Annotated in this window: 395 protein-coding genes, 4 tRNA genes and 1 pseudogene (1 of these 400 only partly in view); 245 read left to right on the forward strand and 155 right to left on the reverse strand. The window is 53.8% G+C overall.

Annotated elements, in window-relative coordinates; genetic code table 11:
- The first annotated feature begins 136 nt into the window (after positions 1-136).
- Together yeiP and AADB16_RS07025 are read left to right on the forward strand one after the other, a co-directional pair.
- Complete coding sequence (yeiP, locus tag AADB16_RS07020; protein ID WP_410802266.1) at positions 137-703, forward strand: elongation factor P-like protein YeiP; 567 nt, start codon at positions 137-139, stop codon at positions 701-703.
- A 166-nt stretch (positions 704-869) separates the two neighbouring features.
- Positions 870-1,643 (forward strand): hypothetical protein, encoded by a 774-nt coding sequence (locus AADB16_RS07025; RefSeq protein ID WP_309045084.1) that lies wholly within the window; start codon positions 870-872, stop codon positions 1,641-1,643.
- Between the two features lie 5 nt (positions 1,644-1,648).
- Here AADB16_RS07025 and AADB16_RS07030 read toward each other — a convergent pair whose 3' ends face one another.
- The gene (locus AADB16_RS07030) at positions 1,649-2,101 is read right to left on the reverse strand and encodes a winged helix-turn-helix transcriptional regulator (protein WP_200369002.1); all 453 of its coding nucleotides are present in this window, start codon (positions 2,099-2,101) and stop codon (positions 1,649-1,651) included.
- A 283-nt stretch (positions 2,102-2,384) separates the two neighbouring features.
- On the opposite strand from AADB16_RS07030, the gene putA reads away from it, so the two are divergent.
- Complete coding sequence (gene putA / locus AADB16_RS07035; protein ID WP_410802270.1) at positions 2,385-6,014, forward strand: bifunctional proline dehydrogenase/L-glutamate gamma-semialdehyde dehydrogenase PutA; 3,630 nt, start codon at positions 2,385-2,387, stop codon at positions 6,012-6,014.
- 51 nt (positions 6,015-6,065) lie between these two features.
- Here putA and AADB16_RS07040 read toward each other — a convergent pair whose 3' ends face one another.
- Together AADB16_RS07040 and AADB16_RS07045 are read right to left on the reverse strand one after the other, a co-directional pair.
- On the reverse strand, positions 6,066-6,764 hold the full coding sequence (locus AADB16_RS07040; RefSeq protein ID WP_410802272.1) for a lytic transglycosylase domain-containing protein: 699 nt from the start codon (positions 6,762-6,764) through the stop codon (positions 6,066-6,068).
- Between the two features lie 195 nt (positions 6,765-6,959).
- Entirely contained in the window at positions 6,960-7,136 is a 177-nt protein-coding gene (locus AADB16_RS07045; protein WP_410802274.1) for a DUF1328 domain-containing protein, read from the reverse strand.
- 299 nt (positions 7,137-7,435) lie between these two features.
- Between AADB16_RS07045 and AADB16_RS07050 the strand changes: the two genes are divergently transcribed.
- Both AADB16_RS07050 and AADB16_RS07055 read left to right on the forward strand, forming a co-directional pair.
- Complete coding sequence (locus AADB16_RS07050) at positions 7,436-7,672, forward strand: TIGR02647 family protein (protein WP_298448624.1); 237 nt, start codon at positions 7,436-7,438, stop codon at positions 7,670-7,672.
- A gap of 126 nt (positions 7,673-7,798) precedes the next feature.
- Positions 7,799-8,689 carry a DMT family transporter gene (locus tag AADB16_RS07055; RefSeq protein WP_410802276.1) on the forward strand — a complete coding sequence of 297 codons (891 nt, stop codon included), beginning with the start codon at positions 7,799-7,801 and terminating at the stop codon, positions 8,687-8,689.
- 11 nt (positions 8,690-8,700) lie between these two features.
- On the opposite strand, the gene AADB16_RS07060 is transcribed toward AADB16_RS07055, so the two are convergent.
- Entirely contained in the window at positions 8,701-9,921 is a 1,221-nt protein-coding gene (locus AADB16_RS07060; protein WP_410802277.1) for an iron-containing alcohol dehydrogenase, read from the reverse strand.
- A 172-nt stretch (positions 9,922-10,093) separates the two neighbouring features.
- Here AADB16_RS07060 and AADB16_RS07065 point away from each other — a divergent pair, with 172 nt between their 5' ends.
- Genes AADB16_RS07065 through AADB16_RS07075 form a run of 3 tightly spaced genes read left to right on the forward strand, consistent with a single transcriptional unit; the run spans position 10,094 to position 12,397 of the window.
- The gene (locus tag AADB16_RS07065) at positions 10,094-11,005 is read left to right on the forward strand and encodes a diacylglycerol/lipid kinase family protein (protein WP_410802279.1); all 912 of its coding nucleotides are present in this window, start codon (positions 10,094-10,096) and stop codon (positions 11,003-11,005) included.
- Positions 10,995-11,690 (forward strand): monofunctional biosynthetic peptidoglycan transglycosylase, encoded by a 696-nt coding sequence (gene mtgA, locus AADB16_RS07070; protein ID WP_410802281.1) that lies wholly within the window; start codon positions 10,995-10,997, stop codon positions 11,688-11,690. The genes AADB16_RS07065 and mtgA overlap by 11 nt, the downstream gene beginning before the upstream one ends.
- Before the next feature lie 26 nt (positions 11,691-11,716).
- Entirely contained in the window at positions 11,717-12,397 is a 681-nt protein-coding gene (locus AADB16_RS07075; protein ID WP_410802283.1) for an oxidoreductase, read from the forward strand.
- Here AADB16_RS07075 and AADB16_RS07080 read toward each other — a convergent pair.
- From AADB16_RS07080 to AADB16_RS07095, 4 genes are all read right to left on the reverse strand, one after another.
- Positions 12,389-13,174, reverse strand: a complete 786-nt coding sequence (locus AADB16_RS07080; RefSeq protein WP_309045094.1) for a ZIP family metal transporter — start codon at positions 13,172-13,174, stop codon at positions 12,389-12,391. The two genes, AADB16_RS07075 and AADB16_RS07080, sit on opposite strands and share 9 nt — an antisense overlap.
- Entirely contained in the window at positions 13,171-13,629 is a 459-nt protein-coding gene (locus AADB16_RS07085) for a hypothetical protein (protein WP_298448610.1), read from the reverse strand. The genes AADB16_RS07080 and AADB16_RS07085 overlap by 4 nt, the downstream gene beginning before the upstream one ends.
- Positions 13,630-13,727: 98 nt before the next feature.
- On the reverse strand, positions 13,728-14,534 hold the full coding sequence (locus AADB16_RS07090; protein ID WP_410802285.1) for a DUF1338 domain-containing protein: 807 nt from the start codon (positions 14,532-14,534) through the stop codon (positions 13,728-13,730).
- On the reverse strand, positions 14,524-15,633 hold the full coding sequence (locus AADB16_RS07095) for an arginine N-succinyltransferase (protein WP_410802287.1): 1,110 nt from the start codon (positions 15,631-15,633) through the stop codon (positions 14,524-14,526). The genes AADB16_RS07090 and AADB16_RS07095 overlap by 11 nt, the downstream gene beginning before the upstream one ends.
- 116 nt (positions 15,634-15,749) lie before the next feature.
- On the opposite strand from AADB16_RS07095, the gene AADB16_RS07100 reads away from it, so the two are divergent.
- Together AADB16_RS07100 and AADB16_RS07105 are read left to right on the forward strand one after the other, a co-directional pair.
- Positions 15,750-16,178: an Lrp/AsnC family transcriptional regulator gene (locus AADB16_RS07100; protein WP_309045097.1), complete on the forward strand. Its 429-nt coding sequence runs from the start codon at positions 15,750-15,752 to the stop codon at positions 16,176-16,178.
- A 408-nt stretch (positions 16,179-16,586) separates the two neighbouring features.
- A complete protein-coding gene (locus tag AADB16_RS07105) occupies positions 16,587-18,269 on the forward strand; it encodes an AMP-binding protein (protein ID WP_410802288.1) in 1,683 nt (560 codons plus the stop codon).
- Between the two features lie 116 nt (positions 18,270-18,385).
- Here AADB16_RS07105 and AADB16_RS07110 read toward each other — a convergent pair whose 3' ends face one another.
- Positions 18,386-18,580, reverse strand: coding sequence for a hypothetical protein (locus AADB16_RS07110; protein ID WP_200369013.1), 195 nt, complete (start codon positions 18,578-18,580; stop codon positions 18,386-18,388).
- 140 nt (positions 18,581-18,720) lie between these two features.
- Between AADB16_RS07110 and AADB16_RS07115 the strand changes: the two genes are divergently transcribed.
- The gene (locus tag AADB16_RS07115) at positions 18,721-19,620 is read left to right on the forward strand and encodes a LysR family transcriptional regulator (RefSeq protein ID WP_200369014.1); all 900 of its coding nucleotides are present in this window, start codon (positions 18,721-18,723) and stop codon (positions 19,618-19,620) included.
- 18 nt (positions 19,621-19,638) lie between these two features.
- On the opposite strand, the gene AADB16_RS07120 is transcribed toward AADB16_RS07115, so the two are convergent.
- Entirely contained in the window at positions 19,639-20,280 is a 642-nt protein-coding gene (locus AADB16_RS07120; protein ID WP_410802290.1) for a lysozyme-like domain containing protein, read from the reverse strand.
- Positions 20,281-20,447: 167 nt separating this feature from the next.
- Between AADB16_RS07120 and AADB16_RS07125 the strand changes: the two genes are divergently transcribed.
- Positions 20,448-21,266 carry a DUF2059 domain-containing protein gene (locus AADB16_RS07125; protein ID WP_410802292.1) on the forward strand — a complete coding sequence of 273 codons (819 nt, stop codon included), beginning with the start codon at positions 20,448-20,450 and terminating at the stop codon, positions 21,264-21,266.
- 66 nt (positions 21,267-21,332) lie between these two features.
- On the opposite strand, the gene AADB16_RS07130 is transcribed toward AADB16_RS07125, so the two are convergent.
- A complete protein-coding gene (locus AADB16_RS07130; protein WP_303596297.1) occupies positions 21,333-21,611 on the reverse strand; it encodes a peptidylprolyl isomerase in 279 nt (92 codons plus the stop codon).
- Between the two features lie 183 nt (positions 21,612-21,794).
- Here AADB16_RS07130 and AADB16_RS07135 point away from each other — a divergent pair, with 183 nt between their 5' ends.
- The 4 genes and pseudogenes from AADB16_RS07135 to AADB16_RS07150 all read left to right on the forward strand — a co-directional run.
- Complete coding sequence (locus AADB16_RS07135) at positions 21,795-23,381, forward strand: ABC-F family ATPase (protein WP_298448597.1); 1,587 nt, start codon at positions 21,795-21,797, stop codon at positions 23,379-23,381.
- Positions 23,382-23,552: 171 nt separating this feature from the next.
- Positions 23,553-24,107, forward strand: coding sequence for a DUF1415 domain-containing protein (locus AADB16_RS07140; RefSeq protein ID WP_410802294.1), 555 nt, complete (start codon positions 23,553-23,555; stop codon positions 24,105-24,107).
- A gap of 16 nt (positions 24,108-24,123) precedes the next feature.
- Positions 24,124-24,855, forward strand: coding sequence for a spermidine synthase (locus AADB16_RS07145; RefSeq protein ID WP_410802296.1), 732 nt, complete (start codon positions 24,124-24,126; stop codon positions 24,853-24,855).
- 25 nt (positions 24,856-24,880) lie between these two features.
- Positions 24,881-25,771, forward strand: a pseudogene (locus AADB16_RS07150) (NAD-dependent protein deacetylase); the annotation flags it as partial.
- Between the two features lie 15 nt (positions 25,772-25,786).
- On the opposite strand, the gene AADB16_RS07155 reads toward AADB16_RS07150, so the two are convergent.
- Both AADB16_RS07155 and AADB16_RS07160 read right to left on the reverse strand, forming a co-directional pair.
- Positions 25,787-27,196 (reverse strand): sodium-dependent transporter, encoded by a 1,410-nt coding sequence (locus AADB16_RS07155; protein WP_298448589.1) that lies wholly within the window; start codon positions 27,194-27,196, stop codon positions 25,787-25,789.
- Positions 27,197-27,284: 88 nt separating this feature from the next.
- A complete protein-coding gene (locus tag AADB16_RS07160) occupies positions 27,285-28,382 on the reverse strand; it encodes a Leu/Phe/Val dehydrogenase (RefSeq protein WP_298448587.1) in 1,098 nt (365 codons plus the stop codon).
- A 428-nt stretch (positions 28,383-28,810) separates the two neighbouring features.
- Here AADB16_RS07160 and AADB16_RS07165 point away from each other — a divergent pair, with 428 nt between their 5' ends.
- The 3 genes from AADB16_RS07165 (at position 28,811) to AADB16_RS07175 (ending at position 31,304) form a co-directional block, all read left to right on the forward strand.
- Entirely contained in the window at positions 28,811-29,548 is a 738-nt protein-coding gene (locus AADB16_RS07165) for an AzlC family ABC transporter permease (protein WP_410802298.1), read from the forward strand.
- Positions 29,545-29,856, forward strand: coding sequence for an AzlD family protein (locus AADB16_RS07170; protein ID WP_410802300.1), 312 nt, complete (start codon positions 29,545-29,547; stop codon positions 29,854-29,856). The genes AADB16_RS07165 and AADB16_RS07170 overlap by 4 nt, the downstream gene beginning before the upstream one ends.
- Positions 29,857-29,978: 122 nt before the next feature.
- Positions 29,979-31,304 (forward strand): hypothetical protein, encoded by a 1,326-nt coding sequence (locus AADB16_RS07175; protein WP_410802302.1) that lies wholly within the window; start codon positions 29,979-29,981, stop codon positions 31,302-31,304.
- A 13-nt stretch (positions 31,305-31,317) separates the two neighbouring features.
- On the opposite strand, the gene AADB16_RS07180 is transcribed toward AADB16_RS07175, so the two are convergent.
- Both AADB16_RS07180 and AADB16_RS07185 read right to left on the reverse strand, forming a co-directional pair.
- Entirely contained in the window at positions 31,318-31,821 is a 504-nt protein-coding gene (locus tag AADB16_RS07180) for a hypothetical protein (RefSeq protein WP_309045106.1), read from the reverse strand.
- Between the two features lie 126 nt (positions 31,822-31,947).
- A complete protein-coding gene (locus AADB16_RS07185) occupies positions 31,948-33,969 on the reverse strand; it encodes a hypothetical protein (RefSeq protein ID WP_410802304.1) in 2,022 nt (673 codons plus the stop codon).
- A gap of 329 nt (positions 33,970-34,298) precedes the next feature.
- On the opposite strand from AADB16_RS07185, the gene AADB16_RS07190 reads away from it, so the two are divergent.
- The gene (locus tag AADB16_RS07190) at positions 34,299-34,685 is read left to right on the forward strand and encodes a DUF3302 domain-containing protein (protein ID WP_309045108.1); all 387 of its coding nucleotides are present in this window, start codon (positions 34,299-34,301) and stop codon (positions 34,683-34,685) included.
- Positions 34,685-35,644: an HlyD family secretion protein gene (locus tag AADB16_RS07195; RefSeq protein WP_309045109.1), complete on the forward strand. Its 960-nt coding sequence runs from the start codon at positions 34,685-34,687 to the stop codon at positions 35,642-35,644. Before AADB16_RS07190 ends, AADB16_RS07195 begins: the two co-directional genes overlap by 1 nt.
- A 72-nt stretch (positions 35,645-35,716) precedes the next feature.
- Here the strand turns inward: AADB16_RS07195 and AADB16_RS07200 are convergent, their stop codons facing one another.
- Positions 35,717-36,862 (reverse strand): alpha/beta fold hydrolase, encoded by a 1,146-nt coding sequence (locus AADB16_RS07200; RefSeq protein WP_309045110.1) that lies wholly within the window; start codon positions 36,860-36,862, stop codon positions 35,717-35,719.
- 116 nt (positions 36,863-36,978) lie between these two features.
- On the opposite strand from AADB16_RS07200, the gene AADB16_RS07205 reads away from it, so the two are divergent.
- On the forward strand, positions 36,979-39,531 hold the full coding sequence (locus tag AADB16_RS07205; RefSeq protein ID WP_410802306.1) for a PKD domain-containing protein: 2,553 nt from the start codon (positions 36,979-36,981) through the stop codon (positions 39,529-39,531).
- Between the two features lie 114 nt (positions 39,532-39,645).
- Here AADB16_RS07205 and AADB16_RS07210 read toward each other — a convergent pair whose 3' ends face one another.
- Together AADB16_RS07210 and AADB16_RS07215 are read right to left on the reverse strand one after the other, a co-directional pair.
- A complete protein-coding gene (locus AADB16_RS07210; RefSeq protein ID WP_410802308.1) occupies positions 39,646-40,812 on the reverse strand; it encodes a GNAT family N-acetyltransferase in 1,167 nt (388 codons plus the stop codon).
- A gap of 57 nt (positions 40,813-40,869) precedes the next feature.
- Positions 40,870-41,232: a hypothetical protein gene (locus AADB16_RS07215; protein ID WP_410802310.1), complete on the reverse strand. Its 363-nt coding sequence runs from the start codon at positions 41,230-41,232 to the stop codon at positions 40,870-40,872.
- 211 nt (positions 41,233-41,443) lie between these two features.
- Here AADB16_RS07215 and AADB16_RS07220 point away from each other — a divergent pair, with 211 nt between their 5' ends.
- From AADB16_RS07220 to AADB16_RS07245, 6 genes are all read left to right on the forward strand, one after another.
- Positions 41,444-42,130, forward strand: a complete 687-nt coding sequence (locus AADB16_RS07220) for a response regulator transcription factor (RefSeq protein WP_410802312.1) — start codon at positions 41,444-41,446, stop codon at positions 42,128-42,130.
- Positions 42,127-43,455: a sensor histidine kinase gene (locus tag AADB16_RS07225; protein WP_410802314.1), complete on the forward strand. Its 1,329-nt coding sequence runs from the start codon at positions 42,127-42,129 to the stop codon at positions 43,453-43,455. Before AADB16_RS07220 ends, AADB16_RS07225 begins: the two co-directional genes overlap by 4 nt.
- 18 nt (positions 43,456-43,473) lie before the next feature.
- Positions 43,474-44,079, forward strand: coding sequence for a YigZ family protein (locus AADB16_RS07230; protein ID WP_410802316.1), 606 nt, complete (start codon positions 43,474-43,476; stop codon positions 44,077-44,079).
- Positions 44,080-44,154: 75 nt separating this feature from the next.
- A complete protein-coding gene (locus tag AADB16_RS07235) occupies positions 44,155-44,685 on the forward strand; it encodes a DUF4136 domain-containing protein (RefSeq protein ID WP_309045117.1) in 531 nt (176 codons plus the stop codon).
- Positions 44,686-44,741: 56 nt separating this feature from the next.
- On the forward strand, positions 44,742-45,098 hold the full coding sequence (locus AADB16_RS07240; RefSeq protein ID WP_410802318.1) for a translation initiation factor Sui1: 357 nt from the start codon (positions 44,742-44,744) through the stop codon (positions 45,096-45,098).
- Between the two features lie 37 nt (positions 45,099-45,135).
- Entirely contained in the window at positions 45,136-46,389 is a 1,254-nt protein-coding gene (locus AADB16_RS07245) for a D-amino acid dehydrogenase (protein ID WP_410802320.1), read from the forward strand.
- On the opposite strand, the gene AADB16_RS07250 is transcribed toward AADB16_RS07245, so the two are convergent.
- From AADB16_RS07250 to AADB16_RS07290, 9 genes are all read right to left on the reverse strand, one after another.
- Complete coding sequence (locus AADB16_RS07250) at positions 46,386-46,856, reverse strand: DUF4442 domain-containing protein (protein WP_410802322.1); 471 nt, start codon at positions 46,854-46,856, stop codon at positions 46,386-46,388. The two genes, AADB16_RS07245 and AADB16_RS07250, sit on opposite strands and share 4 nt — an antisense overlap.
- A gap of 109 nt (positions 46,857-46,965) precedes the next feature.
- Complete coding sequence (locus AADB16_RS07255) at positions 46,966-48,609, reverse strand: fatty acid--CoA ligase (protein WP_410802323.1); 1,644 nt, start codon at positions 48,607-48,609, stop codon at positions 46,966-46,968.
- A 116-nt stretch (positions 48,610-48,725) separates the two neighbouring features.
- Positions 48,726-49,058, reverse strand: a complete 333-nt coding sequence (locus AADB16_RS07260) for a Na+/H+ antiporter subunit G (protein ID WP_410802324.1) — start codon at positions 49,056-49,058, stop codon at positions 48,726-48,728.
- A gap of 15 nt (positions 49,059-49,073) precedes the next feature.
- Entirely contained in the window at positions 49,074-49,343 is a 270-nt protein-coding gene (locus AADB16_RS07265) for a K+/H+ antiporter subunit F (RefSeq protein ID WP_309045123.1), read from the reverse strand.
- Positions 49,340-49,828, reverse strand: coding sequence for a Na+/H+ antiporter subunit E (locus AADB16_RS07270; protein ID WP_309045124.1), 489 nt, complete (start codon positions 49,826-49,828; stop codon positions 49,340-49,342). Before AADB16_RS07270 ends, AADB16_RS07265 begins: the two co-directional genes overlap by 4 nt.
- Entirely contained in the window at positions 49,828-51,366 is a 1,539-nt protein-coding gene (locus tag AADB16_RS07275; RefSeq protein WP_410802326.1) for a monovalent cation/H+ antiporter subunit D, read from the reverse strand. Before AADB16_RS07275 ends, AADB16_RS07270 begins: the two co-directional genes overlap by 1 nt.
- On the reverse strand, positions 51,363-51,731 hold the full coding sequence (locus AADB16_RS07280; RefSeq protein ID WP_309045126.1) for a Na+/H+ antiporter subunit C: 369 nt from the start codon (positions 51,729-51,731) through the stop codon (positions 51,363-51,365). The genes AADB16_RS07275 and AADB16_RS07280 overlap by 4 nt, the downstream gene beginning before the upstream one ends.
- Positions 51,731-54,532 carry a monovalent cation/H+ antiporter subunit A gene (locus tag AADB16_RS07285; protein ID WP_410802328.1) on the reverse strand — a complete coding sequence of 934 codons (2,802 nt, stop codon included), beginning with the start codon at positions 54,530-54,532 and terminating at the stop codon, positions 51,731-51,733. The genes AADB16_RS07280 and AADB16_RS07285 overlap by 1 nt, the downstream gene beginning before the upstream one ends.
- A gap of 396 nt (positions 54,533-54,928) precedes the next feature.
- Positions 54,929-55,927 carry a GlxA family transcriptional regulator gene (locus AADB16_RS07290; protein WP_410802330.1) on the reverse strand — a complete coding sequence of 333 codons (999 nt, stop codon included), beginning with the start codon at positions 55,925-55,927 and terminating at the stop codon, positions 54,929-54,931.
- Between the two features lie 184 nt (positions 55,928-56,111).
- On the opposite strand from AADB16_RS07290, the gene AADB16_RS07295 reads away from it, so the two are divergent.
- Complete coding sequence (locus tag AADB16_RS07295) at positions 56,112-57,914, forward strand: acyl-CoA dehydrogenase (protein WP_410802331.1); 1,803 nt, start codon at positions 56,112-56,114, stop codon at positions 57,912-57,914.
- Positions 57,914-58,693: a crotonase/enoyl-CoA hydratase family protein gene (locus AADB16_RS07300; protein ID WP_410802333.1), complete on the forward strand. Its 780-nt coding sequence runs from the start codon at positions 57,914-57,916 to the stop codon at positions 58,691-58,693. Before AADB16_RS07295 ends, AADB16_RS07300 begins: the two co-directional genes overlap by 1 nt.
- Positions 58,694-58,883: 190 nt before the next feature.
- Here the strand turns inward: AADB16_RS07300 and AADB16_RS07305 are convergent, their stop codons facing one another.
- The gene (locus AADB16_RS07305; RefSeq protein WP_410802335.1) at positions 58,884-60,119 is read right to left on the reverse strand and encodes an alkane 1-monooxygenase; all 1,236 of its coding nucleotides are present in this window, start codon (positions 60,117-60,119) and stop codon (positions 58,884-58,886) included.
- A 260-nt stretch (positions 60,120-60,379) separates the two neighbouring features.
- On the opposite strand from AADB16_RS07305, the gene AADB16_RS07310 reads away from it, so the two are divergent.
- From AADB16_RS07310 to AADB16_RS07325, 4 genes are all read left to right on the forward strand, one after another.
- The gene (locus tag AADB16_RS07310; protein ID WP_298448542.1) at positions 60,380-60,673 is read left to right on the forward strand and encodes a hypothetical protein; all 294 of its coding nucleotides are present in this window, start codon (positions 60,380-60,382) and stop codon (positions 60,671-60,673) included.
- Between the two features lie 195 nt (positions 60,674-60,868).
- Positions 60,869-62,899, forward strand: coding sequence for a PhoX family protein (locus AADB16_RS07315; RefSeq protein WP_309045132.1), 2,031 nt, complete (start codon positions 60,869-60,871; stop codon positions 62,897-62,899).
- A gap of 216 nt (positions 62,900-63,115) precedes the next feature.
- The gene (locus AADB16_RS07320; protein WP_410802337.1) at positions 63,116-64,756 is read left to right on the forward strand and encodes a methyl-accepting chemotaxis protein; all 1,641 of its coding nucleotides are present in this window, start codon (positions 63,116-63,118) and stop codon (positions 64,754-64,756) included.
- 71 nt (positions 64,757-64,827) lie between these two features.
- Positions 64,828-65,199, forward strand: coding sequence for a DUF4870 family protein (locus AADB16_RS07325; RefSeq protein ID WP_309045134.1), 372 nt, complete (start codon positions 64,828-64,830; stop codon positions 65,197-65,199).
- A gap of 33 nt (positions 65,200-65,232) precedes the next feature.
- Here the strand turns inward: AADB16_RS07325 and AADB16_RS07330 are convergent, their stop codons facing one another.
- The 5 genes from AADB16_RS07330 to AADB16_RS07350 form a co-directional block, all read right to left on the reverse strand.
- Complete coding sequence (locus AADB16_RS07330) at positions 65,233-66,504, reverse strand: MFS transporter (protein WP_410803612.1); 1,272 nt, start codon at positions 66,502-66,504, stop codon at positions 65,233-65,235.
- 185 nt (positions 66,505-66,689) lie between these two features.
- Positions 66,690-67,790 (reverse strand): DUF1513 domain-containing protein, encoded by a 1,101-nt coding sequence (locus AADB16_RS07335; protein ID WP_410802339.1) that lies wholly within the window; start codon positions 67,788-67,790, stop codon positions 66,690-66,692.
- 10 nt (positions 67,791-67,800) lie between these two features.
- Positions 67,801-68,850 carry an imelysin family protein gene (locus AADB16_RS07340; protein ID WP_410802341.1) on the reverse strand — a complete coding sequence of 350 codons (1,050 nt, stop codon included), beginning with the start codon at positions 68,848-68,850 and terminating at the stop codon, positions 67,801-67,803.
- A gap of 11 nt (positions 68,851-68,861) precedes the next feature.
- The gene (locus tag AADB16_RS07345; RefSeq protein WP_410802343.1) at positions 68,862-70,259 is read right to left on the reverse strand and encodes a di-heme oxidoredictase family protein; all 1,398 of its coding nucleotides are present in this window, start codon (positions 70,257-70,259) and stop codon (positions 68,862-68,864) included.
- A gap of 135 nt (positions 70,260-70,394) precedes the next feature.
- Positions 70,395-71,693: an imelysin family protein gene (locus tag AADB16_RS07350; protein WP_410802345.1), complete on the reverse strand. Its 1,299-nt coding sequence runs from the start codon at positions 71,691-71,693 to the stop codon at positions 70,395-70,397.
- 184 nt (positions 71,694-71,877) lie between these two features.
- Between AADB16_RS07350 and AADB16_RS07355 the strand changes: the two genes are divergently transcribed.
- Genes AADB16_RS07355 through AADB16_RS07365 form a run of 3 tightly spaced genes read left to right on the forward strand, consistent with a single transcriptional unit; the run spans position 71,878 to position 74,855 of the window.
- On the forward strand, positions 71,878-72,717 hold the full coding sequence (locus AADB16_RS07355; RefSeq protein WP_410802347.1) for a 23S rRNA (adenine(2030)-N(6))-methyltransferase RlmJ: 840 nt from the start codon (positions 71,878-71,880) through the stop codon (positions 72,715-72,717).
- A 33-nt stretch (positions 72,718-72,750) separates the two neighbouring features.
- Positions 72,751-74,043, forward strand: coding sequence for a hypothetical protein (locus tag AADB16_RS07360; protein ID WP_410802349.1), 1,293 nt, complete (start codon positions 72,751-72,753; stop codon positions 74,041-74,043).
- Between the two features lie 8 nt (positions 74,044-74,051).
- Positions 74,052-74,855: a mechanosensitive ion channel family protein gene (locus tag AADB16_RS07365; protein ID WP_410802351.1), complete on the forward strand. Its 804-nt coding sequence runs from the start codon at positions 74,052-74,054 to the stop codon at positions 74,853-74,855.
- A 94-nt stretch (positions 74,856-74,949) separates the two neighbouring features.
- Here the strand turns inward: AADB16_RS07365 and AADB16_RS07370 are convergent, their stop codons facing one another.
- Positions 74,950-75,345 carry a DUF4168 domain-containing protein gene (locus AADB16_RS07370; protein WP_298448529.1) on the reverse strand — a complete coding sequence of 132 codons (396 nt, stop codon included), beginning with the start codon at positions 75,343-75,345 and terminating at the stop codon, positions 74,950-74,952.
- Between the two features lie 190 nt (positions 75,346-75,535).
- On the opposite strand from AADB16_RS07370, the gene AADB16_RS07375 reads away from it, so the two are divergent.
- From AADB16_RS07375 to AADB16_RS07390, 4 genes are read left to right on the forward strand one after another with little or no spacing between them, the layout of a single operon-like run.
- On the forward strand, positions 75,536-77,008 hold the full coding sequence (locus AADB16_RS07375; protein ID WP_410802353.1) for an ATP-binding protein: 1,473 nt from the start codon (positions 75,536-75,538) through the stop codon (positions 77,006-77,008).
- Entirely contained in the window at positions 77,005-78,447 is a 1,443-nt protein-coding gene (locus tag AADB16_RS07380; RefSeq protein ID WP_410802355.1) for a sigma-54-dependent transcriptional regulator, read from the forward strand. Before AADB16_RS07375 ends, AADB16_RS07380 begins: the two co-directional genes overlap by 4 nt.
- Positions 78,444-79,352, forward strand: a complete 909-nt coding sequence (locus tag AADB16_RS07385) for a DMT family transporter (protein WP_309045144.1) — start codon at positions 78,444-78,446, stop codon at positions 79,350-79,352. The genes AADB16_RS07380 and AADB16_RS07385 overlap by 4 nt, the downstream gene beginning before the upstream one ends.
- On the forward strand, positions 79,342-79,620 hold the full coding sequence (locus AADB16_RS07390; RefSeq protein WP_410802357.1) for a GIY-YIG nuclease family protein: 279 nt from the start codon (positions 79,342-79,344) through the stop codon (positions 79,618-79,620). Before AADB16_RS07385 ends, AADB16_RS07390 begins: the two co-directional genes overlap by 11 nt.
- Here the strand turns inward: AADB16_RS07390 and AADB16_RS07395 are convergent.
- Entirely contained in the window at positions 79,598-80,491 is an 894-nt protein-coding gene (locus AADB16_RS07395) for an alpha/beta hydrolase (protein WP_410802359.1), read from the reverse strand. The genes AADB16_RS07390 and AADB16_RS07395 overlap by 23 nt on opposite strands.
- A gap of 79 nt (positions 80,492-80,570) precedes the next feature.
- Between AADB16_RS07395 and AADB16_RS07400 the strand changes: the two genes are divergently transcribed.
- Both AADB16_RS07400 and AADB16_RS07405 read left to right on the forward strand, forming a co-directional pair.
- Positions 80,571-81,587 (forward strand): alpha/beta hydrolase, encoded by a 1,017-nt coding sequence (locus AADB16_RS07400; protein ID WP_309045147.1) that lies wholly within the window; start codon positions 80,571-80,573, stop codon positions 81,585-81,587.
- A 79-nt stretch (positions 81,588-81,666) separates the two neighbouring features.
- Positions 81,667-82,323 (forward strand): OmpA family protein, encoded by a 657-nt coding sequence (locus tag AADB16_RS07405; protein ID WP_309045148.1) that lies wholly within the window; start codon positions 81,667-81,669, stop codon positions 82,321-82,323.
- A gap of 83 nt (positions 82,324-82,406) precedes the next feature.
- Here the strand turns inward: AADB16_RS07405 and serA are convergent, their stop codons facing one another.
- Entirely contained in the window at positions 82,407-83,636 is a 1,230-nt protein-coding gene (gene serA, locus AADB16_RS07410) for a phosphoglycerate dehydrogenase (RefSeq protein ID WP_410802361.1), read from the reverse strand.
- A 191-nt stretch (positions 83,637-83,827) separates the two neighbouring features.
- Between serA and AADB16_RS07415 the strand changes: the two genes are divergently transcribed.
- Both AADB16_RS07415 and AADB16_RS07420 read left to right on the forward strand, forming a co-directional pair.
- Positions 83,828-85,231, forward strand: coding sequence for an FAD-binding oxidoreductase (locus AADB16_RS07415; RefSeq protein WP_410802363.1), 1,404 nt, complete (start codon positions 83,828-83,830; stop codon positions 85,229-85,231).
- Positions 85,231-85,914, forward strand: coding sequence for an SIR2 family NAD-dependent protein deacylase (locus AADB16_RS07420; protein ID WP_410802365.1), 684 nt, complete (start codon positions 85,231-85,233; stop codon positions 85,912-85,914). The genes AADB16_RS07415 and AADB16_RS07420 overlap by 1 nt, the downstream gene beginning before the upstream one ends.
- A 122-nt stretch (positions 85,915-86,036) precedes the next feature.
- Here the strand turns inward: AADB16_RS07420 and AADB16_RS07425 are convergent, their stop codons facing one another.
- The 5 genes from AADB16_RS07425 to AADB16_RS07445 all read right to left on the reverse strand — a co-directional run bounded on the left by AADB16_RS07425 (position 86,037) and on the right by AADB16_RS07445 (position 90,759).
- Positions 86,037-87,347, reverse strand: coding sequence for an ABC1 kinase family protein (locus AADB16_RS07425; protein WP_410802367.1), 1,311 nt, complete (start codon positions 87,345-87,347; stop codon positions 86,037-86,039).
- Positions 87,348-87,384: 37 nt separating this feature from the next.
- On the reverse strand, positions 87,385-88,056 hold the full coding sequence (locus AADB16_RS07430; protein WP_410802369.1) for a fumarylacetoacetate hydrolase family protein: 672 nt from the start codon (positions 88,054-88,056) through the stop codon (positions 87,385-87,387).
- A gap of 41 nt (positions 88,057-88,097) precedes the next feature.
- Complete coding sequence (locus AADB16_RS07435; RefSeq protein WP_298448492.1) at positions 88,098-88,640, reverse strand: adenine phosphoribosyltransferase; 543 nt, start codon at positions 88,638-88,640, stop codon at positions 88,098-88,100.
- 30 nt (positions 88,641-88,670) lie between these two features.
- Positions 88,671-89,969, reverse strand: coding sequence for an NCS2 family permease (locus AADB16_RS07440; RefSeq protein ID WP_410802371.1), 1,299 nt, complete (start codon positions 89,967-89,969; stop codon positions 88,671-88,673).
- A 172-nt stretch (positions 89,970-90,141) separates the two neighbouring features.
- The gene (locus AADB16_RS07445) at positions 90,142-90,759 is read right to left on the reverse strand and encodes a trimeric intracellular cation channel family protein (RefSeq protein WP_410802373.1); all 618 of its coding nucleotides are present in this window, start codon (positions 90,757-90,759) and stop codon (positions 90,142-90,144) included.
- 225 nt (positions 90,760-90,984) lie between these two features.
- Between AADB16_RS07445 and AADB16_RS07450 the strand changes: the two genes are divergently transcribed.
- Positions 90,985-91,965 carry an NADPH:quinone oxidoreductase family protein gene (locus AADB16_RS07450; RefSeq protein WP_410802375.1) on the forward strand — a complete coding sequence of 327 codons (981 nt, stop codon included), beginning with the start codon at positions 90,985-90,987 and terminating at the stop codon, positions 91,963-91,965.
- A gap of 197 nt (positions 91,966-92,162) precedes the next feature.
- Here AADB16_RS07450 and AADB16_RS07455 read toward each other — a convergent pair whose 3' ends face one another.
- From AADB16_RS07455 to AADB16_RS07490, 8 genes are all read right to left on the reverse strand, one after another.
- On the reverse strand, positions 92,163-93,986 hold the full coding sequence (locus AADB16_RS07455) for a long-chain-acyl-CoA synthetase (protein ID WP_410802377.1): 1,824 nt from the start codon (positions 93,984-93,986) through the stop codon (positions 92,163-92,165).
- A gap of 33 nt (positions 93,987-94,019) precedes the next feature.
- The gene (locus AADB16_RS07460; RefSeq protein ID WP_410802379.1) at positions 94,020-94,847 is read right to left on the reverse strand and encodes an SDR family oxidoreductase; all 828 of its coding nucleotides are present in this window, start codon (positions 94,845-94,847) and stop codon (positions 94,020-94,022) included.
- Positions 94,844-96,814, reverse strand: coding sequence for an acetyl/propionyl/methylcrotonyl-CoA carboxylase subunit alpha (locus AADB16_RS07465; RefSeq protein WP_410802381.1), 1,971 nt, complete (start codon positions 96,812-96,814; stop codon positions 94,844-94,846). The genes AADB16_RS07460 and AADB16_RS07465 overlap by 4 nt, the downstream gene beginning before the upstream one ends.
- 154 nt (positions 96,815-96,968) lie before the next feature.
- Positions 96,969-97,787 (reverse strand): enoyl-CoA hydratase/isomerase family protein, encoded by an 819-nt coding sequence (locus AADB16_RS07470; protein ID WP_410802383.1) that lies wholly within the window; start codon positions 97,785-97,787, stop codon positions 96,969-96,971.
- Positions 97,788-97,941: 154 nt separating this feature from the next.
- A complete protein-coding gene (atuD, locus tag AADB16_RS07475) occupies positions 97,942-99,102 on the reverse strand; it encodes a citronellyl-CoA dehydrogenase (protein ID WP_410802385.1) in 1,161 nt (386 codons plus the stop codon).
- 102 nt (positions 99,103-99,204) lie between these two features.
- Positions 99,205-100,821, reverse strand: coding sequence for an acyl-CoA carboxylase subunit beta (locus AADB16_RS07480; RefSeq protein ID WP_410802387.1), 1,617 nt, complete (start codon positions 100,819-100,821; stop codon positions 99,205-99,207).
- 10 nt (positions 100,822-100,831) lie between these two features.
- Complete coding sequence (locus AADB16_RS07485) at positions 100,832-101,698, reverse strand: SDR family oxidoreductase (protein WP_410802389.1); 867 nt, start codon at positions 101,696-101,698, stop codon at positions 100,832-100,834.
- Positions 101,699-101,721: 23 nt separating this feature from the next.
- Entirely contained in the window at positions 101,722-103,518 is a 1,797-nt protein-coding gene (locus AADB16_RS07490) for an acyclic terpene utilization AtuA family protein (protein ID WP_410802391.1), read from the reverse strand.
- Positions 103,519-103,674: 156 nt separating this feature from the next.
- On the opposite strand from AADB16_RS07490, the gene AADB16_RS07495 reads away from it, so the two are divergent.
- The 8 genes from AADB16_RS07495 to AADB16_RS07530 all read left to right on the forward strand — a co-directional run bounded on the left by AADB16_RS07495 (position 103,675) and on the right by AADB16_RS07530 (position 115,970).
- Positions 103,675-104,289: a TetR/AcrR family transcriptional regulator gene (locus AADB16_RS07495; protein WP_309045164.1), complete on the forward strand. Its 615-nt coding sequence runs from the start codon at positions 103,675-103,677 to the stop codon at positions 104,287-104,289.
- A 331-nt stretch (positions 104,290-104,620) separates the two neighbouring features.
- Positions 104,621-105,622 (forward strand): hypothetical protein, encoded by a 1,002-nt coding sequence (locus tag AADB16_RS07500; RefSeq protein ID WP_410803614.1) that lies wholly within the window; start codon positions 104,621-104,623, stop codon positions 105,620-105,622.
- A 74-nt stretch (positions 105,623-105,696) separates the two neighbouring features.
- The gene (locus AADB16_RS07505) at positions 105,697-106,707 is read left to right on the forward strand and encodes a putative solute-binding protein (protein WP_410802393.1); all 1,011 of its coding nucleotides are present in this window, start codon (positions 105,697-105,699) and stop codon (positions 106,705-106,707) included.
- 15 nt (positions 106,708-106,722) lie between these two features.
- Entirely contained in the window at positions 106,723-108,774 is a 2,052-nt protein-coding gene (locus tag AADB16_RS07510) for a TRAP transporter large permease subunit (RefSeq protein WP_410802395.1), read from the forward strand.
- Positions 108,775-108,859: 85 nt separating this feature from the next.
- On the forward strand, positions 108,860-111,523 hold the full coding sequence (locus AADB16_RS07515) for a S8 family serine peptidase (RefSeq protein ID WP_410802397.1): 2,664 nt from the start codon (positions 108,860-108,862) through the stop codon (positions 111,521-111,523).
- 65 nt (positions 111,524-111,588) lie between these two features.
- Positions 111,589-112,038 carry a protease complex subunit PrcB family protein gene (locus AADB16_RS07520; protein ID WP_410802399.1) on the forward strand — a complete coding sequence of 150 codons (450 nt, stop codon included), beginning with the start codon at positions 111,589-111,591 and terminating at the stop codon, positions 112,036-112,038.
- 155 nt (positions 112,039-112,193) lie between these two features.
- Positions 112,194-114,089 carry a DNA topoisomerase IV subunit B gene (gene parE, locus AADB16_RS07525; protein ID WP_410802401.1) on the forward strand — a complete coding sequence of 632 codons (1,896 nt, stop codon included), beginning with the start codon at positions 112,194-112,196 and terminating at the stop codon, positions 114,087-114,089.
- Positions 114,090-114,191: 102 nt separating this feature from the next.
- Positions 114,192-115,970 carry an SLC13 family permease gene (locus AADB16_RS07530; protein ID WP_410802403.1) on the forward strand — a complete coding sequence of 593 codons (1,779 nt, stop codon included), beginning with the start codon at positions 114,192-114,194 and terminating at the stop codon, positions 115,968-115,970.
- Between the two features lie 3 nt (positions 115,971-115,973).
- On the opposite strand, the gene AADB16_RS07535 is transcribed toward AADB16_RS07530, so the two are convergent.
- Positions 115,974-117,254, reverse strand: coding sequence for an EAL domain-containing protein (locus AADB16_RS07535; protein WP_410802405.1), 1,281 nt, complete (start codon positions 117,252-117,254; stop codon positions 115,974-115,976).
- A 544-nt stretch (positions 117,255-117,798) separates the two neighbouring features.
- Between AADB16_RS07535 and AADB16_RS07540 the strand changes: the two genes are divergently transcribed.
- Both AADB16_RS07540 and AADB16_RS07545 read left to right on the forward strand, forming a co-directional pair.
- On the forward strand, positions 117,799-118,359 hold the full coding sequence (locus tag AADB16_RS07540; protein ID WP_410802407.1) for a cytochrome b: 561 nt from the start codon (positions 117,799-117,801) through the stop codon (positions 118,357-118,359).
- Between the two features lie 55 nt (positions 118,360-118,414).
- Positions 118,415-118,996 carry a YceI family protein gene (locus tag AADB16_RS07545; RefSeq protein WP_410802409.1) on the forward strand — a complete coding sequence of 194 codons (582 nt, stop codon included), beginning with the start codon at positions 118,415-118,417 and terminating at the stop codon, positions 118,994-118,996.
- A gap of 30 nt (positions 118,997-119,026) precedes the next feature.
- Here AADB16_RS07545 and AADB16_RS07550 read toward each other — a convergent pair whose 3' ends face one another.
- Both AADB16_RS07550 and AADB16_RS07555 read right to left on the reverse strand, forming a co-directional pair.
- Positions 119,027-119,236, reverse strand: a complete 210-nt coding sequence (locus AADB16_RS07550) for a hypothetical protein (protein ID WP_410802411.1) — start codon at positions 119,234-119,236, stop codon at positions 119,027-119,029.
- A gap of 211 nt (positions 119,237-119,447) precedes the next feature.
- Positions 119,448-119,711 (reverse strand): hypothetical protein, encoded by a 264-nt coding sequence (locus AADB16_RS07555; RefSeq protein ID WP_298448427.1) that lies wholly within the window; start codon positions 119,709-119,711, stop codon positions 119,448-119,450.
- A gap of 281 nt (positions 119,712-119,992) precedes the next feature.
- Here AADB16_RS07555 and parC point away from each other — a divergent pair, with 281 nt between their 5' ends.
- Together parC and serB are read left to right on the forward strand one after the other, a co-directional pair.
- On the forward strand, positions 119,993-122,314 hold the full coding sequence (gene parC / locus AADB16_RS07560) for a DNA topoisomerase IV subunit A (RefSeq protein WP_410802413.1): 2,322 nt from the start codon (positions 119,993-119,995) through the stop codon (positions 122,312-122,314).
- Positions 122,311-123,543: a phosphoserine phosphatase SerB gene (gene serB / locus AADB16_RS07565; protein ID WP_309045177.1), complete on the forward strand. Its 1,233-nt coding sequence runs from the start codon at positions 122,311-122,313 to the stop codon at positions 123,541-123,543. The genes parC and serB overlap by 4 nt, the downstream gene beginning before the upstream one ends.
- A gap of 17 nt (positions 123,544-123,560) precedes the next feature.
- Here serB and AADB16_RS07570 read toward each other — a convergent pair whose 3' ends face one another.
- From AADB16_RS07570 to epmB, 3 genes are all read right to left on the reverse strand, one after another.
- The gene (locus AADB16_RS07570) at positions 123,561-125,645 is read right to left on the reverse strand and encodes an EAL domain-containing protein (RefSeq protein WP_410802415.1); all 2,085 of its coding nucleotides are present in this window, start codon (positions 125,643-125,645) and stop codon (positions 123,561-123,563) included.
- A gap of 198 nt (positions 125,646-125,843) precedes the next feature.
- Positions 125,844-127,652, reverse strand: coding sequence for a GTPase (locus AADB16_RS07575; protein ID WP_410802417.1), 1,809 nt, complete (start codon positions 127,650-127,652; stop codon positions 125,844-125,846).
- Between the two features lie 225 nt (positions 127,653-127,877).
- A complete protein-coding gene (epmB, locus tag AADB16_RS07580) occupies positions 127,878-128,927 on the reverse strand; it encodes an EF-P beta-lysylation protein EpmB (RefSeq protein ID WP_410802419.1) in 1,050 nt (349 codons plus the stop codon).
- A 45-nt stretch (positions 128,928-128,972) separates the two neighbouring features.
- Here epmB and efp point away from each other — a divergent pair, with 45 nt between their 5' ends.
- The gene (gene efp / locus AADB16_RS07585; RefSeq protein WP_309045181.1) at positions 128,973-129,545 is read left to right on the forward strand and encodes an elongation factor P; all 573 of its coding nucleotides are present in this window, start codon (positions 128,973-128,975) and stop codon (positions 129,543-129,545) included.
- A gap of 7 nt (positions 129,546-129,552) precedes the next feature.
- Positions 129,553-130,521: an EF-P lysine aminoacylase EpmA gene (gene epmA / locus AADB16_RS07590; protein WP_410802421.1), complete on the forward strand. Its 969-nt coding sequence runs from the start codon at positions 129,553-129,555 to the stop codon at positions 130,519-130,521.
- Here epmA and asd read toward each other — a convergent pair.
- Positions 130,507-131,370, reverse strand: coding sequence for an archaetidylserine decarboxylase (asd, locus tag AADB16_RS07595; RefSeq protein ID WP_410802423.1), 864 nt, complete (start codon positions 131,368-131,370; stop codon positions 130,507-130,509). The genes epmA and asd overlap by 15 nt on opposite strands.
- 198 nt (positions 131,371-131,568) lie before the next feature.
- On the opposite strand from asd, the gene motA reads away from it, so the two are divergent.
- Positions 131,569-132,420 (forward strand): flagellar motor stator protein MotA, encoded by an 852-nt coding sequence (gene motA, locus AADB16_RS07600; protein WP_298448398.1) that lies wholly within the window; start codon positions 131,569-131,571, stop codon positions 132,418-132,420.
- 25 nt (positions 132,421-132,445) lie between these two features.
- On the forward strand, positions 132,446-133,405 hold the full coding sequence (gene motB / locus AADB16_RS07605; protein WP_410802425.1) for a flagellar motor protein MotB: 960 nt from the start codon (positions 132,446-132,448) through the stop codon (positions 133,403-133,405).
- Between the two features lie 20 nt (positions 133,406-133,425).
- Here the strand turns inward: motB and rsgA are convergent, their stop codons facing one another.
- Positions 133,426-134,481 carry a small ribosomal subunit biogenesis GTPase RsgA gene (gene rsgA, locus AADB16_RS07610; RefSeq protein WP_309045185.1) on the reverse strand — a complete coding sequence of 352 codons (1,056 nt, stop codon included), beginning with the start codon at positions 134,479-134,481 and terminating at the stop codon, positions 133,426-133,428.
- Positions 134,482-134,801: 320 nt separating this feature from the next.
- Between rsgA and orn the strand changes: the two genes are divergently transcribed.
- A complete protein-coding gene (gene orn / locus AADB16_RS07615) occupies positions 134,802-135,344 on the forward strand; it encodes an oligoribonuclease (RefSeq protein ID WP_410802427.1) in 543 nt (180 codons plus the stop codon).
- On the opposite strand, the gene queG is transcribed toward orn, so the two are convergent.
- The gene (gene queG, locus AADB16_RS07620) at positions 135,339-136,418 is read right to left on the reverse strand and encodes a tRNA epoxyqueuosine(34) reductase QueG (protein ID WP_410802429.1); all 1,080 of its coding nucleotides are present in this window, start codon (positions 136,416-136,418) and stop codon (positions 135,339-135,341) included. The genes orn and queG overlap by 6 nt on opposite strands.
- 147 nt (positions 136,419-136,565) lie before the next feature.
- On the opposite strand from queG, the gene AADB16_RS07625 reads away from it, so the two are divergent.
- The 11 genes from AADB16_RS07625 (at position 136,566) to AADB16_RS07675 (ending at position 149,596) form a co-directional block, all read left to right on the forward strand.
- Complete coding sequence (locus tag AADB16_RS07625) at positions 136,566-138,119, forward strand: NAD(P)H-hydrate dehydratase (protein ID WP_410802431.1); 1,554 nt, start codon at positions 136,566-136,568, stop codon at positions 138,117-138,119.
- Positions 138,116-138,613: a tRNA (adenosine(37)-N6)-threonylcarbamoyltransferase complex ATPase subunit type 1 TsaE gene (gene tsaE / locus AADB16_RS07630; RefSeq protein ID WP_410802433.1), complete on the forward strand. Its 498-nt coding sequence runs from the start codon at positions 138,116-138,118 to the stop codon at positions 138,611-138,613. Before AADB16_RS07625 ends, tsaE begins: the two co-directional genes overlap by 4 nt.
- A gap of 69 nt (positions 138,614-138,682) precedes the next feature.
- Positions 138,683-140,014, forward strand: coding sequence for an N-acetylmuramoyl-L-alanine amidase (locus AADB16_RS07635; protein WP_410803615.1), 1,332 nt, complete (start codon positions 138,683-138,685; stop codon positions 140,012-140,014).
- Between the two features lie 21 nt (positions 140,015-140,035).
- On the forward strand, positions 140,036-141,946 hold the full coding sequence (mutL, locus tag AADB16_RS07640) for a DNA mismatch repair endonuclease MutL (protein ID WP_410802435.1): 1,911 nt from the start codon (positions 140,036-140,038) through the stop codon (positions 141,944-141,946).
- Positions 141,947-141,956: 10 nt separating this feature from the next.
- Positions 141,957-143,003 (forward strand): tRNA (adenosine(37)-N6)-dimethylallyltransferase MiaA, encoded by a 1,047-nt coding sequence (miaA, locus tag AADB16_RS07645; RefSeq protein WP_410802437.1) that lies wholly within the window; start codon positions 141,957-141,959, stop codon positions 143,001-143,003.
- 37 nt (positions 143,004-143,040) lie between these two features.
- Complete coding sequence (gene hfq, locus AADB16_RS07650; protein WP_309045193.1) at positions 143,041-143,292, forward strand: RNA chaperone Hfq; 252 nt, start codon at positions 143,041-143,043, stop codon at positions 143,290-143,292.
- Positions 143,293-143,408: 116 nt separating this feature from the next.
- Positions 143,409-144,707 (forward strand): ribosome rescue GTPase HflX, encoded by a 1,299-nt coding sequence (gene hflX / locus AADB16_RS07655; RefSeq protein WP_410802439.1) that lies wholly within the window; start codon positions 143,409-143,411, stop codon positions 144,705-144,707.
- 81 nt (positions 144,708-144,788) lie between these two features.
- On the forward strand, positions 144,789-145,973 hold the full coding sequence (gene hflK / locus AADB16_RS07660) for an FtsH protease activity modulator HflK (protein WP_410802440.1): 1,185 nt from the start codon (positions 144,789-144,791) through the stop codon (positions 145,971-145,973).
- Positions 145,974-145,975: 2 nt separating this feature from the next.
- Entirely contained in the window at positions 145,976-146,851 is an 876-nt protein-coding gene (hflC, locus tag AADB16_RS07665; RefSeq protein ID WP_298448360.1) for a protease modulator HflC, read from the forward strand.
- 180 nt (positions 146,852-147,031) lie between these two features.
- The gene (locus AADB16_RS07670; protein WP_309045196.1) at positions 147,032-148,213 is read left to right on the forward strand and encodes an ATP phosphoribosyltransferase regulatory subunit; all 1,182 of its coding nucleotides are present in this window, start codon (positions 147,032-147,034) and stop codon (positions 148,211-148,213) included.
- Positions 148,214-148,300: 87 nt separating this feature from the next.
- Complete coding sequence (locus AADB16_RS07675; RefSeq protein ID WP_309045197.1) at positions 148,301-149,596, forward strand: adenylosuccinate synthase; 1,296 nt, start codon at positions 148,301-148,303, stop codon at positions 149,594-149,596.
- 54 nt (positions 149,597-149,650) lie between these two features.
- On the opposite strand, the gene cmoB is transcribed toward AADB16_RS07675, so the two are convergent.
- The 4 genes from cmoB to AADB16_RS07695 are packed head-to-tail and all read right to left on the reverse strand — an operon-like array spanning position 149,651 to position 152,783.
- Positions 149,651-150,643 (reverse strand): tRNA 5-methoxyuridine(34)/uridine 5-oxyacetic acid(34) synthase CmoB, encoded by a 993-nt coding sequence (gene cmoB / locus AADB16_RS07680; protein WP_410802442.1) that lies wholly within the window; start codon positions 150,641-150,643, stop codon positions 149,651-149,653.
- 24 nt (positions 150,644-150,667) lie between these two features.
- The gene (gene cmoA / locus AADB16_RS07685; protein WP_410802443.1) at positions 150,668-151,423 is read right to left on the reverse strand and encodes a carboxy-S-adenosyl-L-methionine synthase CmoA; all 756 of its coding nucleotides are present in this window, start codon (positions 151,421-151,423) and stop codon (positions 150,668-150,670) included.
- Complete coding sequence (locus tag AADB16_RS07690) at positions 151,416-151,751, reverse strand: kinase (RefSeq protein WP_309045200.1); 336 nt, start codon at positions 151,749-151,751, stop codon at positions 151,416-151,418. The genes cmoA and AADB16_RS07690 overlap by 8 nt, the downstream gene beginning before the upstream one ends.
- 30 nt (positions 151,752-151,781) lie before the next feature.
- Positions 151,782-152,783: a serine/threonine protein kinase gene (locus AADB16_RS07695; RefSeq protein ID WP_309045201.1), complete on the reverse strand. Its 1,002-nt coding sequence runs from the start codon at positions 152,781-152,783 to the stop codon at positions 151,782-151,784.
- 21 nt (positions 152,784-152,804) lie between these two features.
- Between AADB16_RS07695 and AADB16_RS07700 the strand changes: the two genes are divergently transcribed.
- Entirely contained in the window at positions 152,805-154,067 is a 1,263-nt protein-coding gene (locus tag AADB16_RS07700) for an NAD(P)/FAD-dependent oxidoreductase (RefSeq protein WP_410802446.1), read from the forward strand.
- A 13-nt stretch (positions 154,068-154,080) separates the two neighbouring features.
- Here AADB16_RS07700 and AADB16_RS07705 read toward each other — a convergent pair whose 3' ends face one another.
- Complete coding sequence (locus AADB16_RS07705) at positions 154,081-154,641, reverse strand: ComF family protein (RefSeq protein WP_410802448.1); 561 nt, start codon at positions 154,639-154,641, stop codon at positions 154,081-154,083.
- 224 nt (positions 154,642-154,865) lie between these two features.
- Between AADB16_RS07705 and bioB the strand changes: the two genes are divergently transcribed.
- The 9 genes from bioB to AADB16_RS07750 all read left to right on the forward strand — a co-directional run bounded on the left by bioB (position 154,866) and on the right by AADB16_RS07750 (position 164,838).
- Positions 154,866-155,924, forward strand: coding sequence for a biotin synthase BioB (bioB, locus tag AADB16_RS07710; protein ID WP_410802450.1), 1,059 nt, complete (start codon positions 154,866-154,868; stop codon positions 155,922-155,924).
- A gap of 259 nt (positions 155,925-156,183) precedes the next feature.
- On the forward strand, positions 156,184-157,359 hold the full coding sequence (gene bioF / locus AADB16_RS07715; RefSeq protein WP_410802452.1) for an 8-amino-7-oxononanoate synthase: 1,176 nt from the start codon (positions 156,184-156,186) through the stop codon (positions 157,357-157,359).
- Positions 157,356-158,105, forward strand: a complete 750-nt coding sequence (locus AADB16_RS07720; RefSeq protein ID WP_410802454.1) for an alpha/beta fold hydrolase — start codon at positions 157,356-157,358, stop codon at positions 158,103-158,105. The genes bioF and AADB16_RS07720 overlap by 4 nt, the downstream gene beginning before the upstream one ends.
- Entirely contained in the window at positions 158,102-158,938 is an 837-nt protein-coding gene (bioC, locus tag AADB16_RS07725; protein WP_410802456.1) for a malonyl-ACP O-methyltransferase BioC, read from the forward strand. Before AADB16_RS07720 ends, bioC begins: the two co-directional genes overlap by 4 nt.
- 21 nt (positions 158,939-158,959) lie before the next feature.
- Positions 158,960-159,652, forward strand: coding sequence for a dethiobiotin synthase (gene bioD, locus AADB16_RS07730; RefSeq protein WP_410802458.1), 693 nt, complete (start codon positions 158,960-158,962; stop codon positions 159,650-159,652).
- Positions 159,653-159,703: 51 nt separating this feature from the next.
- Complete coding sequence (locus AADB16_RS07735; RefSeq protein WP_309045209.1) at positions 159,704-159,949, forward strand: flagellar biosynthesis protein FlgE; 246 nt, start codon at positions 159,704-159,706, stop codon at positions 159,947-159,949.
- A gap of 176 nt (positions 159,950-160,125) precedes the next feature.
- The gene (locus tag AADB16_RS07740) at positions 160,126-160,791 is read left to right on the forward strand and encodes a putative metalloprotease CJM1_0395 family protein (RefSeq protein ID WP_410802460.1); all 666 of its coding nucleotides are present in this window, start codon (positions 160,126-160,128) and stop codon (positions 160,789-160,791) included.
- 319 nt (positions 160,792-161,110) lie between these two features.
- Positions 161,111-162,910, forward strand: a complete 1,800-nt coding sequence (locus tag AADB16_RS07745) for an acyl-CoA dehydrogenase C-terminal domain-containing protein (protein ID WP_309045211.1) — start codon at positions 161,111-161,113, stop codon at positions 162,908-162,910.
- A 131-nt stretch (positions 162,911-163,041) separates the two neighbouring features.
- Complete coding sequence (locus AADB16_RS07750; protein WP_309045212.1) at positions 163,042-164,838, forward strand: acyl-CoA dehydrogenase C-terminal domain-containing protein; 1,797 nt, start codon at positions 163,042-163,044, stop codon at positions 164,836-164,838.
- Between the two features lie 84 nt (positions 164,839-164,922).
- On the opposite strand, the gene AADB16_RS07755 is transcribed toward AADB16_RS07750, so the two are convergent.
- From AADB16_RS07755 to leuS, 4 genes are all read right to left on the reverse strand, one after another.
- Positions 164,923-165,558, reverse strand: a complete 636-nt coding sequence (locus AADB16_RS07755) for an endonuclease (protein ID WP_309045213.1) — start codon at positions 165,556-165,558, stop codon at positions 164,923-164,925.
- 209 nt (positions 165,559-165,767) lie between these two features.
- Positions 165,768-166,775: a DNA polymerase III subunit delta gene (holA, locus tag AADB16_RS07760; protein ID WP_309045214.1), complete on the reverse strand. Its 1,008-nt coding sequence runs from the start codon at positions 166,773-166,775 to the stop codon at positions 165,768-165,770.
- A complete protein-coding gene (lptE, locus tag AADB16_RS07765; RefSeq protein ID WP_410802462.1) occupies positions 166,772-167,359 on the reverse strand; it encodes an LPS assembly lipoprotein LptE in 588 nt (195 codons plus the stop codon). The genes holA and lptE overlap by 4 nt, the downstream gene beginning before the upstream one ends.
- 1 nt (position 167,360) lies before the next feature.
- Positions 167,361-169,946, reverse strand: a complete 2,586-nt coding sequence (leuS, locus tag AADB16_RS07770) for a leucine--tRNA ligase (RefSeq protein WP_410803617.1) — start codon at positions 169,944-169,946, stop codon at positions 167,361-167,363.
- A 286-nt stretch (positions 169,947-170,232) separates the two neighbouring features.
- Between leuS and AADB16_RS07775 the strand changes: the two genes are divergently transcribed.
- Positions 170,233-170,781, forward strand: a complete 549-nt coding sequence (locus AADB16_RS07775) for a zinc ribbon-containing protein (protein WP_309045216.1) — start codon at positions 170,233-170,235, stop codon at positions 170,779-170,781.
- Between the two features lie 175 nt (positions 170,782-170,956).
- Here AADB16_RS07775 and lnt read toward each other — a convergent pair whose 3' ends face one another.
- The 5 genes from lnt to miaB form a co-directional block, all read right to left on the reverse strand.
- Positions 170,957-172,507 (reverse strand): apolipoprotein N-acyltransferase, encoded by a 1,551-nt coding sequence (gene lnt / locus AADB16_RS07780; protein WP_410802463.1) that lies wholly within the window; start codon positions 172,505-172,507, stop codon positions 170,957-170,959.
- Positions 172,497-173,345 carry an HlyC/CorC family transporter gene (locus tag AADB16_RS07785; RefSeq protein ID WP_410802465.1) on the reverse strand — a complete coding sequence of 283 codons (849 nt, stop codon included), beginning with the start codon at positions 173,343-173,345 and terminating at the stop codon, positions 172,497-172,499. The genes lnt and AADB16_RS07785 overlap by 11 nt, the downstream gene beginning before the upstream one ends.
- On the reverse strand, positions 173,342-173,815 hold the full coding sequence (gene ybeY / locus AADB16_RS07790; protein ID WP_410802467.1) for an rRNA maturation RNase YbeY: 474 nt from the start codon (positions 173,813-173,815) through the stop codon (positions 173,342-173,344). Before ybeY ends, AADB16_RS07785 begins: the two co-directional genes overlap by 4 nt.
- On the reverse strand, positions 173,812-174,807 hold the full coding sequence (locus tag AADB16_RS07795; RefSeq protein ID WP_410802469.1) for a PhoH family protein: 996 nt from the start codon (positions 174,805-174,807) through the stop codon (positions 173,812-173,814). The genes ybeY and AADB16_RS07795 overlap by 4 nt, the downstream gene beginning before the upstream one ends.
- 441 nt (positions 174,808-175,248) lie before the next feature.
- Positions 175,249-176,595: a tRNA (N6-isopentenyl adenosine(37)-C2)-methylthiotransferase MiaB gene (miaB, locus tag AADB16_RS07800; protein ID WP_410802470.1), complete on the reverse strand. Its 1,347-nt coding sequence runs from the start codon at positions 176,593-176,595 to the stop codon at positions 175,249-175,251.
- Positions 176,596-176,910: 315 nt separating this feature from the next.
- On the opposite strand from miaB, the gene trmH reads away from it, so the two are divergent.
- Positions 176,911-177,642 (forward strand): tRNA (guanosine(18)-2'-O)-methyltransferase TrmH, encoded by a 732-nt coding sequence (gene trmH, locus AADB16_RS07805; RefSeq protein WP_410802472.1) that lies wholly within the window; start codon positions 176,911-176,913, stop codon positions 177,640-177,642.
- A 151-nt stretch (positions 177,643-177,793) separates the two neighbouring features.
- Here trmH and AADB16_RS07810 read toward each other — a convergent pair whose 3' ends face one another.
- The 4 genes from AADB16_RS07810 to AADB16_RS07825 form a co-directional block, all read right to left on the reverse strand.
- Complete coding sequence (locus AADB16_RS07810) at positions 177,794-178,810, reverse strand: nucleoid-associated protein (RefSeq protein ID WP_410802474.1); 1,017 nt, start codon at positions 178,808-178,810, stop codon at positions 177,794-177,796.
- A gap of 252 nt (positions 178,811-179,062) precedes the next feature.
- Positions 179,063-180,721, reverse strand: a complete 1,659-nt coding sequence (gene cysN, locus AADB16_RS07815) for a sulfate adenylyltransferase subunit CysN (RefSeq protein ID WP_410802476.1) — start codon at positions 180,719-180,721, stop codon at positions 179,063-179,065.
- 1 nt (position 180,722) lies between these two features.
- Positions 180,723-181,631, reverse strand: a complete 909-nt coding sequence (cysD, locus tag AADB16_RS07820; protein WP_298448284.1) for a sulfate adenylyltransferase subunit CysD — start codon at positions 181,629-181,631, stop codon at positions 180,723-180,725.
- Between the two features lie 185 nt (positions 181,632-181,816).
- Complete coding sequence (locus AADB16_RS07825; RefSeq protein ID WP_410802478.1) at positions 181,817-182,227, reverse strand: PilZ domain-containing protein; 411 nt, start codon at positions 182,225-182,227, stop codon at positions 181,817-181,819.
- A 320-nt stretch (positions 182,228-182,547) separates the two neighbouring features.
- Here AADB16_RS07825 and rimO point away from each other — a divergent pair, with 320 nt between their 5' ends.
- A complete protein-coding gene (gene rimO, locus AADB16_RS07830; protein WP_410802480.1) occupies positions 182,548-183,891 on the forward strand; it encodes a 30S ribosomal protein S12 methylthiotransferase RimO in 1,344 nt (447 codons plus the stop codon).
- A gap of 59 nt (positions 183,892-183,950) precedes the next feature.
- Here the strand turns inward: rimO and AADB16_RS07835 are convergent, their stop codons facing one another.
- The 3 genes from AADB16_RS07835 to AADB16_RS07845 are packed head-to-tail and all read right to left on the reverse strand — an operon-like array spanning position 183,951 to position 187,873.
- Entirely contained in the window at positions 183,951-184,613 is a 663-nt protein-coding gene (locus tag AADB16_RS07835) for a carbonic anhydrase (protein ID WP_410802482.1), read from the reverse strand.
- Positions 184,614-184,631: 18 nt separating this feature from the next.
- Positions 184,632-186,440: a sodium-extruding oxaloacetate decarboxylase subunit alpha gene (oadA, locus tag AADB16_RS07840; protein ID WP_410802484.1), complete on the reverse strand. Its 1,809-nt coding sequence runs from the start codon at positions 186,438-186,440 to the stop codon at positions 184,632-184,634.
- Between the two features lie 17 nt (positions 186,441-186,457).
- Entirely contained in the window at positions 186,458-187,873 is a 1,416-nt protein-coding gene (locus AADB16_RS07845) for an acetyl-CoA carboxylase biotin carboxylase subunit (protein WP_309045439.1), read from the reverse strand.
- Positions 187,874-188,006: 133 nt separating this feature from the next.
- Here AADB16_RS07845 and AADB16_RS07850 point away from each other — a divergent pair, with 133 nt between their 5' ends.
- A complete protein-coding gene (locus tag AADB16_RS07850) occupies positions 188,007-188,957 on the forward strand; it encodes a LysR family transcriptional regulator (protein ID WP_410802486.1) in 951 nt (316 codons plus the stop codon).
- Between the two features lie 133 nt (positions 188,958-189,090).
- Here AADB16_RS07850 and gatB read toward each other — a convergent pair whose 3' ends face one another.
- The 4 genes from gatB to AADB16_RS07870 form a co-directional block, all read right to left on the reverse strand.
- Positions 189,091-190,557: an Asp-tRNA(Asn)/Glu-tRNA(Gln) amidotransferase subunit GatB gene (gatB, locus tag AADB16_RS07855; RefSeq protein ID WP_309045450.1), complete on the reverse strand. Its 1,467-nt coding sequence runs from the start codon at positions 190,555-190,557 to the stop codon at positions 189,091-189,093.
- A 6-nt stretch (positions 190,558-190,563) separates the two neighbouring features.
- Positions 190,564-192,021, reverse strand: a complete 1,458-nt coding sequence (gatA, locus tag AADB16_RS07860; protein WP_410802488.1) for an Asp-tRNA(Asn)/Glu-tRNA(Gln) amidotransferase subunit GatA — start codon at positions 192,019-192,021, stop codon at positions 190,564-190,566.
- 39 nt (positions 192,022-192,060) lie between these two features.
- Entirely contained in the window at positions 192,061-192,348 is a 288-nt protein-coding gene (gatC, locus tag AADB16_RS07865; RefSeq protein WP_309045436.1) for an Asp-tRNA(Asn)/Glu-tRNA(Gln) amidotransferase subunit GatC, read from the reverse strand.
- 92 nt (positions 192,349-192,440) lie between these two features.
- Complete coding sequence (locus tag AADB16_RS07870) at positions 192,441-193,856, reverse strand: mechanosensitive ion channel domain-containing protein (protein WP_410802490.1); 1,416 nt, start codon at positions 193,854-193,856, stop codon at positions 192,441-192,443.
- A gap of 273 nt (positions 193,857-194,129) precedes the next feature.
- Between AADB16_RS07870 and AADB16_RS07875 the strand changes: the two genes are divergently transcribed.
- The 6 genes from AADB16_RS07875 to AADB16_RS07900 are packed head-to-tail and all read left to right on the forward strand — an operon-like array spanning position 194,130 to position 202,451.
- Positions 194,130-195,170, forward strand: a complete 1,041-nt coding sequence (locus AADB16_RS07875; RefSeq protein ID WP_200202776.1) for a rod shape-determining protein — start codon at positions 194,130-194,132, stop codon at positions 195,168-195,170.
- Between the two features lie 29 nt (positions 195,171-195,199).
- Complete coding sequence (gene mreC / locus AADB16_RS07880; RefSeq protein WP_410803620.1) at positions 195,200-196,090, forward strand: rod shape-determining protein MreC; 891 nt, start codon at positions 195,200-195,202, stop codon at positions 196,088-196,090.
- Positions 196,090-196,566, forward strand: coding sequence for a rod shape-determining protein MreD (gene mreD, locus AADB16_RS07885; protein ID WP_309045434.1), 477 nt, complete (start codon positions 196,090-196,092; stop codon positions 196,564-196,566). The genes mreC and mreD overlap by 1 nt, the downstream gene beginning before the upstream one ends.
- A gap of 2 nt (positions 196,567-196,568) precedes the next feature.
- A complete protein-coding gene (locus tag AADB16_RS07890) occupies positions 196,569-197,171 on the forward strand; it encodes a Maf family protein (RefSeq protein WP_298448257.1) in 603 nt (200 codons plus the stop codon).
- Positions 197,168-198,649, forward strand: a complete 1,482-nt coding sequence (gene rng, locus AADB16_RS07895) for a ribonuclease G (RefSeq protein WP_309045433.1) — start codon at positions 197,168-197,170, stop codon at positions 198,647-198,649. The genes AADB16_RS07890 and rng overlap by 4 nt, the downstream gene beginning before the upstream one ends.
- Before the next feature lie 37 nt (positions 198,650-198,686).
- Complete coding sequence (locus AADB16_RS07900; protein ID WP_410802492.1) at positions 198,687-202,451, forward strand: YhdP family protein; 3,765 nt, start codon at positions 198,687-198,689, stop codon at positions 202,449-202,451.
- A gap of 18 nt (positions 202,452-202,469) precedes the next feature.
- Here AADB16_RS07900 and yjgA read toward each other — a convergent pair whose 3' ends face one another.
- From yjgA to AADB16_RS07960, 12 genes are all read right to left on the reverse strand, one after another.
- Positions 202,470-202,994, reverse strand: coding sequence for a ribosome biogenesis factor YjgA (yjgA, locus tag AADB16_RS07905; RefSeq protein ID WP_309045431.1), 525 nt, complete (start codon positions 202,992-202,994; stop codon positions 202,470-202,472).
- A 22-nt stretch (positions 202,995-203,016) separates the two neighbouring features.
- Positions 203,017-204,378, reverse strand: a complete 1,362-nt coding sequence (gene mgtE, locus AADB16_RS07910; RefSeq protein WP_298448251.1) for a magnesium transporter — start codon at positions 204,376-204,378, stop codon at positions 203,017-203,019.
- 68 nt (positions 204,379-204,446) lie between these two features.
- Positions 204,447-204,716, reverse strand: a complete 270-nt coding sequence (locus tag AADB16_RS07915) for an HPr family phosphocarrier protein (RefSeq protein ID WP_309045430.1) — start codon at positions 204,714-204,716, stop codon at positions 204,447-204,449.
- Positions 204,717-204,722: 6 nt separating this feature from the next.
- Positions 204,723-205,607, reverse strand: a complete 885-nt coding sequence (rapZ, locus tag AADB16_RS07920; protein ID WP_309045429.1) for an RNase adapter RapZ — start codon at positions 205,605-205,607, stop codon at positions 204,723-204,725.
- 29 nt (positions 205,608-205,636) lie between these two features.
- Positions 205,637-206,107 carry a PTS IIA-like nitrogen regulatory protein PtsN gene (gene ptsN / locus AADB16_RS07925; RefSeq protein ID WP_309045428.1) on the reverse strand — a complete coding sequence of 157 codons (471 nt, stop codon included), beginning with the start codon at positions 206,105-206,107 and terminating at the stop codon, positions 205,637-205,639.
- A gap of 84 nt (positions 206,108-206,191) precedes the next feature.
- Positions 206,192-206,500 (reverse strand): ribosome hibernation promoting factor, encoded by a 309-nt coding sequence (gene hpf, locus AADB16_RS07930; protein WP_200202516.1) that lies wholly within the window; start codon positions 206,498-206,500, stop codon positions 206,192-206,194.
- 103 nt (positions 206,501-206,603) lie between these two features.
- The gene (locus AADB16_RS07935; protein ID WP_410802495.1) at positions 206,604-208,139 is read right to left on the reverse strand and encodes an RNA polymerase factor sigma-54; all 1,536 of its coding nucleotides are present in this window, start codon (positions 208,137-208,139) and stop codon (positions 206,604-206,606) included.
- Positions 208,140-208,313: 174 nt separating this feature from the next.
- A complete protein-coding gene (lptB, locus tag AADB16_RS07940; RefSeq protein WP_298448245.1) occupies positions 208,314-209,039 on the reverse strand; it encodes an LPS export ABC transporter ATP-binding protein in 726 nt (241 codons plus the stop codon).
- A 27-nt stretch (positions 209,040-209,066) separates the two neighbouring features.
- The gene (gene lptA, locus AADB16_RS07945) at positions 209,067-209,603 is read right to left on the reverse strand and encodes a lipopolysaccharide transport periplasmic protein LptA (protein WP_410802497.1); all 537 of its coding nucleotides are present in this window, start codon (positions 209,601-209,603) and stop codon (positions 209,067-209,069) included.
- Positions 209,587-210,207, reverse strand: a complete 621-nt coding sequence (gene lptC, locus AADB16_RS07950) for an LPS export ABC transporter periplasmic protein LptC (protein ID WP_410802499.1) — start codon at positions 210,205-210,207, stop codon at positions 209,587-209,589. The genes lptA and lptC overlap by 17 nt, the downstream gene beginning before the upstream one ends.
- A gap of 2 nt (positions 210,208-210,209) precedes the next feature.
- Entirely contained in the window at positions 210,210-210,773 is a 564-nt protein-coding gene (locus AADB16_RS07955) for a KdsC family phosphatase (RefSeq protein WP_410802501.1), read from the reverse strand.
- A gap of 46 nt (positions 210,774-210,819) precedes the next feature.
- Positions 210,820-211,800, reverse strand: a complete 981-nt coding sequence (locus AADB16_RS07960; protein ID WP_309045424.1) for a KpsF/GutQ family sugar-phosphate isomerase — start codon at positions 211,798-211,800, stop codon at positions 210,820-210,822.
- Positions 211,801-212,113: 313 nt separating this feature from the next.
- Between AADB16_RS07960 and AADB16_RS07965 the strand changes: the two genes are divergently transcribed.
- The 11 genes from AADB16_RS07965 to AADB16_RS08015 all read left to right on the forward strand — a co-directional run bounded on the left by AADB16_RS07965 (position 212,114) and on the right by AADB16_RS08015 (position 220,595).
- Complete coding sequence (locus AADB16_RS07965) at positions 212,114-212,926, forward strand: ABC transporter ATP-binding protein (RefSeq protein ID WP_410802503.1); 813 nt, start codon at positions 212,114-212,116, stop codon at positions 212,924-212,926.
- Positions 212,923-213,705, forward strand: coding sequence for a lipid asymmetry maintenance ABC transporter permease subunit MlaE (gene mlaE / locus AADB16_RS07970; protein WP_410802504.1), 783 nt, complete (start codon positions 212,923-212,925; stop codon positions 213,703-213,705). Before AADB16_RS07965 ends, mlaE begins: the two co-directional genes overlap by 4 nt.
- Before the next feature lie 34 nt (positions 213,706-213,739).
- Positions 213,740-214,189, forward strand: a complete 450-nt coding sequence (gene mlaD / locus AADB16_RS07975) for an outer membrane lipid asymmetry maintenance protein MlaD (RefSeq protein ID WP_309045421.1) — start codon at positions 213,740-213,742, stop codon at positions 214,187-214,189.
- A gap of 85 nt (positions 214,190-214,274) precedes the next feature.
- A complete protein-coding gene (locus AADB16_RS07980) occupies positions 214,275-214,889 on the forward strand; it encodes a phospholipid-binding protein MlaC (protein WP_410803622.1) in 615 nt (204 codons plus the stop codon).
- On the forward strand, positions 214,886-215,194 hold the full coding sequence (locus tag AADB16_RS07985) for a lipid asymmetry maintenance protein MlaB (protein ID WP_410802506.1): 309 nt from the start codon (positions 214,886-214,888) through the stop codon (positions 215,192-215,194). Before AADB16_RS07980 ends, AADB16_RS07985 begins: the two co-directional genes overlap by 4 nt.
- A gap of 25 nt (positions 215,195-215,219) precedes the next feature.
- Positions 215,220-215,462 carry a BolA family protein gene (locus AADB16_RS07990; protein WP_298448233.1) on the forward strand — a complete coding sequence of 81 codons (243 nt, stop codon included), beginning with the start codon at positions 215,220-215,222 and terminating at the stop codon, positions 215,460-215,462.
- Between the two features lie 28 nt (positions 215,463-215,490).
- Positions 215,491-216,753, forward strand: a complete 1,263-nt coding sequence (murA, locus tag AADB16_RS07995; RefSeq protein WP_298448232.1) for a UDP-N-acetylglucosamine 1-carboxyvinyltransferase — start codon at positions 215,491-215,493, stop codon at positions 216,751-216,753.
- A 29-nt stretch (positions 216,754-216,782) separates the two neighbouring features.
- Entirely contained in the window at positions 216,783-217,421 is a 639-nt protein-coding gene (hisG, locus tag AADB16_RS08000) for an ATP phosphoribosyltransferase (protein ID WP_410802508.1), read from the forward strand.
- A 26-nt stretch (positions 217,422-217,447) separates the two neighbouring features.
- The gene (hisD, locus tag AADB16_RS08005) at positions 217,448-218,758 is read left to right on the forward strand and encodes a histidinol dehydrogenase (RefSeq protein WP_410802510.1); all 1,311 of its coding nucleotides are present in this window, start codon (positions 217,448-217,450) and stop codon (positions 218,756-218,758) included.
- Positions 218,751-219,803: a histidinol-phosphate transaminase gene (gene hisC / locus AADB16_RS08010; RefSeq protein WP_410802512.1), complete on the forward strand. Its 1,053-nt coding sequence runs from the start codon at positions 218,751-218,753 to the stop codon at positions 219,801-219,803. The genes hisD and hisC overlap by 8 nt, the downstream gene beginning before the upstream one ends.
- A gap of 48 nt (positions 219,804-219,851) precedes the next feature.
- On the forward strand, positions 219,852-220,595 hold the full coding sequence (locus tag AADB16_RS08015; protein WP_410802514.1) for a Nif3-like dinuclear metal center hexameric protein: 744 nt from the start codon (positions 219,852-219,854) through the stop codon (positions 220,593-220,595).
- Positions 220,596-220,627: 32 nt separating this feature from the next.
- On the opposite strand, the gene AADB16_RS08020 is transcribed toward AADB16_RS08015, so the two are convergent.
- Positions 220,628-221,056: a YhcB family protein gene (locus AADB16_RS08020; protein WP_298448223.1), complete on the reverse strand. Its 429-nt coding sequence runs from the start codon at positions 221,054-221,056 to the stop codon at positions 220,628-220,630.
- A gap of 194 nt (positions 221,057-221,250) precedes the next feature.
- On the opposite strand from AADB16_RS08020, the gene zapE reads away from it, so the two are divergent.
- From zapE to AADB16_RS08040, 4 genes are all read left to right on the forward strand, one after another.
- The gene (gene zapE, locus AADB16_RS08025) at positions 221,251-222,384 is read left to right on the forward strand and encodes a cell division protein ZapE (RefSeq protein WP_298448221.1); all 1,134 of its coding nucleotides are present in this window, start codon (positions 221,251-221,253) and stop codon (positions 222,382-222,384) included.
- A gap of 255 nt (positions 222,385-222,639) precedes the next feature.
- Complete coding sequence (locus AADB16_RS08030; RefSeq protein WP_410802516.1) at positions 222,640-224,502, forward strand: DUF1302 domain-containing protein; 1,863 nt, start codon at positions 222,640-222,642, stop codon at positions 224,500-224,502.
- 33 nt (positions 224,503-224,535) lie between these two features.
- Complete coding sequence (locus AADB16_RS08035; RefSeq protein WP_410802517.1) at positions 224,536-225,894, forward strand: DUF1329 domain-containing protein; 1,359 nt, start codon at positions 224,536-224,538, stop codon at positions 225,892-225,894.
- A gap of 163 nt (positions 225,895-226,057) precedes the next feature.
- Entirely contained in the window at positions 226,058-228,745 is a 2,688-nt protein-coding gene (locus AADB16_RS08040; RefSeq protein WP_410802519.1) for a LuxR C-terminal-related transcriptional regulator, read from the forward strand.
- A 10-nt stretch (positions 228,746-228,755) separates the two neighbouring features.
- Here AADB16_RS08040 and AADB16_RS08045 read toward each other — a convergent pair whose 3' ends face one another.
- The 12 genes from AADB16_RS08045 to pilB all read right to left on the reverse strand — a co-directional run bounded on the left by AADB16_RS08045 (position 228,756) and on the right by pilB (position 242,713).
- On the reverse strand, positions 228,756-229,673 hold the full coding sequence (locus AADB16_RS08045) for an acyltransferase (protein ID WP_410802521.1): 918 nt from the start codon (positions 229,671-229,673) through the stop codon (positions 228,756-228,758).
- A gap of 44 nt (positions 229,674-229,717) precedes the next feature.
- A complete protein-coding gene (locus AADB16_RS08050; protein ID WP_309045409.1) occupies positions 229,718-230,641 on the reverse strand; it encodes a glucosaminidase domain-containing protein in 924 nt (307 codons plus the stop codon).
- A gap of 103 nt (positions 230,642-230,744) precedes the next feature.
- Positions 230,745-232,934, reverse strand: coding sequence for a hypothetical protein (locus AADB16_RS08055; protein WP_410802523.1), 2,190 nt, complete (start codon positions 232,932-232,934; stop codon positions 230,745-230,747).
- A 173-nt stretch (positions 232,935-233,107) separates the two neighbouring features.
- Positions 233,108-233,668 (reverse strand): YfaZ family outer membrane protein, encoded by a 561-nt coding sequence (locus tag AADB16_RS08060; RefSeq protein WP_298448207.1) that lies wholly within the window; start codon positions 233,666-233,668, stop codon positions 233,108-233,110.
- A 121-nt stretch (positions 233,669-233,789) separates the two neighbouring features.
- Positions 233,790-233,978, reverse strand: a complete 189-nt coding sequence (yacG, locus tag AADB16_RS08065) for a DNA gyrase inhibitor YacG (protein WP_309045407.1) — start codon at positions 233,976-233,978, stop codon at positions 233,790-233,792.
- Positions 233,975-236,299 (reverse strand): response regulator, encoded by a 2,325-nt coding sequence (locus tag AADB16_RS08070; protein ID WP_410802525.1) that lies wholly within the window; start codon positions 236,297-236,299, stop codon positions 233,975-233,977. Before AADB16_RS08070 ends, yacG begins: the two co-directional genes overlap by 4 nt.
- A gap of 70 nt (positions 236,300-236,369) precedes the next feature.
- Positions 236,370-237,113 (reverse strand): tRNA (N6-threonylcarbamoyladenosine(37)-N6)-methyltransferase TrmO, encoded by a 744-nt coding sequence (gene tsaA, locus AADB16_RS08075; protein ID WP_410802527.1) that lies wholly within the window; start codon positions 237,111-237,113, stop codon positions 236,370-236,372.
- 5 nt (positions 237,114-237,118) lie between these two features.
- The gene (locus AADB16_RS08080; protein ID WP_410802529.1) at positions 237,119-238,234 is read right to left on the reverse strand and encodes a hypothetical protein; all 1,116 of its coding nucleotides are present in this window, start codon (positions 238,232-238,234) and stop codon (positions 237,119-237,121) included.
- The gene (coaE, locus tag AADB16_RS08085) at positions 238,206-238,805 is read right to left on the reverse strand and encodes a dephospho-CoA kinase (protein ID WP_410803623.1); all 600 of its coding nucleotides are present in this window, start codon (positions 238,803-238,805) and stop codon (positions 238,206-238,208) included. The genes AADB16_RS08080 and coaE overlap by 29 nt, the downstream gene beginning before the upstream one ends.
- Positions 238,806-238,813: 8 nt before the next feature.
- Positions 238,814-239,689, reverse strand: a complete 876-nt coding sequence (locus AADB16_RS08090; protein WP_410802531.1) for a prepilin peptidase — start codon at positions 239,687-239,689, stop codon at positions 238,814-238,816.
- 85 nt (positions 239,690-239,774) lie between these two features.
- Positions 239,775-240,995 carry a type II secretion system F family protein gene (locus AADB16_RS08095; RefSeq protein WP_410802533.1) on the reverse strand — a complete coding sequence of 407 codons (1,221 nt, stop codon included), beginning with the start codon at positions 240,993-240,995 and terminating at the stop codon, positions 239,775-239,777.
- A gap of 2 nt (positions 240,996-240,997) precedes the next feature.
- Entirely contained in the window at positions 240,998-242,713 is a 1,716-nt protein-coding gene (pilB, locus tag AADB16_RS08100; RefSeq protein ID WP_410802535.1) for a type IV-A pilus assembly ATPase PilB, read from the reverse strand.
- A gap of 399 nt (positions 242,714-243,112) precedes the next feature.
- Between pilB and AADB16_RS08105 the strand changes: the two genes are divergently transcribed.
- The 3 genes from AADB16_RS08105 (at position 243,113) to AADB16_RS08115 (ending at position 245,590) form a co-directional block, all read left to right on the forward strand.
- Positions 243,113-243,472: a pilin gene (locus AADB16_RS08105; protein WP_410802536.1), complete on the forward strand. Its 360-nt coding sequence runs from the start codon at positions 243,113-243,115 to the stop codon at positions 243,470-243,472.
- Positions 243,473-243,784: 312 nt separating this feature from the next.
- Complete coding sequence (locus AADB16_RS08110; protein ID WP_410802538.1) at positions 243,785-245,041, forward strand: O-antigen ligase family protein; 1,257 nt, start codon at positions 243,785-243,787, stop codon at positions 245,039-245,041.
- A 105-nt stretch (positions 245,042-245,146) separates the two neighbouring features.
- Complete coding sequence (locus tag AADB16_RS08115; protein ID WP_410802540.1) at positions 245,147-245,590, forward strand: pilin; 444 nt, start codon at positions 245,147-245,149, stop codon at positions 245,588-245,590.
- Positions 245,591-246,145: 555 nt separating this feature from the next.
- Here AADB16_RS08115 and AADB16_RS08120 read toward each other — a convergent pair.
- The gene (locus AADB16_RS08120; protein ID WP_410802542.1) at positions 246,146-248,362 is read right to left on the reverse strand and encodes a mechanosensitive ion channel family protein; all 2,217 of its coding nucleotides are present in this window, start codon (positions 248,360-248,362) and stop codon (positions 246,146-246,148) included.
- A 140-nt stretch (positions 248,363-248,502) separates the two neighbouring features.
- On the opposite strand from AADB16_RS08120, the gene cysQ reads away from it, so the two are divergent.
- The 30 genes from cysQ (at position 248,503) to AADB16_RS08270 (ending at position 283,788) form a co-directional block, all read left to right on the forward strand.
- On the forward strand, positions 248,503-249,279 hold the full coding sequence (gene cysQ, locus AADB16_RS08125) for a 3'(2'),5'-bisphosphate nucleotidase CysQ (protein WP_410802544.1): 777 nt from the start codon (positions 248,503-248,505) through the stop codon (positions 249,277-249,279).
- A complete protein-coding gene (gene rfaH / locus AADB16_RS08130; protein WP_410802546.1) occupies positions 249,276-249,755 on the forward strand; it encodes a transcription/translation regulatory transformer protein RfaH in 480 nt (159 codons plus the stop codon). The genes cysQ and rfaH overlap by 4 nt, the downstream gene beginning before the upstream one ends.
- A gap of 134 nt (positions 249,756-249,889) precedes the next feature.
- Positions 249,890-250,675 carry a Wzz/FepE/Etk N-terminal domain-containing protein gene (locus tag AADB16_RS08135; RefSeq protein WP_309045393.1) on the forward strand — a complete coding sequence of 262 codons (786 nt, stop codon included), beginning with the start codon at positions 249,890-249,892 and terminating at the stop codon, positions 250,673-250,675.
- Between the two features lie 156 nt (positions 250,676-250,831).
- Entirely contained in the window at positions 250,832-252,322 is a 1,491-nt protein-coding gene (locus AADB16_RS08140) for a capsule assembly Wzi family protein (RefSeq protein ID WP_410802548.1), read from the forward strand.
- Between the two features lie 60 nt (positions 252,323-252,382).
- A complete protein-coding gene (locus AADB16_RS08145) occupies positions 252,383-254,893 on the forward strand; it encodes an SLBB domain-containing protein (RefSeq protein ID WP_410802550.1) in 2,511 nt (836 codons plus the stop codon).
- Complete coding sequence (locus AADB16_RS08150; RefSeq protein WP_410802551.1) at positions 254,893-255,867, forward strand: Wzz/FepE/Etk N-terminal domain-containing protein; 975 nt, start codon at positions 254,893-254,895, stop codon at positions 255,865-255,867. Before AADB16_RS08145 ends, AADB16_RS08150 begins: the two co-directional genes overlap by 1 nt.
- A gap of 14 nt (positions 255,868-255,881) precedes the next feature.
- Positions 255,882-257,003, forward strand: a complete 1,122-nt coding sequence (wecB, locus tag AADB16_RS08155; RefSeq protein ID WP_410802553.1) for a non-hydrolyzing UDP-N-acetylglucosamine 2-epimerase — start codon at positions 255,882-255,884, stop codon at positions 257,001-257,003.
- Positions 257,004-257,047: 44 nt separating this feature from the next.
- A complete protein-coding gene (gene wecC, locus AADB16_RS08160) occupies positions 257,048-258,301 on the forward strand; it encodes a UDP-N-acetyl-D-mannosamine dehydrogenase (protein WP_410803625.1) in 1,254 nt (417 codons plus the stop codon).
- A 61-nt stretch (positions 258,302-258,362) separates the two neighbouring features.
- On the forward strand, positions 258,363-259,631 hold the full coding sequence (gene tviB / locus AADB16_RS08165; protein ID WP_410802555.1) for a Vi polysaccharide biosynthesis UDP-N-acetylglucosamine C-6 dehydrogenase TviB: 1,269 nt from the start codon (positions 258,363-258,365) through the stop codon (positions 259,629-259,631).
- A 3-nt stretch (positions 259,632-259,634) separates the two neighbouring features.
- Positions 259,635-260,657 carry an NAD-dependent epimerase/dehydratase family protein gene (locus tag AADB16_RS08170; RefSeq protein ID WP_410802557.1) on the forward strand — a complete coding sequence of 341 codons (1,023 nt, stop codon included), beginning with the start codon at positions 259,635-259,637 and terminating at the stop codon, positions 260,655-260,657.
- Positions 260,658-260,663: 6 nt separating this feature from the next.
- Positions 260,664-261,728, forward strand: a complete 1,065-nt coding sequence (gene rfbB, locus AADB16_RS08175) for a dTDP-glucose 4,6-dehydratase (RefSeq protein WP_410802559.1) — start codon at positions 260,664-260,666, stop codon at positions 261,726-261,728.
- On the forward strand, positions 261,725-262,606 hold the full coding sequence (gene rfbA / locus AADB16_RS08180; RefSeq protein ID WP_410802561.1) for a glucose-1-phosphate thymidylyltransferase RfbA: 882 nt from the start codon (positions 261,725-261,727) through the stop codon (positions 262,604-262,606). The genes rfbB and rfbA overlap by 4 nt, the downstream gene beginning before the upstream one ends.
- Positions 262,603-263,685, forward strand: a complete 1,083-nt coding sequence (locus tag AADB16_RS08185; RefSeq protein WP_410802563.1) for a DegT/DnrJ/EryC1/StrS family aminotransferase — start codon at positions 262,603-262,605, stop codon at positions 263,683-263,685. The genes rfbA and AADB16_RS08185 overlap by 4 nt, the downstream gene beginning before the upstream one ends.
- Positions 263,686-263,702: 17 nt before the next feature.
- Entirely contained in the window at positions 263,703-264,425 is a 723-nt protein-coding gene (locus AADB16_RS08190) for a dTDP-4-amino-4,6-dideoxyglucose formyltransferase (RefSeq protein ID WP_410802565.1), read from the forward strand.
- Positions 264,412-265,377, forward strand: coding sequence for a glycosyltransferase (locus tag AADB16_RS08195; protein WP_410802567.1), 966 nt, complete (start codon positions 264,412-264,414; stop codon positions 265,375-265,377). The genes AADB16_RS08190 and AADB16_RS08195 overlap by 14 nt, the downstream gene beginning before the upstream one ends.
- Before the next feature lie 6 nt (positions 265,378-265,383).
- Entirely contained in the window at positions 265,384-266,583 is a 1,200-nt protein-coding gene (locus AADB16_RS08200) for a lipopolysaccharide biosynthesis protein (RefSeq protein ID WP_410802569.1), read from the forward strand.
- The gene (locus tag AADB16_RS08205) at positions 266,574-267,896 is read left to right on the forward strand and encodes a hypothetical protein (protein ID WP_410802571.1); all 1,323 of its coding nucleotides are present in this window, start codon (positions 266,574-266,576) and stop codon (positions 267,894-267,896) included. Before AADB16_RS08200 ends, AADB16_RS08205 begins: the two co-directional genes overlap by 10 nt.
- Positions 267,880-268,419, forward strand: coding sequence for an acyltransferase (locus AADB16_RS08210; protein ID WP_410802573.1), 540 nt, complete (start codon positions 267,880-267,882; stop codon positions 268,417-268,419). Before AADB16_RS08205 ends, AADB16_RS08210 begins: the two co-directional genes overlap by 17 nt.
- Positions 268,419-270,296, forward strand: coding sequence for an asparagine synthase (glutamine-hydrolyzing) (gene asnB / locus AADB16_RS08215; protein WP_410802575.1), 1,878 nt, complete (start codon positions 268,419-268,421; stop codon positions 270,294-270,296). Before AADB16_RS08210 ends, asnB begins: the two co-directional genes overlap by 1 nt.
- The gene (locus tag AADB16_RS08220) at positions 270,293-271,381 is read left to right on the forward strand and encodes a glycosyltransferase family 4 protein (RefSeq protein ID WP_410802577.1); all 1,089 of its coding nucleotides are present in this window, start codon (positions 270,293-270,295) and stop codon (positions 271,379-271,381) included. The genes asnB and AADB16_RS08220 overlap by 4 nt, the downstream gene beginning before the upstream one ends.
- 4 nt (positions 271,382-271,385) lie before the next feature.
- On the forward strand, positions 271,386-273,530 hold the full coding sequence (locus tag AADB16_RS08225; RefSeq protein ID WP_410802579.1) for a bi-domain-containing oxidoreductase: 2,145 nt from the start codon (positions 271,386-271,388) through the stop codon (positions 273,528-273,530).
- 101 nt (positions 273,531-273,631) lie between these two features.
- The gene (locus AADB16_RS08230) at positions 273,632-275,350 is read left to right on the forward strand and encodes a heparinase II/III-family protein (protein WP_410802581.1); all 1,719 of its coding nucleotides are present in this window, start codon (positions 273,632-273,634) and stop codon (positions 275,348-275,350) included.
- A complete protein-coding gene (locus AADB16_RS08235; protein WP_410802583.1) occupies positions 275,347-276,576 on the forward strand; it encodes a glycosyltransferase family 4 protein in 1,230 nt (409 codons plus the stop codon). The genes AADB16_RS08230 and AADB16_RS08235 overlap by 4 nt, the downstream gene beginning before the upstream one ends.
- A 4-nt stretch (positions 276,577-276,580) precedes the next feature.
- Complete coding sequence (locus AADB16_RS08240; protein WP_410802585.1) at positions 276,581-277,177, forward strand: sugar transferase; 597 nt, start codon at positions 276,581-276,583, stop codon at positions 277,175-277,177.
- A complete protein-coding gene (locus AADB16_RS08245) occupies positions 277,177-277,806 on the forward strand; it encodes an acetyltransferase (RefSeq protein WP_410802587.1) in 630 nt (209 codons plus the stop codon). The genes AADB16_RS08240 and AADB16_RS08245 overlap by 1 nt, the downstream gene beginning before the upstream one ends.
- A gap of 63 nt (positions 277,807-277,869) precedes the next feature.
- Positions 277,870-279,048 (forward strand): DegT/DnrJ/EryC1/StrS family aminotransferase, encoded by a 1,179-nt coding sequence (locus AADB16_RS08250; protein WP_410802589.1) that lies wholly within the window; start codon positions 277,870-277,872, stop codon positions 279,046-279,048.
- 27 nt (positions 279,049-279,075) lie between these two features.
- Positions 279,076-279,846, forward strand: a complete 771-nt coding sequence (gene nagB / locus AADB16_RS08255; RefSeq protein ID WP_410802591.1) for a glucosamine-6-phosphate deaminase — start codon at positions 279,076-279,078, stop codon at positions 279,844-279,846.
- A gap of 19 nt (positions 279,847-279,865) precedes the next feature.
- A complete protein-coding gene (locus AADB16_RS08260; RefSeq protein WP_410802593.1) occupies positions 279,866-281,806 on the forward strand; it encodes a polysaccharide biosynthesis protein in 1,941 nt (646 codons plus the stop codon).
- A gap of 34 nt (positions 281,807-281,840) precedes the next feature.
- A complete protein-coding gene (locus AADB16_RS08265) occupies positions 281,841-283,247 on the forward strand; it encodes an MBL fold metallo-hydrolase RNA specificity domain-containing protein (protein WP_410802595.1) in 1,407 nt (468 codons plus the stop codon).
- A 172-nt stretch (positions 283,248-283,419) separates the two neighbouring features.
- Positions 283,420-283,788 carry a histone-like nucleoid-structuring protein, MvaT/MvaU family gene (locus tag AADB16_RS08270; RefSeq protein WP_309045369.1) on the forward strand — a complete coding sequence of 123 codons (369 nt, stop codon included), beginning with the start codon at positions 283,420-283,422 and terminating at the stop codon, positions 283,786-283,788.
- Between the two features lie 83 nt (positions 283,789-283,871).
- Here the strand turns inward: AADB16_RS08270 and AADB16_RS08275 are convergent, their stop codons facing one another.
- Positions 283,872-284,846 (reverse strand): GGDEF domain-containing protein, encoded by a 975-nt coding sequence (locus AADB16_RS08275; protein WP_309045368.1) that lies wholly within the window; start codon positions 284,844-284,846, stop codon positions 283,872-283,874.
- Between the two features lie 3 nt (positions 284,847-284,849).
- Positions 284,850-285,881 carry a response regulator gene (locus AADB16_RS08280; RefSeq protein ID WP_410802597.1) on the reverse strand — a complete coding sequence of 344 codons (1,032 nt, stop codon included), beginning with the start codon at positions 285,879-285,881 and terminating at the stop codon, positions 284,850-284,852.
- Positions 285,882-286,157: 276 nt separating this feature from the next.
- Between AADB16_RS08280 and AADB16_RS08285 the strand changes: the two genes are divergently transcribed.
- Both AADB16_RS08285 and sbcB read left to right on the forward strand, forming a co-directional pair.
- The gene (locus tag AADB16_RS08285) at positions 286,158-287,057 is read left to right on the forward strand and encodes a hypothetical protein (protein ID WP_410802598.1); all 900 of its coding nucleotides are present in this window, start codon (positions 286,158-286,160) and stop codon (positions 287,055-287,057) included.
- 48 nt (positions 287,058-287,105) lie between these two features.
- Positions 287,106-288,548 (forward strand): exodeoxyribonuclease I, encoded by a 1,443-nt coding sequence (gene sbcB, locus AADB16_RS08290; RefSeq protein ID WP_410802599.1) that lies wholly within the window; start codon positions 287,106-287,108, stop codon positions 288,546-288,548.
- 56 nt (positions 288,549-288,604) lie between these two features.
- Here the strand turns inward: sbcB and AADB16_RS08295 are convergent, their stop codons facing one another.
- Both AADB16_RS08295 and AADB16_RS08300 read right to left on the reverse strand, forming a co-directional pair.
- The gene (locus tag AADB16_RS08295; RefSeq protein ID WP_410802601.1) at positions 288,605-290,605 is read right to left on the reverse strand and encodes a hypothetical protein; all 2,001 of its coding nucleotides are present in this window, start codon (positions 290,603-290,605) and stop codon (positions 288,605-288,607) included.
- Between the two features lie 264 nt (positions 290,606-290,869).
- Positions 290,870-292,384, reverse strand: a complete 1,515-nt coding sequence (locus AADB16_RS08300; RefSeq protein ID WP_410802603.1) for a flagellin — start codon at positions 292,382-292,384, stop codon at positions 290,870-290,872.
- Positions 292,385-292,771: 387 nt separating this feature from the next.
- On the opposite strand from AADB16_RS08300, the gene AADB16_RS08305 reads away from it, so the two are divergent.
- From AADB16_RS08305 to AADB16_RS08325, 5 genes are all read left to right on the forward strand, one after another.
- On the forward strand, positions 292,772-294,163 hold the full coding sequence (locus tag AADB16_RS08305; RefSeq protein WP_410802605.1) for a flagellin: 1,392 nt from the start codon (positions 292,772-292,774) through the stop codon (positions 294,161-294,163).
- A 70-nt stretch (positions 294,164-294,233) separates the two neighbouring features.
- Entirely contained in the window at positions 294,234-294,668 is a 435-nt protein-coding gene (locus AADB16_RS08310) for a flagellar protein FlaG (protein ID WP_410802607.1), read from the forward strand.
- 266 nt (positions 294,669-294,934) lie between these two features.
- Positions 294,935-296,932, forward strand: a complete 1,998-nt coding sequence (gene fliD, locus AADB16_RS08315) for a flagellar filament capping protein FliD (protein ID WP_410802609.1) — start codon at positions 294,935-294,937, stop codon at positions 296,930-296,932.
- 33 nt (positions 296,933-296,965) lie between these two features.
- Entirely contained in the window at positions 296,966-297,367 is a 402-nt protein-coding gene (gene fliS, locus AADB16_RS08320) for a flagellar export chaperone FliS (protein ID WP_410802611.1), read from the forward strand.
- Positions 297,368-297,543: 176 nt separating this feature from the next.
- The gene (locus AADB16_RS08325) at positions 297,544-298,755 is read left to right on the forward strand and encodes an argininosuccinate synthase (RefSeq protein ID WP_410802613.1); all 1,212 of its coding nucleotides are present in this window, start codon (positions 297,544-297,546) and stop codon (positions 298,753-298,755) included.
- A 21-nt stretch (positions 298,756-298,776) separates the two neighbouring features.
- Here AADB16_RS08325 and AADB16_RS08330 read toward each other — a convergent pair whose 3' ends face one another.
- Complete coding sequence (locus AADB16_RS08330) at positions 298,777-299,796, reverse strand: AraC family transcriptional regulator (protein ID WP_410802615.1); 1,020 nt, start codon at positions 299,794-299,796, stop codon at positions 298,777-298,779.
- Between the two features lie 322 nt (positions 299,797-300,118).
- A complete protein-coding gene (locus AADB16_RS08335; protein ID WP_298448105.1) occupies positions 300,119-301,090 on the reverse strand; it encodes a response regulator in 972 nt (323 codons plus the stop codon).
- 117 nt (positions 301,091-301,207) lie between these two features.
- On the opposite strand from AADB16_RS08335, the gene AADB16_RS08340 reads away from it, so the two are divergent.
- From AADB16_RS08340 to AADB16_RS08350, 3 genes are all read left to right on the forward strand, one after another.
- Positions 301,208-301,690 carry a YajQ family cyclic di-GMP-binding protein gene (locus tag AADB16_RS08340; RefSeq protein WP_298448104.1) on the forward strand — a complete coding sequence of 161 codons (483 nt, stop codon included), beginning with the start codon at positions 301,208-301,210 and terminating at the stop codon, positions 301,688-301,690.
- A gap of 78 nt (positions 301,691-301,768) precedes the next feature.
- Entirely contained in the window at positions 301,769-303,115 is a 1,347-nt protein-coding gene (locus AADB16_RS08345) for an AmpG family muropeptide MFS transporter (protein WP_410802617.1), read from the forward strand.
- A 5-nt stretch (positions 303,116-303,120) separates the two neighbouring features.
- Positions 303,121-303,438 (forward strand): MGMT family protein, encoded by a 318-nt coding sequence (locus AADB16_RS08350; RefSeq protein ID WP_410802619.1) that lies wholly within the window; start codon positions 303,121-303,123, stop codon positions 303,436-303,438.
- 47 nt (positions 303,439-303,485) lie between these two features.
- Here the strand turns inward: AADB16_RS08350 and AADB16_RS08355 are convergent, their stop codons facing one another.
- Positions 303,486-304,247, reverse strand: a complete 762-nt coding sequence (locus tag AADB16_RS08355) for an SDR family oxidoreductase (RefSeq protein WP_309045355.1) — start codon at positions 304,245-304,247, stop codon at positions 303,486-303,488.
- Between the two features lie 90 nt (positions 304,248-304,337).
- On the opposite strand from AADB16_RS08355, the gene AADB16_RS08360 reads away from it, so the two are divergent.
- The 6 genes from AADB16_RS08360 (at position 304,338) to gspD (ending at position 310,884) form a co-directional block, all read left to right on the forward strand.
- Positions 304,338-304,865 carry an FxsA family protein gene (locus tag AADB16_RS08360; RefSeq protein WP_309045354.1) on the forward strand — a complete coding sequence of 176 codons (528 nt, stop codon included), beginning with the start codon at positions 304,338-304,340 and terminating at the stop codon, positions 304,863-304,865.
- A 194-nt stretch (positions 304,866-305,059) separates the two neighbouring features.
- On the forward strand, positions 305,060-305,347 hold the full coding sequence (gene groES, locus AADB16_RS08365) for a co-chaperone GroES (RefSeq protein ID WP_100639400.1): 288 nt from the start codon (positions 305,060-305,062) through the stop codon (positions 305,345-305,347).
- A 78-nt stretch (positions 305,348-305,425) separates the two neighbouring features.
- The gene (gene groL / locus AADB16_RS08370) at positions 305,426-307,078 is read left to right on the forward strand and encodes a chaperonin GroEL (protein WP_410802621.1); all 1,653 of its coding nucleotides are present in this window, start codon (positions 305,426-305,428) and stop codon (positions 307,076-307,078) included.
- Between the two features lie 175 nt (positions 307,079-307,253).
- Positions 307,254-308,045 carry a type II secretion system protein N gene (gene gspN, locus AADB16_RS08375; protein ID WP_410802623.1) on the forward strand — a complete coding sequence of 264 codons (792 nt, stop codon included), beginning with the start codon at positions 307,254-307,256 and terminating at the stop codon, positions 308,043-308,045.
- Between the two features lie 8 nt (positions 308,046-308,053).
- On the forward strand, positions 308,054-308,902 hold the full coding sequence (locus tag AADB16_RS08380; protein WP_410802625.1) for a type II secretion system protein N: 849 nt from the start codon (positions 308,054-308,056) through the stop codon (positions 308,900-308,902).
- A gap of 32 nt (positions 308,903-308,934) precedes the next feature.
- Positions 308,935-310,884 carry a type II secretion system secretin GspD gene (gspD, locus tag AADB16_RS08385; protein WP_309045350.1) on the forward strand — a complete coding sequence of 650 codons (1,950 nt, stop codon included), beginning with the start codon at positions 308,935-308,937 and terminating at the stop codon, positions 310,882-310,884.
- Positions 310,885-310,896: 12 nt separating this feature from the next.
- Here the strand turns inward: gspD and AADB16_RS08390 are convergent, their stop codons facing one another.
- The 6 genes from AADB16_RS08390 to purE form a co-directional block, all read right to left on the reverse strand.
- Positions 310,897-312,906 (reverse strand): M48 family metallopeptidase, encoded by a 2,010-nt coding sequence (locus AADB16_RS08390; protein ID WP_410802627.1) that lies wholly within the window; start codon positions 312,904-312,906, stop codon positions 310,897-310,899.
- An 11-nt stretch (positions 312,907-312,917) separates the two neighbouring features.
- Positions 312,918-313,505, reverse strand: a complete 588-nt coding sequence (locus AADB16_RS08395; protein WP_410802629.1) for a LemA family protein — start codon at positions 313,503-313,505, stop codon at positions 312,918-312,920.
- Between the two features lie 24 nt (positions 313,506-313,529).
- On the reverse strand, positions 313,530-315,590 hold the full coding sequence (locus AADB16_RS08400; protein WP_410802631.1) for a putative bifunctional diguanylate cyclase/phosphodiesterase: 2,061 nt from the start codon (positions 315,588-315,590) through the stop codon (positions 313,530-313,532).
- Positions 315,591-315,858: 268 nt separating this feature from the next.
- Complete coding sequence (gene sodB / locus AADB16_RS08405; protein WP_309045346.1) at positions 315,859-316,437, reverse strand: superoxide dismutase [Fe]; 579 nt, start codon at positions 316,435-316,437, stop codon at positions 315,859-315,861.
- Between the two features lie 88 nt (positions 316,438-316,525).
- The gene (locus AADB16_RS08410; RefSeq protein WP_309045345.1) at positions 316,526-317,650 is read right to left on the reverse strand and encodes a 5-(carboxyamino)imidazole ribonucleotide synthase; all 1,125 of its coding nucleotides are present in this window, start codon (positions 317,648-317,650) and stop codon (positions 316,526-316,528) included.
- A 175-nt stretch (positions 317,651-317,825) separates the two neighbouring features.
- Positions 317,826-318,317 carry a 5-(carboxyamino)imidazole ribonucleotide mutase gene (gene purE / locus AADB16_RS08415; protein ID WP_309046050.1) on the reverse strand — a complete coding sequence of 164 codons (492 nt, stop codon included), beginning with the start codon at positions 318,315-318,317 and terminating at the stop codon, positions 317,826-317,828.
- Between the two features lie 327 nt (positions 318,318-318,644).
- Between purE and AADB16_RS08420 the strand changes: the two genes are divergently transcribed.
- The 5 genes from AADB16_RS08420 to AADB16_RS08440 all read left to right on the forward strand — a co-directional run bounded on the left by AADB16_RS08420 (position 318,645) and on the right by AADB16_RS08440 (position 321,111).
- Positions 318,645-319,637: a hypothetical protein gene (locus AADB16_RS08420; RefSeq protein ID WP_410802633.1), complete on the forward strand. Its 993-nt coding sequence runs from the start codon at positions 318,645-318,647 to the stop codon at positions 319,635-319,637.
- A 152-nt stretch (positions 319,638-319,789) separates the two neighbouring features.
- Positions 319,790-320,674 carry a DUF2846 domain-containing protein gene (locus AADB16_RS08425; RefSeq protein ID WP_410802635.1) on the forward strand — a complete coding sequence of 295 codons (885 nt, stop codon included), beginning with the start codon at positions 319,790-319,792 and terminating at the stop codon, positions 320,672-320,674.
- A 131-nt stretch (positions 320,675-320,805) separates the two neighbouring features.
- A tRNA-Val gene (locus tag AADB16_RS08430) sits at positions 320,806-320,881 on the forward strand.
- 69 nt (positions 320,882-320,950) lie between these two features.
- Positions 320,951-321,027 (forward strand) — tRNA-Asp (locus tag AADB16_RS08435).
- Positions 321,028-321,035: 8 nt separating this feature from the next.
- Positions 321,036-321,111: transfer RNA gene (locus AADB16_RS08440), tRNA-Val, on the forward strand.
- A gap of 40 nt (positions 321,112-321,151) precedes the next feature.
- On the opposite strand, the gene AADB16_RS08445 is transcribed toward AADB16_RS08440, so the two are convergent.
- A complete protein-coding gene (locus AADB16_RS08445; protein ID WP_410802637.1) occupies positions 321,152-322,558 on the reverse strand; it encodes a 3-oxoacyl-ACP reductase in 1,407 nt (468 codons plus the stop codon).
- Between the two features lie 236 nt (positions 322,559-322,794).
- On the opposite strand from AADB16_RS08445, the gene AADB16_RS08450 reads away from it, so the two are divergent.
- On the forward strand, positions 322,795-324,132 hold the full coding sequence (locus AADB16_RS08450; RefSeq protein ID WP_410802639.1) for an acetyl-CoA C-acetyltransferase: 1,338 nt from the start codon (positions 322,795-322,797) through the stop codon (positions 324,130-324,132).
- Between the two features lie 91 nt (positions 324,133-324,223).
- Positions 324,224-324,300, forward strand: a tRNA-Met gene (locus AADB16_RS08455).
- 83 nt (positions 324,301-324,383) lie between these two features.
- Here the strand turns inward: AADB16_RS08455 and AADB16_RS08460 are convergent.
- Together AADB16_RS08460 and AADB16_RS08465 are read right to left on the reverse strand one after the other, a co-directional pair.
- Positions 324,384-325,649, reverse strand: a complete 1,266-nt coding sequence (locus tag AADB16_RS08460) for a M24 family metallopeptidase (protein ID WP_410802641.1) — start codon at positions 325,647-325,649, stop codon at positions 324,384-324,386.
- A 27-nt stretch (positions 325,650-325,676) separates the two neighbouring features.
- Positions 325,677-326,912, reverse strand: a complete 1,236-nt coding sequence (locus AADB16_RS08465; RefSeq protein ID WP_410802643.1) for an FAD/NAD(P)-binding oxidoreductase — start codon at positions 326,910-326,912, stop codon at positions 325,677-325,679.
- A 297-nt stretch (positions 326,913-327,209) separates the two neighbouring features.
- On the opposite strand from AADB16_RS08465, the gene AADB16_RS08470 reads away from it, so the two are divergent.
- From AADB16_RS08470 to AADB16_RS08480, 3 genes are read left to right on the forward strand one after another with little or no spacing between them, the layout of a single operon-like run.
- A complete protein-coding gene (locus AADB16_RS08470) occupies positions 327,210-329,012 on the forward strand; it encodes an assimilatory sulfite reductase (NADPH) flavoprotein subunit (RefSeq protein WP_410802645.1) in 1,803 nt (600 codons plus the stop codon).
- The gene (locus AADB16_RS08475) at positions 329,012-330,709 is read left to right on the forward strand and encodes an NADPH-dependent assimilatory sulfite reductase hemoprotein subunit (protein WP_410802647.1); all 1,698 of its coding nucleotides are present in this window, start codon (positions 329,012-329,014) and stop codon (positions 330,707-330,709) included. Before AADB16_RS08470 ends, AADB16_RS08475 begins: the two co-directional genes overlap by 1 nt.
- Positions 330,710-330,733: 24 nt before the next feature.
- Complete coding sequence (locus AADB16_RS08480) at positions 330,734-330,952, forward strand: hypothetical protein (protein WP_410802649.1); 219 nt, start codon at positions 330,734-330,736, stop codon at positions 330,950-330,952.
- Positions 330,953-331,050: 98 nt separating this feature from the next.
- Here the strand turns inward: AADB16_RS08480 and AADB16_RS08485 are convergent, their stop codons facing one another.
- Complete coding sequence (locus AADB16_RS08485; protein WP_410802651.1) at positions 331,051-332,526, reverse strand: amidase; 1,476 nt, start codon at positions 332,524-332,526, stop codon at positions 331,051-331,053.
- 18 nt (positions 332,527-332,544) lie between these two features.
- Positions 332,545-333,552 (reverse strand): hypothetical protein, encoded by a 1,008-nt coding sequence (locus tag AADB16_RS08490; RefSeq protein ID WP_410802653.1) that lies wholly within the window; start codon positions 333,550-333,552, stop codon positions 332,545-332,547.
- Positions 333,553-333,725: 173 nt separating this feature from the next.
- On the opposite strand from AADB16_RS08490, the gene AADB16_RS08495 reads away from it, so the two are divergent.
- Positions 333,726-335,480, forward strand: a complete 1,755-nt coding sequence (locus AADB16_RS08495) for an autotransporter assembly complex protein TamA (RefSeq protein ID WP_410802655.1) — start codon at positions 333,726-333,728, stop codon at positions 335,478-335,480.
- On the forward strand, positions 335,477-339,268 hold the full coding sequence (locus AADB16_RS08500) for a translocation/assembly module TamB domain-containing protein (protein ID WP_410802657.1): 3,792 nt from the start codon (positions 335,477-335,479) through the stop codon (positions 339,266-339,268). Before AADB16_RS08495 ends, AADB16_RS08500 begins: the two co-directional genes overlap by 4 nt.
- Here the strand turns inward: AADB16_RS08500 and AADB16_RS08505 are convergent.
- Positions 339,265-340,032 (reverse strand): gamma-glutamyl-gamma-aminobutyrate hydrolase family protein, encoded by a 768-nt coding sequence (locus AADB16_RS08505; protein ID WP_309043029.1) that lies wholly within the window; start codon positions 340,030-340,032, stop codon positions 339,265-339,267. The genes AADB16_RS08500 and AADB16_RS08505 overlap by 4 nt on opposite strands.
- Entirely contained in the window at positions 340,025-341,026 is a 1,002-nt protein-coding gene (locus tag AADB16_RS08510; RefSeq protein WP_410802658.1) for an amidoligase family protein, read from the reverse strand. Before AADB16_RS08510 ends, AADB16_RS08505 begins: the two co-directional genes overlap by 8 nt.
- A gap of 229 nt (positions 341,027-341,255) precedes the next feature.
- Here AADB16_RS08510 and lexA point away from each other — a divergent pair, with 229 nt between their 5' ends.
- Together lexA and AADB16_RS08520 are read left to right on the forward strand one after the other, a co-directional pair.
- Complete coding sequence (gene lexA, locus AADB16_RS08515) at positions 341,256-341,864, forward strand: transcriptional repressor LexA (RefSeq protein ID WP_298448074.1); 609 nt, start codon at positions 341,256-341,258, stop codon at positions 341,862-341,864.
- A 43-nt stretch (positions 341,865-341,907) separates the two neighbouring features.
- Positions 341,908-342,399, forward strand: a complete 492-nt coding sequence (locus AADB16_RS08520; RefSeq protein ID WP_309043031.1) for a cell division inhibitor SulA — start codon at positions 341,908-341,910, stop codon at positions 342,397-342,399.
- A gap of 8 nt (positions 342,400-342,407) precedes the next feature.
- On the opposite strand, the gene AADB16_RS08525 is transcribed toward AADB16_RS08520, so the two are convergent.
- Complete coding sequence (locus AADB16_RS08525; RefSeq protein ID WP_309043032.1) at positions 342,408-342,668, reverse strand: hypothetical protein; 261 nt, start codon at positions 342,666-342,668, stop codon at positions 342,408-342,410.
- A 50-nt stretch (positions 342,669-342,718) separates the two neighbouring features.
- Positions 342,719-343,219 (reverse strand): DUF6586 family protein, encoded by a 501-nt coding sequence (locus tag AADB16_RS08530; protein WP_410802660.1) that lies wholly within the window; start codon positions 343,217-343,219, stop codon positions 342,719-342,721.
- A 178-nt stretch (positions 343,220-343,397) separates the two neighbouring features.
- Between AADB16_RS08530 and AADB16_RS08535 the strand changes: the two genes are divergently transcribed.
- The 23 genes from AADB16_RS08535 to flhB all read left to right on the forward strand — a co-directional run bounded on the left by AADB16_RS08535 (position 343,398) and on the right by flhB (position 365,582).
- A complete protein-coding gene (locus tag AADB16_RS08535) occupies positions 343,398-344,756 on the forward strand; it encodes a DUF1329 domain-containing protein (protein ID WP_309043034.1) in 1,359 nt (452 codons plus the stop codon).
- A gap of 90 nt (positions 344,757-344,846) precedes the next feature.
- Positions 344,847-345,200 carry an SOS cell division inhibitor gene (locus AADB16_RS08540; protein WP_410802662.1) on the forward strand — a complete coding sequence of 118 codons (354 nt, stop codon included), beginning with the start codon at positions 344,847-344,849 and terminating at the stop codon, positions 345,198-345,200.
- Between the two features lie 71 nt (positions 345,201-345,271).
- A complete protein-coding gene (locus tag AADB16_RS08545; protein ID WP_410802664.1) occupies positions 345,272-346,723 on the forward strand; it encodes a sigma-54 dependent transcriptional regulator in 1,452 nt (483 codons plus the stop codon).
- A gap of 352 nt (positions 346,724-347,075) precedes the next feature.
- Complete coding sequence (locus tag AADB16_RS08550; protein WP_309043037.1) at positions 347,076-348,338, forward strand: sensor histidine kinase; 1,263 nt, start codon at positions 347,076-347,078, stop codon at positions 348,336-348,338.
- A gap of 12 nt (positions 348,339-348,350) precedes the next feature.
- Complete coding sequence (locus AADB16_RS08555; RefSeq protein WP_410802666.1) at positions 348,351-349,820, forward strand: sigma-54-dependent transcriptional regulator; 1,470 nt, start codon at positions 348,351-348,353, stop codon at positions 349,818-349,820.
- 340 nt (positions 349,821-350,160) lie between these two features.
- A complete protein-coding gene (fliE, locus tag AADB16_RS08560) occupies positions 350,161-350,529 on the forward strand; it encodes a flagellar hook-basal body complex protein FliE (RefSeq protein ID WP_410802668.1) in 369 nt (122 codons plus the stop codon).
- Between the two features lie 15 nt (positions 350,530-350,544).
- On the forward strand, positions 350,545-352,245 hold the full coding sequence (fliF, locus tag AADB16_RS08565) for a flagellar basal-body MS-ring/collar protein FliF (protein ID WP_309043040.1): 1,701 nt from the start codon (positions 350,545-350,547) through the stop codon (positions 352,243-352,245).
- On the forward strand, positions 352,238-353,281 hold the full coding sequence (gene fliG / locus AADB16_RS08570; protein ID WP_309043041.1) for a flagellar motor switch protein FliG: 1,044 nt from the start codon (positions 352,238-352,240) through the stop codon (positions 353,279-353,281). The genes fliF and fliG overlap by 8 nt, the downstream gene beginning before the upstream one ends.
- Positions 353,281-354,201: a flagellar assembly protein FliH gene (locus AADB16_RS08575; RefSeq protein WP_410802670.1), complete on the forward strand. Its 921-nt coding sequence runs from the start codon at positions 353,281-353,283 to the stop codon at positions 354,199-354,201. Before fliG ends, AADB16_RS08575 begins: the two co-directional genes overlap by 1 nt.
- Complete coding sequence (fliI, locus tag AADB16_RS08580; protein ID WP_410802672.1) at positions 354,182-355,579, forward strand: flagellar protein export ATPase FliI; 1,398 nt, start codon at positions 354,182-354,184, stop codon at positions 355,577-355,579. The genes AADB16_RS08575 and fliI overlap by 20 nt, the downstream gene beginning before the upstream one ends.
- On the forward strand, positions 355,579-356,022 hold the full coding sequence (gene fliJ / locus AADB16_RS08585) for a flagellar export protein FliJ (protein ID WP_309043044.1): 444 nt from the start codon (positions 355,579-355,581) through the stop codon (positions 356,020-356,022). Before fliI ends, fliJ begins: the two co-directional genes overlap by 1 nt.
- A 125-nt stretch (positions 356,023-356,147) precedes the next feature.
- Positions 356,148-356,453, forward strand: coding sequence for an STAS domain-containing protein (locus AADB16_RS08590; protein WP_309043045.1), 306 nt, complete (start codon positions 356,148-356,150; stop codon positions 356,451-356,453).
- A 24-nt stretch (positions 356,454-356,477) separates the two neighbouring features.
- Positions 356,478-358,205 carry a SpoIIE family protein phosphatase gene (locus AADB16_RS08595; RefSeq protein WP_410802674.1) on the forward strand — a complete coding sequence of 576 codons (1,728 nt, stop codon included), beginning with the start codon at positions 356,478-356,480 and terminating at the stop codon, positions 358,203-358,205.
- Between the two features lie 33 nt (positions 358,206-358,238).
- Positions 358,239-358,595: an Hpt domain-containing protein gene (locus AADB16_RS08600; RefSeq protein WP_410802676.1), complete on the forward strand. Its 357-nt coding sequence runs from the start codon at positions 358,239-358,241 to the stop codon at positions 358,593-358,595.
- 134 nt (positions 358,596-358,729) lie between these two features.
- A complete protein-coding gene (locus AADB16_RS08605; RefSeq protein WP_410802678.1) occupies positions 358,730-359,869 on the forward strand; it encodes a flagellar hook-length control protein FliK in 1,140 nt (379 codons plus the stop codon).
- A gap of 174 nt (positions 359,870-360,043) precedes the next feature.
- Entirely contained in the window at positions 360,044-360,556 is a 513-nt protein-coding gene (gene fliL / locus AADB16_RS08610; protein WP_410802680.1) for a flagellar basal body-associated protein FliL, read from the forward strand.
- A gap of 53 nt (positions 360,557-360,609) precedes the next feature.
- Positions 360,610-361,608 (forward strand): flagellar motor switch protein FliM, encoded by a 999-nt coding sequence (gene fliM, locus AADB16_RS08615; protein WP_298448035.1) that lies wholly within the window; start codon positions 360,610-360,612, stop codon positions 361,606-361,608.
- Positions 361,601-362,107, forward strand: coding sequence for a flagellar motor switch protein FliN (gene fliN / locus AADB16_RS08620; protein WP_410802682.1), 507 nt, complete (start codon positions 361,601-361,603; stop codon positions 362,105-362,107). Before fliM ends, fliN begins: the two co-directional genes overlap by 8 nt.
- Position 362,108: 1 nt before the next feature.
- Complete coding sequence (fliO, locus tag AADB16_RS08625) at positions 362,109-362,564, forward strand: flagellar biosynthetic protein FliO (RefSeq protein WP_309043053.1); 456 nt, start codon at positions 362,109-362,111, stop codon at positions 362,562-362,564.
- 8 nt (positions 362,565-362,572) lie between these two features.
- Positions 362,573-363,337: a flagellar type III secretion system pore protein FliP gene (gene fliP, locus AADB16_RS08630; RefSeq protein WP_309043471.1), complete on the forward strand. Its 765-nt coding sequence runs from the start codon at positions 362,573-362,575 to the stop codon at positions 363,335-363,337.
- Between the two features lie 27 nt (positions 363,338-363,364).
- A complete protein-coding gene (gene fliQ, locus AADB16_RS08635; RefSeq protein ID WP_410802684.1) occupies positions 363,365-363,634 on the forward strand; it encodes a flagellar biosynthesis protein FliQ in 270 nt (89 codons plus the stop codon).
- Between the two features lie 3 nt (positions 363,635-363,637).
- A complete protein-coding gene (gene fliR, locus AADB16_RS08640; RefSeq protein WP_410802686.1) occupies positions 363,638-364,423 on the forward strand; it encodes a flagellar biosynthetic protein FliR in 786 nt (261 codons plus the stop codon).
- Positions 364,424-364,445: 22 nt separating this feature from the next.
- Positions 364,446-365,582, forward strand: a complete 1,137-nt coding sequence (flhB, locus tag AADB16_RS08645) for a flagellar biosynthesis protein FlhB (protein WP_309043055.1) — start codon at positions 364,446-364,448, stop codon at positions 365,580-365,582.
- 540 nt (positions 365,583-366,122) lie between these two features.
- Here flhB and AADB16_RS08650 read toward each other — a convergent pair.
- Both AADB16_RS08650 and upp read right to left on the reverse strand, forming a co-directional pair.
- On the reverse strand, positions 366,123-367,379 hold the full coding sequence (locus AADB16_RS08650) for a uracil-xanthine permease family protein (protein WP_410802688.1): 1,257 nt from the start codon (positions 367,377-367,379) through the stop codon (positions 366,123-366,125).
- A 2-nt stretch (positions 367,380-367,381) separates the two neighbouring features.
- The gene (upp, locus tag AADB16_RS08655) at positions 367,382-368,020 is read right to left on the reverse strand and encodes a uracil phosphoribosyltransferase (protein ID WP_298448022.1); all 639 of its coding nucleotides are present in this window, start codon (positions 368,018-368,020) and stop codon (positions 367,382-367,384) included.
- A gap of 225 nt (positions 368,021-368,245) precedes the next feature.
- Here upp and flhA point away from each other — a divergent pair, with 225 nt between their 5' ends.
- The 14 genes from flhA to AADB16_RS08725 all read left to right on the forward strand — a co-directional run bounded on the left by flhA (position 368,246) and on the right by AADB16_RS08725 (position 382,498).
- Positions 368,246-370,426 carry a flagellar biosynthesis protein FlhA gene (gene flhA / locus AADB16_RS08660; RefSeq protein WP_410802690.1) on the forward strand — a complete coding sequence of 727 codons (2,181 nt, stop codon included), beginning with the start codon at positions 368,246-368,248 and terminating at the stop codon, positions 370,424-370,426.
- A 60-nt stretch (positions 370,427-370,486) separates the two neighbouring features.
- The gene (flhF, locus tag AADB16_RS08665) at positions 370,487-371,803 is read left to right on the forward strand and encodes a flagellar biosynthesis protein FlhF (RefSeq protein ID WP_410802692.1); all 1,317 of its coding nucleotides are present in this window, start codon (positions 370,487-370,489) and stop codon (positions 371,801-371,803) included.
- A gap of 72 nt (positions 371,804-371,875) precedes the next feature.
- Positions 371,876-372,688: a MinD/ParA family protein gene (locus AADB16_RS08670; RefSeq protein WP_309043059.1), complete on the forward strand. Its 813-nt coding sequence runs from the start codon at positions 371,876-371,878 to the stop codon at positions 372,686-372,688.
- 31 nt (positions 372,689-372,719) lie between these two features.
- Entirely contained in the window at positions 372,720-373,463 is a 744-nt protein-coding gene (locus tag AADB16_RS08675) for an RNA polymerase sigma factor FliA (RefSeq protein ID WP_410802694.1), read from the forward strand.
- A gap of 162 nt (positions 373,464-373,625) precedes the next feature.
- Positions 373,626-374,009: a chemotaxis response regulator CheY gene (gene cheY / locus AADB16_RS08680; protein ID WP_008173086.1), complete on the forward strand. Its 384-nt coding sequence runs from the start codon at positions 373,626-373,628 to the stop codon at positions 374,007-374,009.
- Between the two features lie 20 nt (positions 374,010-374,029).
- Positions 374,030-374,815: a protein phosphatase CheZ gene (locus AADB16_RS08685; RefSeq protein WP_298448012.1), complete on the forward strand. Its 786-nt coding sequence runs from the start codon at positions 374,030-374,032 to the stop codon at positions 374,813-374,815.
- Positions 374,816-374,832: 17 nt separating this feature from the next.
- Entirely contained in the window at positions 374,833-376,917 is a 2,085-nt protein-coding gene (locus AADB16_RS08690; protein WP_410802696.1) for a chemotaxis protein CheA, read from the forward strand.
- Between the two features lie 57 nt (positions 376,918-376,974).
- Positions 376,975-378,117, forward strand: a complete 1,143-nt coding sequence (locus AADB16_RS08695; RefSeq protein WP_410802698.1) for a protein-glutamate methylesterase/protein-glutamine glutaminase — start codon at positions 376,975-376,977, stop codon at positions 378,115-378,117.
- Positions 378,117-378,857 carry a flagellar motor protein gene (locus tag AADB16_RS08700; protein ID WP_200369206.1) on the forward strand — a complete coding sequence of 247 codons (741 nt, stop codon included), beginning with the start codon at positions 378,117-378,119 and terminating at the stop codon, positions 378,855-378,857. The genes AADB16_RS08695 and AADB16_RS08700 overlap by 1 nt, the downstream gene beginning before the upstream one ends.
- Before the next feature lie 18 nt (positions 378,858-378,875).
- The gene (gene motD, locus AADB16_RS08705; protein WP_309043063.1) at positions 378,876-379,658 is read left to right on the forward strand and encodes a flagellar motor protein MotD; all 783 of its coding nucleotides are present in this window, start codon (positions 378,876-378,878) and stop codon (positions 379,656-379,658) included.
- A gap of 190 nt (positions 379,659-379,848) precedes the next feature.
- Positions 379,849-380,646: a ParA family protein gene (locus AADB16_RS08710; protein ID WP_309043064.1), complete on the forward strand. Its 798-nt coding sequence runs from the start codon at positions 379,849-379,851 to the stop codon at positions 380,644-380,646.
- Entirely contained in the window at positions 380,639-381,412 is a 774-nt protein-coding gene (locus tag AADB16_RS08715) for a chemotaxis protein CheW (RefSeq protein ID WP_410802700.1), read from the forward strand. Before AADB16_RS08710 ends, AADB16_RS08715 begins: the two co-directional genes overlap by 8 nt.
- A 137-nt stretch (positions 381,413-381,549) precedes the next feature.
- Positions 381,550-382,038: a chemotaxis protein CheW gene (locus AADB16_RS08720; RefSeq protein WP_309043066.1), complete on the forward strand. Its 489-nt coding sequence runs from the start codon at positions 381,550-381,552 to the stop codon at positions 382,036-382,038.
- Between the two features lie 67 nt (positions 382,039-382,105).
- Entirely contained in the window at positions 382,106-382,498 is a 393-nt protein-coding gene (locus AADB16_RS08725) for a DUF2802 domain-containing protein (RefSeq protein WP_410802702.1), read from the forward strand.
- Positions 382,499-382,513: 15 nt separating this feature from the next.
- Here the strand turns inward: AADB16_RS08725 and AADB16_RS08730 are convergent, their stop codons facing one another.
- Both AADB16_RS08730 and AADB16_RS08735 read right to left on the reverse strand, forming a co-directional pair.
- Positions 382,514-382,819: an EscU/YscU/HrcU family type III secretion system export apparatus switch protein gene (locus AADB16_RS08730; protein WP_410802704.1), complete on the reverse strand. Its 306-nt coding sequence runs from the start codon at positions 382,817-382,819 to the stop codon at positions 382,514-382,516.
- Positions 382,816-384,165, reverse strand: a complete 1,350-nt coding sequence (locus AADB16_RS08735; protein WP_410802705.1) for a flagellar hook-length control protein FliK — start codon at positions 384,163-384,165, stop codon at positions 382,816-382,818. The genes AADB16_RS08730 and AADB16_RS08735 overlap by 4 nt, the downstream gene beginning before the upstream one ends.
- Positions 384,166-384,310: 145 nt before the next feature.
- On the opposite strand from AADB16_RS08735, the gene ccmA reads away from it, so the two are divergent.
- From ccmA to ccmI, 9 genes are all read left to right on the forward strand, one after another.
- Positions 384,311-384,952: a cytochrome c biogenesis heme-transporting ATPase CcmA gene (gene ccmA / locus AADB16_RS08740; protein ID WP_309043472.1), complete on the forward strand. Its 642-nt coding sequence runs from the start codon at positions 384,311-384,313 to the stop codon at positions 384,950-384,952.
- Positions 384,942-385,667 carry a heme exporter protein CcmB gene (gene ccmB, locus AADB16_RS08745; protein ID WP_309043070.1) on the forward strand — a complete coding sequence of 242 codons (726 nt, stop codon included), beginning with the start codon at positions 384,942-384,944 and terminating at the stop codon, positions 385,665-385,667. Before ccmA ends, ccmB begins: the two co-directional genes overlap by 11 nt.
- A gap of 32 nt (positions 385,668-385,699) precedes the next feature.
- Complete coding sequence (gene ccmC / locus AADB16_RS08750; RefSeq protein WP_410802707.1) at positions 385,700-386,443, forward strand: heme ABC transporter permease CcmC; 744 nt, start codon at positions 385,700-385,702, stop codon at positions 386,441-386,443.
- A 3-nt stretch (positions 386,444-386,446) separates the two neighbouring features.
- The gene (ccmD, locus tag AADB16_RS08755; protein ID WP_309043072.1) at positions 386,447-386,686 is read left to right on the forward strand and encodes a heme exporter protein CcmD; all 240 of its coding nucleotides are present in this window, start codon (positions 386,447-386,449) and stop codon (positions 386,684-386,686) included.
- 15 nt (positions 386,687-386,701) lie between these two features.
- Complete coding sequence (ccmE, locus tag AADB16_RS08760; RefSeq protein WP_309043073.1) at positions 386,702-387,175, forward strand: cytochrome c maturation protein CcmE; 474 nt, start codon at positions 386,702-386,704, stop codon at positions 387,173-387,175.
- Between the two features lie 39 nt (positions 387,176-387,214).
- On the forward strand, positions 387,215-389,218 hold the full coding sequence (locus tag AADB16_RS08765) for a heme lyase CcmF/NrfE family subunit (RefSeq protein ID WP_410802709.1): 2,004 nt from the start codon (positions 387,215-387,217) through the stop codon (positions 389,216-389,218).
- The gene (locus AADB16_RS08770) at positions 389,215-389,751 is read left to right on the forward strand and encodes a DsbE family thiol:disulfide interchange protein (RefSeq protein ID WP_410802710.1); all 537 of its coding nucleotides are present in this window, start codon (positions 389,215-389,217) and stop codon (positions 389,749-389,751) included. Before AADB16_RS08765 ends, AADB16_RS08770 begins: the two co-directional genes overlap by 4 nt.
- Positions 389,751-390,230 carry a cytochrome c-type biogenesis protein gene (locus AADB16_RS08775; protein WP_410802712.1) on the forward strand — a complete coding sequence of 160 codons (480 nt, stop codon included), beginning with the start codon at positions 389,751-389,753 and terminating at the stop codon, positions 390,228-390,230. The genes AADB16_RS08770 and AADB16_RS08775 overlap by 1 nt, the downstream gene beginning before the upstream one ends.
- A 77-nt stretch (positions 390,231-390,307) precedes the next feature.
- On the forward strand, positions 390,308-391,594 hold the full coding sequence (gene ccmI, locus AADB16_RS08780) for a c-type cytochrome biogenesis protein CcmI (RefSeq protein ID WP_410802714.1): 1,287 nt from the start codon (positions 390,308-390,310) through the stop codon (positions 391,592-391,594).
- An 80-nt stretch (positions 391,595-391,674) separates the two neighbouring features.
- On the opposite strand, the gene AADB16_RS08785 is transcribed toward ccmI, so the two are convergent.
- Genes AADB16_RS08785 through AADB16_RS08810 form a run of 6 tightly spaced genes read right to left on the reverse strand, consistent with a single transcriptional unit; the run spans position 391,675 to position 398,607 of the window.
- A complete protein-coding gene (locus AADB16_RS08785) occupies positions 391,675-393,420 on the reverse strand; it encodes a BatD family protein (protein WP_410802716.1) in 1,746 nt (581 codons plus the stop codon).
- Entirely contained in the window at positions 393,414-395,222 is a 1,809-nt protein-coding gene (locus AADB16_RS08790; RefSeq protein WP_410802718.1) for a VWA domain-containing protein, read from the reverse strand. Before AADB16_RS08790 ends, AADB16_RS08785 begins: the two co-directional genes overlap by 7 nt.
- Positions 395,215-396,243, reverse strand: a complete 1,029-nt coding sequence (locus AADB16_RS08795) for a vWA domain-containing protein (protein WP_410802720.1) — start codon at positions 396,241-396,243, stop codon at positions 395,215-395,217. Before AADB16_RS08795 ends, AADB16_RS08790 begins: the two co-directional genes overlap by 8 nt.
- Complete coding sequence (locus AADB16_RS08800) at positions 396,237-396,707, reverse strand: DUF4381 domain-containing protein (RefSeq protein WP_410802722.1); 471 nt, start codon at positions 396,705-396,707, stop codon at positions 396,237-396,239. The genes AADB16_RS08795 and AADB16_RS08800 overlap by 7 nt, the downstream gene beginning before the upstream one ends.
- A complete protein-coding gene (locus AADB16_RS08805; protein WP_410802724.1) occupies positions 396,704-397,636 on the reverse strand; it encodes a DUF58 domain-containing protein in 933 nt (310 codons plus the stop codon). The genes AADB16_RS08800 and AADB16_RS08805 overlap by 4 nt, the downstream gene beginning before the upstream one ends.
- Positions 397,637-397,644: 8 nt before the next feature.
- Entirely contained in the window at positions 397,645-398,607 is a 963-nt protein-coding gene (locus tag AADB16_RS08810) for an AAA family ATPase (RefSeq protein ID WP_309043083.1), read from the reverse strand.
- A 130-nt stretch (positions 398,608-398,737) separates the two neighbouring features.
- Between AADB16_RS08810 and AADB16_RS08815 the strand changes: the two genes are divergently transcribed.
- The 4 genes from AADB16_RS08815 (at position 398,738) to AADB16_RS08830 (ending at position 406,819) form a co-directional block, all read left to right on the forward strand.
- Positions 398,738-403,609 (forward strand): NAD-glutamate dehydrogenase, encoded by a 4,872-nt coding sequence (locus AADB16_RS08815; protein ID WP_410802726.1) that lies wholly within the window; start codon positions 398,738-398,740, stop codon positions 403,607-403,609.
- A 100-nt stretch (positions 403,610-403,709) separates the two neighbouring features.
- Complete coding sequence (can, locus tag AADB16_RS08820) at positions 403,710-404,390, forward strand: carbonate dehydratase (protein WP_410802728.1); 681 nt, start codon at positions 403,710-403,712, stop codon at positions 404,388-404,390.
- Positions 404,391-404,420: 30 nt separating this feature from the next.
- Complete coding sequence (locus tag AADB16_RS08825; protein WP_410802730.1) at positions 404,421-405,485, forward strand: methyltransferase; 1,065 nt, start codon at positions 404,421-404,423, stop codon at positions 405,483-405,485.
- A 191-nt stretch (positions 405,486-405,676) separates the two neighbouring features.
- The gene (locus AADB16_RS08830; RefSeq protein WP_410802732.1) at positions 405,677-406,819 is read left to right on the forward strand and encodes a class I SAM-dependent methyltransferase; all 1,143 of its coding nucleotides are present in this window, start codon (positions 405,677-405,679) and stop codon (positions 406,817-406,819) included.
- Positions 406,820-406,830: 11 nt separating this feature from the next.
- Here the strand turns inward: AADB16_RS08830 and AADB16_RS08835 are convergent, their stop codons facing one another.
- A complete protein-coding gene (locus tag AADB16_RS08835) occupies positions 406,831-407,451 on the reverse strand; it encodes a riboflavin synthase subunit alpha (protein WP_309043089.1) in 621 nt (206 codons plus the stop codon).
- 226 nt (positions 407,452-407,677) lie between these two features.
- Between AADB16_RS08835 and AADB16_RS08840 the strand changes: the two genes are divergently transcribed.
- The 5 genes from AADB16_RS08840 (at position 407,678) to AADB16_RS08860 (ending at position 411,988) form a co-directional block, all read left to right on the forward strand.
- Positions 407,678-408,583 carry a hypothetical protein gene (locus tag AADB16_RS08840; RefSeq protein ID WP_410802734.1) on the forward strand — a complete coding sequence of 302 codons (906 nt, stop codon included), beginning with the start codon at positions 407,678-407,680 and terminating at the stop codon, positions 408,581-408,583.
- Positions 408,584-408,643: 60 nt separating this feature from the next.
- Positions 408,644-409,321, forward strand: a complete 678-nt coding sequence (locus AADB16_RS08845; protein ID WP_309043092.1) for a TetR/AcrR family transcriptional regulator — start codon at positions 408,644-408,646, stop codon at positions 409,319-409,321.
- A gap of 91 nt (positions 409,322-409,412) precedes the next feature.
- Positions 409,413-409,877: a L,D-transpeptidase gene (locus AADB16_RS08850; protein ID WP_309043473.1), complete on the forward strand. Its 465-nt coding sequence runs from the start codon at positions 409,413-409,415 to the stop codon at positions 409,875-409,877.
- Between the two features lie 33 nt (positions 409,878-409,910).
- Entirely contained in the window at positions 409,911-411,206 is a 1,296-nt protein-coding gene (locus AADB16_RS08855; protein WP_309043093.1) for a mechanosensitive ion channel family protein, read from the forward strand.
- Positions 411,206-411,988 (forward strand): S-methyl-5'-thioinosine phosphorylase, encoded by a 783-nt coding sequence (locus AADB16_RS08860; protein ID WP_410802736.1) that lies wholly within the window; start codon positions 411,206-411,208, stop codon positions 411,986-411,988. Before AADB16_RS08855 ends, AADB16_RS08860 begins: the two co-directional genes overlap by 1 nt.
- Here AADB16_RS08860 and AADB16_RS08865 read toward each other — a convergent pair.
- Both AADB16_RS08865 and mfd read right to left on the reverse strand, forming a co-directional pair.
- The gene (locus AADB16_RS08865; protein ID WP_410802738.1) at positions 411,963-412,727 is read right to left on the reverse strand and encodes a CsiV family protein; all 765 of its coding nucleotides are present in this window, start codon (positions 412,725-412,727) and stop codon (positions 411,963-411,965) included. The genes AADB16_RS08860 and AADB16_RS08865 overlap by 26 nt on opposite strands.
- Positions 412,728-412,771: 44 nt before the next feature.
- Entirely contained in the window at positions 412,772-416,302 is a 3,531-nt protein-coding gene (gene mfd, locus AADB16_RS08870; protein WP_410802740.1) for a transcription-repair coupling factor, read from the reverse strand.
- Between the two features lie 227 nt (positions 416,303-416,529).
- On the opposite strand from mfd, the gene AADB16_RS08875 reads away from it, so the two are divergent.
- The 10 genes from AADB16_RS08875 to sthA all read left to right on the forward strand — a co-directional run bounded on the left by AADB16_RS08875 (position 416,530) and on the right by sthA (position 426,900).
- Positions 416,530-417,960 (forward strand): glyceraldehyde-3-phosphate dehydrogenase, encoded by a 1,431-nt coding sequence (locus AADB16_RS08875; protein WP_309043474.1) that lies wholly within the window; start codon positions 416,530-416,532, stop codon positions 417,958-417,960.
- Between the two features lie 263 nt (positions 417,961-418,223).
- Positions 418,224-419,570 (forward strand): Na(+)-translocating NADH-quinone reductase subunit A, encoded by a 1,347-nt coding sequence (locus AADB16_RS08880; RefSeq protein ID WP_309043097.1) that lies wholly within the window; start codon positions 418,224-418,226, stop codon positions 419,568-419,570.
- Positions 419,571-419,574: 4 nt separating this feature from the next.
- On the forward strand, positions 419,575-420,783 hold the full coding sequence (locus AADB16_RS08885; RefSeq protein WP_298447942.1) for an NADH:ubiquinone reductase (Na(+)-transporting) subunit B: 1,209 nt from the start codon (positions 419,575-419,577) through the stop codon (positions 420,781-420,783).
- Positions 420,776-421,579: a Na(+)-translocating NADH-quinone reductase subunit C gene (locus tag AADB16_RS08890; protein ID WP_309043098.1), complete on the forward strand. Its 804-nt coding sequence runs from the start codon at positions 420,776-420,778 to the stop codon at positions 421,577-421,579. Before AADB16_RS08885 ends, AADB16_RS08890 begins: the two co-directional genes overlap by 8 nt.
- A gap of 2 nt (positions 421,580-421,581) precedes the next feature.
- Positions 421,582-422,247, forward strand: coding sequence for an NADH:ubiquinone reductase (Na(+)-transporting) subunit D (locus tag AADB16_RS08895; RefSeq protein WP_298447939.1), 666 nt, complete (start codon positions 421,582-421,584; stop codon positions 422,245-422,247).
- Positions 422,247-422,855, forward strand: coding sequence for an NADH:ubiquinone reductase (Na(+)-transporting) subunit E (gene nqrE / locus AADB16_RS08900; RefSeq protein ID WP_200201103.1), 609 nt, complete (start codon positions 422,247-422,249; stop codon positions 422,853-422,855). The genes AADB16_RS08895 and nqrE overlap by 1 nt, the downstream gene beginning before the upstream one ends.
- A gap of 37 nt (positions 422,856-422,892) precedes the next feature.
- Positions 422,893-424,119 (forward strand): NADH:ubiquinone reductase (Na(+)-transporting) subunit F, encoded by a 1,227-nt coding sequence (gene nqrF, locus AADB16_RS08905; protein ID WP_298447936.1) that lies wholly within the window; start codon positions 422,893-422,895, stop codon positions 424,117-424,119.
- Between the two features lie 9 nt (positions 424,120-424,128).
- Entirely contained in the window at positions 424,129-425,181 is a 1,053-nt protein-coding gene (locus AADB16_RS08910; protein WP_410802742.1) for an FAD:protein FMN transferase, read from the forward strand.
- A gap of 12 nt (positions 425,182-425,193) precedes the next feature.
- A complete protein-coding gene (nqrM, locus tag AADB16_RS08915; RefSeq protein WP_410802744.1) occupies positions 425,194-425,445 on the forward strand; it encodes a (Na+)-NQR maturation NqrM in 252 nt (83 codons plus the stop codon).
- Positions 425,446-425,508: 63 nt separating this feature from the next.
- Positions 425,509-426,900, forward strand: coding sequence for a Si-specific NAD(P)(+) transhydrogenase (sthA, locus tag AADB16_RS08920; protein WP_298447930.1), 1,392 nt, complete (start codon positions 425,509-425,511; stop codon positions 426,898-426,900).
- Positions 426,901-426,917: 17 nt separating this feature from the next.
- Here the strand turns inward: sthA and AADB16_RS08925 are convergent, their stop codons facing one another.
- The 5 genes from AADB16_RS08925 to dusA all read right to left on the reverse strand — a co-directional run bounded on the left by AADB16_RS08925 (position 426,918) and on the right by dusA (position 431,534).
- Positions 426,918-427,712 (reverse strand): glycerophosphodiester phosphodiesterase, encoded by a 795-nt coding sequence (locus AADB16_RS08925; protein WP_410802746.1) that lies wholly within the window; start codon positions 427,710-427,712, stop codon positions 426,918-426,920.
- On the reverse strand, positions 427,709-428,836 hold the full coding sequence (locus AADB16_RS08930) for a 3-deoxy-7-phosphoheptulonate synthase (protein ID WP_410802748.1): 1,128 nt from the start codon (positions 428,834-428,836) through the stop codon (positions 427,709-427,711). Before AADB16_RS08930 ends, AADB16_RS08925 begins: the two co-directional genes overlap by 4 nt.
- Positions 428,837-428,860: 24 nt before the next feature.
- The gene (locus AADB16_RS08935) at positions 428,861-429,310 is read right to left on the reverse strand and encodes a TerB family tellurite resistance protein (protein WP_410802750.1); all 450 of its coding nucleotides are present in this window, start codon (positions 429,308-429,310) and stop codon (positions 428,861-428,863) included.
- Between the two features lie 52 nt (positions 429,311-429,362).
- On the reverse strand, positions 429,363-430,331 hold the full coding sequence (gene tal / locus AADB16_RS08940) for a transaldolase (RefSeq protein ID WP_309043103.1): 969 nt from the start codon (positions 430,329-430,331) through the stop codon (positions 429,363-429,365).
- A 141-nt stretch (positions 430,332-430,472) separates the two neighbouring features.
- Positions 430,473-431,534 (reverse strand): tRNA dihydrouridine(20/20a) synthase DusA, encoded by a 1,062-nt coding sequence (dusA, locus tag AADB16_RS08945; RefSeq protein WP_410802752.1) that lies wholly within the window; start codon positions 431,532-431,534, stop codon positions 430,473-430,475.
- Between the two features lie 313 nt (positions 431,535-431,847).
- Between dusA and AADB16_RS08950 the strand changes: the two genes are divergently transcribed.
- The gene (locus tag AADB16_RS08950) at positions 431,848-432,723 is read left to right on the forward strand and encodes a multiheme c-type cytochrome (RefSeq protein WP_410802754.1); all 876 of its coding nucleotides are present in this window, start codon (positions 431,848-431,850) and stop codon (positions 432,721-432,723) included.
- Positions 432,668-434,143 carry a tetratricopeptide repeat protein gene (locus AADB16_RS08955; protein ID WP_410802756.1) on the forward strand — a complete coding sequence of 492 codons (1,476 nt, stop codon included), beginning with the start codon at positions 432,668-432,670 and terminating at the stop codon, positions 434,141-434,143. Before AADB16_RS08950 ends, AADB16_RS08955 begins: the two co-directional genes overlap by 56 nt.
- Here the strand turns inward: AADB16_RS08955 and AADB16_RS08960 are convergent.
- From AADB16_RS08960 to AADB16_RS08970, 3 genes are all read right to left on the reverse strand, one after another.
- Complete coding sequence (locus tag AADB16_RS08960; RefSeq protein WP_309043106.1) at positions 434,130-434,306, reverse strand: alpha/beta fold hydrolase; 177 nt, start codon at positions 434,304-434,306, stop codon at positions 434,130-434,132. The two genes, AADB16_RS08955 and AADB16_RS08960, sit on opposite strands and share 14 nt — an antisense overlap.
- Positions 434,307-434,386: 80 nt before the next feature.
- The gene (locus AADB16_RS08965; protein ID WP_410802758.1) at positions 434,387-436,621 is read right to left on the reverse strand and encodes an ATP-binding protein; all 2,235 of its coding nucleotides are present in this window, start codon (positions 436,619-436,621) and stop codon (positions 434,387-434,389) included.
- A gap of 222 nt (positions 436,622-436,843) precedes the next feature.
- Positions 436,844-437,605, reverse strand: coding sequence for a response regulator (locus AADB16_RS08970; RefSeq protein WP_309043108.1), 762 nt, complete (start codon positions 437,603-437,605; stop codon positions 436,844-436,846).
- Positions 437,606-437,974: 369 nt separating this feature from the next.
- Between AADB16_RS08970 and AADB16_RS08975 the strand changes: the two genes are divergently transcribed.
- The 4 genes from AADB16_RS08975 to AADB16_RS08990 are packed head-to-tail and all read left to right on the forward strand — an operon-like array spanning position 437,975 to position 457,178.
- A complete protein-coding gene (locus AADB16_RS08975) occupies positions 437,975-439,762 on the forward strand; it encodes a TolC family outer membrane protein (RefSeq protein WP_309043109.1) in 1,788 nt (595 codons plus the stop codon).
- Positions 439,763-439,777: 15 nt separating this feature from the next.
- The gene (locus AADB16_RS08980) at positions 439,778-441,907 is read left to right on the forward strand and encodes a type I secretion system permease/ATPase (RefSeq protein WP_309043110.1); all 2,130 of its coding nucleotides are present in this window, start codon (positions 439,778-439,780) and stop codon (positions 441,905-441,907) included.
- Positions 441,904-443,358, forward strand: a complete 1,455-nt coding sequence (locus AADB16_RS08985) for an HlyD family type I secretion periplasmic adaptor subunit (RefSeq protein WP_310965851.1) — start codon at positions 441,904-441,906, stop codon at positions 443,356-443,358. The genes AADB16_RS08980 and AADB16_RS08985 overlap by 4 nt, the downstream gene beginning before the upstream one ends.
- Positions 443,359-443,381: 23 nt before the next feature.
- Entirely contained in the window at positions 443,382-457,178 is a 13,797-nt protein-coding gene (locus tag AADB16_RS08990; RefSeq protein ID WP_410802760.1) for an immunoglobulin-like domain-containing protein, read from the forward strand.
- Between the two features lie 2 nt (positions 457,179-457,180).
- Here the strand turns inward: AADB16_RS08990 and AADB16_RS08995 are convergent, their stop codons facing one another.
- Entirely contained in the window at positions 457,181-458,113 is a 933-nt protein-coding gene (locus AADB16_RS08995) for a 5'-nucleotidase (protein WP_410802762.1), read from the reverse strand.
- Positions 458,114-458,140: 27 nt separating this feature from the next.
- Positions 458,141-459,025 (reverse strand): serine aminopeptidase domain-containing protein, encoded by an 885-nt coding sequence (locus AADB16_RS09000; RefSeq protein WP_410802764.1) that lies wholly within the window; start codon positions 459,023-459,025, stop codon positions 458,141-458,143.
- A gap of 246 nt (positions 459,026-459,271) precedes the next feature.
- Between AADB16_RS09000 and AADB16_RS09005 the strand changes: the two genes are divergently transcribed.
- On the forward strand, positions 459,272-459,823 hold the full coding sequence (locus AADB16_RS09005) for a hemerythrin domain-containing protein (RefSeq protein WP_309043115.1): 552 nt from the start codon (positions 459,272-459,274) through the stop codon (positions 459,821-459,823).
- A 66-nt stretch (positions 459,824-459,889) separates the two neighbouring features.
- Here the strand turns inward: AADB16_RS09005 and AADB16_RS09010 are convergent, their stop codons facing one another.
- Positions 459,890-460,765, reverse strand: a complete 876-nt coding sequence (locus AADB16_RS09010; RefSeq protein WP_309043116.1) for a LysR substrate-binding domain-containing protein — start codon at positions 460,763-460,765, stop codon at positions 459,890-459,892.
- Positions 460,766-460,879: 114 nt separating this feature from the next.
- On the opposite strand from AADB16_RS09010, the gene AADB16_RS09015 reads away from it, so the two are divergent.
- Positions 460,880-461,373, forward strand: partial view of a DMT family transporter gene (locus tag AADB16_RS09015; RefSeq protein WP_309043117.1) — the 5' portion only. Its footprint extends 433 nt past the window's final position; only the first 494 of its 927 coding nucleotides appear in the window; it begins with the start codon at positions 460,880-460,882; the stop codon falls past the right edge of the window.

The raw sequence follows: 461,373 nt of genomic DNA on the forward strand, positions 1-461,373 counted from the left end.
TTTTAGCCGAATGGCCTATAGTATCGGCTTGCCCTGTATCTGCAGGGCACGTCTGAGGGTAGAATTACCGGGTGTAAAGCACGCCGGCTTTTGCCCGGTATGGATGCGTTTCGAGATTGTTTTGGAGCTTTAAAAGATGCCTAGAGCAAGTGAAATCAAGAAAAACTCTGCAGTTGAATATGAAGGTCGGGTGTATTTCGTCAAGGATATTGATCGCTCTGTACCCCAGGGTCGTGCTGGCGGCAGTCTTTACCGCATGCGTATGTACGATGTGGTAACGGGTAATAAGATCGACGAGACGTTCAAAGACACAGACATGCTGAACCTTGCCGATCTTGTACGCAGGCCAGCTACTTTCTCCTATTCCGATGGCGATGAATACGTCTTCATGGATAGCGAAGACTTTACCCAGTACAGCCTGAACCGGGAAGCCATTGCTGATGAGCTGTTGTATATCGATGAAGACACTCAGGGAATCATGGTGATTCTGGTGAGTGAAGCGCCGGTAGCCTTGGCTTTGCCGCCTATTGTTGAAATGGATATCGAGGAAACAGATCCCTCAGTTAAAGGTGGATCAGCAACGGCTCGTACCAAACCAGCAAGAATGGCAACAGGCCTGGTTGTCCAGGTTCCTGAGCATATCTCCACCGGCGATCGCATCAAGATCAACGTGGAAGAGCGGAAGTTTCTTAGCCGCGCCTAAGCACGTCACAAGGCCGGCAAAACCTGCCGGCCTGCTTTCTTTTTTCCTGCTCCCCAGCTTCAAATGGTCAATAGCTCGATTGAATACCGAGATGCTTTTCCCTTAAGCGAGAGAAACACCTTGATGCTATGGTATGGATATACCTCAATCGGAGCTGCAATCAGTTATGCCCATTTCAGAAGGCGCGAAACATTACGTTCTGATGCTGATGCCCAGCCTGCTAGGCGATATTGAAAAGCTGGGGCTGCGCAGAATTATCCGCACTTCTGACTTCTCGGAGCAGAAGGTGACGGCTCTGTATTTCGAGTTTGTGTCCATAAAACGGGTTCTTCCCGATAATCCCGAATCCATTGAGCCAGCTATTTGGGAGCACCTGCTCCATTGCGTGCGAGTGATGAGTTCGCTGGTGAACCTGGCCACAACTGAAGACCTGGAGCGAGCGCGGGAAGCAGCAGTTCGCCGGTATTTCCCCCACGCAAAAGAGCGGCTGAAAAACGAATACGAACAGATGCGGAGTGAGGGTAAGGTGGACTTTCGGCTCGCTGGTCTTCTGCGCCAGGGTGACTTGCCGGAAAACTCCGGGCAGGTGTGCATGGAGGCTATCAGGCGTGAGCGGCACCAGCGTGTAGAATCCATCAAACACCTCGGAATAGAGCATTTAACCAGCCACGAAGCCTTCGTTGTGGAATCTGCCAAGGCTTATGTCATTGCCCGGATTGACGATGCTCCGGAAGACTTCGGCACTCTCGATCTGGTTATCCGCCTTCTGGATTTACTGCGGCTGGTGCTTGTTCTGGAGTCTCGCTCAACCGGTGGGGCCAGTGCCGTCTCTTCCAACTTTACAGTGGAGAACATTGTGCTGGGTATCGGCAACGCGATGTATCGCGGCGAGTTGGGGTTAACAGTGTCTGCATTGGGCCTGGCCAGAGTGAACAAATAGGGCTTTCAAAGCCCGGCATCCTTCACATTCTCCATTACCACAAAAGTGCTGGTTTGCAGCACATGGGGCAGGGCGGAAATTTGTTCTCCCAATACCTGCCGGTACTCCGCCATGTTGCGTGTACGCACCTTCATCAGGTAATCAAAGTTGGCAGCAATCATGTGGCATTGCTCAATGGCGGCTATTTTTTTTACGGCGGTATTGAACGCCTTCAGCGCCTCGCTGCTGGTGTCGTTCAGTGTAACCTGAGCGAAGGCGATATGGCTTTGCCCTAACTTTGTCTGGTTAACCAGCACGGTGTAGCCGGTAATAAACCCCTGTTCTTCAAGCCGCCGCATGCGCACCTGACACGGGGTTTTGGATAAACCTACCTTCGACGCAAGCTCAGTAACCGTAATTCGCGCATTCTTCTGCAACTCACGAATGATGGAGTGATCTATTCGGTCCAGTTCGTTCATGTTGATCTGTCCTCTACAAACGTAAATCCGGGACTTTTGGGCAAGTCTTGAGCAGGGGCACTATGCTGAAGGCTGTAAATGCCACATGCCGCAAGGGTTTTGGGCTGTTTCAAGCCACCGTATATGGTCGAATTGGCTGAAATTGTATTTCATGTCAGAGAATTAATACATTTATTAAGGTCAATATGGCCATATTGGCGGGTCACTTCGGCGCTTACAGTCAAACAGTCTATGCTGTTGTCGGTAGAATGCGGTAAAGACAAACAACTGAGAGGGTACAACTATGATATCGCAGCAATCATTGGCTCCCGAGCTAGCCAACAGCCGGCAGGCGGTTCGCGATTACTATCTCGAAGATGAGTACAAAGTCATCCACGAGATGATTGCTGATGCTCAGTTGTCTGAAGCCGATCGCAAAATGATTTCTGCCCGCGCGGCTGATTTGGTGCGCAGTGTTCGGGAGAGCGCCAAATCCACCATCATGGAAAAATTCCTCGCAGAGTATGGCCTTACCACTAAAGAGGGCGTCGCGCTTATGTGCCTGGCGGAGGCGCTGTTGCGAGTGCCGGATAACACCACCATCAATGCGCTTATTGAAGACAAGATTACCTCTGGCAACTGGGGTGCTCACGTAGGTAAAGCCACCTCGGCATTTATCAACTCCACCACCGTTGCGCTCTTGATGACCAGCAACCTGTTGAAGGACTCTGATCGCCATACGGTAGGTGACACGCTGCGCAAGTTGGTTAAGCGCCTCGGTGAACCCGTCGTTCGCACCGTTGCTGGCCAGGCCATGAAGGAAATGGGGCGCCAGTTTGTTTTGGGCCGCGACATTGAAGAAGCCCAGAGCGAAGCTGAATCCTACATGGCGAAGGGGTACACCTATTCCTACGATATGCTTGGTGAGGCGGCGCGTACGGATGCGGATGCCCGTCGCTATTTTGAGTCCTACTCACAAGCCATCGATAGCATTGCCAAAAACTGTAAGGGCGATGTGCGTAAAAACCCCGGTATCTCGGTTAAGCTCTCTGCGCTGCTGGCCCGTTACGAATATGGCCAAAAAGAGCGGGTAATGAATGAGCTGGTTCCCCGCGCACTTGAGTTGGCCAAAAAGGCGGCCGCCGCCAATATGGGCTTCAATATTGATGCTGAGGAACAGGACAGGCTGGATCTTTCTCTGGATGTCATTGAAGCCATAATGTCCGATCCCACGTTGGCTAACTGGGAAGGCTTTGGTGTTGTGGTCCAGGCCTTTGCCAAACGCGCGTCTCATACCCTTGACTGGTTGTACGCACTCGCTGAAAAGCTTGATCGTCGCATCATGGTGCGTTTGGTAAAAGGCGCCTACTGGGATGCGGAAATCAAGCGCGCCCAGGTCATGGGCTTGTCTGACTTCCCTGTGTTCACCCGCAAGGCGTGCAGTGACGTTGCTTATATCGCTTGCGCTAAAAAGTTGATTGGCATGAGCGACCGCATCTATTCGCAGTTCGCCACCCATAACGCCCACTCTGTGTCCGCGGTTCGTGAGCTGGCCAGCGCTGCGGGCCTGAAGAATTATGAATACCAGCGTCTCCACGGCATGGGTGAATCCCTGCATAACCAGGTTCTCAGCGAAAGCGGAGTGCCCTGCCGAATCTACGCGCCGGTAGGCAAGCACAGCGACCTGCTGGCTTATCTTGTACGCCGTCTGCTTGAAAACGGCGCCAACAGCTCCTTCGTCAACCAGATTGTCGACACTAGCATCACCCCCGAAGAGATCGCAAAGGATCCGATTGATACGGTTCAGGAGCTTGGGAAGAACCTTTCCAGCAAGGCAATTGTGCCCCCAACGGAGTTGTTTGGTGCCAAGCGTCGTAACTCAAAAGGCTGGGATATTACCGATCCGGTGACCGTTGCCCGAATTGATGAAGGTCGCGGAGCATTCCGCAGCCATCTATGGACCGGCGGGCCGTTGATCGCCGGCACCGTTACCGGCACAGACGTGCTGGAAGTAACAAACCCGGCCAACCCGGACGATCTGGTTGGGCACATTACCCATGCCAATGAAGCCGATGTTAATGCAGCCATTACAGCGGCAGAACAAGGTTTTGCCAGCTGGTCAGCCACGTCTGCGGAAGATCGTGCTGCGTGTGTGCGAAAAGTAGGTGATCTGCTTGAAGAAAACGTACACGAACTGTTTGCGCTGACGACCCGGGAGGCCGGTAAATCATTGCTGGATGGTGTTGCTGAAATTCGCGAGGCGGTGGATTTCGCACAGTTCTACGCCAACGAAGGTCTGCGTAACAAAGATAATGGCGAGGCTCGTGGCATTATTTGCTGCATTTCGCCCTGGAACTTCCCGGTGGCCATTTTTGCGGGCCAGGTTCTTGCAAACCTGGCAGCTGGAAACGTTGTGGTTGCCAAGCCGGCAGAGCAAACATCGCTGTTGGCTTTTCGTGTGGTTGAAATGATGTACGAAGCCGGTATTCCAAAAGATGCCATTCAGCTTCTTCCGGGCACAGGCGCAACTGTGGGTACTGCCCTCACGTCTGATTCGAGAGTTGCAGGCGTCTGTTTCACCGGTTCCACGGCAACCGCTCAGCGGATCAACAAGGTTATGACTGAGAACATGGCGCCAGACGCACCTCTGGTGGCAGAAACCGGTGGGCTCAACGCCATGATCGTGGATTCAACAGCTCTCCCCGAGCAGGTGGTTCGTGACGTTCTGGCATCGTCGTTCCAGAGTGCAGGCCAGCGTTGCTCCGCACTGCGTATGTTGTATGTGCAGAAAGACATAGCCGATAACCTGCTGGAAATGCTCTACGGAGCCATGGAGGAGCTGGGTATTGGTGATCCTTGGGCGCTATCGACAGATGTGGGGCCGGTGATTGATGAGGCCGCCCGCAAGAAAATTGTCGATCACTGTGAAAAATTTGAGCGCGAAGGTCGCATGCTGAAAAAACTTCCGGTGCCTGAAAAAGGCCTGTATGTGTCACCGGCCGTGCTCAGAGTGAACGGAATCGAAGAGCTTGAAGAAGAGGTGTTCGGGCCGATCCTGCACGTGGCAACCTTTGAAGCCAAGGAGATCGACAAGGTTGTCGATGCCATAAACGCCAAAGGCTATGGCCTGACCTTCGGTATCCACAGCCGGGTTGATAACCGTGTTGATCAGATTGTCGCCCGCATTAAAGTTGGCAACACTTACGTTAACCGTAACCAGATTGGCGCGATTGTTGGCTCCCAGCCATTTGGTGGTGAAGGTCTTTCCGGCACCGGCCCCAAAGCGGGTGGTCCACAGTATGTTCGACGCTTCCTGAAAGGCGCCACTGTTGAGCGCCCGGCTGAGCCTGGTGCGAAAACCATTGATGGTAAGAAATTGGATGGTCTGATCGGTAGTTTGAGCAAGCTTTCCGTTGCTGCTCCCAAGGCCAGAATTGACGCCATGGAACCCGTTTTCGGTAAGGTGCCAGCGCCTCTGGATGCCCACCCGGAAGAATTGCCAGGACCAACCGGTGAACTTAACCGCCTTTCCAATCACGCTCGTGGAACCGTGTTGTGCTTGGGGCCAGATAAGGAAACGGCGCTGGCGCAAGCTGCCATGGCGCTGTCACAGGGCAACAAGGTAGTGGTCATCGCTCCGGGTGTTGAAGACGTTGTGGCACGCGCTGCCCAGGCTGGGTTGCCGCTAGTGGGCGTTGATGGGCTTCTGGATCCGGAAGTGCTGGCAAGGGCTGGTGGCTTTGAGGCTGTTGTAAGCTGTGCCGATCAGGCCCTGCTACGCAAGTATCGTGAGGCTCTGTCCAAGCGCGATGGCGCGTTGATCCCGCTGATCACCGAGCATATGCTCGATCAGCGCTTTGTGATTGAGCGCCATCTTTGCGTGGATACAACCGCGGCCGGTGGCAACGCCAGCCTGATTGCAGCCTCTGAGTAATCTTGAAGTGAATCCCGGAAGCTCCCAAGGATGGGGCTTCCGGTGATCTGATCAATTACTGGCATAGCGCTCGCGCAATATGCCGACCCGCTCAACGTAAGCCTTGGTTTCAGCATAGGGAGGAACTCCTCCGTAACGGCTTACGGCACCAGGCCCGGCATTGTATGCTGCAGTAGCTAACCGGGTATCACCCTTGAAGCGTTCCAGCATTTTTGCGAGATAGGTAACGCCACCACGGATGTTGTCTGCTGCCACCATGGCATTCTGCACGCCGACTTCCAAAGCTGTGCCTGGCATCAACTGCATAAGCCCCTGGGCACCGACAGGGGAGAGTGCTTTTTCATTGAACGCAGATTCCGCATGAATCACCGCACGTACCAGTGCCGGATCAACACCATACTCTTGGGCGGCTGTTTTGATTTCTGTTTCGTAGCGGCCAGCGAACAACGGGGTTGTGCGCCAGTTCACCCGGGAATCCGGGTCGCAGGCATAGCAGTGGAAGCTGATAACGTCGAAATTGGCCACTGAAGGCCGGGTGCTAGTGTAGGCAACGACGCCATTATCGTCTTTATAGCGGAATACGGTTTCGCTTTTGCTGGAGGCTCGCCCGGGGCTGTTACTTTTTACGTTGGTAAATTCAACTCTGCCATCGGGATGCACAATACGCTTGATGCTGTCTGCTGCAACTGGTGCAGCAGACAGCATCAACGCGATACATATCTGCAGAGCGAGTCGTTGTGGGCTTCTCATTAGCTACTCACGGAAAGCATAATCAATAGTCGTTCTGCTCATCATATTAAATCAGGCAGATTAAAGATTATACGGCGCTACCCGGCAGAAATGATATTACGTCTTGTCGCTGAAATGTTATCAGGAGAGGGGGAAGGCCCGGGCGTGATGATGTAGGTGCCCGGGCCGAAACGCTGATCAGATGCATTCACAACGCTAGATCTTTGGTCCCCGCCCGCGAACAGCATTGGCAACAAGAGAGACCACCAAAAGAATCAGAAAGATAAAAAACAGCACTTTGGCGATGCCCGCCGCTGTGCCCGCAATGCCTCCAAAGCCGAGGACACCGGCAATAATTGCTATGATAAGACAGACTACAGCCCAGTAAAGCATAATCATTCCTCCTTGTTTGGCTTCCATTTAAAAATGGCACAAATTTGGGGAAATGCACAAATATCAAGCAATGCCCGATTCCTTATAAGGTGTTTTTTATACACGCCTTCCGGGTTTAAAGTTATGTTTTTATTGATTTAAATCGGGTTTGTTGCCGCCTCATTAAGCTTTTATAAGATAAGCTGACCGTCGGGATATGGTTATGGTGGCTCTACTGCTATTCTTTAAGAATCGGGTATCGGAGTAATTTATGACTTTGAAACAAAGTATCTGACCACTAAACCAGACAAGGAAATACCATGCCATTTTCTCCAGACACAATTGCCGAGCTTAATCTGTTGTCGCAATTCGAATCATCCTCAGGCCAAGCTGGAATCAAGGTACACAAAAGTGATGCGGCCCCCGAGACCGTAGATGCCGCTGAGCGCCTTTTTGCCAAAGGCCTGATAACGCGGGATGACGGAGGTTACCTGACTCCTATGGGCAGTGAGGCAGTAGAGCTGACACAGAAACTGCAATCTATCCTCACGACATAATCGCCGCTGATTTATCCCTTAGAGCCACCTGTAATGGTGGCTTGGCCGGGTGCCTGTATCTGTTTTGTTTGCGATTCAGGCTCTAAACTGCACTTTGTTCCAGATACCTGACCCCGGCAGTCGTTTATGCGATCTTTCTTTTATTCGTTCTTTGTACCTGCTTTGTTTGTATGGCTGTGGAGTACGGGCTTTATTGGCGCAAAATACGGCCTGCCCTATGCCGAGCCATTCACCCTTCTGCTGATTCGAATGCTTCTCACTCTTGGCTTGCTTGTGGTGCTTGCAGGCCTCCTTAAAGCCCGCTGGCCTGGCTGGCGGGCCGCTGGGCATCTTACTGTAACCGGTCTATTGGTCCATGGCTGCTATCTTGGCGGTGTGTATTATGCCATCCAGGACGGAATGCCCTCGGGAATAGTATCGCTGGTGGTCGGTTTGCAGCCGCTGGTCACCGCGGGTGTTGCGGTTTTTGTATTGAAAGAAGCCATTTCATGGCGGCAGTGGCTGGGTTTGGGGCTTGGCTTGGTGGGTGTCACTCTGGTTTTGCTTGAAAAGTTTGGTGGGGCAGGCAACCCGGGGGCGGCGTTTCCATTATGGACGCTGATATGGGCTCTGCTAGCGCTGGCCGGCATTTCGTTGGGTACCGTGTACCAAAAACGCCATGGAACAGGTGCAGACCTGGTGGCTGGCACCATCATTCAGTACGGCGCCGCCGCCTTGTTTTTCGCCGCTGGCGCGCTAGTGCTCGAAACCCGCGAAGTAGTCTGGTCTCTGCAACTTCAGCTTTCTATGGCCTGGCTGGTTTTGGGGGTTTCTATTGGCGCGATTCTGCTTTTGATGTGGTTGATTCGCCGAGGCGCAGCTTCCCAGGTGGCCAGCCTGTTCTATCTTGTCCCCCCGGTAACGGCTCTGGAGGCCTTCTGGCTGTTTGATGAGCGCTTGGGCGTATTGGCGATTGCCGGGGGAATTGTCTCTATCACCGGCGTTGCTCTGGTGGTGTCGCAGAAACGCCCCGGCTAGGGGCGCTCCGGCTATGCAGGTTGGCCACTTATAGTGCGGAGTACCTGAATAATCTCATTCTTATTCAGATATTTAGGCACCGCGTAGGTTCCGTGAGCTTCTTTCATGGCCGCTTGCGCCATTACAGAGAAGTGCTTCTCATCGATACCTTTCACCTCACGGGATATCGGCAAGGTTGCAAGTAGCGTATTCACACGCTGGATGAACTTGTCGGTTGCCAGAGAGTCTGCCTCTGTATCTGTGGCAAGACCACACAGCCTGGCCAGTTTGGCCATTCGGGCGTGTGCGCTGTGCCGGTTCACCTCAAGTATGTGCGGCAGAACAATAGCGTTAGCCCGGCCGTGAGGAACGCCATATTGGGTACCAAGCTGGTGAGCAATCGCGTGCACATAGCCCAGTCCCGTTTTGTTCAGTGCCAGCCCACCGTAGTTTGCAGCCAGCGCCATGGCATCACGGGCTTCGTAGTCCTGTCCGTTTTCGCAGGCTCTTTCCAGGTATTTGAACACGAGTTTCACGCCGGCACCTGAGTACAACTCAGTTTCAGGCGAGGAGAAATCACTGATCCAGGATTCAAGGCAGTGGGTAAGAGCATCAATGCCCGTGTCTGCCGTTACCGATTTCGGCATGCCAGCCATAATCTCGGGATCCAGCGCAGCCGCTAAAGGAACCACTTTTGGGTCAATTACCAGATGTTTAATGTGTGTGGTTTCATCAGATATAACGGCGCCAATTGTGACTTCAGAGCCTGTACCCGCGGTGGTCGGAATCGCAAACAGCGGAAGGGATGGCTTGCGAGCTTTGAGAATTCCGACCAACCCCTGAGGCGTTTTTTTGTTTGAAGCTGCCAGCGCCATCACTTTTGCAGCATCAATGGACGACCCTCCGCCAATCGCTAATACAGCGTCACATTCATTCTGGCGGAGCACTTCCAACCCTTTCTCGACCACAAGAAAACCCGGATCTGGCGTCACACCACGGTATACAACAGTTTTAACTCCGAGTTCGTTCAGGTGTTCCTCTATGGGGCTAATAACGCCCAACTTGAACAACACATCGTCGGTCACAAGCAGAACCCGTTTGAAGTCAAAATGTGCCATGTGCTCAGCCAGCCGGAGTCGGGACTGCGCCCCCAGGAACATGTTGGGAATCGGGCTTGGAATGAGTTTCGTTATCAGTTTCAGGGCTGCGAGCTGCGCTTTGGAACGCACAGGCGTGATCAGATCTGTAATCATTGCTGGTTTCCGATAGTGATGTTTAGTTCAGGAGTTAACTATAGTCGGACAATATAGCAGTTGGAAGCAGTTCCTGTGTCCTTATGGTAACGACCACCATGGCATGTTTGAGGTATCTTTGGTGACTTGAGGTTCCCGGCTTTTTTTATTTGGTTACAGAGAGCATGATGGTATGACCTATTGGCTGGTTGCAAACCCTGCTGCAGGCGATGGCCAGAAGGGACAAGAATTTTGGCTTGAAAAGTTGGCGAATGCTGGCATCACAGGCCCGGAGTGTTGCGACCTTCAGGATCAGAGTTGGACGGTGCAGCTACAATCCGGCGACACGGTGATGGTGGCTGGTGGTGATGGATCAGTTAATGCCGCCGCCCAGATATGCCTTCAACACAACGCAACACTTGCGGTGTTGCCGTCTGGTACAGCCAATGATTTCGCCCGAAACCTGGCCTTGCCGGAAGATCCTGCCGCTGTATGTGAACTGGTCCAGCAAGGCACTACGCAAAAAGTGGACGTGGCGGAGTTCGGGGATAGAATCTTTCTTAATGTGGCACACATAGGCTTGGGAGCGCTGTCGGCCAGCGAAGCTAAGGGCGCAGCTAAAAAACTGTTTGGCCGCTTCAGTTATGGGGTGGCGTTGCTGAAAAAAGTGAATGCCAAGCGGGGTTTTACTGCGGAAATATCGTGCGACAAGGCGCTGGTTCGCGGCCGCTGGTTGTCGATTGCTGTGTCCAGTGGCGCATTTTTCGGGGGCGGGAATGAAATTCCACAAGCGACAGCAGATGATGGATTGCTTGATGTGATTGCGGTGAAGCCACGCCCTTTGTTGCAGTTGCTACTCACTTTCCTGCTGGTGCGGTTGAGTGGAAAGTCTCCTGATCGTACCAGCACAGTGGTGCACCTGAAGGGAAAGCGTTGCGACATTCTTACTTCAAAACCAAAAACCATGACGGTGGACGGAGATGAAGCGGGCAAAACACCGCTCCACGCTGTGTGCCGCCAACACTGCCTCCGGGTAATAGGGGCAAACGTTGTGCGCACGGGTGAAGCTGAAAACAGTCGGGCCGGGCGCTTCAATGGCTCGTAAATCACTTCCAAAGAGAGCGTTTCGTGGTTTTGCCTGGGTGTTCATTGCTCTGGTGCTACTGTTCCTTTCGATGCTGCTCTTGTTTCGGTTTATAAACCCGCCCACGTCGGCATTCATGCTCAGCTACAGCCTTGCGAACCCACACAAAGAAGTGCAGCAGCAATGGGTTAGTTTCTCGGATATCTCGCCCTGGATGCCAATCGCGGTGGTGGCCAGCGAGGATCAGCGGTTTCCCGATCATTGGGGTGTTGATTTTGTCGCGATTCGCAAAGCATTAGCGGAGTACCATGCTGGTGACGGGCTAAGGGGAGCCAGCACCATCACGCAGCAAACCGCAAAAAACCTGTTTTTATGGAATGGCCGAAGCTTTGTCCGTAAAGCTCTGGAAGCTGGGCTTGCGCTCGCCGTTGACGGGGTTTGGCCCAAGCGCCGAATTCTTGAGGTGTATCTTAATATCGCCGAGTTTGGCCCCGGCATTTACGGCGTTGAGGCTGCGAGCAAGGCGTATTTCGGTATTTCTGCACGGCAGTTGTCGGCCAACCAGTCTGCACGGCTGGCTGCAGTGTTGCCCAACCCGAAGGTGTTGAGCGTTTCTTCGCCATCGCCCTACGTGCGGGATCGTGTTTTCTGGATTCGAGGCCAGATGGATCAGCTATCCGGGCTACACTACCTCAAGGATTTATAGAGAATTCGCAAAATAAAGAGAACCTTATGAAAGTGTTATTGCTGGGTGCTACCGGGTTGACGGGTGGGTTGGCTCTCACTGGCTTGTTGGCCCGTGACGAGGTTGAACGGGTGGTTGTGCCTGTGCGGAAGCCGCTGGAACTCATTCATGCCAAACTGCAGCAACAGGAAATGGATTTTGATCGCATGGCAGATCATCCCGAGCTTTTTAAAGTAGATGTGATTATCTGTTGCTTGGGTACGACGATCAAAAAGGCCGGCTCTCAGGAACAGTTCAGAAAGGTAGATTACGGCTACTGCCTGCAAGCGGCTGAGCTTGGGCGAGCAGAAGGTGCCGGTGCATTTATCTTGATGTCTGCCATCGGATCATCATCTTCTTCGACCATTTTCTACAACCGGGTTAAAGGTGAGCTGGAAGACGCGGTGAAGGGCCTCGGTTACTCGTATTTGTCGATATATCATCCCAGTTTACTGTTGGGCGATAGGCCAGATCACCGCCTCGGGGAAGCGATAGGTGCCAAAGCGATGCCGCTGGTTAACCGCGTGCTGTTGGGCCCGCTGGAAAAATACCGGGCAATCGAGGCACAAACCGTTGCGTCTGCCATGGTTAACGAGGCTTGCAGTCTGGCTGCCAAACCAGTTGCCGAGCAGGTTGTTCAGGTTCGCCAGTATGAGGACATTGTTGCGCTGGCGGGCGCCTCAGCCTAGGGTGACATCCAGGAACATCATCACCACAAAACCGATCAGCAGTGCGAAGGTAGTTTGGGCCTTGTAGCGGCTCCTGTGGGTTTCGGGAATGATTTCGTTGCTGATAATGAACAGCATGGCCCCGGCAGCGAAGCCCAGAGTCCAGGGCATTATCGGTTCTGCCAGCGATACCAGAGCGGCACCGAACAGGCCCCCGATAGGTTCAGCCAGCCCTGTCAGAAGGGCAATAGTAAAGGCACGAGCCCGCGAGTATTGGATAGCCACCAACGAAAATGCAACGGCTAGGCCTTCCGGAATATTCTGAATACCAATGCCCAGTGCCAATATATAGCCGTTGCGTACATCGCCGCCCGCAAAGCCAACACCTACCGCCATGCCTTCGGGAAAGTTGTGCAGCGTAATGGCGATAATAAACAACCATATACGGCGAATATGGGCAGCGTCCGGCCCCTCTGGCCCAAGATTGAAGTGCTCGTGGGGCAGGTTCTGGTGCAGGTAATACAGAGCCCCCGCGCCGGACAGAACACCGAATATCACAAGCAGTGCTGCCATCCAGGTTGAGCCCAGCAGTGTTTCTCCGTATTCCAGCCCGGGGATCAACAAAGAAAAAACCGAGGCCGCCAGCATTACGCCGGCAGCACCTGCCAGCATGTAGTCCTGCAGCCGGGCAGAGAGATCTTTAACGAAGAATACCGCCAGAGCGCCAATGCTGGTGGCCAGCCCCGCTAACAGGCTTGCCAGCGCGCCGAGCCAAACGATACTGATGTCGGCAGTCATTCCGTTTTGTACGTGGGGTATATCGAGCGGGACAGCGTTGGCTCACAACCAACAACTTGCCTCGCTTGCTTGTGTGCATGCAGATACCAACGTTGACCCGATTTGGTAAAGGTATCCGGGGTAACCAGGAAGTCAGTTGTTTCCATGGTGACAGGGATAGGTGAGCCATCAGCATGGCGATACACACAACTGACACCAAGGGTGGCAGATTCAGCCGCAGGCAATTCTATGAAGCCATCATCGCGGATCGTTGGTGTGTCGCCGTCCACACTGATAATTTTAAGGCACGGGCCGTAGTGAACCCTGTTCTGTTCTTTCAGATGTTCGCTCAAGCAGTGTTGGGAGCTCAGTAAAATGGCGCCACGGCCTATTGCTTCCGTACTTTCGCCTGGCAACGACTGGCAGCCAGCCAATACAAGAAAACAGGCCAGAAAAAGCGTGACGACAGGCTTCATGGTGACTCCTTGTTGCATTGAACAAGTGGGATTGTTCGGGAACAAGGCGTTAGTTTAGCGTAGCTATCCCGTTGGTACACGGGTGGATTTTCGAGCCTTTACATTCCGGCATTGGTACTCTCGAAAATCTTGTCGGCAGAGGCCGCAACAAACCCGCTGTATAGGTTGCCGTCGGGCTTCTGGTAGCGCAAGGCGAACTCATAGAAGCAGCTGGGAATCGTCATTTCGCGGTCGCTGAACTGAATAGGAACACGGTCGGCCATTGTGGATGACTGTTCAAGCAGCTCTTCGGCAGAACCCTTCACTTCGCCACCGGCCGAGTTCACTGAAAAGCCCTTCTCGATCAAGAGCTGGTTTATGTCGGCCACTGTTTCGAAGTTGTTCAGGTGGTTTACGCTCACCGTGAAATGATTCGCGCGGTAACCCCAGGCCGCGAGCCAGGCTGCATACTCGCTCTCTTCCAACAATTGGCGGTAGGTGCCGGAATCCAGATCCCAATGCCGTCCTGAGTACAGAAAGTTGTCTGCGGTAACCTCCTCTTTTGTGATTTGCCCAACCAGCTTTTTCACCACAGTCTGAAGCTCCGGTGAGCACTGTTCTGTCAGTAACTCAGAAATAAACACCTTCGGTGCTTCGGGATCTGCGTGTTCATAATGCCGGGCATAAAGCTTCTTGCCTTCGAAGTGGTATTCACCACCTTCCCGGTACCCCAGCGCCAGAAAATGCGCCGCGAGAGCATCCAGTCCAACCGGCTGCAGGTTGAAGGTGCGCAGGGCGATATGATCGTTGATGATGGCATGGCCTTCTTCTGCACCCAGAATGCGATGGATTTTGGCGGCCGAGGGTGTAACAGCTTTATAGTCCTGCCAGAGATTTTCGAACAAGACGTTGCGATCAGTATGCATAGCTTAGCTCCGTAGCCGTGGTTCTGTTTCGTGCCGTCGATGCTGCATGGTTCAGGGGCAAAATGCGTGACGGATCGCCGTTTTCAAGGCAAAGCTGTTTCGCCAGAGAGCGAGAAATAATCAGCGCATCCGAACCTTCGGAAACCTCAGATGTGACGGTAGCCCGAAAGTTTGCTGTTCCTGTGTTTGCGATCAGCGTTGGTTCGTGTTGTTCGTGGTTGGTGCGGCCAAAGAGTGCATTGGGGCCTGCAACGTAATCATCCACTCTAACGCGGTGCTCGGAGGAGGATCTGACGCTTAGTATCTCTGCCAAGGCGCACTCTACCGTTGGCCCCGCATCAAACAGGTCTATCAATCCTTTGTGCTTAAAACCCTCTGCTTCCAGAATCTTTAGGGCTGGCCGGGTGTTGTTATGCACCTGGCTAAGAACAGCTCGGGCCTCCGGGCTCATCAGGCACGTATAGAGTGGATGCGAGGGCATCAGTTCATCAATGAAATCTGTGTAACCTGCACCAACCAGGTGGGTTGCCTGGGCAAATTCCATGTCAACAAAGTGCGTGCTCAGCCAGTCCCAAAAGGGTGACCGGCCAGCGGCATCCGAAACACCGCGCATTTCGGCAATGATTTTGTGTGAGAAGCGTTCCGGGTGAAGTGCCATAAAAAGAAAACGCACCCGGGAAAGCAGTTTGCCCGCATTGGCCCGGCGAAACTCGGGACGCAAATAAAGAGAGCAGATCTCGGAATAACCTGTGTAGTGGTTGCAGCGGGTGAGGGTTTCCACGCTCTTGCGAACGTCAAGGTCCCGCGAGTGGTGGGTTACAGTGTTTCGTCGGAAATGGTAAAGCGGCTGGGTATGGCCAGTGTTTGACTCAATACCACTGGTGCCAAGGATGTCGCCGGTGGCCTCATCTTCCAGCACAAACAGGTAGTGCTCATCGCCAGGGCTGGTTACTTTGCGCTCGAAGCTTGCCATGGAGTGAGCAATCTTTTGTGCTAAAGCGTCCCTGTCGGGCATTAGTGATGTGAAACCCGGGCCAGACTCTTCGGCTATCTGATAAAGGGTATCCAGATCTTTGTCTGCAATTGGGCGAATAATCATGGGCTGCAACCTGGCGTTGTTTCCGGACAGTATGCATTGAAGCTTTGTCGGATTGCAGGTGCAGTTTGCTCAAAATGGGCTATGATCTTATCAAAATAACGGAGGTATTTAGCACAATGATGAAAAGCAAAGATCAGAAGCTGCTAATGCTGCTGCGCCAGAATGCCAGAGCCAGCATTACGGATCTGGCCAGAGCTTTGCAGTTGTCCCGCTCAACGGTTCAAAGCCGAATCTCCCGGCTGGAGGCCAGCGGGGTGATAGTCGGGTATGCGGTTCAGCTGGGGGGGGCGTTTTCTGCCAGCCAGGTGGAGGCTCATGTCTCTATTAAAGTGGCCCAAAAGTTAACAGCGCGAACAAACAATGCACTCGAGGGAATTAGCCAGGTAGTGCAATTATTTTCAGTAAGCGGAGAGTACGATCTGATAGCGATCGTGCAGGCTCAGTCTCTTGAGGAGCTGAGCGCAGTGTTAGACGAAATTGGTAACCTGGAGGGCGTTGAGCGCACTAACTCAGCCGTGGTGTTGGAAACCCGCTTCCGGCGTTAGGCGTTTGTTCGCAGCCTTTTGCATTGATGCCTCAGGTGCCCAGCATTCCGGAAAAAGCGCTGTATAGGAACGCAGCAGAGCCAAGCAGGATAAATGCCCAGGCTGGGAAGATAAGGGCGGAGCGGGTTGTCGACTGCCTCATGGCGGTCTCCTCTGAGAGGTTAAATTCGATAAGCTTCGAATTTCACTCTAGACCAATCTTGATGGATGTCATACAAAAAATGATCAACTTTTTTGGCGCGTGACCAAATATGGGATGGATTGGTCATTGAGTGGGGTGTTTAATGCCATTGAGCTATCGCTAAATAACACTACTATTTGTGAAGCTGAATGAAAGTGCATTAGAGTGAATGTGTATTCATGTATTGACCGGAATTCGTTAACGATAACAATAACCAGGAGTTTTTCATGGCATTGGATCCTCGCAAGCAGACCTCTTTGCACTGTTTGTATTATTGGGCAGAGAAAAGCCCTGAAAGCACATACCTCACCCAGCCTTATCCAGATGGAACACTAGAGGACATTAGTTGGAAGCAGGCTGCCGACCAGGTGTCGCGCATGGCTGCTCACCTGAATAGTCTTGAGCTCCCTGAAAGAAGCAATATCGCCGTTCTGGGCAAAAACAGTGCGCACTGGATTCTGTCGGATCTCGCTATCTGGGCCGCCGGCCATGTATCTGTGCCGCTATACCCCACGCTCAACGGGGATGCTGCTGCCTATGTTCTTGAGCACTCTGAGGCAAAGCTGTTGCTTCTGGGTAAGCTTGATGGCCTCGCAGATGGCTGGGACGATATAAAAGGGCACATTCCCTCAGACCTCCCCGTTATCTCTCTGCCCATGTCGCCGCGAGAGGACACCCCCAAGTGGCGAGATCTTATTGCCAAGCATGAGCCAGCTGCTCCGAAGTTACCGGACCAGGATGCACTAGCCACGATCGTGTATACCTCAGGAAGTACTGGCCGCCCTAAAGGGGTTATGCAAAGCTTCCGAGCCATGATGGCGGTTGCAGATGGTTTGCAGCAGATGTTCACAGTGTCATCCGAGGACCGCATGCTGTCCTATCTGCCGCTTGCACATGTGGCAGAGCGGGCAGCGGTTGAGACTCAGTCGCTGTATTTTGGCTTCCAGGTATATTTTGCCGAGAGTCTGGATACTTTCCAGCAAGACCTTCAGCGTGCCAGGCCAACTCTGTTTTTCTCTGTCCCGCGCTTGTGGATGAAGTTCTACCTTGGGGTGAACGCCAAGCTGCCCCCCAAAAAACAAAAACTGCTATTCCGCATCCCGATTCTGCGTTCCGTGGTGAAAAAGAAAGTGCTCAAACAACTGGGGCTGGATCATTGCCGGGCCGCACTGACAGGGGCCGCACCTTTATCGGAAGAAATCATCCTGTGGTATCGAAACCTTGGGCTGGAGTTGCTTGAGGTTTATGGCATGACTGAAAACTTCGGATACTCCCATGCCAGCAGGCCAGGACGAGCCAGGATAGGATTGGTCGGCGAGGCCAATCCGGGTGTGGAGCACCGCATTGGCGAAGGTGGTGAGCTGGAGGTGAAAAGCCCGGGAATGATGATGGGCTACTACCAAAACGAAGAGAAAACCCGCGAGGATGTTACTGACGATGGTTTTCTCAGAACCGGTGACATGGGTGAAATCGACGCAAGTGGCTATCTGAAGATTACAGGTCGGGTAAAAGACCTGTTCAAAACCTCTAAAGGTAAATACGTTGTGCCGGTTCCTATCGAGAACCGATTTAACCATCCTTCGGTGGAAGTAGTCTGTGTGGCCGGTGCCAACCAGCCTCAGCCTTGTTTGATGATCCTTCTGTCAGAAGATGTTCGGGATGCGCTTTCAAATGGAATGGACCGGGCGGAGCTTGAGCAGGAACTGCTGAAAGAGTTGAACGCAGTAAACGAAGAGTGCGAAGCCCACGAAAAAATATCCTTCGTGGTGGTTGTAAAAGAGCCCTGGACCATGGAAAACGGAATGCTCACGCCAACCATGAAGATCAAGCGAAACGTAATCGAAGACACCTACAATCGCAAAATGGACAGCTGGTTTGAGCAGAAAAAGAAAGTAATTTGGGAATTATGATCGGGTAATGCAAAACGCCGGTGGCTCTGAGATCAGAACCACCGGCGTTTTCAGTTTGGCTACTTGCTTCAGAGCTGCGCTTTAGGGTGCAGCTCTTTACGTTTGCCTGACTGGAATCAGTGTCCGCCTTGCATCTGAACGATATCGGGCGTTGCTTCTGCAGCCTTACGGTTGAATGACCGCAGTTTACGGCTCATGAACTGGACCGCCATCTTCGCTGCCGCACGTGTGTGCTGGCTTCTCACTTCAGCACCATTGTGGAGGATGCTGGATGGTAGCGGTTTAACGGTTGCCATATGTCTTTGTGCCATAGCGACTTCCTCCTTTTGGTGAGTTGCTATTTGTGATCGGTTAAAAACTATTAACCTGAATTTACATTGAATTGTAAGGGTATTTTTTTGCAGCGTAAATACGTTAAACTCCGTACTCATGTTGCAAATATGCAGTAGCTATGGACTGGGATTATCTTCGATATATACACGCTCTGGCAATAGGCGGAACCCTCGCGAAGGCCGGAGAATTACTGGGCGTGCATCAAACTACCGTTTTGCGCCGACTCGACCAGATGGAAGAGACGTTGGGCGTACAGTTTTTTGAGCGCAACCGGGATGGGCTTCAGCTGACACCAGTGGGGGAAACCGCTTTCCGTAATGCGGAAAAGCTGTCAGTAGAAATGGAAAATCTTGAGCGCAAGCTGGTTGGACAGGATGCCGCGCCTGTGGGCAAAGTACGGCTGGCAGCTGAAGACACGATGATGAGCGAGTTGCTCGGGTCGGTTCTGGCTGAACTGGTGCGTGAATTTCCCGACATTGAGCTGGAAGTGCTCACCGATAACGACGTTACCAATCTTACCCACAGGGAAGCCGACCTCACTTTGCGCCCCGAGAACAAGCCTCAGGCAACGCTGGAGGGTGAGCGCATAGCGGCCATTGAATCGGCGGTATACGGCTCTGCCAGCTACTGTCGGCGCCACCGCAATATGGATATTGAAAACCAGCCAGAAGACTGCCTCTGGATTATTCCGGATGACACCTTCAGCCACCTGGCAACCGGTCGGTGGTACCGCAAGCACCTGAAACATGCCACGTCGGTCATTCGCTGTAACAGCTTGCACGCCATGCATGCGCTGGCGCGGTCAGGCGCTGGCCTTGCGGTTTTGCCATGCTATTTGGGGGAGGGCACCAAAGAACTCCGCCGCCTGTCAGATCCGCTCGAAGGCGAAAGTGTCGACCTTTGGGTGCATGTAAGCCAGGACACTCAGCAAATGGCGAGAATTCGAATTGTAAAAGAGTTTCTGGTGGACAGGCTGCGAGCTCAGGCCTCGGCAATCGAGTTCAACCCGACACCCTGATCACCGGAGCGTTTGCGCTCAGCCACAGAATGGCCAGAACTGATACCACCGCCAGCACTGGAATTCCTGCTCGCAGGATTTGAGCTGATTGTCGTACCGAAAAGCCCGTGACTGCACCCGTGAAGCCAAGGCTGTAATAGAAGGCTTGCGGGCAAACGTTTTGCGGGCGTAGCCGCCGCGGCCTTCGTGGTATGCCAGGTAAAGTTGGCGCGGGCTATGAAAGGGAATGCCGAGTTGGCGATGGGAGAGGTGGTTGTACCACCCCACAAAATCCAGTGCGTACTCCATATCCGTGCGCACGGTGAATAAGCCATCGCCGTTAGCAGCAAGGTACTCGCCCCAGGCAGGGTCCAGTGCCTGGGCGTAACCGTAAGCGGTGGTTGGACGGCTCCAGGGAATGAAACCCCATAATCGGGTTCTCGGTGGCCGGGCATGACTGCGGAACGAAGACTCGTAGTACACGAAAGCCATCTGGGTAGCGATGGGTGTTCCCCAGCGTTCCTGGGAGTCTTTTGCATAGTCGTACCAAACCGTGTGTTCCCGAAAGATCTCGCACAGATGGTTCGGGTTGATGGGTGGTTCCGGGGCGAGCAAGCTGAAACGCAGTGTTGCCCAGGTGCCGATAATTAAGCCCAGAACCGGAAGTCCGTACCATTTCACGCGGGATCGCCACCGATCACGACGGGTCTGGCGCTTTCTTTTGCGTGGACGGGATCGCGTCCAGAGCTTTCCTACCAAACTGTCATCTCCGGAACCCATGGATTGCTTGCTCAGGGGAGGGTGTGCGTGTCATAAACGCAGCATCCATCAAACAGGATGATAGTTAAATGAAGCTTGGTACCCTAGTTAAACCTCTTTTAATCACTGGCCTGATGCTGGCCGGCCCCGCCATGGCAGCGCCTAGTGCTCAGCAAGTGCTGACGGCATCGCCTATCGACGATATTGTTGAACGCTACCCTGCCATGATGAGCGAAGGCATTCGCGAAGGCTTGAAACGCAGTCAGCAGCTTCCTCCCATGGTTGCAGACACCATTGGATACGTTGTCAGCAACAGTTTTCGTGCGGCGGATATAGAGCAACAAATAGTGAGAAACCTGGAGCGCGACCTCTCCGGGAAGCAGCTTGAAGCCGTGGACGGCTGGTACAAGACACCGGTAGCCCGGAAAATCTCGGCTGCGGAGATTGCGGCTTCAGACCCGGCCGCGTGGCAACAGATTCAGGCCAAGGCTGCTGAACTGAACCAAAAGTACAAAGGTACGGACCGTGCCCGGATGTTCGAGCGCTTTGATCGGGCGGCCCGAGCCACCGAAAGTGCTGTAGATACCACAATTGCTGTGCAGCTTGGATTGACGACAGCCATGGCTGCATTCAGCTCTGACTCAGCAAACTACGAAGAGCTTAAACGGAAGATAGAAAGCCAGCGAAGTACCATACGGGGCGTTGTTGAGCAGCAGGTATACGACAGTTATCTGCATACTTATGAAAAAATAAGCACTCAGGAAATGGGGTTGTATATCGATTTTCTGGAAAGCGGGCCGGGTTCTGCATTTTCGAAAACTGTCACCCAGAGTATTCAGCAGGCTATTACCGATCCGATTGAATCCATCGGCAATCAGATGGTTAAATTCCTCGCCCCTCAAAAGTAAAAGCGGTGCTGAAGAGGCTGGCTTCTGAAACAATCAGAAGCCAGTTTGCAAGCAGTGCCGGGGCGCTTAGCTGCGGCTGGTTACTTCCAGAAGGTGGTAGCCAAACTGGGTCTTGACGGGCCCGAGAACCTTATTGACTTCACCGCTGAACACCACTTTATCAAACTCTGGAACCATCTGGCCGGGGCCGAATGAACCCAGGTCGCCGCCGTTACGGCCAGACGGGCAAGAAGAGTGCTGCTTCGCTACTTCCGCGAAATCCTTGCCACCTTCAATTTCTTTCTTCAGCTCTTCGCATTTCGCTTCGCTGTCTACCAGAATGTGGCGTGCAGTTGCCTGTGTCATGAAAACGTTCCTTAAATAAAATGAATGGGTAACTCTGTAAAGGAATGCTGCCTTTCCCCCGCGCTCTAGGCAAGCCCTTTTTATGCGTGTTTCTGCGGCCTCACGGTTACCATCGCAAACCTGTACAATGCCGGCTTTATTTAGCCGGTGCTGCGCTGGCCCTTACTTCTATAGGTTTGTTTCTTGATCTCTACTGCCAATATCACCATGCAATTCGGGGCTAAACCCCTATTTGAAAATGTTTCCGCGAAGTTCGGTAACGGCAACCGCTATGGCCTGATCGGGGCCAACGGCTGCGGTAAATCCACTCTGATGAAGATTCTCGGTGGTGACCTGGAACCGTCTGCCGGCCAGGTTATGCTGGAGCCGAACGTTCGCTTGGGTAAGTTACGGCAGGACCAGTTTGCCTACGAAACTTGTTCAGTCATGGATACCGTGATCATGGGCCATGAAGAGCTGTGGAACGTTAAAAAAGAGCGTGACCGCATCTATTCGCTGGCCGAGATGAGCGAAGAAGACGGTATGGCGGTGGCAGATCTGGAAGTTCAGTTCGCGGAAATGGACGGCTACACCGCCGAATCCCGCGCTGGCGAATTGCTTTTGGGCCTGGATATTCCACTGGAACAGCACGAAGGGCCGATGAGCAGCCTGGCCCCTGGCTGGAAGCTGCGCGTGCTGTTGGCACAGGCGCTGTTCTCTGATCCAGATGTATTATTGCTGGACGAGCCCACCAACCACCTGGACATTAACACCATCCGCTGGCTGGAAAACATTCTGGTGGCTCGCAGCAGCACCATGATCATCATTTCTCACGACCGTCACTTCCTGAACAGCGTGTGCACCCACATGGCTGACCTGGACTATGGCGAGTTGAGGCTATTCCCGGGCAACTACGATGAATACATGACCGCGGCCACTCAGGCCCGCGAGCGCATGCTTTCAGATAATGCGAAGAAGAAAGCACAAATTGCAGAGCTGCAGCAGTTCGTAAGCCGCTTCTCCGCCAACGCATCCAAAGCAAAGCAGGCCACTTCTCGCGCCCGTCAGATCGACAAGATCCAGTTGGATGAAGTAAAGCCTTCAAGCCGCGTTAGTCCGTTTATCCGTTTTGAACAAGGCAAAAAGCTGCATCGCCAGGCGGTCACCATCCGGGATCTGACCAAAGGTTTTGATGGCAATACGCTATTCAACAAGCTGAACCTGCAAGTAGAAGCGGGTGAACGTGTGGCAGTAATTGGTCCCAACGGTATTGGTAAAACCACTTTGTTGCAGTGCCTTGCAGGTGCTTACGAGCCGGACAGCGGTGAAGTGAAATGGACGGACAGCGCCGAAGTGGGCTATTACGCCCAGGACCATACGGACGATTTTGCTGACGATGACACGCTGTCGGAATGGATGGCGCAGTGGACTACCGGTGGTGAGCAGCTGGTTCGTGGCACACTGGGCCGCATGCTGTTCTCCGGTGACGATATTGGCAAGTCGGTGCGGGTAATTTCCGGTGGTGAGCAGGGGCGCATGCTGTTCGGCAAGCTGATTCTGCAAAAGCCGAACGTAATGCTGCTGGATGAGCCTACTAACCACTTGGATATGGAGTCTATCGAGGCGCTGAACCTGGCACTTGAGAACTATCCGGGTACACTGATTTTCGTGAGTCACGACCGTGAGTTTGTGTCTTCCCTGGCCACTCGGATTATTGAGTTGACGCCTGAGGGGATTACGGACTTTAGTGGGACTTATGATGATTATCTTCGTAGCCAAGGGCATCTTTGATCTGACATAGCTTAGAGGCTGGGCCGGCTGGCAGGGCTGTCCGAAAACCGCTGTGGATACGTCCGTGTACGCTTGGCTCCGCCATCCATGGCTCCGCACATTTTTGGACAGCCCTGCCAGCCGACCCGAATTAGGCTTAAGAGGTTGGATCAACAACTAGAGGGATTGAGTGTGAGCGATGGAACGGTAGTTCAAGCGACCCGGAAATGGGTTGAAGACGTTGTTGTTGGTTACAACCTATGTCCGTTTGCCAAGCGCGAACTGGTCCGGGACCGGGTTCGGTTTGTGGTATCCGAGGCTGATAACGAGGATTCACTTCTCCAGGCCCTGCAAACAGAACTTCTGCGTTTGGACGATGAGCCGGAAATCGAAACCACGCTTTTGATTCATCCTCAGGTACTGCAGGACTTTGCAGACTACAACGAGTTCCTGGGTGCTGCCGACGGGTTGTTGACCTATCTGGACATGGAAGGCATCTACCAGATCGCCAGCTTCCACCCCGATTATCAGTTTGCTGGCACTGAATCAGATGATGCGGAGAACTACACCAACCGATCTCCGTACCCCATGCTTCATCTGTTGCGTGAGGCTAGCCTGGAAGCCGCGATTGATAACCATCCGGATGTAGACGGTATTCCCCCGCGTAATATCGAATTGATGAACCAGCTCGGTGCAGAAAAAATGCGGGCTGTTTTGGTTGGATGCACGTCCGACCTTAGCGAATGATAGAAGAGGCAATACAGTGGGACGACTGTTCGCACAAATTGATAGCCAGCCCTCCGAGATCGGCGAAATCACACTTCGCCGCCGGCGGATTCCCGCACTGGGTGACCGGGATATATTCGAGGTAAAACTCGGCGAAGAATTCCTCATGTCCAGCATGTTCGTAGACGCTGAAGTCGCACTTTCAGACCTCGGGTTGAACGAAACGGAAGGCGACAACCTGAGCGTTGTCGTTGGAGGCCTCGGGCTAGGCTATACCGCCGTGGCCGCACTCAAGCACGATCGGGTAGGGGAGCTGCTGATCGTAGAATACCTGGAGCCGGTTATCCGCTGGCACCAGCAAGAATACGTGCCCCTTGGCAAAGATATTAACGCCGATGCCCGCAGCCGCTACATTCATGGCAGCTTCTTTGATCTTGCCATTGCCGATCCCGAGTGCGGCGGATTTGATCCACAAGCGCCCGGCAAAGAGTTTGACGCCATCCTTTTGGATATCGACCACTCGCCTCGCGCGCTGCTGAGCGACTCCAACGCCAGCTTCTACACCACCGACAATATCAGCCGCATGGCCAGGCAACTTAAACCCCGTGGTATCTTTGCCATGTGGTCCAATGAAGGCGAGGACGCCGTATTCATGGAAGTGTTACGGGAAATATTCACCGAAGTGGTCTGCCATGTAGTGAGCTTCTACAACCCGTTCCAGAACAGGGAATCGTTCAACACTGTATACGTGGCCCGCAAACCGGGCTGAAATAGCCGGAGAGTGTGAACCAGTGATGACCTACCGAACCCGACCCTTCAGTTCGAATCAGCGCCTGCCCGAGCTGGATGCACCGCAGGTTATGCATGAGCCGGAGCAGGCGGGAGAGATGCTGGCAGACTTCATTCGCCGCAACCCCAAGCTAATGATCTTGACTGGCGCAGGTGTAAGCACAGATTCCGGCATTCCCGATTACCGCGATGGCGAGGGCGCATGGAAGCGTAAGCAACCGGTTCAGCACCGTGAATTCATGGACAGTTACGACATTCGCCAACGATACTGGGGGCGCAGTTTGATTGGCTGGCCTGTTATCCGAAACGCACAGCCGAATCCCTCCCACTTCCATATCGCTGAACTGGAAATGCGCAATCACTCTAGTCTCGTGGTTACCCAGAACGTAGACCGCCTGCATCAAAAAGCGGGTACACAGGGCGTAAGCGATTTGCATGGACGTGCAGATGAAGTGCTTTGCATGAGTTGTGGCTACAGATGCCCCCGAGACGAAGTGCACGAGCGCTGTGCAGATCTCAATCCGGCGTTTCAGGGCTTCAAAGCGGAAGCTGCTCCAGATGGCGATGCTGATTTGAACGTGGATTTCACCGGTTTTCGCCTCGCAGACTGCCCAAACTGCAGCGGCATACTCAAACCGGATGTTGTGTTTTTTGGTGATTTTGTACCGAAGCAACGGGTGGAATTGGCGAAGGACACGCTCAAGGCCAGTGACGGGTTGCTGGTTATTGGGTCTTCTTTGATGGTTTACTCCGGCTTTCGCTTTTGCAGGTATGCAAAGGAGTTAGGTATGCCGATAGCTACCCTCAATCTGGGCCGTACGCGTGCCGAGGAGTTGGCGGAATTGAAACTGAATGCAAGAATCGGGGAGACCCTGAGGGCCTCCCTCGATCACCTATCGGTCGGGCGCTGCTTACGCCCCTACAAGGTTGTACACAAATACCGTACCTACAGCCACCGGCGTAATGAACCGCACGGTAACGTACCAAAGATTGAACATGGGCTTGGAGAGCGCCAGTTCTTCCTCCATGGCCTTGCGGGACATAATCCAGCCAGCAAATACTGCAACCAGCAAACCGCCCAAAGGCAACATGATGTTGGCGGTAAAGAAATCCAGCAGGTCAAAGATTGTTTTGCCTTCCAGCATGGTGATCCATCCCAGTGGTGCAAAGCCCGACCACAGGTTGAGGGAAAGGATCGAGGCAATGCCCAAAGCCCAGCACACAAAACCTGCCCCCAATGCACTTTTGATGCGATTCATGCCTTTTTGTTCTTCCAGCCACTCTACAATTGGCTCCAGTAGAGAGATGCCCGACGTCCATGCAGCAAAAATTAACAGCACAAAGAACAATGTTCCGAACAGGCTGCCCATAGGCATCTGACCAAAGGCCAGTGGCAGCGTTTGGAAGATCAAACCCGGCCCCGCGCCCGGTTCAAGGCCGTTCGCAAAGACAATCGGGAAGATAGCCAAGCCAGCGAGCAATGCCACGCCAGTATCAATCACGCACACGGCAATCGATGTTTTGGCGATGGAAATATTCTTTGGCAGGTAAGAGCCGTAAGCCATCATTACCGCCATACCCAGGCTCAGAGTAAAGAAAGCGTGCCCCAGTGCGACCAGCACGCCGGCGGTAGTGAGTTTGGAGAAGTCTGGTTGAAACAGGAAGGTTACCGCCCGCCCGAACTCGCCAGTGGTCATGGCAAAGCCAACCACTGCAAGCAGCAAAAGGAAGAGGGCAGGCATGAGAATGCTGACAGCCCGCTCAAGTCCTGCGCGAACGCCCTTGGCTACTACAAGCACTACCAGGGCCATGAACAGGGTGTGCCACATCAAGAGCGTTTTGGGGTCTGCCAGAAGGCTGGAGAAGAGTTCGCCAATGGCATCCGCAGACTGGCCCGTGAATTGCCCACTAGCGGCAGAACCCACATAGGATACGGCCCAACCACCAATCACTGAATAAAACGACAGAATCAGAAAGCCGGCGATAACACCGATTGCGCCAACGGCTCGCCAGGCAGGGTTCAGCCCTTGTTGTTTCGCAATCTGTTTGAGGCTGTTTACCGGGCTTCGGCCGCCGCGACGACCAATAAGTACCTCAGCCATCATGATGGGCAAGCCTATGGCGGCAATACACAACAGGTAAACCAATACAAAAGCGCCACCGCCGTTTTCGCCGGTAACGTAAGGAAACTTCCAGATGTTGCCCAGACCAACAGCAGAACCTGTGGCCGCAAGAATAAATGCAAAACGGGAAGACCAAAGCCCCCGTTTTTCGTTCGAACCTTCCATTGTGGCTGAGCTCGGACCATTAAAATCAGACATGATTGTCTCCTGCCAGATACTTGTTTTTGTTTGGAAGAACCGGGGCCCGGAGTTGCATAAAGGCCCCGTTAAAAATGTCTACGACTATTCAGGCGCCGGCAAACTGCTCGCTCGGTGTTTGAACCGCGCTTGCGCGTTTCCGGAAACGTTCTTCTGCCAAGGTGTTGGCAACCGCTCCGGTGGGAATGCCGCTGCTGTCAGAGCGTTTGAAGATCTCTGAAAGCGTCCGACCAATGCCTTCTACGTGAGCTCGCACTTCTTCTGAAGAGGCTCCGGTGCGCTCACAGAACACATCTATGATGCCACCTGCGTTAATTGCGAAATCCGGCGCATAGAGGATGCCGCGATCCGTAAGTGCCTGATCATGATCCGGGCGTTGCAGGAGGTTGTTGGCCGCACCCGCAATAACCGTTGCTTGCAGCCGGGGGATACTGTCGTCGTTCAATACTGCACCCATGGCGCAGGGCGCTACTACATCGACTGGCAGGAACAGAATGTCCTCGGCCGTTGCTGCATGGGCGCCGAGTTCGTCTACGGCACGTTGCATATTTTCCTGGTGAATATCGTACACCCAGAGTTCTGCACCCGCCTCTTTCAAATGCTGGGCCAGGCGGTAGCCCACGTTGCCCACGCCTTGAACGGCAACTTTCAAACCAGTCAGGTCCTCACGGCCGAGCTTGTGCTTTACCGCTGCTTTCAGACCAACAAACACGCCATAGGCTGTGGTTGGAGAAGGGTCTCCGTTACTGGGCAGACCATCAAAACCCATGTGCTCAACAATGCCGGCAACGTGTTTGGTGTGCCTACCCATCACTTTGAGATCGGGCACGCTGGTGCCAGAATCTTCAGCAGCAATGTACTGGCCACCAAGACCTTCCAGATGCTTACCCATGGCTTCCAGCAAGGCTTCGCTTTTTTGCTTGCGCGGGTCGCCAATAATGACGGACTTGCCGCCGCCCAGATCAAGATTGGCAAGCGCGGACTTGTAGGTCATGCCCCGCGAAAGGCGCAGAACATCGCGTAAGGCTTCTTCATCGCTGGCGTAGGGGAACATCCTGCAACCACCGAGAGCCGGGCCACGGGAGGTGTTGTGTATGGCAACAATGGCTTTGAGCCCGGTTTCCGGGTCACAGAAAAAAGACAGGTGTTCGTGGTTATCAAATTCGGGATGGCTGAATACAGTCATGGGATCACCTCTCTTCCTTGGCCCGAGCGGGCGCTAAGTTGCGGAAACTAAAGGCGACTATCTTAGCAGGTAGGAACAAATGTGCACTGCACATGACGTCTCGAAGACGTGCTGATATTGGCATGTTGAAATCCTCTCCACGTGGCCGGATCTCGGCGGCAGTGGCAGTGTTGTTTTTGTCGTCCGGCTTGTGGCCGGCGGTTTTGATTTCAGGTGCCCGGACCCCTCTCAGGGGGTAGCCCTTATGAGGCCGAGCTAAAGCTAAACTAATCGCTGTTGACGTTAACGTCAATTCGAAAAGCGGCGTGGCATTATCTAATCCATGGTGAAATATTAGTTGCATGTGCAAAACTTCCTGTCAGATCAACAACTCACACCTGCGGAAACTACTGATACGCCCGGCACGTAAATTTCCTTAGCTTGCGTAGATGAAAAATGCCGCATATCCCTACCAGTTTCAGCCCGCGAAGGTTCGTTCCGAACTGATTCGCATGCTCCCTATTTCATTGTTTGTTGTGGCATTTGGTGCTGCTTTTGGTCTTGCCGCCGTGCAAGAGGGGGTGGGGCCGATCGAATCGTTGTTGATGAGCACGCTGGTTTTTGCGGGTGCGTCACAATTTGCAGCCATTGATATGTGGGGGGCTGAGGTTTCGGTCATCCCCGTTATGGTTGTTGTGTTTGCAATAAACTCTCGCCACCTGTTGATGGGTGCGTCGCTTTATCCAATGTTGAAAGACGTTACCCCCGCTAAGCGGTATGGCATTTTATTGCTCCTCACCGATGCTAACTGGGCCGTATCTGCTCAGGAATACCAAAGTGGCAGGCGCAATCTTGAGGTGATTCTCGGGGGTGGCCTGGTGTTGTGGCTTGCCTGGATTGTTGGCACCTGGCTAGGCGTGTATTTCGGGGGGCTTTTGCAAAACCCGAAAAGCCTGGGGATGGACATGGTACTGGGATGCTTCCTGCTGGCCATGGCTCTGGGCGGCAAAAAGAACCCTCGAGTGCTGGTGGCCTGGACGCTGGCGGCTGTTGCTTCACTGGCAGCCTGGAAATGGTTGCCTGCTAACACTCATGTGGTGGCCGGAGCTCTTGCCGGCGGAGTTGTTGGGTATTTTTGGCTTGAAAAGAAACCTGAAGAAGAGCCGGCAGAGGGGGCCTCCACATGACCATCGAAACCACCACTGGCGGCGTTCTTGTACTCATACTGATTATGACCCTGGTTACACTGGCAACCCGGTTCGGCGGTGTGTTTATCATGTCCTTCGTGCGCATAAGCCCTCGTATTGAGAGCTTCATCAATACCATGGCCAGCTCTGTGCTGATTGCCATCATTGTGCCTATGGCGTTTGGTGGCGATGCGGGAGCGCTTGCGGCGCTCGCCGTAACGGCTGTTGTTATGCTAACTCTCAAGAAGCCGCTGCCTGCGATTGCGGCGGGTATTCTGGCGGCTGCGCTGGTGCGGTATAGCTTATAGAGTAATCTGCTTTGGCTTCAGCGGCGGCACATTCGCCAGTTTGCACAAAATTCATTCAAGTTCATTTCACCTGAGCCGTTAAGCCAGTAGGTGACTAATGAACTTGGAGGCAAGCCCGCGCCATGATTGTGTCCAGCCAGATTTCGTTCTTGCAGGAAAATTCCCGCCACACAACGGCCTTTGATCAGAGCCAGCTTCGGATTAACCAGCAGCGATTGCCCGGTGCTGGCAATGGCAATTCGGCTGGCAACGCACAGCTGAATGTTATACGCGATGCGGCCTACAGATACACAAGCCAGGAAAGATTGGGTTTCAGCAGTTCCAGCACTGTCAGTGGTGGCGATCGCGATGGCGTGTTCACCAGCGCCCAGCTGGCCGAGAAAACCACGGAACTGATGCTTCGTGGGCAACAGGCCATCAGTGTCAGCCGCGCCGCCCTTGGTGGTGAGGCCGGAGAAGCCAAAGGCAGCATGACGGTTGAGGCCAGCCGCTATATGTTCTACTCCGAGAGCGAATCCCGTTCATTTACATCATCCGGCAGCATTTCTTTGGAAAATGGCGAAACCATCGATTTCACCTTGTCACTTCGCCAGTCGCAATCCAGAACCTATGAATACTCCGAAAGCCTGCGCATCGAAGAGCGCCCGATGACAGACCCTTTGGTGATCAACTTTGGCAACGCCACGGCGAAGCTCACCGACACCTTGTTTGAGTTTGATCTGGAAGGTAATGGGAAAACCGGGCAGTTTGCCGCTCTCGACAGTGGTAGCGGCTACCTGGTATTTGATCGCAATGGCAACGGAAAGGTGGATGACGGCACCGAACTGTTTGGCCCCCAAAGTGGCTCCGGGTTCAGTGAACTCGCTAACTACGATGATGACGGCAATCTTTGGATTGATGCCAACGACGAGGTGTTTTCCTCTTTGTCTGTTTGGGTGCAGGGAGCAGATGGCGAGCAGACCTTGAGGTCCCTTAACGAAGTGGGCGTGCAGGCGCTTTATGTTGGCAGCGCAGAAGATAATTTCACTCTGACCAACAGCCAGGGCGTGCCGTTGGGAGAAGTTCAGGCTTCAGGTATCTACCTGACCACCGATGGTGACGTGCGCACACTCGAAGAAATCAATCTGTCTGAGCAAAATACTGTGGATGTTCCTCCGACACAGCAGCGTCTTGAGGGTGGGGGTGGCAGTGGCCGTGACGGAAATATGGGTGAGGTCGGCGGGCTTGAGGGAGCCAGAATAGAGGCCATTCGCGGCGCGCTGGAAAAACTCAATGAATTGCGAGAGAAGCAGAAAGCATTTATTGAGGAAACCAAGGATTTAGGTAAATCGGACTCACCGCTGGATGAGTACATGAGCATTATTGACCGGCTACGCCTTGAACTGCTGAGTAGCCAGAATGAGAAGCAGCAGGCTGCGAGCCGGTACCTGGAATTTGCCAAATCCTGACCTGATGTGGCCGTTACTTCCTGTTCCGCTTGTGATTGAACGTGTTGGCGTTGCTTGGAAGCTGGATTTTTGGGTTAACCTGTTTAAGTGCACCGTATAAGTTCTTTCGAGAATAGGGGTAGTTCATGCACAGTTGGTGGACTTCCCCGTTTTTCATTTGCACGTTTATGTTGGTCATATAGCCTGAGCCAATATTCAGCTTGTGCTCGATGGCTACAATATCCAGAGGACGGATTCTGAAGCACCACTCCTCAAAAATAGGGTGATGGCTATAGAATTCCTTTTCCGTTACGTAGATTTCGAATTTGTCCCTTCTTTTCAGCAGCCAAGCCAGAATTACGGCCAGGACGACTGCTACAGCAATAGCTCCTTTCTCAACCATATCGAATATTTCTTCGAAGTTTGGCTGGTCTTTAAAAAAGTGTTGAAACATAAAGAGAATAACGGGTATCGCCAGTATATTGAGGGCAACACTTACGGCTTGTCGGGTTTGGCTTTTTTTGTAGTGGAAGAGCATGGGCGAGCCTGTTTTGCGCTGGGTAAGTGATAAACAGAATACTTGGTGCTCGCCTGCGGATGCCAGTTTTTTTGGAAGGTGGGCGGGGAGTCGGTAGGCCCGAAGGCCTACCTGAAAAGGTTGGAATCAGAAACCGTCGACAGGTGCTGTCATCCACCCCAGGCCACCTGCGCTGCTTTCACTCGTCGGGTTGTCCATGATATGTGTGAGTGAGTTGTTTTCACGAGTATTCACGTAGATAACTTCGTATCGGTCATCGTTGTCATCTTCATAGGTTACTTGTATCAAACGATGCGGCCCCGGTGCGGAGCGCCCCATGGAGATACTCTCAGCCGTTTCTGACAGGCGGCCTAATATCACTCGGCCAGCTTCTGGGTTGTTGGCATCTACGGCAGCAATGAGCTTTTTGTTGCAGGCCATGAATACCTCGCTGGGCTCAAGGCTGCTGAAGCTTCCTCCGGTATAGTTAGCTTTGCCAGAAGTGGATGCGCCTATCCAGGTGCAGTCCTTAAGCTCCACACGCTTGCTGCCATCCGCCTTAATGGCTGTGGCATAGTCAGAACTGTTGGCCTCACGATTGTAGAAGAACCATCCCTCTTGGCTGACGACGCTCACGGGGGTGCTAAAAGCGCCATTCAATAAGTTACCGCCATTGTTGCTCCGGCCATCCAGCAGCACTTCGCTTTTACCATCCAGAGAAATGGCGATTAAACGTTCGTTTATTTCCCAGATAAAATGAGTGCCCGCATCGACCAGGAAGTCACCAAGGTTCGCTTCCTTGTCTTCCATTAGCTTGCCACCCTCGTGGTACACAGCTTCCCAGCCCACGTTGTCAGCGGTTGTGGTGATCTTGATTAAGGATGCGTGCGCTTCAATATCCGATGGATTCGGAGCTCCGCCCCCTCCAAGCAGGCTGCCAATACCGCCGTCACTGGTGGCTAAAAAAAGTGTTTCACCATCTTTACTAACGGTGCGTCCGGCTTCATTTGGTCCGAACATGGGAAGAGCCGTGGTTTCCAGATTGTCTCCATTTGCATTCTTCAGTAGGTGCAACTTTCCTGAACTATGCTCATAAAACCAGAGTGTGGTAGTCACTTCCAGCGAGGTTCCAATCTGCTTTTTTTCAGGAAGCGCCAGAACCGCACCGCTGTTTAAGTGGTAAACACCGGTAATATAATTGTATGTCTCGTCAGTCCTATCTTGACTGAACTCAACTGGGCCCGTGCCATCATTGTTGGGAATGCAGGTGGCATTCATTAGATTGGCACCAGATACAAATGCCAGACAGTCGTTCTGGTTCAGATCGGCGACGATCCAGCCATATGCGCTGCCGGCTTTGGCACCCTGGGTTTCGAACAAGGGTGCTTGAACATTAAAACCGGCACCGAAATCCTGAACCGGCGTGCTCGAGTCCGCATCAAGCGAGGTGAGGCGGTACTGCCTGCTGGACATCGATGAGTTTTTAGCGGGAAATACATACTGTGTCCGGTTGGCGTCATCCAGGTTGAAGGACACTATCTGGTGAGCTACTGCAAATCCCAAGTCTGCAGATTGGCCGCTTTCATTAGTGACTTGTTCCGGCATGCTACCCACCGACACACCAACTCTCATAAGGGCTGACGGCATGGGGAATCCGGGTAGGTATTGATACTCCTCTTCCTGAACATAGGTCACGCCAGTTACTTGGTAGTTATCGACTTCGCCAGTGTTCGTGTCAATAGTTGCTTGGTGGAGCGCCATTGGAGAAACGGCGCTGTTTACGGAGCCGACACCTGCAAGCTTTGGGTCAATTGTGTGGTTGGTTTTGAGCGCTGGGTCGTAGGCCATTAGCCAAGCCCCGGCAGGCTGATTGGGGCCTGTTTGACCACTGTGGTCAGATGCATCGATGTAGAATAGGCGGTGCTCCTGGTTAGCGTCGGTAGTCAGCCCGTATAACTCCGCCAGATTGGTCGTTGTTGGAATATTGTCGGTGGTGCTGGGGCCACCGTAATTTGGATTGCCTCCGCCTCCGCCTCCGTCGTCGCCGTCACCTCCGCCGCCACAGGCCGCAAGCCCTAGTGCCGCAACACCGGCAACCAACAAGGTGCGTAGTTGGGAAAAAGGCGTAGCCAGAGCCTGGCTATGCTCCAATTTGATCGAGTTAGACATTCCATATCTCCTATCACCACTATGTGATCTTGTTGTGTCGGTCGAAAGCCCGTCTGCCGGCCAGCGTTTGTGATTCAGCGTGTCGCTGGCGTAGCTGCTGGCGGCAGTTGGTCAACCTTATTGTGGGCGCCTGCATCAGAGAGGGGTATCACTCAAACGGGGGATGCCCAGTGCGCACCTTTTTCACAAGCGGGGGGGGCGATTGAATTTATGATCTGGTGAACATTTATCGAAATAAGCTGCAGTTTCAGTTTGTTGCGTTTGGCTTTTGCCGCTATTGTGATGCCCGGATCATTAACAAATCTTTACGCTTCGGAGGCCGTCCGGCCATGCTTGATTACATCGCACTCGGCATTTTGATTTTTGCCGCCATAACCGTCTTTTACGGAATCATCGTAATTCACGATATTCCCTACGATATTGCTGAAAAGCGACATCACCCCCACGCTGACGCCATTCATGTAGCCGGGTGGATCAGTTTGTTAACGCTGCATGTTATTTGGCCCTTTTTGTGGATATGGGCAACCCTCTACAGAGAGGACAGGGGGTGGGGCTTTAACAAACGTGCCGCGGTAGCACAAGCCGACCCTGAAACGGAAGCAGCCAGCACAACGGATGCGTCTATTGCCGGGCTCAAAGCTCAAGTATCCGAACTGAGTGCGCAGGTTGCGCAGTTACAGCAGTCTGCTAACCAGCCAGCGGGAGATGAACGCTAATGGATCTTTTGTTAGTTCTTACCTATACCGCGCTGTGCATTGCTATTTTTAAGATTTTCAGAATCCCGTTGAACAAGTGGACGGTACCTACCGCGGTATTGGGTGGTGTTGTTTTGATTGGCGGGCTGATTTTCAGCATGAATTATAATCATCCGTTTTCCGAAGCAAGTCGCGATTACTTTGTTACCACACCCATTGTGCCAACCGTTAGCGGCCGAGTAATTGAGGTCAAAGTTCAGGGTGGCGTGAAGGTAAAAAAGGACGACGTGCTTTTCGTGATCGACCCCGAGCCCTTTCAGTTCAAGGTTGACTCGATTCGTGCACAGTTAAAATCCGCTAAGGTTGACCAAAAGCGGGCGCTGGAGTTGGTAAGGCGCGGAGCTGGCAGTCAGCGCGCAGCCGACCTCAGTACTGCGCAAGCAGACACATTACAAGCTCAACTCGCTGAAGCGGAATTTAACCTGAGCGAGACCGTTGTCCGGGCGCCAACCGATGGCTACGTGGCACAGCTGGCTCTGAGGCCCGGCATGATGGCAGTCTCTCTGCCACTGCGGCCTGTCATGGTATTTGTGCATGCGGAAGACTTGTATTTTGTAGGATGGTATCGCCAGAACAGCCTGTTGCGCTTGCAGGCGGGCAATGAGGCGGAGGTGGCTCTGAACGGGCTTCCCGGCCAAGTATTTTCCGGCAGGGTGAAAAGCGTATTACCGGCACTGGCCGAAGGCCAGGTTCAGGCAAGCGGTAACTTGATTAACCCATTGGCAGCAGTTCATCCGGGGCGGATACCGGTGTTGATTGAAATTACGGATCCAGATTTCCAGCAGTATGTTGGCACAGTGCCTGGTGGTGCCTTTGGGCAAAGTGCGGTTTATAGCGAGCATTTTCATCACGTAGCGATCATGCGGAAAATACTCTTGCGGATGTCTTCTTGGGTTAACTACCTGTTCCCCTTCCATTAAAAGACTGTTGTCTGAGCAATGCCGCTTGTGATGATGTTTGTCCAAGCGGCATCGATGCTCTGCGGAGCAGTCTCAGTTTTCCATATAGTGCTGAATCTCCGTGAACACCTGGTCCATAAACGGTTGATCGAGGGGTAACAGATGCCCGCTTTCAGGCAGTATGATCAGTGATGCGTTGGGTATTTCCTGAGCAAGGTGCCGTGCAAATTCTACAGGGACAAAGGTATCTTTCTCTCCCTGATAGATATGCACCGGCACCTGAATATCTGCCAGATGAAAAGGCCAGGCAGCCCATTGCACTTCGAGGTCCTGAATAGCACCTTTCACTCCCTGCACCAATGCTTCCTGTTGGTTGCGCACAAACAGCTCAGAGCGCGCCTTGTCATCAAGGAGAGCTTGGTCTGAAGCGGGCATCTCGGCTTCTGCGACGGCCATATAGGCACCCGGTAGAGTCAGGTCCGCCCAGCGGGCTACTTTGAGTGCTTGCTTGAACAGCGCGGGATGCTCTTCTGACAACTCAGGGCCACGTAACCCATAGTCACTCATCGCCTGGAGAGCCTTATCGTACTCGCCGAAGTTGGTGTATCCGGATATCGAGATGGCAAAGCGAACGCGCTGGGGCAAATAGTAAGCCGTCGCCAGCACAGGTGGACCGCCACTGGACCAGCCCATTAAACCAAACTCGTCCAGCCCCTTTTCATCCGCCAGTTTTTCCATGTCAGCGGCAAAGTCCAGCAAGCCATAATTCGAGACGAAACTGGATGCCCCTATTCCTGGCCGGTCCATAACGATCAGGCGGATTCCGTAATCCTTGGCTTTGGCATCCAAAAACAATAGCTCCAAGCGGGATCCAGGGTTGCCATGGGCATAAAGTACGGGAAAACCTTGTGGGTCTCCGCGCTCCAGCCATGCGACACGGCGCGAGCTCCAGGTCGAAAATTGGGGAGTTCCTTCATCGGGCTGCTTTGTTTCAACAACGCTTCGATCCGCTTTCGTGGATGCGCAGCCGGGCAGCGCTGCCCACAGCGATATTGAAATCAATGTAAATAAAATCCGTGACACGTTGATTACCTCATACAAACCAGAACTTATTGTAGTTGTTGCGCAGTTATTCTGCTTATTTAAGAGAAGGACGGGCCTAGACGCCTGACTCTGTGGCGGACGAATAACTAGCTGAAAAAGGTTGTAAAGCGTCGCATTTACACCGGTATCACTCATTTGGGGGATATACAGCTTAAATTGACACTGCTAATTTCGAGCATTAAATATACAGGTTAATAATGAACACTCTTTGCAATTAATAGAGTGATCAGAAACGACAGGGAGAGGTTGGGATGTCCGAAATAGTCGACTCTAAGAGCAGCCATGCAACGGCGTCCGTGATGGGAGGTGCGCGCGGTGTGTTGATTGCTGTAGTTGCTTCGCTAGGACTTATCGCCTGTGGCGGAAGTAGCGATGGCAACGACACTGATGATCAAAATCCCACCACTGCTACCCCTATGTCGGGCAGTGCTCAAAAAGGGCCATTTCAGGCTGGCGGCACTGCGACGGCCATTCAGCTACAAGCCGACGGTTCGCTTGGCAGTGCTTCTGTTTCGGGTGATATAGCGTCCAATGGTGGTTTTAGTCTTACGGACGCCGACTGGGCGGGCCCGACCCAACTTGAAATGACGGGTGTGTTTTTTAATGAGGTTGTCAACAATTTCACCAGCGATAGCGCCACACTCCATGCCGCCATCACATTGCCGGATGATGCCAGTGCCAACGTGAACCTGTTTACCCACTTTGCTGCGGCACGTACCCAGACGCTAATGGCTGCTGGTGCTGATTTTGGCAACGCTCGCGCTCAGGCACGTGGCGACTTGAACGCCATCATAGGCATTAGTGCGGCCCCAACCTCACTTGATCTTCACGAGGACAACGGAAGCACTGCACACCAGAGTGACAGTGCGAACTTGTTACTGTTCTCTGCAGCGACATTGACTGCAGGTGTAGACCAGGCCGGGATCGATGCGATTGCTGAAGATTTTGCAGATGACGGTCAGATCAACGGTGTTGGGCAAATCAAATTCGACGAAATTAAGCAGGCGGCAGCGGATCTTCCAGACTTGCTCGCCACCGCACGTGCCAATATGCAAGCAACATATAGCGTTGTTCCACCGGATAACGCCACGGGTCTGAGCCCCGTTTGGGTTCCCGGTGCGCCGCCTCTGCCTGTTGCATCGTTCACTTTCAGCGGATCTCTCAAAGCCGGCGACCCCCAGTCGTTTGACGCAGATACCTCAACTGGCGATACGCTGACTTACGCTTGGGAATTCGGCGATGGTGATACGGCCACCGGCGCACAGGCAACACATGTTTATGCGGATGCAGGTAACTACACGGTAGTACTTACGGTTACAGACAGAGGCAATCGTAGCGACACTGAATCTCGTGATCTGGCCATTACAGAAGGTTCAACAACGCCGGCGCCACCAACCGCAGCCTTCGGTGTCAGCGGTGATCAAGTAGTGAATCAGAATCTGACATTTAGCGCGGGCAGCTCGGTGGGTGCAGACTTGGTATACGCCTGGACGTTTGGCGACGGCAATATGGCCAATGGCGCACAGGCAACTCACGCCTACACCTCTGCAGGGGATTACAGCGTTGAATTGACGGTGACTGACAGTGCAAGCCAAACGGATACAACAGCGCAGACTTTAACTATTATCGCGTCACCGAGTACCGTGCAAAAGGTATCCGCGAGCGACCTCACGGATGGTGATAGTTTCGGCGTTTCGGTCGCGATGGACGGCGATACTGCCGTGATAGGGGCGGAGTTCGCCGAAATTGGTCGCGACAGGGACGCTGGTTCAGCGTATGTATTCACTCGCGTTAACGGTGTCTGGAGCGAGAGCCAGCAGCTTATCGCGAGCGATAAAACGAGTATTGATTATTTTGGCTCCTCCGTTGCCTTTGATGGCGACACCATAGTGGTTGGTGCGAGAAATGCTGACGGCGGGGGCGCGGCCTATGTGTTCACCCGCTCGAATGGTGCCTGGAGCGAACAGGCCAAACTCGTGGCAAGCGATCGAGAGCCGGGAGCGAGCTTCGGTAGCGCGGTCGCTATTGAGGGCGATACCGTACTAGTGGGTGCCAGTGGGTATTATAAAAATGGTGCAGGGCTACAGGGCGCTGCGTATGCATTTACCCGGACAGGCAGTTCCTGGAGCCAGCAGGCAAAACTCACTGCAATCGGTGGTTCTGAGCCTGAAATTGCAAAGTTTGGCCACGCAGTCGCTCTCCAGGGTGACACCGCCATGATTGGCGCGCCTTTTACCCGTCTCAGTGGTAACAATGCAGAAGGTGCGGTCCATGTGTTTACCCGCTCGGGTAATAGCTGGAGCCATGATCAGATGCTGGCAGTCGGTGTTAGTGAGGGCAAGGCGTTATTCGGTTACTCGGTTTCTATCTCCGGTGAAACTGCAGTGGTAGGGCAAAGCCAAGGCACCGTCGGCACCAAAACGTCGCAAGGTTCGGCCTATGTTTACGATCGGGTTGCGGGTGTTTGGAGCGAGAGCCAGCGGTTGATTGCAAGCGATGGCGAAGCACGCGATGTATTCGGGAGTTCGGTTTCTATTCTCAACGACACCATTTTGATTGGGGCGGGTTTCGCAGATGCCTATGCCCGACTATCAGGTGTGGCATATGTGTTTACGCGCTCCGGTGGTGCATGGAATCAGCAAGACAAACTATGGGCCGAGCCGGCTTCCCAGGACGATCGTTTTGGCTACGCAGTCACCCTTGATGGCACCGAAGGCTTGATAGGCGCTTATACCTCAGGCAGCTCTTACATAGATCCAGGCAAAGCATATTTTTACGATTTCAGTGACTTGGTATCGCCGTGAATGGCTGAGTGCATTGGCAGCGACTGTGCAAGTGTGGAAATGCAGCGCTCAGGGCCCCTGACTTGTCTTGGCGAACGTCTGGCAGTCCACTATTCAGGCTGCCTCACCTTAACGTTATGGGTTTGAGGTTTGACGAAACGGCAGCGCCGTTTCGGCCTCCTCGTAATATCCCATAATCTGCTCTGCTTCTTCACGAGTAAACGCCGCAATGGCATCCCGAAAGCCCGGGTGGGCTATTCCATGCCACGAGTGGGTGATCACCGGCTCAAACCCCCGCACTAGCTTGTGCTCCCCCTGCGCGCCTGCATCAAACATTTGCAGGCCCAGTTCGATAGCCAGTTCAATGCCCTGGTAGTAGCAAGTCTCAAAGTGCAGATGGCTGTACTCCTCCAGGCAGCCCCAGTAACGGCCGTAGAGTGTGTTTTGCCCGGCTAGAAACAATGCTCCTGCAATCATTTCACCGTCTTTAACCGCCACAATCACATGCAGGTGCTCTGGCATGGTCTCGCGCATTTGCTCGAAGAACTGCCGGGTAAGGTAAGGTTGTTGCCCGCGTTTCAGGTAGGTGGCCTGATAGAAAACATAGAAGGCTGCAAGAACTTGGTCGGATATGTTTCGGCCATGAAATCGGGCAAAGGTAATATCTTGCTCGGCTACTTGGCGTCGCTCTTTGCGAATGGATTTACGTTTGCGGGAGGTGAGCTGGCCCAGAAAGTCGTCAAAACTGCCATAGCCTTTGTTGCGCCAGTGGAACTGGCAGCCTATTCGATGCAGCTGAGTTTCGTATTGGAGCAGTTTCTGGTCTTGTTCGTTCGGAAACAAAAGGTGCCACGAGTGAGCACCAAGTTTGGCGATAAGGGCGTCAAAAAGGTCGTGAATACTTTGGGCATCAAGGGCGCTGCGAAGCTGTGGATCAAGTAGTAGGCGTGGCCCTTGGGACGGTGTAAACGGAACGGCAATCAGAAGTTTCGGATAATAGTTCATGCCGTAGCGCCGGTAGGCATCAGCCCAGGCCCAATCAAACACGTACTCGCCCATGGAATGGGATTTGATATAGGCGGGTGCCACACCGGCAATTTCGCCGTCCATCCGAAAAACGAGATGGCTGGGCTTCCAGCCAGTTGCTTCACTGGTGCAGCGGGTGCTTTCCAGCGCTTCAAAAAACTCGTACCGGAGAAACGGATTGCCGGTGCCTGCCAGCCTTTCCCAGGTATCCCTGGGGATATCGGACAGGGCATGACAGGCCTCGAGAGTTATAGAAGAAACTGCGGGTTCTGACATGGTTGGGGCGTACTCCTTGATCGCTCCCCCTACCTTACGTCAAAACCCGGCTTGTGATCACTTCTTCAGGTTGTCACAGCGCTTTTTCATCTTGTCCTGCATTTTTTTCATGCGCTTTTCGTGCTTCTGGCGATTTTCTTCGTGCATTTCATTCCAGATTTCGCGCTGTTTATCGGTTAGTTTCAGGCGCTCAGCCATGGCCTCTTGCCGCTCAGCCATTTCTGCCTGGCGCTCGGCTTGGTCAAAGCGACCCTTGCCTTCGCGCATGTCTTCGCACATTTCTGTCATGTCGCGCTGGTTGCCGTGGTGGCCGCCCCCGTGTTTCCCAGTCGAGTTGCTTGCCATCAAGGCTGGGCTGGCTGCAAACAGAGCTGAGGCCAGAAGGCCGGCAGTAATAATTGAAGATTTACGTTTGCTCATGATGTTTCCTCGCGTTGTTAGCTGCTTTTCAGCAGAAGGTTGATTCGTATGACAGCCATGGTACCGCCCGGCTTGGTAAACGAGCGTCAATGCCATGTAAAGGTTCTGCAAAGGACCATAAGCCAGAGCCAGCAGACTCTCGGGGCCGTGATAGACTTCAGCTAACACTTCAGGCGCAAATCAGGCGTTCAAAACCGGGCAGAGAGTCAGAATGCAGAACAGGGTTCTTTTGGTAGAGGATGACGATGAACTGCGTGAGTTGCTTGCTCGCTATTTGAGCGGCCAGGGGTTTACCGTACGTGAAGCCGCCAATGGACAAGATGGCTTGGCATTAGCGCTTGGGCAGCACTGCGATATTGTTGTGCTGGATATTATGCTGCCAGATATCAATGGGCTTGAAGTCCTGCGAGAATTGCGCTCCCAAACGCATCTGCCGGTGGTCTTGCTGACAGCCAGGGGAGACGAGACGGACCGAATTGTTGGCTTTGAAGTGGGTGCGGATGACTATATCCCAAAGCCTTGCAACCCTCGTGAGCTGGTGGCTCGTTTGCAAGCGATACTGCGCCGGGTCGCCTGGGATCAGAAGACCGAGGTGAAGGCTGCGCAGCGGTACGGTGATTTGCGCATTGAGACCAATCACCGGCGCATTTACCAAAATGATGAAGCGCTTGATTTAACAGCCACTGAGTATGAAATTCTTCAGGTGCTGCTGGCCCATGCGGGCAGTGTGGTTCGAAAAACCGACCTTATGCAATGGGCTTTGGGGCGACGCCTTGAAGCTTTTGACCGGACACTGGATATGCACATCAGCAATCTTCGTAAAAAGCTTGGGGGTGACGATTCGCCAAGAATTGAAACGGTGCGCGGTCTTGGCTACAGCTATCGGGTGTCCGAATGAACGCCCGCTTTCAATCTCGTCTGATAGTGCCGTTGTTTTGGCGGATTTTTGTTCTGATCTGGCTGGCCATGGTGGTAACGGTCATCGTGAGTAGCCTGGCTTCCCGTGTGTTGCTGGATCGTGAGCGTGCCGCCATCGAGCGTCAACTTGAGTTACGGGATCTTGGTTTTGAAGTGTCTGCAATACAGCAGACCCGAGGGCGTAGAGATGCACATAGGTTCCTCAGGGCGCAGGGGGATGAGCTGGGCCTGCATCTGATGATGATCAGTGCGGATGACGATAACCGTTTACCTGCGGCTATTCGCTCGCGAATAGATTCGGGTTGGTATCGGCAAAAACCTGCGATTGTTGACGTTGGAGATGGCTACCGTTTGGTTGCCTGGCCGAAAATGCACGGAGAGGGGTGGTTGGAGCCTCGGGTTTTCCGCTTTTTGGAAATAGGCTTGGCGTTCATTCTGATCACCCTTGCATGTTGGTTAATAGCGCGTTACGTGTCGCGGCCGATGCGGCACATGGAGTCTACGGCGAAGGCGATTGCCGGGGGTGATACACAGTTAAGGGTGAACGAACGTATTACGGCCAGGCGGGATGAAGTGGGCCAGCTGGCGACGGCGTTTAATGCCATGACGGATCAGCTTTGCACCCTGCTGGATCGACAGAAGCATCTTTTAAGGGATATTTCCCATGACTTGCGAACGCCGCTGGCGCGTCAGCGTATTGCGATTGAACTGGCCAGCGAAGGCGGCGTAGAGGAAGAACTGATGGGCAGCATCCTGCGCCAGAATGAGCGCCTGGATACCATGACAGGGCAAATATTAACTCTGTATCGGGTGACAGAGGAGGGCGGCGGTATCGCGCGTGATCCGGTGCGCCCGGTGGATCTACTGAACCAGGTTTTGCGGGATTCTGCAGACTATGCAGAACATCATCGGGTGGCCTGTAAGCTGGTCTCAATGCCAGAGAGTACCGGTGTGACCGTTCTGGGTGATGCGGGTCTGTTGCAGCGGGCGTTTGATAATATTCTGCAGAATGCTCTGGACTACACGCCGCCAGGCAAGATCGTCCATGTTTCTTTGGCGTTGTCTTCAGGTTGGATAAGCCTGACGATTGAGGATGAGGGGCCCGGCGTTGCAGGGGACATTCTGGAAAACCTCTTTGAGCCGTTTTTTCGCGCTGATAAATCCCGGGGAGGCCAGGGTTGGGGGTTAGGTTTGGCCATTGCCAAAGATATAATTCAGGCTCACGACGGCGACATTACCGCGCGTAATAGTGAACATGCCGGTTTGCAGGTTGTCGCCCGGTTGCCCGTATTTGCGGCGGATTAAAAAATCACAGGCAATTCCATGAAGAAAGATTATCCCGTTCCTGCCGGCTACCTTGAGCGGGAGACGGAAATCAAAAAAAGCCGCTTCATTGCCCGGATTGCGCCTGTAGCTTCCCGGGAGGAAGTGAAGGTTTGGCTTGAAAAAGCCCATCAAGACCATCCCGATGCCCGTCATATCTGCTGGGCTTATCAGATAGGTCGCCCAGGCTCTGCAGCGGAAGCCGCCATGAACGATGATGGCGAGCCTTCCGGTACCGCAGGCAAGCCTATCCTCAACGTGATTCAGCACAAGGATATGGGCGACGTTCTGGTTATGGTTATTCGGTATTTCGGTGGTATAAAACTTGGCGCCGGAGGGCTGGTGAGAGCCTACGCAGGCGCTGCTGAGAGTGTGCTTTCGGAGGTGGGCAGGGTATTTCACAAACCGCTTAGCGCAGCCAACGTTGTGATGGGGTTTGCGGATGAACAGCCACTGCGGCATTGGTGTGATGTTAATTCTGTAGAACTGGAATCAGTTATTTATGGTGCTTCTGTCACCGCGCGGGTTCTTGTTCCGGAAGATCAGGCTAATACCTTTAGCGCCTTTTGTGATGCACACAAATTGGATTACAGTTTCGAAACATGAATCGGCAAAAATGCATCGGACAAGTGTCTTGCGCGTATACTGATGTCAGGATTCCAAGAAACCAAGGGGTAGGCAATGGCTCGTATTCTGATGGCAGCACTGGTGGCACTGGCAATAACTGGGTGCGCCAGCAATGTGGTTACCGATTACAACTCCGCCGCGGCGTTCAGCAATTATTCAACCTGGGACTTCGTGTCCAACCCCGGCGAGCCCTCGTTTATTTCTCTCGATGGAAGCCGTGTCCAGAGTGCGGTTGAGCGGGAGCTGAACCTTAAATCCATGACCAAGGTTGCAGAACCGGAAGCCGACCTGCTGGTTAGCTGGCGGATTGTAGAAGAGGAGCGTCTCGAGCAATCTGGCGTGGGCATGGGTTTAGGCTTTGGTACCGGTAACTTTGGTTGGGGGATTTCGTCACCGCCACCGGTGCGTGAAGTAAAAGAAGGCAAACTGGTGATTGAGTTAGTCGATACAAGCTCGAAGGAAGTTGTTTGGCGTGCAGCCAGTCGCCGTTACCTCAATGAAAAGCAGTCCCCTGACAAACGCGGAAAACTCATTGACGAAGTGGTTGCCGAGATGTTCACCAAGTATCCTCCTGATCTGGACTAAAAAATACAAAGGCCTTATGGAGGCATAGCTTCAAGGGCCTGGCATAGGGAGGGTAAATGGCTAGGCAATCTAAAGGTGGGTTGGTATTTTCAACCGAGCAGGGGCGGATGTGTCCCGAGTGCCGAAACCCGGTTTCAGGCTGCACTTGCCGTGAGGCTCAACGCCCTGAAGGTGATGGTGTTGTGCGAGTGAGTCGTGAAACCAAAGGGCGCAAAGGCAAAGGCGTTACTCTGGTAACGGGTATCCCCATGGATGACAAAGAGCTTAAAGCTTACGCGAAAGTACTCAAGGCCAAGTGCGGCACGGGCGGCACAGTTAAAGACGGGGTAGTGGAAATTCAGGGCGACCACCGGGATGTGCTTGTGCCCCTGCTGGAGCAAAAAGGCTGGATTGTTAAGCGTTCAGGCGGCTGAAGGTATCGATACGAACTCTTTTTGAAAGGAGGCAGGCATGCACATACTGGTTTTGGGTGCGGGAGTTGTTGGAACAACCACCGCCTGGTTTTTGCAGAAGCAAGGACACCAGGTGACGGTGGTAGATCGGCAGGGCCAAGCAGGCCTGGAAACCAGTTATGCAAACGGGGGGCAGATTTCTGTTTCCCACGCCGAACCTTGGGCGAACCCCTCCGCACCGTTAAAAGTGCTGAAATGGCTGTTTAAAGCGGATGCCCCCCTATTGTTCCGCCCAAGGATGGATCCTGCCCAATGGCGCTGGGCTCTGTCTTTTCTGACGCAATGCACATCTGCAAAAGCCGCCCATAATATTCGCCAGATGGTGAATCTTGGCACATATAGCCGCAGCCAGTTACAAGCTTTGCGCCAAGAGGCTGGGCTTGAATACGACCAGGTAGAAAAGGGTATTCTGCATTTTTACACCAATCCTGAAGAGTTTGATGCCGCGCTTGAGCCAACTCGAATCATGTGCGATCTCGGGTGTGATCGACAGATTATTGATGCGGAAAAAGCCGTAGAAATCGAACCAGCGCTTAGTCATATCCAGCACAAAATTGCGGGTGCAACCTATACCCCTGAGGATGAATCCGGTGATGCGCGCAAGTTTACCCAGGCACTGGCCGAGCGGTGTCAGGACGCCGGTGTGGAGTTCTGCTACCAAACCGACGTTCTTGGTTTCGAGCGCGCGGGAGAGCGAATTCTTGGCGTTCAGGTGTTGAAGGATGGGCATCACCAAACCATGAGGGCGGACAGCTATGTACTCAGCCTGGGAAGCTTCAGTGCAGTGCTAGCTCGTCAGCTTGGGTTGTTCTTGAACATCTATCCCGCCAAAGGTTACTCCATAACGGTACCGGTGAAGAATGACGAGGCTGCATTCAATGTGAGCCTTACAGATGACGAGTACAAGCTGGTTTACTCGCGCCTTGGCGATCGTATTCGCGTTGCGGGAACGGCCGAACTGAGCGGCTATACCCGTGATCTTAATTACACCCGCTGTCGTGCCATTGTGCGTAGAACAGCAGAGATAATGCCTGAAGCTGGTTATTGGGATCAGGCCGAGTTCTGGACAGGCCTGCGACCAGCAACCCCCTCCAATGTGCCCTACGTGGGCAAAAGCCATTTTGCCAATCTGTATTTGAATACCGGCCACGGAACGCTGGGTTGGACCCATTCCTGTGGATCAGCGGCTGCGCTGGCGGATATTGTTGATGGTAGGAAACCGGAAGTGGATTTCACCTTCTCAGGGCTTTAACGTTTCTTTCTGACGTACAGAACCTTGTTAACCCGGGCGACCAGCTCGCCTTTTTCATCAACAATGTCTACATCCCACTCAGGTAGAAACTTATCGCCGCCCGCTGTGGCTGTACGAATTTCCTCCAGGCGTTCGCCAGTCAGTTCAAAGTGAGCGGTTACCTTGCCTTTGCCGGGGCGGATAAAATCGATACAGGCAGACTTGTCCCAAACTATGTAGTCATTCCCCAGGCTGTTCATCAGCAGCAACATATACATAGGGTCGACCATACTGTAGAGCGAACCTCCAAAGTGCGTACCCACGTAGTTGGTATTGTACCAGCGCAGATTCATTTCGACGGTTGCTGAGCTGTAGTCATCCGCAATGTGGGTCACTTTAACGCCTGCGCCTGCATAGGGGCCGTATACATTCATTATCTTACGTACGCCGTTCGGGCTGGCTATCCAGTTACGCAGTTTCGACATCATAGCGGTGAGGCTCTTTTGCAGGAGAAAGTTTTGAGGCGTGGGATTATACGTTGAAAAACAAAAATGGCCCGCAGGAAAGCCTGACGGGCCATTTGGGTGTTAAACCGGATTACTGCAGTTGGTCTCGAATCAGCTTTTTGTTGATCTTGCCGACACTTGTTTTTGGAATGTCTTCAACAAAATCCATCTGTTGGGGTATCGCCCACTTGTTGATCTCGCCGCTTTCGACGTGTTTTTGAAGGTGAGCCTGTATATCTTCCAGTGATGCCTGAACACCGGGTTTGAGCGTAATGAGTGCATAGGGCCTTTCTCCCCATTTTTCATCGGGAATGCCTACAACGGCCGCACCTGCCACCGCAGGGTGCTGGCTGATCAAACTTTCCAGATCAAGGGATGAAAGCCACTCGCCGCCTGTCTTGATCACATCCTTGATGCGATCCTTGATGGTGAGGGTATTGTTTGGCTCGATGGAGGCGACGTCCCCCGTATGCAGCCAGCCGCCCTGCCAGAGTTCTTCACCTTTGGCAGGTTCTTTGAAGTAACTTTGGGTTAGCCAGGGGGCGCGGGCAACGACTTCACCCTGCGCTACACCATCGTGGGCCACCGGGTTGCCGGAAGGATCAACAATTTCCAGTTCCACCATCGGGACGGCAATGCCGGTTTTGATCCGTGTGGCCGTTTGCTGCTCCAGGGGCAGTTCCAGTTCTTCCGGTTTTAGGTGGGTGGCACTGAGCAATGGGCATGTCTCTGACATGCCGTAGCCGGTGTACATGCGAATGCCCAGTTTCGCTGCGGCGTCGCACAACCCCTTGGTCATTGCACTGCCACCAATCAGCACCTGCCAGTTGCTCAGATCGGCGGTTTTAATGGATTCGGTGCCCATCAGCATCTGCATGATGGTTGGAACACAGTGGGAGAAAGACACCTTGTGTTCCTTGATCAGATCAACCAACAGTTCAGGCTCATAGCGGCCGGGGTAGACCTGCTTTATGCCCATCATGGTGGCGGCATAAGGAACGCCCCAGGCGTGAACGTGGAACATCGGCGTCACTGGCATATAGACCGACGAAGAGCGCAGCAGCGGCATCTCATCGTAGGCCGCAAGTGAGCCTGTCATGGCCAGAGTGTGCAGCACCAGTTGGCGATGACTGAAGAATACACCCTTGGGATTGCCGGTTGTGCCGGAGGTGTAGAAGGTGGTTGCCACACTGTTCTCGTCGAAATCCGGGAAGTCGAATTTTGTGGCTGCATCGGCTAGTAGTGCTTCGTACTCTCCAGTGGTGGTGAGCTTCGTGGCTTTGGCTGTCTTTTCATCGCTAAGCTGGATGTATGTCTTAACGGTTGTGATTTCGCTCTGCAAACCTTCCAGAATCGGCAGGAAATCATCGTGTACCAGAACCACGTCATCTTCGGCGTGGTTCATGGTGTAGACAATCTGTTCGGGTGACAGGCGCACGTTGATGGTATGTAAAATGGCACCGATCATTGGAATGGCGAAAAAGCATTCCAGATAGCGGGGTGTGTCCCAGTCCATAACCGCTACGGTATCACCTGGCTTTACGCCCGCATCGGTGAGAGCGTTGGCGAGGCGATGAATCCGCTCAACCAGATCCGTGTAGGTGTACTTACTGTGGTTGGCGTACACAATTTCTTGATCGGGCGAGTACCTTGGCCCGGATAGCAGTAACTGCTTTATAAGAAGAGGGTACTGATGGGCATTTTCAGCTGCGGGTAAAATTCGTGTTTTTGCCATGTGTCGAATCCTTATTCCCTGTTTTTAGTGTTGTCTGAGAAGTTGGGTCAATCTGACATAAATTGTTTAGGATCGGAAGCTTGCAAGGTCTTTTAGCCTCAGGCGACCGGCAATAGCTATTGCTCCCAAGGCTTGCCTTCTGTGCCTTCCACTGTTTTCACACCTATGTGCATCGCTGCTTTTGCCAACATGTTGGCGCTCACCGGGGCTGTCATCAGCAAAAACACAGTGATCAGAATTTCGGAGATGCCGATGTCTTCACCCATGGCACTGAAATAGATAACCGAGCTGAGCATGATGGCGCCAACACCAACGGTGGTTGCTTTGGTTGGTCCGTGCAGCCGTGTGTAAAAGTCCGGCAGCCTTGCCAGGCCGATTGCACCGATCAAAGTAAAAGCGCCACCGAAAAGCAGCAGGGCCGAGATAACATATTCTGCAAATGGGCTCATAAATATCTCCGGTTGTTACTCAATGACGCTGCCGCGCTTCAAGTATTTCGCCATGGCTACGGTGCTCACAAAGCCCATAACCGCAATCAGCAAAGCAGACTCAAGGTACATGCGCGTGCCTAGAGTGATGCCCAGCAGGATGATCAAGGCAATGGCGTTGATATAGAGCGTATCAATCGCCAGAACGCGGTCGGGCTCATCGGGCCCTACAATCAAACGGTATACGTTCAACAACGCGGCCAGAGTCACCATGGCAATGGTCACATACAGGGCAGTGGTGATCATTTGAACATCTCCATCAGCGGTTTTTCGTAGCTGTTGTAAATGGCGTCGATAACTTCCTGATCGCTACCTGCGTCCAGCGCATGGATAAGCAGGGTTTGGTTATCATCACTCACATCAGCGCTGACTGTTCCAGGCGTGAGCGAAATAGTACTGGCGAGAATGGAAATGGCCAGCGGGTGATCAAGTGTAAGTGGGTAGCTGATAAAGGCCGGTCTTGGTGTGCGGGGGCTCAGGATCAGCCAAGCCACCGAAAAGCTCGCCACTATAATGTCCTTTAGAACTCGCAGTATGTAACCCGGCATGCGCCAGGTTTTCACAAAGGCCGGGCGCTCCGGCCAGAACCCGTGAGTTATCTGGGGAATCACCCAAGCCAGGATAAGACCGAGTACAACACTGCCACCGGATACGCCATCGCTGAGTATCTGCCATGTGGCAAACAGAATCAGGCTCAGCCAGGGTTGAGGAAAGCTCAGGCGATCAAACATCAGTTTATCTCCCCCACCAGCGGGTTCTGAGGTACGTGCACAGGCGTTTGTAGAGTGTTGATATAACCTTGGTTGTCGTGCAGCTGTTCTGCAGTTGCGCGGGTGTAGTCACTGAGCGGACCTGCCAATACCACGATTAGCATGGTCAGGCAGGTCAGGATGCCGGTAGATACGGCGACCCTGTTATTCATGGGTTCCGGGGTTTCCAGATGGCCATCTACGTTCCACCAGAAAACGATGCTGCCAGCTCGGCTGTAAGCGATGAGCGTGAGGAGGCTGCCTACCAGAAGAACACCCCAAAGCCAGGCCATCTCAACGCCAGGCTCAACAGACTGGAGAATCAGCAGTTTCCCGAAAAATCCGCTCAAAGGTGGGAGGCCCGCCGCGGCCACAGCGCCAATAAGGAACAGCACGCTCAGGAAGGTTCTGTGGTGCATTTTGGGTGCGGTAACGATGCTGTCACCTGCCGCTCCCCTTTGGCTTGCAACCAGTTCGGACACCAGAAATAGCGCGGCAACTGTCCAGGTGGTGCTGACCAGATAAAACAAAGCGGCAGACAACCCCGCTTCTGATCCCAGCGCGATTGGCGCAAGCAGTGTTCCTACCGAAATAATAACCTGCCAGGCCACCAGAGTTTTAAGGTTATCAGCGCCCAAAGCACCGATAACGCCCATGCTCAATGTGACCAGTGCCAGGGGGAAGAGCCAGTCCATACCCAGGTTGGCGAGTTCGCCAGCGTCTTCTCCGAACATCAGCGGGTATATTCTCACAATGGCGTAAATGCCCACCTTGGTCATGACCGCAAACAGGGCAGCAACCGGCGCCGTTGCTCTCGCGTAGGCTTTGGGTAGCCAGAAACACAGGGGAAGGATGGCTGCTTTGAGGCCAAAAACCACCAGTAGCATCATGCCCCCAGCCTTAACGAGGCTCAGGTTATTGCCAGTCACCTGCGGGATTTTTACAGCCAGGTCCGCCATGTTCAGGGTGCCGGTAACGCTGTAGATCATGCCCACACTGATCAGGAACAGGGCAGAGCCTGCCAGATTCAGAACAACATAATGTAGCCCGGCTACGGTGCGGGAGCTGCCGCCGCCGTGCATGAGCAATCCGTAAGAGGCAATAAGCAGAACTTCAAAGGCAACAAACAGGTTGAACAGGTCGCCGGTGAGAAATGCAATGTTCAGGCCCATTAACTGGAACAAAAACAAGGTATGGAACTGGCGATTGCCTTCATCGGCACCGCCACTTGCATATATATGGCAGAACAGCCCGAGAACCGCGGTTAGCACCAGCATCAGGGCCGATAGCCTGTCGAGCACCAGAACGATCCCAAAGGGAGGCTGCCAGTTGCCGAACGCGTAAACGCGGTAACTGCCATCGCTGGCAAGCGCTAACAAAACAATCGCGGATACCAGCATCAGAACGGTAGTGGCAATTGCCAGAGTGCGGCGCAGGCTGATTGGGGCGTAGCCCATAAACACCTGCAAAATACCGCCGAGCAGGGGGATCAGAATCGGGGCGATAAGCCAATGAGTCATTTATCGCTTACCTCTTGCTCAAGTTTTGACGGTGGCGTGGCGGCTTCACGCCGACCATCCACATGATCGTTTTCGTTGTCCGCCAGATTACGCAGCGATAGAACAACCAGGAATGCCGTCATGGCAAAACCAATAACAATGGCGGTGAGCACCAATGCCTGGGGCAAGGGGTCGGAATAGCTCGCGGCGGTTCCGATGACGGGCTGCTGACCTGTGGCGAGTCGCCCGGAGGCGAAAAGGAACAGGTTTACGCCATAGGAGAGCAGTGTCAGCCCCATGATGACGGGGAAGGTGCGAGCACGTAGCAGCAGATAAACACCTGATGTCGTTAAGGCACCTATGACCAGTGCAAATAGCAGTTCCATTACGCGCCCTCCATTTTGCTTTTGATGGCCGAATGAGGCGACAGCCGGCCGATACTGACCAGCGCCAGCAAGGTTGCACCGATCACCGCCAGGTACACGCCCAAATCAAACACCAGCGCGGAGGCTACTTCGAATTTGCCCACCACGGGCCAGGTGATATAGCCAAATGAGCTGGTCAGGAACGGATAGCCAAAGGCCAGACTGCCGGCACCGGCGATAGTAGCAAACAGTAGACCGAGGCCAATCACGTTGTGGTACCTGAATGGAATGCGATCCTCAGTCCACACCATGCCGCTGGCAATATACTGCAGAATCAACGCCACTGAAGTAATCAGACCGGCAATAAAGCCACCCCCGGGCAGGTTATGGCCACGCAGGAAAATATAGGCAGACACCATCAGTGCCAGCGGTAGCATGGGCCGGGCAATTTGCCGCAGCATCAGCGGGTAGTGGTCCCGCGTCCAGGCATGTCCTAGCCCGTCTCCCGGAGGGGGAGTCAGTGCGGTATTCTTCAACATGGCGTAAATGCCTAGCGCTGCAATGGCCAGTACTGTTATCTCACCCAGAGTATCGAAACCACGGAAGTCCACCAGAATCACGTTTACCACGTTGGTTCCGCCACCGCCGGGTTTGCTGTTTTCCAGGAAGAATTCAGAAATGGAACTGAATGGCTGGGTCAGCATGGCGAGGGTAATCAGAGTCATGCCGGTACCCGCAGCCAGAGCAATCAACAGATCCCGAATGCGGCGCCCTTTAGAGCTTTCCATGGGCGTCCAGGAGGGCATGTAATAAAGTGCCAGCATCAGCAGAACAATGGTGACGACTTCCACCGAGAGCTGCGTCATAGCCAGGTCCGGTGCTGAGAAACGGGCGAACGCCAACGCCACTATCAGGCCTACAACGCTCAGAAGTACCAGCGCGTAAAAGCGCTCTCGGTGCCAGAGGGCGGTTGCCAGAGCGGAGACAATCAGCACACCAGCCGCAATGCCCGTAGGCCAGTCAACTGGGCTTAGTCCATTCTCACCAATATAAAAACCGCTCTCCACGAGCGGCATTATTGCTACTGCAATGACGCTTACCACCAGAAGCATGGCGTAGCGTTGCAAGGAGCCGTTTTCGAGCCATCCGGTAAAGGTGTGGGCCATGTCTTCGATTTTTGAAACGGCATACTCGAATACCGCCTTGCCATCCACTTCCCGGAGTTGCGCATGGAAGTCGAAAAAGCGTTGGCGTTGTGTGTACATCAGCAGGCCACCAAAGAAGGCCAGGAAGCTCATCAGCAATGGCAGATTAAAGCCGTGCAGGATCGCCAGTTGATAGTCCGGTACTTCGCCACCAAGGGTTGCAGATGCTGCAGAATACAGCAGCGGCCCGACGGAAATGGTTGGGAATACGCCAACCATGATGCAGGCAAACACCAGAATCTCCACCGGGAATTTCATGTAACGGGGAGGTTCGTGGGGCGGGAACTTGGGAAGATCAACCGGCTTGCCGTTGAAAAACACGTCGTGAACAAAGCGGGCCGAATAGGCAACGGCAAAAATACCCGCCAGGGTTGCAACAATCGGAGGCACCCATGCCCAGAGGCCAGGCAGGTTGAGCTGCAGGGACTCAGCAAAGAACATTTCCTTACTGAGGAAACCGTTCAGCAAAGGAACGCCCGCCATGGAAGAGGCTGCCACCATGGCTAGGGTGGCGGTATGGGGCATATAACGCCAAAGCCCGTTGATTCGGCGCATATCGCGGGTGCCTGTTTCATGGTCAATAATACCGGCGGCCATGAACAGTGAAGCCTTGAAGGTGGCATGGTTGATTACGTGGAATATCGCAGCAACAGCGGCCAGTTGGGTGCCCATGCCCAGTAGCAGAGTGATAAGGCCCAGATGGCTTACGGTTGAATAGGCAAGCAGCCCTTTCAAATCGTGTTTGAACATGGCGATATAAGCGCCAAGCAGAAGTGTGGCCATGCCGGTGAAACTGACCATATAGAACCATTGTTCGGTCCCCGCCAAGGCCGGATACAAACGCGCCATCAAGAAGATGCCTGCTTTTACCATGGTGGCAGAGTGCAGGTAAGCCGAGATGGGGGTAGGCGCCTGCATGGCATGGGGCAGCCAGAAATGAAACGGGAACTGGGCTGATTTGGTAAAGGCGCCAAGCAATACCAGAGTCAGTGCCACGGGATACATGGCGTGGGCTTTGATTTGATCGCCCGCGGCAAGCACATCGTCCAGCTCAAAACTGCCAACAATATTGCCGATAATCAGAATGCCGGCCAACAGGGCCAGCCCGCCGCCGCCGGTTATCGTCAGTGCCATCCGTGCACCACGCCGGGCATCCTGTTTATGGGTCCAGAAACTGATCAGCAGGAAGGAGGTCAGGCTGGTGAGTTCCCAGAAAATGAGCATCAGAAGCAGGTTGCCAGAGAGCACAATGCCCAGCATTGAGCCTTTGAAGCAGAGCAGCAGGGAGTAGAACTTGGCTACATTCTCCTTGACGCTCAGGTAATAGTGAGAGTAGATGATGACCAGCAGGCCGATGACCAGTATCAGCAGTGCGAAAAGGAGTGCGAGACCATCAAGGCGAAAACTGAAGGAAAGCCCGAGTGTCGGCAGCCACTCATAAGTGTGAAGCACCGTGCCACCCGCTGAAAGAACAGACCAGTGGGGAAATAGCGCCGCCAGCGCAATCAGAGCAGGGACGGATGATGCTATTGCGATAGCCGTTCGCCCGCCCTGGGCAAATAAGGGTGCTGCTATGGCCCCCAGAAACGGCAGTAGTACAACCAGCGGTAGCGACATCGCAGCCTCGTTAGCGGTTTTGTTTTTAATGAATGAAAATGGTTTATGTGCTTGAGTCTAGTTCCCCATTGGCCACCCTGCACAGGTCGCTAGAGGCGATGTGGTCGGGCGACGGGAGATGGATCAGCGAAAGGCTGGTGGATCAGGGAAGTAAGGTAAGCGCCCGCGATGCCGCGCGATGTCGGCGGTAAGAGGGGGACGTTTGATCTGCTTGCAGCCGACGGACCTTGCGGTCATGGTTGCTCCGTTAGTAAAACCTGGCCAATGATAATACGTGCCCGGGCTCGCAGGTCAAGTCGGCTTGTGATCGATCAATTGTATTTTGGTACTTGGATGCAAAGCAGAGGGGGGCCGCCAGCGCCCTGTTTTGCAGTCTCTGCTTTGGGTTCCAGCGCTTTATCTGCCAAATCGCGACCGGTAGGCACCCGGCGCCAACCCTGTTTGTTTTCGAAAAAGACGGCTGAAAGAGCTGACATCCTCGTATCCCACCAGCCGGGTAACGTCCTCCACGGGCAAACGTGATTTTTCCAGATGGCTGCGGGCAGCCTCTATTCTTATGGATTGGAGATAGCTTTTGGGCGTTTCACCCGTGGCGGCTTTGAATCTTCGCATCAGCGAGCGCGTTGTCAGGCCACTGAAAGCGGCAAGAGACTGCAGGTTTATGGTTTCCCCGTAGTGCTCCTCCAGCCAGTTTTGCAGATCCAGAATGACTGGGTCTGAGTGGTAACGCCTGGTTTGAAGTGCGCTATAAGGTGCTTGGCTATTGCGCCCGGCATCAATCACAAAGGCCTTCGTCAGTTCCCGGGCAACCTGAGCGCCTGCTCGCCGCTCTATGAGATGCACACCCAAATCCCACCAAGCCATACCACCGCCTGCACAGGCAATGTGGCCATCTACTGTCACGAGTTTTTCGGGATTCAGCTTTACTTGCGGGTAGGTCTGACGAAATCGGTCGCTGAACCCCCAGTGCGTGGTTGCTTCTTTATTATTCAGCAGGCCAGCCTCAGCCAGTAGAAAAGCTCCAGTGCAGTTACTGGCCAACTGAACTTGCCCGGTGATGCTTTTGTTCGGAGTGCTGAACTGGGTGAGCCAGGTAACCAGATCCGGATTTGCAGCCAGCACCTGATCAATTGGCGCTCCAATAGTTGGCACGATTACCAGATCAGCACTGTTTGCATCCAGATTCTCCCAGCTCCCGTCTGAAACCAGCGTTATGCCGTTAATGCATCTGCAGTGATCGCCGTTGCGCGTAAGCAACTGAGTAGTGAAGTGTCGCTCAGGCTGTTCACCATGAATCCGCGCCCAGGTAACGCCGGCTAACCGAAATAAATCGATCACACCTGTGATGGCACTGGCTAAAGCGCCATCAAATCCAATAATTGAAACCTTTTGCACAAGTTCTCCAAGACGAGCAACTCTGTTAGGGCGGTACCACCATCACCCGGGAGCCAACGCTCATAGGTGCTTTGGCAGAATTGGCCATGATTATGTCATAAATGCCGGTTCCCAGAAAAACCCGGTTGTGAGAGCCTGTACACAATAAAGAGATGCTCCAGCCAATCACCAGGAAGCTGCACAAATGACCGACACCCTGATAGAACGCCGTGATCTGGCGTTCCAGCTCTACGAAGTGCTTGATACCGAAAGCTTGCTCAGCCGCGACCGCTTTAACGAGCACAACCGCGATACCTTCGATGCCGTCATCGAAACCGCCGACAAAATGGCCAGAGAGAAGTTCGCCAACCACAACAGTGCGGCCGACAAAGACGAGCCAAAATTCGTCAACGGCCAGGTGGAAATGTTGCCTGAAGTGAAAGAGGCGTTTGATGCCTACGCTGAGGCCGGGTTTATTGCAGGGCGTTACGATTACGAGCTTGGCGGCATGCAGCTCCCTGAAACCGTTATGGCCGCCTGTAACGGCTTCTTCACAGCCGCTAACCCGGGAACCGCAGGCTATCCATTCCTGACCACAGCCGCTGCAAACCTTATCCGTGTGTTCGGGAACGAATCCCAGAAAACCAGCTTCCTGCCCAATATGCTCAGCGGCCGCTATAGCGGAACCATGGCATTGACCGAGCCCCATGCCGGGTCGTCCCTGGCGGACATTCGCACTTCAGCCACGCCAACGGATGACGGCCACTACCTGATTAAAGGCGCAAAAATCTATATCTCCGGTGGCGAGCAAAGCATCACTGAGAACATCGTTCACATGGTGCTCGCTAAAATCAAAGGCGCGCCGGCGGGAGTAAAGGGCATTTCCCTATTCATCGTTCCCAAGTTCCGGGTCGACAGTGAAGGTAACGCCACCGATCGCAACGGCGTGAGCCTTGCTGGCCTGATTCATAAGCTCGGATATCGTGGTACGACTTCCACAGCACTCAGCTTTGGCGATGATGCACCTTGCCATGGCTATCTGGTGGGCGAACCTCATCAGGGCCTGAAGTACATGTTCCAGATGATGAACGAAGCCAGGGTAGGCGTGGGCTTTGGCGCGGCGGTGATTGGCTATCGCGGCTACATGCACAGCCTGGAATACGCGAAAGACCGTCTGCAGGGCCGCAAGGCTTCTGAAAAGAACCCGGAAAGTCCCCAAGTGCCGATTATTGATCACGCGGATGTGCGCCGGATGCTGCTGGCTCAGAAAGCCTACAGCGAAGGTGGATTGGCACTTTGCCTCTACGGCGCGCGCCTGATGGACGATCAGCACACCCATCCGGATGCACAGAAACGTACTGAAGCCGGCAAACTGCTCGACTTGCTCACGCCGGTCATCAAAACCTGGCCTTCAGAGCATGGCCCGAAAGCTAACGATCTGGCGATTCAGGTATACGGCGGTGCCGGTTATACACGCGAGTACCCAGTGGAGCAGTGCTGGCGCGACAACCGCCTGAATCCAATCCACGAAGGCACCACCGGCATTCAAGGGCTGGACTTGTTGGGTCGCAAAATCTGGCAAGATCAAAGCCATGGCTTGCAGCTGTTGATGCAGGAAATGCAGGTTGATCTGGAAGGCGCGACTACCGAGCGCTGCCAGCAGTGGGCGTTGTCGTTGAGCGAAACATTGCAGCAGGCAGTCAAGGTTACTCAAAGCTTGGGTAAATCCCTGATGAGTGGCGAAGTGGACAAAACCCTCGCCAATGCCTCATGTTACTTGCACCTGTTTGGTCACATCATCGTAGCCTGGATGTGGCTGCGCCAAGCTAACGCTGCGGCCAATGCGCTGGCTTCTGCCAACACTGACGACGAGCGCAATTTCTATCAGGGCAAACTCCAGGCCGCCCAGTACTTTTTCCACTGGGAGCTCCCAACAGTGGCGCAGGATTTGGTGTTGTTGCGGAACATGGATGACACTTGTTTGAACATGAAATCGGAGTGGTTCTGATGGCTTTGGTTAATGTTGAAAAGAAAGGTCATATCCTGCTCATAGGGCTCAATCGCCCCGAAAAAATGAACGCCATGAACCGCGCCATGTACCACGAAATCGCCGCGGCTTATTACCAGTTGGAGCACGACGACGATTTGAGGGTGGGCCTGATGTATGCCGAAGGCGACCACTTCACCAGCGGCTTGCAGCTGGATGATTGGGCAGGCGTATTTTCAAATGGTGAGGGAATAGAACCGAGTGAAGGCGAGCTGGATCCGTTCCATATAACCGGCGACGGCCTCAGCAAACCCGTGGTGTTCGCAGCTCAGGGAATCTGCTTCACCTGCGGTGTCGAGATGATGCTGAACACAGACGTTCGCGTAGCAGCAAAAGGCACCCGCTTTGCCCAGTTGGAAGTCAAACGCGGCATCTTCGCCTGCGGTGGCGCCACCATCCGCCTGCAACGTGAAATCGGGTGGGGCAATGCTCAGCGTTACCTTCTGACCGGTGATGAATGGACAGCAGAGCAAGCCTACAAATGGGGACTGATACAGGAATTGGTTGAGCCCGGAGAACAGTTCAACGCTGCTCTGGCGATCGCCAAGAAGATTGCCAATGCCGCACCTTTGGGTGTACGAGGCAGCCTGAAATCCTCCAAAATCGCAGTAAGCGAAGGCCAGGAAGCAGCAAAACAGCGCTTGTTCCCGGATCTGCAACCAGTCATGGCAAGCGAGGATGTAAAAGAAGGCATTCAGTCCTTCCTGGAAAGGCGGGGTGCAGTTTTCAAAGGAAGGTAAGGCGGGCCGCGCCAGGCTCGAAGCGCCCGGTGGGACAAGGCTTCCAAAACTGTCGGCAGCATGGATGCTGCCGTCAAGCGTACAGGGATGTATTCACAGCGTGTTTTGGAAGCCTTGTCCCATCGGGTGCCTGCATTCAGGGCTGAGCCCCGGCCGTCCCAGATTCAAATTCCCGAGTGCCTGGCGTTAGTCAGGCAGCCTTCTCCGAAGCCGAACCAGCTTCTTCCTCCCGGCGAGCTGCCGCCTTGGCAGCCACCTCAGCCGCGTAATCCGTATACCTGGCCATCAACTCAGCCTTACGATCCGGATCCCAGTTGATCTTGCTCAGGTCGCCCTCGTAGTGATCAATCACCCGCTTATCCATGGTCTCGTACCACCACTGCGGTACATAAGCCGGCATAAGCATCGATGCATAGCCACCAGGTAACTGCGGAGCATTCTCGAAGTGACGCAAAGCCTGATAGCTACGCTGTGGGTGAGCGTGGTGATCAGAGTGACGCTGCAACTGATACAAGAACAGGTTCGTCACAATGTGATTACTGTTCCAGCTGTGCTCCGGCTGAGTGCGAACATACTTCCCATTCTTGTCTTTCTGACGCAGCAACCCGTAGTGCTCAATGTAATTCACACTCTCCAACAAGCTCGCACCATAAACCGCCTGAGCCGCAAGGAACGGAACCGCCCGCGGGCCGCAAACCAGAGTTGTTGCTCCGAAGAAGCCTGCACTCATCGCCCAGCCTTGCAGTAACTCGTTGTCCAAGGTCCAGAAACTCTTGCCCTTGCGAGCCAACCGCTCCTTCTCGATCTTCAACGCAGACTTCATGCCGCCAAACACCGTGCGCGGCAAAAACTTCCAGAAACTCTCACCCATGCGACTGCTCGCGGGATCTTCCGGAGTGGCGACGCGCTTATGATGGCCAAAATTATGCTCAACCACAAAGTGGGTATAACCCGTAGGTGCCAGCGCGGCCATGGCCATCAGCTTGTTGAACTTATTGGATTTGTGGCCTAGCTCGTGGGCGGTATTAATGCCAACACCATTGATGGCGCCAACCGTTAGAGTAAGGCCGATTTTGTCTTCAATGGGCGTCTTCTTTCGGCTGGCAAGCCAGGCACCCATTACCGTCATTGCGTACTGGGTAGGAATAAATGCCTTAACAATGCGGTTGTAATACTTGTCTTGCTCCAGGGAGCTTACTGCCGATTCAGGCGGGTTGCTCTGGTCCTCACCTATGGCGCGATCCAGCGCCGGAATAACACCATGCACCAGCGCCGGTCCCGTCCATGCCAGAAACTTGAGCTTTTTAGGTGCTATCGCATAGCCGGTCAGTGCCGCCAGACCTATGCCCGGCAGAGCAGGGCCCAACAGCCAGAGGTAACGCTTGGGGTCCTTCCATTTTCCAGCATCAGGGGTTTTGGCATTCATGGTGTTTCTCCATTGCGGTACACTGGCATCGAATTTATGTCGGACAATGTTGCAATGCAACAAGTGAATTTGGTGAACGAGAGGTTGGCCTTAAATGATAAGGTGTCCGCGTGCCCAGCCTGGCAAGCCGGCAACGAAGTGCCTTTATGGCTTTTTAAGTGGCAGGTTAAACAAAGAGTAATTCGCAGGTAATTGTGTGACGCCCGACATGTCCGTATTCTGTTTAGCGTTACAAATGTTTACCAACAGAGGGATATGTTATGAATAAATTGACTCTCAGCGCTCTACTCATGTTTTTGACTTTAGGTCTTGCTGCTTGCAGTTCCGATGACAACGAAGGAGCTGATTTTGAAAAGGCTGCAGACAACGCGGGAGAAATAGTGGACGACGCAGGTAATTCTGTCGAAGAGACCTATGAAGAAGCCACGGGTCAGGACGAAGGCGTTGTAGGCGAAATGAAAGAAGGCGTCGAAAATGCCGGTGAAAAAATGGGTGAAGCTGCTGAAGAAGCGGGTGATGCCATGGAAGAAGGTTATGACGACATGACCAAGTAATCATGTCTCAGCTCTGGCGCGTAGCATTTGCGCCGGAGTGTTCCGGTCAAAGTTCATCAAAACCGTTAGTCTTTGCCAGTAAAGATTAACGGTTTTGTCGTTTAACTGTCTCCGCATTGTCATGTCTCCAGCTGAAACTGTCCTCTCGTCAACACCCGTTTGTTGAATATCGAGAGAGACAAAGCGAGACAAAATATGGCCAAGCACGACCTTGATTCCAATTATCTGGACCCCAACTACGAGCCCGTTGTAAACCACTCTGGCAACAGCGCATTCCAGGAAGTGCTGGCTGCACGCATGCAGCGGCGCACATTGATGAAAGGCGGTGTTGGTGCTGCTCTGGCCAGCATCATGGGTTTTGGGATCGCAGGCTGTGGAAGTGACAGCGATAGTGAGATTGATGGCAGCAATGGAAATGGAGACTCGGGTCAGGGCCGTGCAACGGAACTTGGCTTTGCAGCAATAGCCGTTTCCACAGCAAACAAAGTGGTCGTGCCCGCTGGCTATTCCACCAAGGCATTTTTGCCTTGGGGAACGCCGATCACCGGCTCCTATCCCGCATTTCGGGCAGACGCGTCTAACTCCGGAGCGGATCAAGAGCAACAGGTAGGCATGCACCACGATGGCCTGCACTTTTTCCCGATTGATTTTAAGGCTGGCGGTAACTCTTCCGATGAAGGGCTGTTGGTGATGAACCATGAGTACATCAATCAGGCGGCTCTTCACCCCGATGGTCCCACTTACAACGCAAATGGAATGCGGCCTGCCGATGAGGTGCGCAAGGAAGTGGCAGCACATGGCGTATCCGTGGTCCATATCAAAAAAGACAGCGCAGGTGACTGGGATATAGTATTCGGAAGCCCTTTCAATCGCCGGGTGACGGGTAACACCGAGATGGATATTCGTGGCCCCCTGCGCGGTTACCAGAAGCTCTCGACCCGTTTCAGCAAGAACGGCACCCAAACGCGAGGCACACTGAACAACTGTTCTATGGGCCCGACACCTTGGGGAACCTACCTGGCAGCAGAGGAAAACTGGCACGGCTATTTTGCCAATAGCGCGCAAACCCAGCCTCGGGAACAGACCCGCCATGGCGTTGGTGGTGCCAGCCGTTACGATTGGGAGCTTGCTGAGGGCGGGGATGATCAGTTCGTGCGCTTCAATATTACCCCCACGGCACAAAGCGCTGAAGACGATTACCGTAACGAAGCCAACACCTACGGCTACATGGTAGAAATTGACCCTTTCACGCCGGAAAGCAAGCCTCAGAAGCGCACAGCGCTTGGCCGTTTCGGCCACGAGGGTGTGATCTTTGCGCCGGTAGAAGAAGGCAAGCCGGTTGTGTGTTATTCCGGTGACGATTCCCGCTTTGAGTACATCTATAAGTTTGTATCTTCGCGGCCTTACTATGCAGCAACCGCCAGTGGCTATTTGCTGGATGAGGGAACTCTGTACGTTGCGCGTTATAACGAAGACGGCTCTGGCAATTGGCTGCCTTTGTCCCTTGAAGATGCAGGCTTTGCGGCCAGTGTTGAGGCAGCGCAAGGCTCATTGGTTGGCAACGTGCAGTTTGACGGATTCGAGAATCAGGCAGATGTGCTCCTGAATACCCGGCTCGCAGCCGATATTGCCGGCGCAACGCCAATGGATCGCCCGGAATGGGGAGCGGTAGACCCTAATACAGGTGAGGTCTATTTCACCCTGACCAATAACTCCCGGCGCACTGAGGAGCAGGTAAACGCTGCGAACCCCAGGGCAGAAAACCGCACAGGTCATATCATTCGCTGGCGTGAAGGCGGTGATGACTTTGCGGCAACCGAATTCCAGTGGGATATTTTCGTGTTTGCCGGAGAGCAGGGTACAGAAACAGTTGTGGATGGGGAGGTGGCTGTGTCACTGACTGATGACAACATCTTCAACAGCCCGGATGGTTTGTGGTTTGACTACAATGGCCGCCTCTGGATTCAAACCGATGGTTCCGACGCCCCGCCGTATCAGAACAACATGATGCTCGCGGCCAATCCCGTAACCCGTGATATCCGGCGCTTCTTTGTGGGCCCACAGGGTTGCGAGGTAACCGGAGTTGTAACCACGCCGGATGTTAAAACCATGTTCGTGAACATTCAGCATCCAGCCAGGGACTGGCCCTTCGGTAACGAAGGCGATCACCCACGGGATGCGACCGTAATAGTGGTCCGTGATGATAAGGGCGTTATTGGCGCCTGAGCTACAAATTAGAGTTAGGTAAGACCGAAAACCTGATCGCCTGAGCAGAAAGGCGCATCGGGTTTTCGGGTTTTTCGTTTAAGAAAAGCTCAATGTGGCCGATGCCTTAATCAACTAAACCAAACTATGAGTTATAAAACCGTTTCAATTCCTTAGTCTCTAAATTGGCCGGATAATGGTGTACCTATCAGAAATAATAACAACGAAGAGGTTTCTATGGGGTTGCTTCATCGTGCAGCGGTATTTTGGGCGATCGCAATCGCCATTGTTCTTGCGATTACCTGTGTTTTGGTGGCGCCCTTGTTAGGTCTGGATCCGGTATCTCTCTCTATCGGGCTCTTGATCGGCCTTGTCGCAGCAACCGCTTTTTTGATTGTGAAGGTTTTGGCGCCAGTGGATCACGGTTTGGATAGCCTGAACGATGGAACTCTGGAGGGCAATCACCCACTGAGAGCCCGGTGCGAGAAGCTGCTTGCGGATGCTCAAACGGGTAAGGCGCTGGCTGGTGCGCTTTCTGGCAGTGCAGATAAAAGTGCCATTTCTGCAGCGCAGGTTTCTTATGCGGCCGATCAGCTCAAGTTGCGGCTGGATCTTCAGGTTCAAGAAACTGCACAGATGGCAGAGTATGCAGGCCAGATTACTGAAACGGTCAGGGAGTCTTCGCAGCAGGCTACAGAAGCGGCCACTATGGCGCTGCAAAATCGTGAAGCCAGCACCGAAGGGCGTCAAGCGCTCACCAGTGCTATCGATAGCATACGCCTGGTGCACCAGCAGTCCGGTGAAAACCTTCGCTTGATTCAGGAGCTGAACGACAAGTCCAACAAAATCCAGGGTGTAACCAGCACTATCCAGGGCATTGCGGAACAGACTAACTTGCTGGCACTCAACGCGGCCATTGAAGCGGCTCGTGCGGGCGATCAAGGACGTGGCTTTGCGGTAGTGGCGGATGAAGTTCGGCAGTTGGCGGGCCGCACTGCTCAGGCGACCGGTGAGGTGGCAGAAACCCTACAGGAGATCCGTTCTGATACGGCATTGATCGTCACCCGTATAGAGAATCTTGCCCGAAGCGTAGAAGAGGGATTGGTGTCTGTAGAAACCGTTGGTGAGCGGCTAGACCAGATACGCGATCAGTCCGATCGGGTTCAACAGCAGATTGCCCGTATTGCAGAGATAGATCAGAACAACGAGCTCAGCTTGGGCCATGTATTCACGGCCATTGAAACCGTTCGGGATCAGATCTCTGAAAGTGACTCCAGCGTTGCTTCGCTTGCCGAACAGGCTGCCACACTGATGGAGCTTGCGGAAGTGGCCAACGCTGCGTTTGCCATGAATAGCGGCTCCAGCTACCACAGGTTTTTCTACGATCAAGCTCTTACCGGTGCTGCGCAGATTAGCCAGATTTTCGAGCAGGCTGTGCGTGATGGAAAATTGCGAGAAGATGCTTTGTTCGATAAAACGAGAAAGGTGATCCCGGGCACTCAGCCTGCCAAGTACTCAAGCAGCTTCGATGCCTTCACCGATCAGTATTTGCCGGAGGTTCAGGAGAAGGTAAAAAGCTCTCATCCTGCATTGGTGTTTTCGATAGCTGCGGCCCCGGATGGCTATATTCCCACTCATAATCGGGAGTTTGCTCATGCGCCAACCGGGGACTCCGCCACGGATTTGATGCGCAGCCGAAGCAAGCGTCTGTTTAATGACCGAACGGGGATTCGTTGCGGCAGCCATACCGAAGACATGCTGCTGCAAACCTACCGGCGTGACACTGGCGAAATCATGCACGACCTTTCAGTGCCGGTATATGTAAATGGACGGCACTGGGGTGGTTTCCGGCTGGGGTATCGTCCGGATAATCACTGATCGAATGAGGGCCAAATCGCTTCCGGCGCCTGTGTTAAGCTCTCAGTTCATATTGAAAAAGGAGAAGTGCCTTGGCTGACCCGGAATACATACCCGCCGATACAGAAGCGAATGAAGTGTCGCGCCGATCTGATCCCGCACGCAACCTGGCGGTGGTTGTTTACATCCTCCAGGGGTTGTCGTTTTTTCTGGGGGGTATCACCGGTTTGGTGGGCGTCATTATTAATTACGTGAAGCTCGATGATGTTCGTAACACCTGGGTGGAACCTCATTTCCGCTGGCAGATCAGAACCTTTTGGCTGGGCTTGTTGTGGACGGTTATTGGCGTTGTCACCAGCTTTATTATTGTCGGGTGGTTCATTCTTATGGGCGCCGCCATTTGGGTCATCTACCGCATTGTGAAAGGTGCCTTGGCACTGAATGACGGCAAGGCACCTGTCTAACGAGTTTTGATTAGTGGCCAGGCGGTTGGCAAATCAGCCGCCGGTTACCTCTTTCAAACGGATCGCACTCAGGGTTCCGGCCAGCCCCATCAACCCGAGCACTACAATCACTGCAGCGTTGGATATCAGCGACAGCAATGCGGTTAATCCGCCGGTGGCAAGCAGCAAAAAGCCGATCACTGTATTGCTCACGGCCGTGTAATCTGTGCGTTTGTTGCCTCCCGCCATATCCACCAGATAGGTTTTGCGGCCCAGTCTTACGCCTGCGTGGGCAATGCTTAGAGCGAAGAACGCTACTGGGTAGAACCAGCCGTTGCCTACGCCTGTTCCCGCGAACATGGCGGTCAGTCCTACGGATAAGCACACACCACTGGCGATAGCTGCACCACGAATCATTACCCGTCGGCTGGAAGTATCTGCCATCCAGCCCCAAAAGCTGGCGGATACGGAGCTGGCCAAACTACTTGCCAGAAGGAACACCCCGAGCATTAAGCCGGTATCAGATTCTTTCTGAGCCAGAACCACGAAATAGGGTGATGCCAGAGCCGAGCACAGCAAGAGGGCGCGGGTAATAACGAAGTTGCGGAATGGCACGTCATCGCGCAGTAGTGACAGGCTTTTGAACGCTTCGGTGAGAGCGTTGCCGCCACCCCCGGTTTCACCTTTATGCTCTTCCACTCCGGCGAACAGGAGCCCTGCAATCACCCAGAGAGCGGCCGCAAGCAGGAGCAACAGACTGTAAAATGCGAGTGTCGGGTCGCCCTGGTTCCTGAATAGAACAACGGTCAGTAAAACGGTTGCGGTGCCCCCGATGGTGGCGGCAAGACCGGAAAGTCTGCCCCTGCGGGTTTTCGGAATGCACTTTCCCTGAACATCTTTCATGGCCACGGAGCAGAAACCCCGTGACAGAGAGAATACAATCAGCGCAGCGACAATGCCGCCGCCGGCGGTATAGCCTTCAAGAAACCAGACGCAAGCCGCCATAGCCGCAACGCTGATCGCCTGTCCGAAACTGCCAAGTGTCCAGAACCATTTACGCACAGGTTTGCGACGAACCCAGGCGGCGATCATCATTTGGGGCACCATGGAGCCGGATTCCCGAATGGGAACAAGCCAGGCTACAAGAGCCGGCGCGCCAATGGCGCTCATGAGCCAGGCAAGCACGGTTTTCGGGCTGATTAACAAGTCACCCAGCTTGGTCAGTACGTTGGCTGCCAGAATCAGGAAGAAGTTGCGTGGCACCACATTGCAGGCTTCGGCTGGGATGTCTTTGCATACCCGGGCGTCTTCTTCGTTGGCGATCAGGCTGTATAGCCGGTCGACAGGTCGTTCGAAGAGCCCGTTACTTGTCTGGTCGCCCGCGTTGGAAGAGGAGTTTTTCTGAATTGGTGTTTGTTGCTGGGACAAGCCGCTGCCCTCCGTAAAATGGATAGCCAAGGATACCAGTCGGGCCGGCACCCCAGTACCCCGGAATGCAGATTAGCGATGGTTCATACCAGATGATGATCCCAATGAACCGGCATGCTGGCAATTTCTTCCGCTGGTTTTCCCTTGCCCATGCGAACCAGCTTGCCACGGCCTGAAGATACCAAAAAGTCTCCCCCGGCCAGAGCTTCAATACCGGCGCAGTCCGGGATGACAACCTTTTCAACAACATCCCCAGAGCGGCTGTTGAAGATTAACGCTGTTCCACCTATCGGGGAGGCAATGGCAACCAGGTCGTTCTCCGGGTGAGCCACTATGCTGGCGATGTAATTGCTCAGCTCCCGGTGAATGGCCGCACCAAAATCGATCTCTTCGTAGCGTCCGTTGCGGTAACGCGCGACCAGTGGCGGCAGCTCATGAGCTGGCCCCTGATATTGGTAGGCCGCATAAACAGTGCCATCTGGTGCGACATCCACATGCCGGGTACTGAGTTGGTGGTGCGATGGCTGGAAACGGGCAAGAACTTCACCGGAAAGCCTGTCCATCATCACCAGTGCGGGTTTCATAGTGGGCAGGTTGAGCTTGATGCGATCGTAATCCGGATGGGTAAGAATGCCGCCTAACCCAACGGTCAATGTTTGGCCATCGGGGTGCATAGTGATCTGATGCGGGCCTATGCCGTTCAGCTCAAAGGTGTTGGCTCGTTGATAACCTCGCTGGCTATCGTACACAGCAATAATACCTTCTCCGGGCTCATAGCGATTGGCCGGCGCATACAGGAATCGGCCGTCAGGTGAGAAGACACCATGGCCCACAAAGTGTTCGCCTTCAGCGGCTTCAATGCGATGCAGCCGTTCACCTGTTTCGCTATTGAGAACGTAGAACGCCCAGCCTGGCCGACGTTCAAAGAACACCACTTGTGCAGTACTTGGTCGGTTACAACCACTGTGGCAGCGAGTGTCTACCGGGGATTGCCAGAGCATCTTGCCGTCTGGCGCTACGGCGCCTACAGCGAAGCGGTTGTCTGTCAGACCTATAGCGCCAGTGAATTGCCGAGAGCTTTGGTCACCCGCTTTGCGGGGCAGCATGCTGCAGCCGGAAAGGGTGATGGCAGCGCTGCCAGCGAGGGCGGCTTTAATGAGGCTTCGGCGAGTCAGCTCAGTCATTGGCCTCTCCTCAGTCTCCGTCGCTGGAATTAAAGCCACGTACCACACCAAGCTCAACGGCTGCCCGGTCATTTACCAGTGACGTCAGCTGGGTGACATCGATATAAAGGCTTTGCAGTAATTTGTAGCCGTTATCGTCGGCAAGCAAGGGCGCCATCGGGCGATCGACTTCCGGAAAGTTAGCCAGCACTTCGTCAAACTGCTGTGCAATATGCTCAACCAGATCGGACTGTTTGCGATCTGTGAGGAGTTTGGAGAATGCCGGCAGAAAACTCTGTTTGATTCCTTGAACACTGGCACCCATGGCAGCCAGGCTGGCTCCGCTTCGCCAGGCATCGGCGCTGTAAACTGAGCGCTTACCGTTACCGCGCAGCCCCATTGGCGTAGCCAGGCGCCGCTCCTCAAGAATCTCCAGCCCGGCCATGGCAGAGCGGATGGTTGTATCTGTGTACTGATCACTGCCAAGGTAGTTGCTCTGAAAGCCCTGCCAGTCATTTGCCAAGGATTGACCGTTGTCGGCGATATGTCGGGTTACGGCTACCAGTAGTTTACAGCTGCGCCCGGCTGGCAGCGCTTCTTCGCCGTTTGCGAAGGCCTGGTCGTACAGCAAATACTCCGCCATTGGGAAGCCCTGAACGGCGACGCCGGATTCACTGACTTTTTCAGGTGTGATCTGCGCTTCGTCTTTAAGCAGGTAGGAAGCCTTGCGGGCTACGAGGTTTTTCGGGTCCGGCCAGAACTGGAATTGCCAGGCCCGATTTCCTTGCTCTACTGGGCCAAAATCCACGAATCGAACCTCCTGCCAGGCTAAAAAAGCCTCCAACCAGGCCTGTTTTGTTTGCTCAAACCCTTCAGGCGAGGGGGCCTGACAATAGCCCGCTGCCTGATTGGCCAGAGTTTGGCCTTGTGTCGCCAGGTTCTGATAACCGGTGAGAATGTCGCTGTGCCATTGCTTTCGGTATTCAGCGGTTTGGCTATCTACCGTATTGGCAGGTGCCGCCATCAGCGGAGAAGCGGCCACCGATGAGGCGAGTAAGAAGGTCAGTGTCAGTCGCGTCATGTCGGGCTCCATCAAAGGGAATTCAGAAAATCGATCAATGCCTGTCGGTGTTCAGCGCTGAACTCGCTGAAGCGCGCCACCGCCGGAGCGGCTTCTCCGCCATGCCATAGGATGGCCTCTTCCAGAGTGCGCGCTCGCCCATCATGTAAAAAGCCGGCTTGCGGATTAACGGTTTGCGCCAGACCAATGCCCCACAGCGGTTGAGTGCGCCACTCGTTGCCATTGGCCAAAAACTCATCGCGACCATCGGCAAGGGCAGGGCCCATATCGTGTAGCAGCATGTCGGTATAGGGCCAGATGGTCTGGTTGCTCAAGTCTGGGCGCTCGGGGTCTGTTCCTGTGATATGCCGAGGTGTGTGACACCCGGCGCATCCGGTTTCGTTAAATAGTTGGGCGCCCTGTTGCACTGATGGGCTTTCCATGTTGCGTCGTGCAGGCACAGCCAGACTTTTTGCATAGAAAGAAACAAAGTTAGCGATCTTGTCGCTGACTTCCGGCAGGCCTCCGTCGGAGAAGCGGTCACATTTCTGTTCAGGGGTGCAATCGGTGGTTGGTTTAAGGCTGGAGGTCAGCCCCATATCGCCGGCAAACGCGCCCATGCTTTGCTGGTGCACATTGGGTTCGGCGGCTTTCCAGCCAAAACGGCCGGGTAGTGTCTGGTTGGTGGCAAGGTCCCACACCTGATTCAGCTTGCCGGAAATGCTATCTCCGTCGTTATCTTCAGGGTCGGCCAGAGCCTCTATGTCAGCAATGGGAATGGCTTCAAGAAGTCCCATCCCTATCATGGGCGGGGCAACCCGGGGGGAGATCAGAAGACCGTTGGGCAGCGGACCATAGTTGGGATTCTCTATCCGGTATACGGGCTCTCGTAGTTCCACTTTGGTGCCGTCAGCCAGGGTCTTGGTTACTTTATTCCACGTCAACACCATATCTGCTTCTGGCTTGGCTCCGGGCAGGGCGGCAGTTTGCAGTTGGCTGCCGTAAACCGGTGCTGGTTTAAAACCGTGGGTAAGTAAAATGTCTGCGTCTTTTTCCGGGTCGGCGGGAACCGCAAGGCGCAAGAATAGAGATACCGGTGGTTCATCAACTCCGGGCGGGTGGCCGCGGCCGTCTTTGATATGGCAACCCTGACATGAGTTGGTGTTGAACAGAGGGCCTAAGCCGTCCCGCGCCGTGGTACTGGCCGGTGCTTCAACCCAGGGATTGCGGAAAAAACTGTTCCCAACGCTGAAATCCAGGCGTTTGGTCATGGAAAGATTGCCCTGGGGTAGGGAATAGGCGTTAGTGTCGAATTGCTCCACTGTGCCGTCACCGCCGGTGTTGGGGGTGTCCTGCAATGGAAAGTCTGCATGAACGGGCAGGCTGATACCTAAAACCAGTAGCCCTGTTATAAGTCGTGTCCTGGACATTAATTTGTTCCACATAATTGAATAAGCCATGGAAAATCCGCTCTACTCAAAGCGGGCTTTCCATGGCTATATCTTGTTCCTTGTTGACCGGGGGCGGTGTTCGCCCCCGGGTATCTGTGTCTTTCTGGTTTACTGTCAGAAAGAGTGGCCCGCGTCGTCTGGCGAAAGGGCTTCTAGACCAAGTTGGCGAGCTGCTTGCTCAATGGAACCGGTTTGCTCTACCAGTGCCATAATCGCGCCGTTCACAATCTTTGCTCCTTTTGCATTGCCCGGTGCGATCATCATATCAAACGGCATGGGGTTCTGGCCTGATTCGGCCTTGGCTTTCATCATTCCCAATGCGTTCATGGATGCCTCAAGCTGTGCATTCAGGCGGGCGTCCAGCTCGGGGTTGCTTTGCGCTACCAGGTCAGACAGGGACGGGCCGGATACCAGGCTGCCGTCTACACGGCGGTAGTTGCCGGTATAGACGTTCTGAATGCCCTGGCCATTGTAGTAGTGGGAATTGTGAGTGTTATCACTGAAACAGTCGTGCTCGTCTTCGTATGAATTGGCTTCAAGAGCTACCTTCATGCGCTCGCCCGCCAGTTCGCCAAGCGACAGAGAACCCATGCCGAACAGCATTTTCTGCACGCCTTCGTTGGCGCCGGCATTCATAAGTTGGCTGCGGTAATTCTCAGAGGCATTCGGAGCCCACTGGGCAGCCATCCACTCCAGATCAGACACCAGAAGGTCAGTTACCGCGTCGAGGAATTCACCCCGGCGCTCGCAGTTGCCGTTAGTGCAGTCGACGCCGGTAGCGTAATCAGTAACAGGCCGTTCGCCATTGCCTGGCTCAAAGCCTTGCAGGTCCTGCCCCCAGAGCAGAAATTCAATGGCGTGGTAGCCGGTAGCCACGTTTGCCTCTGAACCACCGATCTCATTCAGGTTGGCAAGCAACTCTGGCGTAAGGTTTGTCACATCGAGGGTTTCGCCCCCAACGTTGATGCTGTTGCTGCCAATGATATTGGCGGTTGCGCCTGCATTGCCCAGTTCATACTGGTAATCGTCGGCCTGCACGTAGTCGATCAGCCCTTCATCTAATGGCCAGGCGTTCAGCTGGCCTTCCCAGTCATCCACAATCGCGTTGCCGAAGCGGAAAACCTCTGTTTGCTGGTAGGGCACACGGGCTGCTAGCCAGGCTTCCTTGGCGGCTTTCATGTTGGCTTCTGTAGGGTCAGAAATTAAACGGTCGGTCGCCTTGTTCAGCGCTTTGGCAGTAATCAATGCGTCTTCATATCCGGCGTGTGCTATATCCGCGTAGTGCTCTACAACTGACGCTTTGGTGGCAGGTTGAGAGTCTGCTGCATCTGGTGAGGTGGTGTTGGCACAGCCAGCACTCATTAAGGCGGCAACAGTGAGCGCGAGAGGAGCCGGTCGGAAAAGTGTCTTCATTGAAAACTCCGGGATTTTGGAAATGAGTATGGTAATGGGAGGCATTATCGTTCGCAATTATGTTTTCTGAGTCGTCTCAGCGCAAGGGTTTTTTGTTTTGAGTCACAGTGTGATTTGCAGAGGGCTTCTTGCGCTGAGCGTGTGTGCTCGGGCTTAATAGCTTCTGTTTATCGGGAGCTGATTTATGTTGAGTTATCTTCACGCCTTTCACGCCGGGAATTTTGCGGATGTCCAGAAGCATGCGGCGTTGACACTTGCTCTTACCATGATGCAAGCAAAGTCTTCGGCTATTGCTTGTTTTGATACCCACGCAGGCAGTGCCATTTACGACCTTGAGAGTGAGCGGGCACGAAAAACGGCAGAAGCCGATGCGGGCGTGCAAAAATTCTGGGCTAGCCGTAACGGTTTAGTTACCGAAGATTGGCAGCCGGTTATAAACGTCTTGTCGCGCTTGAACGCGGGTTCCGGCCGCTTGACGGTTTATCCTGGATCCCCCGCCTGGTTTCGCCAGTTCCTGCGCCCGGGTGATTCGCTGACAGCCTTCGAGCTGCATCCCGGCGAAAGCGGTCAGCTTGCCGGTTGGGCCGCAGAGCAGGGCGTGCGAGTTATGCACGAAGACGGTCTGAAAGGGCTGCTGAGGCGGTTGCCTCCGGCGCAGCCCAGACTGCTGGTGCTGATTGACCCCTCGTACGAGATCAAATCCGAGTACGCGGATGTTGCCGAGACCTTGCATAAAGCATGGCTGAAGTGCCGTCATGGTGTTTATCTTGTGTGGTATCCCGTGCTTACCAGCGGCTTACAGGCTACTTTGAAACAAGCAGTGAAGGATAACCCGCTGCGCAAAGTGTGGTGCAGTGAAGTTCACCTGAAAGCACCCCCGGAGCGAGGCATGACAGGTTCTGGCATGCTGGTTGTTAATCCGCCATGGGGGTTTGAAGAGCGTTTTTCTGCCATGATTGACGATATTGCAGGCGAATCTGCGCTGGGCCTTTCCCACGAACACGGCTGGCTGGTGCCTGAGTAAACAAGTTAACCGTGGCCATGCAGGAGTTGTTTTTTGACGGACAAAGCCAACGACAATACAGCCGATTCATGCCTCCCCGGCGGGCTAATACCGGCTGAACAGTGGGCTCAGCCGCAAACCTCTGTGCAGCGCTCACTTAAAGATGCTGTCCGGCATGTTCTCACGCAACTACAGGCCGGGGTTTCTCAAGCTGAAGAACCGTTTGAAAGCATGGACGATTTACCAGAGCTGTCTGCCGCTCAGCAGAGCCGGCTCGCACCTGAGCCGGATTACTCGCGGCAGGCTGAAGCGATTGCCTGTGGCCTGAAACAAGCCCGCTCCGAGGGGGCGCTAAGCCGGGAAGTGGTTTGTCTGGTGGCGCCACCTTTTTCCGGACTTCAGCAGGCGCTTGGCCGATTTCCAGAGATTGGAAAACCAGGGGTTGCTGACAGCGATGGTGAAGGGTGGAGCATTATTGAACCGCCGCATACGCTCTCATTTAGTGATCATGATGCCGGTGAATGGTGGGATGGTCGGGATTTGTCTCGCCCCTGGGTGATTCCGGAACTTGCCGATTTCTGGTTGCGAAGCCTGTCTGGCCTGGCGTTGGTTCGGGAGCTTTTTCGCAGGATCGCAAATGGTGATACAGGGCCAGGCATAGTGGGGTGCTCGAGTTGGTGCTGGCGATACTGGGGACACTATCTTGAGAACGCCCAGATGTCGCCATGGACACCCGCAGCCATGGATGCTGAGCGTCTTGGTGTTTGGTTTTCGTATCTGGCATCGGGCAATGGGAAGTCGCCAGTGGTTGCACGGATGACTGGTGATGGCCTGTATGTACTGCCCCCTGCTGAGGCGGCTGAAGTGGAAAAAACCAAAGGCAATAAAAAGCGCAAGTACAGCACGTTTTTGCGTGACTTGGCTGCCACCTCCCGCGGTAATCCCGGTGTGGCCCTCGCCATTTGGCAGAGATCTCTGCGTGCCCAGCCGGATGATGACACCAAGCTGGAGGAAGCCGACGATAAATCAAACACGCAGAACAAGGCAGCTGATTGCTGGATTGTGCCGCTGGGGCGCCTAAGCCTGCCGAGCATGCCCCAGAGTAAGGAAAGTGTCACCGGTTTTGTGCTGCATGGTTTGTTGTTGCACAACGGCCTTGATATGGACTCACTGGAAGCCGTTACGGGTGTCTCTGCCTATGAATTGAGCCTGGTGCTTTCACGGTTGAAGCGTGCTGAGTTGGTCACTTGCGATCAGCCCGAAGGGCGTTGGCAGGTAACTCCTATCGGATACCCGACTGTCAGGCGCCACCTGCAGAGCTGGGGCTTTCCGCTTGATCAGTTCTAGGAGGTTTTATGATTGAAGACCTTGGCATCAAGGCTGCCTTTGCCTCGATAACCGGGCAGGCGCTGTTGAACGCGCTGCTGGTTATCGTCATCGCCTCCCTGATTACGGTGGCGGTTCAAAAAGTTCTTCCCCGGATTGCTGAAAAACTGGGCGGAAAGCCGCGGCTGTACTTGCTGGCTTCGGTGCCGTTGCTTCGGCTGTTAATTATTCTCGCCACGATTGTGATTGTGGCTCCGATTTTGGTGGAGCCTTCATTTGAGAACATGGTCGCCATTTTCGGCGCTCTTGCTCTGGCGTTGGGCTTTGCGTTCAAGGATTACGCCAATAGCCTGATCGCCGGTATTGTTACACTGTATGAAATGCCTTACCGGCCTGGTGACTGGATTGAGGTTGATGGCCAATACGGCGTAGTGCGCGCCATCGGAACACGGGCTGCAGAAATTGTTACGCCGGATGATACGGTTGTCATCATTCCCCACAACAAACTGTGGAACTCTTTGATAGCCAACGGAAACGACGGCACGGATAACCTTATGTGCGTGGCTGATTTTCATCTGGAAGCCAATCACGATGTCAGCCGGGTGCGTGAATTGCTCCGAGACGTAGCCTTTACCAGCCCACGAACCAAAACCTGGCAGCCGGTGTTGGTGATAGTGTTCAACAAGCCCTGGGGTATGCACTATCGATTGAAGGCCTATCCATTTGATCCCAAAGAACAATTCCAGTTTATTTCTGAGCTTACGGCGCGGGGTTCGGCGGAACTGGCTCGCCAGGGAGTCAAGTTTGTTTCCGTTCCGGTTTCAGTGAGCTGAGCAGAAAGATAACGGAACCGCCTGTGCCACAATGCAAAAAGCCCCGCTAGGCGGGGCTAAACTGACGAGCAGTTTGTCCGGAATCGACCGACGCTTACATTAGCGCGTCAACACGGTTGCGTACCTTTGGTTCGCTGCTGTAGGCGGTTGCGATAGCGTTATAGGTTGGGATGTCCATGCCTGCATCCTCGATAACCGATACCATTTCATCGTTGGCTTCCGTCTGCAGTTTCTGAGCTTCCTGCTGGGAATCTGCAGATTCAATTTTCTCGATATACTCTTCACGCACTTCCGAAATGCCTTCCTGCGCTTCAATGAAACTTTTCAGCTCGGCGTCGTTGTAATGGGTGTTCTGGGTACCCGCTGCGGCAGGGTTTGAATAGCCCTCAGAGTCTCCGGTGGCTACCGGGTTTTGCTCTGCCATGGCAGGCGCTGCCGCCAGTAAGGCGAGGGATGCGGTAATGGATACGAGTAGTTTGTTCATGTTCATAATCAACTTCTCCTGTCTGATTTGCGTTCACTAGAGACATAACAAGCGCCGTGCCAGCTTTCAGGTTTATCTCTTTTTGTATATGAAACAGTAAGTTATTGGTTTTCTCTGGTTAATCTCACGTAATGAGTGTTGTGGCGAAATGCCACATGTGGCAAAGATGTGTGGCAATTATGCTAATGGAGCTTGAATGAAACCGTCTCTCAGAAGCGCCGGCCAAGTATTCGGGTCGATACAAATCACCCTGGTGTTGAGTATTGTTGTCCCCTTGCTGGCCATCAGTGGCCTGGCTATATATCTCGGGTTCGGGGCCGTAGAAAAGGCTCTGAATGAGCGCTTACAGGAAGATCTGGAACTGGTGGCTCGCGCTGCCAGCGGCCCGCTTTCCCGCGCCATGCAGGAAAAAGATGAGTTGGTTATAGGCGATTCTTTGAAATCGATCTTCCGGATTGGTCGCGTGTCCGGAGCATCGGTTTTCGATAAAGACGGAGCCCGAATTGCCAGTCTGGGCTTGGCGGACACAGACGTAGGAAACAGCGCCAGTGCCGAGCAGGTTATTAATAGTGGCGAGCTTGGAGGAGCCTTTCGGCGTGTGGATGGGCAATCCGTATTCTCGCACTTTACGCCTCTGGTGGCCGACGATGGCCGAATACAGGGGTTGCTGCAAATCACCCGCAAACGTAGCGATTTTCATGAGTTACTGACCTCAAGCCGCCTTTGGGCCGCCTCTATCTGGTCGGCCCTTGCGATCACAATCATTCTGGTGGTGGTGCTTGGGCACTACGGGACTGTCGGTCGCCATGTCAGTCGGCTATTGGGTGCCATGGAAGAGCTTGCACCTGGTCACTGGCAGCTTCATGCGGAGCCCTCTGGCCCCCGTGAGTTGCGGCAAATTTATGGTGGTGTGCGGGACATGGGGCAGCGCATGGCCAGAGCAGAAGAGGAAATACAACAACGGGTGATCATTGAGCGTCAACTTGCTGAACGCCTGGAATATCAGGAAAAAATAGCCATGATCGGGCGGGTGGCTGGCGGGGTGGCCCACGAACTGGGCGCGCCTTTGAACGTGATTCAGGGGCGAGCCAACATTTTGGCCCGTCATGAACTGACAGATGAGCAGCGGCGGCAGTTGGACGACATCAGCTATCAGGTGGGGCGCATGACCACCATCATTCAACAGCTTTTGGACTGTTTCCGCCATGTGCCAGATTCAAGGCGGCCGATCAGTCTTGATACTGTCCTCAAGGATGTACTGGCGCGTGCGGGTGAAGACGAGAAATGCCGCGGGAAACGCCTGCTAAGTCAGGGCTTTGATGTGGATGCTCGGGTCAGGGCTGAACCTGTGAGATTGGAATTAGCCTGCCTTAATGTGGTGCGCAACGCCTGTCAGGCCGCTCGCGCCGAGGTAACTGTGTCGTTGCATCGCTGTGGTAACGAGTGGGAAGTGCGGGTCGAGGATGATGGTCCGGGCATCGCAACGGAAAAGCGAGATGCGGTGTTTGAACCGTTTTACAGTACCCGGCCCGCCGGGGAAGGCACAGGGCTTGGGCTGGCGATGGTTAGCAGTGTACTTAAAGAACACAGTGGCCGGATTGAAATCGGAAGCAGTGAGTCGGGAGGATGCAGAATGAGCCTGTACTGGCCAGAGGAGACAGTAGTATGAGCCAATACAAAGCAAGGATTCTGCTTCTGGAAGATGATGCCAGCCTCGGTCTGCTATTGAGTGAAGAGCTTGCGTTGGATGGTTACAGCGTAAGCCGCGCCGGAACCGTAAACGAGGCCTGTGGGATGCTACGCGCAGAAACGCCTGATTTGGTTGTATCAGATCTGCGCCTGCCGGATGGCGATGGGTTGGAGTTGCTCAAGGCGGCTCAGGCCGAGGGGCTCAGTCTGCCTTTTATCATCATTACCGCTTTCGGAACCGTTGATCAGGCCGTTGACGCATTGCAGGCAGGAGCGGATGACTTTCTCACCAAACCTTTGTCTACTGATCATCTGCGCCTGAAAATAAAACGATTGCTCACTCAGGCGGACCTCACAAAACAGCTTCAGCAGTTTCTTGCGAACAGTAACGCCGATGAATCCCTGGGCCTGATTGGCGACCATGAAAGCATGGCGCGGCTCCGGTCCGAAATTCGCCAGATTGCTCGCAGTGAGGCCGCAGTATTGATATGCGGCGAAAGCGGAACCGGTAAGGAATTGGTGGCAAGAGCGATTCACCGCGTCAGCGAGCGCAGCTCCAAGCCGTTTGTGGCGGTGAATTGTGCGGGTATACCGGCAGAACTTATGGAAAGTGAGTTTTTCGGACACGAGGCGGGTGCTTTTACCGGGGCGCGCCAGGCTCGGAAGGGCCTGTTTGCGGAAGCACACGGTGGCACTTTGTTGCTGGATGAAATTGGCGAGATGCCTCTGGCCTTGCAGGCAAAGCTGCTTCGGGTATTACAGGAGGGAATGGTGAAACCAGTGGGCTCGGACCAGGAAGAGCCCGTGGACGTGCGAATTCTGGCCGCCACCCATGTAGATCTCCAGAAAGCTGTGAGTGAAGGCAGCTTCCGGGAAGACCTCTACTATCGATTGGAGACTCTGAGCCTGCGCATTCCGGCGTTACGTGAGCGGGGTGATGATGTTGACCTGCTTGCCATGCACTTTCTAAGGGAAGCTGCCCGTCGGCATCAGCGCGGATTTTTGAAACTGAGCGAGGTAAGCTCTCGCACTCTTATGGATTACCCGTTCCCGGGCAATGTTCGCGAACTGGCCAGCGCGATCGAGAGGGCAGTAACCTTTTGTGAAGGCGACACCATCCAGCCCGATCATCTACCAGAACGAATCCGCAAACGTCAGGGAGCTACGGTTTCGTCACAGGCTCCATTAAGTGCCGATCGCATTTCGAAATGGCCAACACTGGATACCCTCCAGCAAGACTATGTGAGTGAGGTGATGAAGGCAGTGGGTGGTAACAAGCGCCGAGCTGCCCAGATTTTGGGTATAAATCGGCGCACCTTGTACAGATGGCTGGCCGCGGATGAATCTGGCCCTGAAGCAGGCGATGACACCGACGTAGTGAGCAGTGGTGTAAAAGTGACTAAAGGAGGCGTGCAATGAAAGACCAGAAAACAGCCATGATGTACGGGCTGGGCACTGTGTTGCTCTGGTCTACTGTTGCCACGGCTTTCAAGCTGGCCTTGGCAGATTTGGAACCCGTGCAAATGTTGCTGGTCGCTTGCTCGGCGTCTGTGGTGGTTATGGCGATTATCCTGATGCTGCAAAAACGTTGGCATCTGGTATTTTCGCTAAAGAGGAAACAATACATACAATCGTTTGGCATGGGCTTGATAAACCCTTGTCTATACTATTTCTTTCTTTTTGGTGCATTCGATCGGCTACCTGCGCAAGAAGCCCAGCCGTTAAATTACACCTGGGCGCTGGTATTGGCGTACCTGTCGGTGCCATTTCTGGGCCATCGCCTGCGTAGGCTGGATATACTGGCGGGCCTGGTGTGCTATGCGGGCGTTGTGGTGATTGCCACTCGGGGTGCCGTGACCACCCTGAGCTTCTCAGACCCAATCGGGGTTGCTCTGGCCATAGGCAGTACTCTTGTGTGGGCGTCCTATTGGATTATTGCTACCCGTGATACCCGGGATCCGGTGGTTGGTCTGTTCCTGAATTTTTTGTTCGGCCTCCCGGTGATAGCTGTAATCTGTTGGTGGACAGAAGGCCTGCCCCTGCCGGTTACCGGCTCTTTGGTTGCCGCTATGTACGTAGGCATATTCGAAATGGGTATCGCCTTCGTGCTCTGGTCTTACGCTATGAAAAAGGCAGAAAACACCTCCAGAGTGAGTAACCTGATTTTTATTTCGCCATTCCTGTCACTCGTGTTCATTTATTTTATTCTGGGCGAACAGATTCTACCCTCGACCTATATTGGGCTGGTGTTGATTATGGCGGGGCTTTGGCTGCAGCAGAAAAAAGTGAAAGAACGTGAGCAGGGGCTGGCTGATGGCCAGTGATTGGTTTGTCTACATAATTCGCACCGCCCGTGGTGCACTTTATACGGGCATAACCACAGACGTAAATCGCCGCTTTGCCGAACATCAGGCCGGCGCGCCCAAAGGCGCGCGGAGCTTGAGGGGTAAAGGTCCGCTGGAACTGGTGCTAAGCTTGCCTGCAGGTGATCGCAGCCGGGCATCAAAGCTGGAGTGGCACATCAAGCAATGGCCAAAACAGCGTAAACAGGCGCTTGTTCAGGGCAAGGTCAGTCTGCCAGATGCTTTTTGATATGCTTGCCAGCGGCTTGCACTGCAGCGGAGGCTCGGCTTAGTTGTCCGCTATGCACCTGGAATACGTGCCAGAGGCTGTTGAACACCTCAAGTTGGGTATCTACTCCCGCATTTCTCGCCACACCTGCCAAACGCTCAGCATCGTTAAGCAGAATTTCCTGGCTGCCGACCTGTATCAGCAGAGGGGGTAATCTCTCAAGGTTTCCGAAAACCGGAGAGATAAGAGGGTTGGTCAAGGGCTCTCGCCCGGCGTATAGCTTTGCTGCCTTCTCTGTCCAGCGGGCCTGCAGCACAGGTTCGCATTCGGGGGAATACAGGTTTTTTTGGGTCAGATCTGTCCAGGGTGAAAAAACCGTAATCGAAGAGGGGAGTGGTTGATTGCTGTCACGCAGGCGCATGGCCAGAGCAATGGCGAGGCCGCCGCCCGCTGAGTCACCTGCTATAGCAATCTGCCCAGGCGTAAATCCTTCCTCGATGAGCCCCTGCCACGCCGCTTCTGCATCATCCAGGGCTGCTGGGAAAGGATGCTCGGGAGCAAGGCGGTACTCTGGCGTAATCACCATGCAGCCAGTGGCTTTGGCCAGGTGGCCGGTAAGGCCCTTGTGCGTGGTTGCAGAGCCGATGATATAACCACCGCCGTGCAGGTATAGCACAGCACCACGTGTGACTTTCCCGAAAGAGCTTTTGATTGTTGAAAGGCCTGCCAGAGTGTCTGTCTGAAAGCGGCAGTCACGGGGCGGAACAGAGCTCCGGTAAGCCTGGCTTATTAAGGTGCGCTGAACTGAAACCGGAACGGCCGGATGAAGGGCTGGCCTGACCAAACGAGTCATTGTTTGGCGTAGCGCGGTCTCAATTAGGTGTTGCAACATCTGTGTTATACCCCCGCTATGGGTTAGGATTGTGCATCTTAATTTGTATTATCTATTCATGACAGGCGTTTAACTCTACGTGTACTGGAAAACAGATACCATAGAAATACCTGACTGGGATCGCAGCTCTCTTTTGAAGAGGTTGGAGCCTTTTGATCCGGGTGGGCGTGAAAAACTCAGCGATGAGATGGTGGCCTATTGCCGCTTTTATGGCCTTGATCTTTGGGTAGAGCATCCCGAGGTTGCGTACCATCAAGGCTATGTGACGGCAGGCGAGCATGAGGTCATGGTGCACTATTTCAGGCTGCCGGAACCTCGGGTGAATCGGGGTACCGTGTTCATTTTGCACGGCTATTTTGATCACGTCGGCTTGTATAGTCAGTTGATCGACCGTTGCCTTGGGGCCGGTTTTGATGTGCTGGCGTATGACCAGCCAGGGCATGGGCTTTCCAGTGGCACACCCGCTGCTATCGGCAGTTTCCTGGAATACCAGGGAGTCTTGTCAGAAGTTCTCGCTCATGTGCGGGATAAAGTCCGCGGGCCCTGGTTTGCAGTAGGGCAGAGTACGGGAGGAGCCATATTGATTGACTACCTTCTGTCTAACCATCATTCCACGGAGACGTCGGAGTTCCAGAAGGTGGTTTTACTGGCACCCTTGGTGCGCCCCGCGGGATGGCTTGGTGCCAAAGTTCTGCACACGCTGGTTAAGCCATTTATGACCCGGTGGCAGCGTGTATTTGCGGCGAACAGCGGCAATACACGCTTTTTACGTTTCCTGCGTGAGTATGACCCACTGCAGGCGAGGGCTGTTCACGTTGATTGGGTGAGCGCACTACGAACATGGATACCGCACATTGAATCGGCTCGCCCTGTGAACTTTCCGGTAACGGTTGTTCAGGGCGAAAAAGATCAGACAGTAGATTGGCAACACAATCTGAGAATCATCCGCAACAAGTTTGCAGCGGTCGAGGAGGTGAGAATCGCCAATGGCCGCCATCATTTGGTAAACGAAGCCAAAGATCTACAGGCAACTGTGTTCAATACAATTATAGATACGTTTGAGCGTTCAATAACAGGCGCTTCCGAAAACTCCTGACGCCGTGACCTCAAGGCACTTGAGCAGGAAGGGTTCTCGTTGAGATGCGTTTGTAGAAAAACCGCTATAGGAGACATGTATGAAAAAAACAATGCTTGCACTAGCTGTGACGACCATGGGCCTTGCCGGCTGCATGACGTATGACCCTTATACCGATGAAGAGAAAACGTCGAATGCCACTAAAGGCAGCATTATTGGCGCCCTTGGTGGCGCTGCTATCGGTGCTGCAACCTCAAGCAAAAGCGACCGCGGCAAAGGTGCATTGATTGGTGCGGCCGGCGGCGCAGCGGTTGGTGGTGGCATTGGCTACTACATGGACAGGCAGGAAGCGGAGCTAAGGCATAAGCTGAAAGGTACCGGCGTTCGTGTTGTTCGCAACGGCGATCAGATTGAGCTGGTAATGCCTGGTAATATCACATTTGAAACGGATCAGACGTCCATTCGTTCTGGCTTCACAAGTACGCTTGAATCCGTTTCATTGGTGTTGAAAGAGTTCGACAAGACCATCATCCAGATTGAAGGTCACACCGACAGCACGGGTGCCGACAGCTACAATCAGCTGCTCAGTGAGCGCCGTGCCGGCTCTGTGCGCGACTTCTTGCTCAACCAGGGTATTGAGCCCAAGCGCACCCGCGCTGTTGGCTATGGCGAGCGCTACCCGATTGCCTCCAACGATACGTCAGCAGGGCGGGAGCAGAACCGTCGTGTGGAGTTGACCTTGGTGCCGATGCAGTAATCGGCGAATAGGCGGGGCCCCGGACATATCGGGGCAATAAAAAACCGGAGCAGCTGCTCCGGTTTTTTATTGGTACTTGCTGCTTAAAACAGCACGCGAGCGCGTATGGTGCCTTTCACCTGGAGCAGCTTCTCCAGTGCAAGTTCACCGTAGGCTTTGTCTACGTCAATTACCACATAACCAATGTCCTGCTTGGTTTGTAGATACTGACCGCAAACGTTTATGTCGTTGTCCGAGAATACTTTGTTGATCTCGGACATCACGCCTGGCACGTTCTCGTGAATGTGCAATAAACGGTGCTGGTTCGGATGTGAAGGCAGAGCAACTTCCGGGAAGTTGACAGACGATACAGACGTACCGTTATCGCTGTACATTGCCAACTTCTCAGCCACTTCGCGCCCGATGTTTTCCTGGGCCTCGATGGTGGACCCACCTACGTGCGGAGTCAGGATAACGTTATCGAACTCGCGCAGTGGAGATACGAATTCCTCATTGTTCGATTTGGGCTCGACCGGGAAAACGTCAACCGCTGCACCCAGCAACTTGCCGCTTCTCAGGGAGTCTGCGAGCGCATCGATATCAACAACCGTGCCCCTTGAGGCGTTCATCAGGATAGAGCCAGGCTTCATTTGCGCCAGTTGCTCGGCCTTGAACATATACTTGGTGGCCGGCGTTTCAGGAACATGCAGGCTCACAACATCGGAGATGTTGAGCAGTTCTTGCAGGCTGCCTACCTGAGTGGCGTTGCCAATGGGCAGCTTGGAAACCACATCATAGAAGTAAACATCCATGCCCAGGCTCTCGGCGAGAACGCTGAACTGTGTACCTATGTTGCCGTAACCGATAATGCCCAGCTTCTTGCCGCGGATTTCATAGCTGTCTTTTGCTGACTTCTGCCACTCGCCACGATGTGCTTTGGCGCTCTTCTCGGGAACGCCGCGGAGCAGGAGAATGGCCTGGGCCAGAACCAGCTCAGCAACACTGCGAGTGTTGGAGAAAGGTGCGTTGAAAACCGCGATGCCACGGCGGGTAGCCGCTTGCAGATCCACCTGGTTGGTACCAATGCAGAAACAACCCACAGCAACCAGCTTCTTGGCTGCTTCAAAAACGTTTGCAGTCAACTGAGTACGTGAGCGAAGGCCGACAAAGTGCGCATCGGCAATTTTCTCAATCAGGTCTTCCTCGGCCAGAGAGTGACTGAGGTACTCAATGTTGGTGTAACCTGCGGCATTCAGGGTGTCCAGTGCGGACTGGTGCACGCCTTCCAGCAGCAGAATCCGGATTTTGCTCTTTTCGAGGGACGTCGTTGACATGGGCTTTGCTTCCGAACCTTTCGTGGCATGAAATCACCTGCAGCCAGTGATCGTCGGGGCTGGCTCACAGAACAGGAGCGGTATGATACCATAAAAGCAACTTTTCACAGTGCGCCGGTTCGCCTGGATCAATTGAATTTAAAATTCGTACCCAGAGCCGCCTGCCCAACCCTGACGAGACCGCCACATACATGAACACCGAACAGATCATAGCCTCCCTGAGAGAACTGTTAGCCACCGGTGACGCACCCGGAAAGATTCTGACTGACCCGGCTGATCTGGAGAGTTACGGCAAGGATTGGACGCGTATATACGCACCAAATCCCATTGCCATTGCTCTTCCGAAATCTACCGAACAGGTTCAGGCACTGGTGAGGTTTGCCAACGAAAGCCAGATTGCGCTGGTACCCTCCGGTGGCCGCACTGGCTTGAGTGCCGGTGCTGTGGCTGCCAATGGGGAGGTGGTTGTTGCCTTTGATAACATGAATCAGATCCTGGATTTCAGCGCCAGCGATCGACTGGTGCGTTGCCAGGCGGGTGTCATAACGGAGCAACTTCAGAACTTTGCTGAAGAGAACAGCCTTTACTACCCGGTGGATTTTGCTTCTGCAGGCTCCAGCCAGCTTGGTGGCAACATCTCCACCAACGCAGGCGGCATAAAAGTCATCCGCTACGGCATGAGCCGCGACTGGGTAGCAGGCCTTAAAGTAGTCACGGGCAAAGGCGACATCCTGGAACTGAACAAGGATCTGGCAAAGAACAACACAGGCTACGACCTGCGCCATCTGTTTATCGGCGCCGAAGGCACACTTGGCTTTATTACCGAAGCCACCATGAAGCTCACTCGCCAGCCCAACAATCTCACGGTGCTGGTGCTTGGGCTGAACGACCTGGGTAACACCATGGACGTACTGAAAACCTTCCAGGGCGGCCTTGACCTGACCGCCTACGAGTTTTTCTCTCACGAAGCCATGGGGCATGTTCTCGCCCACGGGCAAGTGCAGGCTCCGTTTGAAACCGAAGCGCCTTACTATGCATTGCTGGAATTCGAAGCGACTTCGGATCAAGTAATGGACGACGCCATGAGCTTGTTTGAGCAGTGCATGGAAAATGGCTGGGTTCTGGACGGCGTAATCAGCCAGAGCGAAACCCAAGCCCAGAATTTGTGGCAGCTCCGCGAGCGCATTTCTGAATCCATAGCGCCGCGCACCCCATACAAGAACGACATTTCCGTTGTGGTTTCCAAAGTCCCCGGGTTCCTCAAAGAAATTGACGAACTGGTGGCAGAACAATACCCGGATTTCGAAATCATCTGGTTCGGCCACATAGGCGATGGCAACCTGCACCTGAACATCCTCAAACCGGAAGACATGGCCAAAGAAGACTTCTTCGAAAAGTGCCAGCAGGTGAACAAGTGGGTGTTTGAAATCGTCGAGAAATACCAGGGCAGCGTCTCCGCCGAGCACGGCGTAGGCATGACCAAAAAGCCCTACCTGCAATACACCCGCAGCGAGGCGGAGATTGCGTACCTGAGAGGGATCAAGCAAGTATTTGATCCCAATGGCATCATCAACCCTGGCAAGATATTCGACTAATGCAACGGCATATCGTAGTACTCACCGGCGCTGGCATCAGCGCCGAAAGTGGCCTCTCCACCTTCCGGGATAACGGCGGGCTATGGGAGCAGCAAAGCGTATACGACGTCGCCACCCCCGAAGCCTTCGCCCGAAACAAGGAGTTGGTGCTGCGCTTCTACAACGAACGCCGCCGCCAACTGGCCAGTGTGCAGCCAAACCGCGCCCACAAATTGCTGGGCGAACTGGAACAGCATCACCGCGTAACCATCGTCACCCAGAACGTAGACGACCTCCATGAGCGCGGCGGATCCAGCAACGTAATCCACCTCCACGGCGAACTCACCAAAGCCCGAAGCTCGGTTAATCCAGAGTTGGTTTACGACATAGGCTACCGCGACATAGAACTCGGCGAGACCTGCGAATACGGCGAACAACTCCGCCCCCACATCGTCTGGTTCGGCGAAGAAGTCCCCATGCTAGAGGCAGCAGCCGACATAGTCCGAACCGCCGACGACCTGCTGATAGTCGGAACTTCACTACAGGTATACCCGGCTGCAGGACTGATTCACGAAGTGGAGCGAGATGTACCGATAACGGTGGTAGATCCGGGAGAAACCGCCGGAGTTTCCCGTGCCAGTGTAATCAGAAAAGGGGCGGGAGAAGGCGTTGCAGAATGGGCAGCGAACTTCTTAGCTAGGTAGGTTTTGGCGGGGCACACTTCCCAAAACTGTGCGTAGCCATGGATGGCGGAGCCAAGCGTACAAGGACGTATTCACAGCGTGTTTTGGGAAGTGTGCCCCGCCAAAACCGTCAGCACCAGAACTCAGGGCGACTCGGCAAGATACTTACGAAGCTCCTCACCAAAAGCCGCCTGAACCCCCAAGCGCTTCAGCATCCAATAGTGCCCCGCAATCATCCGATCAATAAAAATACTCTCAACTGGTGGCTTGAACGAATCCAGATACTTGAACACCGTACTCGTCTTCGCCGCCACCCGCTTATGAATGCTCGATTCACCAAAATCATACGGTTGCTCAGAATCAAACGGCACCACAAGAATATCCCGCCACATGGCGTAATAAGCCTCATCAATCGCCGGCTGGCTCCCAACCCGAGCACCCAAATCAATCAGATAAGAATCCAGCGCCTTATAGTCCTCAGCCAGCGCCGCCGTAACCGCATTACGGTAAGCTTCAACAATCTCCGGCTTCAGCTTCTTAACACAGCCAAAATCGTACATCACAACACTGCCATCCGGCCGATAGGCAAAATTCCCCGCGTGTGGATCACCATGAATGCACTGAAAGCGGAATAGCTGATCCGCCATGGTCGTAAACATACGATGGCCGATCAGATTGATCGTAGCCTGATCGTAGCGCTCGGGCGTCACCTCGCTCACATGATCGCCTTCCTCGAGAATCAGGGTGAGCACATGGCGCGTTGAGTGACTGGGGATTACCGAAGGAATAACGACCCACGGGTCATTTTTGTGGAATTCGCGGAACAGACCAATGTTGCTGGCCTCATTCTCATAATCGAGCTCTTCCCGCAGGCGTTCGCGAATCTCATTGAACAGTTGATCAACCGACTCTTTCGGCATTTTCAGCAGGCCACCGAGCTTCAGCGCCAGCCGAAGTTGTTTCAGGTCTGAATCGCAGGATTCATCCACGCCCGGGTACTGTACCTTCACGATCACATCCGTGCCGTCATGCAGGCGGGCTCGATGCACCTGGCCAATGGAGGCTGCAGCGTAGGGATTTTCCTGCAGGTACTCGAACAATTCACCAATCGGCTTGCCCAGCTCTGTCTCTATCTGTTCAAGAATAATCTCGAACGGCATGGGCGGTGCTTCTTTCTGCAGTTTCTGAAGCGCATCGGAGAACTCGCGGGGCAGGAAATCCTGGGTCTGGGAGGCAATTTGCCCCACCTTCATGGCAGCACCTTTCATCTCACCGAGGGTGTCGGTGATGCGGTTGGCCATGCGCGTGTAGCTTTCACTGCGAGCGCCTTCGTCGTTTTCCCCGTTGAACAGGCTGCGAGCTTTCTGGCCGGCATATTGCCCTGCCACCGAGGCAGTCATGCCAGCAAGCTTGAAGAAACGACCACTGCGTGAGGTAACCGGTTTTTTTGCCATGCCTGACTATACGAGCTCTTTATAAAGAAAGATTGTGTCAGCCAACGTTAACCACTTTGGTGGAAACGGACAACTGGTCTTCCAACTGTAACGCCAGCGTCTGCCCTGAAACCAATGGGCCAACACCCTTGGGCGTGCCTGTGAGCACCACATCGCCAGGCATCAGTGTGAAGTGACGGCTTATATGGGCAATCAGCGGAATGATAGGGAAAAGCATGTCACGGGAATCACCGCTCTGCTGGCGCTGCTCGTCGATATCCAGACTGAAGGTAATGTGGTCGTTGCTGAACAGGTCAGCCGCTACAAAAGGAGACAGAGGGCAGGCGCCATCAAAAGCTTTGGCTCGCTCCCAAGGGTGTCCTTTTTCTTTAAGCTGGCTTTGCAGATCCCGAAGGGTCAAGTCCAGCGCCAAACCGTAACCTAGAATGGCCGCCTGAGCTTCGCTGGCAGACGCATTGGTCAAGGGTTTGCCGATCAGCACCGCAAGTTCGGTTTCGAAGTGCACCTCGCCATGACTGGCCGGGAATTCGAGGGGGCGAGTTACATGGGCTGCCGAGGTGGCGGGTTTGATGAACAACAGAGGTTCAGAAGGCACCGGGTTATTGAGTTCTTTCGCGTGCTCCGCGTAATTGCGGCCAACGCAAACAATCTTGCCCAATGGCAGGTGCACCGGAGTGCCGTCTTTCCAGTGGTGCTGATAAGAATCCATGACGACCTCCCGGTGCTCTTATAAAAATTGAGGCTCAGTCTCTATTCGCCCTCAAACGAGCATACAGTATAGACCTTGAGGCCCTCTTCTTGCAGCTTGGCAGATCCGCCTAGATCAGGAAGATCGATCATGGCAGCCACTTCGATAATTTCTGCACCAATACGGCGAATCAACCTGCTGGCGGCGAGCATGGTGCCACCGGTGGCGATCAGGTCGTCCACCAGTATCACTTTGTCGCCGGGTTTAAACGCATCCTGGTGTAGCTCAACTGAAGCGGTTCCATATTCCAGCTCGTAGTCTTCCACCAGGGTGTCGAACGGCAGTTTGCCTTTCTTGCGTACCAGTACCAATGAGGCGTTTAGTTCATACGCTAACGCCGAACCGATGATGAATCCGCGGGCATCCACCGCAGCCACAGCATCAATATCGTGGCCATGGTAGCGGTGTACGAACGCATCAATCAGCTTTCGGAATGCAGTTTTATCCTGCAGAACCGTGGTTATATCCCGGAAGTCGACGCCGGGCTTTGGCCAGTTTGGCACTGTACGGATGGCTTGCTTGATGCTTTGAGAAAAATAATCCATAAAAAATCAGGCTCTCATACTGGGCGTAGATTAACCTGCGTCCAGAAACATGAATTTCAGGATGAAAACAACAGAGATCACCACAACGCTTACGTTCAGATCAGACCAGCGTCCACTCAGAGCTTTGATCACGGCGTAAGTAATGAAGCCTAGCGCAATGCCATTAGCGATTGAGAAGGTCAGCGGCATTACCAGAGCGGTAACCACAGCTGGCGCTGCATCCGTGATGTCGTCCCAGTCTATCAGCTTGAGACCGCCGGTCATCAGCACAGCCACGTAAAGCAGAGCGGGTGCAGTGGCGTAGGCCGGAATAATGCTTGCGATGGGTGCCAGCAGCAAACACGCCAGAAACAGCAGAGCCACAACCACAGCCGTCAGGCCGGTGCGCCCACCCGCAGAAATACCTGCAGTGGATTCAATGTAGCTGGTGGTAGTTGAGGTTCCGAGAGCGGCGCCAGACATGGTCGCAACAGAGTCAGACATAAGCGCGCGGCCCAGGCGTGGCAGCTTGCCATCTTTGTCCAGCAGACCACCGCGCTGTGCAGCACCGATCAGTGTGCCTGACGTATCGAAGAGGTCCACAAACAGGAACGCGAACACGATGCTGATCATGCCAACGTTCAGTGCGCCCGCTATGTCCATTTTCATGAAAGTGGGTGCAAGGCTTGGAGGGGCGGAGACGAAGCCCTTGTATTCCACCATGCCGAGCATCATGGCGATGGCGGTCACGGCAATAATGCCAATCATCACCGAGCCGGTTATGCGGCGGAATGAAAGTGCACAGATCAGAACGAAACCGCCAAAAAACAGAAGGCTCTCAGCAGACTTCAATTCGCCCAAACCAACCAGAGTGGCGGGGTGGTCTACCACAATGCCAGCATTCTTGAGAGCGATCAGTGCCAGGAAGAAACCGATACCGGCTGAAATGCCGAAGCGCAGGGACAGGGGAATGCTGTTGATGATCCATTCGCGGATTTTGAAAATACTCAACAGGAAGAAGATCAGGCCGGAGAGGAATACCGCACCAAGCGCGACTTCCCAGCTATACCCGAGACTACCCACAACAGTGAAGGCGAAAAAGGCGTTCAGCCCCATGCCCGGAGCCAGAGCAATTGGATAGTTTGCCCACAGGCCCATGATCAGGGTGCCGATAGCCGCTGCCAGACAGGTTGCTACAAATACCGCACCGTAGTCCATTCCGGTGGTGGACAGCATGTCCGGGTTGACCACGATAATATACGCCATGGTCAGGAAGGTGGTGATGCCCGCTACCAGTTCTTTACGAACGTTGGTGCCGTGGGCCTGAAGTTTGAACAGTCGTTCGAGCATGACGGGTGTCTGCCTCTCAGGGTGCCAATGAGTGTAAGGTTTGGGAGCGCGTTAAGAACGGAAAACAGTTGATAATCGAAAAAATATGCGTGAAAAAACGGTAATCTTACCGGTTGAAGGTGATCCCGCCAAGTAGTGATTGGCGTATTGAATCACGAGCCGCACTGTTGTTTCAGTTTTGCGCTGGATCGCGTTGTAACCGAATATCGAAACGTACTGCAGCCATCCGCACTATAACAATAAACAGAAGGCCAATGGTCAGCGCCAGAGTTTCGCTTTCAAGTGACCACTGACAGATGAAATAGAGCCAGCAACCCGCAAATGAAATGGATGCGTAAATTTGATCCTTGCGGAAAATGAAGGGAACTTCGTTACAAAGAGTGTCTCGCAGGGCCCCTCCGAATGTGCCGGTCATAACTCCGAGCATTGAAGCGATAAACCACGAATGCCCCAAGTCCAGTGCCAATTGCGCACCTAGTATCGAGAAAATGCCTAGCCCTATGGCGTCTGGAAACACAATCCAGGATTCGCGCATACGTTCAGAGCGCTTCCAGTAGCTGAATACAATCGCCATGGCGAGAATCAGAATCGGCTGTTCTTCATGCTTGATCCAGTAAAGCGGGTGGTTTGCCATAATGAGATCGCGCAGGGTCCCGCCCCCCAGAGCGGTGATAAAACCAATAGCAAAAACACCGACCGGGTCCATGTTCTTGGAACGGGCAACCAGCATGCCTGAAATGGCAAAGGCAACAATCCCTATCATTTCAAGCGAATAGATTATATCTGGCATAGCGAACCCTGAAAGGTAGGCGGGTGGTTTTTGAACAGCTCATATCGGGAGCGCGAAGAATAACGGAAATTAGCGCTTGATTCATCTCTAAGACGGTGTCGAAGTTAAGGAGTGTATAAGCCGTGTTTATAGATATGGATAAAGGTTCTTTATTTGCTTCATGATGAGAGTCTGTTTAGCTTGATGTCATTCAATAAAAACAGATTTTTATCAAAAGGAGTCCCCATGAAAGCAATCCTCTGTAAAGAATATGGTCCTGCCTCGAGTTTGGTCATTGAGGACGTGCCTAGCCCGGAGGCGAAAGGTCGCGGTGTGAAGGTGCGCGTTAAGGCAGCCGGGCTGAACTTTCCCGATACGCTTATTATTGAAAACAAGTATCAGCTTAAGCCAACCCTGCCATTCTCCCCTGGTGGTGAGTTGTCTGGTGAAGTGATCGCGGTGGGAGATAAGGTCACCCGCTTTAAGGTTGGTGACAGGGTTGCTGGCCTGACGGGTTACGGTGCTTTTGCTGAAGAAGTAATTGTGCCTGAGCATAACTTGCTGCCGATACCGGAAGGCATGAGCGACGAAAAAGCGGCCGGCTTTACCATGGTTTATGGCACGTCTTATTACGCCCTCAAGCAGCGCGCAAACATTCAGCCGGGCGAAACACTGTTGGTGCTTGGTGCCAGTGGTGGCGTAGGCCTGGCAACGGTAGAGCTTGGCAAGGCTATGGGTGCTCATGTTATCGCTGCTGCCAGCTCCGCTGAGAAGCTTGAGGTTGCCAGGGCGGCTGGTGCAGATGAGTTGATCAATTACACAGAAGAGTCTGTGAAAGACGCAGTAAAGCGCCTGACCAGAAGCAAGGGCGTAGATGTAATTTACGATCCTGTAGGTGGTGATTTCACCGAGCAAGCTGTGCGAGCCATGGCCTGGAATGGTCGCCATTTGATCGTAGGCTTCGCTGCCGGCGATATCCCGAAAATTCCGGCGAACCTGACTCTGTTGAAAGGCTGCTCGGTTGTTGGTGTGTTCTGGGGCAGCTTCACCCAGCGTGAGCCGGAAGCGAGTGCTCAGAACATGATGGAGCTGATGAAGCTCTATGCTGAAGGCAAAATCGATCCAAAGATCAGTGAAGTCTTCGAGTTTGAGGATTACGCCAAGGCCTTGGGTGCTCTGTCTGAGCGGCGCGCTACTGGGAAGGTTGTGCTTAAGGTTGGCTCTTGAGTTGCCTCGGCACTAAGGACTATTGCACCAAACTCTGAAAGCCATGCAGGGCGGGTCTTCCCAAAAATGTAGAGGGCCAAGGACGGCCCGAAACGAGCGCACACGGATGTGCTCGTAGCGGTTTTTGGGAAGACCCGTCCTGCATGGCTAACCCCGATCTAAAAGGCTAGGGCCGTAACCAGCAGGCCACAAAACGGTCAGAAACTAAACTGCCCACCATCAATATCCGCTACCAGTTCCGGAGTCAGCAGCGTGTAACCCTCAGTTTTAGGAAGCCACGCATAAATCGCCTCATCTGAACGGTTCAGCGAGTAACCGGCTTTCTGGATATCCACCTTGCGGTACTTGAAGGTGCCCGTTTTCTCAATAGCGTCAGTCACACGCACAAACACAGGCACTGCATAAGCAGGCAGGTTCGCTCGCATATAGTCCAGCAGCTTGGCAATATCGAAATTGCTCATATCCGGAACCAGAGTCACCATGCCGGCCTTGCCGTTGGTCTTCGGGATTTCCACACCATAGACGATGGCCTCTTCTACCATGCCAGAGCCATCGATGATGTTTTCAACCTCGTTGGTCGAAACGTTCTCGCCTTTCCAGCGGAAGGTGTCGCCCATTCGATCCACAAACTGTAGATGCCCACAACCGATTGATTTCAAAACATCACCCGTGTTGAACCAGGCGTCACCTTTTTTGAAAGCATCCCTGATCAGGGATTTTTCTGTGGCTTCTTTCTGGGTGTAGCCTTCAAACGCCCATTTCTTTGTGTTCTCACTAATGAGCAGGCCTGGCTCGCCTTTCTCGGCTTCTTCCAGTGTGCCCTTCGCATTGCGGATCGGGTCCCGCGTGCCGTCGTGGAATTTGACCAATTTGTACGGCGCTGTAGACAGGCCGACGGTGTTGTCCATGTTGAAGAAGTTACTGAAGCCGACGTTACCTTCACTGGACGCGTAGAGTTCCGAGACGGTTTCAATACCGAAACGGTCTTTGAACTCATTCCAGATGGAGGGCCGTAAACCATTGCCCAGCATTTTGGTCAGGCGATGGTTGCTATCCTGGTCACTTGGCGGCTGATTCAGCAGGTAGCGGCAGAGTTCGCCAATGTAGCCGAAGGCTGTTGCATCGTAGCGGCGTACGTCGTCCCAGAAAGCGCTGGCGGAGAACTTTCGGCGCAGGGCGAAGGCAGATCCTCCCGCCAGGGCAGTACTCCAGCACACCACCAGGCCAGTACCGTGGTACAGGGGCAGGGTGCAGTAGAAGACGTCGTCCGGCGTCATTGAGAGCGCCATCATTCCAAAGCCGCCGTAGGCTTTTACGAACTTGGTGTGTGATCCGGGCGCGGCCTTGGGCAGGCCAGTTGTGCCGGAAGTAAACAGATAAATTGCAGTATCTCCGGTTCTGGGCGGGTCACTCAGCTCCGGATTGTTGCTGTTGAAAGTACTGACCTGCTGTGCCAAGTTGGCGTAGCCCGTGGGCGCATCACCGAAGGCATTAAGAGTGTTGGTGTCAGCAAGGAATAGATGGGGCGTGGGGTGGTCAAGCTGAACGCCGGCTTTGATGTCATCAAATGCAGGCACCAACTCCTCGCCAACCACGATCATTTTCGGTTTAACCAGGTTGATGCTGTGTTCCAGCACCTTTCCTCTTTGGGAGGAGTTTAGCATGGCGCAGGCAACGCCAATCTTGGCCGCGCCTGAAACCACTGCCAGAATCTCCGGGCGATTCTCAAGCAATACTGCAATTGAATCGCCCTTTTTCAGACCCTGAGCCTGAAGATAAGCCGCAATGCGATTGGACCAGGCATTGAACTCGCCCCAGGTGATGCTGCGATCCTCAAACAAAATAGCCGTTTTTTCCCGGTATTTTTCGGCATTCTTCTCTACGAGAGTTCCGAGGGTTAGAGGTTTGCGCGCATCCTTCACTGAGTAATAGTAATAGCCTTTGGCAATTGCCGGGAGTCGTTTGAAGACTCCTGGCAGGCTGCGCATCAGATCCATCCCAGTAACTTTATCTTGGCTCATGGTCTTTCCGTCTGGTGTTATTATAAGTTTGGACTAGTCCAGATAGAGGTCTGGCAACAACGGCTTGTCATTGGCCTCATAACGGTAGCCTTCAAAATCGGTTACGCCGTCCTGGCGCAGCACGTCTTCGTCTATCAGGTTTTGGCCTGTCATCTCTTCAACAGAGTGATTCAGGATGCTTACCGCTGCATCTGCCATGATCTCGGGAGTCCGGCCTTGTGCCATCATTTGCGCTCCGCCCGCTTCATGCTCAATGGCCGCGGTCGAGATAAGCGTTTTCGGCCAGAGCGTGTTAACGGCGATACCGTAGCGTTTAAACTCCTGGGCCATGCCAATGCTGATCATGGTCATGGCGTATTTTGTGGAGGTGTATGGCCCAAACTGAGCAAACCATTTCGGGTCAAGGTTCAGCGGCGGTGACATGCTCAGAATGTGGGCGCGCTTGGATTTTTTGAGCCAGGGTAGGGCTGCCTGACTGCAGGCAAGCACAGCGCGGGCATTCACTTGATGCAAGAGATCGAAGCGACTTACCTTCAGATTCTCTACGCCAGTCAGGCGAATGGCGCCGGCGTTGTTGATCAGGGCGTCAATGCCGCCAAAGTGTTCAGCGGCTTCATCGATACGCTGCTTGATCTGATCTTCATCGCGTACGTCGAGTACCACCGGCAGCGCCTGGCCACCGGCCGCACGAACTTCTTCCGCTACGGTGTGGATGGTGCCTGGCAGCTTGGGATGAGGTGTGTCTGACTTTGCCGCGATAATAACGTTTGCGCCTTGGCGTGCACAGGCGAGGGCGATGGCACGGCCGATGCCCCGGCTGGCGCCGGTAATAAATACGGTTTGGTTTTTCAATGTGTTCACTGTTGATTCTCCTGTTCGGATGCTTCGCCGGTGGTCACTTCCACCAACAATTGATTACGCTTGACCTGGTCACCTTTGGTGGTCAGTACCTGAGCTACGACACCGTCGCAGTCGGCTTTGACTGGGTGTTCCATCTTCATGGCTTCGAGTATGACGAGGGTGTCGCCCTGGCTAACGGTTTGGCCGGGTTCTACCAAAACGTCGATAATGGCGCCGTCCATAGATGCCTGAATGCGCCCACTACCGGCACCATTAGCACCTGCCGCAGGCTGGTGAGTGAGATCAGTGACCGACCACGACTCTCCGAACGCCTGCAAATATAGGGAATCCCCAGCGCGGTGATATTGGCAACGCTGACGAATGTTGTTGTCGATAATGCATAAAATGCCGTTATTCAGGCTGGTCACTACCAATTCGTGATGTTCGTCACCGAGACTGCAGGACACTTTGTTACCGCTGCTTTGTACCAGTAGCTCAACCGTTGCGTCGCCGACGGCCAACTTCATGGGTGTGTTCGTGGCGGGTGCGTTGCTCCAGGCTTTGTTGCCGGCTGTATCGTGGGCCAGTACACAGGCTGCAATGGCAAGCTGGCGGATTTGCAGTTTGGCTGGCTGCAGTGACGGGTCTTCACTGAAGCCCTGTTGCAGGAATGCTGTGGTTGCTTCACCGGCGCCAAAGGTGCTGTCGGCAATGATGCGGCCGAGGAAGTACCGGTTGGTTGTGACACCAAATACGGTTGTATCTTCCAAAGCGCGAATCAAGCGGCGGCGTGCTTCATCCCGGTTTTCACCCCAAGCGATGACTTTTGCAAGCATGGGGTCATAGTGCGGTGTAACTTCATCACCGGAGCGCACCCCTGTGTCATAACGCAGGCCTTCGCCTTCCGCAGGCTGGAAAATATGCAGTGGGCCGGTCTGGGGCGTGAAGCCGTTGGATGGGTCTTCCGCGTACAGCCGAACTTCGATGGCGTGGCCGTTCAATTCGATGTCATTCTGAGCCAGGGGCAATGGTAGGCCTTCGGCAACGGTAAGCTGCCAAGCGACCAGATCCTGCCCGGTGATCAATTCTGTAACCGGGTGCTCTACCTGCAGGCGGGTGTTCATTTCCAGGAAGTAGAAGTTGCGGTCTTTGTCGACGAGGAATTCGACGGTGCCTGCGCCTTCGTAATTACAGGCCAGCGCCGCTTTTACGGCAGCTTCGCCCATGGCGACCCGGAGTTCCGGTGTCACGAAGGGGGAGGGTGCTTCTTCAACGACTTTCTGGTGGCGACGCTGTACGGAGCAGTCCCGCTCGCCGAGGTATACGGCTTTGCCGTGCTGATCGGCGAACACCTGAATTTCTACGTGGCGGGGTTCGATTACCGCTCTTTCGAGTATCAGTTCGTCGTCGCCGAATGCCTGCTTGGATTCGGAGCGTGCCCGTTTGATGTTGTCGGCCAGTTCGGATTCGCTGTGCACAAGACGCATGCCCCGGCCACCGCCGCCGGCAGAGGCTTTAATCATCAGCGGGTAGCCGATGTCAGCCGCAGCAGCAATGAGTTCCTCGTCGCTGGCGTTGTCGCCTTCGTATCCGGGAACAACCGGTACGCCGGCTTTTTGCATGGCGATTTTAGAGCGTCGCTTGCTGCCCATGAGTTCGATGGCGCCCGCTGGGGGGCCTACGAATACGATGCCAGCTTCTTTACAGGCGTCTGAAAAGCCTGAGTTCTCGGAGAGAAAACCGTAACCCGGATGGATGCAGTCGGCGCCTGTTTTGCGGGCGGCATCGAGTATGGCGTCGGCGTTCAGGTAAGACGCGGATACTTGGGCCGGCCCTATGCAAACGGCTTCGTCTGCCAGTTCAGTGTGCATGGCATTGGCGTCAGCCTCGGAGTATACGGCGACGGTGCGGTATCCGAGGGCTTTGGCGGTGCGAATAACGCGTACTGCGATTTCGCCCCGGTTGGCTATTAGTAGTTTTTTCAGCATAGCGCTTGTCTCGTAAATTTGTGCCTGTCCGTGAGAGGCGGCAAGAGGGTTTTCAGGAAACCGCTACGAGCACATCCATGTGCGCTTGACGTCGGCCATCCTTGGCCGCCGACATTTCCTGAAAACCCTCTCGCCGCCCCTCACTCCCTCTAATTTATTTTGTATCTGCCCAGGCGGGTGGGCGCTTCTGCATGAATGCCATGGTGCCCTCGTTGCCTTCACCGCCTCTAACGGCTGCGGCGAACATTTCGGCCGCGCTGTCGAGTAACCCGCTCATGGATTCGTGCCCAACCCGGTGAAGCAGGGCTTTGGTTTGAGCTGTAGCGTTTGGCGCACAGTTGCGAACGCGCTCAATAGCGTGAGCCAGCATGTCTTCCAGCTCGACGTCTGATGATGCGGCCTGGTGAACAATGCCCAAGGCACAGGCTTCTTCCGCACTGATTCTCAAACCTAGCAGGGACAGCCGGCGAGCCTGGGTAAGGCCAATTCGCTCTACTACAAACGGAGCAATTTGGGCCGGGATGATGCCGAGGGAGGTTTCCGGCATGCCGAATTTGGCTGTGGGTCCTGCAATGGCAACGTCGGATACACAGGCCAGACCAAATCCGCCGCCCATTACCGCACCTTCGGTGACGGCGATGACGACTTTGGAGGATTCGTTCACTTGCTGAATCATCGCCCCAAAGGCGCGGTTCAGAACATAGAAGGGGTCAGCCTCGCCTTCGCCGGTTTTCTGGCTGCGGGCACCGGCTAAATCCTTGATGTCGCCACCAGCACAGAAATGGCCGCCGGAGCCGCGGATGACCACGGCGCGGATGCTGGGATCAGATTCCACTTCGGTAAAGATTGTGGACAGCTCTGCCACCATTTGCAGGCTCATGGCATTCCGGGATTCCGGCCGGTTGATGGTGACGTGCAGGGCTGGGCCCTGTTTTTCCAGAAGCAGTGTTTCGCAGTGAGGCAAGGTTTCCATAAAACGACTCCAAGAAGAATGTCTGGAGCTGGCGGCCCGGCACGGCTGTTCAGGACTGTTGAGGGCCATGGATGGCCCGATTCAAGCCCTACAAGGATGTACTTGTGGGCGTGTCCTGAACAGCCGTGCCGGGGTGCCAGCTGTGCTCCGTGATTCAGCCTTTGGGCTTGCCAGGCAAGATGCCCATCATCTTGCTGATGATACCCAGCATGATTTCATCGGCGCCGCCGCCGATAGACACCAAGCGAACATCGCGGAATGCACGGGATGCCGGGTTGTCCCACATGAAGCCGTTGCCGCCCCAGTATTGCAGGCAGCTATCGGTAACTTCACGGCCCAGACGACCGGCTTTCAGCTTGGCCATGGAGGCGAGTTTGGTTACGTCTTTGCCTTCAACGTGCAGTTCGCAGGCTTTGTAGGTCAAGGCGCGCAGGGCCTCTACTTCTGTTTGCAGCTCGGCCAGGCGGAAGTGAATGACCTGGTTGTCGATCAGCGGTGTACCGAAGGTTTTGCGCTCGCGGCAGTATTCAATGGTCTGGTCAATGCAGTTTTCCAGCGCTTTGATAACGTTGGCGGCGCCCCACATGCGCTCTTCCTGGAATTGCAGCATCTGCATCATGAACCCGGTGCCCTCGGCGCCAATACGGTTGCGCTGGGGAACACGAACGTCGTCAAAGAAGATCTGGGCAGTTTCCGAGGAGCGCATACCCAGCTTGTTCAGGTGTGGGCTCATGGTGATGCCCGGGGAATTCATAGGTACGATGATCAGTGATTTATTCTTGTGAGGCTTGTCATCGCTGGTGTTGGCCAGCAAGCAAATGAAGTCTGCCTGAGGGCTGTTAGTGATCCACATTTTGGAGCCGTTGATGATGTAATCATCGCCGTCTTTCTTGGCTGTGGTTTTCAGGCCTGCCACGTCGGAACCAGCACCTACCTCACTCACGCCAATGCAGCCGATCATGTCGCCAGCAATAGCCGGAGCCAGGAAGCTGCGTTTCAGTTCGTCTGAACCAAAGCGGGCGATAGCAGGTGTGCACATGTCGGTCTGAACACCAATTGCCAGAGGTACACCGCCACAGTTGGCCAGGCCCAGCTCTTCAGCTGCGACGAGGTTGTAGCTGTAGTCCAGCCCCATGCCGCCATATTCCTCAGGCTTCTGGATGCCTAGTACACCAAGGTCGCCCAGTTTTTTGAATATTTCCCGAATGGGGAATTGGCCGGCTTCTTCCCACTCGTCGCAATGGGGGTTGATTTCTTTTTGTACGAAATCGCGGACGGTTTTTCTCAGGGCTTCGTGTTCGGCTGTAAATTTCACGGTGTTATTCTCCTGCTGTTTTTTGGTTCGTGCCTTCGTTCGTTTGAAGCACGTGTTCTATCTTTTGATTACCAGTATGTCGTCAGTCTGGATCAGCTCCGATCAGAGTCGGGCTACGCCAAAGGTGTTCGGTCGGAGCTGGCGCGTATCGGCTTCCCGGAACATGTCGAGTACCAGAGCCACAACTCTTCGGGTATCCCGTGGATCGATCAGGCCGTCATCCCATAACCGAGCTGTGCCAAACAGGGCTGTTGAGCCATCTTCCAGTTTTTTTGCGGTCGCTTGTTCCAGAAACTCGAGGGTTTTTGGATCAGGCTCGACGCCGCTGCGGCGCTGTTTGTCCTCCGCCACAATGCGCATAACCTTGCCAGCCTGGGCTGGGCCCATAACGGCGGTTCGGCTGTTGGGCCATGCGAAGATGAAGCGGGGGTCAAGGCCGCGACCACACATGGCGTAGTTACCTGCACCGTAGGAACCGCCAACCACAACGGCTACTTTAGGCACGCGACAGTTGGCAACCGCCTGGATCATTTTCGATCCGTTTTTAATGATGCCGTTCTGCTCGGAATGCGTGCCCACCATGAAGCCAGTGGTGTTGTGCAGGAACAGTAGCGGGGTGCCTGCCTGGTCGCAGAGCTGGATAAACTGTGCTGCCTTTGCGCTACCGGCCGGGGTGATCGGGCCATTGTTGCCAATGATGCCGACAGCGTGTCCTTCTATGCGAATGGTGCCGCATACGGTCTGGCTGTCGAACTCATTTTTGAAGTCCATGAACTTGGAACCATCACCGATGCGCGCCAGAATTTCGCGCACGTCGTATGGCTTTTTGGAGTCTGAGGGGATAACGCCCAGCAGCTCTTCAGCAGGGTAAAGAGGCTCATCCCATTTTAGTTCGCGCTTAGGGGGGAGCAGTTCGTTCCATGGAAGGGCTTCCATGACGTTCCTGGCTTGGCGGATGCCATCTGCGTCGTCCTCGGCCAGATATTCAACGGTACCGGCAACCTGTGCGTGCATTTCTGCACCACCAAGCTCCTCGTCGTCGGCTATTTCACCGGTCGCAGCTTTTAGCAGCGGTGGGCCGGCCAGGAACATTTTGGCCTTGCCACGGATAGCGATTACGTAATCCGACAAGCCGGGCTGGTAGGCGCCGCCGGCAGTGGCGTTGCCATGTACAACGGTAACCTGCGGAATGCCCGCAGCGGACATACGGGCTTGGTTAGCGAAGCCCCGTGCACCCTGCACAAAAATATCCGTAGCGTAATTTAGGTTGGCGCCACCGCTTTCGGAAAGTGAAACAACCGGAAGTTTGTTCTCTTTGGCAATCTGCTGCAGGCGCAGGGTTTTATCCAGGCCTGCTGGCGTAATCGTGCCGCCTTTGATGGCGCTGTTGCTGGCGAGAATCAGGCAGCGGATGCCGCTAACGGTACCTATGCCTGCAATGATGCCGCCACCGGCCATGCTGCCGTCTTTGTCATCGTGCATTTTGTAGCCGGCCAGAGAGCACAGTTCGAGGAACGGCGTGCCACGATCCAGCAAACGGTTGATGCGATCCCGGGGCAGGAGCTTTCCGCGCTTGGTGAACTTTTCCCGTGCTGCTTCCGCCAAATCGAGAACTTTTTGTTCTACATCGCGGAAGGTCCGGATGTGTTCTTCCATAGCCTCGGTGTTACCACGGAATTCATCCGATTGCGGGTTAACGCTGGTTTCCAGTGTTTGCATAAACGTATCCTCAATCCTCGCTGAGCACTTTGGGCGTTACAGCCCGGTGGAAGCCATTGAAGGGCTCATTATTTTTTGCTTTTGGCAGTGGCCATATCCGGGTGCCTTGGGAGGCCGCACCGTCTATACGCAGGCAGTCGCCGCTGATGAAAGACGCGCCGGGGCTAAGCAGGAAACAGATCGCCGCACTGATTTCAGATTCGGTACCCATGCGCTTGATGGGCACGTTATCGCCAAGGCTGCGAATCCATTGCTTCATGTGCTCGGGGTAGTTGTCCATGCCGCTGGAGGCGATCCAACCCGGCGCAACCGCATTCACGCGAACGCCGGAGGTGCCCCATTCCACAGCGGCGGTTTGGGTGAAGTTCACCATTCCCGCCCTTGCCGCACCTGAGTGCCCCATGCCGGGCATGCCACCCCACATATCCGCCACAATGTTCACGATGGAGCCGCCTGTTTTTGACAGGGCTTGGGTGTAAGCTTCTCGTGCCATCAAAAAGCCGCCGGTGAGGTTGGTGCGAACCACTGTCTCCCAGCCTTTTTGGTTAATGCCGGCCAGAGGTGAGGGGAACTGGCCCCCAGCGTTATTCACCACACCGTGCAGGCCACCATGCTCTTCAATAATTGCCTTCACTGTGGCTTTAACCGACTCTTCTTCACGGATGTCGCACACGTGGGCCGAGGCAATGCCACCGTCTTCAAGTATCTCTGCCTTTACAGCTTCAACTTTTTCGACTTTACGACCTACAAGCGCAACGTTGGCGCCCAGAGACGCGAGTTCGTGGGCCGTGCAACGACCGATGCCGGAACCGCCACCGGTTACGATAAAAGTCTGGCCCTTGAATAGGTCTGGGCGGAAAACCGATTGATAGCTCATAATTCCAAATCCTTCTTAACTACTCAGGAGGCCACTAGCCCGGCAGGCACTGGCACTGGAAACTCAAGCAACTGCTGGGCAAACGCCTTGCCTTGAGGATCAATGCGCAGGCTGGCAACGCCACCTCCGCCCAGGCTGTGCTCCAGCAGGAAGTTGAATGCGTGGAGCCCGGGCAGTGTCCAGCGAGTGACCTTGCCGGTTTCCGGATTCAGTGTGTGCTCCATCCACTCGGCCACAGCCTCTGCACTCAATGCAGCTGCAATAAAAGGAACGAACTCGGGTTTGCGAGCAATAACGCCAATGTTGCTGTGGTCGCCTTTGTCACCACTGCGGGCCCAGGCCAGATCAACCAAAGGCACGGTGGTATCGGTGGCTGATGCGGCTTCGATTGGGGCTTGATCCTTGATCAGGCCAGGCTGGAAGCCACCAGCAGAATCAACAGCAACCGGTGTTGCCTGACCATTCAGGTCAACAGAAACTGTTACTTCGCTCTTGGGGACCAGGCAGGAATAGAGGCGAATCTTGGGCCAAACGGCTGGCCGCCCACCCACGATGCCAGTCAGGCCAGGTGCCATGCCGGTAGCGGCTTGTGCGATCTCTCGGGAGAACAGCACCAAGGCTCCCTTCTTTGCGTGGGCTGCACTGATTTTCACAATGATTTCCCGCGTGCCCTGGCAGCGACCTTGCTTGCCATACGTGGCCTCGGTGCCCAGCAGTTCGATACTGGTTTCGGTGTAGTCTGGCAGGCCGCGCTCATGGAACAGGCGCGATGTTTTCGTGAGAATGGCTTCGGCCACTGCCTGGGCTTTCTTAGGAGCATCAATGCCAGCAAGCAGGAAGGTTGCGGTGCATTTGAAGCCATCGGGCCAAGTGCCGGATACCTTGTAGCTGTCGGTGGGCGGCAACCCGCGGGCGCCACGAACGGTCACACGGTCCGGGCCGCTTTCGATCAACTCTACATCCGTAAAATCGCAGGTGACATCTGGCAGTAGATACGCGCGGGGATCGCCAATTTCGTAGACCAATTGCTCAGCGACCGTGCCACGACTTACCAGGCCACCCGTGCCATCCGGCTTGGTAACAACGAACTCACCATTTTCGCTGACTTCAGCAATCGGGAAGCCCATATCGGCGAATCCATCAGCAACGTCTTCCCAGTCGGTAAAGTTACCGCCGGTAGATTGCGCTCCGCACTCCAACAGGTGGCCGGCAAGGCTGGCTTGCGCCAGTTTGTCGTAGTCCTTCCAGTCCCAGCCGAATTCGTGAACCAGAGGCGCGAGCACCAAAGCGCTGTCGACCACCCGGCCAGTAAGAACAATGTCTGCGCCCTGATCCAAGGCAGCCGCCAAACCAGATGCACCAAGGTAAGCGTTCAGGCTAACCATCATTGCGGGCATAGGTGCGCCGGTGGCCATTTCGGTAATACCTGCTTTGCTCAGGGCCTGTTTCTGGGGTAGCAGATCATCCCCGAGAACCAGAGCAATCTTCATGTCTACGCCGGCCTTTTCGCATAATGCTTGCAAAGCGTCACGGCAAGCGACCGGGTTCACGCCGCCGGCGTTGGTCAGTACGCGAATCCCTTTTGCTTTGATGTCAGCAAGGAGAGGGCCCATGACTGTTTCAACGAAATCCCGTGCATAGCCCTGGCTGGGGTCTTTCATCTTCTGGCCGGCCATGATCGACATGGTAACTTCGGCTAGATAGTCGGCGACCAGATAATCAATACCACCTTTGTGAACCAGTTGCGCTGCGGCCGTTTCAGTGTCGCCCCAGAAAGCGGAGGAACAACCAATCCGGATAGTCTTCGGTGAATTCGTCATGTCTGTGCATCCTGTAGCTGTGTTGCCTTGGGTATCACGGATGTGTGCCGGCAACTGTTGAACCGTTAATCGAACAATACCAAGCAAGCGCTTGGTTTGTAAACAGGCAAATCTCAGGTAGAATGCAGTTTCTCTGTAAAGCCGCTGGATACGCTCGTGAATCAAGAAAAAATACTTCAGTCACTTATCGCCGATAACCTGGTGTCAGCATCAGACAGTGCCCGCGGACGGCTGCTTCGGGAGGCCGCGCGCCTGTTCCGTGAAAAAGGTTATGAGCGCACCACAGTGAGAGACCTGGCCGCTGCGGTGGGCATTCAGTCGGGGAGTCTTTTCCACCACTTCCGAACCAAAGAAGAAATTCTTAAAGCGGTTATGGTTGAAACAATCAGGCTGAACACGGCCGTGATGCAGGCCGCCATGGGTGAAGCGAAATCCAATCGGGAAAAACTCAGAGCACTCATAAGCGCAGAGCTGGAGTCCATTAACGGCCAGACGGGGGAGGCCATGGCCGTTCTGGTGTATGAATGGCGCAGTTTGTCTGAAGCCTCTCGGACTGAAGTGTTGGAGCTTCGGGATAGATACGAAGCCTTGTGGCTGGATGTATTGACCGGCCTTGAAGGAGAGGGCGCACTAAAAGCCGATCCATTTGTGGTGCGCCGTATGTTGACGGGAGCCCTTAGCTGGACCGTAACCTGGTACCGCCCGGATCGTGGCGGCTTGACCCGGGATGGCTTAACCGACCAAGTGGTGGCAATGCTTGGCATGGGCTAGCGTCAGAATTGGTACTTTGTAGTGACTGCATGCATTTTGTGAGTAAATTAATTTCAAGGTGTGTGCAGGCGTATATTTTCGAAGTTATTGTTTTAAGTCAAAATATCACCAAAAAGAACCGGACATTTCAGGCCATTGGCCTGATCGGCATGGGCCTGCCGGCAAACGAGCCATTTTTGTAGGACAGCTTTCAACGCACTCTTGCTTCCGGAATGACAGAACCAACTGCATTCCACCCAGATAAAAACAAAGCAAAGCAGAGTGACTTAACATGTCCATATTGGCAACGTATGCAGGTCGTCTTGCGGCGACGCGCAACAAACTGGTTTTAATGGCAACGGCAGTAATGTTTGCAGGGTGTTCCGCAAACCCCATACACAAAGTCACTGGGACTGTGCTGGCGGGTTACGCTGAGAGTGAAGCCACTCCTTACGTTATGCAGATGTCTGACCCCAAAATGGCCTGTGCGCTAGGGGAAGGCGTTGACCCCCTGATCTACTCCTTTTCGCGAATCAACGATGCGCCAGATACGAGCGGGTCGTTGTTGATGCTGTTAGCGGCCAATTGCATGGAGTACCGTGCGTGGGAGGCCGAGCTTGATTACCTGCGGGCGGATTATGAAGGCGATGTGCCTTTAGCCAAAGACTCCCGCGAACGAGCCAAACGCTTATACGCGCTCACTGCTGAACGCCGCTTGATGGCTTTCAATAGAGCCATGGCGGCCTACGATTTCGACCCGGCCAAAGAACCCCTCGAATGCCCGTTCCTGTACAGCGAACAAGACGAGATTACGTTCCTTCTTGGCCTGTTGACTGGTTTGCAGGCCGTTGTAAATGATGCCAACTCAGGTGCCCGTGCCGGGATACCACGCAACATTGCTCCTCAGGCTGAGCGCGCAGCAACCTGTATTGATAACGATAAAACAGGTGGGTTGCCCAATGCCGTTCGCGCCATGGTTTGGCTGCTACTGCCTGACACCCGCCCGGATTTGTCTCCCGATCCCTGGGAAGTACTCGAAAACAGCTCTGCTATGGGCGTGAAAGGGGGTATGCGCGCGTCAATGGCACTCGAAGCTGTTGCCGCAGAAACTTTTGGGCGCACGGATGTTCTGGCTGACGTGATCCACCGCTTTGCAGAAGCTGACGACACTATTGAGGTGTGGGAAAAGTATCGCCTGGCTGACCATGTGGCTCGCGCCATCATCCAGTTTTCGTCAGACAAATACTGGACTGCCGAGTATGGCTATAGAACACCACAGGCGTTCTTCGGGAAAATGAGCTCTGAACGAAACAACGAAAACATTGAGACCATGAGCCTGGATGGCCTGCTCTGAGCGGGCAACTCCAGCGTCCACGGTCGGTCGCTTAATGAACTCACTATAAACACAACAATGAACCGGAGATTGTTATGATCCGCAGATCCCTCACCGCTCTTACTCTTGCTGCCATCGCACCCCTGGCATCGGCCCAAACCGTAAAAATGTGTGTTTTCGATGTGATTGGCGCGAACGGTGACATGTTCAATATGGTTAAGGACTATGCGCTTGAGATGAAGTCGCACGGTGTAGACTTTGATCTGAAACCCTACACCGATGAGGGTGTTGCTGTAGGCGATTTCAACGCTGGCCAGTGCGATGCCGTTGCCGCAACCGACCTGCGCACCCGTCCATTTAACGGTTTTACCGGAACCGTTAGTGCTGTTGGCGCACTCCCGACCTACGACGATCTCGAAACGCTTCTGGCGACACTGGCGCAAGCAAAAGCGGCACCGCTGATGAAACAGGATGGTTACGAGGTGCTAGGAATTGTCCCTGCCGGCGCCGGGTACTTGTTTGTTAACGACCGTAGCATGGATACCGCAGGCGCTCTGGCAGGCAAGCGAATGGCGACTCTGGACTACCAGAAAGACGCCATTCACATGGTGAACTACCTCAAGGCAACGGTTGTTCCTTCAGATATCACCAACTTTGCCGGCAAATTCAATAATGGCTCTGTTGATACAGCTTACGCACCTGCTTTTGCATACGAAGCACTTGAGCTATACAAAGGCATAGGCAGCAAGGGTGGCATTGTCGATTATCCCCTGGCGCAGCTGACGATCCAGGTTATTGCTCGTGAAGGTGTTCTGGACGATCAAACCGCTCAGGCGTCCCGACAGGTTGCCTGGGACATGTTCCCACAAGCTATGAACCTGATTAAAAAGCAGGAAGCGGCCATCCCTGAAGAAAAGTGGGTTCGTATTCCTGAAAAAGACATTCAGGGTTATCAGGAAATGTTCCGCCAGAACCGGATTGAAATGCGCGACGGCTTGAACGGCGCGCCTGACGTGTACCACCCGAAAATGCTGGGTTTGCTGAGCAAAATTCGCTGCTCCAGTAATCCGTCTGCCTCGGAATGCACCTCGGAAAACCGGGAATAACAGGGCGGAATACGCATGAATTGGCAAGCGTTAACTGCCCCTGCTGTAAGAACTCTGTACCCCGTGCGGAAGATGCACGGGGCTATTCTTCTGTTGTTGCTGTTTGTTACCCTTTTGCTGGGAATGGGGAATTCTCTCCACTCCCGCCTGCTCTGGGTTGGCGAGCAGACATGGCCGAATTATTACTTGCTCAATCCAGATGCGATAGAGCCTTCATGTCGTATGGAAATGGATATTGAGGCAGAGGTCCGTAAGCGGGTAGACGCGTACAAGCCAGATCCCGACGACCTGTTCGATTCCCCGCCTAACCCGCAAGCCATTCGTACATCGCTGGAACGAAACCTTGCACTGTGTGCTGAGAAACATGCTGCTTACCAAAGTAATCTTGAGCATGCGACGCCTGCGCTGGGTGTGTTCAAAGCCTTTGAGGGCGGGCTGGCGACGTTTCTGCTGGATAATATCGAGCTGACGAAGTACCTGTTCATTGCGATTTTTGCGATGGCGGCGGCAATAGCAGCCATGGATGCTGATCATATAGCGCTTCGGCTGCCCAGAAACCGGTCCGAGTGGCGACTGAGCCAAGCTGTGCAGCTTATGGTCAATGGCATGATGGTGTTCTCCATGAATGCCTATCTGGGCCGGCTCGCCAGTTCGCCCGGGGCTGAATCTACGGTCATACTTCAGTATGCCTGGACGGTCGTGTTTGGCCTGTTCATGGTGATAAATACTCTGCGTTTTCTGAAGGTTCCCAACCACGTAAGAGCGGGTGGGCTGGCGCTGTCTTCGGGTTTGGTGGTGCCGCTGTATTGCACCATGGGTCTGATTGCCATGGGCTACTTTTTCTTTGTAGATGGCTACGCTTCCGGGCTCGCGATCTACTTCGGCATGATGTCCAACCTGTCTTCGATGTTTATCAACATCGGGCTCTATGTTCTGGTGGGTATGGTTCTGAAGCAGACTCGTTTGCCAGAGTTGCTGTTGAACGTAATCAAGCCATACAACCTGCCGGCACCCATGCTGGCTTCCGTCATTATCTTTGCGACGGCTTTCCCGACCGCCTTTACCGGCGCATCCGGCATCTTCATTCTTGCCGTCGGTGGCGTGGTTTACGATGAGTTGCGCCGAGCCGGTGCAGGGCGGCAGTTGGCACTTGCGACGACCGCGATGTCGGGAAGCCTTGGTGTGGTGCTGAACCCGTGCTTGCTGATTGTCGTCGTTGCGGCTCTGAACAAGGAAGTTACCACCACCGAAATGTACGGTTGGGGCTTCTGGGTATTCATAATGTCAGCCTCGTTGTTCTCAATCATCGTATGCAAAACGGAAGGTAACTGGCGGCCACGTCCGGCTCCGGGTGCGTTCCGGGCATCGTTGCAACAGCTCAAACCCTTAATGCCCTATGTGGCCCTGGCTGTGGCTGTCATATTCGCTATCTATGTGGTCCTGGGGCTGTCGTTCAACGAGTACAGTGCGCCGATGATTCTGCCGTTGGTGATGCTTGCGCTCGTGTTCCTTGATGCCGATAGCAGCAGCCGTGAAGACAACGAATCTCGCGTACAGGCGTTCTGGGGGCGAAGCTGCGAAGCCGCCAGTGATTCGGCGGTGCACATTGGGGCTTTGCTGGCGCTGATTGGTTTCTCAATTTGCCTTGGCGGGATTCTTGAGCGGTCTGATATTGTTCACGCCCTGTTCCCGGAACACCTGACCAGCCCGTGGCTTGCCATGCTTGTGATTGTGCTTCTGTTGACGGTGATTGGCATGGTGATGGATCCTTTCGGCGCAGTCATACTGGTATCGGCAACCGTAGCCCAGCCAGCCATACAGTTGGGCATCGATCCATTGCACTTCTGGATTGTATGCCTGGTGGCGTTTGAGCTGGGCTATCTAAGCCCGCCAGTGGCGCTGAACCATCTGCTTACCCGGCAGGTTGTGGGGGAGAGTGAAGTATTGGCAGCAGAGCGTGTTGGTTCTTTCTGGCATCGTTACGAGCGGTTGTTGTTGCCCGTAGCCGTCATGGGGCCAACGCTGCTACTGGTGGCCTTTGTGCCTATGCTGTTTTACGCCCTTTAAATAGAGTTGGTAACCCCCCCGTTCTGAATCCGAACTACAATGAGAGTGCGAGTATCTCATTAGATCGCGATTCGGAGCGGGCGTTATGGCGTATAGAACTAATCGGGTAGCTTCTGTCCTTGCAATCTCGCTGACATTGGGTGCCTGCGGCGGCTCATCGCCGTCTGATGAAAGTGGCGGTGGAGGCAGCGATGTTCTGCTACCCCCGGCCAGAATAGTTGTAGCCGGTTCCATCGATATTGAGGCCAATACCCGGGTTGACGCTGATACAGCGGACGGCCTTATTCTGGGTAGGCCCCCACTGACGGAGCCCCAGCTGCTTCCTGCTTCTTTCATACTCGCGGGATATGTCAGTTTTAAGGAAGATTCCCGTGGCACCAGCAGCCCTTTTGATGATTTCCCAAAGGATCCGGAAGACCACTTCCGGGTACCGTTCGAACCGGGTGAGCGTTTGTCTCTGCGCACCTTCAGCGAGGACGCTGACGGCCCCCTTGTAACACTGACGTTGCGGCGTCTGGATGGGACAGAGCTGGAGTCGCAAACTACTGACCCGATTAACAAGCTGCTTTCGGCCAGCGTTAGTCTGCCAGTAACGGAGACTCCAGGTGACTATATTGTGGTGGTGTCCACCGGCGATTTTGACCCTCCGCCAGTCCGCTATGTACTTTCAAAAACAGCCGGTACTCAGTCTTTAGCGTTGAATCTTGATTGGCCTCGACATGCCTTTGTTCCGGGAAGAGCCATTGTCGCCATGGCTGGCCATGAAGGCACACGCGTGTCCGCATCCAGCCAGGTCCCGGGTAATGCTATCCGGTCGCTGGATTATCAGCATTGGCTGGTAGCTATGCCCGCCAATCGCATGTCAAAGCAATCTGTAAACGGACAGGATACCCTGGGCTGGATCGATACACTGAGACAACAACCCGGAGTTGTGAGTGCGACACCGGACTATCTCGTGTCGGCTCAAGGGCCGCTTGATGAGCCTCTGTATCCGAAACAGTGGCATTACGATCTGATCAATATGCCCGCTGCCTGGCAGCTCGAGCCCGGCGGAGGGGTAGGCGTTAAAGTCGCGGTGCTGGATACCGGGTTATTCAGAAACGCTTCTGGCTGGCACCCGGATGTAGCAGCCAATGTTTTGAACCCAGTCCCCGCCGGAGCTGATTTCGTGTCAGCAGAATTCGACAACGATGTCCCGCCTGGCCGCGATAACGACCCAAGGGATCCAGGCAATGCTGCGGGTAACAATGTGTTTCACGGGACTCATGTCGCAGGTACAGTTGTCGCCAGTGCCACGAACCAGCTCGGTGGAACTGGTGTAGCCTTCGGCGCTGAACTCCTGCCAGTCAGGGTTCTGGGGGAAGGTGGTATCGGATCGTCCACTGACCTGATTGATGCGATCCGCTGGGTTGGCGCTAGCACACCGGTGAAGGCAGATATCATTAATTTAAGTCTCGGCGGTTTGCCGGAAATCCCAGCGTTGCAGAGTGCTATTGATGACGTCGTCGCCAATGGCGTGATTGTGGTGGCGGCAGCGGGTAATCAGGCAAGCTCTTCGCCGGCATACCCAGCTGCAGCGCAGGGCGTGTTTTCGGTAAGTGCAGTGGATGCAGGTGGCAGTCTTGCCAGCTATTCCAATTTTGGCCCCTGGATTGACCTCGCAGCGCCCGGGGGTGATGTGCGCAGGGACGCAAACCTCGATGGTTTGGCTGATCTGGTCATCAGCTCAAGCGCAAGCCTTGGGCCCGATGGGTTTGAGCCAGATTATACCGGCCTGCAGGGTACCTCCATGGCGGCCCCGCACGTTGCTGGTGTGTTTGCGCTCATGAAAAGCCTCAAACCTGATCTGAATGCCGGAACACTGGCTTCCTGGCTCGCCGCTGACCAGCTCACCACGCCTGTTGCTGGAGGTCGGTCAGATGCGTTGGGGTATGGTGTAATTGACTCGGGCAAGGCAGTATTGGCCGCTATCGATAATCCTTCTGTCACCATTTTGTCCGCATCGCCTGCTGCAATCAGCTTGTCGTCGGAAACAAGGCCATTTCAGACCATTGAGTTGCAGGTGTTGGGTGACCAAACCAATAGTCTGGTCATCAATCCGGCCATTGCGAGCCCTGCATGGCTTGATGTGACTCTTTCTTCGATCCCGCCGTTTTCAATTACTGTGGCGCTTGATGAACAGGCACTCGAACCGGATGTTCCGGTGCGCACCAAGCTGGAGGTGAACTACACAACCGATAGCGCGCGAGTTCTCGAAATTCCTGTGGTGGCTGAGCTGGTAACGGATGAAAGTGCACGCAACGCGGGCCGGCACTTCGTGTTACTGGTATATACGGAACCGAATGCGCAAGGTCAGCTTGAAGCGGCCGCTCAACTTTCCATGACGGCCATAAATGGAACGTATCAGTTTGGTTTTCGTCTGGATGATGGGCGGCAAGGCGCTAGTTTTGCGGATGTGCCTCCGGGCGATTACTATCTGGTAGCAGGTACAGACCTGGATAACGACGGTATCATTTGTCAATCAGGAGAGGCATGTGCAGAGTATCCGGTAACGGGCATGCGAGAAGTGATTACGGTCGATGAGAGTACCGACTTGACGGGTATCCGTATGGCCACAGGCTATTTTCGCCCGACTATTTCGGCTGCAACGCCTGATGTACTCCCCCGTCCCGGATTTACCGGTTACAAATTGAAAGAGCCACATTCGAATGATGTGGTTGCACCCAAAACAATCGGAGCTGAACGTTGATAGCAGTATGCAGAAAGGTAGGGTCAGGCGTGCCTGTGGTCATTTTGTTGGCCGGATATTTGTTAATGGCGGGCTGTGCATCTTCAGACGTTGTTGAAACCGAGCCCGGCGAGCTTTTGGCGCGACAGGTAATCCAGTCAGCTCATTGTGGCCTGAGCGGGCCCGGACTGGCTTATGTGCAGACTCCCGAACGATTGCAACAGTTACTTGATCTACCGGCTCAGAATATAGCTGTTCAGCAGTTACGGCAGGTTGACCTTGAAAAAGAACATCTGCTGTTTGTCACCTTGGGTGAGAAACCAACAGGTGGCTACAGTGTTAGCCTTGTTTCGGCCAATGCTGAGGACATCAAGAGCCCTCTTCAGCTTTCCGTTTTCGTTCGCTCCCCGGCGCCGGGCACTATGACCACTCAGGTTATTACATCGGCCTGTGTGGTGGTGGCAGTTCCGGCGCATGATTGGCCGGAAATTCGGGTGTCAGGCATTCGGGACAAGGATCTGGTTTTGAATCCTTGAGTTTTCCTTTCCGGGTGAACCATCGCCTGGATACCCAAACAAAATTAACCAACCCTTTTGTCTTGCGGGTGCTAACTGCAATCAGCCGTTGATCTTTGGCTGTGAATCCATAAGCTAAGGACACGATTTTTTTCCTGCGGAGTCACGTCCATCCTATGAGTGAGCAACAATACAACGCCGATGCCATTGAAGTACTGAGCGGCCTGGATCCAGTGCGTAAGCGCCCTGGCATGTATACAGATACCAGTCGCCCCAATCACCTGGCCCAGGAAGTCATCGATAACAGTGTGGATGAAGCCCTGGCGGGGCATGCCCGCCGTATTGATGTAGTGCTTTATTCAGACGGATCCTTGAGTGTTGAAGACGATGGCCGAGGTATGCCAGTTGACCTTCACAAGGAAGAAGGACTCTCAGGGGTTGAGCTGATTCTCACCCGGCTCCACGCGGGCGGTAAGTTTTCTCAGGGTAATTACAACTTCTCTGGTGGTTTGCACGGCGTTGGGGTTTCGGTAGTTAACGCATTATCCCGGCACCTTGAGATCAGCGTAAAACGCGATGGCCAACTCCACCACATGACGTTTGCCAATGGCGATAAGGCCACTGAGCTGGAAGTTATCGACACAGTTGGCAAGCGCAATACCGGTACGCGCATCAAGTTCACGCCCGATGCCAGGTATTTCGACAGCCCGAATTTTTCTGTGAGCCGCCTGCGCCATAACCTGCGCGCGAAAGCGGTGCTTTGTCCTGGTCTGACAGTAACCTTTACGCAGGAAAAAACCGGCGAAAAAGATGAGTGGTTCTATGAGGAGGGGCTTCGTGATTATCTACGCTCTGCCTTGGTAGATGTAGAGGTGGTTCCTCTGGAACCCTTTATCGGGAGTTTTTCCAGCAAGAATGAAGCGGTTGACTGGGCCATTCAATGGCTTCCGGAAGGCGGCGAAGCGGTTATGGAAAGTTACGTAAACCTGATTCCAACTATTCAGGGGGGCACCCATGTAAACGGCCTGCGTACCGGTCTGCTCGAAGCTATGCGGGAGTTTTGTGAGTTCCGTAGCCTGTTGCCAAGAGGCGTTAAGCTTTCTCCTGAGGATATCTGGGAAAAAGCGGCTTATGTGCTTTCCTTTAAAATGCAGGAACCGCAGTTTTCGGGCCAGACCAAAGAGCGGTTGTCGTCGCGGGAGGCTGCAGGGTTCATTTCCGGTGTGGTAAAGGATGCCTTCAGCTTATGGCTGAACCAACATACTGATGTGGCTGAAGTGCTGGCGGAGCTGTTTATCAGCAATGCCCAGCGCAGGCTAAAGGCCAGCAAGAAGGTGGCCCGTAAAAGGGTAACTTCCGGCCCGGCTTTACCGGGAAAGCTGGCGGACTGCTCTGGTGGTGATACCGCTCGCTCTGAACTGTTTCTGGTTGAAGGCGATTCTGCTGGAGGCTCTGCAAAACAGGCCCGCGATCGTGAGTTTCAGGCGGTGATGCCTTTGCGCGGTAAAATCCTGAATACTTGGGAGGTGGATTCCAGCGAAATTCTGGCTTCCCAGGAGATCCACGATATTGCTGTCGCCATAGGCGTAGACCCCAACTCGGATCAGCTTGGCGGCCTGCGTTATAACAAAATCTGTATTCTTGCGGATGCCGACTCTGATGGTCTGCACATCGCAACCCTGTTGTGCGCTCTGTTCCTCAAGCATTTCAGGCCCGTTGTTGCTGCAGGCCATGTGTTTGTTGCCATGCCACCGCTTTACCGTGTGGATCTTGGTAAGGAAACCTTTTATGCCCTCGACGAGCATGAGAAACAAGGAATACTGGATCGTATTGAAGCCGAGAAGCGCAAAGGCAAAATTTCGGTCACCCGCTTTAAAGGACTGGGTGAAATGAACCCCTTGCAACTCCGCGAAACCACCATGGCGCCCGATACCCGTCGGCTGGTTATGCTGACCATTGAAGACGGCGACGACACAGACAGCCGGATGGATATGCTTCTGGGCAAGAAACGTGCGTCAGACCGAAGAGCCTGGCTGGAGGCATACGGCAATATGGCGGATGTCGGCGGCTAATTGCCTTATATTCTATTTCGACCTATAAAAAGATGGAGTTATTCTTTTTAATTGATCTTCAGGCTCGTTATCCTGCCGGTTTTCTGATCGGGAAGAACCGTAATGGACTGGCAGGGATGGTTTGCGCTCGGCATGGCCGGCGCCGCGCTTGTACTTATGAGCTCAGGACGCTACGCGCCGCATCTGGTTCTGATGGTTGTGCTCATTGTGCTCAGTGCCAGTGGCATTATTTCGGCTGGCCAAGCCCTTTCGGGGTTTAGTAATACGGGTCTGATTACGGTGGTAGCTCTATTTGTAGTGGCCGCAGGTATTCATCATTCTGGCGGGGTTGATTTGCTGGTCAGGCACCTGCTCCGAAATCCCAAAACTGTTCGCTCAGCACAAGCGCGCATCACACTGCCAGTTGCACTGTTGAGCGGCTTCCTCAACAACACCCCCGTTGTGGCCACCATGATACCGGCGGTTCATGCCTGGTCCCGGAAGATTGGTATCCCGCCGTCCAAACTGATGATTCCGCTCAGCTACTCCGCCATCCTTGGTGGCACGCTGACCATGATTGGCACCAGCACCAACCTGGTTGTTAACGGCCAATACGAGCAGCTCACCGGCGACGCCGGGCTGTCCATTTTCTCTATCACCGCGGTTGGCTTACCTGTGGCGGTTCTGGGAATCGCCGCAATCTTGCTGTTCATGCCGCGGGCACTTCCAAATCGGGAAGACCGGCATAAATTTGGCTCCATGAGAGAGTTTACTCTGGAAGTGGCAGTAGCCGTTGATGGACCATTAGTAGGCAAAACTGTTGGTGAAGCGGGCCTGAGAGAACTTGAGCGGCTCTACTTGGTTGAGATAGAGCGTGTTGGCAGCGTAGTGACGGCGGTGCCTTCTGAGGAGCGCCTGTGCGGAGGTGACCGACTCGTGTTTGCAGGGGATACCCAGGCAATCTCCGATCTGCTTCGAATTAACGGGATTGTACCTTCCGAACACGCGGATGAACCCAGTCTGAGTCAGCATCGTGCTGAGCGTTGCTTGATGGAGGCGGCTTTGTCTCCCCAGTCAGAGGTGCTGGGATTGACCATTCGGGATGCGCGGTTCCGGGAGCGTTACGGGGCGGTTGTTCTGGCGGTCGCTCGAGGCGGGGCACGCGTTGCAGGCAACCTTGGCAATATACGGCTCCGACCCGGCGATGTGCTGTTGCTGGAGGCCCGGCCGGCGTTTGTAAGTCGTCAGCGTTACAACAAGGATTTTCTGCTTATTAATGATCTGGAAACTGAGGCGCCCAGGCACAACCGTGCCTGGCTGTCCTGGGGTATCCTGGTTGTGCTGGTGGGGTTGGCGGCCTGTGGTGTTCTCAGCATGCTGAACGCTGCTTTGCTGGGCGCTGCGCTGATGATTATGAGCGGATGTTGCTCTATAGGGCAGGCACAGAAGTCAGTGGACGTTCCGGTAGTGCTTACTATCGCTGCTTCCTTTGCGTTGGGTGCCGCATTGCAGGAGACAGGAGCGGCCACTTTCGTTGCAGGGGCTATTCTTGGCCTGAGTAAAGGGCATGTTCTGTTGGCTCTGTTCCTCGTCTATTGTTCCGTATCCGTGCTTACAGAGGTGATCACTAATAACGCGGCAGCTGTATTGGTCATTCCGGTAGTACTTTCAATGACCGGCACCATGGGGGTTCCGGCTGAGCCTTTTGTGATTGCGGTAATGATGGCAGCGTCGGCCAGTTTCGCCACACCGCTAGGGTATCAAACCAATATGATGGTGTTCGGCCCGGGGGGCTATCGTTTCGGCGACTTTGTTCGTGTCGGTTTGCCAATGAATGTGTTTGTTGGCCTGGCATCGGTGGCGGTGATTGCGATGGTGTATGGAATCAGCCCGGGTTGGTAGTCGCTACAGAGGGGCGTTTGCCAGAATGTCGCAGCAAAGCACACGCTGTTTGTTGCGGTGGGTAAAACACAAGGACAATGTAACGCACATATAGGCGCCCGTTACACACAGGTAGGGGGTGGTAACGTGAAGCTTGCCAGGCTGAGCCAGCGCCTGCCGGAGATACTGCTGCCGGTACCAATCTGCCTTGCTGGTACTTTCCAGGGGCTTGAAGCGCGGGTCCAGCCCCCGGGTTCCGGTGTCAGATATCAGAGTATCTTCTAACTGAACCCCTTGGTCATCCGCAAGGTAACAGCGCGATACAGGGCTGTGATTCAACAGATCGTTGCACGCCTGGGCCATGGGGGTGTCAGCCTGCAGTAATTTAGTGACGTTCTGAAAGTCGTTCCAGAAGAAATCCGACAAATAGCGGGCCGGGTCCTGGGTGATTTGGTGTCTTGCTTTATAGTCTTGTAGCAGCTGATCGAAATCAGTGGGTGCATTTGAGAGGCTGGCCAGATCCATACTGGGCCGGCAGAAGTAAAATCCCTGAACAAAGTCCACGCCGGCATCGATGGCAATCATCGCCTGATCGTTGGTTTCAACACCTTCCAGCAAGACCAGACATCCTGACTGATGCAACAATGAAACAATGCCGTTCAGAATCTGTCGCGCCTTATGATCTTCAGTGGCCCGGGTTAGCAGTTTGCGATCCAGCTTCACTATGTCGGGTGACAAATTCCAGATGCGTTCAAAGTTTGAGTGTCCAGCACCGAAGTCGTCAATGGCTGTAAGGCAGCCAAGCTTTCGGTAATAGGCGACGGTTTCGCGCAGGCGGTCAGCGTCGTCGGTTGGCTGTTCAACAATCTCGATTACGATCCGGTGGGGTGGCAGCTTCGTCTTCGCCAGAAGGTTGCCGAAAAACGAATCTGTTTGGCTGCCGCTAGTGACAACCCGAGGAGAAACGTTCAGGAACAGCCAGTTGAGTTGATCTTCGATGCCGCTGTAATTCTGCATATGCAGGTATCGGCAGAGCCGGTCAAGTAGCAGGTTTTCCGCATCGGAAGAGGGTAGTTCGAATAGGTGTATTGGTAGAACGTTTGAAAGGTCCGGGTCCTGTGCCCGTATCAGTGCTTCGTAGCCAATGGTTCGCTTGTGTGAAATGCTGTAGATCGGCTGAAGGGCCGTTTTCAATATAAGGCCACGGAAGCACGCGGTCCAAGAGTCGCCGTCTCTTTGGAGCATCTGCGATATCAGATCAACCTCGGGATCCGTCAATGTTTCCGGGATGGTTGCTGGCTGCATAGTGTATTTCGAATCATTGAACGAATGCATCAAGTGCTGTTGCAAAACGCACTTGAACGATCACTGACCAGTGTTGGCTATGAACAGAAAAAGCCAGAGTAAACTGATAGTTGGAGGAGATTGCCAAAAAATGCGCAGTATTACCACCGTTTCATGAATAAATCTGAAACAGGCTGTAAGCTTTGTGGAGTCATTGTTGTTGCAGGTGATTTTGGCGGCCCTTTAAAACAAGAGCCGCCGAATAATCAGTTGTTGCTAGGGATTACAACGGATTCGTCGAATTCGAGTTCCATGTCCTGTTCTCCATATTCAATGTGATCCCCCGCAGGGGCGTTCCAAGTATGAGGAAAGTGTACTCGATTCATGGAGTTCGACAATCCGTACAATCCGTATGCGACCAAAGTCAAGACTTTTTTCACGGCCGCGAAGGCATCATCAAAATATTTGATGATGGAGCGCAAAACATTCCGATTTCCTTTAAAGACGTGGCTTCATATACTTTTAAACACAAACTGATAGCGTGGATAGGGAGGCCGTGGTTGCTATGCAAATAAGAAATACGTCTGCTGGTTATGGGTGGCTGGCTATTGTTGCCCACTGGGTTGTTGCTTTGGCGGTTTTGGGCTTGTTTGCTTTGGGCTTCTGGATGGTTGACCTGTCGTACTACGACGAGTGGTACCGGCGCGGTCCAGACATTCACCGCAGTGTCGGTATTCTGTTATTTGCACTGATGGCGCTCCGATTGCTTTGGCGGTTGGTTACTCCATCACCGGATTCGATTTCGGCGCACAAACGCTGGGAAGTTTTGAGTGCCCACGCAGCTCACGGCTTGTTGTATGTTCTGATTTTCGTAGCCATGGTGAGCGGCTATCTGATTTCAACCGCCGACGGTTCATCCATAAGCGTATTTGGCTGGTTTGAAGTGCCGTCGGTCACGGGCCAGATTAAAGGCCTTGAGGATACCGCAGGGTTGGTGCACTACTGGAGCACTTGGGCTTTGGTTGGGCTGGCCGCTTTGCACGCTGCTGGCGCCCTGAAACACCATTTCATGGATCGGGACGAAACCCTGCGCCGGATGTTGGTTCCGGCGCGACGGAATGATTGAATTTATCGATGCTGCTCTGAGTTGGCGCATTTCTTTTTACTTAAAGGAGAATTTTATGAAGAAGTTACTGCTCGCATCTGCCGTTTCCATGGCTCTGGTGGGGAGTGTTCAAGCAAATGAAGCTAGTGGAACCTATGCTTTTGACAAAGAAGGTGCCCATCAGTTCATCACATTCAAAATCTCCCATCTTGGATACAGCTGGCTCTATGGCCGCTTCAACGATTTTGATGGTCAGTTCGTTTACGATGAAGAAAACCCCGAAAACAGCACGGTGAATGTAACTATCGATACTGCCAGCCTGGACTCCAACCATGCCGAGCGTGACAAGCACTTGCGCAGCAAAGACTTCCTGGACGTGAGTAAGTTTCCAGAAGCGAGCTTCAAGAGTAAGCGAGTTAATGTTGATGAAGATGGCGAGGCGGATATTGTGGGTGATTTTACGCTGCACGGCGTAACCCGCGAGGTGACCTTGGAAGCGGAAATGTTGGGCCACGGAAAAGATCCCTGGGGCGGCTACCGCATGGGCTTTGAGGCAGAAACAGAATTGCGCCTTGAAGACTTTGGTATCCCTGCAAGCCTTGGCGAAGCCTCCGAGACTGTAGAGATTACTATCTCTATCGAAGGCGTTCGTCAGTAAGTCGTACTCCTGCCAAGGCAGGTTCCGGGGCTAAACCCGGAATCTGCCTGTTTGTTTCTCCAGCTCTCGTGCGTACCCGTCAAGTGATTGGCTGATGCCATCAATATCTTTTGATCTTGTCGCGCTTTCAGATGCCAGATCGTTGATTTCTGTGATGCTGCGGTTGATCTCGTCAACCACCTGGGTTTGCTCTTCGGTTGCTGAGGCAACGCTGGTATTCATGTCAGTAATTCTGGTCATGGCTTCTTCGGATTGGTCTTCCTCCGCCAGCTTTATGACTTTGCGAGCAGATTGCTGCCAATTCTTGAACGCAGCCCGAAACGTTTGCTTGTGGCCATGGTAAGCTCATGTGTCTGCTGGGATTTACTCAAATCTTAGCAGCGCTGAGCCAGGTGTCAGGTGTCAGGTATTAAACCAAAAGTACAATGAGGCAGGTCATTTTTTCAGGACGCTACGCGTCGGAATGCAGGCTCGAATGGGGTGTTGCTGGTGAGTCCTGGTCGGTTTTGCAGGAACGGCAAAGGTGACGTTGACGCCAGAACTGAGCGGCGAAAATAACAAGCCCGATAAGTAGGCCAGCCCAAAGGTAAGGAGCGGGAGCCTGAAAACTGCCACTGATTGCAAACTCTACAAGAAGCATCAGAGCGACAGCCAATGCCGCATTTACTATCGCCGTAGTCAGCGCTTGCCCACAGGCTTTAAGATTGGGTTTCATAGTGTTCCGCTTGATTGAAGGGAAAACGGTCTTCTATTCATCATTGATTAGGAGCATACGGTGCACCTTACAGACTCTCCATGCGGGAATTCCGCTATTGGAAGAGGGCGAACGAGGCGTGAATGAGATGTTCCGGCTGATATATCTGCAGGTTGTTGGTGTATCAGCTCTGCGCTCCATATAATGTTCCACTGCACCGGCCCCGTGATTATTCAGGGCGTACAGGGTAGCATCACGAACGTATTTCAAATCAGGCAATACAGGCAACAAAAGAGGCATCCATGCCAGAGTTTCAGACCACGGATGAAGGCTTTGAGCGGGTATCACTCCGGGATTACACGGAAAAGGCCTATCTCGACTACTCCATGTACGTCATTCTTGACCGCGCGCTTCCCAATGTCGGGGATGGGCTGAAGCCGGTTCAGCGGCGCATTATTTACGCCATGTCAGAGCTGGGCCTCAAATCTACGTCCAAATACAAGAAGTCGGCCCGTACCGTGGGTGATGTTCTTGGTAAGTTCCATCCCCACGGAGATAGCGCCTGTTATGAAGCCATGGTGCTTATGGCGCAGCCTTTCTCCTATCGCTATCCGCTTGTGGATGGCCAGGGTAACTGGGGGGCGCCAGATGATCCCAAATCCTTTGCGGCCATGCGTTACACAGAATCCCGGTTGGCACGTTTTTCTGATCTTTTGCTGACAGAGCTCGGGCACGGAACCGTAGACTGGGTGCCAAACTTCGATGGCACCATGGATGAGCCCTCAGTACTGCCTGCAAGGCTGCCCCATGTGCTGCTTAACGGCACTACTGGCATCGCCGTGGGTATGGCGACAGACATACCTCCCCATAACGTAAGGGAAGTCACCGCGGCTTGTATCCGGCTGCTGGACGAGCCTGAGGCAACGGTTGAGCAACTGTGTGAGCATGTTAAGGGGCCGGATTTCCCTACTAACGCGGAGATCATTACACCTCGAAAAGATCTGCTCCAGATGTACCAGACCGGCCGTGGCTCTCTGCGCATGCGTGCCCGTTGGGTGCGGGAGACCGGTGAGATTGTGGTAACCGATCTGCCGCATCAGGTTTCCGGGAACCGTGTTCTCGAGCAGATTGCTCATCAAATGCAAACCAAAAAGCTGCCCATGGTGGCGGATCTCCGTGACGAGTCAGATCATGAGAACCCGACCCGGCTGGTGATTGTGCCGCGCTCGAATCGAGTGGATCTCGACGGGCTCATGGCGCACCTGTTTGCCAGCACTGATCTTGAAAAAACCTATCGCGTGAACATCAACGTGATCGGCAATGATGGCCGCCCCGGTGTTAAAGGTCTGCACCAGATGCTTACGGAATGGCTGGCGTTCCGGCGTACCACCGTGACCCGTCGATTGCAGCACCGCCTGGATAAGGTTCTGGCGCGCTTGCACATTCTTGAAGGCCTGTTGATTGCCTACCTGAATATTGATGAAGTTATTCATATTATCCGTACGGAAGATAAGCCCAAGTTAGTGTTTATGGAGCGGTTCGGGCTGTCTCCGGAGCAAGCCGAATCCATCCTTGAACTGAAGTTGCGGCACCTGGCGAAGCTCGAAGAAATGAAAATCCGCGGCGAGCAAGACGAGCTGGCCGCGGAGCGGGATGAGCTCCAATCCATTCTGGGTTCTGAAACTCGCTTAAGTGATCTGATTAAAAGCGAGCTGCTGGCCGACGCTGAAGAATATGGCGACGATCGCCGTTCGCCCATTGTTGAGCGTGAAGAGGCGAAGGCATTCAGTGAGAATGACCTGGTATCCAACGATCCGGTTACCGTTGTGCTGTCTGATAAGGGATGGGTGCGAGCGGCCAAAGGCCATGACATAGACCCGGACGGACTGAGCTACAAATCGGGAGACGGCTTCGCTCTGGCGGCCCGAGGGCGTAATAACCAGCAGACTATTTTTATCGATTCTACTGGCCGAGCCTACTCATTGATGGCCCATAGCCTGCCATCGGCGCGGGGGCAGGGCGAACCGCTTACGGGCAGGATCAATCCACCATCGGGGGCCAGCTTTTCAGGTCTCTTGATGGGTGATCCGGCTCGCAAGGCGCTGCTGGTGACCGATGGTGGTTACGGCTTTGTGACGTCGCTTAATGACATGATCAGCAAAAACCGGAACGGCAAGGCGGTAGTCAGCGTGCCAAAAGGCTCCAAAATCATGTCGCCGGTCGTCATTCCTGCTACTGACAAAATGCTCTATCTGGGTGCAATCTCCAATGAGGGCAGGATGCTTGTGTTCCCCCTCAGTGAGCTACCGGAACTGAGCAAGGGCAAGGGCAACAAAATTATCAGTATCCCCTCCGCACGGGTGCAGAGCCGCGAGGAATATGTCGTAGCTGTAGCTGTGTTCGCTGAGGATGATCAGCTGGAAATTCGGGCAGGCAAGCGCAAGATGGGGCTGCAGTTTGCCGATCTTGAGCACTATATTGGGGAACGCGGCCGGCGCGGGCATAAGTTGCCCCGTGGCCTGCAGCGTGTTGATGCGATTGAGGTGATCCCCTCTGCCGCCCGGGCAAAGGAAGAAGAAAGCTCCAAGCTGGAGAGTTCTGAAAATGGAGATTTCCAATCGTGAGTGAGCTCGTTCTGATTAACGTATCCGGGCGCGACAAGCCCGGCCTTACGTCGGAAATTACCGGGATTATGGGGCGTTATGACGTACGGATTCTCGACATAGGCCAGGCGGTAATCCACGACCACCTTACCTGGGGCATTCTCATCGAGATTCCGGACGAGTCGAAATCCTCGCCGGTGATCCGTGATCTGCTGTTCCGCTTTCACGCTCTGGATCTTCAGGTGAGGTTTGCTCCGATTACCATCGAGGAATACCAGAACTGGGCTGAAGGCCGTAATCGAGCCTGCTATATCGTTACCCTGCTTTCCCGAGACATCAAGGCCGAACAGATTGCCAGAGTATCTGCCATTACCGCCCGGCATGGATTGAATATTGATAATATTTCCAGGTTGTCGGCCAGGCCATCACTTAACACGTCGAGTGACGGGATTGCCTGCGTAGAATTTTCGGTGCGAGGCACGCCATTAGACCTTGAACAGCTCAGGGCTGATTTCCTGCACATAGCAGGCGAGATGAATGTAGATATCGCATTCCAGGAAGACTCTATCTTCCGTCGTAATCGCCGCTTGGTTGTGTTTGATATGGACTCCACCCTGATTGAAGCCGAAGTGATCGATGAGTTGGCTCTTGAGGCGGGTGTGGGTGAGCAGGTCGCGGAGATCACCGAGCGTGCGATGCAGGGTGAGCTGGATTTCAGCCAGAGCTTCGCAGAGCGCCTGGCATTGCTTAAGGGCCTGGATGAATCTGTGTTGGAACGGGTTGCCAGCCGACTGAAGATGACAGAAGGTGCGGAGCATCTGATCCGGAGCCTGAAAGCCTTGGGCTACCGCACCGCAATTCTCTCCGGTGGCTTTACCTATTTCGCCAAGCACCTGCAGAACAAACTGGGCATTGATTATATCTATGCCAATGAACTGGAGATCCGGGATGGCAAGGTAACCGGTGAGGTTTCCGGCCAGATTGTTGATGGCAAGCGTAAAGCAGAGCTTTTACTGGAAATTGCGGGTAAAGAGCATATCTCCCGGGAGCAGGTTATTGCTGTGGGGGATGGTGCCAACGATCTTCCTATGTTGAGCCAAGCTGGCCTGGGCGTTGCCTTCCGGGCAAAGCCCCTGGTTAAGGAGTCTGCCCGGCATGCTATTTCAACGCTTGGCCTGGACGCTATTCTCTATCTGATTGGGTTTCGTGAAAGTGAAACCAACCAGGGGTTGAAGAACGCCGGTTTGTGAGCCGGCGCCCTTCAGGCTCAGTGATCGCCGAAGTCGTAATTCATCTCAGCGGCAGGGGCTTGCAGGTAGTAGCCCTGAATGTAGTTCACGCCCGCCTGCCATAGGGTGGCAAGAATGCTGGCGTTCTCTACCAGAGGGATAATGGTGAGTTTGCCCGCGCTTTGCAGGCTCTTTACCAGTTCCTTCATGTGCTCCTTGGCTTTGTCACTCTTCTGCAGTTCTTCCGTAAACGAGCCGTCTATTTTCACATAATCCGCATTTATGTGTTTCAGCGTCAGGAAAGGATCCAGTGCGCAGCCGAACTGGGCAATAGAGACCTTGCAGTGAAGCTCGTGCAGGGCTTTGGTTAGTTCCTTGGCCTGCCTTGTATAGTTGTTGGCATCGCCCTCGCGGATCTGAAAAATCAGTGCATCGCCAGGCAAGCGTGCTGCTTTCAGTGCCACGCTCAGCCAGGGTGTAAACGTTTTGTCTTGTATTGTCTCGGCCGTCACGTTAAGGAACATGCGCGTATCCTTGCCTCTGGCGCGATGGCTGGCCAACTGCTTTACGGACTGCAGGATAACCCATCGGTCAATTTTGATGGCGGTATCGCTTGGCCCCATAGGGGGAAGGAAATCGTACGGTGAGACTTCTTTCTCATCCTTGTCGAGCATTCGAACGAAGGCTTCGTAATGCTCTTCGCCTTCACCGCGAAGGTTTATAATTGGCTGGAACAGGAGCTTGAACCGGTCTTCGTCCAACGCCTTCAGGATGGCGTCAATGGAGTTGCTGTCATCCAGTGATTCGTGATCTATTGGATTGTAAACCCCGATGCCATTGCCTTGAGAGCGGCCTTCCTGCTTGCGCACTTCTGAAGACGCAACATGGGCCCGCGCCAGAAGCTCTTCCGTTTTAGGTGAGTTTTCGGTAATGGATGCAATGCCAATGCTGACGCTCAGTGGAACAGTACGGCCGTTAATATCGAACAGGTGCTCATCCACAGCTTTGCGGACTTGTTCACACCTGGCGATCATCGATTTTTCATCGCAGGGAAGACTCAGTAAGCCAAACGCGTCATCGCTCAGGCGTGCCAGCATGAAGTCGTCTCCAGCCTGCTCTTTAAGAAGGCTGGCCAGATCCCCTAGCAGTAGGTCAGCACCGGAGATGCCCACGTCGCTTTTCATGGACATAAAGTTGTCGAGAGCGATGTAGGCCAGCGCGCCGGTTTCATTGTCCTTGCCAGCTTTGGCAATCGCCTGCTCGAGTTCTTTCATCAGGTATTGGCGATTAAACAGGCCGGTAAGAAGGTCCTGACTGCTGATCTCCCTCAGTTTCTCTTCCAGTTCCGCATCGCTGTGCTCGGGCTGAAGAACAATCTGGGTGCAGGTTTCACCGTCGTAGGTTGCCGCAGACACTGACATGGTTACATTCAGCTCATGGTCATCGCTGCGCCTGGTTGTGCAGTTAAGCGTCATGCTATCTTCGCTGTTCTCGGTAAACGACTTCATGAACGACCTGTAGTCTGCCTGGCTCTCGGACGTCAGAGTGTCCAGAACCGGGGTGCACATCAAATCATCAATATCGTCGTAGCCGAGAAATTCCAGATAGGACTGGTTGGCATAAATATGCATGCCGTCATTAATATAGGCGATAGCGTCTTTAGAGCTTTCCAGAAGGAGTTGGCACCGCTGCTCCGCTTCGCGCAGGTGAGACTCTAACGCCCGGCGGCGGCGGCGGTCTTCAAGGGCCCGCAGTTCGCGCTTGACCGTGAGCACAAGAAGATCGCTGTGCTCAAACTGTACAGTTCCCTGAGCGCCGGCCTTCATGACAGCAACGGTTCTTTCACGGCTTTCCTCTGCGGTCAGAACCAGGCAGGGGATGTCTTTGTCCATGCGTTTTATCATGGCCAAAGTATCGTCTGCTGTGAATTCCTGCTCCAGATCCCGGGCTAGTAGCAGATCCCAGTTGCCGCTTTTGAGGGCTTCTTCCAGATCCTCTTCGGACGTGATGCGATGTGCTCTTGTGGCTTTGCCTGCGTTTCTCAGCAAACTAATCAGAGATTCTGCATCATTCTGAGAAGGGTCGAGAATCAAGAGGTGTACGGTCGGGTTCTGTTTCTGCATTCCTTAGGCGTCTCGTCATACAGGTTGGCGGGGCCGGCCACGGCAGAAGAGTAATCTACCCTGGATACAGTATCTTGTTGGAAACTGTGAACTGGTGCTGCGAGACCGGACTATCACTATAGCTATCGCTGAATGATGCAGGGGTTGTGGCGTAATAACAAGTCTCCGGCGGATTGCTGGGCAACCCGCCGGAAAAGATTACAAAGATGGCCACAGAGAATCAAAATCGTCTTCACTGGCACCTGCCGGCGATGAAGTGCTGGCAGGTGCGGATGCGGCGGTGTTTTTCTGCAGTTTAAGTTCAAATTGGCTGATGCTACCGGTCGATGATACTTTTTTAATTAGCTGCCCCTGGTCTTCCCGGCCATCGTGCAGCATGGAGATCCGGCTGCCGGGCTGAAAAGGCAGTCTGGGTGTAATGAGCGTAGCAGCCTGGTTGACCACACTGATCTCCGGAAGCAGAAGCCCGCGCAGATACTCGCTGCTATTCCCGACCTTCTGAAGAAGGCGGACACCGCAGGGCGATCCGCTGGGTGCAAGCAGTTCAATGCCGATTTGAGTTCCCTGATTCTTGACCTGCCGAATCCAGCGGACCACCGCAATACTCCAGGGGTGTGAGCGCTGCTCCCGAACACCAAGAATCTCTCCGGCCTGCATGGAGGGCGGAACGCTGGCCTCCCATGAAACGCAATAACCGCCGGGGCTGGTGTTTACCAGCAGCGTGGAGTGTGACTTTGGCCGGTTTTTATCGGTTGTGGTTGTGGGGGTATTTCCAAAGCTGCCGCGAAAGTTTATTGGTGAGTCTGCCGCGTGCAGGCGGTCATCGCTCGGCGCTACATCGTGAGCGCTGCCCCAGGCATCTGCGCGCTTGCGGGATGAGCGAATAAAAACGTTCTCCTCATCCTCCGGGCCGTTGTCATTGCCGGACACGAACTCTGTAAACGATTTTTCACCTGCAATGAAATAGTGGGCAGCAGTCAGCCCCACGCAAATCTCGAGCGTTCCCTGGCTGGCAATCCGGTTGAAATTTCTCTTCGCCAAAATGCCCAGAGCCTGGCTCAGGTGAGTGAGCAGTGTGTCGCTAACGTTGCCCGGAATCTTTAGTGTCTCCGGGGCTGGCTGCTGGCGGAGCCTTGCATCAAGACTCTCGGAAATCATGGTGGCCAGCTCTCTGGTGTCAAAACCAAAGCTTTCCTCGCCAGGTTTGTGCTCTAGCAGGCTTCTGTAAACCGGAGAGTTGTCCCGCTCCAGGTTGACAACAAAAAGGCTGTCTTCACTGATGTTGGTTCCACATTGAGAGTGCTCTGTCCAGCCCTCAAAAAGGTCGTACGCTTGAAGCAGTTCTGACTGCCTGAGCTGGTTGGGTCTGGCGCAACCGAGGAGCAGTAGGCGTTTGTAGCTGTCTGCGACAGTGCTGGCTTGCCTCTGTTTGAGGGTGCTGTCTTCTACCGCTATGTCGGCAAGCTTGTTGCGATGAGCAAACCGGAACATGCGGTGGCACTCAAGCCAGCTCTGTGCGGGGCTGGGGCAATAGAGTTGGTGCGAGCGCAGAACGGTCGAGGCAAGCTCAGAGGTAGCTCGATGAATGGCAGTTGCAATCAGCTTGCGGTTTTTATCCAGCCCGCCGTCGTCAAGCGCTTCCAGAAGGCAAAGCTTGTAACCGCTGGCGAGATGCAGTTGAAGTGCCTGAGACAGATTGGCAATTTTACGTTGTTTCTCGGGCAGGGCGATCGCGAGTCCCAAATAATGGCGTGACAACTCCTCGCACACGAAGTGAATCTTGTCACGAACCAACTCAAGAAACTGGAGGCGTTGCTGGGGCGCAAGAAACAGGTGGTTGAGCTCGATAATCGCGTGATAGAGCTGGCGCGATACTTCGCCAATGTTGGCCATAGGGAGCTGGCCAATCCAGCCCTTGAAAGCCTTGGGCGTTGTATCGCAGAACGACAGACTTGCCGTTTTCTGTTCGGGAACACGGAGATCGGGTTTGAGGATCGTGCCTTCCATGAATATGCGCCAATATCAGGACAAGGTTTGGTAATACGGCCCCGCTTAACCCGCGCAGCAACGGCTGCTGTAATGTGTCGGTTAGTCAGGAAAACGCCGTAAATACATATTTCTACAATTTAGACAGTACTGGACTTTAAAATAGCAAACTAGTGTAAGAAAGCTAGAAAATCACATGTTGACAATATTTGACATCTTAGTTACAGCCCGTTCAGATATGTGGCCTCAACGGCCATCGACAAAGAGGTCAATGGGTGTTTTTGCCGGCTTTCCCGGAATTTCGCGAACCAGTCTTGGTACCAGGAAACCGGGTAGTCTGGCGAGTAGATCCTTAACCAGTAGTCGGGCTTCTTCATCCGTAACGTCAAAATGCTGCGCACCAGCGACCGGATCAAACGCATGAAGGTAGTAAGGCATAATGCCAGCGTCAAATAGAGCTTCGCTCAGGCTCTCCAGCACCCCTGCGTCATCGTTGACCCCTTTGAGAATAACGCTCTGGTTGAGCAGGGTTACGCCGGCTGCGCGAAGGTACCCCATAGCGCGTCGTGTTGGTTGATCGATTTCTTCGGGGTGGTTGATGTGCAAAACCATCACAACTTGCACCGGCGTATTACTGATCCACTTAAGCAATGCATCACACACACGCTGCGGAATGACCACAGGAAGTCGGGTGTGGATGCGAATGCGACGGATGTGAGGGATGCTGCTGATGGCAGAGGCCCACTGGGATAGCAGTTGATCGTTCACCGCCAGAGGATCGCCGCCGCTGAATATGACCTCGTTGATTTCCGGGCTTGCGGCAAGTGTATCCAGCACCTGTTGCCGATCGGCAGGGCTCAGGCGTTGTTCGTCGTAAGGGAAGTGCCGACGAAAGCAGTAGCGACAGTTGATAGCACACTGGCCCGTTACCATCAGCAGGGCACGGCTGCGGTACTTGCGGATCAAGCCTGTGGTCTGGATGGCTCCGTCTTCCTGCAGAGGATCGGTAACGAAACCTCGTGCCGCAACTGTTTCGGCGTGAAGCGGAAGAACTTGCCGCAGCAGCGGATCTGCCGGGTTGCCTTTCTCCATTCGCGCCAGAAACGGCTCGGGCACCCTTAGCTGAAACAACTGGTGCCCCGCCTCAGCACCAGCCAGCCATTGATCCGCGGGCAGATCCAGGCGCGACAGCAATTCCCATGGTGAAGTGATCGAGTCAGAAAGCAGCTGTTGCCAGCTCCGATTGTCATCGTCTGAAAGCCGGGCTTCTATAGAGGTAGGGGTTCGCTGTATCATAGAGGCCTTTGAAAATTAAACAGCATTTTGGCAGGTGGACATTTCATGGCTTCATATTCTACCAACGAATTTCGCGGCGGTCTTAAAGTATTACTGGATGGCGACCCCTGCATAATCGTAGAGAACGAAATTGTAAAACCCGGTAAGGGGCAGGCGTTTAACCGGGTCAAGCTACGCAACCTGATGACTAACCGCGTGTGGGATCGCACCTTCAAGTCTGGCGAAAGCCTCGAAGCGGCCGACGTGATGGATCACGATATGGAATATCTCTATACCGATGGAGAATTCTGGCACTTCATGCTTACCGATGGCTCTTTTGAGCAATACGCTGCAGACGCAAAAGCTGTGGGCGATACTATCAAGTGGCTCAAAGAGCAAGACGTATACACAGTTACGCTCTATAACGGTGCACCGTTGACAGTCACTCCGCCAAACTTTGTTGAGCTGGAAGTGGTTGAAACCGACCCCGGCATGAAAGGCGATACAGCGCAGGGCGGCTCCAAGCCCGCAACGCTCTCTACTGGCGCAGTTGTAAGCGTGCCCCTGTTCATCACCATCGGTGAAGTACTGAAAGTCGACACCCGTTCCGGTGAGTACATGAACCGGGTGAAAAGCTGATTCCCACATGAGAAATCAGCCTGATTGGCAGCCCACTGCCACCCGGGCAGCCTTGAAAAGCCGCGCACAACAGTCAGCCTTTGTGCGTGGCTTTTTTGCCCAGCGCGACGTATTGGAAGTCGAAACCCCGATACTGGGCCGCTGCGGCGTAACCGAACCCAATCTTGATGGCATATTTGCGCAGTTAGATGCTCAGGGTATTAAAGGCGGCTGGTTACAAACTTCTCCGGAATACCACATGAAACGCCTGCTGGCCGCAGGTTCCGACTCCATCTACCAGATATCAAAAGTCTTCCGGAACGGCGAGCGTGGCAGCCGCCATAACCCTGAATTCTCGATGTTGGAATGGTACCGCACAAGTTTTAGCGACAAAGCCCTGATGGAAGAAGTCGCCGACCTTGTATGCGGTTGGCTGCAATGCCCCAGGCCACAGGTAATAAGCTACCGTGAAGCAATGATCACCTGGGCCGGAATCGACCCCTTTGTGGTCTCAAAAAAAGATCTGCACCAGCGTTGCCGTGAGTGGCTAGAGCCCGAGCAGCTGGAAGACCTCAGCCGCGACGGTTGCCTGGACCTGCTAATGAGCTTCGCCGTCGAGCCCAGCTTGGGCACTGAAACGCCCGTATTCATAAACCAATACCCTGCATCACAGGCCTCATTGGCCAGAATCTCCAGCGTAGACGGCTTCGACGTAGCTCACCGTTTCGAGCTTTATATCGACGGCATTGAGCTATGTAACGGCTACTGGGAACTCACCCATCCAGACGAACAACGCGCCCGCTTTGAGGCAGACAACCGTTTGCGAATCGCTAATGGGAAGCCTGAAATGGAGATCGATGAAGCCTTTCTGGCAGCAATAGAGCACGGCTTGCCAGACTGCGCCGGCGTGGCACTAGGGCTTGATCGTCTGCTGATGTTGAAAGTGGGAACCCGCAACATAGCAGACGTCTTGGCATTCCCACTAGAGAGAGCTTGAGAGCTCCCCAAATGCCTCACCCATGCGAACTACCTTCTCCGCTACCTGATCCGCATTCCAGCGAACACTGCCCTTAGGCATAACCATCACCACCGTAGAGCCCAGGCGGAAGCGCCCCATCTCCTCGCCTTTAGCAAACGAAACAGCACTCTCGCCCTCATAGGTAATCGCCTTAACGCCCCTGCTATTGGGCGCCACAACCCCTGCCCACGGTGTCTCCACACTACCCACAATCATCGCGCCCACAAGCACCAGCGCCATTGGCCCGGCTGCTGTATCAAACATACAAACTACCCGCTCATTCCGCGCAAACAGATTAGGCACATTCTCCGCAGTAGCCGGGTTTACTGAAAACAGCTTGCCAGGAACATAAATCATCTCCCGAAGCGTACCCGCCATTGGCATGTGAATACGGTGGTAATCCTTGGGCGAAAGATAAATAGTAGAAAACTCGCCTCCATGGAAAGGTTCGGCGCGCTGAGCGTCGCCGCCTAGCAGTTCTAACAGGCTGAAAGACTGGCCCTTCGCCTGAAAAACCCGGTCTCCAGCTACCTGGCCAATCTGGCTGATAGCGCCATCTACCGGGCTGACAAACGTACCTTTGCCCTCGGCGACAGGGCGAAGGCCCGGCTTGAGTGCGCGGGTAAAAAAAGCGTTAAAACTCGAGTAGGCAGTTGGATCCTGCTCCGCGGCTTCGCTCATGTCTACGCCATAGCGTTTCACAAACCATTTGATGACCCGGTTTTTGAGCGCAGGGGAGCGATCATAATCCGCCAAACGGCCTGCAGTGCGGGAAACCGCAAGCTGCGGAGTGACGTATTGACTCAGAATAAACAGCTTGTCGAACATTTAAATGAGATCCTCTGTACTCGAAGACGCGAAGTTTACCAAATACTGCAGCAAGAGTGTTGCGTAGGCGCGATCATGTATAGAAATTGTGTCATGGCTTCGCGGATACTGCAGAGGCTTGCTATCATCTGTCCAGAACCGCTGTGATCAACACCGGCGCTAGCCTGTAACCACAATATAAAGGCGTACGATTTACCCATGCTACTTATTATCGGCTCAGTCATTGTTATCGCCAGCGTTCTTGGTGGCTACGTTCTCCACGGCGGCAACCTTATGGTGTTGTGGCAGCCGACAGAGCTGATCATCATTTTTGGTGCAGCTATCGGCTCGTTCATCATTGCCAATCCGCTGCATACCGTGAAGGAGGTGTTCGCTGGCATATTGCGCCTCCTGACAGGCTCTCCGTTCAATAAATCCTATTACATGGATTTATTGAGTTTGCTCTATGAGATATTCGATAAGTCCCGCAAGCAGGGTGTTATGTCCATTGAGGAGGATATTGATAACCCTGAGTCCAGCGAGATATTCAGCCGTTACCCAGCCGTTATGAAATCGCGGGCGCTGCTCGACTTTATTACAGATTATCTGCGCATCATCAGTGCCGGTAACATGGCCACCCACGAGTTGGAGGGCATGATGGAGAACGAAATTGACAGTCGCCAGCATGAACTTGAAGAGCCCGCCCACGCCGTAAACAAAATTGCGGACGCCTTGCCTGGTCTGGGTATCGTTGCGGCGGTCCTCGGTATAGTTATCACCATGAACTTCCTGAGCGAAGGGCCGGAGCGCATTGGCTTGAGTGTTGCCGCTGCCCTCGTGGGTACTTTTCTCGGCATCTGGATGGGCTACGGCTTCGTTGGACCTACCTCCATCGCCATGGAGCACGCGGCAAAATACGAACTCAAGGCCTATGAATGCGTCAAATCCGCTATTGTTGCGACGGTCTCAGGGCAGGCGCCTCAAATGGCCATCGAGTTTGGTCGAAAAGCATTACCTACAGACAAGCGACCTGGGTTCCAGGAACTGAACGATCATGTGCGTGCCAAATAACGCAGGCTGAGCCCGGAGTATATTTGTGGAACAGCAGCCGATAATCATCAAACGGAAAAAAGTCGTCGCCGCGGGCCATCATGGTGGTTCCTGGAAGGTAGCATTTGCCGACTTTGCGACAGCGATGATGGCGTTCTTTCTTGTGCTCTGGCTCACCGCAACTGCCTCACCTGAGCAGATTAAAGCAGTTGAAGGTTATTTTCGCGATCCTGTCGGGTTTACCGAAGGTGGTACGCCCAACCCCGTAGACCTGGGAGGCAGTGCTTCTGTTGTTAACGAGTCCAGTCAGGACATTGAAGCAAATCCCATTGTGATTGCTGATGAGGTGGTTGATACGCTGGCAGAAACCCTCGAGCAGCGCCGCATGGAAGAATTGTTCCAGGAGTTGAAGCAGCGAATCGAAGAAAACGAAACCCTGAAAGAGTTCAAAGATCAGCTTCTGATTGATATCACGGATGAAGGTCTGCGGATCCAGATTGTGGATCGCTCCGGTCGCCCCATGTTCGACAGCGGCAGGGCCGAACTAAAGTACTATTCACAGGAAATCCTGTTTGAATTGGCAAAAACTCTGGGGGCTGTGGACAACAAGCTCAGTATTACCGGTCATACCGACGCCACCCCCTTTGGTGGCCGTCCAGGTTATACGAACTGGGAGCTTTCAGCAGACCGCGCCAACACCGCGCGCCGGGCATTGGTAGCGGGCGGCGTGCGCGCTCAGCAGATTGCGAGGGTAGTCGGACTGAGCGATTCCGTGCTGTTTGATCAAGATGAACCAACAGCGCCCATCAATCGCCGTATTTCCATCATTGTGCTTAACAAGAAAACCATAAGCAGCATCCACAGCAGTGCCAGTGCCAAGGGCGCGCCCCTGATTGATCTCACGGTTCCTTCAGAAGAAGAGCAGAAAAAAGCCATGGAAAAACTGGAAAGTGGCGACTGGCAGAAAGAAAAAGAAGAGCCAGCGCCGGGCGAGCTAAACTGGTAAATCGCCCGGTAAACTGGGGCTCAATCGGCTTTTAAACCCCGCGACTGCTGCTCCGCCATGTCCTGAAGAATACGATGAAAACTGCGCCGCCGCTCCGGGCTAAGCGTGCCCGATTCCACAGCTGCATCAATAGCACAACCTGGGTCCCCCAGGTGACGGCAATTGCGAAATTTGCAGTATCCCATCACCTCGCGAATCTCCCGGAACCCGTATTCAATCTCCTGTGGTGTCATATGCCACAGGCCAAATTCCCGGATACCCGGCGAGTCGATCAAATCGCCACCCATTGGCAGATGGAACAGCTTGGCTGTGGTAGTAGTGTGCACCCCCTTGCCGGTGCTCTCCGAAACCGCACCCACACGAATCGCCTCATCGGGCATCAGCGTTTGAATAATCGACGACTTACCAACACCTGACTGCCCCACAAACGCACTGGTTTTGCCCTTAACCAGCGCCTCAACCTCCGGCGCAGGCGCGCCATCGAACTGCACGGCAGACGTGCGCACAATCTCATAACCCAAGGCCGCATAGCGCGCCAGCAGAGCATCAATCTGTTCCCGGTTTTGATCGGTGATCAAATCCGTCTTGTTCAGCAAAATAACGGCGGGAATATCCGTAATCTCAGAGGCCACCAGATACCGGTCAATCAAATTGTCGTGGGGCTCCGGCTCTGGTGCAATCACCAGAATAATATGATCAATATTCGCCGCGACCGGCTTCACCGCTCCAAAGTTATCCGGTCGCTGCAGTAAATTATCACGCTCGCAGCGGGCAACAATCACCCCGGTTTCATTCTTGCCCGGCCGCCAAACCACCCGATCTCCCGTCACCAGGCTGTCGATATTCGCCCGAACGAAACAACGTACAACATCGCCTTTGCGCTCGCCTTCCAACGCCTCAACATCCAGCTGTTGCCCGTAGTGAGCAATAATCAGCCCTTCCTGCTCAGGCCCCAGCTCACCGGCATCGGCCTGCGCCTGAACTGATTTTTCTTTACGAGCTGCACGGGCCGCACGTTCCTCCTGAATCTTCTTGATCCGGAATTGCTGTTGCTTGTTCAGTTGCCGTTTTGCCATAAGGTCTCTGTTAACACGGATGTAAGTGGTGACGTTGCTATGCCATCATACGGGAATAAATTTTGTGCGGCTTTAACTCAGCCGATTAATAGAAAACATATCACCGAAGCTCCGGGCAGTGCAGTGTCTTATCCAGATAAGGCTGCCCGAGCCATTCGGGATATCACCAAATTTTGAAGTGGAGTGGCCCCTTGCTTTCCGGGAATGCCGGCGGCCATGGATGGCCGACGACAAGCGCACATGGACGTGCTCGTAGCGGTTCCCGGAAAGCAAGGGGCCACTCCACTCGCCACCGATGTTTGATGAACGAGGAAAGCAGAATGTCAGCAGGCAACCACCTGGTTTGGATTGATCTGGAAATGACCGGCCTTGATCCGGAAAAAGAGCGCATCATCGAAATGGCCACCATCATCACCGATTCCGAACTGAATCTGGTGGCTGAAGGCCCAGTCATCGCAATACACCAGCCCGACAGCCTGCTCGAAGCCATGGACGAATGGTGCACCCGCACCCACGGCGAAAGCGGCCTCACCAAACGCGTTCAGGAAAGCAAGGTTTCAGAAGCCGAAGCCGAGCAGCAAACCATCGCCTTCCTCAAAGAACACATGGAAAAAGGCCAGTCCCCCCTGTGCGGCAACAGCATAGGCCAGGATCGCCGCTTCCTAGTGAAATACATGCCAGAGCTGGAAGACTTCTTCCACTACCGCAACCTCGACGTCTCCACCGTAAAAGAACTGGCCCGCCGCTGGCGCCCGGATGTACTCGAAGGCGTCAAAAAGAAAGGCAGCCACCTGGCATTAGACGACATCCGCGACTCTATTGAAGAGCTGCGCCATTACCGCGAACACTTCTTCAAACTATAAGCCGTGCCGGGCTAACGCCCATTGAATATGCTCGCGGACCATCTCGGAAGGGTGGTTCGCGCGTTGTTTAAGCGCCTCGATCACCGGAATAGTCGAAGGCGCATTGCCTAGCCCCACCGCCAAATTTCGCAACCAGCCCTCATACCCCGTGCGGCGAATAGCTGAACCCTCAGTGCGCTTCAAAAACTCTTCCTCAGTCCACAAAAATAGCTCAGCCAAAGAGCTGTTGTTCAGCCCGTGCCGTGGCTGAAAGTCATCCTCCTGCGTCGGCTTCTTGAATTTCTGCCATGGGCATACAAGCTGACAGTCATCACAGCCAAAAACACGGTTGCCCATGGGTGCTCTCAAGTCTTCCGGAATGCTTCCTTTCAGCTCAATGGTCAAGTAGCTGATGCAGCGTCGGGCATCAAGTACGCGAGCGCCCACGAAAGCGTCGGTTGGGCACTTATCCAAACACGCAGAGCAACTGCCACAATGATCGGTTTCAAAGGCAGGGTCTATCGGCAGTGGCGCGCTGGTGAATATTTCCCCCAGAAAAAAGAACGAGCCCGCTTTGGGATGAATGAGCATGTTGTTTTTGCCGATCCAGCCAAGCCCCGCTCTTTGCGCAAGTGCTCGCTCCAGAACAGGAGCACTGTCTACAAAGGCCCTGTGGTCATAGCCGCTTACCGCATCGTCAATCTTCTTCGCCAGAGTCGCCAGCCGTTTCCGGATCAGCTTGTGGTAGTCACGGCCAAGGGCATAGCGAGTAATATAGGCACCTTCCCGGTTAGTAAGCGCTTCTTTCGGGCTGTCTGGCGTAGGCATGTAATCCATGCGTACAGATATAACGCGGGTGGTTCCAGGTACCAGAGAGGCCGGGGTATAGCGCTTGTCCCCGTGGTGGCCCATGTATTCCATTTCCCCCTGATAGCCTTTGTCGAGCCAATCCTGCAGGCGCTGGGCATGCTCACCGGTATCCGCCGTTGTAATGCCCGCATCGGAAAACCCGAGTTCTTTAGCCCACTGCCGGATAAGTTCAGGTAAATCAGCCAGTTCCGGCGCTGGGGAAGTGTCCTTGCCTATTGTGCTCATAAGTACCACTGACGTACCCGCCGTTATTAGGCTGAGGGTACAGATATTTAATTTGATTAAGTTATGACCTTTTCCACGGTTTTGCTATGCTTTACAGATAGCTGGCCAATTTTCTTAAACCGGTTTCTGTAACGGGAGCAAAGGCTCATGCCACAGCACGCTGGAGGCAGTTTATCAGATGCGCTGTTTTCCGCCGATTCTGTGCGCCGTATCGATCAGCATGTTATCGAGCAGCTGGGTGTTGATGGGTTTGACCTGATGCAGTCTGCCGCTCATGCAGCGTTCCGCAGACTGGTTTTGCGCTGGCCGCGGGTGGAGTCCTTGCTGGTTCTGTGTGGTGCAGGCAATAACGGCGGTGATGGGTACCTCGTAGCGGCAAATGCCCTGCGGGATGGTTTGGCTGTGGACTGTATTGCGGTTGCCTCCACGGAAAAACTGAGCGGAGATGCCCGCAAGGCCTGGCAAAAAGCGGTTGCTGATGGCGTAGAGGTGCGGGCGTTGGCAGATATCGGCGAACCTGGGCTGGATAGTTTGTTTGAACGCTCCGGGCTTATTGTTGATGCCATGCTGGGTACCGGTGCCTCTGGCGCCCCGAGAGAGCCCTTTGCCAGCATTATTGCTCGCAGTAACCATGCCGGGCTTCCGGTGTTGGCAGTTGATGTTCCTTCCGGACTGAATGCCACAACAGGCGCAGCTAAAGGTGAAGTCGTTCAGGCAGCCATGACCGTTACATTTATCGGCCGTAAGTCTGGTCTGTATACCGGGCAGGGGCCGTCGGTATGTGGTGATGTGGTGTTTGAGGCATTGGGTACAGACACACATGCCGGAGAAGCCCCGGTGGCCACACTACGGAGCTGGAGAGCTGTTCAGAGCTGGCTGCCCAAGCGCCGGGCTAGTGCCCACAAAGGGCAGTTTGGGCATGTTCTGATAGTGGCAGGGGATCGAGGCTTTGGCGGCGCAGGTATATTGGCGGCTGAGGCCGCGGCCCGCTCTGGTGCGGGATTGGTTTCATTGGCAACACGCCCCGAGCATGTAACCGCTGCGCTTGCGCGATGTCCATCGGTGATGGTTCACGGGTTGATACACGGCTCGGAATTGCCTTCGCTGCTGGCCGCCGCAACGGTTGTCGTTTGTGGCCCCGGTATGGGGCAAAGCGCATGGGGGCAGCAGATGCTGCAACAGGTTGTAGAAAGTGGGAAGCCGCGAGTTCTGGACGCAGATGCACTGAACCTGCTTTCAACACGAGTGGCCGTTCCAGCCAACAACCAGATATTGACACCGCATCCGGGCGAGGCCGCCAGACTGCTGAATTGTCTGGTCCCGGAAATAGAAGCAGATCGCGTGGCTGCGGCCGCTAGACTGCAATCCCTTTATGGCGGTGTGGTTTTGCTCAAGGGCGCGGGTACGGTTATCGCCTCTGGCGAGGCGGCGGTGGATGTTGCCGGTGGCAGTAATCCAGGTATGGCTACGGGAGGCATGGGCGATGTTCTATCGGGGATTATCGGTGCACTTTATGCACAAATGATTGAGTCGCCCGCTCAAGCTGCCGCAATGGGCGCAGTTGTACACCTTGAAGCTGCAACCAGAGCATCGGTAGATAAGGGGTATATGGGGTTGATACCCACTGACGTAATTGATGTCTTGCCGCAGGTCTTCCGGGAAGCTGAGCCGGGCGTTAGCTGCGACAAGGAGGCGGAATGACTGTTTTCGGGAATGAGCGCCGGTTTTTTCTGGACGGTGAGGTTGAAACCGAGGCCTTGGGTCGTGAACTTGCCCGCCTGGCGAAAGAGTCAGGTCAGGGGTTAATCGTATTCCTGGAAGGTGACTTGGGAATGGGTAAAACCACGCTCAGTCGCGGAGTTATTCGGGCCCTTGGGCATGAGGGTGCTGTGAAAAGCCCCACCTATACATTGGTTGAGCCATACGAAGATTTGACGCCTCCCGCCTACCATTTTGATCTTTACCGGTTGGGCGACCCAGAGGAGTTGGAATACATGGGTATCCGGGATTATTTCACCGGCCAGAGTGTTTGTCTTATCGAATGGCCAGAGCGTGGCGAAGGCCTGCTCCCGGACGCGGATCTCGAAGTCCATCTTGAACATCAGGGCGAAGGGCGGTCGGCAGTGGTTCGGGCCTGTTCCGAGTTGGGTGCGTCACTATTGAATGAACTGGAATTGATTGGGCCGGACCATTAACCGGCCGAAACTGGACAGCAGAATAAACAGGCACGCTGTATGAAAAGACATAAGCTTACGATAAACGTAATGGTGGCCTTGGCGTCCATCTGGCTGCTGATTGCATCCCTCCATGTGCAGGCTGGCACACAGGTGGAAGGCATTCGCATCTGGCCAGCCCCGGATCACACGCGGCTGGTTCTGGATACCGAAGGCAAGGTTGAACACAACATGTTCGCGTTGAGCAATCCTTCGCGGTTGGTGATTGATCTCAAAAATACCCGGCTGAGAACAGATTTCGACAAGCTCGACTTGGCTGGCAGCCCGATCCGTCGCATTCGAAGTGCGCCACGGAACGGCACCGACCTGAGGGTGGTGCTCGATCTGGCTAGCGACATCAAGCCCAGGAGTTTTCAGCTTGAGCCCAACCAACAGTATGGCCACCGTCTGGTGTTGGATTTGATTGATGAGAGTGGCAGCCGCCTCGATAAAGCGACCCAGCCAACGGTCACTCATGATTCGGCGGGAAAGCGCGACGTGATTGTGGTTATTGATGCAGGCCACGGGGGCGAAGACCCGGGCGCTATTGGCCCAAGAGGTACCAGAGAAAAAGACGTGGTGCTGAAAATGGCCCATATCCTAAAGGATATGATCGACAAACAGCCGGGCTATACCGCAAAGCTGACCCGCACCGGCGATTACTATATCGGTTTGAGAAATCGTACCATTCTGGCCCGCAAGTACAGTGCTGATCTGTTTGTATCTGTGCACGCAGATGCCTTCCGCACGCCGCAGCCCAAGGGGGCGTCCGTATTTGCCCTCTCTCAGCGCGGTGCAACGAGTGAAACGGCACGCTGGTTGGCCCAGAGCGAAAACCGCTCTGACTTGATCGGTGGCACTGGAGGAGTGTCGCTAGACGGTCGCGATGACATGCTGGCAGGTGTCTTGCTTGATCTTTCCATGACGGCCAGCATCAATGCGAGCCTTGGTGTCGGCAGTTCGATACTGGGCGAGCTGAATGGTGTTGCGCACCTGCACAAGCCTGGCGTGGAACAGGCAGCGTTTGCGGTTCTCAAATCTCCGGATATTCCTTCCATTCTTGTCGAGGCGGGCTTCATCTCCAATCCTCAGGAAGAGAAAAATCTGTCTACAGACTGGTACCGCAAAAAGCTCGCAGGAGCCATCGTGAAAGGTATTAATCAGTATTTCCAGAAAACGCCTCCGCCGGGCACCTTGCTCGCGTGGCAGAAACAGAATGGCCAAGGCAGCGGGCGCATCAGCAAGTATCGGGTGCGAAGCGGCGATACCCTGTCAGGGGTGGCTCGTGACAACCAGACAACGGTAAGCGAACTGATGCAGTTTAACGGCCTGAGGGATGACCGTGTTATGGTGGGTCAAACCATTCGTATCCCCTCATCCTGATTTAAGAGGTAGCCCCGAAACATGCCCTCCATCCGATTACTCTCGCCGCGGCTGGCAAACCAGATTGCTGCCGGTGAGGTGGTTGAGCGCCCCGCATCTGTTGTTAAAGAACTGGTTGAAAACGCACTCGACGCTGGCGGAGACCGCGTCGAGGTTGAGGTAGAGCAGGGCGGTGTAAAACTGATCCGGGTTCGTGATAACGGCTGCGGTATTGCCGAAAGCGACTTGCCTTTGGCGCTAAGCCGCCATGCTACCAGCAAAATTGCCAGTCTTGATGATCTGGAATCCGTGGCATCTCTCGGGTTTCGTGGCGAAGCCCTGGCCAGTATCAGCTCCGTGTCGCGGCTCGCCCTGACGTCGAAAACCGAGGGGTGTGAGGCAGCGTCCAAAGTGGAGGTAGAGGGCCGGGAAATGGACGCCCGAATCTCTCCGGCTGCGCACCCTGTCGGCACCACGGTTGAAGTGCGGGATTTGTTTTTCAACACGCCGGCACGGCGTAAATTTCTGCGTACCGAGAAAACCGAATTCAATCACGTGGAAGAGTGCGTGCGCCGCCAGGCCCTCAGCCGGTTTGATGCAGGTTTTACCTTGCGCCATAACCAGCGGGTTGTGCACAACCTCCGGCCAGCGGATTCCGTGCTCGACAAAGAGCGTCGCATTGCCGCCCTATGCGGGCAAAAGTTTATTGATAGTGCGGTAGTGATTGATGCTGAGGCCACTGGTTTACGCCTTTGGGGCTGGGTCGCATTACCTACGTTTTCCCGCAGCCAGGCTGATTTGCAGTATTTCTTTGTTAATGGCCGTGTAATCCGTGATCGCCTTGTCGCCCATGCTGTGCGTCAGGCATACCGGGATGTGCTTTACAACAACCGCCATCCTGCTTTTGTTCTTTACCTTGAAGTCGACCCCGCTACTGTTGATGTAAACGTGCACCCGACCAAGCACGAAGTGCGCTTCCGTGATGGTCGACTGGTGCACGATTTTATCTTCCGAACTCTGCATAAAGCCTTGGCCGACGTGCGGCCGGATGACCACTTTCGGGGCGCTGTGGCGCAGTCGTTCGGTCGTGAAACGGCCGGGCAAGGCGAGGTGGCCGGTGCTGGTTCCGGGTATGGGTCGCAACAACCCTGGAATGGGCAGCCTACCATTCCGTCAGCAGGCGAACATGCGCCAGCATCCGGGTTTGGCGGGCAGCCAGCGCCTCAACAGGAGTGGCGAGCCAGTGACCAGATGGCCTTCTACAATTCCCTTGGTGGCGGTGGTGTCAGTGGTCCGCAAGAGTCGGTGTCGTTTGGCGCCACGGCGGCTGCGCCGCTGGATCAGTCAAGCGGTGAGGGCAGCAACGAAGAACCACCTCTGGGGTATGCCATTGCCCAATTGCACGGCATTTACGTTCTGGCCCAGAGCAGCGCCGGAATGATCGTTGTGGACATGCACGCCGCCCATGAACGCATTACTTACGAACGAATGAAGCGAGCGCTGGCTGAACAGGATCTCAAGAGCCAGCCGCTGTTGGTGCCCTTATCACTTGCGGTCAGCCAGAAAGAAGCCGCCTTGGCCGAAACCCATGGTGATAATTTGCAGCAGTTAGGCTTGCAGATTGAGCGTATCGGGCCAGAAACCCTGGCCATCAGGCAGGTGCCGGCGCTTCTGCGAGGCGCTGATACAGAACAGCTCGTAAGGGATGTGTTGTCTGATTTGATCGAGCATGGCCAGAGTGATCGCGTTGAAGCGGTTACCCATGAACTGCTTGGTACCATGGCCTGTCACGGGTCGGTGCGAGCCAATCGGCAGCTAACCGTTCCGGAAATGAACTCCCTGCTGCGGGATATGGAAGCGACAGAGCGCAGCGGCCAATGTAACCACGGGCGCCCCACATGGACACTGGTTACGCTTGGGGAATTGGACAAGCTGTTTCTGCGGGGGCGCTAGATTTTCATTGATGGATACATCCAGTACGCCTCAAGCCTCAAAACCACCAGCTATCTTTCTGATGGGGCCGACTGCGTCGGGTAAAACCGACCTGGCCATGGCGCTTTGTGATCAACTGCCTTGCGACATTATCAGCGTCGATTCCGCGATGATCTACCGGGGGATGGATATAGGCACAGCCAAACCCTCAGCGAAGGAATTGGCCCGGGCCCCCCATCGACTGATTGATATCTGTGATCCTGCCGACACCTATTCTGCTGCCGATTTCCGCAGGGATGCGCTGTTTGAAATGGATCGAATTTCCCGCGCAGGCCGTATACCCCTTCTGGTAGGCGGTACCATGATGTATTTCAAGGCGTTATTGCATGGTATGTCAGGGTTGCCTTCTGCCAGCCCGGAGCTCCGCAAAACCCTTGAGGCCGAGGCGGAGCGGCTTGGGTGGTCTGCGTTGCATGCAGAGTTGGAGGCCCGCGACCCAGTAGCGGCGAAATTGATTCACCCGAACAACCGGCAGCGTCTTTTGCGCGCACTGGAGGTTATACGTCTCACTGGCAGGCCGATTTCGGCTCTCTGGGAGGCGGATGCCAGCAAGCAGCCGACGCAAGATGCAAGTCGGGAAGGCATTGAGGATTACACCTACTATACTCAATGGCAGGCAGACGAAACTTCATCGCTTCCGTATACTGTTACGCAGCTTGCCATAGCGCCCCCTGAGAGGGTCGTGCTTCACGACAGGATACAGCAGCGCTTCCTCAAGATGCTGGAGATGGGGTTTCTGAATGAAGTTCGGGGCTTGATGGCCAGAGGCGATTTACACCCGGAACTTCCTTCCATGCGCTGTGTCGGATATCGCCAGGCACTGAGTTATCTGAGCGGTACCGATGATTATGACGTATTTGTAAGCAAAGGCGTTGCGGCCACCCGGCAGTTGGCAAAACGGCAGCTTACATGGCTTCGAAAGTGGTCTGATTTGAATTGGTTGAACAGCGAAGACGGATTTATCGTTGAAGCAGCCTTGAAAACGGTGCGACACCACACCACATTTAACACTCAATAATTACTATCTGCATTTACTAAAAAACAGGAGAACACACATGTCAAAAGGGCACTCGTTACAAGACCCTTACCTCAACGCCTTACGCAAGGAACGCATTCCGGTTTCTATCTTCTTGGTTAACGGTATCAAGCTGCAAGGGCAGATAGAGTCTTTTGACCAATTTGTTATTTTGCTGAAAAACACTGTCAGCCAAATGGTCTACAAGCACGCAATCTCAACCGTTGTACCTGCCCGGAACGTTCGCCTTCCCCAGCAGAACCCGGCGGGAGAGGATGAGTCTGAAGACTGATTTGTTCAGGGTCTTGGTGTTACCACCCGCGTTCCTGAGGGGCCTCTTGGCTCTGATGGCCGCGGGTGTTTGTTTTTATAATTCCAACAAACCGATTCTAGCGGAGTTGATGCCCATTGTTTGATCGCCCGGATGTAGGTGAGCGAGCGATACTCGTCCACATCGAATTTTCTTCCCACGACGGCACTGAAGATCCGGAAGAGTTCCGGGAGCTGGTTAGTTCCGCTGGAGTCGAAGCGGTTGGGATTGTGACCGGTACCCGAAAGCAGCCCAGTCCCAGGCTTTTTGTGGGAGAAGGCAAGCTCGAAGAGATTCGGGATGCAGTAACGCTGCATGAGGCCGACATTGTTCTGTTCAACCATGCGCTCAGTCCAAGCCAGGAACGAAATATCGAGCGAGAGCTCAAATGCCGCGTACTGGATCGTACAGGGGTTATTCTCGATATTTTTGCTCAGCGTGCCCGTACTCACGAAGGTAAGTTGCAGGTAGAGTTGGCGCAGCTCGATCACATGTCGACGCGACTGATCCGGGGATGGACTCACCTTGAACGTCAGGGTGGTGGAATTGGTCTTCGTGGCCCGGGTGAAACCCAGCTCGAAACCGACCGCAGACTATTGCGCGAACGAATGAAGTCTATCTACAAGCGGCTTGAAAAAGTTCGCAAACAGCGTAATCAGGGACGGCGTGCCCGTAAACGCGCTGATATCCCAACAGTGTCGCTGGTTGGCTATACCAACGCCGGCAAGTCCACGCTATTTAATCGGATTACCACGTCTACCGTTTACGCCGCGGATAAATTGTTCGCGACCCTCGATCCCACCATACGGCGTTTGGAACTTCCCGATATCGGGCCGGTCGTAATGGCGGATACTGTAGGCTTTATCCGGCATTTGCCCCACAAGCTGGTTGAAGCATTCCGTGCGACGCTGGAAGAAACCACCGAAGCAACTATTTTGCTGCACGTTGTTGATAGCCACGACAGCCGGCGTGATGAAAATATTGAGCAGGTAGAAGGGGTGCTGGCGGAAATTGGTGCCGATGAAATACCGGTTTTGCAGGTGTTTAATAAAATCGATCTGTTGGATAATTTTGTGCCAAGGGTTGAACGCAATGAGGACGGCGTGCCTGTGCGCGCCTGGGTGTCGGCGGTTACGGGTGAGGGCCTGGAAGGTCTTTACGATGCTATTGTTGAACGCTTGGCTGAAGATGTTGTCCACCACTTTGTTTTGCTCGGGCCTGTCGATGGCAAGCTCAGGGCGCTGCTGCATGAGGCCGGATCGGTACTGAGTGAAGACCACCGTGAAACCGGCGATACAGTACTTGAAGTTCGACTGCAATACCGGGACTGGATGCAGCTTCTGAGCCGCGCCGGGATGAGCGAAGAAATGGTACGCCTGGATGAAGGGCAAGCCTGAAACCATGCAAGCTATTGCCGGGACGAAGATAAATCCCTAGTATTTGCAGCCATTCGATATCTTAGGAACTTGGAGAGCACTATGGCCTGGAATGAACCGGGTGGAAACCGCAACGATAAAGATCCCTGGGGAACTGGTGGTCGTCGCGGTAATGATCAGGGTCCACCAGACCTCGACGAGGCGCTGAAGAAGGGCCTCGATAAGCTGAACAAAATGCTGGGAGGCAAGGGCAAAAAGTCCGGTGGCGACAGTGGCAGCGGTGGTTCAGGTGGAGCAGGCAGCTTTGGTGCCGTTCTCGCCCTGGCAGCTATTCTTGTTGTGGGCTATGTCATTTTTCAGTCGTTCTACACGGTAAACGAGCAGGAGCGCGCGGTTGTTTTACGGTTTGGGGAATATGCCAAAACGGAAAGCCCGGGCCTGAGGTTCAAAGTGCCGTTGATTGATGATGTGACCAAAGTACGCGTGACCAACGTCAGAACGGCCCAGTCCAGCGGCCAGATGCTGACTCAGGACGAGAACCTGGTAACGGTTGATCTGCAGGTGCAGTATCGTGTGAACGATGCTCGGGATTACGTGTTGAACGTTCGGGATTCCAACCAGGCGTTGGCATTTGCAACCGACAGTGCGCTGCGTCACGAGGTGGGCAGTTCAACTCTCGATGACGTGCTGACCGAAGGGCGTGCCGAGTTGGCCGTTCGTGTTGAACAACGGCTTCAGGGCTTTTTGCAGGAATACGGCGCCGGGCTTGGGATTGTTCGGGTGAACGTTGAAAGTACGCAGCCACCCGCTGCAGTGCAGGACGCCTTCCGTGAAGTTCAACGTGCCCGTGAAGACGAGCAGCGTGTGAAGGAAGAGGCGGAAACCTACCGGAACAAGGTTGTTCCAGAGGCTCGTGGTCAGGCTCAGCGCATGATTGAAGAGGCGAGTGCCTACAAGCAGGAAGTCATCGAGCGCGCTCGTGGTGAAACTGCGCGTTATCTCGAGTTGTTGGCGGTGTATCAGATGGCACCTGGAGTCACTCGTGAGCGTATGTACCTGCAGACGATGGAAACTGTTCTTTCCAACAGCAGCAAGATTCTTGTGGATACCGAAAGCAGCGGCAATATGATGTATTTACCGCTGGATCGTCTGACCCAGGGGGCGTCGTCAAGAAGTGGTAGCCAAACCTCTGGAGCCGGCGGCCAGGCAGATATTCAGGCGGTAACTGACCAGGTGATTCAAGAACTGCGAACCAGGCAGGATACTAATACGCGGAGGAGCAGATAATTATGGGACCTAAAAGTGTAGTGGGTCTTGCAGGCGCTCTTATCGTTGTCCTGCTGGTACTGTCGAGTGTTTTTATCATTCCGGAAACCCACCGCGGAGTTATGCTGAGGTTTGGTGAGTTGGTCGAGACCGACATCAAAGCGGGTATTCACTTCAAGGTACCGGTTATCGATCAGGTTCGGGAGTTTGATATCCGCGTGCTGACCATGGATCTGCCTTCAAGGCAGTATCTGACGGTTGAAAAGAAGCCGCTCGATGTTACCTCTTACATTGCTTGGAAAATCCGCGATGTGGATCAGTTCTATCGTGCAACCGGCGGGGATGAGTTCCGTGCCCAATCTCTACTGCAGTCCCGTGTAGACAACGGTTTGCGTAATGAGTTCGGTGTTCGCACTATGCATGAGGTGGTCTCCGGTCAACGTGACGAGCTTATGCATAATCTGCGCGATCAGGTTAACGAAACCTCTGTGAAGGAATTCGGGATTGATGTAAAAGATATACGCGTCAAGGCAATCGAGTTCCCGGGGCAGGTAAGCGAAAACGTATATCGCCGGATGGCGACAGAGCGTGAGAAGCTGGCTCAGGAATTCCGGTCACGTGGGCGCGAGTTGGCTGAAGGTATTCGCGCGGATGCCGATCGTCAGAAAACAGTTACGCTGGCAGAAGCATTTGCATCGGCTGAAGAAACCCGTGGTGAAGGGGACGGTGAAGCTGCGCGCATCTACGCAGAGGCCTATGGCTCTAACCCGGAGTTTTACAGCTTCTATCGTAGTCTTCAGGCATACCGGAATACCTTCTCCGGTAAAGACGACCTGATGGTTATCGATGCCAAAAGCGACTTCATGAAATTCCTGAAGGATTCGAAGGGCGGGAGCTAAAACCTGCTCGATTGACCGAAAAACCGGAATGCCAAGGTATTCCGGTTTTTTTGTGTCTGCCAACAGTGTAAAATCCCTCAGGTTTTGGTTCGGGTTTTTCTGCCCTGAATGTCACCCTAAAAACCTGCGCGCTTATTCTGTATTAAATACAGGGGTGTGCGGGATGGACAACGGAATCTCATGACAGTATCTGATCGCTGGTTACTGCCGGACGGGGTGGAGGATATCTTGCCGCCACTGGCCGGACAGATAGAATCCCTGCGCCGGGATGTAATGGATACCTGCCAGCGTTGGGGCTACCAACTGGTAATCCCACCGCTCATTGAATACCTCGAATCCCTGTTTACCGGAACCGGACACGATCTGGAGCTGCAAACCTTCAAGCTGACCGATCAGCTGACGGGGCGCATGATGGGTGTTCGGGCCGATATGACACCTCAGGCTGCGCGCATCGACGCCCACACACTGGGGCAGGAAGGCATTACACGTCTGTGTTATGCCGGCCATGTTCTGCATACCCGCCCCAAACACATGCTTGCCAGCCGCACGCCTATTCAGGCTGGCTGTGAGATGTTTGGCAGTGCTTCTGAATCTGCAGATCTGGAAATCATCAGTTTGATGCTCGAGGCTCTGCGTGTTGCCGGCCTGTCTCGTGTGCATCTGGATCTGGCTCATGTGGCCATCTACGAAAGCCTGATCGGTGAAGCCGAGTTTGATCGCGATACAAGTGCTGCTATCTTCGACGCCATGGGGCGCAAATCAGTACCTGAGCTGGACAGACTTCTGGGCGATTGCCCCAAGGGCTCTGCGGGCGCTCGCCTCCGCGAGCTAGCGCGGGTTAGCGGTGGTGCGGAAGCATTGACTGAAGCGCGCAGAATCCTGAGTGGTGCCTCCGACAACCTTAGCGCGGCACTGGACCAGCTTGGCCGGGTTGCCACGATGCTTGAAAGGGACTTCCCCGAAGTCAGTTTCGGGTTCGATTTCTGCGAGTTGCGTGGTTACAACTATCACACAGGCCTGGTGTTTGCAGCCTATGTGCCTGGCCATGGTGACTCGATTGGCAAGGGTGGCCGATACGATGCCATTGGCAGCGATTTTGGCCGGGCTCGCCCCGCCACCGGGTTCAGCCTGGATATACGGGCATTGGTGTCGTTGGGCTCACGCCCTGTCAATCCCCGCAAAGCTGTGTGGGCGCCTGCTGAAGAAGACTCAGAGCTGGAGCAGGCGATTTCGGAACTGAGAAGGACAGACATTGTCATCCGGGCACTTCCGGAAGACATAAAGGCAGATCCCTCTACCCGGGGATGTGACCGGAAGCTGGTAAAACAGGGTGATCGTTGGGTCGTACAGGGGCTGGGTTGATCTCAGCAGGCTGCTACGAACACATGAAGGTACATTTGCCAAATTTGCGAGACGCACGCTCTATCGTGTGCGCATTGAGAGAGAATCATGGGTAAAAACGTTGTTGTGCTGGGCACCCAGTGGGGTGATGAAGGCAAGGGTAAGATCGTCGACCTGTTGACTGAAAAAGTTGCAGCGGTGGTTCGTTTTCAGGGAGGCCATAACGCGGGCCACACTCTGGTTATCGACGGCAAAAAAACGGCTTTACACCTGATTCCTTCCGGCATTCTCCGGCAGAACGTTCAGTGCCTTATTGGTAACGGTGTTGTGGTATCGCCGGAAGCTTTGCTGAAAGAAGTCCGAGGGCTGGAAGCATCTGGCGTAGATGTTCGTGACCGACTGCGTATCAGCCTTGCGTGCCCGATTATTCTGCGCACTCACGTGCGTATCGACCAGGCCCGTGAGCGAGCCAAAGGTAATGACAAGATCGGCACCACTGGCCGTGGTATCGGGCCTGCGTACGAAGACAAGGTGTCTCGTCGCGGTGTTCGGCTTGGGGACCTGCACAGCCCGGCAGACTTCGAAGAGAAGCTGCGGGAACTCATGACCTATCACAACTTTGTTCTGACAGAGTATTTCAAGGAAGAAGCCGAAGACATAGATGCGGCTCTGAAAGAACTGTTGGAGATGGGCAAGGAAATTCTGCCCATGGCGGCAGACGTAACGGACTTGCTTCACGGCTATCGCAAGCGTGGCCAAGACATCATGTTCGAAGGCGCCCAAGGCTCCTTGCTGGACATCGATCTGGGCACCTATCCGTTCGTCACATCTTCCAACACCACAGCGGGCGGCACAGCCACGGGTTCCGGTTTTGGCCCACTGTATCTGGACTATGTTCTGGGTATTACCAAGGCTTACACTACACGTGTTGGCGCAGGTCCCTTCCCTACAGAGCTTTTTGATCAGACAGGTGAGCACCTGGCCATCAAAGGCAATGAGGTGGGTACGACAACAGGCCGCTCCCGTCGATGCGGTTGGTTTGATGCGGTTGCGGTACACCACGCCATTGAAATTAACAGCGTGTCTGGTATTTGTCTGACCAAGCTGGACGTACTTGATGGCTTGGAAACGGTTAAGGTTTGCGTAGGTTATAAAACGCCTGCAGGTGAAATGACTCGCCCACCCATCGGTTGTGACAGCTACAAAGATATTGAGCCAATTTACGTTGAATTGCCGGGTTGGAGCGAAAGCACCTTCGGGCTAACCAAGCTCGAGCAGTTGCCGGAAAACGCCAGAGCTTATATCAAGTTCCTGGAAGAGCAAATTGATGCGCCTATCGACATCATCTCTACTGGCCCTGATCGGGTTGAAACCATTACCTTGCGCCACCCGTTTGATGAGTAAGTGGTAAAAGGTTGAAAAAGCCGCCCTACCTCTAATGGTACGGCGGTTTTTTTATCAGGGTTTTTCGGCAACGATGGTGGCGCGCTTGGGGCCAGGATAACCTTCAATGGTTCTTGTGGGGTCTTCCGGATCGAGAAAATCCTGGAGCGAGTTGAATCGCATCCAGTCTGTGCTTCTTTGTTCATCGGTGGTGGTCTCAGACACATCTACAACCCGGGCGTTACGAAAGCCGGTGCGGTCGAGCCACCGAAGCAAGGTGTCGCAGCTTGGTAAAAACCACACGTTACGCATCTGCCCATAGCGGTCTTCGGGCATCAGGCTATAGCCTTCAGGGCCATCCACAACAAGAGTTTCCAACACCAGTTCACCACCCGGTCTCAGCGTACCTTTGAGCTCCAGAAGATGGTCGAGCGGCGAGCGGCGGTGGTAGAGAACGCCCATGGAGAAGGTGGTGTCAAAGCTTTCAAGCCCTTCCGGCAGGTCTTCCATGCGTATAGGTAGAAGATCGATGGGGGCTTCGCCCACGTAGCGTTTCACGCTGAGGAACTGGAACATGAATAGAAGCCCTGGATCGATACCGATCACACGCTTTGCACCTTCACCCAGCATGCGCCAGCAGTGATAGCCTGAGCCACAGCCAACATCGAGAATGCGCCGCCCGGAAAGGTCTGAAATATAGGGTGAAACCCTGTCCCACTTCCAGTCTGAGCGCCATTCGGTGTCGATATGAGTGCCGAAGAAGTCGAACGGCCCTTTGCGCCAGGGCATAAGGCCCCGTAGCCCGTTTTCCAGTGCTTGCTGCTGGCTTGAATCCAGGCTCGCCGGGGTCGCGATCTTTATCGCAGAGGCGTTGAGCTCCGAGATTGTGCCGGGAACATCAGGAAGGCTGTTCATCGCCGATTGCCAGCGCCCGAGATCACCGTGGGGGGAATCGTCAAAACGTTGTGCCAGCTGAGCTTTGATGATCTCTGCCCAGTTGCCTTCACCTGTGCTTTCGAGCTCTGAAAGTAGCTGCCCGAAATAGCTGCGCCAGTCAAAATGCGCCATGATCTGTCTGTCCTGCGGGTTTGTTCAGTCGGCCTTGATGGCCAGCATGGATACGAAGTTAAAGCACTGGTACCAAACCAGCACGCGATCAAAGCCCGACTCCTTCAGGCGCTGCGTGTGGGCGCTCAGTGTTTCCGGAATCAGAACCTGTTCAATCGCACTGCGTTTCTGGCTTATTTCCAGGTCGGAATAGCCGTTGGCGCGCTTGAACTCGTGGTGCAGGCGGGTTTGAGTGTCTTGTTCATCTTCTGATTCAAAACGAATTTTTTCCGAGAGAATCAGCACTCCACCAGGCCTTGTGGCGTTTGCAATACGGCTTAACAGGGCGCTGCGCTCTTTGGGGGGGACGAATTGCAGCGTGAAGTTCAGAGTCGTAACAGAGGCGTCTGACAGTTCAGTATTCTGAATGTTTTCGCAGCGAAGGCTCACGGGGAGTGAGTGATCGTCGAGCGCGATATAGTGCTCGCAGCGCTCGATCATGGCAGCGGAATTATCAATGCCCACCAGAGCGCAGTCGCTAAAAGGTATGCCGTGACGCATAGCCAGTGTTGAAGCGCCAAGGGAGCAGCCCAGGTCGTAGCAGTTGGAGCCGGCTTGTGCGTACTGTTCGGTAATGACTTCTATCATTGGGATGATGGTGGTGTAGCCAGGTACCGATCGCCGGATCATATCCGGGAAAACGCGGGCTACTGCAGCATCAAAACGAAAATCCTCCGGTTGCCGCTCTGTTGCGAAGAGGCGGTCCGTGAGGGATTGTGTTGGTCGGTCGGACTTACTCATTGCCCACCTCCGGGGCTGGCGAAGAGCAACGCACGCCGCGCTTCTTGTAATCCACAAGGATGCCGCGGAAAGTCGGGTCAGTGTCAGCTGCGATAGCCATGTAGCCATTCTCGCAAACTGCGTGGAGCTCCGAGGACTTCGGGGACATGCGGAACGTTTCGCCCGGCTTTATATGAATCGCCTGGAATTCCCCCAGTGGTACATGATCCTTGTTGTCCGAATGCGTGATTTTTCCGCTTAGTTCCAGCACCAATACGGTGCCGACAATTGCGATCAGGGCGGTCACTAAAAGACTGCGGATACTGTAGTTGGCCTCGTTCTGGCTCATGCCTACCTCGTTTTGAATGTGAGTGAGTGGTCAGTACTGACCGGGGAGTGTAATGGAGGGCGCCTGCAGTGCTCCCAACTGTTCTCTCAAGGACAAGATCTGATCTGACCAGAATCTGGGCTGGCCAAACCAGGGGAAAAAGCGTGGAAATGCGGGGTCGTTCCAGCGTTTCGCAAGCCAGGCGCAGTGGCTGATCTGGCGATAGCACCGCAAAGGCTCAACAAGGTGTCGTTCTCGCCGATTGAAATCGCGGAAGGTTTCATAGCCTTCCAGTAATTCGCCCAGTTGGGCACCGCGCTCGTGATCATCGCCGTTAAGAAGCAGCCACATATCCTGCATGGCGGGCCCAGCGCGACAGTCGTCCAGGTCCACAAACAGCATCTGCTCGTCCCTGCACAATATGTTTCCGGCATGGCAATCGCCGTGCAGGCGAATAGTTTCAACCTCACCGGCATCTTCAATTCGGGCGCGGCAGTATGTCAGCAGGTCTGGAATCAGGCTATCCCAGGCGGGCCTGAGGTCCTTCGGGATCCAGTCTCCTTCCAGTAAGAGTTGGTTGCTTGTCTCAATGCCATCCATGGGCGATAAGGCCACGCGATGACGAAAGGGCTTGAGAGCCCCGATGTTGTGAATCTGTCCCAGCCACTGTCCCAGCCTGTACAGGGTGTCGGTAACACTGGTGTCTGGCGCCTGCCCGCCCCGCTGGTTAAACGCGGCAAACATGAAATCACCGTGCTTTCCGAGTGTGTCACCGGAAGGCATCACCAGTGGTGCCACAACGGGAATATCGGCGGCCAGCAGTTCACGGGTAAACTCGTGCTCTTCCCGCACCTGCTCCTCGGTCCAGCGGCCTGGGCGATAGAACTTGGCGATCACCGGAGCGCCTTCATCCAGTCCCACCTGATACACCCGGTTTTCATAGCTGTTCAAGGCAAATAGACGACCGCTGACTGCGAAACCGGCATCCTCCATCGCATCCAGAATGGCATCCGGGGTCAAGGCATCGTATGGATGGGCTGAAACGTTCATCATAAGGCGAGGCCATGCTGGTAAATGTTGGGCCCAAGTATACCTGCTTGGAAGCGCTCCCGTAATGCGAGTGCGGGATGTTCCTATGGGTTCCGGCATGGCAAAGATTGGGTTAACGTAAACGGTCTCGGTTCCCATTTTCGGGACAGGTTAATTTACAGGCAGCAGGGGCAGTCGGTGGAAAGCGATCTTCTGGAAGTGGATACCCTGGTTATCGGGGCTGGAGTGGTTGGCCTCGCGGTGGGCAGAGCTATGGCGCAAATCGGGCGCGAGGTGATTGTGCTGGAGGCGGGAGATCATTTTGGTGAAGGTGTCTCGTCTCGTAATAGTGAAGTCATTCACGCAGGAATCTACTACCCGGACAACTCCCTCAAAGCCCGGCTTTGTGTTGAGGGTCGGCGTCAGTTGTACCAATACTGCGAGAGCCATAAAGTTGGGTATCAAAAATGCGGTAAGTGGATTGTTGCTACCAGCGAGGCGCAAAATACCAGGCTTGAAAATATTCAAGCTCAGGCGTTAGCCAACTGTGTTCCTTTGGAGTTGTTTGACGGTCCCACCGTTGCTCGGCAGTTGCCTGAAGTTTGCGTCAGTGCCGGGCTCTGGTCGCCGGAAACCGGCATAGTTGACACCCACGGCCTGATGCTTGCACTGTTAGGTGAGTTGGAAGATGCGGGTGGCTCTCTGGTGCTACGTTCGCCGGTTGAGCGCATAGAGTCAGGGGGAGGAACGCATGTTTTATGGGTTGGCGGTGCTGAGCCATTAAGGGTCAGGGCGCGCAATCTTGTAAATGCCGCTGGCTTGGGTGCGGTGCCATTGACCCGGAACTGGGTAGGGCTTCCCGATGTGCAGAAGCCCTCGCAATGGTTCGCCCGGGGAGTCTATTTCAGTTACGGCGGTCGTCACCCATTCAAAAACCTGATTTATCCGGTTCCGGAACCGGGTGGGCTGGGTGTTCATCTCACCCTCGATCTTGCCGGTCAGGCGCGCTTTGGCCCGGATGTGGAATGGATAGAGAGGGAGGATTACGGGGTTGATCCTGAGCGGGTGCATTCCTTTGTGTCGGGTATCCGGCAGTGGTGGCCCGGCCTTGAATCAGCGCGTCTTCAGCCAGCGTATGCGGGGATCCGGCCAAAGCTGAAAGATGCGGGGGGCGGCTTTTTTGATTTCCGGATTGATGGCCCGCAGGAGCATGGTGTTCCAGGGCTGGTAAACCTGTTTGGTATCGAGTCGCCTGGCCTGACATCCTGTTTGGCCATTGCGGGTTTGGTGAGGGACAAACTGGCGTAACAGCGAGGAAGTTTTATCCCGGCGTTCTGGCCAGGGCCCAAACCTGAATCTCTTTTGCGCCTGCGTCCCGCAGAGCAGACGCGAGTATTCTTACGGTTGCTCCGGTCGTCACCACGTCATCCACAATGGCAATCCGTTCTGGTACCTTCGCACACACCTCAAATACGCCGCGTAGATTTTGCAGTCTGGCTTCTCTGCTCAGACCGCGCTGAGCCTGCACTTTTCGAACCCTGCGGACAATCCCTGCATCAACCGGAATATCCAGAGCATCCCCCAGCCGTTCGGCTATATCCCGGGCCTGATTGAACCCGCGCTCACGACGGCGCGCATAAATCATGGGTGAGGGAATGAGCACCTGCGGTTTTTCATGGGTTTGATCCCGGAATGTCGATTCGAGGTGGGCCGTAAGGCCTGCAATCAGAGGTCGGGCAAACTTGTGCTGCCGGTTGTATTTGTATCGGCTGATCATGCCGTCGACCGGATACTGGTAGCGCCAGGGTATAAATGAGCGATCGAAGGGGGGCGGTGATATCAGGCAGTGGCCGCAAGCCAGCTCATTGGCGACGTGCGACATTGGTAAGGCACAGCAGCGACAGTGCCACCGGTTAACCGGAAGATCGGCCTGGCAAAATTCGCATAAACCATTGTTGGCATTAGAAGAAAGGCAGCCGACACAGTCGCCTTTGCTTTTCTCGCTGTTAACCAGCTTGGAATTTAAGGTTGACAGCCAGCTCAGTCCCTTTATCATCTGATTCATCCGTAAACCCAGAGACCGAAAAAGGTTAACAGGACTTCTGCATGACTGCCACCGCATTACGTCACGATTGGACGCTTCAGGAAGCACGCTCACTTTTCGAGCTTCCGTTTAATGACTTGTTGTTCCGTGCTCAGTCGGTTCACCGCCAGAACTTTGATCCCAATGAGGTGCAGGTAAGCACTCTGCTTTCTATCAAGACAGGCGCATGCCCGGAGGATTGCAAGTACTGCCCTCAGAGCGGTCACTACAACACCGGGCTGGAAAAGGAAAAGCTGCTGGAGCTTGAGAAAGTGGTCGCAGAGGCCCGGGCTGCGAGGGAAAAAGGCGCATCACGCTTTTGCATGGGCGCTGCATGGCGTAGCCCAACGGCGAAGGATATGCCGTATGTTCTGGATATGGTGCGGGAGGTGAAGTCGCTGGGCCTCGAGACCTGCATGACGCTGGGCATGTTGAAGCCTGAGCAGGCGGCAGAGCTGGCTGAGGCCGGTCTGGATTACTACAACCATAACCTGGATACATCCGAGAAGTACTACAGCCATATTATTACTACTCGTACCTATCAGGATCGCCTGGATACGTTGGAAAACGTGCGTAATGCCGGTATGAAGGTGTGCTGTGGCGGCATTATGGGTATGGGGGAAGATGAGGATGATCGGGTGGGCATGCTGGTTCAACTGGCCAACCTTCCGCAGCACCCTGAAAGTGTGCCGGTGAATATGCTGGTGAAGGTGAAGGGAACTCCCATGGAGAATGTGGAAGATCTGGATCCGTTTGAGTTTATTCGTGTGCTTGCGGTTGCTCGTATCATGATGCCGGCGTCTCATGTGCGTTTGTCAGCGGGTCGGGAGACGATGAATGAGCAGATGCAGGCGTTGTGTTTTCTGGCTGGGGCGAATTCGATTTTTTATGGCGAGAAGTTGTTGACGACGTCGAATCCGGAGGCGGATGCGGATATGGCGTTGTTCCGCCGGTTGGGTATTCGGCCGGAGAAGCGGGAGCAGTGTGCTTCTGAGGAGCAGGATGAGGAGGCGATTGTCGACGCTTTGGAGTATGAGGCTAATCGGCACTTGTTTTATGACGCTTCTCTTGAGTCGGCCTGATTAGATTGGTGCAAGCGCCAAGCGGGCGGTGGGTTCCGGGATACGCTACAAGCACATCCATGTGCGCTTGTTTCGGGCCGTCCATGGCCCTCTACAATCCCGGAACCCACCGCCCGCTCGGCGCCCAGATATCACAGTTGGCCTCTACAGGCGCCGAGGTGAAAGGCTCACCGGCCGCTCATAGTATTCGTTTGCCTTCCGCTCAATCATTTCCAGGTCAGTAAACATATACGCTGGCCATTTCTCCGGGTGCATACTCGTGCGTGACTTTACAGCTGAACTGGAACAACGAAAACAGGCTGGGCTATATAGAACGCGCCGGCATATTTCCGGGCCTCAGCAGCCGGTTTTAACTGCTGATGGTCAGCGGTTACTTTCGTTTTGCAGCAACGATTACCTTGGCTTGGCCAATCACTCTTCCAATATTGAAGCCCTCAGGGATGCCTTACCCAAAACAGGGCTGGGCGGTGCGGCTTCGCATCTGGTTTGTGGGCACCATGAGGCGCATCACCTGTTGGAAGAGCGCCTGGCGGCGTTTACCGGCCGAAGTTCTGCGTTGTTTTTCTCTACCGGTTATATGGCCAATCTGGGCGTGATTTCTGCGCTGGTGGGGCGTGGGGGTACGGTGTTTTCGGATCGCCTGAATCATGCCTCCATTATTGACGGCTGTATTCTTAGTCGGGCGAAGGTGCGCCGCTATGGCCATGGGGATGTGGAGTCGCTTGCCGCCATGCTGGCTGAGACTTCCGGCCATAAGGTGGTGGTTACCGACGGAGTGTTCAGTATGGATGGCGATGTGGCGCCTTTGCGGGAACTGGCGGCGGTATGTCGCGAGCATGATGCTTTGTTGGTGGTCGACGACGCTCACGGGTTTGGGGTGCTAGGGCCGCATGGGCAGGGAAGTGTTGCGGAGCTTGGTTTGTCTGAAGAGGATGTGCCGGTTCTTATAGGTACCTTGGGCAAGGCCGCAGGCACCAGTGGGGCGTTTGTGGCGGGGCCTGAGGTGTTGATGGATTATTTGGTGCAGAAGGCTCGTACCTATATCTACACCACGGCCATGCCTCCGGCATTAGCTTTTGCCACTTTAAACAGTATTGATTTGATAGAGCGGGGCAGTGAACGGCGAAGCCATCTGCAGAGTCTGATCGATCGCTTTCGGCAGGACGCCATTGCTATGGGTTACTCGCTTATGCCCTCACGCACGCCTATTCAGCCCATTATGGTGGGTGATAACTGGGCTGCTGTGGCGCTGAGTCAGGCCCTTGAAGAGAAGGGTCTGCTGGTGACCGCCATTCGTCCGCCAACGGTGCCAGCCGGTGAGGCGAGGTTGCGGGTTACCTTTAGCGCGGCTCATTCCCATGAGGATCTGGATAGCCTGATGCAGGGGCTGGCGGATTGTCGGCACCTGTTGGCTGGTGAGGGTGTTGCGGTATGAGTTTTCCGCAAGAGGGCGGGCGCCTTGTGGTTGTTGGCGGCTGGGGTGTGCGTGCTGAGATGTTGGAGGATCTTTACCGGTCCTGGCCGGGCACGGTTGAGGTGGTGTCTCTTGAAGACGACCTGATAGCGCGCTGTGATTCGGTGGCGGATGTGGCTGAGAAGCTTCTGGCTCGCTATCCTGAGCCTTCCGTGTGGATGGGGTGGTCTCTCGGTGCGCAGGTTGTTATGGCGGCCGCGCGCCAGAATGCGGGGGCGGTGTCTGCAGCGATTACGCTTGCAGGTTTCCCGAAGTTTATTGCAGACGAACGCTGGCTTAACGGCATGTCTGAGGAAGAGTTTGGAGTGTTCAGCCGAGGCTTGAGCCGTGAACCTGAACGCTATTGGATGCATTTTCTGCTGCTGATGATAAATGGCTCAGCAAGCGCTTTGGCGGAGCGCCAGCGGCTTAAACCCTGGCTTGGTCAGGGCGCCCCCGTATCGTCATCAAATCTGGTTAAGAGTCTTCGCTGGTTGGAGCGAAGCGATCAGCGTCTGTTGTGGTCCCAAGTGAATGTTCCTGTTCTTCATATAACTGGTGCCTGCGACCAGGTGGTGGCGACCTGGGTTGGCGCTTTGGAAACTCAGCCATCTTCCATTGAAATCAGCATTCCCGGCATGGCTCACTGGCCGGGCGGTGTGTTTGCAGATGAGTGCATAGCGGTAATTGAGCGGTTTCTTGGGTCTTCCACTGGTATGGCGTCATGAGCTCTCTTGCGGTGAATGCTTCCTGTCCGGCAAGTAAGAGGGATATAGCTCGGGAGTTCGGCAAGGCTCGAGCCACCTATGAGAGTGCGTCCCGGTTGCAACGGCTTATGGGCAACGAGATGTTCGAGCGGCTGGAAGGCCAAGCTGATCCAGATTGCGCCCGCGTTCTGGATCTTGGCTGCGGCACCGGTTGGTTTACCCGCATGTTGGCCAATCTCATGCCCCCGGGGAGTGTGACAGGCATGGATCTTTCGCCCGGCATGGTAGAGCACGCGATTGCACGCAGCGCCCCTAACACTGCGTGGATAGTTGCAGATGCCGAGGCTATTCCGTTGCCTGACCAAAGCTGTGATCTGATTTTCAGTAATCTCATGATCCAGTGGTGTGCGACACCAGCAAAAGTTCTGCAGGAGTGTCGGCGGGTGCTCAGGCCCGGCGGTAAATTGATGATCTCAACGCTTCTGGAGGGGACCTTGAGGGAACTGGATCAAGCCTGGCAGAAAGCGGACCCCGGACAGAGTCATATCAACCGGTTTGAGACGGAAGCGGCGTTCAAACGCGCAGTGCTGGATGAGTTGCCTGGGGCGCATGTTGAAACGCGTACTTTGCTATTACCCTATGCTTCTCCCCTCACTCTCGCCGCGGAGCTGAAGCAGCTGGGTGCGGGCTACAAACATGCCGGCAGGCGGCAAACGGCTACAGCGCCAAGCCGATTTCGCGCCATGTGCCAGCATTACCCCACAGCTCCAGAAGGCGGTGTTATCGCAAGTTATGAGGCGGCCTGGGTCTACTGGTCATGCCCTGATTCCGATAGCAAAACACTGATTGATTAAAGGGTAGGTTGACTGGCTTTTATGGCTAAAAAAACATTTTTTGTGACAGGTACAGATACCGGCGTTGGCAAGACCATGGTGTCTGCAGCAATTCTGGAAGCCGCGAAAGCGACCGGCAAGCGCACCCTGGGTATGAAGCCAATTGCCTCGGGCTGTGATAACACGCTTGAGGGGTTGCGAAATGACGATGCGCTGATGCTCCAGCGTGCGGCCACGGAATCTCTCGCTTACGATCTTGTAAACCCTATCGCTCTGGAACCGGCCATTGCGCCCCATGTCGCAGCTGTGCAAGCCGGGCGAGCTGTAACCGCTGCTCGGTTGATTGGCTTTTGTCGTGGCATGCAGATGCGGCCAGCGGATCTTTTGCTTATTGAAGGTGCGGGTGGATGGCGAGTGCCGCTGAACGATCGGGAAGTATACTCTGCCGTGCCTCGTGAACTGGGGGTGCCGGTAATTCTGGTGGTTTCGCTTAAGCTGGGGTGTATTAATCATGCCTTGTTAACGGCAGAAGCAATTCTTAACGATGGCTTGGTGTTGGCAGGGTGGGTAGCTAACCGCACCGAATCTGCAGCAATGAGTTGTGAGCAGGAAACCCTGGACTATTTGAAGGGGCAGCTCCCAACCCCTTGCCTTGGGGTCATGCCCTGGTTCGAGGATGTCGATCCCAAAACCTTGAGCGCCTACCTCAATATTAATTCATTGTTTGAAAATTGATCAACAATATGCCCTAATAGTGTCAATTAATGGTCACCGGAAACTGCAGTTATGATCAATAATACACTCGCAATTGGCATGCAAGGTATTCAGGACGGCATGTACGGCATGGAAAATGCCGCCCGCAAAATTGCCCGTGCGGGTGCGGATGGCCCTCAAGGTAGCGCCGAAACCGGAAGCAGCCTGATTGAGCCGATCATCGACCTGAAACTCTATGAGCGTAGCGTAGAGGCGTCGGCACAGGTGGTAAAAGTTGCCGATGAAACCCTTGGTACGTTGCTCGACATAATGGTCTGAGCGCTGATTTGGTGAGCCCACTTTCTCCACTCCCCCCTTTATCAACCTACTCTCCCAAGAGTGGCGCTGGCAGTCCTCCGGCCACTGAATCGTCTGGCCCTATATCGAGCTCGACCAATAATCCTCTGGCCCCGGCCGTCCGTGAATCGCGCAACACTGGCAGTGCGAATGGTGAAGTGCCGGCAGAAACGGGCAGCCAAGCCGTTCGTGCTGCAGATGAAAATGAGGCTGCGGGCGCAAGCCGCAAGTCTGTAGAAGCGGATGCCACGGATAAAAAAGTCGGCGGTCTGGATGAGGCGGAGCTGAAGGAACTTACCGAGCTCAAAGCCCGGGATCGCGAAGTGCGTGCCCATGAAGCTGCGCATCAGGCAGTGGGTGGCCAGTATGCGGGTGCGATATCACTTTCCTATCAGCGAGGGCCCGATGGTGCCCAATACGCGGTGGGTGGCGAGGTGTCGATTGATATGTCACCCGTCAACGGCGATCCTCAGGCAACCATCGAAAAAATGCGGGTGGTGCGCTCAGCGGCGATGGCGCCGGCAGAACCTTCCGGTCAGGATCGCGCTGTGGCCGCTCAAGCCATGCAGGCTATGCTGCAGGCCCAGTCCGAGCTAGCCCTGGAGCAGAAATCCACCGACTCCAATGCAGATAAGCCAGCGGCTGCTGCGAGTGAAAGTGACGCAGCATCATCTGTTGCCGAGCAGGGTGAGCGCTCTCAGAGTGGCGCTGATCAGCCATTGCCCAGATCTGCGCAGCAGGCCAGGAATTCCTATCAGAATATTGCAGCACTTGGGCCAGAGTCGGCCTCCTCAGGGGATGGGTTTCTACCCATTTCAGTCTGAATTTATCATCTGTTAGCCTGCTATTGACTTGGGCCTCTCCCGTTACAAATCCACAAATGCCTGAATCGATTTGAGTGCTGGCTAACCGCTGGTGCCCGCTGGGTTTTCAGGTTTGGGTTGCGCCGATGAAGAGTGCTCTGGTGACCAAAATCTACACAAATTATTCGCCCGGCTATTGACAATTCTGTGCCTCTAAACGTATGTTTCAAACAAGTGTTTAATTAATGCTGCAGCGCATCCTGTTGCAGTGTCTGAGCAAACCCAAGGCCGCGAGCTGTTATTACTTTTTCAGCCAAGACCGAAAACCGAGGTGGTTTAAATGCCTGAGTACAAAGCGCCCCTGCGTGATATCAAATTCGTAATGAACGAGCTGCTCGACAGCGAGGCCCACTACGCCAATCTGGAAGGCGCTGAAGACGCAACTCCGGATATGGTTGATGCCATCATCCAGGAAGGTGCAAAGTTTGCTGAGCAGGTACTGTCACCGCTGAATCCGGTAGGCGACAGAGAAGGCTGCACATGGAGCGAAGACGGCGTTAAAACACCGGCTGGCTTTAAAGAAGCTTACGACCAGTATGTTGAAGGTGGCTGGCCGTCGCTGGCAGCTGATCCCAACTACGGTGGTCAAGGCCTGCCAGACTCGCTGGGTATTGTGATGAGCGAGCTGAATGGCACCGCCAACTGGTCCTGGGGTATGTACCCTGGCCTGAGCCACGGCGCCATCAACACTGTGGAAGCGCATGGTACTGAAGAGCAGAAGCAAACTTATCTTACCAAAATGATCAGTGGTGAGTGGACAGGTACCATGTGTCTGACCGAAGCCCACTGCGGCTCGGATCTGGGCACCCTGCGTACCAAGGCAGAGCCTAATGCAGACGGCTCTTACAGCATTACCGGCACCAAGATTTTCATCTCGGCCGGTGAACACGACATGACCGACAATATCATTCACATCGTTCTGGCTCGTCTGCCGGGCGCACCTGAAGGTACCAAGGGCATCTCCTTGTTTATCGTACCCAAGTGCCTGCCTGCTGCAGACGGATCTGCTGGTGAGCGTAACGCCGTTTCCTGTGGCTCTATTGAGCACAAAATGGGTATCCACGGCAATGCTACCTGTGTGATGAACTTCGATGGCGCCAAAGGCTGGCTGATCGGGCCTGAGAACCGCGGTCTGAACTGCATGTTCACCTTCATGAACGTGGCCCGTATCGGTACTGCTATTCAGGGCCTGGGTGCTGCAGAAATGGGCTTCCAGGGATCGCTGGCATACGCCAAAGATCGTCTGGCCATGCGCTCACTGAGTGGTCCAAAAAATCCGGAAGGCTATGCCGACCCGATTATTGTGCACCCGGATGTGCGACGCATGCTGCTGACACAGAAAGCCGTTGCAGAAGGCGCCCGTGCACTGATCTATCTGACTGCACAGAAGGCGGATCTCGTTGGACGTGGTAAAACAGACGAAGAGCGCAAAGAAGCAGACGAAGCGCTGGGCTTCCTGACTCCGATCGCTAAGGCGTTCCTGACCGAGATCGGTTATGAAGCGGCCAACCTGGGTATGCAGGTGTTTGGTGGTCACGGCTACATCTCCGAGTGGGGTATGGAGCAGAACGTACGTGATGCTCGTATTGGTATGATCTACGAGGGTACTACCGGTATCCAGGCGCTGGATCTGCTGGGTCGTAAGGTTCTGATGACTCAGGGCGAGTCGCTGAAAGGCTTCACCAAGCAAGTTCACACCTTCTGCAAGGAAAATGCCGACAACGAGCAGCTGAAGCAGTTCGTAGAGCCGCTTGCGGCGCTGAACAAAGAGTGGGGCGATCTGACCATGAAAGTGGGCATGACCGCCATGAAGAATCGTGAAGAAGTGGGTGCTGCCTCTGTTGATTATCTGATGTACTCCGGTTATGCAGTCTTTGCATATCTGTGGGCGCGCATGGCCAAGCTTGCGCAGGATAAGCTGGATGCCGGCACAAGCGAAGAGGCCTTCTATAAGGCCAAACTGCAGACTGCACGCTTCTACTTCACCCGCATGCTGCCGCGTACCAAGACTCACGCAGTAACCATGCTGGCAGGGGCTGATACTCTGCTGGATATGCCGGAAGAATCCTTCTCGTTCTGATTTATTCGAGCGATTAAGGTTAACCGGTAAGAGAAAGCCCGCGCTCCCAGGAGCCGGGCTTTTTTCATGAGTTGCAGGTGGTTTTAAGGTAGAATACCTGCCAGATTTTTTGTGGAACCTGGAGAGTTTACATGGCCGATTATCAGGCGCCTTTGCGCGACATGCGATTTATTCTGAACGAAGTTTTTGACGCACCTGCACTCTGGGCATCCCTGCCCAAAGTTGCTGAGAACGTAGATCCGGACACCGCCGATGCGATTCTGGAAGAAGCCGGCAAAATCACCAGCGGCGTACTTGCTCCTCTGAATCGTGAAGCAGATGAGCAGGGCAGCCAGTGGAATGACGGTGAAGTGACTTCGCCGGATGGCTTTAAAGAAGCCTACCAGACAATCGTTGAAGGTGGCTGGAATGGCCTGGGTGGCAATCCTGAGTTTGGTGGCATGGGCATGCCTAAAACTCTGGTGGCACAGTTTGAGGAAATGATGCAGGGCGCTAACATGTCCTTCGGCTTGGCACCTATGCTGACAGCGGGGGCTTGCCTTGCGCTGGATGCACACGGCAGTCAGGAGCTGAAAGAAAAGTACTTGCCCAATATGTATTCAGGTGTATGGGCGGGCGCCATGGACCTCACAGAGCCTCACGCAGGAACCGATCTCGGCATTATTCGAACCAAAGCTGAACCGAACGACGACGGTTCGTTTAATGTGACTGGCACCAAGATCTTTATTACTTGGGGCGAGCACGACATGGCGGAGAATATCATTCACCTGGTACTGGCGAAGCTGCCGGGCGCCCCAAAAGGTCCAAAGGGTATTTCCCTGCTGTTGGTTCCCAAGTTCATGGTGAACGACGACGGTTCCTTGGGTGAGCGCAACAGCTTCAGCTGTGGCTCCATCGAGAAGAAGATGGGTATCAAAGCCTCCGCAACCTGCGTGATGAACTATGACGGAGCAAAAGGCTGGCTTGTAGGTGAGGAGAACAAAGGTCTGAACGCCATGTTCACCATGATGAACTACGAGCGTTTGGGCGTGGGCATCCAGGGTATTGGTGCAGCGGAAGCTTCCCTGCAGAACGCTGTGGAATATGCCAAGGATCGCATCCAGAGCCGCGCACCTACCGGAGCACAGCAGCCGGAAAAAGCAGCAGACCCGATTCTGGTACATCCGGACGTGCGGCGCATGTTGCTCACCATGAAAAGCTATGTTGAAGGCGGCCGTGCTTTTTCTACCTACGTGGCGCAGTGGCTGGACATTTCCAAGTATGCCGATGCTGCAGAAGTAGATCGTCGCAAGCATGCAGAGGGTATGGTTGCCCTGCTGACTCCGGTTGCAAAAGCGTTCCTGACCGACCGTGGTCTGGAAGCCTGTATCCTGGGCCAGCAAGTATTTGGTGGGCATGGCTTTATTCGTGAATGGGGTCAGGAGCAATTGGTTCGTGACTGCCGGATTACCCAGATCTACGAAGGCACTAACGGTATCCAGGCACTAGACCTGATGGGTCGTAAGGTGGTTGGTAGCCAGGGTAAGCTCTATGAACTGTTTGCAGAAGATGTGGCCAGCTTCATCGAAGAGAACAGTGGTGAGGAAAGTCTGCGCCTTTATCTGGAACCACTTGCAGCGGCGTTCGAGCGTTTGTCTGACGTAACTGAGCACGTCATCAAGCAGGCATCAGATAATCCTGACGCCGTTGGCGCTGCCTCTGTTGACTATCTCGACCTGTTCGGGATGACTGCTGTGGGTTATATGTGGGCGCGTATTGTGAAGGCCGCAGCGCCGAAAGCCAGCGATGACACGTCCGGCTTTTATAGTGGCAAGCTGAAAACTGCGCGCTTCTATTATGATCGTCTGTTGCCGAAGACTGTTTCTCTTGCGGAAAGTATTCGCAGCGGAAGTGACTCTATGATGGCGCATACCGCCGATGAGTTCTGATTGCTGATGGCAAGAAGATGAGGCGCCACTTTAGGTGAGCGCCTTCCGGTGAATAAAAAAAGCAGGCCCCAGGGCCTGCTTTTTTTATAGGCGCTCCATTCGGCTTGGGTCGGTAATATAAGGATTCTCATTACCCTGAATCTCTGCCACCCGCTTATGCCGGGAGAGTTCCCTGTCATCCGGTGGGTCGGATCGGTTCCAGCCTTGAAATACCTGGGGCGATCCTAACCAGGGAAGGCCGTAGGTGCCAACCATGTAACCCATGCTCCGAGCGACATCGCCTTTCACTTTTGGAGGTGGCTCAAAGAGGATGCTGCTTTCCCGAATGCCACAATCATCTGCCTTGATCAATGCGCCCAGTTCCTCGTAGCGGGCATTGCGGCGCCGGAGTTCTGTGCGGTTGCGCACGGGAATCATGTTGTGAAGGTCGGAGGCAATCTGTCGGTATCGGTTATCTTGTTCGCATTGGCGAGTTGTACCGCAAGACAAAGCGTTCCGTATATCTGCGAGCGGGTATATATAGCCCTGAGTGAGCATAAAACCTTTGGTGGCGAACTGCTCGTCGCAGAAGAATGATTTGCCGCCATCTGCGTACAAATTACCCCAGAATTGTTCCTCAATGACGGTCTTCGGGTCACTGAAGCGGGTGTTCTGACCAATAACGAAGGTTGCGGTCAGCAGGAGCACGGATGTGCTAAGAAGAAGAAAAATCTTTTTCATATATCATTCATACCTCGCAGTGTCTGTAAGCGTGTTTTTGTAAAATTTATGACGCTCAGCTCACTTATATAGGATTATGACATAACTGCCTTTAGCACAAGGGGCCTTACCGTAAACAATTGTAGCCATGTGTTAACGGCTTAACACTTTCAGGGGCGTTTTGGCGAGTTCTTTGGTGTCTTGATCGCCGAGATGTACTTACGTGTCCATCAGGCTCTGGCGCTCAAAAGTGCAGACATGTCGCGCAGGTAATGCCAAGGGGAAAGTTCGTCATAGCCTTTTGCAGCGCGATCGATCTGGCTACATAGTTTCAGGGCTTCATGCAACTGTAAAGGATTTAATCGTCTGGCTGCCTGCTCCAACGCCCGGGCTCGCTGTGGCTGAAATACGCCACGCTTCTTAAAGAACGATGAGGGGGTTTCAGATCGGTTCTCACCGGTCTTCAATTCGAGCAGCAGGTTGAGGTCGCGAGTCAATACCGCCAGCAGGCCCAGAGGGTTTTCGCCTTCCTGCTGCAGAACACCGATTACCTTGCCAGCGTGGGCGGCGCGGCCAGTGAGGAGTTCGGTTACCAGCTCAAATCCGTTAAAGCGGGAGCTGTCCTGAACGGCTCGTTCTATTGTTTCTTCATCAATAGTGTCGCCATTGGTCAGGAGGGCTAGCCGGTCGAGCTCCTGACTGGCGGCTAGCAGGTTACCCTCGAGCCTTTCCGCCAGCATTGAAAGGGCTCCACGGGTCAGGCTCAGCCCCTGTTTTTTTGCTCGCTGCTGCAGCCATCCCGGGAATTTGTCGGCGTCCACTGGCCATACCGGCACATGGACTCCTGTGGATTGAAGTTCTTTGTACCATTTTCGCCGGGTTTCTGCGGCGTCCAGGCGGGTGCTGATCAGCAGGACGATAATATCTTCGGGCGGCTGAGCAAGAACCTGTTCCAGAACCGCGCGGCCATCTCCCAGCTTTCCCGTGGGCAGTCGAATTTCGATTCGACGCCGATCAGAGAACAGTGACATGGCACTGAATTCATCGGCTACCATGTTCCAGTCGAGTTGCTGGTCAGCGTGGAAGGTCAGGCGATCGATGAAGCCGGCTTCTTTGGCTGCACTTCGGATCTGATCACAACATTCCTGTACCAGCAGGGGCTCGTCTCCAGAAACCAGATAAACCGGTGCCAGGCCTTTCTGGAGCAATTGTGGTAGTTGGCCCGGATTGGTTTTCATGGTTTGGCAGATTGCGAGTCGGGCGGAGTATCGGTGCTCTGATGATTGCTCCGAATTTCCTGTAGCCGCTTTTCGGTAATCGGCGCAAGGCGGAAAATAATCTGTTGAGCCAAACGATCGCTCAGCTGTTGCTGCAGGTTTTCCTCCTCTCGCTGTTTGGCAAGCACGTTCGTTTCGTCGTACCTGTAACTCTCAGTCGTTGTGAGACGAGTACTGGCGATGATCGGAATGCCGTCTTTGCTGACCAATTCGAGGTCGACGGACTGCCTGAGGGTATATTCTGCAGCTGCGGCCTGAACGGTGATTGCTGTGGCGCGGCGGTCCTGCGCAAAGTCACGGATTCTGAGCCGGTAATTTGCGTTCTGCTCTGTAGCGAGTTCCACTCCGCCCAGTTCAAGCTGCTCCCGTACAGACTGACAAAGCGAGGTAGGCACCGGTGTTTGGCAAACCAGTTCAAGAGGCTCTAGCGCTGATGAAACTGGCGGAGCACCCCGCAGATGAAAGCCACAGGCACTCAGGCTGGTAGCCACAACGAGTGTGGCAATCAGCTTGATAGTGTCTGACTGCAGGGTGCGGAGCCTCATGTCAATTAGCGACCACGTTGACTAGCTTGCCTGGCACAACAATAACCTTGCGAACTGTCGCGCCTTCGATAAAACGGATAACATTTTCGTTGTTTAGTGCCTCGGTTTCCAGGTCGGCCGAGTTGATGTCTGCGGGCACGTCGATTTTGGCGCGCACTTTTCCGTTAACCTGCAGTACCACCTGAATCTGGCTGCGAACCATGGCCGATTCATCGGCGACCGGCCAGGGCGTATCAACAACCGGATTGCTGTGGCCCAACGCGTACCAAAGGGTGTGGCAGACATGAGGCACGATTGGCGCCAGCATCACCACGGCTGCTTCCAGGGCTTCCTGACGAACAGCGCGGGTTTGTGGCTCGTCATTGTTGAGACGGCTAACATCGTTAAGCAGTTCCATCACTGCCGCGATAGCGGTGTTGAACGTCAGGCGACGGCTGATATCGTCGCTCACCTTGGCAATGGTTTCATGGGTTTTGCGGCGCAAGTCTTTCTGGGCGTCATTCAGGGCGCTCAGGTCCATTGCAGGCGCGGCCCCACCTGCAACTTGTTCGTTCACCAGACGCCATAGGCGCTTGAGGAAACGGTGAGCGCCATCTACAGCGCTGTCTGACCACTCAAGAGACTGTTCAGGCGGAGCTGCAAACATCATGAAAAGGCGGACTGTGTCAGCGCCATGGGCATCAATAATGGATTGTGGGTCGATGCCGTTGTTCTTCGATTTGGACATCTTGGTTACGCCACCGGCGATAACAGGTTGTCCATCTTCCTTGTGTACCGCGCCAATGGCGTGGCCTTTGTCATCCCGTTCTACAACGACGTCTGCCGGGGCAATCCAGATCTTGCCGCCCTTATCGTCTTCACGATAGTAAGTGTCTGCCAACACCATACCTTGGGTCAGCAACCGCTTGAAAGGCTCTGAACTGTTTACCAGGCCAACATCCCGCAGGAGCTTGTGGAAGAAACGCGCGTACAGCAGGTGAAGGATGGCGTGTTCTATACCGCCGATATATTGATCGACCGGCAGCCAGTAGTTTGCCGCAGCCGGGTCCAGCATGCCTTTATCGTAATTCGGGCTGCAGAAGCGGGCGTAATACCAGGACGACTCCATGAAGGTGTCAAAAGTGTCGGTTTCGCGGGTGGCCGGCTGGCCTTCAAAACTGGTTTTGGCCCATTCGGGATCTGCTTTGATCGGAGATTGTACGCCGGTCATTTCGACGTCTTCGGGTAGCCGGACAGGCAACTGGTCGTCCGGAACCGGGTGCTGGGTGCCGTCCGCCAGTGTAACCATAGGAATGGGCGCCCCCCAGTAGCGCTGGCGCGATACGCCCCAGTCGCGTAGACGGTAGTTGATGGTACGCTTGCCGATCCCCGTCTGTTCGAGATGATCCGCAATGGCCTCGAAGGCCTCATCACTGGTCAACCCGCTGTATTTACCCGAGGACACGAGCACGCCTTTTTCCGTGAATGCCTGTTCCTGTACATCAATGTCAGGTTTGTCACTTGCGGAAATAACCTGCTTGATTGGCAGGCGATACTTCAGTGCAAACTCATGGTCACGCTCGTCGTGGCCAGGTACGGCCATCAGGGCGCCGGTACCATAATCAGTGAGCACAAAGTTGGCCACCCACACTGGAATATCTTCCTGGGTCAGGGGGTGCACGACCTTGAAACCTGTGTCTATACCCTTTTTCTCCATGGTCGCCATATCGGCTTCTGCAGTCTTGCTGTTGCGACACTCATCCACAAAACGTGCAACGTCCGGATGACGCTCAGCAGCTGCTTTTGCGAGCGGGTGCTCAGCGGCGATCGCCATGTAGGTGACCCCCATCAGGGTGTCCGGGCGGGTGGTGTATACCGTCAAACCTTCGTCGCCGTCTTTTAGCGGGAAGGTAAGCTCAGTGCCAACAGACTTGCCGATCCAGTTTCGCTGCATGGTCTTGACCTGTTCGGGCCAGCCATCCATATCGTCCATGTCGTTCAGCAGTTCTTCGGCATAATCGGTAATGCGGATAAACCACTGGGGTATGGCTTTCTTTTCCACCAGCGCACCGGAGCGCCAACCGCGACCATCAACCACCTGCTCGTTGGCGAGAACGGTCTGATCCACCGGGTCCCAATTCACGGTGGACATTTTCTTGTACACCAGGCCTTTTTCGTAAAGGCGAGCGAAGAACCACTGTTCCCAACGATAGTAATCCGGCTTGCAGGTCGCCAGTTCGCGGCTCCAGTCGTAGCCAAAGCCCAGCTGTTTGAGCTGGTTCTTCATGTATTCGATGTTGGCGTAAGTCCACTTGGCCGGTGCCGTCTTGTTGGCAATGGCTGCGTTCTCTGCAGGGAGGCCAAACGCGTCCCAGCCCATGGGCTGCATAACGTTCTTGCCTTGCATGCGCTGGTAGCGGGAAATTACGTCGCCGATGGTGTAGTTGCGTACGTGCCCCATGTGCAGCTTGCCGCTGGGGTAGGGGAACATGGACAGGCAGTAGTATTTGGGTTTGTCCGGATCTTCCCTGACTTCAAAGGTTTTGTTCTCGTCCCAGAAGGTGCGCGCATTGTGTTCAACGTCACGGGGATTGTAGTGCTCGTCCATACCTGCCATTACCAAAGTTACCCTGTATCAAAATGATGTGCGGAGCGGCCGGACATTCTAACGCACACAAGGCGTAACAGGTAGTCCGTCATGGTATGGCCTAGAGCCTTGGAGCTGTCGCATGTGGCCGGAACAGCTCCCAGGATACGCCGCAAGTACGTCCATGTAGGCTCGGCTCCGCCATCCATGGCTCCGCACGATCCCGGGAGCTGTTCCGGCCACATGCTTGTCGGGCTGCAGGCGATGGCCCACAATGAGCTTATGGCATCCATAAAAGGAAAACGTGATGACAGCGCCGGAAAGAAACCACCTCTCAGGAAAAGCTCTCGAGGTATACGACCGCATGCTCGAGCGGGTGCAGACCCGTTTAAAGGCAATACAGGAAACCTCACTGGATACCCTGGAAGAGGAGGTGGAGAAGGCAATTGAGGTTGAGCAAGAACTGGAGGAAATGACCAAGGACGAGATAAGCCTCCTTGGCACCTACCTTCAGAGAGATCTGGAGCATCTCCTGAGCTTTGTAGATGAAACAGGCGAGGGGCTTGCGGAATGGTTGCAGCTCGATATGTCATTGCTGGAACAGCAATTGACCGAGCGCTTGTTGTCGGTTGCCGACCAAACATTGGTAGATACCTTGGCACTGCGACAGAAACTCGAAAGCCGTGAAGCGGGGCAATACATTGCGGGTGAAGTAGCAACTGCAGGCATGTTCCAGTGCTTGAATTGTGAGCACATGCTGTGCCTCACATCGACCAGCCATCTGGAACCCTGTGAAGCCTGTGGTTCGCAATACTACAAGCGGGTTACCAGTCACTGGCCGAGAAAAGAGAGCTGATTCGAGGCTCTTGGGTGAGCTGTTGGGGAAGACTCCTCCAGAGTTCGGGTGGTCGTGGCAGGGACGGTGTTCAAAACCGTGCGGAGCCATGGATGGCGGAGCCGAGCGTACAGCGAGGTATTTACAGCGTGTTTTGAACACCGTCCCTGCCACGACCGCTTTCGCCAAAGTGCAGTCAGTTCTTAGGAATAACCCTCTCCCGCACAAACACAATTAAAATCAACGCCAGCGTCAGAACCGGCCAGGAAGCCGCAACCATGTACGGCGTGCTACCACTGGCCTTGAACACCTCACCAGTCAGAACCGCCCGCTCAAACTGCGGAATGCGCGCCGTAATCTGCCCCTTGTGATCAATAATCGCCGTCACCCCATTGTTGGTCCCGCGAATCATATAACGTCCGGTTTCCAAAGCCCGCATGCGCGCAATCTGCAAATGCTGCAACGGCCCCACAGAATCCCCGAACCAACCATCGTTACTGATCGTCAGCAACAAATCCGAATTCACCGCATTGCGAGCAAGAAAGTCCGGGTAGGCTACTTCATAACAAATAAATGGCATCACCTTTGTGCCATTGGCGTTCAGAGGGGACTGGTTCTTCGGGCCACGGGTAAAGCTCGACATGGGCAAATCAAAAAAGCCGATCAGCCCCCGAAGAACACCCTCAAGGGGAACATACTCCCCAAAGGGCACAAGCTTCTGCTTGTGATAAATGCCCTCGCCATTGCCCATGGCCATAATGCTGTTGTGGTAAGTGAAGCCGTCCGCGCGCTCGCTGAAACCATACCAGGGAATACCTGTTATCAGCGTGCTATTGTCACCGAGGTTGTCCTCAATATGATCAATAATCTTCCCTGCTTGATCCTGAGGAATGGGGATTGCCGTTTCCGGCCAAAGAATCAGATCGGTATCCCAGTAGGGCTCAGTCATACCTAGGTAAGCCACAATCTGGTCTTTCAAAAATTCCGGGTCCCACTTGATCAACTGCGGGACGTTGCCCTGCATGGCTGCCACAGATGTTGGTTCTGTGCTGATGTCTGTCCAGTCAACCCGGTTCAGTGACGGGGCTGTCAGCCACGGGATCAGCGTTACAACAGCAACAATGCCGGCGCTGGTATGGCGCTGCCTGGTTAATAGCCAGCCTGCAGCAAAAATAGCGGCGCCGCTGGCAGTGATCAAAAAGGTAAGGCCGTGAACGCCAATTACCGGCGCCAGCCCTGCCAGCGGGCCATCAGTATGGGCAGTACCAAGATAGAGCCATGGGAAGCCAGTTAGCAGCCATCCGCGAAGCCAGTCCCCAAGAATCCAGATAGCGGGGAACAGAATGAGGCGCCGTATGGCACTGACCTTCGCCAGCTTGCCCCAAAACCAGAATGCGATACCTGGAAAAAGAGCCAGCACCGCCACAAAGGCAGCAGTGAGCAAAACTGAAACCGGTATGGAGGTGTTGCCGAATTCGCTGATGCTGATGTAAACCCAAGTGGCACCCGAGCCAAACAGGCCCAAGCCCACCAGTAACCCCGCAAAGAAAAGCTGTTTGGCCGGCAGTGGAATGCAGGCCAGCAAAATCAGAAATGCGGAAATTGGCCCGAGCCACCAGAAGTGGAAAGGCGAGAAGGTCAGCGTTTGCAACGCGCCGGCAACCAAAAGGGTTGCCGCGCTAAACCAGCGGTTGGAAAGCAATGACAGTGCTGGGGCAGTAGAGGGTGTTAAATGCTCATGGCTCACTACGGGTTACCTGTAACAGACGGATGACACGGTTATCGGCGTTGGCTATGGTAAAGCGCAAGCCGCCAAATTCAACCGTTTCGCCTCGTCTGGGCAGGTGACCGAATTCCTTTAGAACGACGCCGCCAATGGTATCGAACTCTTCTTCATCGAAACCTGTGCTAAAAAATTCATTGAAATCGTCGACTGGCGTTACTGCCTTCACGGCATGGGAGCCATCCCCTCTGGCTTTGATATGGGTCTCTTCGTCGAAATCGTGTTCGTCTTCAATTTCCCCGACGATCTGCTCGAGTACGTCTTCAATGGTTACCAGGCCTGCTGTGCCACCGTATTCATCCACGACGATAGCCATGTGATTACGGTTTTCCTTGAACTGTTTAAGCAGCTGGTTCAGGCGCTTACTTTCCGGGACAAACGTAGGCGGGCGAAGGAGCTCGCGAACATGAGACCAGTCCATATCATCATCAAGGGCCAGCGGCAGCAGATCTTTGGCGAGAAGAACACCAATGACATCATCCTGGCTGTCGCCAATCACAGGAAAGCGGCTGTGTGCAGATCGGATGATTTCACCCAGATATTCTTTCGGATCCTGAGATGCGCGAACGGTGACCATCTGGGAGCGTGGGATCATGATCTCATCCACCCGCATGTCTACCACTTGCATGGCGCCTTCGATGATGCTCATGGCATCTACGTCGATTATGCCCTCAGATTCGGCACTTCTTAAGATTTCCAGCACGTCTTCGATAGATTCTGGCTCGCTGGAGAAAGCATGTGATATACGCTCCAGCCAAGACTTGTTTGAGCCTTGACTGTGACTCGATTGGTCGTCGCTCATGAGTCTTTTACCGTTTCCTCTGCTTCGTAGGGATTGCCGAACCCAAACTGCGCCAGCAATCGAATTTCCAGGGCCTCCATGGCCTCTGCGTCTTCGTCGTCAATATGGTCATAGCCTTGAAGGTGCAACATGCCGTGTACCACCATGTGAGCCCAGTGGGTAGACGGTTCTTTGTGTTGCTCCAGGGCCTCATTTTCAACGACCGGGGCGCAAATAACGAGATCTCCTGCTAATGGCACCGTTATACCGGCTGGCGCTTCAAATGGAAAGGACAACACATTCGTGGGTTTGTCCTTTCCCCGATACTGGTGGTTCAGTGTCTGGCTTTCCTCGGTATCGACAATACGAATCGTGACCTCGGATGGCTCCTCCCCCAGCCAGGCGGCCTGAGCCCATGCCTGAAACCGGGATTCCGGAGGTACACCGTGCCCATCGAACACGTTTTGGAAATCAACCGTCAGCTCGTTCACTGTGTACGGCCGCTCCCTTTGCTGTTGCCTTCATCAAGAGAATCGTAAGCTTCCACGATCCGCTGAACCAGTGGGTGGCGGACAACATCTTTGGCTTCAAAGCGCGTAAAGCTGATGCCGGTAACGTTTCTCAAAACGCCTGCGGCATGAATCAGCCCTGAGTTCTGGCCGCGGGGCAAATCCACTTGTGTGGTATCGCCAGTAATCACGGCTGTGGAACCAAATCCAATTCGCGTCAGGAACATTTTCATCTGCTCGCGAGTGGTGTTCTGGCTTTCATCGAGAATGATAAACGAGTTGTTCAGGGTGCGGCCACGCATGAAGGCCAGTGGTGCAATCTCGATCACGCTTTTCTCTATCAGCCGTGTGACATTCTCAAACCCGAGCATTTCATAGAGTGCGTCGTACAGCGGGCGTAGGTACGGGTCCACCTTTTGCGCGAGATCACCGGGCAGAAAGCCGAGCTTCTCGCCCGCTTCAACCGCCGGACGAACCAGAAGAATCCGCTTCACTTGCTCGTCTTTCAGGGCTTCTACTGCGCAGGCTACGGCAAGCCAGGTTTTACCTGTACCGGCGGGCCCAATACCAAAGTTAATGTCGTGGGAGCGAATGCTGTGCACATACTTCTGCTGATTCCCACCGCGAGGTTTGGCTGTGAGCTTCGGGGTTTTGATGAGGGTGACTGAGCCGTCGAAAGGAATCTCTTCTGGCAGTCTCTCAAGCCCGGTTTCCCGGATGTACAGGTGCACGGTATCCGGAGAAATATCGTCGGTCGCCTCGGTTTCCCGGTAGAGGTGTCTGATCACTTCCACAGCAGCGGCGACGTTTTCAGTAGCACCTTCAACCCGGAAGTGATGGCCTCGGCGGGTGACGGATACTTGCAGGCGCCGTTCGATGTGTTTCAGGTTTTCATCAAACTGTCCGCACAGAGTGGTGAGCCTGCGCTGGTCTGCCGGGTGTAGATCGAATTGTCTGGAATCGTTGGTGTTCAAATTTTCTCCGTTTTACTCTCGTTTACTTTACGGGAGTACGTATGGCTGGCTTTGGTGCTTTCGGGGCGGAGCAGGAACCCCTTCCCAAAAAGCGCCCGTGAATACGTCCATGTAGGGCTCGGTCGGGCCATCCTTGGCCCTCCACGTTTTTGGGAAGGGGTTCCCGCTCCGTCCCTATTCAAACTATGTGCTGCCCGAAAATATAAAAACAAGTAATCGGTAGCAATTTGATGGTCTACTTCTGAGACTAATTAAGGCGCATTGGAGAGTTGTTGGCATGCCGCACTGAACTTTATCGAGAGTGATGGGGGCTTCCTCCCAAAAATGTTGGAGGCCAAGGACGGCCGGAAACAAGCGCACATGGATGTGCTCGTAGCGGTTTTTGGGAGGAAGCCCCCACCACTCTCATACTCCAGCCCTCAATCACATGGGAGCCGAAGCTCAATAAAGCACCGAATCCACAGGTAAACCACGAAGAGAGTTGGCGTAAGCCTCAACAATCTCAACATCGATAAAGTGCCCGACAATCCCCGGATTCTCATGCCGGAAGTTCACAATCCGGTTGTTCTCCGTGCGCCCGGAATACTCCCCCGGGTCTTTTTTCGATAGGCCGGTAACCAAAATGCGCTGAGTCGAGCCCACCATCTTGCGACTGATATCCATCACCGTTTGGTTGATGCGATCCTGCAGAATCTTCAGGCGCTGCTTCTTCACTTCCATTGGCGTGTCATCCGGCAAGTCCGATGCTGGCGTGCCAGGGCGAGCGCTGTAAACGAAGCTGAAGGACATATCGAAACCGATATCGTTGATCAGCTTCATGGTGTCTTCAAAGTCTTTCTCGGTTTCACCCGGGAAGCCAATGATGAAATCTGAAGAAAAACTGATATCCGGACGAATCTTGCGCAGGCGACGAAGCTTGGACTTGTACTCCAGGGCCGTGTGGCCGCGCTTCATGGCTGCCAGAATACGATCCGAGCCGCTTTGAACCGGCAGGTGCAGGTGGCTGACCAGTTCGGGAACCTGTTCGTACACTTCAATCATCGCATCGGTAAACTCAACCGGGTGCGAGGTGGTGTAGCGGATGCGATCAATGCCGTCGATCGTGGCAATCAGTGTGATTAACTCAGCCAAGTCCATCACGTCGCCATCGTGGGTTTCGCCACGGTAGGCGTTCACGTTCTGGCCCAGCAGGTTCACTTCCCGCACGCCTTGGCCGGCCAGGTGAGCCACTTCGGCGATCACGTCGTCTGCCGGGCGGCTGACTTCTTCGCCACGGGTGTAAGGCACCACGCAGAAGGTGCAGTATTTGCTGCAGCCTTCCATTATGGAAACGAACGCAGAAGGGCCATCCGCTCCGGGGTCGGGCAGGTTGTCGAACTTTTCGATTTCCGGAAAGCTCACGTCCACTACGCCCACGCCGTTACCTTTCATGCGTACTTCGGTAATCATATCCGGCAAGCGGTGCAGGGTTTGCGGTCCGAAAACCATGTCGACGTAGGGTGCACGATCCAGAATCGCCTGGCCTTCCTGGCTGGCGACACAGCCGCCAACGCCAATAATCAGTTCCGGGTTCTTTGATTTGAGCTTTTTCCAGCGACCCAATTGGTGGAACACTTTTTCCTGTGCTTTTTCACGGATGGAGCAGGTGTTCAGCAGCAGGATGTCGGCGTCATCTGGTGATTCGGTCATTTCAACCGCTTCGCCGGTTTTAAGAAGGTCGGCCATGCGGGATGAATCGTATTCGTTCATCTGGCAACCGTGGGTTTTGATGTACAGCTTTTTGGCCATGGGTCTCAACACAACTGGATGTATTTGGCGCCCGGAGCAGAAATTGTCCGGATTGCGCGCTCTGAAAAGGAGAACTGGGCATTATAACGGGGTGATCAATCTGCAACCAGCGTTGTCTCGGTAATCTGCCAGTTTTGCTGTGGTATTATGCGGGTTTTCTGACAATCCGAGCATGAAGCAGTTGGCGAGGTTCTTCCCAAAACACGCTACCAGCACATCCATGTGCGCTTGTTTCGGGCCGTCCATGGCCCTCAACAGTTTTGGGAAGAACCTCGCCAACTGCTTCCCGAACTTTCGAGATAACTCCAAAAGCCCATGACCCCCGAACGCCTTGCCCGCATCAAACAGGTTTTGAACACCCGACAGCCGGACCTGACAGTCCTGACCGACCAGGTTCACAAACCAAGAAACCTCTCCGCCATACTGAGAACCTGCGACGCCTTCGGGTTAGCCAATATGCACGTGGTCTGGCCAAAAGAAGGCTTCCGGGCATTTCGGAAAACCGCCGGCGGTAGCTTCAAGTGGGTAACGCCTCATACCCACCGCACTATGGACGACGCCATAGCGCATCTGAAAGGGCAGGGCCATAAGCTTTATGCGGCACAGCTGTCAGACAGAGCGATCGATTATCGCTCCGCAGATTTCACCGTGCCATGCACCGTTATTATGGGTAACGAAGTCGATGGCGTAAGCACAGCAGCAGCGGAACAAGCTGATGAACACATTGTTATCCCCATGATGGGCATGGTCGAGTCCCTCAACGTATCCGCCGCCTGCGCGATCATCCTCTCCGAAGCCCAAAGGCAGCGCAAAGAGGCCGGCTTGTTCGATAATCGGCGCATACCGGATGAAGACTACAACCGCCTACTCTTCAGTTGGTGCCAGCCTGTCGTCAAGCGCTACTGCGACGACCGAAACCTGCCATACCCGCCCATTGATCACGAAACCGGTGAACTAATCGACGGAGTAGGATGGATGCAGGAAGTAAGGGTGCTCAGAGCCAACCGCCCCCGCTGGAATGAAGATAGCCCGGCTGAGGTCAGCTAACGAAAACACCTTTTACCCAGATCGGCCCGTGGTGCGGTAAGGCTTTTCTGCCGGAAAAAGATGTCCGAGCGCAGCGAGTTATTTTTCCAGAAGAAAAGCCTTACCGCGCCGCGGAGCCAGCCCCCAAAGCAGCAGGCAAGCGAAGCCAACCCTAGTCTTCGCGATGCTCCAAATATCGCTCCAACTGCTCCCGCAAAGCCTTAGGCAGGCGAGTAATCGTCAGCGCATCCTTGTCGCGATCATAGTAAATCGCCTGATTCACCAAATCCGAAGAAAACGAAACACTCATACCACCACCAGAGCCCGCAATCCGCACCAGCTTCTTCACCTTCCGGTGATCCGGGTGCAGCACGCCGCTCTCGGGCATCTCCGCAGACTTACTGGCAAACTCCTTGAAACGCCCGGGCTCATCCTCATCCAGATAGCCAGACAACGCTTCAATAGCCACCGGCTCACCCAAAGCATGCTGCTCTTTGCAGAACTCATAAGCCCGCGTGCGAACTTCGCCAGCCTTCTCAGGCTCTGAAGACTTTGCAAACGCCTCCACCGCATCCAGAAACGTCAGAGTTTCCTTTTCAACATCGATCTGATTGGTGAAACCACACAGCCGGATAAACAGCTCCCCCGGCTCGCCAGTGCCACGGGCATGCACCAGCGTAAGGTAATTCTCTGCGGCGTTTTCACCAAGCCAGTCGTCCAGCTCAACCCGCATGGCAAGGTTCAGGCGCGACGTGCTCAGCACATCCGTTGTATCCAGAGCCTGATTGCCGTCGAAACGCAGAGCGCCATCACTCTCCAGAATCATCACATAAACCACATCTGAATCTGCGAGCGCTTCGTGGACAACCATGATCTGCCCAACAAACTCTTCCTGACAGCTCGTAAGCAACTCCTGCCACTGGCCAAATACCCGGTCTGTGAACGAAGCAAAGCTCTGCTTGTCCTCCAGATAATCCTTCAGCCAGCTGCTGAACGGGCTCTCGCCAATGTCTTCCGAAAACCGCCCGTATTTCTTACCCGGCTTGCTGTTAAACAACCGCTTCATCTGCTTGTGCAGGCCCTCGTAATCGCCACCCGGCTCCTGCAGCGCCTCACCACTTTGCAGGCGGGCAGGCTGCCCCGGCTGATACTGACTGGAAAACGCGGTGCGCAGATGCTTAATAGCCATAAACAGATAATCCCGAATAAAGAAACAAAAAAGCCCCGAAGGAAACCTTCAGGGCCAAAGATTCTGCCACGGACAACAAATACATTCACGACTAAAAAAGGAGACTGGCAACAAACTGTGATAGCCGTGGGGCGGGGTGTCTTTTCTGGCAGGAAAAAGATGTCTGAGCGAAGCGAGTTGTTTTTCCAGAAGAAAAGACACCCCGCCCCGCGGCAAACACCCACCTAGCCAGTCCTGCCAATAAGGTTCCGATTAAACCCGCTTCCCGCGAACCAGCTCCTGCACCTGTGTTGCAGCGACACCTGAAACTTCCTCTGTGCTGTCAGCCGTTATCGAAACATTGGCGATATCAGTGCCAAGATTCACAGCAATCGCTACCAGCCCATAGGCAGCTAGTAGCTGTGCTGTGCGGCGGCGGTCATCGGCATCACCGGCATTATCCTCACTCAGTATCACCGATGTTTTGCCCTGATCGAACAATGCCCGCTCAACAGCCAAGGCAAGGGCATGTGCCTGCTTGCCGGAGCAACCGATAATCATCGGCTTCTGCGCCAGCCTGCGTTCGCGCTCTTCCGGACTCACGGGCTCCAGTGTGCCTGCTGTATCTGCCAGGCCATCAATCATGCCGGCACCCACGGTTACGTTGGTGAGCCTGTCGATCACAATAAAACTGCCCGTGGCATGGTTACGCTGGTACGCGTCAAAGGCGATTGGCTGGCTCAGTGTTAGATCGCATAATCCAATTTCGTTCACCTGCAACAGGGCAGGGTTAGCGTGCTGTTTCAGCGTGTTCACATCAGTCTGGTAATGGATTTTCCGAACCGTGCCTGACGTGAACGTGGGCCCCAGTTTGATGTCGTACAGGCGACCAGTATGCAAAGGCGCATCTGCCATCCACACAATGTTGGCCTTAAACCGGTTGCCAACTTCCGGCTCGTCTTCCGGCATCACCAGCATGTCGCCGCGGCTGATATCTATCTCATCTTCCAGCGTCAACGTGACCGCCTGATCAATGTAGGCCTCTTCAAGGTTGCCATCGAAGGTCACGACTTCCTTGATGGTGCTGGTACGCCGCGAGGGCAGGGCCATAACCTTGTCGCCGGGACGGATCACGCCGGAGGCGATGGTGCCGCAGAAGCCACGGAAGTTGAGGTTGGGGCGGGTGACGTATTGCACGGGGAACCGGAAGTGCTCCAGGTTCTTGTCGCGGCTTACTTCTACCGTTTCCAGAATATCCATCAGTGCCTGGCCGTTAAACCAGGGCGTGTTCTCGCTGCGGTTGACGACGTTATCGCCTTCCAGCGCAGAGATAGGCACAAAACGGATGTCTTTCAGCCCGAGTTTCGCGGCGAACGCCAGGTATTCCTCTCTGATTTCGTTGAAGCGGTCTTCGCTGAAATCCACCAGATCCATTTTATTCACGGCCACGACGATGTGACGGATGCCAAGTAGGGACGCTATATAGGAGTGCCTGCGGGTCTGGGTCAGTACACCACGGCGGGCGTCGATCATCAGAATGGCGACCTGCGCAGTTGAGGCTCCGGTAGCCATGTTGCGGGTGTACTGCTCATGCCCTGGGGTGTCTGCAATGATGAACTTGCGCTTATCGGTAGAGAAATAGCGATAGGCAACATCAATGGTTATGCCTTGCTCACGTTCTGCCTGCAAGCCATCCACCAGCAGAGCAAGGTCCAGCTTTTCGCCGGTGGTGCCCATTTTGGCACTGTCGGTTTTAAGGCTGGCCATGTGATCTTCATAGATCATCTTGGTGTCGTGCAGCAGACGGCCGATCAGGGTGCTCTTGCCGTCGTCTACACTGCCGCAAGTGAGTAGGCGCAGCAGTTCCTTGTTCTCGTGCTGCTTCAGGTAAGCCTGGATATCGTCAGCAATAAGATCAGATTGATGTGACATATCAGAAGTACCCTTCGCGTTTTTTCTGTTCCATGGAGCCAGCCGAGTCGTGATCAATCACGCGGCCCTGTCGTTCCGAGCTGGTGGCCAGCAGCATTTCCTGAATGATTTCCGGCAACGTATCTGCCTCGGATTCAATGGCGCCGGTCAGCGGGTAGCAGCCAAGGGTGCGGAAGCGGATGGATTTCATCATCGGCTTTTCCCCTTCCTTTAGCGGCATGCGGTCGTCGTCCACCATGATCAGCGAACCATCGCGTTCTACAACCGGGCGCACGGCTGAGTAGTAGAGGGGGACAATTTCAATGTTTTCCAGATAGATATACTGCCAGATATCCAGTTCAGTCCAGTTGGACAGTGGGAACACGCGGATGCTTTCGCCTTTGTTCACCTTACCGTTATATGTATTCCACAGTTCCGGGCGTTGGTTTTTGGGATCCCACCGGTGGTATTCGTCACGGAATGAGTAGACCCGTTCCTTGGCCCGGGATTTTTCTTCATCCCGGCGGGCGCCGCCGAAAGCCGCATCGAAACCATGCTTGTCTAGCGCCTGCTTGAGGGCTTGGGTTTTCATCACGTCGGTATGTTTGGCACTGCCATGGGTAAACGGCCCGATACCTTGGTCTACGCCGTCCTGATTCGTGTGAACAATCAGGTCTAGCCCATACTCCTTTACCTTGCGCTCCCGGAAATCGATCATGTCCCGAAATTTCCAGGTGGTATCTACATGCATCAAGGGGAAGGGCATTTTACCCGGGTAAAAGGCTTTACGGGCGAGGTGTAGCATTACCGCAGAGTCTTTACCGATAGAGTAGAGCATCACCGGGTTGTCAAACTCGGCTGCCACTTCGCGAATGATGTGGATGCTTTCCGCTTCCAGTTGTTTCAGATGCGTAAGGTTGTATGTGGTCATGAGTATCCGTTGCCGCAGCGGGCCTTGAAGGCTTGCAAATAGAGCAGCAACTATATCAGAGGCGATATGGCTATAAGAAGGGTCGCGGTTAGAGTTTTAAGTTATAGGAATATAGCGCTTCAATGAACCCGCCGGTGACCAGTCGTGTGGGCTCGATCAAGGATATAGCGGGAACGTTGTACGGGTCAGACTGGTTTAAGTGTGTCGGCCAGAAGTTTTCGTACATACCGGTCGATATAGTCAAACCCGTTTCCTTCGAAATCGGCAAACTGAATGCCCAGCTGAAATTCGTCCCGGGCCATCCTGCGCAGGTGGACAATGTGTCCTTTGGCTAATATGGATACGGGTTGAGTTGCAACAGCAGGCACAGAAAATCGGGCTTTAACGTCAATCCAGTTTCCTGGGGTGGGGGCTCTTAGACGTGGTATGAGCTGTCCTGCGGCTTCCTGATTACAGAAAATCATAACGCCTGTGCGGGACATGTTGGAGATTTTGCAGTTGATCTGACAACCATCGGGCTTTTCGATAACGATGTCACTTACAACATCCACACGTTGTTGGTTGCGCAGGTTTGGTTTAACTGTGACGGCTTTCATGGGCGCTCGTATTGACACTGTTAGGCATGCTCGGGTTCAAATAATGTTTCAGAACAACGTGTAACTTGCAAAAAGTGTAGTTGTTTATTTTCTGATCAGCAACTTGAGTGTCGTACATTGTGGCAGATTTTCAGTATATTTCTGAACAAGGGTTCACATATTTGATTGAGATCAGAATTCTTTTGCATTTCAGATGGCTCCGCTTTTGCTGCAGAACGCCCCCTTAGTGGTGTAAAATCCCCGATTCTATTTATTCATTCGCATGCTCCCGGCGCTCATTCCTGTGCGCCCGCTGAGCGCCAGGAATCCTGAAACGTTATATGACAGAAATAACCGAGAATAAAGTTGCCGGCAACGGCAAGGTGGGCTTCATCAGTTTGGGTTGCCCCAAAGCTCTGGTGGATTCCGAGCGCATACTCACCCAGCTTCGGTTGGATGGCTACGACGTGGTGCCTACATACAACGATGCGGACATTGTTGTAGTGAACACCTGCGGTTTTATTGATGCGGCCAAACAGGAATCTCTGGATGCCATAGGTGAAGCCATCAAGGAAAACGGCAAAGTGATTGTCACCGGTTGCATGGGCGTTGAAGCGGAAAAAATCCGTGAAACCCACCCGGGTGTGCTGGCGGTTTCGGGCCCGCACGCTTATGAGGAAGTGGTGGGCGCAGTGCATCAGTTTGTTCCGCCGGCTCGCGAGCATGATCCGTTTACCGATCTGGTTCCGCCTCAGGGCATAAAGCTTACGCCACGGCATTACGCATACCTCAAGATTTCCGAAGGCTGTAACCATCGCTGCACCTTCTGCATTATTCCGTCCATGCGTGGCGACCTGGTGAGCCGGCCCATTGGCGATGTGATGGACGAAGCTCAGCGTTTGGTTGACGCAGGCGTTAAAGAATTACTGGTGATCTCCCAGGATACGTCGGCCTACGGTGTAGACACCAAGTACCGAACCGGCTTCTGGCAGGGGCGTCCGCTGAAAACCAAAATGCAGTCCTTGTGTGAGGCTTTGGGCGAGTTGGGTGTGTGGGTGCGCCTGCATTATGTTTACCCTTACCCGCACGTAGATGACATCATTCCGCTGATGGCCGAAGGCAAGATCCTGCCGTATCTGGACATTCCGTTCCAGCACGCCAGCCCGAAAGTGCTGAAGGCTATGAAACGCCCCGCTCACGACAGCAAAACCCTGGACCGTATCCGTAAATGGCGGGAAATCTGCCCGGAGCTGACCATCCGCTCCACCTTTATCGTTGGCTTTCCGGGTGAAACGGAAGAAGATTTCCAGTACCTGCTGGATTGGCTGGATGAAGCGCAGCTGGATCGCGTGGGTGCCTTTACCTACAGTGCGGTTGAGGGTGCCAAGGCCAATGAAATTGAAGGCGCGGTACCTGAAGACGTGAAAGAGGAGCGCCTGGCGCGCTTTATGACCAAGCAGGCGGAAATTTCAGCGGCCCGCTTGCAGGCGAAGATCGGCACCACGATTGATGTGCTGATCGATGAGGTGGACGAGGAGGGCGCAATTGGTCGTTCCAAGGCGGATGCGCCGGAGATTGATGGCATGGTGTATCTGAACGATGTTACCGATCTGAAGCCCGGGCAGATAGTTAAGGTGCTTGTTGAGCATGCCGATGAGCATGATCTATGGGCCGTTCTGGCGTGAGTTGAATGAAACCAAAAAGGCCTCGGTATGTTCGAGGCCTTTTTGATTATGGCATACGGCTATTCGTTGATTTTGGCTATGTAATCCGCGTAATACTGATCGAAAGTCTTGAATTCCAGGCTGTCTCGACCGCAGCAGCGGATGTCTCCTGACTTGATGTCATATACCCAGCCGTGCACCTGAATTTTACCTGTGGCCAGCTTCGCGGCGACCACTGGGTGCGTGCGCAGATGCTGTACCTGTTGCTGCACGTTTTCCTCTATGGCCTCATTAAGGTACTTGCTGTCCAGGCAAGCGTCGGTCGGAATGTCGTGCCGTTCACGGACGATTTCTATGGCTGATCGGCAGTGCCCCAGCCACTCCTTTACGTGTGGCAGTCCTTTCAGTGCCGGTATGTCCAGAGCACCGGTAATAGCGCCGCAATCTGTGTGGCCACAGACAATAATGTGGCGTACACCCAGAACCGCAACGGCGTATTCAATAGAAGCCGTCATGCTTCCGGTTTCATTGCTGTGGGGTGGGATGACGTTACCGGCATTTCGACAAATGAACAGGTCGCCCGGGTGAGAGCCCGTGAGCATATTCGGGTCGATGCGGGAATCCGAGCAGGTAACAAACAGTACATCCGGGTTCTGGCTCGTAGCCAGTGCACCAAACAGGTCTTTGTGCTCCGGGTAAACGTTTTTGTGAAAATTCAGTACGCCGCGAACAATGTGATCCATGTTGCCTCCTTCTGCCGATCAGGCAATTTCGATTAGTACTTCACCCGGAGTAACCCGGTCGCCCTTGGTGACGTGAACCGCCTGCACGGTGCCATCAACACTGGAGTGGATTTCGGTTTCCATTTTCATGGCCTCGGTAATCAGAACTGCCTGGCCGGCGGTGACCGAATCCCCTTCCTTTACCAGTACATCTACAACATTTCCGGGCATGGCTGTGCTGACATGACCTGGATCGGTTGCGCGCTTGCGACCTTTGCCGCCACCCTCTGCCACATATTCGTTCAGGGATTCGAATACCACTTCTTCGGGCATGCCATCCAGCGACAGATACAGTTTGCGCTTACCAGGCCCTGTGGTGCCCACGCCGGTTACTGCCACTTCGTAGGTTTCACCGTGCACATCAATACGGAATTCAGTGGCAACCCCGGTGCCCAAGCGGCTTTGCCCGGGTTGCTCTAATGGCAACAGCTCTTCCGGTTTGAGCGTGCCGTCCTTGCGTTGCTGCAAGAACTCCCGGCCCAGATCGGGGAACATGGCGTATGTGAGCACATCTTCTTCACAACTTGCCAGACTACCAATGTCTTCTCGCAATTTGTCCAGCTCAGGGCCGATCATATCGGCCGGACGTCCATCATTGACCGCCTCATTGCCGATGGCCTTTTTTCGGATGTCGGCATTTACTTCAGCAGGGGGGTGGCCATAGCCGCCCTGCAGGTAACGCTTAACTTCGTTGGTGATGGTTTTGTAGCGCTGCCCGGCCAAAACGTTATAAACCGCTTGAGTACCAACAATCTGGGATGTGGGCGTTACCAGCGGTGGGTAGCCAAGATCCTGTCGAACCCTTGGGATTTCGTCGAATACGTCGTTGATCTTGTCGAGGGCATTCTGTTCCTTCAGCTGATTGGCCAGGTTTGACATCATGCCGCCAGGAACCTGGTTGATCTGCACTGAAACGTCTTCCCGGGTGAACTCGCTTTCGAATTGATGATACTTTTTACGGACCTCGCGAAAGTAGTCCGCGATTTCGCTGAGCTGCTCCAGATCCAGCCCGGTGTCGTACTCCGTGCCCTTAAGCGCGGCTACCTGGGATTCCGTAGCCGGGTGACTGGTGCCGCTGGCAAAGGCCGAAATGGCCGTATCGATCCGGTCGGCACCGGCTTCGATGGCTTTGAGCTGGCACATGGGTGCAAGCCCGGCGGTTGAGTGGCTATGCACCACCAATGGCAGGTCTACAGAAGACTTGATTGCCTTAACCAGTTCAAACGTGGCGTAGGGTGTCAGCAACCCCGCCATGTCTTTTATGGCAATGGAATCGGCGCCCATGGCTTTGAGCTGTTCAGCCTGTTTCACGAACAACGCAGGCGTATGCACGGGGCTGGTGGTGTAGCAAATTGTACCCTGAGCGTGCTTGCCAGCCTTCTTTACCGCTTTCATGGCGGTTTCCAGATTGCGAAGGTCGTTTAGTGCATCGAATACCCGGAACACATCGATGCCATTGTCGGCCGCCTTCTGTACGAAAGCCTCAACCACATCATCGGCATAATGGCGGTATCCCAAAAGGTTCTGGCCGCGTAGCAGCATTTGCAAACGGGTGTTGGGCAAAGCTTCGCGCAGTTGGCGCAGGCGCTCCCATGGGTCTTCTTTCAGGAAACGTACGCAGGCATCAAACGTAGCGCCGCCCCAGACTTCCAGGGACCAATAGCCCACTTTGTCCAGTTTGTCGCAGATCGGCAGCATGTCCTCCGTGCGCATGCGGGTGGCGATCAGGGATTGGTGCGCATCACGAAGAATTACGTCGGTAACTTCAATCTTTTTTGCGTTGCTCATGTTCAGTCTCCTGTGGATTACCAGCCAGCATGGGCTGCAATGGTGGCGGCAATCGCCAGTGCCACGGCACTGGGGTCACGTTTCTTCGAATAGTTCAGCAGTTCCGGATGGCTGGGTACGAAGCTGGTGTCAAAATGACCATTGCGGAAGTCTGGATGATCCAGAATCTGCTGATAGTAATTGGCGGTGGTTTTGATGCCATGCAGGCGCATGTCGTCCAGAGCCCGCTTGCCCCGTGCGATTACCTCTTCCCAGGTCAGTGCCCACACAACCAGCTTCAGACACATGGAATCGTAGTAAGGAGGGATTTCGTAACCGGTATAGATGGCTGTATCCACCCGCACACCCGGGCCGCCGGGGGCGTAGTAATGAGTGATGCGGCCAAAGCTGGGCAAGAAGTCGTTCTTTGGATCTTCGGCGTTAATACGAAATTGCAATGCATAGCCCCGAAACTGAATATCCTCCTGCCGATAGCTCAGGGGCAGGCCAGAGGCGATGCGCAGTTGTTCCCGCACAATATCTACGCCGGTAATGGCCTCGGTAATGGTGTGCTCCACCTGCACCCGGGTATTCATTTCCATGAAGTAGACTTCGTTGCCCGTGAGCAGGAACTCCACCGTGCCGGCGTTCTCATAGCTCACGGCTTTTGCTGCACGCACCGCCAGATCACCGATGTACTGGCGCTGTTCCGGCGTCAGCTGCGGGCTCGGGGCAATCTCGATCAGTTTCTGATTGCGACGCTGAATGGAGCAGTCGCGTTCAAACAGATGGATGGCATCGCCCTGGCTGTCTGCCAGTATCTGCACCTCAATGTGGCGCGGATTCACGATGCACTTTTCCATAAATACTTCTGCCGAGCCAAAGGCCTTCGTGGCCTCGGAAATCACGCGTGGGTACTGGGTAGTCAGCTCTTGCGGTGTGTCGCACCGACGAATGCCGCGACCGCCGCCACCCGACGTGGCTTTCAGCATTACCGGGTAGCCTATGTCGTTAGCCAGTTCCAGTGCCTCATCAAGGCTATCCAGATTGCCTTCAGAGCCCGGAGTAATGGGTATGCCCGCGGCACGCATGCTATCGCGAGCCTGGGTTTTGTCGCCCATGCCGTGGATGACGCTGGATTTCGGGCCAATGAACGCCACACCCTTCTGTTCGCACAGGCGGGCAAAGTTGGCGTTTTCCGACAGAAAGCCATAGCCGGGATGAATAGCATCGCAGCCGGTTTCGACTGCCAGGTTTACGATGCGAGCCGGGTCTAGATAGCCCGCTAGAGGGTCTTCGCCCAGAGAGTAGGATTCATCAGCCCGCTTAACATGCAGCCCGTAGCGATCCGGTTCGGTATAAATTGCCACCGAACGTATCCCCATCTCTGCACAAGCCCGCACAATGCGCACGGCAATCTCGCCACGATTGGCGATCAACACTTTCTTCAGCATGGGAAGTTCCTCATTGCTTCGTCCCGAATGAAGGTAGGAAAAGAATAACGAGGATTGCTGATCAGTAAAAATTGATATTATTTCGTTTATATATAAGTTAAACGTTATGAATGGGTTGTTAAAAGGAGAACTTATGCCGCTCAGTATCCAGAAGCTGGCGAACAGACTGACGTTTCGGCAGTTGCAGGTGTTCAAAGCCGTCTATGACATGAAAAGCTACAGCAAGGCAGGAGATTTGCTGGGATTGACCCAGCCAGCCGTCAGCAGTCAGGTGCGACACCTGGAGCAGGCGCTGAACATGCCGATGTTCGAATACATAGGCCGAAAACTCTATTGCACCGCGGCAGGGGAAGAAATGGCCGCGTGCGTGCGTTCAGTATTCGGCGAGCTTGCCGACATGCAGAACCGCTTGGCGGCGCTGGAAGGCAGAGTGGCGGGCGACTTGCGGCTGGTGGCAGTAAGCACCGCCCAATACGTGGTGCCCTACCTGTTGGGCGAGTTCCTCGAACAGAATCCGCAGGTCAACATATCGGTATCTGTAGTCAACCGCGCAACCGCATTGGAGCGCCTGAAAGAAAACAGCGACGACCTTATCATCATGGGTATGGTCCCCCAGGGCCGACCACTAACCTCGCTGCCGTTTCTGGACAACGAACTGATCCCCGTAGCCGCGGCTGGCCACCCGTTGCTTGAACAAGAGTCAGTCAGCGCAGAAGCATTTCTGCACAGCCGACTCCTCACCAGAGAACCCGGCTCCGGCAGTCGGCTGGCACTGGAAGTCTACTGCCAGCAACATCAACTGAGAATCGACCCAATCATGGAGTTGGGCTCTAACGACGCGGTTAAACATGCGGTGTTGGCGGGGTTAGGCGTCGCGGTCGTGCCCAAGTTAAGCGTGTTATCGGAATTAGCTCTGGGCTCTTTGAGAGCCCTGGACATTTCCGGCTTCCCACTGCGCCGCAGTTGGTGCGTGGTCTATCCACAAGGACGACACCCAACACCAGCTATGAAGGCGTTCGTTAACTATGTTCAGCAAAATATTGCGCGGTTCGAGCGGTTGTTTAAAGGGTTAGCTGCCAATTAAGAGAGGTTCGGATCAGAAAGTGGATGCAGTGGCGCTCGAGAGTTATCTCATATTCATGTCGGGTGGGCTTTAAACCCACCCCTCCCCATAACTAAATGGCTAGGGCCAATTTAGAGGCCCAAGCCCAAACCAATCAACCCCCAAGTTTCCGAACAAGAATCTCATTGAACAGCTTAGGATTCCCTTGGCCCTTGGAGGCCTTCATCAAAGGACCCATAAAGCCGCCCAGCATCTTCTTTTGCTTCTTGGGATCAGCCTCTTGCTGATACTGGGCAACCTGATCCGGCATCCCGGCCAGAACCTCATCAACCATTGCCTCCAGCGCCCCGGTATCCGACACCTGCTTCAGACCCTGAGCATCAATAATGGCATCCGCATTGTCTCCGTCACCGTTCCAAAGGGCCTCAAGCACCTTCTTGGCGCCGGAGGACGACACAGTATTGTCGGCAATACGCGCCACCAACTGGCCGAGCTGCTCGCCGCTGATGGGCGCCTGTGCCACGGATTTATCCTCCGCGTTCAGGCGGGCCGAGAATTCTCCCAGCACCCAGTTGGCCGCCAGCTTGGCATCTTTTCCGTGTTCTGCGACCGCTTCGAAGAAGGCCGACAGCTTGGCATCATCGCTCAGCAAACGGGCGTCGTAATCGTTGAGGCTGTACTGCTCCATGAATCGTGCTTTGCGCTCATCCGGCAATTCCGGCAACAAATCCCGGGCGCTCTCAATAAACGCATCGTCAATCACTACGGGCAGCAGATCCGGGCAGGGGAAGTAGCGGTAATCGTTGGCTTCTTCCTTGCTGCGCATTGAGCGTGATTCATCGCGCTCACCGTTGTACAGACGAGTTTCCTGAATAATGCGGCCGCCGTCTTCCAGAATGTCCATCTGCCGCTCCACTTCATGGGCAATGGCCTGCTCCATAAAACGGAAGGAGTTCAGGTTCTTGGTTTCCGTGCGCGTGCCCAGTTCGTCCGAGCCTTTCGGCTTGAGCGAAATGTTTACATCAAAGCGCAGGGAACCCTGGCTCATATCGCCATCGCAGATGCCAATTGAAGACACCAGGCTGTGCAGTTTTTTGGCAAAGGCCACAGCTTCTTCTGCGCTGTTCATGTCCGGTTCGGTGACAATTTCAATCAGCGGTGTACCGGCGCGGTTCAGGTCGATGCCCGTCATGCCATGAAAGTCTTCGTGGAGCGATTTGCCGGCATCTTCTTCCAGGTGAGCATGATGAATCCGCACACGCTTGCTGCTGCCATTGGCCAAATCAATATCCACAAAGCCCGGACCCACAATGGGGTGGTCCAGCTGCGTGGTTTGATAACCCTTGGGCAAATCCGGGTAGAAGTAGTTTTTACGATCAAACACCGAGCGCCGGCCGATTTCAGCGTTTACTGCTAAGCCGAACATCACCGCATAGCGAAAGGCCTGCTCGTTCGGAACAGGCAAGGTGCCGGGCATAGCTAAATCGACAGCGCTGGCCTGGGTGTTGGGCTCGGCACCAAATGCCGTGCTGGAGCCGGAAAAAATCTTGGTTTTGGTGGCAAGCTGAACGTGAATTTCCAGCCCGATCACAATATCCCATTGCATAGTCGTTCTCCTGATTCGGGCTTACTGGGGAAGCTTTTGGTGCCAGTCGGTAACTTGTTGGAACTGATGGGCCGCATTCAGCAGACGGGCCTCTTCAAAGTAGTTCCCGATAATCTGCAAGCCAACAGGCAGGCCGTCGACAAAACCTGCAGGTACCGACATGGCTGGAACACCCGCAAGGTTCACGGCAATGGTGAAAATATCTTCCAGGTACATGGTCACCGGATCATTGGTGTTCGCACCTTGCACAAAAGCAGGTGAGGGCGAAACCGGGCTCATCAGCACATCCACCTCTTTGAATGCATTAATGAAATCCTGCTGGATCAGGCGTCGAACCTTCTGGGCTTTCAAATAATAGGCATCAAAATAGCCGGCTGAAAGCGCATAGGTGCCAACCAGAATCCGGCGTTTCACCTCATCTCCGAAACCTTCGGCCCGGGTGCGGGTGTACAGGTCGTTCAGGTCTTGCGGGCTCTCACAGCGATAGCCGTAACGCACGCCATCAAAACGCGACAGGTTGGCAGAGGCCTCTGCTGGCGCAATGACGTAGTAGGCAGCAATGGCCAGCTTGGCGTGGGGCAGTGATACTTCTTTTACGGTGGCACCGAGCTTTTCGTATTCCTTAACCGCATTCCGAATCTGTTGCTCCATCGCGGGGCTCAGTTGGTCGGAGAAGTACTCTTTGGGAAGGCCGACGCGAAGGCCTTTCAGCGGCTCGTTCAGGGTGGTGGTGTAATCCGGTACGGCCTGATTAGCAGATGTGGAGTCTTTTGGATCAAACCCCGCCATCACATTCAGCATCAGCGCGTTGTCTTCAGCGGTACGCGCCATGGTGCCGCCCTGATCAAGGCTGGAGGCAAAGGCAATAATACCGTAGCGGGACACCCGCCCGTAGGTAGGCTTCAGGCCCGTAATGCCGCACAGGGCAGCCGGCTGACGAATGGAACCACCAGTATCAGTTGCGGTGGCGGCAGGTACAAGGCGAGCAGCAATGGCGGCTGCGGAACCACCGGAGGATCCACCAGGCACACGCTTCTCGCCGGCGCTCAATCCCCAGGGGTTGGTTACCGGGCCGAAAAAGCTGGATTCGTTGGAAGAGCCCATGGCGAACTCATCCATATTGGTTTTGCCCAAGCACACAGCGCCGGCCGCGCGGAAGTTGGCGGTTACCGTGGAGTCGTAGGGCGGCACAAAGTTGGCCAGCATTTTAGAGCCGGCCGTGGTTGCCACACCGTTGGTGCAGAAGATGTCTTTGTGGGCAAAGGGCACGCCGGTCCAAACGCTGGCTTTGCCTGCTGCACGTTGCTCATCTGCGGATTTGGCATCCGCCATGGCCTGGTCTTCGGTTACGGTAATGAAGCTGTTGTACTGCTGGTCTTCGGTTTTAATACGATCGAGGAACTCTCGGGTCAGTTCCACGCTTGAAATCTTGCCGCTTTCCAGCTCGCGGGAAAGCTCTGCTACGGATTTGTTATGCATGTTCAATCCTGATTGTGGGCCGATGGTGGGCTCGTCAGATCACTCAATAACCCGAGGTACGAGATAAAGGCCGTCTTCAGTAGCCGGCGCAATGGCCTGGAAGGCCTCCCGTTGATTGGTCTCGGTCACGTTGTCAGCGCGCAAACGCTGCACGGCATCCAACGGGTGGGACAGCGGTTCTACGTTGTCGGTGTCTGCGGCTCTGAGCTGGTCAACCAGGCTCAGGATATTGCCCAAGTCGTCTTCCAGTGCGGGTATCTGCTCTTCGTCGAGGCGAATGCGGGCCAGCACGGCGACTTTTTCAATGTCTTCGCGGGAAATGGTCACGTTGACTCCAATGTATGAAACAGCGTTTTCTAGAAGGTGGATATGGTAACAGATTCGCGGCTGGGCGGGAGGGGCGCTGCGACGCCGAAAATCTACTCAATTGGCCGGGTATCATCCAGCAAGTCTTCGGCTGCGGCGTCGTTCCGCTCTTCCCGCACTTGCCGCGTAATGTGGGTGTCCGGCCGCACGTTCAGCACGTCATCAGCCGGTAACTCTGACGTGGGCGAAGGCTTGGTTGAACCCGTGTTTGGCTCCTGTGTCCGCTCTGGCCGCTTTGACGTATCTTCGGCAGCCTGTGTGCCGGGCGTTTGATCGAAGCGCAGTCTGTATATGGGCTCGGGTAGGGTGAAACCCTGGCTCTCCAGTGCATTCTTGGCGGCACGAATCGAGAGGCTGCGAGCTTTTCCGAAATCAGATTCGCGCTGGTCAATCCAGGCCGTGAACTTGATAAGAATGTTGGAGTCGCCCACGGATTCAATAATGCCGCTAGGTTCCGGGTCGTCCAGCACCCAGACCAGCTGCTGCATCGCCGTAAGGCCGGTTTGTATAGCCAAGGCCGGGTCGTCCTCTGCGTCGACCCCCAGAACAAAATCAAAGCGGCGCTGAGGATTGCGAGAGTAATTCAGGATGACGGCTTTGAAAACCGTAGCGTTGGGGATGCGCAGATGGTTACCGTCAAGCGTCATTAGCACGGTGGAACGCGAGGTCAGCCTCACCACAACACCTTCATAATCGTTGATGATTACGTGTTCCTGAGCCCGGAACGGCTGGCGGATACTCAGCATGATGCTGGAAATGTAATTTTCCATGGAGTCTTTTACCGCGAAGCTGATCGCCAGCCCCAACACGCCCGCGCCACCTAGAAGAGTGCTCATCAGCGCTGTAGCACCGAGTATGTTCAGTGCCAGCAGCAGGCCCAGGAGAATGGTGATCAGCCTTACCGCATGCCCAGCCAGTTCCGCCAGAAAGGGATTTTTGGTTACCCGTGACCAGAGCGGTGCGTGACTTGCCAGCCGGTGCCCGGCGAACGCCACCAGTGCAAAAATACTGAATGCCACCAGAAAAAGTGGCAGGGCCCGTATCCAGCCGCGCAGAGTGTTCTGTAACGAATCCCAAAGGGGGTCGAGGTTGTCCTGCAGATCCAGAGTGCGGACAATGCTGTCATCAACTGCGATGGCACCCTCTACCCGGCTGGCGAGTTTCAATGCCCGTTGGGCCTGTGCCTCGTTCGCAGTCTCGCCTGAAAGCGCCACTACGCCGCTGGTCACGTTGACCTGCAAAGAGTCAAACTGCGGAATCTGGGAAAAAATCCCGGAAATGCGCTGCGTTATCAATGCGTCGCTGTCTGTTGCCGGCTCAAGGGTAATTGCGCCAGCTGGCTCTGCCTCTTGTTGCTGAGCCAGAACCAGTGAGGGGGCAAAAACCGTTAGCGCTACAACCAAAAGCAAGCGCCTGCCAAGCCAAGCTGTGCCGAGATACTTTGGCAGGTTAATCTTTGGTATTCTCAATAGAGGCCTCTCCGGTGGCAAAAAAAATCCGATTATCATGGATGGCCTTTCGGGCCATCTTTAATGTAAAGCAAAGTTCAGCGCACCGCCTGCGTCAACCAGAAATCCGCGCAAAGCCCTTGGCTGACTCTCCACGCACATGACCAATTGTTCATGCCCGGAGCAATATCATTTGCCTTTGCGGCCGGCTGCGCCTTGCCTGCGCGGGGGGGCACTGATAAAGTTGCCGCATCTTTCTGCAACCGCAACTCTCAGGTTGAAACTACACGAATGTTGATTAAAAGACTCCGAGGCTTATTCTCCAGCGACCTGTCCATTGATCTGGGCACCGCCAACACCCTTATTTTCGTGCGTGACCGCGGGATTGTGCTGAACGAGCCGTCCGTAGTAGCCATTCGTACCACCAACTCCCAGAAAACGGTTGCCGCTGTCGGTGCCGAAGCGAAGCGCATGCTGGGGCGTACACCCGGCAACATCACCGCCATTCGCCCCATGAAAGACGGCGTCATTGCCGATTTCGTGGTGACTGAAAAGATGCTTCAGCACTTCATCCATAAGGTGCATGAGAACAGTTTTATCACTCCAAGCCCGCGGGTTTTGGTGTGTGTGCCCAGTAAATCGACTCAGGTGGAACGTAAAGCCATCCGTGAGTCGGCTCTGGGTGCAGGTGCCCGGGAAGTGTTCCTGATTGAAGAGCCCATGGCAGCAGCCATAGGCGCAGGGCTGCCGGTTGAAGAAGCCAGCGGCTCAATGATTGTGGATATCGGTGGGGGTACTTCAGAAATCGCCATTATCTCTTTGAATGGCATTGTATATGCTGATTCTGTAAGGGTAGGTGGTGACAAGTTCGATGAAGCCATCGTTACCTACGTGCGCCGTAATTACGGCAGCCTGATTGGTGACACCACCGCAGAACGCATCAAACACGAAATCGGGTGTGCCTACGAAGGCCTCGAGATTCTCGAAATTGATGTGCGCGGACGCAATCTGGCCGAAGGTGTGCCCCGTGCGTTCACCCTTAACAGTGAAGAAATTCTGGATGCCCTCCAGGAATCTCTGGCGCAGATTGTACAGACAGTTAAAAGCGCGCTGGAACAGTCCCCGCCGGAACTGGCTTCTGATATTGCCGAACGCGGCATTGTGCTGACCGGTGGTGGAGCCTTGCTGCGCGGGCTGGACAAGCTGATCAGTGAAGAAACCGGGCTGCCGGTAATCATTGCAGAAGATCCGCTGACCTGTGTTGCCCGTGGCGGCGGCAAGGCGCTGGAAGTTATTGATCGGGGTGGCATTGGAATGTTCTCCCAGGAGGGATAATCCTTTGGGGAGGGATCACCATTAAAACCATTTTTGTTCAGGGGCCTGTGCCAGGCCTCCGGCTCCTGCTTGTTATTATTGTGTCGGCGGCGTTGATCGTCGCCGATCAGCAGTTTGACCGTGTTACCCCCGTTCGCAGTACCTTGGCAACCGCGCTCACGCCGGTGTATTGGCTGGGCAATGCCCCTTATCAGTTCAGCGACTGGGTGGCTGGCTTGTTCACCACCCGTGAAGATGTGAAACAGGAAAACGAAGACCTGAAAGCCCGTCTGCTTATCCTGGAGCGCAGGGCCCTCAAATACGCCGCTCTGGCATCTGAAAACAATGAACTTCGCCGCTTGATGAACTCTTCTGAACTGCTCGATGACAGGGTAATCGTCAGCGAAGTAGTCGGGGTGTCACCAGATCCCTATTCCCACGAAATTATTATCAATAAAGGTCGAAGTGATGATTTGCAGGTGGGGCAGGCCATATTGGATGCCCATGGCTTGATGGGGCAAGTTGTGCAGACCAGCCAAATTGCCTCCCGCGTGCTTCTTGTCTCAGACAGTAGTCATGCGGTACCCGTTGAAGTTGTGCGCAATGGGCTTCGAGCTATTCTTCTGGGGACTGGCGATTCAGGCACCCTGGATCTGGTTCACGTGCCAGACACAGCAGATATTCGAGAAGGCGATCTTCTGGTGAGCTCTGGACTCGGTGGGCGCTTCCCCAGAGGGTACCCGGTTGCGGAGGTAAGCCTGATCAAAAAAGAGCCTGGGGAGCCGTTTGTTACCATTCAGGCCCGCCCGAAGGCGCAACTCAATCAGAGCCGCCTGGTGCTTGTTGTATTCCCGCCCAAAAGCGAACACCCGGCAGAAGCAGGTGACGACATGCCTTCCGACATACCGTCGGCTGACGCGGTTCAGGGGGGGCAAGGCTGATGTTATCCGTCATCAGTTATCCGGTATTTGTGTTGTCCGTGATCGTATCACTGGTATTGAGTATTTCTCTCTTCCCCACGGGCTGGTTTGAATTTCGCCCTGAGTGGTTGGGACTGGTTGTGTTTTACTGGACTTTCCGTGCTCCGGCACAATTTGGCGTCTTGCTCGCATGGTGCCTTGGGCTGCTGCTGGATGTGCTGGAAGCGACGCCATTGGGCGTTAACGCGCTGGGGATGGGATTGACTGCGTTTCTGGTGCTGACAATTCACCAGCGGCTGCGGATGTACCCTGTGCTACAGCAGTGTGTGATGGTTTTTCTCCTGCTGGGGATCAACCAGATGCTGGTGCATTTTCTCAAGCAGATGTTTGGTGGTGAAGATGCCGGCTTCAGTTATCTTTGGCCCGCACTCACCAGCGCCGTGATCTGGCCAGTGTTCTGCATATTTCTGGACAACATTAACAGGAAGCTGGGTTAGCCATGACGTCGATTATTCTCGCCTCGGCATCGCCACGCCGCTCGGAGTTGCTAACACAGATTGGCGTACCATTTTCTGTGCATCCAGCCCATATTGACGAATCACCACGAACGTCTGAAGCCCCCGGCGATTACGTTGAGCGGCTTGCGCGGGAAAAAGCACTCGCAGTTTCTGCTCATTTTCCCGGCAAGTGGGTTCTTGGCTCAGATACAACGGTTGTTCTGGATGGCGCCATTTTAGGTAAACCGGCAGATGAAGCCGAGGCTGAAGCCATGCTGGCTATGCTGTCAGGCAAAACTCATCAGGTAATGACAGGCATTGCGCTGGCCAAGGATGATGGTTGTGACTCCAGGTTAGTGACCACTGAGGTTAGCTTCCGGGTGCTCTCGAGGACTGAAATTGTAGCCTATGCAGCTTCAGGCGAGCCCATGGATAAGGCCGGAAGTTATGGAATTCAGGGCCTGGGTGGTATTTTTGTGAAGGAACTCAAAGGGAGTTACAGTGCGGTTGTTGGCTTGCCTCTGCAGGAAACAGCTGCCTTGCTGGCGGATGCCGGTGGCCCTGTCTGGAAACACTGGATGAGTAGTCAGGAGAGCCAATCATGAGCGAAGAAATCCTGATCAACGTAACACCGGTTGAAACCCGGGTCGCGCTGGTTGAAAACGGAATGTTGCAGGAAGCCTACATTGAGCGTGCCAGCCGCAAAGGTATTGTCGGTAACATATACAAAGGCAAGGTTGTGCGCGTGCTTCCGGGGATGGAAGCGGCGTTTGTCGACATAGGATTGGAGCGGGCTGCCTTTATCCATGCCTCTGATGTGGTCTCCAGCCATGCCAACACAACAGCGCCCGGCGACGGGCCGAAAACCGTTCCTGATATTCGCACCTTGTTACGCGAAGGCCAGTCACTGGTTGTTCAGGTCACCAAGGACCCCATCGGCACAAAAGGTGCCCGGCTTACCACTCAGCTTTCCATACCATCGCGGTATCTGGTGTTCATGCCAGAGGTCATCCATGTGGGTATTTCCCAGAGAATAGAGGATGAAACGGAGCGTAGCCGATTGAAGGCCATCGTTGAGCAGGGTGCTGAAATGCATCCGGATGTTCAGGGTGGCTACATCATTCGCACGGCAGCTGAAGCCGCATCCGAAGACGAGCTGCTGGCAGATATGAATTATCTGCACCACCTTAGCCAGTCTATCCATGAACGGATTGAGAAAGTGCAGGCGCCGGCGGCCGTTTATAAGGACCTGCCTCTGTTCATCCGCACAATCCGTGATCTGATTCGACCTCAGACTGAAAAAGTCCGCATCGACAGTCGCGAGAGCCATCAGCGGGTAATGGAGTTTGTTGATGAGTTTGTCACCGAATTTGCCGATAAAGTGGAGTATTACCCCGGAGAACGGCCTATTTTTGATCTTTACTCCGTAGAGGATGAGATTCAAAAGGCACTGAGCCGCAAAGTGCAGCTCAAATCAGGTGGCTATGTGATCATCGACCAGACTGAGGCAATGACCACCATTGACATAAACACCGGTGCCTTCGTGGGGCACCGTAATCTTGAAGAGACCATTTTCAAGACCAATCTGGAAGCAGCACGGGCAATCAGTCGCCAGCTGCGTCTGCGTAACCTTGGCGGCATCATTATTATCGATTTTATCGACATGGAAGATGTTGAGCATCAGCGCCAGGTTCACCGGATGTTGGAAAAAATGCTCGAGCGGGATCACGCTAAAACCAAGATCACAGGTGTGTCTGAGCTGGGTCTGGTGGAAATGACCCGAAAACGGACCACAGAGAGCCTCGGCCAGGTTCTTTGCGAGCCTTGTCCTATCTGCGATGGTAGAGGCTTCCTGAAAACCAGCGAGACAGTGTGTTTCGAGATTTTTAGGGAAATACTGAGAATCAATCGGGCCTACGATGCAGAAAGCTATTTGGTGATGGCGTCCCAGAGTGTGGTTGATCGCCTTGTTGATGAAGAATCTGACAACGTGGCTGATCTCGAAACCTTTATTGCCAAGACTGTCCGTTTCCAGGTAGAGCCGTTTTATAGCCAGGAACAGTACGATGTCGTTTTGCTCTGATTTCGGGGCGATACACCGGCATAGAGGGTAGCAGGCGATGAAGCTCCGGAAGCCCTCCTCCGATAGCCAGCCTGTCCGCTTGATGGCACTGCTTACCAATGCAATTTGGTGGTTGTTGCTGGTTGTTCTGGTGCTGTTGGCTCTCTACGCCGGCATCGGGAGGCAGCTTACCCAGAACGTGGATTCTTTCCGGGATGAGCTTTCCGACGAGCTGTCTGCCCGCCTTGGCCACGATGTGAGTATTGGTAGCCTGTCATCGCGCTGGTTTTGGCTCGATCCCTCCTTTACCGCACAAGACATAGAAGTCACCAATCCGGATTCCGGAGACCGGGTTGTGAGCTTGCAGCATTTGACCATCCGTTTTGATGCGCTTGCTTCATTGATGCGCTTCAGAATTGTTTTCGAGGACTTTGAAGCGGACGGGCTCGAGTTAACGCTGAATCAAAAGCGTAGCGGTGAAGTGGGTGTGCGGGGCGCTGATATTCCGGAGCCCCTGAACAATCGTTACCGGGATTGGCTCAGAATTGCCGGGAAATGGCTTTCGGACCCCTACATTAAAGTGACCCGAGTGAACCTGGGTATTCGCGACAACCAGGGTCAGCTCCGGTTTCTGGATATTCCCCAGCTTGATCTGCTGTATCAGCAAGGATTGTTTCGGGCATCTGGCCGCGCTTTGCGGTCCGCAACCACTGAACAGTTGGCCAGCTTTACCCTGGTGGGTAAACAGTTTTTCCGCGGCGACTTCAGTGGCCAACTCTATCTCAACGTAGATTCCGGGCGCCTGTTTGATGGGCTGATTGATGAGTATCAGTGGCGGGACATCCGTGTTGAAGGCTTTGACCTGGGAGGAGAGGCCTGGCTTACCTTCCGCAAAGGTGTCCTTCAGCAGGTCAGCGGTACCGTGAGAACACCCTATCTGCAGCTCGGCGTTGCCGGCGAATCGCTGGCCCCACTGGAAGATATCAGTGCACGGTTTGGCTGGCGTCGGCACCATGATGTGATGGCTACACCTGAAGAGGGTGGGCTCCGTTCAGAGACCATTGGTGAGTGGCACCTCAAACAGCTCGCCTGGACCTGGAATGGCGACCAGGTACCACCATTCAGTTTGAAGTTGGTTCCGGAGCCGCAAGGGATAACCATCACTGCAGACGCCATGCCCCTGCGCCCGCTTCGACGCCTGACAAGCACTCTGCCACTGTTGCCTCCGGTCGCCAGCGACGCATTGGAGGACTACCGCCCCGTAGGCTTTTTGGATGGTGTGACAATCAGAGTTCCGGGGAGCGGTGACAACAGCTTTGAATTTTCTGCTCGGCTTCGGGACGTTGGTGCTGCTGCCTATGGTGGCGCACCAGATGTACGCGGTGTGAATGGGTTTATTTACGTTGATCAGAATGCCGGCTATGTTCGGGCTCGAGAGGGCGCACGCCCGGTGACCCTCTCTTTTCCGGAACTGTTCAGCAGTGAGTGGTCCTTGCCTGAGCTTTCCGCCACCGTAGCCTGGCGTTTGGATGGGCCTGTCACCCGCGTTTATTCAGACGATATACGCATGACCTATGGTGACAATACTCATCTGAGCGGAGCTTTCGATCTCAAGCTTGACCAGAAAGGTGAGGACAACCTCGGCCTCCGGGTTAGTGTCGAGAATGGCGACGCCTCTATGCTGGCTGCATTTGTTCCTGAGAAGATCGTGGATGCCGGGCTTTATGAGTGGTTAACCACGGCCATCACTGAAGCGGATATACTGTCTGGCGTCTACTATGGTCACGGCCAGATCGGTAGTGACGCCCCCTCTGGCTCGTTTGTTTCTTCCATGTGGTATGAGTTTGAAAACGCCAGCGTTCGCTACGATAAGCAGTGGCCAGAGGTAACGGGCGCGCGCGGGCGGGTCGACATTCAGAACGGCGATACATTGGTGATGCTTGAGGCGGGAAACACCGGTGGCCTGGCAATTGATCCGAGCACTGTTTCCGTGATTCCAGAGGCCGAAGGTGCACTGGTGCGGGTGGATGTATCAGCACCTGTGCCGGCAGATGCCATCAGCTACTGGATGACCAACAGCCCGTTTGGCGCCATGGCCGGGCCCGAGGCAGCAAAGCTGAGCTATGGTGGTGATTACAAGCTTGATCTGTCGATAGACTTGCCTCTCAAAGACAATGTGGCACCTGTGGTTGAGGCCAGGGTTGGCACGGAGAATGGCACGGTAGCCTATCCAGGTACCGATCTGCGCTGGGACAGAATCAACGGTAGGCTGACTTACCATTCTGAAAAGGGCTTTTCGAAAACGCCTCTGATGGCCCACTTTCTGGATGAGCCGGCCAAGATTGTATTCAGTCAGCCGGGAGCAGCGCAGGCACTGCGGATTGAGCAAACGGGCACCTTGCCTGTACTCAGCGTGTTTCGACAGTTCGAGCTTGTAGATCCTCAAAAACCGAGTGGTAGCGATGCCGGTAGCAGCCGATACGGGCTCAAAGGTGCTTTTGGTTACTCTGCACGGTTGGATGTCACAGAGGGCAGCTCGCCACGGGTAACGGTTCGCTCCAGCCTCGAGGGGCTCACTATCGATTGGCCTGGCCCTTTTTCCAAAAAGGCAGGGCAGATAGCACCTTTGCTAGCCGAGATACATACAGGGGATGAACGAGGTCTGGGTATTTCTGGAACCTGGGAGAATCGCGCGACCTTTGACCTTTTATGGAAAAACTCCGGAATTGAACTGACCTTTGATGAGCTCTACCTCGGGGATCAGATACTGAAGAATATAGAGTTGGAGGCATTTGATCTGGGAGACCGCTGGGTCTTGAGCACCCATTCCGAACGGGCCGTTGGCCGAATTGAAATCCCGAATGATAACAGTCTGGTCACAGCAGATTTTGCCGTGGTGCACCTGGTTCGGGACGAAACTGCCGCCAGGGAAGCGCCGGAATTGCTGACTATAGAGCAGCAACTTGAAGCCTTCCGGGCAATGGACATGGAGGCGTGGCCAGATGTGGATATTGCAGTATCTGAACTGCGCCTCAACAATGATAGCTTGGGGCGCTGGTCTTTCCAGTTGCGGCCTGAGCGCCAGAAACTCAATATTCGCAGTATCGAAGGTCACCTCAAATCCATCACGCTAGCGGGTGATATGACCTGGAGCGTGGTTGATGATAGGGAAGTCAGTCAGTTTACTGGTTCTGTAACCGGTGGGGCGCTGGCGGACCTGGGTGAGCTTTTCGATACTGAAGTACCTTTGTCGAACAAGCAGACCAACATTGAGCTGAACCTGGACTGGCCAGGGCGTCCTGATGAGTTTGATCTGGCAAGCCTCAGCGGTAATGTCAGTCTTCGCCTCGATGATGGCGTGATTTTGGAGAGCAACAACAGCGCGCAGGTGTTCAGGATATTCAATCTGCTCAACTCCGATACGCTGTGGCGCAGGCTTAAGCTGGATTTTTCGGATCTGTATAAGCGTGGTGTAGCCTTTGATGCAGTATCCGGCAAGGCTCGCCTGGAGGATGGTTTGCTCACAATGGACCCGGAAATGCAGGTGGTTGGCCCATCTGGCGCGTTCAAGCTCAGTGGAAGCACCAATCTGGAGGAAGAGGTGTTCGATATGCGCCTGGTTGTTGTTCTGCCACTCACCCAGAACCTGCCACTGGCTGCCCTGCTGATGGGTGCCGGCGCACCTATTGGAGGTGCTCTGTTTGTACTGGATAAGGTGCTGGGAGACCCGCTCAGCAGGCTCACCAGCGCCACCTACAATGTGACCGGCCCCTGGGATGAACCTAAAATCGATTTGCGCAGCGTATTTGACACAGGTAAATAACCTGAACTACTGCGAATATCAGGCTTCAGCTTCGTCAACGCATTCCCGTAAGTAACGGAATAGCTTGCGGGATTGCCCGGTATTTTTCTGTTTTTCCAGATCTTTACGGGCATTGCGAACAAGATTGCGCAAATGCTGTATGTCTGCACCTGGACAGTAGTTGAAGAATTCGCCTGCAACCGAGTCGCCCTCAGCAATCATCCGGTCACGCCAGCGCTCAGCCAGGTGGTGGCGGCGTGTATGCTCTTCACTTCCCGAGTCGAAGGCATCAATCGCTCGCTCAACCGCCTCGGGGTCATCTTCCTGCCGGATAATTTTGCCAATGTACTGCAGGTGACGGCGCTTGGCTTCGTTCTGCTTGATCCTGCGCGATTCTTCAATGGCGTGTCTCAGGGTATCGCTAATCGTCAGGGTATCAAGCTGTTCGTTGCTCAGGTCGAGCATGCGTTTTCCAATGCCCTGAAGCGCGTGCATTTCCCGTTTGAGTTGGGATTTACTCGGCCCCGAGTATTGCGGCGCTTCGTCGTCGTGGTCGTCGATCATGTTTTCATCCAGATTTGTCAGTTCACGCGTAAAAAATAGTCGCCAGGCCAAGAAATGACATGAAACCGACCACATCCGTGACGGTTGTCAGTATAACGCTGCCAGCCAGCGCCGGGTCGATATTTCGGGATTTCAGGAACAGCGGTAATACGGTACCTACCAGCGCTGCGGCCACCAGGTTGATAATCAATGCGGCGGCAATGATGGCGCCTATTAACAAATCCTGAAACCAGGCAGTTGCGGCGGCGGCTACTACGCCGGCCCAGAGTATGCCGTTGAGAATACCGGAAAGAAACTCCCGGTTCAGCAACCAGCCCACATTGGTGCCGCTGATTTGCCCAACCGCCATACCCCGGATCACAAGAGTGAGGGTCTGGCTGCCAGCAATTCCGCCCATGCTCGCTACAATGGGCATGAGCACCGCCAATGCGACCACCTTTTCGATGGTGTCTTCAAACAGACCAATAACGCCAGAAGCGATGAAGGCCGTGATCAGGTTAACACCCAGCCAGATCGCCCTGCGCCGTGTGGTTTTCCAGACTGGGGCAAAGGTATCTTCATCATCATCCAGGCCGGCCATGCTCATCAGTGAATGATCCGCATCTTCGCGGATAACATCCACCACGTCATCGATGGTGATTCGGCCCAGAAGATGACCCTCCTGGTTCACAACCGGTGCAGAAATCAGGTCGTAGCGCTCAAACAAGGTGGCAACTTTGGTATCCGAGAGCATGACGGGGATGGGTTCTATATCCGTATCCATCACCTCCCGAACCGTTGCTGCCTGGTTGGAAACAAGCATCTTGGTAATGGGCAGCATTCCGATAAATTCATCGCGCCGGCTCACAACAATCAGGCTGTCGGTCATCGGCGGAAGTGCACGGTGCCGCCGCAGATACCGCAATACCACATCAATACTGATATCAGGGCGGACAGTAATGGTGTCCGTGTTCATCAGGCCGCCGGCGGTGTCTTCCGGGTAGGAGAGGACTTCCTCAACCCGTTGCCGATCCTGTTCGTCCATGGTGTCCAGAACTTCCTGGATCACCTTATCCGGTAATTGCTGCAGAAGGTCGGCGAGATCGTCGGACTCGAAGTCCTCGATGATATCCGCCAGTTCCTGGGCGTTGAGTCGGCTCAGGTATTCGGCACGGATGTCTTCGTTAAGGTACTGGAGAACATCGCCTTCGAGCTGTTTGTCTACCAGATTCCAGAGCAGGGCACGCTGGCGGGGCGGCGATGATTCAAGCAGGTGCGCGATATCGCTGGGGCTCAGGCCGCCGTTGAGAATGCGGGCAACCTGTTTCAGCGCACCACTGTCCAGCGCTTCACTAAGGGAGCGTAAGCGTTGGCGGGCCTGGCTTTTTTCCAGAATATCGGACATGAATCACCTGCAGTCAGAAAACGCCTGCATTATAACGAAGTTAGCCGAAACACGTGAGAAAGAGTGGGTTATTCGCCTTCGCCAAAATAGTCATTGATCAATTCTGAAAGGGCTTCAATGGCCTTATCTTCATCCGGGCCATCGGCCACCAGTTCAACTTCTGTGCCTTTACTGGCGGCGAGCATCATCACATGCATGATGTTTTTTGCGTCCACTTCGCGTCCTTTGCCACAGATTCTCACGGAGCTGTCGAACTGCGAGGCCGTGGCCACCAGCTTTGCCGTGGCCCGGGCGTGCAGGCCAAGCTTGTTAATGATAACAATGGGATGGCGTATCACAGCAGGTCAGACCTCTTTCCGGGCCTGCAGATGCGGCAGCTCGGCGTGGCGTACTTGCACGTTGCTGCAAGTTTCGCGGAAGTGCCGTCCCAGCTGTTCGCAGATATACACTGAGCGGTGTTGGCCGCCGGTACAGCCAATGGAAATGGTCATGTAGCTACGGTTGCTGTCAGCAAAGGACGGGATCCAGCTCTCCAGAAACCCGATTAAATCGTTAACCATTTTCGTGCTGGCAGGCTCGGCCTCAAGAAACTCGATAACAGGCTGATCTAGGCCGGTAAACTTGCGCAGGCTGTGATCCCAGTAGGGGTTGGGCAGGCAGCGCACATCGAATACATAGTCAGAGTCCAATGGCACACCGTGCTTGAATCCGAAAGACTGGAACAGCAGTGCAAGCTCCTGATCTTTGCGCCCGGCAATCCGCTGCTTCACCATATCCCGCAACTCATACATCGACAGCCCTTTGGTGTTGATGTGCAAATCTGCAAGCTTTGAGAGAGGTTCAAGCAGTTCTTTTTCGTTGCTGATGGCTTCTCTCAGAGACGTCTTGTCGTCGCTCAGGGGATGCTTGCGCCGGGTGGCATGAAACCGTTGCAGGAGAGACTGTTCATCCGCATCCAGGTAGATCACTTCAACCTGGATCTCATCTCTGCGGAGCTTGCGATGGATCTCCTCGAAATTGGCCAGCTCACCCGAAAGGTTGCGGGCATCAATACTGACTGCCATTTTGTCGAGCCTGCCCGGCGCCGTCTGGTTTGCCGCTTCTCGTGTCAGGGGGAACAAAAGCCCGATAGGCAGGTTATCAATGCAGTAGTATCCCAGGTCTTCCAATACGTGCAGAGCGGTACTCTTGCCGGAACCTGACCGGCCACTGACGATGATCAGCTTCATAGTGAAATAACCTGTTGCCCGGGTGGATATCAGCCACTGGTGGCTGTCATGCGTTGGAAAAGTGTGTGCGCATCTTCGCACTGCCTGAGAGCGTCGCAGAATGAGCGTTCGTTAAATTTCTCGGCGAGTTGGCTAAGCAGCTCAAGATGCTCGCTGGTAGCTTCTTTGGGCACGATCAGTGCAAACAGAAGGTCCACCGGCTGGTTGTCTATTGCGTCAAATTCGACGGCTTCTTCCAGGGTCATCAGCACACCGATAACCTGTTCAAGGCCTTCGAGACGGCAATGGGGGATGGCTATCCCCTGGCCTATTCCGGTGCTCCCAAGCCGCTCTCGGGCAATCAGATTGTTGAAGATCTGACTTTCGTTGACCGAATCATTGTGCTCGCGAATCTGCTCGGCAATGGTCTCCAGCACCCGCTTTTTGCTTGATGCGGGCACATTGCACAGGGTCAGCTCCGGCACAAGGATGTTGTCTATTGTCAGGGATGTGTCGCTCATGAATCGACCGCGCTTCCGTGAAAAAAGCTGCGACGCGTAGACCGCGCCGCAGCTTGATTAGATGACATGCCTGAAAACACTCGCCTAGCGGGCGGTGTGTCCCTGCATCCTGTCTACAGTCTTTTCTTTGTGCTTGAGGATCTGTCGATCCAGCTTGTCGACGAGCCCGTCGATGGCTGCGTACATGTCCTCGTTTTCCGCCTTTGCGTGAATCTCACCACCAACCACGTGGAGCGTCGCATCTGCAATCTGCCGAACCTTATCTACTTCCAATGTTACCTGGCAGTTGCTGATGTGGTCGAAGTGCCGCTCGAGTCGTTCAAACTTTTCGGCTACATAGTCTTTCAAAGCGGGAGTCAGCTCTACGTGACGGCCTGAAATGTTGAGTTGCATAGACGTCTCCTGTTGTCATTCTTTCCGGCTCTGGGAGCCGGTCTGAGTGCTGGCGCATGGCTGCACCAGCGAAAACCACTTGAAACTGTTCGACGCGCCAGATTTACACCAGCCGCTTGCGTTCGTTTGAGGGGGGAATGTTCATGGCCTCGCGGTATTTTGCAACCGTGCGTCGCGCCACTTTGATCCCTTCTTCTCCCAGCATGGCTGCAATCTTGTTATCACTCAACGGCTTTTTCGGTGTTTCTGCAGCAATCAGTTTTTTGATCATTGCTCGAATAGCCGTTGATGAGCACTCTCCGCCTTCGTCGGTGCTGACATGGCTGGAGAAAAAATATTTCAGTTCAAAAACGCCCCGGGGTGTGTGCATATATTTTTGCGTGGTCACACGGGAAATGGTGGATTCGTGCATTTCCACAAGCTGGGCGATATCCGAAAGAATCAGCGGCTTCATCGCTTCTTCGCCATGGTCCAGGAAACCCTGTTGGTATTCAACAATCCGGGTTGCAACCTTTAGCAGCGTTTCGTTTCGGCTTTGCAGACTCTTGATGAACCACTTTGCCTCCTGAAGCTGGTCGCGCAGGTAGGTGTTATCTGCGCTACTATCCGCCCGCTTTATTAATGAAGCATAGCTCGCATTCACGCGTATGCGCGGCGCAATTTCAGGATTCAGTTCAACGCGCCAGCGGTCATTGTGTTTGCGCACGATCACGTCGGGAATAACATAGTCCGGCTCGGTGCGATCAATGATGTCTCCCGGGCGCGGGTTGAGGCTGGTAATTAGTGCCAGCACATCGCGCAGTTGGTCCTCTTTAAGGCGACTGCGGCGAAGTAGCTGGGCGTAGTCACGGTTGCCCAGCAGGTTTATATAATGTGTGATCACCAACCGTGCCTGAGCAAGCCAGGGTGTTTCCGGTGGCAACTGATTTAGCTGGATCAGCAGGCAGTCCTGGAGATCTCGGGCAAAAACGCCCGGCGGATCGAAGAACTGCAGTCGGCGTAGCACGGCCTCTACTTCGTCCATCTCCAGAGGGTCGTCATCGGAATCGTTCGTCAGGCCGCTGTAGATCTCTTCCAAAGGGCTTGTGAGGTAGCCTTGCTCGTCTACTGCGTCCATAAGCGCGTGAGCAATAGCCTGGTCCCGTTCCGTCATGGGCGTAAGGTTCAACTGCCACTCAAGATGGTCCCTAAGGGTTTCACTTGGGGAGTTACGGGTCTCGAAATCGTGGTCGCTTTCGTCTTCGTTGCGCGCTGCAGGAGCAGGGGCGGACTGATAGATATCGTCCCACGCGGTATCGACGGGAAGGTCGTCCGGGATTGTGTCAGGGATTTCGTTTTCAGTTTGCCAGTCTGGCCCGTTTTCGCTTTCATCCCAATCAGAATTGGACGAATCGGAGGCTGTCTCTGAACTGTTAAGGTTCGAAGTGTCGTCGTGGCTCTGCTCGCTATCCGCAGCAGGTGCATCAATCTGATCGTCGTCATCCTGGGATTCCAGCAAGGGATTGGATTCCAGTGCTTGCTGGATTTCCTGCTGGAGGTCGAGGGTTGATAACTGTAAAAGCCTGATCGCCTGTTGCAGCTGGGGCGTCATAGTCAGGCTCTGACCCAGCTTTAATTGTAATGAGGCTTTCATAACCATCGCTCAGGATCCGTCACTTATACCCGATCTAAATTTCTTGCTTCGGCTAAAAATTCTTTGTGTCACGGCTACTTGCCGCCAAAAAAGATTATCCTAGCAAGTTCTCTGCCGAGTTTACTTGCTCCGGGTCGGCAACACAATCGAGCGGGCGCGCCGCCATGCTGAAAGCAAAGCTTACAGCCGGAACTCATTGCCAAGATAAACTTCTTTTACCTGCTGATTGGCAAGGATGGTTTCGGCATTTCCGGAAGCTATTATGTGCCCGCCGGAAACGATGTACGCGTTCTCGCAGATATCCAGAGTTTCGCGCACGTTGTGATCGGTGATCAGTACACCGATGCCCTTGTCCCTTAGGTGGCGAATAATCTGTTTGATATCGCTGACGGAAATGGGGTCTACCCCGGCAAAGGGTTCATCCAGCAGGATGAAGGCGGGCTCCATGGCCAGAGCGCGTGCAATTTCTACCCGACGCCGTTCGCCGCCGGAAAGGGCCATCCCCAGACTGTCACGAATGTGGGTAATGTGGAACTCTTCCAGTAACTGTTCAACCTTGCTCAGGCGCTCGGCTCGGCTCAGACCCTTGCGGGTTTCAAGAATCGCCATGATGTTGTCGCGCACTGACAGCTTGCGGAATACAGACGCCTCCTGGGGCAGGTACCCAATGCCTTTGCGCGCCCGGCCATGCATGGGCAGGGGGGTGATGTCCTGGCTGTCGATGGTGATACGGCCATTATCCGCATTAACCAGCCCGACAATCATGTAGAAACAGGTAGTTTTGCCAGCTCCGTTGGGCCCGAGCAGGCCAACAATCTCGCCGCTGCGAATTTCCAGCGACACATCGATGACTACTTTTTTCTGCTTATAGCTTTTTGCCAGGTTACTCGCTCTGAGAACTGCCATCGGATTCCTGTCTACTGTAATCGGCTGTTATTGGGTGGAGTCTGTGCTGTTGCCACGGGGCTGGATAACCATCTCGACCCGCCCAGGGCCGGCTCCGGTATCCTCGCCGCCTTCTGCCGTGACCACTCGTTGCTCAGTATCGTAATGAATAATGTCGCCACGAAACACGTTGCCATTCTGCTCAATGACGGCTTCCCGTTCAAAGGTGAGCTGTTTGTCCGTGGCAGACCAGGTTATGTTTTTGGCTTGAGCATCCGTTTTACCTTCACCGCTGGTTACTGGCTGCTGATAGCGGGCAGGGGAGCCGCTGGCCTCGATGCGGTTAAGTCCTTCGGCACTGCGATAGAGAACTACACGCTCTGCGGACAGCCGGGTTTTCCCCTGAGTCAGCTCAACGGCACCTGTGTAGGTGGCAATGCCTTTGCCGTCGTCCAGGCGAGCGCTGTCAGCGCTCACGGTGATGGGCTGATCAGAATCAAGATCAAAGGCCATCGCTGAGTTCATAAGGCCTGCTGCCACGGCGGTGATCAGAAGCCTGCGCAGGGTGTTATTTAACGGTTTCATAGCGTCCTTCTACCTGGGAGTTCAGTTCCAGAATGCGCTCGTCGATCCACGCTTTCATGCCTTTGGCCTGTGTGGTGCCAAGGGTGTCGGTGATTTTAACCGGGTCATCGGTATAAACCATGCCCTGTTTGTTATCCAGGGTGAGGCTTTCGGTATTCAGCGTTGCCTGCCGTTCTCCTATCGTTCGCACAACACGAACGTTTCCGGAGAGATAAAGCAGATCATCGTTCTGGCGCAGGGTGCCATTCTCGGCATTCAGGAGCCAAGGGCCTTCTCCGGTTGCGCCAAACAGTTCGGCGCTGGGCGATTCCATAGCGGCAAGGTTGCCTTCTTCGAACTGCTCGATCCGCGGGCTGGTGAATACGATTTTGCGTTGCCCGTCCTCACCGTAAGAGGTGTAACTGCCGTTAATCACGAATCCGTCAGGCTCTGATTCGCCGCGGAGCTGCCTGGCATCACTGTAGCTACTTAGCGGGGGCTCGTCACTTTGCCATAGCAAAAAAGCAGTGGCTGCAATGGTTATTGCCAGCCCCAGCATGCGCAGCCGGGGCCTGTTTGCCAAGGCCAGTTTTGAGAGCAAGCTGTTTTTTGCGCTCTCCTCCATTGTTATGACTCCAGGTAAGGGGTCAGTGTGGCGTTCAAGTGCCCCCTGGCGGTCAGTAGAAGATCGCACAGCTCCCGCACGGCGCCGTGGCCCCCTGCAGCCTGGGTGCAGTAATCAGCATGCTCTTTTACCAGCCAGTACCCGTTGGGCACTGTTACACCCAAACCCGAATAACGGATGGCGGGTAAATCGGGCAGGTCGTCGCCCATGTAGGCGATAGCTTTTGGTTCTATGTTCAGCGTGCTGACTAACTCTTGAAGTGCGATCTTTTTGTCCTCACGACCTTGCATCAGGTGCGGGATTTTCAGGTCGTGCATGCGCTTTTCAGTCAGTGGCGAAGAGCGCCCGGTGATGACGGCGACAGTGATCCCGGCAGCCATGAGCTGCTTCAGCCCCAGCCCATCCAGAATATTGAATCCTTTGAGCTCATCGCCGTTGGCACTGAAGTAGATTTTGCCATCACTCATGATGCCATCAACATCCAGTGCAACAAGCTTGATGCCAGCAGCCTTCACCAGAAGGGATTCCGGCCAGAGCTTTTGCAGTGGGCTTTGCAGTTCTTTCATCATGATGCCTTGTGTGCTTGCTCTTAAATTTGTTTCTGAGCTGGCTTTAAATAACACCGGCGCGTAACAGGTCGTGCATATTGATGGCTCCGACCAGGGCGCCGTCAACATCAGTCACTGGCAGCGCACTGATCTTGAGGCCTTCCATCACGTTCAGCGCTTCTGCAGCAAGCTGGTCCGGCTGAATGGTTCTGCCGTTGCGTGTCATCACGTCCCGTATCGGGGTTGTGTGTACATCAATGGGCTTGTCGAGGGTGCGGCGGAGGTCCCCGTCTGTGAATATGCCGGTCATGGTGCCGCTAGCGTTTACCACCGTAGTCATGCCCAGCCCCTTCCGGGATATCTCCAGCAGGGCCCCGCTCAATGTGGTGTCTTCATTCACGATAGGGATGCGGTCACCAGTGTGCATGATGTCCGATACCCGTAGCAGGAGCTTGCGGCCCAGGCTGCCACCGGGATGGGAGAAAGCAAAGTCCTCTGCACTGAAGCCCCGGGCTTCCAGCAAGGCAACAGCCAGCGCATCGCCCATGACTAACGTGGCGGTGGTGCTGGAGGTAGGCGCCAGACCAAGTGGGCAAGCCTCTGTTTCAACACTGACATCCAGATTTGCCACGGCTTCTTTTGCCAAAGTGGACGTTGGGTTGCCAGTCATGCTGATTAATGGAGCGCCCATGCGTTTGATCAGTGGCAAAATGGTAACCACTTCGCTGGTATTGCCGCTGTTCGAAATAGCAATAACCACGTCCTGACTGGTAATCATCCCCATGTCACCGTGGCTGGCCTCCCCGGGGTGGACAAAGAACGAAGGTGTTCCGGTGCTTGCCAGTGTGGCTGCTATCTTATGACCTATGTGGCCCGATTTACCCATGCCGGTCACTACAACCCGGCCTTTGCAGGCCATGATGACTTCGCAGGCACGTTTAAAATGATCATCAATGCGGTGTTCAAGGGCACTGATGGCATCCCGCTCAATGCGTATGGCCTGGAGTGCAGGAGTACGGAAATCGTATGTTCTCTTTTCAGTCATCGGGCGAAAAACCTGCTTTTTCGTTAGCACCGTATGTATGAAATAACCTGGCGCTATCTATGTGAAAATAGAAGGGTGCGATCAGATTAGCGGAGTATAACATTTCCCGCGAGCTGAGCAGTCTGGTTACCGCAAGTTAAACCGGGTGATCAGTAAAACTGATCATTGCTATCAATTCATTTTGGGAAGCATTGATTGAGCTTGAGGGCTCCTTGGCATAATGTAGCCGCTCCCTGCAGCCATAACCTTTATGTGTTGAGAGCTTAAGGCTGCGGGGTGAAGGCTAAAAGCGATGGGCTGAAAGGTAAGGAATATGGGGTTGGACTCGTACATTACATTAAAGGACGTTGTGTTTTCACGTTCTGAGCGCCGTATTTTTAATGGTGTGTCTGTGGAGATTCCCCGAGGGAAAATCACCGCCATTATGGGCCCCAGCGGCAGTGGTAAAACCACCTTGCTTCGTTTGGTCGGCGGTCAGCTTCGGCCGGATTCAGGCAGTATTGTGGTAGATGGCCAGTCGATCGGCGAGCTTCGCCGTAAGGAGCTTTACAAGTTCCGGGAAAAGATGGGCATGCTATTCCAGAGTGGTGCGTTGTTTACGGATTTGAGCGTATACGAGAACGTGGCCTTTCCCATGCGTGTGCACACCAAACTGCCGGAAGACATGATTAACGACATAGTGTTGATGAAGTTGGAAGCGGTTGGCCTGCGAGGTGCTCGCAATCTCATGCCCTCTGAGCTTTCCGGTGGCATGAACCGGCGCGTGGCCCTGGCGCGCAGTATTGCGCTCGACCCGGAGCTTATCATGTACGATGAGCCCTTTGCGGGGCAGGACCCTATTGGCATGGGCGTACTGGTGAAGCTGATTCGCGATCTGAACAGCTCCATGGGGCTCACCAGTGTTCTGGTGTCCCATGATGTGCAAGAGTCCCTGAGCATCTGCCATTACGCCTGTATTATTGCAGACGGCAAAGTGATTGGAGTGGGCAGCCCCGCCGAATTGCAGAATCACCCATCTGAGCAGGTACAGCAGTTTTTGAACGGGCACCCGGATGGCCCCGTGCCATTCCATTACCCGTCTTCCGCGGCTGCCGAGGATTTCGGGCTTGCAGGAGGTGTCTCTTGATCGACAGAATTGCTTCCTTTGGGCGTAGCGGGGCAGATCTCGTTATCTCCATAGGCCGTGCCGGTCGCTTTCTGGCGGGCGTGCTGTCAGGCGTTCCCCGCCCGAAAACCGGCTTCCCCCTGTTGATGAAACAACTGTACTCCGTTGGCGTCCTGTCGCTTGCGATCATAGTGGTTTCGGGACTGTTTATCGGTATGGTGCTGGGCCTGCAGGGCTACACCATACTCAGTGATTTTGGCTCTGAAGCCGCTATTGGGCAGATGATTGCGCTTACCCTGGTGCGTGAACTCGGGCCTGTCGTAACTGCCTTGCTGTTCGCCGGGCGTGCCGGGTCGGCGCTGACCGCTGAAATCGGCCTGATGAAAGCAACCGAGCAGCTTTCCAGTATGGAAATGATGGGCGTAGATCCCTTGCGCCGGGTTATTGCCCCCAGGCTTTGGGCTGGGTTTATTGCTATGCCGATTCTGGCCATCATCTTCTCCATGGTAGGTATCTGGGGCGGCATGCTCGTGGGCGTAGAGTGGCTTGGCGTTTTTGAAGGTTCCTACTGGGGCAACATGCAGGCTTCGGTGGACTTTTGGGACGACGTCGTGAATGGCATTGTCAAAAGCGTCGTGTTCGGTTTTGTGTGTGCCTGGATTGCGGTTTACCAAGGTTATGATTGTGTGCCCACATCGGCAGGCATCAGCTCGGCTACCACCAAAACTGTGGTGTATTCCTCGCTGGCTGTCTTGGGGCTGGATTTTGTGCTGACTGCCGTAATGTTCGGCAACTTCTGATCAACGATTGACGAGATAACACCGGGAGCCGGTAATGACACAAAGAACAACGGACATCACAGTTGGCCTGTTTATGCTGGCAGGTTTGGCAGCGCTGCTGTTTCTGGCACTTCAGGTAAGCGGGCTGTCCCCGAAATCGGCGAAGAGCACCTACACCATTTACGCGGACTTTAATGACACCGGCGGGATTACCCCCCGGGGCAGGGTGTCCATGGCGGGTGTAACGGTGGGTAGTATCGATTCGATTACCCTGAACAAGGAAACCTTCCAGGCGCGGGTGGCTATGTCCATTCACGGGGATGTAGACAATATTCCGGCAGACAGCGCAGCAGTAATACGCACATCCGGACTGCTGGGTGAGCAGTATATTGATATATCCATAGGTGGCGAAATGGACTCGCTCCAGCCTGGTGATACCTTTTATTCCACCCAGTCGGCGATGAATATCGAGCGGCTGATCAGCAATTTTGCGTCTGGTAAATAAGCCAGTCGAGCGACAGAACAGGAGAAGCGAGATGACTGTTTTAATACAGCACGTTACACAGCGATTTTTTCTCGCCGTCACACTGATGGCGTTTTGCGTGGCATCGGTACAGGCCGGCCCGGAAGACGATTTGCAACAGTATGTCGATGAAAACACGCAGCGATTGGTGAACAAGCTCAATGAAGAACGTGGCCTCTATGAAAGTGATCCGGAAGCTTTTTACCAGAACATGGACGATGAGCTGGAAGGTTTCGTGGATTTTCGCCGGATTGCTGCCCGTGTAATGGGGCGCTATGCGCGCCAGGCAACGCCTGAGCAACGGAACGAGTTTGTGGTCAAGTTCAAACGTAGCCTTTTTGATAGCTACGCGCAGGCGCTGATGAGCGCGGACAATTTCGAGATCAAGGTGCGGGGCGCTACGATTAATCCCGGTGACGACAACCGGGCGTCGGTAGCCATGGAAGTCATTACTGCGTCTGGAAACCGTCATTCAGTTACCTATTCCATGTACCGCAAGGACGAAGGCAGCAACTGGATGATGGAAAATGTCATCGTTGAAGGGGTTAACATTGGTCTTTCCTTCCGGGACCGCTTTACCCAGGAAATGGAAGCCAATCGCGGTCAGGTTGAAGTGGTTATCGACGGCTGGAGTGATGCCGTCAAATCCCTCAACCTGGAAGATGAAGTGAATAAATCATGAGCACGGAAACACCGACAGTTCGGCTGGAGGCAGGCGCGCTGTTTGTCTCCGGCGCGATTGATGCCCACAATGTTGCTCCCCTGCGGGCTGAAGGCGAGCGGCTTATCACTGCTGCCGGAAATGGCGTGGTAGTAGATCTTTCGGGCTTATCCACCACTCACAGCGTTATCCTCTCCATGCTGCTATGTTGGAGTCGGCTGGCGGAAAAGCAGGGGGTTGCATTGTCTTTTTCCGGTGCCCCTGATCGTCTCGTTTCCCTTGCCGCTTTGAGCAGCCTCGCAGATTGGTTACAATCCCGCCCCTGATTTCATAAATATCTGAGGATTTACTATGGACGCCACCGAAGTCACCCAGTTGGTCGAGGAAGCACTGCCCGGTTGTGAGGTGCAGGTACAGATCGACGGTAACCATTATATGGTGGTCGTTATAGGTGACGTTTTTGAAGGTCTGTCGAGCATCAAACGACAGCAGCTGATCAACAAAGCGCTATTCCAGCAAATTATGGATGGCACTATTCACGCCCTTCACCCGAAACCTTTTACCCCGGCTGAATGGGCTGCGCGTCAGGGCTGAGCCTCTCGCACACAACAGGATTACTATTGTGGACAAACTTCTAATCCGAGGCCGTAAGCCTCTGGACGGCGAGATCCGGATTTCCGGCGCCAAAAACGCAGCGCTTCCTATTCTTGCGGCAACCCTGTTGGCAGACGAGCCGGTTACCGTTGGTAATCTGCCACATCTGCACGACGTGACCACCATGATCGAGCTCTTGGGCCGCATGGGTGTGGATTTGATGATTGATGAGAAAATGAGCGTGGAAATTCACGCCAACACCATCAAGCATTTTCATGCCCCTTACGAGCTCGTTAAAACCATGCGCGCCTCCATTTTGGTGCTGGGGCCGCTGGTCGCACACTTTGGTGAGGCGGAGGTCTCTCTGCCAGGTGGGTGTGCCATTGGTAGCCGCCCGGTAAACCTGCATATTCAGGGCCTTGAGCAAATGGGCGCGGATATCACCGTGGAAAACGGTTATATCAAAGCGAAAACCAATGGCCGCTTGAAAGGCGCGCACATTTTCATGGACGTGGTGACTGTAACCGGCACCGAAAACCTGTTGATGGCTGCAACCCTTGCGGATGGAAAAACCATCCTCGAAAACGCGGCTCGTGAGCCCGAAGTTGTAGACCTTGCCGAGTGCCTCATTGCCATGGGCGCGAAGATCACCGGGCACGGTACTTCAACCATCGAAATTGAAGGTGTTGAACGCCTGCATGGTTGTCACTACAACGTACTGCCAGACCGTATCGAAACCGGAACCTATCTGGTGGCAGCAGCAGCGACTGGCGGGCGGGTAAAACTGAAAGATACCCGCGCAGATTTGCTGGATGCAGTGCTGCTCAAACTGGAAGAGGCAGGGGCCCATATCACCTCCGGCCCTGACTGGATCGAGCTGGACATGAAAGGCAAGCGCCCGAAGGCGGTTAACATTCGCACAGCTCCATACCCGGCGTTCCCTACGGATATGCAGGCACAGTTTGCAGCCATGAACGCGGTAGCAGAGGGCACCGGTACCATCATCGAGACGGTGTTCGAGAATCGTTTCATGCACCTGCAAGAACTGACCCGCATGGGTGCGGACATCACGCTGGAAGGCAATGCCGCGATTATCAAAGGTGTTGACCACCTGACGGGTGCTCCGGTCATGGCAACGGACTTACGAGCGTCTGCCAGCTTGGTTATTGCAGGCTTGATGGCAGATGGAGATACGATTATTGATCGTATCTACCATATTGATCGCGGGTACGAATGCATTGAAGAGAAGCTGCAGCTGCTTGGTGGAAGTATCCGCCGCTTGCCAGCGTGACAGACACATACGGGAAACCGGAAGGACGCATGACAGATTCCATCACCATCGCCTTGTCGAAGGGGCGAATTCTGGAAGAAACCCTGCCACTGCTGGCGGAAGCCGGGATTGAGCTGATCGACGATATCAAGAAATCCCGTAAGCTGGTGTTCCCCACCTCAGACCCGAATGTGCGCGTGCTCATTCTCCGCGCCACAGACGTGCCTACTTACGTGCAGTACGGCGGTGCTGATTTGGGTGTAACGGGTAAGGATGTGTTGATGGAGCACGGCGGGGAAGGGCTATACGAGCCTCTGGATTTAAATATTGCTCGTTGCCGGCTGATGACCGCAGGCCCCGTAGGTGAAACACCCCCCGTTGGGCGTATTCGTGTGGCCACCAAGTTCGTCAACATGGCTCGCCGGTACTATGCAGCGCAGGGCCGGCAGGCCGACTTCATCAAGCTATATGGTGCAATGGAGCTGGCGCCGATTCTCGGGTTAGCGGACGAGATTGTCGATATCGTAGATACCGGCAATACCTTGAAGGCCAATGGCCTTGAAGCCCGCGAACTGATTGACCATATCAGCACCAGGCTGGTGGTTAATCGTGCTTCCATGAAGATGAAACACGATCATATTAATCCCATTATCGAGAAGATGGCGGTGGCTGTAGATAAGCGTCGCTAGAAACAATCCAACGCAGGATTTGAGACATGACCGTTAGCATCAAACGATTGAACGCCTCCCAAGCTGACTTTATTAGCCAGCTGGCCACGCTGTTGGCTTGGGATGACAGTGTTGATCATCAGGTGAACGAGTCAGTACGGCATATCCTGCATCAAGTAAAAACTCGTGGTGACCAAGCGGTTCTGGAGTTCACGGAGAAGTTTGATCGTTTGACAGCCAGCAGTGTTGCAGAGCTGGAAATGAGCCAGAGCCGCTTACAGCAGGCTTTGGAAGCTATTCCACAGAATCAGCGCGTGGCACTGCAGCAAGCCGCAAACCGGGTGCGGGATTACCACGAACGTCAGGAGCAGAAATCCTGGCAGTATCAGGACGAAGACGGCACTGTGCTGGGCCAGAAAGTAACGCCTCTGGATCGCGCGGGCCTTTACGTGCCGGGTGGCAAGGCGGCTTATCCATCGTCTGTATTGATGAACGCCATTCCAGCAAAAGTGGCTGGTGTGGGCGAAGTCATTATGGTTGTCCCTACTCCGGATGGCGTAGTGAACGACTTGGTACTGGCCGCTGCGGCCATCGCAGGTGTTGATCGTGTATTTACGGTAGGCGGTGCGCAAGCAGTTGGTGCTCTTGCTTACGGCACAGAAACCATTCCGGCAGTAGACAAAATCGTTGGCCCAGGCAACATCTACGTAGCCACTGCCAAGCGGGAAGTCTTCGGCACGGTTGGTATAGATATGATCGCCGGCCCTTCGGAAATCCTCGTAATCTGCGATGGCAAAACCAATCCCGACTGGATCGCCATGGATTTGTTCTCCCAGGCCGAGCACGACGAACAAGCCCAGTCGATACTGATCAGCCCCGATGCGGAATTCCTCGATGCTGTAGAAGCCAGCATCAACAAACTGCTCCCCACCATGGAACGCGCCGACATCATCCGCACCTCCATGACGGATCGCGCAGCGCTGATTCACGTTGCAGACCTGAACGAAGCCGCAAAAGTATCCAATCGCATAGCGCCCGAACACCTGGAGCTCTCTGTCGAAAGCCCCGAAGCCTTGCTCGAAGAAATCCGCCACGCCGGTGCCATCTTTATGGGCCGATACACCGCCGAAGCATTGGGCGATTACTGTGCTGGACCTAACCACGTGCTGCCTACCAGCGGCACTGCCCGGTTCTCATCCCCGTTGGGCGTTTACGATTTCCAGAAGCGCTCCTCCATCATTGGTTTTAGTGCCAAAGGTGCCGATCGTATGGGGCGGGTTGCTTCGGTGTTGGCAAGGGGAGAGGGGCTAACTGCCCACGCACGTTCAGCTGAGTACAGGATTAAAAGCGATGAGTAAATTCTGGAGTCCTCTGGTCAAAGGCCTGGTCCCCTATGTGCCAGGCGAGCAACCAAAAATGGCCAACCTGGTAAAACTGAACACCAACGAAAACCCTTTCGGCCCCTCGCCAAAGGTAATCGAGGCTATCCAGGCAGAACTTAACGACAGCCTGCGCCTCTACCCGGATCCGGAAGGTTCAAGCCTGCGCCAGACCATTGCCACCTACCACAGCGTAAAACCCGAACAAGTGTTTTTGGGCAATGGCTCCGACGAAGTTCTGGCTCACATATTCTGCGCCCTGTTCCAGCACGGCCAACCCGTGCTGTTTCCGGATGTAACCTACAGTTTTTACCCGGTGTACTGCGGCCTTTACAACATCGACGGCAAAGCAGTACCCCTCACCGACAGCTTCGAAATCAACCCTGAAGACTACAAGCAGCCAAACGGTGGAGTCATCTTCCCCAACCCAAACGCGCCCACCGGCCGTTATCTTGGGCTGGAGCATGTAGAGACAATCCTTCAGGCCAACACCGAGCGTGTTGTTGTAGTCGACGAAGCTTATGTAGACTTTGGCGGCGAATCTGCCGTCAAACTAGTGGGTCAGTATCCCAACCTGCTGGTTTGCCAAACCCTTTCCAAAGCCCGTTCTTTGGCTGGCTTGCGGGTCGGCTTCGCCATCGGTCACCCGGATCTGATTGAAGCGCTAAACCGCGTTAAAGACAGCTTCAACAGCTACCCGTTAGACAGGCTTGCACAGGCAGGTGCAAAAGCTGCGTACGAAGATGAGGCTTGGTTCCAAAAGTCGTGCAAGGGCGTGATCTCTGAGCGGGAGCGAGTCACTAAGGCCTTGGAAGGTTTGAACTTTGAAGTCTTGCCGTCCAAGGCCAACTTCGTTTTTGCTCGTCATAGGGAGAAGTCTGGTGAAGGCCTTGCGCAAGATTTGAGAGAGCAGGGCATCATCGTGCGTCATTTCAATAAGCCGAGAATCAGCGAGTTTTTGCGGATTACTATCGGTACCCCAGAGCAAAATGACGCCCTAATTGCCGGCCTTAAATCTCTGTAAACCACCAAAGCCGATAACTCCCAAGTCTAAGGCAAAAGAGGATAAAGCATGGCAACCCGTGACAGTATTCTCGCTAAACTCAATGAGTGGCTAAAGCCGGGCGAATTCCAGGACTACTGCCCAAACGGCCTGCAGGTCGAAGGCAAAAGTGAGATCAGCACCATCGTCACCGGCGTAACCGCCTCCAGAGATCTCGTAGAAGCCGCCATAGCAGCAAATGCCGACATGCTGATCGTTCACCACGGCTACTTCTGGAAAGGTGAAGACCAGGCCATCCGAGGCATGAAACGCGAGCGCATAAAACGCCTATTGGATAACGACATCAACCTTGTAGCTTACCACCTGCCGTTGGATGATCACCCGGAATACGGCAACAACCGCCAATTAGCAGATATCCTGGGCATCGAAAATCCAAGGCCGCTAAACGGTCTGGTTTGGGAAGGTGAGCTTAAGGAAGCGGTCAGTCCCGAAAAATTCGGGTTGCACATCGCAAGAGCACTTCATAGAGAACCCTTAAGAGTCGGCGACGGCAAAGCAGAAATCAAAAGGGTGGGGTGGTGTACAGGCGCAGCGCAAGGATTCATCAACACCGCAATTGATGCGAGCCTGGATGCCTATATCAGTGGTGAAATCTCCGAGCCGACTACGCATACAGCCCGGGAATGTGGAATTCACTATTACGCTGCCGGCCACTACGCAACAGAGAGGTATGGTGTAAAGGCGCTTGGAGCAGCACTAGAAAAAGAGTTCGGGATCAAGCATCGCTTCATTGACTGCGACAATCCAGTTTAACGAAGCGGAACAGAGGCTAGCGGCAGGCGAAATCAAGCCTCTGCCGACTTGTCACCCTTCTTGAGCCCGAAATCTTCAGACAAGGTGCCAGAAGTTTTTGGCGCATAGTCCCTGGGTGGCTCAGCACCATCTTCGGAGACCTCTTCCAGGCGCTTGCGAGACGTTTCCTCTGCCAGTTCAGCCATCCACTCCTCGTCGTTACACAACCGATTCGCACCACGAGCCATGTGCTGGTTTACGTCTCGGTATGCATCGTTAAAACGGCGTAGCAAGTGGGCTGACTCCATAAAATGCTCATTTACCTGGGCCTGGTAGCGAGTGTACTCATTACGCACCTCCTCGGCCTGCTGCTCGGCACGGCGCTGCCGCAGCGTGGAACCTTGTCCTGAGCGGCCAAAAATCGCTCCGATGACAATGCCAACAATCAATGCGGCAATCGCTGCCAGAATCAGGTTTGTCATATGCTATCTCGTCCTGTTGCCTTAAAAATGAGCAAATCCATATCGGTCAGTATAACGCTCGTAGCGTCATCAGCCCATGCCTGAATACTGCGCCAATCGTCGTATTGCCCGGTGGGTCTTCAGCATGGCGAAAAAAACGTATATACGCGATAATACGCCGCCCAAAATCAACGATCTGACCCCGGGATTTCCTGATGACAGCTTCTTCGCCTTCTATCGCCACCGCAAACCAGACACCCTGGCAGCGTTACCAAGCGGATCTTGAGCGCCCGGAGTTTCATAAGGACGCGGCACAGGCTGATGCCGTTCAGCGCCTACAGACACTCTACGATAAACTGGTGGACGCGGAAAGCGAACGCGGTAAAGCGGTCACCAAATTGCGGCGCAAGTTGAAAAAAGGCCGGGAAGAACCCGTTAAGGGGCTGTACTTCTGGGGCGGTGTTGGCCGTGGCAAAACCTATCTCATGGACACCTTTTTCGAGTCGCTACCGTTCAAGCGTAAAATGCGCGTGCATTTTCACCGATTTATGCAGCGGGTACACCAGGAGCTGAAAAACGTTAAAGGCGAAAAGAACCCCTTGGATCTGGTGGCAAAGAAATTTGCCAATGAAACTCGGGTGATCTGCTTCGATGAGTTTTTTGTTTCTGATATTGGCGATGCAATGATCCTGGCAACCTTAATGGAAGGCTTGTTCAAGCGAGGCGTTACCTTGGTGTGTACGTCCAACATTGTCCCTGATGGGCTCTATAAGGATGGTTTGCAGCGGGCTCGTTTTCTGCCCGCTATTGCATTGGTAAATAAATACACCGACGTAGTGAACGTCGACGGCGGCATCGATTACCGGCTGCGAACTCTGGAACAAGCTGAACTCTTCTACTCCCCGCTGGGTGAAGAGGCGGATGCGAGTTTGCGTAAAAGCTTTGACGCGCTGGCGGTGGAAGCGGGCAAGCACAGCAAGTCCATGGAGATCAACGGCCGCAAGATTCCCGCGCAGGCCCATGCCGACGATGTGGTCTGGTTTGATTTTAAAGATGTGTGCGACGGCCCGCGCAGCCAGAATGATTACATTGAAATGGCGCGCCAGTTTCACGCCATCATCGTCAGCAATGTGCCCGTGCTCGGGGGTGAGAAAGACGACCAATCCCGACGCTTCGTGAACATGATCGACGAGTTTTACGACCGCAACGTGAAGGTCATCATTTCTGCGGCGGCCCCCATTACCGAGCTTTATTCCGGCGGCCGGTTGAGCTTCGAGTTTGAGCGAACGGAATCCCGTCTTCTGGAAATGCAGTCGCAGGAATATCTCGAAGCGCCCCATAAGCCTTAAATCAGCAAAAATCCATCAAAAGCAAAGTGGTTGCATCTGCAAATGTTGTCTATAGTGAAGGCGTGCGAGTAAACCCGGCGCCGATCGGGGCGGTGAGCAGTTAGTGAGAGCAAAATCATACTTTTGACTGATCAAAGCAGTGGACAGCGTTAGCTATAGTGCTTACATCACGAGCACTGTGCATGAAGCCTCCAATACATCGTGAATACCAATAATCAGAGCAGCGACTCAGAACAACAATGGAGTAGCCTTCCAATGACAAGAAAAACACACCAATGGCAGCGTTGGACAAAATTACCGCTTGCCGTGGCAGTTGCAGCGGGCCTTTCGGGCCAGGCATCTGCTTATTCTTTCTATGTTGGGGATGTGGAAGCCCAGATTAACACCACGCTATCAGCGGGTGTCGGTTGGCGTACCCAGGATCGGGACGCGCGCTTGATCGCCCAGGGTAACCTTGGTCCGAGTTACGCCCCCGGTGGCACTAACGCAAATATTGGTGCATCAACGAACAACTACGATGATGGCAACCTCAACTTTGAAAAGGGTGACACCTACTCCAAGATCGTCAAAGGCAACACTGAACTGTTCCTTGATTACGCGGTTGATAGCCAATACCTGACCCGTGTCGGTGGTTTGGCGCGCGTTCGCTACTGGTATGACTTCGAATTGAAAGATGAGGGGCGTGCGACGGACTATGTTGGTCAACGGCGTGAGCTCAATGATTCAGCGAAAGGCAATGCATCGGGCGGAGAACTTCTCGACGCTTACGTGTTTACCAACTGGTACCTGGGCGACGTGCCCCTGAGTGTGCGCTACGGCAAGCAAGTAGTGAGCTGGGGTGAGAGCACCTTTATCCAGGGTGGCATAAACGCCATTAACCCCATTGACGTGCCCGCATTTCGTGCGCCTGGCTCCGAGCTGAAAGACGCTCTTCTGCCGGTTGAAATGCTTTACATGTCGGCCGGTGTCACGGAGAACATCACTCTTGAGGCATTCGTGCAGACAGATTGGGCACCCGTTCGTGCGGACGATTGTGGAACATTCTTCTCCACCAACGATTTTACATCTGACGGCTGTGGCCCCGTGCTACTAGCAGGCCAGTTGCCCGATTCCCAGGCATACGCTCAGGGCTTTATCGCGCCGCGCTTAGGTGATGAAGAAGCAGATTCAAAGGATCAGTTCGGTGTGGCCATGCGTTGGTATGTGCCAGCGTTGAACGACTCTGAGCTTGGCTTTTACTACATCAAGTACAACAGCCGCCTGCCGTACGTGAGCGGTACAGTAAACGATGGCAATAGTCCTTTCCCGTCGTACTATGTTGAATACCCTGAAAACATTAACCTCTATGGTATCAGTATCAACACCAACACCCCGGGTGGCTGGTCGCTTGGCGCTGAGTATTCCTACCGCGATAATATGCCGCTGCAGTGGAACGCGTTTGAGCTGATCTACGCAGGCTTGCAGAAGCGTGGCCCGAATGGTGAGACTCTCGGCAAGCTTGAAGAGCAGCGCCTGGAAGAGCTCGGAACGCTTACTCCGGGCATGAAGGTATCCGGTAATGACCGCTTTGGCGTATCTCAGGCACAGTTCACACTGATCAAGTTCTTTGATCAGATTATGGGTGCCAGCCGTATGTCGTTGATTGCTGAGTTCGGCGCTACTTATGTGCACGGCCTCCCAAGCTATGACGAGGCAAGGTACGGCCGCTCAGGCACCTTTGGTATTGGCACTCTGCCTCTAGATTCCGGGGGAGATGCCTGTTTAGGCGCCGGTGGTAATCCTGCAGAAAACATCAACACCAACTACTGTAATAACGAGGGGTTCACAACCGACTTCTCATGGGGCTATCGCTCCCGCTTGGTATGGAACTACCCGAACGTCTTTGCAGGCATCAACCTGTCCCCACAGTTGGCGTGGAGCCATGACGTGAAGGGCTATGCTCCTTCTCCTGGCGGTAACTTCAACGAAGGCAACAAGGCTATTGGCTTGTCTGTTGAGGCTGTGTACCAGAACAAGATTACCGGCGAAATCGGTTACACAAACTTTTTCGGTGGCAAGCCGTATAACGAGTTGACTGATCGGGATTTCGTGAGTGCCAGCGTTTCCTACTCATTCTGAACCGTCAAAAATTCGTTTAACGAGGTAATTTAAATGAAACTAAACAAGAAATTACTGGCCACAGGCATTTTGGCGGCGAGTCTCGTTGCGGGCCAGGCTTGGGGTGCAGTTTCTGCAGGGGAGGCAGCCAAACTGGGTGACTCGCTGACACCTATCGGTGCAGAAAAAGCAGGTAATGGTGGAGCGATCCCGGCATGGGATGGCGGCCTGACATCACCCCCTGCGGGCTATAAAGGCGACGGCATTTATGTAAACCCGTTCCCTAACGAGAAGCCCCAGTTCACTATTGATCAGAGCAACGTGGCGGAATATGCCGATAAACTGTCCCCCGGGCAGGTTGCAATGATCAAGCAATACAAGGACTACGTGCTTCCGGTTTATGAAACCCATCGCACAGCCGCCTACCCCCAAAACATCATGGATGAGACCGTCAAGAACGCCACCAAAGCAGAAATGATCAAAGGTGGTAACGGTCTGGACAACTATCAGAACGCAACGCCGTTTCCGATTCCACAGAACGGTCTCGAAGTCTACTGGAACCACATCACCCGCTATCGTGGTGGTTCTGTTCAGCGTAACGTCGGGCAGGCAACGCCAACAACCAACGGATCCTATTCCATTGTTAAGTTCCAGGATGAGCTTACATGGCGTACCTATTTGACAGATTACGCCCCGGACAAAGATCCCAACGTATTGTTCTACTTCAAGCAGGCTATTACCGGGCCCGCACGATTGGCCGGTAACGTACTGCTGGTACACGAAACTCTTGATCAGGTAGCTGAGCCACGTCGTGCCTGGGTATATAACGCTGGGCAACGCCGCGTTCGCCGTGCACCACAGGTTGCTTACGATGGACCAGGTACAGCGGCTGATGGCATGCGCACATCGGATAACTTCGATATGTTCAACGGCGCGCCAGATCGTTACAACTGGGAGCTGGTCGGCAAAAAGGAAATGTATATTCCGTACAACTCCTACAAGCTGGTCGATCGCGACTTGACCTATGACCAGATCATAAAGCCTGGCCATATCAACCAGAATCTTACGCGATATGAGCTGCATCGGGTTTGGCACGTGAAGGCTACTCTGAAAGAGGGCGAGCGCCATATCTATGCCCAGCGTGATCTCTATATTGACGAAGATACCTGGCAGGCTGCGGTTGTTGACCATTACGATGGTCGTGGAGAGCTCTGGCGAGTTGCTGAAGCTCACTCCATGCAGTTTTACGACCGGGATGTGCCTTGGTATGCGATTGAAACCCTCTATGACCTTTTGTCCGGCCGTTACCTGGTCAACGGTCTGACCAACGAGGAAACGAATCCGTACCAATTTGGCGTTCAGCGCCAGTCCAGAGATTACACGCCCGCGGCTCTTCGCCGTGCAGGTACCTAAGTGTAAACCTGGATCTTTCAGAAACGGCGGGCCTTGGCCCGCCGTTTCTGTTTCTGTGATAAAAAATTGCCGCCAGACATGCACCTTTAACGTCAAAACTTTGCAGCCAGCACCTCACTTGGTTTAACCTCCTATAATACCAAAGGCGTGTTCGGGGCATCGTTTGAAATCATTTAAAGACGGCTATGCAGCCAATGACGAGTTTCAGTCTGCAAATAGCGGGCTTCAACGAGGTGAGTTAGTAAGAGATTTGCTCAGGCAAAGGCTGCAGGCACCGGTTGTGCCAGCAGATGCCTTGGCGCGTCCTCATCTCGCGGCGCTGGTTTCCGATGCATTAACACCTCGCGGTGTGTTGTTTGTTGATGCCCCTTGTGGCTATGGGAAATCCCATGCGGTTGCTTTGGGTATTCAAGCGTCAGGTATCCCTGATGACTCTGTTCGGTGGTTGCAGCTGAATAGCCAGGACAACGCACCAACCCGTTTTTTAGGGTTGTTGTCTGTGGCGCTGGATATACCTGAATCCTGCGAAAGTGGCCTGCAGGGGAGTACGACCTTCCCCGATGTTCTCGCCATAATGCTTTTGGCGCTGAAAAAGGCCCCAGAACAGAAACGCCATGTTCTTGTTCTTGATGGCCTGCACCACATATCGAACCCTGCCGTCGTTGCACTGCTTCAGCAGCTGGTAGCCGATATCCCGTCCAACTTTTCGGTTGCTATGCTTTCACGGCAGGCCCTGCCCTATGAAACGCATTCATTGGAGCTTGAAAACCGTTTCACCCGCATAGGCACCGAAAAACTTGAGTTCAGCAGAAGTGAAACCTTCGGTTTTTTCCAGGAAGTACTGAACAACCAACAGCTAACCAGTGTGGCTATTGACCATCTGTATGATTTAACCGAGGGCTGGCCTACGCCCTTGGCTCTCTATCGTCGGGATATCTTGCAAAGCTCCGAGAGGCACGCGGTTTCTGAGACGCCAGGAGTAGGGCGTTTTCTGAAGGAGTCTGTTCTGGGCAGTTTGTCGCAGGGGCAGGTGGGATCGCTCAGGGCCATGTCGGAACTTGGGCTTTGCTCTGACGAGCTTCTTTTAGCGCTGGAGCCGCCAATTCCCGGCGGCGTTCTGCTTCCATCTGAAGCGTGTGAGCGAGGCTTGCCGGTAAAAGTTATGCCGGGCTGGGGGCGCTGGTACAGAATCAATCCATTATTAATGGAATGGCTTAAAGCGCCAGTGATGGCAGGCTATACCGACAGAATGCTTGCTGCCAGCCTGTGGTTCAGCAATCGCAATCAGTTCCCGGAGGCACTGAAATATTCATTGCTTGCGGGAGATGTAGAAGAAATCATCCGCATCGCTTCTGAGGGTTCTGAAGCACTTTTGCTGGGGCAGGATACGGCCTCGTTGTTGCGTTTACGTAAAAGCCTTCCGGCTCCACTGCTGGAACGCAGTGCGAGGCTGAGAATTGTGTATAGCTGGGTGCATGCCATTGGCGGCCAGTTCCGACAGGCGAGGTTACTGCTTGACGGTATGGAAGGACAGAATTATCAGGAATATGAGGCACGGGTTTTTGCGCTCAGGGCATTTATTTTGCGTGGAGAGGGGCAAGTAGCTCCCGCTCTGGATATGGCTGATCGAGCCCTCTCGGGGGGTGAGTTGTCACCTCAGGGCCAGCTTGTAACGCAAATGGTTCGGGCCAGCGCACTGTGTGCATCCGGGCGATTCGTGGAAGCGCGGGAGGCAAATCGGGCAGCATCTCGCTTGGCAAGGGAAGCGGGCGACCCAGGGTCAGAGGCTCTGGCAGTCTATGCTCATGCCCGTATTGAGCTTGGAAAGGGGGCGCTCAAGCATGCGGAACAGCTGCTTCGAACCGGTCTCGATACAGCCGTTCAGGAGCAGGCTCGCCCCGCAAGGATCGGTGAAACGAGGCTCCAACTCAATCTGGTGCTTGTACTTTGGCACCAGGGGCGCGATGCGGAAGCGGATCGCTTGTTGGTAACCTGTGGTCGCCACGCCGAGCAGGCCCGCGACTTGGGATTGCTACTGGCAATGGCCATTCGAGTGTTGATGTGCCGGTCACAAGATCGTTTGGAAGATGCCTTTGTATGGATAGGAAGGGCTGAGCGGACCATGCACACCTGGCAGGTAGATGAGTCTCTCTATGTGCCGGTGCTCGAAGCACTCAAGGCCAGCTGCTGGCTGGCTCAGAACCAGTTGGACAGTGTCGTTCAGGCGCTCGCGAGATTGCAGCCATACCGGGATGCCGGTTGCGTGCCGGAACTCTTTCCCATGATGCCTGGGCTACTCGATTGTTTGCAGGTGCGGCTGGATCTTGCTCGGGGCGAAACGGTAAGGGCCCGTGAAACTCTGGCAAGTACCCGCAAGCGTTATGAAGAGGCCATCCCTTGGGGGGTGGATCTCCACATGCGGTTGCTGGAAGCCATATTGATCAGTGAAGATAAGGGCCCGGCTGCTGCACAAAAAATACTCGTGAGTGTGGTGTCCGAAGCGGAAAAAGAGCACTTTATCAGCCCGTTTGCAGAGCTAAAGCTGGAGCTGAATGAGCTGATGGCACGGGCTTACGGCCAGCTACCAAGCACGCCCTTTCGGGACGCATTGGGCCGCTTATTCGCCATATCCGGGATTGAGCTGCCTGCTTCGCTTGCTGAGCCTATCAGCGAGCGGGAACAGGTTGTGCTGGAGTTGATTGCCAAAGGGTTATCGAACCAGGAGATTGCAGACAAACTGCATATTTCTCTGCACACAGTCAAAACCCACGCCCGCCGTATAAACGCCAAGCTGGAAGTACGCTCCCGCACCCAGGCAACGGTTCGCGCCCGAGAGCTGGGCTTGTTGTAGAGAGCACAGCTTACGGGCGCTGAAGATCTTCGTTCTTCAGAGTTTCGATAAGGGCATCCTTTTCGGCCCATAGCTCACTTACCCAGCGCTGAAACTCCACCCGGGTTTCGCGATTGCTTTCATAGTCCATTCCCAGAAATTGCGGTGGAATCTCCCGAATTCTGATATCAATAATAATCCTTTCGATACGCCCGGAAAGGTAGTCCCAAATACCGATGCGCTGCTCCCCGGCACCGGGGTAAACAATGGTGACATCCAGCATGGTATGTAACATCTCCCCCATGGCACCTAAAACGAAGGCGGTGCCTCCGGCCCGGGGTTTGAGCAAGTTTTTATAGGGCGATTTCTGGCGCTGATGTTTGGCGGGCGTGAAGCGCGTGCCCTCCATAAAGTTGAAAATGGTTACCGGTGTATAACGGAACTTCTCGCACGCAGCTTCGGTAGCCGCAATATCTTTGCCCTTCAGTTCCGGGTTTTTGGCGATTTGCTCTTTCGTGTGGCGGTGCATAAAGGGGAAATCCAGTGCCCACCATGCAACGCCCAGTAGTGGCACCCAAATAAGCTCTTTTTTCAGGAAGAACTTGAGCAGTGGGATCCTGCTGTTGAGTACGTACTGAATTGCCGGAATGTCGGCCCAGCTCTGGTGGTTGCAGGTAACAAAGTACCAGTGTTCCTGGCTGAGATGCTGCGCGCCCCGCACATCCCACTCGATCTTGTGCAAGCTATCCATCACCAGGTTGTTAAACCCTATCCAAACGTGGGCGATGGTGTTCAGAACCACCGTGCAACCTTTACGAATGAAGGTTACGGGAAGCACCAGTTTCAATAGTGCAAACAGCATCAGGAATGGGAAAAGTGTCAGTGTGCTAAGCACTACAAGAAGAGCCGCCAGGGTTCCCTTTAGCGGCGCAGGCAAAAAATAAAACATTCGGAAGCGTCTCTGTCTGTTTGTCAGAAGGTTCGTTGGGGTGTTTAGCCCTCGGCCGACAAGCCAGCGCCTTGGCCGGGAAGCAACTGGTGCTCGGCACTTGCGGATGCAAGAACCTTCAGGTGCGATGGGCTTCGGTCACTCAAAATTTTACGGAATTCGCTGTCGTAGAACTCAAGGTTGTTATAGCGGATCATCGAGCGTATTTCATCAACATAATCCTCGCCACGTTCGGAATAACTGATCAGCCCTCGGGCAAGGGCGAGCCCGGAGAGTGGATCGCCCGCTTCTCTGTCATCAAGGCGGGTGTCACGCAGTCCCTTGTAACTCCCATGCCGGTTCAGGTTCTGGATATAGGCACGAACGGAATGGTAGGGTGAGGGGAAGGCCGCCACTTCATGATTAGCGCCATCTGCACGGCTTAGCGGCACCAGACCGCACCCTTTCGAGAAGCACCATTGGCCAAATAGATTATTACCGCGCAAAGCAAAGCGCGAGGTGCCCCAAGCGGATTCATTGGCAGCTTGGGCCAGAATCAGGGAAGGGGGGATAACATCCAGACGTTTTCTCAGTAGCGCAAATTGTTCAGGGCTGCCGGGTTCTTCATCTACGCGCAAACGCTTGGATTGCGCTGCGAGCCAATCATGTTCGTTCTTCGACAGGGTTTCCTTGTGGGTAAGGCTATCAAGATAATCCCGCTCAATGAGAATACGGGAATTGGCCAGAACAATGCGAGGATAGAGAAAGGAGAAAAAAGCCACTTTCTTTTCAGTGGTATCGCTATAACCGGTAAAGTCCGGTAATTCTGCGCGAGCCCATGCAGGCAGAGGTGGGAGAGAACTGAGGGCAGGCTCTGAACCCGAATTGTCGCTGCTATCTGTGTAGTCCGGGGGTGAGTATAGAGCTCCCGCAAGGGCAAAAGCCACCAAGGGAATGACCAGCATTAGCGAGCGCATTGCGGGAAACATAAAACCTCTCGTCACAACCTGTTTGTACGCCCGTTAAGCTTATATGCAACGAGCCATGTGTGCACAATTATAACAGGTTGTACGGGCAGGGTTATCTGTCGGTTCACGGCACCTTGGTTGCGAGCAGAATGCCGCGACGTTCTTCTCCGTTGAGGTTGTTTTTGTACAGCAAAAAGAATTGGTTCTGATCGGCGGTTACAAAGCCGGTAAGAGACAGACCGCCGACGCTGAAGCTCACCTGCCCGTCACCGCCATCGGTATAGGTCAGCAGGGGCGTAGTCAGTTGGACAGCCACCGGTGTGGAAACGGTTTCGTTGCCCACTGAATGCAATACTTCAAAAGTATTGCTGCTCAAGCTTGCGGTGCTGCCAGAAAGCTCCAGAGTGCCATTATCCAGGTGAATCAGTCTGTTGAAGCCATCCTCCATGCCCATCATAAAGCCTTGAACCCTATAGCGTCCTGAGGTTGGGGCAGCAGAAGAGGCCTTCTCTGCCGCAATGAGCAGGCCATCGCCAATGACCGCGCCACCGGACGAAGCGGCGTTAGCCAGGTTAAACGCCAGTAAAGAACCATCTGGCACGCTGGCACCGACACCCAGATCTGGTTCGCCAAAGGCGCCGGCGGGATTGTTAACATCAAGATTAAGCCGGCCAATGTTCTTGTCACCGGTGCTTAATCGCGCGGTGCGGGAGCTGAGTACCCAGTTGTCAGAGCGGGTGCCGGTGCTGCCCGCCACTACCGCGCCGGAGCTGTCACGGTTCAGGGTGGTATAGTTCTGCGACTGGGTAATGGTGCTGACATTCGAGCCCGCACTAACTTGCCAGGAGCCGGTTCCCGATTCGACCTGCAACGGAGACGCAGAGCCTGCCGAAAACCGGTTCGCCAAGTAGAGCATGTTGTAACCGCGATTGTTCAGAACGCTTACATCGAAACCTTCTTTCCTCAGGAGGTTCAGCTCAAGCGCTGAAACATAATGGGTTTCCAGCTCATCTTTTCGCGCAAGCTTGCCTTGCTCAGACTCAAGTTTAATGGCTTTGCCAGCGCTGAAGTAGCCAGCCAGCGCGCGATCAGGGCCAGTGTTGGTACTGCCTGCGGCGCCGACATAGGCATCCATATAGTAGGGGTTGCGAGTCCAGCCAATGATTCTGGAGCTGTTGCGGCCGGTGATGCTCTGGTAAAGCGCGCGAATGGCCAGCAATCGAGTATCACTGTCCAATGTGGCGCCACCCGGGGAGGACGAATGAGTGTTCAAGTCCCAGGTCTCAGAGCCCCGCTCAAAAAACGCATTGCCTTGCTGATGGATCAGCGTTTTCCTGTCATAGGGAATTTGCGCTGCAAGAGAGGTGATTTTGATGCCAATGAAATCGAGGCTTGCGAGGGTTGATCCCGGGTAGCTATAGGTTGTGGGGCTGGTAGGCTCTTCCCTTCCCATGCGAATGCCCCACTGGCCAGATCCAGCCACGCTGCTTTCCAGAAATGTTTGCCCCAGCTCCATACCCATGAAAACCGAGTTGTAATCCGCTGAACTTGCTGAAATGTCACCTACGGATTGATCATCCAGAAGCGGGTAGTTCGCCGCTGAGGCAATATAACTTACGAAGTCTGCCCGTTGGGAGAGAAGATCCAAGGCGCTTGCGATGCTGGCCCCAGTGGGAATATTTATTTCGAAATCGTGAACCTGGTCGGCCAGAGCGGGCCATACGAGTTTGTTGAGGCACAGAGTGTCGCTGGCGTCATCGGCACAGTCCAGAAGGCGCTGAAACTCCCCGGAAGAATAATTTGGAAGCGTGTTGAGCAACAGGTATTCGGAGAAGGGATTAATCTTGATATCACGATCGTCATCAGCGGCCAGTGATCGCAGTTTGGTGTTGCCATACTGTGCTTCAATGACAACGTCTGGCGAGAGCGGCTGCCCATTCTCGAATTTGATAATGGTATAGCCTTCATCATCCTTGCGGGTGCTATACGCCGTGGAGCCAATATCCTTGAGGTTTTTGTCGATCTGGTACGCGCGAACGCTATCCGGCTGAACAATCCGCAGGTTGCGCCGTGTTGGCTCGCCGTCTGGCGCGAGACTTACGGGAAGCTCCATGGTGATGCGAACTTCACCGTAGCTGAGCCCACTGCTGTTGTTGGAGTCACCGGTACTGCCGGGGCTGAAATCATTTGCCGGGTTTTTTACACCCGCAAAGGAATTGGGCTTGTTTCGGGCGCCCTCAATTGCATACTCACCACTGCAGGCGGTAATCAGTGTAATCGCAGAGACGAGAAATAGCCCCAGTGTCAGTCGCATATCTGGCTGTCCATGCTAAAACGGTATTGTAGATGTTGGCGATGTCGGTGAGATCCCAAACGCCGATAATCAGTGTAGCAGTGCAGGGGATGGGAAAGCGTGAGAGAGGGCACGAAACAGGCGCCCAATACAGGGCGCCTGTTTTAGACAGCAAGTTTAGATAGCGGCAAGCATCAGAAGAAGATTTTCATGCCTGCAAGAACACCTTCATCCAGGTTTACGTCGGGCTCTGAAGGATAGTCCAGTTCGGTGTTCAGGTAGCGGTAGCCCACAAACAGCTCTGCATTTCGGATAACTCTGTAGTTGGCGCGCAGCTCAAAGCTGGTCATGTCGTCAGAATCACCAAATGAAAGAATGCTGGGTGCATAGTAAAGACCGCCGGTGAAGGACAGGCCCGGTGCACGGGGAATGTTCACTGTGGCAAAGCCGCCCAGGCCCACAGCACCACCGTCAGCACGGTTTTGATCCCAGAAGATGCCACGCATGCCGATGCCGGCGGTTGTTGGCAGGTTGCCAAGAGCGGTGCGGCCCTGGGCGTGAAAATCCACGTTAGCAATATGCCGGCTGCCTTCATGGTAGGTGTAGCCAGCGCCCAGCTGAAGATCGTTGTTGTTTCCGAAAAAGTTTACCTGCCCCTTTACGGAGTCATTGGTCAGGCTCAAATCCATATCGGCTGCCATAACGGGAGCGGCGATCAGAGACAGGGCCAATACGGAAACGCGGGATACTTTCATTCTTTTACCTTCTAGATTGCGGTGCGAGTAATGGGTGCGAATGGTAACGGGCTACCTGCCACACCACAACTTACAAGCATGTAAGCGGGGAGATAGAATCGCGATTGTTTACGCGAAATAATCAATGGCGTGTTGTTTCGCCACCCTGATCAAGATCGTCGGGAGACGCTGTTTCCGCCGGTACCCGATATTCCTCGTTGGCCCAGGCTCCAAAATCGATCAATTTGCAGCGTTCTGAGCAGAATGGGCGCCAGGCGTTGGCCTCAATCCATTCAACAGATTTTTTACAAGTAGGGCAGTTTACGTTCATGTTTTTGGACCTCCATGGGCGTATTGTTCCAGTACGGCCCGCAACATTTCAATATTGACAGGCTTGGCAACGAAAGAATCCATGCCGGCACGGCGGCAGCGTTCCTCATCTTCTTCCATGGCACTGGCAGTGAGCGCCACCACAGGAACGCGGCTGCGCTTGTGGGTTGCTTCCCATACCCGCAGGCGCCGGGTAGCTTCAAAGCCGTCTACATTAGGCATTATGCAGTCCATGAAGATGAGATCAAACTGGTGCCACTGCCAAAGGCTGGATGCCGCCTCGCCGTCATTGGCCGTCATCACGTCGCACCCGAGTTTCTCCAGAAGCCTGCGAGTCAGAGTTCGATTGACCGGGTTATCCTCCACCAGCAGAACCTTCATGGTGCGGGACCAACGCTCACGACGCTTTTCAGTGTCGCTGCTCGCCTGCAGGGAAAAACGGGTAAGGAAGCGCCGCTCATCCTTTGCGGAATCCTCAAAAATCTGGTTGAGGATAGGTGTAAGGCAGGATTCTCTCAGGGATTTGCTGAGAAACGCATCCGCTCCGGCCTGCCGGAAATGCTCGGCGTCGCCGCGCTGGGGATTTGAAGAGAGAATGAGAAGGCGCATCTCAGACCAAAGCGCGTTGCCACGAACTTGCCGACACAGCAAATCACTGTCCATATCGGGTAAAAAACCATCCAGAATGATGGCGTCGAAGGGTTCCTGACTGTCGAACGCCAAGCGCAATGAGGTCAGGGCTTCTCCTGCAGACTTTACCGCCTCGATGTGAACGTCGTGGCGTGACAGCATTTCCAAGGTGATCTTCCGGGACAGCTCATAGGAGTCTGCGACCAGAACCCGCTTGCCCTTCACCATCCGTGCATCGGGGCGCACTCTGGACGTGCTTTCAGGCGCGGTAGGGAGGGAAAGCTCAACCCAGAAGGTGGAGCCTTCACCAGGCCGGCTTTCTACATCCAGTGAGCCTTGCATCAAGGTGACAAGCTGGTGGCAAATCGTCAGGCCCAGCCCGGCGCCGGGCAGCTGGCGCTGGAATCTCTGGCCAAGCTGAACATAGGGCTCATAGACCAGTGGGAGGTCTTCCGGGTTGATACCAATGCCGGTATCTTCCACCGCCAGGCGCAGGCGAACCTTGTCATCTCGACGCCCCAGCACCTCAATGCTAATCAGCACATGCCCTGAATCTGTAAACTTGATGGCGTTGGACACCAGGTTCAGCAGCACCTGGCGAATGCGCGCAGGATCGCCCCGCAGTGCCCAGGGCAGCTCTTCATCAATGCGTAATTCCAGTGCCAACCCTTTCTCCCGGGCACGTTCGCCCAGCATGTGTACGAGGTCATTCAGGGTTTCCCGCAGATCAAAGGGAATGTCTTCAAGCTCCAGCTTCTGAGCCTCCATGCTGGAGATGTCCAGAAGGTCATTGATGATGGATGAGAGGCCTTCTGAAGCGCTGAGCAGCGTTTGCACGTATTCCCGCTGCTCCTGATCCAATGGTGTGTCGGTAAGCAGGTTGGCGTAGCCAAGCACCGACTGCAGAGGCGTGCGCAGTTCGTGGCTTACATTGGCGAGAAACTGGTTTTTCGCACGATTGGCCCGAATCGCCTCATCGCGTTCACCCTGGGATTGAATGGTTGTTTGCCGGAGTGAGCGAGTATCTTCCAGAATCTGCAGGCGCATCTTATTAAGTGCGTACTCCAACTCTGATAACTCATCCGGATTTTTGCGGGCTTTGCGCTTCAGGTGCAAGGGATCTACCAGTGCATCAAGATTAAGCCGTGCGGCGTAATCCGCCATAGACTCCAGATGGCGGGACAGCGTAAGGCGAACGATGACCAGCAGCCCGAGGGTGCCCAGCATCACCACGATCGACTGGAACAGCAGATTGATCAGAGCGCTGTTCCGAAGCTCTGTGTAGACCTGCTCGATCGACGAAGTAATGGTCAAGGTGCCCATATCCTCCGGGCCCCGGTAGGTGGAACGATTGAACACCAAAGGGAAGGTTTGTGAAATAACCCGGCCTTCAGGGTAGCTGCCGGTGGTGAACTGTTCGCCGGTAGAGGTGACAACCCTGGCGTAATGAATCGCCTCTACAGCCCGCATGTCATCGAGGCTATTGGCTACTTCGCTGAAGTTCATCAGCCAGATATTGTTGCTCATGCCTCCCGACACCAGGCCCGCAACTCGCTGCTGGGTTTCTTGGAGATCTGATTTGCGGCGCTCAAACTCACCGATCATTTGTACGCCGGTAGCAACCAGAGAAATGACAAGGCTGAACAGCAACACATACACAAGTAGCCGCATTGCAAGCGGCCGAATACCCATGCGCGTGAAAAACCGTTTTGAAGGCAAGGCACAAATTCCCTGTGTCGACTACAAAATTAACTGCCGAAGTTTAACAGACCGTTAGCACTTCGACACGTTTCCATGAATCCGCATTCACAAACCGGAACCGAACGTTGAGATCATAGAGGTGCGCGCCGTAAATACGGGCTTCATCACGGCCCCGACGAAACGACGGGCGCGGATCGTAGCTAACCACATCGGTAATCAGAAGCTTCAGATCCGGGTACTGCTCTGGCGACAGCTCTGCCAGTTGCGCTTCAGCTTCTGGCAGAAATACAACCTCCAGTCGCTCGGTGGGGGCGGTTTCAGCCCAGCCCAGGGCTGCTTCAGAAACCGAGTCGGCAAAGGGCAGGTAAGGTTTGATATCCAGAATGGGTGTGCCTTCAATAAGATCGTGGTCGCTTATCTGTAGCGCCAACTGACCATCCTTGCGCACCAGCCCCTCGTTGCGTACTACCGAAAGCCCCAAACTATTGGGCCGAAACGGGGAGCGGCTTGCGAATACACCCATCTTTCGGTTGCCGCCCAAGCGAGGTGGCCGAACCACGGGGCGCCACTCCGCACGCACGGCTTCGTGAAACTGAAATATCAGCCAAAAGTGGCTCGCGGTTTCGAGGCCCCGAAAAGCATCTTCGCGATCATAGGGCGCCTGTATAATAAGATCGGCGCGGGCGTACCGGGTAAGCCCCGGTTGGCGCGGCACGCCGAACTTGTCTTTGAAGCAGGAGCGAGTGACCGCAATAGGTGTGAGCGCCAGTGCATCTTGGGCGGGTATAGCGTGGTGTCTGGGCATAGGGCCTAGTTCATGAAGTTTGGATTGATGGCACCGGAAAAGTACATTTCTACACGAAAAAGAATGGAGCCTTGGTCTTTGAAGTTCTTCTCCCGGGGGAAGGTTAGCGCTGGTATGAGATCTGCAAACAACCAGTCGCTGTGAAGCCGGTAACGCCAAGTGAGGTCTGTAAAGGCTGAGGTGGTGCGCCAATTCGGCTGGCTCTCGCCAAGCACGCCTATCCTCGGAGTTAGCAATGAGCGACTATTGAGCCGTTTACTTATGCTGAAGATCTGGCCCATTACAAACTTGCGGTCGTTGTGAACCCATTCAAGCTCGGAAGATGTCCATAGCTGCCAGCCCCTCGCCAGATCTCTGCTGGCACCAAGCGAGGAGCGGGCGCCCCAGCCATCCTGGTGATAGTAGTAAAATTGTTGCTGGGCCCTTAACCCCCAGTGGTCGCCCGCGTCCCACTGCTTGTCAGCCGTTGCGCGCCAGAAAGCATCCGGTGGCAGGTGAAGGCGCACACCCACATCGTTAGACAGGTTGATCGAGTCGCCTATCTGCGACAAATATCGCAAAGCACCTGTGCCTGTACCTTTCGTGCGACTCGTTTCAGTGAGTTGCCGGTCGCGCTGACGCTCCCCCAAGGGAACCAGCTCGTCGCTTTCACTTTCAATGACCAGGCGCAGCTTGCGTTTTGTGGTGGGTATGTCCAGACGAAACCGGGCTTCAGGCTCGAACTGAAACACGTTGCCGTATTCAGACTCTGTGGCGATGCCGATGCGCAAGTAGCTGTCGTTCATTGGCAGCCTATGGGTTTCGCCAGAAAGAGTGCGATCTGCCCACTGCCCGAAAGCGTGAACTTTAGGGCTCTGAATACGTTCCTGGCGCAAAATGAAGTTGCTGAAATTCAGCCAGTAAGAGTCCCGTGGCTCAGCCCAATGCTCATCTGAGCTGAAGGTGTAAAAAGACAGGGGGAGAGCTTCTAGCGATAGTGTGTCTGGGATGGGCAGCTCTTGAGCTTTAAACTCCGGCTCCATACCGCTGGCGTTTGTGCTGATCACAAGGGTATGGGCGGCAATTAGCCAAGCAAATGCGCGGCCGCGGTATTCAACCAAAGTCCACCATGAACGATTCATGTAATGCCCGAACCTCAGCTGCAACCGCGTTTAAAGACTGGTTATTATCAATCACTGCATCTGCACGAGCAAGCCGCTGTTCACGTGGCATTTGAGCGGCAATAATTCGCTCTACCTGCTCCCGGGAGTTCGTGTCGCGGCCCATAGTGCGTTCTATTTGAACCTCCACCGGTACATCCACCACCAGTATCTGCTTTACCAGCTGATGTTGGTCAGTTTCCAGAAGCAAAGGCGAGACCAGTAGAACATAGGGTAACGCATAATTTTGCGGATGCAGCTGACAAGTCAGCTCTTCACGAATAATCGGGTGCAGCAGGCTTTCGAGCCAGATGCGCTGCTCCGGTTGTTCAAACACTATTTGCCGCAGCTTGGCTCGGTCCAGAGCCCCGTCACCCAAAAGGATATCTGCACCAAAGTGATCGGCGATTGCGGCCAGCGCGGGGGTGCCCGGCTCAACGACTTCACGGGCTACGTCATCCGCGTCCACCCAGTGAACGCCCAGGTTTCCGAACTGCCGTGCAACAGTGGATTTACCGGAGCCTATGCCACCTGTTAACCCCAAAATAATCATGCGATCTGTCAAATCCCTAGCAGCCCATACCAGAATTCCTGAATCTCAATGCCAAACCACAAACACAGTAATCCCGCCGCTGCAAGGTAGGGCCCGAACGGAATCGGCACTTCCCGGCCATGCTTTTTAAAGACCATTAAACTGATACCAACAACCGCACCCACAGCCGATGACAACAGAATCACCACCGGAAGCAATTCCCAGCCCAGCCAGGCACCCAGAGCCGCAAGCAGCTTGAAGTCCCCGTGGCCCATGCCTTCCTTGCCGGTTGCCAACTTGAACAACCAGTACACGGACCACAAAGAAAGATAACCAACAACCGCCCCAAGAAACGCGCTGTTAAAATCGCCCAGATACCCGAAATAACTCAACATCAACCCGAGCCACATTAAGGGCAGGGTAATGCTGTCTGGCAATAGCTGGGTGTCGAAATCGATCACGGTAAGAGCAATCAGCGCCCAAACCAGCAGGAGCGCCAACAAGGTTGATTCCGAAGGGCCACCGATCACCACAGTGATCACCGAAAACAACGCCGTAACCGCTTCTATGATCGGGTAACGGGCCGAAATGTGCGTTTTACAACCGCTGCATTTGCCGCCAAGAAGCAGGTAGCTGATAACAGGGATGTTCTCCCAAGCACGAATCTTGTGCCCGCAGGAAGGGCAGGTGGAGGCTGGGCGGGAGAGTGTTACTGGCTCTTCCTGTTTGCGCTCGCCTTCTGGAATCTCAAGAAATGCCTCGCATTGACAGCGCCATTCCTGGTGCATCATTTTCGGCAGGCGCAGGATGACTACATTCAGGAAGCTGCCGATGCAGAGGGAGACAAGTGTAACAGAGAGGTACAGAAGCCAGGAGGTTGAGAGGAGTATATCGAGAGTAATCATTCAAATGCTCAAGCGATGTTGTTGCAAAGCCCTCTCCCCTTGCGGGAGAGGGTTGAGGCGGTCCAACGTATCAGAGAGGGAGCTTTTACCCGATAACCGACCCCATCTGAAATATCGGCAGGTACATAGCAATAATCAAGCCCCCCACCAGCACACCTAATACAGCCATAATCATCGGTTCCATCAGTGCAGTCAGGTTGTCCACCATGTCATCAACCACGCCCTCATAGTGCACAGCCACCTTCTCCAGCATCTCATCCAGATTGCCGGATTCCTCACCAATCGCTGTCAACTGCACAGCCATCACCGGAAAAACATCTTGCTGCCGCATGGAAGCTTGCAACTGCGTACCGCTGGATACATCGTTCTTGATTCGGTCGATCGCATCCCGGTAAACTGCATTACCTGTAGCGCCGGCCACAGAATCCAGTGCATCCACAAGCGGCACACCTGCAGCAAAAGTAGTAGACAAAACCCGGCCAAATTTAGCTACAGCCGACTTGTCCAAGATTTCGCCAACGACCGGCAGTTTGAGAACGTATTTGTCCACCACGTCTGAGAACTTCTGCGATCGGTTTTTGGCCTCCTTGAACAGAAAAATACTGCCCACAATGCCCAGAAGAACAACAAACCACCAAGATTGCATCCATTCAGAGAGCCGCACAACCATTTGCGTAAACACTGGAAGTTCCGCCCCAAAGCCTGAGAACAGACTCTCAAATTGCGGAACAACTTTCACCAATAGGATGGCGGTAACAATAATCGCCACAACAACTACCGCAATCGGGTAAGTCATCGCCTTCTTGACTTTTTTCTTCAATAGCTCAGTTTTTTCAAGATAAAGAGCGATGCGGTCCAGCATTTGCTCCAGTGCACCGGCCTTCTCACCCGAATCCACCAAGTTGCAGTACAGGTTATCAAAGTACTTTGGGTGCTTTCGGAGTGAGCCGGCAAAGCTGGTGCCAGATGAGATATCATTTCGAATGGACATTACTAGTTCTTGAAGCCCTTTGTTTTCAAGGCCGTCCGCAACTATGTCAAAGCTTTGAACCAGAGGCACGCCCGCTTTCATCATGGTTGCCAGTTGGCGGGTGAGCATGGCAATATCGAAGGCGGTAATTTTCTTGCTACTGCCAAACAAAGGTTTCGGCTTTTTCTTTACTTTATCCGGAATAATGCCCTGTTTGCGAAGTTGAGCCTTAACCAAAGCCATACTGGAGCCGGTAAGCTCGCCTTTGGATTTGTTGCCTTTTCTATCTTTACCTTCCCAAACGTACGATTCCAGTTTTTGCGATTTCTCTGCCATGCTTAATCCTTCGTCACGCGGTTGGCTTCCTCAAGACTCGTTACGCCCTCAATCACCTTAAGAAGTGCGGACTGGCGTAAATTTCGGAAGCCCTCGGCCTCAGCCTGCTTTGCAATTTGAATGGAGCTGGCCTCTTCCATAATCATGTTGGCCAACTGGTCAGTTACCTTAACCACCTCGTAGATACCGACGCGGCCTTTATATCCACCATTGCATTTATCACAGCCCTTTGGGTGGTACAACGTGAAGCCTGTAGCAATTTGTTCCTCTGTGAACCCCTCGGCCAAAAGCGCCTCATTTGGTACCTCTCTTGGCTGTTTGCAGGCGCTGCACAGCCGGCGGCCAAGCCGCTGGGCAATAATCAAGCTTACCGATGTGGCAATGTTGAATGCGGGCACGCCCATATTCATCATTCGAGTGAGTGTCTCCGGAGCACTGTTGGTGTGCAGGGTAGATAGAACCAAGTGCCCTGTTTGCGCGGCCTTGATCGCAATATTAGCGGTTTCCAAATCCCGGATCTCGCCCACCATGATCACATCCGGGTCTTGGCGTAGAAATGCACGCAAAGCTTCGGAAAAGCCCAAGCCCACTCGGGTGTTTACGTTTACCTGGTTGATACCTTCGAGGTTGATCTCGGCCGGGTCCTCTGCGGTAGAAATATTTATATCTGTAGTGTTGAGAATGTTTAGGCCAGTATAAAGAGAAACGGTCTTGCCTGACCCCGTGGGCCCGGTAACCAGAATCATACCTTGGGGCTGTGACAGTGCGTCCATATATAGTTTTTTCTGGTCTTCTTCATAACCCAACATGTCAATGCCCAGCTTCGCTTGGCTTGGGTCCAGGATCCGCAACACAATTTTCTCGCCCCAGAGGGTTGGCAGGGTGTTCACACGAAAATCTATGGCCTTGGTTTTGGACAGCTTCATCTTGATGCGGCCATCCTGGGGGATACGACGCTCTGAAATATCAAGTTGAGCCATGATCTTAACGCGAGCCGATATCTTTGGTGCTAATTTGATTGAGGGCCTAGAAATTTCTTTCAGCATGCCGTCAGTCCTATAGCGCACCCTGTACGTTTTTTCATAGGGTTCGAAGTGCACATCCGATGCGCCACCACGAATAGCATCCAGTAGCATCTTATTCACGTACTTAACGATAGGCGCGTCGTCGACATCGCTGGCACTAACGGCATCGTCATCGTCCTGTTCTCCGCCTTCGGTTTCCACGCCCTCAAGGTCTGCATCGTCCAGGTCGCCCATAGAAGTGTCTTGGGAGTCCAGGAATCTTTCAATAGCCTCCCGCAGCTTTGCATCGTCCACCAGAACTGCATCAGTGCTCAGGCCCGTATTAAACTTGATTTCGTCCAACGCTTGTATGTTGGTTGGGTCGGACACCGCGATAAAGAGACGATTTCCGCGCTTGTACAGAGGAAGAGCGTTATGCTTTCGCACGAGTTTGTCGTCAACTACACCTTCCGGCATCATTTCCGGGAGGAAAGATGAAAGATCCAGAACCGAGACGCCGAACTCCATGGCAGCGGAAAATGCGAGTTTGGCGCTATCCGCAAGCTGGTTCTGGGTTAGGTATGTGATCAATGGAATGCGGTTTTGGGATGCCTGTACAAAAGCATCCTTAGCGGTAGCTTCATCGAGAAGCCCGTCATCCACAAAGCGCCGAGCCAGGCCGGTGAGGGTGATGTTGCTTTTGTTGTTAGCCATAAATTGTATAAAGAGTGCTGCCTAAGTGGTTGAAAAAAGAATTCGTAATCGCACACAGTTTAGATGGCTGGCTTGGTTTTGGAAAGACGGCTAGTGATTTACGCGAAGGGTATCGCAGGGGTTTTGGTTGGCTTGGGCACTGGTGGGGTGACAAATTTTGTCAGTGGGTGACTTTGTGTGGCGGTAGCTCAGTGATTGGCTTGTGTCGTGTTTAGTATTTATTGATCGCTTAGTTATTGATTTATATGCATTTTCTGTCGATTTTTTCTTCTGGCATGAGTTGTGCTTGTAGGTTCTTCAGGCTCATCAAACCGGTTGCGGGGTAAACGCTCCACCGGCCCCGGGCCATATTGAGTTAATAAACGACAAATGCAGAGGTCGACTATGAAGAACATGCAGATGAACCAAGCCCAGAAGGGTTTTACTCTTATTGAACTGATGATCGTTGTAGCGATTATCGGCATTTTGGCGGCAGTAGCGATCCCGGCGTATCAGGATTATGTAGAAGACAGTCGCGTTAAGTCTTGCTTGGCTGAGACTAAGGCTCAAACGAACAATTGGTTGATTGAGTTTTCTCAGGACGGTGCCGCCGTTACATATACTCCCGTAGCTCTTGGATCTTGTAGCGCTATTAACTTGCCTACACTTTCACCGACTAATGCTGGGGCGCCTCGTGCAGGCTGGGTAACAGCGACAGCGAAGGACGCCGCTACCACGACCATTACGTGCGATGGCTCAGGCACCTGTAAGGCTAGCTAAGTGTAACGTTTGAGTTAGCGCAAGCTTGAAGACCCGGGAGTTAATGCTCCCGGGTTTTTTTGTTGTTGGTTAACCTCCTTCTCTCGCAGATCAAAAATGCCTAAATTCAGTGTTCTGGTGAGCGCCTTATGCGCATTCTTAGTCTTGGGATGCGTGCTGTTTGTTGATCTGTTTCCGCTACCTGGCCAGTTAGATGGGTACGGGTTGCAACGATTTGTTTTAGTGTTTGTTTTGGCGTTTGGCTGTGTATTTTCATTGTGGCGTTGGTTGAGGCAGGTCACGCGCCGGAATTGCAGGGAAGCAGGTCCAGCCTTGATCGTTGCGGCCAGCTTTCTGGCTTTAACGGTACCTTATAGTGGGTCGCTTTATGTTTGGGTTGAGCCAGGCCTGTACGCGGGGTTCTTTTTTGGTTTCGTCGCCTTGGGCCAGTTTATTAGCAGTGTGAAGTGGGAGGCCCGGGTGGCGGTGGCTGTTGTATATGCAGCCGTTATTGCCGCCGCGCTATACGGCGCGATAACCCTCATGATTTTCGTGTTTGCGCTGTCGGATCAGGTGGCCAACCTGTCTGCCTTTATTCCCTGGGGCTTTGTCAATATTCGGTACTGGGGCCATATCGCCACCTGGCTCATGCCCCTGCTGGCATTGGCTGTGCTGATTGGGCCACTGCGCGAACAAAAGCTCTGGCGTTTTCTGGCGGCTACGGGCGCTGCACTCTGGTGGTGGATTATTTTTCTCTCGGCCTCCCGCGGAACCCTGATTGGGCTGGCCTTTGGTGTGCTTTTGGCCATGGCTTTGATTGGCCGGCCGGCGCTGCCCTGGCTGAAGATGTTTGGGCGATACTTTATTTATGGCGTGATCGCCTGGCTGGTGCTCTCCGTAGTGATCCCCCTGGTAATACTGGACCATTCGGAACTGCGCACTTTGCATGCAACTACGTCCGGCAGAATGCCGCTATTTGTGGAGGCTTGGCGGATGAGTTTGGAGAACTTCCCGTTCGGGATGGGGCCGCAATCCTGGCTAACCCATGAGGTAATTACAGATGAGTACAAAAAGTCCTCAAAGTTTGCCCACCCCCACAATATGTATCTCATGTGGGCCGCGGAGTACGGCTGGCTAATTATAGGCTCGCTGTTGCTTCTGGCAGGGCAGGCTATCCGGCTGTTCTGGCATCGGCGGGAAGAAATGCGTGCGAATCATGAGGGCGTAAGGGTGCTGCCCCTGGCAGCCTTTACAGCGTCTGTATCCGCCGCCTTGGTGCATGCCAGTGCCTCGTCCGTGTTTATTGCTCCTGGCTCGATGTTGGTCGGCTTTATGGTGTTGTGTGTATTCTGGGGGTTAATCTCGCCCTCGAGCACGAGGGTTCCGCAAAAAGGTAAGGCTCGTGGACTTTTTGCTGCCGTGGCAACGTTGCTGTTTGGCATTCTCGCTATTTTCTGGTTGCGGGAGGTTGCTATCTATCATCACGCCATGGAAGACGACCGGGACTCACGCTATGAGGGCGTACCCTACGGAACTCCGCCCAGATTCTGGTATTACGGCGACTTTCCCCGCCGCCTTCCCGGCCAGTGAAAACCCCTAGCATTCGTGCCCCGGATTCTTTGCATTAGCGCCGGCAGATAACGTGGCATTTTTCTTGCTGTCTATCTGATTATTACACTTTAAAAGGTGAGTCGGATGCCCCGTAATACCAAAGGATTTACATTGATTGAGTTGATGATTGTAGTGGCCATTATTGGCGTGTTGGCGGCTGTGTCTGTGCCTGTTTACTACAAATACGTAACAAAAACCCAGGTGGGGCAGGTTGTAAGCGAAATTGGGACCTACCGGACGCTTTATGAAGTAAATCTGTCCAAGCAGATTGCGATCAACAACCAGAGCTTGCAGTACACACCCTCAGCCTATACCAACGGAAATCTGGCAATCGAAATTGCAACGTCAAATACTGACGGGTCTGGGCACTTGACAGTGACAATGGGCGGCAGGGCTCATTCAGCGTTGGTTGGTGTGGTTGTTCGCTTGGAGCGCTCCGTGGCGGGTGTCTGGAGTTGTGTTGTTGATCGCACAGCTGCGGCTGATTGGCAACCGGAGTATAAGCCAGAGCATTGTGCGATAATATAATTGAGCTCCGAATTGTCATGGGCAAGCATTCGTAACCTAACTTGATTGCTGAAGGTATAGAGGTTTCTGCCTCTGGGGCCTTTGTGGTTCGTCATAGGCAGGCACAGGCCAATTTAATGGATCTCATTTGACACCCTTTCTTCACAAGAAAATCCCCTGCCATACACGGCGATGTCCGCTACCACGGTGTGGTGTTAGGCCGCAGCCACGCTGATCGCTTTCTGTCAGAAATCGCTTGGGCTCACGATGAGTTGGTGATGTTTGGGGGCGTTGGTCTCACGTCGTAAAGTAGCCTGTTACGGCGACTAGCCCGTTGACTATACAAAGAGAGCAATACGCTCGCCGCGGATTAACCTTACATTTCGAATTATCAGTTAAAGATGAACCGGTTCGTGCGTAGTTGCTTAGACGAGCAGGTGGTTCAGGTTATCAAGGAATGCGTTCAGGAGTCGGTTATATTCTGACGAATGTTTTTTCTGAGCAGTTTGGTGCTCTCTGTGATTGGTTTGCAAGTGGTGAGTGCCCGAGCCAAACTGTCTGCTTGGCGCGTATAAATTATGGCTGTTTGCGCCCCAGTTCATGCTCACCACGCCCCTCCACATACGCCGACCTACGCCCACCTTCCCCTTCCATACTCACACTAATCCGCGGCGCAGCAACATCAATATACCGCTCTTCCATCTTCCGCTTCAGCAATAGATTAAACGCCCTGGAAACATCCCACTGATACTCCGGCTTCGTCCGCATCCGCATCCTCAGCACCGGGCAACCTTCCTCAAAAGAATGAATCCCCTGCATTTCAAGTGGTGACCAAATCAGCCAGCGCATGTCGGGTAATGTACGCAGTTCTTCGGCGGTTTCTGTCATCAGTAGAATTGCATCATCAATAGGCAATTCCCTGGGAATACGGATTTTGAGCAGGGCGATTCCGAACTGTCGTGACATGTTGTGAATGGAGCTGATTTTGCTGAAGGTGATGTGGTGTACCACCCCTTCCAGGTCCCGCAGGCGCACGGTGCGCAAGTTGAAGCCCTCTACCGTTCCCATGAAGCCATTGATCTGCACAAAATCCCCCACGGACATGGAATCCTCAACCACAATAAACAAGCCGGTGATCAAATCCTGAACCAGTGTTTGCGCACCAAAGCCGACGGCCAGGCCGATGATGCCGGCACCGGCGAGCAGGGGGGTTACATCAACTCCGAGAGTGGAAAGACTCACTAAGGTAGTGATAACCAGAATTGTGATCAGCAGGGTGTTCCGGGCAATAGGAAGGATAGTTTGGGCTCTGGCCGGATTGATGCGTTTATTGCGGTCGCCTCCGCGCATGGCTCTTTCAAGCAGTTCGTCTACAAATATCCAGGTCAGCTTTGCCGCAAGCAAAATAAAGGTCACTCCAAGCAGGCTACCTGCTATACCCTCGCTTACCGAGGGCTTTCCAGCCACGCCGAACAAAGACAATCCCCAAATTTGCAGTATCAGCTCGAAAAATAACAGCCAAGCCGCCGCCTGGATCAAGTTATAACCAAAGCGAACCAACCTGCGGCTGAAGGTGCTGAGGGCTTGGTGCTTGGGTCGGTTTTCTTGAATACCGATCAGTCCTTGCAGAGCAAGCGTGAGTGCCAGTAGCAAGGCGCAGATCATGGCTTTGCCCAAGGCAGCATCCGCTTCCCCGCCATTCACAAACACCGCGACTACCGAGGCGCTGATGGCAACCAGCATAGGTATGTGCCAAAGCCTGGCGAGCAGGGCAGTGACTTCGCGCCCTACGCCTTGGTCTTTTCGTTGTTTGTAAGGTCGGTTTCGAATCAGATGGGTGACCGGCCTGCGGTTTCGAACAATCAGGAAGAAGCTGAGCAGGGCTGCAATAACGCTGAATACCAGCGCAAGTGCACTGGCAAGCTCGGTGCCGAGTTGGTCGGTCAGCTCGGTTGTACTTAACGCATCTTCTAGGGCAAACAGCACGCCGATGATAAACAGCGGTAAAAGCATTCGCCGGCGCAGAATCATAACGGCTGCAAGGCGGTGGCCACTGGAAAAAATGGAAATCATCACATCGAAAAGTGAGGTCAGCCCGCGGGCACTCAAGCCTGCATAGGCCAGAATAAGTATGGTGGTTTGGGCGTCATCCGACATGCCGAATGTGGGCAGCCCCGCCAGTAGCGCGGTAAAGGTGAGTAGCCAGGGTAAAATGCGCCTTGAAAAATGGGCGATCAGCATCCAGGGCCGGGGGTGCCTTGGCATTTGGAGAGGCCATTCGCGCCATGAGAAGAACATGCTAAGCAGGCGCGACAGGCCCCATAGCGCGGCCATCCATGCAATGAGGCCGGCGGTGATTTCTGCTAGAACTCGGTAAGAAGCACCGGTCAGTAGTTTTTTTGCTGCGCTGTAGGCATTACGGAAATGTGTTTTCCAGATTGTGAGCGGAGTTTCTGCTGTGCTGTCAGCGTTGGTTGCATCATCAAAAAACACAGCGAGAGCGCCTAGCAAACCCTCCCCACCAGAGGTTCTATTCCCCGCTTGCGAGGATTCTGCCTGCAATCCCTGCTGGATGACTTTGAGTTGTTCCACCAGTGCCTTTCTGCTCTCGTCGTCTTCCAGAGCCTGAATGGCTACCTCAATAGAGGCTTCAAGTTCTTCAGCTGAGGCTTCTTCTTTATCCGGCTGACCCGAGAACCCGGGAATGCCGGGGAGCGTGAAGGGTTGCGCCTGGGCCGCGCCCACAGAAGAAAACAGCAAGATAAAGCCAAAAAAGAGCGCGGTTAACCTCAAATCTCTACCTCTTCAAGCAAGTCGGGGTGCCTCAGATTGCCTGAAAGCGCGCCTACAGAAAAGCCCGGATACGGCCGGCGGTCAATATTTGCTACTATTCGCCCATACCGCATGATTATCAGCGAAGCAGGATGCCGGCTATGGAATACAGCTCAATACTCCCGGAAGTGATCAGGGTGGCCGATGAGGCCAGCACGAAAGTGCTCCACATTTATCAGTCTGATTTCAAAGTGAGCTATAAGGAAGACGAATCGCCCATCACGGCCGCGGATGTGGCCAGCCATGAAATCATCGTAAAAGGCCTGCGTAACATCAGTCAGGATATTCCTGTTCTCTCGGAAGAGGGTGCCCAGGCTCCTTGGGAGGAACGCAGGCAGTGGCGGCGCTTCTGGCTGGTCGACCCCATTGATGGCACCAAAGAGTTCACTCAGCGTACCGGGGAATTCACCGTGAATATCGCACTGATTGAAGATGGCGAACCGGTAATGGGCGTTGTTATTGCCCCAGCATTAAACGAGGCGTTTTGGGGAATAAAGGGTGAGGGCGCTTATAAGCGTGACCGAACAGGCCGGGAGCATCGCATCAGAGTGGCCGAGTTGCCTGATACCATTCGGGTCGTCGCCAGCAAAAACCACATGAATGATGAGACCCGTGATTTCATAAGAGCGCTTGGCCCCCACAAAACACTTCAGGCGGGCAGCTCCCTCAAGTTTTGCCGAATCGCCGAAGGCCACGCCGACCTCTACCCACGTATGGGGCCCACCAGCGAGTGGGACACGGCGGCAGCCCATGCCGTACTGATTGCCGCAGGCGGCAGTGTGAACACTATAGACGGCAAACCTGTGCGGTATGGCAAGGAGGATGTGCTTAACCCGTATTTCATTGCGGCGGGAAGCTGGTATATTCCGCGCCCATGACTTGGTACGCACTTCAACACAAGCCTGCGCAAGGCGATCGGGCATTGGCGCACCTGCAAAATCAGGATATTGCCTGCTTCTACCCGAAAGTACAGGTAGAGAAAATCAAAGCCGGAAAGCGTACCCAAAAGCTGGAGCCGTTGTTTCCCGGTTACCTGTTTATAAATCTGGAGCAAACAGACCCTGCCTGGGCAAAATTGCGATCCACCCGTGGGGTGCTGCGAATTGTGAGTTTTGCTAACAAACCTGCCGCTATCGCGGACGGCGTGATACAGCACATCAAAGACAGCTTGGGCTCCGTTGTTCAGCAGGGTGGGCTAAAGTGTGGAGAGGCGGTTCAGTTGAGCGAAGGGCCGTTTGAAGGTATTAATGCGGTTTTCCAGGCGTATGATGGGGAAGAGCGGGCTATTGTGCTGATCAGCTTTATGCAGAAGCAGCAGCGGGTGAAGGTGTCGGTTTCTGCGATAAGGCCCTAAACCCCGAAGTCTTAACGCCCGGTAACGGAAAATACTCGCCGCAATCTGTAGAGTGTGGCGCCCTAACAAGAGTAATTGGGCTTAGTACAGTGTTCTGCGCCCATCTCAGGCAACATATTCCGGACCGAAACTGAATGAGCGATACACAACACCGCGTTCCCGGCGATCAGCAGCCAGAATACTCTGACGAAATAAGCCTGGTTGATCTTGTTGCAACCCTCATCCGCCGACGCCGGGTGTTTTACGTTGTCTTTGTTTCTACTGTGCTCGCAGGCCTTGCGTACGCGCTACTGGCACCGAATAAATACGAGCATATCAGTCTTATTCAAGTTGCTCAAAAAGACGGCGAAGCGTTTTTCCAGTCACCAGAAGCTACCATCGCAACACTTGAAAGTCGTTGGTTACCGGAGGTGCAAGCAACTTACCGTGCAGAGCATGATAAAGAGCTGCCTTTTCAGGTGTCATTCAGCAATCCCGAGAATACCGGCCTCGTTCGGCTCACCACAGCCGCCTCAGAATCTGAGGGCAAAGCGGTTAGCTCAGTGCACAATTCACTGATTAACGGCGTACGCGCGCATCAGGCGAAGCTGGTTAAGAGGGAGCAGTTGAGCCTGGAGCGCCAAATGTCGTCTTTGGAGAGCGCCGTTGAAGCCTTGATGGGGCAGGCGGGAGCGGGTGAAGCGATTGCTGGCGCAATAGAGCGGCAGTCAACGCTTGAAGGTAAGCTTAAAAGTCTCCAAGGCGTTGAGGCGCTTGTTATCAGCCGACAAAGTGCTGAAAGCACTGCCCCAAAACAAAGCCTGGTTATCGTTTTGGCGATATTGCTAGGTGGCATGCTGGGTATCTTCTCTGCCTTTATGAGTGAGTTCGCCGCTTCAGTTAAAAAGCAGCTGGCGAATGAGGGTGGGGAGCACAGTTAGTTTCGGTGTCAGACCTTTTGGCACTTGTTTGTCTCATGTGATGGCGTAAAATCGCCACGCTTCAGACATGGAACATTCACACACTGACAGGGATGCAGTTGGGAGCGTATCTTCCCCTCTTGGTTGTCTCTCCGTCATTGCTGGCAATTTATATCTATGACCTTAAAACACTGGGCCCTGGTCGGTGGGGCGGTAGCGTGCTTGAGCAGCAATATAGCGACAGCAGCGCCATGGCTAGAGGCCGGAGATGTGCGAGCGCGTTATGCCGTGCAAAAACTGGCGGACAGGGGGCAGCTCGACAGGCCGGTTACCAGTTGGCCCATCATGTGGGGGTCCATAAGCAATGGGTTGGATGAAGCCGGCAAACAGCCTGCTTCTGAAACCGGGTTGGCTCGCAGCTATCTTGAATTTGAGCGTGTTCAGCAAGCTAAACCAGGATTTCGGGCTGAGTTTGAAGTGTCTGGCACCAATGAAGTCGCTATGGTTCAAGGGTTTGAACGCGGGCCAATGGCAGAGGGTGAGGCCAAACTGACCCTGCAGTGGCAGGGGCAGAATTGGGCATTTGGCCTGAGCCCGGCCTATGCTCACAATCCTGACGATAATGAAGAGGCCCGCCTTGACGGCTCCTACCTTGCGGCAACTGCAGGTAACTGGGTATTTGGTGCGGGCGCGATTGATCGTTGGTGGGGGCCAGGCTGGCAATCCAGCCTAATCCTATCCAGCAACGCTCGGCCCATGCCCTCCGTATGGTTGAATCGTAATGATGCCTCTGCACCTGAAAGTAAATGGTTGAGTTGGATTGGCCCTTGGCAGTTCACATTGCTTGCAGGGCAGTACGAGCACGAACGCGCAATTCCCGAGGCCAAGTTGATCGGTATGCGTTTGAATCTGCGCCCGCTGGATGGGTTAGAGCTTGGGTTCTCTCGGGCGATTATGCTTGGCGGGCAAGGCAGGCCTGAAAACGGTTCCACTCTATGGAATGCGTTGATCGGCAGAGATAACGGCCAGTTGGAAGAAGACGACCCAGGCAATCAGCTTGCTAGCGTAGATGCGCGTTATGGGTTCGCAATTGGTAAGCAGTCAATGGGCCTGTACGCCCAAATGATGGGAGAAGATGAAGCTGGCGCATTCCCGGCGCGGAAATCCTGGCTATTCGGTACCGACTGGACAAGCCAGCTGCTCAACGGCGAGCAACAGTGGTTTGTTGAGTACGCTAACACTCTAGCTGACGACTTCCTCGGTGATGCCATGCCCAACATTACCTACGACCATTCCCGTTATCACAGCGGTTACCGCTACTACGGTCGCACCATGGGGGCTAGCTTCAGTGGCGATGCAGAGGCCATTACCCTGGGTGGCTTCCACTTTTTCGATGATGGCAGGAACCTCACAGCCAGCGTGAGCGTTGTAGAATTCAATAAAGACGGTGTAAGCAGAACGCCCGTTGTCGATGAGCGAATCAAATTAATGGTGCCTGCTGAGAACGCGGAACAAGTTATCGCCAAAATCGGTTACGGTACCCAGGCATTGAGTGGCTGGCTGGATGTGAGTGCCCAGTACGCCGATAGAAAACTTGCACTGGTTAATCCTGCAGAAAACGAGTCTGGCCAATGGTCTGTAGGGGCCAGTTGGCGTTATCGCTTCTAGTTCCTGGCCGAAGCCGCCCCAGAACTAACTAATTTAAGTAATAAACTGGATCCTTAAACCGTGAATCTAAAGAATCTCCTGCTTTCTTTAACTTTCCTGCTCCCCATACCAGCTCTGGCGCAATCCATAACGCCGGCACAGATCGAGCAATTCAAATCTCTACCCAAGGCCCAGCAAGAAGCCTTGGCCAGCCAATATGGTGTGGACTTGTCTGCGTTGGGGGGTGTTGGGCAAAGCACGAACCAGCGGCCCCAGCCGGTGCAGGTAGTTGAACCTATTCGCAACCAACCAACGGATGAGACCGAAAGCAAGCCAGAAAAGCAGGCTGAAGCTGAAGGGAGCAATAAAAATGGCGGCCTGAAACCCTACGGCTACGATCTCTTCGCAGGCAGTCCCACCACCTTTGCTCCGGTCACTGAAATCCCTGTGCCATCTGAATACACCCTGGGCCCCGGTGATGTACTGCGGGTTCAGCTCTGGGGTAAAGAAAACCGCAATCTGGAACTGCCGGTGAGCCGCGATGGTAGCGTCAGTTTCCCGGATTCCGGCCCACTGAGCGTGGCGGGCCTCAGCTTCAACGAAGCCCGGGAACAAATCCGCAACAAGGTAACGGAGCAGTACATAGGTGTGCAGGCCAGTGTCTCCTTGGGCGAACTGCGCAGCGTGCGTGTGTTTGTGCTTGGTGAAGCCCGTAACCCTGGTTCCTACACGGTTAGCTCCCTGTCTACCCTCACCAACGCCTTGTTTGTGTCTGGTGGTATTCAAACTACCGGTTCTTTGCGTAACATTCAGCACAAGCGCAACGGCAAGCTAGTGGGCACGCTAGACCTCTACGACCTATTGCTCAAAGGCGACAGCCGTGCCGACAATCGCCTACAGCCTGGCGACGTGATCTTTATTCCACCGGTGGGCAAGCGTGTGGGCATTGGTGGTGAAGTGTACCGCCCGGCGCTGTACGAGTTGAAAAATGAAACCCGGCTGGCAGAACTGGTGCAGATAGCAGGTGGTCTTACCCCGCAAGCATACCCCCAGCGCGTCAACATTATCCGAACCAATAGTGATTACTTGAGGGTGATTGCGGAAGCAGATTACACCCAACCACAGGGCCGTAATGCTCGGGTACAGGCGGGGGATACCATCACCATTCCTTCGATTTCCGACATCACCGGCCAATATGTAGAAATCCGCGGTGCCGCGACCCGCGCAGGCAAATTCGCCTGGATGCCTGGCATGCGAGTGAGTTCGATTATTAGGGATGTGGACGCCGACTTGGTGCCAGAAGCCGACAAGCGCTATGCCGCCATTGTACGCACTAATCCAAACACCGACACGGTATCGGTGCTGAACCTGCGCTTACGCGAAGCTATTACCCGGCCTGGCAGTGAATACGATGTGCAACTGGAAGAGAAAGATACAGTTCTAGTGTTCTCGGATGCGGGGAAGGTCGACGGCAGTGAAAACAGTGAAAACAGTGAAAACAGTGAAAACTACACCCGTGAAAACCTGTTTGCCCCTGTACTTCAGCGCCTAAAAGCCCAGGCCGCGCCCAGTGCGCCCCAGCAAACCATCCGTATCAGCGGCGCGGTACGCTACCCTGGTGAATATCCACTACCAGCCACCCGCAGCGTAGCGGATGCAATCTTTGTAGCTGGCGGCCTGAAAGACGCGGCCTCCCTGCAGCAGGCAGAGGTAGCCCGTTATACCACCGATGAAAACGGCATCGGCCAAACTCGAATCATCAACTTGGATCTGGCTGAAGCCATGGCTGGCAAAAGCATTCTCAAGCTTCGCAGCCGCGACACTATCTTGATCAAGTCCATCCCTCAGTTCGCCCAGAACAGAACCGTTACGCTCAGTGGTGAAGTTCGTTATCCCGGGCAGTACACCTTTCGGGATGGAGAAACCTTGAAGGAGGTTCTGAACCGAGCGGGCGGGCTGACTGGCAACGCCTTTCCGGAAGGAGCTGTATTCACCCGTGAGAAGCTCCGGCAACTGGAAGCCCGGCGCCTGAGAGAAGCCGAAGAACGGCTGCAGGGGGACCTGTTGGGAGTTCAGCTGGAAGGTGATAGCTTCGGTGGACAGAGCGCAGAAAAGGTAAAACAAGTGGAAAGCCTGCTCGGCGACGTTCAAAACAGTCGCCCGGTTGGCCGTATGGTTATCGATCTGGCTTCTGTACTCGAAGATGAAGTGTATCAATCTATCCGCCTACAAGACGGCGATGCGCTCACCGTACCAATCATTCCCCAGTCGGTGTCAGTCTTCGGTGAAGTGCAATTCCCCACAAGCCACTTGCATGAACCAGGCCTGACCGTAGATAACTACCTCCAGCGCTCCGGTGGCCCCACCCGTCAAGCGGACGAAAACCGTGTTTACGTGGTAAAAGCCGATGGCTCCGTAATGCTACCTGAGAAAAGTGCATGGTTTGGCGGTCGTAGCCAGCAGCTGGAGCCAGGTGATACCGTGATTATGCCGATCAACGTAGACCGGCTGAATCAGCTGGAACTCTGGACAAACGTAAGCCAGATTGTTTACCAGATGGCCCTCGGTGCGGCCGCAGTGGGGAATCTGTGATGACCCAGCACATAAAGTTCGAAGAAAGAATTCAGTATGCGGACGATGAAATTGATCTCCGTGAGCTTTTTGCAACTTTGTGGGCCGGAAAGTGGATCGTTATAGTGTTTACAGCCCTATTCGCAACGGGTGGAGTGGCGTTAGCTCTTTCGAAGCCGGATATCTATCAGGCCAGTGTTCTTGTTGCGCCGGCCAATGATGACGGCGGTGCTGGAGGGCTGCCTGGGCAGTTAGGAGGCCTGGCTAGTTTGGCCGGGATCAATCTCGGGGGCGGTGGGTCGAACCAAACCGTAATTGCTAAAGAGGTGCTGCAGTCTCGGGCGTTTCTAACCGATTTCATCTTTCGGCATCAGCTGGCAGTACCGATCAAAGCGGTGAAGGGGTGGAATAGAGAAAAACGCCAGTGGCAGTACAATAGTGAAATCTATGACGCTGATGCGCAGAGTTGGCTCAAAAATGATAAGGGCCATACCTTTGAACCAACGGATTGGGATCTGGTAAAAGCTTTTAGAGAAAACCATTTAAGCGTAAGTGAGAGTAAAGATACGGGCATGCTCACAATTAGTATCAAGAACCTCTCTCCTGTTGCGGCCAAAGAGTGGGCTCGGCTTTTGATAGCCGATATCAATGAGCACATGCGAAAAGAAGATGTTGCAGCTTCTGAGGCCCGAATTGCATATCTGGAAGGTAAGCTTGAAACAACCAATATCACTGGCATGCAGCAGGTATTCTACCAGCTCATTGAAAGTGAAACCCGCACTGTGATGCTTGCTAATGCACAACCGGAATATGTGTTCAAGACCCTAGACCCCGCAGTAGTACCCCAAGAAAAAAGCGAGCCTAAAAGAGCGTTGATAGTGGTGTTGGCAACCATCCTTGGTGGAATGCTCGCTGTACTCATTGTATTCATTCAAGCTTATGTTAAATCAAGTCACGTTAAACCTGTCAACTCAGCCGTTAATAGCGTTAGCTAGAAAATTATCTATCTATGATTAAAACACTATGTGTATTCGGAACCCGTCCGGAAGCCATTAAAATGGCTCCATTGGCAGTCAAGCTTGCCGCAGATGCGCGCTTTAACGCAAAGGTGTGCGTAACTGGGCAGCACCGTGAAATGCTAGATCAGGTCCTGAGTCTTTTTGCAGTGGAGCCTGATTATGATCTCAATATAATGAGCCCAGGCCAAGATCTGACCGACGTAACAGCAGCGATTTTGAAGGGCATGAGAGGAGTTCTTTCGGAGTTCAAGCCCGATGTGGTGCTAGTGCACGGAGATACTGCAACTACATTCGCCGCAACCCTGGCCGCATATTACCAACAGATTCCCGTTGGGCATGTAGAGGCGGGTTTGAGAACAGGTAATTTGTATTCTCCATGGCCGGAAGAAGCGAACAGAAAGCTTACCGGTACCCTGGCAAAATACCACTTTGCGCCGACAGAGACGTCTGGGGCCAACCTGAGACGGGAAGGTGTAAGCATAACGGACATCCATATTACTGGTAATACGATAATCGATGCTTTGCTTGAGGTGGTCGAAAAGCTTGATGTCGATCAGAATTTATATAAGAAGCTACAAGCTGATTTCCCGTTCCTGAGTGAGAATAAAAGACTGATATTGGTTACCGGGCATCGTCGGGAAAGCTTCGGTGGAGGCTTTGAAAGAATTTGCGAGGCGTTGGTTAGAACTGCAACCCGTCACCCCGACGTACAGATCGTATATCCGGTCCATATGAATCCTAACGTCCAACAACCCGTCAAGCGCTACTTAAATGGCATCGATAATATCTACTTGGTAGAGCCGTTGGACTACTTGCCATTTGTGTACCTGATGAATCGCGCCTCAATAATCTTGACCGACTCAGGCGGAATTCAAGAAGAAGCACCTTCTCTAGGTAAGCCGGTTCTCGTAATGCGGGACACGACTGAGCGTCCCGAAGCATTAGAGGCAGGTACGGTTAAGTTGGTTGGTACGGATGTTGAACACATTACTCGGGAGTTGACTGCCCTGCTGCAATGCCCTGATGCATATGAATCTATGAGCAAGGCCCACAACCCCTATGGTGACGGCAAAGCTACTAATAGAATTATCGAAATATTGGCGGGTATATGATCCAGCATGCCGACACTGCGTCAGATCTATCTGAAGAGGAATTTATGAGTTTTAATACCATTTCCGTTATCGGACTGGGTTACATTGGTCTTCCCACTGCAGCCGTATTCGCTTCGCGAAAAGTAAAAGTGATAGGAGTGGAAGTACATCAGCGCACCATAGACACAATTAATAAAGGCGAGGTTCACATCGTAGAGCCAGATCTGGATATGGTGGTACATGCCGCTGTGAAAGAAGGCTATCTCCGTGCAACTCGACAGCCAGAACCTGCTGACGCTTTTTTGATCGCAGTACCAACGCCCTTTAAAGGTGATAATCACGAGCCGGATCTTAGTTATATTGAGTCAGCCGCCCGGTCTTTAGCGCCAGTGCTTGCAAAGGGTAATTTGGTTATCCTGGAATCGACCTCTCCTGTAGGCGCTACCGAGAAAATGGCTGCCTGGATGGCTGAGGCCCGCCCCGATCTGAGCTTCCCTCAGCATGCGGGTGAAGATTCGGACATTCGGGTGGCTCACTGCCCTGAACGAGTACTGCCAGGCCATGTGATTCGAGAATTAGTTGAAAATGACCGTGTTGTCGGTGGAATGACTCCAAAATGTTCGGCAGCCGCATGCAACCTATATGGCATATTTCTCAGGGGCGAGTGTGTAGTCACAACGGCCCGTACAGCTGAAATGTGCAAACTTACTGAAAATAGCTTCCGAGACGTGAACATTGCGTTCGCCAATGAGCTATCCATTATTTGTGACAAGTTGGAAATCGATGTTTGGGAGCTCATTCGCCTGGCAAACAGACACCCAAGGGTAAACATTCTGCAGCCCGGGCCAGGTGTGGGCGGGCACTGTATTGCAGTGGATCCATGGTTCATCGTAAGTAGTGCGCCGGACGAGTCCAAGGTGATCACGGTTGCAAGACAAGTAAACGATGGAAAACCTGATTGGGTAAAAGAAAAAGTACATCTTGCGGTAGCAAAGTTTTTGACCGATAACCCTGACAGAGCTATGAAGAGCGTCACAGTTGCCTGTTATGGTCTGGCTTTCAAACCGGATATTGATGATTTACGGGAAAGCCCTGCAATGCGAATTGCTAAAAATCTGCTCGAATCGCACCCAGGCAAATTGATAATGGTGGAACCAAATATTAGCGTTCTACCTAAAACCTTGATGCCCGCCCAACTCGTGGATCCTGATGTTGCTATTGAGCGTGCCGACATCCATGTCTTGCTAGTGGATCACAAAGAGTTTAGGAAAGTTTCACCTGTTAGGGGAGTGACTGTGGATACACGAGGTATCTGGTGATCTGCGGTTCAATTGCGCAGTGTGCGACAAGCGAATTTATCTCAATATCAGGATCTAATTGATGAACGATAAGACAATAGGGATTATTGGTCTTGGATATGTAGGCCTTCCCTTGGCTGTCGAATTTGGAAAAAAGCGACCCGTCATAGGCTTCGATGTTAATCTGAAGCGTGTATCTGAACTCCAGCGTGGTAAAGATCATACTCTCGAAGTGAGCACAGAGGAACTTGCCGAGGCGACTCACCTTAGCTATACCTCCAACGCTGAAGACCTAGCGGCCGCGAACGTTTACATTGTGACGGTGCCGACTCCGATCGACGAGCACAAGCGCCCGGACCTAACGCCACTGTTCAGGGCCAGCGAAACCATCGGGAAGACGCTTAAAAGGGGTGATATTGTCATCTACGAATCCACGGTCTACCCCGGGGCAACCGAGGAAGACTGCGTGCCGGTGCTGGAACGGGTATCTGGTTTGGTGTTCAATCGGGACTTTTACGCCGGCTACAGCCCGGAACGTATTAACCCCGGTGACAAAGAGCACCGTGTAACCAACATCAAAAAAGTGACCGCTGGCTCTACCCCGGAAATAGCCGACTTGGTTGACGCTCTATATAACGAGATCATTACGGCCGGCACCCACAAGGCCAGCAGTATCAAAGTGGCGGAAGCTGCGAAAGTGATCGAAAACACCCAGCGGGATCTGAACATCGCCCTCATCAACGAACTGGCCATGATTTTTAATAGAATGGGTATAGACACCGAGGCCGTGCTGGAAGCCGCTGGTTCCAAATGGAATTTCCTGCCTTTCCGCCCCGGCTTGGTGGGTGGCCACTGCATTGGTGTGGACCCGTATTACCTGACCCACAAAGCGCAGACTATTGGCTACCATCCGGAAATTATACTCGCCGGTCGGCGCTTGAACGATGGCATGGGGGCGTACGTGGTCTCCCAATTGGTCAAAGCCATGCTGAAAAAGCGTATTCATGTAGAAGGTGCCCGGGTTCTGGTGATGGGGCTAACCTTCAAGGAAAACTGCCCTGACCTGCGCAATACCCGGGTGATTGATATTCTGAACGAACTGGCCGAATACAATATTGGAGTGGATGTCTACGACCCCTGGGTAAGCAAAGACGGAGCACGGCACGAATACGGCATCGACCCCATTGATAATCCCAGGCCTGGCGAATACGACGGTGTGATCCTTGCCGTAGCACACCACCAATTCACAGCGATGGGTGCGAGGGGAATCAGAGAACTGGTAAAACCTGCGGGCGTAGTTTACGACCTCAAATACATTCTCTGCGCTCACGAATCCGACATCAGGCTGTAAATCATGACCAGATACCAAGAATTGCAGAACAAGTTAGGAAAAGCACCGAAATCTTGGCTGGTGACTGGCGTAGCTGGGTTTATTGGCTCCAACCTTTTGGAACATCTGTTAAAGATGAATCAGACCGTGGTCGGTCTGGATAATTTTGCGACCGGGCACCAGCGCAATCTTGACGAGGTGAAAGACCTGGTAGGCCCCGAGCAATGGCAACGTTTTTCGTTCATAGAGGGTGATATTCGCAACCTGCATGATTGTGAGAGAGCTTGCGAGGGTGTCGACTACGTGCTCCATCAGGCTGCTCTTGGTTCGGTGCCCCGCAGCATAAACGATCCGATCACCAGCGATGGCACCAATATCGGTGGTTTCTTGAATATGCTTGTTGCCGCTCGTGATGCAGGAGTTGCCAGTTTCACTTACGCGGCCAGTAGCTCCACCTACGGCGACCACCCGGCGCTGCCGAAAGTGGAAGAGAACATCGGTAAGCCGCTATCTCCTTACGCGGTTACCAAATACGTCAATGAGCTTTATGCCGACGTTTTCGCCAAAACCTATGGGTTCAATACCATTGGCCTGCGCTACTTCAATGTGTTCGGCAAGCGCCAGGATCCGAATGGCGCCTATGCTGCCGTTATCCCGAAATGGGCAGCCGGGATGATCCAAGGCGATGATATCTTTATTAACGGTGATGGGGAAACCAGCCGGGATTTCTGCTTCATTGAAAATGCCGTCCAGGCCAATCTGCTTGCAGCAGCAGCGGGTAAAGTCGCCAAAAACGAAGTCTACAACGTGGCCGTTGGCGATCGAACTACTCTGAACGATTTGTTCAACGCGGTTCAGTCTGCTTTGGCTGAGAATGGAAAATCGTATGGAAAAGCTCCCGTTCACCGGGATTTCCGGACAGGCGACGTGCGCCACTCCCAAGCTGAAGTGAGCAAAGCTGAAAGCAAACTCGGCTATGCACCTCAATACAGAATAAAAGAGGGCATTAAAAAAGCAATGCCCTGGTATATTAAGAACGTGGGTTAAGCCTTTATGAAATTACTGGTCACCGGTGGCGCCGGTTTTATTGGATCCGCCGTAATCCGTCACATCATTAATAATACAGAGGACCAGGTGGTCAATCTCGACAAACTCACTTATGCCGGCAATCTTGAGAGTCTGGCAGAGGTTAGTGGAAGCAACCGCTACGCCTTTGAAAAGGTCGATATCTGTGACCGCGCCGCCGTGGATAGGGTATTGAGAGAGCATCAGCCAGACGCCATCATGCACCTGGCTGCGGAAAGCCATGTAGACCGTTCCATCGATGGTCCAGCCGACTTTGTTGAGACTAACATCGTCGGCACCTATACCTTACTGGAAGCGGCTCGCCAATACTGGCAATCACTCGAAGCCGAGTGCCGCAAGAACTTCCGCTTTCACCACATCAGCACCGACGAAGTCTACGGTGATCTGGAGGGTCCGGAAAACCTGTTCACTGAAAAAACGCCGTATGCGCCTAGTAGCCCTTACAGCGCCAGCAAAGCAAGCTCAGACCATCTCGTTCGTGCCTGGCACAGGACCTATGGGTTGCCCGTACTGGTTACCAATTGCTCCAACAATTACGGCCCCTATCATTTTCCCGAGAAGCTCATACCACTTGTTATTCTCAACGCACTGGAAGGTAAGCCCCTGCCAGTCTATGGCAAAGGCGATCAAATTCGTGACTGGCTGTATGTGGAAGATCATGCCCGAGCACTCTACGAAGTGGTGAAAAAAGGAGCGATTGGAGAAACCTACAACATTGGTGGCCACAACGAGAAAAAGAATATCGATGTAGTTCAAGCCATCTGCGACCTGCTGGAAGAGTATGCCCCTGAAAAACCGCCTGGTTTGGCACTCTACCTTGATCTGATCACCTTCGTAACTGACCGCCCTGGCCATGACCATCGCTACGCCATAGACGCTAGCAAAATCCAGAAAGAGCTTGGCTGGATTCCCAAAGAGACCTTTGAGACCGGCCTTCGCAAGACGGTGCAGTGGTACCTGAACAATCAGGAATGGTGTCGTCGGGTACAGGATGGCAGCTATCAAAGAGAACGCATTGGAGTAGGCGAATGAAAGGCATCATCCTTGCCGGTGGCTCGGGAACTCGGCTTTATCCGATCACGTTGGGTATTTCAAAACAGCTCCTGCCGGTCTATGACAAACCGATGATCTATTACCCGCTGTCTGTGCTTATGCTTGCGGGTATACGAGACATACTCATCATCACTACACCCGAGGATGAGTCCGGATTTAAAAGAACCCTAGGCAACGGAGAGCAGTTCGGCGTCAACCTCAGTTATGCTCAGCAGCCGCGACCTGAAGGGTTGGCGCAGGCTTTCATTATTGGTGAGGACTTCATCGGCGACAGCAGTGTGTGCCTGGTACTTGGTGACAATATCTTTTACGGGCAGGGCTTTACACCCAAACTTCGAGAGGCTGTACGTCGGTCAAACGAGGGGCATGGAGCTACAGTGTTCGGTTACCAAGTGAAGGACCCCGAAAGATTTGGTGTGGTTGCCTTCAATGACAAGCAACAGGCGGTGTCAATTGAAGAGAAGCCCTCCCGGCCCAAATCGCATTATGCGATAACCGGATTGTATTTCTATGATAACCGGGTGATCCAGATCGCAAAATCCGTAAAGCCCTCGGAAAGAGGCGAGCTCGAGATCACCGATGTAAATCGTGCATACCTGGCGCAGGAGAACTTAAACGTTGAACTTTTGGGGCGGGGTTTTGCATGGCTAGATACCGGTACCCATGAGAGTCTGTTGGAAGCGGCTCAGTTTGTTGAGACCATTGAAAAGAGGCAAGGCTATAAAATCGCTTGCCTCGAGGAGATCGCGTTAAACAACAAATGGATTACACCTGCACAGCTGAAAGAAACGGCCAAGAAATTAGAAAAAAATAATTATGGCCAGTATCTAACCGGTCTTTTAAAGGAAGTTCAATGATACCCGTAACAAAGCCCGGGTTACCCGACTTAACGAAAGTTAAAAAATATCTGGACGATATATATGAGCGCAGGTGGTTTACAAATAATGGGCCATTGGTTCAGCTACTGACAGAGAGACTTGAAGAATATCTCGGAATCGAGAACTTGCTCTTGGTTGCTAATGGAACTTTAGCTTTACAGGTTGCCTATCGCGCGCTTGGTGTCGAGGGAGAGGCAATAACAACGCCATTTACCTTTGTTGCAACTGCAAGTTCCTTGTCTTGGGAGGGTATCAAACCGGTTTTTTCTGATATCGATCCGGAAAGCTTCAACCTGTGCCCGACGAAAATATTGGAAAAGATAACTAAAAATACAAATGCAATAGTACCTGTGCATGTTTATGGGGCTCCGTGCAATGTAGAACACTTTGAAAGAATCGCCGAACAAAAAAACCTGAAATTGATTTATGATGCTTCACATGCATTCGGAGTTAACCACCATGGATCGAGCCTACTCAGCTACGGAGACGCGTCGACTCTAAGCTTTCACGCTACTAAAATCTTTCACACTGTAGAAGGTGGGGGGGTTGTTTTTAGAGATAAAGAGGTTTTGCGCAGAGCCCAATCGTTGATCAATTTCGGTTTCTCATCAGATGGTGAAATAACTGGGGTCGGGATCAACGCCAAAATGAGCGAAATCCACGCAGCATTCGGCCTCAGTTTACTTGATGATATCGACGGTCTCATTGCGCGTCGCGTCGAGATTCAGGAACTATATCAGACAGAATTGAATGGTTTTGTTCAATTTCAACAAAGAGCCCAAGAAAGCAACCTTAACGGGTCTTATCTGCCAATAGTATTGGCGTCGAAAGAACAGCGAAAAACCGTTGAATTACGTTTAAATTTCATTGATGTAAAAGCCCGCCGGTATTTTTCGCCATCGTTAAATATGACCAGACCCTTCTGTGATGTTGGAGAAAAAGACCTCCCGAGAAGTGAAGATATTTCGTCCAGAGTTCTATGTCTTCCGCTATATTATGAACTAAGTGATAAAGATGTCTTAAGAATCTGTGAGAATTTAAAGCGAGCAATTGGATGAAGAAAATCAGTGTTCTAATGATCTCTGACAACGAGGAATTGATTAGATATATCTGGGCCCTAATGCAAGAGAAAAAATTCGATTCGTTTTCAAAGATTGAAATAAGGTATAGCTCAGTAAACAAGAGTCCAGATCGTTTGGAGAAAATGGGACTACGCCAAGTAGATGTTAAAGCCCAAGCAAGATCCCTTATTGAAACGTACGACCTGATAATATCCGCTCATTGTAAACAAATCTTCCCTCCGAATTTAGTAAGCTCAGTCAGATGCGTAAATGTTCATCCGGGCCTGAACCCTTTTAACAGAGGGTGGTATCCACAGATATTCTCGATTCTTAACAAGAAACCCATTGGCGCAACTATCCATGTAATGGACGAACAGATCGATAATGGAGAAATAATAGTCCAAGAGGAAGTGGATTTATATGAAAGTGATACATCAAAGGATGTTTATGAAAGAGTTGTCGAAACTGAAAAAAAATTACTGGAAAAGCATCTAGAGAATATAATAAAAGCCGATTATAACTCTAAAAAAGTAGCCACTTCCGGAAACTACAACTCCCCGGCTGATTTTCTAGACCTTTGCAAGCTTAATTTGTCCAGCGTTGGAACGCTGCGGGAACACATTGATCTTTTAAGGGCGCTGTCGCACGGAGAGCATAACAACGCATACTTCTACGATGACACCGGGACGAAGGTCTATGTAAGAATGGCCTTGGAGCGTATTCGTGACAAAGGCTAAAGTAAGTGTCGCTATCATTACGTATAACCAAGAGGCCGTTCTGAGAGAAACTCTTAATAGTGTTGTCTCCCAAATTGTGAGCTTCCCAATAGAAATTGTGATTGGAGACGATGGTTCAACTGACGGAACACAAGGTATAATTAAAGAATATCAAAAACGGTTTCCGGATATTGTCGTTCCTATCCTTAATGAAACCAACATTGGAGCAGGCGCTAACTATAAAAAAGTGATCTGCGCGTGCAGCGGAGAGTATGTCGCCCATCTAGATGGCGATGATTTGATGCTACCTGGGAAGCTTGAAGCGCAATGTCAGTATCTGGATGACAACCCAGTCGCCAGCGCTTGCTGCCATGATATGGAAGTGTTTGAGAGCGGAACTGGTGAATTTATTCGTCGCTACAATAGTCGGGTTAGCTTTAAAACGAGGGCATTGTCCGAACTTTTACGCCAAGGTGCAGATTTTTGTCATAGTTCAAAAATGTTTAGACGCAACACTGTGACAGAGCAGGATCTAAACTTTCCGACATCCATCGTTTTTGATTGGTATATGCATTTACTCCATGCTCGTTATGGAGAGATCCATTTTATAGATAAAGTGTTTGGGAAGTATCGAATAAGCTCGAACAGTGTTGTGTTTTCAAATTATAAAAAAATGGAATTAGTTGCGAGTGATCTACTAAAAACAGTGGATTCAAGTGAAGTGTTTGGAACAAGTCTAATTGATCGAGATCATGCGAGATCACGCATCTATTTTGAAAGATCTTTAAGGGCGCTTGAGCTTCGTCAATTTGACCTATTTTACAATTTTATAGGCAAAGCCTGGCGGTATTCAAATACGCCTAGCCGCACATTCAAATTGTTGTATCATACCCGACATTTTCCGAGAGCTTTATCTATCGCGCTAAGCCTACGCAGAAAGGTAAGTCGGATCGTTGACAGAGCTCGCCGGTAGGTTTTGATGGTTGGCACTATATTAACCCGTTATCTAACTGTCGGTATTCAATTTATCATTATTGTCGTTACACTGACGGTTTATGGTGTATTCGAAAGAGGTGTAGTCGCGGCACTGATAGCCTCTGGAGGATTGGTTGGTGCCCTTTCTTCAATGACGATTGGAAAGGGTCTTCTTATGCTCGTTGAGCGGAACAAGGATGATGAAGTAGTTTTAGGGCAGGTATATAGCTCGGCTTTGCTTTTGCTTTTGCTGTTAATTTTGTTTTCTTACCTCATCCATTTTCTTCTCTTCATTTGTCTTCCTGGATTCTACGGTGGGATTTCGGCTGAGCATCTAACGTATTTTTCGTTTGCCGTTGTTTATTATGTATGGATGCAGGTTGGGCCGTATCTATTTTCCCTACGAGGGAAAATGAGAGTGTTTAATTCGATATCTTTATGTTCGAATTTTTTAATACTAGTAGTTCTTATTTATGGGTACTTTTCAAACGGCTTGATTTTTGAGTTTTTCTTGCTTCTCACTTCGTTTGTTTTTTTTGTTGAGTCTGCTTTGGGGTCTGCGTTTATATGCTCAAATATTGGAGGATTCACCCCAAGGCTTAAGTATATCGTCCCCATACTTAAGTCAGGCCTATATCTTCACTTGGATACGATTGGTGGTGTTTTTTTTATCAGCCTCAGCGTAGTCATCGTGAATATATTGTTAGGAGTGGAGGCCGTAGCAGAATATGATATCGCGAGCCGGCTCTTTTCTTTACTTTGTCTTTTTCCTCAGATGGTTCAACTGGTTTTTCATCGTAATGTAGTGTTTCAAGATACTTCTACTTTGCTTCCGAAACAAATGCAACTCTTTCGCATAGTATCCCTCGCCTACATTCCTTTGCTTTTGATAAGCTTTTTGTTGATAAGATTTCTTGCGGAACATTTCAATTTTGATGGCAATGTTTCGTTGCTATATGTTATTTTGGCGATAGCCTTTTTACCGTATTTCTATGCATCAATTATCTCCCCTTATTGGATTAAAAAGGGCCGGCCATTGGCGTTATCATTAGTGAGTTTGATCGCGGGATCTCTTGGTATCCTGGTGTCTGTCCTCCTTATTCCGCCGGTTGGAGTTTATGGTGCTGCCATGGGCGTCGTCACGAGTTACATGATTGCGGCTTTGGTTAATTGGAGGTTCTACAAGGCCCATTTATGTTCTTGAATGCACATAAAACTAGAGTTCTTGCTCTTTTTATTTTATGGTTCCTAGTAATTTTTGGTCCGGTTTTGGACTTTGGAATTGGCCCATTTTCAGATGTAAGTTTTCTAATCTCCGTCTTTGTAGTTTTGTTTGGATTCCACATCCACGTTCCACGATTCTATGTATTCCTCGCAATGTTACTCATTGCGATATCTGCCCTCGCGCTTTTTACTGCGATTTTTTTCGATTCCAGTGAGTTTGAGGTCGGGGTGAGAGCTATTTTGCGCCCAGTGAGGACGCTTATTGTCATGTTTGCCGTGGTTATTCTCGCCCACTTCTCGAATCGTACGTTTCTGAATATGCCTCTAGGCGGCGATATAGTAGATATTTATTTCCGAGCATTAGGTTTGATTTACGCAGCGATTGTCCTTCACGGATCAATCATGGTTTTGCAATTTTTAGATCCTGATTTTAGAGAATTTATATATAGTTTCACTATGGCGAAATATCAGTTAGAGTTTTATCAGAATTTCAGAATGGCCGGTCTTTCAGGTGCGGGTGGTGCGCAGGTTTCGTTTGTTCAAGGATTGGGGTTTTGTGTTGGCGCATTTCTTTGGACTAAAGCTCGAGCAAAAAAGACTATTATATTTCTGAACATTATCCTTGTACTTTCAGTGATTTTGTCTGGTCGCAGTGGTTTGATTCCGATAATTCTTGTGACATTGTTCATTTTTATAAAGAAATTAATTCTATTTTTGAATGGTAGAACAATAAAAAAAGAGTTTTTTTCAGTGAAAATGTTTCTTGGTTTGTTTCTTCTGGGGTTGCTCAGTGTTTTTGGTCTTTTTAGGCTTCTTGAAAACGAATATTTGGTGATTGCTTTAGAAAGAACTTTTGCTACCTTTATATCTTATAGTGAAACCGGAGATTTTTCGGATAATACCTTAGTTGCTCTGAGTAATATGTTTATTTTGCCCGCTGATTTTTTTCATATTTTGTTCGGTAAGGCCAGTTACCTTGAAAACAACACCTACTACGATCTCAATACTGATATTGGCTATTTTCGTATAATATGGGGTTACGGAGTTTTAGGTTTGAGTATTCATGTTTTGTTTTATTTGAGTATGCTTTGGTGTTCCTTTAAATTCGGAATTGTTAGGTGGTTTTTTCTCGAAGTAAACGTATTTTTGATTTTCTTAATACTGTTGTTTAATTCCAAGGAAATTTTCTTTTTTTCGAAAATGAGCTTTCAAATTTGTTTTGCGTCATTTGCATTAGCCTATAGTGCGATATTAATTGAAAGATCTAGGTACAAGTATGAAAATCTTAATTGAAATGCCGTCATTTTTTGTTCGTGTTTATTCGCGGATCCTGTGTATCTTTTATCGTTTTCGGTTCAATCAATGCGGCAGCAATGTTATTTTCTCCCCATGGGATATATTCTCTTATAACACTATTTGCATTGGTTATGACGTTTATATCGGTCCTGGCGCTATTTTCCGTGCGTCGGAAAGCGGGATTACAATAGGTAACAAAGTTATGTTTGGCCCGAGGGTTACCGTTATGGGGGGCGACCATAATTATAGCGAAATTGGGCAGTATATGTTTGATGTCAAAGAAAAGTCTGATGGCGATGATCTTCCGGTGTTTATTTCTGACGACGTTTGGGTCGGTGCGTGTGTCACGATCTTGAAGGGCGTCACTGTCGGTAAAGGTGCGATCGTTGCGGCTGGCGCACTTGTAGTAAATGATGTTCCGGATTACGCAATTGTTGGGGGCGTTCCAGCGAAAGTAATTCGTTATCGGTTTACGGAGGCCGAAATTGTTGAACACGAACGAGCGTTGAGGCGGATTTAATGTGCGGTATAGTTGGTCAGGTTGTTCACTCGAAGATATCTCAGAGTCAAGATCATCCGATTTTTCAGTCGTTGAAAGTGATTGGGCACCGTGGACCTGATGGGTATGGAACCTTTTTTGACCCGAAGCTTGTCTTGGGCCATGTGAGACTTAGTGTTCTCGACCTGACCGATGCAGCGAAACAACCGATGATCTCTCGTTCTGGTAGATTCGTTATAAGTTACAATGGCGAGGTTTACAACTTTCAAGAGCTTAGGGAAAGGTTTTCGCTCAACCACCTTAGAACTCATTCAGACACCGAAGTTATTATAGAGCTATTTTCTAAGATTGGGAAAGATTGCTTTCGCCTGTTAAATGGAATGTTTTCCCTAGCGATATTTGATGTGAAGGAGAGAATTCTGTGGCTCGCAAGAGACCGCCTGGGTATCAAGCCTCTTTATTTAGCGAAAAATGAGAACGGACTTTTCTTCTCCTCCGAGATAAAGGGTATTCATGCGCTTGAAAATAGTTTTCGCGGTGTTAATGCGCAGGCGTTGGCGGAATGGAGCTACTATGGAAATGGTTTAGGTGAAAAGACATTATTTAAGGGTGTGACTAAACTGCTGCCAGGTCATTACCTAAAGGTAGGAGTAGACAACATCAATGTCGAAGAGTTTACCTATTGGGAACCCGGCAATGGAGGCCTTTCAGAATTTGGTGACCTAGCGGTGCAAGCACGATCAAGCCTTGAAAGAGCTGTTCGCCGTCAACTGGTGAGCGATGTGCCGGTTGGGGTGTTTTTGTCTGGAGGGATTGATTCGAGTGCAATCGCTGCATTTGCGTCTAAATATTACCCAGGAAAGCTAGCTACATTTTCGGCTGGTTTTGATTACGACAAGGGTGTGAATGAACTTCCGCAAGCAAAGCGGTTGGCGGAAAGGTATGGAACGGATCACCACGAAATCCACATTGTTGGCGCTGATGTGGCGGATACAGTCGAAAAAATGGTTTGGCATCATGATCAACCGTTTTCTGATGCGGCTAACATCCCGCTCTATCTTATCTCGCAGCAGGTTGGTGATAGGGCAAAGGTAATTTTACAGGGTGACGGTGGAGACGAGTTGTTTGGGGGTTATAAGCGATACGCGACACTCTCTCGCTTCCGGCAGATGAAAATTTTAGCGAGAATTGCGAGGGCTGCCCAAGCCGCGTTGCCAAAAAACAGTTCTCACCATGTTCGGCAAAGATACATTAATGCGCTTTTGGCAAACCCCTTTCCTAAGGTGATGGCACTCCTTCTCACTGTTGAGGACGAGGCCCAGAGCCCTTTGAAGATCTTCCAGGATAGTGTTAGAAAGTCCAGCGGGAATCCGTTTGAGCGGTATTTTGAATGCGCTTCCAAATTTGCAGGGCGAAGCCCGGTAGATCAAATGCTATTGGTGGATAGCATGATTATTCTTCCAGATATTTTTTTGGAGAAGGTTGATCGCTCAACTATGGCCTCAAGTCTGGAAGTGAGGGTTCCATTTCTCGACAACGATTTGGTGGAGTTTTGTCAAGGATTGCCTGCAAGCCGGAAAATTCCCGGAGGTAAACAAAAGGACCTTTTGAAGCGAAGTTTGAAGGGAGTTGTTCCGGACGAGGTGCTTCATGGTAAGAAAACCGGGTTTGGGGTTCCGTTCTCTTTTTGGCTTGAGGGACCACTGAAGGATCTCTTTTTCGACCATATTGGCGATTTTATTCGTAGGCAGCCTTACGTTCTTGACCAGAATTTGGTTTATTCACTATTTGATGACCATATATATCGTAGGAAAGATAATGGCTTCCTTCTCTGGAAGATTATGAATTTGGTGATCTGGTCTAATCGATACAACGTCGATTGGAGTGAATATCAATGAAGCGCTTTATTCTTGTGGGCGCTGATCCCCACGGTGGCAAGGTTGCTCATCCGGGCGGTCAACTAACAGCTTGTGAAGGCTTAATTCGGTATGCCGAAAAAAACAGCCTAGGCGTTGACGTCATTGATACTACTCAATCAAGTTTTCCCGTACCGCCCATTGGCGAAAGACTAAAAAAGGGAATTTCCAGGGTCTTAGAGCTTCGCAAAAAGTTACGTCATAAAGGATATAGTGGTGTAATTATATTCAGTAGTTCTGGCCTTAGTTTCTACGAACGTGCGCTTATGGCCCTTCTCTGCAAACGTAGTAATGTACCTTCGATTTTTTTCGTCCGATCAGGGCACTTTATTAATGAACTTGACGGCTCAAACTTTAAGAGAAAAATCATATCGAAGATGCTGCAGTATCCCGATGTGATCGGTGCTCAAGGTCGGCCTTGGGTAGACTTCTACCAAGAACTCGGTGTGAGCCCTGAAAGGGTTTGTGTGGTACGAAATTGGCTATCGTTTGATTTTATTGCGAGCGAAGACCAGAAAATTGTTGATCCCCAGAAAGCACTGAGGTTTGTGTTTGTGGGATGGTTGGTAGAGGCAAAGGGTGTGCGTCAACTGTTGCTGGCAGTGGAAAGGCTGGCCGCAGAATACGCTTTTGAGCTGGTGTTCATCGGAGGTGGAACACTTGCTGATGAGATCAACAAGCAAGCATCAAAAATTCAGAATGTAAACATACAATCCTTAGGTTGGATAGACCGAGAAAACTTGCAGAATGAGCTGCGTCTTTCCGATGTGTTTGTATTACCGTCCGAAGCTGAGGGCTTTCCAAATGCTCTTCTTGAGGCTATGGCCTCGGGGCTTCCGGTGATATGCACAGATGTTGGTGCTGTTTCCGATTCTGTTTACGACGGGGTAAACGGTTTCTTATTGGCCGATAACGGACCCGAAGCTATTTATGACGCCATGCGGGCATACCTGGACGACCCCATGTTAATTGAGAGGCACTCTGCGGGCAGTTTAGCTGTATTCCATAAACAGCACGGTTGGGAAGAGAACTGCGAACATTTATTCAGTCAATTTGAGAATCGTTAGAAATATGAAGCAAATTCTTCAAGATATGGGGCGTGGCGCAACTTCCTTGACGGAGGCGCCTGCTCCGAATTGTAGTTCAGGCCAGCTATTGATAAATACTTCGATTTCTCTGGTATCTGCAGGCACCGAACGAATGCTTGTTGATTTTGGAAAGGCATCTTACTTGGCAAAAGCACGCCAACAGCCCGAAAAAGTTAAAATGGTTCTTGAGAAGGTTCAGACAGATGGGCTGATGACAACATTTGAAGCTGTTCAATCCAAGTTAGCTCAACCGCTTCCTCTTGGTTACTGTAATGTGGGAGTTGTATCTGAAGTTGGCATTGGTGTAGCTGGCTTCAAGATTGGCGATCGAGTTGCTTCGAATGGGCCGCATGCCGATGTCGTCCGTGTACCCCGTAATCTCTGCGCCCTGATTCCTGATAACGTGGCTAACGATGAAGCATCATTTACCGTTGTTGCGTCTATTGGATTGCAGGGTATTCGTTTGGCTGAGCCGACGTTGGGCGAGAGCTTTGTAGTTACTGGGGTCGGGCTTATCGGCCTCCTGACAGTGCAGCTATTGCGAGCCCACGGCTGCAGGGTTCTCGCGATTGATTTTGACGAATCCAAGTTAGCACTCGCCAGGCAATATGGCGCGGAGACTTGTAACCCCGGTAGTGGGGAAGATCCAGTCTCGGCAGGGATGGGATTTAGCCGCGGGCGTGGCGTGGATGGGGTCATTATAACCGCATCTACCAAGTCTACGGATCCCGTTACTCAGGCGGCCCGGATGTCGCGTAAGCGCGGTCGTGTTGTTCTGGTGGGCGTTACGGGTCTTGAGCTGAATAGAGCGGATTTTTATGAGAAGGAATTAAGCTTTCAGGTATCTTGCTCATATGGGCCGGGACGGTATGACCCAGTTTATGAAGAAAAGGGCGAGGATTACCCTTTTGGTTTCGTACGTTGGACGGAACAGCGAAACTTTGAAGCGGTATTGGATATGATGGCCAGCGGCCAGTTGGACGTAAGACCGCTAATTACCCACCGTTATGTCTTTGAGAAGGCTCCTGAAGCCTACGAAGCATTAACAGCTGACAAAACCGCTTTGGGTATTCTCTTGGAGTATGTGAGCGCTCCCGAAACCCGTCAGATCAAGACAGTCTCCCTGAAGCAGGGAGCTAGTTTCAGTCCCCTCAAGCCAGTGGTGGGCTTTGTGGGCGCGGGAAACTACGCTTCACGAATGCTCATTCCTGCATTCAAGGCAGCTGGTGCGCAGTTACATTCGATTTCGACCTCCGGCGGAATCAATGGGGTAATTCATGGTGAGAAGGCTGGGTTTGCACAAGCGACTACAGATACTCGGGCGATGCTCGAAAATCCAGATATAAACACTGTCGCGATTGTAACCCGCCATAACTCTCATGCGTCGTTCGTAGCGTCAGCTCTTAAAGCCGGCAAACATGTTTTTGTTGAAAAGCCCCTGGCGTTAAGTTCAGAAGACTTGGCTCATGTAAAAGACCAGTTCCAAGCGAGCCATTCCGAAGGAACCGCCGGCCACTTGATGGTTGGCTTTAACCGGCGGTTTTCCCCACAGGTTCAAAAGATGAAGGAGCTGCTTAAGGCAGTCAAGGAGCCAAAATCTTTCGTCATGACAATGAATGCCGGGGAAATTCCCGCTGACCATTGGACCCAGGACAATGCCATAGGCGGTGGCCGTATCATTGGCGAGGCCTGCCATTTCATTGATCTGATGCGTTTCCTTGCGGGCTCTGAGATCGTTTCCGTTCAGGCTCGTCGCATGGGCGATTCTCCCATGGTTGCGATTACAGAAGACAAGGCCGCAATTACACTGGGCTTCGCGGATGGTTCTTTTGGTACAGTCCACTATCTTGCCAATGGCGCAGCAAGCTTCCCCAAAGAGCGGGTTGAAGTTTTCGCCGCAGGAAGGGTGTTGCAGTTGGACAACTTCCGTAAATTAAAAGGCTTTGGCTGGCCAAGGTTCAAGAAGATGAATTTATGGAAGCAGGATAAAGGTCAATCCGCCTGCGCTGCTGCTTTTCTGGGGGCGATAGAAAGAGGTGAAGCGTGCCCGATTGCGCCTGAAGAGATCTTTGAAGTGGCGCGAGTGACCATTGAAGCGGCTTGTCAATTGAGAGCTCAGGCGGATTGATTCTGATGCTTCCAAAAATTAGGGCGTTAGCCGCTCTGGGAGTGTTAAACCTTCTCAGGGTATTTTGGTTTCGTTTAGGAGTGCGCTTTGGCCTGAACCCAGTGAAAAGGATACAGGCTGAGGCTCCAGAAGGACCGTTTTGGCGACTAAACGCACTTCCAACAATCACCGAAAGCCCGTTTAGGTATTTCCCCACCGGTTTTGGTTACATTCCCGTTGACGATGGCGATCCTCCGGATTGGCACACTAATTTACTGACCGGAGAGCGCTTTAAGTGCCCGGATAAGCCGTGGCACGCAATTCCGGATTTCGGCGGGGGAGCTGGGGATATCAAAGGGATTTGGGAACTCTCCCGATTCGACTGGGTGTTGGGTTTTGCGCGAGAATACCGGCAAGGCAACACTGAATCCTACGGTCGACTGGAGAGTTGGTTGGAGGATTGGGTGAGATCCAACCCTCCTTACTTGGGGCCAAACTGGAAATGTGGCCAAGAGGCTTCTATCAGGGTGATGCATCTTGCGATGGCTGCGATCATAATGGAGCAGACCGAGGCCTCTGAGGAATCCCTGCTTAAGCTCATTGAAGTCCACCTGAAACGTATATCGCCCACCATCCAGTATGCGATCGGACAAGATAATAACCACGGCACTTCAGAGGCCGCAGCTTTGTTTATAGGAGGGAGCTGGCTGGCCAGAAACGGATTCTCACGAGGGTATTACTGGCAAAACCAGGGCCGAAAATGGTTGGAGAATCGTGCACGTCGGTTAATTGAGCCAGATGGCAGCTTTAGTCAGTACTCGGCGAATTATCACCGAGTTATGCTTGATACGTTTTCCATGGTGGAAGTCTGGCGGCGAAAGATGTCCTTGCCTCGCTTAAGTGAGCATTGGTATTTAAAAGCGCGGGTGGCAACCGATTGGTTAGGGGGGATGCTTCAGCCAAACGGTGATGTTCCCAACATTGGCGCAAACGATGGCGCCCGTTTGCTGCCGCTTGCAGCTACAGACTATCGAGATTTCCGGCCATCGATACAATTAGCCTCTGCCTTGTTCAAGAATGAGAAGGCAGTCACCGAGGTTGGTGAGTGGGATATGCCCCTCCGGCTTTTGAGTATTGCGGAGCCTCTCGTTAAGACGCCTGCCGTCATGAGCCAGCTTTTCAATCATGGTGGGTACGCAGCGATCTGGGATGATCGGTGTTTTGTACTCTTTCGATATCCGCGCTTCCGCTTTCGGCCCGGGCACGAGGATGCCCTGCATGTTGACCTCTGGTTAAATGGTGAGAATATTCTGCGTGACGGGGGAACCTTCAGCTATAACACCATAGAGCCCTGGCAAAGCTATTTTCCCGGGGTGAAAGCCCACAACACGATACAGTTTGACCACCGCGAACCAATGCCAAGAGTTAGTCGTTTTCTGGTTGGCGAATGGTTAAAAACTTCAAGTTTCGAGCCACTTCAATTAGCAACAGAAGGTCAGCGGGTGGCCGCGGGTTATCGAGACTATCTGGGCGCCAGTCATGAACGAAGGTTAAATGTTACTGATGGGTTGCTTCGAATCGAGGATGTTATCACTGGCTTTAAAGATAGCGCGATACTGCGATGGCGGTTGCAACCTGGTGATTGGACGTTTTCCGGGCAGGCTGTAACCCTTAGGGGGGTTAAAATTGAGGTCCGGGCCGACACACCGTTGAGGCGTGTGGAGTTAATCGAAGGTTGGGAATCCCGTTACTACGGTCAGAAAACCCAACTGCCCGTGCTGGAAGTCGAGGTGGCCAGTTCTGGTCGCATTGTCACTGATATCACTTGGAAAACGCTTTGAAAGTACTCTATTTTCACCAGCACTTTGTAACGCCGAAAGGCGCAGGCGCAATTCGATCCTATGCCATGGCGCGCAAGCTGATCGAGCGTGGTCACAGTGTCACTATGGTATGCGGCAGTGCACAGGGTGGTACCACCGGCCTGACTGGTGAGTTCGTTAATGGCCAGCGTAGAGGGTTGGTGGATGGGATCGATGTTCTGGAGCTGAATCTGGAATATTCCAACAATGATAGCTTTGCCCGGCGCATTAAGACATTTCTCAGTTTTGCGTTCCGCAGCGTTAAAGTGGCTCTGACTGAAAAATATGATTTGGTCTTTGCCACAACAACACCATTGACCGCTGGCATACCCGGCACTTTGGCGCGCTGGCTGCGTGGGAAGCCGTTTGTTTTTGAAGTGCGGGATCTGTGGCCAGAGCTGCCTAAGGCAATGAGGGTGATAACCAACCCGGTGTTGCTATGGGCTATGGGCATACTGGAATGGGCAAGCTATCGTTCAGCGCACAGTGTCGTGGGATTGTCGCCTGGGATCGTAGAGGGTATCAAGAAGCGGGGCGTACCGGCTGAACGCATAACTATGATTCCCAACGGCTGTGATTTGGATATTTTTGCTGCAGAATTAGAGCCTTGGCGGCCTGAAGGGATTGCTCCCTCGGATTTGATGGCGATTTTCGCCGGTACTCATGGCATGGCAAATGGTCTAGATGCAGTCCTGGATGCGGCTGCTGAACTAAAGCGCCGAGGCCGTAGCGATATTAAGCTGCTGCTAATCGGTAACGGTAAGTTCAAGCCGAGATTGCAGGAGCGTGCCAGCAGGGAAGGGCTGGATAATGTGGTGTTTCATGATCCTGTTATCAAAACTCGCCTTGCCGGCTTGATGCAGTCTACCGACATAGGTATGCAGATTTTGGCAAACGTACCTGCCTTCTATTATGGAACCTCACCTAACAAGTTTTTTGACTACATCGCGGCTGGCTTGCCGGTGCTGAACAACTACCCAGGCTGGCTAGCGGGGATGATAGAAAGCGAACAATGTGGTTATGCCGTGCCACCTGCTGATCCGTCAGCATTTGCTGATGCCTTGGAAGGCGCAGCAGCTGACCGTGAGGGTTTGAAGGCCATGGGGGCTAACAGCAGAGCCTTAGCGGAGCGGGAATTTGATCGGGAAAAGTTGTCTGATCACTGGGTGGGCTGGTTGGAAGGAACCCTTCGGCTGAAGGGGCAATAGTATTATGTTGAAACGTATTTTTGATGTGCTGGCTTCGGCAGCGGCTTTACTTCTGCTTTCGCCAGTAATCGCTGTCGTTGCATGGCAAATCAGCCGTAAGATGGGTTCTCCGGTACTGTTTCGTCAAATCCGCCCCGGCAAGGACGGCAAGCCCTTTGAGATGGTGAAATTCCGCACTATGAAAGATGCAGTGGATGCCGCGGGCAACCCTTTGCCTGACTTTGACCGAATGACGCCCTTCGGTCAGTTCCTGCGCGCTTCCAGCCTGGATGAATTGCCGGAACTGTGGAATGTGCTAAAAGGCGATATGAGCCTGGTTGGGCCACGGCCTTTGCTGGTGGAGTATTTGCCGCTGTATTCAAAGGAGCAGTATCGCCGTCATGAAGTGCGCCCCGGTGTGACCGGCTGGGCCCAGATAAATGGCCGCAACGCCATCTCCTGGGAAGACAAGTTCCGGCTGGACGTGTGGTATGTGGATAACCAATCGCTTTTGCTGGATTTAAAGATTCTTTTCCTCACGGTAAAGAAGGTGTTGGTTCGGGACGGGATTAGTGGTGACGGTGAGGTTACTATGTCTAAGTTTACCGGGAGCCAAGATTGATGCGACTCGCCATCTTAGGCGCCAGTGGTCACGGCAAGGTTGTAGCGGACGCTGCCGAGCTGGCCGGCTGGGATGAGGTGATTTTTTATGATGATGCCTGGCCACGGCTCGCCAAAAACGGACCTTGGATGGTGGTTGGTAACACCGAGGCGTTGCTGCAAGGTTTGGAGGGGATCGATGGCGTTGTGGTTGCTATTGGTAATAACCGGGTTCGCCAGCTTAAGCAGCATGAATTAATTGTTGCTGGAGCGAAAGTGGTCTCAATCGTCCATCCTACTGCGGTGGTAAGTAGACATGCTGAGTTATGTGTGGGCTCGGTAGTTTTCGGAAATGCTACTGTCAACGCGTGTGCGAAAGTGGGCAATGGGTGCATTGTAAATACCGGGGCAGTGGTAGAGCACGATTGCGTGTTGGGTGACTTCGCCCATATCAGCCCTAATGCGGTTTTGGCTGGTGGGGTGAGGGTTGGTCCACTGGTCTGGTTAGGAGCTAGTGCTTCCGTTAAGCAGCTAATTGAAGTGGGGGAGCACGCCGTTGTTGGCATGGGCGCTGTGGTAATCAGAGACGTGCAACCGGGTGCGACGGTGGTAGGCAACCCAGCTAAAGTGTTTGAATCCCGAAAGAGCTAATGACTAAAGACTTTTTGTGACGAGCAATCTTTTAACCTCTCGTAAATAACAGACAGAGTAATCATGCTAAACGGACCGTTTTCCCCATGGCCTTCTTTCTCAGAGGAAGAGGCCAATGCAGTACGTGATGTGCTTCTCTCAAACAAGGTAAATTACTGGACAGGACAGGAGTGCCGCGAGTTTGAGCGTGAGTTTGCGCACTTTTCGGATTCTAAATACGCCATTGCCCTGGCCAACGGTACCGTGGCGTTGGACCTCGCGCTAGAGGCGCTGGGCATTGGCGAGGGCGATGAGGTGGTGGTTACGCCGCGCACCTTCCTGGCCTCGGCGTCCAGTATTGTGACTGCCGGTGCGGTGCCGGTGTTTGCTGAGGTGGATGCAGATTCCCAGAACATTTCCCCGGAAACCGTGCGTAAGGTGATCACGCCCCGCACTCGAGCCATTTTATGCGTGCACTTGGCTGGCTGGCCCTGCGAAATGGATGGTTTCATGGAGTTGGCCGAGGAGCATGGTCTGTATGTTATTGAAGATTGCGCCCAGGCTCATGGCACCAAATATAAGGGGCGCTCGGTTGGTTCGATCGGGCATATAGGATGCTGGTCTTTCTGCCAAGACAAGATCATGACCACCGGCGGCGAAGGCGGCATGGTGACCACTAACGATAAAGCCCTTTGGTCGAAAATGTGGTCGTTTAAAGACCATGGCAAATGCTGGGAGGCGGTTTACGAGCGCGAACACGCTCCCGGATTCCGCTGGTTGCACGAGAGCTTTGGCACCAACTGGCGAATGACAGAGATGCAGGCAGTGATTGGTCGCATACAGCTAAAGCGCATGCAGGATTGGACAAACGCACGCCAGAAGAACACCGGTGCAATTTGGGAAACTGCATCAAAGTTACCAGGTTTGCGAGTTCCAGGGGTGCCTGCGGATGTAGAGCACGGCGCATACAAGTGTTATGTGTTTGTTGAGCCTTCGCAATTACGAGACGGCTGGGATAGAGACCGTATTCTGAATCGCATCGTAGAAGCTGGAGTGCCGTGTTTTTCAGGCTCCTGCTCTGAGGTGTATCTTGAAAAGGCGTTTGATGGCACTGATTGGCGACCTGAACAACCACTACCCGTCGCGAAAGAACTAGGGGAAACCAGCTTGATGTTTTTGGTACATCCCACCTTAAGCGAAGCCGAGATCGAGAAGACGTGCGTTGTATTACAGCAAGTAATGACAGAAGCGACGCGTCAATAACCGATAAAGGATTTCGGGCCGCCAATCATGTACAAAATCTTCAACACCACCCAAGAAGCATCCCACTACACCGCCCAGCGCCTCCTAGCCCGGATTCAATCCAACCCCGGCGCTAACCTGGGCTTGGCAACCGGCAGCACCATGGAGCCCGTGTATCATCGGTTGTTAGAGTTTTTACAGCGCGAACCTGTAGATCTCTCACAGCTCACTACCTTTAATCTGGACGAGTATATTGGTCTGGGTGGGAAGCATGCTCAGAGCTACCGCTATTACATGCATCAGCATTTATTCAACAAGCTAAGCATCCCGGAAGAGAAAATAAATCTTCCGGACGGCATGTCGATGGATGTTGAGGAGGCCTGCCAAGCCTATTCCGAAGCAATCCGGGCGTCAGGCGGTCTCGATATGCAGCTGCTGGGAATTGGTTCGAACGGTCATATTGGTTTTAATGAACCCCACACCTGTTTCTCCAGCCGAACCCATGTAATTGAGTTGTCCGAGCAAACTCGACTGGACAACGGTCGCTTTTTTGTCGATAAGAAGGAAGTGCCTACCCGCGCAATCACTATGGGTATTCAGGATATTCTGGAGGCCAAAGAGATTGTACTGTTAGCGACGGGCATGAAAAAAGCAGCCATTATGGCGGACTTGTTCCACAGTACTGTGGATGAGGCGTTGCCGGCATCGGCGTTGAAGCAGCACCCTGATGTAACGATAGTATTGGATTGCGAAGCTGCCTCTTTACTTCCTCAGCAGGTGTTTAATGAGGCTGTAGGGATTATGGAAGGAGTTCGATAGATGAGGGATTACACTTAATATGTTTACGCAGTTCTTGGGATTGCCCCGCTTACAAAAGCGTCTTGTTTCCGTCTCGGTAGATGCCTTGGCGCTCTCGTTTGCCCTTTGGGCATCCTTTGCATTGCGGCTGGAAGAGACGCTTTGGTTGCCCACCAAGGGGCAGCTTCTGATCACGGGCCTTACGGTGGTGTTCACCTTAGGCGTTTTTGTGCGCCTCGGCCTGTATCGCGCCGTTGTTCGTTATATGAGTGATCGGGCTTTTCTCACTATTATTACGGGTGTAGGCATTTCGGCCCTGTTGTTGATCATCCTTGGTTACAGTCTGCAAGTTCAGATCCCCCGCTCTGTTCCCGTGATTTACGCTGCCTTGGCCTTTATTTTTGTAGGCGGCAGCCGCATGAGTGTGCGCATGCTGGTGCATCACACCACCAACCGTGGCAAGGAGTGTGTGGCCATTGTGGGGGCAGGGGAAACCGGCGCTCAGCTTGCTAAAGCACTCCAACAGGGCACCGAGTATCACCCGGTGGCGTTCATAGGCTTGATACCAGCCAATCACAAGGCTCTGATCGCAGGTTTACCCGTATTTGCTCTGAGCCATCTGGAACAAGCGGTGCGAGGGCATGGCGTAAAACGCTTGCTTCTGGCACTGGATGCAGATGAGAAGGTTGATCGCCGCAAGCTCCTTAACCAGTTGGAGACATTGAAGCTGCCGGTTCAAACCGTGCCCTCCATGAGTGAGCTGGTAGCCGGCCAGGCTCGAATTAACGATATCCGCGATCTTGAACTCGAAGACCTGCTAGGCCGAGACCCAGTGCGCCCGGACAATGCCCAGGTGGCAGCAAGTTTGTATGGTAAAGCGGTGATGGTAACCGGGGCTGGAGGCTCCATTGGTTCCGAGCTGTGCCGTCAGATTATTCATCATCGGCCCCGGGTTCTGGTGCTGTTTGAGCAATCCGAGTTTTCCTTATACGCCATTGAGCGGGAACTGCAGGCCATCAACCGGATTGATGGGTTGAATGTGGAGATTCATCCTCTGTTGGGCAGTGTCGTCCACCGCCGCCGTTGTGAAACGGTGATGCGCAGTTTTGGTATTCAAACCGTTTACCACGCAGCCGCCTACAAGCATGTGCCCTTGGTTGAGCATAATGTGATTGAAGGTGTGCAGAACAACGTGTTCGGCACCTTGCACGCTGCAGAAGCCGCTATTACTGCAGGGGTTGAGCGGTTTGTTCTGATTTCCACCGACAAGGCCGTTCGCCCGACGAATGTAATGGGCGCAAGCAAGCGCATGGCGGAGTTGGTGTTGCAAGGTTTGGCGCAGCGCCAGAGCAAAACGATTTTCTCCATGGTTCGGTTTGGCAATGTGTTGGGGTCATCTGGCTCTGTGGTGCCCCTGTTCCGTGATCAGATTCGCGACGGCGGGCCCATTACGGTTACCCACAAGGACATTATCCGCTACTTCATGACCATCCCGGAGGCCAGCCAGTTGGTTCTGCAGGCGGGCAGTATGGGCCGTGGGGGTGAGGTGTTTGTTCTGGATATGGGTGAACCGGTGAAGATTGCCGACTTGGCTCGCAAGATGATTAACCTGATGGGGCTTGTGGAGAAAACGCCGGAGCAGCCTGAGGGGGATATCGAGGTTGTATTTACGGGGCTGCGGCCGGGTGAAAAGCTGTTCGAGGAACTCCTGATTGGCGACGACCCTCAGGGCACCTCCCACCCGCGCATTATGATGGCCCGTGAGGTGTCTATGCTCTGGGAGGAGCTGGATGTGGTACTCAAACAGTTGGCCCGTGCAAGCCAGGATTTCGATTGCTGCTTGATAGTTGAGACGCTCAAGAATGCGCCCACGGGTTATACGCCTAATGGGGATGTAGCGGACCTGGTTTGGTGTAATGGCAGCGAGCATGCAAAGTTTGATGAGGAAACCGAAAGAAAGATTCACCGCCTCCCGGTTTGATTAGGGAGGGGAGATACAACAAGGACTGTTGACCATGATTAAAATATCCCACCACGGCGCCACCTCTGGTGTCACTGGCTCCTGCCACGAACTTACTCTGCACTCTGAACAAACCCCTCCCGCCGGTATTTTGATCGACTGCGGCCTGTTTCAGGGTGCTGAGAAGGGCGACGGCGCTTCGGCCTCCAATCTCTCCGTTGATTTCCCCATTGATCACATCCGCGCGTTGGTTGTCACCCATGTGCACATAGACCACGTGGGCCGCATTCCGTATTTACTGGCGGCGGGGTTTGAGGGGCCGATTATTTGTTCCGAGCCGTCTGCCATCATGCTTCCGGAAATTCTGGAAGATGCGTTGAAGATTGGTTTCACTCGAGACAAGCAGCTAATTGAACGGGTACTCGGTTTGATTCGTTCACGGTTGGTGCCTGTGCCCTATGGGCAATGGCATGAAGTGTTTGCAGAACCGGGGAGGTCGTTATCGATAAGGTTGCAACGTGCGGGGCATATTCTGGGCTCGGCTTATGTTGAATGCGATGCAGTGTCTGGTGACATGCATGAGCGGATAGTATTCAGTGGCGACTTGGGTGCGCCCCATGCGCCTTTGCTGCAGGAGCCTGCCTCGCCGGAACGCGCTGATCGTTTGGTGATTGAAAGCACCTACGGTGATAAGGACCACGAGAGTCGCGAATCCCGACGATATCGCCTGAAAGCTATTCTGGAGCGGGCGCTGGCAGATGGCGGCACGGTATTGATTCCGGCGTTCAGTATTGGCCGCGCCCAAGAATTGCTGTACGAGATTGAAGGCCTGATTCACGAATTTGGAAACGACTGTGTAACCGATGGCTTGGCCTGGGATGATTTGGAAATTGTGGTGGATTCGCCTTTGGCGGCAGAGTTCACAAGTATCTACCGCCAGTTAAAGCCCTTCTGGAATGGGGAAGCGGCTGATTTGGTTCGGCAGGGGCGGCATCCGCTCTCTTTTGAGCAATTAACGGTGATTAACTCCCATGAGAATCATCTGAACGCGGTGGATTACCTGGCCCGTTCCCATCGCCCCTGTGTGGTGCTGGCCGGTTCCGGCATGTGTGCCGGGGGCAGGGTGGTTAACTATCTCAAAGCCATGCTTGGGGAAGCCAGAAACGATGTGTTGTTTGTGGGCTATCAGGCAGCGGGTACGCCGGGGCGGGATATTCTTGCTTATGGGCCCCGTGGTGGGTGGGTAGAGCTAGATGGGGAGCGATTTGATATACGGGCAAGTGTGCACCAGGTGGGTGGCTACTCTGCGCACGCTGGCCAATCGGATTTAATTCGCTTTATTAACGGTATTCCCGAAAAGCCGGCCGAGATTCGAATTGTGCACGGAGATGCTTCTGCTAAGCAGGCATTCAAACAGCACCTTGAGAGCTTGGGTTATTCAGGTATTTTGATACCGGATTAATTGCGAATTAAACCTGTATTATGAATAATTAAAAGCTTTTAAATGATTAGTCTTTGCCATATATAACCTTATGAATTATTATTCTTGTGTCTTTTGGCAAGCCGCTCGCATTGTGTTTGCTTTAGCGAGGTTTGATTTCGAGAGTCCACAGAAACTATAAGGTTTTATTTCCATGGCAAAGATTAACGATTATTACCAGAAAAAGCAGCTAATGGAACAGCTCGCAAACGAGATTAACCAGCTGGAACAGGATCAGTCCCTGAAGCGCGAACTGGCCTTTGAAAGCAGCATTCGGGAATTGATGGAAGAGTATGACAAGTCGCCGAAGCACGTGCTTCGTATATTGGCCGCCATCGATCCTTCTATCGCGACAGAAAAAGCACAAGGCACCACTGGCACTCGCGCCAAGCGCCCCATGAAAACCTATACCAACCCGCACACGGGTGAAGTGGTCAAGACTCGCGGTGGCAATCACAAAACGCTGAACGAGTGGCGCAAAGCCCACGGCAAAGAAACGGTACAGAGCTGGCAGCAAGACTGATTAGCCAGAAATGTGCAAAAAGGGCCGGATGATCTATTCATCTGGCCCTTTTTTTTGTACTAATGTTTGTTTTACGGTTTGTTCTAATCGGGCAGGTCAGGGCTTTGGTGAACAATAACGCGGTTCCTGCCAGCCTTCTTTGCTGCATATAGAGCTTCATCGGCCTGCTGCATCCAGGACATATGGTTTTCAGGCTTGCCACTTAATTGTGAAATCCCCACGCTTACTGTGTATCGAATGGGGGCTACACTGGTTTGCACAATGCTTTTTTCGATGCTATCCCGTATTCGCTCACATATAACGCGGGCCCCTTCGGCATCGGTTTCCGGTAATATAATTCCGAATTCTTCGCCACCATAGCGGCCAATGCTGTCGGATGATCGCAAGCTGTCTTTTGCCGTTGTTGCGGTGTGTTTGATTACTTCATCTCCGGCCAAGTGGCCATGGGCATCGTTTACTTTTTTAAAGAAGTCGATATCAAACATCACAAGGCTGGTTGTGTGGCCATAGCGGCGGAAGCGTTCAAACTCTGCATCTACCAGGTTCTCCCAGGTTCCCCGGTTCAACAGGCCGGTCAGGCGGTCGGTCATGCTGAGTTTTGCGAGCAGTTCATTGGCTTGTTCCAGCGCCCGTTTGGCGGTGGCTATATCGGTTACGTCGTATACCATGATGCATATTTTCTCCACCTGCCCAGTACTGCCTGAAAGCGGGCTGATGGTGAGGTTTTGGAACATATAGTCATCCGTTCCAGTAATGGGGCGCGTATTGCGAAACTGGAACAGGTAGGGCCGTTGCTCCCAAGACGTGAACGCTCGCGTATTAAGCAATGTGACGGCATCCACCTTGCGCCTCAGCCAGGCTTCCGGAATGTTGGGGAACAGCTCAAAAATCACTTGGTTACGGGTTTTACTGGCAGTAATGCCACTGTGGTTTTCCATGAAACCGTTCCAGGCTTGTACCCGGAAGTCCAAATCCAGCACCACCAGGCCAACCTCAACGGATTCGAGCATATCCACCAGCCAGTGGAAGGATTGGGCTTCAAGTTCGTTTATGGCCATGGTTTAGTCCGTCAGGTATTGGAGGCGTTGTTCAAGGAAGGGCACTGAGTCTTCCGTGAGCAGCACCAGCATGTCGCACTGAATATTCCTGTCTTCCAGGGTGTAGCTGATCTCGATGCACAGGAGTTGTTCCTCCCGGGAGTTCTGGTGTTCAAGTAGATCTGTGATCTGCCTGTGTTGGCCGAGCACGCTGGGGTGGCTGAGGCCGAGTTCGAGATCCAGTTGGTCGCCCATGCCTTTGAGAAAAGCGCCGAACAGAATGCTCGACATATCCATCAGCACTTCCACGTTTACGGATGCACCCTCAAAGTTTTCGTAGTGAAGCAGTTCAGCCATTTCCCGAAAGCTGGCATCCGCAAACAGCAGCAAAGCCTCACCCGCAATCCCCGCTCCGGTGAAACCTTGGCATACCGCGGAATAGGTGTCGCTGTCGTGGGCCGCAGAAATGGCCATGTGGAGTTCGGAGTTGGCAATAAAGGCCACTTTGGGAATGGGCTGTTTCACAAACACTCGCAACAGCCGGGCGAGTAAGTCCGACGAGCGCCCCATGGCGACGTTGGCGATTTCCTGCAGGTAATCGTTGAGCGAGACTGAAATTTCCGGGGTGTGGGAAGCATCGTCGGGGCTGAGTGCGCCATCGCTCAGGGCAGTGCTTTCAAGCTCCCCAGGGCGGTAAAAGCCGTATTCGGCAAGCAGGCTAAGGACAACCCCCATATCTGTGGGCTTCTTTATGAAATCGATCGCACCGAGCTTGCGTACCCGCTCCCGCGCTTCGGGCTGGATGTCGCCAGACACCACGATGGTCATGATGGGTAGATCTTCGGCCAGAACATGCTCCAGAACCTGGTAGCCGTCCATCTCTGGCATGTTCAGATCGAGAAACATCAGGTCGGCTTCGCCAGCGCGTAGCTTCACTAATGCTTCCACACCGTTATTGGCAAAAAGGATGGTGTCGGCTAGCCCGGCTGGGAGGGCGCGGGCCATCTGTTTTCTGGCGAGTGCAGAATCATCGCAGATAAGAATGCGGGTATTCATGATTTTGCCCGGGGGCTATTGAATGGCTGTTCGCTGATCATAGCATTACGCCAGGGTATGTACACGAAAACGACACCTTTTTCCTGCTGCAAATTGATGAAATGTAATGAATTGTTATTCAGGTTTGTGACTGAGCACACTTCATTGGCCTTGGCGCCTCCGATATAGTGGCGCTAAGGCAATTAAAGAAAGATGCAAAGTGCAAGTATAGGCTGTCTGCTTGCATCGGTAAAATCGAAACTGACAGCGATAGACCAGATTAAGAGAGGCTATGTTATGGATTATCATGCGTATGGATGCGCCGCCCTCCTTAGTTTAAGCCTAGGTATTGTGCCTGTTGCCCAAGCTGAACTGGACCCCATTTCTGAATCCGCGATGGGCGATATAACAGGGCAGGCGTTTATGAAGGTTGAGAATATAACTGGCACAAGCCATGAATATACCCGCATGAGCCTGAATATGGATGTGGAAACGCGGGTGAATATTGATGACGTGCAGATTGGGGAGATTAACGGCGGTACGGATTTTTCTGCACAGCATGTAGCCTTGGGCCATATCGCCCGTGCCGATGGCGAGCAATTTAACGGCGTTACCTACAACGAAGGTGATGCTATTCCCTTCGAGGCCCAAAAACCTTATATAGAATTAGCCGAAGATGGCGCTGGCCTGGCTGGCTTTCGCATGGGTTTTGAACAAGCTCGCGGATCGGTTTCATCCCATACCACCAGCTTTAGTGGTGATATAGGTATGAAAATTAGCGATTCCGGCCAAGTGTACGATGCAATGTTGTTTGGCGGCGTAGGTGGTGCGGCAACGAACAATCGCGCCACCCACATAGGCCTTGCCCCTAACAGCCCGGGCCAGGCGGCTGGCTGTAATGTTGACGGTGCCTTGGCCAATTGTGCTCCGCTGACCAACCTGCGATCCATAATTGTTGGTGAAGATACAGGGGCGGCTGACGGCACGGTTGGGTTTACCGATGGCTTTTTCATCGGTTTTCAGCGGGATGACAACATGGAATGGCAAAGCCTTGATGGTGCGAACACGATTAGTGTTGGCAAAGGTGTGTTCATCAACCTGCCTACCAATATGACCATCGATTTGCAAAAGCTTACCGGGCCGGGCGTTGACCGCTTGCGCACTCATCAGGTAGACATGGGGACTAACCTGTTTTGATTTTGTTAGACTCCTGACCTTAATGATTCACAAGGCAGGAGTCTTCCCTTGATCCGCTCTTTTTACTGGCACGATTACGAAACCTTTGGTGTAGACCCGGTGCACGACCGGCCCTCTCAGTTTGCCGGTGTGCGAACCGATGCGGATCTTAATATTATTGAAGACCCGTTGGTTATTTACTGCAAACCCACCGACGACTACCTGCCATCACCCCAAGCCTGCCTGATTACAGGCATTACGCCTCAAAAGGCGATGGAAGAAGGCTTCCCGGAAACGGAGTTTATCAGCCAGATAAATGAAGCCTTCAGCCAGCCAGGCACCTGCGTAGTGGGCTATAACAGCCTGCGGTTTGATGATGAAGTCACCCGCCACACCCTGTACCGCAACCTGCAAGACCCCTATGCCCGTGAGTGGCAGAACGGCAATTCCCGTTGGGACATAATTGATATGGTGCGGCTGACTTACGCACTCCGCCCGGACGGCATCAACTGGCCCCGCAAGGAAGACGGGAGCCCCAGCTTCAAACTGGAAGAGCTCACCGTCGCCAACGGCATAGCCCACGAAGCCGCCCACGATGCCATGTCGGATGTGGAAGCAACCTTGGCTGTAGCCAGATTGATTCGGGAAAAGCAGCCGAAGCTGTTTGATTATGTTCTGAACAACAAAGACAAACACTCCGCCCGTGCCATGCTGGATACGGCAACCATGAAGCCCGTACTCCACATCTCTGCCAAATACCCGGCCACCCGGGGCTGTTGCGCCATGGTAGCGCCGGTTGCAGATCACCCCAGCAATAAAAACCTGGTGATTGTGTACGATCTTCGGGAAGACCCAAACGAGTTAATCAACGCCACGCCTGAGCAGATACGTGAGCGGGTGTTTACTTCCCAAGCAGAATTGGGGGAGCAAAAACGCTTCCCTTTAAAGGGTGTGCAACTGAACAAATGCCCGGTTTTGGCGCCTGCGAATATGCTTACCACGCTTTCCCAGGAACGCCTGCAAGAACTCGAACTGGACGGAGACACCCTTCGAGCGAATCTTGCCTTGCTGAGAAAAGCCCCAGGAATGGCGCAGCGAATTGCAGAAGCATTTGATCAGCCCCATCAAAGCGACCTGACAGACCCGGATGAACAACTCTACGCAGGCGGCTTTATATCCCCGGCCGACCGCAGTGAGTTGAACCGGGTGCTGCAAACCCCGCCGGCGTTGTTGGTGGAGGAAAGCTTCAACTTTAAAGATGAACGGTTGCAGGAACTGCTCTTCCGCTACCGCGCCCGTAATTACCCGGATTCACTGACCAGTGAAGAAGCTGAGCGATGGGAGCAATTTCGAACCCAGCGTTTGATGGCACCGAAAAAAGGCTGGTTGTCGCTGGAGGCGTTTGGGTTGGAGTTACAACGGTTGGCCAGCGACCCGGAACTGACGCCGCAGAAACAGCAGGTGTTGGAGGATTTGCATTTGTATGGGGAATCTTTGATTCCTTATATTTGAACAAAAACGCCCCCTTCTTCCGTAATAGAAGAGGGGGCGTTTATCACGCAACTAAATCAACGTCGCCGCTGAAAATACACACTCAAATTCTGCCCCATCACACTCTGTACTTCACTCCCCAGAGCCTCTGCCTGAATCTGTGTTTGAACAGGCTTGGTTGCCAAACTATGACCATCCTCATCACGGGCTTTGATCAGCTTCCATTCCACCTCGTTACTCACCATCGCCATCAGGTCTTTCAGCTGAGCTTCATTCTGTGGCTGGAACCAGCGGTCGCGGCAGCCGCCCAGGCTGTAGAAGTCTTTTTCCTGAGTCAGCTCTTGCCAAGTGGCATCTTGCTGGTTGGTGAGAACCATTCGGCGAAGCTGGCGCAGGGTGGAGCGGGTTGGCTGTAACCTGTGCTCGGCAATCAGTTTCCGCATCTGCTTGTCGCCGATGGTTTGTTCGGCGATGGACGTGTGCAAGTGCACAACGGCACCAGAACCGGCTGCGCTGTTTACCAGAGCGGCCAGGGAGAGTTCCGTCATAGCCGGGGAGGGCAGGCGGCCCACTTCAACCCAGTGCACTTGATGGCCGTCGGCCACAAACCGCCGGGCGATGGACCAGGGCCAGAACACTATATTGCTGATCTCGGATTCGGCAGCCATGCGCGTGGCTTTGGCGATGTTGGCCAGAGACTCATCTACCGCGATCACTTCTACATCTGCCAGATAGCTGGCCAGTTCCATAGCACGCTGACCAGATTGCGCGCCACAGACCATTATGCGCAAGGTGTCTGGCAGCTTGTCTGTAGCCAAGCCCAGCTCTGTGGCCATCAGTGACTTCAAGCTGCTTTCCGCGCGATAAGCCAGTTTCGACCAAGCGGGCCAGGCTTGTGGCACGTCGGTTTTATCCAGGCACAGTTCTTCCGCCTTCTCATCAAAACACTGTTTGATGCCTTCTTCTTCCGCGCGGTGGTAGTAGCTGGCGGCAAGCACCGGCTGCAGCGCCAACGGCCAGTCCACCAGATTCCACTGCCCGAGCTGGACCGCAAAATCCTGATGAAACAAAGCACCGTACATGGCGCTGATCATCAGCGAGCCAATCAAGGCTTCCTGCGATTCACCCATTACGATTTGGGCTTTAAGGCTGTCATTCACCGCAGCCACCAGCCGTTCCTCATCATCCTCCGCGGCCAGCGCGTAGCCGGTGCGGTCTGCGTATTGCGCGATGGCGAGCGTGAGCTGTTGGAGTTCAGCACGAAGCTCAACGGTTTGAGCAACTTCCGCCAGAATCGCGCGGCGTAGCATCACGACCAGTTCTTCCACGGCAGGGTCTGGCATGAGTGTTTTTTGCAGGGCCAGAATCAGCAGTTCGTCTGTGCTGGCGGCATCCAGGAAAATCTCGGCCTGCGGGTTGTCCAGATCGTATTGCTGGCGAATGATCGCCCCCACAAAACGCCCGATCTCCTGATGGGGCAAACCATCGTGGCTAAGCAGAGCAATCGCATCCAACGCCAGGTTGCTGTCCGCCTTGTTTACCGCAAGGTGCTGCGCGCAAGAGAGCATGCCACTGTATACCGAATCCCACTCGGCGCCGGTTTCCAGCAGTTTGCGGTAATGCAGGTAGGCCACATCAAACTGCCCCTGCAAGCGCTTGGCATGGGCCACACCGCAGAAAGCGGCGGCGGATTGCCGGTCGCAGTCCAGGGCTTTCAGGAAGTGCTGCTCCGCTAGAGCCGGGCGCTCGGTTTTCAAAGCCCAATAGCCCAGATTGGCGTATTGCTGCGCTTGGCCGGGTTGAACCTGCAGGCTGGCATTAAAGAGGTCGTGGGCGTTTTCAAGTTGCCCGTCGTCCATCTCTACGCGCCCCAGCAAACCTAAAGCGATGGCGCTGTTTGGCTCAAGCGCAATCACCTCTTCCAGGTACACACGGCATTCCTGCCGAGCCTGCAGGCGCTGGATGTGGCTTAACCCGCCGCTGTTGGATTCGCCATACGCAAGGTTGGCCTGCAAAAGCAGCCGAGCCGCTTGAGCCTGTTGGGAATGGGATTCCTGAATGTGATGTTTGGCTTGCATGGGATACCTCATTTACCTGCCGCTAGGTTCAAAAATTGCGGCAAAGGCCTGCAGTTTTTGGTTGTTTGCTGTGCTTTGTATGAGGTGTTGCGAAAGGTGTGCCAGTTTTGTCGTGGGTGCCACGCTTCTTGCAATCTGATTTACTGGGAGCTTGGCTCAATATTGGAGGGTGAATCAGGCCAGAATCAGTAAATTGCTGAGGCCAGGCAGAACGCAAAAAGCCCGGCTCGGAAAATCCGAATCGGGCTTTTTCGTGATGGGCTGTTAGCCTTGCAACAACTGTAACACCTGCTGTGGCCGGGCATTGGCCTGGGCCAGTACTGAGAGGCCAGCCTGCTGGAGCACCTGGGTGCGGGCCAGTTCGGCGGATTCTGCTGCGAAGTCTGCGTCGCGGATGCGCGAGCGGGCTGCCGAGAGATTTTCGGAGGTTGTGCTCAGGTTCGCAATGGTTGATTCAAGGCGGTTTTGAGCGGCACCAAGGTCAGCTCTTATACCGCTGATGGTTTCGAGAGCTGCATCGACAACAGCTAGGGCGCTAGTGGCGCCAGCCACGGTGCTGATATCGATTTTGTCTACGGCTTCTGGAGTTGAACCGTCAGCAACGTTTTGCGCGCTTTTGAGAATGCTCCCACCGGTCGCTGGCACCACATCAGAAGTCGCTGCAAAGCTGACGGATGAGTCTAACGTCAGTTCGCCTGCAATCCGTGTGCTGTTGGCTCCACCGTTTGTTAGTGCAATAGCGCTGGGGTCGCCACTACCTTGAACCGCCAATTGTTGTGTGCCTGTTGCGGTAAAGTCCTCGATGGTGATGTCTTTGCCTTGCTCCTGAATCAGAGTGATGCTGCCGTTATTTTCCACCTTCGCGGTGATGCCGGTCTTACCTGAAGCAGCGTTCACTTCCCGGGCAATAGCCGATAGGTCGTTTGCATCTGTAATCTGCGCTGAGATAGTCGCGGAGGCGCTGCCGTTCGATATCTTGAGAGAAACTGTTTGAGGAACAGCAATGGGCGTTGTGGCAGTATTGCTTAAGGTTGCTGAAGTCCGTGCTGTTGCGCTTACGCCGGTAGTGGCCGCGATGTCATTGATCGCCGCTGCAATATCTTCAGCACTGTCACCCGCCGTAACAGGCACAACTTGGCTATCCAATGAGCTGGAGATTGTAAGGTTCTGTGCGCCGATAGTGTTCTGTGTGGGTAGCGTGGCGTTCGCTGCAGTTGTCGAGCCTGTACCTTGGTTTAACGCTGGGTTTTGAGCGGCTAGAGTGTTGTTCGCCAAGTCTGCAGTGCGTGCACCACCGATGGAAACCGCGATTGTTTGATTCTCATTAGCACCTGCCTGGAATTGTTGTGCCTGAAAACTGCCATCGAGAAGTTTTAGGCCGTTAAACTCAGTTGTAGTGGCGATTCGCTCAAGTTCTTCTTTAAGCTGGTTCACTTCTGATTGAAGCGCCTTTCTATCTGAGGCGGAGTTGGTTGCGTTGGCGGACTGAACCGCCAATTCCCGAATCCGTTGCAGTATATTGCCGGACTCTCCCAGTGCCCCTTCAGCCGTCTGAGCCAAAGAAATACCGTCGTTAGCATTTCGCATTGCCTGGTTAAGGCCGGTGATCTGAGAGGTGAATCGCTCCGAGATTGCAAGGCCAGCGGCATCGTCTTTGGCAGAGTTGATGCGCAGGCCAGATGACAGTCTTTGCAGTGCAACGTTGGCATCGCCCTGTGAGGCATTCAGGTTTCTCTGTGCGTTCAGCGACGCGACGTTGGTATTAATGATCTGAGGCATATCTGTTCTCCCTGCTCAGCGGTGCCGGTAGCCTAGTGCGCGTACTTGCTTGGGCACCATTGCCGGCTGAAATTTATTAAGTTGCCGTTTTGCAGGGATATAAGCGAAGGGTGTGCCAGCTTTCAGAAAGCTTACGTATATAGCTGTTTTTAAAGAGATTGGGAAGGCTACTGGCTTGGTGTTGGGCGTTCACGTGCCAAGGTACCGTCGCCGAAGTCGGAATTTAATTGCCGTTTTTACATTCCTTTACAAAGTTCTTGGATTTTTTCCTAAAGCAACCAGAACAGGTGCCGTTAAGTGGAGTAACAGGGCGGCGCTCCAAACCCAAAAAGAGAACGCCAGACCTTATCCATGAAATAACGACTCATCAGTCGAAGGGGAAGCATAATGGCTCTCGGAATTAACACTAACGTCGCTTCATTGAATGCTCAGAACCAGTTGAGCAAATCCCAAAGCATGAATGACCAAGCTCTCCAGCGTTTGTCTTCAGGTTTGCGCATTAACTCGGCCAAAGACGATGCCGCTGGCCTTGCAATTTCTACTCGTTTTAGCGCTCAGATCTCTGGGTTGAATGTGGCACAGAGAAACGCGAATGATGGTATTTCATACGCTCAAACAGCAGAAGGAGCGCTGGGTGAGGTAACTAACGCGCTTTCCCGTATTCGAGATCTGGCCGTGCAATCTGCTAACGACACGAACTCTTCGAGCGACCGGCAGGCGTTGAACCAGGAAGTTGAGGCATTGATTTCGGAAGTAAACCGAATTTCGAGTTCTACTCAGTTTAATGGTCAAAATATCTTGGATGGCTCCCTGGAAAAGCTTCAGTTTCAGGTTGGTGCTAATGCAGGTCAAACTATCAGTGTTAACGGGGTTGATACCCGTGGGGCCCAGCTTGGTTCTGAAACCTTTGATGGTCCAGATTCGGTTGATCGGACGGAGATTGCAACACTCGTAAGCAATGGCGGACTTACGGTGAACAGCGTTGCTGTAGACTTAACTGGTGCTGTAAGTGGTGATGATCTCATTTCGTCTATCAATAAGGTAAGTGGCGCGAGCGGCGTAACGGCTGTTAAGAATTCGACTACTGATATCAACGTTGGAACCGTTGTCAATCTGGCGGCCGATCGCACGCTTACAATCAACGATGAAGCAATCACTCTGGTTTCCGGTACGGATAACTCAGGTGTTGTGGACGCAATAAATGCAGTCTCCACCCGTACAGGTGTTACGGCTGAGCTGAACGATAGTAGTGAGTTGATCCTTACCGACATAACCGGTGACAGCATCAAAGTTAAGGTTGACAATGCCGCTGAGCTAACTGGATTGACCACATCTGACGTAACCTATGACGCAGGCTTTGACCTGAGAACCGAAGTGGATGGTCAGATTGCGGTTACTAGCGCAACGCCCGCAGATGCCACAGCTATTCTTGGAGCGACTGCTGGTACTTTGACAACTAAATCGGACACTTTGACCAACGTAGATGTGTCTACGCGGGCTGGCGCCACTTCGGCAATATCAACAATTGACCAGGCGTTGGATCAGGTGAACAGTCTACGTGCCGAGTTAGGTGCGGTGCAAAGTAGGTTCGAGTCAACTATTTCTAACTTAGCGACATCAGCAGAAAATCTAAGTGCAGCTAACAGTCGAATCCTAGATGCAGACTTCGCATCAGAAACAGCAAAATTGGCCAAGTCCCAGGTACTGCAGCAAGCAGGCATCTCGGTACTGGCGCAGGCGAACGCTCGTCCACAGCAGGTTCTGTCCCTCCTGCAGTAAGGGGCTAGCGGTAATAGCCGGAACCTTCGGGTTCCGGTTTTATGCCGTTTGAGTATAGCGAGGTATAGCTATGAATGACGTTAACCTGAACAGTCCGGATTTAAAGCTGGTGCGCCCTAGTGCCCAGGCTCCGGCCAAGGCACTGTCGTCATCTCAGGCCGAGGGCAATAAAGCCCCTGACCTTGCTGCTTTATCTGCCAGTGCTCGCCAGGTCCAAAATACCCAAGTTACGAACGAAGTCTCGAAGGCTGAAAAGCTGCAGGAACGGAGCGAAGTGCAACGGGAAGAGCTGGGCCAAGCGGTTAGCAAGCTGAATGATTTTGTTCAGAATGTGCAGCGGGATCTTCAGTTTGAGGTGGACCACGAATCAGGGAAGACCATCGTAAAGGTGGTTGACCAGTCTACCCAGCAGGTGATTCGCCAGATGCCAGATGAAGTCGCATTGAGGTTGGCAGAGAAATTGCAGCAGGATGAACCGCTGACGTTGTTTAACATCAAAGTTTGAAGTGTGTAGAGAATCATCGCTTTTGAACTGATGTTGCAATGGTTGTACAGCACCGCCGCACCCGCAAGGGGCTGGCGGTGTTTTTGGTTTTAGAAACCCCTCTCCCCTAGCCCCTCTCCCGCTGGGGGAGAGGGGGATAAAAACAGTGTTGCGCGGTGTTACAAAATAATGGTGGAAAGAGGCAAAGTTTTGCCGCTTGCGGCCGTTAAACAGAATATAGGTTAAACTGAGCACAAAGTGATCAGCCCCTTCAAGGAGGCATTGGTATGGCAGGTATTTCATCACTGGGAATTGGGTCTGGCGTTCTGACGTCTGACCTGGTGGATCAGCTGGTTGCGGCAGAACGCGCACCCACTGAGAAACGGCTGGCCCAGAAAACCCAGCAGTCTGAGGCTATGTTGTCTGCCTATGGCAAGCTGCGCAGTGCCATTACCGAGCTGCGCCTGCCTATGCGCCAGTTGAGTTCCGCTGACAACTTGAAAGCGTTCTCTGCTATCTCCTCTAATGAAAATATTGGTGTGTCTGTAGACAGCACTAAAGCTAGCCGCGGCAGCTACAGCCTGAATGTTACCAGTCTTGCCTCTGCCCAGGCGCTAGCGTCCCAAGCTGTGTTTGCGGATAGAGACAGTGCCAGTGTTGGGCAGGGCACGTTGCAGCTGTCCGTGGGCGACAAGGTTACCAATATAACTATCGATTCCGGTAATGATTCGCTTCAAGGTTTGGCAAACGCAATCAATGAAGCGGGTGCGGGCGTTTCTGCGGGCGTTATTGATACTGGCAGCGGTTATCAGTTGGTGCTGTCGGCTGATAATGCCGGTAGCGCTAATGCAGTAAGTATTTCGGCCACTGAGCTGGCCGGTGCTGAAGGTTTGGCGCGCTTTGCATTTGACGCGGCAAACCCTGCGGCCAACCCGAATATGAAAGAAACCATTGCAGCTAGTGACGCTGTAATGGAGATCAATGGCGTTGCAGTGACTCGTTCTACGAACAGCTTTGAAAATGTTATTGATGGCCTGTCTTTTGATATTAAGGAAGTTGGCACATCTACGGTAAAGGTGAGTCAGGATCTGGGGGCAGTTGCCGATCGTGTGCAAGGCTTTGTCGATAAGTTCAATGCGTTGCAATCAACAATTAGTGGCTTGGCCGGGTTTAACGCGGATGCCGGTGTGGGTGGCCTGCTGAATGGCGATAGCACCGTGCGCTCACTTCAAAACCAGTTGCGTCAAATGCTGACGGGGGTGGTTCCTGGGCTTGAAAATGCCAATGTGCGCAGCTTGGCTGATGTAGGTATTACGACAGACTCTGACACCGGAGCTCTTAAGTTTGATCGGGAAGAGTTTGAAACCCAGCTGAAGAATAACCCGGATGATGTAACGGCGCTTTTTGCGGAGCAGGGCAGAGCAACCGACAGTCAGGTTGAGTTTGTTCGCAGTGGTACGAATACCCAGGCGGGTAAGTACGATATCAACATTACCCAGGCTGCGACCCGGGGAAGTTTGAATTACGCGGCTGCCGATACAGGAACTGTAACGGTTATGGCGGGCAACCGGTTTACCTTTGAGGTGGATGGTGAAACTCAGGTGAGCGTGTTTTTGGAAAACGCACCTGATGGCTCGCCTCTCTCCGGCGCGGGGGATGACTTTACTGGAGCAGAGTTCGCCGCAGCTATACAGCAAGCATTGGATAATAGTAGTGAGTTAAAAGCTGCAAACAGGTCTGTACAAGTTGCATGGGATGCTACAGACGGGCTCACTTTTACGTCCGGTAGCTATGGCACCGACTCAAATGTTAGGTTGACCAGCGCGCTCAACGTACCGAGTTTGAATTCGAAAGATGGAGTAGCTGGTACAGATGTAGCAGGCACCATTAACGGCCAGACTGCCCAAGGTGATGGCCAGGTACTCTATTTGGGGAGTGATTCCGGCCCCGCGTCTGGCATCCAGGTGCGAATACTGGGTGACCAAACTGGCTCCCGGGGCTCTATCAACTTTGTACAAGGAATTGGTAACAGCACCGTTGATTTGGTTAACAGTTTTGTGGGTGCCGATGGCCAGCTTGAATCCCGCACCAGTAGCCTGACCCGCGAGCTTGAAAAAATTCAGGAAAGCCAGGTTAAACTGGATATACGCATTGAATCTTACCGTGAGCGCCTGGTTAAGCAGTTCAGTACAGCTGACTCCCTGATTGCCCGGCTCAACAGCACCAGAGATTACGTGACCCAGCAGCTCGACGCTCTGGCTCCGCAGAACTTCAACAAGAAGTAATTCCGGCGTGGCTGGAGAGAAACGAGGTTTAAGATGAAAGGCTTAAAAGCGTACCAACAGGTTAATACCCAGACCAGCATCACCGATGCCGATCCGCACAAACTGATCCAGTTGTTGTATAACGGCGCGCTGGAGCGAATCAATATGGCCAAAGCTCGCATGCAGGCCAAGGATTTTGAAGGCAAGGGAAAGCTGATTGGTAAGGCCATTGAAATCATTGGTGGGCTGAGGGGCTTTTTGGACTTCGAAAAAGGAGGGGATTTAGCGGCGCGCCTTGAAGGGTTGTACGATTACATGGAGCGTACGCTTCTTGAAGCCAGTGCCAAGAACGATATGGCCAAGCTGGATGAAGTTGCTGATCTGCTGCGCTCAATCAAAGACGGCTGGGATGGCATTCGTGAAGAGGCGGTATCCAAGTCAGCCCAGGTTGGTTGAGATTTGAAATAGCCTTTCCCCTTTCCCTCAACCCCTCTCCCGAAAGAGGAGAGGGGAGTAATATGTTGCAGGCTTTGGGGTGGTTAGTGCTGCCCCAATAGCCAACTCCCCCGCACTCCCGTACAATACGCCCCTTCTTTTCAATACATCCATTCTGTTCAGTCTGGAGCAAAAATATGTCTGATATTAAAAAGGTGGTTCTGGCCTATTCTGGCGGCCTGGATACCTCCGTTATTGTTCGGTGGTTGCAGGATACCTATAACTGTGAGGTGGTGACTTTCACCGCCGACATCGGCCAGGGTGAGGAAGTTGAGCCGGCGCGTGCGAAGGCGGAAGCCTTGGGCGTGAAGGAAATTTACATTGAGGACCTGCGCGAGGAGTTTGTGCGCGATTATGTGTTCCCGATGTTCCGTGCTAACACTGTTTATGAAGGTGAGTACCTGCTGGGTACGTCTATTGCCCGCCCTCTGATTGCCAAGCGTTTGATTGATATTGCCAACAAAACCGGCGCAGATGCCATTTCCCACGGCGCGACGGGTAAGGGTAACGATCAGGTTCGTTTCGAGCTGGGTGCTTATGCGCTTAAGCCAGGTGTTAAGGTTATCGCGCCTTGGCGTGAATGGGATCTGAACTCCCGTGAGAAGCTGCTGGCGTACTGTGCCGAGCGTAATATTCAGGTAGAAATGAAGCCGGGCAAATCGCCTTACTCCATGGATGCCAACCTGCTGCACATCTCTTATGAAGGCATGAACCTGGAAGATCCTTGGTCAGAAGCCGAGGACGATATGTGGCGCTGGAGTGTGTCTCCGGAAGCAGCACCAGATAAGCCGACCTACATCGAATTGACCTACCGCAAGGGCGACATTGTTGCCGTTGACGGTGTGGAGATGAAGGCCCACGAAGTGTTGGAAAACCTGAACAAGGTGGCTGGCGCTAACGGTATTGGCCGTTTGGATATTGTTGAGAACCGCTATGTGGGCATGAAGTCCCGTGGCTGTTACGAAACACCGGGCGGCACGATTATGCTGCGCGCGCACCGTGCTATTGAGTCCATCACCCTGGACCGCGAAGTGGCGCACCTTAAAGATAGCTTGATGCCGCGTTACGCTGAGGTTATCTATAACGGCTACTGGTGGTCGCCAGAGCGCGAAGCTCTGCAGGCACTGATTGACCAGACTCAGGAATACGTGAACGGCGTTGTTCGCCTGAAGCTGTACAAAGGTAACGTGGATGTTGTGGGTCGTAAGTCTGACGACTCCCTGTTCGATGAAACCATCGCGACCTTCGAAGAAGATCACGGTGCCTACGACCAGAAGGATGCAGAAGGCTTCATCAAGCTGAACGCTCTGCGTCTGCGGATTGCTGCGGGTAAAGGTCGTAAGCTTTAAGGCTAGGCCCAAGTCGTAAAATTAAGTAGTAGGCGCCCGGAACTCTCCGGGCGTCTTCCCCGCCACCGCTTTGAATTTCCGGTGAAACGATGTGGTTTCGCTGTAGCCCAGTCTTAACGCAATATCCGGAATGCTCAGATTACTGTTCAGCAGGTAATCTTCCGCCATCTTCTGGCGAACTTCATCCAGTAGCTTCTGATAGGAAACCCCTTCCTGGCTCAGCTTCCGCTGCAGGGTTCTGCTCGTAATCCCTAAATCTTCCGCCACCATGTCTTGCCGGGTTATGCCGTGCATCAGCTGTTTCTGGATGCTGTGCTTCACCTGTGATGTCAGGTCTGTGTCTGTATCCAATGAAGCAAGCTGGGTGAGGGCGTGGGCTTCCAGGGTTTTGCGCAGCATGGGGTCGGGTTGGCGCAGCCGGGTTTCCAGCAGTTCTTTTTTGAGGGTTATGGAGTCTTCGTCTGCACCAAACTGAACAGGGCATTTCCAGCGCTCCTGGTACGCTTGCTCAAACTTAACACCGGGGGATTGCCGCATCAGGCGTACGCCGGTAGGGGAGGCGGTTGTATCGTCCGCCAGCCAGCGAGCGTAGTTCACCCAGGAAGCGAACACGTTGTCGATCACCTGCGGTCGTACAGCCGGGTCGTTGTAGTTGCAGTTCCAGATTAGCTTGATGCAATCCTGTTCCATGGCGAGTGCGGTGGTGCCCATATCGCCTACCAGCTTTTCAAACGGCGCAATGCGGGCAACGGCTTCCCCGAGGGTTACACAGCTCATGGTGATGTAGCCCAGCACACTGTAGGAGCCTGGCTGCACAAAATCGCCGGTTTCAAGCCCGAGTATAGGGTTGTTGGTGAGTTCGCAGAGTAGAAGAATGAACTGCTGAAACTGATCCCCGTTTATGCGGCCTTCGTCAGAATCCAGGATGGCGGGGTCTAAGCCGGCTTTTGTAAAAAGCTCGGAGGTATCGGCGCCAATGGATTCGGCGGCGCGCACATACTGGCGCAGGGCAGCAACGGAGGCGGTTCCTAGATTTGTCATGATGGGTTTGTCACGATTACAGCACGGTTGTTTTTAGGTGTTATCAGGGGAGTATAACGAAACTTGTGCTGAACAACTTAAACGAATGGTTTGCTCGGGGCAAAAAACAAAAAGGCCAGCTAAAGAGCTGGCCTAAAGAGAGAGAACAAACGAAAGTGCCTGAAAAATTCGTTAATTCGGTGGATTCCCATTTAACGGCGGAGGTACAACACGGCTCCTCCGCCATGGGGGATACTGCTTAAATCCACAATCTCAGAATAGGGCGTTCGCTGGTCTGTGTCTGTGCGTGATGTGTGTCACAGTGTTACAGATTGTTCCAGGCTCAGGCGCTTGCACCCAGCGTCGGTACCGTCTCGGTAAAACGCCTGGTTTCGTAAGCATCTACAAGCCCGTGTACAGCCGCTTGCTCCATATCCCGGATGGAGGGCGTTCCGTTTTGAGCATCGGCTTTGCACAGCACCATGCCGGCCTCTACTGAAATGTACCCGGCTGTTGTTTTCAGGGCTTTGTGGTTAATGCCATCAAATACCCGGCGAAACGCCGTGGTAGTGCAGTGGTCACTATTCGGGAAGTACGCAATGATGGCGAACTGGTTGTCGCCCACACGGCAAAGCACGTCGATGGGGCGAATCAGGGTGCTGAGCCTGCGCGCAATACCAACCGCCAGCTCAGACATTACCGTGGGCGGGTGCTTGCGCTTCAAATCCTGCCAGTTGCGAATGCCGCACAGCACATAGGCCGATGCACCGCCCCGGGATTCTGCGTGCCGAAGCATTTTGGTGAGCCGGTCGCGGCCGTACCGGTTGTTGCACAGCCCGGTTTCCAGATCAATGATATTGCTGGATTCGAGTTCGCGGTTGTTCTCGATGAGCAAGGCATTGGCGCGCAGCAGCGTGTTCTGGCGATCTGCCATGCGGTCTGCAGCAAAAATCCTGGGAATCAGCTGCTTGGTCATGTCGGATTTGTAAATGAAGTCGTCTACGCCCCGGTCGAACGCTAATGCCAAGGCTTCTACGCTTTCCCGGGCTGTCAGGAGGAATACGTAGGTGTAGTGGTTCGTTTGTTCATCCAGCTGGCGTACCTTGTCAGTGAGTTGCAACCCGTCCATTTCAGGCATCAACCAATCTGCAATTAGCACACTTACCGCACGCTGTTCCATCAGCTTAAGGGCCGCAGGGGCATTGTTGGCGATGCGTACGTCGCGATACCCGGCATTTCGCAGAGTTCGGCCAACCACCATACTGCTGAATTTAGCGTCGTCTACTACGAGGATAGGGAGATCCAGATTCGGCATTGTTACCTACTTTTACCAGTCCATTGTCAGATGCGGGGATTTCCGGAGCTTGGTATGCTTGGCCCCTTAAATTCAAGCAACGAGTATACTCGCTACAGCTCCTGGAGAATAACGATCATGCCCTCTTTTGACATTGTTTCAGAAATTGATATGCACGAAGTGACCAATGCAGTGGACAAAGCCAAGAAAGATCTGGGTAATCGCTGGGATTTTAAAAATGTCGATGCGGATATCGAAATGGATGATAAGGGTGTAACGGTCAGCGCGGAGCAGGAATTTCAGCTTGAGCAGTTGATCGACATTCTGCGCATGGCGTTTGCGAGCCGGGATATTGATGGTCGTGCACTTTCAGAGAGTGGCGAAAGCAAGTCCGGAAAGCTGATAAAGCAGCACTTTGTCCTTAAGCAGGGCCTTGAAACCGATATGGCAAAAAAAATCGTGAAGCTGATCAAAGAGGCCAAGTTGAAAGTGCAATCCAGCATTCAGGGTGACAAGGTGCGCGTAACCGGCAAAAAGCGGGACGATCTGCAAACCGCGATTGCCTTGCTGCGTGAGACCGAGCTAGACGTACCCCTGCAGTTCAATAATTTCCGCGACTGATTCGGAGGCTCCACCATTTCAACCGGCACCCGTCTGGATTTAATCCGGGACACGCTTCACACCTACACGCGCTGGCAGGTGATTGCTCTGCTGTTTCTCGGCTTTTCAGCCGGGTTGCCGTTTTTGCTGGTGTTTTCCACGTTGAACGCCCGGCTTGCTGATGTGGGCGTGGAAACCGCCACCATCGGTTTTTTCAGCTGGCTGGGGATTACCTATTCCATCAAGGTGTTTTGGGCGCCAGTTGTGGATCGGCTGAAACTGCCGGTGCTGGACAGCCTTTTGGGCAAACGCCGCAGCTGGATTTTGTTCGCGCAGGTGGGTATCGCCACCGGGTTGTATCTCATGGCCCATGTGGATGCCATTGCGGTTCCGGAAACCATGGCATTGTGCGGCTTGTTGGTGGCGTTTTCCTCTGCTACTCAGGACGTGGCCATTGATGCTTATCGCATTGAGATCGCTGAAGAGCGGCTGCAGGCGGCACTGGCAGCTACCTATATTTTTGGGTATCGGCTGGCGCTCCTGGTTGCAGGCGCGGGCGCTTTGTATCTTGCCGAGTTCTGGTCCTGGCAGGTGTCCTATGAGGTTATGGCGGCACTGGTGGGCGTGGGCGTATTAACCGTGCTGGTGGTGCGAGAGCCTGCGGTGAACCATTTTTCGGCTGCTCAGGATATTGCACAGAAAATCGAGCAGGAAGCTGCGAAACGCACCCACCTGGGGCCTCGGGTAGCCCGATTTGCAGGTTGGTTTTACGCTGCAGTTGCGGGGCCGTTCCTGGATTTCTTTCGCCGTTATAAAGAGCTTTCCATCGCGATTCTGTTGATGGTGGCGGTGTACCGTATTTCCGACATTGCCATGGGGGTAATGGCCAACCCCTTCTATCTGAATTTTATGGGTTTTAGCAAAACTCAGGTGGCAGACGTTACCAAGATTTTCGGGTTTTTCATGACCATTGCCGGCTCCCTCGCAGGTGGTGTTCTGGTTGTACGATACGGCACTCGAAAGATTCTGCTGGCGGGGGCCATCCTGACGGCCAGTACGAATCTTTTGTTCGTGTTTTTGGCGCAGTATCCGCCCAACCTGGCCACTCTGGCGGTAGTGGTGAGCGCCGATAATCTCAGCGGTGGTATTGCCAATGTGGCGCTGATTGCCTGGCTGTCCAGCATGACCAGTGCGTCTTTTACTGCCACTCAATATGCGTTGTTCAGCTCCTTGATGACGCTGCCGGGTAAGTTCCTGGGCGGTTTCTCGGGGATGGTTGTAGCAGGCTATGGTTATGCGGAGTTCTTCCTCGTGGCCGGTTTGATGGGGATCCCCGCCATTCTTCTGGCTATGTTTCTGATTCGGCAGGGTGAGAGGCTGGATGCGCTGGCGCCCGATCACTCGGGAGGCGGTGAGCCGAATACCCCTCAATCAACGGGTATATAAACGCTATGGAGCATTTACAGGAGCCAAACAAAGATCAGAAAATCTGGCAGGTGGTTATGGCAATCCCGGCTGGGAAGGTTGCAAGCTATGGACAAGTAGCTCAAATGGCCGGTCTTGGCCGCCAAGCCCGTTATATTGGCCGCGCTCTTGGCAAACTACCCGAGGGCCATGCGGTGCCTTGGTACCGTGTAATCCGAAGCAATGGGCAGATTGCTTTTCCCGAAGGCTCAGAGATATACCGGGAGCAGGTTAGCCGACTGGAAGCCGAAGGCGTGGAAGTGGTCAACAGCCGGGTGGCTATGCGCCGGTTTCGGTGGCAATAAGGGTTTGCGCCCGATCTCACACCAAAACCGGTTTTGACTAATATACTCTAAAGCCTCAGAGCACCATCCACTTCAATCATCCGACCAGACAAATAGTCGTTTTCAAAAATAAACGCTGCTGTTGAAGCAATCTCTTCAGGCGTGCCCATGCGCTTCAATGGAATACCTGCGGTCATCTTCTCCAGTGCTTCCGGCTTCATGGAGGCGGTCATTTCAGTTTCGATGAAGCCCGGTGCAATACCCATGCAGCGGATGCCGTGGCGGGCGAGTTCTTTTGCCCACACTGGCACCAAGGCAGATACGCCGGCTTTGGCGGCCGAGTAGTTGCTTTGCCCCATGTTGCCGGCGCGGGAAATGGAGGCGATGTTGATGATGGCGCCTTTGCTGCCAGTCTGGATCATCTGGGTGGCGGCTTCACGGCCACACAGGAAAACGCCGGTGAGGTTAACATCGATAACCGACTGCCACTGAGACAGCTCCATGCGCTTGGTGATCTCGCCATCTTTGGTTTTCAACAGCAGACCATCTCGCAATATGCCGGCGTTGTTAACCAGGCCGTTAAGCTGGCCGAAGTCTTTTGCAATGGCTGCAAAGGTTGCTTCTACTTCGTCTTCTTTTGCCACATTGCACAGGTAAATTTTTGCTTCAGAGCCCGCTGCTTTGCAGGCTGCTGCAGCTTCCTCCAGCCTGTCCTGGGCAAGGTCAATCAGCGCCAGTTTGGCGCCTTTGGCCGCCAGGTATTCTGCCATGGCACGGCCAAGGCCCTGGCCGCCGCCGGTAATTGCAATCACGGAATCTTGAAGTTTCATGTTTTGCCCTTAAATAGAAATCAGATGTAATCGAAAGGGCTGCGAGTATACCAGACCTTGGAATGCCCAAACCCGAAACACGAGAGCCTGATGTCCATATTCTTGTTTGTTTTTATTGTTATGCCGATTGCCGAAATGGCGGTTCTGATTCAGGTCGGCAGCGTGATTGGTGTGTTCAATACTATCGGTTTCGTGTTGCTGACGGCGGTGGCGGGGGCTTGGCTGCTTCGCCAACAAGGGCTGGCAACTCTGTTGAAAGCCAACCAGCGCCTGAGCAGCGGTGAGCTCCCGGCCAAGGAGGTGGCTGAGGGGTTAATTCTTGCAGTTGGCGGCGTGCTTTTGCTTACCCCGGGCTTTATTACTGATGCCGTCGGGTTTTTGTGCCTTTTGCCATTCAGCAGGCACTGGCTGGCGGCTCAGGCACTGAAGCGTATGGTTGCGACCAACACAAGCGGTGGGTTTTATTTTCGAGCGGGTGGCGGGCAAAGCCCCTTTGGAGATTCCGGTAACCCCTTCGGGCAACAGCGCCCGTTCGACCGCGACGGCAGCGGCGACATTATCGAAGGGGAATACCGTGATGAAACTGAAACCAACCATGATCGCCTCGATAAAAAGTGAAAAATTTATCAGGGCAGGTGTTGAAAACCCCTGTACCAGCCCCACATAGGAATCACAAGTTCGCCGCAGGCTGATACTTGCTGGAAAACAGCAGGTTAGAAGCCGGGCAATTTTGTCGGATTGCACCTGTAGTCCGGCCATTAACAGCAAATGTCATTGCCACATTAATCTGACTAATTGGAGAAAACCGAGCAATGAAGATTCGTCCGTTACACGATCGTGTCGTTGTACGCCGTAAGGAAGAAGAAGAGAAAACTGCAGGCGGCATCGTGCTGCCGGGTAATGCAAAAGAGAAGCCGTCTCAGGGTGAAGTCATTGCCGTGGGTAATGGTCGCATTCTGGAAAATGGCGAGACTCGTGCGCTGGCAGTCAAAGCGGGTGATACCGTGGTTTTTGGCCAATACGCTGGCAACACCGTAAAAATTGACGGTGAAGAGCTGCTCATCATGAGCGAAAGCGATATTTACGGCGTGCTTGAGTGATCGCTGAAGCAATTCGCACGAACAGTCATTAACTCGATTGATTCAACGAATTCGATTTAACGAACAGGAATAGAACACATGTCAGCAAAAGAAGTTAAATTCGGTGATAGCGCCCGTAAGCGCATGGTTGCAGGCGTCAACGTTCTTGCAGACGCAGTTCGCGTAACTCTGGGCCCCAAGGGCCGTAACGTGGTTCTGGAGAAGTCTTTCGGCGCTCCGATAATCACTAAAGACGGTGTGTCGGTTGCCAAAGAAATCGAACTGAAAGACAAGTTCGAGAACATGGGCGCCCAAATGGTGAAGGAAGTTGCTTCCCAGGCGAATGAAACGGCGGGTGACGGTACCACTACCGCAACCGTTCTGGCGCAGGCCATCGTAAATGAAGGCGTTAAGTCCGTTACCGCCGGCATGAATCCAATGGATCTGAAGCGCGGCATCGACAAGGCCACTACGGAAGCCGTTAAAGCTATCCGTGAAATGGCCCGTCCTTGCGACGATACCCGTAGCATTGCGCAGGTAGGCACCATTTCTGCCAACGGCGACGAGACTATCGGCAAGCTGATTGCTGATGCTATGGAAAAAGTTGGTAAAGAAGGCGTAATCACGGTTGAAGAAGGCCGTGGCCTGGATGATGAACTGGATGTAGTAGAAGGCATGCAGTTCGATCGTGGCTTCCTGTCTCCGTACTTCATCAACAACCAGGACAACATGTCTGTTGAACTTGACGACCCGTACATGCTGTTGGTCGACAAGAAAATCTCCAACATCCGTGAATTGTTGCCGGTGCTGGAAGCTGTTGCCAAAGCAGGCAAGCCGCTGATGATCATTGCTGAAGACATCGAAGGCGAAGCGCTGGCCACTCTGGTTGTGAACAACATGCGTGGCATCGTGAAAGTCGCTGCTGTTAAAGCGCCTGGCTTTGGTGATCGCCGCAAGGAAATGCTGCAGGACATCGCCATTCTGACCGGCGGTACTGTGATTTCCGAAGAAGTTGGCCTGAGCCTGGAGAACACCACTCTTGACGATCTCGGCACAGCCAAGCGCGTAAACCTGACCAAAGAAAACACGACCATCATTGACGGTGCTGGTGCACAGGCTGATATCGAAGCCCGTGTTGAGCAGGTGCGTAAGCAGATTGAAGACAGTTCTTCAGATTACGACAAAGAGAAGCTTCAGGAACGTGTGGCCAAGCTGGCTGGCGGTGTTGCCGTCATCAAGGTGGGCGCTGGTTCTGAGGTGGAAATGAAAGAGAAGAAGGCACGTGTTGAAGACGCGCTGCACTCTACTCGCGCTGCCGTTGAAGAAGGCATTGTGCCTGGTGGTGGTGTAACCCTGATCCGCGCTATTGCTGCGCTGGGCAAAGTCGATGCCATCAACGAAGAGCAGAAAGCCGGTGTTAACATCCTGCGTCGTGCGATGGAAGCGCCTCTGCGCCAGATCGTATCCAACGCAGGTGGCGAGCCTTCTGTAGTGGTTGCCAAGGTTCGCGAAGGCGAAGGCTCCTTTGGTTACAACGCTGCTATCGAAGAGTACGGCGATATGCTGGAAATGGGTATTCTGGACCCAGCCAAGGTAACCCGTTCTGCGCTGCAGGCTGCTGCGTCTATCGCATCTTTGATCATCACCACTGAGGCGATGGTTGCAGACGAGCCAGCAGAAGAAGGCGCTGGCGGCGGAATGCCAGATATGGGCGGAATGGGTGGAATGGGAGGCATGGGTGGCATGATGTGATGCCGTTCATAGCTTGCTGATTCCGACTGCGTCGCAAAAATAGCGACGTGGCCTGATCTGCACTCAAAAACCCCGCGTCGGTTCACACTGACGCGGGGTTTTTGTTTTTTTGTCATGAACTTGACCTGAGCGTTTGCTAGACTCGGCAACCGGTCAACTGTCTGTGTGCTACCGAATGAGCGACGCTGAATCCAAACCTTTTCTTCGCCCCGGCAAACTGTTTTTGCTTGTGTTGCTCGGGCTGTTTGTTTACTTGGGCGCCCTTATTGTTTTCGTTCCGGCCGGCTGGGTCTGGCATAAAGCCTCTCCCTATGTTTCGTTGCCACCCCAGGTACAGGTGCAGCAGATAGCGGGCCGTGTTTGGGATGGCACCGCCAGCGTGGTGGTTGCCGGTTTCCCGTTGCGTGTTGAGTGGCAGCTGGGTTGGCCATCTATTACCCGGTTGGAACAGCCGGTAGGGATTTCTGTGGCGTCGCTGCAATCCGAGGTTTCGGGTGATATAGCTATAGGGTGGCCAGAAAATGCCCGGCTGAATGCCCATGGCACCATTGCTGTCGCTGAGTTTGAAGAACTGATTCGGCGCAGCGGTGGCGCAATGATTGAGGGCGATGTGAGCATTGATCGCCTGGTTCTGGAGTGGGCGGATGGCCGCGTTATTCGTGCGGATGGTCTCGGAAGATGGGCGGGCGGTAGCGTAAGCTGGCCTATGGGTGATCAAACCGGGCAAGCTAAGTTCCCGCCTATGCAGGCCACCATGGATACCACCAGCGGTGGCGTGGCCTTGGTAGTTGCCGAGCAGGCAGGCAATGGCCCAGCGGCGGATGCCAGTATTCTCTGGAACGGGATGATGGAGTTGCGGGTATATAAACGCATGATAGATCTCGCGGGCCAACCCTGGCCGGATTCAGCCAGCCCCGATGATATTGTGTTTCGTGTAAGGCAACCGCTGTTGCCGGGGGCACGTTGATGGTGGCAATGCCGGCTCCTGATACCCAACACCGGATTGCCAAAACGGTGGCCAACCTGTTGCTGGTATGGCTGGTTGTGTATTTGAGTGTTGCGATTGCAAATGCCACATGGCTATTTGCCTGGCAGGATAAACCGATTGTGGTTGCGCCTGCGGGTGGCCCATCTGCGGTCCAGGCTTTTGGGCGGTCTGGTAGCTACCCACTGGCCAGTTATGAGTTTTTTGGCCGAGCGGAAGCGCCTGGGGAGGTAGCAGAAGCGGCTAAGCGTGCGGCTCCGGAAACCGGTTTGCGGCTAAGGCTTGAGGGTGTTCTTGTAGGACAGCGCCCGGAAGACTCGGGTGCTATAGTGGCCGGGAGTAATGGTGAAACCGCGTGGTATCGTGTTGGTGAAGTGCTGCCAGGCAATGCCGAATTGGCTGAGGTGGAAGCGGGCCGAATCCTGATTCGCCGTGGTGGGCGCTATGAGTCTCTGACATTTGAGGAAGACGATGCTTCCACAATGGTTGCAGAGGTGGCACAGGTACCTGCAGAATCATCACCGGAAGCATTCCTTGAGAATGCAAAGCAGCAGCTCGATAGCGCAGGCGCGGCGGCATTGACCCCATACGGGCTTGCGCCAGTGGATGAGTCCGGTGGCTCGGGCTACGTGTATGATGGCTCCAATGCCATGCTGAACGCAGTGAATCTCAAAGCGGGTGATGTGATTACCGCCATCAACGGGCAGCGCCTGGGTGATGTGCAGCAAGATCGATCGCTGCTCGAAAGCTGGCGCGGCCAAGCCAGCCTGGATATAGAAATCGAACGTGACGGGTCTATTCTCAACATCAGTTATGCCATACCTGAGCAGTGGCGCTGACCGGGTTTATCGATACAGGACGAGATCGCCAGATGTATAACTACAAGACCAATTTTTTGCGGGCCGTGGCTCTGCTTATTTTACTGCCCCTGATGTCGGCGGCGTACGGCCAGGATGAAACATGGCGGTTGAACCTTAAAGACGCAGATATACGCGCTTTTGTTACTCAGGTGGCCGATATAACCGGCTATAGTTTTGTGGTGGATCCTCGGGTCAAGGGCAAGGTGACGGTTCTCTCCAGCGCCCCCATGAACAAGGATCAGATCTACGATTTGTTCCTTGCCGTGCTTAACGTGCACGGATTTACGGCCATTCCCGGTGAGGAAGTCATCAAGGTTGTACAGCAGGTGGATGCCAAACAGTCTGCTGAGGTTCTCGGCCGTTTCTCAAATATTCCATCTGAACAGCTTATAACCCGTGTTATCCAGATTGATAATGCCAGCGCACTGGAGCTAGTGCCTATTCTCCGGCCGCTGGTGGCAAAGTATGGTCATCTGGCCGGTGTCGCGGCAGCCAATGCTCTGATTATCAGTGACCACGCGTCCAACATTCAGCGCATGGAGCAGATTGTTCGGGAACTGGACAGCCCCTCCAAGTACGAGGTGGAGGTGATCAAGCTCAAGGAAGCCTGGGTTGGGGATATGGTGACTCTGTTGCAGGAGTTGGCCCCAGACGAGTTGGGCCGGGCCGGTAATGACAGCGCCGCAAGAAAATACAGTGTTACCGCTGATGAGCGCAGTAACCGATTGATCCTCAGAGGCGATGAATCGTTCCGTAGCAAAATGCGTGGGTTGATCACGCAGCTGGATCAGCCCTCTGCCAGTGGCGGAGCAACCAAGGTTATTCGCCTTAAGCACGCAGACGCGAAAAACCTCACGGAATTGCTTAAAGGTGTGATGGGCGAACTCACGAAAGAGGGCTCAGGAGGCGCGTCTGGCGGTGGTGCCAGCAGCAAGCCGACAGGCAATTTTGCAGTGTTTGCAGATGAGGGGCTAAACGCACTGGTGGTCCGAGGCGAGCCTTCGTTGATGCAAGAGGCTGAAGAGATTGTCGCCGCACTCGATGTGCGCCGTGCTCAGGTGATGATTGAAGCTGCCATTGTCGAGATCAGCGATGAGTTGGGTCAGGATCTTGGCGTTCAGTTAGCCGTGGGCGACGAGTCGGGTTCTTCTTCGCCAGTTATGGGATCAAACTTTGGGAACGTTGGTCGCAGTTTGGGCGAAGTGCTGAGTGCAATACTGACAGGCTCGGCGCTTACACCGGCCACGGGTGGCGGCACGATCGGGGCAGGCCAGAGAAACAAGGACGGGGTAAGTTGGGGCATCTTGTTACAAGCGCTTTCTACGTCTGCAGCCGCGAACCTGCTTTCCACGCCCAGTATTATCACACTGGATAACCAGGAATCGGAAATTATTGTGGGTCAGAACGTTCCTTTCCGTACCGGCCAGTCAACGGTAACGGGGGATGGTACCACCAACCCGTTTACGACCATCGAGCGCAGGGATATTGGCTTGACCCTCAAGGTAACACCCACCATCAGTGCAGATGGCCTTGTCAGGCTGGTGGTTGAGCAGACGACTGAAAGTGTTGCCGACAGCATTGAAGATGCGTCAGACATTGTCACCAACAAGCGTGAAATAAAGACAACCGTGCTGGCGGATGATGGCGAAACCATCGTGCTGGGCGGTCTTACCCGCGATGACTATCAGGTTAACCGGAGCAAAGTGCCTTTCCTTGGGGATATTCCTTACCTTGGCAGGCTGTTTTCATCCGAGTCTGAGCGCCGGGTAAAGCGCAATTTGCTGGTGTTCTTGCGGCCTAAAATTATGCTTGGCAAGACTGAGGCTGTTGAGGCGACATCGGAGAAGTTCAACAAACTCTGGAAGGTAAACCTGGATATCCGTGACAAGCTTGGCCTGCCGGAAATGGACGCTAACCCGCGCGTGGACATTCTGTTCAATCTGGATGAGCCGGTTCGATAAACCGGCTTCTCTTCACACCACCATTGGCGGCATCGGGCAATCCATTTGATCTGCCACGAGCCTCATCAGTTCGTACTCTCTCGGGTCAATCACCCCGTCATAGGTGATGCAGTGGCCACAGGCATCGATTACCGCAGGCTTTAGTAGCGCTGAAAGACCGTTGAGCTCTTTCAGTGCTTCTTGCAGTTCGCGCATGCTTACCTTCGGTAGTATCGGGTGGTCAGAGTTGCCACTGCTGGCAAAACCGGCCATTGCCTCACGGTACAAGGTATTAACTTCTTCCTGTGTGCTGTCTGCTCCTGCGCGAGCCATGAGGCTCAGAAGCCTTTGCAATGCGGGCATAACCGCTTTGTAGCTGCGGTAGCGCACTGGAATCACTCGTGCGGAATCCGCCCCGAGATGACGGGAAAGGAAGCTGGTGAGAGTCAGTTCGAACAAGGTCACCCGATTGTCCGCATTCACCAGAGCTCTCACACACCGAATTAATTCAGCGCGTTCCTCCGGGTCCAGTTTTCTGAGAGCAGGCATGGCAAGTTCCAGGGCAGGGAAGCGCACGGCTTCACCAATTTTCTGGAGCGTTGGAATCAGTTTTTCCAGCAGCTGGGGTTGCGGTCCGAATAACGAGTGCTCCGGCAGTAATGCGAGCTGCTCTGCCTGTTCTTTCTGGCTGAGGTCGCTGAGAAACAGCGCATAACAGAGTTGGATGGCGCCCGCTCGGGTATAAAGTAAACCGCGAAAGGTTGATGGCAAGCGCTGTAGCAGTTTGACCGCAAAATCTTCGCCTTCCTGGCTGATGGTGCCAACTCGCTCAGACATTTTTTGCATGCTGGCGGGGGGAGTGGGCGCGTGTGTAGCAATAGCTGAGCCTGACAGTGATGTACGCCTGCCGGAGACGGTGCCGTAGATGTCGGTAGCCGCACTCGCAAAACCGGAGACTCCGGATGGCTGGGCTCCGGTGGTTGCGGAACGCAAATCATCGCCTGTTTCTGTATCGCGGAGGCGACTCTTGAGCCGGGCCATCAGGCCTGGCTGGATCGCGTTTATGCGTTGCTCGATAGGCGGGTGGGATGCAAGAAGAGACGCGAGCTTCATATGTGTGGCTTCACCAAAACACATGTGATTCATGTTGCTGGCATGGCCGGTGGTGTCCAGGTAACTGCCTTTGAGTCCAATCTTGAAAAGGGCACCGCCAATCCCGTCCGGGTTGCGTGTGAATTGCACAGACGATGCATCTGCAAGGGTTTCCCGCTGGCGGGATACAGCGGCCTGAATGAGGCGCCCAAAGAATACGCCCACATAACCGATGATAAAAAGTGCGAAGCCAACAATGCAAAAGGCAGCTTGAGCCCGCCCATCCTTATTGCGGCCAGAGGTACGCCCGCCGCTGTAAAACGCTGTGCGAAGAAGGAAGCTGCCAATCTGCCCGATCATCAAGATACCGGCAAGCAAAGCGATAAGGCGCACGTTCAGGCGCATGTCGCCATTGAAGATGTGGCTGAACTCGTGTCCCACGACGCCCTGAAGCTCATCTCTGGTGAGTTGGGTGATTGCACCATGGGTAACGACCATAACGGCAGAACCGGGAGTGTAGCCGGCCACAAAGGCGTTGATGCCTGTTTCGTTGTCCATGATGTAGAGTTCCGGCACAGGCACACCGCTCGCTATGGCCATTTCCTCCACAATGTTGCGCAGAACCCGTTCGTCGCTGTCGCGGGTATCAGGGTCAATGGGGCGTGCGCCCACCATTTTTGCAACACGGCTACCGCCGCCGGCAAGATCCGCCCAGCGAATCATAGAGCCTATGAAAATGAGAAGGATAACGGCAGAGGCCGTGGTCAACCCGTGGCTGGAGGCTAGCCAGTGGTGGAAAGGTTGGCCTGTGGTTTCACTGCGAGTTACAAAATAACCAACCAAGCATACAGCGAGTGTAATCAGCACCACCGCTGTGAGAAACAGGAATACCAGCAGGCTGGTATTGCGCCGGGCACTGGCCTGGCGCTGGAAAAAACCGGGATGAGCCATGGTTCAGAGCCTCAGAAGGCTACTTTCGGAACCTGGCGGGCCTCTGGAGACTCAAGCTCCAGCTGGGAGGTTTCCTTGAAGGCAAACATGCCGGCAATCACGTTGTTGGGGAATTGCTCGCGGAAGATGTTGTAGTTCATTACGCCATCGTTGTATGCCTGCCGGGCAAAGGACACCCGGTTTTCTGTGCTGGAAAGCTCTTCCATCAATTGCTGTATGGTTTCGTTGGCTTTCAGGTCTGGATAGTTTTCGGCTACGGCGTAAAAGTTTGCCAGGGCTTTGGTGAGTAGATTCTCGGCGCTGCCAAGACGCTGAATTTTAGTGCCATCTCCCGGATCTTTGGCCGCATCTTTCTGGGCGCTGACAGCATTGTTTCTTGCCTCCATCACCTGGGTAAGCGTTGATTTCTCGTGCACCAGGTAGGCCTTTGCAGCTTTAACCAGATTGGGAATCAAATCGTGTCTGCGCTGGAGTTGCACGTCAATCTGGGCGAACGCATTTTTGAATTGGTTGCGCAATGAAACCAGGCGGTTGTAGATAAAAACCAGATAGATTGCAGCAACGGCAATAACAATCAGGCCAATAATGGTAGTTCCCATGGCAACTCCTCATAAGTAAAAAAATCAGGCGTTATTTTCTACGGCTTTCTGATGAAATTCCTGAACAAACGCCTCAAAATCCGCAGGGCGCAATGGCCTGCTGAAGAAGTACCCCTGTGCCAGCTTACATCCGCGCTGGGTGAGGTAGTATTCCTGTTCTGCTGTTTCAACACCCTCTGCAACGACCGTCAGGTTGAGGCTTCTTCCCAGGTCAATGATGGTGTTGGTTATGCGGGTATCTTCCTCGTTAACCAGCAGGTCACGAATGAACTGCTTATCAATCTTCAGGTGCTGTACCGGCATCTTCTTGAGGTAGGTAAGGGAAGAATAACCGGTTCCGAAGTCGTCTACGGCAATGCTGATGCCAGCGCGGTTAAGCATATGCAGTTTGGCTACCGCATCAGCAAGGTTGGTCATAAAGCTGGTTTCTGTGACTTCCAGCTCGAGGCGGCCGGCGGGAATATCATGGCGCTTCAGTGTATCCAGAATGTCTTCGACAATACGATCCTGCCGCAGTTGCACCGCAGATAGATTCACAGCGATGCGTAGAGGAAGTTCTTTGTCAGCCCACTGCTTTGCTTGCAGGCAGGCCTGCTCCAGAACCCATTGGCCAATCTCGACAATAGAGCCGTTGTTCTCTGCCACCGGTATGAAGTAATCCGGAGGCACCAGCCCACGTATCGGGTGATCCCAGCGGATGAGGGCTTCAGCGCCAATAATCCGTTTGGTTTCAAGATTCACCTGGGGTTGATACACAAGGTGAAGCTGGTTGAGTGACAAGGCTTCGGATAGGTCCTTCTCCAGTTGTTTGCGATCGCGAATTTCCTGGTCGATGCTTGCCACATAGAACTGGAAGTGATCCCGGCCCTTCTGTTTGGCCAGCATCATGGTTTGCTCTGCGCTCTGCAACAGCCGGTCTGGCTGGATGGCATCGGAGGGGTAAAGTGCAATGCCAAGGGTGGCTGTCATGGAAACACTTTGGCCGTCCAGACCAATGGTTTCGTTGACCCCGGCGAGAATAGCTTCTGCTGTATCTGCTGCCTGAAAGCCGTCCTTTAACCCCTTCTCGACAATGACGAACTGATCGCCACCGAGGCGCGCTATTGTGAACCGTGATCCGCCGAGAATGCTTATTAGTCTGTCTGCGACGGTTTGCAGGGTAACATCCCCTGTGCGAAAGCCACATTGATCGTTGATGGATTTGAAGTCGTCGATACCGCAGACAATGACGGACAGCAGTGTGTTATTGCGTTTCGATTCTTCGAGGTCGGCCTTCAGCAGCTCCATAAAGCTGTCCCGGCTCAGGAGCCCGGTGAGCTGGTCGTATCGAGCGAGTCGGTTTACCTTGTCTTCGGCTTCCCGGTGCCGCTTCTGGCTGTCACCAATGGCAATAAGCAAGGTGTTGGTGGCGCTGACCCAAAGCCCGAGTTCGTCTTTCTCATGGCCGGTTGGTGTCGTAACCAGGCGGTCGTCGGGATGTTCCGGGTTTACCTGCATGACTGAATGCACGATGCGCAGCAATGGGCGAGTCAAAAGCACATAAAAAACGAAGTACAACACCATGCCAAGAATGACGGCGGTAGCGACTACGGACGTGAAGGTTATGCTGGCCCGGCTCAGCCACATGTGGGCAGCGGGAACCGTATCGTAGTGAACAACAAAGTGGCCGTACACCGTGCCTGAGTTGTCGTTGCGAGTCAGCTCTGTGTTGAATTGGCGTCTGGCGTCAAAGATGGTGTTAATTAATGAGTTGAAGGCACTCTCGGCCTTTGGTCGTTCGCGGCTGCTTAGAGGGTCGCCATTGGTGTGAAGAATCTGGGCTAGAAGTACTTCTTCTCTGGCAAATAGGCCATCGACGACCTGGTTTGCCAAGTCTTCGTCAATACTGAACACCGCTTGAGTTGCCGAATCTTTTACCATGGCGATGGTTTGCCGGGCCTGGTTGTTCAGGTTAGCAGACACGTGTTGTGCGTCCAGCACCACCTGTATGGCACTGACGATGACACCGCTGATCAGCGCGACGGCAAGTATCCATCGAAGGATGCGATAGCCAAGGCGGTTTTCAACCTCAAAGGATTTCTGCATTAAGACCCGTCTTTAGCCTGTGCGTCAGGCGCCCGTAAACTAAAAGCCCATAAATGTCGGTGGTTTGGGATATACCTCTGCCGGCAATACGGATTGTGGCTCAGGTTAAACCATACAACACAGAGTATGGGCGATTATTTCAAATACTTCAGAATCCTGACGTTTTAATTTGTAAGTGTGGTTGATTCTCCCACAAAAAACGCCCGCTGCAAGCGGGCGTTTTTGGATCAGCCGTGGCTGACGGTAATCGGAAAACCAGCCAGATGAATCAGGCCAGATTTTCGTTCACGAAATCCCAGTTAACCAGGTTCCAGAATGCGGCCAGGTAGTTTGGGCGGGAGTTGCGGTAATCGATGTAGTACGCGTGCTCCCAAACATCCACGGTTAGCACTGGCTTGTCTGCGCCAGTCAGTGGTGTTTCTGCATTGCTGGTGTTGGCAATGGCAACGCTGCCGTCAGCTTTCTTGACCAGCCACGTCCAGCCAGAACCGAAGTTTTTGGCTGCGTTTTCGTTAAATTCTTTCTTGAAGTTATCGAAAGAACCAAACGCTTTTTCGATAGCGTCTTTTGCTGCACCTGTGGGCTCGCCGCCGCCGTTCGGGCTCAGGCAGTTCCAGTAGAAGGTGTGGTTCCATACCTGGGCTGCGTTGTTGAACAGGCCGCCACTGGCAGTTTTGATAATGTCTTCGAGTGACTTGTTGGCGTTGTCAGTACCTTCAACCAGACCGTTCAGGTTGGTTACGTAGGTATTGTGGTGCTTGCCGTAATGGTATTCGAGGGTTTCAGCAGAGATGTGTGGTTCAAGTGCGTTCTTTTCGTAAGGTAGTGCGGGAAGTTCAAAAGCCATGAGGTCGTTCTCCCTAGTCTCTCTGTTATGGTGAATGTCACTGACCTAATATAGGGTCGATTTGAGCGATATCAACCCCCAAGGCGAATCATCCTTTACGGTTGCTGCTAAGCGAGCTACTGAATTCGGGGCTGCCTGGAAGAAACTGTACGCAGTTTCTAACCCGCCAAACCAGTTCTGCGTAACTGTCTGCAAGAACATTGATGTGGCCTAGTTTGCGCCCGGGCCGCTCGCCTTTGTTGTAAAGGTGTACATGAGCGTAAGGCAGTTCCAGCAGGCGTTCAACATCCCCGTGCTCTCCGATGATGTTAATCATGCAGCTCAAACCGCGGGGTTCCACGCTGCCTAAAGGGTGCCCGCTGACGGCCCGAATGTGGTTCTCGAACTGGCTGGTCATCGCGCCTTCAATGGTCCAGTGCCCGGAGTTATGAACTCGTGGGGCCATCTCATTGGCCACCAGCCCGTTGGCCGTTTCAAACAGTTCTAGCGTAAGTACACCTACGTATCCCAGCTCGTTCAGCAGAGCCTTTATATACCGCTCGGCATCTTCCTGAACGTGTTTTTCCAGTTTTGGTGCGGGGGCGATGGCGTAGCGTAAAATCCCTTCGTGGTGAACGTTTTCTGAGATCGGATAAAAGGCCAGTTGGCCATCCTCACCACGTACAGCGATGATAGATACTTCGCGGCTGAACTCGACAAATTTCTCGACCATCAGCCGCGGATGCCCAATGCTTTCCCAGGCGGCTTCTGCGTCTTCAGGCGTTTTCAGTACCGCCTGGCCTTTGCCGTCGTAGCCTTCTGTATTGGATTTCGCGACCACCGGGCAGCCCAGGCTTTCCGCAGCGGCCTTCAACGATTCGGCGCTGTCGGCAATTTTCCACTGGGGTGTCGGGATGCCAAGTTCGCCGAACAGTGTCTTTTCGGCCTCGCGGTTCTGGCACACTTGCAGAGCGCGGGGGCAGGGGTGGACTGGCTTTTCTTTTGCCAGTTTTTCTGCAACCTCTACCGGGAGATGTTCAAATTCGTAGGTGACGCGGTCAACCCGGGAGAGGAAGTCATCCAGGTATTTACCTTCGCGATCAATGATGACCTCACCCAAGCCAGCGCTGGGGCTGCCGGACATGTCATAGAAAACAAAGGTTTTGGCCAGCGGGTATCCGGCGAGGGCGAGCATTCTTCCCAGTTGACCGGCGCCTAGTACACCAATTCTCATTTGTATTCTCCTGCCGCTGTTGGGGCACTGTACTCTGGGTGGTTAGCGCGGGTGGGGCGAGGCTTCCCAAAACACGCTGTGAATACGTCCGTGTACGCTTGGCTCCGCCATCCATGGCTCCGCACAGTTTTGGGAAGCCTCGCCCTACCCGCTCAGTCTAAGCTGGTCAGTGGATTCACTGCTGTTCTGGATCGGGATTATCTAGAATCGTTTGGGTTTGTGTTGTCCGGAATTCGTCTACAGCTTTTCTCACATTCGCATCAAAGGTGCCAATGATCTGTGCAGCCAGTAGGCCGGCATTGGTGGCACCGGCGTTGCCGATAGCCAGGGTGCCTACGGCAATGCCGCCTGGCATTTGCACGATGGAGAGTAGGGAGTCGAGGCCGCTGAGTGCTTTGGACTGTACGGGCACGCCTAGTACAGGTAAGGAAGTCTGCGATGCGACCATGCCGGGCAGGTGAGCTGCGCCGCCGGCGCCCGCAATGATGACTTTCAGGCCGCGGTCGGAGGCGCTTTTGGCGTAGTCGAAAAGCAGATCCGGGGTGCGGTGGGCTGAGACGACCTTGGTTTCATAGGCCACGCCGAGTTTTTTGAGCATGTTGGCGGCGTGTTCCATGGTGGGCCAGTCGGATTTGGAGCCCATGATAAGTCCTACAAGCGGCTGCATACGCAACTGTCCTGTGATAATTGGAAAGCCGGACATTGTATGTTTTGACTATCTGCCATGCAAGGAAGGTCTTTGGGCTGTTTTTTCGGTGGAGCGCGGCAGCGGGGGCTCTTCCCCGGGAACCGCTACGAGCACATCCATGTGCGCTTGTCTTCGGCCGTCCTTGGCCTTCGACATTCCCGGGGAAGAGCCCCCACTGCCGCACCCTACATTAGTCGTGCCTGCCAGAGATTCGTAGGTGTCTGAACGCTTCGTCATTTCAACCAATCAACAACTGCATGTATTATCGATGGCAGTTAATTGAGCCACCCATACCCAGGAGTAGTAATGGAACCCATCCGTCCAGATGACGATGAGCTCAGAGCCGAACGACCTATCGGCACGCCGGAAAAAAAAGCGCCTGCCCAGAAGAAGCCGAAATCTTCAGGCGAGAGTGTTGGTAAGAGTGGAAGCAAAAGCGCAGGGGGGAATCCAAAGCCACCGACGCAGGCCAAAAGCGCGAGTGATGGCGGCGGTAGCGGTCGGTCTGGGTTGGCTGTTTTGTGGTTGCTGGTGATTGCGGTAGCGGTTGCGTCAGTGGCGGGGTGGTATTCCCAAAATCAGCGTCTTCAGGTTTTGGAGGCGCAGTTGGAAGAGGCGGACTACTGGGCGCGGCAGAGTAAGTTGGCGTTGGCGCGGTTTGAGGGGGATCTTTCAGAGACTGGAGAGACTCTGGCAGAGAGCGGCGCGTCTTTGGCTGAGAAGCTGGAGGCCCAGAATAAGCAGTTGGACGCAGCGGATAGTGAGATACGGAAGCTTTGGGTTATCGCAAACGAGCGAAACAAAAAGCAGCTGGAGGAGCACCAGAACCGTATTGCAGCGGCAGAAACGAGGCTTACGGAGAACAAGAAGTTATTGGCTGATACGGCTTCTACGGTTGAGAAGGTTCGAGTGTCGCTGGGTGCCGATGTGGCCGCGTTAACGAAGCAAACAGAAACATCCGTGGCGGCGTTGGAAGCTGAAAATCGGCAGGCAGCAGAGCAGTTGACGACGTTGAGCAAGCAGTTAGCGGATGTTGATCAGGTGATTGAGCGAAGGGTGCGGCGCTTTGAGCAGGAGCAGAAGCTTGGGATCAGCGGCATCGAGGGGCGTTTGTCTGCTATCGAGAAGAAGCTCGCAGGCGTTTCGGGTAAAGAAAGTGAGCAGGCACTCAGGAATGAACTGGCGGCGATCAAGAGAGACATTCAGGCAATTGATTCTTCCCGCGCTCAGCTTACGTCAAGGCTTGTGCGGCTGTCACAAGAGGTGAATCAGCTTCGTAGCCAGGTCTCCGGGCAGTAACTGGTCGGGGGTTTATCAGAGTGGCGTCGCACTGGCCGTGGGCGCCCGGTTTCGTAACATTTTGTTATCCATCTCTTGCGGTACCTCTCATTTATACCGAGTGGCAGTTGCTATGATCTGGCAACTCACCAAAGGATGAAGAGTTAACAAAAATGAAAACCCCTGTGTCTTTTCTTGAGTCATTCAATCTGCGTACGTTTTCCCTCCGTGTGCTTTTGGTTGCATCAATGCTGTCTGTATCCGGGTGCACTATTTACCAGTCGATTGGGAAAAGCACCGGGTCGTTTTTGCACCCGGTCTCTGGCCATGATTTCGTGCATATCGATAACGATGACTGGGATCGCAAGCACGCCGTACTGTATTTTTATCGTACTCACTCTGAATGGGCCGACGATGAAATTGAGGCGCCCAGTGTTTACATTGATGACTCACATTATTTCAATATCCGAAACGACAGTTATACCTGGCTGGTAGTCAGCCCCGGCGAGCGCCATGTTGCCATGCGCAGGCCGCTATTGGGACTTGAGGGGTTAAACTCGTTCAGTCTTAGCCTGATTGCGGATGCCACGTTTACCGTAGAGCCGGGCGGTATCTATTATTTACGGTACAACGAGCTGTCTGAGCCCTCGCAGGCTCACCCAGGGCTGGATCCGGAGCATCCGCTTGCTCAGGGTGATCTTCAGTTGGTTACCCGGGAATACGCGATGCAGGAAGGGGAAATAATCTCGACCCGCTTCCTGAATAGCGATTTGCTGGCACCGAACCATGCGGCTGCATCTATTGTGGAAGACAATGAAGATGCCGACTACGAGCGGCGCATAGCGCTTTTGGAAGAAGAGCGTGAACTGGAGTTGGAGCGGTTGGAGCGTGAAGGGTTGTATGAGCCAGCGCCCTGGTACTGGCCTTTTGGTGGTACACCATCGGTTCCATTGGAGTCGGATCAGAAAATTGCGCAGTTGGAGCAGGAGTACGCCCAACTGGAGGAGGAGCGCAAGCGCCGTAAAGAGGAAAACTCCAGCGGTTGGTGGTTTTTCTAGGGTTTCCGGAAAAAGATTTGACACCGCCGAACAAATGCTTAAAATGCGCCTCTCACTTGGTTGAGCAATAGAGTCTGTTCGCAGGCAATATCAGCAAATTCAAGTGAGTGCCTTTGAAAGGTGACTGAAGTGGGTGGTTAGCTCAGCTGGGAGAGCATCGCCCTTACAAGGCGAGGGTCACTGGTTCGATCCCAGTACCACCCACCACTTTCTTTCAAGGCAAGTATCGGGCTCTTGAGTTCGGTACACGATTCAGGCTTAATGCCGGATCAATGCGGAGCGGTAGTTCAGTTGGTTAGAATACCGGCCTGTCACGCCGGGGGTCGCGGGTTCGAGTCCCGTCCGCTCCGCCACTCTTTCTGGGTGGTTAGCTCAGCTGGGAGAGCATCGCCCTTACAAGGCGAGGGTCACTGGTTCGATCCCAGTACCACCCACCAGATACTAAAAAGGGCAAGTCCATCGGACTTGCCCTTTTTTTTACTTCCCGATCAGTGATTGGCCGCACACTCGTACAACGTTCCCGTTTACCCCACCGGATGCAGGACTGCAGTACCAGGCAATGGTTTCTGCTACGTCAACAGGCTGGCCGCCCTGAGACAGGCTGCTCATGCGTCGACCGGCTTCGCGCAGGGTCATGGGCATGGCTGCTGTCATCTGTGTTTCAATGAAGCCAGGAGCGACTACGTTGATGGTGACCCCGTTCTTTACCTGCTTGGCCATAGCTTCCACATAACCAATCACGCCGGATTTCGCAGCTGAATAGTTGGTCTGCCCGAAGTTGCCAGCAATGCCGCTGATAGATGAGATGCAAACAATGCGGCCATTTTCTTTGAGCAGATCGCGGCCCATGAGCTCGTCATTAATATGCTCTTCAGCCGTCAGGTTAACGGCAATGGTCATATCCCAGAAGTGTTCAGGCATATTTCCCAGGGTTTTGTCGCGGGTGATGCCGGCGTTGTGAATAACCAGATCTACACCGCCAAAGTGCTTTTCGATAAAGTCTGCGATTTTTGCTGGCGCATCTGTCGCCGTGATGTCGCAGGCCAGTGCCTTGCCCTTGATGGCGTTGGTTACTTTTTCGAGCTCTTCCATGGCGGGCTCAATGTCCAGCCCGATCACCGTGGCGCCATCCCTGGAAAGGGTTTCTGCAATGGAAGCACCAATGCCCCGTGACGCGCCGGTTACCAGTGCAATTTTTCCGGTGAGAGGCGCCACCGGGTTTGTGGTTGGTGCATCGGTGGTTTTGCCAATACGAACGACTTGGCCGGAAACATATGCAGACCTTACAGACAAAAAGAAGCGCAGGCTGGATTCCAGTTGCTTCTCGGCATTGGGTGCAATCCAGAGTAAGTTGGCAGTCGCACCTTTTTTGCCGATTTCTTTACCTACGGCGCGAGTGAAGCCCTCCAGAGCTTGCTGCGCTGCGGCTTGAGGGGCTTTGCGGCAAGTTGTCGGGTCTTGGCCTATGATCACTACTCGTGCATTGGCTCCGAGCTTTTTGATGGTGGGATGGAAAAAGTCGTAAAGAGCGCGAAGATCATCAGGGCCTTTCAGGCCTGTGGCGTCGAATACCAGCGCTGAAAACTTTGTTGCGTTATCTGAAGCCAAATCCAGCGCCTTTGCTTTATTCCCGGCTTTGGATGAATCTTCCAGCGATTCTTTGCCGCTGGCATGGTGCAGTGTTGCCGCGCTGGCGCCAAGCACGCCGCCAACCACCGCTATGGCTTTGCCGCCGTTGCCCGCACCAACCAGCACATCACCTTCAATAAACGGCTGATCTGCGCGTTTGAGGCGCTTCAGCGGCACGGGTGATGGCAGGCCAAGGGTTTGTGCGGCTGTTTTGCCTACCGGGGTGTTTACGAGTTTAAGATAGATGTCAGACATGGGTTCGTCCTTGCGTTGATGAGATGTGTGGAGCATGTTGATGCACAGAGTAATGAATCCGCCAGCCATGTGATTGACTCAACGCTTGTGCGGCATTGTCATGCCTGCCAATGAGACGGCTGTAGTTAGCGCTAAACTGGCGTTCCTATACTGCTTATCTTGAGTGTAGGGGCACGAAGAAGGAGCCTTCTTCATGCCCTCTTACTCTGGAACTAAATTAACGAAAGGATAGCATCATGGCACAGGCTCAGAAGTCCAACCAGAAGAAACCTGCAGCTACAAAAGCAGCAGAAAAGGGCGCAAGTGGCGTTCGACGCGTTGCTGTTCTTGGTGGCAACCGGGTTCCTTTTGCTCGCTCCAATACCGCTTACAGCAAGATCAGCAATCAGGAGTTATTAACATCGGCCTTGCGCGGTTTGGTGGATCGTTTCGACCTCCAGGGCAAGCGACTTGGTGAGGTTGTAGCAGGGGCCGTGATGAAGCACTCCCGGGATTTCAACCTCACTCGGGAAGCAACGCTTAGCTGCGGTCTTGCACCGGAAACTCCGGCCTACGATATTCAACAAGCCTGTGGCACAGGTTTGGAATCGGCCATTCTGGTGGCTAACAAGATTGCTCTTGGCCAAATTGAGTGTGGAATTGCAGGTGGTACCGATACAACCTCTGATGCGCCCATTGGCGTAAGTGAAGGCCTGCGGGAAATTCTGCTGGACCTGAACCGTGCCAAGACTAACGGCGACCGGTTGAAGATTCTCAGCCGCATACGCCCCAGCCACCTGAAGCCGGATATCCCGCAAAATGGCGAGCCTCGCACAGGCATGTCCATGGGTGCCCACGCCCAGGTTACGGCTCATGAATGGTCAATCCCAAGGGATGAGCAGGATTTGTTGGCGTGGGAGAGTCACCAGAAGCTGCTTAAGGCTTATGAGGAAGGTTTCTTTGAAGATTTGATGACGCCACTGGCGGGTCTTGAGAGAGATAACATCCTGCGCCCGGACACCACGCTGGAAAAGCTGGCAACTCTCAAGCCGGCATTCGATCGCGAGAAAGGCACCCTGACCGCTGCGAACAGCACGGCTTTAACTGACGGCGCTTCCTGCGTACTTTTGGCCAGTGAAGAGTGGGCGAAAGCCAACAATTTTGAAGTAAAGGCCTGGCTGACTTTTTCGGAGGTGGCAGCGGTTGATTTTGTAGACAAAAAAGAAGGCCTGTTGATGGCTCCAGCCTACGCTGTGCCCCGGCTTCTCGAAAAAGCAGGCATTACGCTGCAGGATTTCGACTTTTATGAAATTCACGAAGCCTTTGCCGCTCAGGTTCTTTCAACCCTTAAGGCGTGGGAAGATCCAGCGTTTTGCAAAGACAAGCTAGGCCTCGACAAGCCTTTGGGCAGCATTGACCGCGCCAAACTGAACGTGAAGGGCAGCAGCCTTGCCACTGGCCACCCATTTGCCGCCACGGGTGGGCGCATTGTGGCTACGCTCGCAAAGATTCTGGAAGAGAAAGGCAGTGGCCGGGGGCTAATTTCGATTTGTGCAGCCGGTGGTCAAGGCGTAACAGCCATTCTGGAGCGATAAGTTGCGTGAAAGTCGGAATAGTCTTTGACAGACAGGCTTCGGCTACGTAGTATGCGCGCCACGGTGATCGAGAGACCACCAACCAGTTTGATGCGGGGTGGAGCAGTCTGGTAGCTCGTCGGGCTCATAACCCGAAGGTCGTAGGTTCGAATCCTGCCCCCGCTACCATATAAAAGAAAGGCAGATCAGTATTTTACTGATCTGCCTTTTTTCGTTTCTGATCTTCTATTTTCTTCCTTCTAAAAGAATACTTACAAAAGTATTTCCTTAAGAGAAAGTGTGTTCGCAGTAATTCGTTCCGCTCCTGTCGCTGTGATCCTTACCGTTTCACTGAAGCCAATACCAAATTCACCTGGTTTGCGCAGGCAGATCGGCAAGTGGAATACCATATCCTCTTCCAGAATTGCTTCGTTGTCAGTGGCGATGAACATCGAGCCAGCCACCCAGGAAGGAGGGAAGGCCGCGCCGACGGGATAGCCGAACACGCCGGAGAAGAAGGCGCGATCTACAATGGGCGCAAGTTCAGCTTCACCCGCGCGTGCTGCTGATGCGAAGCTTGAACCGGCACGGGCTGCGGTCATCACTGCTTCGAGAACTGCAAGGCACACTCCATGGAACTCACGAATTTCGGCCGAAGCTTCGCCGACTATGGCGGTGCGCATCATCGGAGCAGTATAGCGCTTGCGTACGGCACCGAATTCTGTGAATACCACATCACCCTGTGCAACCGCGTAACCCGCATGGTTTGTATGAATGATGCCGCTGCGCATGCCAGTCGTTACGATCGGCTGCATGCTCATGAATTCGCTTCCGGCGCCTAGCATGGACCTGGCGCCAGCCTGAGCGATTTCATGGTCAATTGCCCCTTCTTGTATGACGGCCGCTGCTGCATCCAGACCGGCTCCGGTGATGGCGGCGCTTTCGGCAAGATAAGTCAGTTCGGAAGGAGATTTAACCAAACGAACACGATCAATCAGTGCGCCGAAATCGATAAACGTGGCAGCGCAGAGTTCACTTTTGAGTGCTAAAAGAAGCCCCGGCCGAAAGGAGCCTGACCAAGGGTTGAAACCTACTCGCGGCGTGGAAGTGCCGGCTGTGGCGCGCACCTGAGCAGCCAGTTCGCAGGCTACTGCCTCGGGCGCCTGCCACGGATAGCCGATAACTGTGTCGACCCGGCTCAGATACACAGCAGGACCGATTTCAATGGCAGGGACGAACAGTGCGGTTCGGTCTAGCGCCACAAGAAGCACGCACTGAACGGAAACCTCGAAGGTGGTGTATCCGGTGAGGTAGCACAGCTCTCCGGCGTCGGTCAGTAGCAGCAGGTCTAGCCCTGCTACGGCCATTCCCTGTCGAACGGAAGCGAGCCGTGCTTCGTATTCATCGGGTTCAAATGCCAGTACTGGCTCTGGAAACTGGTGCTGCAGCTTGTCGCGGTAGGTAATGTAGTCCATAGCCAGGTGCTCGCCGTTCCGGAAACCAGTTTCATTAAGCGTGTATTTGAGTTCGGTTTGCAAGAAAATGGTTTCCAGATGCCACGTTACCTAGAGCGCCTTGTGTGCGATGTCACCTTCTCGACCTCTAAGCATGTAATCGAAGTAAAATGGGGGCAGGGCGCGCTTTTTTACCTGCCAGTAGAATGCAGATTCTTTGAAGGGACTCAGTGGCAGAGTGGGTGTTACTTTGCCGCCATACACGAACTCTGCAAGCATAACTTTCCCATAACCTGTCACGATGGGGCAGGAGGTGTAGCCGTCGTAGTTTGCCTGAAGTTGACCGCTGGCGAGCTGAGCCAGAATGTTGGCAGCTGCTACCGGCGACTGCTTGCGAACGGCAGCTGCTGTTTTTGATGTTGGCAACGAACTGCAGTCACCCAGGCTGAACACGTTGGGGAAGCGCACATGCTGCAGCGAGTGCTGGTCTACATCTACCCAACCATCGGCGTTCGCCAGTGAGCTGGCTTTCACGAAATCAGGTGCGCACTGGGGTGGCGTTACATGAAGCAGGTCGAAACGTTCGGTTATTTCCCGGCTTTCTCCATCGCTATCGGTGAAGCGGAATGTCGCTTCTTTCCTGTCACCATTCACAGCGACCAGATTGTGGTTCATTAAAAGGCCGATGTTGTACCTGCGAGCCACTTTTTCCAGGTGCGGAACAAAATCCGGTACGCTGAAAAGCGCGCCGCCTGCAGCGTAAAACCTTAATTCACTCTGCCCGGCTGTCTGATTTTTTCGGAAGTAGTCTGCGGCTAGATAAGCAATTTTCTGGGGGGCACCGGCGCATTTGATGGGGGCCGGAGGTTGCGTGAAAAAGGCTTTCCCACCACGGAACTGTTTGATGCACTGCCAAGTGTATTCTGCCACTGACGGGTCGTAGTTGCTGCATACGCCATTGCGCCCCAAGGTTTCCCGCAAACCCTCTACTTTATCCCAATTTAGCTTCAGGCCCGGTGTGACGACCAGAATGTCGTAGCCAAGGGTGCGTCCGTCGTCAAGCGTAATCCGGTTTTGCTCCGGTTGAAGCGCCTTTGCGGCCGCTCTTATCCAGCGCGCGCCTTTCGGGAGGGTTTGTGCTTGAGGGCGAGCCGTTTTGGCAAGAGAGTAGGCGCCGCCACCCACAAGTGTGAGAGCTGGTTGATAGTAATGAACGTCGCTTGGCTCAACGATGGCGATATCCAGGCCAGGGCGTTGCCTTAGCAGCGATGCGGCAACACTGGTGCCAGCAGCACCGGCGCCGATAACGACCACTTGGTGGGTGGGTAATGAAGCACTCTGTGACATTGCTGATACTCCTTGAAGGAGCCTGCTCGAAGCTCCTTGGGCATAAGAAAAGTGGTATCAGCTTAAAAGCAATTCGATATTCTATGAAATGATTAAGATCATTTCGGTTAGAGCCATTTGGAATATCTTTAATGTATATAAAAAACAGTTAATTAGCTCTTATATCGGAATTATCGATTTATTTGTCCTGTCTATTTCATTTTGTCACTCATTTGGCGATTCATAGAGTGCGGGGAGGTTTCATCAGGTTTGGCTGGAAACCAGTAATTTATTTACAGCCCACACGGATCATCCAACATGACGACAGATCTGAACTCATCTCCTCTCTCTGCGGATCAGCAGGCACGGTTGGCAGAGCTTCTTGACGGCATAAGTGAAGGGCAGCTTTTCTGGCTGGCCGGTTTTCTGGCCGGAAAGTGCTCAGGTGGAACCGCGAGTTCGACGGCCCAAACCGCTGTTTCCGCAAGCGCGTCGACGCCTTCTGCTCCTGAGCTGACGGTTTTATTCGGGTCGCAAACCGGTAACGCAGAAGAGCTTGCGCAGCAGCTAGCGGCCCGCGCTTCGGATAAAGGTATCTCCGCCAAGCTGGTTGATATGGCGGGCTATAAGCCCAAGCAGCTGAAGAACGAGCAGTACCTGGCGGTGCTGGCGTCTACCCATGGAGAGGGCGATCCACCGGACAATGCGCTGGATTTGTATGAGTTCCTTCATGGCAAAAAGGCGCCGAAACTGGAGAGGCTTCGCTACAGCGTTCTGTCGCTGGGGGATTCCAGTTACGAGCATTTTTGCAAAACCGGTCAGGATTTTGACCGCAAGCTTGCGGCGTTAGGCGCAACGGCCCTGGCCGAGCGGGTGGACTGCGATGTGGATTATGAAGATCTGGCGGAAGGCTGGATCAACCGGGTTTTGGAAACCATTGCCAGCGAAGCAGGCGCCAGCCTGCCTGCGGCTGCCAGTTCAGTAACAGCAGAGTTGGCGCCAACCTCTGCCTTTAGCCGGAAGAATCCCTATTCGGCGGTCATTCTCACCAATCAACTGCTCAGTGGCCGAGGCTCCGATAAGGAGGTGAGGCACATCGAGTTGTCATTGGAAGACTCCGGCCTGGTCTATAAACCCGGTGACGCAGTGGGTGTATACCCAGAAAACAACCCGGCCCTGGTTAACGAGTTACTGAATACCCTGGGCTTTGACGGTGAGCAGCGTGTCTCTGCCGATGAGCGCGATATTCCGCTGCGGGAGGCGCTGGCTTTCTACCGGGAGATTACCCTGCTTACTCCGCCGCTGATGAAACAGTGGGCAGAGTTGCTGAATGACGATGATCTAAAGGCGCTGGTGGCAGACAGCACAGAGCTGCGGGCCTGGACAGAAGGGCGGGATCTTCTTGACCTGATTCAGGCCTGGCCCATCGCCTCGCTGACACCGCAGGAGCTGGTGAACCTGCTGCGTAAACTGCCCGCAAGGCTGTATTCCATCAGTTCCAGCCAGGCTGCTGTGGAGGATGAAGTACATATCACCGTGGCCGCCGTGCGCTACTCCAGCTATGGCCGCGATCGTGAGGGTGTGGCTTCTGCCTGGTTATCTGACCGGATGAACGAAGGTGACCAGGTACGCGTTTATATCGATCCCAACAAGAAGTTTGCGCTGCCGGATGACAGTAAACCGGTGATCATGATTGGCCCCGGCACAGGCGTAGCGCCCTTCCGTGCCTTTCTGCAGGAGCGGGAAGAACGGGAGGCGGAAGGCGAAAACTGGCTGTTCTTCGGTGATCGTCGGTTCCGCAGTGATTTTCTCTATCAATCGGAGTGGCTCAAGTGGCGACGTGATGGCCTGCTTACAAGGCTGGATGTGGCTTTCTCCCGGGATCAGGAAGAAAAGCGCTATGTGCAACATTGCCTGAAGGAGAACAGCGCCGAGGTCTGGGCCTGGCTGCAGCGCGGTGCCAACCTGTATGTGTGTGGCGATGCCGAAAAAATGGCCCCGGATGTACACCAGGCATTGCTGGATATTGCCAGTGAGCAGGGTGGGCTGAATCCGGAGCAGGCTGAGGATTACCTGCGCCAGTTAAACCGGGATAAACGTTACCAGCGGGATGTGTACTGATGAGTGAAAAATTACCTGAAGCCGAAGTAATCAAGCGGGAAAGCAACTACCTGCGTGGAACCATTCTGGAAGGGCTGGCGGATCGTACCACCGGTGCCTTGCCGGAAGATGACACCAAGCTGACCAAGTTTCACGGTTCTTACCAGCAGGACCACCGGGAAGTGAGGGATGAACGCCGGCGCCAGAAGCTTGAGCCGTTGTATCAGTTTATGGTGCGTTTGCGTTTGCCCGGGGGTGTTCTGACCACAAATCAGTGGCTGGGTCTGGATAAAATTGCCGACGAGTGCGCGGATTCCACCTTGCGCCTGACCACCCGGCAGACGTTCCAGTTCCACGGCGTGTTCAAGGAGCAGATGCAGCCGTTCATGCAGAAAATCCGCGCTTTGGGACTGGACAGTCGTGGAGCCTGTGGCGATGTGAATCGTAACGTGATCAGCAATGTGAACCCTCATCAGTCGCAGCTTCACGGGGAAATTCATGAGCTCTCTCTGGCCATCAGTGAGCGTTTGCGCTGGCGCTCGGCAGCCTATGCCGAGATCTGGCTGGGGGAAGAGTGCGTCCAGAAACTGGGTGAGGAAGAGGAGCCGTTTTACGGGTACAAGTATCTGCCTCGCAAGTTCAAGATTGCGCTGGCGGTTCCCCCGGAAAACGACTGCGACGTGTTTGCCAACGATATAGGCCTGATCGCTATTGTTGAAGATGGCCAGATTCGTGGTTTCAACGTGGTCGTTGGCGGTGGAATGGGGCTTACCTATGGTGATCCGGCCACCTATCCGCGCCTGGCCACAATGGCGGGCTATGTTGCGAAAGAGCAGATTGTGGATGCGTGCGAAGCAATCTGTGCCATCCAGCGAGACTTCGGTGACCGTACCAATCGCGCTCACGCTCGATTCAAATACACCATCGATGACTACGGCATGGATTGGTTCCGGGAGCGCTTCGAGGAATACCACGGCCAGGCCCTTGAAAAACCGCGCTCGTTCAGCTTGAGTCACAACGGCGACCGGTTTGGCTGGGTTGAAGGCGAAGATGGCAATCAGCACCTTACGTTGCTTATTCCGACTGGTCGGGTGGCAGATACTGAAAGCGGGCTTTTGCGAACAGCGCTGCGAAAGATTGCGGAGGTGCACAACGGCAGCTTCCGGATTACCTGTAACCAGAATCTGGTGATTGCCAATGTATTGCCGGAGAATAGGGCGGCGGTAGAGGCCATCGTGGAGGAATACCAGCTGGATGCCGGCCACCGCAGTTCGCCTTTGCGCCAGAACTCGATGGCCTGTGTTGCTCTGCCAACCTGTGGCTTGGCGATGGCCGAATCCGAGCGCTTTCTGCCGGAATTTGTAACCCGGGTTGAGAGAACCATGGCGGAAGAGGGGCTGGAACCCGATGCAATTAACCTGAGAATTACCGGTTGCCCCAACGGCTGCGCCCGGCCATATTTAGGGGAGATTGCATTGACCGGGAAGGCGCCTGGCAAATACAACCTTTATCTGGGGGCGGATTTCTCCGGCCAGCGCATGAACAGGCTTTACCGCGAAAACATTGATACAGAGACCATATTGGATGAACTGCGCCCCCTGTTCCGCGCCTATCAGCAGGAGCGGGAAGCCCAGGAACGGTTTGGTGATTTTCTGGTGAGAGTTGGTATTGTGGAACAAGAGCGCACGCCGACTATGTTGCACCAACCACTGAAATGAACCGGGCTGTGTAAAAGGAGCGATATGAGTGATTCAGAAGCCAGGGAGTGTGAGCGCCTTGCATTTGTAGCAGGACGGGATGGCGTGCCAGCCGCATTGGCATTCGCTCAGCAAGGTTTCCGGCAATACAGCGCAGCTATCCGTGAAGCGGAATCGGGTGGTAATCAATATGGCGCTGCGTATCGAGACAGTTTGAACGCGTCAATTGCTGTCTATCAATCGTATATTGAAAAAAACGAGTAAGCAGTAAGAGCAGGAACCTCTGAATAGCAAGGCCGAAGTCGGTGGCATTATTCAGAGGCTCGCAATGAGAATGTTGCATATTACTTGGCTAGTTGGAGTTAAAAACCGTTCGGAACCTCAAATCCTGCCAGCCCGGCCTCTTCAAGCAAGCGTGCGAAGCCAATGGTGGTCAGGTCCATGCCCGGCGCTCCGATCACCTGAACGTTAAACGGCAGCCCTTCTCTGGTGCGCCCGATGGGAACGGACGTGGCTGGTAAACCGAGAAGCGTGGCGAACGCAATCCAGCAAAACTGATCCATGTAAGCGCGGGGTTGTCCGGCAACGGTAATGCGACGTTTGAACACGGGGTTGGAATGGTCATGCCGGATAGCAGCCGTAGGGGTTATGGGCGTTAGAAGCACATCTACTTCCTGAAACAAGGCTTCAATCTCGGCTCGCACTTTCTCCCGCGCTTCGCTCATGGCCATCCATTGGTAGGCGGGCTGGTTTGCGCCACGGCCGTACTCGCCAATGAAGGGTGTCATGGGGCCAAAGAAGGTAAGCCACTTTTCCAGCCGGGCGATCCATTTTAACTGGCGACGCTGGGCAGGTTTTAACGACGTGCTTAGCAGGCTGCCCAGCAGATTGAAGTAGGAGGGTAGTATGTGCTCAAGGCTCAAAAGGGGGTGTCTGGCGTCGGATACAAGGGCCCCCTTGTCGGCAAGCTGTTTGCCTAACGTTCGGTAGCCGTCGGTCAGTTCCTTTTCTACCGGGCACAGGGTGTCTTCGAGCCATAGCCCGACTCGCGCCTGCGTCAGGGTTTCCAGGCGTGAGGGCATCATCTCCAGCTGCCAGCACCGGCTATCAACTGGCTTGGGGCCAGCAATAACCTTCAAAAGCAGTTCGAGATCCCTCGCATTCCGGGCGAGAGGGCCTCCTTCTGCCAGATCCGGTTGCGATTGCGTGCCTGGGGGCCCGGGAATGTGCCCGCGAAAGGACACCAATGTACGCGACGGCTTGTGCCCGAATACGCCGCAAAAGTGTGCTGGAATACGAATTGAACCCGCGAGATCGCTGCCCACCTCCAGCGGTGTCATCCCCGCTGCAAGAGCTGCAGCCGCGCCACCTGAGGAGCCGCCCGGAGTGTGGGCAGGGTTATGCGGATTGTTAGTTACGCCAAACAGCTTGTTGTAGCTTTGCAGGTCGGTGGCATAAACCGGCACGTTGGTTTTGCCCAGAATAATAGCGCCAGCCTCTTCCAGGCGTTGCACCACATCGGCATGGTGCTCAGGCTTGTGGTCGCGCAGCGCGCTGGCGCCGGCGGTGCAAACCATCCCGGCTACTTCCCAGGTGTCTTTCACAGTCATGGGCAGGCCATGCAATGGGCCAACCTCCATGCCCGCCGCTCGCTTTTGGTCGGACTGTCGCGCCTGCTCAAGCGCGCGAGCTTCGTCGAGCGTAACAATGGCGTTTACTGAAGGGTTGTGTTGGCGGATTTGTGCGAGTAGGTCAGTCACCAGCTTTTCGCTGCTCAGGGTGCCGGCTTCAAGTTGTGCAAGCAGCACATGGGCTGGCTGATAATGCAATGGATCCATGTTTCTTCTCTTATTATATTAAGGGAGCTGCTCTCGCCAGCGTTTGACTTTGACCTGACCTTTGATGGCTTCAATAATTTCGACAATCAGCGCGATCAGCGCTTCGTTTCTTTCCTCAACGCTGTCTGCTTCTCCTGGCCCGCGAATAAAGGCGTTCACTATATCTTCAATAAACGCATGGTTTGCAGAAGAGGCCAGGTCTTCCAGAATTTGCTGGATAACGTTGGCTACAATATCCCCCACTGCTTCCTCAAGGGTTTCCTGAATGGTTGAGCCCACTATCGGCAGGTATTTGAGCCGTGACAGTTCCACGTTCTGTTTCAGCGCATGGTCAACCCGGTCTTCAAGGTAATTTCTGAGTGCGCCGCGGTTGGGTACATAACCTTCCTTGGCAGCTTGGGCAACCCGCTGGGAGATCCATCCAGACAGCATCTCTCGTCGCGGGTACAGAATATCGTTTTGAACCTTCTCAAAAAGCGGCGAGCCCAGAGTAATTTCGTGTTGCACACCACTCAGAACCTTGCCGACGATACGGTCAGAAAGTTCTTCCATAAAAGCTTCGTAGTAGAAGTTGACGAAGCGATAAATTCCGGTGTTGGTAACATCAATGATCTTGTGCTGATGCAGGCGGTGCACAATGGACACGATTCGCAAAATCCTCAGGAACCGCAAGCTGCCTACAGGTATACAACCCACCAGATCATACCAGTGGATGAAGGGATAAAAGTACCAGCGGTCGTACACTTTGGCCTTGATTGCATAGCCCCAGCGCAGGGAAAACTCAGCCAGAAACACCGCAACGAACATGGCGTCGTAGAATATGAAGTTTTCGTGGATTGGGTGGTAGGCCGCCTGAAAGGCGGGGAGATGCTCTTTTAACACATTCTGGATAGCGATGAAGTTATAGACAGAATCCCAGATAATAAACGCGAGGTTGATGATGATCAGTCCCAGCATCAGGAAATCGATAATCAGCCAGGTGATCTGGTGACTGGACTTAAGATTCTCGCGGTTAATTTTCAGCATTCGCGGGTGTCCGTCCTCTATGGTGTAATAGCGTTCGCAGGTATTTCCACAGGTTAGCGCATTTGCACCGGGTCGACGACTTGTCTGAGCGCGGATTAACTTGACCACCCGTCGTTAAACTCTCACGCTTGAGCGATAATCACTACCGTTACGAGCAACACTGAAACAGCCGGATGCTATCACTTGATCACATTTTGAAATCGGTACAGATCCGGCTGCTGGGCCTGCTGCTTTTGCTGTGGTCTTCCACGGGCATGGCCCAACAGGTTGAGGTTCGTGTCAAAGGTGACTATCCCGGTCTTAAGGAAAATGCCGAAGCCTTCATTGGCGAGGTGGAGGGCCGCAGTGCCGGTAACCTTCGACGCTATGCTTCTACGGCGGTTAGCCAGGCTCGCAAAGGGTTGCGGGCACTAGGCTATTACAGTCCAATTGTGGACTGGCAGGTCGATGAGGGGGATTCCGAAGAAACGGCGCACCTGACTCTGGAAATAACACCTGGCGAGCCGGTTCGTATCAAGACTCGTACCGTTGAAATCCGCGGGGCTGCATCGACCGACCGGCGTTTTACCGACAACCTGCCTGTCCATCCTGCCGAAGGCGACATATTGAACCACGGCGACTACAGCAATCTCAGGAATATCCTGCAAACCCGCGCCCGGCGCAGGGGTTACTTTGATGGCCGGCTTGTTACCCGTAGCCTGGAAGTGAACCCGGAAACCCTGGAGGCTAACATCACTCTGGTGTTCGACAGCGGCGACCGGTACCGGCTGGGGGCGGTTACCTTTGAAGATGGGCACTGGTTCGAAAGTGACCTCCTTCACGATTTTGTTACGTTTGAGCCGGGCATTCCGTATCACGCCGATGAAATTGCAAAGCTCAACAGCGACCTGCTCAGTAGTGGCTACTTCTCAGGTGTAGACATTGATGCGGCCCCCTCGAGCGCAGAGGATGGTGTCATCCCCGTTCGCATCAGCCTGACCCGCCGGGATGGCCGCTCCATTGCCACAGGCCTCGGATTTTCCACAGACGTGGGGCCGCGCTTCAGGGCTACTTGGCGGGAGCACTGGATCAATCCGATGGGGCACACCCGCGGTGCAGAAACTGAACTATCGGAGCCAAGGCAGAACCTGAGCACCTGGTATGAGCTGCCGCTGGACCCGCCCATGACCGACCTCATTCGTTTTACGGCGGGCTACCAGCGTGAAGATATCGAGAATATCGAATCAGAGCTGCTGACGTTTGGGCAGCAATGGCAGCATCAGCTGGATAATGAATGGTTGCAGGTCCTGTCTTTGAGTTGGGAGGGAGAGCGCTTCAGCATTGGCGATGATGAACAGGATACGAGTACGCTGCTGCTGCCGGGGCTTGGCTACTCCAAGTTGCACGTCAACTCGCCCCTGGATCCCAGCAAAGGGTATCGTTTGCAGATTAACGTTACTGGCTCCCACAGAGCAGCTCTTTCCAGCGTGGATATTCTGCACGTGAATGCCGTTGCCAAGGGGCTGTATACGCTTGCCGGAAAACACCGGTTTTTGTCACGGCTTCAGATCGGTGGTGTAGGGACAAACCAGTTTGAAGATGTGCCGCCTTCTTTGCGATTCTTCGCAGGTGGTGACCAGAGTGTGCGCGGTTATGGCTACCAGACGCTCTCGCCGGAAAATGATAGCGGCGTTCCGGAGGGTGGACGCTACACGGTGGTGGGTAGCGCTGAATACCAGTATCAGTTTGCGCAAAAGTGGCGAGCCGCCGTTTTTGTTGACCATGGCAACGCAGTGAATGACCTGTTCGACCCTCTTGCCACCGGCGTCGGCGCCGGTATTCGCTGGATCAGCCCCTTGGGGCCTTTGCGTCTGGACCTTGCCAAGGGCTTGAATCCTGAATTTGGTGGTGAGTGGCGGATTCACTTCTCAATGGGGCCTGAGTTGTGACGGAACTGGAAAAAAACAATAAAGACAACGGTGCTGACGCTCCGCCTAAACCTCTGCGCAAGCGAACGAGCCGCCTTCGATTCTGGATAGTGTTACTTCTGGGTTTGTTTGTACTTCTTCCGATAGTTTTGGTTGCTGCGGTATTGCTCGCGCTGCGCTCAGAAACAGGCACCGCCTGGGTTATTGACCAGGTGCCGGGGCTTGAAGCCGTGAACGACCAAGGCTCCCTGTTCGGAACCTGGCAAGCAGACCGAATCGAGTGGCACGGCTATGGGGTGGATGTAAGGGTTCAAGCCCCCCTCATAGACTGGTCACCCTCCTGTCTTTTTGATCTGCAGCTTTGCCTTGAAACCCTGCATCTGGAACAGCTGGACGTTAATGTGCAGCCTTCTGACGATCAGCAGAGCTCCCCGGAGGACATCAGCTTGCCGCGGCTTGAGTTGCCACTTGGACTCAGGGTAAGTGATGTGCGGCTAGGCACGTTTACCTTCAATGGCAGCAAAGTGTGGGACAGATTCGAGCTTGATTCCAAGGGTTCCGGTACGGACTGGACGCTCGAGCGGGTTTACTACGAGCGTGATGAATACACGGTGGTGGCCTCTGGTCGTGTTGAAACACGACGGGACTGGCCCGTAAATCTTGACGTTAGCGCTTCACTGCCGCCGCCCTATGGCACGGACTGGGTGATTGATCTGGTATTGTCGGGGAGTGTAAGGGATCTTGCCGTTACGGGTCAGAGCCGCGGTTATTTGAATGCTGCGTTGGAAGGCAAGGTAGAACCTCTAGCAGCCAGCCTGCCAGCGCGCTTACGGGTAACCTCTGAATCTTTCCGGGCGGTGGAGGCTTTGCCAGACACTCTGGTGCTGAAAAACTGGTTTGCGGAGGCTCAAGGCAACTTGCAAAGCGGATTCAGGACGAAAGGCCAGGCCACGTTGCCTGGCACCGAAGGGCCGGTTGAGTTGAAACTGGCGGGACTGGTTACAACCGCTAACGCCAAAGACATACGTCTGGCGCTGACGGCAGTCAGTAAAGACGCGAAGAGCCCGGCAGAAAGCTCACCCAAAACGGTCGTAGTGACCGGTAGCACCCAGTGGCAGGGCGGCTTGAGTGCGGAAGCAGACATACAGCTCCGGCAGTTTCCCTGGTATTCGCTGATTGCTGGCTTGGAAAAGCCGCCGGTTGATCTGCGCAGACTCGATGGAAACGCCTCATGGCGCGACGGGCGTTATCAGGCAAACCTCACCGCCGAAGTGGATAGCTCCCAAGGCAGTACAGAATTGGCGGCCACGGTTGATGGCGACACTTCCCAGGTCCGGCTGACCGAGCTCTCTGCGGTTACTGAGGCAGGCTCACTCTCTGGTGAGGGCGCTGTCAGGTTTGCTGGGCCGCTGAGTTGGCAAGCGGCGCTGGAGCTGGAGAACTTTAATCCGGGCTATTGGGTTCCGTTTCTGGAAGCTAGTCTCAGCGGTGGTGTTACCACAGAGGGCCAGCTTACTGATGGCCCTGTCCCTGATATGACGGCCAGTTGGGACCTTGCGGGACAATGGCGCGCCAGCCCCACGGTGATTGCAGGCAGCCTTGATACCTCAAGCGGTGACTGGGACGTTCCGGAACTGAAACTGATTATTGGTGATAACCGTGTTGAAGGTAGCGGGCGTTGGGGTAATCAATTAACAGCCAGCCTTAACCTTATGCTGACGGAGCCGGAGAAAATTTTACCGGGCCTTGGTGGGCAAGCCGATCTTCAGCTACAGCTTGCCGGTACACCTGATGACCCGCGAGGAACCTTGACGGCCAGCGCAACCGAACTGCGCTGGCAAGACCTGCTGGTTGTTGAAACTCTGGATGTAAATGCACAGTTGGACCAGGGATTCCGTCTCAACAGTGAGGTACAGGGGAAAGGCGTTTCCGTCGGTGGGCAAACTATTGAGTCACTAGCCGTGAAGGCGCAAGGTACCCAAGGGGGGCATACGGTCACCCTTGATGCTCAGCATGAAGAAGCAAGGCTGCAGCTGGATTTCAAAGGTTCGGCTACGGATAGCTGGAAAGGTTGGGAGGGCAAGCTTGCGCGCGGTGTGATTGATGTGCCTGGGCAGGAGCAGAGTTGGAGGCTGGAAGCGCCCGCCGGGCTTGTCTATGAAGAAAACGGCGAACTCAATTTTTCTGCACATTGTTGGCGCTGGCAGCAAAGCTCGGTTTGCGCTGACGACCAAACCTTGCTGCCAGTGCCTAGTGTTGCCTACCGCGTTGACAGTTTCCCGGCTGCGGCCTTGGCGCCGCTTATGCCAGAGTCCTTGCGCTGGCATTCCAGTATCAATGGCGAAATTGCCTTCACCTCTGCCGATGCAGGTCCGGATGGCCGGATAGTGCTTGATGCGGGCGAAGGCCGCTTCGAAATGCTGCTGGATGGCGATTGGGAGACCTTGAGTTACACAACCCTGAGGACAGAGCTGGAACTGAAGCCCGAACAGGCAGATCTGGCCGTGCGGCTGTCGGGGCCTGAACTTGGCAATCTTTCGGTTGATATGAGCCTGGACCCTATGGCCGCAGACCGGCCAGTTGAAGGTAGCTTCAAGCTGGAAGGGCTCGATATTGCTCTGGCCGGCTTGTTTACCGGGCTAGAGGAAATTGCTGGCGAGGTTAACGGCGAGGGTACAATTTCCGGGCCACTGATGAAACCGGCAGTGAAAGGTGAGATTGCATTGACCAATGGGCGGGTGGTAGATCCACGTTTACCGCTGCCTATGGAAGAAGTGATCGTTAGCGTTGAGCTCAACGGCTATTCCGCTGATATTCGTGGTCGAATTCATAGTAATGCCCGCAGCGAAGCCGTTATCGAGGGGGAAGTCGACTGGCAGGGGGCTCCCGGGGGCCAGATTCGCATTACCGGAGAGCGGTTACCCTTTAGCCTGGAACCCTACGCGCACGTCGAAGTGGCGCCAGATCTCACCATTGCCTTCCGTGAAAGCACGCTGAGCGTGGAAGGCCGGATTGAGGTGCCCCGAGGAAGTATCGAGATTAAAGGTCTGCCTGCTCAGGCGGTGTCCGTATCTGAAGACGAAGTGATTGTGGGCGTGGAGCAGGAGGAGCCTCTTATCCGCTCACTGGATATGGATGTCACGGTGGTGGTCGGTGATGATCAGGTGACCTTTAAGGCATTCGGCGTGACCGGTGATCTGGAAGGTTCGTTGCGAATCCATAACGACATGGACACAAGAGGCACACTGCAGTTGGTCAACGGCCAATACGAGGCCTATGGGCAGGAGCTTGAGCTGCGTCGGGCGCGATTACTGTTTGTTGGTAATCTGGTTCAGCCGTACCTGGATATTGAAGCGATCCGGCAGGTGGATACCGTTGTAGCAGGGATTCGATTAAGTGGGCCGGTTCAATCGCCCACAACGGAAGTGTTTTCCAGCCCTTCCATGCCGCAATCAGATGCTCTGTCTTATGTGATTCTTGGCCGCGCCCCCGGTGGCCAAAGCGATGATGGCCAAATGAGTCGTGCTGCCATTTCCCTTGGCCTGAACCAGGTAAACCGGGTGACAGGCCAGATTGGAGAAGAGTTCGGCATACGCCAGCTAACCCTGGAAGCCGAGGGCAGTGGCGATCAAACATCGGTGGTGGCCAGTGGTTACCTGACCGACGAACTCAGTGTTCGTTACGGGGTCGGAATTTTTGAGCCGATCAGTACAGTGGCGTTGCGTTATGATCTGGGCAAATACTTCTATCTGGAAGCCGCTAGCGGGCTGGCTGCATCTCTGGATATTTTCTATACCCGGGATTTCTAGCATCCATCAGTGTTGGTGGTTTCGCTTGGTGACGATTCGGTGGCTGTGCCACTCGACAAACGGGCCAGCTTGAATGACATGGCGGCCTCCAGAAATTGACCGAAGATGCGCCTGTGCCCACCGTGGTAAAGCAGGTATTCCGGGTGCCATTGAAGCCCCATAAGCCATTGCCCCCGGGAGCTTTCAATGGCCTGAACAAACAGGTCGTTATCCACTGCGGTGACCTTCAGGTTTTTACCAAGCTGCTTTATTGCCTGGCTGTGGATGCGGTTGGCACCTATTACGGGCGCTCTCATAACCTGCCCCAGCAGGCTTGTTGCTACAAGTCGCACGGTTTGCATTGGTAGCAACAAAGGACGGTGCCTGGTGTTTACCCTCAGGGGCGTTACGTTCTGGCACAGTGAGCCGCCGTGGAATATGTTGATGAACTGCGCACCCCTGCATATGCCCAATACAGGGATTCCTATCGACTCCGCTTGCTCCAGCAGCAGCTGATCTGTGCTATCTCGTGCTTTGTCGTACTTGGCGCTCACCTGAGGTTGCTGGCCATAACGTTCAGGGTGAACGTGAGTTCCGCCGGAAAGCACCAGGCCGTCAAGCAGGGACACATCCACTCTTGCGCCTGGGCGAATGTAGTAAGTGTGCGCACCCTTCAAGCGAAGCGCCAGGCTAATCAAGCGTTGGGCAACACGCTTCCGGGCCGGGCCACTGATACCTATCGTTAGCCCTGGCAGGCTGTCGTCTGGATCGATGTGTTTAGACATAGCCCTTGCTTTCGAGCCAGTTTGCAGAAGTTTCCTGCCAGCTTGTAGTCAGATTGCGTAAGCTGATTTTACGGCTGTCCCTGAACAGGGTGCGCAGTTCTTTCAAATCCTCAGCATGATTCGCCAGTTGTTCGACTACGACCCAATCATTCCAGACAGTAGAAAAATGCCATTCAGGATTGTCGATGTCACAGTCCGGAAGTCTGTAGTGCAGGGTGGGCCTGCTTTTAATACGGGGGTCTTCGACGTATTCGTCGAGCAGCGATTTGTCGAGATGCGCGAACAGGGGCAACAGATCCAGCGCCCGGTTTCGTGTGGGGTTGGATTCGAGATAATCCACCATCATCTGCCGCTGATCTGGCACATAGTCGTCCTCAATCAACAGGTCAGTGTACTTGCTGCTCCATGGCTCAATATATGGCGTAAATTTTCTGCTGATGTCCAGCTGATGGCGCGCCTTTAGCCATTCATATAACACTGCAAACGCCTGATAGTAGCGCACGAGTGTTGTCGGCTTGAGATCCGGCAATTCAGGGTTGAGCTGTAAGCCGAATGCAAAATAGATCGCGTTTCTGCTACCCAGTGCACCCGCCTCCCTGAGCTCGTCGACCAGAGTCTCAATCTGGCACAAGTCTGAAAACTCCATGGGCGGGCTGACAATCTCCAGCGGCACAATCAGTTCAGCCGCTGCGTCTATAACCTCCATTGCTTGCCCGCCAAGTTCCCGAATGGGTTGGGGTAAGCGGTCGTCTGCGAGGTCCAGATCCTTGATTGGGTCTGAGTCCAACTCGATAATAAAATGACCAAAGGGTGTTTCAAGCGTGCTTACATAGCGGGACTCCGGTTTTGATTTACCGCCCAACAATTCGCCAGCCAGATCTACGAGCTCCTGATACCCCAAACCGGACAATTCAATCTCCACACCCACCCGGCGCTCTTTCCCGTCGGCTGTTTTGGCAATGTCTGGCATGTTTAACGTGATGATTCGATTCATGGTTCTCTCTAAAGGCGGAGTGTGAGGTTTTTAACTTTATCACACTACCAAAGCCTTACCAGTCAGGGGGCTTCAAGAAAATGAAGTGCTTGGCTTTACACTGGATAAAACACTGTATATAGTGATTTAACTGTATAAAAAAACAGGATGGTTGAATCACTGTATACGCCATCTCTTATAAGACCCGGCTTGTATAAGCCCTGCATGCAGCAAGCGGAGCAGCGAAACAATGAAGCTGACAGCAAGACAGACTCAGGTACTGGAAATTATTCGTCGATCTGTAGACGAAACCGGCTATCCACCTACACGTGCAGAAATTGCGACAGAGATGGGGTTCCGTTCGGCGAACGCTGCGGAAGAGCACTTGCGAGCACTGGCGCGTAAGGGTGCCATCGAAATGGTTCCAGGTGCCAGCAGGGGAATCCGCTTGCCTGAAGTTGCTGAAGATCCAGGCCTGCCGGTAATTGGCCAGGTAGCTGCGGGCAGTCCTATTCTGGCGCAGGAGCACGTTGAAGAGCATTGCACACTGAAGCCGGAATTCTTCTCGCCGTCCGCTGACTATCTGCTTCGAGTCAGAGGTATGAGCATGAAGGATATCGGGATTCTTGATGGTGACCTGCTTGCTGTACACAGTACTCAGGATGTTCATAACGGCCAGGTGGTCGTGGCCCGGGTGGGTGATGAAGTGACTGTGAAACGTTTTAAAAAAGAAGGTTCGAAAGTCTATCTGATCGCCGAAAACGAAGAGTTTTCGCCGATAGAAATCGACCTGAAAGAGCAGGAATTGTTTATTGAAGGGCTGGGTGTGGGTGTTATCCGGCGTTCCGATCTGCACTGATCGGGCGGGCATAACCACAGACGCATTGAAAGGCGGGTAATTTATGGAACAGTTAAGTTTTAATCAGAATATTGCGTGGCAGCAGAGCGTTATGCCAGGCCTGATATCGGAATACGCAGCCCCGAAACAGCGCACGGTTATTCGGGCTCGGCACAAGCCCGATGTGGAAAGCACCAAGCCGGCTGGCAATGTGACGGAAATCATTCTCCCGGAAGGGCAGGTAGAGAACTTCCAGTTGCTATTGCCAATGCTGACTCAGCTGAACCAGGAGAAACGCTGGCTGGCGTGGATAGACCCGCCCCAGGCGCTGGTGAGTAAGTGGCAGAAGATGCACGGCATTGTGACCGGTGAACTGCTGGTTCTACGCTCCACCGCTGAACACCCGGCTCGCCAACTTGCTGAAATAGCTCTCAGCGCGGGTACCTGCCACGCAGTAGTTATGTGGACAGGAAAGCTGGGTAAAACAGCGTTTGCCTCCTTGCAGGAAGCAGCTGCTAAAGGTAACAGCCACGGGGTTGTTCTCAGGCAGCGTTGAGCCTGGTCTTAATGAAGGGTGTATGCGGGCTGGGTGTCTGAAATGTCCAGCTCGTCATCCTCCCAGTCGATGTCGTGAGAGACAGTTCCGGCGGCTTCTATTCCAGCTGCAATCATGGCTTTGGCCACAGACATATCCCGATCTCCCATCATTTCACGGGCTTCATCTGAAAACGAAATTTTGACCAATGGCGCGTTGTCGTCATCGATGCGCCGCAGGGCGTAATCGCCGTTGTTCAGTTGTACAATTTCAAAAAACGATGGTGACATTTCAATAACCTTTTAATGTTGAGAACCTGAGGCTGTGTGCTCGGTAGGGGTTACCACTCGCCGTGCTGCGCTTCCAGATTGTCGGTAAACTGTTTCATGGCTTTCAGCGTTCTTCTGAGAGCTTGGGCTGAGCGGTCTGGCCCAAGCTCTGTTGAGACGGCAATAATGTTTTCTGAACTCACCGTCTTCCGTGTCGCGGGCGGGCTGTTCTGAGCAGTTTCGAGTTGCTCAATGTGGCTCCACCAGCTTCCGCTGTCCCGCTCGAGGGCGGTAAGCAACTCAATTTCTGAGGCCTCATCGCCAATAAGGCTGGCGAGTTCTGCGAGAGACAAGGGTCCGTTTGGGCGCTTCTGGTAAAACTTGGCAATCATTACCAGCAATAACCGCTTTGCCCTCAGTAGTAGCTCGATAGAGCCTTGTGTTGCTGCTTCCTGTTGCAATTTTTGCGGTGGCGCCGAACTTCCTGTAATCGCAGTTTGGGCCGCGACATCAAGTAACGTGCTGGCAAGAAACAATTTTTGTGAAACCAGCGAATACCATTGAGAAGCCATCGAGCGCTCACCTTAATTAATCAGCCATTCTACCATTTTGGTTTGCAGATTTCTTTATCCCCCTTCAGACTTGCGCCCAGGTGACAATAAAACACAATTAATGACTTGAAACGGGCGTTTGAATTTGGCAAAAAGCATGCTTCGTCTTGGGTTATTGGGTTGTCTGGAGGGGTAAGGAATGCGGAGCCGATTAGTCGCATGTATGGCAGTTTTTTTGGTCGGGTACACCGGCCAGGCGCTGTCAGCAGTAACGGTAGCTGAAGCAGAACGGCTAAAACAGGATTTGACGCCGGTTGGTGCTGAGCGGGCAGGCAATGCCTCTGGCAGCATTCCCGAGTGGACAGGCGGGCTGCGTGAGGCGCCAGGAAACTGGCGTAAGGGGCAGGTTGAGATAGACCCTTTCTCTGCAGACGATACGTTGTTCGTAATCACTGCGAACAACATGCATCTCTACAAAGACAAGCTCTCTGATGGCTCGCTCAAAATGTTGAGCCAATACGGCCCGAACTTCTTTATGCCGGTTTATCAGACTCGTCGCACCGCCGCATTTCCTGAGCATGTGTACGATAAGTTCTATGAGAATGCTCTGACTGCAGAAGTACTGGATAATGGTAACGGCGTACGCAACACCATTATGACAAGCCCGTTTCCAATCCCGAAAAGCGGGCTTGAGGTGATGTGGAACCACATTCTTCGTTACCGTGGCGAGGAAGTTTCCTTCCGGAGTGCCTCTGCGACGCCGCAGGTAGATGGCTCCTTCAACCCAGTGGTTAACCACTACGACTACTACTTCCCTTACAGCAAGGAAGGCACTGAGCTTGCAGATATAGATAACAAGATCTTCTATCTCAAGACCGATACGATTTCACCATCCACTCTGGCTGGAACAATCACGCTGGTGCATGAAACACTGGATCAGGTGCGATCCCCTCGGTTGGCTTGGCGTTACGACGCTGGATCACGGCGCCTGAGGCGCTCACCGAACCTTGCGTATGAGACAGACTTGCCTAACTCTTCGTCGCTGCGTTCGGTCGACCAGAAAGATATGTATAACGGTGCGCCAAACCAGTATGACTGGGAGCTGAAGGGCAAGCGTGAATTGTTTGTTCCTTACAATGCCTACAAGCTGCATGATGAGTCGGTTAAGCCGGGTGATGTCATCCGCCCGGGGCATATCAATCAAGAACTGGCCCGCTACGAGCTTCACCGAGTCTGGGTTGTCGAAGCAACTCGTCGCACCGGCATCAAACACATCTACGACCGTCGTGTTTTCTATGTGGACGAAGACAGTTGGCAAATCCTGATGTCGGAAGAGTATGACGAGGCTGGTAACTTGTGGCGTGTTTCCGAAGCTCACAACATCAGCTATTACCAGGTACCAGTATTCTGGACTACCATGGAGATGACGTACGACCTCAAGGCGAAACGCTACTATATTGATGGTTTGAACAATAACTATCCTGCTTATAATTTCGAGCCCGGGTTCCGTGGCAGCGAGTTTACGGCTTCCTCAGCGAGGCGGGACGCTCGCCGCTGATTATGGTGTAAATGGTTAAGTCGCTAGCGTTTGCCGGTGGCTTGTCCCGGGTCGTCCGTATTCTATCCCTTGCTTCCAGGAGAACACGCTGTGGCCGACCCTCAAACTCCCCCTTCAACCGCACTCCAGGCATACCTGGATAGCTTCGATCAACTTATGGCAGACCTCGGTCGCGCGCTCGCCGAGCAGGACTGGGATGCCTTGGTTCGGCTCAATGAGCAGGTTAAGCCTACAATAGAGCCACTTATGACTTCGCTCGAAGCCGGGCAGGCGGATCCGGAACTGGTTCGGACAAGGCTTGAAGAGTTGCGCCAGTTTATGGACGCAGCAGGCGAGGGCGCTACCCGAGCCAAGGCCGAAGCGGAACAGGCCTTGAAGGGCGTGAATCGAAACCGCAGTGCCGCCAAGGCTTATCAGAACGTTTCAACAACTCAGCCTAAATAGCGTCATAAAATTGACTCTTCTGTGTTTACAGTCTTAAATACCGCACATATCCCCCAAAGAGATGTTTGTGAATGTCCAAAAATAACAAGGTGTTGGTGCTGAGTGAGGACGAGTCGAGGCGCCGGGATCTGGCGACTATTCTGGAGTTCATCGGCGAGGAGCAAGTTTTAGCAGGCGACGAAGCACTGGCGCTCCTCGAATCCGGCGATGCAGGAAGCTTGGCGGACATCTCGGTTGCTGTGGTAAATGGGGAAGACCCGAACATCGTCCGCACCATTGAACAAGTGTGCAAAGCGGTTCAGGGCGTCCCTTTCCTGATGGTTGGCGACCCAGTACTCAAAGGCCTTCCGGAAGCAGATGCCGCACGCATCATTGCTCGTATGGAATGGCCGCTAAACTACACCAAGTTTGTTGATTCGTTGTACCGCGCTCAAATATACAGCGATCAGTTCCGCCGCTCCAAGGAACGTGGTGAGCAGCGAGGCCTGCAGCTGTTTCGCAGTCTGGTTGGTACCAGCCGCAAGGTGCAGCAAGTGCGCCAGCTGATGGAGCAAGTGGCCGATAAGGATGTGAGTGTCCTGATTACCGGGCCGTCTGGCACCGGCAAAGAGGTTGTTGCCAGAAACCTTCATTACCATTCCTCCCGTCGTGACAAGCCGTTTGTGCCCGTAAACTGCGGCGCCATTCCCGCGGAGTTGCTGGAAAGCGAATTGTTCGGCCATGAAAAGGGTGCATTTACCGGCGCTATTACAGCACGGGTCGGGCGTTTCGAGATGGCAGAAGGCGGCACTCTGTTTCTGGATGAAATCGGCGATATGCCCCTGAACATGCAGGTAAAAATACTCCGCGTTTTGCAGGAACGTACGTTTGAGCGGGTTGGCAGTAACCGGACGATTTCTGCGGATGTTCGTGTTATTGCGGCCACTCACAAACACCTTGAAGATATGATTGAATCCGGTGAGTTCCGGGAAGATCTTTACTATCGCCTGAATGTCTTTCCCATTGAAGTGCCGTCACTGCGGGATCGCGTGGAAGATATTCCACTGCTGATTAATGAATTGATTTCTCGCATGGAGAAAGAGAAGCGCGGCTCTTTGCGAATGAATTCGGCGGCCATCATGAGTTTGTGCCGGCACGACTGGCCGGGCAACGTGCGGGAGCTTGCGAACCTGGTGGAGCGGCTGGCGATTATGCACCCGTATTCGGTAATCGGGGTGCAGGAGTTGCCGAAGAAGTTCCGGTATGTGGACGATTTTGATGAGAATCGGCCAATTGAGGATTCGGGGATGCCTTCTGGTATTCCTGGTCTGGTTGGGTTGGATGCCCCGGCTTTGTTGCCGGTGAATGGTATTGATCTCAAGGATTATTTGTCGAATCTTGAGCGGCAGTTGATTCAGCAGGCTTTGGATGAAGCGGGCGGAGTGGTTGCTCGGGCGGCGGAGAAGCTTAGGGTTCGGCGGACTACGTTGGTTGAGAAGGTTCGGAAGTATGGGCTTCGGGAGGAGGAATCTGAGGAGTCCTGAGGTGGCTGGCTTTGGTGGTGGCGCGGTCGCGAGGTAGCCCTTTTCAAAAAAGTGTCGCAAAACTCGCTTCGCTCAGACACGCGACATTTTTTGAAAAGGGCTACCCCACACCCGCGCATTAACTGTCGAGTTGCCTTCTTTTTTCTTGTGACAATAAGACGTCAAAGGTTTTCGGCCTTTGGCGTTTTCTCGTTTCTGGGCGACGTAAACCCGTCGCTTGCCTTTCTTTGGGTAATTCTACTCATTGATTTATATAGTAAAAGTCTAGTTGGCACGATGCTCGCTTTGTAACCTGCAAACGAATCATCCTAAGGGTGTGGCCCGGTGTAACGGGTTAATCGGGAGTCAGGTTATGAGTCAGGCACAGTTTGTCATTCAGTCGGTGGAGCATGAGGCCCAGGCCAATGCGGCGGCGGATGCTAACGATAAGGTTAGGGCGTTGTTTCCGCAGCAGGATGATGAGGCGGTGGATTCTGCGTTGGAGATGTTTAACCAGATGTCGCGGCAGATTACCGATTCTTATCGCACGCTGGAGTCGCGGGTTAACCAGTTGTCTGGCGAATTGAGCCAGGAGTCTCTGCAGCGTCAGCAGGAGCTGGAGGAGAAAGAGCAGTTGGCTGATCGGCTTTCTACTCTTTTGAAAGCTCTGCCTGCGGGTGTGGTGGTTCTGGATAGCCAGGGTGTGGTGTCTCAGAGTAATCCGGCGGCGGCTGAGTTGTTGGGTGAGCCTTTGGAAGGTGAGCGCTGGGTGGATGTGATTCGCCGTTGTTTCTCGCCACGCCGTGATGATGGTCACGAGGTGTCTTTGAAAGATGGGCGCCGGGTGAGCATTGAAATCCGTACCATGGAAAACCAGCCAGGGCAGCTGATTCTGCTGACCGATCAAACAGAAACCCGTCATCTGCAATCACAGCTTGCTCACGCACAGCGGCTTTCCGCCATGGGCAAGATGGTTGCGTCGCTTGCTCACCAGATTCGTACCCCTTTGTCTGCAGCTATTCTCTACGGCGGTCACTTAACCCAGGATGATCTGGATGAGGAAATGCGCCAGCGTTGTGCTTCCCGCTTGATGTCACGGCTTACCCACCTGGAGCAGCAGGTGCGAGATATGTTGATTTTTGCCCGAGGCGAGACTCGTTTGGCGGAGGAGCTTTCTGCCGCAACACTGGTTTCAGCTCTGGAATCGGCACTGGAAGGCATTAAGCCCGCATCCGGTTCGGATGTAATGCTAAGGAATGAAGTGCCAGCGGATTGTCGGCTGATGTGTAACCGGGATGCATTGGTCGGCGCCTGTACCAATCTGGTGAATAACAGCCTTGAGGCTGGTGCAACCGCCGTTGCGGTCCAGATTACGTTGGAAACGGGCGAGTTACTGGTCCGTGTAATGGATAACGGCCCGGGCTTTGCCAAAGCAGAAGCTGGCAGGCTTGCGGAAGCTTTTTACACAACGAAATCTCACGGCACCGGGCTTGGCTTGGCGGTTGTGCAGGCCGTTGTTAAGGCGCACCAAGGGCAGTTTTCTATTGATTCGCCAGAGCAGGGCGGCGCTATTGCAACTCTGCGCTTGCCGCTTTTGAGCAATATTTCCCGTAACCCTTCTCGTAAGACCGTTTAATCGGAGGCAACCATGGCCAAGGCCCAGATACTGATTGTTGAAGATGACCGCGACCTGCGGGAGGCGCTGGTAACCACTCTGGAACTGGCAAAGTTCCGCGTGCGTGAAGCTTCCAATGCCCATGAGGCGCTGGCTCGACTGGCAGAGGCACCAGTCGATATGGTGGTCAGCGATGTAAATATGCCGGGCCTTTCCGGTCATGAACTGTTGGGAGAGGTGCAGCGACTGTACCCGGGCTTGCCGATGATGCTGATCACAGCCTACGGACAGATCAGCCATGCGGTTTCTGCCATGCAATCCGGTGCAGTGGATTATTTGGTCAAGCCCTTTGAGCCAAAGGTATTGGTTGATGCCGTCACCAAGGTGGTCGGCGGCAGTCGCTCGAAGTCTGGCGATGAGCCAGTAGCTGAAGACCCGGCCAGTAAGCGCATATTTCAACTGGCAGCCAAGGTGGCTGGCAGTGATTCTACGGTGATGATTTCCGGCGAGAGCGGTACTGGTAAAGAAGTGCTGGCCAGGTACATCCATCAGCAGTCGCCCCGGGCGGAACAGCCGTTTGTGGCCATTAACTGCGCGGCTATTCCCGAGAACATGCTTGAAGCGATTCTGTTCGGCCATGAAAAAGGTGCCTTTACCGGTGCGATTGCATCAGCCCCAGGTAAATTCGAACAAGCTAATGGCGGAACGATTTTGCTGGATGAAGTGTCAGAGATGGACCCGGCACTACAATCCAAATTGCTTCGTGTTCTGCAAGAGCGGGAAGTGGAGCGGGTAGGTGGGCGCAAAACCATCTCGTTGGATGTTCGTGTGATTGCGACCACCAACCGGGATCTGGCAGATTTCGTGCGGGAAGGCCGGTTTCGGGAAGATCTTTATTACCGGTTGAGCGTATTTCCCATGCATTGGCAGCCATTGAGGGAGCGCCCTCTGGATATCCTGCCCATGGCAACTTATTTGCTTAAGAAGCACTGCCGCAAGATGAAACTTACCGGCATCAGCTTTGCTGCCGATGCCCGCAACGCGCTGGCTCAGCATAGTTGGCCCGGGAACGTGCGGGAGCTCGATAATGCCATCCAGCGTTCTCTGGTTCTGCATCAGGGTAACGTGATTCATGCGGGCGACCTGTGCCTCGATATGGGTACTAGCGGACGCTTTGATGGCCATGCAGTTGCACCAACATCTCCTGCCCCGGTTGCAGTGGGTATTGAAGAGCCGTTTTTGCCACACGAGGGGCTGCCAGCGCCTGCGACGGGGTATCAAGAGTCCGTCGACTCAGCCCCGTCAGCCGTTGAAGCCGGGTCACTGGGAGATGATCTGCGCCAGCAGGAGTTTCGTATCATTATCCAGACCCTCAGGAGTGAGCGCGGCCGCCGTAACAGGGCGGCGGAGCAGCTGGGCATCAGCCCCAGAACACTGAGATACAAGTTGGCTCAGATGCGCGAGGCCGGAATAGATCTGGATGCTGAGCTGGCTATGGCGTAAACCCGAATTACCGTAGTACCCCTTCATTCGGCACCCTCTGGGTGCCTTTTTTATGGCTGCGTGCCGTGCGCTGTTCAATTTCACACCAGTTCCTTGCAGGCCCCATTCCATGGTGTTGTAGGTGACATGTCCTTGCTGTGCTAACAATCTTATCCACAGGTATTGTGGGTAATTAAATCCTGTCAAAACTCTGTCGTTATGTAACCTTTGTCTTTGTTGTGTACCCTTAACTTGTTGTAAATGAAGCGTTATGTAATTCTGGCCTGACCATTGCTTAGTCTTAATCAATACAGATAGATCAGCAAGCCAGCCCCTACAGGGGTGGTGTCAGGAGAAAGTTATGGTTCAGCGTGCCGACATCAACAGTGTTCTTTCGGATATACGCGCACTGCGTTCGCAAATGAATCAGAACCAGCGTGTTGACCAGGATTTGTCAGTGCGTGGCCGTATCGACGGGCCGCGCCAGGTTGATCAAACCCAGGAAACAGCCAGCTTTGGCAACATGCTGAGCAAGGCCGTTAACAATGTGAACGAGGTTCAGCAGGATGCCAACGCATTGCGTACGGCCTACGATACGGGTGACCCCACTGTGGATATTACCCGCGTGATGATTGCAGCCCAGAAATCTACTGTGTCTTTTGAAGCCTTAACCCAGGTACGTAACCGGGTGGTGAGGGCTTACGAAGACATAATGAATATGCCGATCTGATAACGGAGCACAGACATGGCCAGCGTTCCCGCAGAAACAATTCCGAATATGCCAGCCACTCAAGGTGGCGGTGGCTCCGAAAGCAACAGTGATTTGTTTCTGGGCTTTAACCGCCTGAACCTGCTGCGACAGGTTGGCCTGATGGTGGGGCTTGCTGCCAGTGTTGCCTTGGGCCTCGCAGTTGTACTATGGGCGCAGGAGCCGAATTATCAGCCCGTGGTGGGGGACTTGTCTGCATACAACCCGCAAGACGTAACCACCATTCTCGACAGCAATGGCATCGATTATAAAATGGATACGCGCACCGGTGCTCTGTTGGTGCCTTCCGATCAGGTATACACGGCTCGGCTTAAATTGGCTGCCGAGGGTGTTACAGATCAAAAAACCATGGGTTACGAACTGCTCGACAAGGATCGTGGCCTGGGTACCTCCCAGTTCATGGAAACTGTCAGCTACCGCCGTGGCCTTGAGGGCGAGTTGGCGCGCACCATTAGCAGTATGCGTGGCGTGCGCGCTGCCCGGGTTCACCTGGCTATTCCGGAGCGTTCCGTATTTGTGCGGGACGCCCGCGATCCCACCGCATCGGTTTTCCTGGAAGTGTTTGCAGGACGTCGCCCGGAACAGGAACAGATTGCAGCGATTGTGAATCTGGTTGCCGGCAGTATTCCAATGATGAACAAAGACCATGTCACGGTTGTTGATCAGAACGGGAACCTGCTGACTGGTAAAACCACTCGCGGCGATGGCGAGCGCATGCAGGATCAATACGAATACACCTCGCGCCTGGAAGAGCGGCTGACGCGCCGCGTTGCCTCTCTAATCGCGCCTATTGTTGGCGAAGGCCGGTACCGGGCCGAAGTGTCTGCAGACCTGGATTTCTCTTCAGTTGAGCAGGCCGAGGAGCTGTTCAACCCGGAGCAACAAGCGGTGCGCAGCGAACGTGATCTCACAGAGCAACGTGTCGCCGGTTTTAACGGCGGCGTGCCGGGGGCTCTGTCCAATCAGCCTCCTGCTAACGCGACAGTGCCTGAGCAGGTTAATGCGCAAGCCGGCGATGTAGAGGGCGGCGTGCCAGTACCACCGCCAGTGAACGTGCGTAAGGAGTCTACGCGCAACTATGAGATGGATCGCACGGTTAGCTATACCCGACAGGAGCTCGGGCGCGTAAGGCGCGTAACGGTTGCACTGGCTGTAGACGACATGAAAGTGGTCAATCCGGACACCGGCGCGGTAACCTATGAAGCATGGCCCGAGCAGGAGTTGCAGCGACTGAGCATGTTGGTGCGGGATGCTGTAGGCTATTCTGCAGCACGCGGCGACAGCGTGACCGTAATGAATACAGCGTTTGCCCCGGAAGAAACTTACGAGTTTGAAGCGCCCGGGTTCTGGGAGCAGCCCTGGTTTTGGGATCTCATGAAGCAGGTTTTGGCTGGTCTGGTAATTTTGGTACTGGTGCTAGGCCTGTTGCGACCAACATTGAAGAGCCTGTCCGGTGGTGGCCAGCGTTCCCGGGGTGGGGATTCTGATTTGGATGGGTATGATGATGAAGGTGGCAACGACGCTTTGCGGAAGGCATTGTCCTCGCAGGACGACTTGCTTTTGCCGGGCGCTACAGACAGCTATGATAGACAACTTAATGCTCTTAAAGGCCTGATTGCCGAAGATCCGGCGAGGGTCTCTCAGGTGATGCGCCAGTGGGTGAATGTTGATGACTGATCAATCCGGAGCGCCAGGTGCTGATGCACCGCAAGCGCCTCAGCGGAAAATTCCTCGGGTGGAGCAGGCGGCGATCCTGCTGATGTCTCTGGGTGAGGCAGATGCCGCCGAAGTGCTCAAGCATATGGGGCCCAAAGAGGTCCAGCGGGTAGGTGTTGCCATGGCTCAGATGAAAGATGTGAGCAAGGGCGATGTGACCTATGTGTTGAATCAGTTTGTCGATGCAGTCGGCGGCCAAACCGGGCTGGGTGTGGGCAATGACGATTATATTCGCGCCATGCTGACTCAAGCACTGGGCGACGACAAAGCCGCGAGCCTGATTGATCGTATTCTTATCGGTGGCAATACCACAGGCCTGGACACGCTCAAATGGATGGAGCCGAGAGCTGTCGGCGACATTATCCGTTATGAGCACCCGCAAATTCAGGCCATAGTTATCTCTTACCTTGACCCGGACCAGGCTGCCGAAATTTTGGCAACGCTGGATGAAAAGGTGCGTCTCGACGTAATGATGCGGGTGGCTTCGCTGGAAAGCATTCAGCCCCAAGCCCTGCAAGAACTCAACGATATTCTGGAAAAACAGTTCTCCGGTGGGTCTGCGGCCCAGACCAGTCGCATAGGCGGTATAAAGCGGGCGGCGGACATTATGAACTTTATGGATCGCAGCATTGAAGGCAGTCTGCTGGACTCCATCAAGGATATGGATCCGGACCTCGCAACCACCATAGAAGACCTCATGTTTGTGTTTGATAACCTTAAAGATATTGACGACCGGGGTATTCAGGCGTTGCTGCGAGAGGTGTCCTCTGAAGTGCTGGTTGTTGCCCTGAAAGGTGCTGATGACGCGGTACAGGAAAAAATCTTCAAGAATATGTCCAAGCGAGCAGCCGAGCTGCTACAGGACGATCTGGAAGCGAAAGGCCCGGTGCGGGTGAGCGAAGTGGAATCAGCTCAGAAAGACATTATTAACATTGCCCGTCGTATGGCCGAAGCGGGAGAAATCACGCTGGGCGGCGCGGGTGAAGAAATGATGTGATGAAAGACTCCTCCAAAGATACTGTTAAAGATCTCAGCCGCATTCCCAAGGAGGAACTGACCGCCTATGAGCGGTGGGAGCTCCCGTTGCTGGATGCCCGTGGTAATGAGGTTGCTCGCGTGGAAGAGCGTGACCTGAAGCCTCTGACCGCTGGCGATATCGCTGAAATTCGCCAGGCTGCACATGAAGATGGCATTAACGAAGGCCGGGAGCAGGGATTGCAGGAGGGCCGTGCCGAGGGTTATGAACAGGGCCATAAAGAAGGGCTTGAAGCAGGGCTTGTGGAAGGGAAAGAGCGGGGCCAGAGTGAAGGTTATGACGAAACCCGCAAGGAAGTCAGTGCAAGCCTTGAGCGCCTTGAACAGTTGCTGGGAGAGTTACTGGTGCCTATCGGTCGGCATCAGGATGAAATTGAAACGTCACTGCTGAACCTGACCATGGTCCTTGCCCGGGCCGTTGTTTACCGCGAACTGACCATTGACTCTTCACAGATACGCAAGGTGGTGCGGCGTGCCATAGAAGCATTACCCACAACAGCGGAAAACATTCGAATTTATGTTCATCCGGACGATTACAGCGCCGTTCGTGACGTGGCGGAGCGTTTTGAAGCGACAGCCTCGGTTGTGGAAGATGACAAGATATTGCCTGGCGGCTGTCGGGTTGAAACCCGCAACAGCCTCGTCGACTTTACCGTTGAGAAACGCTTCCAGCGAGCCGTTCAGAGTATGCTGGAACAGCAGATCGAAGACAGTGCAAGCGGCGAACCCGAAGAACTTGGCGCGCTGATGGATGACCTGACAGACTTTCAGAGAGACGTGCTGAGTTCCCCTGGAGAAGCGCCAAGCGAAGACCCGGTTGAAAGTGCCCCCACGGAGGATAAACCCATCGAAGGTGAGCCTGATGACATCCTCCCTGGCTGATCGCCTCGATCGATATCAGGCTTATCTGCGTTCAGACCTGGAACCTGAGCTTTCAGGCCGCCTGACCAGAATGGTCGGGCTAACGCTCGAGTGTGTCGGTTGTCCCATGGTGGTGGGCGACCGCTGCGTGATCAAAGGAGAAGGCGGCAGCACCGTTGAGGCGGAAGTGGTGGGGTTTGAGGACGATAAAGTTTACCTCATGCCTTTAACAGCCATTGAAGGCCTTAAGCCAGGTGCAAGGGTAGTTCGGTTATCCTCAGCCAGCCGCGTGCCTGTTGGCCCTCTTATGCTGGGCCGTGTAGTGGATGGCAGTGGCGAGCCCCTTGATGGCAAAGGGCCGTTGCAGGCTGAAGCCCGTGTTCCACTTACCGGCGATATTATCAACCCTCTTAACCGCGCCCCTGTACGCCAATCCATGGATGTGGGCATTCGCGCCATTAATGCTTTGTTGACCGTTGGTCAGGGGCAGCGTTTGGGCCTGTTTGCGGGCAGTGGTGTTGGTAAAAGTATGCTGTTGGGCATGATGACCCGGTTTACCGACGCCGATATCACCGTTGTTGGTCTGATTGGTGAGCGGGGCCGGGAAGTTAAAGAATTTATTGAAGATATTCTGGGTGAGGAAGGCTTGGCCAGATCGGTTGTTGTTGCCTCTCCGGCGGATGATTCACCCTTGATGCGATTGCGTGCGGCCATGCTTACCACTCGCATTGCAGAGTACTACCGCGACAAAGGCAAACGCGTTCTGCTGTTGATGGACTCCCTCACACGGTATGCGCAAGCCCAGCGTGAAATTGCGTTGGCGGTTGGTGAACCTCCAGCGACCAAAGGCTACCCGCCTTCCGTATTCGCCAAGCTACCGCAACTGGTGGAGCGTACCGGCAATGGTTTGCCCGGGGGCGGCTCCATTACTGCGTTCTATACCGTGTTGACCGAAGGCGACGACCAGCAAGACCCCATTGCAGATGCCGCCAGAGCCATACTGGATGGTCACATTGTGCTGTCCCGCAGGCTTGCGGAAGAGGGCCATTACCCAGCCATCGACGTTGAAGCGTCTATCAGCCGGGTTATGCCACAAGTAACAGAAACCGAGCATTTTGCCCGTTCCCAGCGGTTCAAACAGGTTTATTCACGTTATCAGCAGGCACGGGATTTGATCAGTGTAGGTGCTTACGTGAAAGGCTCCGACCCCGAAACCGATTTCGCCATTACTCACATCAGCAACATGCGCCAGTTCCTGCAGCAGGATCTGAACGAGCGTGCGTCGCTACCTGAAAGTATTGAGGGCTTGTTGTCGGTGGTGCCGGAGAGGCGCTCACCGGAACGCCGGAAATCTGCCGCTCCTGACCCAACGGCCGGTGCCACTAGAGGTGCTGGTTAATGCTTCGCTCCCAACGCCTCGCAGTTGTGCTCACTCTCGAAGAACGGAAGGAGAAGGAAGCGCTGGAGCAGATGGGCAAGGCTCGCGAAGTGGTGGAGCAACACAGCGAACAGGTCGATAAGCTCAACCGTTACCAGCAAGAATACCGGGATCAGATCCGAAACAGCGCCCATGGCGTGGTGCAGGTAAATCGTTTGCAAGCCTGGCAGGCATTTATTGCCCAGCTTGATCAGGTTATCCTGCAGCAACAGAAACAGCTTGCCCAGGCTGAAGCAATGTTTGAGGCCCGCCGGCGAGAGTGGCAACAAGCCTGGGAGCGTCGGCGGGGTATGGAGAAATACATTGAAACCTGTCGCCAGCAAGAAAGCAGGGCGCAGGATGCTCAAGAGCAAAAGCATGCGGATGAGGCTGCAGGCCGGGCTTTTGCTCGCCGTCGTCAATGACGCTTACGCTGAATTAATCTTCACTCCATGCAATCTCACAGCGCTACGCTATCCTTGTATAAGCAAGGTTTGCCTGAACCAAGGCTGCCAGATGTTTTAACGAATGCCACCGGAGGTTTATGCGGATGCCGATTGAGACTCACCGCAGTCGCGATGGACGGTCCCTGACCATCAAGATAGAAGGTCGCTTTGATTTCAGCACCCATCAGGCCTTTCGGGATGCCTATGAACATGGTGGGCGAGATGTTAGCGGTTACGTTGTGGATTTGTCAGACGCGACCTATCTCGATAGTTCTGCGCTGGGTATGCTGCTCCTGCTCCGGGATCATGCCGGGGGAGACAGTGCCGATATTGTCATTGAGAACTGCAACAACGATGTCCGCAAGATACTGACCATTTCCAACTTTGAGCAACTATTCACCATTCGGTGATCGCGCAGATCACGGAAACCTGCCATGGACGAATCTGCAGCAGAGACCACCCCCCTAAATATTCTTATTGCAGACGACAGCGACAGTGACCGCCTGATACTGAAAGCCATACTGAAGCGCCTGGGCCACAGGGTAGTCGATGCAGCTAATGGGCGTGAGGCGGTGGCGCTCTTTCAGTCAGAGGCGCCGGATATTGTCTTGCTGGATGCACTCATGCCCTCCATGGATGGTATGGAAGCCGCGCGACATATCAAGACACTTGCGGGCGAGCGTCTTGTGCCGCTGATTTTTATTACCTCACTGACTGAACCCGAGGACTTGGCAGGGTGCCTTGAAGCCGGGGGGGACGGCTTTCTCAGCAAGCCCTATAACCGGATAATGATTGAAGCCAAGGTCAATGCGTTCAATCGGATGCGCCTGATGCACCGGGCGCTGTCTAATCAGCGCGATTTGATGCATGAGCGAAACCGCCAGTTGTTAAAAGAACAGCACATAGCTCGTGGGGTTTTTGATAACGTCGCTCATACCGGTTGCTTGAATGCGCCTAATATTCGCTACCATGCATCTCCCTTATCGGTATTCAGTGGCGATGTACTGTTCGCCTCGCCACGGCCTGCCGGTGGGATGCTTGTATTCGCGGGAGATTTTACTGGCCATGGATTGCCAGCCGCTATTGGTGCTATGCCTGTGGCCGAGTCCTTTTATGGTATGGCGGGTAAGGGTTTTAGTGGCGCCGATATCCTCAGGGAGATTAACCAGAAGCTGGTCCGCATACTCCCGAAAGATATGTTCTGCTGCGGTGTTATGGTGGAAGTAGACTTTACTCTGAATCAGTTAAACATCTGGAATGGTGGTCTGCCTGATATGTGGCTGATGCGATCGCCAACAGAGCGTTTCAGCCTGCCTTCGCGTCATTTGCCCTTGGGGATATTGAGCCCTGATCAGTTTAATGCAGACATGGAAACCGTCAGGTCGCGCCCAGGTGACCGGTTACTCTTGATGACTGATGGCGTGTTGGAATGCACTGACGGTGAGGGGCAGGTCTTTGGAGAGCAGGGCGTTCGTCGGGCTATAGAAAACGCTGGCTTGGACAGGCATCCCTTTGATGCACTGATGGGGGAAATACAGCGGTTTACCGGGCAGCAAAAGTTTGGCGACGATCTCACGCTCTGCTGTCTGGAAATGGTTGAAGAGGCAGGTCAGGTGGTTTTGCCTGATGCCGTTGAGCTTTCGACCCTGGCGGGGCCAACCCAGTGGCGTAGTGTGTATGAACTCCAGGGCAGCACGTTGGGGGAGTTTAACCCTCTGCCACTGCTCCTGCACATTTGTATGGAGGTGCCTGGGTTGCGGAGAAAGAGCGGAGAAATCTATACACTGCTTTCAGAGTTGTACAATAATGCGCTAGAGCACGGTGTGCTTCAGCTTCCATCGGAATGGAAGTACACCCCTGAGGGCTTTGACCGATACTATTCCGAGCGGGCCAAACGCCTGAACAGGGTGAAAGGTCACTATATACGGTTCAGCTTTCATCACGATTTGATGGCTTGGGGTGGGCGTTTGCGTGTTGTCTGCGAAGACAGCGGTGAAGGCTTCGACTTCCACAACCATCCTGTTCTGCAAGCCGCAGAGATGGCGCAGAGCGGTCCCCGCTACGGCGGCAGGGGCTTGGCATTAATAAAGCGATTGGCGAAATCGGTCCAGTTTTATAAGAAAGGGAACCGGGTGGAAGTTGTCTATGAATGGTTCTTTTAATAATAACCTTTAACAGGAACAAGGGAGTTGGTCATGGTTGATAAACCACACCTTGATGAAGAAGCTCTGGCGGAGCTTCAGGATGTAATGGAAGATGAGTTCGAAACACTTATTAACACCTACCTCAGCGATTCGAGAGATAGAATTGAAAGCCTGAAGAAAGCCATAAGTGATGGCGATGCAGGCGCGCTGGCCCATACCGCTCACAGCTTTAAGGGCAGTTGCATCAATATTGGAGCACCGCGTCTTGGAGCCCTCAGCCGAGAAGTGGAGAAAGCGGGGCAGGACGAGCGCCTGAGTGATGCACAGCCTGTTCTTGCGGCCATTGAAGTGGAATTTCAGCGGGTGACGGATGCCCTGCACACGCTCATGGCTGGGCGCGCGGGATAGCCTGCTGAGCCGGCAATAGCACCCAGGCCTATAGGCTGGCACCGCTTTTGCAGTTATCTGGGTATGAGCCTGATAATCCGCTGCGAAGCGGACTGAATCAGGCATCCAGGGTTCAAAAGCGGCAAGAGGTTGCCATGACTCAGATGGTTCTTCCCCAGACTCCCGCACCAGGGATGCAGAATGATGCCGGTGCCTCCAAAACTGGATCAGGTCGAGATAATGTGGCCGGTGAAAGCCGGTATGATTCTGTTTCCCGTACGGAGCAGAAACGGCTGGATCGCCAACAGGCCCAGCGTCGCGACGATAACAAACAGGCCGAAGCAAAAAGTGCTCGAAACGCCAACAGCGAGCCGAATGCGAACCAGGCTCAGCCTTCGGGGAAGCCCGGTGAACCGGGCAAGAATGGCAAAGCCGCCACATCAGATGAAGCAACTGTGGTTGGTACAGGTGCTGACGGAGCGAGCGCAGAACTTGCGCCCGAGATGGAATCTCTCGCCATTCCTCTTACATTTGCAGAATTACAGGCACTGTTGGTGCCGGCAACAGGGCAGGTATCTGCGGCAGGCGGATTAGCTGCTAACAATCCAGCGGTAACAGCGCCAGGTGCCGGGTTGGTTGCCGGGCTTGCCGGAGTTAAATCGGAACAAACCTCCCCGCAGTTAACCGATGCATTGATGCCCTTGGCCGGTAAATCGGCCGGTTCTGTTGATCCTTCTACGCTTCTGACCGGAACCCGTTTCGAATCGGCGGTTGAGCTGGTATCCCAACAAAATGCCAACAATGCTGCCGGCAAACTGGCGGCAGACGCACAGGTACCTCTGAGGAGCTACGCAACATCGGTTGATGTGCCGGTAAATCATGCAGAATGGGGCGACAAACTGATGGGAAAACTCAGTTGGCTCACTGCGAAAAATCTGTCGGTGGCCGAAATTCATCTGACGCCTCCTGACATGGGCCCAATGGAGGTTCGGGTACGGGTTCAGAATGACCAGGCCAACATTACCGTTCATGCAGCCAACCCTGTGGTTCGGGAGCAGCTGGAACTTCATTCTCACCGGCTCCGTGACATGCTCGGTGAGCAAGGGCTTTCTCTGGCTCAGTTTGACGTGTCGGATAACTCGCGGAATTCGTCTGGAGAGCAGAATGCTGGCGAAGGGGATGGCTCATCGTCCGGGACCGGCGCAACACTCTCAGCACTGGAAGGCGGTGACGAAGGAGGGCAAGCCGGCAATCTTGACCTGAGCTGGAACGGCGCTATCGATGTATTTGCCTGAGCATCAGCACTAAATACTGAGTTCTGTTCGCCAAACGTCTTTGCCCAACACCTCTTGCAAGGCTAAACTGCGGGACTGAACGGAGGGTAGGGCGTTCTGGCCCACTCCTTGCAAACAAATATACAAACGTCATGGGCATGAGCGTTCATCGACGGATTTTTGGCGAAAAACACTATGGCAGAAAACAGCGCAGCTGAAGCAACACCGGCCAAAAAAGGTAAACTGAAACTGATCATTTTGCTGGTGATCGTAGTGATATTGGCAATAGCGTTATCCGTCGCAGGAACCCTGTGGTTTCTAGGTGGCACCCTACCCGGAATGGGGGGCGACGGCGCCAGCGAGGACAGTGCAGTAACCGAAGAGCCCTTTATACCCAGTGCTTATCTGGATATCGACAAAGCTTTGGTGACAACGGTTCAGGGAGAGGGACGCCAGCGTTATGTGCAGGTGTATATCTCGCTGGAAGCGCTGGGCCCTCAGGCTCTGGCTGCGGCCGAGCTGCACATGCCTTTGATTCGTAGCCAGTTGGTGATGGTGCTCGGGAATAGCAGCTTTGCTGAACTGCAAACGCCAGACGGTCGTAAAAATCTCGCGGCCAGTATGCTGGGTACAGTGAATCAGGTTTTGGAGCAGGAAGGCGAGCCCGCCATCACCAAGGTGTTGTTCAGGAACTTTGTAGTTCAATAGTCAGCGCAACAGAGCCCTTTTTTGGGCAAAGCTTTTCAGCGGCAGGACAAGGTATGCAGGATTTACTGTCACAGGATGAAATTGATGCGCTCCTTCACGGCGTAGATGAAGGTGACATTGATACCTATGAAGAAAGCGACGAAACCGGTGTAAAGTCCTACGACCTTTCCAGTCAGGATCGTATTGTCCGGGGTCGGATGCCGACGCTGGAAATGATAAACGAGCGCTTTGCCCGCTACACCCGTATCAGCCTGTTTAACTTGCTGCGCCGCAATGCGGATGTCTCCACTGGCGGCGTTCAGATCATGAAATTTGGCGAGTACATACACACTCTGTATGTGCCCACCAGTTTGAATCTTTGCAAGGTACGCCCGCTGCGGGGAACCTCCCTGTTTGTTCTGGATGCAAAGCTTGTATTCAAACTGGTTGATAACTTTTTCGGCGGTGAGGGGCGGCATGCAAAGATCGAAGGCCGCGAGTTCACGCCAACAGAAAACCGCATTGTTCAGATGGTCCTGAATCAGGTTTTTCAGGACATGCAGGAAGCCTGGCAAGCGGTCATCAAAGTCGATTTCGAATACCTCAGTTCCGAGGTAAACCCGGCCATGGCCAACATTGTCAGCCCTAGCGAGGTGGTGGTGGTCAGCACCTTTCATATAGAGCTTGATGGCGGCGGAGGTGAGCTACACTTTGCTTTACCCTATTCAATGATTGAGCCTATCCGTGACGTGCTCGATTCTGGTGTTCAAAGCGACGTTGATGACGTGGACGAGCGCTGGGTCAGCGCCATGCAGGAAGACATCAAAGAGGTGGAGGTCCCGATCAATACCACTGTCTGCAGGCGCCGGATTTCCCTGAGGGAGGTCGCCAAGCTGAAGGCCGGCGATATTATACCGGTAGAGGTGCCTGAGCATCTGACTGTCACCGCCAATGGTATTCCCATTTACAAGGCAACCATGGGAACCCGGGACGGAAAGCTGGCGTTGAGAATTCATGAGCGGGCGGAACGCCCAAAGGTAAAAAAACAATCGAAGGTAGGACGCAATGGCTGACGACAATAAAGAAGGTCAGGAGCTGAGCGAGGACGAAAAGCTGGCTGCCGAATGGGAAGCGGCTATGGAAGAGTCCGGTGATGAAGGCTCCGAAGAGTCCACGGATGATGAGTGGGCTCAAGCTATGGAAGAGGCTGGGGAGACAGGGGCTGGTAAGGGTGCCGATAGCAGCGTCCGCACCGCTCCCATGGAGGAGTTTGACGAAAGTGGCATCGCGACCACAGGCAGCGCTACGCCGCCAGATCTGGATGTGATTCTGGATATACCCGTCAGTATCTCTATGGAGGTCGGGAACACCCAAATACCCATTCGCAACCTGCTGCAACTGAACCAGGGCTCGGTGATCGAACTGGATCGGCTTGCAGGCGAGCCGCTGGATGTGTTGGTAAACGGAACCCTTATCGCCCACGGTGAGGTCGTTATGGTCAACGAAAAGTTCGGCATCCGCCTGACCGACGTGATCAGCCCGGGCGAACGCATCAAGCGGCTGCAGAAATAATATGAGGATTCAGACGGCGGTAGTGTCGCTGCTCCTGCTGGCAGTACCTGCCATTGCAGAAGAATCCGCTGAGGCCGTAAAGAGTGCCCCTGCAAAAATGACGGGCAACGCTCCGGATACCTTGGGCACCTTGCTTAGCCTGGGCGTCGGCTTGCTGGCTGTTATCGCCGTTATCTATGGTTGTGCCTGGATCATTCGCAGAATGAATGGCATGACGGGCATGAATAACAATGCCATCAAAGTTGTCTCTGTAATGGCCATTGGCGCCCGTGAGCGCATTGCGTTGATTGAAGTGGGCGGCCAGCAGATCTTACTGGGGATCACCCCATCCGCTATACGAACACTGCAGGTGTTTGAAGAACCGGTTGTGGATGCAGGTAAAGCAAATCCCGGAGACTTCGCCAAACGCCTGCAGGGCATGATTGGTAAATCCTGGACAGCTCCGAGCAAGGAATGATTAGCCCTATGATGGTGGCCAAGCTCAAACGACACTTTCCGCTCTTCGTTGTGCTCGCAGGCCTGCTGTGGACGCCTTTGGCGTTCGCAGATTTGCCTGGTATTCCCGCATTCACCGTTCAGCCCGGTGAGGGTGAGGGTGTTCAGGAGTACACGGTAACCCTGCAAATCCTAGCGTTGATGACGGCGCTGACGTTCCTGCCTGCCATGCTGATGATGATGACATCCTTCACTCGCATCATCGTAGTCTTTGCAATTTTACGACAGGCTCTGGGCCTGCAGGCGACGCCTTCAAATCAGATACTGCTTGGCCTTGCACTGTTTCTCAGTATTTTTATCATGAAACCAGTGCTGGAAGAGGCTAATCGCGCAGGGTTGCAGCCCTACCTTCAGGAGGAGGTGACTTCTCTGGAAGCCGTGGAACTGGCCAGTAAGCCGTTTAAAGAATTCATGCTGGGGCAAACCCGAGAAGACGACCTTGCGTTGTTCATGCGCATTGCAGACGTGAAGTATGATACGGCTCAGGATGTCTCGTTCTGGATACTGATGCCGGCGTTTGTGACCAGTGAGCTGAAAACAGCCTTTCAGATAGGGTTTATACTGTTTATTCCGTTTCTGATTCTCGACATGGTCGTCGCCAGTGTTTTGATGGCCATGGGTATGATGATGTTGTCACCCATCATTATCTCGCTGCCGTTCAAGATTATGTTGTTTGTTCTTGTGGACGGCTGGGCCCTGATCATGGGCACCCTCGCAGCCAGTTACGGGATATAGACAGGCTATGGGAAACAGGAGAGCAGCATGACTCCGGAAACCGTTATCGACATCATCCGTGAAGCCCTGTGGATGATTGTGCTTTTTGCGTCTGTCATTATCGGGCCGGGACTGGTTATTGGTCTGGTGGTGAGTACCTTCCAGGCGGCCACCCAGATCAACGAACAAACCCTGAGCTTTCTGCCACGCCTGCTGGTAACACTTATTGTGATCATTGTATTGGGCCCTTGGTTGCTGGCCAAGCTTCTGGATCATGCACACCGGCTGATCTCCAGCATCCCCTACCTGATCGGTTAATCCATGACCCCCATGGAACTCAATGCAGACGTGCTCGGCCAGTGGGTTGGGCAGCACCTTTGGCCACTGTTCCGCTTGGCCAGCTTTCTGATGGTCATCCCCATTTTCGGTACCCAGTTGGTTCCGGCCAGAGTGCGCTTGGGGCTTGCGCTGTTAATGACTATTTTGATTGTACCGATGATTCCAGAAGTGCCAAAAGTCGACGCTCTGAGTGCAGACGCGGTCGTTATCACTCTGCAGCAAATACTGATCGGCGTAGGCATGGGATTCGCGTTGACGGCGCTCTGGCAGCTGTTCGTTGTTGCCGGCCAGATGATCGCCATGCAAATGGGCCTCGGTTTCGCCTCCATGGTCGACCCCGCCAACGGCGTTAACGTGCCTGTACTGGCGCAAATCTACACCATAACCGTTACCTTACTGTTCCTTGCCATGAACGGTCATCTGGTGGCGTTTGAGGTGTTTATTGAAAGCTTCCGAACCATGCCCATCGGCATGGAAGGCTTGGGCCAGGTAGGTGTATGGGAGCTGGCGCACCGCATAAGCTGGATGTTTACGTCTGCCATGCTGCTCGCACTACCGGCAGTGACTGCGGTGCTTATTGTCAGCATATCCTTCGGCGTAATGACCCGGGCCGCCCCTCAAATGAACATCTTTGCGTTGGGCTTCCCAATTGGCCTGATTTTTGGATTGTTTGCTATATGGGTGCTGCACGCCAACTTTCTGCCGCATTTCCAGAACTACACTGAGCAAACCTTTGAGTTCATGCGGGGCCTTCAGGGGCAACCCTAACTGATACGCCAAGAGTTTTAGCATGGCTGAAGAAAACGACAACAGTCAGGAGAAAACCGAAGAGGCCACCCCCCGAAGGCTCGAAAAAGCCAGGGAGGATGGCCAAACTGCCCGATCAAAAGAGCTGGCCACCATGGCGGTGCTGATTGCTGGGGCTGGCGGTCTGCTGATGTTCGGGGCGCAACTGGGTGCCTCAATGGAAGCCATCATGCGTGATGCCTTTACTCTGGAACGCTCAGCCATATTCGACACCCGGCACATGAGCATTCAGCTGATGGCCTCCGCCAAAGAAGCTGCCTGGGCGCTCTCACCCATTCTCGTTCTTCTGGTCATCGCTGCTATCGCTGGCTCTATAGGCATTGGGGGATTGCTGTTCAGCGGCAAGGCCATAGCACCCAAACTCAACCGCATGGATCCCATCAAGGGTCTGGGCCGGATGTTCTCCGCACGCTCTCTGATCGAGCTGGTCAAAGCCATCGCCAAAGTGGGCCTGGTAATGGCCTTGGCGCTCCTGATTCTGAACGTTCGCACCGAAGATCTACTCTCTATCGCCAATGAGCCGGCAGTGCCTGCCATGGAGCACGTGCTCTGGACGTTAGGTTGGAGTTTCTTCCTGCTCTCTTGCGCCACCATCATCATCGCCATGATCGACGTGCCATTCCAGATTTTCGATCATCAGAAAAAACTGCGAATGACCAAGCAGGAAATAAAAGATGAGTACAAAGACAGTGAAGGCAAGCCTGAGGTCAAAGGCAAAATCCGCCAGCTCCAGCGCGAAATGGCCCAACGCCGCATGATGCAGGACGTGCCCACGGCCGACGTGGTCATCACCAACCCGACTCACTATGCGGTAGCGCTGAAATACGATCCGGACTCCATGGGGGCTCCAATGGTTGTGGCAAAAGGCAATGACCAGACGGCCTTCAAAATTATGGAAATTGCCCGCGAGCACAAAGTCGAAATCCTCCGCACGCCTCCGCTAACCAGAGCCGTGTACCACAACAGCGACATAGGCGACGAAATCCCCGATGGCCTCTACATGGCCATAGCTCAGGTTCTGGCTTACGTGTTCCAGCTCCGGCAGTTCCGCAAGGGGCGAGGGCCCAAGCCTGGGATGCCTGATTTGCCGATTCCTTCTGATTTGCGGCGGGATATTTGATTCTGGTTTTATCCTGCTGACTTGGGTTCCCAGCCTGCTGAGCTTGGTGGAGGAGTGGTGGTGGGTGGCCTTTCCAGGACACGCTACGAGCCCATCCATGGGGGCTTGACGGTGGCCGTCCATGGCCACCGACAGTCCTGGAAAGGCCACCCACCACCACTCAGGCAAACTTCACGATATCGCTAAAAAGAACTACTCAATTCTTTAGGCAACGCTGCTCCCCTGATTGATCCGTGCTGCTATGGTGCGAAAAAATCACCATTTGTTCCGGCAAACCCACAATCGTCTCTAGCGTTTTAAACTGTCGCGATACCTGCATTGTTCGATAGCTGTCATGCGGGGCTGCCTCCCAAAAATGTCGGTGGCCAAGGACGGCCACCGTCAAGCCCCCATGGATGGGCTCGTAGCGGTTTTTGGGAGGCAGCCCCGCATGGCAGCATGCACCAACGCAGGCAGGCTACCAAAAAGGAAGGTATGTACAGGGGAGAGAGTCACCACCAGTGCCCGAAGGCACCAGTGGGGCAACAATTAACGCTGAGGTCAGTCTTCTTTGTGTTCGTAAATCGCCTTACCCCATGCTTCGCGGCTGCCCGGAAGAATCAGGTTCAGGATGATGGCCGCAACCGCGCACAGGGCGATACCTTCCAGGTGGCCCAACACCATCCCGCCAATGCCGAACACCAGAGTTACGCCTACGATAACCAGATTCCGCGCCTGGGATAGATCAACTTGATGGCGGATCAGAGTGCTCATGCCTACCACAGCAATAGAACCGAACAGCAAGCACAGAATGCCCCCCATTACCGGTACCGGAATAGTCTGCAGAACCGCACCGAACTTGCCTACGAAGGCCAACACGATCGCAGTGCAGGCGGCCCACCACATAACCTTCGGGTTGAAGTTGCGGGTCAGCATCACAGCGCCGGTTACCTCGGAGTATGTAGTATTCGGCGGCCCGCCCAGCATGGCGGCAGCACTGGTAGCCAGGCCATCGCCCAGCAGCGTGCGGTGCAGCCCGGGCTTTTCCAGATAGTTTTTGCGGGTCACGTTACCGATCGCCAGAACATCCCCGATGTGCTCAATGGCCGGAGCAATGGCCACCGGAATCATGAATAAAATCGCCCCCCAGCTAAACGCTGGTGCCACAAAGTTGGGAACGGCAAACCAAGGGGCTTGCTGTATAGGCGTAGTATCAACAATGCCTGCAAGTGCAGATAATACATAGCCAACAATCACGCCAAACATAATGGGAATCAGGCGGAAAATGCCCTTAGCCCATACCGAGGCAACAATAGTCACAATCAGCGACGTCATTGCAATCCAAAGAGCTGTAGCCTCTGGTATCAACTGCACAGCACCATCGCCGGTGCGGCCTGCCGCCATGTGCACAGCAACAGGTGCTAGCCCAAGGCCGATCACCATGATCACCGGGCCGATCACCACTGGGGGCAATAGGCGGGTTACAAAGCCGGTTCCGCGCAGCTTTATGGCGCCACTCAGGATGATATAAAGAACACCTGCCGCCATCAGGCCCCCCAGGGTTTCCTCAAGGCCAAACTTGCCCTTGGACGCGATAACAGGCGCGATAAAAGCGAAAGACGAGGCCAGGAAAATAGGAATCTGGCCGCCAGTAACGATATGGAAAATCAGAGTGCCCACACCGGCAGTGAAAAGGGCAACGTTCGGGTCAAGGCCTGTGATCAGTGGCATCAGAACCAGCGCGCCAAATGCTACGAGGAGCATCTGCGAGCCGGCAATCGCCTGCTTCCAGACAGGATCCTTAGTGTGGTCTTCCATGATTAAACGTCCTTCTGCTTGGTGCCGAAAATTTTGTCGCCGGCATCGCCAAGCCCGGGCAGGATGTAGCCTTTCTCGTTCAGGCCATCGTCTACAGACGCGGTGTAAATGGATACATCCGGGTGCGCGTCCAGAACCTTCTTGATACCCTCGGGCGCCGCTACCAGTACCAGGGCACGAATTTCAGTGCTTCCGGCTTTTTTGAGAACGTCGATGGTAGAAATCATTGAACCACCCGTCGCAACCATGGGGTCTACGATCAAAGCCATGCGCTGATCCAATTCACCCACCAGCTTTTCCAGATAGGTATTGGCTTCCAGAGTTTCCTCATTACGGATCTGGCCTACCACGCTCACTCGGGCAACCGGAATCAGGCTGAGTACACCATCCAGCATGCCAAGCCCAGCTCGCAGAATGGGAACGATAGTGATTTTTTTGCCCTGAATTTGTTCAACGCTAACCGGGCCAGCCCAGCCGTCGATTGTCTTTTCCTGCAGGCTGAAATCCTTGGTCGCTTCATACGTCAGCAAAGCCCCGACTTCCTGGGCCAATTCACGAAAATTCTTGGTGCTGATCTCTGCGCGGCGCATCAAGCCGAGTTTGTGTCTGATCAGGGGGTGTCTTACCTCGTGGACTGGCATGGGCTCACCTGTTTTCTGGGTCTGGGGTTAAAGGGTTGTGTTGCAGTTTAGTGGCGCAAGGATACCGCATCTTACAGGGTGAGTCAGGCACCGGAAGTCAGCTTGTGAATGAAATACTGTGCAGGCTGGTACGGATCTTGCGGTAACAGGGTAAAAGATACGTATGTGTCAGAATCTCGACCATGAAAACGCCTTCAGAATCAGTAAATCGGAGTAGCTTAGGGCATGGACAGAGCTTTAGTCCTCAGTAACGTCAAATCCCTGACGCGGGGTAACCTCGGCGTACCCATTATGCTGATGGGATTGCTGGGCATGATGATACTGCCCATGCCGGCGTTTTTGCTGGACGTATTCTTCACCTTCAACATTACGCTCTCCATAGTCATTCTTCTGGTGTGCGTTTATGCCTTGCGCCCCATGGAGTTTGCGTCTTTTCCAACGGTACTGCTGGTTGCGACTCTGTTGCGGCTTGCCCTGAACGTGGCATCTACCCGAATTGTATTGCTGGAGGGGCATGAGGGCGGTGATGCGGCGGGTAAGGTTATTGAATCCTTCGGTGCCGTTCTGATCGGTGGTAACTACGCGGTGGGTCTCGTGGTGTTCGCCATTTTGATGATCATTAACTTCCTCGTGGTGACCAAAGGTGCTGGTCGGGTTTCGGAAGTGAGCGCCCGGTTCACCTTGGACGCCATGCCTGGCAAGCAGATGGCCATTGATGCCGACCTGAACGCAGGCCTGGTTAATCAGGACGAAGCAAAACACCGTCGCGAAGAAATCGCCCAAGAGGCGGATTTCTACGGCTCCATGGACGGTGCCTCGAAGTTTGTTAAAGGTGATGCGGTTGCCGGTTTGCTGATTCTTGCAATCAACATTATTGGCGGTGTTGCCATTGGCATGATTCAGCATGGCCTCGATTTCGGGCTTGCAATGGAACGCTACGCCTTGCTCACCATTGGTGACGGCCTGGTTGCCCAGATTCCATCACTGCTGCTCTCTACCTCGGCCGCCATTATGGTTACCCGTGTTACCTCCAGCCAGGATATGGGCGGGCAGATTCTTCAACAGATGTTCAGTGCGCCGAAAGCTTTGGCGATTGCAGCTGGCATTCTGATTTTGCTTGGTTTGATTCCCGGCATGCCGCACGTGGCTTTCCTGGGGCTTGGGGGGCTTGCTGCTGCGAGCGCCTGGTATATCTGGAAAAAAGACAGTCAAACAGTGGAAGAGGGGGGAATGTTCCCCAGTCGCGGGGGCGCGGGTGCTGTGTCCGGCTTTGGTGGGCGAGACTTGCCGCTGACTGGCGATGTGGGTGGTGATCCAGGGCGTCAGTTACCGGCGCCGGGCGAAACCCGTGAGCTGGGTTGGGACGACGTAGCTACGGTTGATATTGTCGGGCTGGAGGTGGGTTACCGCCTGATTCCGTTGGTCGATAGAACCCAGGGCGGTCAGTTGCTTAGCCGTATAAAAGGCGTGCGTAAAAAACTGTCTCAGGATTTGGGGTTCCTGATGCCCTCCGTGCATATTCGCGACAACCTGGATCTGATGCCGAACGTTTACCGCATCACGTTGATGGGAGTAACCATCGCGGAGGCGGATATCCACCCTGATCGCGAACTGGCGATCGATCCGGGTCAGGTGTTCGGAAAAATCGAAGGTATAGAGGGAAAGGATCCTGCTTTTGGTCTGGATGCGAGCTGGATTGAGCCTGAAAAGAAAGATCAGGCGCAGACGCTTGGTTACACAGTGGTGGATGCCAGTACGGTTGTTGCAACCCATCTGAATCAGGTTCTGCAAAAGCATGCCCACGAACTGTTGGGGCACGAAGAAGTGCAGAAGTGGCTGGATCAGCTCGAAAAGGCCTCGCCCAAGCTGGCAGAGGAGCTGGTGCCGACCACTGTGTCTATCAGCCTCCTGCTGAAAGTTCTGCAGAACCTCCTCAAAGAAGAAGTCCCCATCCGGGATATGCGTTCCATTGCTGAATCCATGGTGAACGTGCATCCAAAGAGCCAGGATCCAAAATTATTGACCACGGTGGCGCGTCAGTCTCTGCGCAGGATGATTATCCAAAGCATCTGTGGCAACGACTCGGAGATACCGGTAATTACCTTGGATCCGGATTTGGAACAGTTATTGCTTAAGTCTGTTCAGCAGAGTCAACAATCTGGCGGGTTGGAAGATATAGGCCTGGTTCTGGAACCGAATATGGTGGAGAAGCTGCAACGCTCATTACAAGACAGCGTGCAGCGCCAGGAGATGCTGGGTAAGCCCGCCATCCTGCTGGTATCCGGGCCCTTGCGGCCAGTGCTCGCAAAGTTTGCCAGTTACGGTGTGGAGCGGCTGCATGTGCTCTCCTACCAGGAAATACCGGATAACAAACAAATAACGATCGTGGCGTCCGTGGGCCAATAGGCTGGCGGATGAAAGAACGGGCAGCTCAGAGAGAGTGTGGCCGGTGGAGGATGCAATATCATGAAAGTTAAACGTTTTTTTGCCAAAAGCATGGCCGAGGCGCTAAAGCAGGTTAGCGAGCAAATGGGGCCTGATGCTGTCATCCTTTCCAATCGCCGTGTAGACGGTGGCGTCGAGATCGTCACTGCGCTGGACTACGACGAGAATATGGCGCGCCAGAGTTTGGGCGCCGAGGCCAGTGAGGCGACCAATGGCGCCCGCCTTGCAGAAATGCAGGCAGAGCGACATCGCCGGTTGGAGGATGAGCTGAGCCGTTCCCGTTCCCGTATTCGCGACGTGCGTGAAAGTCGCGCCGCGCGAGGTCAGGGCTATGCTGAAGCGTCATTTGCAGAGCTGCACGGGGGTGCGAGTGACGATTTTTCAGAGCCGCTGAGCCAAAGTCCCGCTAATACAAACTATTCCGATGAGCTTGCGCGCATGCGTGCGGAAATCAGCTCGTTGCGGGATCTAATGAGTGGCCAGCCTGGTGAGCCGCAGAAACCCGGTATCAATGCGGTTCAGCAGCGGCTTGCAGAACGACTCCAGGAATTTGGTCTTGGTACGGACCTGGCAGGCTCGCTCTCCCGTCGCCACAAAGGCGGCAAGCTGGAAGACGGATGGAAGCAGTCACTTAAAATGCTCGTTGCGGGCGTACGCACACCCAATCAGGAATGGCTTGACGAAGGCGGTGTATACGCATTGGTTGGCCCTACAGGTTCTGGAAAAACAACCACCATAGGTAAGCTTGCAGCGCGTTACGTGCTGAAACACGGTGCCGATTCAATCGCTCTGGTTACGACAGATAGATACCGGGTTGCGGCCCATGAACAGCTTTTCGTATTTGGCCGTATATTGAATGTGCCGGTGCGAGTGGTGGATGAAAGCAACACCCTTGACGATATTCTTGATGAGCTGTCAGATCGGCACCTGGTGTTGATTGATACAGCGGGTCTAACCAGCACAGATAGAGGGTATCAAGAGCAGTTGGCAGAGTTGGCCCGTAGTCATCATAAGGTCCGGACACACCTGGTGGTTTCTGCAACTAGCCAGCCGCGCATTATGAAATCCGTCTGGCATTGCTATAAGATGGCAGGTCTTACAGGCTGTGTGATGACCAAGATTGACGAGGCCCTGACTCTGGGCGAATCTTTGGGCTTTGTGATGGAAACCGGGTTGCCGGTTGCCTACTACACAGATGGACAAAAAATCCCGGGGGATCTGCATCATGCTGAAGCAGTTCCACTTGTTCGTTTAGGCGTTGAGCGCCTGAAATTGCTTCAGCAGCAGGCAGCGGCAGAGACGTTGCCTGGCACAGAGCGCCCGCGGGAAATTGCGTGAGGCTCTGAAGTTCCGAGTTGTATCCGGCTATGAACCATATCCGGTTAATCCTGGCGAGAGATTATAAACAGTATGAGCAAAGCACATCCGGTACAGGTGATCGCGGTTTCCGGCGGCAAGGGCGGGGTCGGCAAGAGCAATATTTCAGTTAATCTTGGCATCGCTCTGGCTCAAAAAGGCAGGCGCGTTGTGTTGCTCGATGCCGATCTGGGCCTGGGAAATCTTGATGTGCTGCTCGGGGTAACCGCCAATCGTACCTTGCAGGATGTTTTGGCAGGAGAATGTGACCTCCGGGACGTTCTGGTAAATGGCCCTGGCGGGGTGAAGATTGTACCGGCATCTTCCGGAACTCAGCGCATGACTCAGCTCAGTCCCATGGAACACGCGGGCCTGATTAACGCATTCAGCGAGCTGGGCGATCAAATTGATGTGCTTATTGTGGATACAGCGGCCGGGATTTCAGAGTCTGTTGTAAGTTTTTTGCGGGCCTCGCAAGAACTGCTGTTGGTGGTGTGCGATGAGCCCACATCCATAACGGATGCCTACGCTCTGATTAAGCTGATGAACCGTGATTACGGTACTAATCGCTTCCGCATCCTTGCCAATCAGGTGAGTAGTGAGCAGGAAGGCCGCCATTTATTTGAAAAAATAACCCGGGTAACCGAACGATTTCTCGATGTGGCACTACAATATGTAGGTATGGTGCCCTACGACGAAGCTGTGAAGAAAGCCGTTCAGCGCCAGAAAGCCGTGCTGGATGCATACCCCCGAGCGAAAGCGTCGCTTGCGATCAAGGCACTGGCTGACAAGGTAGAAAGCTGGCCACTGCCTTCATCACCCCGCGGACACTTGGAGTTCTTTGTGGAGCGGCTCGTCGAAGTCTGAAACGGATCCCGTAAAAAATAAAACCGGATGCATGACATTGGCGAAAAACCTGGGAATTTATCATCAGGCTGGTGTGAAAAGTCCCTCGGACCTCATAGAAACTCACGCCCCCCTGGTAAAGAAAATCGCACTTCATCTTTTGGCTCGGCTACCGGCCTCGGTGCAGCTCGACGACCTCATGCAGGCGGGCATGATCGGGTTGTTGGAGGCCGCACAGCGCTATAGTTCGACCAAAGGCGCAACCTTTGAAACCTATGCTGGAATTCGCATCCGTGGATCCATGGTGGATGAAATTCGCAAAGGCGACTGGGTGCCGCGCTCTGTTCACCGAAACGCCCGTCGTGTCGCCCGTGCAATCAAGGCCGTAGAAGATCGAGAGGGTCGCGAAGCCCAAGACTTTGAAGTGGCCGAAGAGCTCGATATGGAGCTTTCGGAGTACCACGCCACTCTGGCCGACACCAATAGCGGACGGCTTTTTAGTCTTGATGAGCTCAATGAATCCGGTGAGCTGCCGATAGAAGAAACAGAGGCCCGGGATAATCCGCTGGATGATCTCACATCTGATTCGTTTCGCAGCAACCTGGCGGCCGAGATTGAGCTGCTTCCCGAGCGGGAAAAGCTTGTGCTGAGCCTGTATTACACGGAAGAGCTCAACCTCAAAGAGATTGGCGCTGTGTTGGGTGTCAGTGAAAGTAGAGTTAGCCAGATTCACAGTCAGGCCGCGTTGAGATTGCGTGGAAGGCTGTCCGAGTGGCGCCTTGAGGAGCACAGCTAGGCGTGGCAGGAGACTTCAGGGTTCTGATGAAGTGTAGTATTTGGTAACCGATGCTTTACAAGCGCGATAAAGATCAGACAATACATGGTTAAATCAGCGGCCTGCTACACTTTAAGCGCAAAGGTCAAAACGAATTCCGGGTCTTAATAACTGGAGGTCCCTTTGGACAAAAACATGAAAATTCTCATTGTGGATGACTTCTCCACAATGCGACGGATCATCAAAAACCTGCTCCGTGATCTGGGCTTCACCAATACTGATGAAGCGGATGACGGCAATACGGCTTTGCCCATGCTGAAAAGTGGCAAGTACGACTTTCTTGTGACGGATTGGAACATGCCGGGAATGTCTGGCTTTGATCTGCTCAAGGCCGTGCGGGCCGATGAAAACCTGAAAACCCTTCCTGTTTTGATGGTTACCGCCGAAGCCAAACGTGACCAGATTGTTGCAGCGGCTCAGGCTGGCGTAAATGGGTACGTGGTAAAACCATTTACTGCAGCCGTTCTAAAAGAAAAAATCGAGAAGATTTTTGAACGAATTCAGTAACTGGAAATTGGATGGGTCGTATGAGCGATAACAAGAAGATCCATCGGGGTCTTGAGCCAGAAGTGACCGAAAAGCTCCGGCACCAGGCAGCAGAGCTCGCCCAAAGCGTTGAGCGCGGTGATTATGCCAGCGCTATGAACCTGATCAACGAGTTAAGCGAGGTCAGGGACCAGAGTCTTTATCGTGAAGTCGGCCGTTTGACGCGAACGCTTCATGAGGCAATTCGCAACTTCCAGATAGATCCGCGCAGCCCGGAGCAGAAAGAAGTCCTGTCCCTGATGACCGATGCGTCCGACAGGCTGGCTTACGTTGTTCAAATGACTGGCCAGGCTGCCAATCGCACTATGGATCTGGTTGAAGAGAGCATGCCTCTTGCTCAAACCCTGCGCGAAGAAGCTACGTCATTGAGCCAGGAGTGGCAGCGATTGCGCCGCCGCGAAATGCAGCCCGCTGAATTCCGTGATTTGTATGGCCGTATCGACGCCTTTTTTCTGAGCGTAACCAACGATGCGGACACCCTCTATAACGGTCTTTCTGAAATTTTGCTGGCGCAGGATTTCCAGGATCTGACCGGCCAGGTGATACAGCGAGTGACCGCGTTGGTGAAGGAAGTTGAGGAGCAGATGCTCAGCCTGGTGGTTATGGCCAGCCATGTTGATCAACTTACCGGCACAGTGCACCAGATTGAAAGTGAAGAAGTCTCCGCCGAACAGGGTGTGGGACCTCAGATGAAGGCAGAAGAGCGCGAAGATGTAGTCTCGGGACAAACTGACGTAGACGATCTGTTATCCAGTCTCGGTTTCTGAACAGAAGAGGTTAACCCATGGCGTTTGATGCCGATGATGAGATCCTGCAAGACTTCCTGGTGGAGGCTGGGGAGATCCTTGAGAAGCTGTCGGAACAGCTTGTTGATCTTGAGCAACATCCAGACGACAGCAATTTGCTCAACGCCATTTTCCGTGGATTCCACACCGTAAAAGGCGGTGCAGGCTTTCTGCAGTTGGATGCTCTGGTGAACTGTTGCCACTCCGCTGAGAACGTGTTCGATATTTTGCGCAATCATAAGCGCGCGGTGGATTCCGAGCTGATGGATGTTGTGCTGGAAGCTTTGGACCATGTGAATGCCATGTTCGAGCAGGTGCGTAACAGGGAAGAGCTGACCCCTGCGCCCGATGAATTGATTGCGGCTCTGGATGCCTTGGCACTGCCTCAAGTTACTGGCGAAGTGGTGAGCACCGAGCGAGCAGACGTTCCTGCCGCCCCTGAGAGCGATCAGGATGGTGGCGATATTACTGATGAAGAGTTCGAGCAATTGCTGGATGCGTTGCATGGCGATGCACCGGTGTCTGGTGCAGCCGATAGCTCCGCGCCTGATCAGCCCGCCGGAAGCAGCGGCTCAGGGGACGAAATTACAGATGATGAGTTTGAAGCCCTGCTGGATGAGCTGCATGGTAAGGGTAAATTTGCCGCAAAAGCAGCCGCAGCTGACGATGCTCAGGCAGCGTCAAGTGCTGCCAGCCCGGCCGTGGGCAATGATGGCGAACTGATCACTGACGACGAATTTGAAAAACTGCTCGACGAGCTGCATGGCAAGGGCGGAAGCCCTACCACTGGCGGCCCCGCCGAAAAGACATCACAGCCGAAAGCTGAGCCAGCAAAAGTGCTACCTGAACAGGTGCCTGAGACGAAGCCAGCTGCTCCAGCACCTGCCGGTAAAGCGGCCCCTCCCAGAGATTCAGCACCAGTGGCCGAAACCACTGTGCGTGTCGACACCAAGCGTCTCGACGACATCATGAACATGGTGGGCGAATTGGTGCTGGTGCGAAATCGACTTCAGAGGCTGGGCTCCGACAGTGAAGACGAGCACATGCACAAGGCTGTATCCAGCCTTGATGTGGTGACCACAGATCTTCAGGCTGCAGTGATGCAGACTCGCATGCAGCCAATCAAAAAAGTTTTCGGTCGCTTCCCGCGGGTTGTTCGTGACCTGGCCCGGGGCATGAAAAAAGAAGTGAATCTGGTGATGATTGGCGAAGAGACCGATCTCGACAAAAACCTTGTTGAAGCCCTGTCGGACCCGCTCGTTCACCTGGTACGGAATTCTGTTGACCATGGTATTGAAACGCCGGATGTTCGTGAAAAGGCGGGTAAGCCGCGGCAAGGCACGGTCACCCTCTCTGCTGAACAGGAAGGCGACCATATCCTCCTGTCTATCGATGATGATGGTGCAGGTATGGACCCGGAAGTACTGCGCCGCAAAGCGGTGGAAAAAGGGATTTACGATCAGGACGCTGCCGATCGCCTCACGGATACAGAGTGTTTTAACCTGATTTTTGCCGCCGGGTTTTCCACCAAGGAGCAGATTTCTGACGTGTCCGGGCGCGGCGTGGGCATGGATGTGGTGAAAACCAAAATAAATCAGCTCAATGGCCAGCTCAGCATTGTTTCAGCTTTAGGCAAGGGTTCTCGCATTATCATTAAAGTGCCCCTGACTTTGGCGATTATGCCAACCCTGATGATCAAACTTGGTGATCAGTCTTTTGCTCTGCCGCTGGTGAATGTGGTGGAGATATTCCATTTGAATCTGACTCGCACCAATGTTGTAGATGGTCGTGAGTGTGTTGTTGTACGGGACAAGGTGTTTCCGCTTTTCCATATAAAGCGCTGGTTGGTGAAAGGGTCTGCTGGCGTAACGGGCCCTGAAAGCGGGCACGTGGTAATCGTTGCCATGGGCACCAACAAGGTTGGTTTTGTTGTTGACCAGCTCGTCGGTCAGGAAGAGGTGGTTATCAAGCCTCTCGGGCGAGGGTTACAGGGCACACCGGGTATGGCAGGAGCCACAATTACCGGTGATGGCCGTATTGCGCTGATTATCGATGTTCCTAGCTTGCTGCAGCACTACAGCTGAGTTGTTTACAGGCAGCGCAAAGCTTTATGGATCAAAGCATTTTGGTAGGAGAAACGGATGACAGTTTCTGTCCTGGTCGTTGATGATTCAGGGTTTTTTCGCAAGCGACTAACAGAGATACTCACCTCGTCGGGCCAGATCCGTGTGGTGGGCGTGGCAGCCAACGGCCGGGAAGGTGTTGAGTTGGCGGGATCGCTGCGCCCGGATGTTATTACCATGGATTACGAAATGCCGATTATGGACGGTATTTCGGCGGTGCGGGAAATCATGCAAAAGCACCCGATACCGGTGCTCATGTTTTCTTCACTCACCTACGAAGGCGCCAGAATTACACTGGACGCCCTGGAAGCCGGTGCGGTTGATTTCTTGCCCAAAAACTTCGAGGAAATCGCGCGGGATGGCAGCCAGCTGCAAAAAATTCTGATTGATCGCGTACTTGATGTTGCGCGCAGTCGACCAGCCAGCAGGGCACAGCCAGCTTCGCCTTCTCCCAGGGCACCTCAACAATCTGCACCTGCCGCACCTACCAGGCCTGCAACGTCAGGGCGCTCTGTGGTGCCCAGACGCCAGGCTGTTCAGCCAACGCAAGATGACACGCCCAAGCGCACTGCGCGAAAGAGCCCGGCACGACAATTCGCTGTTGTGGGTATTGGTACTTCAACCGGCGGGCCAGTGGCGCTGCAGCGTGTGCTTTCGGCTTTGCCGGCCGGTTTCCCGTCGCCGATTGTTCTGGTGCAGCACATGCCTGCAAGCTTTACGCCGGCCTTTGCTGAGCGCCTCAACAAGCTGTGCAAGATTGAAGTCCGGCAGGCAGAAGACGGCGATATCCTTCACCCTGGATTGGCTCTGCTTGCCCCCGGCGGCAAACAGATGATGATTGAAAACCGGGGTGGTCAGCCCCGGGTTCGTATTCTGCCGGGCGACGAGCGCCTGAACTACCGGCCCTGTGTGGACGTTACCTTTGGGTCCCTTGCCCGCGCATTCCCCGGGAAAACGCTAGGCGTTATCCTTACGGGAATGGGGTCTGACGGGAAAGAGGGGTGCCGAATGATGAAGCAAAGCGGCTCACCCATCTGGTCTCAGGATGAAAGATCGTCTGTCATTTATGGTATGCCCATGGCGGTTGCTAAAGCAGGCTTGAGTGATGAGGTTTTATCGTTGGAGGAAATAGGGCCCAGATTGCTTGAGGGCGTTTGCTGATGGATATACTCAGCCTGCTCGGTGTCGTTCTGGCTTTTGCTGCTATTCTTGGCGGCAACCTGCTTGAAGGCGGAGCACTGAGCTCACTGTTTAATGGCCCGGCTGCCATTATTGTGATTGGTGGCACCTTGGCCGCGACCATTCTCCAGACCTCCTGGCCGGTTCTGAAACGGGCTGCTGCCCAAGCACGCTGGGTGTTTGTTCCCCCGTTTATCAGCATTGAAGACGGAATTGGCAAGGTAATCGATTGGAGCGTGAAGGCCAGAAAACAAGGACTTTTAGGGCTTGAAGGTTTAGCGGAAAATGAGCCGGAAACCTTTGCTCGCAAAGGCCTTCAGTTGTTGGTAGATGGTGCTGAAACCGAAACAATCCGCAGCATCATGGAGATAGATCTCGATTGCCGCGAGCAGCGAAATCTTGAATCTGCTCGAGTGTTTGAGGCCATGGGTGGTTATTCACCGACCATCGGTATTATTGGCGCTGTCATGGGGTTGATACAGGTGATGACCAACCTCGAAGACCCGGCGTCCCTGGGCAGCGGAATTGCCACTGCCTTTGTAGCAACCATCTATGGCGTGGCACTGGCCAACCTGCTGTTTTTCCCGGTTGCCAATAAGCTGCGCGGGCTGGTCAAGGAACGTTCACGGTACGAAGATATGATGATCGATGGTCTCATTGCCATTGCAGAGGGTGAGAACCCCAAATCCATTGAATTGCGGCTGCGGGGCTTCCTGCAGTAAGCAAAACCGGTTCCTAATATGCGGCGTCGCAGGCAACCTCAGGATGATTTGCACAACAAAGAGCGTTGGCTGATTTCCTATGCGGATTTCATAACGCTGTTGTTTGCTTTTTTTGTAGTGATGTACTCGGTCTCATCGGTGAATGAGGGTAAGTACAAGGTACTGTCTGAGACACTTACAGGCGTCTTCAACGCACCGCAGCGCTCCTTTCAGCCTATTGAAATTGGTGACCAGACTCCACGACCGGAAACCCAACCTTCAGAGGATGTGATACCCCCGGCGGTAACAGAGGCACCCAGAAATTCAGAACAGGATACACAGGCCCGCACAGAAGCCTTGCGCACCATGGCAGATCAGTTGGCGATAGAGTTTGACGAACTGATCGATCGTGGGGTGGTTACCCTTGAAGTCAATGACCGCTGGCTTTCACTCAACCTGCCGGATAGCCTGCTATTTGGCAGTGGCGATGCGGAGCCTCACTATGATGCGTTTGATGTGATGGATAAGGTGGCGCGGGTTCTCAGGAACCGGGATAACGCGGTAAAGGTTGAAGGTTTTACCGATAACCAGCCCATTCGCACGTCGCGCTTCCCTTCCAACTGGGAGCTTTCCACAGCACGGGCAGCGGCGGTAGTCCGTATGTTGAGCATGGAGGGTATTGAGCCGGAACGGCTGGCTGCGATTGGTTATGGGGAGCATCAGCCCCTGGCCCGTAACGACACTGAGGAAGGTCGCCGTCGCAATCGGCGGGTAGTGCTGCTTATTTCCCGTGATGCCAGTATCCGGGGAGTCATGCGCTAGGGGATTTCTGCGAGAGTCCTTGCTGGCACGGTTTCTGTATAACTCACCCCGTATTTCGTCAGGCGGCAACCGACTGCCGGTACTTAACCTGCTGGTACTACACCTGCTTAAGTTACATAAGAAACGGCCGATAAACGGGATACGTTCCTGTTTTTAGCGGGTCGCAACACAGTAGTTTCGGAGTATAAACGTGCGAATCTGGGCTATAGCCAATCAGAAGGGTGGCGTGGGTAAAACCACCTCGGTGGTCGCGTTAGGCGGCCTGCTGGCGGAGCGTGGCAAGCGTGTTCTGGTGGTTGATCTTGACCCTCACGGTTCACTGACCAGCTGGTTCGGATACGATCCGGATACCATCGCGCACAGCCTTTTTGATCTGTTTCAGCACCAGGGCAAGGTGCCTGATGGGCTTCCGGCCCAGCTTATTACAGAAACCAGTTGCCCCGGATTGGATCTTTTGCCTGCCAGTACAGCGTTGGCGACACTGGAGCGCCGAATGGTGGGCGCGGAAGGCATGGGGCTCATTGTTTCCCGGGCGCTTACCCAGCTGTGGGATGATTATGATTTCGTCCTTCTTGATAACACGCCCTCGCTGGGTGTGCTGATGGTCAATGCATTGGCAGCGGCACAACACCTGATTATTCCCGTGCAAACCGAGTTCCTTGCCATCAAAGGCCTTGAGCGCATGTTGCACACTCTGCAGATGATCATGCGCTCACAAAAAAATCAGCTGCCTTACACCATCGTGCCCACCCTGTTTGACCGGCGCACTCAGGCGTCGATGCAAAGCCTTAATCTGCTGCGTAAAACCTATCAGGACAACCTTTGGAGGTTTGCAGTGCCGGTAGATACCAAGTTCCGCGACGCCAGTCAGGCAGGTATAGTACCGTCAAAGCTGGAAGCCCAGACACATGGCGTTCGGGCTTACAGGCACTTGCTGGATGATTTGCTGGCAAGAACAGGCGCACAGAAGGAACGTCAGCATGGCTGACGAGAAATTGACAAAATTGGCCGATCCAGCCAGCGCGATTGCCAGTTATCTGGATGAGTTGCTGCACACAGCAACGACAACAGCGCAGCATGAAGCGTTGGCTGCGCCAGAATTTGCCGTAAAGGCAGAGCCTGAACCTGAAGCGCCCCCAATAAAGAGGCAGGTGGTGGCCACCAAACCAGTGCCTGTTGAGGCTCCGGCACCCTTGGTAGCGCCGAAATCGGTGCAGGTGCGGGAACCAATGCCATTGGTGGCCACCACGCCAGCGCCTACGCCAGGGTATGAAGTTCCTGCGGCGCGCCCCGAGTGGTCAGAGCGCCCGTTCGAGTGCCTGATTTTCACGGTGGCTGGGCTGCAGCTTGCGGTACCTTTGGTGCTGTTGGGTGCTATATATCAGATTGAAGAGAGTATTCGGCCTATTCCCGGTAGCCCTCGTTGGTACATGGGTATTCGCATGGGAGCCCATCAGAACTTGAGGGTTGTGGATACGGCTGAGTGGATTATGGCCGGGCGAGTGCCGGCGAATGCCCGTGATAATTATCGCTTTGTTATTCGCCTGGATAACAGTGAGTGGGGCCTTGCATGCGATAATGTGGCCCAGTCATTCACTCTGAGCCCGGATGATGTGCGCTGGCGCACGGCCCGCAGCAAGCGGCCCTGGCTGGCTGGCACAGTCATTGAGCAAATGTGTGCTCTGGTTGATGTCCGTACCATGGCAGATTTGTTGGTGCGCGCAGAACAAGAGCAGCATCTTGACCTGAGTTGACCGGAGAAACCCGGTTACCTAATGAAACCTTGTCGTACTGGCACGGTTTGTGCCCTTAATTATAGTATTGGGCACTGATGATGTTTTTTTGACGATCAGGCTGCCCGCCCGGGTAAGCCGTACAGGAGAGACTGGTTATGGCATCCCCGAGCGGACCGCAAAAACAGGCCAAAGACGATCAGGTACTGCAGTATGTGACCTTCCGGCTGGATAACGAGACCTATGGTCTGGATGTTATGCAGATTCAGGAAGTGCTGAGATACACGGAGATTGCGCCGGTGCCGGGTGCTCCGGACTATGTACTCGGTATCATCAACCTGCGGGGCAATGTGGTGACGGTAATAGACACCCGTCGCCGTTTCGGGTTGGCAGATGCCGAAATGACAGACGCCACCCGAATTGTAGTGATGGAATCTGCTGACCAGGTGATGGGTATTCTGGTGGATTCAGTAGCCGAAGTTGTGTACCTGAAAGCCAGTGAAATTGAGACTGCACCGAACGTGGGTAATGATGAAAGTGCCAGATTTATCCAGGGTGTGTGTAATAAGGATGGCGAACTGATCATATTGGTTGAGTTCGATAAAATGCTGTCAGACCACGAATGGGCAGAGATCGCAGGACTGTAAACCGGCGCCATACCGGCCAGACCTGATGATGGATGCCTCAAGTGGCTAATAACCGGAGACATCCATCATGTTTACTGAAATTCCTTCCTATCTTCCATGGGCGTTGACTGGCGTAGCGATTACGCTGGTTTTTGTGCAGGGCGTTATGCTTGGCCGCCAGAACAGAGAACTGAAATCCACACTCAAAGAGCGGTGCGATATCCTCGGTAGGGAATTGCATGCTACTGCCAGTGGCAGCATGGGGGTGGGCCAACGCCTTGTGGCTTGTGAGCGGCAGTTGCATGAGCTGAGAACAACCATGGACGAGATGCGCCAGAACGATCCTCTGCGTATATCTTACGATGAAGCTTCACGGCTTGTTGACCTTGGCGCAGATATTGACGATCTGATGAATACATGCGGAATTTCCCGTCCCGAGGCCGAGCTGGTATCGGCGCTGAAGAAACGTCAGGCGGCTTAAGCAGGCCAGTGGCTTTCAGGGATTATCTGAGCTACTGCCGGCGTCTTCAGGCGTGCGGCCGCGTATATGAAAGGCAAACGCAAGAATTTCTGCAATAACCCGGTAGAGGTTTTCGGGTATTTCGTCATTGAGTGACAAGCGTGCGAGAATCCCAGCTAACTCGGCATTTTCATACAGTGGCACGTTGTTTTCTCTGGCAATCCGGATAATTTCATCAGCCAGTTCGTAAGTGCCTGTGGCCGTGATGGTCGGGGCTTTTTCGCCGTCGTATTTCAGTGCAACTGCGGCACTGGATGATTGGCCCTGGTTTTTCTCTTTCATGCTCGGGTGTCCACCAGTCTGTGCTCCAGCTTGGTTGTCGGGTACGAGGGGCTGCCCCGCCGGCATTCCAGATCTGTCACTTCCAGCCCTAACTCCACAAGGCTTCGCCTCAGAAGCGGCAGTTCTTCGTTCACCTGCTTTAACGTTTCCTGTTTTTCTGCCCACACCCGAGCACTGACTTCATGCTGGCGCAGGGAAACCTCAAAGTTCAGAGCCCCGGCCAGTTCCAGATCAATGGCAAGATTCAGGCGCCACTCGCTGATGGCAGCACTTTTTTCGTTACGGCCCTTGGCTGAAGACTCGTCTTTGTATTGCTCCAAACGCAGCTGTGCCAGCTTGGGCTCGTTTTGGGGCGTTACCCAAGGTAAGTCCATAAGCAGGGTGGAGGTGGGTGCAGGCGTGTCACCGCCGCCTCTTGCCGTCAGGATTTGGCTGTGTAATTGGTTAACCGTAATCCGGTTCAGCATGCCCGCCAACATGCGCAAGGTCTGGCCCACGGATGTGGGCTCGGAACTCGTGGCGGGTACTATTGCCTGTGGGAATTGCAGCGGCGCCTGAACCAGGCTGGGGCTTGCCAAGGGCATAAGACGATTGAAGGAGGTTGCGGTGTTACCGCCTTGCTCTGCAAGCAAGCTGGTGATCATTCGCCCTATGGCAAGTTTGAGGTCGGGCAGTGCGGGCGAAGGTGTCTGGGTCAGGCGGGATTCTGCAAACAGTCCACTCTCGGCTACCCATTGCCGGATTTGCTGTACGCTGTTGTTCTGAGTGCCGGCACCGGGCGCAAGGGTGTTGCTGGCAGGCAGCCTTGCAATCAGAGTCTCAAGAGCCTGGCGCGCCGCTTCCGGCAGAGGTTGCAGGCTGCGGCTGGTGGGCAGTTGCCCGGGCGTCAGTTCAGGAACCAGGCCCCGGTTCAGTGCTGTCATCAGTTTTGCCAGGCCACTGTCCAGGCTTTGCTGCCAGGGCATTCGTTGCGCCAGAGCCCGTGCAATCGCGGCTTCTGGTGTCGCTACCAGCTTGCCCATCAGTTGCAGTTCGTTACCGGCCCGCATTACTTTTACCCAATCCCCCGGCGTCAGCTCCGTGGCACCAATTGCTGCATTAACCTGTAGCGGCTTTCCTCGCACATCCAGCAACACTTCTGCGTTGCCACTGCCTTGACGGTTGATGACTTCTGCTACCCGGGCCAGTATGGTCTCACGGTTTGCGAGCTGTACCTGGTCCAGTTGCTGTCGGGCCGACAGCGCCGCTGTTTCTCGGCCTGGCTGCGAGGCTTCATTGGTCTGCGTCGGCCCGGGAGTTACCGGTGCCGGAGGGATAGGGGACTGTTGGCCGCTGGGTAGTTTCATCGCTGCTGACTTGATACCAGACAAGAGTAATCTGTAGACGCTTTCGTTATAATACGCCGCGCCGGCAACTATTGTCGTGAATACACCCGATGCAATTGTGCATCGTCCTGATTACGGGGCCCTGATGTCCGAGCCGTTACCCTTGATTCCCGAACCATTACTACAGGCTGTTAACCTGCAGTGTGAGCGGGACAAGCGGATACTTTTCCGTGAGTTATCCTTTTCCATACTGCCCGGTACAGTAACTCGTGTCGAGGGGCCAAATGGCTCCGGTAAAACAACCCTGCTGAGAATACTGGCTGGCCTGAATGATGCCTGGACCGGTGAATTGAAGTGGTGCGGGGCGCCGGTGGCAAACCACCGGGAAGAGTTTCTCCGCAACATGCTGTATCTCGGGCACCGTCCGGGTATCAAACCCTTGCTTACTCCGCTGGAAAACCTCCGGGCCTTAATGGCGGGTCGCAGGCCAGTGTCTGACGCAGCATTAAGTCAGGCTCTGCAAGGTACCGGCCTCGCTGGCTATGAAAACGTACCCTGTCGCAATTTGTCTGCCGGTCAACAACGCAGAGTTGCATTGGCGCGGCTGTTAATAGCTGACGAGCCCCTTTGGCTGCTCGATGAAGTGTTTACCGCCATTGATGCAAACGGTGTGGCAGCTATCGAAGCTCTTTTGCAACAGCGAGCTGCTGAAGGCGGTGCTGTGCTGGTGACCACTCACCATGATTTGGCGCTTCCGGGCATGCACAGGTTGGTGCTTGGCAAGGGAGGCGTGGCCGATGAACGCTGAAACCCGTCTGGCAGCTCAGCTGGCCAGTAGCCGTGTTGGCGCTCTGGCTGCCATGAAAGGTGTGTTTGCACGGGATATGAAGGTGGCATTTCGGCAACGCCAGGATCTGCTTAACCCGCTGCTGTTTTTTATTATGGTCGTTACGCTGTTTCCCCTTGGTGTCAGCCCGGAGGTTTCATTCCTCAGCCAAGCGGGTGCCGGTATACTGTGGGTGGCAGCGCTGCTTTCTGTTCTGCTGTCGCTGGATCATCTGTTTCGCCATGATTTTGACGATGGCACCCTGGAACAGCTTGTGCTTCAGCCGCAGCCGCTGTTTCTTCTGATTTTGGCTAAAACTACGGCGCACTGGATGCTGACAGGCTTGCCCTTGGTTATTTTAGCCCCTGTTCTTGGTGTAATGGTGCATCTCGACGGGAACTCTATTGCTGTTTTGTGTCTAACGCTGTTGATTGGTACGCCGGTACTGAGTTTGATTGGCGCTATTGGTGCTGCGTTAACGCTTGGGTTGCGATCGGCAGGTGTGCTCTTGTCCCTGTTGATCATTCCCCTGTACATTCCGGTGCTGATATTCGGCACGGGCACAGTTGCGGCAGCGGCAGAGGGCGCATCTGTGGGAGCATACCTGGCTTTGATGGGCGCTTTCCTTGTGCTGGCGCTGACACTTGCGCCGTTTGCAGCAGCTGCAGCGCTGAAAATCAGCTTGTCGAACGGATAAAACAAGGTAAACGGTAGGACGGTGACCATCTGATGTGGCAAATTTTTCACAAACTGGGTTCCCCAAAGTGGTTTTTCGGGATATCCACCCGGTTCATGCCCTGGCTGCTGGCAGGCGGTGTATTGCTGCTTATGGCTGGCGTAGTCTGGGGCTTGGCGTTTGCGCCCAAGGATTATCTTCAGGGCAATAGTTACCGGATCATTTTTATTCATGTGCCTACTGCGTTTATGGCGCAGTCGGTGTACATAATGATGGCGTCTGCGGCCCTTGTAACGCTGGTGTGGCGTATGAAGCTTGCCGATGTGTTCGTCAAGGCGGTTGCGCCGGTGGGGCTGGTTCTGACATTTCTGGCGCTCTTTACCGGGGCGGTTTGGGGCAAGCCGACTTGGGGCACCTGGTGGATTTGGGATGCCCGGCTTACCTCCATGTTGATTCTGCTGTTCCTGTATGGCGGCGTTATCGCACTGGATCGCGCTATCAATGACGAAAAATCGGCAGCCCGCGCTGTTGCTGTTCTGGTGCTGGTAGGGGTAGTGAATATCCCCATTATCAAATACTCCGTAGACTGGTGGAATACACTGCACCAGCCCGCGACGTTCAAGCTCACAGAAAAGCCGTCCATGCCGGCGGAAATGTGGGTGCCACTGCTGCTGTCAGTGCTGGGCCTGTACCTGATTTTCGGATGGCTCGCCTGCGTTCGTATGCAGACAGAAATTTTGTCCCGGGAGCAACGCACCCGGTGGGTGAAAGAATTCGTATTGAAAGGACGGGTTTGAGCCATGGCATTTGATTCTTTTTCTGCCTTTATCGCGATGGAGGGCCACGGCCCTTATGTGTGGGCCTGTTACGCTGTGTTTTTTGTGCTGATGGCTGTGCTAATGGCGGGATCATTGCGGAGCAGGAAAGCGATGGTTGAGTCCTGCCGTCGTGGTTATGAGTTTCAGGCCGACAAGAGTAAAGTGGCCTCGGCTCCAGCATCTTCTGCGTCTTTCGCGCGCGTAAACGTTTCCCAAGACTGACTGACAGGTATGTAAATGCACCCGATCCGTAAAAAGCGGCTGACTATTGTACTGTTTCTGCTGGCAGGGCTATCCGTAGCAGTGGCGCTGACAACCTATGCGCTGCGCCAGAACATTAACTTGTTCTACGACCCGAGCCAGATTTCTGCTGGAGAGGCCCCAATTGATGTCCGTATCCGCGCAGGCGGCATGGTTGAAGAAGGCTCGGTTGTGCGGGACCCGGAAAGCCTGAAGGTGGAGTTCCTGGTAACTGATTACAGCGCTTCTGTGCCTGTAGAGTACGTTGGAATCCTGCCTGACCTGTTTGCTGAGGGACAGGGCATTGTCGCCATGGGTCGACTCAACAATGAGGGGCGTTTTGTAGCGGATCAGGTTCTGGCCAAGCACGATGAAAATTACATGCCGCCAGAAGTGGCCAGTGCCCTGGAAAAGGCATCGGAGGCGGGAGCCAAGTCGGCGACTGAAAGCACCAAATCCGCAACCTACTAAACACATTACAACCAATAGCCTGATTCCTGGAGAGCTTTGATGTATCCCGAACTCGGACAGCTTGCACTGATACTCGCGCTGGTTCTGGCAGTGCTTCTGTCGGTTGTACCCCTGGTTGGCTCACTCACCGGCCGAGACAGCCTGCAGGCGTTTGCGAGGCCGTTGACTACCGGCATGTTTGTGTTTGTCGGGCTGGCGTTTGCGGTGTTGACCCATGCCTTTTTAACAGACGACTTTTCAGTCGCCTACGTGGCGAACAACAGCAACAGCATGCTGCCCTGGTATTACAAGTTTAGCGCGGTGTGGGGTGGCCATGAAGGCTCACTGCTCCTGTGGATATTGATGCTGACCGGGTGGACCATGGCCGTTGCCATTTTCAGTCGCCGGTTGCCTGCGGTGATGATCTCCCAGGTGTTATCTGTTCTCGGCATGGTCAGTGTTGGCTTTATGCTCTTTATTGTGGTGACTTCAAACCCATTTGACCGTCTGCTACCAAACGTACCGGCTGATGGTGCGGATTTGAACCCGTTGTTGCAGGACTTCGGCCTTATTGTGCACCCGCCCATGTTGTATATGGGTTACGTTGGCTTTGCCGTAGCTTTTGCATTCGCCATTGCGGCACTGATTAACGGGCGTCTGGATGCCGCGTGGGCGAGATGGTCACGGCCCTGGACAACGGTTGCCTGGGCATTTCTGTCTATTGGTATTGCTCTTGGAAGCTGGTGGGCGTACTACGAGCTTGGCTGGGGTGGTTGGTGGTTCTGGGACCCCGTAGAAAACGCCTCGCTGCTGCCCTGGTTGTCGGGTACTGCGCTGATGCACTCGCTGGCGGTGACCGAAAAACGCGGTGTGTTCAAAAGCTGGACGGTACTGTTAGCCATTGTCACCTTTTCCCTGAGTTTGCTGGGAACCTTCCTGGTTCGATCTGGCGTGCTTACCTCGGTGCATGCCTTTGCGTCTGATCCGGAGCGGGGCACCTTTTTGCTGGCGTTGCTTGCATTAACCATCCTGGCCAGTCTGATGCTCTATGCGTTTCGGGCGCCTGTGGTTCATGTGCGCTCCCGCTATGGCTCTCTATCGCGGGAAATTTTCCTGCTGCTGAATAACGTACTGCTGGTTTCTGCAACGCTGCTGGTCGCAGTGGGCACGCTTTACCCACTGGTTCTGGATTTCTTCGAGCTGGGCAAGATATCCATCGGTGAGCCGTTCTTCAATCTCACGTTCAGCCCTCTGGCTGTGGCGACAGGGCTTTTGCTTGGCGTTGGCACCTTCTCGCGCTGGAAGAAAACCGATGCCGGTTGGCTTGCGCGCAAACTCTTGTGGCCGCTGGCGATCAGTATGCTGCTCAGTACCGCGGTCATGGTTGTGTATGGCGGATTCAAGCCTTGGGCCTTTATTGGCGTATTTACAGCCCTATGGGTAACCACTGCAACCTTCTGGGATTTGTGGGACAAGTCCTCTTCGAAAAAGGGGCGAGTTCACGGCCTTAAGCGCCAGTCCCGTAGTTACTACGGCATGGTGCTTGGTCATCTCGGATTAGCGCTCACCATGGCCGGCGCAACGGTGGTGTCGAACTATGGTATTGAGCGGGATGTGCGCATGGTGCCGGGTGATGTGGCCGAGGTTGGGGATTACCAGTTCCTGTTTGTGGATATTGGTGAGCGCCGCGGTCGTAACTTTACTGCCCAGTACGGCACGTTCGAGATCATGCGGGATGGCAAGCTGATTGCTGAGCTGCACCCCGAAAAGCGCCAGTACGCGGTTGGCATGAGTGTTATGACAGAAGCGGATATTGATGGCGGTTTGTTCCGGGATATATTTGTGGCTGTCGGTGAACGTATTTCTGACAACGCCTGGGCTATACGCCTGCAATACAAGCCGCTGATCCGCTGGCTCTGGCTTGGGGCTCTATTTATGGCCGCCGGTGGATTCCTGGCCATATCGGATCGCCGTTACCGGATACGTGAACGCTCGACGGAACGTTCGACATCCCCGGCGCCATCACAACCAGGCTCCCAGGAAACAGCTGGAGCGGTTTTATGAAGCGGTTTTTACTGTTTCTGCCCCTGCTGGTGGCCATCGTGGTGGGTGCATTTCTGTTTGCGGGTATCGGTAAAGACCCCACCAAGTTGGATTCCGCCCTGGTTGGAAAGCCGGTTCCGGTATTCGGCCTCAAAAGCCTGAAGCAACCTGAGGCGACCCTTGATGAGGGTCTGTTCCAGGGTGAGGTGACCCTGCTGAACGTGTGGGGTACCTGGTGCCCCGCCTGTCGGGATGAGCATGCTGACCTCATGTGGTTGGCACAGGAAAGGAAGGTTCCAATTATCGGGCTGAACTATAAGGACAGCAGAGACGAAGCCTTGGTTTGGCTGGACAGGTTGGGCGACCCCTACCGCACGGTGATCTACGACCCAAAAGGCACCCTGGGTTTTGATCTGGGTGTTTATGGCGCGCCTGAAACCTTTGTAATTGATGCATCCGGCGTTGTGCGTTACCGCCATGTAGGTGTGGTCAACCGCGAAGTGTGGGAACAGATCCTGTTGCCAGTGATTACTAAAGCGCGGGAGAACGGTTGATGCTCCGTATTATGTGTTTCCTGTTGGCTGTTTTTGCCTCCGGTATCAGCTCTGCCGATGTTTCTGCAGTGTATGGTTTTGACACCCGCAGCGAAGAGCAACGCTACCAGAATCTGATCGCAGAATTGCGCTGTCCCAAATGCCAGAACCAGAACATTGCGGATTCAAACTCACCGATTTCCAAGGACATGAGAAATGCGGTTTATCAAATGATGCAAGAGGGGGCCAGCAACGATGAAATTGTGGAGTCTCTGGTGGGCCGCTTTGGAGAGTTTGTAAAGTACAAACCCGATCTGGATAGCCGAACTTTCGTTCTCTGGGCAACGCCTGCGATTGCCGTTCTGGGTGGGTTACTCGTAGTGGTCGGGGTGGTTGTTCGCTCTCGTCGCGCGGGTACAGCGGCGCCGGCACTCAGTGCTGACGAGCAGGCCCGTATTGAAAAAATGCTTGCGGAAAAAGATCGTAACGGCAAAGTCTGACCAATACCTATGGCAAACGCCCGGATTCGTAGCTATACGCACCGCCTTATTCATTTTGAACCTGTGATGATATTTCCATGACCCAAACTTTCTGGATTGCCGCAACGGTACTGATCATTCTTGCCCTGGCATTTGTAATCTACCCAGTGATGTTCCACCGCCGGGCCGACCGGCAGCAGACAGATCTCAGAAACCAGAACCTGATGGCGTATCGCAGCCGTATGGCTGAGTTGGAAAAAGAGCATCAAGCGGGAATTATTGACGAGGAAACTTACCAGCAATTGCGCGACGAACTTGCCGGAGCCATGTTGGATGATGTGCCCGATAATGAGGTTCGGGCAAAAAGCATTCCCGGTCGCAAGGCCGCGATGGCGGTGGGTTTGGTCTCAATACTCCTGATTCCCGCAGCCACGGTTGTGCTTTATGAAGAGTGGGGTGCCCTGGATAGTGTGGAGGCGTATATCGCCATGCAGGAGTTGGGTGGTTCGGATGAAGCCCGTGCAGCGCAGATGGGCACGCTCACAGAACAGTTGCGCGAGCGGCTGGAAGCCAGTCCCGATAACCCTGACGGATGGGCGATGTTGGGCCAAACCTATATGCGCCTGGAGCGCTATGAAGATGCAGCATGGGCATTCCGGCAGTTGGCTGATAGTGTGAAATCTGATGATGGGTCCCAGGCGGTCGCTCTGGGGCTATCTGCGCAGGCGCTATTTTTCCTTAACCAAGGTGCCATGACCGATAAAGTAACTGCCACGATTGAAGAAGCCAGATCATTGAACCCTGACGAAGTAAATTCTCTTGGTTTGTTGGGCATTCATTCCTTCAGTCAGGGCGCCTATCGCGAGGCTATCCAGTACTGGGAGCGTATTCAGACAGTCGCACCAGATCACCCACAGTTGGGCGCCATTCAGGGCGGCATCGAAGAAGCTTATACTCGCCTTGGGGAGCAGCCACCAGCACAGGAACCGGCTCTTGCTGCAGCGGGTGATAGCGCTCAGGGCGTGGGCGTAACTGTGAGTGTGAGCCTTGATGAGGCGTTCAAGCAGGATATTCCTGACGACACTACATTGTTTATCTTTGCCCGTGCAGCCAATGTCCAGAGCGGTCCACCCTTGGCTGTTGTCAGATTGACGGCAAGCGCTCTGCCCATCGATATCCGGTTGGATGACCGATATGCGATGACCCCGGAAGCGGTGATTTCCGGTGTTGAAGAGGTGGCTGTAACGGCGCGGCTGACACGTTCTGGTAGCATCAGCGCGCAAGCGGGTGACTGGCAGGGAAGTACCGATACACCTATCACGGTTACCAAAGAGCAGGGCTCACCGGTAGCCATAGTGATCAATAAGCAATTGACCGGAAGCTGATCGGAACACAACTCAGCTGAGCCGGCAGGTGTCGGCCCAGCGAGTATTCAGACTGTTTCGAGTAGTCGCTACGCTGGCCCTTACACTGAAAGGCTGTTTGGGTAGAGTGGTGGCAAGCCGGATTCCTGGTTTGATCTGTTTCTCTGTTGCCTTGCGTGCCTGAGGGCTGTAACCAGCTGCTCCCCATCCCACTGTTCACTGTTGTTACCATCACCGGAACGATCACGGCTGAACAGGTGTGCCTGCAGTGCGTTCAACTCCTTGTCCAGATCCGGTGCTGAAACTACCCGGAAAACGTCACCGGCAGAGCGGAAGTCGTGTCCTGGCCAGCGTAAATTTGACCAGTGTACAAACAGCCCGGGAGTAGATGCCCGGCCATCCTTTGCCGAATTGAGCATCTGCTCAAACGCATCGCGTTCATTTCCACTTTCCTCAGAATCGGTATTGGCAGGCGTATCGGCAGTCATTCTGTGGGTTCGCCACCAGGCCAACATCGTCAGAATCCATATACCCGCAAGCGCAAGACTGACCCACTGCCAAAATGTGTTATTCGTTGCTGCACCGGTGCTGCCATGTCGATCTTCACCACCAGTGGCGGGTGGTGAACCTTGGCCTCCGGCAGGAGTTCCAGCAACAGCCGTTGCGGCTTCAGAGGCGGTAACGTTAAGGGTTTGCGCGGGGATAACAGCCACTCTCTCGCTGTCTGATTCTGTATCCCACCAGGGAATTCGCACCGCCGGGAGGGTCAGTTTGCCCGATTCCACGGGAACCAGCGCGCTGGTTTGGGTTAGAGTCGAAACAATTCCATCAGGCCCCACGCTGGTGTTTCGTTGAGGCTCTTCCGGATATCGACGAAGCCCATCTGGCATAGAGTCGGGTAAGGGTGGTAGCGCTTCTGACGGCAGCCCTGTGGCTTGCAGGCTTAGTGTGCGGGTGAGATTGTCACCGGTCTTCAGGTTCAGTGTGGGTGGCATGCCTGCCTCTCTCAGAGTGAGGCTGGCGGCCGGTAACCAGGTTGAGCCGCTGAATTCTGCTGGAACATCTTTTACGGGCACTTCAAACAATGAGGCACTGTCCCGGAGGAACCGGAGAGAGCCGTCGGCATCTCTGGCCTGGCCTTCAAAACGAATCGGGGGTAGGTTCATTACGCCGGGCTTTTGTGGAAACAGGGCATAGCGCCGCTCCACAACCCGATAGCGTACGCCGTCGCGGTCGCTGGAATATTCCCGTTGTTTGCCCAGACTTTCGATGATCGCATTGGGATGCTGTGGATCGGATAGTTCACCACGAATAAGATTGCCCCGGAAGTACAGCCTCACCGTCAGGATCAGTTGCTCCTGTACATAGACTTCGGCTTTATCAGCCGTCAGCTCAATGAAACTGCCCCGGTTTGGGCCGGCCTGATCTGGAGGTGTGCCGTCAACAACCTCGATCGTCACCGGCTTCGATTTGGAATCTTTAAAACTCAGTGGGGGGATGGTGAGTTTTCCGGTTGATTTGGGTGCAAGCTGGTAGGTCCAGGTTATTTCACCCACCATGTCGTTGTTTACGGTGCGAATGCTGTAGCGCTGGTTGCGGGCCAGTATTTCAAAATCACCTTCCACCTTTTCGATATCCGGAGAGGGTAGGTTCGATAGGTCAAAATCGAACAGGTTGCTCAGGCTGATATCAATCTCTGTGCTGCCCTTTACGGTAAGCGTCAGCACTTCGCCTTCGTAAAGCCGGGTTCGGTCTGGCTCGACGCTCAGTTCGCCGGCGTGTGCTCCAAGCCCGAATACCATAAGCACTGCCAGCCGAATTGCCGGGAGAATCATCCGTTTTACCATGGTGTGTCGCCCTCATCAGATGGTGTCTGACGCTCCTGATACTGTTGCAGGAATTTTCGTTGTAAAAGCCCGCCCGGGTTGTCTGGGACCCGCCGCAGGGATTGCTCCTGGCTTTGGGTCAGGGGTGTTTCAGAAGTAGGGGCGGGTGTTTCGACTTCCTGATCGCCGGGCTCTGTCTCCGTAGCCTGATCGCTTGAGCTCTGGTTTTCTGATGCGTCGCCCGGTTGTTGCTTGCCAGATTCCTCCTGATTTCCGTTCTGCTCTTGTTCTTCGCTTCCGCTTTCAGAAGATTCAGGTTCCCGGCCCGAGTTCTGCGGCTGATCCTGATTTTCGCTGTCACCGGATGAACCGGAAGGGTTCCCCTGTTGCTGACCGTCGTTCTGGCTGGAATCTGACGAGTTCTGATCGTCCTTACCCTGGTCCTGACTGGATTGCTTCTCTTGCTGTTCGAGCAGATCCTCTACAATCTGGCGGTTTACCTGCGCATCTTCCATGCCTGGTTTGCGCGCCAATGCGCTGTCGTATGCCTCAATAGCCTCTTTTAGCTTACCGGCCCGGGCGAGAGCGTTACCACGGTTGTAATCCCCGAGGGTGCTATCTACCCCGGCGAATGCTTTGACTGCTTCCTCAAAGCGCTCCGCCCTGTAAAGAGCAGAGCCACGCCATTCCGGAGATTTGAGCATCCTGGCCGCTTCAGTTGGATCTTCCCGGATCAACTCTGCTGCGCGTTGATCCTCCCGCTGCCACAGGCTGCCCCAATCCATCGCTTGGGCTGGTTGCGGCAGAGCGGGTAGAAGAATCAGTGCCATGGCGGTAAAGGCACCACGGCGCCAGCCTAGTAATAGCAACGGCAAAGCCAGCCACAACAGCCAGTAGCCGTCGTCCTGCCAACGGTTTACCGTGAGCCCGGTGCTGGAATCCTGCCACTCGTCGGATTCAACGGGGCTGAGATGCAGGGCCGCTATGTCGCTGTCATCCAGTGTCAGTTCATGGCTGCTCCCCCCGTTGTTTCGGGCGAGTTCCGCGAGCATGTCCGGGTCGGTGCGTGTTATGACAATGTTGCCGTTATCGCGGATAAAGCCCCGCCGGGCCAGTGGAATGGGGCCGCCATCGCGGGTGCCCGCCGCCAGAGTGCTTAGTGTGTAATTGGTGCCCTTCAGCGCAGTGCGAATAGGCTCGCGGTAGCGGTCTGGAACCTCGTCGGTAATCAACAGAATGCGGCCCATGCCCGGAGCACCTTGCTCCAAAAGCGCGCGGGCTTTGGCAATCGCAAGATCCGATCGGTTGCCCTGAACCGGCATGATGACGGGGTCGAGTACGTTGAGCATACCAATGACTGTGTTGCTGTCGTCGGTCAGGGGCGTGACTATGTGGGCATCCCCGGAGTAAACAAGCAGCCCGGTGAGACTGCCTTCCCGAACAGCAAGAATGTCGCGGATTTTGCGTTTTGCCCGGGTAAGGCGATCCGGTTCCAGATCGGTGGCCAGCATGGATAGCGACAAGTCGAGCACAATTACGAGGCTATCTCCCGGCTTTTTCAGGGGCGTCGGCGCCTCACGCCAGGCCGGCCCCGCGAGGGCAATTGTGAGGATAACCAGTGCGCTAATTGCAGGTAGGAGTTTTGATTTCCCCTTGCCTTCCGGGCCGCCATAACGTCGGATCACCGGAGCCAAAAGCTGCTCCGGAATCAGGCCTGACCAGCCACTGTCACCCGAGCCTCGGCGCGTCAAAGCGATGTACAGCAACGGCACAAGGAGCAGCAGCAGAAGCCAGAGAGGGCGGATAAAGTGGAAGTCAGCCATGGGTCACACCTCCTTCCGTAGTCTGCCGAGCCCGGCCCCGCCAACTCGTAACGCGCCTGAACATAAAGAGGCCAAGCCAGAGGGCGACCGCCATGCCCGCAGGCCAGAAAAAGAGATCGGTAACCGGACGGTAGGTTTTGCCGTCCAGCTCAATGGGCTCAAGCTGGTTGATGGTTTCGTAAATCAACTCCAGCTCGGGCAGGCTACGGGCACGAAAGTATTCGCCACCGGTCTGCTGTGCCATGCGCGTTAGCAGATTTTCGTCCAGATCTCTTGAAGGGTTTACCCGGCGGGAGCCAAGCAAGCCGCGTCGGATCATCGACTCGGCACCAATACCGATTGTATAGAGGCGAACGCCTGCAGCCGCTGCAATTTCTGTTGCTTTGTCGGGTGTGATTTGGCCGGCTGTGTTGGCGCCATCTGTAAGCAGCACAACCACTCGTTGCTGCTGGGGGCGCTCTCTAAGGCGTTTCGTAGCCAGGCCGACGGCATCCCCAATAGCGGTTGCGCGCCCGGCCATACCGATGCCCGATTCCTGCAAAAGTATCTCGAGGGTTTCCAGGTCAAAGGTCAAAGGCGCCTGAACATAGGGCTCCGTGCCAAACAGTATCAGGCCCAGCCTGTCTCCTTCACGGCGGGCAATAAAGTCGTTCAGCACTCTTTTAACGGCCTGTAAGCGATTAATGCTGCGGCCCTGAATGATCATGTCCTGCTCTTCCATACTGGGCGAAATGTCCACCACCAGCATAAGGTCGCGCCCGGACACGGGCATCTGCACCTGCTCACCGACATGCTGCGGCCGTGCCAGTGCCAACACCAGTAGCGCCCAGGCCAGAAACAGCACCAAGGTTTGCCAGCGGGGCACGCCATTGCCCTGTCGAGTAACCCCCGGCAACTCCGAGAGCCAATGCCCGATAGGGAAAACCGGGGCGTCTACTGTGTGGGTGGCGGGTTTCTTCCATTGCAACAGTAGGGGCACCAGAATGAGTAGCAGTGCCCAGGGGTAGGTGAGGCTCAGCATTTTTGCGCGTCCAGCCAGATGCGGGCGAATTCCATAGCCTGTGCGGGTTCGGCGGTCGGCTCTGGTTGCCAGGCACTGTTTATCAAAGCGTCGACCACAGGGCGATGAGCTATTCGGTCTTCAGGAAGATGGCGAATCAGGCATTCCGCCCATTGTTCGCCAGTCTGGGCTTCAGGATTTTCGTTTGGATAACGCGCCCGCGCCACACGCTTGAGCAGCGCATTGAGTTCCGTGAACCACTGTGACTCTTTAACAGCCGAGCGCTCCAGAATAGCCAGCTCCGCCTTTGCAAGCCTCAGCCAGCGGTTTCGGCGGTGGCGGCGAATGACCGCCCAGATCAAAGCTGCCACAGCAATAAGCAGGAGAACGCCAAGAATCCACCAACCCGGCGCCGGTGGCCAGAAGCCGCCGGCTATTGGCAGGTGAATATCGCGCAGTTGGCTCAGGGGATCGTCGGGCGTCATCCGATTCTCCCTCCCGGCCCGAGTATGGATTTAAGACTCACAGCAGGTGATTCATGGGTTGAAACATTAGAAGCCCATACGCCCGATAAACGGAAACACTCTTTAAGCCTGGCCTCGTGGTGAGTGATCTTTTCACGCCAGGCCTGCTGAAAGCTGCTATTGGATGCATCAAACCAGACCGGGCCTTCCGCACCGGCAACTGCAAAACGCCCGCTTTGGGGCAGTTCCAGCTCCAGGGGGTCCACAACTCGCAAGGCGCTGACGCTATTATGGCGAGCCAGGGCGCCGAGCAGTGCCGGGGTGCTGTCCGAGATGCCAAGGAAATCGCTGATCACGAAGATCCGGCTACCGGTATGGGCAACACGCCGGGCTTCCGCGAGCGCGGTATCGAGGGAGGTTTCTGATGCGGCGTTTTCTATGGATGTGTGCTGTTGGCTGGCGAGGGTGTCCAGCAATCCTAATACGGATTTTTTTCGCCGGGCCGGGCGTTGAACGTTCAAGGTGCTGCCATTGAATACAATGCCGCCTACCTGATCACCCGCCATAAGTGCCAGCCAGGCAAGAATGGCCGCAAGCTGAGCGCAGCGAACCTGCTTGAAGGCTCCAGTGCTGGCGAAGAACAGGGTGGGGCCCAGATCGCATATCAGCAGCACCGGGCGTTCCCGCTCTTCCTCGTACAGCTTGGTGTGAGGTGCCTGGCGACGGGCGGTTACACGCCAGTCAATACTGCGGATATCATCGCCCGGCTGGTAAAGCCGCACCTCCGAAAAGGCCATTCCACGACCACGCTGCGCCGAGCGCTGGAGCCCGGCCTGGCGCGCTCTTGCTGGGCGCGCTGAAGGCAGCTTCAAAGCCCGGGCATCTGCTTGCAGGCGAATAAGTGCCTGCAAGCTTACGCGGGTCGTTGCATCACTGGCGCGTACATCCATGGCCAGCCTCAGGAGCTCACGGGCACGCGGTCAATCAGGCGCTGTATCACTGTGTCTGCCGTTACGCCTTCCGCCTCGGCTTCAAAGGTCAGCAGGATTCGGTGTCTGAGCACATCGAAGGCAACCGCCCGAATATCGTCCGGAGTTACATAATCCCTGCCGTTGAGCCACGCGATGGCACGGGAGCAACGGTCGAGCGCAATGGTGCCTCGGGGGCTGGCGCCAAACGCCGTCCAGCGGCCAAGTTCCGGGTCCAGGACACCGGAATCTCTGGTGGCCAGCACCAGGGCAAGAAGGTACTGCTCAACCGATTCCGCCATATAGATGTCGGCAACCTCAGCCCGGGCTTCGAAAACCTGGTCTGCGGTCAGTCGAACTTCAGCGGCAGCTTGGCCCTGACGGTAGTCGTTTCTGGCCAGATGAAGAATGGCTTGCTCGGCCTGAGCTGATGGGTATCCGATCACCACGTGCATAAGGAACCGATCAAGCTGGGCTTCGGGCAGCGGGTAAGTGCCTTCCTGCTCGATGGGGTTCTGGGTTGCCATCACCATGAACAGGCGATCAAGGGGGAAGGTGCGCATGCCCACGCTGACCTGGCGCTCGCCCATGGCCTCAAGCAGGGCAGACTGTACTTTTGCTGGAGCCCGGTTGATTTCGTCTGCCAGTACCAGGTTGTGGAAAATTGGCCCGCGCTGGAATTCAAATAGCCCGGTTTCTGCCCGATAGATCTCGCTGCCGGTCACGTCAGATGGCAACAAATCCGGGGTGAACTGAATGCGATGGAAGTCCCCCGTGAGATGGTCTGCAAGGGCTTTTATTGCGGTGGTTTTCGCCAGCCCCGGAGCGCCTTCTACCAGAAGGTGTCCATCCGCAAGCAATGCAATAAGAAGACGGTCAACCAGCTTTTCCTGACCTATGATCCTTTTGGCTAACTGTGCCCGTAGTTCACCGAACGTATGCTGTAACGACATAGGAAGTGATTGCTCTCGTGCGTAAGTAGTTGCCGCAGTTTTGGTGTCTGTGCGGCAAAAATCAAGGGTTTGACTATGCTTATCTCACGATATCCCTATTACGTTTATTTCACACTATCTGAGGTCGCCCATGAATGCGCTGACAGTGGCAAGCAAAGATCAGTTTTTCGAACTTTTGGCTGAGGAGTTTTCCAAGAAGCTTGCCAAAGCCGAAGCCAAGAAAATCAGCGAATTTGTAAAGCAACATTACGCCCATATTCCTCTGGACGAACTTCTTGAACGGCGTCTCTCAGATACCTACGGGGCAGCAATGGCGGCCTGGCAGTTTATGCAGAAGCGTGGGGCCGAAGAAGCGCCAGTGGCAGTATTCAACCCGGATCTGGAAAGCGACGGCTGGCAGTCAACTCATACCGTTGTGTTTATTTTGCACCCCAATATTCCGTTTCTGATTGATTCCCTGCGTATCGCGATTAACCAGCGGGAAATTGCGACTCACTCTATTCAGCACTCCATTCTTAATCTGGAGCGGGATAAGTCAGGAAACCTCGAAAACTTGCTGGCGACCAAGAAATCCGATTTGGGCTCTGCCTATGAGGCATTCATCGTTCTGGAAATTGCCCGGCACAACAATCCCGAGGATCTTAAAGATCTGGAGCAGGTTCTTCGGGCGGTTCTCCACGAAGTGAGTATCGCCGTCTCGGATTTCCCGGTGGTTACCGATAAGGTCAAGCAGATAATTAAAGAGCTTGATAGCACTACAGCAATCATTAGCAATGAGCAGAAGGAAGAAGCGCAAGCGTTCCTGAAATGGCTGGTAAGCGATCACTTTACTTTTCTTGGCTACGACGAGTATGACTTTGCCAAGGAAAAATCAGGCATGGTGGTTCGCAGGATTGAAAATTCCGAGCTGGGAATCCTCCGTGTAAATAACGAGCGACCGGAACAGGTTCGTCTTAACGAACTGCCCCAGCGCACGCGCCACGAGATGACGCGGGCTGACGATATTTTCATTTTCGCAAAATCTGCTCAGCGCTCACGTGTTCACCGCCCCGCCTATCCGGACTATATCGCCGTAAAGAAATTCAATAAAAAGGGGGAGGTGGTTGGCGAGCGCCGCTTCCTGGGCCTGTATACGTCTCGTGCTTATAACGAACGGCCAGATGAGATTCCGCTGCTCAAACGCAAATTTCAGAGTGTGATGACACGCTCCGGGTTCTTGAAGGCAGATTACGCAGGTAAAGAGCTTGAGCAGATTCTTACCCTTTATCCCCGGGACGAGCTGTTCCAGATTGCTGAAGATGAACTGCTGATAGTGGCGAAGAATATCCTGTATATACAGGAGCGCCATCGCATTGAGCTATTTATGCGTGAAGATGTTTACGGACAGTTCGTTACCTGCCTTGCATTTTTCCCTCGGGATATTTACAACACCGAGCTTCGTTTGAAGGTGGAGCAGGTACTGCTTGACCAGCTTGGGGCTGAAGATATCGAGTTTGTGACGCATTTTTCCGAATCTGTGCTGGCTCGAGTGCAGTTCACCATCCGTGTTCCCCAGGTTGAAAATCGTAAATTGCCGCTGGCTGAAATCCGGGAGAAGGTCATTGAATTGGCTCAGTCCTGGCGAGATGGTTTGTCTGGTGCGCTCAGTGAAACCTTTGGGGAAGAGCAAGGTAATGAGCTGCATCGCCTGTGGGCGAATGGCTTTCCGGCAAGCTACACCGAGATGTTCTCGCCGCGTCGCGCCGCCATTGACCTTGAACATATAGCGGCAGCTTCTACCGGTAATGGCCTTACAATGAGTTTTTACCGGGCACTGGAAGAGGACGAAAGCACCTTGCACTTCAAGCTGTTTTATCCTGACCAGCCCCTGCCTTTATCCGACGTAATGCCCATTTTTGACAACCTGGGTTTCCGTGTTCTGGGTGAGCATCCGTTCGAAGTGACCGATCGGAACAATAAAACCGTGTGGATTCACGATTTCACCCTATATGCCCACGGTGGCAAGGCGGTGGATATCCACCGGATACGGCCCATCTTCGAGGAGTTGTTCCATCGGGTGTGGTACGGCGAAGCGGAGAGCGATGCCTTCAACCGTATGCTCATCACGTCTTACATGAGCTGGCGGGAAATTGCCCTGTTGCGCACCTATGCGCGTTATATGCGGCAGATCCGCTTTTCTAATAGTCAGACCTTTATTTCCAATACTTTGGTGAATCATGTTGAGCTCACACGGATTCTGCTGGAGTACTTTGAGGTGCGCTTCAACCCGGATCGCTTCCAGAGTGAGGTGAAGTGCCAGGCGGCTCAGCAGAAGCTGGAAATCGAATTCAATGCCGGGCTCGATGAGGTGGCTAACCTCAGTGAAGACCGTGTGCTCCGTCTTTATCTCGAATTGATGCAGGCTACGTTGCGCACCAACTACTACCAAGTGGACGAAGCTGGCCAGCCCAAGCCCTATATCAGTGTGAAATTTGATCCCTCCGGAATTTCAGACATGCCACTGCCGGTGCCTGTGTACGAGATATTTGTGTACTCGCCGCGTGTTGAGGGCGTTCACCTGCGTGGTGGCAAGGTTGCCCGGGGCGGATTGCGTTGGTCAGATCGTTTTGAAGATTACCGCACGGAAGTGCTTGGTCTGGTGAAGGCTCAGCAGGTAAAGAACGCAGTGATTGTGCCAGTGGGTGCCAAAGGTGGCTTTGTTGCCAAGCGCCTGCCCGATTCATCGGATCGTGAAGCGTTCCAAGCCGAAGGCGTTGCAGCCTATAAAACGTTTATCCGTGGCTTGCTCGATATTACCGACAATCTGATCGATGCCAGGATCCAGCCACCGGAGCGGGTGGTCAGACACGATTCGGACGATCATTATCTGGTTGTTGCCGCTGACAAAGGCACTGCCACGTTCTCTGATATTGCGAACGGCCTGGCAGCGGAATACAACTTCTGGATGGCCGATGCATTTGCCTCGGGCGGCAGCAATGGCTACGACCACAAGAAAATGGGCATCACGGCGCGGGGAGCCTGGGTGTCTGTGGAGCGTCACTTCCGTGAGCTGGGCATTAACCCGGCGGAGGATGAGTTTACCGCCATTGGCATTGGCGACATGGCCGGAGACGTATTTGGTAATGGCATGTTGAACTCTGAGAAAACCCGCCTGGTGGCAGCGTTTAACCACATCCACATTTTCGTGGACCCGACACCCGATGCGGCCAAGAGCTACAAAGAGCGTAAGCGCCTGTTCGAGAAGCCCCGCTCAGCCTGGACGGATTACGATACAAAGCTGATCTCGAAAGGCGGTGGGGTATTTAATCGCAATGCGAAATCCATAGCGATTAGCCCGGAAATCAAGAAGCTGCTGGACATCAGTTCCGACCGTGTACCTCCGAACATGCTGATTTCGCACATCCTCAAGGCTCGGGTCGATTTACTCTGGGTTGGAGGGATTGGCACCTATGTTAAGGGCAGTGTCGAGTCCAACAGCGATGTGGGAGACAAGGGCAACGATGGCGTGCGCATCAATGGAGACGATGTGCGCTGCAAGATTATAGGTGAGGGCGGCAACCTGGGTATGACCCAGCTTGGGCGCATCGAATATGCGTTGAGTGGCGGGCGGTTGAATACAGACTTTATCGATAACTCGGGTGGAGTAGATTGCTCGGACCACGAAGTTAACATGAAGATCCTGCTCAACCGTGCGGTAGCAATGGGAGATCTTACCTTCAAACAGCGCAACGTCATGCTGGAAGAGATGACAGACGATGTGACCGCGTTGGTTCTCAAGAACAACTATCGGCAAACCCAGGCCATCAGTATTGCCAACGAGGACGCAGCCACGCGCCTTGAGGAATACCGCAGGCTGATGAACACCTTTGAAAGCGAAGGCAAGCTGAACCGGAGCCTGGAGTTCCTGCCTGATGACGACACCCTGTCTGAGCGCAAACTGAACAATAAAGGGCTGACCCGGCCAGAGCTGTCGGTTCTTATTTCCTATGTGAAAGGCGATCTGAAGCAGACGCTCATTGACAGCAACTTGCCAGATAACCCGTTGCTTGCCCGTGAAATGTACAAAGTGTTCCCCAGGGATATGAACCAGAAGTTCTCCAAGGAACTGGGTGAACACCAGCTGCGTCGGGAGATTATTGCGACACAGATTGCCAACGATATGGTAAACCACATGGGCATCACGTTTGTGGAACGGTTGAACCAGTCTACCGGAGCAGATGCTGCGTCCATTGCGTTGGCATGGCTGATCACCCGGGATGTTTTCCGGATTGATAACTGGTGGGACAAGATTGAAGCGCTCGATTTCCACATTCCGGCTCAGCTGCAGATGAAATTGATGCAGGATCTGATGCGCCTTATGCGCCGCTCTGTGCGCTGGTTGTTGCGTAATCGTCGCGCGGAATTGAGCATTCAAAGCCACATGGAGCGCTTTGCCGACAGTGTTTGGGCGATCACGTCCGGCTTGCCGGAGTATCTGGGCGAGTATGCCAGCAGCGAGTGGGCAAAACGTAACGAAGCGCTCGTAGGTGAAGGGGTGCCGGCGGAACTGGCATCTGTGTTGTCTGGCACCAGTTACCTGTACTCATCCCTTGGCATTATCGAGGCTCAGGAAACCACTGGCATGCCGCTTAAAACCGTCGCCAACCTCTACTACGAGTTGGGCGACAGGCTCGACCTGAACTGGTTTGCCACGGCCATTGCAGGCCTCAAGCCTGGCTCTCATTGGCAGGCTCTGGCGAGGGAAAGCTTCCGGGAAGATCTGGATTGGCAGCAGCGGGCATTGACCATCGGAGTCCTTCGTCTGGCTGGAACGCCGGAGGATGTGTCTGCTTCTGTAGACGCGTGGCTGCAGCGGCATGAGACGTTGATTGAGCGCTGGAAAAGCATGCTTCAGGAGCTCAAGGGCGTAAGGGAGCCCGAGTACGCGATGTTTTCTGTAGCACTGCGGGAATTGCTGGATCTGGCGCAGAGTACGCTGCACCAATCACAAGGCGAGAGCTAGCTCGAAAGGCTGTTAAACATGACTCAAATAAACTGAGTGTTGCGTTGAAGCCGTGATTCCCGTTCAATCACCATCGGGAATCACGAAACGGAGTCTGTTAATGGGTCAACTTGACCATCTTCTTGAAAAAAACCGGGCTTGGGCTGACGCTATCAGAGCCGATGATCCGCAGTTTTTTCATCGCTTGTCGAATCAGCAGGCCCCTGAGTATCTCTGGATTGGTTGCGCCGATAGTCGAGTGCCTGCCAACCAGATAGTGGACATGCCACCGGGCGAGCTCTTTGTGCATCGGAATGTTGCTAACGTCGTCGTTCATACCGATTTCAACTGTCTGTCAGTGTTGCAGTTCGCCGTCGAGGTGTTGAAGGTCAAGCACGTGCTTGTGGTCGGCCATTACGGCTGCGGCGGCATCAAAACAGCTCTACGCAATGAGGGCTTTGGTCTCATTGGTAACTGGCTTAGGCATGTGCAGGATATTCGGGATCGTCATCAGTCTGTACTCAGTGCCTGTAGTAACGAGAATGATCAGGCTGATCGGCTGTGTGAACTGAATGTTATTGAGCAGGTTGGGCATGTGTGCCAGAACAGCATTGTTCAGGAAGCCTGGAAGCGCGGCCAACGGCTGAACGTTCACGGCTTCGTATATGATCTGGCAGACGGCATACTCCGGGATATGGGCCTATCTGTTTCCGGGGCTCAGGACTGGGAACAGATCAAGCAGAACAGTCTGGACGAGCTGGTCTTGCGCCCTGTGCGCTCTGGCCGACAGAAACAAGTCTAGTATTCACCGCAAAACGGCATCACCCAATTCATGCAGAGTATAACTGGCTCCGGCTTACCTAATTCCCACCAGGCGCTGCTTAAAAACCAGCACCTGTTGTCCGGCCGGCTGGCTTTGTTAGGTGTCTCATCGGCACATTTGCTGCCAGCCCTTCCTTTTAGCGGCCTTGCCATGAGCGAGCACGCGGGTGTTTTCCGCGCGCTGGAGCGCCATGATGGCTGGCAAGCTGCCTTTGGTTATGACGATCCGGTGCTGGCTGACAGCAGCTATGACAGCATCGTGGTGTTTTTGCCCAAAGCCCGTGCCGAGTTGGAAATGCGCCTTGCGTTGGCCCGTTCTCTGGCGGCAGGCAATGCACGATTGATATTGGTCGGCGAGAAAAAAGAAGGCATAGCGGGTGCCATCAAACAGCTTAAAGCGGTTGCGCCCCAGGCATCAAAGGCAGACAGCGCACGCCATTGTCAGGTCTGGAGTGCAGAATCGGTTGAGCCGGTTCCCGGATTTCGCGCTCAGGACTGGTTGAGCTGGAGCACCGTTGAATGTTCAGGAATCTCCATTGAGGTGGCCGGATTACCCGGGATATTCAGTCAGGATGGCCTCGACAATGGAACACGCATGCTGCTGGAAACTCTGGCAGAACAGCCAGTGCGGGCAGACAGGCTGCTCGATTTTGCCTGTGGTGCAGGTGTTATTGGTGCCTGGATTCAAGCCTGGCAGGCCGCGAGGCAAGTTCCGGTTGCCAGTATCGATGGTGTGGATGTCCAATCGCAGGCAGTTATCTGCGCAAGGGAAACCTACCAGCGCAACCGTTCCGATGGCACCATTTTCGCCTCTGATGGCCTGGCTGGGATTGACGGCCTCTGGCCCGGGGTAATCAGTAACCCTCCCTTCCATACCGGTGTAAAAACCGACACCTCCATGACAGAGCAGTTTCTTCAGGATGTGAAGCGGCATTTGCAGCTGGGTGGTGAATTGCGGTTGGTGGCCAACAGTTTTCTGCCCTACGAAGCGTTGATCAAGCGGCACATAGGTCGAGTTGAGCGCCTGCGCGAAGATGGGCGCTTCACTGTTTACCGTGCTTTCCGGGGGCAATAACGAAAAAAGCCCCTGGGGTGAGGGGCAAAGGGTTCGCTTCCCAAAAAATGGAGCTAACCGAGAATGTGTTTAAGACAAACCCTCGTGCTGAGGGTCTTCTTAAAAGTGAACAAAATAAACAATAGGGTTATTTTCTAGAGTAATCAGCCTAAAATGGCGTGTTTTACACGAATCCCCTCTGGATGCCTGATATGACAACCGCAGTGCTGGACTTTCCTGGTGGTAGCCTGACCCTCAGCCGCCCTGGCACGGATGATCCGAGCCTGCGAGCCTGGAGCTCTGCTGACGAATTGCTGCTACAGGAGGCGTTTGGGCGTTTGGCCATTGCGCCTGATTCGCGGGTGTTGGTTATTGATGATCAATACGGTGCCTTGACGTTAGGTTTGTCTCCATTCTCTCCGGATTCGGTAGCTGATAGCGCTCAACTTCGCTCTGCATTGGTGTTGAATGCAGCCCTGAACCCCGATTGTACTGTTCCAGAGCAGGTGTTCAGCTGGATGCAGCCACCCGTTAATACCTATGATCTGATTCTGCTGAAGATTCCCCGTGAAGCCGACTATCTGGATTGGCTGCTGCGTTGGGCCAATGGTGCGCTTAAGCAACACGGGGTCATACTGGCGGCAGGAATGATCAAGCATCTTCCTGATCGCAGTGTGGATGTTTTTGCCAGAACGGTGAATGTTGAGAAGGTAGGCAGGGCGGTAAAGAAAGCTCGGCTGATTACCTGCAGCGAAGGCGAGGTCAGGCTGGATAATTGGCATGGCACCTGGAAGGGCTATGAGCTGGAAGCGCAGAGTGTTCGCGTCGATGCCATGCCAGCGGTATTTGCTCGGGAGAAGCTGGATATAGGCACTCGGCTGATGCTGCCCCATCTGAAGCCCGCTCTTGAATCCTGCCCGCCGGGTGCCCGTGTACTGGATCTTGCGTGCGGGAATGGCATTCTTGGGCTGAGTGTGTTGGCGGGCCGGGCAGATATTGAAATGACCTTCAGTGACGTATCCAGCCAAGCTGTCATGAGTGCTCGCTGTAACGTAAGCACTGCCTTTCCGGATGCCAAGACGACATTCCTGCACGCAGATGGCGTTGCCGGCGATCGGGGTTCATTTGATCGCATTCTGCTGAATCCGCCCTTTCATGAAGGCGGTGTGGTGGGAGACCATATCGCCTTGAGGTTGTTTGAGCAGGCGGCGCAGAACCTGTCTGATACTGGCCGTTTGGTCATCGTAGGAAATCGGCACTTGGGATATCACAAAAGCCTGCGCCGATACTTTCCCCAAGTGCGTCAGCTCGACGCTAACCCCAAATTTGTTGTCTTCGAAGCCTGCCGCGGCTGAGCGACGGGTTTTTACCTTGGTGAGGCCGGCCGGTCATACCCCAGACGCGCAAGCGTATCCACGATGGTTTGTGTTTGACTGTCGATCTCGATATTTACCGTCATGCCTTCTTCTATTTCACCAAAGGTGGTGGCCCGCAGGGTTTCAGGTATCAGGTGCACGTTGAACCGGTTGCCGTCGACCTCACCGATGGTCAGGCTTGCACCGTTGATGGCGATATAGCCTTTCGGGAAAATGTAACCTGCCCATTGATCCGGAACTTCAAACCACAGGGTTACATTGTTTTCAGGCCGTAGAATCTCGACGACGTTTGCCGTTGTGTGTATGTGCCCTGAGAGCAGGTGCCCACCGATCTCATCCCCGATACGCGCGGCTCGTTCAAAGTTGACCAATTGCCCAGACACCAGGTTGCCGAGCGTTGTCAGCCTGAGAGTTTCCTGCATGGCATCAAAAAACAGCGTGTTGCCAGATTGCTTGGTAACCGTGAGGCAAGTCCCGTTGATTGCCACGGAGGCCCCAATGGTGACGCCCTCTGCGCTGTTATCTGGCAAGCGGATAGCGAAGGTGCTTAGCCCGGTTGCTGCGGTAACCTCTTCCACAACAGCAATACCTTGAACAATACCTGTGAACATAGCAGACCTCATTGGCGAGCGGAGTGCGGCATAGGAGGGGAAGGATAACGACCGAGGTTGCTATTGCCAAGCTTGAGGGCTTTTGACGAAATGCTTCTGCCTGAATAGGTGCGTGCAAAACACGTGACTCAAGATATACCGAGCACTGTCGATACCCTCTAATAAGACCGGCCCTAATAAGACCTGCCGCTTGAGGGAGGCTCTTTAACGCATTGGATAAATTGTGATGGCTCAGAATCAGACCGTGACAAAGGCGCAAACCGGAACAGCTCAGGGAGCTGTATTAAGACCCGGGCGTGCGGCTGACCCTGTACCGGAGAAAGTGGCGTTGGCTGCAAGCCAGAATAACCCGAAAAATGTTGCTGCCGCGGCTCGAAACCTTAGCCATGGCACCGTCGGGGACGGTAGTAATGAAAACCTCCGTGAAAGTAGGGAGCAACCAGACGAAGAACAGGGCAGTAGTACTGAAGCCCCTGAGGCAACTGAGCCTGTGCTGGCGGAATCACGCCAGCGAAAGCTAAGGCTAATGCTGCGCCAGTGTGATCGTGTATTGCTGATGGATTTTGAGTTGCTGGCGATGAGTGATTGGCCTGATAATTTCAGGGTTGCGACGGCGCGTCGGAACCGGGATTTGTGGGTATTCAGTGCGCTGGTGGCGGCAGTTGTGTTCCTCAGTGGGCTGACAGGCTTTGTGCCTGCTTGGGTTGCGGGCGGCGGGTTTGGCGCCTTTGTTATTATTGTGCTGCTGGGAATTCCGGTGGTTCGTCGCGTGTATACACCGGCACCTTCATACCTGGATTTGCTGCTCAAGCGTCAGCGCCTGATGCGTGATGCGCGAAAGCACGCAGAACACCTTGAAGGCAACGAGGGGTTGATCTGGCAGTGTGCCCGCATGGCAGACTATAACCCCGCTCTGAAAAACACACGGTTCAGCAACCTTTTGCGTCTGTCAGAACAGAAAGCGCTACCTCGGGCGCTGTCCCGGCGTGAGCATGTGAGGCTCTACCTGATTTATCTGCTTGAAGCGGAGAAGGCGTATAGTCGGGTTCAGGCCGCATTTTTGGAGGGCAACCAGAAAGCAATAGACGAAGGCTGGCAGGCAGCCGTGGCACAGCCCGAGGACAGAACTTGACATAAATGTGCTTCAAACGTATGTTTCAAACAGACGTTTGCTAGAGGCACTGAAAACAAAATGGCCCAGTCAGATACTGTTGACCGAATTCTGGATGCTGCAGAAGAGCTGTTCGCTGAGCGTGGTTTTTCAGAGACGTCTCTGCGCATGATAACCAGCAAGGCAAAAGTAAACCTTGCAGCTGTTAATTACCATTTTGGCTCCAAAAATGCACTGATACACGCTGTTTTTGGCCGCTTTCTCACCCCATTCTCCGCAACGCTTGAAAAAGCATTTGATGAGCTTGAGGTGCGGTGCGACGGCAAGCCACCTACCCTGAATCAAACCCTGTGGGTTCTCACAGAGAGCGCCGTGCGCATGCCTCAGCGCAATGAAAAGGGCATTTCAATCTTTATGCGCCTGCTCGGGCTTGCGTACACTCAGTCGCAAGGGCATTTGCGTAAATTCCTGGAGCAGGAATACAGTGAGCCTTTCAGCCGTTTCATGCGGCTTCTGAAAGAAGCAACTCCCCAACTTTCTGCCGTAGATCGATACTGGCGCATTCAGTTTATGCTGGGTGCAACGGCCTTTACCATGTCCAGTAGCGATGCGTTACAGGACATTTTGCGCAACAAGCTGGGTGTGGACACTACGGTTCAGGAGATTGCTGCGCGCCTGGTACCCTTCCTCGCCGCCGGCATGCAAGCCCAGGATGCCGTGCTGACTCCCCCTGCTGAAAGCAAGATCCCGGTTGCCTGAGCTGCACCCTCTCGGTTAGGCTTCCCTCTGAATTCCAGAGGGAGCCAACACCGTTGTGAGCCACCACAACCGCAATGCCTGTTCGATTGACATCTGCCTGGACGACCAGATCCTTACGCTGCGTGATGAGCACGGCTCCGCCATTGCCCGTTACCCGGTGTCTACCGCCCTTAATGGTGCGGGCGAGCAAGATGGTAGCGGTTGCACCCCGAGGGGGGAGCACTACATCCGTGCCATGATTGGTGCCGGATTGCCTCCTGATACAGTTTTCCGTGCCCGCCGTCCTACCGGGGAAATCTACAGCGCGGAGTTGGCGGCTGCCAACCCTGCCAGAGATTGGATCCTGACCCGTATTCTCTGGCTATGTGGCTTGGAGTCAGGCAAGAATCGTGGTGCTGGTGTTGATACCTTTCGCCGCTTTATATACATACATGGTACCCCTGATACCGAGCCCATGGGGTTGGCGTTGTCTCATGGCTGTATCCGTATGCGCAGTGCGGATGTGGTTGAGCTGTTTGGCTGTGCCCATGCGGGTATGCCGGTTACTATCCGTTGAACCCGGATTAACAAAACTGATTAGAGGATTCCGATGATCGGAGAAATGATGTCCACGCTTAATGGCTGGATCGAGAACTTTGGTGTCCTGTCTGAGGCATGGCGCGTGAGCATTGTGGTGTTTGCGTTAGTGTTTGGTACGGCCACGATTGCCTATGTTGCCAGCCATATCATCGGAGCTCTGGAAAACAGGTTCGCCAAAACCAACAATATCTGGGATGACGCCCTGTTGCATGCCGCTCGTGCACCGGTAGTCGCATTTGTATGGTTACAGGGGATCTACTGGGCTGCAGAGGTGGCGCATCACTATTCGTCAGCAGAGATATTCAAGGCCAACGGGATCCTGCTGCAGGTCGGCTTCATTTTTATCTTCGTCTGGGTTTTGCTCAGATTGATCAAAGAGTTGGAGAACATAGTTGTCTCTCCGGTAAAAATGAAAAAGCCGATGGATTACACCACGGTTAACGCCATCAGCAAGCTTTCCCGGGCGGTCGTTATTATTACAGCCGTGCTGATCAGCTTGCAGTCTTTGGGCTATAGCCTTTCAGGTGTGCTTGCCTTTGGTGGTGTGGGCGGTATTGCTGTGGGTTTTGCGGCGAAGGATCTGTTGGCAAACTTCTTCGGGGGCTTTATCGTCCATCTCGACAGGCCTTTCAAGGTTGGAGACTGGATACGCTCTCCCGATCGTACAATCGAGGGTACGGTCGAGCACATAGGTTGGAGGGTAACCACCATCCGAACGTTCGATAAGCGGCCTCTGTATGTTCCCAATGCCACGTTCACAACCATCGCAGTAGAAAATCCCTCGCGAATGACCAACCGGCGCATCTCCGAAACTATCGGTATCCGTTATGCCGATGTCAGCCAAATGGCTACTATCGTTTCAGATATCCGCTCAATGCTTGAAAAGCATGAAGACATTGACAGCAAGCAAACGTTGATTGTCAACTTTTTGGCGTTTAGTCATTCATCCCTGGATATTATGGTTTACGCCTTCACGAAAACCACCCAGTGGGTTCGTTTTCACGAAGTTAAACAGGATGTGCTCCTGAAAATCAGTGATGTTATCGAGGGTCATGGTGGCCAGGTAGCCTTCCCGACACAAACCATACATTTTGGCGATGACCGTTTGCCTGCGCAGGCTGGCAAAGACCAGGACGGAAAACGTGAAAGTGATGAGGCGGGTGACGAAAATCCTGAGGATACCAGCAATGCCGCTAGCTCTTCGCAAAACACACGCACACGTAGCAAGCGCGATCGCAGTCGCCGTCACGATACCCAAGCCGGTGATGAGGGTGAGCAATCCCTGGATGCAGGAGATGGAGACTGATGTCTGACGGTAGTGGAGTAGTAGGCATTATTGGTGGCACAGGCCTGACAACCCTTGCAGGCCTGACGATCACGGGGACACGATCTCTTGAGACGCCTTGGGGAGCTCCGTCATCTGTGCTGACTGACGGACTCCTTGATGGCCAGCCTGTGGTGTTTTTGTCCAGACACGGCAATCCTCACAGGATTCCGCCCCATGAAGTGAACTACCGGGCCAATATAAAAGCACTATACGACGCGGGTGTCCGCACTGTTATCGGAGTGAATGCGGTCGGCGGGATACATCCGGATATGGGGCCGGCCTGCGTGGTTATCCCTGACCAGATTATTGATTACACCTGGGGCAGGGCCGGGACCTTTTTTGAGGGCGATCTGGAGCATGTCACTCACATCGATTTTACCTGGCCATACGACCGGGAAGCCCGGGACATAATGATGCAAGCCGCATCAGCACAGGGAGTGCCATTTGCCGGGTTTGGTGTTTATGGTGCAACTCAGGGCCCAAGGTTGGAAACGGCCGCTGAAATACGGCGCATGGAGCGGGATGGGTGTGATCTGGTTGGAATGACCGGTATGCCTGAAGCGGCCTTGGCGGCTGAACTGGGTATGCGCTATGTGTGTTTGGGCCTGGTGGTTAACTGGGCGGCCGGGAAGTCAGACCACATTATTACCATGGCTGAGATCGAAGCGGCCATCGAACAGGGAATGTCGGGTGTCAGACGCATTCTTGAAGTGTCGATGGCTGGCCTTGGTAAGCTTAGGGTGTTGCCTCAATCTTCTTGAAGAACACAAGAACGCCGATAGTGGGGGAGTCCAGAAAATGGATTTCTTCACTTCGCATCCTGCGAGTTTCACGAATCCAGGTAAGCAGTTCCAACGGTATGTCTGGCTGAACTTCCAAGCCTGTGCCTGCCGCAACCGGTATGGCGCCCGTTTCCGCACCCTCGGGCAGATTGTTTTCGCTTTTGGTTTCGTCCGCCCTGACCGCTTCGGTTGCAGGAGCGGCAATCTTCCCTTGCTGCCAATGGTTCAAATGAACCGCAACGTGGAGGTAGCGCTGCCTGTCGATGGTAATGTGCCCTTCGATTGCTCTCTGGCCAGCCTGTTCCAGCCATTCTCCTATCTCAACTCGTAGAGGTTGGCCTTTATAGTCTGGCGGGAAAGCTTCGTACCAGCCCGCCGCCATGAGTACCCGATAGCGGCCACTGTTTTCAAGTCGGTTTGCCGCGTTGCCCAGGTGAAGTTGGGTGCGGTTTGCGAGTTTTAGGGATGAGCTGCTGGCGCCGCCTGCAGCCACGCTGTAAAGGGTTTTACCAGTGTCCACCGGCGCTTCGACTTTGCGAGTGGCCATGCGCTCATTTACTGCGCCCGGGTCGATGATGCGTTCCAGGATCACGAACTCTGCCCGGTAATAGTCGTTGGGCGTTTGCTGGGCATGGCTTGCCAGAGAAGTTGCTGCCAGAACGGCCGTCAGTAGTGTGTGTGCCCAAAGCCGGCACAAGCGATTACCATCAGTCTGCAAGAGAATGCTCCAGTTTTGTTCAGGCCCGTTTATTCAGGCAATAATCAGGCGGTAGCCGCGCTTTTTGCGGGCAGAAGTTCACCCAGCATTGCGGAAATGCCGTCGAGTTTACCACTGGTTGAGGTCTCCTTCAGCCGAAAACGGAAGCTATTGGCTCCTTCAAGGCGATAGGCGTCCGGTGCGGATTGCATTTTTTTAATCAGCACAAGAGGATCTACCGGGGTGGAGTTGCCAAACTCAAGGCGAGCCCACTCCTTTCCAGCGTCTACTTTCACTATTCCAAGCGCTTCTGCCTGTAGTCTTAGCTCGGTTTGCCGCATCAGGTTCTTTGCCGGTTCCGGTAATAATCCGAAGCGGTCAATCATTTCAACCTGAAGTTCTTTTAATCCTTCGCGATCGCTCACGCTGGCAATGCGTTTGTAGAGCATGAGTCGGTTGTGAACATCGGGTAAATAATCTTCCGGAATCAGCGCGGGTATGCGCAGGTTCATTTCCGTGCCGTGGCTTAAGGGCAGTTCAGCATTGGGTGTGCGGCCTTCCCGAATCGCTTTTACGGCTTCGTCCAGCAGCTGCATGTACAAAGTGAAGCCGATACTTTCTATCTGCCCGCTCTGTTCGTCGCCCAGAAGTTCGCCAGCACCACGAATCTCAAGATCATGGGTCGCCAGCATAAAGCCGGCGCCAAGATCCTGGGCTTCGAAAATGGCTTCCAGCCGCTTTCTGGCGTCCGCACTTATGGCTTTAGGTGGTGGCGTCAGCAGGTAGGCGTAGGCCTGGTGGTGGGAGCGGCCAACCCGGCCACGGAGCTGGTGCAGCTGTGCCAGGCCGAATTTGTCTGCGCGTTCGATAATAATGGTGTTGGCACTGGGGATGTCGATGCCGGTCTCAATAATGGTGGTGCACACCAGCACGTTGAAGCGCTTGTGATAGAAGTCCGACATGATGTTTTCGAGTTGCCGTTCCCGCATCTGACCATGAGCGACACCTACTCGAGCTTCTGGCACCAGGCGCCGCAGATCTTCGGCGGTTTTTTCGATGCTGGAAACGTCGTTGTGCAGAACGTACACCTGGCCACCACGGAGAACTTCACGCAGGATGGCTTCCTTCACCATTGCATCGTCCCGCTGGCGCACAAAGGTTTTCACCGACAGGCGCCGTGCTGGAGGGGTGGCAATAATGGACAGATCCCGCAAGTGCCCCATGGCCATGTTCAGCGTTCTGGGAATGGGCGTTGCCGTAAGGTTCAGCATGTCTACTTCTGCGCGAAGCGCTTTTAGCTTTTCTTTCTGGCCGACGCCAAACCGGTGTTCCTCATCAATAATTACCAGCCCAAGATTTTTGAATCGGATGTCGCCTTGAAGCAGTTTATGAGTGCCTATAACAATATCGGCTTTCCCGGTCTCAATGGCTTCCATGGCCTTGGTGGTTTGGCCTGTACTGCGAAACCGGCTCAGAAGTTCAACAGTGACCGGGGTGTCTGAGAAACGATCGCGGAAGGAATCATAGTGCTGCTGCGCCAGCAGGGTTGTGGGCACCAGCACGGCAACCTGCTTTCCTGACCAGGTCGCCATAAAGGCGGCGCGCATGGCGACTTCTGTTTTTCCGAAGCCGACATCTCCACAGACCAGCCTGTCCATGGGCTTGTCGTTGGTCATATCCTCGAAAACAGCTTCAATAGCCATCTGCTGATCGGGTGTCTCCTCAAATGGGAAGCCTGCGGCAAATGCACGGTAAGCTTCCTTGGGATCTTCAAAGGCGAAGCCTTTACGGGCTTCCCGACGAGCGTAAACATCCAGAAGCTCAGCTGCGGTATCACGGATCTTTTCGAGTGCTTTTTGTTTGGCGGTGCTCCAGCGCTCGGTGCCCAGTTTGTGCAGGGGGGCATGCTCCGCATCTGCGCCAGCGTAGCGGGAAATCAAGTGTAGACTGGATACCGGTACGTAAAGCTTGGATCCCCCAGCGTATTCGAGCATCAAAAACTCGCTGGCTTCCCCTTCTACTGTAATGGTTTCCAGCCCAAGGTACCGGCCCACGCCGTGATCGATGTGAACAACAGGCGAGCCGGTGCGTAATTCAGACAGATCACGGTAGCCGTCATCATTCGTTTCTGTCGGTTTATCCCGGCGGCGACGCTGTAACACACGTTCGCCGAACAGGGCGGTTTCGGTGATCAGTGCAAGATGGTGCTCAGGCAGCACCAATCCTTGCTCCATCGGGGCGACGGTGATGCCCAGAGTGCATTTCTTGTCGGCCAGGAAGTCCTGCCAGTTTTCAAATGCTTGCAGCCGAAGCTGGTGCTCGCTCAGGTTGTCGATCAAGGCTTCGCGTCGACCAGACGATTCCGCGCAAATCAACACTCGCCCGGCAAAGCTAGTGATGAAGCGCTTCAAGCGGCCAGCAGGGTCGGCGGCCCGCGCACTCATGGCGATATCCGGTAGCGCTTCGCTGAGGCAATTTACCGCGCCGCCGCCCTCTGCTGTTTCCGGGGTCATGGTTACCCTCGGGAAGGCCTTGAGGTGGCCAAACAGCTCATCGGTCAGCAAGAACAGATTGGTAGGCGGCAGGATCGGGCGATGCCTGTCATGGCGGCGATCTTCGTAGCGATTTCGGGTTTCTGTATCAAAGTGGTTGACCGCCTCGTTCAGGCCTTTGGAGGTGAACACCTGTGTGGTGGCAGGCAGGTAATCAAACAGTGTGGCGGTTTGGTCGAAAAACAGCGGCAAATAGTATTCGATCCCCGGCGGTGTAATGCCGTGGCTCACGTCTTGATAAATAGGGGAGTCTTTGTCTGCATTTGGAAACTGTTCAAACCAGCGTCCGCGAAAGGCTGAGCGGGCTTCCTTGTGCCACGGGAATTCATAGGCGGGCAAAAGTTCGATGCTTTCAATCCGGTCGATGGAGCGCTGGGTTTCCGGATCAAACGTGCGGAGGGTTTCTACTTCGTTATCGAACAGGTCGATCCGATAGGGCAGGTTGGAGCCCATGGGAAATATATCGAGAATCGAGCCGCGCACCGCATACTCACCATGTTCGTATACGTTTTCGGTATGCCGGTAGCCGGCAGTAGCCAGCTGAAGACGCCAGTTGTCGAGATCCAGCGATTGCCCGGTTTCCAGTAACAGAGTGTTGCCCTGCAGGTAGCTGACCGGCGGCAGGCGGTGCATCAGGGTGCGGGCAGGCACCACGATAAGCCCATGCTGAGTGCTCGGCAGACGGTGCAGGGTGCGAATGCGCCGTGAGGTTATGTCCTGATGCGGTGAAAACAGATCGTAGGGCAGGGTTTCCCAGTCTGGGAGAGACAGCAACTCCAGGCCGTCCTCGGTAATCGTGGCTCCGTCTTCTTCCGGCGGCAAGCCCAGAAAAAAGCGCATGGACTGCTCCAACCGATTGGCTTCGGCTGTGCTGCGGGTGATCACCAAGGTAAGCCCTTTGTGTGCTCTGGCGCTTTCACAGATAGCCAGAGCACTACTGCTGCCATGCAACTGTCCCCAGATGCGGTGATCGGCCGACTTTTCAGGAAATGGCGGCGCAATCAATGTTTGCGGCGAAGCGGAAGTGGGGGCACCTTGATTCATGGGCAGTCGTGTTCTCCTGCTGAAGGGGGTTGGGGAGCCGGTGAGGCGGCTATTCTAACGCCGCTGGATGTCAGTGTCATGGCGGTAAGTCTAAGAGGTCCGTGCCAGTTCGTATTTGCCGTTAGCTGGTTTAAGTTGGATAATGCCCGACCTGAATTATTACCACGTGCGAAACAGGGGTCCCTACCGTGAGTCACGAACAGACAAATCAGTGCCTATCCAACTGGATGGACAGAGAATCCAAAGCGGAGGCCATGATTCCGCTGATCGGCCGCCTATACCGTAAGAATAACGTTGTTACCTCGGTATATGGCCGTGCCATTATCAATCAGTCGGTAATCGACATTATCCGCGCCCACAGATATGTGCGTCAGGTAGAGAACAACGAACTGTCTGTGAACGATACTTTGCCAATCCTGCAGATTATGGATCAGATGGAGCTTGGGCGTGCGCACGTTGACATCGGCAAGCTGGCAGTAAAGTTCAAAGAGCAGGGCGGTGATCTTACCGAGTTCGTAAAAAATGAAATCGGATCAGTGGCTGGCCAGTATTCTGTGCAGTCTGAAGAAGACGCCAGCAACGGCACCAAAGATGTCGTGCTTTATGGCTTTGGCCGTATCGGACGCTTGCTCGCTCGCATTCTGATTGAGAAAGCGGGCGGCGGTAACAACCTTCGCTTGCGTGCCATAGTGGTTCGCCAGGGTGGCGCTGAGAACGATCTTGAGAAGCGTGCCAGCCTGCTGCGTCGTGACTCTGTACATGGTCCTTTCAATGGCACCATTCGTGTTGATGAAGAGCAGTCTGCGCTGATTGCTAACGGCAACTTCATCAAGGTGATCTACTCAAATGGCCCCGATCAGGTGGATTACACTCAGTATGGCATCGATAACGCCATCGTGGTGGACAACACTGGTATTTGGCGCGATGAAGACGGACTTGGCTTGCACCTCAAGTCCAAGGGCGTTAGCCGCGTTATTCTGACCGCACCGGGCAAAGGTGATATCAAGAACATCGTTTACGGCATCAACAACGACTGGATCACTGACGAAGACAAGATTCTGTCGGCAGCCTCCTGTACCACCAATGCAATCACGCCAGTGCTGAAAGCAATTTACGACGAATACGGCATTGAAGATGGTCACGTTGAGACTGTCCACTCTTACACCAACGATCAAAACCTGATCGATAACTACCACAAAGGCAGTCGTCGTGGCCGCAGTGCTGCGTTGAACATGGTAATTACCGAGACAGGCGCCGCAAAAGCAGTTTCCAAAGCCCTTCCCGAGCTGAAAGGCAAGCTCACAGGTAATGCTATTCGTGTTCCTACGCCGAACGTTTCCATGGCAATTTTGAACCTCAATCTCAAGAAAGAGGTCGATGTGGAAACTGTGAACGATTATCTGCGCGAGATGGCTTTGCACTCAGAGCTGCAGAAGCAGATCGATTTCGTGAACTCTCCGGAAGTAGTCTCAACGGACTTTGTTGGCTCCCGACATGCTGGCATTGTTGATGCTCAAGCCACGATTGCCGGGGGTAAGCGCTTGATTCTGTACGTTTGGTACGACAACGAATTTGGCTACAGTGCTCAGGTGATACGTGTGGTAAACCAGATGGCGGGTATTGACTACCCCATCTTTCCGAAGCGCTCACGCGAGTGACGGAATGCGCCTGAGTTGGCGTTGATAGTTCCACAAGCCCGGCGTCGAAAGTCGCCGGGTTTTTTTGTAAGCGGTTGCCGGTAGTTGCAGGTTTACAATCCTGTACAAACCCGTTCTCGTTTCAGGTGGAAATAGCTTGCCTTAAACTCTATAATTGGCGCGAATTTGGGTATGTCTGGCTCCCTGTTTCTCAACTTTTTCTGGGCCGCTGGTGTCAGGCAATACGAATCCACAAAATAGTTTCTGATGATTGGATGAGGCTAATGATTAAGATCAAAAAAGGCCTGGATCTTCCCATCAGCGGCGCTCCCGAACAGACCATCACAGACGGTAAGCCAGTTCGCCATGTGGCGTTAATTGGTTTCGACTACATCGGCATGAAGCCGACGATGGCTGTTAAAGAAGGAGATCGTGTCAAGCGCGGTACGCTGCTGTTCACGGACAAGAAGACCGAAGGCGTTCGTTATACATCACCTGCAGCTGGCGTGGTGAAGGAACTCAATCGCGGTGAGCGACGGGTATTCCAGTCAATTGTTATCGAGATTGATGGCGATGAAGCTGAGACCTTTGCCAGCTACAAAGCTGCGGATCTTGCAGGCCTTGAGCGCCAGCAAGTAGTCGATAACCTGGTTGAGTCCGGTTTGTGGGCTGCCCTGAAGACACGCCCATACAGCAAAGTGCCGGCGATCGACACTGCTCCCCATTCTATTTTTGTTTCCGTTATGGATACCAACCCATTGGCTGCAGATCCCACAGTGGTGATCGCAGAAAATGCAGCGGCCTTCGAAAACGGCCTGACCATTCTGGGCCGGTTGACTTCGGGCAAGGTGTTCGTAACTGGCCGGCCCGGTTCCAATGTGTCGGTTCCCAAATCAGACCAGATTGATGTTCAGCAATTTGATGGCGTGCACCCTGCTGGCAACGTTGGTACCCATATTCATCACCTTGATCCGGTTTCTGCCACCAAGACAGTCTGGGCAGTTAACTACCAGGATGTGATTGATATCGGCATTCTGTTTACTACCGGTGAACTGAATGTTAACCGCGTTGTTGCACTCGGCGGCCCCAAGGCCCTGAAGCCGCGCTTGGTTCGTACCCGTATTGGCGCGAGCCTTGCTGAGCTTCTCGATGGTGAAATCCCCACCGATTGTGAAGTGCGTGCGATTTCCGGCTCTGTGTTCGGCGGGCGTCGTGGAGATGGCCCTGTTGCTTATCTTGGTCGTTTCGCGAACCAGGTGTCGCTGCTCGAAGAAGGCCGCAAGCGGCTTTTCCTGGGCTGGCTAACTCCTGGTGCAAACAAGTTTTCGGTTCTTAATATCTATCTGTCCAAGTTTATGGGTGGCAAGAAGTTTGACTTCACAACCACTACCAACGGTAGTGAGCGTGCCATGGTTCCAGTGGGTTCCTACGAGAGGGTGATGCCCCTGGATGTCCTGCCAACTCAGCTGCTGCGTGCGCTGATTGTAGGAGATACCGAAATGGCTCAGAAGCTCGGCGCTCTGGAGTTGGAAGAAGAAGATCTGGCGCTGTGCACCTTTGTGTGCCCGGGTAAATATGAATACGGTCCGATTCTCCGCGAGAATCTGACCCGAATCGAAATCGAGGGCTAACACAATGTCTATCAGACAGTTTCTCGATGGAATCGAGCATCACTTTGAGCAGGGTGGCAAGTACGAGCGCTGGTATGCCCTGTACGAAGCAGCCGATACTATTTTCTATACGCCCAGTTCGGTAACGGGCACAACCTCCCACGTGCGCGATGGTGTAGACCTGAAACGCATGATGATCACCGTTTGGTTGTGCGCCTTCCCCGCGATGTTCTTCGGCATGTGGAATATTGGCTTTCAGGCCAACAATTTCCTGGCGGCCAATCCTGAGGCGTTGATCGCTGACGGCGGAATGCGCACTGCCTTTATTCAGGCTCTTGCGGTAACCGGAGCGGGTGCCGGCATTTGGGATAACTTCGTATATGGGATGGCCTACTTCATTCCGGTTTACGCGGTGACCTTTATTGTTGGTGGTTTCTGGGAAGTGCTGTTTGCTACCGTGCGTCGTCACGAAGTAAACGAAGGCTTCTTTGTAACCTCCATCCTGTTTGCACTGATTTGCCCACCATCCATTCCTCTTTGGCAGGTGGCTTTGGGTATTACCTTCGGTGTAGTGATCGGTAAGGAAGTGTTTGGCGGTACAGGTAAAAACTTCCTGAACCCGGCACTGACTGGCCGTGCCTTCCTGTACTTTGCCTATCCGGCACAGATCTCTGGCGACACCGTGTGGACGGCTGTTGACGGTTTCAGTGGCGCGACTGCGCTGAGCTGGGCTGCAAGTGGTGGTCTGGAAGCTCTGGAAGCAAACATTGGTTGGATGAATGCCTTCATTGGCAATATTCAGGGGTCAATGGGTGAAACCTCGACCGTCGCCGTGATGATTGGCGGTTTGGCGCTGGTTGCCATGCGTATCGCAAGCTACCGTATCGTTGGTGGTGTACTGATTGGCATGATCGGCACGGCTGTTCTCATGAACGTTATCGGCTCCGAAACCAACCCCATGTTCTCGGTTCCGGCCCACTGGCACCTTGTAATGGGTGGCTTTGCCTTCGGCATGATGTTTATGGCAACCGACCCTGTATCAGCCGCCATGACCAACACCGGCCGCTGGTGCTTCGGTATTCTGGTAGGTGTGATGACCATTCTGATTCGGGTTGTTAACCCGGCGTTCCCGGAAGGCATCATGCTGGCGATACTGTTCGCCAACCTTTTCGCGCCGCTGATGGATCACTACGTGGTTCAGGCAAACGTTAAACGGAGGCTCGCTCGTGGCTAAGCCTAAAGAAACTGTCTCCAGAACGCTGTTTGTCGCTCTGGTATTAAGTATCGTGTTCTCCGTAGTGGTATCCACCGCTGCGGTAGTGCTCCGCCCGGCCCAGATCAAGAACCAGAATCTGGACATCAAAACCAACATTCTGGCGGCCGCAGGTATGCTGTCGAATGGCGCAAGCGCTGACGAAATCGAAAGCGTTTTTTCCCAGTTTGATGTGCGCCTGGTTGATCTGGATACCGGTGACTATGTAGAGCCGTCTTTCGTGGATGTAAATGATCCAATGAAATACGACATGTACAAAGCCGCTTCAGACCCGGAGATGTCAACCAAGATTCCGTCGTCTGAAGACAAGGCTGGTATCAAGCGTCGCCCTAACATTGCCAAGGTATACACCTTGAGCGAAAACGGGGAAATGAAGCGAGTGGTATTGCCGATTCACGGCTATGGCCTCTGGTCTACACTGTACGGGTTTGTGTCGCTTGAAGGCGATCTGAACACTATCGAAGGCCTTGGCTTCTACGCCCATGCAGAAACACCTGGTTTGGGCGGTGAAGTGGATAACCCCCGCTGGAAATCCCAGTGGGTTGGCAAAGAGCTTTACGGTGAGGATAAAACCGAGCCTCAGATCCGCCTGATGAAGGGTGGCGTAAGCGCCAACGCAGCCGATAAAGAGCACAAGGTGGATGCGCTTTCCGGTGCAACACTGACCAGTCGCGGCGTTGAGCACTTGGTCAACTACTGGATGGGTGACCGGGGTTACGCACCGTTCCTCAAGAAACTTCGTGAAGGGGAGGCCTGATCATGTCTGAAATGACCGCCAAACAGGTTCTTTTCGAACCCATATTCAGTAACAACCCCATCGGGCTGCAGATCCTTGGTATCTGTTCCGCACTTGCCGTAACCACCAGCATGAACGTAACCATCGTTATGTGCCTGTCGGTTATTGCTGTTACTGCATTTTCCAACCTGGCTGTGTCGCTGGTACGTACACAGATACCGGGCAGCATCCGGATCATCGTACAGATGACCATTATTGCGTCTCTGGTTATCGTGGTTGATCAGATACTGAAGGCCTATGCCTACGAAATCAGTAAGCAGCTGTCGGTATTCGTTGGTCTGATCATTACCAACTGTATCGTTATGGGTCGTGCCGAAGGTTTCGCCATGAAAAATGGCCCCTGGTTGAGTTTCCTCGACGGTGTCGGCAACGGCATGGGCTATTCGATCATGCTGCTGTTTGTGGCGTTTTTCCGTGAATTGCTGGGTGCAGGGTCGCTCTTTGGTGTAACCCTTCTGACGCCGGTTAACGAAGGCGGCTGGTACATCACCAACGGCTTGCTTCTGTTGCCACCAAGCGCCTTCTTCATTATTGGCCTGGCTATCTGGGGACTGCGTGCCTGGATGCCTGAGCAAGTAGAAGAAGAGGACTTCAAAATGTCCCGCCACACCCATAAGGAGGCCTTCTGATGGAGCACTATATCAGTCTGCTTCTCAAAGCAATTTTCATTGAGAACATGGCGCTCGCGTTCTTCCTGGGTATGTGCACATTCCTTGCCATTTCCAAGAAGATTGAAGCAGCTACAGGCCTTGGCATTGCCGTTGTGGTGGTTCTCACGCTGACAGTGCCGGTCAACAACCTGATCTACAACAACATCCTTCGTGAGGGCGCGTTGTCCTGGGCTGGTTTGCCTGATGTGGATCTGAGCTTTCTTGGGTTGATCACCTACATCGGTGTAATCGCGGCCATTGTTCAGATCATGGAAATGATACTGGATAAATACATTCCGGCACTTTACTCCGCACTGGGCGTGTTTCTTCCGTTGATTACAGTTAACTGCGCCATCATGGGTGCGGCACTGTTCATGGTTGAGCGTGATTACACCTTCGGTGAGAGTGTGGTCTATGGCTTTGGTGCTGGCGTGGGCTGGGCTTTGGCCATCGTTGCTCTGGCAGGTATCCGTGAAAAGCTGAAGTACAGCGACGTTCCAGACGGGCTCCGTGGTCTGGGCATCACCTTCATTACTGTTGGTTTGATGTCTCTTGGCTTTATGTCCTTCTCAGGGATTTCCCTGTAATTCACCCGGTGATTCGGTTTAACGAAAAGGCGAGACCATGTATACAGAAATAATACTCGGCGTGGTCATGTTCACCGTTATCGTTCTGGCGCTTGTCGCGATCATCCTCGCGGCAAGATCCAAACTGGTAAGCACCGGTGAAGTGACCATCGAAATCAATGACGACCCGGAACACACCGTGAAAACGGAAGCCGGTGACAAATTGCTGGGCACCCTGGCGGGCAGTGGGATTTTCCTGTCGTCTGCCTGTGGCGGCGGCGGTACCTGTGCACAGTGTAAGTGTAAGGTTCTTGAAGGTGGCGGCGCCATGCTGGCCACGGAAAAGACCCACTTCACCAACCGGGAAGAGAAAGAAGGCTGGCGTTTGTCGTGCCAGGTTCCGGTTAAACAGGATATGAAGATTGAAGTACCGGAAGAGTTCTTTGGCGTCAAGAAGTGGGAGTGTGAGGTTGTATCCAACCACAACGTTGCCACCTTCATTAAGGAACTGGTACTCAAATTGCCTGAAGGCGAGGAAGTTGACTTCCGTGCCGGTGGTTACGTACAGCTGGAATGCGCCCCTTACGAAATCGACTTCAAGGAGTTTGATATCGAGAAGGAGTTCCATGGTGACTGGGACAAGCATGATATCTGGCGCTACAAGGCCATCAACAAGGAAGAGACTGTTCGAGCCTATTCCATGGCGAACTACCCGGAAGAGAAGGGTGTTCTCAAGTTCAATATCCGTATTGCCACTCCGCCTCCCGGGACTGATCACGTGCCTGGCATCATGTCCAGCTATGTGTTCAACCTGAAGCCGGGTGATAAGGTCACTGTAATGGGGCCGTTTGGTGAGTTCTTCGCCAAGAAGACGGAAGCTGAAATGGTGTTCGTGGGTGGTGGTGCTGGTATGGCCCCCATGCGTTCCCATATTTTTGATCAGTTAAAGCGTTTGAACTCCAAGCGCAAGATCAGCTTCTGGTACGGCGCTCGCAGTGTTCGCGAGATGTTCTACGTAGAAGACTTCGACATGCTTGCCAAGGAGAATGACAACTTCGAGTGGCACGTTGCTCTTTCTGACGCACAGCCGGAGGACAACTGGGAAGGCCCAACGGGCTTTATCCATAACGTACTCTACGAGAACTATCTGAAGGACCATCCGGCTCCGGAAGATTGCGAGTTCTATATGTGTGGACCCCCAATGATGAACGCATCTGTAATCAAGCTGCTGAAAGATATGGGTGTTGAAGAAGAGAACATTATGCTGGATGACTTTGGAGGTTAAACCTTTCACATGACATCCAGTATCTTTCAACCCGCCCGGGCGGCCGTTGCCAGCATCTTTACGATGCTGGTATTGGTGGCCCTGGCGGGTTGCTCGTTTCAGCCGGATGAAGAAATCTGGGAAATCTCCGGGCCCGTGTTCGGTACCAGCTACCACATCAGTGTTGTTTTGCCGGAAGATCATCAGCGGCTTGAAGCATTGGCAGAAGGTATCGATGAGGCCCTAGACGGAGTGGATGCCTCCATGTCTACCTGGAGGGACGATTCCGAGCTGTCAAAGCTTAACGGCCTTGAAGATCAATCGGATTGGACCCCGGTATCCGGCCCACTTTTTGAAGTGCTGTCCCGGTCGGCAGAGATTTCACGCCTGACTGAAGGGGCCTTCGATATCACTATCGGGCCAGTGGTGAATCTCTGGGGCTTCGGACCCGATGCCCGGCCTGTAGAGGTTCCCTCTGACGAGGAGTTAGCCCACGCGCTGGCATCAACGGGTTTTGAAAACCTCTCGTTGCAGGCGGATCCGCCGGCTTTAAAGACGTCGTCACCGCAGTATATAGACCTGTCAGCCATCGCCAAAGGCTACGGGGTAGACGTAGTGGCTCGGTACCTTGATAGCGAGGGTATAAAGGCGTATCTCGTAGAGATCGGCGGGGAAGTGCGCACTCAGGGTAAAAAGCCTGACGGCAGTGTGTGGCGGCTTGCCATCGAGCAACCTGTCTCGGGTGAAGGGCACACCGTAAACCGTATTGTTACTTTGCCTTCGAAGGCGATGGCCACGTCCGGTGACTATCGTAACTATTACGAATCGGAAGGGCGTCGTTTATCCCATACAATAGATCCTGAAACTGGACAGCCGATTTCGCATAACCTGGCTTCTGTCACGGTGATTGCTGAAGACAGCATGACAGCTGATGCACTGGCCACTGGTTTTACAGTGATGGGGTATGAGCGGGCAAGTGCGCTCGCAACACGGGAGAATATTCCTGCCTATTTTATTATCCGGACGGAAAACGGGTTCGAGTCGCATCAGACCCCGGCATTTTCTTCCTACGTTACTCAGTAAGGGGAGGGCAACATGGGTACCTTTCTTTTGGTTTTATTGATTGTGGTTTTGCTGGTTGCCGGTATGTCCGTTGGTGTCATTTTCGGGCGTAAACCAATTAGCGGTACTTGCGGCGGTATTGGCGCGCTTGGCATCAGTTCTTCCTGCGACATTTGTGGTGGCAACACCCAGAAGTGCGAGGAAGAAAACCAGCGTGTGGCGACCGAAGCCGTAACAGCCGACGATCTGGCTTACGATGCCTCCAAGGCTGGCCGGAAGCAGTAACTGCTGACAGAAACGAATAACTACAACTACTTTTCACGACGTAGATAAGGAGTCACTGCGCGCATGGCAGAACATCATTACGACGTCGTCGTTATCGGTGCGGGACCTTCAGGTGAAGGTGCGGCAATGAACGCGACGAAGCATGGCAAGCGTGTTGCTATCGTTGAAGACAAGCCCACAGTGGGAGGCAACTGCACCCATTGGGGCACGATTCCCTCCAAGGCTTTGCGTCACTCGGTCAAGCAGATCATTACCTTCAACACCAACCAGATGTTCCGGGACATTGGAGAGCCTCGTTGGTTCTCGTTCCCGCGGGTACTGCAAAGTGCACAGAAGGTTATTGGCAAACAGGTAAAGCTCAGAACCCAGTTTTATTCCCGGAATCGGGTCGATCTGATCAATGGGCGCGCGTCGTTTCTGGACAATAACCGGCTGGAAGTTCGTGGTAACAAGTCGGTTGAAACCCTGCATTTCAAGCAGGTTGTTATTGCTACTGGCTCACGCCCGTATTTGCCGCCTGATCTGGACTTCCGCCATCACCGGATCTACAACTCAGACACCATACTCAATCTTTCCCATACACCGCGCACGCTGATTATCTATGGTGCTGGTGTTATTGGCTCCGAATACGCATCTATCTTTGCGGGCCTCGGTGTGAAGGTGGATCTGATCAACCCTGGCAGCCGTTTGCTGTCGTTCCTCGATGATGAAATCTCCGATGCACTGAGCTATCACCTGCGTAACAACGGTGTTCTGGTTCGTCATAATGAGGAATACGACTCAGTTGATGGTGACGACCACGGAGTGGTTCTCTCGCTGAAATCAGGTAAGAAAATCCGGGCAGATGCATTCCTCTGGTGTAACGGCCGAAGTGGCAACACTGATAGTCTGGGGCTCGAGAATGTGGGATTGACGCCGAATAGTCGCGGCCAGCTACCAGTAGATGAACACTACCGCACCGAGGTAGATAACATCTATGCTGCAGGCGATGTGATCGGATGGCCAAGCCTTGCAAGCGCAGCTTATGACCAAGGGCGTTCTGCATCGTCAGACATCGTTAATGACGATTACTTCCGGTATGTGACCGATGTGCCAACGGGCATTTATACGATTCCTGAGATCAGCTCTGTGGGTAAGACCGAGCGCGAGTTAACGGAAGCCAAGGTGCCTTATGAAGTTGGTCAGGCATTCTTCAAGGATCTTGCTCGGGCTCAGATTACCGGTGAAGCCGTGGGCATGCTGAAAATCCTCTTCCACCGCGAAACCCGGCAGATTCTGGGCATTCACTGCTTTGGTGACCAGGCAGCTGAAATCGTCCACATCGGTCAAGCCATCATGAACCAGGAAGGCGAAGCTAACTCGCTCAATTACTTTATCAACACAACGTTTAACTACCCAACCATGGCGGAAGCCTATCGGGTAGCGGCGTTGAATGGTCTGAACCGGATCTTCTGACCGGTTCAGGTTCAAAGTCAGCCGGCGGGTAAAACTATATTATCTGCCGGCTTGCTTTCATTGCGTTCAGGCAGGGACAGAGAAGCGCGTGCGCGGTTATCAAAGAACATGCGCGTGCTTGTAGGGTAGTCTGTAATAACGCTGTCTATGCCCATAGCTTCAAGCCGGAGCATGTCCTGGATGCTGTTCACGGTCCAGCAGGATACGTGCATTCCTTTACGGCGCGCATTTTCCACAAGCTGCGGTGAGCACAGCTTCCAGTTGATGCATAAGTACTTGCAGCCCAACCTCGCAGCCAGTCCAATGGGCCTGGGGAATCGCCGCTCTGCCACCAGCCCGGTGCGAATGCGTTTGTTCCTTCTGCGAATTTCCTTCAAAAACCAGGTGTCTGCCGAGGTAATCGCAGCCGTTTGGTAAAGATCCCGATGTTGAATGATTTCTGTTAGTCGATTGCAAAGGATATTCAACCTGGCGCGACTGTCTGACTTCACTTCAAGCTGCAAATGCTCGAGGTCCTGGAACTGATCGAGCAAATCTTCCAACGATGGAATTCCCGCTGGGGATGGCCATGGGCTTGTGTTTTTGCGTGCGTCCATTGAGGCAAGTTCAGCAGCGGTATAACGAGCTACCTCGCCTTTCTGATCGGTTGTACGATCGACGGTTAAGTCGTGCACCAGCACAGGTTTACCATCTTTTGATAGCACCAAATCTAGCTCAAAATGCCTTACACCCTGCCTGTAGGCGTGCCTGAAACCGGGCAGCGTGTTCTCGGGGGCTTCACCTTTAGCCCCCCTGTGTCCGTAGACGATCATTCCGGTACTTCACCTTTTAAACGTTGGTAAATGGCCTGGCGCTTTTTCCAGGTGTCGTGGCACAGATGTATATCTTCAAGGTAGGCTGGCAGTTCGTTCATAAGCAAGGCCTGAGGCCCGTCTACCAGGGCTTTCTCTGGTTTCGGGTGGAAGTCCACCAGCACCATATTGGCCCCTGCAATCACGCCTTGTGCCGTCGCGTGCATTACGTCGAGGATGCCGTCCGGGGATTTTTCCCGGGTGCCCACAGAATGGGACGGGTCGATGCAAACCGGCATACGCGTCAGCCTTTTAACCGCAGGTACGTGGGCAAAATCCACCATGTTGCGGTGCGGCTGGCCAGCTTCGGTTTTCATGCCGCGCAAACAGAAAATTACGTTTGCGTTGCCTTCGCTGGCCAGATACTCCGCCGCATTCAGGGATTCATTCAGGGTGATGCCGAACCCACGCTTGAGCAGAACCGGATAGGTGCGCTGCCGGCCAATGGCTTTTAGCAATTCAAAGTTCTGTGTGTTCCGGGTGCCGACCTGAAGCATGACGCCCGTAGGCCGCCCAAGTTTTTCGAGGCAGGTATCAATCTCTTCTATGTGGCTTTCATGGGTGATTTCCATGGCCACCACTTTAATGCCGTGTTTACCGGCTTTTTCAAATACCCAAGGCAGGCAGCCCTTGCCGTGCCCCTGGAACGAATAGGGGTTGGTGCGGGGCTTGTAGGCGCCCATACGGGTGCACACCTGGCCATTTTCCTCCAGGGCCTTCAGCATCATTTCAACATGCTCTGGTATATCGACAGCACAGAGCCCTGCAAAAATATTGAGGTTGGACTGGTTGAAATCGACACCGTTATAGCTAAAGCCTGTTTGCCGGTTGTCGTCCCGGTGGCGCCCAAGAATCCGGTAGTCATCGGAAATGCGAATGACGCGTTCAACAGCCGGCAGGGCTTCGATATCTTCTTTATCGAGCGGCTTGGTGTCGCCCAATAAGTATATTTCGGTCAGTCGTTGGCTAACGCCCTGAATCTCGTGTACCCGTACGGTCACGCCGGGCAGATGTTCCAGGTAGTGCATTGTCTGCCGATAGGCGTCGCTATCCAGAGGCGTGTTGGGGTGAAGTATGGCTAGCATGCTGTCTCCTGAGTGGTCTACAAGCTAAGAGCGTACGCTCTCAGCCCTATGCCGCGCCTGCATGAATTCCCGGTGGTTAAGATGCAGCAAATCAGCAATACGGCGAATAAGGTGTTCTTCGTATTTGTCGATGCGATCATCAGCAAGAGCAACATGCCAGATGTTCTCCAGCAATGACTGTTTGGCATCCTGATCCAGCGCCTCGTTAATCTGCCCGGTAAACTCATAGAGGGACGTGGCATCCTCTGCCTGACTCAGGGCGGATTGCAGAATATCTTCCGCCTCTTTCCGGGTTAGATTATGCGCTTTTATGGCGCAATCGATAATTGCCTGGAGTTCTCGCTCATCCTGCTCGCTATCTACCTTTGAAAGCTGAACCATTAACGCAGTTGCAGCAATCGCGAGCTGGTGTTCATCGGGTTTATGGTGCTCCGTTTCCGGTGCACTAAACAGCTTTTTAAGGCTTTCGATCATAGTCTGACCCGGGTATTTAGGTATGTTGGATTGCGTTGAAACGGCATTGGGTTCAGGCTGCTTTAGAGGCCAGCTGGCGAACCCGGTTTTCCAATTCAATCTGGTCAATGGTAAAGCGACGAATGCCGTCGGCCAGTTTTTCAGTGGCCATGGCATCTTCGTTAGACTCCCAACGGAAGCGCTTTTCATCCAGAACCCCGAAACCATCGGTGGAAGAGGCGCCGGCGGCTGAAAGCTTGCGCTCCAGGCTGCCATTGTCATCTTTTAGCTCCTGGAGTAACGCGGGGCTGATGGTGAGCCGGTCGCAGCCAGCGAGCATTTCGATCTCACCGATATTCCGGAAGCTGGCGCCCATAACTACGGTGCTGTAACCATTTGCTTTGTAGTAGTTGTAGATTCTCGCGACAGAGAGTACGCCGGGGTCTTCGGCAGCAGGGAAGTGATCACGGCCACTGTTGGCAAGGTGCCAGTCCAGGATGCGGCCCACAAACGGCGAAATCAGGAAGGCTCCAGCCTGTGCACAGGCAGCCGCCTGAACAAATGAGAACAGCAAAGTAAGGTTGCAGCGAATACCTTCCTGCTCAAGTATTTCCGCGGCGCGGATGCCTTCCCAGGTGGCTGCTATCTTGATCAGAACCCGGCTTGTATCTACGCCTTGCTGATCATAAAGCTCGATCAGGCGACGGGCCCGCTTGAGCGTAGCCTCGGTATCAAATGACAAACGTGCATCCACTTCTGTAGATACCACGCCCGGTATCAAACTGAGGATTTCCTGACCTGCCAGAACGGCGAGCATATCCGTAGCCAGAGTTAGCTGCTCAGCATCGGAGCCACCCTGTTTGCGGGCCATGGCTACGGCTCGCTCAAGCATCGGCCGATAAGCATCAGACGCTGCTGCCTTCAGCAACAACGAGGGGTTTGTGGTGGCATCCTCGGGGCGCCATTGGGCGATTGCGTCGATATCGCCAGTATCTGCCACTACCGTGGTCATGGTTTTCAGTTGGTCAAGCTTGTTGGTCATTCGTAACGTCGTCCCGATTGATTTTGTTATCAGCACATCCAAATCCCGGATGCGGGTAATGCTTCTACAATAACGGGCTGTAAAGACAGGAACAAGACAGCAAAAGGTAAGGTTTCGGTAATAGAGGTTTATGGACGAGGGTCAGGCGCGTGTTACGGCTTCCATTTGCTGGGACTGCTGTGACTCAGGAACTTTCTCCAATGCCGTTTGAATCACCTCCAGACCTGCGCCTGGCTTATGGGCGTTCTCGCTGATGTAACGGCGGAACTGACGGCCACCGGGCATACCATGAAACAGGCCCAGAAAATGCCGGGACATGTGGCCAAGGAATACGCCGCGCTCCAGTTCGCTCTGAATAAACGGGTACATAGCTCTAAGTACATCGTGGCGCGTCGTAGCAGGGGGCTTGGTGCCAAAGAACTCCGAGTCCACGCCCGCCAGAATCCAGGGGTTGTGGTAAGCCTCCCGGCCGAGCATTACGCCATCGGTATGTTTCAGGTGTTCATTACATTCTTCAAAGGTTTTTATGCCGCCGTTGATGATGATCTCAAGGTGCGGGTACTTTTGCTTCAGCCGGTAAGCCCAATCGTATTTCAGCGGCGGCACGTCCCGGTTTTCCTTTGGGCTGAGCCCTTCAAGAATCGCGATGCGTGCATGAACAATAAACGTGCGACAGCCGGCGGCCGCCACTTTCTCCACAAACTCACAAAGGTCTTCCCAGGATTCCCGGCCATTAATACCAATGCGATGCTTTACCGTAACCGGAAGGCGGGTAGCTTCAATCATCGCCCGAACGGCCTCTGCCACCTTATCTGGATGCCCCATCAGGCAGGCGCCAATCATATTGTTCTGAACCCGGTCGCTGGGGCAGCCAACGTTCAGATTTACTTCGCTGAAGCCAAACTGCTCAGCAAGCCGCGCACAATGCGCCAGCTCCCCCGCATCGCTGCCGCCAAGTTGGAGTGCCAGAGGGTATTCCGCAGGGTCGTGGCGCAAAAACCGTTCAGTATCCCCATGAATCAACGCGCCTGTGGTGACCATCTCGGTGTAAAGCAGAGTGTGCTGGCTTAGCAGGCGAGCGAGGTACCGGTAGTGCGGCGTGGTCCAATCCATCATTGGCGCAACACAAAAGCGGCGGGATGGCTCTGGCCCGAGGTTTTCAGGAGTTCCTGAGGTGTTTTCTGAAGGGATGTTATGGATCATTATTTACTCAACGCTGCCCGTTTCTGGCCGCAACTCGAAGGTCGGCTTCCAGGCTGAAGGGTTCAATCGGAGGGACCACTTAAAGAGGGCAATTCTATCAGGAAACCGGCTTGGATGGTTTGTTGGGGGCAACCAGTGTTACACCTGGGTTAAATGGTTGTGTTGGCTAAGCAGGATGGCGTCAAAGGTCGGCTGAGGAAACCCGGGAGAAGTCCATCATATAAAACCATCGCACGGATCTGCTGAACTGACTATTCTAATATTGCAGACGCAAATCCCCATAAGCCCCGAATGGCGTGAAAGGAAACTCAGATTGAATTTAAAAGGATTTATTGCACTAGTTGCCTTCGGGATGATGCTTTCAAGCTCGGCTTTTGCCGTGACAGCCGCTTCGCCCGGTGCGCCGAAGCAGTCTATGGGTTATGCGCAGGAAGGTGTTTGTGCAGAGTGCCATCAGGGGCAAGCCAAAGCCTGGTCACATTCTGATCATGCCTGGGCTATGAAGCCAGCGGGCGAAGGCGCTGTTTTGGGCAGCTTTGATAATACTGCCTTCGATGACGGAGCCTCCCAGGCAGAGTTTTTTCGCCGGGGTAAAGACTACTGGGTAAAGATTGAAGGAGAGGAGGGTACGGAAGCAGAGTTCCGCATTGCCTACACCTTTGGCTTTTATCCCTTGCAGCAAAATTTGGTTGAGCTCTCCCGAGGCAGGCTTCAAGCGCTGACAATAGCCTGGGACAGTCGCCCCGTTAAGGAAGGCGGGCAGCGTTGGCTTTCGCTGTATCCGGGAATGAGTTTCGAACCAGGTGATTCTCTGCACTGGACCGGCCGCAACCAGAACTGGAATGCCATGTGCGCCGACTGCCATTCCACGTACCTCACCATGAATTACGATGCCAAAGCGGACAGCTTTGCCACAACCTGGCAGGAGCAGAATGTTGGTTGTCAGGGCTGCCACGGCCCGGGTGAAAAGCATGTGGATTGGGCAAGAGAGCAGGGGCAAGACCAGGTAGAAAAGGCCGGCCCTGCTGAGGGCATGGGCCTGCTGGTTGATTTTGGCGGGATGGCCCCCGGCAAGGTTGTCGAAACCTGTGCCTATTGCCACAGCCGCCGCCAGAGCATTCAGGACGGGCAACATGTACTTAGACAAAGCCTTGCCAGCGGTGCTGATGCCAGACATGTACCATGCTGATGGCCAAATTCAGGGCGAAGTGTATGTTTACGGCTCATTCACGCAGAGCAAAATGGCGAAAGCGGGCGTTACCTGCCTGGATTGCCACGATCCACACACCACAAACCTGAAAATAGAAGGGACCGGCTTGTGTCTGCAATGCCACAACCCAGCTCCGCCCGAGCGATTTCCTACCCTTAAAGCATCGAATTACAACATTGCGGAACATCATAAGCACCCGGAAAACTCAGAGGGCGCGCAGTGTGTGAATTGCCACATGACTGACGAAACCTACATGGTGGTCGATCCACGGCGTGATCACAGTTTCCGTATACCCAGGCCGGATTTGGCGGTCGCTACCGGTAGCCCGAACGCCTGCAACAGTTGCCACGAAGACAAATCTGCCCAGTGGGCCGTGGGCATTCTGAAAAAGTGGTATCCGGATAGTGAGAAGCCAGAGCACTTTGCAGACACTCTTCAGGCTTTCCGTGCCGGCGAAATGGATGCCATGAACCGGTTGGGGCTTCTGATCAGGAAGACCAGTGAGCCCGCGATAGCGCGAGCAACCGCAGCAGAACACCTGAGCACCTTCGGTGGTGATTCAAGGTTCTTTCTGCGTTCTGGGCTGTTTGATAAGGAGCCGCTTGTGCGCGCCTATTCTGCAGGAGCCTTTGCTCAGATACCGGTTGGCGATAACTTGAAGGTGCTGGTGTCGCTGCTTGGTGCTGATCAGCCCAAGGCGGTTCAGGATCAGGCACTTTCAGCACTGGCTGGCGCAGATTTGAGCGGGTTGTCTGAGGCAGAGCGAAAGCGCTTTGATGAATTGGATTCGGATTATCAAAAGCGTCTCGAAAGCCTGTCTGCACTTTCCGGGTCCCGCTTTAATTGGGCAAATTATTTGCGGCGTTCCGGGAAAACAGACGAGGCGATCGCGCAGTATCAGAAATCACTTGAGCTGGATGCGACCTTCTCACCTGCCCGTGTGGCTCTGGCCACGCTGGCCAGTCAGGTTGGCAAGCAGGCGCTGGCAATGGAAACATTGCGCGCCGGGAGCCAGTCTGAACAAATACCTGACACCGACCGAGGGTACCTGGCCTACCTGTTATCGTTGGTTTTGGTGGAGGAAGGCCAGGACGCGGAGGCACTTCGCAGCTTTGAGTTGGCGTTAAAGCTTAACCCCGAGAACCCACGGGTTGCCTACAACTACGGGTTGATTCTGGTTCGCCAACAACAGTGGGCGCAGGCTGAGCGCGTGCTTGGGGCAGGCTTGCAGGCCCACCCCTCGGATTACAATGTGCTCAACGCCCTGGTGCATTTGCACCTGCAGAAGGGAGAGCTAAAGCAGTCTCTCGGGTTCGCCAGGAAAATGTTGGAGCTGTACCCGGATGACTCATACAGCCGCAATGTGGTGCAAAGGTTGGAACATGCTACTTCCAGGTAAGGTGCAAGTCACCCCGCAGAAACAGCAACGCATCTCTGGTCGTTTGCTCCGGTAGTTCCTCCATGGGGATATGCCCTGCGGTGGGGTAGACAATCAGCCTCGCCTTCGGGATATCTGCCATCCACTTGTCTGCAAGCTCCAGGGGAACCCGGGCTTCGATCATTTTCAGGGTTATAACGTACTGAGGCTTTGCGCCCGGGCACGATCACACAGTGAGTTTTTGAGAACTCGTCTATCCAGGCGTCACTCTGACAACAGATTACAGAGTTCGGACACTTTCATACGCAGTTCCAACCGATCGACGGGTTTGGATAGATACGCGTTAAAGCGCTCTGAGTCGCATTCTTCTGGCCGTGGGTTGCTGTTTTGTGTGCCTGAGAGCAGAGCTACTGGCACGCTTGGCCATTGGGAGCGTGCAGAGTGGAGCACATCTGCGCCAGAAGCACCCGGTAGGCGGTAGTCAGTAATAATGACTGAGGGGATGTCGCTAGGGCTGGCGGCGGCTTCTATAAATGCTTCTGCCGTTGTGAAGAGCGTCACCTCAAACCCCATGTCAGAGAACTCCTCGTTTAGTAATTCCCTGACCGCTTGAGAGTCTTCCACAATCCAGGCCAGTTGGCCCTGTGCGTCAAATTTAGGCAATAGATCCTTTACGGCTGCAAGAGATGACACTGCTAACTGCTCATCGCCAGCGATATAGGGGATGGTGCAGGTGGCTGTAGTTCCTTTTCCAGGCTCGCTTTCCAGCTCAAGAGTGCCGCCCAGTTTCTCTGTGAGCTCAAAGCATATGGCCAAGCCAAGGCCAGCCCCGGGGTTGCTCTCCGAGCTTTGGTAAAAAGGGGTGTAGATCTTTTTGAGATCGTCGGCTGGTATACCCCGGCCGGTGTCGCTTACTCGAAAGATCAGCATCTGTTCCTGGCCTGAAGTGTCCGCGACAGCAACCGATAGTGAAAAGTTGCCGTCGCTGGTGTATTTCGCTGCATTATCCAGGAGGTTCAGCAAAATACGCTGCAATTGCTTGCTACTGCAGCGAACCACTGTTGGGAGGTCAGTTTCAATTTTAAGCTGAAAGCGGTTATTTTGTTTGCTGGCGATTATGTGGGAGTGATTAACCAGGTTGTCGATAAAGGCGATCAGGTAAATGTCTTGCAGCTCGTTGTCGTCTACCGTGATGTCATGGGCATAATCGACCAAGCCGTCGATCAGGTCTTTCATATACAGCCCGCGGTCCTGGATGACCTGAGTCGCCTTTTCGGCACTGACAGCCCCACCCGCCTGGAGCTGGGCATAACCCAGAATGGCGGTTAACGGAGATCTTAAATCGTGGGTGACTTGGCCCAGGAAATTCACCTTTGCCGTGCTGGCCTTTTTGGCAGTTTCAAGAGCGGTGTTTAACTCTTCTGTACGGCTTGCGACTGCTTGTTCCAAGGTGCGCAGGTACTCAGACTCTTGTGCTTTTAGCGTTTTCTCAGCGGTGCTCAGTCGGCTTTTTTGCTGCCAATTGAATGTCAGTATTAAAGCAACTGCGACCATAATTTCGATAGAAATTCGTGTAAATGTAGAGACAGTGGTGTAGTCAAAGTTGAAGATGTACTTTAGCAGCGCGAGCGTGGTGGTGGTCCAATAGATGGACAGCAGTAGCAAAAGCAATAGCTTTGCTGGCTCTGAACGAGAGGTGCGCAAAACAGGCGTTACCAGGAACAACCAGGCCCCAAGGTACGCAATCATAATCACAGTGACCAGTTGCCTGATAGCGACACCATCGAGCACAAAAGTGAGGCTGGCGATGATGGGCATTGATACGGCCGTTAAGATGAGAAACACCCGCCACAAGCGATGCTTGTTGAAGCCCAGCAGGAACACTGAAGTGGCCAGGAATAATTGTGATGTGAATGCCGCTGCTGAAACTCTCAGGTTTATCGAATAGCTTTCGAGAAAAGTCAGCAAGTAATTGCTGAAAAAACCGTCTTTTTCAGCTTCCACAATAAATCCGGATAACAGCCATAAACCGGTCAATAAAAAACCAGCGTTGAACTGGAGTATCAGAACCACCAGTAGAGTGAGAATGCCTGCAAACAGTGCGGCTTGGAATATCCAGTTTTGATTGATGCTCTGTGAATAAGAGACAGGATCCCAGCTTTTTACGCTGACAAAGGGAAGGCTGTCACTATAAATCTTAATAAACAGTTGTTGGGTTTCGCCTGCGTTGAGGTGCACCGGAATTATAGTTTTACCATTGTTTACAGCGCGATCCTGTAAAGAAACAGTAAGCCCTGTGGTTTTCTGCCAGAGGATTTTTTGAGTGTTTGGGTCGAGAAAATAAGCGTCTACCCGGTTCATTCTCCATGGCTCTAATACCAGCCAGCGTATGAGTGAATTCTCATTACTGTTATGTACCGAGGCCTTTAGCCAGATTGTGCTGTGTTGACGAGGTGCGTCTAGGTTGTCTTCGTCGGGACGAACCCAATCGGTGTGCATCAGAGCGCTGCTGAGGCTTTGAACGTTACTGAGCCTGGGAATTGCCAGCATCGCACCTATAAGTTCTTGGCTATTCGCTGTGCTTGCCAGGTCTATAACCGGGCTTTGGTTGGGCGTAGTGTTTGCCAGTGCAGCGGATGAAAGAACTATAAATAGCGAGGCGATAATTGTAGTAAGAGCGCTTATCCGGTGGTTATAGTTCAAAAAATATCTTCCCTGAAGTCAACTGTGTTGCTGTCGAAATTCTCTGGGCGTTAGCCCGAAGCGCTCTTTGAATGCCGTGGCAAAATTACCACTGTCGTTAAACCCAACCTGAAGTGAAATGTCTTTTACTGACAAGCTTGTGCGTTGCAGTAACTCCCGGGCTTCCTTCATGCGCTCTTCCCGAAGATACTCGTACACAGTCACGCCGGCGCATGCCTTGAACGCTGTGTTCAGGTGTTTGCTGTTGGTTCCTGTCAGCTTTTCCAACTCTTTCATTGTGGGTGTTGCAGACAATGATTTCAGCAGGTGAGTGCGTGTTGAATGAAACACAATAACATCCCGGTTGCAGGCCGAAACAGTTTCGGGTTTGGGCTTGTCTTTGCTGGCCTGTACGGCGGGCTTGTGCCGCAAGTGTATGGCCAGGCGCAGTTTAACCTCATTAAAATCAAAGGGCTTGTTGATGTAGTCAACAGCACCCGCAAGCAGTCCTCTGATGCGATGCTCGGGCGAGATCATACCGGAGATAAAAATAACAGGGATGTCGCGCGTTCTCGGATCTTGAGTGATTATTTTGCAGGCATCATGGCCATTACAGCGAGGCATCTCTGAGTCCATCAGGATCAGGTCGGGCTGCAGGGCGCGGGCTTTCTCGATGCCTTCAAGGCCATCTTGGGCATAAAATATCTGGCAACCGTGTCGTTGAAGGTAAGCAGAGAGCAGCATGCGGTCTGCTTCCTCATCGTCCACAATCAAAATTCGCCTGTGTTCCAGCGTCTCCATCTCTGTCCTTCTGGTTTGCTGCTGCCCGGCTCCGCGGGCGCCTTTGTATTGTGCCCATGCTTACACTCCAGATTCAACAGTATGTAATGGGCTGTGTGTGCAATCAACTGGCGGCAAGTGGATAAAACTTTCCCTCCGAGAACAGGTTTTGCCGCGCTATCACAGGTTCTCTGCTGTGCAAGGTATACGATCAGGCCATTCTGACACTAATAACTCGTTGCTTTGGGATGGAGCTTTCAAGCTCAGGTGTGCTCCGAGCTTCCGGTTTCGCTCGCGCACGCCAAGCTTCTGCCCATTCCCTCATAAAGCCAGCGTACTGATCACATCCGCTCCAGGCCCCTCGCCTGTATCGGCGGCCTTGAGGATATTATGGCTAGAACTCCCTCTCTCGCAAAATTAGCACTTGCCGTTTCTTTGAGTTATTCCGCAGTTGTTGCGGCTGCAACAATGCCACAAGACGACTTGTTGAGCGTTGTGAAGGAAACTCTGGAAACCAACCCAGAGGTGCAAATTCGTTTGAATGCGTTTCAGGCGTCTACCTTTGACCAGCGGGAGGCATTTGGCGGATATCTGCCTTTTATAGATGTAAATGCCGCCGGCGGTATTGGCGACCGAAATTATGATGGTCGTGGCAGCTATAACCGCAACTATGCGGAAGTGTCGCTCACACAAATGCTGTTCGATGGGTTTCGGGTGCGCAATGCTGTAGCCAGAGCGGAGCACAATAGCAGGGCTCGTTATTATGAGCTTTTGGACGAGGCTGAAACCAAGGCGCTGGAGGCCAGTGAGGTTTATCTCAGCGTTCTCAGGCACCGGGAACTGGTTGCCCTTGCTCAGCAAAACGTTGCCAACCACCAGCGTGTGCAGCGTCATGTAAGTAATCGCGCCGGGCGGGGCGTAAGCAACCGGGCAGACCTGCAGCAGATTGATGGGCGATTGTCGCTTGCCCGCTCCAATCTGATGACAGAAATTGCAAACCTGCAGAGTGTTACCGCTCGCTTTCAGCGCCTGGTTGGCCGTTTTCCAGCTGAGGAGCTAAGCCCCTTTGAAGTGCAGTCACAACTTGTACCGGGGGAGTTGTGGCAGGTTCTTACTACGGTATATGCCAATAACCCAGCGCTGTTTGCCGCCTTCGAGGAGATTCAGGCTTCTGAGGCCTCTTTTGGCGAGGCGAAAGCAGGCAGGTATCCCACACTCGAGCTGGGTGCTCGTCATGGCACCTATAAAAACAACAACAGCTTCGATACCCGTACCGACCCACACTCATACGGGGACGATACGGTAATTGAGTTGCGTGCACGCTATAACTTGTACCGCGGTGGCAGTGACAGGGCCGCGGAGCGTGCGGCAGATCGCCGGATTAGCCAGGCAGAGAGCATGCGGGATAAAACCTGCGTTGATTTGCGCCAAACGGCAACCATTGCCCACGGAGATGTGCTTAACCTTCAGGTGAAGCTGGACTCTCTCGAGTCCCATCGCGAGAAAGCTACGGGTGTGCTTGCAGCTTATCGCGAACAGTTCGATATCGGGCGGCGTTCTTTGCTGGATGTTCTCGATTCTGAAAACGAGCTTTTCCAGGCCGAACGCGCCTATATCAACGGCTCCTATGATCTGGAAATCAATCGCCTGCAAACCCTTCACAGCATGGGGCGCTTGCTGACTACTTTGAATGTGAACAGTGAGGAGTTGCCAGACCTGGGTGATATCAATCGCTCAGTGAATCCCGGTTCCAGCCGCTACTGCACCCTTCCGGGTGAAGGCGACAGAAGCTTCGACCGCTTCCTGCAAACAGCAGATACCGAAGAGGTTCTAAGCTTTGGCAGCGACACCCTGTTTGATATTGGCAGCGCCGAGTTCAAGCCAGAAGCAATGGCTCGCTTGCAGCAGTTCGCCCGTCATTTGCTGGAGCGTGACACGGTTAAATCCATCAACATTGTTGGCCACACCGACAGTTCTGGCAGCGACGCGCTGAACCGCGAACTGTCTCTGGCCCGCGCCATAGCTGTGCGTGATGCATTAATCGACAGCGGCGTTGATAACACGGTGATGCTGGTTTCGGGCGCAGGGTCTTACCAGCCCAATGCAACCAACGACACGGCTGAGGGCAGGGCGCTGAACCGCCGTGTTGAGGTGCGCGTTACTCACACAAGAAGGTGAATGTAAAAGGCCGTTATGGATCAGACAAATGACCCCTTAAGCGCCTGCCTGTTATGGCTTGCCGCGGAAAATGGCACCACGATCAGCCACGATGCGCTGATCGCTGGCCTGCCATTGGTAGACGGCCGTTTGTCGCCTTCAGTATTTGCCCGCGCAGCGGAGCGGGTCGATATGAAGGTAAAGCTGGTGCGGCAGCCGTTGGAGCGCCTGAACAGTCTGTTGCTTCCCTGCGTTATTTTGCTTGAAGGCAATCGCGCTTGCGTGCTGGACAGTATCGATCTTCAGGGCCAGACAGCACAGGTGCGGCTGCCAGATGTCGATATGGAAATCGAGCAGCTGGAGCTGGCTAAACTCAAGGAAAGCTACTCCGGCATTGCGCTCTACTGCCGGCCGGATTTCCGTCTGGATCAGCGTAAAACAGGTGCTGGCTCGGCGGTTGATAAGGGCCACTGGTTCTGGAGTGTTATCAAGGCAAACCGGCCGGTGTACCGGGACATCCTGATCGCCGCCTTCTTTATCAACCTGTTTGCCCTGACCATGCCCCTGTTCGTAATGAACGTATACGACCGGGTGGTGCCTAACCATGCCACGGATACCCTGTGGGTGCTTGCCCTTGGTGCATTGATTATTATCTGCGCCGATCTTGCATTGCGTTTGCTGCGCAGCTGGTTTGTTGAGCTGGCGGCAAGCCGTGCGGATATCACCTTATCTGCCCGGATTATGGAGCGCATTCTCGGCACCCGCCTTGAGCATGCGCCACTTTCGGTGGGCTCCTTTGCGGCCAACGTTCAATCGTTTGAATCCGTGCGCTCGTTTATCGGCTCCATGACGGTGACGGCACTTATTGATCTGCCGTTTTTCCTTGTATTCGTGGCCATCATCGCCCTGATTTCGCCTGTGATGATCATTCCGGTACTGATCGGTGCCACGATCATCATTCTGTACGCGCTCTCGGTGCAGGCAACCATGCATCAACTCTCGGAAACCATGAGTCAGGCCAGTGCCCAGCGGAACTCCGGCCTGGTGGAAAGCCTGGTGGCTGCGCCCACGCTGAAAAGCTTCAATGCCAGCAGCCGTATGCAAAGTGCCTGGGAGCAATCCACCCGGTTTTTGTCTGGCTGTTCCGGCAAACAGCGCATGCTGGGTATGTCGGTCGGGGCCGGGGCTTCCTGGATACAGCAGGTGGTGTCGGTAGTGATGATTATCACCGGTGTATATCTGGTTATTAACGGTGATATGAGCCAGGGCGGGCTGATTGCGGCTTACATGTTGTCATCCCGTGCCATGGCGCCGGTGTCCCAAACCGCTTCGTTGCTTACCCAGTATCATCAGGCAGCGACGGCCATGACCGCCGTTGAACAGATTATGGATGCCGAGCAGGATCGCGAGCCCGGAAAACAGTTGATCAGCCGCGGCAAACTGCGCGGCGAAATTGAACTGCGCGATGTGTCCTTCCAGTATCCCGGTGAAGAGCGGGATGCCTTGAAAGGGGTTTCGTTGCACATTCGGGCTGGCGAGCGGGTGGGCATTCTTGGTCGTGTGGGCTCAGGAAAGAGCACCCTGGAAAAGCTCATACTGGGTTTGTATCGCCCAACCTCTGGCGCCCTGCTGGTGGATGGCGTGAATATCGGCCAGATCGACCCCGCCGAACTGCGCCGCAACATTGGCTATATTCCGCAAGACGTCCAGTTACTCAGCGGCACGGTCTACGACAACGTCACCCTGGGCATAGAACACCCCAACAACGAGCGCCTGTTGCAGGCCATCAATGTGTCCGGCCTGAAGGGCCTCGTGGGTGACCATGCAGATGGCTTGTCAATGCAGGTAGGGGAGGCTGGCAATCGCTTGTCCGGCGGGCAGCGCCAGACAATAGCCGTGGCCCGCGCGGTGATGGCGGATAGCAGTATCTTATTGCTGGATGAACCCACCAGCGCCATGGACAGCACGCTGGAGAATCACGTTAGCAAAGGCCTGAACCAGTTCGGCCAGGGCAAAACCGTATTGCTGATAACCCATCGCACCAGCTTGCTGGATCTGGTCGACCGCCTGATTGTTATGGATGCCGGGAAAATCGTTGCGGATGGCCCTAAGCAAACCGTGCTTCAGGCACTTCAGCAGGGCAGCATTCAGAGGGGGGCGCAATGAGCATCGACCCCAGGATTGCTGAGAAAGCGGAACAGAAAGCGCTGGAGCAACAGGCATTTGAGCGCTTGAGCAAGGCGGATGCTGTTGGGGCACGGGGTAAAGGCTTTATAAATCGCCTGTTCCGGCCATTTTTTTCCGCGTTTCGCAGCAATTCACGACACTGGCCTGCGGATGCAGATCAGGCCATGGAGCAGCAAAGCACCCTTCGCGCCCGCAGCCTGCTGTACGGCATTGCACTGACGTTTATTGTTTTGATTATCTGGGCTGCATTTGCACCCTTAGATGAAGTCACCCGGGGTGAGGGCAAGGTGATTCCATCGCGGCAGCTACAGGTTATTCAGTCCGCCGATGGCGGTGTCATTGAAGAGGTATTTGTAGACGAGGGCGCCAGAGTGAGCAAGGGCGACCTGCTGGTGCGCATAGACCCAACGCGCTTTGTGGCCAGTTATCAGGAAGGCAGTGTGCGGGCATTTGCACTGGCCGCCAAAGTGAAACGGCTACAGGCGCTGATCCAAAGCGAGCCGTTAGAACTGAATTACAGCGAAGCATTAACGCCCGTGCAGGAACAGGTGTTGCAGCAGGAAGAAGGCTATTACAAAGCCAGCTTGAAAGAACTGGATGAGCGCTTATCGGTTGCCCAGGAACAAATTGCTCAACGGCAACAGGAACTGAGCGAGGCACAGGCTCGGGTGTCTGCGGCGGAGCAGTCTTATGGCATGTCGACACGAGAGCTACAGGCAACGCAGCCACTGCTGGCTTCGGGTGCGGTATCAGAGATAGAGATTTTGCGTTTGCAGCGGGATCAGGCCGCCGCAAATGGTGAGCGCCTGCAGGCCGCTGCCCGTGTTCGCCAGGTAAAAGCCAGTATTCAAGAGGCAGAGTCCAGGTTGCTGGAGGTTGAATCTTCCACTCGCAACCAGTGGCGCGCAGAACTCAGTGACGCAAGCTCGCAGCTAAATAGCCTGAACAAGAGCGTTGCCGGGCTGGCCGACAAGGTAAAGCTCTCGGAAATTCGCTCGCCGGTGAATGGCACGGTGCAGCGTGTGCTGCTGAATACCATCGGCGGCGTTGTTCAGCCTGGGAATGCCCTTGTTGAAATTGTTCCCACCGATGACCGCCTGCTGGTAGAAGCCAAAATAGCACCCAAAGATATAGCCTTCCTGCGCCCCGGCTTGCCGGCAACCATCAAACTCCACGCCTACGATTTTTCAATCTATGGCGGGCTTGCCGCGACCATCGAGCACATAAGTGCCGACACGATTACAGATGATCGCGACAATACTTTCTATCTTGTGCGCGCGCTAACCACCGAAAAAGACTCGGCGCAGCATTTATCCGTTATCCCGGGCATGACCGCACAGCTGGACATCATGACCGGCAAAAAAACCATTTTATCTTACTTGCTAAAACCATTATTGCGCGCCAAAGCAAACGCTTTGAGCGAACGCTGAAGTAACACTATTTTGAGGTCCTTATGACTACTCTGGCAATTGTTGTATCCCTGGTCGGGCAAGCGTGGGCTGAAAACGCCAACGGCGAACGCCGTGCACTGGAAGTAGGTGATCAGCTGGCGGTTGATGAAACCCTGATCATGGCAGAGGGTGCCCGTATCGACCTGGATTTTGGTGACAACCAGCAGTTGACCTTCCTGGGTGAGCAGCAAGTTACCGCAGAAGAAAGAGGGGCGCTTATCGAGCAAACTGAAGGCCTTGCTCCTATTGAGAGCAGTGAGCAGCCGGCAGCACCTTCCCCTGCAGCGTCTGGTCAGGGCACTTCGTCTGAAGGACATAGCTTTGTGCAATTGGTGCGCATCGGAGAAATCATCGAAGCGGATGGCTACACGCCGGTTACCGTTGCACGAATTCAGGAAGTCTTACGCCCGCTTGGTTTGAGTTTGCCGCAGCGGGAGTTTGTGCGGAGCAGCGAACGCGATGGCACCCGATACGATGAGCAAAACTATCCCGAGAGTGGCTCCAAGCTCGCAAAGCTGAGCATCTCCATTGATGCGATTACGGGTGACGACATAGTAGATGCCACTGAATCGGGGCAGGCTATTACGCTAACAGGCAAGGTTGGTGGCGGCGTATCGCCTGGTGATACCGTAGTCGTAACCGTGAATGGCCAGCTATACAGCACTACAGTGAATGCCGATGGCAAAACCTGGCAAGTGGATGTGCCCGGCAGTGAGTTGGCAAAAGATAATAAGGTTCACGCGACCGTTAACAGCGTTGAACCAAACGGCACGCCTGTTTCTGAAAGTACAGAGCGCCCCTATTTGGCTGATGACATAACGCCAAGCGTTAACGTTGAGCTTGAGCCCGGATCTGGCCCTAATGGTGACTACAACAGTAGCGACCTGAACGACGGCAAAGTCAGCGGCACCATTACCTTCAACCCGAACAACACGTTTCCCGGCGATAAGGTGACTGCAACAGATAAAGACGGCAACCCGGTTTTCGACGCCAATGGCGACCCAGTCACCGATTATGTGCTAACCCAAAACGATATTGATAACGGTATTGTTGTGGATGTGTCCGTAGCGCCTGGCCAGACCTACGTTGAGTTGAACGTTGATGTAACTGACCCTGCAGGTAACACCAGCACAGGCTTCGACAAAAACCCGAAGGATGACATCACGCCTACAGCAGACGTGGAGCTTGAGCCGGGCTCCGGCCCCAATGGCGAGTACAACGACGGCGATACCAAGGATGGCAAGGTTACCGGCACAGTGACCTTTGACCCCGGCACCACAGAGCCAGGTGATACGGTCAAGATCACCGACAAAGACGGCAAGGTGATTATTGAACGCCCCGTAACCCAAGACGATATCGATAACGGCATTCAGGTGGATGTGCCTGTTACCGAAGGCCAGACCGATGTTGAACTGAACGTTAAGCTGACCGACCCCTCCGGCAACACCAGCAGCACGGGCGATAGCAACCTGATTGATAACGTTACCCCGGGGCTGGTCGTGGAACTGGAGCCTGGTTCCGGCCCGAACGGCGAGTATAACGACGGCGACACCAACGACGGCAAAGTGGAAGGCACCATTACCTTCGACCCCAACACCTCCGTGCCCGGCGATAAAATTACGGTTACCGATAAAGACGGTAACCCGATACTGAACAGCAACGGCGACCCGATCACCGATTACGAAATCACCCAGGGCGACATCGACAACGGCATTATCGTCGAAGTGCCTGTAGATCCGGGCCAAACCGACGTCGAGCTAAATGTTGATATTACCGACCCGGCTGGCAACACCAGCACCGGCTCGGACAACAAGGTTGTTGATAACACCACCCCGGGCGCGACCGCGACTCTTGAGCCTGGTTCAGGTTCAAACGGTGAGTATAACGACGACGACACCAAAGACGGCAAAGTAACCGGCACGGTGACCTTCGATCCTGACACCTCGGTTGGCGATACGGTAAAAATCACCGACAAAGACGGTAACGTCATTATCGAACGCCCGGTAACCCAAGGCGATATTGATAACGGCATTACTGTTGATATTCCTGTAGCGGATGGTCAGACCAACGTTGAGATGAACGTTGAGGTAACTGACCCTGCGGGCAATACCAGCTCCACAGATGACAGCAAGACCGTCGATAACATCACGCCGGGCGTAACCGTTGAACTCGAGCCTGGCTCAGGCACCAACGGTAAATACGATGCCGGTGATTTCAGCAGTGGGAAAATCGAAGGGGAAATCACGTTTGACCCGGCCACTACATCCCCGGGCGACAAAATAACGGCTACCGATAAAGACGGTAACCCGATTCTGGACAGCAAAGGCGACCCGATCACCGATTACGAAATCACCCAAGGCGATATCGACAACGGTATCAAGGTTGAGCTACCCGTAAGACCCACCGATACAGAAGTCGAACTCAACGTCAAAATTGAAGACCCGGCAGGCAACACCAGCACAGGCTCCGACAGCAACCCTGCCGATGGCGTTGTGGTTACCGCAGAACTGGCCGTTAGCGCAACGAACGTGGATGAGGGCGCCGCGACTGATTTGCAGTACAGCGTTACTCTCAAAGATATCAATGGCGACCCCGTTGTAGCCAATAACGACATTACGGTAAACACGACCGTTGGCCCCATTACCATCAGCGCAGGCAACTCTGCAGGCACCCTGAATATACCTGTACAGGGCGACGATGTTTACCTGGATGGCGAAACGATCACTGGCCAAATCATCAACATCGTTGAAAACGGTTTGGGTGGCGCAGCAATATTTGAAAACCTCACCTTCGACAATACGCCAGTACAAACGACCGTTAACGACACCACAGATACGGTTACTGCCAAGTTGACCGTTAGCGAAACGGCTGTTGATGAAGGCGAAGTGAATAACCTGGTCTACACCGTCACGCTGGAAGATGCGGCCAATAATGCCGTGACTGCCAACAACGATGTGACGGTGACCACCTCACTGGGCACCATTACCGTTAAAGCGGGCGACAGCTTTGGTGTGCTCGTTGTGCCAGTTCAGGGTGACGATGTTTATATTGATGGCGAAACGGTCAGCAATGCCATTACTTCAGTTGCTGAAGCGAATGCCGGTGATCCGAAGGCGTTTGAAAGCCTGACGTTCGATGGCACAGCTGTTAGTACTGCTATTAGCGATACCACCGATACCACCACCGCAACATTAAGCTCAGTAGGTAGCGGTGATGAAGATAGTGGCTCCATCACATACACCATCAGCCTGGATAATGCCCCGCAAGGTGCCCAGGCTTTCGATCTGGAGTTAAGCAACGGCCAAACCGCAACCATTACCGTAGCGGCTGGCGCCAACACCGGTTCTGTGACCTTTGGTTGGGGCTCTGGCCTGGTAGCGGGCGCCGTTCAGTTGGCTGGCTACCCGGATTCCGATGTGCACCTGGAGCCAGACGACGTTCTCAGCGTTGACAGCATTACTGCCAGTGGCACCGGTGGCAATTTCGAGGATTTGGTGGTTGCTGATAACAGCACCGACCTGACGATTTCCGATTCCATCGACACCAGCACGGCCACACTGACCTCGGCTGGCAGCGGTGACGAAGACAATGGTTCTGTTACTTACACGGTGAACCTGGATCACGCCACCGAAGGTGATCAGGACTTCACTGTTGCATTGAGTAACGGCCAGAGTGCAACCATACAGGTGGCGGCAGGCGCAACCTCAGGTTCGGTTACCCTGGGCTGGGGCACAGGCTTGACCGGCACTGCCATTGGCTTAAACGGCTACCCGAGTTCGGATGTTTACCAGGAGCCGGATTTTGTACTGGAAGTTGATAGCGTTACGGCAAGCGGCACTGGTGGCAACTTCGAAAGCCTGGTTGTTGTTGATAATAGTACCGACCTGACGATTTCCGATTCCATCGACACCACCACGGCCACATTGACCTCGGTTGGCAGTGGTGATGAAGACAATGGCTCGATCACCTACACCGTCGACTTGAGCAATGCTCCACAAGCTAACCAACTGTTCAGCATTACCCTCAGCAATGGCCAAACGGCAAATATTTCAGTAGCAGCAGGCAATACATCAGGGTCCATCACATTTGGCTGGGGCGCAGGCGTAGCTGCGGGTACACAACCGTTGGCTGGCTATCCAGATAGTGATGCTTATCTTCAGCCTGATTTTGATCTGACAGTTACAGATTTTGTGGCTCTGAGTCATGGCGGCAACTTCGAAGACCTGGCGGTTGTAGATAACAGCACCGAGCTGACAATTGCCGACTCTATCGACATCACAACCGCCACACTAACCTCTGTTGGCAATGGTGATGAAGACAACGGTGCGATCACTTACACCGTTAATCTGGATAACCCAGCGCAAGCTGCCCAGGATTTCACCATTAACTTGAGCAATGGCCAAACTGAAACTATTACTGTTTCGGCAGGCGCGACCACAGGCTCTGTCACTTTTGGTTGGGGTTCGGGATTGACTGGCTCAGCTGTTGCTTTGAGTGGCTACCCTGGCTCTGATGTCTACATAGAGCCGGATTTTGTATTAGGTGTTAATAGCATTACTGCAAGCGGCAACAGCGGAAATTTTGAAGACCTGACTGTTGTTGATAATAGCACTGACCTGACGATTGCAGACATCATCGATACCACCACGGTTTCTTTGGGCAACGTCACAGTCGATGAAGGTGATGACATAACCATCACTGCCACGGTTGACCATCAGCCACAGGATACCGACCTGGTGCTGACCTTGGGCAATGGCCAAACGATTACGATTGCTGTGGGCGACACCATGGGCAGCGTGACCTTCGCTAATCCGAAAGCAGACACACCTTATGCGGATGGCGAGGTACAGGAGTACAGCATCACTGGCGCCATCGGTGGCAACTACGAAAGCCTGGATATCTCCGATAAAGCAGTGGTTACCGTTAAGGATACGGTTGATACCACGACCGTTACTTTGAATGACAGCACTGTTGTTGAAGGTGGCGATATTACAATCAGTGCCACGGTCGACCATGCGCCGGAGGGCAGTGACTTGGTGTTGACGCTGAGTAACGGCGAACAAATCACTATTGTGGCAGGTACCACCACCAGTAGTGTCACCTTCGCTAATCCCAATAGTGATGATACCTACCTTGATGGCGAAACGCTCGAATACACCATCAAAGCTCATACCGGCGGTAACTACGAAAGCCTCGATACCGCCGCCAAATCTACGGTAACTGTAGAAGACACTACTGATGCGGTTACAGCCAGGATGACTGTCAGTGAAACTGCTGTCGATGAAGGTGAAGCTAGTAACCTGGTGTACACCGTCACGCTGGAAGATGTGGCTAGCAATGCCGTGACAGCCAATAACGATGTCACGGTAACTACCTCACTCGGCACCATTACCATCAAGGCTGGCGACAGCTTTGGTGTGCTGGCTGTTCCGGTTCAGGGAGATGATGTTTACATCGATGCTGAAACGATCAGTAACGCGATTTCTGCCGTTGTTGAAGTCGATGCTGGCACGGCTGGGGCATTTGAAAATTTGACGTTCGATGGCACGGCTGTCGATACACTCGTCAGTGATACCACAGATACCGTCACCGCCACGCTGAGCGTTAGCGAAGCCTTTGTCACCGAAGGTGCGGCTGACTTGGTATATACAGTCACCCTGGAAGACGCGAACGGCAATGCTGTTGTTTCAAACAGCACCATTACAGTTGCCACCACCTTAGGCAATATCACGGTGGCCGCCGGTAGCAGTACAGGTACTCTGTATATTGCTGTTCAAAGTGATGACGTCTACATCGATGGCGAGACTGTCACCAATGCCATAACGGGCGTTACTGAAGCCGGTGCGGGCGCGGCCGGTGCGTTTGAAAACTTGGCCTTTGATAGCACAGCTGTCAATACAGTTGTTAGCGACACGATCGACCCTGTTTACGCACAAATCTCTGTTGATGAAAGCGCGGTTCTTGAAGGCGGTACGCTCACCTATACCGTTAATCTTGTCGATAAAATCGGTGACCCTGTCACCGTTGCGGCAGGAAAAAACGTCACTATAAACCTGGACTGGACGGGGACAGCCGGTGCAGCCGATGTTGATAGCTTGCCTGCAAGCATCGCCATTGGCGTCGGTAATTCAAGCACAAGTTTTAACGTAGTTACCAATTCAGATGGTATTGCAGAACTCAGCGAGTCACTGACAGTTATTATCGACAGTGTGCAAGATAACGATGGGATTGATAGGGGTTTTGAAAAACTACAGGTTGATAGCGGTAACAACAGCGCTACTTCCAACATATTGGACGCACCCACCATTATTGCCGTTGATGGTAACGGTGCAGCAACAGGTCACATCACCGTATTTGAAAAAGGCTTAAGCGATGCGACAGATAACTCTGAAACCGCCTATGGAATCTTGCGCGTTGCTGCACCCACAGGGCTTGAAAGCATAGAGATTGCAGGTACAACTATTTCTCTCGCTGACTTACAGGCTCTGCCACAAACAATCACCATCGCCGGTCATGGCGAACTGACTTTAACCAGCTTTACAGCATCGGCAACAGCCAACGGTGTTGATGCTTCCTGGGACATCGATTACAGCTACGAGTTAACTAATGCCCAAGTGCATGCGCACGGCGCAGGTAAAAATGAGCTGCCGAAAGACATCGCTCTTGGTGTAACTGCTGATGGAATTGGTGGTTCAGGTTCGATTACTGGTGCGGCAAGCAACCTGGGCGTGCTGGTGATTGATGATGTACCTGCAGTTAACACAACCGGCAATGCCTTGGCAGACATTCAAGTAACAGAATCTGCTATAGGCACACCTGCTTCTGCCAATCTTGCTAATGCTTTCACCCATACATTTGGTACTGATGGGGCTGCTGCAAGCGCGAGTCTTGTTTATGGACTCGTCGTAAATTCTGCCGTTTCCGGGCTCAAAGACACGGCTACAGGCAAGGCCATTGAGCTACAACTGGATGGCAATGTGATTAAAGGCACTTTAGAGGGCACAGCAGATGTTGCCTTCACTATAAAAGTGAATGCCAGCACCGGTGAAATCACCCTAGAGCAAACCCGACCACTGCTGCATGGTGACACAGCCACAGCCAGTGATCTGGTGACTATAGCTAACGGATCGATCAGCCTGACAGCCACTGTTACTGACGGTGATGGCGATACTGCGGTTGATTCCGTCGTTATTGGTGATCGTTTCAGTTTCCAGGATGACGGCCCGGCAGTAAATGTCATTACAAGTGGGGTAACTCTTGATGAGGCAAATCTGCCAGCTGGCAGTGAGGGTGACGCGAGCAAGACCATCAGCGACATAGTGCGCTTTGGCATCGATTTTGGTGCCGATGCGGCGGGTGATGTTCGTTTTACCGACACGGGCGCAAACTCCACTATCGAGAGGTTAAAAGCGCTGGGCTTGAAATCGGGCGTTGTTTTGGAGTTTGATCTTTCTTCGGATGGCCACACGATTATTGCTTATCGTGGTTCGGGCCGAGCTGAAGCCGATAAGATATTCACGGTAAGTATCGTAGATGTGCCAAGTAATCCGGGCTACCAGTTAACCTTGAACGGTGCTTTGGATCATGTAAATAAATATGGTGATGTGCTCTCGGCGCTGGATATACCGTTTGAGGGTGTTCTTGTTACCGATCGAGATGGGGATTCTGCGGAAACACGGTTCACTGTTAGCGTAGTAGATGACAACCCAAGCACCACAACGCCTAAAAATGTAGTTGTTGATGAAGATTCAACTCGGGCCGCTAATCCTGAGAATACCTTTAATACCAACGCTGATGCCACGAGCAGCAATACGACCATAGGCGATGGCAGCGATGGTACTGTAAAACCTGAGCATGGCATCGCCACAGTCAATTCTGATGGCACTATCTCTTATGTGCCCAAGGCTAATTACAGTGGTGAGGACACCTTTACCTACACCACGAAAACGGACAACGATGAAAAGACCTATACAGTTGTCGTAACCGTTACTCCTCAATCCGACACGCCCGACATCCCCCATGCCAGCGGAGCGGTTGATGAAAATGTGCCTGCAGTAACATTGAAAACCAATGAAGACACCAGCGTAGCGCTCGGCCTGAAAATACCTGTTGTTACGGATAACAATGACCAGAATGGGGCTGGGACCATTGGAGATGACCCTGAACGCTTGGGCGCGATCACATTAACACCCTCCGCGGTTGGCTCAGGAGATTCAGCTCCTTCAGGCACAGTGCTTACCAAAGGTGACGGCACGCCGCTGACAGTTAGTGGTGATGGCAGCTACATCATTGTTATTGTTAAGACTTCTGGCGACACAGATGCGGACACCGACCTGCATCTCTCCACTGGTCTGCCAACGACTAATGTTAATTATCTGACTCAATCCGAGTACGAAGCAATTGAGGTTAGGCCGGCTGATGATCGCCATGAGAACTTTGATGTTACCGTGAGCGTGGATAGCTATGAGGTGGATAACACCGGGAAGCCGCTTGCTGATACCGATGTCGTCGGCACAAATGGCGCTAACAACACCCAAACCATAACCGTAGATGTTCAGGCAGTAACTGACGTGCCAGAAATCAATTTGACAGCACCGGCTGATCCAGAAAACGCTGGTGCTGTCAGTCTTTCAGTCACTGCAGCCACTGTTAGCACTAACGGTAAGATCATTGCGGCCATCAATGAGCAGAGCGATGATCCTTCCGTCAGCAATACCGTCCTTAATCTTCAAAACGTGCTGGGTGAGACATTTAAAGATGACGATGGCTCAGAGTCTTTTGGTTATGAAATCACTGGTCTCCCAGAAGGCACAGTAGTAACCATCAATGGCAAATCATATACCGCCAATCCGGCTGGTGGAATTGCCATGCCCGAAAGCGACTACCTGAGCACCAAGGATGATGGCAACCCGGGTTTTACCATCACTCCACCTGAAGACTACTCAAACAGTCTGCCGATTACTGCCACCATCAAGTTGATTATTAAGGACACTGATGATGACAGCAGCGGTGGCATTGGGACTGAATCGGTCAGTGTCGATCTGGAACTTCGGGTGTACGCCAAGCCAGATAATGTTTCCCTTGATAACCCGGAAGCAGCGCCAGAAGACACGCAGGTTGCTTTCCTCAGCAAGCTGATGCTTGGTGATACCGATGGCAGCGAGACCATATCGAAGGTGCGCATTACGGATCTACCTAATGAGGGCAGTACCGGCCCGGATACTTGGACGTTGTTCGACCATACCGGCAACCCTGTAACTGTTCCTTCAGGTGGTAATGCCGCGAGCGGAGGCCTTGAACTGGTCGTTGGCGAAGGTACTGGCGAATACACGCTTAGCCAGATTAAACAGTTCACCATCAAACCTCCTGCACACAGTTCTCTGGATGGCACCATGAAGGCGTATGTGACCACTGAAGAAGCGGGAGCCAATACCCAGAGTGGAAATCCCGAAGCGAAGGAGTGGGAGCATGAGCTGATTATTGAGGTGACGCCAGTGGCTGAAGTCATTGGTGCTGGGCCTGTTGGCGATACCGACAGCAATGGCACACCCGACCTGGCGATGAATGGCAGCCATGTGTACAAAACACCGGGTGCCGAAGACGAATGGCTCACGCTCGGCACTGATACAGTTTCAAACCCTACATTTGCTCTAAGTGAGGGTTGGGCGAATGAAGATGGTAAAGGCTCTAACCCGAAAGGCACCGGCGTTATTGGCGGCACGGGCAGTGAGGATACCTTTGCCGTTTTCACGCCATTTCAGGTGAAGAACAATAACATTCAGGCAAACGTAACCGGTGGCGAACTTGACGGCTCGAGTTTTCAGTACGTTGACGGCTCCGGTACTCTGCAAACGGTTGTATTCAACGGGGAGCCAGTGAAAATTCCGGTGGAATATCTGGATTCAGTTAAGTTTAAGGGGCCGGAAAACTACAGCGGTGTAGTCAAAATAAAAGTGCAGGCTGGCACTATTGATTACGATGAAGACGACGATACGGCTACTGATATGGCTGTTTCTGGTGAGTCCTGGTTGACAAACATTATTCTGACGCCAGAGGCCGATCAGGTGACGCTCTCCGTTGATGCCCGGGTAGCAACTCATGAGGATGTGCCGGTAGAACTTAAAATTATGCCGAGCAGCAGTGACAAAGGTGAAACCTTTAACGTCACCATTAAAGATATTCTTGCTGGTGCAACTATTACCTATACCCATAAAGGTACTAAACACACTATCGGTGAAAACTTTGATGCCAGTGGTATCGATGGTCTGAGCGTAACCGCTGGTGCCGACAATTTCGAGGTAACGATTAATGGTTTTGATGTTGGCAATCAGCCAGTCCTGACACCGCCAAAAGACAGCAACCAGACAATCAATCTCAAAGTAGAAGCGCAATCAGTTGATGTGCTGAAGTACATAGATGAAAACGGGCAGTCTCAGACCATCACCAGCACCGCCGATAGCAGTCTCACGCAGGAGTTGGGCATCAATATCTCAGTGAAAGGTGTGCCAGATGAGCCTGAGTTTGTTACTGAAACCAATAAAGTTTACGACGAAAACGCACTCGATGGTGCGGTAACTGAGCCCAACACTATACCTTTAAGTGATTTTGTTACCGCCCTTGAGTCTGGCGAAACCAGTGCAGATGGTTCTGAAACCGTCACCCTGCGCATAAGTAACCTGCCGGAAGGCTTTACCTTGATTGGCGCCGGTAGCTCGCTGGGCGGCGAGGGAGAAACGCGGCTTTGGGTTATCAGTGAAACAGAGCTTGCGAAAGTAAAGATTCAAACACCTGCCAATTTCAGTGGCACAGTCGAATTCACCGCCCAGCCGGTGGTAACGGAAAACGACAACGATTCGGAAACCTTCTTTACGCCGAAAAATATAAGCTTCCAGGTGACGCCTACCCCGGAAGCTACGCTGAGTATTAGTTCCGATGTGAAGGAAGACACTATTAGCAAGGTGGATTTCAGCGCAGTTCACCAGAATGGTGATACGGATGAATTTATCAGCGCGATCAAAATTGCTGCGGTTCCCGGCGTGACCTTGTACAGCGATGCCGCTGGCGTAAGCGAGTTAACACCGGTCGGGGGATTCTACGAGTTTTCAGGCAAAGCCGCGGTTGAAAGTATTTATGTCAAAACCGGGCCGAACTTCAGCGGCACTCAGGCAATCGGCGTTGAGTACAAGGTAACCGATACGTCTTCTGATAATACCTTGATCACAGAGTCAGTCTGGCAATCAGCCAGCCACGACCTAATTGTCAAAGCCGTAACGGACGATATTGAGGCTAGCGTGAACGACGTTACCGGTGTTGTCGGTGCCGGGGATAGCTTCAGCTACGAGAGCAGTAGCCAAACCGCCACTATAAACGGCTCCGGAGCGGTTAGGGTTAAGGTTGATCTTAGCCAGCAAGCAGATGTTGCGGCGGGCAATGCGAAAGATATTGATGGCAGTGAGCAATTCATTCACCTTGTGGTTAATGGGGTTCCCGACGGTGTGAGTGTGGAAAATGCTGTTCAGATTGGTCCCGGCCAGTGGCTGGTTTCAACCAATAAAGCCTTCAATAACGAAACCTTGACTCAGGATATAATCTTCCAGGTTACCGGCAATGCCAGCACAGCTAACTCCCCGATAACTATTACTGGTTACAGTAAAGACACCGGCGCTGAAACATCCAAGCGCGCAGACGTCAGCATTAACCTGGATGTTGTTCAAACAGGCACTGGCACGGGGGTAGCGTTGCCTGATGTGTCTCTGACTCCTGAAACCAGCGATCAAACCGAAGATAGTGCGTTTGCGCTAGTCACGCAGGTAAGTGGTACCTTGTCTGGAGGCAACCAGAACGAATACCAGCTTACCGTCACCCTGCGCAGTAAGCCGGGAGATGGTATTGAATTTAAAGATGCCAGCGGCAACCTGCTGACCCGTACCGAGGTGGTGGAGAATGGGGAGGACCTGGTGCTCTGGACCCGTTCAGCCAGTGTGGGAGCAAGCGATAATCCGAATACAACGCTTGAAAACTTATTGAACGATATTCAGGTTCACGCGCCAGAGCACACCAATAACAACAACCTGCCTGGCGGCCTACCATTAGATATCACTGTCGCCGCTCATGCTGAGGGGATGAGCAAGCAGGCAAAGGTTACGCAAACCGTGGACATAACCCCGGTTACTGACCCGACCACAGTGACTGTACAGGCCGACCCCGTAGGAGAGGGTGAGGATATTTCACTGAATATCAGCCTGAGCAATGGGCCAGATGCCGGTTTCTCTACGATTGCCGGTAACACGATAGTTATAGAGCTGGGCAATGGTCTGGCCGGTGAGTTACTGGATGCCAATGGCGATCCAGTAACTCCTGTTAGCGGCAATCGGTATGAAATCACGCTGAAGCCTGATGGCCAACCGCCAGAACTTACCTTCAGGCCCGATTCAGGGCAGCCGTTTCAAACGGGTAGCCTCACAGTGGATGCCTGGGTAACCCATACAGAAAACGGCGCAGCCAATACGGAAACATCCCAGGGTTCTGGCATGTTGGAAATCAAGCCCACTAACAGTGGTTTCATCGGGACAATCACTGCTGAAGGCAGCGAGCAGACCCAGGATCAATCCGTTGAAACGCCCACCGAGCTGATCTTCAGTGATGCGGGCCTGAAAGATCCGGATGAGCTGATTGATTCTGCCTTTATCAAAGGCTTGCCACCTGGCTTTACTGTGCTTGTTGGCAGTGACGCCAATAACGCAGGATTGGCCAATAATGCGGGTAAAGACAGCAATGGCAATAACATCTGGTCGATTCCGGTGGCCGAGGGTGCCCAGAGTTTGCCTGGTTACATTGCGGTGCTGCCACCTAAAAGCTGGAGCGGCTCACTGAATGGACTCACGCTAACTGTGATGAGTGGTGAAGCCGGTCTGGATTCGACGAGTTCGGATTTGTCTTTTGACTTAGAGGTCAGGCCGATAGCTGACGGGCTGGAGTTGAACCCGACTCTGAGTTTTGGTGAGGCTGGCGATATCATTAAACTGAACCTGAACGCCGCCATGAAGGACCCTGCAGTTAGTGATGCTGGAGATGCAGGGCAACCCGGTTACGCTGAAGACGGCCACAGGGAATTGACAACAGTAGAGCTGACAGGCTTTCCAGATGGTGAGAAGACCCTGTTTTATGCGAATGGTGTTGAACTGGATGCAAGTCGAATCAGCTTTTCGGGTAACACACATACCATCACTGGCCTGACCCAGGATGAATTGAGCAATCTGGGTTTTAAGCACCTGGGAACCTATGGTCCCAAGGATATCGGCGTAAAAGCCTGGACCGAAGAGGTTTTGGTTTCAGATGGCAGCAGTGAGGGCAGTGTTTCTGCTTCAACAACAGGAACCGCTAAAATAAACGTTTCCGATAAATTGCCAACTACTGGTGATGATAATCTGCTCTGGACAGGTGGTTTGATTGACGGCAGAGGTGGTAATGACACCATTCAGTTGCGCTTCGGTGAAGACCTTTCTGGTACGAATGGCGATTTCGCTAAACTAAAGAATATCGAAATTATTGATATGAATGGCTTCGGCCCGAACCAAATAGGAGGGGCAGGCCTAAGCATTGAGGATGTGCTGGGAATCACTGATAGCCGCAATGAATTGAAAATCGACGGAGACAGCGATGACTCCGTATTCCTGAAAGACAGCGAATGGACAAACACCGGGAGTGACGGCAATGGCTATACGGTCTACACCGATACGACCAGTGGAGCATCTTTGAGTATTTCAGAGCAGATTACGAGCATAACCATGGTCGATTAAGGTCAGGTGGCATCTACGTTCGCCACCCCAAACGGAATATGCACCATAGGAATATCCCCCGCATCGGATTCCAGGTGCGACCGTTGATCATCAAAGAACATGTGGGGCTTGAGCACGTTCAATATACGGTCTTTCTTCATTCCGCCCAGGAAGAAAACCTCATTGGCGTCCACGCCCCAGTGTTCCAAGGTGGTAATCACCCGCTCGTGGGAAGGGGCATTGCGTGCTGTCACAATGGCTGTTCGCAGTATCCGCTTATAAGCCGGGTCGTCAGTTAAAGCCTGGTCTTCCAGTTTTTGCAGGTGTGAAAGCTTACGGAACAGATCGGCAAGTGGGCCGGGGCTGTGGGGGATTTGGGAGCGGGAGGTTTCGTGTTCTTGAAAGTCTTCCAGGGAACCGGCTTTGTATACCCGCTCGGAAGCGTCATCTGCAATCACGCCATCAAAGTCGAACGCAATGCGAAGCTCTGTATCCGTTTCATCATCCACCACCTTGCTTGGCAGCACCGTGCCAGCCGCATAGCCGTAGTCGATCGCCTGGGATACATCGCCCGCGTTGGCAGACAGGAACAGCGAGGCATTGAACGCCGGAATGTAGGCGTAGGGTGATTTGCCCTCGAGAAATGCCGCGCGGGTAATATCCAGGCCATGGTGATGAATGGAGTGGAATACCCGTTTGCCTGTGATCACAGAGTTTCGCGAGAGTAATACCACTTCAACCGGGCACTGCTCTGGGAACTTCTGGTTAATGCTCAAAAAGCGCCTCACGAAGGGAAAGGCAACGCCCTTGCGCAAGGGCTTGTCCAGATTGGCTTCCTGATGTTTCCGATAGGCTGCTTCTCCCTGTTCACGAAAGACACGGTCAGACTTCGCCAGATCAAACAGGGCGCTTGAGGACACTGCGATCACGAGTTTGTCTTCTATGGGGTAGGGCATGGGCAAAAAGTTCCTTGCTGGTTAGCGTCAGGACTCAGCTTTTTTGGCGCTCTCAAAGCTTGGCAACACCGGCGCAAACACCTTCTCCCACAACACCTCATAACGCTTTCTATGCCAACCAATATGGCCGATGCGCTTCTGGTTAATCTCTTCTGGCGTTACGCGAATATGCTGCTGAGGTGCATTAGTGAAAAAATCGTGCAGCATTCTAACGTTGGTGGGCGACATCATGTCGTCATCTGAAAATTCAATGGCTGTAATAGGTGTGCGTACACTGGCAAACCGCTCCCGCAACCAGTCTCCTTCGCAGCCGACAGAGTATTCTTCATTCAGGCACCAGCGGCGCCACTGCATGATGACGCCCTTCGGCATATCGCACATGAGTTTCAGGCGGTTACCGGGGAAATAACCCATGATTGGGACAACCGTGGGTACAAGAATGTACCAAAGGAACCATGCAATGCGCTTAGTGGGTAGTGAGTTATGCCACCAGGTGCCTGTTCCGCAGCCAACGGTAATTACCTGATCGATATCCGGGTTATGGCCCATAAAACCAATCATATGGCCGCCGACGCTGTGGCCGATCCACACTAGCTTCAGGTCGTAAAATTTCTCTTTAACGAATGCCAGAACTGCCGGGCAGTCGTATTTGCCCCAGCTCAGCTTGTCGCTTTTGCTGTCTTTTACATGGCCATTTACGGATAGCCCCATGCCTTCATAGTCAAACGTCAGGGCATGGAAGCCCTGGGTGTTCAGCCAGCGGGCGAAGTCGTCGTACAAGTACTGGGCTACGCCGGTTGCCGGCGCAAGCACGCAAATACCCCGCACCTCCGCACTGTCGGCTGTAAATAGCCGCGCTGTCAGGTTGTGGCCGGCGCTTGTGGTGATGCTATGAGTCTGAGGCGGGTTCATTACTGCGTCTACCTGAGGTGGGTTTTCAAAGCGTGGGTGCAATAGTGCTAAAACAGATGGCATGTTGGCAAATTAAGTTAATGAGCTAGCCTGAGAGAGCATCCATGGATGCTGATGGGCTCGGTGTGGATTTCGTAGCAAGTGGCTTGGATAGTCGCGGGCGCTGGCAATCTAATAACGAAGGAGCCAATATGGTCTTAGAAAAGATAGCTATAATACGAGCTACCATCATAAGGAGGCTTATACATGGCGACGCTTAATCAAATACGCCACGACCACGCTAACATGGCCCGGTTGCTGCACGTACTCTTGCTAAGGTATGAATCCCTGACCCAGGGCGAACGCCCGGATTTTCATCTTATTAGAGAGGTTGTGGATTACATACTCGAATACATGGAAAGCTTTGTTAAGCCGCTGGAAAGGCTGTACAGCGAGCACTTGGTGGCTAAAAAGTTCAAAGAGGGTGAGGTAGGTCAGAAGCTTGCTGAAGATTACCAAGCGTTGCGGGATCGCCTGAATATGCTTTCAGAGAACATTGATATGATTCTGCTGGATGCGGTAGTGCCGATGGACCGCTTTGCCGATGATCTGAAGGCTTACCTTGATGCTCACGGTGCCTATCTCCGTGCGGAACGAGAACTGCTGTTCCCATTCTTCCGTGAGAAACTGTCGCCGGAAGAACAGAAAAGCCTGCTCAAAATGTTGCCAGAAGGAGCGCAAGCTAACCTGGCACGCCTCAAGGACGATCATCCTGAATTGTATGAGGAATTTAAGGAAGCCCCTTCTCCATTTTCCTGATCGGCTCGATGTCATAGTGGCGCGCTGTGACCGTCATTCTTATGGCGTGAGCGTGCTGAGTATCTATTAGTTCAGGGTTTGTTCATCTGTGGACAGGTGGTTGCGGATGAGCTCAGCCAGCTGTTTCGCGGGTTCTGAGGGTCTTCCGGGTGGGCGGTGCAGAGCTATATCAACCGAATGCAGTGGTGGCATGCCGTTGCGTTCATCCAGTACCCGAAGATGTGGCGTCAGCATATTGCGTGTCACCACAACCACCGCAAGACCGGCAGCCACGACCGGCATGAGCCCCGTCATGGATTGGCTGGAGTACGCCATTCGCCAATCCCGTCCCGCACTGGCCAAAGCTTGCTCAGCAGCATCACGGAACACATCTGCGCCGGGGGAGTAGAGTGCCAGCGGGATTGGGTCCAGTAACGATGGCTGAGCGGTGGCGCCTACTGCCCACATTAAGGGTTCGCGCCGGATGACCTCGCCCCCGGGCGATCGAGCCTGACGGGTGACGACCGCCAAATCCATGCTGCCAGCCTGCACCTGTTTTACCAACTCGACGCTTGATCTGCAGGTCACCTGTAACTGCACCGCGGGAAATTGCCGGTTGAAGTGGGACAATACCGATGTGAGAAGAAAGGCATAATCTTCAGGAATGCCGAGGTTCAGCTCTCCGGATATCTGTTGTTGCTGGACATCGTCGAGGGCTTCATTGTTCAGTTCCAGCATTTTGCGAGCGTAACCCACCAGTTTCTGTCCTTCCGGAGTAAATCTGATCCGCCGCCCATCTTTCTCATGGAGCGGAACCCCAACGGCAGCCTCTAAACGGTTTAACTGCATACTCACAGTGGATTGCGTGTAGGACAGCTGTTCTGCCGCAGCGGTAACTGTGCCGGTGTCAGCAATGGTCACCAGAGTCAGCAACATGTTGAGGTCCAGAATGCGATTTCTCAATTAATCAATTCCTGTGATGCTATCCATCAAAAAGCATTGTTTTTGTGATGAATCAGGATTGTATAGCATGTCAGTGTCGAATCAAATCCACCAACCTTGTAAGGAGCCACGACGGTGCATGCGATCATCAATCCTTCTCGCCCACTTTATATCAGTATCATTGCCGCCCTTTTTGCCGTTGTGCTCTGGGCCGGCGCGCCCCTGTTGGTCGATCTGGCCAGTTCGGTTCCGCCTTTTCAGCTCACAACCATTGCACTGCTTAGTGCAGCAGTAGTCGCGTTACCGGCTAGTATTCGCAAACGCCGGAGGCGCGGTCTTCAGGCGCCACAGGCGGCTCTAACGCTCAATTGGAAACTGGCAGTTTATGGTTTGCTACCCGTCCTGATACTGGGCGCTATAGGTGGTTATCTGACAGGCGTAGGCATGGCGCCGACAGCGGAGGCAGCGTTGATTACCTACACCTGGCCGATCATGTTTATTGTGATCAGTCAGTGGCTCTTTCATCGCCGGATACCACTTCCAGTGCTGTGTGGAGCGCTCATCGCGTTCTCCGGTGCTGCGGTGTTGCTCTCACCGGGCGCAGGAAGTGAAGGCTATACCCAGTACGT

Origin of the sequence: Marinobacter sp. KMM 10035, assembly GCF_046537445.1 — a bacterium.
Classification (GTDB): Bacteria; Pseudomonadota; Gammaproteobacteria; order Pseudomonadales; family Oleiphilaceae; genus Marinobacter; species Marinobacter sediminicola.

Bases quoted from the DNA above. Each gene is read 5' to 3' on its own strand.
- yeiP (WP_410802266.1), top strand. From the start codon at position 137: ATGCCTAGAGCAAGTGAAATCAAGAAAAACTCTGCAGTTGAATATGAA.
- AADB16_RS07025 (WP_309045084.1), top strand. From the start codon at position 870: ATGCCCATTTCAGAAGGCGCGAAACATTACGTTCTGATGCTGATGCCC.
- AADB16_RS07030 (WP_200369002.1), bottom strand. From the start codon at position 2,101: ATGAACGAACTGGACCGAATAGATCACTCCATCATTCGTGAGTTGCAG.
- putA (WP_410802270.1), top strand. From the start codon at position 2,385: ATGATATCGCAGCAATCATTGGCTCCCGAGCTAGCCAACAGCCGGCAG.
- AADB16_RS07040 (WP_410802272.1), bottom strand. From the start codon at position 6,764: ATGAGAAGCCCACAACGACTCGCTCTGCAGATATGTATCGCGTTGATG.
- AADB16_RS07045 (WP_410802274.1), bottom strand. From the start codon at position 7,136: ATGCTTTACTGGGCTGTAGTCTGTCTTATCATAGCAATTATTGCCGGT.
- AADB16_RS07050 (WP_298448624.1), top strand. From the start codon at position 7,436: ATGCCATTTTCTCCAGACACAATTGCCGAGCTTAATCTGTTGTCGCAA.
- AADB16_RS07055 (WP_410802276.1), top strand. From the start codon at position 7,799: ATGCGATCTTTCTTTTATTCGTTCTTTGTACCTGCTTTGTTTGTATGG.
- AADB16_RS07060 (WP_410802277.1), bottom strand. From the start codon at position 9,921: ATGATTACAGATCTGATCACGCCTGTGCGTTCCAAAGCGCAGCTCGCA.
- AADB16_RS07065 (WP_410802279.1), top strand. From the start codon at position 10,094: ATGACCTATTGGCTGGTTGCAAACCCTGCTGCAGGCGATGGCCAGAAG.
- mtgA (WP_410802281.1), top strand. From the start codon at position 10,995: ATGGCTCGTAAATCACTTCCAAAGAGAGCGTTTCGTGGTTTTGCCTGG.
- AADB16_RS07075 (WP_410802283.1), top strand. From the start codon at position 11,717: ATGAAAGTGTTATTGCTGGGTGCTACCGGGTTGACGGGTGGGTTGGCT.
- AADB16_RS07080 (WP_309045094.1), bottom strand. From the start codon at position 13,174: ATGACTGCCGACATCAGTATCGTTTGGCTCGGCGCGCTGGCAAGCCTG.
- AADB16_RS07085 (WP_298448610.1), bottom strand. From the start codon at position 13,629: ATGAAGCCTGTCGTCACGCTTTTTCTGGCCTGTTTTCTTGTATTGGCT.
- AADB16_RS07090 (WP_410802285.1), bottom strand. From the start codon at position 14,534: ATGCATACTGATCGCAACGTCTTGTTCGAAAATCTCTGGCAGGACTAT.
- AADB16_RS07095 (WP_410802287.1), bottom strand. From the start codon at position 15,633: ATGATTATTCGCCCAATTGCAGACAAAGATCTGGATACCCTTTATCAG.
- AADB16_RS07100 (WP_309045097.1), top strand. From the start codon at position 15,750: ATGATGAAAAGCAAAGATCAGAAGCTGCTAATGCTGCTGCGCCAGAAT.
- AADB16_RS07105 (WP_410802288.1), top strand. From the start codon at position 16,587: ATGGCATTGGATCCTCGCAAGCAGACCTCTTTGCACTGTTTGTATTAT.
- AADB16_RS07110 (WP_200369013.1), bottom strand. From the start codon at position 18,580: ATGGCACAAAGACATATGGCAACCGTTAAACCGCTACCATCCAGCATC.
- AADB16_RS07115 (WP_200369014.1), top strand. From the start codon at position 18,721: ATGGACTGGGATTATCTTCGATATATACACGCTCTGGCAATAGGCGGA.
- AADB16_RS07125 (WP_410802292.1), top strand. From the start codon at position 20,448: ATGAAGCTTGGTACCCTAGTTAAACCTCTTTTAATCACTGGCCTGATG.
- AADB16_RS07130 (WP_303596297.1), bottom strand. From the start codon at position 21,611: ATGACACAGGCAACTGCACGCCACATTCTGGTAGACAGCGAAGCGAAA.
- AADB16_RS07155 (WP_298448589.1), bottom strand. From the start codon at position 27,196: ATGTCTGATTTTAATGGTCCGAGCTCAGCCACAATGGAAGGTTCGAAC.
- AADB16_RS07160 (WP_298448587.1), bottom strand. From the start codon at position 28,382: ATGACTGTATTCAGCCATCCCGAATTTGATAACCACGAACACCTGTCT.
- AADB16_RS07165 (WP_410802298.1), top strand. From the start codon at position 28,811: ATGAAAAATGCCGCATATCCCTACCAGTTTCAGCCCGCGAAGGTTCGT.
- AADB16_RS07170 (WP_410802300.1), top strand. From the start codon at position 29,545: ATGACCATCGAAACCACCACTGGCGGCGTTCTTGTACTCATACTGATT.
- AADB16_RS07175 (WP_410802302.1), top strand. From the start codon at position 29,979: ATGATTGTGTCCAGCCAGATTTCGTTCTTGCAGGAAAATTCCCGCCAC.
- AADB16_RS07180 (WP_309045106.1), bottom strand. From the start codon at position 31,821: ATGCTCTTCCACTACAAAAAAAGCCAAACCCGACAAGCCGTAAGTGTT.
- AADB16_RS07185 (WP_410802304.1), bottom strand. From the start codon at position 33,969: ATGTCTAACTCGATCAAATTGGAGCATAGCCAGGCTCTGGCTACGCCT.
- AADB16_RS07190 (WP_309045108.1), top strand. From the start codon at position 34,299: ATGCTTGATTACATCGCACTCGGCATTTTGATTTTTGCCGCCATAACC.
- AADB16_RS07195 (WP_309045109.1), top strand. From the start codon at position 34,685: ATGGATCTTTTGTTAGTTCTTACCTATACCGCGCTGTGCATTGCTATT.
- AADB16_RS07200 (WP_309045110.1), bottom strand. From the start codon at position 36,862: ATGAGTGATACCGGTGTAAATGCGACGCTTTACAACCTTTTTCAGCTA.
- AADB16_RS07205 (WP_410802306.1), top strand. From the start codon at position 36,979: ATGTCCGAAATAGTCGACTCTAAGAGCAGCCATGCAACGGCGTCCGTG.
- AADB16_RS07210 (WP_410802308.1), bottom strand. From the start codon at position 40,812: ATGTCAGAACCCGCAGTTTCTTCTATAACTCTCGAGGCCTGTCATGCC.
- AADB16_RS07215 (WP_410802310.1), bottom strand. From the start codon at position 41,232: ATGAGCAAACGTAAATCTTCAATTATTACTGCCGGCCTTCTGGCCTCA.
- AADB16_RS07220 (WP_410802312.1), top strand. From the start codon at position 41,444: ATGCAGAACAGGGTTCTTTTGGTAGAGGATGACGATGAACTGCGTGAG.
- AADB16_RS07225 (WP_410802314.1), top strand. From the start codon at position 42,127: ATGAACGCCCGCTTTCAATCTCGTCTGATAGTGCCGTTGTTTTGGCGG.
- AADB16_RS07230 (WP_410802316.1), top strand. From the start codon at position 43,474: ATGAAGAAAGATTATCCCGTTCCTGCCGGCTACCTTGAGCGGGAGACG.
- AADB16_RS07235 (WP_309045117.1), top strand. From the start codon at position 44,155: ATGGCTCGTATTCTGATGGCAGCACTGGTGGCACTGGCAATAACTGGG.
- AADB16_RS07240 (WP_410802318.1), top strand. From the start codon at position 44,742: ATGGCTAGGCAATCTAAAGGTGGGTTGGTATTTTCAACCGAGCAGGGG.
- AADB16_RS07245 (WP_410802320.1), top strand. From the start codon at position 45,136: ATGCACATACTGGTTTTGGGTGCGGGAGTTGTTGGAACAACCACCGCC.
- AADB16_RS07250 (WP_410802322.1), bottom strand. From the start codon at position 46,856: ATGATGTCGAAACTGCGTAACTGGATAGCCAGCCCGAACGGCGTACGT.
- AADB16_RS07255 (WP_410802323.1), bottom strand. From the start codon at position 48,609: ATGGCAAAAACACGAATTTTACCCGCAGCTGAAAATGCCCATCAGTAC.
- AADB16_RS07260 (WP_410802324.1), bottom strand. From the start codon at position 49,058: ATGAGCCCATTTGCAGAATATGTTATCTCGGCCCTGCTGCTTTTCGGT.
- AADB16_RS07265 (WP_309045123.1), bottom strand. From the start codon at position 49,343: ATGATCACCACTGCCCTGTATGTGACCATTGCCATGGTGACTCTGGCC.
- AADB16_RS07270 (WP_309045124.1), bottom strand. From the start codon at position 49,828: ATGTTTGATCGCCTGAGCTTTCCTCAACCCTGGCTGAGCCTGATTCTG.
- AADB16_RS07275 (WP_410802326.1), bottom strand. From the start codon at position 51,366: ATGACTCATTGGCTTATCGCCCCGATTCTGATCCCCCTGCTCGGCGGT.
- AADB16_RS07280 (WP_309045126.1), bottom strand. From the start codon at position 51,731: ATGGAACTGCTATTTGCACTGGTCATAGGTGCCTTAACGACATCAGGT.
- AADB16_RS07285 (WP_410802328.1), bottom strand. From the start codon at position 54,532: ATGTCGCTACCGCTGGTTGTACTACTGCCGTTTCTGGGGGCCATAGCA.
- AADB16_RS07295 (WP_410802331.1), top strand. From the start codon at position 56,112: ATGACCGACACCCTGATAGAACGCCGTGATCTGGCGTTCCAGCTCTAC.
- AADB16_RS07300 (WP_410802333.1), top strand. From the start codon at position 57,914: ATGGCTTTGGTTAATGTTGAAAAGAAAGGTCATATCCTGCTCATAGGG.
- AADB16_RS07305 (WP_410802335.1), bottom strand. From the start codon at position 60,119: ATGAATGCCAAAACCCCTGATGCTGGAAAATGGAAGGACCCCAAGCGT.
- AADB16_RS07310 (WP_298448542.1), top strand. From the start codon at position 60,380: ATGAATAAATTGACTCTCAGCGCTCTACTCATGTTTTTGACTTTAGGT.
- AADB16_RS07315 (WP_309045132.1), top strand. From the start codon at position 60,869: ATGGCCAAGCACGACCTTGATTCCAATTATCTGGACCCCAACTACGAG.
- AADB16_RS07320 (WP_410802337.1), top strand. From the start codon at position 63,116: ATGGGGTTGCTTCATCGTGCAGCGGTATTTTGGGCGATCGCAATCGCC.
- AADB16_RS07335 (WP_410802339.1), bottom strand. From the start codon at position 67,790: ATGACTGAGCTGACTCGCCGAAGCCTCATTAAAGCCGCCCTCGCTGGC.
- AADB16_RS07340 (WP_410802341.1), bottom strand. From the start codon at position 68,850: ATGACGCGACTGACACTGACCTTCTTACTCGCCTCATCGGTGGCCGCT.
- AADB16_RS07345 (WP_410802343.1), bottom strand. From the start codon at position 70,259: ATGTCCAGGACACGACTTATAACAGGGCTACTGGTTTTAGGTATCAGC.
- AADB16_RS07350 (WP_410802345.1), bottom strand. From the start codon at position 71,693: ATGAAGACACTTTTCCGACCGGCTCCTCTCGCGCTCACTGTTGCCGCC.
- AADB16_RS07355 (WP_410802347.1), top strand. From the start codon at position 71,878: ATGTTGAGTTATCTTCACGCCTTTCACGCCGGGAATTTTGCGGATGTC.
- AADB16_RS07365 (WP_410802351.1), top strand. From the start codon at position 74,052: ATGATTGAAGACCTTGGCATCAAGGCTGCCTTTGCCTCGATAACCGGG.
- AADB16_RS07370 (WP_298448529.1), bottom strand. From the start codon at position 75,345: ATGAACATGAACAAACTACTCGTATCCATTACCGCATCCCTCGCCTTA.
- AADB16_RS07375 (WP_410802353.1), top strand. From the start codon at position 75,536: ATGAAACCGTCTCTCAGAAGCGCCGGCCAAGTATTCGGGTCGATACAA.
- AADB16_RS07380 (WP_410802355.1), top strand. From the start codon at position 77,005: ATGAGCCAATACAAAGCAAGGATTCTGCTTCTGGAAGATGATGCCAGC.
- AADB16_RS07385 (WP_309045144.1), top strand. From the start codon at position 78,444: ATGAAAGACCAGAAAACAGCCATGATGTACGGGCTGGGCACTGTGTTG.
- AADB16_RS07390 (WP_410802357.1), top strand. From the start codon at position 79,342: ATGGCCAGTGATTGGTTTGTCTACATAATTCGCACCGCCCGTGGTGCA.
- AADB16_RS07395 (WP_410802359.1), bottom strand. From the start codon at position 80,491: ATGTTGCAACACCTAATTGAGACCGCGCTACGCCAAACAATGACTCGT.
- AADB16_RS07405 (WP_309045148.1), top strand. From the start codon at position 81,667: ATGAAAAAAACAATGCTTGCACTAGCTGTGACGACCATGGGCCTTGCC.
- serA (WP_410802361.1), bottom strand. From the start codon at position 83,636: ATGTCAACGACGTCCCTCGAAAAGAGCAAAATCCGGATTCTGCTGCTG.
- AADB16_RS07415 (WP_410802363.1), top strand. From the start codon at position 83,828: ATGAACACCGAACAGATCATAGCCTCCCTGAGAGAACTGTTAGCCACC.
- AADB16_RS07420 (WP_410802365.1), top strand. From the start codon at position 85,231: ATGCAACGGCATATCGTAGTACTCACCGGCGCTGGCATCAGCGCCGAA.
- AADB16_RS07425 (WP_410802367.1), bottom strand. From the start codon at position 87,347: ATGGCAAAAAAACCGGTTACCTCACGCAGTGGTCGTTTCTTCAAGCTT.
- AADB16_RS07430 (WP_410802369.1), bottom strand. From the start codon at position 88,056: ATGGATTCTTATCAGCACCACTGGAAAGACGGCACTCCGGTGCACCTG.
- AADB16_RS07435 (WP_298448492.1), bottom strand. From the start codon at position 88,640: ATGGATTATTTTTCTCAAAGCATCAAGCAAGCCATCCGTACAGTGCCA.
- AADB16_RS07440 (WP_410802371.1), bottom strand. From the start codon at position 89,969: ATGCTCGAACGACTGTTCAAACTTCAGGCCCACGGCACCAACGTTCGT.
- AADB16_RS07445 (WP_410802373.1), bottom strand. From the start codon at position 90,759: ATGCCAGATATAATCTATTCGCTTGAAATGATAGGGATTGTTGCCTTT.
- AADB16_RS07450 (WP_410802375.1), top strand. From the start codon at position 90,985: ATGAAAGCAATCCTCTGTAAAGAATATGGTCCTGCCTCGAGTTTGGTC.
- AADB16_RS07455 (WP_410802377.1), bottom strand. From the start codon at position 93,986: ATGAGCCAAGATAAAGTTACTGGGATGGATCTGATGCGCAGCCTGCCA.
- AADB16_RS07465 (WP_410802381.1), bottom strand. From the start codon at position 96,814: ATGCTGAAAAAACTACTAATAGCCAACCGGGGCGAAATCGCAGTACGC.
- AADB16_RS07470 (WP_410802383.1), bottom strand. From the start codon at position 97,787: ATGGAAACCTTGCCTCACTGCGAAACACTGCTTCTGGAAAAACAGGGC.
- AADB16_RS07480 (WP_410802387.1), bottom strand. From the start codon at position 100,821: ATGCAAACACTGGAAACCAGCGTTAACCCGCAATCGGATGAATTCCGT.
- AADB16_RS07485 (WP_410802389.1), bottom strand. From the start codon at position 101,698: ATGAGCTATCAATCGGTTTTCCGCCCAGACCTATTCAAGGGCCAGACT.
- AADB16_RS07490 (WP_410802391.1), bottom strand. From the start codon at position 103,518: ATGACGAATTCACCGAAGACTATCCGGATTGGTTGTTCCTCCGCTTTC.
- AADB16_RS07500 (WP_410803614.1), top strand. From the start codon at position 104,621: ATGGCAACGGCAGTAATGTTTGCAGGGTGTTCCGCAAACCCCATACAC.
- AADB16_RS07505 (WP_410802393.1), top strand. From the start codon at position 105,697: ATGATCCGCAGATCCCTCACCGCTCTTACTCTTGCTGCCATCGCACCC.
- AADB16_RS07510 (WP_410802395.1), top strand. From the start codon at position 106,723: ATGAATTGGCAAGCGTTAACTGCCCCTGCTGTAAGAACTCTGTACCCC.
- AADB16_RS07515 (WP_410802397.1), top strand. From the start codon at position 108,860: ATGGCGTATAGAACTAATCGGGTAGCTTCTGTCCTTGCAATCTCGCTG.
- AADB16_RS07520 (WP_410802399.1), top strand. From the start codon at position 111,589: ATGGCGGGCTGTGCATCTTCAGACGTTGTTGAAACCGAGCCCGGCGAG.
- parE (WP_410802401.1), top strand. From the start codon at position 112,194: ATGAGTGAGCAACAATACAACGCCGATGCCATTGAAGTACTGAGCGGC.
- AADB16_RS07530 (WP_410802403.1), top strand. From the start codon at position 114,192: ATGGACTGGCAGGGATGGTTTGCGCTCGGCATGGCCGGCGCCGCGCTT.
- AADB16_RS07535 (WP_410802405.1), bottom strand. From the start codon at position 117,254: ATGCAGCCAGCAACCATCCCGGAAACATTGACGGATCCCGAGGTTGAT.
- AADB16_RS07540 (WP_410802407.1), top strand. From the start codon at position 117,799: ATGCAAATAAGAAATACGTCTGCTGGTTATGGGTGGCTGGCTATTGTT.
- AADB16_RS07545 (WP_410802409.1), top strand. From the start codon at position 118,415: ATGAAGAAGTTACTGCTCGCATCTGCCGTTTCCATGGCTCTGGTGGGG.
- AADB16_RS07550 (WP_410802411.1), bottom strand. From the start codon at position 119,236: ATGACCAGAATTACTGACATGAATACCAGCGTTGCCTCAGCAACCGAA.
- AADB16_RS07555 (WP_298448427.1), bottom strand. From the start codon at position 119,711: ATGAAACCCAATCTTAAAGCCTGTGGGCAAGCGCTGACTACGGCGATA.
- parC (WP_410802413.1), top strand. From the start codon at position 119,993: ATGCCAGAGTTTCAGACCACGGATGAAGGCTTTGAGCGGGTATCACTC.
- AADB16_RS07570 (WP_410802415.1), bottom strand. From the start codon at position 125,645: ATGCAGAAACAGAACCCGACCGTACACCTCTTGATTCTCGACCCTTCT.
- AADB16_RS07575 (WP_410802417.1), bottom strand. From the start codon at position 127,652: ATGGAAGGCACGATCCTCAAACCCGATCTCCGTGTTCCCGAACAGAAA.
- epmB (WP_410802419.1), bottom strand. From the start codon at position 128,927: ATGATACAGCGAACCCCTACCTCTATAGAAGCCCGGCTTTCAGACGAT.
- efp (WP_309045181.1), top strand. From the start codon at position 128,973: ATGGCTTCATATTCTACCAACGAATTTCGCGGCGGTCTTAAAGTATTA.
- epmA (WP_410802421.1), top strand. From the start codon at position 129,553: ATGAGAAATCAGCCTGATTGGCAGCCCACTGCCACCCGGGCAGCCTTG.
- asd (WP_410802423.1), bottom strand. From the start codon at position 131,370: ATGTTCGACAAGCTGTTTATTCTGAGTCAATACGTCACTCCGCAGCTT.
- motA (WP_298448398.1), top strand. From the start codon at position 131,569: ATGCTACTTATTATCGGCTCAGTCATTGTTATCGCCAGCGTTCTTGGT.
- rsgA (WP_309045185.1), bottom strand. From the start codon at position 134,481: ATGGCAAAACGGCAACTGAACAAGCAACAGCAATTCCGGATCAAGAAG.
- orn (WP_410802427.1), top strand. From the start codon at position 134,802: ATGTCAGCAGGCAACCACCTGGTTTGGATTGATCTGGAAATGACCGGC.
- queG (WP_410802429.1), bottom strand. From the start codon at position 136,418: ATGAGCACAATAGGCAAGGACACTTCCCCAGCGCCGGAACTGGCTGAT.
- AADB16_RS07625 (WP_410802431.1), top strand. From the start codon at position 136,566: ATGCCACAGCACGCTGGAGGCAGTTTATCAGATGCGCTGTTTTCCGCC.
- tsaE (WP_410802433.1), top strand. From the start codon at position 138,116: ATGACTGTTTTCGGGAATGAGCGCCGGTTTTTTCTGGACGGTGAGGTT.
- AADB16_RS07635 (WP_410803615.1), top strand. From the start codon at position 138,683: ATGGTGGCCTTGGCGTCCATCTGGCTGCTGATTGCATCCCTCCATGTG.
- mutL (WP_410802435.1), top strand. From the start codon at position 140,036: ATGCCCTCCATCCGATTACTCTCGCCGCGGCTGGCAAACCAGATTGCT.
- miaA (WP_410802437.1), top strand. From the start codon at position 141,957: ATGGATACATCCAGTACGCCTCAAGCCTCAAAACCACCAGCTATCTTT.
- hfq (WP_309045193.1), top strand. From the start codon at position 143,041: ATGTCAAAAGGGCACTCGTTACAAGACCCTTACCTCAACGCCTTACGC.
- hflK (WP_410802440.1), top strand. From the start codon at position 144,789: ATGGCCTGGAATGAACCGGGTGGAAACCGCAACGATAAAGATCCCTGG.
- hflC (WP_298448360.1), top strand. From the start codon at position 145,976: ATGGGACCTAAAAGTGTAGTGGGTCTTGCAGGCGCTCTTATCGTTGTC.
- AADB16_RS07670 (WP_309045196.1), top strand. From the start codon at position 147,032: ATGACAGTATCTGATCGCTGGTTACTGCCGGACGGGGTGGAGGATATC.
- AADB16_RS07675 (WP_309045197.1), top strand. From the start codon at position 148,301: ATGGGTAAAAACGTTGTTGTGCTGGGCACCCAGTGGGGTGATGAAGGC.
- cmoB (WP_410802442.1), bottom strand. From the start codon at position 150,643: ATGGCGCATTTTGACTGGCGCAGCTATTTCGGGCAGCTACTTTCAGAG.
- cmoA (WP_410802443.1), bottom strand. From the start codon at position 151,423: ATGAGTAAGTCCGACCGACCAACACAATCCCTCACGGACCGCCTCTTC.
- AADB16_RS07690 (WP_309045200.1), bottom strand. From the start codon at position 151,751: ATGAGCCAGAACGAGGCCAACTACAGTATCCGCAGTCTTTTAGTGACC.
- AADB16_RS07695 (WP_309045201.1), bottom strand. From the start codon at position 152,783: ATGATGAACGTTTCAGCCCATCCATACGATGCCTTGACCCCGGATGCC.
- AADB16_RS07700 (WP_410802446.1), top strand. From the start codon at position 152,805: ATGTTGGGCCCAAGTATACCTGCTTGGAAGCGCTCCCGTAATGCGAGT.
- AADB16_RS07705 (WP_410802448.1), bottom strand. From the start codon at position 154,641: ATGTCGCACGTCGCCAATGAGCTGGCTTGCGGCCACTGCCTGATATCA.
- bioB (WP_410802450.1), top strand. From the start codon at position 154,866: ATGACTGCCACCGCATTACGTCACGATTGGACGCTTCAGGAAGCACGC.
- AADB16_RS07720 (WP_410802454.1), top strand. From the start codon at position 157,356: ATGAGTTTTCCGCAAGAGGGCGGGCGCCTTGTGGTTGTTGGCGGCTGG.
- bioC (WP_410802456.1), top strand. From the start codon at position 158,102: ATGAGCTCTCTTGCGGTGAATGCTTCCTGTCCGGCAAGTAAGAGGGAT.
- bioD (WP_410802458.1), top strand. From the start codon at position 158,960: ATGGCTAAAAAAACATTTTTTGTGACAGGTACAGATACCGGCGTTGGC.
- AADB16_RS07735 (WP_309045209.1), top strand. From the start codon at position 159,704: ATGATCAATAATACACTCGCAATTGGCATGCAAGGTATTCAGGACGGC.
- AADB16_RS07745 (WP_309045211.1), top strand. From the start codon at position 161,111: ATGCCTGAGTACAAAGCGCCCCTGCGTGATATCAAATTCGTAATGAAC.
- AADB16_RS07750 (WP_309045212.1), top strand. From the start codon at position 163,042: ATGGCCGATTATCAGGCGCCTTTGCGCGACATGCGATTTATTCTGAAC.
- AADB16_RS07755 (WP_309045213.1), bottom strand. From the start codon at position 165,558: ATGAAAAAGATTTTTCTTCTTCTTAGCACATCCGTGCTCCTGCTGACC.
- holA (WP_309045214.1), bottom strand. From the start codon at position 166,775: ATGAAAACCAATCCGGGCCAACTACCACAATTGCTCCAGAAAGGCCTG.
- lptE (WP_410802462.1), bottom strand. From the start codon at position 167,359: ATGAGGCTCCGCACCCTGCAGTCAGACACTATCAAGCTGATTGCCACA.
- leuS (WP_410803617.1), bottom strand. From the start codon at position 169,946: ATGGACGAGCACTACAATCCCCGTGACGTTGAACACAATGCGCGCACC.
- AADB16_RS07775 (WP_309045216.1), top strand. From the start codon at position 170,233: ATGACAGCGCCGGAAAGAAACCACCTCTCAGGAAAAGCTCTCGAGGTA.
- AADB16_RS07785 (WP_410802465.1), bottom strand. From the start codon at position 173,345: ATGAGCGACGACCAATCGAGTCACAGTCAAGGCTCAAACAAGTCTTGG.
- miaB (WP_410802470.1), bottom strand. From the start codon at position 176,595: ATGGCCAAAAAGCTGTACATCAAAACCCACGGTTGCCAGATGAACGAA.
- trmH (WP_410802472.1), top strand. From the start codon at position 176,911: ATGACCCCCGAACGCCTTGCCCGCATCAAACAGGTTTTGAACACCCGA.
- AADB16_RS07810 (WP_410802474.1), bottom strand. From the start codon at position 178,810: ATGGCTATTAAGCATCTGCGCACCGCGTTTTCCAGTCAGTATCAGCCG.
- cysN (WP_410802476.1), bottom strand. From the start codon at position 180,721: ATGTCACATCAATCTGATCTTATTGCTGACGATATCCAGGCTTACCTG.
- cysD (WP_298448284.1), bottom strand. From the start codon at position 181,631: ATGACCACATACAACCTTACGCATCTGAAACAACTGGAAGCGGAAAGC.
- AADB16_RS07825 (WP_410802478.1), bottom strand. From the start codon at position 182,227: ATGAAAGCCGTCACAGTTAAACCAAACCTGCGCAACCAACAACGTGTG.
- rimO (WP_410802480.1), top strand. From the start codon at position 182,548: ATGACAGAAATAACCGAGAATAAAGTTGCCGGCAACGGCAAGGTGGGC.
- AADB16_RS07835 (WP_410802482.1), bottom strand. From the start codon at position 184,613: ATGGATCACATTGTTCGCGGCGTACTGAATTTTCACAAAAACGTTTAC.
- oadA (WP_410802484.1), bottom strand. From the start codon at position 186,440: ATGAGCAACGCAAAAAAGATTGAAGTTACCGACGTAATTCTTCGTGAT.
- AADB16_RS07845 (WP_309045439.1), bottom strand. From the start codon at position 187,873: ATGCTGAAGAAAGTGTTGATCGCCAATCGTGGCGAGATTGCCGTGCGC.
- AADB16_RS07850 (WP_410802486.1), top strand. From the start codon at position 188,007: ATGCCGCTCAGTATCCAGAAGCTGGCGAACAGACTGACGTTTCGGCAG.
- gatA (WP_410802488.1), bottom strand. From the start codon at position 192,021: ATGCATAACAAATCCGTAGCAGAGCTTTCCCGCGAGCTGGAAAGCGGC.
- mreD (WP_309045434.1), top strand. From the start codon at position 196,090: ATGTTATCCGTCATCAGTTATCCGGTATTTGTGTTGTCCGTGATCGTA.
- AADB16_RS07890 (WP_298448257.1), top strand. From the start codon at position 196,569: ATGACGTCGATTATTCTCGCCTCGGCATCGCCACGCCGCTCGGAGTTG.
- rng (WP_309045433.1), top strand. From the start codon at position 197,168: ATGAGCGAAGAAATCCTGATCAACGTAACACCGGTTGAAACCCGGGTC.
- AADB16_RS07900 (WP_410802492.1), top strand. From the start codon at position 198,687: ATGAAGCTCCGGAAGCCCTCCTCCGATAGCCAGCCTGTCCGCTTGATG.
- yjgA (WP_309045431.1), bottom strand. From the start codon at position 202,994: ATGATCGACGACCACGACGACGAAGCGCCGCAATACTCGGGGCCGAGT.
- mgtE (WP_298448251.1), bottom strand. From the start codon at position 204,378: ATGTCCGATATTCTGGAAAAAAGCCAGGCCCGCCAACGCTTACGCTCC.
- rapZ (WP_309045429.1), bottom strand. From the start codon at position 205,607: ATGAAGCTGATCATCGTCAGTGGCCGGTCAGGTTCCGGCAAGAGTACC.
- ptsN (WP_309045428.1), bottom strand. From the start codon at position 206,107: ATGAGCGACACATCCCTGACAATAGACAACATCCTTGTGCCGGAGCTG.
- hpf (WP_200202516.1), bottom strand. From the start codon at position 206,500: ATGCAACTCAACATTTCAGGCCGTCACGTAGAGCTGACTCCCGCTTTG.
- AADB16_RS07935 (WP_410802495.1), bottom strand. From the start codon at position 208,139: ATGGTTATGAAAGCCTCATTACAATTAAAGCTGGGTCAGAGCCTGACT.
- lptB (WP_298448245.1), bottom strand. From the start codon at position 209,039: ATGGCAGTTCTCAGAGCGAGTAACCTGGCAAAAAGCTATAAGCAGAAA.
- lptA (WP_410802497.1), bottom strand. From the start codon at position 209,603: ATGAAACCGTTAAATAACACCCTGCGCAGGCTTCTGATCACCGCCGTG.
- lptC (WP_410802499.1), bottom strand. From the start codon at position 210,207: ATGGAGGAGAGCGCAAAAAACAGCTTGCTCTCAAAACTGGCCTTGGCA.
- AADB16_RS07955 (WP_410802501.1), bottom strand. From the start codon at position 210,773: ATGAAAGAACTGCAAAGCCCACTGCAAAAGCTCTGGCCGGAATCCCTT.
- AADB16_RS07960 (WP_309045424.1), bottom strand. From the start codon at position 211,800: ATGACTGAAAAGAGAACATACGATTTCCGTACTCCTGCACTCCAGGCC.
- AADB16_RS07965 (WP_410802503.1), top strand. From the start codon at position 212,114: ATGGGGTTGGACTCGTACATTACATTAAAGGACGTTGTGTTTTCACGT.
- mlaD (WP_309045421.1), top strand. From the start codon at position 213,740: ATGACACAAAGAACAACGGACATCACAGTTGGCCTGTTTATGCTGGCA.
- AADB16_RS07980 (WP_410803622.1), top strand. From the start codon at position 214,275: ATGGCGTTTTGCGTGGCATCGGTACAGGCCGGCCCGGAAGACGATTTG.
- AADB16_RS07985 (WP_410802506.1), top strand. From the start codon at position 214,886: ATGAGCACGGAAACACCGACAGTTCGGCTGGAGGCAGGCGCGCTGTTT.
- AADB16_RS07990 (WP_298448233.1), top strand. From the start codon at position 215,220: ATGGACGCCACCGAAGTCACCCAGTTGGTCGAGGAAGCACTGCCCGGT.
- hisG (WP_410802508.1), top strand. From the start codon at position 216,783: ATGACAGATTCCATCACCATCGCCTTGTCGAAGGGGCGAATTCTGGAA.
- hisD (WP_410802510.1), top strand. From the start codon at position 217,448: ATGACCGTTAGCATCAAACGATTGAACGCCTCCCAAGCTGACTTTATT.
- hisC (WP_410802512.1), top strand. From the start codon at position 218,751: ATGAGTAAATTCTGGAGTCCTCTGGTCAAAGGCCTGGTCCCCTATGTG.
- AADB16_RS08015 (WP_410802514.1), top strand. From the start codon at position 219,852: ATGGCAACCCGTGACAGTATTCTCGCTAAACTCAATGAGTGGCTAAAG.
- AADB16_RS08020 (WP_298448223.1), bottom strand. From the start codon at position 221,056: ATGACAAACCTGATTCTGGCAGCGATTGCCGCATTGATTGTTGGCATT.
- zapE (WP_298448221.1), top strand. From the start codon at position 221,251: ATGACAGCTTCTTCGCCTTCTATCGCCACCGCAAACCAGACACCCTGG.
- AADB16_RS08030 (WP_410802516.1), top strand. From the start codon at position 222,640: ATGACAAGAAAAACACACCAATGGCAGCGTTGGACAAAATTACCGCTT.
- AADB16_RS08035 (WP_410802517.1), top strand. From the start codon at position 224,536: ATGAAACTAAACAAGAAATTACTGGCCACAGGCATTTTGGCGGCGAGT.
- AADB16_RS08045 (WP_410802521.1), bottom strand. From the start codon at position 229,673: ATGTTTTATTTTTTGCCTGCGCCGCTAAAGGGAACCCTGGCGGCTCTT.
- AADB16_RS08050 (WP_309045409.1), bottom strand. From the start codon at position 230,641: ATGTTTCCCGCAATGCGCTCGCTAATGCTGGTCATTCCCTTGGTGGCT.
- AADB16_RS08055 (WP_410802523.1), bottom strand. From the start codon at position 232,934: ATGCGACTGACACTGGGGCTATTTCTCGTCTCTGCGATTACACTGATT.
- AADB16_RS08060 (WP_298448207.1), bottom strand. From the start codon at position 233,668: ATGAAAGTATCCCGCGTTTCCGTATTGGCCCTGTCTCTGATCGCCGCT.
- yacG (WP_309045407.1), bottom strand. From the start codon at position 233,978: ATGAACGTAAACTGCCCTACTTGTAAAAAATCTGTTGAATGGATTGAG.
- AADB16_RS08070 (WP_410802525.1), bottom strand. From the start codon at position 236,299: ATGGGTATTCGGCCGCTTGCAATGCGGCTACTTGTGTATGTGTTGCTG.
- tsaA (WP_410802527.1), bottom strand. From the start codon at position 237,113: ATGCCCAGACACCACGCTATACCCGCCCAAGATGCACTGGCGCTCACA.
- AADB16_RS08080 (WP_410802529.1), bottom strand. From the start codon at position 238,234: ATGAATCGTTCATGGTGGACTTTGGTTGAATACCGCGGCCGCGCATTT.
- coaE (WP_410803623.1), bottom strand. From the start codon at position 238,805: ATGATTATTTTGGGGTTAACAGGTGGCATAGGCTCCGGTAAATCCACT.
- AADB16_RS08090 (WP_410802531.1), bottom strand. From the start codon at position 239,689: ATGATTACTCTCGATATACTCCTCTCAACCTCCTGGCTTCTGTACCTC.
- AADB16_RS08095 (WP_410802533.1), bottom strand. From the start codon at position 240,995: ATGGCAGAGAAATCGCAAAAACTGGAATCGTACGTTTGGGAAGGTAAA.
- pilB (WP_410802535.1), bottom strand. From the start codon at position 242,713: ATGGCTAACAACAAAAGCAACATCACCCTCACCGGCCTGGCTCGGCGC.
- AADB16_RS08105 (WP_410802536.1), top strand. From the start codon at position 243,113: ATGAACCAAGCCCAGAAGGGTTTTACTCTTATTGAACTGATGATCGTT.
- AADB16_RS08115 (WP_410802540.1), top strand. From the start codon at position 245,147: ATGCCCCGTAATACCAAAGGATTTACATTGATTGAGTTGATGATTGTA.
- cysQ (WP_410802544.1), top strand. From the start codon at position 248,503: ATGGAATACAGCTCAATACTCCCGGAAGTGATCAGGGTGGCCGATGAG.
- rfaH (WP_410802546.1), top strand. From the start codon at position 249,276: ATGACTTGGTACGCACTTCAACACAAGCCTGCGCAAGGCGATCGGGCA.
- AADB16_RS08135 (WP_309045393.1), top strand. From the start codon at position 249,890: ATGAGCGATACACAACACCGCGTTCCCGGCGATCAGCAGCCAGAATAC.
- AADB16_RS08140 (WP_410802548.1), top strand. From the start codon at position 250,832: ATGACCTTAAAACACTGGGCCCTGGTCGGTGGGGCGGTAGCGTGCTTG.
- AADB16_RS08150 (WP_410802551.1), top strand. From the start codon at position 254,893: ATGACCCAGCACATAAAGTTCGAAGAAAGAATTCAGTATGCGGACGAT.
- wecB (WP_410802553.1), top strand. From the start codon at position 255,882: ATGATTAAAACACTATGTGTATTCGGAACCCGTCCGGAAGCCATTAAA.
- wecC (WP_410803625.1), top strand. From the start codon at position 257,048: ATGAGTTTTAATACCATTTCCGTTATCGGACTGGGTTACATTGGTCTT.
- tviB (WP_410802555.1), top strand. From the start codon at position 258,363: ATGAACGATAAGACAATAGGGATTATTGGTCTTGGATATGTAGGCCTT.
- AADB16_RS08170 (WP_410802557.1), top strand. From the start codon at position 259,635: ATGACCAGATACCAAGAATTGCAGAACAAGTTAGGAAAAGCACCGAAA.
- rfbB (WP_410802559.1), top strand. From the start codon at position 260,664: ATGAAATTACTGGTCACCGGTGGCGCCGGTTTTATTGGATCCGCCGTA.
- rfbA (WP_410802561.1), top strand. From the start codon at position 261,725: ATGAAAGGCATCATCCTTGCCGGTGGCTCGGGAACTCGGCTTTATCCG.
- AADB16_RS08185 (WP_410802563.1), top strand. From the start codon at position 262,603: ATGATACCCGTAACAAAGCCCGGGTTACCCGACTTAACGAAAGTTAAA.
- AADB16_RS08190 (WP_410802565.1), top strand. From the start codon at position 263,703: ATGATCTCTGACAACGAGGAATTGATTAGATATATCTGGGCCCTAATG.
- AADB16_RS08200 (WP_410802569.1), top strand. From the start codon at position 265,384: ATGGTTGGCACTATATTAACCCGTTATCTAACTGTCGGTATTCAATTT.
- AADB16_RS08205 (WP_410802571.1), top strand. From the start codon at position 266,574: ATGTTCTTGAATGCACATAAAACTAGAGTTCTTGCTCTTTTTATTTTA.
- AADB16_RS08210 (WP_410802573.1), top strand. From the start codon at position 267,880: ATGAAAATCTTAATTGAAATGCCGTCATTTTTTGTTCGTGTTTATTCG.
- asnB (WP_410802575.1), top strand. From the start codon at position 268,419: ATGTGCGGTATAGTTGGTCAGGTTGTTCACTCGAAGATATCTCAGAGT.
- AADB16_RS08220 (WP_410802577.1), top strand. From the start codon at position 270,293: ATGAAGCGCTTTATTCTTGTGGGCGCTGATCCCCACGGTGGCAAGGTT.
- AADB16_RS08225 (WP_410802579.1), top strand. From the start codon at position 271,386: ATGAAGCAAATTCTTCAAGATATGGGGCGTGGCGCAACTTCCTTGACG.
- AADB16_RS08240 (WP_410802585.1), top strand. From the start codon at position 276,581: ATGTTGAAACGTATTTTTGATGTGCTGGCTTCGGCAGCGGCTTTACTT.
- AADB16_RS08245 (WP_410802587.1), top strand. From the start codon at position 277,177: ATGCGACTCGCCATCTTAGGCGCCAGTGGTCACGGCAAGGTTGTAGCG.
- AADB16_RS08250 (WP_410802589.1), top strand. From the start codon at position 277,870: ATGCTAAACGGACCGTTTTCCCCATGGCCTTCTTTCTCAGAGGAAGAG.
- nagB (WP_410802591.1), top strand. From the start codon at position 279,076: ATGTACAAAATCTTCAACACCACCCAAGAAGCATCCCACTACACCGCC.
- AADB16_RS08260 (WP_410802593.1), top strand. From the start codon at position 279,866: ATGTTTACGCAGTTCTTGGGATTGCCCCGCTTACAAAAGCGTCTTGTT.
- AADB16_RS08265 (WP_410802595.1), top strand. From the start codon at position 281,841: ATGATTAAAATATCCCACCACGGCGCCACCTCTGGTGTCACTGGCTCC.
- AADB16_RS08270 (WP_309045369.1), top strand. From the start codon at position 283,420: ATGGCAAAGATTAACGATTATTACCAGAAAAAGCAGCTAATGGAACAG.
- AADB16_RS08275 (WP_309045368.1), bottom strand. From the start codon at position 284,846: ATGGCCATAAACGAACTTGAAGCCCAATCCTTCCACTGGCTGGTGGAT.
- AADB16_RS08280 (WP_410802597.1), bottom strand. From the start codon at position 285,881: ATGAATACCCGCATTCTTATCTGCGATGATTCTGCACTCGCCAGAAAA.
- AADB16_RS08285 (WP_410802598.1), top strand. From the start codon at position 286,158: ATGGATTATCATGCGTATGGATGCGCCGCCCTCCTTAGTTTAAGCCTA.
- AADB16_RS08295 (WP_410802601.1), bottom strand. From the start codon at position 290,605: ATGCAAGCCAAACATCACATTCAGGAATCCCATTCCCAACAGGCTCAA.
- AADB16_RS08300 (WP_410802603.1), bottom strand. From the start codon at position 292,384: ATGCCTCAGATCATTAATACCAACGTCGCGTCGCTGAACGCACAGAGA.
- AADB16_RS08305 (WP_410802605.1), top strand. From the start codon at position 292,772: ATGGCTCTCGGAATTAACACTAACGTCGCTTCATTGAATGCTCAGAAC.
- AADB16_RS08310 (WP_410802607.1), top strand. From the start codon at position 294,234: ATGAATGACGTTAACCTGAACAGTCCGGATTTAAAGCTGGTGCGCCCT.
- fliD (WP_410802609.1), top strand. From the start codon at position 294,935: ATGGCAGGTATTTCATCACTGGGAATTGGGTCTGGCGTTCTGACGTCT.
- fliS (WP_410802611.1), top strand. From the start codon at position 296,966: ATGAAAGGCTTAAAAGCGTACCAACAGGTTAATACCCAGACCAGCATC.
- AADB16_RS08325 (WP_410802613.1), top strand. From the start codon at position 297,544: ATGTCTGATATTAAAAAGGTGGTTCTGGCCTATTCTGGCGGCCTGGAT.
- AADB16_RS08330 (WP_410802615.1), bottom strand. From the start codon at position 299,796: ATGACAAATCTAGGAACCGCCTCCGTTGCTGCCCTGCGCCAGTATGTG.
- AADB16_RS08335 (WP_298448105.1), bottom strand. From the start codon at position 301,090: ATGCCGAATCTGGATCTCCCTATCCTCGTAGTAGACGACGCTAAATTC.
- AADB16_RS08340 (WP_298448104.1), top strand. From the start codon at position 301,208: ATGCCCTCTTTTGACATTGTTTCAGAAATTGATATGCACGAAGTGACC.
- AADB16_RS08350 (WP_410802619.1), top strand. From the start codon at position 303,121: ATGGAGCATTTACAGGAGCCAAACAAAGATCAGAAAATCTGGCAGGTG.
- AADB16_RS08355 (WP_309045355.1), bottom strand. From the start codon at position 304,247: ATGAAACTTCAAGATTCCGTGATTGCAATTACCGGCGGCGGCCAGGGC.
- AADB16_RS08360 (WP_309045354.1), top strand. From the start codon at position 304,338: ATGTCCATATTCTTGTTTGTTTTTATTGTTATGCCGATTGCCGAAATG.
- groES (WP_100639400.1), top strand. From the start codon at position 305,060: ATGAAGATTCGTCCGTTACACGATCGTGTCGTTGTACGCCGTAAGGAA.
- groL (WP_410802621.1), top strand. From the start codon at position 305,426: ATGTCAGCAAAAGAAGTTAAATTCGGTGATAGCGCCCGTAAGCGCATG.
- gspN (WP_410802623.1), top strand. From the start codon at position 307,254: ATGAGCGACGCTGAATCCAAACCTTTTCTTCGCCCCGGCAAACTGTTT.
- AADB16_RS08380 (WP_410802625.1), top strand. From the start codon at position 308,054: ATGCCGGCTCCTGATACCCAACACCGGATTGCCAAAACGGTGGCCAAC.
- gspD (WP_309045350.1), top strand. From the start codon at position 308,935: ATGTATAACTACAAGACCAATTTTTTGCGGGCCGTGGCTCTGCTTATT.
- AADB16_RS08390 (WP_410802627.1), bottom strand. From the start codon at position 312,906: ATGGCTCATCCCGGTTTTTTCCAGCGCCAGGCCAGTGCCCGGCGCAAT.
- AADB16_RS08395 (WP_410802629.1), bottom strand. From the start codon at position 313,505: ATGGGAACTACCATTATTGGCCTGATTGTTATTGCCGTTGCTGCAATC.
- AADB16_RS08400 (WP_410802631.1), bottom strand. From the start codon at position 315,590: ATGCAGAAATCCTTTGAGGTTGAAAACCGCCTTGGCTATCGCATCCTT.
- sodB (WP_309045346.1), bottom strand. From the start codon at position 316,437: ATGGCTTTTGAACTTCCCGCACTACCTTACGAAAAGAACGCACTTGAA.
- AADB16_RS08410 (WP_309045345.1), bottom strand. From the start codon at position 317,650: ATGAGAATTGGTGTACTAGGCGCCGGTCAACTGGGAAGAATGCTCGCC.
- purE (WP_309046050.1), bottom strand. From the start codon at position 318,317: ATGCAGCCGCTTGTAGGACTTATCATGGGCTCCAAATCCGACTGGCCC.
- AADB16_RS08420 (WP_410802633.1), top strand. From the start codon at position 318,645: ATGGAACCCATCCGTCCAGATGACGATGAGCTCAGAGCCGAACGACCT.
- AADB16_RS08425 (WP_410802635.1), top strand. From the start codon at position 319,790: ATGAAAACCCCTGTGTCTTTTCTTGAGTCATTCAATCTGCGTACGTTT.
- AADB16_RS08445 (WP_410802637.1), bottom strand. From the start codon at position 322,558: ATGTCTGACATCTATCTTAAACTCGTAAACACCCCGGTAGGCAAAACA.
- AADB16_RS08450 (WP_410802639.1), top strand. From the start codon at position 322,795: ATGGCACAGGCTCAGAAGTCCAACCAGAAGAAACCTGCAGCTACAAAA.
- AADB16_RS08465 (WP_410802643.1), bottom strand. From the start codon at position 326,912: ATGTCACAGAGTGCTTCATTACCCACCCACCAAGTGGTCGTTATCGGC.
- AADB16_RS08470 (WP_410802645.1), top strand. From the start codon at position 327,210: ATGACGACAGATCTGAACTCATCTCCTCTCTCTGCGGATCAGCAGGCA.
- AADB16_RS08475 (WP_410802647.1), top strand. From the start codon at position 329,012: ATGAGTGAAAAATTACCTGAAGCCGAAGTAATCAAGCGGGAAAGCAAC.
- AADB16_RS08480 (WP_410802649.1), top strand. From the start codon at position 330,734: ATGAGTGATTCAGAAGCCAGGGAGTGTGAGCGCCTTGCATTTGTAGCA.
- AADB16_RS08485 (WP_410802651.1), bottom strand. From the start codon at position 332,526: ATGGATCCATTGCATTATCAGCCAGCCCATGTGCTGCTTGCACAACTT.
- AADB16_RS08490 (WP_410802653.1), bottom strand. From the start codon at position 333,552: ATGCTGAAAATTAACCGCGAGAATCTTAAGTCCAGTCACCAGATCACC.
- AADB16_RS08495 (WP_410802655.1), top strand. From the start codon at position 333,726: ATGCTATCACTTGATCACATTTTGAAATCGGTACAGATCCGGCTGCTG.
- AADB16_RS08505 (WP_309043029.1), bottom strand. From the start codon at position 340,032: ATGTCTAAACACATCGATCCAGACGACAGCCTGCCAGGGCTAACGATA.
- AADB16_RS08510 (WP_410802658.1), bottom strand. From the start codon at position 341,026: ATGAATCGAATCATCACGTTAAACATGCCAGACATTGCCAAAACAGCC.
- lexA (WP_298448074.1), top strand. From the start codon at position 341,256: ATGAAGCTGACAGCAAGACAGACTCAGGTACTGGAAATTATTCGTCGA.
- AADB16_RS08520 (WP_309043031.1), top strand. From the start codon at position 341,908: ATGGAACAGTTAAGTTTTAATCAGAATATTGCGTGGCAGCAGAGCGTT.
- AADB16_RS08525 (WP_309043032.1), bottom strand. From the start codon at position 342,668: ATGTCACCATCGTTTTTTGAAATTGTACAACTGAACAACGGCGATTAC.
- AADB16_RS08530 (WP_410802660.1), bottom strand. From the start codon at position 343,219: ATGGCTTCTCAATGGTATTCGCTGGTTTCACAAAAATTGTTTCTTGCC.
- AADB16_RS08535 (WP_309043034.1), top strand. From the start codon at position 343,398: ATGCGGAGCCGATTAGTCGCATGTATGGCAGTTTTTTTGGTCGGGTAC.
- AADB16_RS08545 (WP_410802664.1), top strand. From the start codon at position 345,272: ATGTCCAAAAATAACAAGGTGTTGGTGCTGAGTGAGGACGAGTCGAGG.
- AADB16_RS08550 (WP_309043037.1), top strand. From the start codon at position 347,076: ATGAGTCAGGCACAGTTTGTCATTCAGTCGGTGGAGCATGAGGCCCAG.
- AADB16_RS08555 (WP_410802666.1), top strand. From the start codon at position 348,351: ATGGCCAAGGCCCAGATACTGATTGTTGAAGATGACCGCGACCTGCGG.
- fliE (WP_410802668.1), top strand. From the start codon at position 350,161: ATGGTTCAGCGTGCCGACATCAACAGTGTTCTTTCGGATATACGCGCA.
- fliF (WP_309043040.1), top strand. From the start codon at position 350,545: ATGGCCAGCGTTCCCGCAGAAACAATTCCGAATATGCCAGCCACTCAA.
- fliG (WP_309043041.1), top strand. From the start codon at position 352,238: ATGACTGATCAATCCGGAGCGCCAGGTGCTGATGCACCGCAAGCGCCT.
- AADB16_RS08575 (WP_410802670.1), top strand. From the start codon at position 353,281: ATGAAAGACTCCTCCAAAGATACTGTTAAAGATCTCAGCCGCATTCCC.
- fliI (WP_410802672.1), top strand. From the start codon at position 354,182: ATGACATCCTCCCTGGCTGATCGCCTCGATCGATATCAGGCTTATCTG.
- fliJ (WP_309043044.1), top strand. From the start codon at position 355,579: ATGCTTCGCTCCCAACGCCTCGCAGTTGTGCTCACTCTCGAAGAACGG.
- AADB16_RS08590 (WP_309043045.1), top strand. From the start codon at position 356,148: ATGCCGATTGAGACTCACCGCAGTCGCGATGGACGGTCCCTGACCATC.
- AADB16_RS08595 (WP_410802674.1), top strand. From the start codon at position 356,478: ATGGACGAATCTGCAGCAGAGACCACCCCCCTAAATATTCTTATTGCA.
- AADB16_RS08600 (WP_410802676.1), top strand. From the start codon at position 358,239: ATGGTTGATAAACCACACCTTGATGAAGAAGCTCTGGCGGAGCTTCAG.
- AADB16_RS08605 (WP_410802678.1), top strand. From the start codon at position 358,730: ATGACTCAGATGGTTCTTCCCCAGACTCCCGCACCAGGGATGCAGAAT.
- fliL (WP_410802680.1), top strand. From the start codon at position 360,044: ATGGCAGAAAACAGCGCAGCTGAAGCAACACCGGCCAAAAAAGGTAAA.
- fliM (WP_298448035.1), top strand. From the start codon at position 360,610: ATGCAGGATTTACTGTCACAGGATGAAATTGATGCGCTCCTTCACGGC.
- fliN (WP_410802682.1), top strand. From the start codon at position 361,601: ATGGCTGACGACAATAAAGAAGGTCAGGAGCTGAGCGAGGACGAAAAG.
- fliO (WP_309043053.1), top strand. From the start codon at position 362,109: ATGAGGATTCAGACGGCGGTAGTGTCGCTGCTCCTGCTGGCAGTACCT.
- fliP (WP_309043471.1), top strand. From the start codon at position 362,573: ATGATGGTGGCCAAGCTCAAACGACACTTTCCGCTCTTCGTTGTGCTC.
- fliQ (WP_410802684.1), top strand. From the start codon at position 363,365: ATGACTCCGGAAACCGTTATCGACATCATCCGTGAAGCCCTGTGGATG.
- fliR (WP_410802686.1), top strand. From the start codon at position 363,638: ATGACCCCCATGGAACTCAATGCAGACGTGCTCGGCCAGTGGGTTGGG.
- flhB (WP_309043055.1), top strand. From the start codon at position 364,446: ATGGCTGAAGAAAACGACAACAGTCAGGAGAAAACCGAAGAGGCCACC.
- AADB16_RS08650 (WP_410802688.1), bottom strand. From the start codon at position 367,379: ATGGAAGACCACACTAAGGATCCTGTCTGGAAGCAGGCGATTGCCGGC.
- upp (WP_298448022.1), bottom strand. From the start codon at position 368,020: ATGCCAGTCCACGAGGTAAGACACCCCCTGATCAGACACAAACTCGGC.
- flhA (WP_410802690.1), top strand. From the start codon at position 368,246: ATGGACAGAGCTTTAGTCCTCAGTAACGTCAAATCCCTGACGCGGGGT.
- flhF (WP_410802692.1), top strand. From the start codon at position 370,487: ATGAAAGTTAAACGTTTTTTTGCCAAAAGCATGGCCGAGGCGCTAAAG.
- AADB16_RS08670 (WP_309043059.1), top strand. From the start codon at position 371,876: ATGAGCAAAGCACATCCGGTACAGGTGATCGCGGTTTCCGGCGGCAAG.
- AADB16_RS08675 (WP_410802694.1), top strand. From the start codon at position 372,720: ATGACATTGGCGAAAAACCTGGGAATTTATCATCAGGCTGGTGTGAAA.
- AADB16_RS08685 (WP_298448012.1), top strand. From the start codon at position 374,030: ATGAGCGATAACAAGAAGATCCATCGGGGTCTTGAGCCAGAAGTGACC.
- AADB16_RS08690 (WP_410802696.1), top strand. From the start codon at position 374,833: ATGGCGTTTGATGCCGATGATGAGATCCTGCAAGACTTCCTGGTGGAG.
- AADB16_RS08695 (WP_410802698.1), top strand. From the start codon at position 376,975: ATGACAGTTTCTGTCCTGGTCGTTGATGATTCAGGGTTTTTTCGCAAG.
- AADB16_RS08700 (WP_200369206.1), top strand. From the start codon at position 378,117: ATGGATATACTCAGCCTGCTCGGTGTCGTTCTGGCTTTTGCTGCTATT.
- motD (WP_309043063.1), top strand. From the start codon at position 378,876: ATGCGGCGTCGCAGGCAACCTCAGGATGATTTGCACAACAAAGAGCGT.
- AADB16_RS08715 (WP_410802700.1), top strand. From the start codon at position 380,639: ATGGCTGACGAGAAATTGACAAAATTGGCCGATCCAGCCAGCGCGATT.
- AADB16_RS08720 (WP_309043066.1), top strand. From the start codon at position 381,550: ATGGCATCCCCGAGCGGACCGCAAAAACAGGCCAAAGACGATCAGGTA.
- AADB16_RS08725 (WP_410802702.1), top strand. From the start codon at position 382,106: ATGTTTACTGAAATTCCTTCCTATCTTCCATGGGCGTTGACTGGCGTA.
- AADB16_RS08730 (WP_410802704.1), bottom strand. From the start codon at position 382,819: ATGAAAGAGAAAAACCAGGGCCAATCATCCAGTGCCGCAGTTGCACTG.
- AADB16_RS08735 (WP_410802705.1), bottom strand. From the start codon at position 384,165: ATGAAACTACCCAGCGGCCAACAGTCCCCTATCCCTCCGGCACCGGTA.
- ccmB (WP_309043070.1), top strand. From the start codon at position 384,942: ATGAACGCTGAAACCCGTCTGGCAGCTCAGCTGGCCAGTAGCCGTGTT.
- ccmC (WP_410802707.1), top strand. From the start codon at position 385,700: ATGTGGCAAATTTTTCACAAACTGGGTTCCCCAAAGTGGTTTTTCGGG.
- ccmD (WP_309043072.1), top strand. From the start codon at position 386,447: ATGGCATTTGATTCTTTTTCTGCCTTTATCGCGATGGAGGGCCACGGC.
- ccmE (WP_309043073.1), top strand. From the start codon at position 386,702: ATGCACCCGATCCGTAAAAAGCGGCTGACTATTGTACTGTTTCTGCTG.
- AADB16_RS08765 (WP_410802709.1), top strand. From the start codon at position 387,215: ATGTATCCCGAACTCGGACAGCTTGCACTGATACTCGCGCTGGTTCTG.
- AADB16_RS08770 (WP_410802710.1), top strand. From the start codon at position 389,215: ATGAAGCGGTTTTTACTGTTTCTGCCCCTGCTGGTGGCCATCGTGGTG.
- AADB16_RS08775 (WP_410802712.1), top strand. From the start codon at position 389,751: ATGCTCCGTATTATGTGTTTCCTGTTGGCTGTTTTTGCCTCCGGTATC.
- ccmI (WP_410802714.1), top strand. From the start codon at position 390,308: ATGACCCAAACTTTCTGGATTGCCGCAACGGTACTGATCATTCTTGCC.
- AADB16_RS08785 (WP_410802716.1), bottom strand. From the start codon at position 393,420: ATGGTAAAACGGATGATTCTCCCGGCAATTCGGCTGGCAGTGCTTATG.
- AADB16_RS08790 (WP_410802718.1), bottom strand. From the start codon at position 395,222: ATGGCTGACTTCCACTTTATCCGCCCTCTCTGGCTTCTGCTGCTGCTC.
- AADB16_RS08795 (WP_410802720.1), bottom strand. From the start codon at position 396,243: ATGCTGAGCCTCACCTACCCCTGGGCACTGCTACTCATTCTGGTGCCC.
- AADB16_RS08800 (WP_410802722.1), bottom strand. From the start codon at position 396,707: ATGACGCCCGACGATCCCCTGAGCCAACTGCGCGATATTCACCTGCCA.
- AADB16_RS08805 (WP_410802724.1), bottom strand. From the start codon at position 397,636: ATGGATGTACGCGCCAGTGATGCAACGACCCGCGTAAGCTTGCAGGCA.
- AADB16_RS08810 (WP_309043083.1), bottom strand. From the start codon at position 398,607: ATGTCGTTACAGCATACGTTCGGTGAACTACGGGCACAGTTAGCCAAA.
- AADB16_RS08815 (WP_410802726.1), top strand. From the start codon at position 398,738: ATGAATGCGCTGACAGTGGCAAGCAAAGATCAGTTTTTCGAACTTTTG.
- can (WP_410802728.1), top strand. From the start codon at position 403,710: ATGGGTCAACTTGACCATCTTCTTGAAAAAAACCGGGCTTGGGCTGAC.
- AADB16_RS08825 (WP_410802730.1), top strand. From the start codon at position 404,421: ATGCAGAGTATAACTGGCTCCGGCTTACCTAATTCCCACCAGGCGCTG.
- AADB16_RS08830 (WP_410802732.1), top strand. From the start codon at position 405,677: ATGACAACCGCAGTGCTGGACTTTCCTGGTGGTAGCCTGACCCTCAGC.
- AADB16_RS08835 (WP_309043089.1), bottom strand. From the start codon at position 407,451: ATGTTCACAGGTATTGTTCAAGGTATTGCTGTTGTGGAAGAGGTTACC.
- AADB16_RS08840 (WP_410802734.1), top strand. From the start codon at position 407,678: ATGGCTCAGAATCAGACCGTGACAAAGGCGCAAACCGGAACAGCTCAG.
- AADB16_RS08845 (WP_309043092.1), top strand. From the start codon at position 408,644: ATGGCCCAGTCAGATACTGTTGACCGAATTCTGGATGCTGCAGAAGAG.
- AADB16_RS08855 (WP_309043093.1), top strand. From the start codon at position 409,911: ATGATCGGAGAAATGATGTCCACGCTTAATGGCTGGATCGAGAACTTT.
- AADB16_RS08860 (WP_410802736.1), top strand. From the start codon at position 411,206: ATGTCTGACGGTAGTGGAGTAGTAGGCATTATTGGTGGCACAGGCCTG.
- mfd (WP_410802740.1), bottom strand. From the start codon at position 416,302: ATGAATCAAGGTGCCCCCACTTCCGCTTCGCCGCAAACATTGATTGCG.
- AADB16_RS08875 (WP_309043474.1), top strand. From the start codon at position 416,530: ATGGACAGAGAATCCAAAGCGGAGGCCATGATTCCGCTGATCGGCCGC.
- AADB16_RS08880 (WP_309043097.1), top strand. From the start codon at position 418,224: ATGATTAAGATCAAAAAAGGCCTGGATCTTCCCATCAGCGGCGCTCCC.
- AADB16_RS08885 (WP_298447942.1), top strand. From the start codon at position 419,575: ATGTCTATCAGACAGTTTCTCGATGGAATCGAGCATCACTTTGAGCAG.
- AADB16_RS08895 (WP_298447939.1), top strand. From the start codon at position 421,582: ATGTCTGAAATGACCGCCAAACAGGTTCTTTTCGAACCCATATTCAGT.
- nqrE (WP_200201103.1), top strand. From the start codon at position 422,247: ATGGAGCACTATATCAGTCTGCTTCTCAAAGCAATTTTCATTGAGAAC.
- nqrF (WP_298447936.1), top strand. From the start codon at position 422,893: ATGTATACAGAAATAATACTCGGCGTGGTCATGTTCACCGTTATCGTT.
- AADB16_RS08910 (WP_410802742.1), top strand. From the start codon at position 424,129: ATGACATCCAGTATCTTTCAACCCGCCCGGGCGGCCGTTGCCAGCATC.
- nqrM (WP_410802744.1), top strand. From the start codon at position 425,194: ATGGGTACCTTTCTTTTGGTTTTATTGATTGTGGTTTTGCTGGTTGCC.
- sthA (WP_298447930.1), top strand. From the start codon at position 425,509: ATGGCAGAACATCATTACGACGTCGTCGTTATCGGTGCGGGACCTTCA.
- AADB16_RS08925 (WP_410802746.1), bottom strand. From the start codon at position 427,712: ATGATCGTCTACGGACACAGGGGGGCTAAAGGTGAAGCCCCCGAGAAC.
- AADB16_RS08930 (WP_410802748.1), bottom strand. From the start codon at position 428,836: ATGCTAGCCATACTTCACCCCAACACGCCTCTGGATAGCGACGCCTAT.
- AADB16_RS08935 (WP_410802750.1), bottom strand. From the start codon at position 429,310: ATGATCGAAAGCCTTAAAAAGCTGTTTAGTGCACCGGAAACGGAGCAC.
- tal (WP_309043103.1), bottom strand. From the start codon at position 430,331: ATGACCAACAAGCTTGACCAACTGAAAACCATGACCACGGTAGTGGCA.
- dusA (WP_410802752.1), bottom strand. From the start codon at position 431,534: ATGATCCATAACATCCCTTCAGAAAACACCTCAGGAACTCCTGAAAAC.
- AADB16_RS08955 (WP_410802756.1), top strand. From the start codon at position 432,668: ATGTACTTAGACAAAGCCTTGCCAGCGGTGCTGATGCCAGACATGTAC.
- AADB16_RS08960 (WP_309043106.1), bottom strand. From the start codon at position 434,306: ATGATCGAAGCCCGGGTTCCCCTGGAGCTTGCAGACAAGTGGATGGCA.
- AADB16_RS08965 (WP_410802758.1), bottom strand. From the start codon at position 436,621: ATGCACACCGATTGGGTTCGTCCCGACGAAGACAACCTAGACGCACCT.
- AADB16_RS08970 (WP_309043108.1), bottom strand. From the start codon at position 437,605: ATGGAGACGCTGGAACACAGGCGAATTTTGATTGTGGACGATGAGGAA.
- AADB16_RS08975 (WP_309043109.1), top strand. From the start codon at position 437,975: ATGGCTAGAACTCCCTCTCTCGCAAAATTAGCACTTGCCGTTTCTTTG.
- AADB16_RS08980 (WP_309043110.1), top strand. From the start codon at position 439,778: ATGGATCAGACAAATGACCCCTTAAGCGCCTGCCTGTTATGGCTTGCC.
- AADB16_RS08985 (WP_310965851.1), top strand. From the start codon at position 441,904: ATGAGCATCGACCCCAGGATTGCTGAGAAAGCGGAACAGAAAGCGCTG.
- AADB16_RS08990 (WP_410802760.1), top strand. From the start codon at position 443,382: ATGACTACTCTGGCAATTGTTGTATCCCTGGTCGGGCAAGCGTGGGCT.
- AADB16_RS08995 (WP_410802762.1), bottom strand. From the start codon at position 458,113: ATGCCCTACCCCATAGAAGACAAACTCGTGATCGCAGTGTCCTCAAGC.
- AADB16_RS09000 (WP_410802764.1), bottom strand. From the start codon at position 459,025: ATGAACCCGCCTCAGACTCATAGCATCACCACAAGCGCCGGCCACAAC.
- AADB16_RS09005 (WP_309043115.1), top strand. From the start codon at position 459,272: ATGGCGACGCTTAATCAAATACGCCACGACCACGCTAACATGGCCCGG.